This is a genomic window from Lysinibacillus sp. NPDC058147 (assembly GCF_042884205.1).
Classification (GTDB): Bacteria; Bacillota; Bacilli; order Bacillales_A; family Planococcaceae; genus Lysinibacillus.
This window is the reverse complement of the sequence record NZ_JBHVUJ010000001.1, coordinates 663,429-1,120,925: the sequence shown is the minus strand read 5'-3', so window position 1 is coordinate 1,120,925 and position 457,497 is coordinate 663,429. Positions and strand designations below refer to the sequence as shown.

Genomic DNA, 457,497 nt, shown 5'->3' with positions numbered 1-457,497 from the left:
AGATTTGATCCTCCGGCCATCCGGGTCATACGACTTCTAACATCTTTAGATAGATAAATTACTTGAGTATCAGTTACCCATTCCTGATCCGGACTATATATACAATCTGATGGAAAACTACTGAAATCAGTCAACCCTTCCAGCTTATTTAACCAATAGCGCTTTCCTCCTTCGTACTTACTACTGGCCATCCTCATTTGCACTGAATGTTTATTCATGACAAACCTCCAATGATTATGCGATTATTATTCTGTTTTTATTACTTCCACAACACTTATCTTGGAAGCTTTTAATGCCGGGCTAATCGAAGTAATTACGGTGACTGCAATAGCTGCTAAGAATGAAACTAACATGATATTTGTAGAGAAATGGATAACAACACGTTGGTCTATTGCCTGTAAAATATGCGGGACAATATTAATCAATAGCAATCCTCCGATTATTCCGACAATTCCACCGATCATTCCCACAAACAATGATTCTACAAATGTTATTTTCACAAATTGCCCTTTACTCATTCCAACTGAACGAAGTATCGCAGTGGACCTTCTTCTTTGAATGAAGCTAATCACTAAGTTGTTAATAATACTTAATCCACCAATCAAAAGCGATAATACAGAGAAACTTTTTAAAATGGTAAATTGTTGCTCACTATTTTTCATATCGTTGCTTGCAGCTTCCTTCATGGTCATCGTCCATACATTATCATCAACATACTTTTCATTTAGCTTTTTCTGAAGCTCATAGGAATCCATATCACTTTTGATGTAAAATATGGAGTAAAAGCTATCATCGTTTCCTTCTATAAGATTTTTTTCCGAAACCACACCATAGTTTGCACTATTTCTTGAAGTATTCATAAAACCAATGACCCTATAATCTTGTTCAACATCTTTAATTTTCAACGAAATCGAGTCTCCAACTTCTACACCTAATTGATTTTTTTTCAACAGACTCAAAATAATATTGTGTCCTTCGTCTAACTCTTCTATCAGTGCTTTACTATCTCCCTCTATGTCAAAATTCCAGAATTCCATAAATTGATCTTTATCCGCACTCTCTATTAAACCGATATAAGAATTCTTATCAACAACGGCAACATTTTCCTTATAATAAACACCGTAAACATCTGCCACACCTTCTACTTCTTTTACAGATTGAAGGAACTCTTCGTCCATATTTGTAGCTGTCATCATGACATCGTACTTCGGTGTTCTATCATAATAATTATTTAGCTCTAATACTACACCATAACCAATTATATTGATCATTAAAATTGTAGCTATTGCAATACTGAGAATAGAAATATTTGTAATAACATTTTTGTCCTGCCTTAGATTTTTTAGTGCTAGTTGTCCCTCATTGCCAAAGATATGGCTAAAAGGTCTACTAAATATTTTGACAGACCATCGCATGATAAACGGAATTAAAAAGATTATCCCAACAATTAATAAAATTGCACTAATAATACCAAGAGGTAAAGCAACAGTTCGACTTAATAAAGGCGGAGCAATCAGAGCAAATAAAACAAATAATACTCCAACAAAAGGTACAATTTTACTAGACTGTTGCGTAGAATTATCCCAATTATTAAGAATAATATCTTTTACTGAAATTTTCGAAACTTTTAATATTGGTATGATGGAACTTAAAATACAAAGAATTAGTGCTAGCAAAAAGGTGAAAAGAAGCTTTAACGGTTGAATCGCAAGGAAGATATTAGTACTCACTTCTGATTCAGCCAACACCATTGACATCGCAAATAAAATTCCTACACCAAGCACACATCCTAATACACCTGAAATAAGTCCATAAAAAACACTTTCTAATAACAGTATTAAATTTGTCATTTTTCTTGTTGCACCAAGACTGCGAAATGTTCCCATTACAGTAAGTCGTTCCATTGTGATCACTTTAAATGAAGAGTAAATAATAAACATACTTATTATTGAAACAACAATAGTCATTAATAAAAATGTAACTGCAATCCCACTGACTTGTTGTTCAATCGCTTCATCTGAAATAGATTCTTCCACTATGTAGTCTTTATAGGACTCTGATAATGTACTGATCATAGAAGAAAGATTTTCTTTATCCTTTACTTTTAGGAAAACAACGTTTGGGTGTTCTAAATTAAGTAGTTTACCTAAATGCTCTTTTGGTACAACCGCAAAGGGATTTAATCCTTCTCCTCTAAATAACCCTACCTTTTCAGCAATCCCCGATACGAGAAATGTATAATGTTCACTCCCTATTTTAATCTCCATCGTATCGCCTAATGCTAAATTCATTTTTTCGGATACGTCTCGATTGATTATTATTTTATTACCATCAAATGGATGGAGTTCTTTTTCTTCGATGATTTTTAACGTATTCATTGTTTCTAGTTCATCTAATTTATAGCCCATAACGTTAAAATTGACTATCTCGTTGTCATCGTTCTTAAATTGCCCACTACTTTCAATTGCTGTGATTGAATACTCTAAATCATGCTCATGTACTTCAATATCCTCCAATGTAATATAATTATTTGGTGAGCTGTCCGTCGGTTTTATTGTGATATCTGAAGTACCTGCATATTGCTTCATTCGTTCCATAGAAATGTTTATCATAACATCCGAGATACTAGTAGAAGCAAAAAACAATGATGTCGAAATCATAATCGAGAAGATCACAATAAAAGAGCGTAGTTTCTTCTCTAACAAATTTCGACTGATATATTTAAAAATAGTCGACAATATTTCCACCCACTTTTACAGTATTGTTAGGATAATGAATGGCTTAATGAGTTATCAATTTGACCATCTTTTACATATACCAGTCTTTGTCCAAACTCGGCAGCCTCTTTAGAATGTGTGACTTGTACAATCGTCTTTCCTTTTTCTTCATTAATTCTTTTTAACAGATTCATAACTTCCATACCTGTCTTACTATCTAAATTCCCAATTGGTTCGTCTGCGAGAATAATAGCGGGATCATTAATTAGAGCCCTCGCAATAGCGACTCTTTGCTGCTGTCCACCTGATAATTGGCGTGGTGTATTTTCCCGTTTTTCAGAAAGCCCAACAATATTTAGAATTTCATCAAGTTCCTCTTTGTAATGTTTCACGTTCTTCCCATCTAATGAGATGGGAAGAACAATATTTTCTTCAACAGTTAAATTAGGAATTAAATTATAAAATTGAAACACGAATCCTATATCTCTTCGTCGCAATATACTTTCAGCCTTATCCGACATCTCGGAAGTATCATTACCGTTTACCTTGATTTTTCCTGAAGTAGGTTTATCTAAACTACCTAACAAATAGAGGAGGGTACTTTTCCCTGAACCTGAAGGCCCCATAATAGAGACAAATTCCCCTTTATTTATTTCTAAATTTATATTTTTCAACACATCTGTCTTTACCTCGCCAATATTAAAGGACTTGCAAACTTGTATGGCCTCGATTATTTTGGTCAATTTGTCACCTTCTCAAATTTGTTTTCTTGGAGTATATCAAAATCTTTAAATTCATAATACGTTGCAGTTTCCTCGAAAATATGGTGGAACCACTCGATTTGTTCTTGGATTGGAACCTTTTTTGTTTGAAGCACGGTCCGTAACATTTCAAGTGCTTCTATCATCTGCTCTTTAGTAGGCAGTGCTCCTTGCTCATCCAATTCCTCTTGCATTTTTTGAATATTAGCGTAAGGTTCAACGACATTTCTTCTATACTCTTCATTATCCCAATTTTTGTTAGGTGTTGATACAGCTACCGCCAAACATTTGGTTATAACGGTAGGGACATGCTTTTTAAGCATTTCGTTTTGATTAAGTCGGTCAAATAAGATATTTCTATCCTCCCTCTGTCCAAAACAAAATGCATCTATTTCAGGAGTATTACCTTTAACTAGATTACAAAGAACATTTTTAGGTCCCATCTCTATTGCTAGAGTTACACCATACTTTTTCAAAAATTGCATCGTCTCCTGCCATTTAACTGGCTTAACCATTTGAACAGCCAATTTATCTGCTATAGTCCCAAAATCCCCAAATGGCAAAGCAGTTGGATTAGAAATTACTGCATTTCGAAAAGGGAAGAAAGTGATTTGATCCAAATATCCCTTCAATTTTTCCGCTGTATCTTGCATTAACGGGCTATGAAATGGAGCGTTCCCAAATAATGGGGTGACATTTCCATCCATTTCAAGTACCTTTTCTTCAAGTAACTCAACCGCTTCTTTGTGACCTGCAACAGCAACTTGAAGGGGCGAATTATAACAGTTAATGGAAACGAATTGTTGCTCATTTGAGATTTTCTTGCACTCTTCTTCAACAAGCTTGGAGTCTATTCCGTCAATGATAGTCATAGCCCCGATATCACTTTCCATAATCTGTTTGGTTAATAGACCTCTTTCTCTTACCATTTTTACAGCATCCGAAAAACGTAAAGCCCCTGAGCAAGTTAAAGCAGCATACTCTCCAAGACTATGCCCTGCATAAAAATGTGGTGCAATGCCAATTTCCTTCATATATACTCTGTATGCTGCTACACTAACAGTTAGCAGTGCTGGCTGAATGTTCTCTGGCTTTGAGAGCTCACCTAATGATCCTTCGAAACATATTTTAGTAAGATCAAATCCCAGTACATCATTCGCTTCTTCAAATGTCTGTCTAGCAACCTCATATTCATCATAAAAAGTTTTACCCATTCCAACATATTGAGCACCTTGGCCTGTAAATAAAAATGCGATTTTTTCCATATTATTTACCTCGCTATTTCGTTATTATAAAAATCTATACGGTTTCTAGAGTTTTGATATGAACATATTCTGGGAAATCCTGAATATTAGATAAATTATGTTCAAAAACGACTTTATCTCCTTCTACGCTATATTCTGTAAATCCTGCAAATTTATATGTTGCATACATCATTTTATTTCTATCCGTTTTCACAAATTCAGCCATCAACTTAACATTATTCTCTTTAGCCAAGTTCAAAATGTAGTTAATTAACAGTGAACCAATACCTCTAGACATGACGCGGCAAGACATCAGGAGCAATTTAACTGTCCAAACATCCTCCACACATTCCAACATTACCACACCAATTTTTCCATATGTTCCGTATTTATCATCTAGGCCTACAACAAATAACTTATGCCTGTCTGAATGTCTCATTACCTCTAGCTCTTCAAAGGAGTAAGTATAGCCTGTTGTATTTAGTTGATGTGTTCTCACAGTCAGTTCCTCAACCCGTTGTAAATCATTTTCTTGCACAGGAGCAATAGTAACTTTCATATTTAGGGATGCAAGAAACTCTTCATGTGGCCCTGAAAAATTCTCTTCAATATTGTTTCGTTTAATATCATTCATGTACATTTGTCTACGAATCTTGGAATCTTCTGTAATGAATTTCGGTTTAAGTTCGGGCATATCTAGTACCCCTTCAAGATTTAAAGCATCGATACAAAGTACCTCAGGATGAACAAAGTTCACTTCCTCCCTTTCAAAAGGTTGATCATCAACAAATGCAAGCGTATCTATTCCAATATTTATAGACTTTGCAATGTTTTTGATAGATTCAGATTTTGGATTCCAATTAATTTGCGGATATAAAAAGTATTCCGAAATACCAAATTCTTCTAACTTACTCATCGCAAGGGAGTGTTCATTTTTACTTGCAATGGAATGGAGAATTCCTCTCTCGTCCAATTTCTTTATGATTTCTACAACATCCTGTTTTAACACTACATTCGAATCTTCAAGAATAACCCCATCCCACAATGTATTATCCAAATCCCATACAACACATTTTATTTTCTGTTCCTTTCCCATCTTTTCACATCCCTTTCCTATTGATAATTAATATTATCAATTATTAATAGCTACCTTTTTTCTTTCAACGAATTCAACAATTGCATTAATTGTTCTGAAGTTATTAAGGTCCATCTCTTCAGGTTCAACAGTAATATCGAATTCCTTTTCTAAAAACATAATAAGCTGGGTTGCAAATAATGAATTAACAAAACCTAATGAAAAGATATCCTCATCTCTACCAAGTTCATATTTTCTAAAAAAACGTGTCAAAAATCCGCTTACCTTTTGTGCTATTTCCATAATAAATCCTCCTTATTACTCTAGTTTATTTAAATAATTTATCTAGTTAACTACAAAGCCATAGTTATAGTCATAAAACCCTTTACCACTTTTCCTACCGTGTTGTCCTGCTTCAACCATTTTCCTTAGTAATGGAGCACATCTAAACTTAGGATCCTGATAACTTTCATATAAAATGTCTAAAGAATTAACGACTGTATCCAACCCTATAAGATCAGCTGTCTCCAGTGGCCCCATTTTATGTCCAAAACATTTTTTGAAAATTTCATCCACATCTCTTGGTTCAGCAACCTGATCTTGCACTACAAAAGCAGCCTCATTCATTAGAAGATGAGATAATCGATTCGACACGAATCCAGGATAATCATTTACAAGAATCATCTCCTTGTCCATACTCTCTAAAAAGTCCTTCGTTTGTTGAATGGTCGTTTCAGAAGTATGGAATCCTCTTATCGCCTCAACCGTTGATTTGAGCGGAACTGGATTCATGAAATGAACCCCGATTACATTAGATGCTTGTTTGCATAATGCCGCTATTTTCGTGATGGAAATACACGAAGTATTCACTAGAAGAATACAATCTTCAGCGCAAACTTCATTCAATCTCGTATATACATTTTTTTTCACTTCCCAAACTTCTGGGACATTTTCTACGACAAATTCAACTTCTCTCAGTGCTTCATAATCAGTAGTAAACGTTATCCTTCCTAAAATATCCTCATCTAGTATTCTCGAATCTTTCTTCTTAAAAAGGCCTTGAAACTTAATATTTTTTTTAATTTCTTCTTTTGCTTTTTGTAAAACATCCTCTGTCAAATCTATTAAAATTACTTCATGTCCTGATTCTGCAGCGTTCTGTGCAACACCAGCTCCCATAACACCTGCCCCAATAACACCTACCATTCCCACACAATCACCTCATATTGTTAAAAATTAAATTTTACCTCTTCCCTATCCTCTTGATCGTCCTGTTCTTCCATGTTTGCTTCACTTTTTAGTAGAAGGTCACCTATTGGTGTATCCAATTCAAAACAAATTTTTTCCAATAGATCGATATAATCCTCTAATATTCTTTGAGCCGTTTCATTTCTATATAGCTTTGTTGAATAATTCAAATGAATATCGACAAAATCTCCTGCCTCAATAACTTCTAAAGTTAGATCAAATTTTGAAATTTTCTCCTCTATAGGATAAGAACTAATCGTTAAGTCATTCATTTTGATCTCGCTATTACCAACATTTTGAAGAACAAACATCACATCAAACAATGGATTCCTGCTTAAACTTCGTTCAACTTTAAGCTGGCTAATCAATTCTTCAATATTACAATCCTGATTATCAAAGGCATCTAACACATTGTTCTTTACTTCAAACAGAAAATCTTTAACTGTTTTATCCCACTTAGGTCTATTTCTTATGACAAGAGTATTAACAAACATCCCAACAATTTTTTCTAAATCAGCACTTGGTCGTCCTGCAATTGGAGTACCAATGATAATGTCATCTTGTGCAGTATACTTGTAAAGTAACACGTAAAAAGCTGATAGCATCACCATATAAGGTGTCGTATTTGATTCTTTAGCAAATCTATACATATGTTGAGACTTTTCTTTATCTAGTATCACTGAAACTGTATGTCCTTCAAAATTCTTTATATCAGGTCTTGGATAATCCGTCGGGAGATTAAGTACTGGCAAATCACCAGCTAAGAGTTCTAACCAATACTTTTTCTGCTCTAGCATCTTATCGCTTTCCGCAATGCGTTCTTGATGAACCGCATAATCCTTATATTGGATCTTAAGCTCTTCCAACTTATTTTCTTCATAGATTGCTAGAAACTCCTCAATCAGTATATCAATGGATATACCATCAGCAATCATATGATGCATATCAAATACCATGACATGTTTTTCTTTCGCAAGTTCAAAAAGTCCAATACGAAGTAATGGAGCTTGAGAAAGTTCGAATGGTCTAATAAATGCATTTATTTGTTCATCCAAAACTTCTTCTATGGTCTTCTTATATTCAACATTGAAAATAACGTTATCTTTGATGTACTGCATAACTTTTCCATCTGCTAGTTTAAAGCTTGTACGAAGAGATGCTTGACGTTTAATGATTTCATTAAACGTGTATTCAAATTTAGTTGTATCAAATGGTCCCTCAATTGTTACAGCTCTATAAATGTTGTAATTAATATTCGATCCTTCCATTTCGTTTATAATGAATAATCGCGTTTGAGCAGAGGAAGCCGGATAACCATCCATTGGTTCACACGGTTCAATATCGACATAACAACTAGTAGACGTATTAGTAAATTCATCTGTATGCTGTTCCATAAATTCAACGAAGTCAGCAACTGTAACAAACGATAATAAATCGGCTACTCCAATTTGTTTACCTAATTCTTGATTAATCAGATTTGCTATCTTTAAGCCTGAAATAGAGTCTCCTCCAAGTTCAAAAAAGTTATCGTAAATATTAATCTCATCGAAGCCTAAAACTTCTCCCCAAATCTGACCAATTTTTTGTTCAATCGCGGAGTATTGATCACTTTCTTTACCCGAAAGTTTAACCTCCTCTATAAAACCAGCAACTTTTGGTTTTGCTTTCACTTTGGTTTGCCCAATATAGCAGTAAAGTGTCTTTCTAATTTTAGGTGAAAGTTTAAACATAAACCGTTCAAGTAATGAAATCAGACTACTTTCATAATTAATTTCTCCGATTAAAGCTCTCGGCACATCCTTGTTTATTAATTGATCCAGACCATGGATACCCTCTTTTGTCATCAACGCTTTGAATAGTGTATCAATATTAAAATCATGTTTTATTGACATCCCAGTTTCTTTCCAGGTTGACCAATTAACTGCAACGGTGCGTTTATTAAACATATTTCGATAATAAGAGTAAGCATCCAAATAAGCATTTGCAGCTATATAATCTCCTTGTCCTGGTGCACTAAACAACGATGCTACTGAGGAGAACATAATAAAGAAATCGAGTTGATCTGTTTCTGTTAACTTGTCAAGAATCCATGTACCATATACTTTAGGTGAAAAGACTTGGTTAAATCGTTCATCGGTTCTAGTGACAATAGGTTCTGCTCCTCCAACTCCAGCACCATGAATGACTCCATTGATTTGTCCATATTGCTGCCTCACCTTGTCTAATACTCGGCTGACCTCATCCATATTGCCTATATCCGCACTATAATACGTTACTTCGGCACCTAGAGCCTCTATTTCATGGATACCTTTAATTCTTGTAATTGTGTTCTGATCTTGCCCTTGTTCTAAAATCCTCTCCCATTCTGTACGTTCTGGTAATGGTGTTTTATTAATTAAAACAAGGGATACTTGCTCGGTAGAAGCAAGGTACTTTGAAACTTCAAGACCAATACCACTAGCTCCTCCTGTAATTACATAAACACCATTCTCTCTTATCTCTAACGGTTTAGATGGTTCTAAATCCAGTTCTATTTCCTTAAACTCCTCTACATATCTAACCCCTCTTCGATATGCGACATTCATCCATTCTGTATTGGCATTTATTTCGTCGATAATCTCTGTTGCAGTTGTGCTATCATCTACATCGATGCAACGACACAATAAATTCTGATGTTCTTTTCTTACTACTTTACCAATACCTAACAAAGTGATGTTCTCAGGCTTAATACGCTCTTCAAAGCCATTTACTTGAGTGGTATAATCCGAGATTAATAAAATATCTATTTCATTAGTGATCTCCATTTTCGCAAACGCTTTTGTCAAATAAAATAAGCTTAATACTCCGTTTTGTTGGCTCTCTTCAAGATCAGTAATTGAACGGATTGATCTACCATCTTGAATTGTCATCATATGGATGATTCTCGTAATCTGCCGATCCTTCACATTACGTACGAGGTGTAGGTAGTCCACCTCTGATCCAGAAATAATGTACTCATTCGGATTGATTTGTTTAAATGATGGACCCTTTTCTACGGTAATCACATCACATGGAGAAGCTGAAAGTTCATTGAGCATTTCTTGACACAGCTCCGACTCTCCTTTAAATACCATAATGGTTCCATCCATGACCTGCTTTTTCTCTTCTGGTAACTTCTCTACAGCCCACCCAATGGTAAAAAACTTGTCAGGCTTATCTGTGTTACGTGTTAACTGTTTACCTTCTGGTACTTCAAACCAACACCTATTTCTCTCATAAGGATAACCTGGTGCACTAATTTTTCTCACAGCTTCGTCCCTATACAATTTGTCCCACTGTACTTCGGCACCTCGTGAATACAACTCCGCTAATTCCGTTAGGCTTTTACGGTCCTCCCTATCGGAACTTATAAAATTCTGAATAATAGTAGCTGATTGTTTGCCAAGTTCAAGCCTTTCCCTTTCCGTAATTTCTACTTTAGTACGATTCATTTTATTTTGTGGTACCACTCTATGTTCATTTACATATATAGACTGTCCACTTAAATCATTGATTAAATTCAACCCGTCTCGTATGATTTTAAGCTTTTCCTTTAATTCCTCTAACGTATCGATAACAATAGCACATCTATAACTTTGATGATTTCTTCCAACATTAGCGGTATAACAAACATCTCCAATTTCAACATTATGAGGTTTCTCCAAAAACTGAAGATAATTGTCGATTAATTCGATCAATTGGTGTTTACTTTGAGCAGATATCAAAAATAGATGTACTTTTGAATTTTCCCCCACTCTAGGCAGTTCAGGAGCTTCTTCTAGAACAAGATGACAATTCGTTCCACTAAAACCAAAGGAGCTCAGCCCACATCTTCTAGCACTATCTCCAGCTAACCATTCTCTATTTCTACTATTTACATACAAAGGTGACTGGCTAAAATCAATTTTTGAGTTTGGTTTGTTAAAATTAATGCTAGGTGGAATGGTTTTATTTTTTAGCATCATAATACATTTCAATAATCCTACTAGACCTGCACTCTCGTATAAATGACCTACATTAGATTTCACTGTTCCTATCGCACAAAATTGATGCTTATCCGTATGATTTCTAAAAGCTTTTATTAATCCATCTATTTCAATTGGGTCCCCTAAAGCAGTTCCCGTTCCATGCGCTTCAATATAGCTTAAAGTTTCAGGATTAATCTCTGCTTTTTCCCAGGCTTTTAAAATCACATCCATTTGAGAATCAGGGTTTGGTGCTGTGATTCCGATGGACGTTCCATCTTGATTGATTGCACTGCCCTTAATTACCGCATAAATGTTATCCCGATCTCGCTTTGCTTTACGTAGTGGTTTTAGTAGAACTGCCACTACCCCTTCTCCCATACCAGAACCATCAGATTGGTCATCGAATGATCTTGTTCTTCCATCAGTAGATTCGATACCGAATTTCATGTATTCTTTATCTAATGGAAGCAAGCTCATTCTTATACCACCCGCTATAGCCATATCACAATCCTGATTCTTAATAGCTTCACACGCTAAATGTACAGATACTAATGAGGAAGAACAGGCAGTATCAATGACCATGGACGGACCCTTCAAGTCCAGCAAATATGAAATTCGACTAGGTATCATAGCTGTTACATTACCGACAGCAGCTGCAGCCATTAGAGAAACGTCTGTATCATAAATCATTTTTTGATAGCTATCTTTAGCATTACTTGCATATCCAACAAAAACCCCGGTTCTAGTCCCAGCTATAGACGATTTGTTATACCCTCCATCTTCGATTGCCTTGTAGGCTACTTGTAAGAATAATCGCTGATATGGATCCATTAAACTAGCTTCATTTGGGGACAAACGAAAAAGCCGATAGTCAAATTTATCAATTTCATTTATATAGGCACCTTGTAGATATTTAACTTCGTCTAAGTCTTCAAGTCCCGAATAGTTAATATACTTATCAATGTCCTGTCTTCTTGTTTCAGGGAAATCCCCTATAAAATCAATACTGTTATTTATCCCCTCCCAATATTCATCGATACTATTACATACAGGTAATTCTCCTGCTATGCCAACAATTGCAATATCTTCTTGAATGGAGGTCGCCAAGATTTCATTTTGTAAAGTATGAAGCATTTTTGCCGCTGTTTGTTTATCAATATTACCTGCTTGAGTGTTTTCTAAAATAATCCTGAGTAGTTTTTGCATTGAAATTTTATTTCACCAACTTTCCTATAGGTTTATTTTTTCGATTGCTGCGTCAATACTTAGATCACCTGCGCTTAGATCATCGAGCATTTTATTCAACTCATCCATGTCATCGTTTCCTTCTTCCTGTATTGACACTCCAGTTTTTTCAGCAATAAACTTTGAGAGTGAAGCGATTGTTGTATAGTTAAATAAATCAATTAACTTTATTGCATTAGGAAATTCCTGCTCAAGGATCGCATGCATTCTATTTAACATGACTGAATCCCCGCCGAGTTCAAAAAAGCTGTCGTGAATATCTATTTCCGTATATCCCAGAACTTCATTGTAAATTGTCGCTACCTTTACCTCTATCTCTGAAAATTCTTTATCTTCTCTTCCTGATAGTTCAACCTTGTCCACTTTTCTTGCTGATTTATTCTGACGTTTTGTTTTTTCATCATTACTATGAGAATCCAACACTTTCTGTGATTTTTCTCTTAACTTGCTAGAAAGTTTAAACGGGAGTCTATTCAACATATACAAAAATTGTGGATTATAACTAAATTCTCCAATTAATACACGGTTAATATTTTTGTTAAGAACCTCTTGGAAACCTTCTAGTGCATAATCAATAGTAATTGCTTTGAAAAGCGCATCATAGTTGAACCCATAGTTAACAGCCATCCCTGTCTCTTTCCATGTTGTCCAATTTATTGTTAACGTTTTTAACCCCAACTTTTTCCTATAAGACGAGAATGAATCCAAATAAGCATTTGCAGCTGTATAGTCACCATGCCCCGGCTCACTTAAGATGGATTGACCTGAAGAAAACATGACAAAGAAATCGAGATTCTCATCCTTAGTTACATGATGGATGACCCATGTACCATATACTTTTGGAAACAGAACTGTATCAAATACATCAAGGTCTTTCTTAAACAAGAATCCATCACCTGGTACACCTGCCGCATGAATAACACCTTGTATATTTCCGTATTTCTGTTTCAGTTCATTAATGATCGATCGAACTGCCTTCTCATTAGAAATATCTGCGCTAAAGTAATGAACATGTGAGCCCATTTCTTCAATTTTTTTAATTCTGTTGATCATTCTGGAAACTCGATGACTGTCACCTTGTTCTAGTAATTGGTCCCACTCTGTTCTTTCAGGTAAAAGGGTTCTACCTATCAACGCAATGCGAACTGGCCTCTGAGAGGCTAACCATTCTGCCATTTCAAGTCCAATACCACCACTACCGCCAGTTATCAAATATACCCCTTGGTCTTTGATTTCTACCGGTCGATCTTCCAAATCATCCATCTGAATTTCCTTGAATTCTTCCACATACCTTCTTCCATTTCTGAAAGCAACCTGGTATATTTCATCTTGAACGCCCATTTCTGCCATCAAACTTTCAACTTCCACCTGATTATCGATGTCCATACATTTGATCTTTATCGTTGGATGTTCTTGATTTATCGTCTTACCGATCCCAAAAAGTGGTGCATTCTCTGGGTAAATCTTATTTTCTTTCCCTGTCACTTCAGCTACATACTCGGAAATAACATTAATATTAATGCTCTGATCTAGCCCACCCTTTACCAACGCTTTAACTAGAAAGAACATAGAATAAACACCATGATTTTGGTTATTTTTTAAGTCGTCTAACGTATATACTTCTTCCTCACCATATATGGACGACAAATGAATAATCCGAGTAAGGTTCTTTTCTTGTAACAATTCAATGAGACTTTCATAGTCCTTTTCATTTCCAGAAATGATAAAATTATCTTCATTCACTCGTTCGAAACTTTCTCCAAAGTCTATATAACAGACACGATTGCCATTTTCCTTAAATGCTGAAGAGAATTTACTCCAATATCCTTTCTTATCTTTGAAAATTAGAATAGTACCCTCATTACTAGATTCATAGTGATTGTCAATCTCTTCGTTGTTCCAGACGATGGAATAGTACTTATCTTCCTCTAGCTCTAATATATTTTCCTCAGTCTGAGGTATATCAATCCAACACCTCGTTCGTTCAAAAGGGTATCCCGGCAAACTTACCTTTAATCGTTTTACATTTCTATAAAGGGAATCCCAATCGATGTTAGCCCCTGCTTTATAAAGATTACAAAGTCGATAGAAGGCATCACCATTAGTAAAATCAGTTGATAGTATAGATTCTATTACTTTAGTTGCTTTCTTATCTAATCCAATACGTTCTTCTTCCGTTAACTCAAAATCGTTTTTCTCCCTATTTAATTTATGGGACGAAACTACCTTGAAATAAGAGTAGTATTTATTACTTTTTAAATCTTTATTGCACGCATCTTTTAATTGCCTTAGTAGGTCATCTCGATTTTTATATACAACTGCAAGTCTATGATTATAATGACCTCTACCCGTATTCGCGGTGAAGGAGACATCCCACGGGTTAATCAAACTATCCTGTTCTAACAATTCCACATACTGCTGAATAAGAGATTTCAATCCGTTTTCATGACCGGCAGAGAGTGCCAACACATCATATGAAGGAATAAAACGTTCCTCTATCTGTATGTTTGGTGCTTCCTCCAGTACTATATGACAGTTGGTTCCACTAATTCCAAAAGAACTTACACCACATCGTCTTGGATGATCTTCCACCTCCCATTTTCTCATTCTTGAATTAACATATACTGCAGAGTCACTAAACTTAATTGACTGGTTCGGATATGAGAAAAATAAGCTTGGCGGTAACATTTTATGTTTGAGTGCCATTACTCCTTTTAATACACTTAGTATTCCTGCAGCCTCCGAAGAATGGCCAACATTAGATTTCACCGAACTTATCGCGCAAAATTGGGGTTTTTCAGTGAATTGTTTAAATGCGTTTGTAATGCCTTTAACCTCAATAGGATCTCCAAGTGGTGTGCCAGTACCGTGTGTTTCTATGTATGTGATTGTTTCAGGATCTACCCCTGAATCTTCCCAAGCACTTACCAAGACATCGCTCTGTGCTGCGGGATTTGGAGCTGTTATACCCACAGAATTTCCATCTTGATTTGTTGCGTAGCCTTTTATGACCCCGTAAATATTGTCACCATCCTTCAAAGCCTGCTTTAATGGTTTTAGGACTACAGCTGCTACCCCTTCACCAATTCCCGAACCATCAGATATATGATTAAATGCTCTTGTCCTACTATCAGAGGATTCTATACCTACTTGGAAAAGCTCATTTTCTAGAGGTAACAAGTTAATCTTGATACCTCCAGCAACGGCTAAATCACATTTTTGGTTTCTTATCGCGTCACATGCTGTTGCTATAGCAACAAGGGAAGAGGAACATGCCGTATCTATCAGCATGCTCGGTCCCTTTAAATCTAGTAAATAAGAAATTCTGCTTGGTAAAACGGCTGATAAGTTACCTACCATTGAAAGAGGAATATAAGTCGGGTCAACATCGTAAACTTGCTTCAAATAAAGATCTCGTAAGCTACTTGCAAAGCCAACATAAACTCCTGTATTGCTACCTTTAAGTTTGTTTCCTCCATAACCAGCGTCTTCTATCGCATGCCAAGCTGTTTCGAGAAACATTCGTTGGTTTGGATCCATAAGCCCAGCTTCTTTATAGGAAAGACGAAAGAATGAATAGTCAAACTTGTCTATTTCCTCCATAAAACCATACTCACAGAACTTAATTTGTTCTTCAGGTGTATTGGTAAAACGAAGATAGTCAACAAGATCTTGTTCCCTAGATTTAGTCATCGGACTCACACAATCTAAACCATTACTTATATTGCTCCAGTACTCTTCAACATCATTTGCTAATGGCATCTTTCCTGATATACCAATAATTGCAATATGCTGATTTTCCTTTATATCAGACTGTTTTAGCAACTTTACTAAATGAATAGCAGATTCCTTATCGATTTTCCCATCTTTTGTATCATTAATAATAAACTCTAGTAGCTTATCCACAGACATCCCCCTTGCAGGATGCTATATATCCTTTAACAGGTTAATAGCATCCTCCATACTCAAATTTTCCTCTTCAATACTATCGAAAATATTTCGCACATCATGATCAATATCTTTTTGCTTCTTAATCACATTTGGCTCCGAATCCTGCTCCTTTTGATTGGCATTAATGTATTCGGCTAAAGCGAAAATGGAAGTATACTCAAATATGTCAGTCACAGCTACAGCACCTGGGAATTTCTCATCTAAATGCTGATGCATACGAGTTAGCAGTATAGAATCAGCTCCCAATTCAAAGAAATTATCATAAATATTGATTTCATCAAAACCTAGTACGTCTTTACAAATACCGGCAATGATTTTTTCGGTTTCCATATATTCATCTTCATCTCTACCAGACAGAACCAATTCTACTGAATGATCGTCCATTTTGTTTTTCTTTCGTTGTTTTTTATTCTTCTGTCCAGTCACCTCTATAAACTTGTGATGAATTTTTTCGGAAAGTTTGGTAGAAAACTTATCTAGCAAGAATATGATTTTACTTTCATAATTGAGTTCACCAATTAACGTCCGTGGGACATCAAGATTCAAAATCTTTTGTAGCCCATTAATTGCATCTTTGGTAAGAATTGCTTTGAATAATGTGTCTATGTTGAAGTTATGATGTACTGACATACCGGTTTCTTTCCAAGTAGACCAGTTAATTGTGATCGTTCGTTTCCCCTGTTTGTTGCGGTATGCGGTATAGGAATCGAGATACGCATTCGCTGCAATATAATCCCCTTGTCCTGGCATGCTAAACATAGTTGCAATGGAGGAAAATAATAGGAAGAAATCCAAATCATCCGATTGGGAAACCTTATCCAGTATCCATGTCCCATGAACTTTTGGTGTAAATACCTGGTTGAAATTCTCTATAGTTCGTGTTGAAATCGGCTCGGCTCCTCCAACCCCAGCAGCATGTACAATCCCATTTATTTTTCCATACTTTTCCCTTAATTCAGAAAATACTTGTTCAACTGCGATCTCATCTGTAACATTTACACTGTAATAGTCTACGATACTTCCATTTTGTTCAATTTCTTGGAATTCGCAGATTTTTCGGATGATTGATTGGTCTTCTTCCATCTGATTGAATCGATCCCAATCTTCTCTTGGTGGGAAACTTGATCTATTCAGTAAAGCTAGATTTACTTTCTGATTAGAAGCTAAGTATTTGCTGACTTCTAGACCAATTCCACCAGCACCACCAGTAATGACATACACACCATCACTTGATATCTCGATTGGTCTTTCATCAGCAATATTCTCATTAATCTCTTTAAACACTTCAACGTAACGGACATCTTTTCTGAACGCAACATTGTACCATTCGATTTCTGAATCCAATTCATTACTAAGACTCTCCATAGAAGTATGTCGATCAATATCAATGAAGCGACAAATTAAATTAGGGTGCTCTTTACGAACGACCTTTCCAAAACCTTCTAAAGTAGCTTGCTCTGGAATAATTTCTTCTTCAAATCCATTAACTTCATGTACATAAGATGAAACTAAAGCTACATCTATTTCCCACGTAATATCATGTAAAGCTATCGATTTTGTTAAATAAAATAGACTATATACCCCTATATGCTGTGATTCTTCTAATTGATTAATATTCGTCATACTATATCTAGGCTCGACAGTAAACATGTGTATAATCTTATTAATTTTTATTGACTTCAACTCATCAAACAGTTTGACATAGTCCTCTTGATGGCCTGTGATCATGAATTGTTCATTACTTATTTTTTCAAAGTCTGAACCTAGCTTTACTTGGATTACCTTTACTCCAGATTCCTTGTAATAATCTACTACCTTTTTACTTCTTTCATCTTCTCCACTAAAGATTAATACAGTGTTATCTTCCGTTCTTTTTAAGTTGCCCTTAAGCTTTTCAACTTGCCATGCCATCGTATAGAACTGGTCAGGTTCCTCTGTTATACTGCCTGCTTTTCTACCATCTGGCATATCTAACCAACAGCGAACTTGATCAAAGATATATGTCGGTAAACTAGCCTTTTGGACACTGGATTGATCATATAAAACTTCCCAATCAATATCAGCCCCACTTACATAAAGCTGACCTACTTCTCCTAATAATTCAGTATTTACATCAGCTAGTTCTAAATCAGCTAGTTTTTCCTTCACTTTTCGATTTAGTTCCTGTTTCTTCCTTGCCGTTAATTGACCACTCTTCGATTCACCAATTCCACTTGAGATTTCATGGAATACACCATAGAATACACCCTCATTCGTATTACTATTCAAATCACTTACATTAATCTTTTCAAATTGCTGGATCAATTCCCGTCTAGTGTTCACAACTAAAGCTAATCGATAGTTAAAATGGTCTCTACCAGTGTTACTTGTGAAGCAGATGTTAGTTTTATTCAATGATGGAGTAGAGTTGAAAAACTTCTTGTATTGTACGATTAGTTGTTTTAATGCTTCTTCACTTCTAGCCGATAACGTTAGAAGATTTGGTACAGGACTTTCCTGTGATTCCTCTCTGAGAGGTGGTTCCTCTAAAACGACATGACAGTTCGTGCCACTAAAACCAAACGAACTGACAGCTCCTTTCATACGTTCTGCTTGTCCGTTCCATTTTTTCAATTTCGTATTGACATAAACAGAGGATTCTGCAAAATTTATTTTGTTATTTGGTATGTTAAAATTAAGTGACGCTGGAATTTCTTTGTTTTTTAATGAAAGAGCCGCTTTGATAAGGCTCGCTAAGCCCGCTCCTTCAAATAAATGCCCTGTATTTGACTTAACAGACCCAATTGCACAAAATTGTTTTTTCTCCGTATACTGCTTAAATGCCCGTTGTAACGCATCAATTTCAATTGGGTCCCCGAGTGCAGTTCCCGTTCCATGTGCCTCAACAAATGCAAGTTCTTCTGGATTAATACCTGCCTTTTCCCAAGCTTTTAAGATGACCTCTGTTTGAGCATCTGGGTTCGGAGCAGTAATACCCATAGAAGCTCCATCTTGATTAATCGCACTTCCCTTAATAACAGAATAAATATGATCACCATCTGCAAGAGCCTTCTTTAAAGGCTTTATTATGACGGCAGATGAACCTTCCCCAAACCCAGAACCATTAGCATGATTATCAAATGTAAGTGTTCGTCCATCTGAAGACTCTATTCCTATTTTTGTATATTGTCTGTCTAGCGGCATTAGGGAAATTCTAACCCCACCAACGATTGCATTATCACATTCATTATTTTTTATTGCCATACAAGCTGTGTGAAGTGCTACAAGTGTCGATGAACAGGCTGTATCTATCACCATTGTAGGACCTTTTAAATCTAGGAAATACGAGATTCTAGTCGGCATCATTGCTGTAATGTTTCCAATCGCAGAAGTAGCTAACATTTCTGGGTTTGTCTCATAAATCATCCTTTGATATGAATCTTTAAAACTGCTAGCAAACCCTACATATATTCCGGTATTTGTTTGAGCTAGTTTTCCACCACCGTATCCTGCATCTTCGATTGCTCTCCAAATAGTCTTCATCAAAAGTCGTTGAAATGGGTCCGTGTACTTAGCTTCCGCAGGTGTCATTTTAAAAAACTTATAGTCGAACTTATCAATATGATCTAAAAAACTTCCGTCAACATACTTCAGGTCTTCTGGCTCAGTTCCATCGATATAATATAGAAAACCATCAATATCCTTTCTTCTTGATGACGGAAATCTCCTTATGTTTTCTGTGCCATTTCTCAACAATTGCCAATACTCCTGATGATCCTCAGCTAAAGGCATTTCCACTGACATTCCGATGATGGCAATATCATCATCAGTATTAACCTTTTCTGTTTGTACGTAAACCGTTTTTGTGATTCCTTCTTCAGACCCGTCTATAAATTCAGCCAATTTGTATACAGATGTATGGGCAAACAAATCAGATACTTTTACCTTATTAGGAAATTGCTCTTCGATAATGGCGTGCATACGAGTCAACATCACAGAATCCCCGCCAAGTTCGAAAAAACTATCATTTACATCAATTTCACTGAAACCTAAAATCTCTCTATAAACTGCTGCTATTTTCATCTCGGTCTCAGAATATTCCGAGGAGTCTTTCCCTACTAATTTTATATCTGTAGGTAGAGAATAATTTGGCTTCTTAGCTTTATCTTCTCTTCTACTTCGAATGTATTTCTTACTTCGGTCTAACACCTCACTAGTTTTTTTAGATAGTCTGAAGGATAAATTTTCAAGCATGGACAAGTATTCGCTATCTATGTTTAACTCACCAATTAACACCCGATTGATATCTTTCTTCAAAGCGGTATCAAATCCACTTATTGCTAAATCTGTATCAATTGCTTTAAAAATAAGATCAACATTAAACCCGTATTCTACAGACATACCTACCGTTTTCCATGAGACCCAATCAATTGATAGGGTCGGCTTACCGAGTTTGGTCCGATATGCTGCATAAGAATCTAGAAAAGCATTTGCAGCTACATAGTCACTTTGCCCAACTTCCCCAATAATGGATACACCGGACGAGAAGACAACAAAAAAGTCTAATTGGTCGTTTGCCGTTACTTGATCCAAAACTAACGTTCCTTTAATTTTCGGAGCAATGACAGAATCAAATATTTCTTTTTCTTTCCTTAGGATATATCCATCTCCAGGATTTCCTGCACTATGAATAACCCCATTAATAACCCCGTAATCCCTTCGAATTTCCTCAGTAACTACACTCATTTCCATTACATCTGATACATCAGCTTGATAACAGGAAACAGTTGCTCCTAATGCTTCTATATCTAGGATCATTTGAATTTTATGGCATAACTTTCCATTTTTCCTTTCAGCCAGTATTGCCTTCCACTGTTGACGGTCAGGCATAGCCGATCGATTAATTAAGGCAAGGTTAACGTTTTGGTTCTTTACAAAATACTTTGCAATTTCAAGACCAATACCGCCAGTACCACCTGTTATTACATAAGCCCCTTCAGACTTAATATTAAAGGTTCTGTTGGGTACATTGTTTACATTAACTTCTGTAAATTGTTCAAGGTACCTTATGCCATCTCTATAAGCTACTTGATAGTCCTTCGACTGGTGATTCATTTCTTTTAAAATGATGTCACTGGCTGACGAATCAACGTCAATATCAATACACTTACACTTTATGTTGGGATATTCCTGCGAAACTACTTTCCCCATTCCGAATAAAGATACATTGACTGGTTTTAAAAGACGCTCATTACCTGTCACTTCATTTGCATATTCGGAGACAAGGTTTATCCAGATATTCTGACTAAGACCTTGCCTTACGATTGCCCTCGTAAGATAAAATAAACTGTACACCCCTTGTGATAACTCTTCATCCACATTATCAGGGCTTAGTTGCTGTTCAAATTTTTCTTGCAGTGTCAATAAATGAACGATTGATGTAATTTCATAAGTTTTGACTGCTTGGATGAGCTGATCATAGCTTGCTTCACCATTTCCTATAACATAGAGGTCTTGATTTACCCGTTTAAACTCTTGCCCTAACACAACTTCTACAACGGTTTTCCCATCCAGTCTTAGCTTATTTACTAGAGCGTCCCCAATCCCTCTACTATCTTTTAGTACTAGTATCGCCTTATGTTCATTCTCCTGATTAGGTTGGTTAATATCTTCACTTATCCAATTCATGGTGTAAAATAAATCAGAATCGATAGAATCAGGTACATGATTTGCATCAGGCAACACTACCCAATTCCGATGTCTATCAAAGCAATATGTGGGAAGATTTACGATTCTCTTTCTGTCGTCCTGATACAGCATCATCCAGTCAATCACTGCACCATTGGTATAGAGTTCACATAATCTCTTGATATTATGAACATCCAAACCTCCATTTACTTCTGCCCCAATCATCAACTGAGAGGCTGTTCGACTTAGAGATTCTACCTCTTTCTTTGTTATATAATTTTGTTGGGATCCGTTAGAATCTAATAGCTTGGAAACAACTTTATGATGACCAGAATACATCTTGTGTTGATTGGAAATGCTTTCTGGATTTATCGCATTCAACTTCGTTTTTAAGTCTTCGAGACTATTAACTATTAGAGCAAGCCTATATTCATAATGACCTCTTCCTACCGAAGAAGTGTAGCAAATATCCCTAATATCCGATGAGTGTTCTTCTATAGGATATTGTTTATAGCTCTCGAGCAAATTATTAAACGCTTCTTTACTTTTAGCTGAAAGTGTAAAGACATACTCTTGATCATTTTCTGTTATGTGTTCATCATCTACCTGTTCAGGCGCTTCTTCGAGAACCATATGGCAATTCGTACCACCTACTCCAAATGAACTCACGCCACAAAGTCTAGGTCTTGAAGTTGGATGCCAAGGCTTCCCTTGTGTATTGACATAAACAGGTGAATTTACAAAGTTGATTGATTGATTAGGTTTGTTAAAATAAACGGATGGCGGTATTCGCTTCTGCTTCAATGCCATTACCGCTTTAATTAAGTTGGCTATCCCAGCCCCCTCATATAAATGGCCCATATTCGACTTTACAGAGGTTATCCCACAAAATTGAGATTTGTTCGTATACTTGCGGAACGCATCGTGAATACCTTTAATTTCAATAGGATCACCGATGTTCGTGCCAGTTCCATGAGTCTCAATATAATCCAAATCTTCTGGGTTAATATTGGCATCTTTCCAAGCATTAACCAAGACATCAGTATGTGCTGCTGGATTTGGGGCGGTAATACCCATACTTTGACCGTCCTGATTGACAGAAAAACCCTTTAATACAGCATGTATGTTGTCACCATCACTAATCGCCTTCCGTAATGGTTTAAGCATGACTACGCCAACGCCCTCTCCAATGCCTGTTCCATCGGACAGATCATCAAATGCCCTCGTTCTAGAGTCTGATGATTCCAAACCTATTTTCTCGTTTTCTTTATCCAATGGAATAATGTTAAGCTTTAGTCCCCCCGCCAATGCCATGTCGCATTGACCACTTCGAATGGCTTGACAGGCTAAAGCAACAGATACCAGAGAGGAGGAACATGCTGTATCAACTGTTAAACTAGGACCCTTTAAATCTAGAAAATAGGATAAGCGACTTGGAATTAATGCTGACAAATTACCAATTATCGCTGTAGGATCAGACAGGTCATTATCATAAATAACTCGTCCATAACTATCTCTTAGTGTATTAGCAAAACCGACAAATACCCCTACATTCGCACCGACTAGCCTATCTCCACCGTATCCCGCGTCTTCAATTGCTTTCATGGCTGTTTCCATAAAAAGGCGTTGGTTCGGATCCATTAGACTTGCTTCTTTTGGTGAAAATTTGAAAAAACCGTTATCAAACTCGTCAATATTTTGTAAAAAAGCGCCCTCACAATATCTGATATCCTCTGACCATTTACCAATACTTTTAAAGTAATCGTCTATATCTTGTTTTCGGGACTCAGGAAAAGGATTAATTAAATCATATCTGTTAATAATATTCTGCCAATACTCATCATAAGTTTCGGAGTAAGGTAACTTTAAAGACATTCCAATAATAGCTATTTCTGTATCAGATTTGTTTTCTTGACTTTTCATCATGGATAGTAACTGGACTGCCATTTTTCTGTCTATTTTTCCAGATTTAATATTTTCCACAATAAATTTATATACATTATTCATGAATACTATCCCACTCTCCCTAAGTAGTACCCTTCACTCACTAAGACTAGCACTACAGTTTTTCAAGGCTTTTCAGCATTTCATCCAAAGATAAATCTCCTTCATCCAATGCATCTAGGATATTGCTTACTGCTTCTTCCATATTCACATTTTCCTTAGGTATCCTCACTGTCTCCACAATCTCAGTTTCCTTTCCAGCAATATACTCTGCTAAACGAGATATACTAGAGTATTCGAATAAATCCGCTATTAATAGTTTCCCAGGATAAATTTCCTCAAGTCGTGAATACATTCGCTTTAATAGAATCGAATCAGCACCTAATTCAAAAAAACTATCATATATATCAATTTCTTCGAACCCAAGTACTTCCTTACAAAGATTAGCAAGCGTTACCTCGATATCGGAATAATTAAAATTTTCTTCTCCTAACAACTTAACTGTATTTCTGATACTTTCCTGTGTTCTTATGTTTTTCTGTTTTTTGTTAAGAGTTCGTCGCTGTACCCACTGCTTAATTGCCGGAGATACTTCGAATAAACCGCTTTCAATCGCTTGCATTAAATCCCATTGAGCGTTCATCTCCCCAATTAATACATTTTTAATATCTCTAGACATTACCTCATCCAAACACCGCATCGCTTGTTTACTAGTCATCGTATTAAACATAGTATCAATTACGAATCCTTGGTTGAATGCCATGCCAGTTTCCTTCCAGGTTGTCCAATTTATGGATAATGTTGGCTTACCATTTTTATTCCTATACTGGGAATAAGCATCAAGAAATGCATTGGCAGCAACATAATCTGATTGTCCATGAGCAGGAAACAGGGTTGATATAGATGAGAACAGAATGAAAAAGTCAGGCTTATCTTGTTCGGTTAGTTCATCCAGTATTCTAGTACCATGAATTTTCGGTCGTATTACATGTAAAAACTGGTCTATATCTCTTTGAAGAATCTCACCTGGGTTACCCACGCCAGCACAATGGAAGACACCATTTATTCGACCAAACTTCTCTCTTAATTGACTTACTGCTATGGACATTTCTTCTTTATTACTGACATCAACACTTATGCATTGAACTGTTGCGCCCGAACTTTCTATTTGTTGAATATGTGTTATCTTTTCTATTGTTTTACGATCCTGATTTTCTTCAATGATGCGGTCCCATTGTCTTCTATCCGGCATTGGTGTTCTGTTCAGCAAAGCAATATTTATTGGAAGTTTACTACTTAAAAAATTGGCTACCTCCAGACCAATACCTCCGGTTCCACCTGTTATCATATATACCCCTTGCTGATAAAATGGTATCTCCCTATGCGGTTGCTCTTCTAAGCTAACCTCTTTAAACACTTCCACATACCGTTCCCCTCTTCGATAGGCAACCTGGTATGATGACACGTCTGATTCTAACTCGTTTATCACGTCTTCTAGCTTAGTAAACTTGTCCACATCAATACATCGACTTCTGAGATTCGGATGCTCTTTTCTTAACACTTTTCCAAACCCAATTAAGCTCGCATGAAGAGGGTTGATAACTTCTTCTGTCCCATCTACCTCATTTGCATTTTCTGTTATAATAACCAGATCAATTACTTGCTCAAATCCGCCGTTTACTAGTGCTCTAGTTAAATAGAGTAAGCTCTCCACACTTTTGTGTATCGAATCATCTATTGCGTGAATCGATATAGTATTCTCAAATTTCTGACTCCAGGAAGCAGCATGGATAATCTTTGTTATTGGACTCTTATTTCTCAAATGCTCAAATAGTTTTGTATACTCTTCCTCTGAACCTGTAATCGTAAAACTGTTACCATCAAAATTTGAATTAGAGTCTCCATAACTAACTTCAACAACGTTTCTCCCCATTTTCTTATAATTGGAGATGATTTCATTCATAGAAGTTTCTGAGTGATTTATGACAATTATAGTCCCGTCATCTTCATCGTTTTTAGCCTCTAACTTTCGTCGCTTGTCCCAACTAATCTTATAGTAGGTTTTCGTATCATCCTTCGAAATGGAACTCCAATCAGGAATATCTAGCCAACATCTTTTTTTATCAAAAGTATAGCCTGGTAAATTCACTTTAAAATAAGTTCCATCCCTATAAAATAAATTCCAATTTATCTTAGCTCCAACAATGTAAGAACGGCATACTTGATCTACAATATTTGAATGACTTAAATTATCAAGATGTCTTTCCATGAATTCATTGATTTCAGTATCCATTCTTCGTTTTGTAGATTCGGTTATTGTCCCTAATCTAGAGACAGCATTTTCTTCGGATACAATATGATGTTCACCATAATAAATACCCTTATGTCCTGAATTAACTTGTCCATTTATTCCCGATTGTAATAATAGTCTTAATTTCTTTAATAATTCAAACGTACTATCAGCAACAATGGCTAGCCTACATTTAAAATGATTTCTTCCTGTATTTAATGTATAGCAGACATCTGAAAAGTTAATATTGCTGTTACTTAACAAGTGTTGGTATAAGTTATCTACCATCCTCAGAATTAACTCTGGCTTTTTTGCGGATAATGTTAGTATTTGTAATCCATCTTTTTCATAAGTAGTTTCTACTTTAGGTGCTTCCTCTAAAACCACATGACAATTGGTACCACTGATTCCAAATGAACTTATTCCACATCGTCTTGGATAGTCTTTCTGTTCCCAGTCTCTTAATTTAGTATTGATATACAATGGTGAATCGTTGAAGGTAATGTTTTTGTTAGGAACGTTGAAGTGTAGTGAAGGCGGAATCTTCTTATTTTTCAGTGCAAGCACAGCTTTAATCAGTCCGGCTATACCAGCTCCTTCGTATAAATGTCCAATATTACTTTTAATAGAGCTAATCGCACAAAATTGTTTTTTATCTGTGTACATACCAAATGCATTTTTTAAACCATCTATTTCAATAGCATCTCCGAGTTTCGTTCCAGACCCGTGAACTTCAATATAATCTAGTGTCTCAGGATTAATACCTGCTTCATTCCATCCCGCTGTTAACAATTCCTTGTGTGCAATAGGATTTGGGGCCGTAATGCCCATGGATTGACCATCTTGATTTGTTGTGCTTCCCTTAATTACCGCATAGATGTTATCATTGTCTCGCATCGCTTTACGTAAGGGTTTCAATAGAACCGCGCCAATCCCTTCTCCTAATCCCGAACCATCAGAATACTCATCTAAGCTCCGAGTAAAACTATCCGAAGATTCGATTCCTATTTTAAAATACTCTTTATCGATTGGTAATAATCCGAGTCTAGCTCCACCAGCTAATGCCATATCGCAATCTCCATTCCTTAGAGCTTTACAAGCAATATCGACAGAAACGAGTGAGGAAGAACATGCTGTATCAATTAACATACTAGGACCTTTTAAGTTTAGTAAATATGAAATTCTAGCTGGTACCATGGAAGATAGATTTCCAGCAACACAAATCGGAAGTGAATGAGGATCAAGATCATGTATCATTTCTTTGTACTTGTATCCTTCCAAGTCACTGATAAAACCTAAATACACCCCTGTTTTACTTCCCTCTATTTCTTCACCAGCATAACCAGCATTCTCTATTGCTGCCCACGAGACTTCTAAAAAGATCCTTTGAACAGGATTCATTAAACTAGCATCTTTTGGAGTTATACGAAAGAAATCATAGTCAAATTTATCAATGTCTTCTAGGTAGGCACTCATCAAAAAATTAGCATCTTCAGATTTTCCGTTATATTTCAAATAATTCTTTGCATCTAGTTCCCGTTGCTCAGGCAAATCTCTAATGCAATTAATCCCATTCGCTATATTATTCCAATATTCGTCGAGTGTATCTGCCATAGGAAATTTTACCGCCATACCAATAATAGCAATGTCATTATTATTAACTTCTTTGATATAGGTCTCATTATTATTAAAACTGTCGTTTAGAGACAATGAATCTAGTTCTATTGAAAAGTTATTCAAGCTCTACTCCCCTCCTTAGAGTTAGAGGTAGCATTTGAATCTACAAACAACTCCAGTTTATTAGAAAGGTTATTTATTAATCGCATGAACTGATTAAAAAGCTCCTTAACTTTATGCTTTTTCAATCTTCCTTCATTAAATATGCAAAGCAAGTCTATATAATCTTTGCCTTCAAACACTTCTAAGACTAGATCAAACACAAAAAGTGTTTGATGATACTGAAATCCATTATGTTTTTTAGATAGCATTGGTATGATTTCATTCGAATTTTTTCTATTTACTACATACTCCAATTCCTCAAGTGAAAAAGTGGATATATTTTCATCTTGATTGTTTTGACTCACTTTTAAGAACAAAGTATGTAAATCATTTATCTGATCAAAATTAGCGTTTAACTGCACTACGGTACTTTGATTATGTACAAGTGTTTGTATTGTAACTTTTGCTTCATTCGAAACTTGATTAAACAAATACATGTACATTGCAGAGAAGATATCAATCGTATTAATTCCAGTTACCCTAGCAATAGATAGTAAGTTCATCGTTATTTTAGGATCTAACCGGCTTTCAAACATTCCTTCTTTTTTACCAGTGTTACCTGTATTAAAATAATCAGCCGGAAGCGTAATCATATCTAGATGAATAGCATTTTTTCTGTCAATTAGCCTTGCAATATCAGATACAGTTTTACATGAATACATATCCGAGGCGGTAACTTTACCAGGATACAATTGATCAAGTCTTTCGTGAATTTGAACAAGTTGAATTGACCCGCCACCGTATTCTACTAAATTACTACTAACACCAATTGTTCGATTTTCAAATATATCTCTACAAATCTTTAAGATACTTTCCTCCGTTTCTGTAACTTTTGATTGTTCCAAATCAATATTCACCATCATCGCTGCTCGGAAGTTGTCCATTTCTGTTAAGACTGAGTTGAATTCGCCTTCATGATATTGTTCAACAAGCTTGAACCTTTGGGTTTTACCGCTCGTTGTTTTCGGAATCCTTTTTAATGGGATAACCCTGTTTATCTTTATCCCCATTTCTTGCTGTACTTTCCTTTCGATCACGGTAGCTAATTCAACAAATTTTTGTGACACAGCACTATTAGCTATATATAAATGGACTTCTTCTGTTTCTGTTTCATAGTTGTAATAACCACAAATTGCTACATTCTCTAGGGAGATATTGGCTATATTTACAACAACTCTTTCTATATCGTTTGGATAATAATTTTGTCCATTTATTTTAATAACTTCTTTTGCCCTACCAACCATGAACAATCTTCCATCTTCATTAAAAAAGCCTAAATCTTGAGTATTTAACCACTGATTTTCTATAAATACCTTACGTTTCGCTTCTGGGTTTTTATAATATCCATTGGTCACGTTTTTTCCTTTTATATGTATAAATCCTACATATTTAGCTCCAAGTACCTCATTTTTTTCATTGCATATTCTTATTTCACAATCATTAACTGCTTTTCCTAACTCTACGATTGTTAAATCATTCCCATTATTACTTTGATCCAAATACTCTACTTTTTGCCCAATATTCAACGTTTGTCGATTTACTACAACTCCCGCTAAGCCGTCTCCTAGTTTAGGAAAAGTAACCGCTAAACTTGCTTCAGCCAAGCCATAGCAATTTGTAATTACTCGTTTATTCAATCCATAACGCTCCATCGTCGTTAGAAACTCATCTATTAAACTATAAGAAATCGGCTCAGCTCCGTTTACGATTACTTTAATACAGGATAAGTCCCATTCTTCGCAAATCTTCGGTTTCATGCGACGTAAGAAATAGCTAAATCCAAAGTTAGGGGAACAAGTTATCGTAATTCTATATTCATTGATCTTTTTTAACCAAAGCATTGGATTTCTGATAAATAGTTCTGTAGGCATATTATATTGATTATTATTAGTCACCACAAAAAGAAGATGATTCCCAATCATCCCCATATCATGAGTAAGGGGCATCCAACTTAAACCAGAATCAACAGCATTAATCTCAACTGCAGAATTAATGGCATTAATGTTGGTAATAAGATTTTGATGAGTTAGTTCAACACCTTTTGGATCATTCGTTGAACCAGATGAAAACTGTATGAAAGCTATATCTTCCGGTTTTGCTTCATGTAAAATCCCTTTATTAGAGTAAGTGAAATTTTCAACCAACAATAGCTTTTCTTCCATTTCTTCTATTATCTGTTCATTTGATTCGTCTTCTTTCATTTTTTTAAGTGTTTCAAAACGTTGCTTTTCAGTAATGAGGTATGCACGATCAAGGGATTCCCAAATTTTTAATACTTTAAGCTTATGATCACTAGTAGCACCCACTGTAACCGGTACAGGAATAATTCCTCCTAACAAACATGCCCAAAACACTTTTAGGAACATCTCATTATCGCCAATCTGAAACAACAGTAAATCTCCTCGTTTGACCCCATCGGATTGTAAATCGTGAAGAATTTGCAGTGCATTTTCTCGAAGCTCCTGATATGAAAAAAATGTTTCTTTTGTTGAACTTTTGATGAATGTAATTCCAATATTTTCATTACTTCTTTCCATCATTGCCTGAACCAGTGTTGTATGCATAATCCACCTCCTAGTTAAATAAACTTTGGGTTTGTCCAATTAATCGATCATTAATAATTGTAGTCACCTGTTCTACATTTTCGTTTTGAAAAAAATGTCCTCCCGGCAGTCTGTAAATTTTACATCCAAACTGGCTATGTTCTTTCCACTGAAGTAAATCGGATATAGATATTTCTTTATCCTCTTTTCCACTCATCACAGAAATAGCGCATGGCAATTTTTCTTCTCTATCCACGTAGTTGAATGTACCCATCACTTTAAAATCAGAGTATATTATAGGTAAAAAGGTATTCATCATTTCATCATTTTCATATATTTCTTTCGGAGTACCTCCTAATTTAAAAATCGTTTCCTTAAGGTTCTCCTTTGAAAGCCCATTCATATCCAATTTATCTTTCGTAAGATGAGGCGCTCTACGTGCTGAGAAAAAAACATGCATTGGAGGATGACGTTCTTCAGATATGATTTTGTAAGTTAACTCATATGCAAGCCAACTTCCCATACTGTGACCAAATAGCGCATAAGGCGACCGCTCATCTATCTGATCCTTCACAATACTATAAACATCTTCTACCATTTCATTAAAATCTTGATAATGATTATCTGTATATCGCTTTCCCCTTCCAGCTAATTCAATCGGAACCAATTGAATACGGGAATTCAAGCTCTTTCTCCAATTGTTGTATACCATCGCAGAAGCACCGGCATAGGGAAAACAAAACAATTTAATAGTTTCCATCCATTACCTCCGATCATAGTCTTGAAAGCCTATTTCATTTTCAATTCCTTTCCCCCACTTCCATCTGCTTTGTTTCATCTACTAATTTTCCTATTTCCATCTTAATAACCTTATCTGCAATATGAAAATAACGATCGTCATGAGTTATCGCTATTACGCCCTTACCTTGTTGCTTCATCTCGGGAATTAGGGTTTCGTAAAAATATTTTCTAAATTCGGGATCCTGATCAGAAGCCCATTCATCAAATAAATAAATTGGCCGATCATCTATACAGCTAATAAGCAAAGCAAGTCTCTTCCTTTGTCCTGTAGAGAGCTTTGTAGTACTAAACTCACCATTATTAATTTTTAATTTTTCATCAATACCCAAATTGACCATCAGCGTTTCAATTCTATCTTTCTCTTTCGTAAAATCAATGCCATAAATACGATCAAACAGATAATAATCACTAAATACAGTTGAAAAATATTGCCCTATTTGTTCTGGCTGCGTATTCTCACCATTTAATTGAATTACTCCATGATCAGGAGCATATAAACCTGTAATCAACTTTCCTAATGTTGATTTACCACTTCCGTTTCCACCTGTAACAAACACAATTTCGCCAGTATTAAATGTGTAATTAATTGGTCCTACAGTGAATTGCTCATTTTCGTTGTTTTTATACATATATGAGATGTCTTTTAATGTGAGTGAAATTTCTTTCTTCGGTTGTAATTTAGAAGTAGTTTCTATGTGAGATTGCTCAAATGATGTAACTTGTTTTGACATTTCTTGAACTCTTTGCCAACTAACCTTTACACGATTGATACCAGGAATCATATTTAATACGTTGTCAATTGGTCCTTTCAAAAATAGAAAGATTAATACATAATCCGTTAAGGTCACATTACTTATCGATTTATACACAATAGGAAGTAAAAAAATTAGACCTCCTAATATAATAAAAGCCATTAACTCTCCAACAAAATATACATTTGTCCCTACCAACTCAGCATCCGTACGTTTTTTCCGATAATTATCACAGCTCTGAATCATTTCTGCTCTGAATTCTTCTTTTCTTCCTTTATGAAGGTATAATTCTTTGTAGCCACTAACTAAATCGTTAATAAATTTAAAGAAGGTATTCTGAATATCTCGAGTTTTACTATACAAACGATGTGCAGATTGATTAACCAGAACTAACATAATTCCAGCTATAACTACAAAAAATACGGATGTTAACAAAGCATATATATTAGATATACCGAGGTAAATAAAACTAATTAAGATTGTTACTGTACTAGTAACTCCTATAACAATCAACCCAATGGAGTTACTGATTACTTCTGTATCGTTATTAAGACTTGTAAAGATCTTCTCTTTCCCTACTTTTTCGAATTTATAATAGGGGGAATTTAATAATTTATTCATCAATTCAAGTCTTTTATTGAACACCAAATTATTGGTCATAATGGTCAATTGCTTTCGAACTCGCTTTTGAGAAAAAATGTAGAGGACCAAGCCCAACACAAAATATATGCCTAATGTAAATTTCAGCTCATTTTGATTCTTAAGCGCCATATTTACAACAAACATGACAAATGCATAAGAGCCACCACTCAACAAACTCAGAATGATAATAGAAAAATAGGATTTATCATTTACCTTCTCTGAGAATGCTTCCAATACGATGAGTCCAGAAATTAAAACAACGAAAGCTAAAATAAGATAGACGGACCATAATGCACTAGCAGGTAATTGCGTGTAAAATTCACTCCAAGTAAGTCCAGCAAGAAATGTTTCAGGAACACGATAAAAGGAATAACCAACAAATGTTAAGAGCACTACCAAACCAAGCAACCTTGTGACGTAGTAAACAGCGCCCGCTTTTATAAAATTTCTTTGTTTCCTTATCAACTCTATCACTAACTTCACAAGAAAGTAGAAAGTGAGTGCAGTTAGTAGACCAACAATGATACTAATGATAATTAATAAAATGCCGTATTGACTGATATCGAAATTCACACTATTTGCTGTGGGATTCATCTCAGTATTAGCAAAAGCATATTGAACCGTTCCAAATAATAAAACAAATAAAGTGAGGATACTGCTAACGATTTTTTTCTTTAAGCTTACCAAACGGATACCACCTTTACCGCAAACTAGTTTTTTATCCTAAAATAACCAAGGTATCTAAACAGTTCTAATTGTATCTGCTGAGATTAATAACTCATGTATTTGAGTTGTACCTTCGATAATTTCATTGATTTTTGCATCTCGATAATACCGCTCCACTGGATATTGATTCGAGCAACCATTAGCTCCATGGATTTGTACAGCATCACTTGCAATTTTCATAACTGCTCTTGATGCAAAATACTTAGCAGACCAAGTCTCCATAATACTATCAGGATCGCCTATTTCTTTTAAGTGGCCAGCATTATAACATAAGAGTCTAGCTGCCTTTAGATTAACGGTCATTTCTGTAATCATTTTTTTAATCAACTGATTTTTATGCAATGGAGCTCCAAACTGTATACGCTCCCTTGAATAGTTTACGGAATTCTCCAAACATGCTTGTCCAAGGCCTACACAACCTAAAGCAATCGTATATCGTCCATAATCAAGACAAGTTAACGCAATATGGGACAGTCCTGTACCTACCTTACCAATAATATTTTCTTTAGGTATACGAACATCCTCAAAGGTTATCTCAGCGATCATTGAAGCTCTTGCACCAAGTAATCCTGACATAGGTTTCACACTTACTCCTAGACTATCCCGTTCTACAAGAAATGCCGATGGCTTCCCATCAACCTGAGCAAAGACAAGAAAGAGATCAGCAATTTGTCCAAACGTAATCCATTTTTTCTTCCCACTTATTACAAAAGAATCCCACTCTTCCACCGCTGTCATTTCAATATTTTTTGCATCGCTGCCCACATTAGGTTCCGTTAATGCAAATGCTCCAATCAATTCGCCAATTGCAAGTTTGGGCAACCAAGTCTCCTTTTGGGCAATAGTCCCCCATTTTAAGATGGCTAGCGAAACCATGCCATGTACAGTTAACAAACTTCTTGTTGATGAACAGCCCCGACCTATTTCTTCATTTAGAATCGCCAAACTAATTTGGTCCATTCCAAGTCCGTTGTATTCATTTGGAATAACGCATCCTAAATAACCTCGCTCCTTCATTTCACTAATTACTTTCGGATGAAGTTTCTCCTCTCGGTCATGATATTCCGCAAGAGGAATAATTTCTTCATCAACAAACTTTCTTATTTTTTCCCGTTCGATAATATAGTTATCTGATAAGATCAAGCTAGAAACACCTCCATCAAATTCAAATTGAATAACATTAAAAGTCTGATACTAATAACTTAGAGATTCATTGATTAACTTTGAACATTCACTACAGACGCATTGTTCAGACATTTGTTGTCCTAACGGCTAACAACTTTTCCGATTAACGCAAAGAATTCTAAATTAAGTAAATTATACATTATTTACCTATTCAGTGTAAAGTAGGTATAGTTTAACATTTGTGAATTTTCGATAAATTAGGAATTATTTCCTATGAAATACCATTACCTATTACTTGAACATAAAAAACATTTCAATAGAAATACTAAGCTAGATGTAATGGGCGAGAGGAGATTTAATAAGAGTATTGACATACAAATTAGTAGAACATTTAATAAATACTTCAACTATGAAAAAAGAGGACTTCGGTAATAACATTTTTTTAAACTTGGTGGAGACCAACAAAACATGTAAAGGATCTTTTCAAAACGTAATGTAAAAGCAAGTGAATTGATCCACCTAATAATTTTCCAAATAAAATGGATAGCCAATTTGATTTTGTGCAATAATTAAATGCTTACGAAGATAATATTTCGTAAGCACTCTTAATATAAGTGGCATGAATAGATGTATCGTTTAGTCATTAAACTTTTTAAACTATCTATTTCACAATTAACCTCTAATTTTTCCTGTTAAAAGCGGAGGGCTTGCATCTTAGTAAAGAGAACGGGCAGTAGACTTAACTCCCACTTTTTTGTTGCTGGGTAGAGCTGTAATTGCAAGCTTCGCTACCTCGTATTTCTTTCCAATAACTTAAATCCGGTCCAATATATTAAGGTAAGTAAAAACTTAAAATCTTTTGTACAAAAGGTATTGCTAGATTATAACATCAACCCTTCTTGAACAAATCTACACCCTAAGATCAATCATTATTCAATTAAATGGCCCCTTAATGAAAACGAGCGCTGATCCTTTTTACAGAATCGCACTTTAACAGGAGATTCGTTTTCAAGATAATTTTAAAAGACAATAAGATTTTACTAAATAAAGCGATGTTTACTCGATAATTGAGAGATAGAATAAACTGGGTTTAAAGTATTCCGCAATCGGGCGCGATATCCAAGTCACATGTGCAAAATAGCCGGTTATCTGAAATTTTTTAGATAACCGGCTATTTCTTGGGCGTAAGAAGCCGTCCGTTCTAGACAATAGCAATCCACAATAAAAAAGGCCACCCCAAAATACTTTGAGATGACTTTTGCATTTATATATTAGAATAGCTCTAATGCATGCCGGTTGTCGTTTTCAACGCCCATACGTAGTGCTGCTGGAACTTTTGGTAAGTCTGCATGGCTCAGCTAGACTTCGGCATATACTTTACACAGCACGAAATCACTTCAATAATAATCGTGACGAAGTTTTATTTAATTTGTTTACACAGGTGACAATGAGCCTGGTTGAGTAATTGCTCCACTTCAGTTTTAAGTGCTTGATTCGCATAACGAAGTACTTCATCTTCACCTGCTGTAGCTATACGCACATCACTAAAATAAGCATCGATACGGTGCCATCCAACAACACGTATTTTTCGTTTCGCTAACTGTCGCTTCAGATTGAAATAATCCTGTCGTACACTTTTCATTAAATTTTCCACGAAAGGTAAGTAGATCGCTTTCATTTTCAACTGCTCCAATGTTTTATAATCACATTGTAAAGACTGAATCGCTAAATCTAAAATAAGATACTGGTGTAAGAGCTGTCGTTGTTCACCGTTAATCATAACTTTCATCATCTAATCGTGCTGCGTGTATTGTGTGAAATAGAATGCATTTTACAGCGGTTAGAGTCTCCAGTACGAGTTGTTGTAATTCAATATCTAATGCAATGATTGCACCAGTCCATTGTACGTACTTAGCCTCTTGCCACGTAGTAATTGTTACTATTTTATGCTGCTTAAAGGCTTGATTAATTGTTTGTTGCAAGTCCTCTAGCTCCCATTCAGATAAAGTTCGTGGAGCTTCAGCATACGCTTCCCTTTTCCACTGTTTTATTTTTTGTATATGTTCAGGAAGCATCATTGCCGTCCATTTGATTGTTCCTCTATCTTTTATCATAAAACCACTCCTCTTATGCTAAATGACCGCCAACTAATTTATTACGTTTTAAGGCTGTGCCAGCATCAGTAAATGACACCGCTCGTAACAATGCCGTAGCACCGAACTTTCGCCTAATAGAGTCCATTGTGTGCCCTAAGATTTGGCGTTGTTCTTTTTTGACATCAAACAGATCGAGTTGAATGCTGTGTTCCGGCTCAAGATTAGATATACGTACTGAGAGCTGCCTTGCTGGATCACCAGCAAAATGCTCATCGAGTAATTCAAGACAAACATTATACATAACAAGGGTTTCACTAGTTGGTACTTTTATCGTTTTTGATCTTTGGAAACCTTTTGTCATAGCACTACGGCTATAAGACAAACCTAGTGTAATTGTCCGACCGACATAGCCTGCTTCGCGCGTTCGTCGCATAGCGTCCTCACACATTTCAAGTAACGCCACGGATATTTCTTTTCTTGTATGGTAGTCGCGCATTAACATCTGGCCTTTCCCAAAGCTTAGAGCTGAGTTTTTAACTAGAGGCTCTCCAAGTGTGGAAAGGTCAATCCCATGCGCATGGTGGTAAAGTTGATTACCCATGATGCCAAATTTTTTCTCCAATTCATTTAAATTAGCATTTGCTAATCCACCGACTGTTAATATTCCCATTGCATTTAATTTGGATTCCATCTGTTTTCCAATACCCCACATCTCAGATAAAGGACGCACAGGCCAAAGTTTCTTCGGCACATCTTCATAGGTCCACTTTGCAAAACCTGACTTTTTAGCTTCAAGGTCTAAAGCAAGTTTTGCCATCAACATGTTAGGACCCATCCCAATAGCACTCGGGATACGAAACTGATCATATATCGCTTTTTGAATTTCCTTTGCTGTATCTTCAGGAGGTCCCCAAAGCTTTGCTGTTTCAGTTAAGTCCACCCAATTTTCATCGACACTATAAATATGTATGCACTCTGGCGGCACATACTTTGAAATAAGACGAATAATAGCCATAGACATATCGATGAAGAAACTCATCTTCGGTTCAAATAGTTTTATGTCTGGATGCTTTGGTATTTCAAAACGACGATTTCCCGTTTTTATCTTGAATCGCTCCTTCATAGGTGGCGATGCAGCTAAGACAACGCTACCAGGTTGAGTGAAATTAGCGACGATGGCGATTGGAGTTGTCATGACATCTAAACCTTCAAGCATTGCCATACAACTAGCGTAAAAGCTTTTCATATCTATACATATAATGGAACGTTCAGGTAGATTTTCATGCATTAAACGATCCCTCACTCTTTATAGACAACTGAACAATAGACAAGAACATTATCGAAAATAAAAGTGCGCTATTGACTATCTTAATTATTTTGATACACGTGATGACTCCAGATTTTGTACTGCACATCATATTTACTAACTGATTGTGTTGCATCCCTTTTATTAACTGATCTTTCATTATTTTTAATCTCCCCACGCAAAACAGAACGTTTGTTTGTATATATTATACGCACAAACGTTCTGTTTTAGAAGTGGTAATTTTTAGATCAGTCTTTTTAACTCTGAAGCTGATTTAAAGCCCTGTAATTACCCAATATCGTGGAAGTTTCTCAATGGATTCCTACAGCTCTAATTCTTTCTAACACAAATGGTAATGTAAATTTCTCGGGACTTAAGAAAGCGTCAACCAATAGCTCCTGTCACATCATTTCATAACTCATAGATTTCGAACCATAGAAAAGAGCTACGATTATTATCACACTTAACCGAATGCATAATACGACATTAGAACAAACTTAGACTTAATAACGATTTCATTACTTGTTCAGATGCTTTTGCACACTTTCTAAAAACTTGATTCGACTATAAACAGGACCTCCTTCCATAAGCGGATCAACCACATTGACATATACGTGATCGTGTTTAAAGGCATTAATATTTTGGATAATTGGATTCTTCTTCAAGTCTTCGAATGCATTTTCCGCATCTTTGTTATCATTCGAAGAGAATTGCACAAACAAATAGTCTGGATTCATTTCTGCCAATTGCTCGGCAGAGACTGCATCTTGCAATTTAGCCATGCCTATCTGATCTGGCATTTCTAAACCAATGTCATTGTATAAAAAGGGGTTAAAATCTACATTTTTCGCAAAAATGTAAGTTTGCCCTCCGCGAATACGAACAGCGGCTACTTTTTTGCCTTGAAGCTTTTCTTTTAATGATGCTTTTACTGCTTGTGTATCTGTTTTATATTGGGATAGAATTTTTTCTGCCTCACCTTGCTTTCCAGTCAATTCAGCCATTAATTTCAAATTGTCTTCCCAGTTTGTAGAAACGTGCGATACCAAAATAGTGGGAGCGATTTTTTGTAATTTTTCCACTACGCCTTTTTGGAACTTGGTTGAACCTAAAATAACGTCTGGCTCCAATTGCAATATCTTCTCAAAGTTAGGTTGTCTTTTTTCACCAATTGATTCCGCCTTGCCCGTTACCGAAGCAAACATTTCTGGAAACTTTCCGCCCACCGATATTGCCCCTACTGGATGAACGTCAAGCATTACCGCATCTTCCATCGCTTCCATAGCACCAGTAATCACAATTTTTTCTGCTTTTTGTGGAACGGTATACTTTTCACCGAGATACTCAATCGTTCTTGTTTCGCTTGTTCCTGTATTGTCCACCTGAGATTGCGCTGAATCTCCGTTGCTGCTGGAGGTTGAGTTTGATTTGTTCTGTTTGTCTCCTCCTCCACATGCAGCCAAAACAATCATGAATAACGCTATCAAACCAACTAATATAAACTTTTTATTCATTCTTCACCTGAACCCCTCTCAAAACAGTATCCCTATTATAATGATCAATAATATTAATCCCTAAATGCTCACGCAAGGTGACACCCGTATATTCACTTCTGAACAAACCTCTTTCAACCAATTGCGGCATCAGCTTTTCAAAAAACATTTTCAAAGATTTTTCTGAACCACCCGGAATAGCTATAAATCCGTCAATAGCTCCAGCCTCAAATCGCTCAATTATATCGTTCAATACGTCTTCAACCGTTCCAACAGAAACCCAGTGAGCAGACCCGACAACCTCTGGTCTTGTTAATATCTCTTCCACTGTAGGCTGATGATTTATAATATACCGGCGCAACAGCTCAGCATGTGTTCGACTGCGAACTGGCTTATTCGGATCAGGTAGCATATCCGAAGTTACTTGATGATCCAAAGCAAAGCTACTCAAATCAAGACCCAGTACTGATTTAAGCGATGCATGTCTGCGCTCAACAGTCAAATGTGCATGTGCGGCCTTATGTAATTCATGAGCTTCCTCGCGAGTTTCGGCCAAGAAAAAATATAAACCTGGCAAAACTTTTATGGCGTCCGGATCGCGCCCATGCTCGATAGCTCTTCTTCTCAGATCATTTCGCAATTCCACTCCCGATTCAAGGTCTGGCATTGCTGCAAAAATAGCATCTGCTATTGAAGAGGCAAAATTTCGTCCTGTATCCGACGCACCTGCTTGAAATAAAGGAATCGGTCCTGACTTATGGGCAGGCAAAGTAAGCGGTCCCTTAACACTAAAAAACTCCCCTGAATGATTAATTGGAGAAATCTTATCCATATCAGAAAACATACCTGACTCACGGTCAATAACGATGGCTTCATTCGGAAAGCTTCCCCAGAGTTTGCGTACGACCTCAGTAAATTCAATTGCTTTCGCATATCTTTCTTGTGATGAAGGCATAGGTGACTCACCGAAATTTTCGGCACCTTCAATAGAAGTGACAATATTCCAGCCAGCACGTCCGTTACTTAGCCAATGCAAAGACTGAAGCTGTCTAGCAACAACATACGGTGGATTAAAAGTCGTAGAAATAGTCGTAACTAACCCGATCCGCTCTGTTTCACGAGCAATCGCTGCAAATATCATAGTAGGGTCAGGACTGCCGAAATTAGCGGAATCGCCAAGCATCTGTGGACTAACAAAAAGATAATCCGCCCTGAAAAGAAAATCGAGCTTTGACCTCTCCGCCATCTTTGCCAAATCAATGTAAGGGTCAATTGAACCCATTTTTTCCACACCGCTGTCCGGGCGTCGCCAGTCGCCTCCTTTCAACCAAGCAGATAAGACTAATCCAATACATAATTGTCTATTTACAGTCAACATTACCAATCCTTCCTATAGAAAAATAGTTTTGCGCCCATGAAATACTCTGATCAGATGTTACCTCTAGAAGGCTATTAATCAATAATGATTATCATTATCGATTAAAGTGTAGCAAGGTCTGCAACAAATGCAAATACACAAATCACAAATACTATATGCATTATTATCTAATCTAGGTTTTCTGAATGATGATTTAGCCGACATGCAAGATAGAATTGGAAGGAAAGAATGAGACAAAAGGGAAAAAGCCTGACTACCGGTTCATCACCAGTTGCAGGCGTAAAATATAAATCAGTAACTCAATTTATATGATTATCTAAATTATGTAAGTATACAGAGGGAGACACACCAAATTTCTTTTTAAACACTCTACTGAAATATAGCGGATTGGTATAGCCAACACTAATAGCAATATCGTGAATGGGAAAATTGCTTACTTTAAGTAAGTCACTCGCTCTTTCCATACGATAATTGATAAGATAGTCGATTGGGCGAAATCCAGTATGTTTGTGAAAGAAATAGGAGAAGCGCTTGGGACTCATTGCATGCAGCTCCGCCAATTCGTCGAGTGTCAACGGATTCATATAATATCGGTGTATGTATGCAATAGCCTCCTCTATCACCCTTTCACTTGGAGAACTACCACTCTCTCGATGTTTACACCCTACCAAAACTTGATGCATGACACTTAAAAATAACTCCTTAACCCGAAGCTTTCCAATACCGCTATGTGCATTAGCATTCTGATGAAGCATGATAAGTAATTCTAGCACTCTCGGGTTTGCTCCCGCTTCCAATTTGAAATGAGAGTCACATTCACGACCGCCATATACTTCGTCTAACTTGTCAAATCTATAAAACAATAAATAGTACTCGTACTCTGATTGACTTATAACTTGCGCGTCCAGTAGCATACCTGGGGCCACGTGAATTACTGAGCCTGGTTGTAATTCATAGACAGTTCCATTCACACTCATTCTAGCTTCTCCACGAATTACAAAAAGAAATCCATACCGGACAGCCTTAAATTCACTTAGTATACTTTTCGGCTGGATGACTAAACGGTGAACACCTTCTATATCATAGAAACCTCTAGCAAATATCTCGGCTAATTTATCCAAATCTATCATGATAATGCACCTGCTCCCTATCCAAACATTGTACATCTTGGTTACTTTCATTAATGCCAAACAACAAATCTATTTCTCGAGATAGCAGCCTAACCATTATTTGTTGGGGATCACTCCGGCTACACACAAGTAACCAATAGATAATTGTCTATTTACAGTCAATATTGCCCCCTTTCTTTATTTTGCTCCCATAAAATACTCTGATTTGATGTTACCTAGAAGACTATAGTTAATAATGATTCTCATTGCTAACTATAGTCTAGCAAGGACTGCAACAAATGCAATACACAAATCACAAATGCTATATGCACTATTATCTAATCCAAGTTTATTGAATGATGATTTAGCCGATATTATAAGAGCCTTGTTAACTTCCCACATACAATTTCCAGTGTTTAATTTCTTCATCACATTGTATCTCGATTTTAAATCGTCAGCCCTTATATAACACTTATTAATTCCTTACATATCATCTCTATTTCTTGTGAAAAGGATTTTACTTGAAAGGCTTCTGAATATAATTTGTTCTCAGATAAAGCTTCTACTTGTTGTAACTTTTCTTCATAGATTTGTACAAAATGATCCAGCGTTGGACTTTTCAATTTCAAGGAATTAGCAATCCCTTGAATGATTTTCACACGATAGTAATCCTCTTTTGGCATTCTAGGAATATCCCATTCCCCGTCATGATTTTTAAAAATCCTTCTAAGAGGAACTGCTGAAAAATCAAAGTATCGTCCTTCTTGATTTGGTATAGAAAATGGATCAATTAATAAGGATGCATAGCGAATATAGAGCAGATACTCTTGATGTATGGGCTCAAGTTTGTTAAAATCCTCTATTTCTTGTCTAGCTATACTTTCTGGCTGTAATGGATAATTATCATCTACCATAAATTTTAATAGATTTAGAGGTTGAATATTGAAGTGTTTTACAATCGCCATCATTTCTTTCCAATAATTTAATAAATGACGAATCATTGTATAAGTAATGGGACCCTCAGGATAAAGCTTATACGCATACTTTGTTATTTTCTTTTCGTCAAATATTGCTTTTAATGAAAAATCATTCATAAATAAGGGAGGGTGCACGTATAAAGAAATATTTCTTGTTTCTGCCTCAAGAGGAGATGCTACTTTTTTCAAATGAATCCCTAAATGATTAAACAATTCAGATAATTTATCTAATCTATCCGATTTTGAGTAAGTTGAACCAATATAAACTGTTTTCTTTACTCCTGTCGTCAATACTTCATTTGATGGAATTTCCCCTAACCATCTAGTATCTCCATAATATGTTGAAAAACTAATTACCTCAGCCTGGGGAGATAAATTCTTTAGGAAATTAGTTATTAAATGACTAGAGCCAAATGTAGGCGAAATTAATATAAAGCAGCTAGCCTCCTCCAACACTTTGGTATCGATTTGTGCTAATACTGATATATACGAATCTGTAGTAACACTAAGTACAATGGTATCCCAGTTTCCGGAAATTGTATGATAACCCTTAAAAAATGTATCAATAGTACATTTTCCTGCAACAGACTGATGTTGTATATTTTGTATATATACCTTAAGTGCAAGTTGATGCTGAACGATAGTCTCAAAGAAAATTTTGGAACGTAAAGATTCTCGACCAGCAATAGCTACTTTACCATTATAATAATTCTTGAAATTCACAGCTAATTGAATTACCGTGGGCCCTGTTCCTAACAATAAAACCTTATTAAAATAGGTCATAATCTTCTCCTCATCTATTTATCATTGTACTTTTCGATATAAAATAACATCAAATACACTTTGAGGGTGAATAATTTCCTCTACTATATGCCATTTGGTTTCGTCTACTTTTTGCATTGGATAATTAAAAAGAGACTTTAAACCATTTCCATAACGCATAGCAATAAGCACATCTTTATTTGTTAAATCATATAATTGTTCTAGTATGTCATATTTATAGCTAACCGTTGAACTAAATATAATATGACTAATCTGTTTAATAACTGCGAGTTCCCGTACTGATTTATTGTCAATTTGAATTGATAAATGACTTCCTATTTTATTTACTACATGTTTTCCCAACTGAATCGCTTCATCATCAATATCAATTCCAAAAACTTCTGCACCTGTTCGTTCCGCAATCATTAATAAAGTTATAGGAAAAGATCCGGATCCTACCAAGAGTACCTTTGACTGGTTGGTGATTTGAAAACCTCCAAATTCTTTTTCAATGAAGTTTTCTATGTTAAGAAAATAATTAGTGATTTCCTCTTGTCCATGACTTAATAATAAAGCTCTATATTTTTCCATGATTTGGACGCAAATAGAAGAGTTATTTCTTAGATTCTCGACTAATGATACTATTTCAATTGATTGATCTAAATTATTCCATTGTTTTTGATTGTCATGATTAATAATAAAGGTAGAATAATCATCAATTATTCCACACAACTCTGAATACTCAACTATTAAATGATTGTTATTTTGATTGATAAATAACTTAAATTTTTTATCAAAGTAATGTAATTTATTAAAAAACACATCTATATCCATAACTTGCCTCACTCCTATGTTTGAGGATTAAAGTTCAATATATGCGGTACCCTTTAATACTATTTCAACGCTCCCTGCTATATGAAAGTAACTATTTAAACAAAAGCCGAGGCTTGGACAAGAGTGTTTCAGCCAACAAAAATACCGAACTATCCACTAAAACGCTCATGAAGTGTTTCGGAATAGTTCGGTTTTTCTATTTATCATGTTTTGTTAATTTAGATATTATTTGGCTTTATGAAAGAACCTGTTAGTTATGTCTCAGCCTCATTTTTGTTTAAACGCATATAATATAATATTTTTTATAGGTAGTTTAGTGGATTGGAAAATCAATTTCTAGAGAAAAATTAAGATAAGTATTGAGGCTTGTTTGATTTATCACTTAAAAAACACGAACATATATTTTTTGAATTAAAAATTTCCCTTCATCACCGGCGAGGCTGCGAGCACGATACTACCGGGTTGCTCAAAATTGCCGATAACTGCAATAGTATCTTTCAAGACATCTAAACCTTCTAGCATTAAAAGCATTTCATTCAATACAGAGAATGTCCTTGTGCGACAGATTGTCGTAATTCAATATCACCCCACGCTTTCGATGTGTAACGGGCATTATTGCTAGAACATTGTTAATAATAAACGTACGCTTTGCCTGCCTCGTAAAGCAAAATGCTGTAAAAGAATCACCAACAATCTTTATGATTTTCACACGTCTTTTCGTAATGACACCTGACTTGGCTACATACATCATGCTAACTACCTGTTGACGCTGCATTACTTTTATTAAATGTTCTTTCATCCTGGTTGCTCCTTTTCACTAGCTCGGTTATATGCAGTGAGCACAACAGAGCTGTTTTCTTAAAAACAGAACGATTGTTTGTATTTTTAATCATACGCACATACATTCTTAATTAGAAGAGGAAATTTCAGCTAATTTTAAGGAGTATTTAGAAGATAAATAAATCAATTTCGCTTTGGCGTAATTGTTGCTGTCGCTTCGCTTTCGCACAGAAAGCATTACTGAATGAAGATAGTGGGCGTTCGTGTAGGCCTAAAATAGCTTTGTACATATTCTGTGCTTAAGACATGTAATCAATTATGTCTCGGCATAATTGCGTCCGGAATCAGCTGAGAGAAGTTAAAAATTAATTAGAAAGGATGTAATTATTAGCTCGAATATTGACTATACTTCAACATCAACACAGTTCACTTTTGATGTAAATGACAGCACTCTTTTTAAAAAAGATGATCGGAATTTTATAAATATTCTAGGTGTAGAACAATTAAATACGTTAGAAAATATATCCCTGCTCGATATTTTTCTAAGTAAGAGTAAAGTGATAGAGCCTCATTATCATCAAAATGCAGCAGAACTTGTTTATTGTATTTCTGGTGCTGCCATTGTTTCTATATTTAATCCCTTTACAAAAGAGATTAAAAACTATCCTATCGAGCCTGGTCAAGTCGCCAATGTACCGCGAGGATGGTGGCATTATGAAATAGCTACTGAAAATGACACGCATTTACTGGCTATTTTTGATGCTCCTACACCTGAAGTTATTTTAGGTTCAGATATATTGAAATTTACACCTTCCAATGTTATGGCTCACACGTATTGTTTAGATGAAAATCAGTGGAAGAAAACAATCGCGCCTATTGTACCATCAACATATATCGGTCCACCTAAAGACTGCAACCGTGTGAAATCAACTTCTGAAAAGCAAAAAGATCAAAAGGAGCAAAAAGATCCTCATCATAAACATAAAAATAAGTATAGACCTTCACGATTTATGAACCCTTATCCGCCATATCCATATCACTATCCAAATATGAATCCTTATACGAATCCTTATGGCTCATATTATTAATCAATAGTAAAAAAATGGAAAATATGAATCGACATCAAAAGCTCTACACCTTTCATCGCATAAAAATAAATAAAAAGGAAAATCTATAGTTTAAGTCATAGCTTCGTTATTACTAAAAGAGGTGTAGAAAATGGAATTATTTCCAGTGATCCATACAAATTTTTGGGATGCTGTAATAGCGGTTCCAGCTGTGTTAATTATTACGCAGTTAATTAAGGTGTTCATGCATATTCAGCCTAAATATGTTCCCGCGATTGCCCTTGCTATTGGCTTAGTTATTTCTATCTTCATTAGCCATAGACATAATCTTGTTGCTGGAATATTTATGGGCTTTTTTTATGGTTACGCAGCTATTGGAAACTTTGCTGCATTAAAAACAACCATTAATAGCTTTAAAAGCAAGAAATTAAAGGAATAAACTCTTTATTAGCTCACGATAATTGAGATTTGAGATGGGGTTTTTTAAACGTTGATTGGTTTTTAGTCAGACCTGATCATTTTTCCGGTGACCCGATCACTTTTGAGGGTTACCTGATCACTTTTTCCACTGACCCGATCACTTTTGAGGGTTACCTGATCACTTTTTCCACCGACCCGATCACTTTTGAGGGTTACCTGATCACTTTTTCCGTTGACCCGATCACTTTTGAGGGTTACCTGATCACTTTTTCCACTGACCCGATCACTTTTGAGGGCTACCTGATCACTTTTTCCACTGACCCGATCACTTTTGAGGGTTACCTGATCACTTTTTCCACTGACCCGATCACTTTTGAAGGCTACCTGATCACTTTTTACGGTGACCCGATCACTTTTGAGGGTTACCTGATCACTTTTTCCGTTGACCCGATCACTTTTGAAGGCTACCTGATCACTTTTTTCACCGGCCTGATCTTTTCTCTTGAATCCGAGTGGTTTTTTGGCTGACCTGAGCGGGAAGGCCCTTTTATTGTAAAAAATGATTAGAATTTCATTTGTTAGCACATCCTAATCTCATAATTAATGAACGAGAGTTAGGATGTGAAACTATGGAATTGGTAAATGAAAATCTAGCAACATTACGATTTAAGGAAATTTTTAAGCTTTGGACACAGATCGGCGCTAATAATGGCTATATAGCTTCAAATCATGCATTTTTCAAGCACGCAGTTAATAAAAATTTGAAGGCGATTATCGTGGATTATGTACAATGTTTAAAAGATGAAAATAAACACCTAACAGCGGTATTAAAGGAAAATGGGGTGCTTGCTCCCACTACATCAATCGACTACAAAAAGTTGGAAATGAAACATATACGAGGGAAAAAAGCTATTAATGATACAGAAATCAGCACCATTTTATCAATGAATATTGCTTCTTCACTTATTTCAGTCAGTCAGGCCTTTGAAATATCTGTTAAGAAGAAGCATACTGCAAAATATGGAGAACTTCATATGAGATATGCCATACTTGGCGCAAAGCTAGTACGGCTTAGTAATGACAAAGGCTGGCTACTAGCTCCTGCTACAAGGTAATGTTAAGAAGCTCTCGTTTCAATAAAACGAGAGCTTCAATGTTTTTTACTCATTATCGGCTTCTTACGAACAATAGCTTGTACCATTGATTCACGATGAACGGTAGCACGGACAAGCTATAAATAAAGCCTAATTGTGCGATACTTAATGTAGCAACTTCAAACACACCTGTAAGCACTGGAATAAACAATACTGCGTGTAAACTTAAAAAACCGATTAAAAATGCAAGCCAAGTATATTTATTCGAAAATAATCCAATGACAAAGATAGATTCTTTAGCTCTTGAGTTAAAGCCATGCACTAATCGTGACAAGCATAATGTTGTAAATGCCATAGTGCTCGCCGTTAAAGTATCTCCCGTGGACAATCCGATTTCAAAGGCAATAGTTGTAGAAATGGCAATAAGTAATCCTTCGAGTACCACTTGAGTAGTAAATGCTTTATTTAATAGTGGTTTATGAATATTTCGGGGCTTGTCCTTCATTGTTTTTTTATTATTCGGCTCTAAACCGATTGCAATCGCCGGTAAACTATCTGTTAGTAAGTTAATAAATAATAGATGCACGGGCGCAAAAGGAACTGGTAAACCTAATATTGTTGCATATAAAACAACAAAAATGGCACCTGCATTCCCCGATAATAAGAACAAAATAGCGTTTTTAATATTCGTATAGATACTCCTACCGTTTGCAATTGCCTTAACAATCGTTGAAAAATTATCATCCGTTAATATCATAGAGGAGGCATCTTTTGCTACCTCTGTGCCGGTGATGCCCATCGCCACACCAATATCAGATTGTTTTAGGGCAGGGCCATCATTAACACCATCTCCTGTCATGGCGACGACATGCCCTTTTTCCTGCCACGCTTTGACGATACGAATTTTTTGAACCGGTGTTACTCGGGCATAAACGGAAAAATCTTTAACCTTTTCTTGAAGCTCCTGATCTGTTAGGCCTTCTATTTCATGACCTTCAATCGCTTCAGAGGGATCATTTAAAATTCCAATTTGATTGGCAATAGCCGTTGCTGTAATTTTATGATCCCCTGTAATCATCACCGGTTTGATACCAGCTTTTATACATTTTTCAACTGCATCTTTAGATTCTCTTCTTGGCGGATCCATCATGGCGACTAAACCAACAAAGATTAAATCTTTTTCAGCCCTTACATCGATTGCTTGATTTCCCTTTATCTCTTTGTAGGCAACTGCTAGCACTCTCAATCCATTCATAGAAAAATCGCGATTTACCGCTTCGATTTTTTGGCGTTGTTGTTTTGTAATATTAACTATACCTTGTGAAGTTTCAATTTTTATAATTTTAGGAAGAAGGACATCTAGTGCTCCTTTTGTAATCAAAATAGATTGCCGATTGATAGTATTTACAGTACTCATGAGCTTTCTATCTGAATCAAAAGGGATCTCGGCCACTCTTGGATAATGATCTCTTACTTGTAATTCGTCAAAACCATATTGCTTCCCTAGTTTTACGAGTGCAATCTCAGTAGGATCACCGATTTCCTTATCATCTCTTCCTACAGCATCATTACATAATATTGCCTTTAACATAAGATCTTTTTCAACTTTATTTCCAGTGTATAGCTGATCATGTGGAATCACTTTTTCATCCACATAGACCTCTTGAACAACCATTTTATTTTCAGTTAATGTTCCTGTTTTATCTGAACAAATGACAGATACACTTCCTAGACTTTCAACAGCATAAAGCTTTCGAATAATGGCATTTTGCTTTGCCATTTTTTGTGTCCCAAAAGCTAACACAATGGTAACAATCGAGCTTAAGGCTTCTGGAATTGCTGCAACGGCAAGTGAAACGGCGAACATAAACGATTCTACTAGCGCACGGCCTCTAATAAGATCTATCGTAAAAATAGCTAAACAGATTATTGTAATCCCTAAAGCTAATTTTTCTCCGAAATGATCTAAGCTTACTTGTAACGGTGTTTTCTTATCTTTCGCAGTATCTAGCAAATTTGCAATTTTGCCGATTTCAGTCTGCATTCCGATAGCCGTAACCATGACAATACCACGACCAGTTGTCACATAGCTTCCGGAGTATACCATATTCTTTTTATCAGCAACCGTTACATTGCTTTCCTTAATAGCATCAATACTTTTCGCTACAGCAATTGATTCACCCGTCAGCGAACTTTCATTAATATGCAAATTATGACTTTCTAATAATCTCCCATCTGCATTAATATAATCGCCAGCCTCCAAATAAAGAAGATCTCCAACGACTAGATCTTCTGAAGAAATCTCTATTAGTTGATTGTTTCGCATTACTTTGGCAATTGGGGAGGTTAAGGCTTTTAAATTATCCAAAGACTGTTCTGCCTTAACATGCTGTACAGTACCTAGGATAGCGTTTAATATGACGACAATCATAATCACGACAGTGCTTCCTACTTCTCCTAATAAAAATGAAACGAAAGCAGCTATGATTAAAATAATGACTAATAAATCTTTAAACTGTCCAAAGAAAACGGCGAATGCACTTGTTTTTTTTCCTTCTTCTAATACATTATAGCCGTATACTTCTCGCCTCTTTTGAACGTCATAATCACTCAGTCCTTGATCTGTCACGTTCAAAGTTTTCATCACTTCAGCTGATGATTGTTGATGATATTCTGACATTCGATTCCCCCTCCATTTGAAATTATTAGACAATCATGCTAATTCAGTAACTGTTATTATTAGTTAATAAGTTAGATTCCCATCAGTAGACCCCTTTGAATTACCTATCTTAGGCAGAGAGAAAATTATATATCCTAAAAATAGTATTGAATCATCAGACTCCCTATCTACTGAGCCCCTAAAATACTTTAACTACAACAATCTATTCCTTGCCCTATTCCAGTATGATAATAATCGATATAGAAATTAAATATTTGTTTAATATCGAACATATAAAATAAAGTGAAACTTGAATCAGTGGGGTTTCCTTCATCCCCACTGTTCTTCGCCAATCGGACATTAATGAGGAGTTCCTGCGGGATAAATCGCAATGATCTTTAAGGCAAATGGGCACAATCGTCTTCTCTTGCTAGCGATGCGCGCACAAAAAAAGACATTTGGAATATGGCTACTCCAAATGCCCTTCGTCATATGCATAGACTCCCTACAGGCCAGCCTTGCAATTATTTTATTGTTTTATTCGCGACTAATAAATAATCAAGTGCACTCATTCTAGTAAGCTTATGAGTAAATTTTATAGCATCTGCCTGCGAGTCAAACATAAAGTTTTCGAGTTCGTCTGTTGGTATATATTGATCAGCGATTTTTCGTTTTAGTTTTCGTACAGATAAAGTGTGTGAATCCTCTTCATATAAAATAATAGCACCCACATTTCGGTAAAGCGTCTGGTCAATCGTTGCGACAACTTTCACATTTGAGCCTTTAAATTCTGTTAAATCTATCTGCATGTATTTACCAACCTCCTCTAAACTTACATTCTATCTCTCTATATCATTGTCCTTCTTTTCAATAGTATTTTCTGGATATTACATCCAAAAACTTCACTCTAAACTAGGAGTTGTGAGCCGATTTCATCTCTAGTTCAGCCCCATGTGAACTTGGCGCTCTTTTTAGAGAGAAGATAGCACAACCTAGAGCACATAAAACTAAAATGGCACCAAAGCTAGCTAAATGCATAACCGATCCTGTAACAGTAAACATAGCTCCACCGACCGCTGAACCTATGGATATACCAATTTGTAATGCAGCTGTATTTAAGCTTTGTTGAATATCAGATGTTTTTGGATCAGTTTGAATTAAATAACTTTGTAATGGTGGTGTAAGTGCCCAGCTGAGCGCACCCCATAAAACTGTTACGACTAAAAAGAGTGGTAAAGCAACAATCGTATAAGGAATGCTGAATAATACAACGGCAAATGTAGAGACAACAATTAGAATAGCTTTACCTGTACCAATTTTGTCACTTAGCCAGCCACCTAGAGCATTCCCACTGACAGACGCGATTCCGAAGATTAGATAACAGATACTAATCCAAGAGGCACTCATATCAAATGCTTCTACTAAAAATGGTGTTAAATATGCGTAAAGCATATAATGACCAGCCAGCATAAATAGTGTTATTAATTGTGCACTTAAGATTTTTAAATTAGCTAATGATTTCATTTGAGCCTTTAATGGGACAACTTCTACAACTGGCATTTTTTCAAGTAGTAAAGCAATAAGAATCATAGATACAGTTGAAAGAAGCGCTATTCCTAAGAACACAGCTCGCCAGCCAAATGCTTCTGCCACAAATATCCCCATTGGCACACCAATGACAAGTGCAGAACTGACACCCATGAACACAAGCCCTAAAGCTTTTGCACGATGTCTTGGTTCAACAATTTTTGTAGTAATCGTTAAAGATAAAACGATGACCAATGCAGTACTCATCGCTGTAAAAATTCTAGCAATCATGACGATTAAGAATGTCGTGCTAAAATACGTCATCAGATTACCTAAAGTAAAAATAAATAAAGAAATAAGATAAAGGCGCTTCCTTTCCACTTTTGCGGTTAATGATAAAAGGACAGGCGCAGATATTGCATAGACAAGAGCAAATAATGTAATTAATTGTCCCGCTGTTGCTAAGGACACGTTTAAATCCTCTGCAATCGTTGGCAATATACCACCTACAATTAATTCCACCAATCCTACCGCAAAGGTAGTAACGGCAAGAATATACACTCTCCAATTCATAATAATCACCCTTCTATTACACTTTCATTTTTGTAGGGCGATTTAAAAGAAAAAAATCCTGACTACAAAAATGAAGCAAAATTTTTGTAGTCAGGATTTTATGGTTCCTGGTAGAGACCCTCAATCCATATCATTGAGGTTATACAGATTAAATATTTATTAGATATATTAGCACATTGAATTTTGCATGACAACAATTTTTTATTAGTCTCTCTTCCTTATCATCCATAAAATCAGTTCACTATAGCACTTTCAATCATTGAAATGCAAACGCTTACCTAATAAAAAATCATTTCAAGAGAGAGAAATTTTAGATTTTGCTTATATTTTTTAAAGTTTGACCATACATACTAATATAACGAAACATTGCGAGGTGATTGTTTGCGTATAATAGGTTTAGTATGCTATTTTTTATTGTTATTTTATGGTGTAGAACCAGTAGTAGAAGAGCTCTCAATCGATAATCAAGCAATCATTTCTCCTAGTGTGAGCAAACAGCAAGTCCCCATAAAAGAAACTGTTGAAAATTCAAAAGTTTGTGTCTATTACCCTACTTATAAAGTTTGCAAAGCATTGTCAGCAAACTAAAAAAATAAAAAAGAGGCCACTCAAGTGCCTCTTTTTTTACTGAAAGTCCTAATTCTTTTATTTTGGACCAATATGGAAACGACTAAACGGATATAGTGTTAATTTAGCTTCACCATAGATGGCATCTTCAGAAATTAAGCCATAGTGGCGGCTATCAGAACTTTTTAAACGGTTGTCCCCCAGCACAAAATACTTACCTTCAGGAACCTTTTTTTCATTTAGTAATTGCTCTAACGTGAAATTTTCTGTAATGCGTAATTGATTAGGATCATCTGTTTGGCGATTCACATAATCTTCTTTATAAGCTTTGCCATTTACATACAAAACATCGTCTTTCATTTCAACTGTATCACCTGGCAGACCAATTACTCGTTTAATATATAATTCATCTTCTGTTGGTGATTGAAAGACGATTTGATCAAAACGTTCAATTTTACTTATTTTACTTACAATAATAAGATCCTTATCATGATAAGTTGGGTACATAGAAGCCCCTTGCACTTTAATCGGTGCAAATAAAAATTGCTTACAGCCTAAAACAATAATAGCTGTAATAACAATAATTTTAAGATAGGATATTAATTCTTTTTTGAAACTTGATCTCTCTTGTTGCATGCTCATTCCCCGATACTGTTTTTTTATAGTATAACATTTTCTACAGTGAATTGACGAATTAATCACATAAAATGTTTCAAGTTTACCAAAATAGCTCATCCATAATATGAGGTTGATTTCTGTTGAAAAGGATGCTGGTAGGAAGGCGATCCCCTTACTCGCTTCTCTCAGGGTCTCATCTGTAACGCGGTTATCAAAGAAACGCATAGATTCAAGGAAAACTGATCAGGTTAGCTCGAGATCCGCTCAGGTCCTTCCGTTATCTGATCAGCTCAGCACAATATCCGCTCAGGTCCTTCCGTTATCTGAACAGGTTAGCACGATATTCGCTCATGTCCTTGCGTAATCTGATCAGGTCATCACAATATCCGCTCATACATTTTAACAAATGTCATCCAAAATTTTGCATAAAAAAATAGACAAAGCTACTTAATCGCTTTGCCTATATGCATGCTATTTTTTATTTTTCGATTATGAATGGTTACTTTGCGTAGTAGAGTGGTGCTGCTCCATTAAGTCTACTGCTAAAACAATACCGGTATGTAATGCAACTGCTAATAAAAATGTGCCTATGATCATCACAATCACTCCTTCAACCATTTCTAATGCAATTATACACTAAATTTTCTGATATTTCAAATATTTGGATGAAATAAAAAAAACCATTCAACTAGGCATGCACCCTACCTGAATGATTTTTTTATGTTTTACATGAAAATTTTTAAGCACAATAGTTGTAAATGACGTATAGCTGAACTGACTGGTTTTTTTTGAACTTTACGCTTAGGCACATAGCTTTGCATGCAATTATTTAGAGCTGTATACCTAAGCACCTGGGTCCTCCCATTCATTTTTCTCCCTCCCTTCATTGTCAAAATATTTACAGCTATCACTAACTCATTAGTATTTATTGCAAATGGGCTTTTAATTCCGATTTGACGTTCTCTAGCTCTGTCTCTTCAGGGATGAAATACCATATGTGGTCAATCCTTTTGCCATTTCCCTCTTTAAACGACAACTGCTCAATGTTACCATTCATTTTTTTATAAATACTTTGTAGTTGGATTAAGTCCTTCATTGTAAAATTCATACGGACATTATCTCCCACTACATCAAGCATATCTGTAGCCTTTAATAATATAGAAGATGTCGACGAGGCTTTTTTCAGAACCGCTTCAATAATTTGTCGTTGGCGAATTTGACGACCAAAATCACCACGGGGATCTTCATAACGAATTCGCGAAAAAATTAGTGCCTTATCACCATCTAAAGTTACCTCCCCCTTCGGATAATGGTAGGAGTCATAGGTTAAATCCATGTCATTATCAATCGTTACCCCACCAATCGTGTCGATAATTTGCAAGAAGCCCTCCATATTAATAAACACATAATAATTAATTGGGATATCTAAAAAATGCTCAACCGTATTCACCGCCATTGGGACGCCTCCAAATGCATAGGCATGGTTGATTTTATCGACAGAATTGTGGCCAATAATTTCTGTACGAGTATCTCGAGGTATACTGAGCATCTTCATCGTGTGTTTTTCAGGGTTCACCGTAATAACAATCATCGTGTCTGAACGTCCACTGTCATTTTTACGTTGGTCAACTCCAAGCAATAACACAGAAAATGGGTCTTTTTTTGTAACTATTTTTTGTTCTTTATTGTCATCACCTGTCGTTTCAATTAGTGGTGTATTTATTTTATTCATCGTTTTTTGGATAGTGTAATAAGCAGTACCTATAAAAATTAAAAATATTGTTAATAAGCTACCTACTATCCAAAGCAAAATTTTCTTCTTACTCTTTTTTCCCTCAGAGCGTTTCATATTTTTTTCCATACATAAGTCCTCTCTTGCAAAATTTACCCCTCTTTTTGACGTTTTAAGTTGGAAAAAAGTTAATATGTCTAATTATATGCATATTGGACGAAAAAAAGACGTACACTAGTATTTACTAAATGTACGATAAAGTATTCCTTGATTTGTAAATGATCCCTCATTTATTAGTGTCAGCTAAATTTATGAAAAAGCAACTTACATAATTCCACTATGTATATACGAAATTTTACTAGAAGAGAAACCTCACAAAATTAATAAATGACGTCGCTAAAAAGCTCAACAATTATACAGTGCTCTGAGCTTTTTAGTAGACGTCATTATAGATTCAATCATTATAAAGTTTAAAGCTATATTGATCGAAATATCGTTGAATACTCATCGCTGCATATTGGATAATTCTCACTATTTCAGGGAGTTTCTCCACCGTTGGTTTCCGATAAACAGGGCCTGCTAAGGTTAAAGAGGCAATAATTTCACCTTTGCTATTAAAAAGTGGTACACCTATCCCAAATACAGAATGAGAATATTCACCTGTCGTAAAACACCAGCCTTGATTTCGTATCTTCTCTAAATCTAATAACATCTCATCTGGGTCTGTGATGGTTTCTGGAGTAAATTGCTCCATCCCTTTACTCATAATGTCCATCTGTCTATTCTCTGGGAGATACGCCATGATTGTCCTACAAGATGCACCTATGTAAAGTGGTGTTCTCGTCCCAATTGAAACCGAGAATTTAATAGTTTGCGAACTCTCTGCAATCTCCACCGTTACACCATCTGTTCCGTCCAGCCACGTTAAAAATACGGATTCTTTTATTTCCTCTGAAAGATTTTTCATTATAGGTAAAACAAAATCTGAAAGATTCAATTTTTCTTTTACCATTTGGCCAAATTCTAAAAAACGAAGCCCCAACTCATATTTTTTCGTCTCAGGATTTTGAATTAAAAAGCCATGATTTTCAAACGTTGACAAGATCCTATAAATAATGGAGTGACTAATATTCATTTCTTTCGCTAATTCACGCACACCCCATGTAGGAGTTTGTTTACTAAAATATTTAAGAACCTCTAATGAGTTATCTAAAGTTTTTAATGTCATCTCGCACCTCTTTGTCTCTATATTAGAACCGCAATATTATTATAAAATGAATCTAGATATTTTTCAATAATTTCAACTTTTTCTATTATTCGTTATTTTCAGATCTTTACTGTAACAAGGGGTGCTTTTTATTCTGAATGAAAATTATTTTTTTCTCCATTAAAAAAGCCGTTTCACACTGAAACGACTTTTTTGCTTATACCTTTTACTGCCTTGCACAAATTTTTCTTGAATGAGCATTGTGCAAGTTCTTCATCATTCAGTATTGTAATTTATTCCTTACATCTCATTAGCAATCTGTTTAACAATTTCATCAATAGTTGGGATAGCTGAAGTTTTATTGGCCTGTGTCAAAATACTAAAAATGTACCACTTGCCACTCTTTCCTTTTACATAGCCACTTAAAGCATATGTTCCAGAAATATAGCCTGTTTTAGCAGATACACTATAGCCCTTCATACGATTTTCTAAAGTCGCACCAACAAGGCTGCCCTTTTTACCAGCTTGCGGTAATGCATCTAAATATGAGTAGTACCAAGATTTACTTCGAACTTTATATAATAATAGACTTTCTTGCATACTACTTACTCGATTTTGATGACTTAAACCTGATCCATCCTCAAAATACCACTGCTCGATATTAAGCCCAATATCACTACCGTATGTACGAATTGCTTGGATACCAGCCGACCAGCTTCCTTCTCCAAGCAACTCTCGTCCAAGTTGTTTTGTCAACATGTCTCCCATGCCATTAAGGCTTAGTTTTAAATATTTAAAGTTAATATCAGTTAATGGCTTAGAATATGAAATACCTACTCGTTGTGCATTTTCAGGTACCTTCCCAGTTTCAAGAGGCATTGTTTGGATACCTTTTGCTACTAATTTTTCACGAAATACATCGAGTGCATACAGCGTTGGATCATAGACAGTGACATATGTACTTTTTTGTGAACCTGCTGGTAAGTTACCAGTTACAATGATTCGATCTGTACCATATTCTCTTGTAATTTTCACAGTACTTTTCTCGCCTTTTTTAACCACTTTTGTTTTGTTGACAACGGGAATTGTACTTGCAAACGGAACAAGCTGAACATTAGCGGTAGTGCCAACCTTTGAACCTGTCACTTTCACTTGCACATTTGCAATATCATATTGATCATTTGGCGAAATCGTTAACGCTGAAATACGAGAAGCATAAGGTTGATCCTCTTCTTGAGCTACAATTCCCTTCGGTAAACGATCTGCATCAAACCAAGTATCATCCCCTATTAAGGAACCCGTAATTTTCGAGATACCCATTTTTTTCAATCCATTGGCGAATGATTCTAAATGAATAGGTAAAAGCGTTGGATCTCCCTCACCCTGTAAATAAATATTACCGTAAAGTACACCATCTTCAATTGATCCATCGATATATGTCTTTGTAGCAAAGCGATAATCGGGTCCTAATAAATCCAATGCAGCTGCACTAACTAAAAGCTTATGTGTAGAAGCAGGGCGTATCATTTTGTCACCATTATTATTGTAAAGCACATTCCCTGTTTCTATATCTCGTACGGTAATGCTGTACTCGTTGTTTTTCCAATTTTTCACAATAACGCTATTCACTTTTGTTGTCATCGTTTGCTCACTAGCACCTGCCTTTTCAACAAAGATGATGGTCGAGTAACAGACCATTAATATCATTATTAAAGAAATAATTTTCTTTTTCATAGATCCTCCAATTGGCAAATTCCTACTTATTATGATTTTATTCTACGGAAAAAATTAACATTTTACAATAAAATACTTTTTATTTTACAAAGAATAATATTTGTCATCTTTTTTATTCGACAAGAATAAACTGTAATAGCTAGCTAAATCATTTCGGGAAAGGAGTTGTTTATAAATGGGTGCTAAATGGATAAAGATTTCCGTTTTATATTTAGTGATTGTTTTGGCCTTTGGACTGTTTATGCATTATACAATTCAGCTCGAATGGAAGACGACACATGCACATATCGGTGTGATGGGTTGGCTAACAACTGGTTTTATCGGTTTAATTTATTCCGTATATAAGGATGCAGCCGAGACAGGATTGGCCAAAGCACAATTTTGGTTTTACAATATCGGATTGCCGTTCCTCTTAGTCGGAATGATGATGGTTTATATAGATGTACCGCGCTGGTTGTTTGAGCTCTTTGTATCTGGTGGCGGCATAGCAGTGGCAATTTCAGTGCTGTTCTTTTTTGTCAATGTCTTTAAAAATGTAAAATCTTAAATAGTAAGCCCCACTTTTTTCAAAAAGTGGGGCTTCATTTATATTATTCTCCATGTAAATTATTGCAATGAATTCGCCTGCATTTGATACATTTTTTCGTAAATGCCGCCCTGTGTTAATAGCTCATCATGTGTGCCACGCTCAACAATCTTACCTCGATCTAAGACAAGAATACGATCGGCATTTTTAATAGTAGAAAGTCGGTGAGCGATAATGAATGTTGTACGCCCTTTTTTCAGCACATCCATCGCATGCTGAATAATCTCCTCTGTTTCCGTATCGATATTAGAAGTAGCTTCATCTAAAATTAATATAGCCGGGTCAAAGGCAAGCGCACGCGCAAAGGAAATTAACTGACGTTGCCCAGATGATAGTGTGCTCCCCTTCTCAATAACAGGCTCATCATAGCCATTTGGCAAGTTCGCTAACACACGTTCACCACCAACAGCTTTTAATGAAGTTTCTATTTTTTCACGTGAAATTTTAGGATTATTCAGGCTAACGTTCGAAGCTATAGTGCCTGTAAATAAGTATGGGTCCTGTAGAACAATACCCATATGTTCACGCATTGTTTGACGAGGAACCGAAGTGATATCAATTCCATCTATCGTAATTTTCCCTTTAGATGGATCATAGAAACGGAACAATAAGTTCATAATAGAGCTTTTCCCAGATCCTGTATGACCTACTAAGGCAATTGTTTCACCTTGGTGTGCCTCAAATGATAGGTTCTTCAATACGTATTCATCATCTTTATAAGCAAAGGAAACATCTTCGAACACCACATTTCCTTTATATCTAGGTAAACTTTTTTCAGATACTGGCTCCCCGTTAATATCTAACACCTCAAAGACACGCTTTCCTGCAACAAGTGAACGCTCAAGCTGAGAAAATTGATTGACGATATTCGTGATCGGATTAAATAATCGCGTTAAATAATCGACAAAGGCATATAATGTCCCCGCAGAAATAACTTCCGTTGCCGTAAATGACTGTGTGCCAAAGTAGAAGATAAAGATCGTAAACATAAGAAGTCTCAATGTATTAACAAGGTTGAAAGATGTTGCAGAATCAAGGAAAAGCAACTTGCGTTCATATGCATAATGCTCATTATTCATGTCATCAAATTCCTTCGTCATTTGCTGCTCACGTCGGAATGCTTGAATAATCGTCATCCCTTGAATCGATTCATTTATCATTGCGTTAATATCGGCAATTTTCGTTCTAATAACATCATTATATTTCGAAGCAACTTTACGGTATAAAATCATCCATAAATAAACGACTGGTACCATAGTCAATGCTAGGAAAGCCATTTTCCAATTTAAAATGAAAAGTGCAATATAAACACCCACAATAGAAATTAAACTCGTAACGAAATTTGAAAGTACTTGCACATATAAATTACGAACAGCCTCGGTATCATTCGTTACACGGGCTACGATTTTCCCTGCTGGTAAATTATCGAAGTATTGAATTGGCAATGTTTGAATATGCTCAAATACGTCCTTACGTAATTTTTGTACAACACGGTTGGCACCCATTTGTAAATAGATATACATAAAATAGCGTAAAACAGCTGTTGCTATTGCTAAAAGTAAATAGACAAGTAATAGCCAAGTGATTGGTTTAAATTCAATACGGCCGATTGTCATGTAATTATCAATAATATGCTTCGCAATAAACGGCCCAACAAGTTCCGTAAAGACGGCGATTGTTAAGAAAAATAGTCCAAGTAGTATCGGTTTTTTAAAATACATTGCATAGCGTGTTAAACGTTGACTCGTACTCATGAGGCACCCCCTTCTAGCTGCTGACGGTCAAATTGCTCTTTATACCATCCTTGTTGTGAAAGGAGTTGCTCATGTGTCCCTTGCTCTACAATTTGGCCTTCATCTAGCACGATAATTAAATCAGCGTGCTGAATTCCTGATAAACGATGCGTTGTAATAATCGTCGTTTTGTCTTGTCGTTCTCGCTGTATATTTTCTATAATTCTTGCCTCTGTTTTGGCGTCTACAGCAGAAAGCGAGTCATCAAGCATTAAAATTTCAGGGTCTTTAATAAGAGCACGCGCAATTGAAACACGTTGCTTTTGACCTCCTGAAAGAGATACACCCTTTTCACCAACAAGTGTCTCTAAGCCCATTGGTAAATTTTTTAAATCCTTTTCAAAGTATGCTGCACGAACTGCCTGCTGCAATTCAGACTGTGTAGCGTCTTCTTTCCCAAATAAAATATTTTCACGAATAGTACGTGAGAATAGAACATGATCTTGTGGAACATAACCAATCCAGTCGAGTAACTGCTCCTTCGTTTGTGCAGTAATATCTACTCCATCGATAGATAGTTGACCCTCACCGATTGGATACTCGCGTAATAATTGTCGTAGGAAGGTCGTTTTACCCGCTCCTGTTTTACCAACAATCCCAAGTGTTTGCCCCTTTTTCAACGACAGTGAAATTTGCTGGAGGTTTTTCACCTGACTCATAGGATATTGGAATGTTAAATCATCAAAGCCAATCGCATTTGGTGTCATAATCGTTTGCGGATTCGCAATATTCCGAACATCAGCCTCGTAGTTTAGCGTCTCCTGTACACGATCAAGAGAAGCGTTACCTTGCTGCATCACGTTTATAAGTTCCCCAATTGCAAATATTGGCCAAACTGCTAGCCCTAAGTAAACATTGAACGTTACAAGTTGCCCAACTGTCATAGCCTCAGTTGCTACTAAATGAGCACCATAGCCAAGCGCTACCACATAACTAATCCCAGTACCAACCTTTGTAATCGGCCCGAATAAGGCGTTAATTTTTGCGGTATGCATATTTTTTTCATATACAATCTCGCTCATCTCCGCAAAATTTGTTTCGTCCTTTTTTTCTTGTACGTATGCCCGTACAACTCGCACACCTGCAACCGACTCTAGAACACTATCATTCAGTTCTCCAAAAACATCCTGCGCCTTCATATAGCGTTCATGCACAATTTTCCCTAAATATTGAATAAGGATGGCCATAATCGGTACCGGTAGCATTGCAAAAAAAGTAAGCTTCCATGAAATCATATAACCCATGGCAAAAATAATACAGCCCATGTAGATTGTGGAATCAATCAGTGTCATAATCCCGAAACCAGCAGTCAACGATACTGCGTTTAAATCATTCGTCGCACGTGCCATTAAATCTCCGGTACGGTTTTTCTCATAAAATGTTGGTGTCATGCGCAAAAAATGCTGCATAAGATTTCGGCGTAAAATTTTCTCTAGGTTAATAGCCCCTTCGAATAATCTGAATTGCCACACAAAATTAAGGGCATAACCCCCAATCATGATACACACAAAAATCAAAATATACTTCGTTAAAAGAGCTGGCGTCATTTCTCCTGCAGTCAATATATCAATAATTGACCCAAGTAAATACGGCGGAACAACTTCTAAGCCACTCGCAATTATTAATAGCGCAACGGCTACTGTATATTGCTTCCAGTATTTCTTAAAAAACCAGCTTAATTTACTTAAAACATCAAACATACATTATAACCTTCTTTCTCTAGTGCTGTTAAAGCTGTGCTACCCACTATCCAGAAATACCTTGATGAAAATCATTCTTTCTACTTTGTTTCGCATACACATGCACTCCTTTTTTGTTTTCACTACAACCCTTTTTTGCAACAAAAAAAGACACATACCCAAAAAAGAGCATGTGTCTCTTCATAAAAGGTCAGGAGTTACCCATGCCCTTTATTGCAATGTAAAATAAAATATTAAAGGACATGGACAATGTATGCAGTTGTGCTTTGATATGATACTGATAAAATTAACATCGTCATGCCCTCCTTTACTTAAGATTGTTATAGTGTTCTTGAAGATTATCATACTTTAGAAATATTTGTCAACTAACTTGCTGTTATTTTTTCTGTTTTTCAGAAAAAATTAACGCTTTAAAGCAGCATATTGCTAAAATTACAACACTGGAAAAAGAAGTAAATCCATAATTAAATACTACAACTCTTTTGTATTGACTTTAACGCGACGTAAACCTTTACGGTTAGTTTGTATTAACCTAAAGGAGGAAATAGACATGAATAAATTTTATCAAATGCCCTTATTCGTAAAGCTAAAAGTAAGAGATATTGAAAAGTCAAAAGAATGGTATGGAAATGTACTAAATTTCATTTCAGTATTTGATTTTCCAGATGCTAATGGAACAACTTCAATGACACATTTAAGAGGCGCAAAGTATCAAGATTTGATGTTATTAAAAGATGAAGAAGTCAACACCTCTGACTCAGTCATTATTAATTTATTCTCTAGTGATATTTATAGTATTTATCAATCCGCACTGGAAAACAAAACAAATATCATTCAGGAGCCGACAGTTCAACCATGGAATGCAAAAGAGTTAACTATAGAAGATCCAGATGGTTATATTTTCACAATAACGGAAAGTGTCGATTCCGATAAAGACTTTGATACTGTCATTGACAATGTTAAAGATCAATTATAGATTCCCCTATTTCATTGAGTGTTTGGACACCCGCTGAAAAGTTCTGGAAAACCCTATCGAACAAAGCTAGTTCGATAGGGTCCAAATCAATTTATCGGAACAAATTTTTGATTTATCGGAACAATTTCAAGATTTATCGGAACAAATTCAAGGTTTATCTCCCTAATTTCTAATTTTATCGCCTAACTTTAATTTATCACCCAAAATTTTTAACATATCGCCTAATTTTTAAATTTAAGTTGAATATAAGAGACACGAACGCCAAACTGAAACATCATTTATTGTTTTGAATTTTACTGTGCGCTTTTCAAGGAACCAGTTCTATTGTTATTATTATTTAGTAATTTATTATTTAGTAATTTATTATTAATTAGTATTGTCGTTTTTTCCGTTAGCGGGTTTTCCGTCAACGGATTAACCGTTATCGGATTTTCAGTCAACAATGTAATTGAATACTAAAGAGTTTCTCATTTAGAACTACTAAAATTTAATTATTTATCCTTGTTAGTTATATACATATTAAGAGATGATATAGGGACATTAACTACGAAGTATTTTAGCAGGAAATATAAGAATCTTAGTCGACAATATAATAAAATAGTATTCAAAAAGTCAAAATAAACTATAGAACGAAAACATTTGAACCAAAGTTGGTAAAATGGTGATATTTTTGAATCCATATAACTATAGAATTATATCTAAAATGGTGATCACATGATACACTTTTCCATATAGACAATTTAGTAAGGGGTCTTTACGTTGAAATCATTTTTAGCTGTTGGAATTGGCGGATTTTTGGGTGCCATCTGTCGATATAGCCTTGGTCAAGCACTTTCAAATAACGGTGGTTTTCCATTTGCGACACTTATCATAAATTTAATTGGCTGCTTTTGTTTAGCATGGCTATTTACAACGTTTACAAAGCGTACGCCTATTATTTTAGGAATTGGCACTGGCTTTTTTGGTGCCTTTACAACCTTTTCGACATTTTCTTTAGAAACGCTATTACTTCTACAGGATAGTAAATGGCTACAAGCCGTTCTTTATATTTTAGTGAGTGTTTTTGGTGGTTTAGCTTGTGCATGGCTAGGATTTAAGCTAGCAAAGGAGCGCATCGTATGATAGTTATTGGAATCGGTGGATTTTTGGGTGCACTAACGAGATTTTATCTAGGAAAATTGATTGTCCACACATACCCATGGGCAACATTTTTGATTAATATAACGGGTTCTTTTGCGCTTGGCTTTCTTTTTGCATTACATCTAAGTGATTGGATATGGCATTTTTTAGGACTGGGTTTTTTAGGGGCCTATACGACTTTTTCGACATTCGGCTTTGAATGTTTGCAGCTCTTGGAGCAGAAAAAATGGAGACAAGCGATTGTTTATATAAGCACTACCGTTTTATTCGGTTTATTTTTCGCTGCACTTGGCTTTTTCTTTGTGTAGCAGCATTTACGAGAAACTAGAGGTGATTTTTTGACACAGCCATCAATTGAACAATTACAAGCGCTCGAGGCTGAAATTGAACAAACACTATATACTTTAATCGAACTAGAGCTAGAAGAGAACTTTCCAGAAATGAATACCCGCTTTGCACAATTACTTGCTAAGGTCCAGGCTGCACAGTTAATTGATTATAAACTTGACGTCCTCGTGGATCCTCAAGCATTTGCAACAGAAACATGTACGCTACTACAAAGTTTAATAGAGGCTAAAGCAAGACCACATAAAAGACAACGCCTCCTAACACATCGAATGATTTTAAAAATATGGCTGCGTAAAAATCAACGCTTTATGACTGAATTTTTACCACAAATGTTTTAGGCGTCTCTCGGTCTAAAGGGCGCCTCCTTTTAAAGTTTATTTAAACACTCCTTTCATTTCCTCCTCAACCTGTTAAATTTCTACAGCAGTACAAAGAATTGTTGTTTTATCCCCTCAACCTCTACCATTTATTCCAATTTTAATCAAAAATATTTCAGAATTAAACTTTGAAGTAAAGTTTGAATAAAAATATGTTGCAAATATTGATTTTTTATTTTAATATTTATTATTGTGAAAAAAGAATAATAATTTTTGCTTCTTATCAAGAGAGATGGAGGGACTGGCCCGATGAAATCTCGGCAGCGGAACTTAGAATTAAGTTACTGTGCCAAATCCAGCAGGCAAAGGCTTGATAGATAAGAGGAGTGTTTTATATATAAGGCCTCTTCTTGTTATTTCAAGAAGAAGCCTTTTTTCGTGGGAAAGAATGGACAAAACGTGTCCGATTTTATTTTTTGGAGGTAGGACAATGAAGAAAGGGAATCCATGGGCGCTGATCCCATTTGTTGTTTTTTTGATTTTATTTATTGGTTCAGGGGTTATTACAGGTGATTTTTACGCCTTCCCTGTCATTGTAGCCATTTCCATTTCAGGTGCAGTGGCTCTGGCGATGAATCGAAAAGAATCATTTTCGCATAAAGTTGATATTTTTTGTAAAGGCGCAGGCAATTTAAATGTCATGCTAATGGTTGTTATTTTTCTCTTGGCTGGGGCCTTTTCAGAAGTAGCAAAAGGCATGGGGGCAGTGGAATCCACTGTTAACTTTGCATTATCGGTCGTTCCACCAAACTTGCTTGTCGTTGGCCTGTTCATCATTGCCTGCTTTATCTCTCTGTCAATGGGTACGTCGGTAGGAACAATTGTTGCACTGGCGCCAATCGGAGTTGGGATAAGCGAGCACATCGACCTTTCCATGGCTTTAGTAATGGCAGCGATTGTTGGCGGTTCGATGTTTGGCGATAATTTATCCTTTATTTCAGATACAACAATTACTTCCGTTCGTTCACAAGGCGCACAAATGAAGGATAAATTTAAGGTGAATTTTTGGATTGTGCTGCCAGCAGCAATTGTAACGAGTATTATTTTAGGGGTTATCACAATGGGTGAAACGGGACAAGTCGAGCATTTAAGCTATAGTTGGATAAAAATTGTTCCCTATGTTTTGGTTATTATTTTAGCGTTAGCTGGAATGAATGTTTTCCTTGTTCTGACATCTGGGATTGTTCTCGCCGGGGCGGTTGGCTTAGCAGATGGCAGCTATCATTTAATGGGCCTTTTTCAAAAGATCGGCGAAGGAATGTCAGGCATGTATGAAATGGCATTCCTTGCAATATTAATAGCTGGCATGGTAGAGATTATAAAGTTTAATGGAGGAATTGACTTTCTGCTTCACCTTGCGACACGAAGAATTAAATCGAAAAAAGGTGCTGAGTTTAGTATTGCCGGCTTAGTGGGTCTAACAAATTTATCTACGGCCAATAATACGATTGCTATTTTAATTGCTGGTCCGCTTGCAAAAAATATTGCTGAACAGTATGAGATTGAGCCGAGAAAGTCCGCAAGTATTTTAGATATTTTCTCCTGTACGATCCAAGGCATTTTGCCATACGGAGCCCAATTCCTGGCAGCCGCAAGCGTAGCTGGAATTTCGCCAGTGAGCATGCTGCAATACTCTTTCTATCCAATCCTTATAGGAATTTGCGGAATCATCGCTATTCTCATCGGATACCCGAAAGAAAAGAAAGCCTGAGCTTCATCACTAAAAAGATATTGATTTACCATTAAAATAATCCAATTGTTTTGAAAGAAATAATCAAAACGATTGGATTTTTTTATTTGGGGCTATTCATTTTTAAGATCGAGTCAATACTTAAAAGTTACAATTGCACTTTCTCATTAGTTGATTCGTAACGTCCATATTTGACCATAAATCCAATTCCAAGAATAGGTCTAATCGCTAATATTGTAAAGGCCCACTCTCAACCAATGATCCTCTGTATTATAGGAATAGCAGCTGAAAGCCAAGCTTCTGAATTGGAGCTAAGGTTCCAAATTTCAATTAAATCGGGTGCAATCACTGATGCACTAAACCACAAGCTTAATGCACATAATTCTGATAATCCAATCCATACCAATGCTCTCCAAGAGCCTTGAATCATAATATCCTCCCCAAATAAATCAATATGGTTTGACAAATTATAAATGGTTAACTAACTCAAAAAACAAAATTATTCCTTCGAACAAAGCTATTTCAACACCAAAAATGATGAGCTAAAAGAAAATGGTGGATTGTCATTTACACAAAAAATTGACAGACTCTTATGAAATAAATAATAACAAATTTAGTAGAAAGTTCCACTAGAAATCTTTTCATCGGTAAAATAAAAAGAATCTACTATTATTTCTTTTTGAAATAATAGTAGATTCTCTCAGCTGCTCGTTTTCTATATATGTTTGGATTTTAATCTCATGTTTTTCCACATGTGATAGTAAACTCCACCAGAAGTCATCACTGCTGGAACAGTAAAAATAAAAGAATATATGAATCCTTGCTCTGCAATGTGTTGAATTGTCCCAGTTGTAAATGTCATAAATACCCACAAAACCATCGTTATAACAAGAGCAATGGATGCTGCTAGATTTACAGGCTTTGCAAGACGCACTAATTTATCAGCAGTAGACTCGGCGTCACTATAAATAGGTGTAGTTTCTGGTCCTGCCTTAAAAATATGCATATCTGCACTTGAGCAAACATGTGTCCAGCCACCGAAAGCAAATAACTCAAAATACTCCTCTTCTTCATCCTTCCCTAATTTACGATAATCAATACTAAAAATGACGTCTTCTGGTTCACCCTTCTCTAGCCCATAGCCAGCAAATCGAAATTTTTTTAAATGCCAGCCTTTAGCCGCCTTTTCGCTTAATTTTTTCATATCGCGTTCCTCAGAAAAAGCTAAACCATAAGATGCCATATATCTCTTATTTCTCATTATTTTTACCCCCTTTGTAGTCCTTGCTCTGCTAACTGAATCATGATCTTTCTGCGTTCAATATCTTTGAGCAATACTTCTCGACCTTTATCCGTTAAGACATAGACCTTTCTGCGAGAATCCGAATCATCATGTAGCTGAATAAGCTGTTCAGCCAATAGTTTTTTTATAATTGTATAAAGGGATGCTGGACCAACTACGAAAGTACCCTTTGTTGTCTCCTCTATTAAACTCATGACCGCATAACCATGTCGAGGCTCCGTAAAGGCAGCCATAATATAAAAAACAGAATCAGTTAACTGCTCTAATGATTTCATTGTCTACACCTCCAATATATCACGAAACGATATATCATTAAATAATATATCATTTTATGATATATCGAGCAACTCTATAAAAAATCCCCACCAAGTTGTTACTTGGTGGGGATAAATAATACAATGCCCTTTAATTTTCACCGAACTGGGCGATTCCAACGTAGCTGATATCTGAACATTTCTTTTCTTGTGTCCTTATCTAACAGCAGAAACTCATCTCCTGCTTGAATCGCATAGTAGTTCTCTAAAGTACGAAGGCCAGGATTTTTTTGCTCAGCGTTAACAACACCTATATTTTCTTCCCAAATAATGCGATGGTTTTTCATATCATATGATAATACGATGCTGCTTGCACTTTCTCGCTTCGTTTGTCGATAAGATACAATGGCTGTTTGTTGTTGCAAATCAACATCTAATACAGCTGGCTCAAGATTTTTATATGCTTGAATAGAAGGTTCAGCTAACACATTGCTACTAAATTCTCGAACCTCATCATAATCATCCAACGGTTGATTGTGCGAAGCAAAATAACCTGGAATATCGGATTCTATAAAAAATTTTGTAGAAAGATATTTTTCAGCTTTGTTATCTTCAGTTAATTTCTTGCCATCGAAGCGATAAAATTTCCCATCAACACCCTCTAAATAAAGATTATTCTCCAATAAAACTATATTGTGAGAACCTATATCTAAAATATCTATTAACTGTCTATGCTTTTCCGTAAATTCTTTTTCAGAGAGCTTTTCTTTTCCTGTTGTCATATCTAATAATGAAAGTTTCCCGTATTCACCGTCACGATGATGAACAAGAAGTCCCCCCATAAAATAACCAATTAATGTCTCTTTACTCGAAGAAGATTTCGTCCACTGTTTTTCACCTGTTTGCAAATTAATTGCAATAATTTGATGATGTGAAATAATTTGCGTAATGCCATTACCTGTACCATTATTTTCAGATCCTTCAACCATTTGGACAGCAATTTTCTGTGCATCATCTGTATAAATAGGAGATTCGGAATTGATTGGGAAGCTTCGACCAGCTAAACCAAAAGCAATCATCAAAAGATTACCTAAAAAAGCGTACAGGATAAAAGCTATGACAAGAGCTAGATTGAGTCGGCGTTTGAACAAAACATACAATACTAATAAAAGCCCAACGCCGATGACAATGCCTAAAAAGATATCGTGGACAAGCCAACCAGTAAAGCGCCACGAATCAATATATCGTTGAAAAAAAATGTCCAATTCTCCTCCTCCTCAGATATACCTGTTTTCACAATTAGCTAAAATCAGAGTAAAGAACATAACGACCACATTCTAAGCATTGAAATAAATACCCTTGATGATGCCCATTATTCACTAATGTTTTTGACAACTCCTCAGAAGAAAAACCAGTATAATTTCCAAACTGTTCTGTAATGCCTAGCTCTACTAATTCACTCCAGCCAACATAGCCAATAAATGCACAATAATCTGAGCAATGAGCCATCCAATTATTACCTTGCCAACTAATAAAACCAGGTGTTCTACACATTACTTCCTTAGTAAAACTGGAATTTATAACATTCTCATCATTAAGTAAGTCCTGCTGGAAAGAACCGTCGTATTTTTTTGCAGCTGCACCACTATGTATACATGTAGGACAGAGATATTCAACCTCTTCAATTGCGTAAATACCTCCAGTATAATAAACATCTACTTCCTGTTCGCAGCAATCACATGTTACAACTTCTCCCGCTTCAAAGATTTTAGATTTTAATGGAGCTGGCAAATATTTAAATTTAGGTATTACCGTTTTAATTGTTATATCCTCTTTTATTTCACAAGGATATAAAGGCTTCACACAATTCGGATTATCTACGTAATATTTTATTGATCCAAATTTTTTCTGATCTTTCTTGTTCTCTAAATCCATAACTGAAGTGAAAATTTTATATGCCTCTGAATACATTCTAAGCATACAGTAGATGTCTATAATTATCCTTAAATTTCCTTCAGTATGCTCTTGAAGTTTCATTTTTTCCTTGAACTCATGCATTTTATTAATACTAACTGGATCAGAAGGATTGAAATTTCTTCTTTGTTCATGCCATTCTTCTAAGATAAACGTAGTCATATTTTAACACCTTCTAATTGAAATAATCGATTTAATTACATTTTAAAAGAATACTCTTTTAAGACCGTACAAATTTCCACATTATATTGCATGTACCATTTTTCTCTTCCGAATTGCTGTGCGACCAGATGTTTTGAATTTTCTTTCCATGCTTGAATAGACTCTAGTGATTCCCAATAGGATACAGTGATGCCCTTCCCTTCAGCATTTCTAGCACTTTCTACACGGAGAAAACCAGGCTGATTTTTTGCTAGTTCGTCCATCACTTCTGCCATCTTGGCATAGCCTTCTCCATCCTCGTCTGTTCTTTGCGATGTAAAAATTACGGCATAATATGTGTCCATATCTATTTACTCCCTCCCTAATATGTATTATTGTAAACGATAAATACTTTTACGAATATCGAAATGTGGAATGCAGAAAGGATTGTGACAAATGAGTATTAATCCAAACATGGCTGAAATCGCTTCGCTTCTTGGAGAAACGTCAAGAGCTACAATGCTTGCTAGTATGATGGATGGTCGTTTTCATACTGCCAGTGAATTAGCTTATATGGCAGCCATAAAACCTCAGACTGCTAGCTTTCATCTTGCAAAGTTAGTAGAAGGCAAACTTGTGAAAGTAGAGAAACAAGGCCGTCATCGATATTTTCAATTAGCAGACGAAGAAATTGCTCATTTACTAGAATCCTTCCTAGCGATTTCTCCACCACCTAAAGTTCGCTCTTTAAAACAATCTAGCCAAATGAAATTATTACAAGGTGCAAGAACTTGCTATGACCATTTAGCTGGTAAACTAGGTGTTCAATTAACAGAATCATTGGTTAACGCTGGTTATTTACAACTAGAGGAAAAAGAATTTCTCATAACATCTAAAGGCGCACAATTTTTTACAGATTTCGGTCTTGATTTAGATGATTTAAAAAGAAAGCGTCGATCATTTTCCCATGCATGTTTGGATTGGAGTGAACGACGTTATCATCTAGCCGGTTCTCTTGGTCAAGGGATACTTACACATTTATTAAGTTTGGGTTGGCTGACTCGTGTCCCGTCTATTCGTGCCATTAAAGTGACTGAAAAAGGAAGAGCTGGCTTTAAAGAAGTTTTTCAATTAGATGTATAAATTAACACAGGGCTCTGCCTTCTTTCCGCGGACAGTCTATACTCGACTCTCCGCGGATATTTTTTTTGCACTAGCCGTAAAGTTACGGTTCACTAAATAAATACCAGCAATGATAAACAACCCTCCTACGACTAACGATGGTTTTAATGATTCATTTAATAGTATCCAGCCTGTTATCACGCCGAAAAAAGGAGCTAAAAACAAAAAGGCACTCGTTTTTCCAGGATCACTATTTTGTAAAAGATAATACCAGCCGGCAAATTGAACAATTGACGAGAAAATGCTAAGCCATAATAAAATGAATACCGAATGAACATTTACAGTAAAAAATGGTTGTTCTAATATGAAACTTGCCAATAAAAGTAGTAAACCACCAAAAAGCATTTGATAGGCTGATAGCACCCATGTATCAAATAAAACACCCCATTTTTTAGCCAGCAGTGTCGAAATTGCCCAAAAAACAGCTGAAAGAATACCAAAAAGAATACCGATTCTCCCTTCAATATGTATACCCATTGTAATAATAACACCAATTAACCCTAAGAAAACACCACACCATTGATACAATTGATAACGCGCTTTAGTAAATATTGTAGCGAATATAACTACAAGCAAAGGATTCGTAAATGTTAGAATCGAGGATTCACTTGCTGTAATTGTCCGTAAGCTTAAAAAAATACAGCCCATTACACCCGCAGTTTGAAATGCTCCAATCGATAAAATTTTTATCCAGCCTTCTTTTGAAGTTGGATGAGGTCTTTTTAACGCTATCACAATGACAGCCATCAATATCCCTGCTAGTATAAAACGTAGTGCCGCCAATAACAGTGGAGATGCAAAAGGTAAACCCAATTTAACAATGGCAAATGAAGATCCCATTAAAAATGTCGTTAAAACTAACAATGTTGAAAATTTATAAATATTCATTATTTGTCCCCCTATTTCTATATTTAAGGACATTATAGATAGGAAAAACTTCAACTCTTATCGAAGTATGGAATACATATAATGTTTTTCAGTTTCATTTCATTTTTAATGCGTATACTTAGTTAAATATAGGTACTAGGAGGAAGCTGCCTTGAAAATATTACTAGCAGAAGATGATGCACGATTAAAAAGAAATATCGTTCATATTTTAAAGAAGGAATATCACAATGTAACAGAAGCTGAGAATGGCCAGGAAGCGCTAGACCATACGCTAACAGAGCAATACGATCTTGTTATTTTAGATTGGATGATGCCGCATCTTAGTGGAATTCAAGTGTGCCAGCAGCTACGAAACACTGGATTTAACGGTAGTATTTTAATGCTAACCGCGAAGGACGATACAGAGGAAATTATTAAGGGACTTGATAGTGGCGCAGATGATTACATAGTGAAACCATTTAAAATAGAAGAATTGTTAGCAAGGGTTCGCGCATTACTACGAAGAAAAGATAAGGTGATAGAACAGGTCATTCAGATCGATCAATTACAGCTGAATGTAGATTCTCGTGTATTTTTGTACAATAATGAAAGTATTGATCTAACTAAAAATGAATTTTTACTTTTGGAGTATTTATTTATCAATAAAGGTCGTGTATTAACTAGAGAACAAATTTGTATTTATATTTGGGGCTACGATTACGATGTTTCGAATAATTCTTTAGATGCTTTAGTCAAGCTTGTTCGAAAAAAAATTGATGATGGTCAATCCAAATCACGGATTCAAAATGTTAGAGGGATTGGCTATAAACTGAGGGAAGACTAATGTTTCAGAAAACGAAAAAGAAATTATCTATTTTGTATGCAACGCTTTACTTTTTGCTATTTTCACTATTCGTTATTGTTCTATACTTTTCCCTCGTAAAATTAATGGAAAATCAACAAATAAACGAATTAGAAGACTTTTATGGTAAGCAGGAGCATGATTTCTTTGAACATGTTCATGCAGACACTAAAACTTTAAGTTATGACCCAAATCGTAGTTTTTTTTACTATATTTACACAAAGGATCATAAGTTTGTCCATGGTGATGAATCTTACAAGGATCTGAAGAATCAGATTGAAAAAGCGTTTGGCAATAGGAATCCTAATGAGGAACTCGTACAGCATTATGAATGGCAAGAAGAGCATTTTCTTATTTTGAAAAAGCCAATTTACAACGATGATACTGTAGCAGGCTATATTTTCGTTGGTAAATCTGTGACGTCACAGCATCATTTTTTCCAAATGACAAAGTATTTACTAACATTATTAACTTGTATTTCAACGGTCTTAATCGGTCTACTGGCTTATTATATGGCTGGTAAAGCGATGGTACCTATTCAATGGTCGTTCGATAAACAAAAAAAATTCGTATCCGATGCATCTCATGAATTACGAACACCATTAAGTATTTTTTATAGTTCACTTGAAATTTTAGAAGTAGAGGAAGCAAAGCAATTAAGCCCTTTTGGAAAGGAATTAATTACGGATTTAAAAGATGAGGCTGAAATAATGAAAGAGCTCATAGAGAAACTTCTGTTCTTAGCACGACACGATCAGCAGCAGGTTTCCATTCAAAAAGAAACCATACCGTTATCAACTTTACTCCAAAAAGTGAGCTCGAAATTCCAAAGGATTATGCCTCCTGAAATCCAGTTTTCTACTGAAATCCAAGAAAAAATCGAGCTGCTTGGTGATGCTTCAAAGATACAAGAGATGCTCTATATTCTTTTAGACAATGCGATAAGATATACAAATAGTGGTTCAATAACGCTGAAGCTTTTAAAAAATAAAGACTCTATAAAAATTACTGTTGCTGATAGTGGCATTGGTATGACTGCACAGGAATTGCCTTTAGTGTTTGAGAGATTTTACCGAAGTGATGCTGCTCGTCAACGAAATGGCACTGGCTTAGGCCTGGCCATAGCAAAAGCAATAGTGGAGCAGCATGAGGGGAAAATTTATGCGACTAGTAAAGTAGATAACGGCACTACATTTCATATTGAATTCCCAATATAAATAGTGTTCAACATAAAGAAAGCGGGGCTTTTAAAACAGCCCCGCTTCTTCTTAATTATTGTTGTGACGTTGATATAGTTACTTTTTTCATGAACTGGCTTATTGTTCTCGCAATCAGTACTAACATAGTAACCCCTGCAGAAACTACATAAAACATGATGATCAAAGTATTTTCTGTATCCGTTCCAATTAGTACTCCATGAGCAAGTGATAATGCCCATGCTGGTAACACAAGAAAGTGAAGTTTTTTCCATAAGTTGCGATTCATTGTTCGAATCCATAAATCCGAAGTCATGATTACCATTAAAAATAAATAAAATGCTATTATTCCAAGTGCCGATGGTAGAGACTGATATTTTGCTGAGAAAGGAATTAAAATCTCTGCTATGCTATAAGGCTCATAATGATCGATTAAAAGCACTAACATATGTGCGATTACGGTCATTAACCCTAGCCATCCCGCATTTTGATGTATATGATAAATTAAATTTTTATGTGATTTTACAAATGATGATTTTCTCAACAAACCAAATATAATGGAAATTGTAAAGTAGAAATACGCTAAAAACCCTAATAATCGAATCCATTCCCACGTACTGATGATCATTTATTTCACCCCCGTCATTCTCCATTTTGCTGCTTGCCCTTCTTTAACAATGAAGCGGGCACTTTGTTGACAATTATTTTCGAACCATTGCTGCAATTCAGGGTCATCCATAAGAAAGCACAGCTTTGCACCAACTTCTGCATCACATAAAGAAGATGTTACGACTGAAGCTTGTAATACTTCAGTATTTGCAATTTCACCTGTTTGTCCGTCTAATAAATGATGTTTCTTCATCGTTCCTTGCATCCAGCTTCGATAAACTCGATTGGATGTAGCGACGGCACCAGTTTTCATCTTAATCGAGCTAATTTCCTTATCGATATCGAAGGCATCTGCAACACCGATTGTCCAAGTCTTGTCCCCCGAAGACCACATTTTCATATCCCCTCCCCCGTCTATTAGTCCGTAATCGGAAGATACTTCTTCTTCAAGCCAATTCGCCAATTTTTCAATGGCATACCCTTTGGCAAATCCACCTAAATCAATTTCCTGCTGTGCTACCTTCATTACTTGTTCATCGCCTAGAAATTGAAATGGTTGTTCTGCAATCAGAGGCTTGTTTTGAAATGCCTTACTTTTAGCTGCAGCAAATGGGAAAGATTGATTGTAGCCATGCTGTTCTAGTTGGCGTTTAAGATACGGTGAAAACAAACCATTAGAAAGTTGATAATATTGATCCGCTTGTATTAAACAATCATATAGTAACGAACTAATGCGTAGCGTTTCTCCAACTTTTAAATCATTTAGTTGTGATAATTCATTATTTGATTGAAATCTTGACCATTCTTTTGCTACGTATTGTAGCCATTTCTCAGCTTTTTCTTTCCATACGAAATGAACACCTTTTGGCATAGCTATATAAAATTCAGTATTCATTATTTTCACAGTTAGTGTATCCACACGACCAACTCCATTAAGTTCTTTTCGTTTTGCGCTCGCTTTTGACAGCAGGCTGACTTGTAATTTCAAAGTTTGTCCAATCCAGCTGAGCTAGTTCTTTTTCTTTCTTCGTCATATTTTTCTGATCTACTTCCTGAATATTATTTGTACGTGTAGTTTCGGCTTCTGTTGGACTGTTAATTTGGGTTAGTATCGTTGCAGATAAAAGTATCCCTGACGCCCCTAATACCCATTTTGCCTTTTTCGGATCTTTCATAGTGCTTCCCCCTAATTCGTAATTGGTTGGCAGACAAATGTTTGATTATTTTCTTGCCACTCTGCTATATAGCCTAAGCCATTCGTTATTGTACTAATCGGTACATATAATTCTTCATTCATGTAAAATACTTGTGCAGGAGATGGTGTTTTCACATTGTTATCATAAACAACGTTAGTTCCAGCTCGGTAAATCAATTCATTTGCTTGATCTTGGATATCTAAAATTTTACTTTCTTTATAAAAGGTTGCTTTTGCTCCTAGAACCTGTGCCACAGCTTTTCCAGGTACAAAAAATTCCCCGTCTTTTGGTACAATAAAAAAGTTTAGCTCCTTATTTGTACCTTCTACCTTTAACGTGACTTTTTGAGAGCTTGTAAAAGGTAAAACTTCTTTATCTGCAGCAATTGTTCGTGTCCAAATATTCCAAGTACCTTTTGCACTTACAACGTCTTGAAAGTAATAAGTTTCACCTTCCTCTTCATCGTCATAGTAATATTTCTCATCGTCATCATCGTCATCATGATCGTCGTCTTTATAGTCCTTATATTCTTTATACTTTTCATGTTTTTTATCTTCATGTTCGTGATCATCTGCATGTACGACTACGTCATTCGTTATAAAACCTGCCAATATGAGAACTGCAACAAGACTAATTTTTTTCATCTTCATCTTCACTACTCCTTTCCTTTGACTTCATTGTAGGTTTCAAAAATGATATAAGGCTGAATTTTTCAAACAAATTTTTACATACAATAAAAAGCCATTTCTACGGACAGATTCCTCTGCCAGAAAAAAACATCTTGAAAATTCCGACAACAATTGATACAAACTACTTGACGTACATGAAGGAATTGATATAATGAACGATAATATATGAATAATTGTTCATATATTCATATATTATCCTTAAAATAAGAAATGGAGATGAAGAGATGTTAGATGTTATTGTGATTGGTGCTGGGCAAGCTGGATTAAGTATGGGGTATTATTTGCAACAAGGAGGCTGTAATTTTGTAATACTTGATGGAGAAAAAAGAATCGGAGATACATGGAGAAAAAGGTATGATTCCTTGATTCTATTTACACCTAAATCATATAGTTCACTGCCAGGGATGAGATTAGAAGGAGATAAAAACGCATTGCCTACAAAAGATGAAATCGCGGATTATCTTGAAGCATATGCTAACCGTTTTTTGTTACCGATAAAAATGGAGACAACTGTACATAAAGTACAAAAAATAAAGAATACATTTGAAGTCACTACTGATAAGGGGATATTTCATTCCAAACATGTTATTATCGCATCTGGTGCTTTTCAGAAACCGTTCATTCCTTCAATTTCCCAAAGTCTTTCACAAGAGGTGTTTCAAATTCATTCTTCCCAGTATCAATCACCGGAGATGATTCCAGATGGTCCTGTTCTAGTGATTGGAGGAGGAAATTCTGGTACCCAAATTGCGACTGAACTTGCAGAAAATCGTGAAGTAACCATTGCTATTAGCCATTCATTTAAATTTTTACCACTTAGTATTATAGGCAAAAGCATTTTTTACTGGTTAGAAAAGCTTGGTCTCTTATATGCAGGGACTGATACAAGGCGCGGATCATGGTTCCGAAAACAAAGTGACCCTATTTTTGGCCTTGAATTAAAGCATCTGATTCGTAAGGAGAAAATTAATATTAAACCAAGAGTCATACAAACACAAGGAAGAGAAATAACTTTTAGCGATCATAGTAAAAGAAATGTGCAAAATATTATTTGGTCAACAGGATTTGTTCCTGACTACAAATGGATAGACATAAAGGGAATTTTAGATGCAAATGGTTTTCCTCTTCATAAAAGAGGTGTAAGTCCAACACAAGGGTTATATTATATTGGATTACCATGGCAACATCAAAGAGGATCGGCGCTTATTTGTGGAGTTGGAAAAGATGCTGAGTTTTTATATTCAGTTCTGAAAAAGATGATTTAAGTTTTTCAATTTCGCATTGACGTAATTGATAATTGCTTGTCCATTATTATTATGTGTTAATAATCCCAGCTTGCGCAGGTATTTTTACAATCATTTTTGACATAAAAAAATGAACAATTTGTTTTCTTTAGCAATCCATTTTTATCATGATGTTTCTAGTAGTCTTTTCTATATCTTTACATAACAAGTGGACTGATCATTTTCTAAGTGCAGATTCTTGGTGATTTTTTATTACTCTAATTTTGTTTGCTTGGATCATAGCACTTATTAAGACTAAAAAAGAGGCGAATGAACTGAATGCCTTACTAATACAGAAAAGAAATTTTTAAAATGGTTGCATTGGTTCATACAAATAGAACAAAAGACTGAATCTTTAGGGTCACATTTATCTAGTGACCCTTTAATACTATCATTTTAAAGAATCTATTGAATATATTTAGTTGGTAGCCAAGTAAAATCAAATTTTTCATTTATTAGGTAAATCAAGCTTCATTAAAACTTTCTTTAATGATTTTTTTCTTATTCGGAACTTTAACCCAATAAGTGAAGCATCGTAATAACAGTTCAACGGGTCCCATATTAAAATACTTTAACCATACTATACTAAAAGTAATTAAAACAGCATGGATTATGAAGCACACTATCAATGAATGAATAGGTGTAATACTAATTATGAAGCTAAATACAATTAGTAAGGCACTCTGCGCAAGATAATTTGTTAAAGACATTTGCCCATAAAATTTTAATGGAGATAATATCATTTTTGCTCTATCCCATTGTAAAACAATAAGAAGACTGCTAATCATCATAAAAGGAACTATATAATCTTCTAGCATTTCAGTTCCTGCAGGAGTGATATCGATTGACATCTTTATATAAAATAAAGATACGTATGTACAAATATTAACTATTAAAAAGATCGAAATATATTTTAATTTCACATGGATATTTTCAAAAAATTCAAATTGCCCCATCGTAAAACCAAGCATCATAAGCGCAAACCATTTACTTATATTGGATAATAATTCTAACCACATTATTCTCTCACCATAAAACGGTTGATAAAAAGCTGTAATGATAGATAAGGCTATTAGTATAATTGTTACTATGAAGTTGTTCCATTTACTTCGTTTAAAAAATATGGCCATAAACAAGCCAAGTACAGCATACATCATTAATACATCGTAAATCCCTGGCGGTGCATATAATGTATGAATTATTCCTAGTACAAATAAAAAACCGATTCTGCGGAAATACAAAAGGTATCTATTGTTTACTTTTTGTTTGGATCGATTCATAAAAAGATAACACCCAAATCCAAATAAGAAGAATAAAACAGGGTAAAATTTCCTGTTGAATATAGAAAATAATACATTGTGGAATTCATTATAATTGGACAAATTATTCATAACCTGAAAGCTATTCACAAGGAGCACCCCCAATAAGGCAAAACCTCGTAAATAATCCATAGTGTCTATTCTTGCATATGTATTTAATTTATTCATTCAAAATCTCCTAGTATAAAATTATATTTTTGAGCGTTAATACATAAAAAGGCTACTGTTTTTTTCATCTTGTGTGCTCCTTATTTTTCTTACTTTAAACATAAAGGTTTTCTTTGGATTAATGAATGACTGTTCTCTTACAATATGACATTTAATCTTACTAAATTGTAAAATTACAGATTTTCCGAACGGGAAAGCCTATTCCTTCATGTGTGGGATGATAGTGAGGTCGGATACAGTTAAAAGTGTGTTTAAGAAAGTGAAGAAAAATAAATACAAGGTTGTTCCCGTGTAAAAAAAGCCAGTGTCTATTCGATTAAACATAAATAAAAGGAGCTATTTAGTTAGCTCCTTTTTTGCCCCTATTAAAAGTAAAAAAAGGACTGAATTTCAGCCCTTTCTTTTATAAATCTTCTATATCATATTCAGTAAATCCCTCATAATAGTAGCTAATGTCAATACCCGTCATGAAAACTTCACGGCTATTAATTTCATCTACTAATGCTTGTTGGAGCAATTGTTTAATTTCAACATCTCTAATCTTACTACGTTCCATCGCCAACATGTAATCTTCCTTATCAATCTTATTCCAATCAACAACTCTGTGAAGTTCTTTTTTAAAGATTAAATCTAGCCAAATTCTAGTAGCTCTACCGTTCCCCTCTCTGAAAGGGTGAGCGATGTTCATTTCAACATACTTTTCAACGATTTCATCAAAAGTTGTTTGTGGCATCGTTTCAATATGCTCTAAAGATTTCTAAGATAAATGATTGGAGCAAATCGGAAATTCCCTTTTGCTATATTGACGTCTCGAACCTTTCCAGCAAAGAAATAAATATCCTCAAATAGATGGTGATGAATTTCAGAAAGCCCCTTGAAAGTGCCTACTTCTAAGCTATTTATTTTCCCTGAATCGTATAACTCTTTAGCTTTCTTCTTCGAAAACCGTTCCTCTGTTCGATTCAATTCAAGATGGTTTGTGATACCTAATATATTTTCAAGCATCGTCATACTCCCCTTAAGTCTTTTTAATTTTTGCACTTTCTAGAAAAGTATAAGTAAATTATGACTGCCTACAATATAGCAATCCATAAGAAATATTTCATAGTGTGATTGTTTTTGATTATAGCATAAATAGCATAGATACCAGCTATAGTACTAAAAACGAAAACTACCTATGAGATTATTGTAAGTATACTCATTCATGCTAAAATTTCATGAAGGTAATCGTAAATTTTGTATAAACATTTTTCTCACTTTCAACTTTTATTAAGGCTTGATGCGCTTCAATAATTGCTTTTGTTAACGCCAAGCCAATCCCTGTAGAATCATGTTTTTTAGAACTACTTTTGTAGAATCGATTAAAGATATGTGGCAATTCCTCAACTGCAATTCCCTCTCCAAAGTCTTGAATCACAAGTTCTGTAAAAATGGGTGTATCTTTTAGTTGAAGTGTAATTTTATCACCCTGTTTGGAATGCTCAATCGCATTCTTTAGCAAGTTCACCAGAGCTTCTTGCATCCATAATTTATCGTGGACAACTACTATTTCCTCCGGCTCGTCCCAGTCGATTGACAATTCCTTTTCATTGATCATCGTTTCCAAATGATTCAAAACTTCATTAATGGTGTCCACAAAGTTTAAAGGTTCTTTATCAAATGAAATAGCTCTCGCATCAATTTTCGCTACTTTTAACAAGTTTTGAATCAAGACATTCATTCTGCTAATTTGAACTTCATTATTTTGCAATAATTGAACTTGCTGCTGACGGGGCAAGTCTTCATTCAATAACAATTCATTGTAGATGGATATAGTCGAAAGTGGTGTTTTTAATTGATGCGATATGTCTTGTAATATTTGACCTAAAAACTTCTTTTCTTCAAGCAAATCACTCATGCTTTTTCTAATAATGTCTTTCATTGAACGTAATGAAACCACTAGTTTAGCAATATTCCCTTCTTTATTTTCGTTTATTGTAACCGAGTAATCCCCTTCGATTATTTTTTTTGCAGTCAAAATAAGTTGTTTGATTTTATTGAAGAAAATTGTGTATTGTATGTAGTTTGCCAAAAACAATAGACATCCAAAAAAAATCAATCCCCAAAAAATTGATTGATTATGGCTGTAAATATGGTTATTTAAAAGTGGAAAGAGCTCTGTCTCCAAATCTTCATATAATCCGTATTGTCTAAAGATTTCTCTCCCTTTTTCCTGATACTCATTGGCATCAGAAGAATTGCTTGTTAAGACTTTTATAATTTCTGCTTCATTCTCAGGGTTTTGTTCAACCAATCTGGCGGTAATTTCCCCCCAGGTTGTAATAGAATCCCTTTTTAAATGATCGTAAAATAGTTGATGAGTCATATACTGATAGATCATAAATAGAAAAAACAATGCTGACAATACGATCATATAGCCTTTTATCTCGTTATTTTTTATCATGTTACTGCCTGCACACATCCTTATCCCAACGATATCCTAATCCTCTTTGGGTGATGATAAATTGTGGGTTTTTTGGGTTATCTTCAATTTTGTCTCTTAAACGCATTATATATACAGATAACGTATTTTCATCAAAGAAAACTTCATCACCTTCTGTGATTTTCTGAAGAATTTCATCCCGTTTTAATACTTTGTAAGCATTTTGCATAAAAGTTAACAGAAGCTTATATTCTAAATTCGTTAATGGGACAATTTCTTGATTTTTATAAACTTTGACTTGGTTCATATCAATTTTGATATTCTCAGATGTTAAAATCAATGAAGCTTCTTCTAGCTTAGTTTGTTTACGCAATTGCACTCTTACTCTCGACATAAGTTCTCTAACTCGAAAAGGTTTTGTCATATAATCGTCCCCACCAATATCTAGCCCCATTACTACATTTGCTTCTTCATCAAGAGCGGTTAAAAAAATGATAGACATGGCATCGTTTTGTTTTTTAAAGTGCAGACATAGATCATAGCCATTGCCATCTGGAAGGTTGATATCTAATATAGCCAACTTAAAAATATTGTGATCAAACTGGTTTTTTGCTTCTTTTACACTTGAGGCTCTAATCACCTCATAACCTTCATTTTTCAATGAAAACTCAATGGCTAAACCAAGAGCCTCATCATCTTCAACCAGCAATATTTTATTCAATTACATCCTCTCCTTCCTCTCACTCTATATTAGCAGTTAGTCCCAAATCAGAATAGCCTGACTATAAATAGACAGGCCTTTAGTATTATTCTTCTCTTATCGTATCTATAATATTCTCCTGATGAATTCTTCGGAGCGGTAGCAAAACAGATAAATAACTAATGAACAAAGCAGCAGCAAACGTAATGAAACAAGCCTCATAGGGAATCGTCCATGCAACCTTCAAGACACCGGAAGCAGCCAAATAAATAATATATGAAAGTATACAGCCGAAGAAAATGCCCTGCAAGCTGCCAAAAAAACCGTAAATCAGTGCTTCATAGATAATCATTTTTTTCAAATCCCTTTGGGACATGCCTATGGATTTTAATGCAGCCAGTTCTTTTCGTCTAATCATGATGCTTATAGTAATCGTATTGAGGATATTTAAACTACCAATTAAAGCAATGACCACAATAAAAGCATAGACAAGAATTTTGGTCACGAGAACGGATTCCTTTTTGACTTTATTCTCTTCAAAGTGATTAACCACTGTAATGGAGTGTTTATGTCCAATAGTCTTCTGGATGTCCTCAACAGTCACGAGAGATTGGGTAGTATCCTCCAATTTAATTTTAAAACTGGACTCCTGTTCGTAAACTTCGGAGATATTTTGAATCAACTTTATCCGATCAATAATTTGAAAGTTCTCAGAAGAATCTTGATTGTCATTTTGCAAATAGATTGTAAGATCCGATTTAGTAGAAGAATCGTTCATCAATTTTGATGAAAATGCGATATCCATCAACGATGAAAAAGTAATAAACAATACACCGCTTATAATAATTGATAAAATAGTAACGATATAACGATTTTTATTTCTTTTTACATTTTTCAAAGCCATGCTCAATGGGAAAGATACAGGCTTTCTCAAAACGGTATTTTTTTGTTTTTTGATTGCCTCTTTTTTTATTGACAGTCTGCTGCTAATTGCTAGCAATGGAGATATTTTTCCTGCAAAAAAAGCAGGATAATAACTAGACGCTAAAACAGCTATCAGGGTAAGAAGAGAACTGATTAATATGATCTTCCAATCGATATTGAATATCGAAATATCCTGACCATCTTCTAATACAATCAAGAAAGTGGTTTGAAGAATAGCAAGTGCCAATAAGCTGCATACAATCCCAATTGGTATCGCAATGACGGACAGTACAACAGCTTCTTTCATAACAATTTGCCTAATTTGCTTTCGCGTAGCACCGATGCTTCTTAACAAACCAAACTGCTTCATCCGCTCTACGACACTGATTTGAAAAGCGTTATAAATGACAACAATTGTAGAAATGACAACTATACTAACAACTATAACAAGAATGGCCAGGAGTGATTGATCCGATTCCGGTTTCAAAGCTTGAATCAAATGAGTATTAATATCAATGTTATTGTCTTCAGTCATTGATTTTAGTTCGTCTAAAACCTCGTTAAAGTTGGCTTTCTCGTTAATTTCAATTAATATCCTTCCTTCTCCAATAGAAAACTTACTTTTATATGTTAATAATCGGCCCTCTTTATTTTTCTGTGTAAACTCACTATTATTCAACAAACCAACCAGTTGATATGTTGTTCCATCCAGTTCAAATGAATCACCTATTTGAAGATCCTTTTTTATATAAGGAAGTACCCAGGAATCAACAGCTGCCTCATGGTCATTGGTTGGTAATTTGCCATCAAGTAGGCTATAGGTTAAAAATTTCATAGCGTGATGATCGGCGAAATTCATTTGCACAGAAACATCTCCAATTGGAACGATGTCTCCCTGAGTCATTAAACCAACCGATTCAATTTGGGGATTATATTTGATTTTATTTAAAAGCTCTTTATCGTAATCTGAAATACCAACATGAAAAGAAACTCCGCTTATCTTCTTGGTATTCTCAATTTGGGTAAGTTGTGATCCTTTCATAAAGAGGCCAATCGTTGAAATTAACGCTACAGAGAGTATGATTCCAACCAAGGTCAAAATGGTACGTTTCATATTCTTTTTTAAATACCTGCTACCTAATTGCTGATAACTATTAATCAAAATCATTGTCCTCCAGTCTGTGACTTTTTCTCAGTCAACCGCTGATCAGAAATGATTTTACCGTCTTGTATAGTGATGATCCGATCCGAAGCTGATGCTATCGTGAGATCGTGCGTAATCATTACAATAGTTTGATTATATTTTTTTGCCGTGAATCTTAATAAATCCATAACTTCTTGCGTATTTCGAGTATCCAAATTACCAGTGGGCTCATCAGCAAGAATTAAATGCGGACGATTAATAAGCGCCCTGCCAATTGAAACCCGTTGCTGTTGCCCTCCAGATAGTTCGGAAGGCAAGTGATTCATACGTTCTTGAAGCCCTAGAATATTAACAATTTCATTTAGATACTCCATATCTATAGATTCACTATCTAATAATGTAGGTAAAGCAATATTTTCCTGGACATTTAACACTGGTATCAAATTAAAGAATTGAAAAATAAACCCGACTTTTCTCCTTCTGAAAATGGAAAGCTCATCATCAGTATATTTATAAATATCATTTCCCCCAATGAATACCTTTCCAGAGCTAGGGTGATCCAATCCACCTAAAATATGTAGTAGTGTACTTTTTCCAGAACCAGAAGCACCGACAATTGAGACAAACTCACCTTGCTGAATAGAAAGATCGATCCCTTTTAATGCATCTACTCTATTATTACCTTCACCATAACTTTTCACTACATTTTCCATTCTTACAACTTCCATATGACCCATCCTCTCATCAATCAATTATGCCTCGGCAATGTCGCTACCAATAACACTTACTGAAAGAAGTTAAAACTCAATCTTCTATGTCTACAAAATTTACTTTGTCTTCGCTATCTGGATAGACGTTCTCTATTTCTTTGAACATTTGGTTTGTCTTTTCTTTATCTTTATAATCGAATTTACTACCACTATTTAACTGAAACAATGTGAGAATCGACTCTGAATCAGCTAATTCATCATAAGTATGTTCATTTAGAATAACAAGATCCATGGGAATATATCCGATCCACGCTTGATGTTTAACATAATGTACAGGTATCATTTGTCCATTCAAATCTAATTGGTGAAATTCCAAATCCCCATCGCTAAAAGAATAGAATAAATTCAGTGAACCGGATAATTCTTTAATTTCATGAACCGGTTCTGAAATGATAGACACACTGTTTGGATCTTTTCTTGCTCTAATAATGCCTTTCTTAACTAATTGTTCAGCAGTAGTTTTGTTAATAACTGCATACTTTAAATTTGATTCACCTTTTTTTGTTACTATAAACTTCATTTTGTAGTCAACTGTTTGTTTAGTTTTATTTTTATACAACTGCTTAACTGTATTTACTTCTTTTTCTGTACCGATCACTAAAATTCCATTGGCTGATTGTGGTGGCCCTTCAATAAAACGTTTTACTCCAAATCCTATACCAATAAAAATGGCGATAACTAAAACTAAGCCTATAATTTTTTTCACTTTATTTCTCCTTAATTACTTGATGTCTAAATTATAGACTAGTTATTTTTTATATTTGAATAACTGTTGTCTAACTATTTATTCTCTATTCTTACTCATTAGTAAGAATAGAGAATAAATAGTTTCTATGTATATTAGAAAATGTATTTATTTTGTACAGGAGGAATTAAGATTGAATACTAACATCCTTAAGCGGTTTCAAAGCATTACTAATAACCAAACGGTAAATGAAAAAACTCCATTTTGAAAAAAATTTATCAAAATGGAGTTTTATTAAATTTTTATAAATAGACTTCATTTCTTATTAACAGGGTTTTCTGAATAATTAAGCGGATTACAGCATCCTTCTAATTAGAATTCGTTAATGGTAAAAAGTTGCGGCAATTTCAAGTGCTTTTAGCGGCTCTTTGATTGAATCAAGTGTATAGACAAGTTTTTCGTCCTGCCAAACAATTATATTTCCTGATTTATAAACATCTAAGCGCGCAAAACCATTTTGTTTTGGAATAGGAAGCATATGTGCTTCTAAAAATTGGACTGCCTGTTTAGCAAGCTTCAAACCTGCATCCGGATTGTCTGTTCGTGTATGTGTCGCTAATGCCCATCTTCCCTCATTCCAACCAGTCCATAACGAACCAGCTCCAGCATCCTGATAACCTTTAATATTATAGCCAAGATCAACCTTTTGACCACCATTTTGACTAAAGTTCTGATATGAAATTTGCTCATTTGCTTCTTTAACATTCGGATATTGCTTTACTACTAGTCTTGCAATAATCGTAGCTGTTTGTGAATTTTTAAGCTTCCTATCATTGATTGGCAAATTCTCTTTACTTTCATAAAATAATACTTCAACTTGGTTAGCTTCTGCCTTTGTTGTTGCAGTTAAAAATGTACCTTTTGTTATCGGAAGCTCTTTTGGTAAAATGATAGGTAAATTAGTTTTAAGCTGTTCCTTAATATTTTTTAGTGCCCCAGCCTGTGTATTAGATGCTACTGTGTTTCCTTTATTTGTTTCGGGCGGTTCCTGTTGATTTTCATGTGATTGGTGCTCTTCTTCATTTGGCTTGTTTGGCACGTTAGATTGTTCTTCTTGTGACTTATTCGGTGTATTAGATTGTTGTTCTTCTTGCGATTTGTTCGGCACAGGTTCTTCTTTATCAGAGCATGCACTTATTATACTGAAACTTAAAAGCATGAAGATGAAAAGTATTTTTTTCATGGCATTGGACCCCTTTATTTTTTTCTTATCCTTAATCAACTAAAGTTGTTAGTTTTTATTCTAATCCACATATTTACCTCCTAAAATTATGATTCGGTTAGTAGACGAGAATAACCACCATAAGTTTCATCGTTTTTCAAAAAAATCCAAATTAAGGTTATTCAATACTACCATAAAGTTATGGAGTTCTTTAGTTACTGAAAGTAGTTAAAGCTTAACCAATAATTTTTTCATTTGATTTCCCCTCTTATACCTTGATGTCTGAATTATAGACTGGTTTCCCTTTACAGGTGAATGACTATTGTCTAACTACTATTTATTGTTCTATTCTTAATTTTACGTAAGAATAGAGAATTACGGCTTACCTTTATTGAGGTGGTTGGGGCTGTTCTCCCCCGTAATGATATCATTTGAGTTTTCCCTCCCTCAAACAAAAAGGTCGCAAACATGTAGGGAATTTTTCCCTTCACCATGTTACGACCTCGCAAGTAATTTATTTAGTCAATGAAAATAGAAATATGTTCGCCCTTTGACAATCTTAAACCAGGTTTAGTGACTTGATTATTTAATTGGATCGCTCCATTTTCAATTTTCTTTATGATCTGTGATCGACTCCAACCCTCAATTTGGTTTGCAAGCACTTTATCCATTCGATGTTGTCCTATCACATCATCTAATACAATGTGTATCACCTTTATTCCTTGTTCTGCTAAACTGAGTATCGGAATCGTTGATAATATTGAAGATTCTTCTTTCCGTTCCTCAACTTCAGCAACATGCTCCGAGAACGATTTATAAATAGCTAGCTTTTTGTTCCACGTATGATTTTTCTCGCATTTATATATTGCATATTGGTATATATTTTTTCCGTTTGCGTTATGTCTTCGTACATTTGTATCCGTAAAATCAGATAATTTCCCACACATTTTACAGTGCTTCTTGACAACTCGTTCAGGTATTTGAGAAAGCTTCCAGCGGAATGTAATATTTAACATTAATCCTTCACCTCTTAAGATAAAGGTACGCAAGCATCTATTTGGATATCTCGTAGTACAATGTAAAATTTATTGGATAAATAAAAAAGGAGATCCTAAACAAGGACCTCCTGAGCATTGAGACTACAGGGTTGCTCGGATCCTTTGTAATGAGAAAAATGGGCATACTACCCCCTTGAAAAAAACATTGTTTTTTTGAGGGCAATGCTATCCAATTTATTGATCATTACAAAGTAAATGTTGGCATACGTGTTTCCCTGTATCCTTTCTATCCAAATAGATTTATCCTACATTACCATATAATTACACTCTAATACAAATGGAATACCCTATTTCGTTATCAATTACTTAAGGCTCTAACATAAACTACCACCACTTGCCTTCCTTATCGCCACCAGGAAACGATTAAAAGGCTTAAGTCCATTAGAATTAGGGCTCAAGCCTTTTAAAACATTTTTATTGTTTCCATTGTCTAATGAAGTAGTTCAGCACCTAATTATGTTGACATAAAATTCCTCTTTTTTACATTTTAACCATTACAATCTAAACGAGGTATATGAACTAAAAATTGAACGCCATTTTCGATATTACTTATTGAATAGGTAATAGATAGGGATTCAAAAATTTGTTTTACAATAAATAAACCTAGCCCACTTCCACCTGTATTTCGATTTCTTGACTTTTCGATTCGATAAAATGGCTCGAATAATTGTTGGATTTCTTCTTCTTTAATTTTTACACCTGTATTAATCACTTTTATTTCAATCTGACTTTCTTTGGAAAGATCAGTTACCTCTATAATGACTGTTTCTCCTTGTGGTGAATACGTAATTGCATTATGAATTATGTTTTTAAAGGCCTTTTCTAATAAATCACGATCAGTACGTACATTCAAGTAATGAGAAATTTGTGCAATTATCTGAATGTCCTTTTGAGATGCAAAAAAACCGAGATCTTTCGTTATTGCATCAAATAATTCAAAAAGATTCACTTCTTCCAATTGTAGTTTAAAGGTATCTTGTTCTAGTTTAGACATACTCAAAATTTCTCGAACCAATTGCTCCATTCTTTCGATTATTTCGTGGTTTTTCTCTAAATAGAAGTCACGATTTTGATAAGGACCGATATTATAAATCATCCCTTCTAAATATCCCTTCATTACAGTGAGAGGAGTTTTCAATTCATGTGCAGCAGTTGCGAAAAATTCTCTACGTTTCGTTTCGATTTTTCTCTCTCTTTCAATATCACCTTTTAATTGCTCATTTGCTTTTTGTAGATCTTGCATTGTTTGTTGCAAATTATTCGACATTTCATTCAAGCTATTGGATAGTTCCTCTAATTCGTCATTTGAACGAACTATAATGTTTTCGGAAAAATCCAGGTTCGCCATCTTTTGCGCGCCCTCATTAATGTATATGAGAGGTTTTGTAATGAACCTTGAATATAAATAGGCACTCCCCAATCCAATAACTACTACAATAATACTTATAAAAGGTAGAAAACGTACTAAAACCTGCGATGCTTCATCAATAGGTTGAAATGTCGCGAATACAGTAACCGTTAAATTATCTTCATCTAGAAATTGAATCGGCAAAGTAACAAAATATGAATTCCTAAGAGTTTCTTCATACTGTATTGCAATTTTTGCAGAAGTATTCGCTGGTTGCGTAATTCCTTGCAAAAAATTAGGCGAATAGATAATAGTTCCTTCTTTAGTTTGTAGGTAAATGAAGGCATTGTTATTTTTGCTATAGTCGTCAAAAAGCGGTATCGCATTTTTTAATGTTATATTCTTAGAATTATGGATTATTTCCTCGATTCCTGATTGTAGCTGATTGGTTTTATATTGTTCATAAAATGTTGGAAGGAAAAAGTATAAAGTTAAATAAATCAAGACTGCAAAAGATAACAATATTAGAGAAGTGATCATAAAGAGTTTATAGGTTATTTTTTTCATCTTCATGATGTTGACAATCCTACTCATCGATTTTGTATCCAATACCCTTTACTGTTTTAATGTAGGGTATATTTAATTTTTTTCTTAAATTTTTTATATGTGTATCAATCATTCGTGTTTCTCCTGCATAATCATATCCCCAAATTTTTTCAATGATGATTTCTCTAGTAAGCACTTTTTTTTCATTCTGAAGTAGTAGTTGTAGAATTTCGAATTCTTTTGTTGTTAATGGTACTTCAATTTTATTTACATAAGCTTTATATCCATCACGATCGACATTTAGTTCATTAAAACTTAAATGATTCTCCTTATTATTACAATAACTTCTTCTTAGAACCGCTTGTACTCGTCTAATCAACACATGAAATGAAAATGGTTTTGTTATATAATCGTCAATCCCTAGATCAAAACCTTTCATTTGATCTTGTTCCTCTTCTAAAGCGGTTAACAAAATAATCGGTATACTTGATTCACTGCGAATCATTTTGGCAACTTCAAATCCGTTAAGATTTGGCATCATTACATCAAGAAGTATTAAATCAAAGGCTTGAGTATTAAATCGTTTCATTCCCTCTAACCCATCTGATGCAACCTCGATAGAATAATTTTGTGTCATTAAAAATTGTTTAATTAATTCTTGAATTTCTAAATCATCTTCTACTACAAGAATGCGATAGTTCATTGATAGATCCCCCTCGTTGCCATTATAACCGTTCAATTTGTAGTTTATGTGAAGATACCTCACCTTTTAAAATTATATTAGAAAATCTCATTTACAAAAATGGAGGTCCTTTACGAACTTTGTTTTGTAACATCAATGAGATTAGCAAAATCGACTGGAAGAAGAGCTCTTGGTTTTAACTTCTCTACATAAACACCTCAATATCTCCACACAGATACCATATTGGTCATGTACATTAGTTGTTAGAAAGAAAATTGATTCTATTATATTTGTACTTTCAATAGGATGGGCAGTCTAGATTTATATGCCTTTTCAACAGTTTTCTTTCAACTTATTCTACTAAGGAGAAGCTTTTATGTATAAAATTAATCTACGTCCATTGATGATATTGGTCGTATTTACGTTATTATTGTGTTCGTGTTTAACATACATATCTCTTAAAGCATTAGGTGCAGAGGATATCTTCTTTAAGTGTATGAAGTCACTTATTAATATGATAATGATAAAATTCTCTTAAAAGCGTTATTAATATGATTATAATAAGAATCCATTTTGAAAAAAGCTGGATTCTTATTTTGTCGTTTCAAGATAAATGTATAAAATTTAAGGATATAGAGCTTCAATTCTAATAATCTCTACCGATAGATTTCAAGAAAAATTTTGATTAAGACACAAAGTTCCCCCTAAGATTTATCCTAGGGGGACGTATGTTATTTAAAGGGAATTTCTTTTCTGCCTGAAGGTAAATCTATCGGGCTATACATCAATTAGGAGATGTAGAATCCTGTATCATATTCTTCTTCTGAATTAGATGAGAAAGGATCCTTTTGGTTTCTTTTCACCTGGTTTTGATGTGAACTCCTCCCACTGTTCTGGTGTCATTTCTCCTCTTGGATTCGGAGATTCCCATTGCCGCTGATCAGGAATCTTCTTCTGAATACGTCTAATAACTTTGGTACATATTGGTTGCATTCTGATCCGAGTCACCACCTAATTTCACCAAATTCGCAAATAAACCAATTGCTATTCCGATAGATACTAAGCCAATGGAAGCTGCTACTTTTATCCACATTTTCTTCACGCCAATTTAATATTTAACTAAAGTAAAATTCCATGGCTAGTTTTTCTTCAAATTCTTACAAACCAAATTTCGTTGTTCAAGATAAACTACCTTATCAGACTGTTTAGCTACTTCCTGGGAATGAGTGACAACGATGATACATTTATTTTCTTTATGTGCTAGTTCTTTAAATAATTTTACTATTTCATCTGATGTTTTCTCATCTAGAATTACACACAATGCCACGAATTTAAGCATATTATTATGCGCCTATCCAGGTAACTGAAGTTAGTATGTCTCTTTCAACAAAACACCTCTGAACTAGCAGCTATTGCCAATTGATCGACTGATTATTCCAATATTTAGCAGCTAACTCAAAGTACCAAAACACACAAAAGCCTAGCAAGTTATGCTAGGCAGCCATCATTTATTCTTCCTCTTCAAGTAAAATAACACTTTCCAAATTATTGACAAATCTCCTTAATTCTTTTGCTAATTCATTATTTATATCACCAACCTGATACCATTCATTTATAAGATTTCTTTGTGCTTCAATAGCAATTAAAGCTAAGTATTCTTTTTGTTCTTCCTGCTCTGAAGAATTCATTTTATAAGATGAATATTGGAAGTGACGATAATAGATTTCCACTTTTTGTGCAATATTAGAAGAATATTCATTCGTTTCTTGAACATGCTTAATAATTGATGATGTCACATAATCTTTTAAATCTTTTTTTACTTTATTAATTTGTTCTACAACATTGGCTGGTAGTTTACTCATTTTCCGTTCACGTAAAAAATAACGTAAACGACGTTTTAACAAAGTAACAGTTCGATTATTTAACAAATCTTTTCTTTCTTTAAGCATATAATCAATTTCCTGTTGGATTGATTCATTTAATCCACGCTCAGCCATATATTGCTTCGTATAAAATATTTCTAATTCCATTCCAATTTTTCTAGCTTCCAACATTTGTTGTCTGTATGCTTGAAACGCTTCTTCTGACTGTTTTCGCTCAACATTCATTAACATTGCATTATATTGATTCATTAACTTTAGAGCTATAGCAGCATTTTCTTCAACTGTTTCACGTTGAATACTACGAATCGCATGTTTTAACATTTCTCTTTTTTCATTCATTATATTTGGCTGTTGGGCTTTTTCTTGATCATTTAATAAAGGTAAGAATATAGTTGCCATTACTAAGGTGAATAAAATAACACCTGCAGCTAAAAAGATAAGTAATTGACGATCTGGAAATAATTCTCCCAGATCTGTTACTAGAGGTAATGATAATATACCTACCATCGTGATCGTACCACGAACACCAACAAGTGTTGTCACAATATGATCTTTAATGGTCACAGTTTCTTCGTTCTTAAATACTTTTTTATCTACTACATGAAAGAACATCACCCAAACAAAACGGATGACTAACACCATCAAGCCAATTGCTAGCACATATAAAATAAGGATACTATTGTGAATTTCCTCGCTTACTAATATAGAATTTGTGGCAGAAGGTAACATTAGCCCTAGCAGAAGGAAAATAACCCCATTTAATGTAAAAGTCACAATTGACCAAACATGTTCTGTTACCACCTGCTCCTGTGCAATGAAACTTTCGGTCTTTTCTTTAACAATTGCCGCAATAATTCCACCTGTTACAACTGTAATTACCCCCGATGCATGAAATACTTCTTCTGCTATCAAATATAAAATAAATGGTGTTAGAACTTGTAGCAAGACGTAAAATGTTGAATCCACTATTCCAATACGGCGAAGATGAAGGCGTATCCAAAATATTGCTAATGCACCGATAATCCCTATAAGTAAACCAACAAAAAACATATAAAGAAAATCACTTGTTGCTGATTTCAATGAAAAATAACCCGTTACAATCGCCGCAACTGAATATTTAAACGCGATTAACCCCGATGCATCATTGATTAAAGATTCCCCACGAACTAAATTCATTATACGATCCGGAATATGAACTCTTTTAGCGATGCCATTGACTGCCACTGGGTCAGTAGGTGATAAAATAGCCATTAAAGCAAAGGCAGCAGCTAAAGGAATCGACGGAATCATCCAATGCACAAACAGACCACCAACGATAGTCGTTAATAATACTAAAACAATAGCGTTGCCTAAAATCGGTAATCGCATTTTCCATAATTGTTCACGAGGAAAATGTGCGCCATCATGATAAAGTAACGGTGCAATAAACAGTAGCAAAAACCATTCCGCTTCAATTTCAATGGTGAAATTTTTTGATACTAAAGCAACTATTATTCCAACTGCAATTTGAATTAAAGCAATCGGGATGAAAGAAATATAATGTGCCAAGACATTTGTCGCTAATAATAATACAAGTAGAATTAATATCGATATTAAGAGCTCCATGTACGACCTCCTTTTTCTAAGAAATATTATTTTTCAAGGTCAGCCAAGTTTTAACTTACTAATCCTTCCTAATTGTAAATCAATATACATATATATTCTCCTGTTCACAACAGCAAGATTTAACTTTTCACAGTTAGTATTGGGAAAAATTATTGTAAAATGTACCTTTATATTTTACTTTTTTCACAATATCAACAATTGAGGTATCTAGCCTTTATCTTTAAATAATTTATGCCCTGCCAAAATGACATTTATCTTTTTATAAATGTTCATTAGTATTATTTTTCCTAAGAAACAATAAATAAAAGAATCCATTTTGAAAAAAATTGTTCAAAATGGATTCTTCTTTTACATATTAATTTTTCAAATTTAACTACATAGATATAGTCTTTGTTGCAACTGTTTCTTGAAATGCTTGATCATGCTCAACAAAAACCATTGTAGGATTAAAGTTTTGAATTAGCTCTTCAATCTGCATGCGCGAATAAATATCAATAAAATTCAACGGTTCATCCCAAATATAGATATGCGCTTTTTCACATAAACTTTTGGCTATAAGTAGCTTTTTCTTTTGTCCACCAGAATAATGAGATATATCTTTCTCAAATTGAATTCGGTCAAAGTCCATCTTACGTAGGATAGATTTAAATAACGTTTCATCAATCCCATGCTCTTCAATAAAGTCCGATAACATTCCCTTCAAATGAGAAGTATCTTGTTGGACATAGGAAATAACGAGACCTGAACTTACATACATCGAGCCTGTATGCTGTATCGGATCTCCTTTAATTAGTTTGAGGATACTACTTTTTCCGCTTCCATTCTTCCCATCAAGCACAATTCGGTCACCTTGTTCCAGTTTAAAGCTAATTGGCTTATTCACTATTTGGTTATCGTACTGAACAGAAACATCAGCCAAAGCAATCAATTCATTTGAATGAAACGCCAATGATTCTAATTTTAATGACTCGGTTTTTTCCACATTTTTTAGCAGCTTTGACTTTTCCTCAATAGCTTTTTGTTGCCTTGACTCAAGGTTCTTCGCTCTCTTCATCATCTTTGCTGCTTTATGTCCTACAAAACCTTTGTCTAACTTAGAACCTGAATTCGTTGTTCCATTTTTGGAAGCCTCCACTTGATTTGACCAACCTGATGTACGCTTTGAAGACTGTTTTAATCTCCCTATGTCTTTTTGTAGACGCTCATTAGTTGCCTCTTCGTGTTCTTGCTGTCTATCAAAATTCAATTTCCAAGAAGAATAGTTACCACTTTGAACTTCAATATTGGCTCTATTTATAGATAGGATATGGTCAACGCATCCATCTAAAAAGTTTCGGTCATGTGAAATTAATATAAACCCTTTTTTCTTCCTTAAATATTCAGAGACAATCTTTCGTGCTTCCGTGTCTAAATGATTGGTTGGCTCATCAATTAATAGAAATTGACCTTCCGTTAAAAAAAGTGCAGCAAGCAACACCTTTGTTTGTTCTCCATTTGACAATGTTTTAAAAGGTCGATACATGACCTCGGCATCAACGTCTAGATAGGATATTTCACGAAGAATTTCCCAATCTTCCGCTTGTGAGCAAATTTCTTCCATAATTTCATGCGTATACTTATTTTTATCCGAAACTGGATAAGGGAAATAATTAAATTCCACCGAAGAATTGATTTTCCCACTATACTCATAATTCCCTAATAATAAATTAAAGAATGTTGTTTTTCCTCGTCCATTTCTACCGATAAATCCAAGTTTCCAATCAGTATCTATTTGAAAGCTTACATTTTCAAAAATATTGTCAAAGCTACTTGGATAAGAAAAAGTTAAATTTTGAACTTGTATCATTGACATGATAATTCCTCCTTTGTATATCAATACTTTTTACTTTTTATACAAAGTCGGCATATCCATCCATTCTAAATTCTCCGTATAAGTTTGATGGATATTAACGACTTGTACGGAGTAATACATGCGTAACAATAGTGTCTGAATCGCTCATTTTTCACTCCCCCTTTATTTATAAAATGATAGGTAGAGAATATAAAACATGGATCTTAACCATGAGAGAATAAAAAATCCTCCCAATTTGAAAATTGGAAGGATTAGTCTTTTACTTATATTAAATAAGCTCTTTATTCGCCCTTGGAACCATGACAAATAAAAGGTAAACTGATTTATAAAAATGGACAGACTAATCCTATATTTTGTAGTTTGAAGTTTTTCATTTCAAATAAAAATACAGATTAGTTAATCATTGTCCATCCATCAGTCCTCTCGTCATTGTAATTTTATAATAACAAATTTTTTCCTGAAATACAATTCAAGTATCACCTTCAGCTCAAATTGCTCAATTGACTTACGGATAATTCAAAGTCATTTTTTTATACTTGGTATAATACCACTGGATCCTCATATTGTTCAGTAGTTAGCTGTAGCTTCTGCAAACGCTGTGCTTTTTTTATGATATAATTTACATAAATTACATAAAGAGGTGAAGATGTGGAAAGCGATAAATTAGTTTGTAAGGCTTGTGGTAGTGATTCATTTACAACTGGACAAGTTGGTGGTAATAGTAGTCATGGTAATATAAGACCAATAGGATCAATAATGGCATTTGGGTCACCATTTCTTATGACTTTTTGTAAAAACTGTGGAGAGGTTGCTTCAATCAAAGTTGATAACCCTAAAAAATTCAAATAATATTTCTGTTTAGGGTCACTTCCAACCTAGTGACCCTTTATAGTTTCTTTACTCAAATTGTGAAGTAACTTATTTTTCATATGAATTATTTTTTTAATTTCATCCATACTATCCTTGCTTTAGCTAAAATAAGAAAAGGAAGTGAAAGTATGGGTATTCTTGGTGGAAATCCAAAAGACGAACCATTGCATTACGGTGAAGTTTTTAGTGTATGGTCAAATTTAATTGCAGATTATGGTATGATTTCTGGCTATCAAACTTTTTATAATCATGCTGGTGATGAAGATCTAAAAAAAATAATTGAAGATATAGTTGAACTTTGCAGGGAAGAAGTAAAACAATTAGAAAAAATCCTAAAAACAAATGGTATTGGTTTACCTCCTGCTTCACCAGAAAGACCAGTAGCAAGAATGGAAGATATCCCTGCAGGTGCTAAGTTTAATGATCCAGAAATTAGTGCTGCGCTTAGTGCGGACCTAGCTGCTGGATTAGTTGCTTGCAGTCAAGCAATGGGCATTTCTACTCGTGAAGATATCGCATTAATGTATGGCCAATTCCATACAGCAAAAGCCCAAATTGGAGCTAAACTGTTACGTCTTAATAAGACAAAAGGTTGGTTAGTTCCACCGCCATTACACGTAGATTATCCAGAAAAATAATATTTATTAAATCTGACAAACCGTCTCCCCAGTTAAAAACTGGGGTTTTTCGATATGGATTAAATAAAAATTCAAAAACAATATTCACCTCGATTATGTATTTTCTTGATTGAATCTGATTACATATTGATATAAAATTCAACCTTTCAATTTTCAACTTAAAAGACCAGGAACTCGATTGTTCGAGCGCCTGGTTATCTGAAAGAATAAGAATTTTACTATACATTTAGTCTTTTTCTTTTATCAACTTCAAATTTTCTATTACGAAACATAAAAGCGACTAAACTACAGAGCAAAATAATTGGTACACTCACTTTATATAAATCAGTAAAACTTTTTGCTATCTCTTTTTCAGCGTAATGACCAATATCATTCGAGAATGTATCAATTTCTCTATTTATGTTCTCTATTTTTTCATAAAGACAGCCGTTACTTTTTAATTTATTCCAAATGTTGTTGTTTAGTTTCCCTTCCGCAAAAAATGCATATCTTCCTCTCCCCTTCGCTCATTTACTTTATTGAATTTATTAAACAAATAACAAATACAGAACAATCAGTATATTCATTTTACTAGAATGATTTTGTTTAGTAATATTGAACTGTGAGGAGTCATTACTTAATTTGTTTTTAGAAAAGTGGAAAAATAAGAAAGGTATGTGATGTTAATGTTGGAGTCAATTATTATCGCAATTATACTGATTTTATTAATATTTGCTATTTATTTATCAATTAAATTCATAATAAATAAAATAAGGGATATAGAGCAATTAAAACGAAAAGTGGAGAACTTGGAGAGAAAAGATACTAATCATAACGAGTGAAAGTTTCTTTATCCTTATTATAGTTATAACTATTAATGAGCCCTTTCCCCCGCACTTGACTTAGCAGATTCTGGATACTACCATAAAATAAAATCAAAACGAATGTAATATCATTAGGATAAACAATCTTTTTAGCGGTGCTTCATTTGCAAGTTTATACAGCATTCGAGTAAAACTGAAATAATTTGAATTTCCGTGGGTGATTATTTGAAAATTTCAACAGAAGAAATAAGCCAAGAATTAGAAGAAGAGATTATTATTAGGTGTCATAAAGTTGATGAAGAAATAAATGCAATCATAAATAAGCTGAAAACTGAAAACCCTATTTTACTTGGACATCAAAATGATAGTATTCACCGTATTAAGCTTAGTGATATCTATTATTTCGAGGCAGTTGAGGGGAAAGTGTTTATTTACTGCAAGGACAACGTTTTTGAGGTAAAACAAAAACTATATGAGTTAGAGGAATTATGCAAAGGAAAAAACTGTTTTCGCGCATCAAAATCAACTATTTTGAACATCACCAAAATTTCATCTGTTTATCCGACTATAAGTGGTCGATTCGAAGCTGTCCTAGATAACAAAGAACGTACAGTTATATCAAGGCAGTATGTACCTGTGCTTAAAAATATGCTTGGTTTGTAAAGAGGGATACATATGAATTTTTTAGAATTTGTACAAAAGACAATTAAGAATTTCTTTATCATCTTCGCATCCATAATCATGATAATTACTTTGTTGCGACAAATGTTTTATCCTGAAATGGCCTTTGATTTGAAGTCGATTTATATCATTATGGCATTTTCATTTTTAGGTGCATTAACAGGATTTATTTTATATTCTCCTAATGATCTAAGTGAGAAGAAAATGCGTATAAGGATAATTATTCATTTCTTTACTTTGGAGATTTTATTGATTGTCCTTGGCTGCGCTATGAATCTTGTAACTGGTTCGGGTGTAATCATTCTTGCACTGCAAATTGCGGTAGTATATATCATTGTTCATCTACTGACATGGCAAAATGATAAAAAAGATGCAAAAAAAATCAATGAAAAACTAAAGACATTTAAGAAAGACGTTGGTGAGTAGTCAGAAAATCAATAAGCAGTACAGTAGATAGCTGTAACAGATTATTTAACGGTAAGCATTTGATCTTACCGTTTTTTTGCATCTTAATGGCTTATAATTACAACTTACTGTTTTTCCATATACATCCTTCCATCTGTTTATTATGATGATTTCATAAAAATTTTTCTAATGAGGAGGAAGCAACTTATGGGAACTTTACTATTATTAATGGCTTTGATTTTCGAGATTACTTTTGCAACCTACTGCATAGCAACCAAGCAAAACCATAAAAAATTAAAGAATTGGATTAGGATTGCTGCATTTATTGTTTTTGCAATACTTACTGTTTCATCGGTGATTGTTTGGAGTTTTTGCTGGGTAATGCTTGCTATCCTGCTTTTCTTATTAGCCGTAAAAGGGACAGTATCTCTTATCCTTAAGAAATCGAATATCAAACAATACAAAACCTCTAACATTGTGTGGAAGTCCATTTTGATGATATTGATATTTGTCTTTGTACTTTCACCTGTCATTATTTTTCCACAGCATCAATCACCAAAAGTGACAGGAGAATTTGAAGTCGCAAGCTCTACTGACACATATATTGACAAGAATCGTATTGAGGAGTTTTCTGACAAGGGGGACAACAGATTTGTTAATGTGGAATTTTGGTATCCAAAAAACGCAGATGGAACATATCCCCTATTAGTGTTTTCCCATGGAGCATATGGTATCAAGTCAAGCAACAGTTCTACTTTTACTGAGCTGGCAAGCCACGGTTATATAGTCGTTTCCATCGACCATCCTTATCATTCCTTCTATACTCGTTCAGAGGATGGAACAGTAACTATGATCAGTTCAGATTTTAAAAATGAAGTCGAAAATTCGAATAGAGGTACTTATTCGAATGAAGAACGGTACAAAATCATTCAAAAATGGATGAACCTAAGAACAGACGATATGAATTTTGTTATTGATACAATACTTACAAAAGCTAAAAGTGACAATGAGCCTATTTATCAACATATCAATACAGAGAAAATCGGTGTGTTTGGGCACTCAATGGGAGGTGCTGCAAGTGTGTTACTAGGTAGAACACGCGATGATGTAAGTGCAGTAGTAAATATCGATGCCCCTTTCTTTAGTGAACTTGTTTATAACAAATCAGCTGATAATTTTGATGCAAGCAACAATGCCTACACAACCCCTCTTTTTAACATTTATTCGGACGATGTTTGGAGTCAACTGGATAGCACTCCCGTTTATGTAGCGAACAAACTCAATAATAAACAGTTTGAAGGAGCATATACTACTCATTTTAAAGGGGCCAAACATTTAAGCTTAACCGATTTACCGCTATTCTCTCCTATACTGGCAAATATTCTACAAGGAGGAAAGGCCGATATTGATAAATATTACTGTATTGAAACTGAAAATAAATTAATTCTTAAATTTTTTGACTTTGAATTAAAAGGAGTCGGCCATTTCGCTCCCAAAGAGGCCTATTGAACAAAGTTTCTGGCCGTACTTGTCCTTTGTCGTTATTGAATGACTAACAAACACTAATATTAACAACCACTCGATACTTTTTCAGAAGTATTTGGTTTAGGTAAAACGTACAAGAGACATAATTCCGTTTGCATATAGTATTACTATATGATAGAAAGGGTGTGCAATGTGGAAAAAGAACATAACAATTTTAAAAAGTTCAGGTTCAAGTTTAAATCAAATCCAAGTTGTCGTTGTCATTGTTGTGGTTTTTGTTGTCCTTGTCATTGTAAGCCACCATTTATACCTGAACCACCAACTCCAGTCTGTGACTTTTTAGTCTACGTTACGGACGCTGGTCAGTTAGAAGCTCCTGATAATAGAGTATCAGTGATTGATACTGCGACAAATACTATAGTCGCTACCATTCCAGTAGGAAGTGGTCCTCTAGAAGTAGCGATTTCACCTGATGGAACGCTCGGTTATACTGCAAATTTCTTATCAAATAACGTAACTGTTTTTGAAACAGCAACAAACACTCCAGTCGCTACCATTCCAGTAGGAGTTAACCCGCTTGGTATAGCGGTTTCACCAAATGGAACAGTTACTTATGTATCCAATCACGGGTCTAACACTGTATCTGTCATTGATACAGCTACAAATACCGTAATCGCTACTATCCCAGTAGGGCTCCAACCTCAAGGCATTGCTTTTACTCCGAATAGTGCGTTTGCTTATGTTGCAAACGAAAACTCAAATTCAGTATCAGTTATAAATACAGCAACAAATTCCGTGGTTGCTACAATCCCTGTTGGAATTCGCCCAAGATCAATCGTTTTCACACCACACGGACAATTTGCTTATGTTACAAATGAAGCTAGTAACACAGTATCTGTAATTGATGCAACAACAAATACGGTAATTGCTACAATTCCTGTGGGAACAGGACCTGTTGGAACAGCTATTACACCTGATGGAACACTTGTTTACATTGTAAATAAAGGTGATAATACTGTATCTGTCATAAGTACAGCAACAAATACAGTAATTGCTACAATCCCTGTAGGATTATCTCCTGACCAAGTAACCATCTTGCCGGATGGAACACGTGCTTATGTCACAAATCAACTTGACCAAACTGTGTCTGTCATCGATATAGCAACAAATACAGTAATCGATACAATTCCAGGATTTAACGGACCTACTGGTATAAAAACCGGGACAATCTGCCAAACTTCTTAATCCAGGTCCTTGGGGCTCAAGGGTTTCAAACAAATAAAAAACAGGTACCTCTTCAGTCTCAGTATAATCGTAGTGACCAAACACCCAAAACCGAGCGAAGTGATTGCCCTATCCCTAATGCAGAATTGCATTTAACGGAATTTTAGTAAGGATGTTACTATTAAAATTGTCGAAAATTCATTTTCTGTTCAACTCCAATTAATGAATCCCGGCAAAGAATTTAAAGAAAATATCTTCCTTTTCTTTAAACTGTACCCTATAAGATAGACACTTTGAAAAAAGTCTATCTTATAGGGTATTTTTGTTTATAATGAGAAAAAAGATGTTGTGTTAGAGTGAAATGATATCAAAAGATATTTTACGAAAAAAATGAAAAAAACAGCACAAATGTAATTCGAGTGCGAATGAAGTTAGTGAGAAAAAGCGATCACTTATAACATCCGTGCTGATAGCAGGTCCCGCTGTTTTTCATTAGCTAAGTCTGTTCCAGCATATAGAGCTTGTCTATGTGAAACATATTAAAGGTGATATCAATACCTTGTGCCATTACTTGTCCTTAATGTTATAAATTAGTCGAAATCTCCTTTGTTTATTTCGCATTAACTACCTGTAAAAGAACGATTGGTTAAATACGAAACGATAAGTAGAATCCTAATAACATAAAAATAGCTGTTTCAAAAGTGTGCCTTGTTTTACTTTTGAAACAGCCATCAACAACATACTTTATACATTTTTTTCAGTATTTATTTCTATAGCAAGTTCGTTCAATTTGTGGTCTAAGTCATCAAGCAAACGTAATTTATGATTCAACTGCTTTTCAAAATCCATTGATTGAACCAATACTTTATTTACTCGAGCATCCAAGTGTACAAGGTACTCTGGGTTCATCATTGTTTTTCGACCCAAAGAAAAGCTATGTTGTTTTACATCCGCTAATTCTTCCGATAATTTTTCTATTTCAGTACTTTTCTCCTCTATTTCTAAGACTAAATGCTTATTAAGAATGTTTAAATCTGCTTGTTCTAATTGAGATTTTTCAACGGCTTCAATCACAGTCTTCATTTGTTGGCTTATATCCCTTATAAAAACATTCAACTTATTTTCAAGGCCATCCACTGCACTCTTATAATTAGCATCTGAAGTCATAGAAAGTAATTCATCTTTAGTGAATTTTAAAGATTCCTTTATTAATTTATTTTCTGCACGCAGTTCTTCCAGTTCTTTTAATAACCCCTCTATCGAAGAAAGTTGTTTTTTCTTCTGGATTTCTCTTGCTTGTATATCTTCATAGTAAGTTTTTATTTTTTTTTCGTGGTCTCTCTTCTGCTTTAAAAGCTCCATCGAAAGCTCCTTTTTCTGTTTCGTTAATTGAACATTTTCTCGCTCTAATCTCAGTACTAGTGAATAATAATCACTATCTCTAAGCCTTTTAACTTCATTTTTATATTTCGCTAATTCGGCTCTTAAAAAAATGATCATTTGCTGCAGCTGAATAGGATCATTGTTTTTAACAATATCATTATCCACACTTGCACCTCCTATCACGACATTTTTCTAAGTAAACTAATCACCTCTTCAAATTGCTCCTTACTATCCTCTAAAATCTCATCCAGCTGCTTAATAATCTTAATTTCTATTTCCTCATCACCAATTTCTTCAGTTTTGCTCTTTTCTCCTGACATTAAATAGGCAAGAAGTAGATTCAATGTGCCTTTTTCGAGATAAGCAAAGCTATTATTTTTCGTATTACTATAGTTAGATAGATTCGTAAGCTGTTCCTTTATTAGTTGATGGACAACACTATCTATTTTTTGATTTATATTTTCAGACTCACTCATTTTCATCCTCCTGTGTATGACTAATTCCATTGAGATTAATAGGATTTAAGACAACTACACCATCTTTTAGCTGATCACAATATGTAAAACCCATGATACTTCCTGAATAAGAGAAATTATGACCCCATTTGATTTGAAAGTTAGGAAATGATAATGTTTCGTTTGGCTCTAACGTTGTTTTTCCTATAGGTCTAAGCCAGAACTCCTCCTTGCTTGATTGATCATTGATTCGCTCCCAGCTACTGTTTCCTTTTAAATTCGGTGCAAAATGTTCATAGACATACCTTCCAGAGAAAGAGAATGGTGAGTCCTCTGGTAGTTTTATACATAGATACGGATTTGTTATAGGCTGATTACCTATATTGCGAATATGATAAGAGCCCAAGCATAAGCTCTCCTCATCGGGATTATAAGAGATATTAAACGAAGATGTGAAATAACTAATGATGTTGACACTATCCGGAATAATAAGCTCCTCAACCGTTTTTTTAATTTCGTGAACATAAAAATCCGTTTGTTTTTTTAGTTCATTTATCTTTTCTTCCACATGATCGATACGAGTAATCATAATTAGTACCTCCTTGCCAATAGTATTAAATTAACCAAAGAATTCACACTTTAGGCGATAGCTACTGTCTGAAATACTTTCATAAAAAAAAAGAGAGGATTACCCTCTCTTTACAATATGATTCTCTTCTATGTGTTAGTACCATTAGCCGAAAGTTGGGAAAACAGCAGGACATTGCTGAGGGACAACTACACCCGGACATGTGAATGGTAATTCTGCTCTTGGTTCGCAGAATGTCGCTAAGAATTCCACAGTAACTGGGAATGTTGATTGAATACTTTGGCATACAGATACAGTAATTGTTAATGCAGAAAACGTAATTGTACCTGTTCCAGCTGTTAATGTTCCTGTTGTACATACGAAACAATCTAAATCTGTGAATAAAATTTCTACATCTGTCCCTGTTGGTGCACATAATGTTACTTGTTCACAACGGGAAACTGGAATAGTATTGCTTGTGAACATTGTGCCATTTGGTAAACAAACAACTATTGTAAGAATAAAGTTCTTTTGAATAGTTAAATTTTGAAGACATACAGTTGCACCATCGATAGAGAATTGGCGATTCTCACGATTCAAGATAACAATAGGGTTAGTTGTTGCTGGAACTACCTTACATGTAACTACTGCACCTGTTAAATCAGTAGTTGGTGTTACTCCTGGAAAAGTAATTGGTCCGGTTGGGGAAATATCAAATGACATTTCCTTTACAATCCAGTCAAAAACCTTGTCGACGTTTATACAAATTAGTTCCTGTGCCTGGGATGGCATATTCTCTAGCATCCTTTTGACACCTCCATAAATTTTTTATCTTTCGTTTGTATCATATGTTTTTTAGCTATAAGTGCATGGGCTAATAAATAATTAGTTTTGATTTTTATTAAAATACTTAGTAACAGATGTATCTTTTTTGCTTACATCTCCTCTTCTAATGTAGAAACTAAAATATTTGAAAAGATCTGGATATTTGTAACAGAAAGTAAATATTTTTAATAAAATAATAATGGACTGAAAGGGGTGAAATGCAATGGAAGATTCAAAATTGTACTCCACTCAAGACATTGAAAAATTGAAGCAGAAGTTAGATGGCTACAAGAATACGTTAACTTCATTGAAAATGGAAACTTCAATTGATGATTACCTATTTATGAAAAAGGATTTTGATGGGATTAAAACACAAGTGACACTTTTAGAAGGGCTAACTGAAACAATAGATGATCAGCAAAATTCACAAATTAAAGGCTATGAGGAGCAGATACAACTTCTAGCGATACAAATTGAGTCTCTGAATCAAATGATTGAGAAAATGAACCAAGAAATACTAAGCGTTTTAAACAAATTACTCACGAGTGAAAATACTCAAGCTCAAGCCACTATACCCAAAACTGAAAACACACCTAAATTTTTGGCTAACGGTGTTCAAAGAGATCCGATAATTACACAGACAACAAACCAATCGATGAATACGTCAACTCAGCCATCTTATAAAATGCTACAAAGTCTAGCAGGTAAAGCAACAAATGGGCACTTAGATACCAACAATGATGTACCTTCTACTCGCAACGAAAATCAAAAAAATGTACCCGAAGAACGCCATTTTAATCAACAGTACTTTCAATCAATAAACACTCATCCAAGCCAAATATATAATGGTTTATATAGAAATACCACCACCGAATCCACCTTCCATTTTAAAAACGCTACGAACGCACAGGAAATTCCAATTAGAGTTTATGAATCTGCTGACAATGATCTTAAAGCCGAAAATTTAGTTAATAACGAAGAACTCGAAAAAATTAATAATACTATCACTATAGATGAAATGAGCTCTGTAATATCAAATGAGCTTGTCATACCCGAAGCATCTAAAGTAGTTAATGAACCTACAATTCTTGAAAATTCTAAAATGATTAATGAGCAAGACAAATCAAATACATCCCCTACTTTAAAAAGTGACGAATTTGAAGTCTTTGAAGCTCAAATAGTGGAAAATGAAACCCATATACAAATTGAAGAGGTAAACAAGCAACCTGAGCTAAAAGAAGAAACAACTGAAGAAGGGCAAAAAAAAGAAAAGAACTCTTTGCTTTTTAATTTCTTTCGAAAATGGAGTTAGTTTAAAATTATGGTGTACAAAGTTTATTTACAATAGATACGTCCAATAAGTATGAAAATACATATTGGACTTTTTTTGTTAAATTGGAAAAGTAAGTCCATTAATTAGTACCCGCAAAATGGCAATAGTTCCTCAAAAGAAGCCACTGAGAGTTCCACATATAAAAATTACCACCTAGATAATTGCCCTTACCCTTTAATCTTAGCTGAATAGAATAATGAAGAAAGGGGGTGTAAAAATGTGTATGAATTGTATGAATTCAACGTGTGGCGGCTGCGCAAATCAAAATAATCAGTGTAATGCACTTGGTCCTTTTGAAGCTATCGATGCTGCATGTATTACTACTCCACCAGCGACAGGTTCGATCATCCCATTCGCATCAGGAACAGTTCCTGTTATTTTAACATCAGTTCTTGGTGGCGCGATCGGTACAGTAAGTATGGTAGGATTCGGCACGTCTATTCCAGGGGTAACTCTTACTGGTACAAATATAGACTTATCAGCTGCTGTTGGAACGGAAGCCTTTTCAGTTCCACGTGCAGGTACTATTACATCTATTTCTGCGTCCTTGTCTTCAACAGTTGCTTTAACTCTTACAGGAACAGCAACAGTCAGAGCACAAATTTACCGCGCGGTTGCGGGAAGTAATATTTTCAGTCCTACAACAGCATTTGTTGATTTAGCACCAGCTCTCTCAACAATAGCAATAGGTACTATTACATTTGGTACTGCAAACGTTGCACCAGTTCCAGTAGCTGCTGGTGATCGTTTATTAATGGTGTTCTCTGTTACTTCCTCAGGGATTGTTGCTACTATTACTGGTAATGCAAGTGCAGGAATTAACATTGTATAAAAGATTATGATCGTAAGTTAGATTAAATCTAACTTACAGTATCCTTATGTATAACTGAAAATTACTTGAAATCAAAAGCAAAAAGTAAAGTAGGCGATTTTCCCAATATCGGGAAATCGCCTACTTTACACTATAAAAAAAATTAATATAACATATAAAAAGACAATTCAAGATAACGGTAAGATATCAGAAAGCAATCGGATAATAAACTTTTTGATATCAAACCCATCTTCTTGAACTGCCCAGCAAATTGCATTAATTAATTAGATCCTTCATTCGCATCTTTGGCGTAATTATACTTAGAACGATCAACTGGAGTATAGCCTGTTGGTGTATAGAATCTCAATAAGTCACCATTCACAACTTTGTCAGATAACTCCAATTTAAGATCTGCTTTATTTTTCATAGTTTTTGCCGACTCTAATTGACTATCATCTAGTAGTAAGCCTGTTTTATTATCGTAAAATTTCCCATTAATTGAATAAATCGTTGGACTGACAAAACCGCCATTTCTAAATGGTACAACTTCATCATGCTCTTTTGATAATAAGTCTGAACCAAATTGAACATATTTTTGCGTATCAATTCCTAGTAAATGTAATAATGTTGGAAGAAGGTCTGTTTGGCCACCATAAGTATGGTTCGTTCCACCTTGCATTCCTGGAACATGTATAAATAATGGTACGCGTTGTAAATTAGCACTTTCGTATGGTGTAATTTCTTTTCCTATAATTTGTTCCATCGCATCATTATGATTATCTGAAATACCGTAATGGTCACCATAAAGAACAATCATCGAATTATCATATAAGCCTAATTCTTTTAGTTGATTGAAGACTTGTTCGATCGCTTCATCTGCATAACGTGCTGTTTGGAAATAATTATCTACACTTGCATCTCCAGTATTAGCTTTATTAATTGTTACTAAGTTTTGATCCATTTTATATGGGAAGTGATTCCCTACCGTAATCAATTTCGTATAAAAAGGTTGCGGTAACGAACTTAAAAGACTTTCAGATTGTTTAAAGAATGGTTTATCTAACAAACCATATTCAGCCATGTTATCTGAAGAGTTCGTGTCATAATAACTAGCATCATAGAAATGCTCATATCCAAATGATTTATAAATCTCACTTCGGTTCCAGAAACTTCCTTTATTACCGTGGAATACAGCCGATGTATAACCATAATCTTTTAAAATACTAGGAGCTGCTTGGTACGTATTTTGTGCTTTTGTAATATAAGCAGAACCTTGTGGTAACCCAAATAAAGAATTTTCCAGCATAAATTCTGCATCGGAAGTTTTACCTTGACCCGTTTGATGGAAGAAATTATCAAAATACATTGTATTTTTATCTTTTGTTAATGAATTTAAAAATGGTGTAACTTCTTCACCGTTTAATTTATAGTTGATAAGGAAGTTTTGGAATGATTCTAAATGTAAATAGATGACGTTCATTCCTTTTGCTGCACCAAAATAGTTTGCATCAGGTTTGGCGTAGTTAGATTTTGTAAAGTTCATCACTTCTGTAATATCACTACTATCCGCCAAAGCTCTCTGTGAAGATGCTTTCATAGTTTCTACTGAATCATAAATCGTATAGTTATACATTCCTAGATATTTCACAATATAGTTTCTATCAAAACCTCGAGTTAATAGTTGCGGACGGTCAGATTCAGCTAGTCCTAAATTTAGGACTGATACTGCTAATGCAAATACAATGATTGCCATTGCTTTTTTAGATCCAAAACGATTGGTATCTTTTTGTATCTTTCTTGAGAATCGTAGGTAAAACATTACAAATACATCCACAAAGAACAAGATATCATATGGCTTTAATAAAGAAAGAACACTACCGCCTAAATCTCCGAAGTTCTGCGTTTGGCTAACTGTTGGTAATGTAATGAAATCACTAAAAAATCGGTAATAAACAATATTGGCATATAAAACAATAGACATCAGAGTGTAAACAACAACTAGTGATGTATATTTTCTCGTTCCTCTAAATAAAAAGGCAATTCCTAGAAATAGCATTGCTGAACCTAGTGGATTTATTAGTAAAAGGAATTGTTGAAGGAATCCTTCTACTCCTAGTTTAAATTGTGTTGTTTGAGTGATGTATGTTTTTATCCATAACATTAAAACAGCTATTAAATATATCCCTAAAAATTTATTTAATAGGTTATCTTTTTTACTTATTAAATTTTTCATTCTTGCACCTACCTTTTACTTACTTATTTAAAATCTAGATGTATATTAACTAGATTATAAGTACACATTGCTTCTATGAATATGTTATTTCACAGTAGCTTTTTCGTAGCTATTGTATACTACTCCCCATATAGACTTCTGTCAAGTTGTTCAATATATTTGAAGACAGTTAGCACACTTCTTCCTATTATTGTGAGTCACCTTTCATAAAAACACTTCGCATATGAGTTTTCAACAATAGCAATTTTAAACCACATTTCAAGTTTTAACAATAAAATTTTGGTGACATGAAACTTATAATTTTGTAAGTTTTAGTTTCAATATTTATATAAACAAGTGTTCTTGACCATTTAAGATTAAATAAATGCTGGAGTAAATCTTTTGATAATAAATCGATAAATGGTAAAAGTAAAAATAAGCTTAATTGAAAATTACCAGAAACAAGACAGACTTACTGATCATGCACCAAGAAATTCTAGAGCGAAATAAAGACGGATTTAATTCAGATGAGCGAGGAACAATTGGACAGTATGCTTAGCTTCGTAGAAAAGTATAGTAGGCATTTAGATTCCGAAATAAAGAAACAAGGTGTAGATAATTAGCCAGAGAATAAATTCGGATGATAAAAATGCAGCCCTACTCTATCGAGAAAAGGCTGCATTTTTATCATCGTTATTTTGTTGACGAGAAATAAAGGTTTTCAAGGAAACGAATACGATTACCGTTTTTTCAAGGTGGAAGCTTATACCTAATTAATATTTCCTGTTGGGTATAATGTAGTTCCTCCAATTGAAACTTTTATTTCATTAGATAATGGAACATTGTATTCATCAATAATTGTTCTCCACCAATCCCATGCTAGACCTGTACATTCTCTTGCATAAATTCTTATATTTTTTGAATTAGGTGGCAGTGGTATTACAGTAGAGAAATGAGCTGTTTTGTCTTTCCAGTTTCCATCCCAAGTTTTATGGGATAGTACTTCATTTCCATTTTCATCATATGAAAATTCATCCCAAGCTACTTCAAATTGAGCAACATATGCACCATAATGATCGAGGATGATTTTGCCTTTAGAATATTCTGTAGCTGTCGTCTCAATATAATCTGTATTGTTATGAACAGCAGCAATTGAATTATCCTTTAAGAAAACACTTGTATAGGAAATTGGGTATGCTGGATTTTTAAGACTGAATTCTCCGTTATCTTGAATTATTTTTCTAATATCATTAAAGTCTTTTGAGACAACCTGATTATGCTTTTGTGAATCTCCACCTAATACGACAGCAGTAAAGGAACTTTCTTCAAAAATATCTTTATACTGCCCACTAGTTTCTACATTAGTATTGACATCCTTCAGTAAGGCTTTAAAAGCAGCTTGTACATCCTTACTCTTAGAGTTTGTTTCCAATTTCACATAAATTGTTCTCCCATAAGCTACATTTGACACCATAACTGGAGGAGCATCATTACTTACCCCTTTACGGGTTAACTCTTCAAATTGAACACTATCATCAAAAAGGTCTGATGGATTGTTAGGTAGTTCTGCACTTACGGTATAAAATATTTGTTTATATGCCGCAACCATCACTTTTTTCTCTCCACTCGCAATTGCATTAAAGTCAATTCCTAATGAATTATCAAGAACTTGGGCGTTAACATTCAGAGCACTTGCTATTTGAGATTTGCTATAAACCATAGATTCTGAATATTGCAGTCTTGCAGGTAAAGTATGGGTTGTTGAATATTTTTCACTCCAAGTAGATACTAATTCATCTACTGCCCCAGACACATTACCATATGTTGGATTGTCTACAGTCATAGTATTTTCCCTTTTCATACCAGGTAAATCTATGCTAATATTTAGCGGTTTTCTTTTGGCCACCAATAAACTAGGTTGATTGTCTACAAATGCTTTGTTGGCAAGTTGTAATGCTCCTGGATATGTACGATTAGCCATAGAGTCGATAATTGAAATATCTACTGGTGAAGTTGTAAGTGATTTTTTGTTACGTTCAACCACTATAAATTTATCAACTGAGTTAATTCCTTCTTTTGGAATAAAACGATCAATCTTGTCACCTTTCACTGCTAAAACTTCGCTGTTATTGTAGTTTAAGTTTGCTATACCAGTATCAATGTCATTAGATTGGCTTTTTTCATTAACTAAAGTAGTATCAAATGTTTCAGCAAAGGAAATAATCGGATAATTTATAATGCATAAACTAACAGATAAACATAATAGAAATTTTATTACTTTAAAATAATTTCGATTTCCCAAAAAAACCACTCCTTTTTTAGGAAATTATACCACAAAAATGGTTCGTTCAAATATAGTAGTTTGGTTTTATGTTCAGATATTTTAAGAATATATTCACAGTAAATATGACATGCTTTAATTCCCAATTTTAACTACTATAGTCGCAACAATTACACCAGTGAGAGTACAGCAAACAATCTTTCCTTTTACATTCACTGACAAATTAAAGAATTCCAAAATGGTTGAAATTTATATATCAATCAAAGATGATACCGCTATTAAATATGTCTGGTGAATACTACTTCATTATTAGAGCTAATCTACGGATAATAAATCATCTTCTGTACAAACTAATTTCAGGAGGTGAAATTCATGAATAACAACAACAACTTTAACAAAAAAACTCCAAATGCAATGAACTCGATGAACCAAGAATTCGGAAATGAGACTGATGTTAATCAAATTAAACAACAAATCCAACAAGCAGAAGCTAACAAAAAACAAGCTTCTGGTGCAATGCACTCGATGAACCAAGAATTCGGGAATGAAACTGATGTTAATCAAATTAAACAACAAATCCAACAAGCAGAAGCTAACAAAAAACAAGCTTCTGGTCGATATGGAAACGAAAACGGTACAAAATAAGTTAAATTATCATCCTTAACCGGCAACCTTTTTTGCCGGTTTTTTTCCTACACTCCAAGTACCGAATGTCACAAAGGAATTCTTTATGTTCATAAATACATACCCATCAAAAAAATTTATAGCGTTATTACATCCAATTTTATATCACCAATTTTTTACTATTTATATTTTTTATTGATGGCCCTAGTTAATATTCATACTTAATGTCCCATTATTTATCCTTAGTTCAATAGGTTAATGAACACCCGAGCAACTTCCCCATAATTTCTACTAAATTTGGACCTGCTACATCACCAAATGTTGTTGGTTAGTAACCAAATTAAAAAGAGTAAGAAAATTCGTATACACAGTTACACCATATAGCTTGATTTGCGCACAGCTTTTTTTATCACGTCAATTAATGTACTAAAGCCAGAAGCTCAAAAGATGTGGGAACTGCAGCAAAGCTTACAAGCTATGGGCTTCGTGATCAATAGTATTAAATACGACATAAATACTTATGAAGATGCGCAGATTTAGACGCAACAAGTCAGTTATTTATTTTACAAACAACAGATCAAATGATTCCCTACATCCCTAATGAGCGTAAATTTACACGACTAATTTATACAGGAAAGGTTGAGCAGAAATCAGTCGTTTATCAGTGTAATCATTGTAAATACTCATTTATAGTCGGCGCTGGCAATCAATACACTACGATTACTCAGCTTAAATCTAGTGGTTGTCCTAGCTGCAAAAATAACCTTTTATTTGATATTCACCATTTTTCAACATATCTGCAACCACTGCATGCTCTGCAAAAAAACCCATGGAACAAGCTGTATCTATACTAATCCCTGTATCTACAGTTTCAATTGCTACACCAATTTAAAGCTCTCATTGCTACTAAGTAAATAAAATGCTCATTGAATCAATGTGTATCGATTTTTATAAAATCTACAATCGGAAAGCTAAAAAAAGAGTAAAAAAAAACCGAATAATTAATTCGAATTTTCCGATTAATGATTAAGCGTGTCTATAGAAAAAAAGGTCTATTCAGATTTTTAATAACCTCTGAGTTCGACCTTTTCTTGTTCGACTTAAATATAACTATTAGATGAGACATTTAAATTGTTCATTTTAGTATACATCTCGTCAATTCGATAAATTCCTTCATTGATGGTGAAATCCATTTCTCTTGATGCCACAGCATTTGAGTGGCAAACCGTATTTCAGATAAATCCCAAGGTAAAGTGATTAGTTCTCCCCGCTCTAACTCTTCCTTAAGCGACATTTCAGGAAGTAAGGCAATACCGAGTCCAACCATTGTACATTGTTTAATAGCCTCTACACTATTAAACTCTAGTTCGGTCAAGCTGTCGGCCCCTTTTCTCAATAACGTGCGATAGAAGAAAGTTCGATAAGAGCAACCCTTTTCACTTAATAGAATATGCTCTCTGTTAAAATCTTCTATGCTTAATGTAGAACATTTAGCTAATGGATGGTTGGGGGATGCTACCATAAGAAAAGGTTCATCCATTAAAAACTCTGTATGAATATCCGCAGAGGTGATAGGTTCATCCAGCATAAAGACCACATCGACATCCCCTTTCCTTAGACTCTGTTTCAGATTTTGACTAGACAAGGGCCTAAACAAAAGACGAACGTGCGGATACCTTTCACGAAAAAGCCGGAGTAATGCAGGTAGCCGGTATGTACAGAGCACTTCGTCTGCACCGATTGTAACCGTACCCGTTAATTCTCCGCTTTGACTCGAGACATGCCGAGCCTCCTCTATATCATTTAAAATTTTGTTGGCATAGGGTAATAATTGTTGGCCTGCTTCTGTTAATACGACACTTTTGCCTAAGCGATCCAGCAACTTGACCCCCAATTCTTCCTCTAAAGCCTTAATTTGCATGGTTACAGTAGACGGAACATAGTTCAATACTTCCGCAGTGCGGCTAAAACTGCGTGTGGAAGCAAGCGTCCAAAATGTTTTAAGTTGGCGAATTTCCATTGTGACAGCACCTCTTAATTCAAAAAAATTGAACATTACGATCAAAAACGTTTCGTTGATTTGATGGTAACAGTACCGTAAAGTAAAAATCAAGCTTCAACACCAAATCTTGTATAACGAAGGAGAATCACATATGAAAGATTATAAAATTTATTCATTAGGGGATGTCGTGCTACAATCGGGCCAAAAGTTGCCTCAAGCCTTTCTTGCCTATAAAACCTATGGAACTTTAAATTCCACCAAGTCAAACGTAATTGTCTACCCTACTTGGTTTGCTGGTCAGCACACTGATAATGAGTGGTTGATTGGACCTGGTAAAGCTCTCGATCCAGACAAATACTTTATTATTGTACCTAATATGTTTGGGAATGGTCTTTCTTCCTCCCCTAGCAACACACCAGCCCCTTTCGACAGAGCAAATTTCCCGCTCATCACGATTTATGATAATGTTCAGCTACAACATCGGCTAGTAACCGAAGAATTTGGTATTAAAAAAATTGCTCTAGTCGTTGGCTGGTCACTCGGTGCGCTACAAACCTTTCAATGGGGGACAAATTACCCTGAAATGGTCGAGCGGATTGCACCGTTTGGCGGAACAGCAAAGACTAGGCCACATGCACAGCTTGTTTTTGAAGGGCTTATCGCAGCATTGCAAGCGGATTCCAACTGGAAGGAAGGTTTCTATATCCATCAGCCTACAAGAGGACTTGCCGCGATGGGACGTGCTTATGCTCCTTGGGGGTTCTCTCAGACTTATTATTTAGAACAGCTCTATCAGGTGGAAGGATACTCGACGTTAAAGGGATATCTAGAAGATTATTGGGATCAAGTGTTCCTTTCCTTCGATGCCAACGACTTAATTACCATGCTCCGTACTGGGATTAGCGGAGATATTAGCGCCAATCCTCTAGACAATAGAAATTTTGAGCAGGCATTAAACCGTATTACCGCTCCTGCCCTTGTTATGCCAGGCTCGACCGATCTGTTTTTCCCTCCGGAAGATAATGCATATGACGTGAAACATATGCCAAATGCTGTTTTTCAACCAATCGAATCCAAGTGGGGACATTGCTTTGGAATCGGTCAACATGAACAGGATTCTCTCGTGATAGACAACCATTTGAAACAATTTTTACAGTTGTGATAAGTGTCTTTCCACCACGCTGTTTGTTGATGGTAATCATATAGGCTTATTAACGAATTAGGTTTGCGGTTAGAGTATATAGATTGAGCTTTTTCCGCTATTACCTACTATAAAAGCGTTCCTGTTTATTACAGGTACGCTTTTTATAATCTCAGATAGTAACAAAACTTTACTTCCACTACTAAAATAATAATTTGTATTTTTTCTCTTTACCTACTTCTGTCTTTATATTTTAGTGGTTTTCTAACCCCACTTTGACCAACAAGAGAATTTTATCATCAGTTGCTGATGGGGTAAGTATTTAAAAAAAGCCTATTTTCATAATGCGTCCGTTTATTAACTAAGGAAGTTAAATTGGTTGAAAATTTAATAAATAGTTAGAAATCTCTATCAAACTCTCATCTGGATCCCTTGTATAAATAGAGGTTATCGATCCTAATGCTCCTGTTCTTTTTACTGGTTTTATAGTCAAGTTTTAGGAATGGAAGTTATTACATTTGGAGAAGGAAGAAAGGCATTACACTTTGGAGAGCAGAAAATAAATCTACATGAAGTAGGCAAAGAATTCGAACCAAAAGGAAAAAACCCATGTCTGGTACTGCTGATTTATGTTTTATCACAGATGTTCCTATTTTAGATGTGATAGACCATTTAGATAGTTACGGCGCTCATATTGAAGAAGGTTTCACATGTTTTATTAATATTTTTTATAGTCAAAACCAAATGATCTAATTTAGAGATTTTCATTGAATCACCCCTTTTTTTCTTTAAAGCAAATAATTAGAATTTTATTCAGTAATCCAGCTCTTAGTTTAAGCTCAAACTTCCACATATATTACCGTATTTTAACACAAATATTAGATTTACTTATTGCTCATCCTTGGTTTGGCTAAAAGATTCTATAGAGTTTTTCATATGATTAATGAGTGCTGTCACTTCGGAATCCAGTCCTTCCCACTTATCAACGTGCTCTCCACGATAAGCTTTTCTGGCTAAGTCAAGTAAAGTCGAGTATTCTTTCGGCAAACGGGATAAAGCCCATTTTGCAGCTACATCTTTTGGAGAAATTTCAGCGATAGACACTGTCTGCCACATTCGAGCCAGGGTTAAAAGTACATTGCGCTCATCCCCTTTAGAATCCCAAGACTTTGTTGTAAGGCAATCAGTCTCCACTGAATTTGTCATATTCATAATTGTTCGCGATTTACCTAATGGTACTGTTCAGCTTCCTCGGGCTTAATATTTTAAAACACAAAAAAGCCCAGGTATTCACCATTTAATGAGCGCCTGGACATTTGTTTTTAACACTATTGTTTAAATAATATAACTCAATAGCTTGTATTCAGAAATATTTTCAACAAACACTGTTAATACGATTAATGACTAATATATCTTTTGGTATTTGTAATAAACCAGTAGGCGAAGCACTTTCTAACTTTTCTCTTTTTCCTTCTCCCCACAGTGCCCCAAAACTCTTAATACCAGCTGCGTTAGCAGACAAAATATCTGTCGGTTGATCTCCAATATAAATACAATTCTTTGGTTCAATTTGTAGTTCGTTAACTGCTTTTAACAACGGTGCAGGATGTGGTTTGTGCTCTTTACAATCATCTAATCCTACAATAACATTGAAAAAAGGATAGAGTTTTGTTTTGTGCAATTCCTGGATAACATATTTTTTATACTTAGAGGAGACAATCCCCATCGTAACCCCTCTACTTTTTAATTCAGTTAACACCTCATATATACCGTTATATTCCTTAACTTGATTATTTATCATTTCGTAGTGTCTAAAGAATGATTCCAATACCTCTTTTTCTTGCCCGCTAAACCACTCATCAATAATTCTAGTAATCGGTTTTCCTATTAAATAACTTTTTTCTTCATCAGTAAGTTGACTCTTCCTAATTGTTTCTATACAGTCACAACATGCTTGAATATACATTTTCTCGCTATCATGCAGTGTACCGTCTAAATCAAATAAAATAGTATCCATATTTTCTCCTTAGCTTTTTCACTTCAACTGTTTAAGTGCATAGTCTGTTGTAATCGTAATGTTTTCCGGTATATCATTTATTGGGAACCATTGTACTTTCTCTAAAGCATGAGGCTCTTTATTTTGCACTATGCCCTTAGTAATATGTGCGATGAATGTAGGAGCAACATAATGAACATCTTCGGATTGAACAATATGATTTGTAACACATACTAATCGTTCAATTTCGATGTCAACTCCGAGCTCTTCCTTAATCTCACGTATTACGGCATTTTCTATTGTTTCCATATAGTCAACTTTGCCACCAGGTAAACTCCAATAACCCGATTCAGGCGATTTTTTACGTAATACAAGTAAAATCCGGTTATTCTCATCTAATATAACTGCTCCAACTCCGACTTTTGGTAATTTTTCTTTTTCCATTATTATTCCCCCTACTCAACTTCATTTTATAAAACATACAATAAGTTAATTCATATTAATTAGAGTAGTATATTTTTGAAATACTTCCCTGTTTTTATAAAATCTTTACTTGTTTCTCAAAGTATTCATTTTGCAGAATTCCCATATGAATAATGTCATGCCATTCACCATCTCTAAATAGACTTTGTCTACTGTTCCCTTCCTGTTGAAAACCAATCTTAGTGTACAAATGAATTGCTTTATCATTAAATGAAAATACTTTAAGGTAAACTCGATGAAGATTCATTTCGTAAAAAACATAATCCAGCAATAATTTCAATCCCTCTGAACCGTATCCTTTTCCCCAATATTCTTTTTCCCCGATGTCAATAATACATTCAGCATTTCTATTTTTATAATCAATGTTGATTAATGACACAATGCCAATTGGTATTCCATCTCCTTTTTCAACCATAATGTAGCTTTTCGCTGCATTAGTTACCAAAATAACATGATCTACAAATTCTTGAGTTTCTTCCATTGGATAAACATCTAAAGATGGATTAGTAGAATGCATAACTTCCACATCATTTCTCCATTTATGATATAATTCTGTATCTTCCTTTGTCATTTTTCTTAGTCTCAATCTTGATGATTCAAACAACATAAAGTTCACTCCTCATTTTTCGGATTTTGGATTAATTAATTTTTCTAAAGAGAAAAGTAAGACGGATAATTGATCCTTTACTTTTGTTTGTTCATGTCCCAGTTGAAATGTGTCCAACATTAAACCGTTTATAAATGATAGGATATACCTTGCAATAGAATGAGTAGATTGTTGAGGTCTAAATTCTCCTTTACGCATACCTTCATTTAATACTTCTTCTATAGCTTCAGTAATTCGATTGTAGCGTTCAGAAATGTAAGGGAAATTATCTTTATTATTTTTGTAATTATATGATAAAAAGAATTCCGCCTTTGCATAGAGCAATGTTTGGTCAATTTCCTCTATATAAATTTGCTGTTCTTCAATCCAGTTTTTTAATTGCGGCCAAAGTAGGGATTCATCAGATGGCACAAAATATTGAACATCTTTTTGGTCATCATATTTTAAAACTTCGATAAAAACGTGATTGATATTATTGAAATAACTGTAGAATGCACCTCTAGATATTCCGGCTTTGTCCATAATATCTTGCATAGATGTGTGAACATAACCTTTCTCGATAAACACCTTCTTTGCTGCTTCTATCAAGTCTCTTTCTCTCTCTTTTTTATATTCTTCACTAACTTTTGGTGTCATAAGCCACTCTCCTTAATGAATGACAAAATGCACATAACAAACTATACACTATTGTCGTTTATATTACAGATTATACCGACACAAGTGTATAGTTTCAACTTTTTATATTTATAAAATGGGGAAATCAGTCAAAAAAGGGGCTGTCTAATAAGTCCCTTTTACAACAAAATTACTTGAATTCAAAAATGCCGAAACGCTGTTAAATCGACGTTTCGGCATTTTGTGTTATTCATATTTCAGAGGAAAATCCTCCTTTTGGGATAGCCACTTAAATTAGCATTCATTTGTGTACGTGTGAAGATTTCATCAGCAGTACTCGCATCAAAAAATAGAAAATAGTGGTTCTAATTATTGTGAGTATTATAGTTCCTCATTATTAATAAGCAGGCTATTTCATTCCTTTTCCTTAATCTCAAAAATATTGCCATTCACTAATGTATGAAAATATTCATCTAGCTGCTCTAAGCTTACTTGATTCGGATTTTTACGCCGCCATTCGCTTATATAAGGTGCGCGTTTCCCTTCGCCTTTTTCCTCAGCAGGATACCAAATCTGCACCATTAGCTCTCACCGATCATTCGGATCTTTAGTAATAGGTTCATCCCGTTTTTGGTCGACCCAATGATATAGCGCCGTGCCAACCGTTAAGGGACCAGTCGGTTTTTCAAATGAAATCACCGGCAAGAGTGAAGACAGAGCAACTGCTACAGACAAATAAATGACCAGCAACGATGTCTTAAATGCAATTGAAATCCAGCTTCCGGCACTCTTTCTTCTCCCTGCCAATAGATAGTACATTGTCAAAATAATTGGGGACAAATAAGCCGGGATCATCTGCCAGTAAAGCACTAGAAAAAGCGCAGCAGGATTTATCTAGACGGAACATTGACTTAAAGCAATTTATGATAGGTTTAACACATGAGCTTAAAACTCCGTTAGCATTAGTTAGAGTATATTCCAGTGGAATTGAAGATGGTATGGATGATGGAACTTATCTTGCAACCATTAACAAACAAGTTGATAGAATGGAAAAAATAATTACAGATATGCTTTATTTCGCCAAAACAGAAGAAAACGATTCTAATAAAACAAGCTTTGATTTAATTATGTTGATTAATGAGATATTGGATAACTATCGACATATTCAAGAAGAAAAACAAATTTATTTTAAAACTGAAGTTACTGAATTTATACTGACAGCTGAACAAGATAAAGTACATTTCATATTTGAAAATTTGATAATAATGCCATCAAATACGCTTCTGGAAATGAAATTCACATAGTCTTTGGACAAAACAGTGTATTTGAAATTAGTAATGATACCACGATCGCAGACATTTCTAGAATATGGCAACCTTTTTATGTTGGCGAAAGTTCACGTGACAAGAATTTTTCAGGTACTGGACTTGGACTTGCAACAGTTAAAAGCTTTACTGAACAATTAGGATATTCAGTTCAAGCAAGGCTATCTAACGGTAAAATCTATTTTAAAATTGATTTTGAATTATAATTGATAATAAGACATCTAATTACAATTTTTCTGTCTTTTATTTCAACTATTAGAGTTACAACGTTATGTCCAAAATTTCCACACAAAAATGTCTGCTTTTCTTCCCCATAAGCAGACATTTTTTTATATTAATTATACTTTGTTTGAGATATTTATATCTCTTTACCTTCTAAATGACTTTAAAGAATGGTTTCTTTTCACTTCGGAACACCCCTTGTTACAGTATAGTAACTCCAAATAGTAATTTCCTTGCAAGGTTTTCTATTGACTTTCTGTATACATGCAAAATAAAAAAGCTTCTTTATATTCATGTGTTAGGAATACCAAGGCCAACAAACACCCATTGAAAGAGCAACTCCCCCTATAATTTCTACTAAACTTGGGCCTGCGACAGCCCTAAGTGTTGTTAGTTAGTAATCATATTATAGAGAGCAATATTTCTTCAACTGTGGCACTTTAGTAGTCTCTTGTCTAAAATCTAACGCCTTACCATTGAATGATCAATACCTTCTTTCGCTACTGTTTTAAAACACTTAGTCATATTAACTTTTTAAAATACATTGAAATCGTTCCACACCCGGATATTTTTCACCTAAACTTGTTACTTTAAATCCATAATTTTTATAAAAATCCACAGCATCTTTATCGGTCTCAGCAAACATAAAAGACAAAGAATATTTTTTCAAAGTAAAGCTAATCATTTTACTCCCAATACCTACTCCTCTATAATCTGGAGATACTGCGATATGTTTTATTTCACAACGTTTTGGACTTGAAAATTCTATTCCAATACAACCAACAACCTCATTTTCAAGGTCATATCCATATAACTCTCTTACTGGAGACTCCATATATAATTCATATTCTTTCGCAACATTCTTTTCAGAGGTTGCAAAGGATAAAAGTTCTCTTACATTCGGTTGAATAAATGTCGATTTAATTTCTTTCATAAAACACGTCCCCTCTCGCATTAAACTGCACATGTAAGTTGAATAATTTAAGAGTAGATTTTGTTCATAAACTGAACTAAATTTAATAAGTATTATTTCAGTTAAAAAATATCCAATAGTAGAATATCGCCGTTTATAAACCTGTAACATTATCCATAGGTATGGACTTATACCATAATGGTTGATCTAAATTAAAATAATCATGATCTGCTAAAATGAGATGGATTCTTTCCAATGCATCATCAAAAGATTGTTCATCATATTTTTTCGTCCACACAATCGTAGAGACGATATTCATAGCTGCATAAAGGGCATATATTCGCCAAAATGTATCGTCTGGAGATTCTGTAAAATAACCATCTATTTGTCCAATACAAAATGGGATACTATGTCTTGTGCTAAATAAAGAAAGATTATAAAAATCATGATAGGGGTCACCAAAATCATAGCCATTAAAATCAATTACGCCATTGTACGTGTTATTTAGAACGATGATATGGACCAGATGAAAATCATCATGGAGTAAGGTTATAGGTCGACCTTTAAGAAGGTGGAAATTGTTTTCGATAAAGTTTAATATTTCATGCTCTTTTGGCAATTGATAGCTACCTTTTTTATATTCATTTAAGTAAAAGCTGAATTTCTTTCTTTGAGCTTCTTCCCAGTGTATCGTTTGTGGAGCATGGGCATATAGTTGATGAATTTTTCTTAATTCTTTCCCAGCAGCAAGTCCTATATTAAATTGCTCCACATCAGAAAGATTCGAAATGAATTCATCAGCAGGGTATCCTTCAATATAGCTTAATACCATGACAGAAAGATTAGCCTCAATCAATAAAATACATTCTATGGCTTTATATGTTTGTACACCTTGTTTTTCTAATGCTCGAAGCAATGAAAATTCGATGGTTCGTTTTTCGTGATATTGTATGTCAGATAATCGTATAAAGTATTGATTTTGGCCGACGGTAACTATGTATTTTTTATCTGGTGAGTATCCTTTCTCGACTTTTTTTATAGATGTATACCCTTTTAGGCTCGATATGTGGTCTATTACACTTTCAATTAACAAAGTCAATCCACCTTTCTCGCAACGAATAAGAATGAAAATGATACCATACGGTCCAACGACTGTCAATGTTATATTATTTTGGTTTTGTAATCCTTTTTTGAATTATTCCTTGAAAAACGTCAGAGTATATTAAGATCACTTAACTTCTCGTTATGACATACTTCAATTTATTATCGTGAGCAAGTGCATTTGAAAAAGCGCCGCCTGTAAAATACAGACAGCAACTTCAACTAGAGTAGCTATTATGATCCGTGCAAGCTACAATAAATAATTAAATTTTCTATTAGTTTTTTGGCATACTCATTTTTTGAGATGCATAATTTTTAATATATTTGTAACTAATAAACAGCGAGTGGCCCATAAGGACCTTCGATAATTTCTATTTTTGTTTCAAAAATATCTGTCAAAATTTTCGAGTCCATAACCTCTTCTACTGTTCCAAAAGCGGCAATTTGTCCATCTTTCATAGCACAAATTCTATCAGAATATTTGGCTGCAAAATTTATATCATGCATAACAGTCAGAATTGTTCTTCCAAATTCATTAGCTGCACGTCTTAAATGCTCCATCATTTGAACAGAACGAGCAACATCAAGGTTGTTTAGAGGCTCGTCCAAAAGTACATATTCAGTCTCTTGGCACAAAACCATCGCTACATATGCCCTTTGTCTTTGACCACCAGAAAGCTCATCTAAATATCTATTCTCTAAATCAGTTAAGTCTAAAAAATCGATATATTTAGAAATAATAACCTCATCTTCTATAGTTAACCTTCCCTTTGAATAAGGAAACCGTCCAAATCCAACTAGTTGTCTAATAGTAAGCCTAGTTACAAAATGATTTTCTTGGCGTAATATAGTCAAAATTTTTGACAAGTCTTTTGATTTGGTTTCAGAAACATCCATATCTGCCACCTGAATTTGACCTTCCTCCATATCCAAGAGTCTTCCAATCATCAAAAGTGTCGTAGACTTTCCAGCGCCATTTGGTCCAATCAAAGAAGTAAAACCAGCTTTTGGTATTTCAATATCCAAAGGTCCTATTTTTACCTTATCAGTATAGAACTTTTTAACATTATCAATTTTTATCATAAAGCCCTCTTCCTTAAAACTACAGTTAAAAATATTATTCCACCAAATAATTCGATAATAACTGAAACTACACCTTGAGCATGGAATACATGATACATCAAAAAGTAAGCACTCGTTATTATCAAAAATCCTATAGCAAGAGCCATTGGAAAAATATATCTATGATCATAAGTTGACGCCGCCTGATAGCTCAAAGTTGCTACTAAAAAGCCATAGAAAGTAAGTGGTCCAATCAAAGCTGTCGAAATTGACATCAAAATAGCAACTAATACAAGCGTATAAATTACATTAGATTGATATTTAACTCCAAAAGAAGTAGAAACATCCTTCCCTAGTGACAATATATTTAGATTCTTAGAATGAGCAAGAAGTAATATTGCTACAATTATTACTATAGGAATTACAATAGGAAAATATGCAGAATCTGCATTATTAACAGAACCAAACAATCTTGCCTGTAAAATATCAAATTCAGAAGGCGCAAGTAGTCTTCTCATGAAAGTTGACACAGAATTTAGCCCAGTGCCAATAATAATTCCAACTAAAAGCATAAGTTGTAAATTCCCGTATTTACCAGAAAGTAGCCATCCATAAAGTATCAAGCTCATTAAGACCATAACAACAACTTGAAATAAAAATGATCCAATCCCAGTAAAATTTATCAATGCACTAGCCCCAAAGAAAAATATAGTACTAGTTTGAATTGTTGAGTAAAGTGATTCGAAACCTAAAAGCGAAGGAGTTATAATTCTATTATGCGTAATGGATTGGAAAGCAACAGTCGACAAGCTCTGGCAAACTGCAGCAATAATCATTGCAACAAGAGCTACTATCCTTCTCTTAACAACTGGGATAAAAGAAGGTGAATCAATCGGAACTGGATTGTTATAAACTAAAAGTCCATATGAAGAAAGGATGCCCAAAGCAATCAATGTTATCAGCAATATCCAATAACGCCTTTCTTCCTTCTTAGAACGAAAAGCCCTAGCTGATCTATTTTTATTATGAAGGCTAGAATCGATTTCGACATTTTCTTTATTTCTATATTCCAATGTGCTCATCGTAGCCTCCTTGGTTTTCTTTGTCTCAATAAGATAATAATAAACACGACTGACCCCACTGTTCCCAGTATTAAAGAAACTGGTACTTCAAAAGGCATTATAATTGTTCGAGAAATTATGTCACATGCAGTTATAGTCCCCATTCCTATCAAACATACCCAAGGTAAATTACTCCTAAGATCATCACCTCTATACATTGAAACAATGTTTGGGACAATTAAACCCAGGAAAGGTAAGTTTCCAATAACAGCCGCAACAATTCCAACTGCAAGAGAAATAAGTGCAGTCCCCACAAGAACAATCTTATTGTAATTAACTCCAAGGCTTGTTGCGACATCTTCTCCTAATCCAGCTAAAGTCAATCTATTAGCATAAATAAAAATAAACAAAGTAACGATAACAATTAGCCACAAATATTCATATCTTCCCACCTGAACAGGCGCAAAAGAACCTACAAACCAAGTTTCAATACTTTGTGTCATTTGAAAAAGAAGTCCCATAAAAGTGGACACTGCAGAAATAACAGCTCCAAGCATCAATCCAATAATTGGGACAATTAAAGACGAGCGAAGTTTAACTCTTCTTAAAAATAAAAAGAAAATCATAGTTCCTATAAAAGAAAAAATGATTGCTCCAGTCATTCTTAGCACTAAAGTCGGGGCAGGAAATAATAAATAAACGAAAAGCAGCCCTAAACCTGACCATTCAATAGTCCCTGTTGTAGTAGGTTCAACAAAACGATTCTGTGTGATCAGTTGCATTACAAGTCCTGCCATTGACATTGCAGCTCCAGTAAGCATTAATGCAACTGTTCTCGGAACACGAGTTATGAAAAACATCTCCATTCCATCCTCTTGTCCACGTATATCATAAACACCAGTAAACAGTGATATAATGCCTAAAATAATAACAACTATAATCGCTAATATAAAAGGTTTTGTCCATATCTTATTGTAGTTATAAAAGTGGGGTTGAGAATTTATCTCAACCCTAGAATTTACATTTTTCAGCACTTTTTTTACTCCTTTACACTACTTAGCTTTAGCTAAAGTATTTGCAAGGTTTTCAAACAACTCTATATAAGTCTGAATCGATTCATTTGTGTAAGTATCTGCTGGTGCATAAACAATATGTTTTTTAGAAACAGCAGTTGTTTTTTGAAGAGCAGGAGCGTTAGCAATAACATCCTGAGCAGGAACTGAATCTTCTTCACCAGATATTGCAGCATCACGATCTAATACGAAAAGCCAATCAGGATTACTTTGTGCAATAGCTTCAACAGAAACTTCATCACCTTTATGATCCGATGTAGAATCAGCAACTTCTAATGCTGGAGCCCAATCGAAAATTTCATACATCGGTCCCCAAACACGTCCAGAATGAGGAGCTGAGAAACCAATATCCCCACCACCAACGATAACACTCATAACTTTATCTTTTCCATTATAAGCAGATTTAGCATCTTCGATAACTTTATCAAAATCAGCTACCACTTGTTTAGCTTCTTCATTTTTATCGAAAATTTTCCCTAAAGCAATTGTAGAATTTTTAAGTCCATTTACTAAGTTTTCTCCAGGTGTAGCAGCTTCCTCAGAAACATCTACATTTAGGTCAATAACAACTGCATTTGGCACTAATTTTTTGATCTCTTCATAATAGTCAGCAAATCGTTGACCGACGATTACAAGTTCAGGGTCTGCAGCTGCAATAATTTCAAGATTTGGTTCGCGGTGATTTCCAATATTTTTAACTGAATCGTCCTTTACATATGGTGAATCCGCAGGCATTACATCCTTTGGTACAGCTACTAAGTCAATGCTCCAATCAGCTAAAGTTTCAAAAGTTCTATTATCCAAAGCAACTACATTCTTTGGATTTACAGGAACAGTAACAGTTCCATGGGCATCGGTGATTTCAACAGTCGTAGACTTAGCAACCTCTGCACTTCCTTTATCTTCATTGGATTTTGACTCTTCATTAGTTTTATTACTTGAGCAAGCTGCTAACATCAAAGTCAAAACTGCCATAATTCCAACTAATTTTAAAAACATAGATTTCTTCATACATATACTCCTTATGAAATTTATTTTGAAAATGATGAAGTCTATAGATTGAATTGGATTGTATTTGCTAACCATCTCAATTGCTATTGATAATCATTTTCATTTGATCGTTCTGTGAATTAGTATAATTTTTAATTCTGTGAAAATCTTGTGAAAGATATAAGTTTATAAAGAAAGTTGCTTTCAAGCATAGATTAGCTACAAAAAGTAATACGTGAAGTATTCTTTTTATAGTTTCCGTCTCTTTAAAATTCTGTTTGATTATCGATTTAATAGAACAAAAACACGAGCAAAACAGGATGAAACTGTTTATACTCGTGTTTTCTCGATAATGTTAGATACTGATTACTGTGACAAATTGTTCTTTACCTATTATCTTATTTTTACTATTCAATCATTGAATAGCCCCTACCATGGATAGTTTGAATATATCGTTCATTCTTCTCGCACTTTAGCTTTTTTCTTAAATACCCAATATATAAATCCACTACATTTGGATTGACTGCTACGTCATATCCCCAAACCTGATTCAAAAGCATTTCACGGCTCAATATTGTATTTTTATTCTTGATTAAAAATACAAGTAAGTCATACTCACGTTTAGTAAGCTGGAGATTTTCCCCACCTTTTGTCACAATATTACTGGATGCATCAACAAAGAGATCTTTAAGCCTAAAGTAATCTGTAACGATTGGCTGGATACAGTCCCCTCTTCTTAAAATAACTTTTATCCTTGCTACTAATTCTTCTTTCACAAATGGTTTTCTTATATAATCATCTGCTCCTGCTTGTAATCCTGCTATACAATCCTTGCTGGACACATTGTCGGTCACAATGATTATCGGTGTCGTTTTAACAGCCCGTATTTGTCTGCAAATTTCCGGTCCAGATATACTTAACGAATCCCAATCCAATACGATAATATCCCAATCTTGCTCATATACTATATTTAAACCTTTGTTTTCATTGTGAAGTGTTATAATGAAATAGCCTTCTTGCTTTAGACCGCTTACGATTTTCTTTGCTAAAGATCGTTCATTCTTAATTACCAACGCTTGTTTCACCTATGGTTCACCTCTACTTCATTACATAAAATTTATCCAAAAAAGAATATTGGATTTATAAATCTTAAATTTCTTAAAAACTATTATAACAACTTATCAGGATAAATTTGAACTAATTTACAATAAATGTTTATAAAATAAAAAGATCATCGCCCTAATACTTTTGGAATATCAGTAAACATAATTATGGAAAACGAATCTACACTGCTTGTTTCCGATTCCAAACATGTCTATTTTAGATTGCTCCTGGAAGAACTCTCAACAGAAGTGGGCACTATTTATTTTTGGGGAGTGAATACCTACATTCTATGATTTTATGCGTTTGTACACCTTGTTTTTCTAATGCTTGAAGCAATAAAAATTCGATGATTCGTTTTTCGTGAAAAAGTATTGATTCCGGCCGACGGTAATATGTATTTTTCATTTGTTGAGGATCCTATTTTGACTTTTTTTAGAGAGTACTCTTTAAGGATAGATATGTGGTCTATTACATTTTCAATTAACAAAGTCAATTTCCCCTTCTTGCAACAAGTAAGAATGAAAATGATACTATGCGGTCTCGCGACAGTCAATGAATTTAATAAATCCATCCGCTAATAATTCGCATAATCACTTGTCCTGGCTTATGATAATTTTTGTTCCTTTGGAATTAATATTTCCTCTAATTTCATAACTACTTAAACAATTTAAAATACATAACAAAAAAGAAGCACCGGTTAGTGAAAAATAAAGTTTCATTTCAACTTTATTTCATCTTCACTTCATCTTTACATGCTACGTTTATATTTGTCCTTGTAACACCAAATAAAACAATGAAAAGACGTTTTAAAATGTTAAATCCTAAGACAAAATTATTCACTGCACTTGGAATTTCAACAGTATTATTAGTAGGAGCTGGCAGTGCCTATGCTACTCAAAAAGAAATAAACGAGTCGGTAGAAACTGTAAATTCTATTAAAGCACCAACCCCGGAAGAAATTCAAACTGTATTAGAAGGAAAACCTACACCTTCAAATATTAAAGTCGAAGGTTTATTTTCTTTAAATGGTAAACCTGATTATACTGCAGACTTTTATTTGAACGATGAAATTTTATTGTCTTTATTAAAAATAAATGCACAAGAATTAAAACAAGAATTGGCAACAGGAAAATCTGTAGTGGAGATTGCAGCTTCTAAAAACGTTACTAAACAACAAGTAATTAATGTCATTACAAAAACACAGACTGATGTACAACTTCAGGGTGAAAATAATGGTGATAGTAGACTATACGAGCAAATGTTAAAAAATATTGAACCAATAGTAATACAAGTCATCGAGCATAAAACTGAAACTCCATGGTAGAAATACATTAACCAATCAGTAATAAAATGATGGTTCATTCCTTTTCCTCTTACAATTTTATGATTTTCTTATTGAACTAACTTGCGCCGTTAGTTTAAGTAAAATTTTTCACAAGATAAAAAACATCAACATTAACATAATTATCCCAATTGGGCGCGATTACTGAGCAAAAAGTAAAAGGGTGATACATATTATATTTGACTAATATGTATCACCCTTTATATATTATGACTTTTACAATTTAGGTCTTGATAAATATGAAACAGCACATCTTTTTTCTAAACGGTACTTCTTTATTTCAAATCTACTGAAAGAGTCCGTAATACCTGGCTCATATTGTGCAAACTTCATATGAAATAACCATTTCTAACTTTTCAGGGTCACTTAAATGTTATTTTATAATAGGGTTGCAATTAATATTTTTCGATTTTTTTTTAGGAGTATTAGTCATATCTTTTACTTCTAATTTTTTATTGCTTAAATAAATTGCTTGATCCGATTTTTTTGCAACTTCTTGTGAATGCGTAACAACAATTACACATTTATTCTCTTGATAGGCGAGATCCTGAAACAACTCAATAATCTCTTTTGCTGTTTCTCCATCAAGGTTACCTGTTGGTTCATCAGCAATAAGTAAATCTACATTGCAAGATAGTGCTCGAGCAATTGCTACACGTTGTTGTTGCCCACCACTTAATTGCAAGACGTTGCGTTTCGCTTCTACTTCTGTGAGTCCTACCTTCTCTAATAATTCTAATGCTCTTGCTTTTTTATTTTGTACCTTCACACCTGTAATTTCCATTGCCGTTAGTACATTCTGAAGAGCAGTCATATAGGTAATCAAATTATAGGCTTGGAAAATCACGGATACATACTGATTACGGTATCGAACCAAACCAATTTTTCGAATATCCTTGCCATTATAAAGTACATGACCCTGCTTAGGTAAATCCAACCCACAACCTAAGCTAAGAGTTGTAGTTTTACCAGATCCAGATGGCCCTAAAATCGTGTAGAAAAGCCCTTTTTGAAAAGAAAAATTAACATTATCTAGTATCGTTACTTTTTTTCCATTACTTTCATAATAATAATCTAAGTTTTTAAATTGTAAAATCGTCTCCATATCGAGCCTCCTTATTCATCTTTTAAAAGGATTTGTTTTGGATTTAACCGTAGAATAGATAATGCCGGAAGAAGAGTTGCTAATATAGCAATAGCTAGTCCAATTCCCCCCATTTTTCCTAAATCCTCACCTGTTATACTTACATCAATTTTATCAATTGGATCCTCTGTTTCATTTTGTAGAGTACTACCAGATCCAGACACCATAACTACACTACCATTTTGTGAATTGTCTTCTTCTTCGCTTGCTGAAGCAATTTCATTTGAAAGTAAATTATTCCCTATATATTGAGAAACTTTAGCTCCTGTTGTTAGAGATACTCCAAATGCTAAAATAGCAATACATACTACTTCTACTACGAACTGCGCCATCAATTTCCATTTTTTCTCTCCAATAGACAGTAAAACCCCCATTTCCTTACGACGTGCTTTAATCGATAACATAATGATTAATCCTAAGATAATAGCACCTGCAATAGATACAATATAGATAATCATTTGAGAAGTAGAAGAGATATTTTCGATAGGACCAATCATTTGTTTGTACAATGAATCATGTGCATCTAATTTATAATAATTAAAATCAATATCAGATTGTTTTGCTTCTTTTTTAAATGCATCAATGTCTAGCGGATCGTTCAAGAAGTACACGACTTGAATGCTACTCATATTACCTTCATCTGCTTCTAATTTTTTTAAAGAAGAGTAAGGCATATATAGCTTATTAGCTGGATCCATTATAGGAGGGGGATTTTGACCCAGTCCTTGGTCTTCCGTTTCGTAAATACCGATAATTTCAACTTCAAGAGTTTTCTTCTTATCCCCTGATTGAATTTTAACCTTATCTCCTACTTTTAATTTGTTTTGTTCCACTAATCTTTTTTCCATTAAAGCTACATTCTGATCTTCCATCTTTTCTGTAATTGGCTTCCCATCAATGATTTTACTCTTTCCATTTTTAAAGCTTTCTTGTAATAAAGTCTTCCGAACTCCTTCTATCATAAAAGAAGAATTCATATCTATTGCTGTAGCTGAACCTGATCCTCCTCGTACACCCGCCATTCCCACTCTGCCTGCTCCTGCTCCTTCGTCTTCTTCTCCTTCTGGAGCTCCTACTAATTTAAGCCCATCCGAAATTCCGAAAGTACTGGTTATATAATTATAGTCTTTTACATACTGGGACTTCGCTAACTGCTCTGTTTCTTTTATGTTGAGATCTGGCAAAATAGGCATTTCGCCAGTTTCCCTTGCTTGCTTTCCTAATTTATCAAAATCAAGACCTAAAGTAACATCTGCGCCCAGTTTTTTTCTTGCTGAATCAGCAGCTTTTTGTGATGCATTTTGGATTGCGAATCCTCCAAGCACCAAATTTGTAACAATTAGAAATACAGCCATCAAAATTAATGATGTTCCTATTCTTTTTTTCATACTAAGAATTGCACGTTTTGTAAAATTCATTTTTCCTAACCTCCTTGATAGTTATTATTCTAAATATGCTATCTGGAGTTTATATGAAGTTATTAAGGAGTTCGTAAGGAGTTTTTCAGTAGATTGTATGGAGTCAATTGTAATACCCAATTTTTTTCTTCTTAAATAAATATTTATGGAATTGAACGATATTTTCTATTTTTTGTTCATTCGATGCAATCATAACATTATATTGTTTTCATCCACTTTTTCTGCTAGTGATTGATTTGAGATATTCCCTATTAATGGATTTATTATAAAGGCTTGTAATGCTAATCCGTAATCACCGGTTACTTCTGTTTCTCCTCCACATAGTTCCATAGTTTTCATTACTTGCAGTCATTCTCTTTCAGCCGATTGAAACGACCGAAAGAAAATAATGGAAGAGACAGTGATAATTTTGCTCTTAAGCACACTTTTCTGCTTCAGATGTAATACTAGAGCTAGGCTTTACATCAATAGGGAGACGAAAAGTACTTTTTTCTAATATTTCCTAAAGAAAAGTGTAATATCCATCTTTAATGGCACTTTTGAATTCTTGCCAGATAAAATTTCATGAGTTCATGTAACTTTATAAAAAAGAACAGATCATACGAATGGTTAACAAAACCATTTGTATGATCTGTATTCTTACTAATTCTATAAATAATGATTCAAATTTGAAATATTTTTAAAGTGGTAAGAATAATTATTACCGCTTATTTGTACTCAATTACTTGTAATACTTTAATTTGATACATTTAGAATATTCTTCTATCGTTTCTTTCGTTTCTTCTCCTTTAAACTGCACCTCTTTTTGTGCATTCGCAATGATCTCAATCACTCCTTGTGTAGATACATTCTTAGATGATGCATTTTCTACAGCCGATTTCCCAGTTGCCAATTCTTTTGCTATATCTTTATTTAATCTTCACATCAGGTAAAATCTCTGCAAATAATTCATTTTTTTCTGGTTATCTAATAAAAAGCTGTCGAGAAATATAATGCACCTTTTGTGAAAAACTTGTAAAAAACTAGGCAACTTTTTGAAGCTGCTGCTGCTCCCATTCCCCTCCCTAATCCAGTGCATATAGCATATAGCAGATAGAGCTACTAAGATAAAAGCTGTTGCTAATAAGATAAATGGACCTGTAAGCGACGGAACATCAATGGATATAGCAAATTTACCCATAATTTCTACTAAATTTGGACCTGCGACAACCCAATTGTTGTTGGTTAGTAACTATTTTTTAAATAGAAATAATATCTTCTACGGTGGCACTTTTAGGTAGTCTCTTTACTGTTGAGTTACCTACATGTCTGCCAGTATTCGGTATATCGAACGCCAAAAATGAAATCTTTTTGAATACATAAAACCAATGCTATATACATAACATTTCTATCATTAAAAACCTCCAAAAAGGCTTAGGAATTTCTCCTAAGCCTTTCAATCTTTCTATTATTGTGTATGCTTGATTTGAAATCGTCTAATGATAGTAAAGTAGTTTATCAATCCTTATTCCTATCAAGTTAGTATTTATTAGTTTTAAATTAAAATTTATACAAAACATTCTTATAAAAGCTTTGGTATATCCATTTCGTCCCTACTTCATTAGAATGTAGGTGAGGTTTGGAAATATACTCTATTATAGAAAAGAAATTATAAATAAGTTGCAATTGACGCTATTTTTTTCAATTCGAGAACAAAGGCTTTATATTTCTCTTCTCGCTTTTCATATTCAAGGATAATACGAATATATTCCTTTTGCATTTCCCCTTTTTCAGGTGAATATTGGTATTCATGTTCAATCTCTTCATTAGACACACTACAGTCACCCAACTGATTATCAATAAATCGTTGCAAACGTAATTCTTGCAATACTAATTCTTCAATCTCCTGTTTAGAGTATTCTTCTGATACATCAATTCCAAACTCGTCAAATAATTCTTGCATACAATCAGTAATTTGTTCTTTATCAGGTTCCCATTCAGAAATGCTTCTATCCTCATTCATTTTTTGTACAATAAGCTCATGTTCAATGACTGATTCAAGAGCACAATAATAACTCTCGTGAAGATCTGATGAAGACATTTCAGAAGGTATGATACCCAATTTCATGTCGTTAATCAGCTCAATATTTAAATAGTTTAAACTTATATCATAATCGTTAACTCTTGCCACGATGGATGGTAGTTGAATTGTATTATTGTCAGTTAACATCAAAAAATCAGTAATACTTTGGCTAGAATTATTCTTTTTGTTTAACATTAATCATCACCTTTTTCATTCAATTTTTTAATTGCAGTTTCTATTATTACAAATGACTTTTTAGCTCCTGGAACATTTCCTTTAATTAACAACAAGTTGCGTTCACGATCAACCTTTATGATAGTAAGATTTTGAATTGTGGTCTGTTTTCCACCCATACGGCCGGGCATTTTTTTTCCTTTTACCACTTTCATGCTATCGTTTTTGGCGATTACACCGATGGAACCTGGAGCTCGATGGAATCTAGAACCGTGAGATGCAGGACCTCCACTTAATCCATGTCTTTTAATGACACCTTGAAATCCTTTTCCTTTAGATATACCAGTAACATCTACTATGTCACCTTCTTGGAATATATCTGCACTAATACGTGTTCCAACATCTAATGATGCTCCACGAATTTCTTTAACATATCTTTTAGGTTTGGTATTTGCCTTTTGACTTCTTCCGATTTCCGCTTTATTAGGATTTTTTTTATCAGAAAATCCAATTTGAATTGCTTCGTATCCGTCCCTTTCCAAAGTTTTATTCTGTAACACAACATTCTCTTCCACTTCAACAACTGTCACAACTATGGGATCTCCACTATCACTAAACACTTGAGACATGCCTATTTTTCTTCCTAAGATTCCTTTTATCATAAATATCCTCCTATTAATTTTAATATTTATTGTTAGTAATAAGATCTTAGGGTACTTCCCACGTTCTAAACATTACTCTCACCTTTATTTATTAGTTTGTTTTTGATAGCTTCCATACAATTGCCCGCATGCAGCATCTATATCAATGCCAAATTGACTTCTAATCGTAACGTTAATTCCTGCTGACTTTAATTTTTTATAGAAGTTAACAACTTGATTCTCATTTACTTCTTCAAATCTCATAGGTGAACTAACAGTTGGGTTATATCTAATGATGTTTACATGGAACAAGTTCCCTCTTTTATATCTACCTCTTAAAAGATTTATTACTTCATTCGCATGGTCAATGGAATCATTGACTCCAGGCAACATTATATAAGCTATATAAACTTTTCTTGAGGTCACACGTATATGCTCATCCAATGTGTCCATAACATCCAATAATGGGTATCGTTCATTAATTGGCATTAACTTGCTTCGCTGTTCATTAAAAGGAGAATGTAATGAAAACGTCAGATTGACTTGCGGATAGTTTTGAGTCATTTTTTTAATGCCCGGAATAATACCTATAGTCGAAATAGATAATCTGCGAGGACTTAAAGCAAACAACTCCGGATTTGTAAGTACATTTAAAGCATCAAAAACTTGTACATTAGCTAACGCTTCTCCCATTCCCATAAAAGAAATACTATCAATTGAATGTCCTTTTAAGTGAAAGTACAAAATTTGGTCAGTAATTTCATCAGATGTTAAGTTACGTTTTAAACCAATATCCCCTGTTGCACAAAATTTACAACCAAAATTACAACCGCACTGCGAGGATATACAAAATGACTCCCAACCAGCTTTATATTTCATATTTACCGTTTCTATTTTTTCGTCTCCTGAAATTTCAAACAAGACTTTTGTAACTTGTTCGGAATGTTGTGCTTTTAAAGCAGCAATATTTAAAATCGACTCTCCAAACTCCTTAATTAACATTTTTCTAAGGGAGTTAGGTAGAACCGTTATTTCATCGAAATTATTTATTCTCCCTTGGAATATAGCATTTGTGATTTGATTCATTCTAAAATTAGGAAATTTATTCTGCTTCAAGAACTCTTGAATTCTTATATATTTGTTTTTTTGTTGCATGTTTCTCCATCCTTCCATAAAACTCTCGTTTGTTTGAGTAAATAGAAGGGAGTTTTCATCTAACCTTTTTATAAAAATAGGCACAAAAAAAACACCGACACAATTATCGGTGTTAGCTTAAATAAAATCATACGCAAATAAACAAGGACATTATGTCATTGTTTATTTGCCATAGAGAAAAAGCTCCGACAACTGATTTTGTATGGTTATTTGGCTTAAAAAAGGACAGACTACTCCCTTTGTCCACCAAGCGATTTCCAATTTTTGCATTTTTACCATACAAAATTCTAAAAACTGTTATCATTGCTTTCACCTCTTCCCTGTCAATATTAGTAATAAGTACCATATCATAAAGATTCCCCTATGTAAAGTTTAAAACATAAACATATGTTGAGTTTAAAGTAATTAACTTGCCAGCCACCAAAAATGTTGGCTATATCTTAAGCTCTTGTAACTCATTTATTATTTTGAAACTATTATTCCAAATGTTTAGTAACCATTCAAAGCTTTAGTTCATTTAACTTATCTCAAGCTTTTCTTGACCACAAGACAACCTGAGAGAGCACCGCCTAAGCCTCCTACTAGTGCAACTAAAACATCTATTCTCCCTTATGTTTCTGTGCAAATGGAAGGCTCAGTTGAATCGACTATTTGATCAGTTCTTGTTTCATTTAAAAAAACGAATACGAATAGTTAAACATCTCTTCCAAAATCCGTTGAATATTTAAACACTTTTAAAATCTATTTTTATGAAATTTTCCTTTTATTACCATCATTGAATTACGGATTTCATTAATTTCACTATCCGTTAGTCCACTAAACAATTGAATTATTTGTTGATCTGACTGAATATTAATTTTCTCTAGCAATTCTTCTCCTTTTTTTGTCAATAATAGAAGGTTTTTTCTACTGTCAATTGTTGAGCTTTTTTTCTCTATTAATTCTTCCTTCTCTAACTTACGTAAAATTCTGCTCATATAGCTTCTATCAATATTAAGTTCTTGTACGAGAATATTCGCAATACACTCAGTTCTCTCGCTTATTTCAAATAGTATTCGTGCTTCAGTCAGTGAATAATCTGTATCAAGAATTTGGTTATTAAATAAACCAAGTACCTTTGTGTAAAATCTATTGAATTGTCTGATATCATAAATAATCTCTTTATCCATATATTCTCCTTTAGTTGACTTTGTCCACTTTTAACATTAATATAACTATATCCTCAATATGTGGACTTTGTCCACTTTTTAGGGACACTTTCGCAATCTTATCTTTATTATTACCAATTTAAAGGAGATTATATAATATGATTATTCGAAAAATTAGAAAAGAAGACAATGCAATAGTAAAGGAAATAATACAAGATTCACTAAAATCACTTGGATTAGCGATTCCTGGGACAGCTTATTTTGATCCTCAACTTAACGACCTTCACCAATATTATAATAATTTAAAACATGCAAACTATTGGGTAGTAGAAATGGAAGGAGAGGTAGTTGGTGGAATTGGTATAGCACCGCTTAACGAACATGATAAAGTTTGTGAATTGCAAAAGCTATACTTAAGTACAAAAACACAAGGTTTAGGATTTGGAAAGATGCTAATGGAAACAGCTTTGTCATTTGCATCTAAACATTATGCACAGTGCTATTTAGAAACAATGCATCAATTAAAAACCGCATGTATATTATATGAAAAATTTGGATTTACACTTTTACATGAGCCGCTATCAGGTTCTGAACACTCTACTATGAATGCCTGGTATTTAAAAGATTTGAATTAACCAGAAGTCCATTAAAAACGGCTATTGAAGAATTTTTATCGCATATTAGAAATCCTCTATAGAAAAAAATGTCTGTTATTCACAATTAGTAGGCATTTTTAATTTAATATTTTTGGAGATTTGTATTCTATATCAACAAAATGTCTGTAGGGAATGGGGTTCATTTTACTTCGAAGCATCACCTTATAGCCATTGGTTACCCGAAAACTATTCCAAGTGTTGTTGGTTAGTAACCATATTTTAAATAGAAGATTTTTAGATATTCTCTCGCCTATTTAGTTACCTATATGTCTGCTAACACTCGGTGATGTGATTAAATGGTTTGCATTCTCAACCATTCACAATAAATACTTTGAAATTTCCATTTGATTATTCACATATAATGGATTCTGGATAGCAAACTCTTACCTCGCCCATTGCTTTTATTAATATATTGCTGTCCCTTATTACATGATATAAAGCCATACCCGATTGGATATGCCCTTTATATAATTTTTAACCTATCATCTTTTATTTTTTTAAACCTCTAATTATAAAAAAAACATTCTCTTCCTAATGCCATATCTTTTTATATCACCTTATTTAATGGTCACTTTACAAGAGTGACCCTTTTTTCATTAAAATATTTTGAAAATAATTATTTAATTTATATTTAGTAAGTAGATAAATATCGCAATCCCTATTGAAAACTTTACATATTATAAAATATAGAAAGGAGGGAAATTACTATGTCTGAATACTATGGTAATGGTAGTGGATATGGTACTGGATCAGCATTTGCGCTAATTGTTGTTCTATTCATTCTTTTAATTATTGTCGGCGCTAGCTTCATGAGATATTAATAACCAACACCGCCTCTAATGCTCATACCTTCTAGGTAGGATAATACAAACTTATCCTTTCCCTTCTATTCTTCACTAAAGGTCACTATCCTCCGGTGACCTTTTTATTATTTTCTATCTTTCAACCTTTAAAAGCATAATAAAAAGCCACGCTAGTGACTTTATTTTATCTAAACTTTAGATTTTTTAGCTTCATGATATTTTCTAGTGATTACTTTTTCAATGGATTCGTATTTAGTAATTACGGTTGTTATTATTGTTAATTTTGGAACTGTAAAGTAAATTATTATTGCTGATGTAATACCAATAAAAGCACCTACAAGAACATCTAATGGATAATGAACACCAACCCAAATACGTGAAACACCGACTAATATCGCTAGTAAAATCCAGACAATCCATTTTCCTTTTTTAAATAACCAAAATGACATACAGAATGAAAAAAATAGTATGGTATGATCGCTAGGGAAAGAATTATTTATTGATTTTTCTATTAACTGATTTGTATTTGAAAGTACAGCAAATGGTTGTTGATTAAAATGCAATAATCCAGCAAATTTCCCAATACTCTCAGCTAAAATGAATGTAATGCCTGCGCATATAAGCATCATTTTATTTTCTTTATTTTTAGTAAACCAGAATAGTAAAACAAAAATAGCTAAGAAAACAACTGTATATTCAGCAATAATTATCATTGGTAAATTGGTGAATGGGAATTCTTTCCCCAGATCATTAATCATTCTGAATAAGTTATTATTTATTTCCGATATATTCAATATGCTCTCTCCTTTGACCTTTATATGTCTATGATAAGAATAGAGATATCAATGAACCATCGCTTAAGATGACATTAAAGAGTTTAATCTAACATTATTGTCACTTTGACTCGAAATTTAGCTAATAAACTTTAGGACAAGCACCTTTTATTCTAGAATCTTTTCATTCCTACTCAACGGAGTGATTTTGAGTCCTAATCTTTTCATCTACCTATTTTGGTCTCCGTACAATGTAACAATATACAAAAATAAAACCACCTATCATGAAGTGAACCTCAACTGTTGGATACACCATCTAACAATTGGAGCACAGTAAGAGACTTGTTTTAGGTGATATTGTTTGATGTTATATGACTTAGCTTTCTGGCCAAATTCATAATGAAATATTAAGGTTTTCGTAAGGTACAGTTTATATGGAGATAATCTTTCTCTGTAAAAATAATTATAGAAATAGACTTTGTTTTACAACTGCAACAACAAGAAGTTAGGAGAGAATTCCATGAAAAAAACAGTATTAACATTCACACTTGCAGCATCAGTTCTAGCATTAGGTGCTTGTAGTAATGATTCAGCAACTAATGACGAAGTAATCGCTTCTTCTAAAGTTGGAGATATCACTCATAATGATTTATATGAAGAAATGAAAGCATCTATAGGAGATCAAGCATTTCAATTTCTAATGATAAAAAAAGTACTATCAGCGAAATATAAAGTGACAGAAGATGAAGTAAACGCTCAATTAGAAGCTGACAAAAAGCAATATGGCGATAACTTCGAAACCTTCATTGCACAACAAGGACAAACAGAATCTTCGTATAAAGAATCTCTAAAATTTAAATTATTGGAAGAAAAGGCGTTAGTTGAAGATGTAGAAGTAACAGAAGATGAAATTAAAGCTGGATACGAAAATATCAAAAATGAAATCCAAGCTCGTCATATAGTAGTAGAAGATGAAAAGACTGCTAAAAAGGTGAAAGCGGAACTTGAATCTGGAAAAGCTTTTGCAGAAGTTGCAAAAGAGTATTCTATTGAACAAGCAGCACAAACAACTGGTGGGGATTTAGGTTGGTTTAACAAAGCAACTAATATGGATCGAAAGTTTTTAGAAGGTGCATTCGCATTGAAAAAAAATGTTATCAGCGATCCAATTCAATCTAGCTTTGGCTATCATATCATCGAAGTGACGGACAAGCGTGAGATTAAAGAATCATACGAAGATAAAAAAGCCGAGCTCGAAAAGCAATTAAAGCTTGCAAAAGCGGATACTTCAACGCTATTAACAAAAATAGCGAAAATGATGAAAGATGCTGATATCAAGATTAAAGATGAAGATTTAAAAACAGCGTTAGATAAATTTTTACCTGCTGCTAAAAAAGATACAACGACTAAAGATGCAGATACATTAACAGAAGAAAGTAAATAATTATTCATACAAAAAGCGTAAGGCCTTAGGCTTTTACGCTTTTTAAATGCTTTAAGAAAATCAATGCTTACAATTTTATAACGACTAATTAGATTTAACAATTATCAAGAAATGAACATATGAACAAATTAGATCACATAGTTATTTGTTTTTATTAAGAAGAAAAGGTTCTTTTGATTTACATTTCGGAATACCGAATGCCAACAAAGGAACCTAAAATTAAATTGTTTTTAATAAAGTTTTATTTATATTCAATTTTAATCCTTAATTTCACTGTCTGTTAAAAAAGATTGCATTTGTTACTTTGAAAATATTTTAGTAAATATTAAAAAATTTATTATCATATAATTTATCTCAAGCTTTCCTAGACCAAATAACAACTGGTATAAGAATTAAGGATAAAAGCCCCCCCGCTAAAGATAATGTCGCATAACTCGCATTAGCCACTACCATCCCCGAAAGAGCACCACCAGAAGCCCCTGCTAATGCAACTAAAACATCAATTTTCCCTTGCGTCTTCGCACGAGTGGAAGGCTCTGTCGAGTCAACTATTTGAGCAGTACCACTAATTAAACCAAAGTTCCAACCCAATCCAAGTAAAGAAAGAGCAACGATCAATAGAACCATAGAATCGCTCGGTGCAAATGCCGCCAATAAACCTGCACATAACAAAGTCACTCCTGAAGCAATACTCATAACTGTTCTTCCGATTTTATCAACAAGTACCCCTGTTACGAGCGAAGGAAGATACATGGAACCTACATGGAATCCTATAACAATTCCTACTTCCGATAATCCATGACCATGATGTTTCATATGTACTGGTGTCATCGTCATTATAGCAACCATTACGATTTGAGTAAGTACCATAACTGTTGCTCCGACTGTCAGACCTCTTTTATTGATAGCTTTTTCACTAAAGGATTCCGTCTTATTTCGGAATGCATTCTCTCGTCTGTCCGCTTCTATCATTTTTGCAATTTCTAATGGATCGGGACGTAACATAATAAAAAGGACAAGACCTGCTAAGATAAATGCTGTGGCTGATAAAATAAATGGACCCGCAAGCGACGGAACTCCAATGGATACAGCAAATTTACCCATAATTTCTACTAAATTCGGCCCTGCGACAGCTCCGAATGTTGTCATCACCATTGTTGTGCTGATAGCCTTTGCTCGTTGTTTATTATTGGCTAAATCTGTCCCTGCATAGCGTGCCTGTAAGTTTGAAGCTGTCCCTGCACCATAGATTAATAGAGATGCGAATAATAAAATGACACTATTCATAATAGCAGCAATCACAACACCGATTGCACCAAGCCCACCTACAAAAAAGCCTGTCGATAAACCTGTACGACGCCCATAACGTTGTGATAGTTTTCCTACAATTAAAGCCGCACCTGCCGACCCTAAAGTAAATAAAGCGGACGGTACTCCTGCATAAGCATCCGTTCCTAGCATTTGCTGAGCTAAAAGTGCCCCTACCGTAATACCTGCTGCTAGCCCTGCCCCACCAAAAACTTGTGAGAGACAAACAACGATTAGAACTCGCTTATATAAGTTCTTTAGCTTTTCGGGTGAATCAATATATGTATCCATGGTTTCTTGTGCTTTTCCAAGCATGTTGCAACACCTTCTTTCTACTTTCCTCTACATTTGTACGGAGAACAACATTCCTTCTGTACCGGGGACAAATGATAGTAATTAATGATATGGTTGTGATTGTTCGTTTATATTACAATGTATCAGTTTTTTTATAAACTGCAACATACATACAAAAAAAGTGGCGTCTTCGGATACTTGAAGCACCACAAACCTTTCTAGTTTTAGTGGCACTCCCTATATCCCACAACTGTAGAATTGGGCTTTCCCGTTCGGAAAATCAATAAAAAAGTAGACTTAACTAAGAAATAAGAACTGTCAAAGACCGTTTTCAGATTTGACAGTTCTTTTTCTGGTTATATTTAATGAGCATGCATAACAACATTCTTTTTCTTTGAATATAGTAAAAAAGTAATGGTCAAACTTAAGCTAATAATTCCAAAAACAAGCCCCAATCCACTTAAACCAACTAAATCCAGCATCATGCCCGTTGACAATAAGACGACCTGAAAGATGACAGAATCAATCATATTACGAAATGAGAAAAATCGCCCATGAAAATCTTTTGGCACTTGCTTTTGAAAAATCACCATTGTCGTTGGGAAAAAACAGCCTACTGAAAAACCAAAAACTCCAAAAGCAACTAATGCCAAAATTTTAATTTCCGAGAATATTAGCATTAGCTCCATCGAACCGATGATAAATGCTAATATAAAAAGTAGTGTTCTAGTGTTAAGCCGTTCTGTAATCAATTTCAAACCAGCTGCCCCTAGCATAAAACCTATGCCCTCAACTGTATATAATAATCCTGATATTGTCGTTGAATGATGCATCTCAGAAATTTTCATAATAACTAAATTAAAGGAACCTAAAAATAATGTTGGAATTAACATTAAGACAAGTGTCATTAATACAACAGGGTGCTCCCTCACCATCGGTAATACTTCTTTAAAGTCTCCCTTTTCTTTGGCTGCTGACGATTGATTTGCCGTTTCATCTAATTGTAGGAAGTTCGTAATAACATACATCATCATATAGACAATAAATGAAATGATGTACAACCATTTCAGCTCAAAGAAGCTTAGCATGAATCCCGCTGCAGCAGTACCAATAATTCTTGAAATCGTTCGAGCATTCATTTGCCAAGCATTTAATGTTATTAAATCCTTATCCTTAACGATCATTGGAATAATAGATTGTAGGGCAGGCATATAAAAGGCGGCTGCTATTTGCAACGTAATTAAAAAAAGAATCATCCAAATAACCGAATTTGTATAAAGTGCCATAAACATAAATAAAACACTTATAATTCGCCCTACACTAGCCCACTGTACAACTGTTTTCTTCATTGACCTGTCAATAATACGCCCTGCCAACGGACCTACGACTAAACCCGCCAATATACCGCTAGAAATAATTAATGATTTGTGAAAGTCAGAGGGAACGACCTCTTGCATAAAAGCTAGATTCCCTATAATCCCAGCCCACAAGCCAAGACCTACAACAAATTCACCCAATAAAATAATCCATACATTCCGATTATGCCACATGCTGTATCTCCTTGTTGTTCTATATTAATTAATAAATAGTAACAAAATTACAAATATTAGTACATAGTCGTTTTACAATAATTTCACTTTTAAAATGCCTTGTAAATATTCACCATTTTATAATTATGTAATATCGCCTATTCGTATCACTTCAAAAAATATAGTCATCATAAAGAAAGCGATAAAAAACACCGTTTGATTCCATTATCAAACGATGTCTGATTATATACAAATGCTACTTTGTTTGTATAAGCTGTTTAGTAATTTTAATCGACAGACCCATCATTTAGCATTTTGTGAGGAGGCTTAAAACTGACAATATGCTAAATTAGAAAGACTCCTCAATCAATTTATTTTGATTTTCTTATTAGATGGCGCCAGCCTATCCAGAAAATAATGACCATCATTCCCGCCCCAACAGACTCAGTGAGCTTCCACAAAAGTATAAGAACCAGCAAAATAATTAACGGAAGAATCGTCAACTTCAAATCATCTAACTCTTTCATTCATGCACTCTTCTTTCTTAAGTGACATAATTAGTACTCTAAAATACTTCCAACAAGCACAAAACACTAAAATTTCTTATATAAAAATCTCTGGTATTTACTCCCGATTTTTACAGAACTTTTAATAGACAGTATCTCCCCCACTCCACCCTTTAACATGATATTGTTTATCTTCATCATATTCTGAAGACAGCATAATGGAACCTCATATTGAGCTATTGTCAATTTGTGATATTGGATCAACATTTTTGTGCCTCTCCTTCTTTTTATAAAAGCACATTGATCTCATTATTTTAGAATATTTAAATATCGACGGTAGCGGATCTGTAAGTATTACGAAAAATTTCTCATTTTACATACTTTTAAACTTCCGCATATTTCAGCTGATACTTTTCGATTACTCGGCTAAAGAACGATGCTAGAACTTGCTGAAATAGCATGCCAAACACTACAGGCATGACTGTTTTTGCAGGAAAGTATGTAGTCGCTATTACAACCCCTACAGCAATATTATGCATCCCTCCTGTAAAAACGAACATCGTAACAATGCTTTTATCCTTCCAAAGTATATGCCCTAAGACTAAACAAAAAGCATATCCTGATACAGCTAGTAGAAATACGACCAAAATAACACTAACAAGCTCCAAGTTAATATTTTTAATATACGGGGCAATTGCACTACTATTTATCATTACAATACTAAATAAGCTAAGTTTTGAAAAAGGGGCTAATTTCTTTCCTAATGTCAGCTCAATTTTTCCTTTAGTAAACTCATTTAACGCTATACCTATAAGAGAAGGTACAACAATCATCCAAAGTAAATCTAGAATGAGACCAACAGTATCAATTTCAATTGTTTGCCCTACAACAATATGAAGTAATGCAGGAATGACAATGGGCGAAATGAGTGTATCGATTAAAATAATTGCAAGACATAATGCTAGATGCCCCCTACAAATACTGACCCAAATAAAGCTCGTTACCCCGGTTGGTATAGCGACTGCTAAAACAAAACCAATTGTCAGTAGATGATCGTGAAAGATGATGTTTGATACCAAATAAGCCCAAATTGGCATGAGTAGGTGTAAAAATGCGATAACAATTAATATAACTTTGGGGTATTTTTTAAGATTTTTTATTCCTTCAAAATTCATACTTAAGCTACCTGCAAATGTCATAAAAGCAAACAGCCACGGCACTAAGAATAATAGCTGATGCCCTACGTTCTCAAACAACACACCAACGACTAAGCTAAGCGGTGTTAAAATAGGCATCCATTTTTGGAGGTATTTATTTAAACTATTCAACATCTCTTTTTATTCCTTCTTTCATAAAAGAATAATTTTCTTTAGTCTTATAGTAAAATAAACTAGAAAAATTTGCAGTTTTTATCCATTTCCTTCAAACTGTTAACATGACTAGAAAGAAAGGATGACTGAGACTAATGAAAAAATTAGTGTGCGCTTTTTTGCTTCCCATACTTGTTGTGGTAAGTGGATACACTGCACAAGCTGCTGGCTTTAAAGATGTGCCAGAAGATCACTATGCTTATGAAGCTATCATGTGGGCAGAGGAATATGATATCGTTAATGGCTATGCAGATGGTACATTTAAGCCCAATGCAACAATCACAGAGCAACAATTCGCAAAACTACTTGCTAATTTTTATGAGCTTGAATCACCGTATGATGAGTTAAAAAAACAGACCCCTGCTGCAAACTGGTCTGACGAATATTACAATCGTCTTGCAAGCTACGGTGTTCCATTAAACGGATATTTCGATAACACTATTCGCGCAGCTAATGTGAAGCGCGGTGTAGTGGCACAGGCAATTACACATTTATCTAATGGTAAAAGTGGATTAGATCAATCCATAAAGTTTTTAATCGATTATTACATTTCCACTGGTCAAAACTTTCAGTATGAAAACCGCAATTTACAGAAGTTTTTTGGCGTAACTAACAATATGACACGAGCTCAAGTCGTTACAATGCTACACCGTATGGATGAAAGAAATTTTTATGAAATTTCAGAGGACGCACAGGCAATTCAAGAAAATACGAGTAATGCATCTTTAAATACACGAGCGAAAAATGGTCAGAATCAGCTAGATAAAACAATGCAGCTGACAACACCTTCTAAAAGTGCTTGGGATGGTAACTATTCGTATTACTATAAATGGGGGACAGGCTCAACTGATTTTAATCGCCGTGATGCCTATATTTCAAACGCAACAAGCAAAAGCTTTAATATTTTTATTACTGCCAATGATGGGACAGCTGCTGGGAGTGTCGATGGGACAGCAACGATTACTTCTAGCACTAAGGCAGTGATGAACAAATCCTCAAACGGTAATCGTTGTGTATTAGAATTTGAGCGCCTTAATAATGCGCTAAAAATTACTGAAGTAGATTGTCGCACAGAGCATGATGAAGGAACTAATTTTTCTGGGACTTTAAAAAAACAATAAGTTTTCCATAGACCAACTGAAAATAAAGGAACACCTTTGAGGTACTTTTATATGTCACCATAATACTCTTCCATAGTGAAAAGAACTAAAAAGTGCGAAATGGATTAAAAATAATCATTCGCACTTTTTTACTTATTTTGAACTAATGTCTTCCCCTATCAATTTTTCTCCATTCTATATATGAAAGTATACCGTCTATACAACAATGCGTTTTGTAAAAAAACGGCAAACAAAATGAATCCATTTTAATAAAAGATTAATATCGTTCAGTTTTTATTATAGAACAAATACGCTCTTAAAACTTTTTATACATCTTCATGGCAATCTCTATAAAATCAGCGAGATACGGAGATATGTGTTTATCCTTATGCCAAGCGATATCCGTAAAAATATCTGCTAAATTCATCGATGTAGTCAGTTCTTTTAAACTATGGTTTTCTAATTCCTTCTTCACCACCATTTTGGGTAAGAATGAAATACCTAAGCCTGCCATCACACATTGCTTAATGGCTTCAATACTTGCAAATTCAATCATTTGTATTGGTTGGGTACCTTCCTGCTGTAGCTGTACTTCCAATTGATTACGGTAGGAGCAACCACTCTCCGTCAAAAGCATCGTTTCATTTGATAGTTGCTGTAAAGAAAATACATCTCTTTCCACGTTGCTATCAGTAGGTGCACTGACAAATACTAGCTGCTCTTGAATAAGTCGCTCACGATGTAACATAGGTGTTTCCTTATAGGCATCTGTTATAAACGCGATATCCAGATTGCCTGACTGCAATAAATCTTTGGCGATTTCGGTTGTGTGAACAGGCTTAAAAATGATTTTTACTTGTGGATGGGCTTTCTGAAATTGTTGTAAAATACTCGGAAGACGGTACACACATTGACTTTCCTGTGCACCTATTTTTAACACCGCTTGTGCTTGTTCATTTAATACAGCTTTCTTCATATCCATATTTAAATCTAGCATTTTTTGAGCATACTGTTGTAATCGTTTTCCCTCATCCGTAAGGGTTATACGTTTTCCCAGCCTTTCAAAAAGAACAACGCCAAGCTCATCTTCAAGCGATTTAATTTGCGCTGTTATACTCGACTGTGCATATTCCAGTAGCTGTGCAGTCTGCGTAAAACTTAACGTTTCTGAAGCTGTTAAAAACGTTTTCAGCTGTTTCATATCCATCTACTTCACCTCTAAATCGTTTTTTTCGATACATTTCATCGAAACATTCGTCTTTATCGATAATAAAAATAAGTTTACACTAGTTATAAATGGAATGACAGAGGAGGATTCATATGAACATTACCACATTTATCGGAAGCTCTAGAGCCGGTAGTAATAGTGAACAACTAGTTGATTATGTATTAGAGGGCATTAATTATAAAAAAATAGATCTAAAAAATTTAACGATCGAACCTATCAACGATTTACGTCATGATGACAATGGCTTTCAGTCTGTAGATGATGATTATGATCAAATTATCCATGCATTTTTAACAAGTGATATCGTTATTTTTGCAACACCGATTTATTGGTATAGCATGTCGGGAATCATGAAGAACATGGTAGATCGACTCAGTCAAGCTATTCGAGATGAGCGATTTCCACAGCTTAAGGAAAAACTACAAACTACTGAGGCCATAGTTCTTGCTGTTGGTGGTGACGACCCATATATAAAAGGCCTACCAATGATTCAGCAATTCCAATATATCTTTGACTTCCTAAAGATGCCGTTCTCCTCGTACATTATTGGAAAAGCAAACAAACCTGGTGAGATTTTTCACGATGAACAGGCATTAGCGCAGGCATCCATATTAAATAAGAAATTAAAAGCGCGTATTTATCCTATTTAAAAAACGACCTAAAAGCGACTATGCTTTTAGGTCGTTTTATTATGTTGAAAACAAAATGGCGAGGAAATCATGGTGAATGTTTCAGCGCATTAAATTGAAGGTGATTTCTGTTCCAGATTACTCGCTTTCGCTGCCCAGTCGGAACGGAAATCAACCCCTCGTTTTGCCGAAGGGGCATACTATTATATAATAGGGCATCTTAATATCATTAATATAATCTAATGTTAAATTTCCGCTTCTACAGGGATATGTTGGAATGTTGTAACATCAAATAGCCCTGTATCTGTTAACTTTAAGGCAGGAATAACAGGTAAAGCAACAAATGAAAAAGTCAATAAAAAATGGAAATCTAGTGTTGGGTTAAGCTCGCGTAGAGCGTTATGCAGATTAGCTAATTGCTTCTTTGCCTCATCAGCAGGTGCATCAGTCATTAGGCCTCCAATTGTTAATGGCATTTCCGCTAAAATCTCACCATCAGCTACTATGACAAAACCACCTTGAATTTCTTGAATACGTGACAGTGCAAGTAGCATATCTTCATCATTCGTGCCCACTACTAATGCATTATGAGAATCATGGGCTACAGTAGTGGCCACTGCCCCTTTTCGTAAACCAAAGCCCTTCACAATTCCAAGACCTATCGTATGCAAATTGTGATGGCGCTCAATAACTGCTAGCTTTAGTAAATCCTGTTCAACAGACGGTATAAATACACCATCTTTCACAGGTACATCAATTACTAATTGGTTCGTAATAAGCTGATTCGGTATAATTTCTATTACATTTGCCTTCGTACCTTTACGGAATGGAATGCTGAGCTTATCCTTCGTTATATGCGGTAAATGTACAGAGCGATGGATATGTGCAGGTACATTAGGCTCAATGCGATTCGTTAACATTTCACCGTTTTCAGCAACCTTTATCCCATTTTTCCAAACTGCCTTTGCACGCATACTGTCGATGCTTTCGATTAACACAAAATCCGCTTTATAGCCTGGTGCTAAAACGCCTCGGTCATATAAACGATAACATTCAGCTGTATTAATAGTTGCAAGTTGAATGGCTTGCAACGGCTTCATTCCTTCCTCAATGGCCATTGCCACATCGAAGTTAATACTACCCACATCCATTAGCTCGTCAACGTATTTGTCATCGGTACAAAAGCCAAAACGGCGAGCATTTGTTGCATTGACAGCAGGCAATAAATCACGTAAATTTTTTGCTGCTGAGCCTTCACGAATTAGTACATACATCCCTTGCTCTACTCGATCAGTAGCCTCCTGTGCCGTTACACATTCATGATCTGTATGGATACCAGCAGCACGATAGCCCGTAATTTGATGGCTATTTAAGCCCGCACAATGCCCATCAACCACTAGATTAGCCTGTTGTGAAAGGAGAATTTTTTCAAGCATACCTGCTTCTCCATTTAAAACAGCAGGAAAATCCATGACCTCCGCTAAGCCTCGTACATCTTCGTGTTTTAAAAAAGGCTCTAAATCTGCCACTGTCAGCGTCGCTCCTGCATTTTCAAAATGAGTACCAGGTACACTAGAAGGTAGCATAACGAAGATATCCATATCTGCTTTTTGGGCATCGTCTAGCATAAACTGAATGCCCTCCGCACCCGCAACATTTGCAATTTCATGAGGGTCTGTAATGACTGTAGTGATGCCGTGCGGAATCAATATACGGCTAAATTCTGCAGGTGTTAACATCGACGACTCAATATGTATATGTCCATCAATTAGACCAGGTACAACATATTTCCCTGCGGCATCCTCTTCTTTTTTAGCTTTAAATCTATTCATTGTATCGAGTGCCACAATTTGCCCATTGTTAACAACTATATCTGCTTTTTTCCACGTCAATGTAAAAACATCGGCAATTTGCGCATTCCGTAAAATAAAATCCGCCTCAATTTTTCCTTGCGATGTTAAAATATTTTGTGCAAGCTGTTGTAGTTTGTTTGTCATTCTCTGCACCCCTGCTTTCTTTTTGAATTATCATGCATGAACACTTACCTAATTTCAAGTAAAGATTTATCATTTAACAAAGAATATTTTCTCCATTTTCAATAAATCATCAAAAAACGACCACATTTTAATGGTCGTTTGTAAATTCGAGTTCTTTAGGTGGCTCCCCTTTTTTATTCATCAAACGCATACGAATTGGTTCGATTTTTAGTGTAATCATTTCATCATGATTACCAACGAAAATGCTTGTAAAAAATTCAGCTAACTTATTTTTTAGTCCGTCCTCTAGAATTTCTGTTAGCTTTCCTTCAATTTCAACATACGTATCACCAAAGCCTCTATTTTCGTATCCATACAATATATGTGTATATGGATTTTTACGAAGCTCCTCCATTTTTTCAGAATGTTTATTCGTTACTGTGTACAATACAAAATCTTCATGTTGGAATGTCATATAGCGTGAGAACGGTTTACCATTCGCAACTGTTGCCATCGTTCCTATTTTTTCCCGATTTAAAACTTCTAATATTTCATCTCGTACAGAGGTCATGTCATCTCATCCTTTCTGATTTCTTTATATTTTGTCCTTATTTAGCAAACTTAACCGTATTTTTTGAAAAGTTTGAAATGACAATCTTCGGCTTATTTTATAATCTATTGCTATAATAACTTGTTGGACAACACGAATTTTTAGAATGAGGGTTATAATGATGAAGCAAGCTTTTTTCACACGGTGTCTGTTCTTTATAACAGGCATTTTAGTTTTATCCTTAGGTATAACGTTAACGATTAAAGGTCAGGTTTTTGGTGTTGGTTCGTGGGATGTGTTACATATTGGGCTAACTAAAACATTAGGATTAACCATTGGTACTTGGTCAATTCTCGTCGGACTAGCCATTTTAGCATTTGATATGGTTATCACGAAGAGGTTTCCACTGCCAGGCACATTTATAGATATGTTTTTAGCAGGTATTTTTATTGATATATTTAACTATTGGATACCAGATATAGATGGTTTTTGGATGCAGCTTTTTTCTTATATATCTGGCTTAATATTACTTGGCTGGGGTTGCGGTATGTATATGGTGGCAAATTTAGGCATTGGTCCTCGAGATACATTGATGCTTCTATTGGTTAATAAGCTGGGCTGGAGTGTCACACGTGCACGAACAACTCTGGAAGTATCAGTTGCTATACTCGGTTTTTTACTTGGCGGGCCAATTGGAGTTGGTACAGCTCTAATGGCATTTGGTCTTGGGCCAATTATACAATTCGCACTCACATACAACGAGAAATTATTTACGAAATGGACTGGCGTGAAAAGCGCTGTGATATAAGCTTACAAGACAATGCAAATAATGCATTGTCTTTTTTATTCAGTTGAAATATACAGTTGAACTATATATAATTACACTATATAGTTGAACTGTATATGAGGTGAACTTGTGAAAAAACATAAATTACTACCTTTATCCGAGACCATGCATTATATTCTACTCGCCTTACGTGAGCCGTTACATGGCTATGCAATGATGCAAAAAATCGAGGAAATGAGCGCTGGAAGTGTAAGGATCGCTGCTGGCACTATGTATGGGGCAATCGAAAATTTGTTGAAATATAATTGGATTTCGCCTGTAGAGACACAGGATCCGAGGCGCAAGGTTTATCAAACAACAGCTGAGGGACTAGAAATACTAGCGGACGAGCAACAAAGATTGCAGCGAATTTTATCTTTATATGAGGGAGCTGATGGACATGATAAAGTTTAAAATCTTTGTTGATATTGAAAAGGAAGAGCAATGGTTAAATTATATGTTGTCCAACGGATGGATTTGTACAAATGTGATTTCTGGTGGTTTTTATACATTTAAAAATACGGCTGATCTTGAACAAGTTATCCGTATTGATTATCAGCAGGATCTTAAGAAAGAAGAGAGAACTAATTATAAACAATTATATGAGGATTTTGGATGGCAAGCATTAAAAGAAAAATCGTATGACGGTACCTATTATTGGTTAAAAAGAAAAGATGGCAACGATGAACTATTTTCTGATAATGATTCCCAAATTGCTAAATATAAACGATTAATTAAACACGCTAGCAATGGGATAATAATCTCTTTTATATGGTTATTGTTTTGTTACTCCAATGATAACTTTTACTTTTTCAATATAAAAGATGCTTATTTTACTCCTGGTTTATGGGATGCAGAAGGTTTTTCTTTCCTTTTTTCTTTTTTATTTGAAACCCCCTTTGCCATCATGCGTTTTATCCCGCCTTGGCTATTTTTAGCAACTTGCAGTATGTACGTAGTGATGTATTTCCGTTATCGCCAATCCATACAGAAGCTTATAGAATAAACTGCAAGGAGCCACTTACCGAGTGTAAGATGGCTCCTCTTTTGTTTCTATTTTTCTGCATCAGATGGGTTTTTCCCAGTAGCCTCGATTACTTCAGGAGTTCCATCTACTGTGTCTTCCTGCACATTTTCAGCGGCAGGTGGTGTGATCGTTACTAATGTATAATCGTCTTCTTGTAAAATTTCAAAAGAAAACTTTTCGCGAATATCTCCTACATAAAGTGATGTCCCGATGGCTACATCCGTTACATCAACCTCTATTGTTTCAGGGATTTCTGTTGGATTTACTTTTATGCGAACTTCACGATTAGGCTGTAATAGGAATCCACCATCCGCAACCCCAATGGCATGACCGCTAACCGTTACTGGAATATCAACCTCTAGTTCTTCTGCCATATTAATGGACTTAAAATCTACATGCTTTACATTGCCCTTTAACGCACAGCGTTGTACTTCTGTTAATACTGCATTGATCCGTTTACCGTCTACATCTAATTGAAAGACATTTTTATTGCCGAATTGAGCTAATATCTTCGCAAATTGTCTAGCATCTAGTGATACCGCTGTCGATTCCATTTGATAGCCATAAACAACACCCGGAATAGCACCGTTCTGTCTAAGTTGAGTTAATGATGATTGACGCCCTTTATTGCGTTTTTTTACAGTTAAAACAGTATTCATCGCATTTTCCCCTTTCATGGAAACTAAGTCTCATAAAAGGTTTTGCCCGTTCTATAGATTTTTATACATGAGTGCACATTGTATAGTCTGCTCTGACGTTCGCTCCGTTGCTCTATTTCTTCTAACCATCACTGGATGTTTATTTACCCCACAAAAAAAGCCGAGACGTTGTTATGCTCGGCGTAAATGTTAACATTATAATCTCCCAGCTGCACTCAAAGTTACTGCTAACATTTTAGCAAACTCTCCACGGGTAATAAATTGATTTGGCAATAGATTTGTATTGTAGTTTAGAGCATCGATTGCATACAAAGTCTCGGTATGACGCAATGTTTCCCCCTGAAGATAGTAGCTATCCTGATAAGGTAAAATCGCATATTCTTCTTGGACAAAATCTACAGCATCTAATGTTCGACCAAGCATTAAAATTGCCTGCTGGCGTGTGATTTTTCCATTTGGATCAAATATAGTTGGCGTTTTTCCGTTTATGATTCCTAATGAATGCAAGGCACCAACATAACCACCATACCAAGATTTTTTGGCATCAACGTCTTTAAATTGTTTTGTTTGTACTTGCTGAAAGCTGAATGCACGAGTTAATAATGCACTAACTTGAGCACGTGTTAACGAATCATTAACACCAAAATTATCAGCTGTTTTACCTTGAACGATGCCCCTCTTCGATAAAGTGGTAATATACGAACTATACGATGATCTTCCTATATCACGAAAATAATTAGGCGGTGAATTATCAAATTTTAATTCTGCATTACTGTGAATAGTGGCAATTACTCGATCCTTTAAGTCTTGATAAGCAACTGGCTCCAATACGCCCTTTTTAACAACTTGCTTTAAGACCCCGTTCTGACCATTTTTAAAAATTTCCACTTCTAAGGGCTGACGGTTATTGACAATATTAGCTTTAATACTAAAAATATCTCCTTTTTCTGATACATTAATTGTGGCACCATATGCAGAGTACACCGTCATATTTGGTGTTTTCATATGTACATAGCTAGTTGGTTCTTGATAGGCATGCGCCTGCATTGGGACGATCAATGATATGCTTAATAATCCTACCAATACACTCTTTGAGATTTTCCCTTTCATCTTATTTCTCCCTTCTTTTCATCTAACACTATCATACTGGATTTCACTATCCAAAATATAGTGTTTTTAAAGAATTATTCTATCCAAAAAACTACACTTCAATTGTTCAGACTTACGAACAGTTGAAGCATAGTTCAAACATGTACTTATAAAATTGTTACTTTGTTATCTAACAATAAATGTAAATCATGAAGCTTTTTAATTTCAAAATGTGGTTGAATATCGCTTGTATTTTCAATATTACGTATATTAAACCAGCATGTATCAATTCCGGCTTGTAGTCCACCTTTAACATCAGATGTTAAGGAATCGCCAATAATCAAGGTTTTATCCTTATTGATATTATCGATACGCTCAAAAACATAATCGAAAAAAGCTGGCATTGGTTTTTGATAGCCTGTTTGCTCCGAGACAAAAATTCCTTTGAAAAATTGTGCTAAATTTGCATCCTCTAGTCGTTTATTTTGGGTAATTGTTTTACCATTTGAAACGACATATAAATCATAGTTATCTGCAAGCTGTTCGATTACTTCGTAAGCACCGTCAACATAGTGATGCGCCTCTTTCAAATATTTTTGGAAAACTGCTTCAAAGTACTTTCCATCTACATCTATGCCGAATTCCTTAAAAGCAATCGAAAATCGAGTGTTATGTAATGCATCTTTAGACACCTCACCACGTTCAAAAGCACGCCACATGGATTCATTAATCTCCTTATAACGTGTAATCATCGTTCCAGTTACTGCAATATTTACCTGTTTAAATAAACGGTCAAGTGCTGCATTTTCAGCTAAGTCAAAATCTAATAATGTGTCATCTACGTCAAACAATAATGTTTCATACTTAGTCATGTCATTTCCTACTTTCTTTGGTGCTGTATTACCATTTCACTCCTTCTATCATAACGTTTTTTGAGAAAAATAACAGTAAATTTACCCATTCATCCACTTTACTGAATTTTAGGAAATATCGTTTAAGGAAAGGGGTTAAAGATATTCCTTCATTGCGTATTAAAAATGATCATCTTGCCTAAAAATAGCCCTTTCGACAAATTCATATTTGAAAATAACTGCGAATATGAGACAATAGAATGCTAGAAAGGAAGATGTATCAATTATGAAGACCCTACAAAAAATTACGCCTACCTTTGATCCATGGGAAGCGTATTTAGATGTTGAACAACATGGGCATATGACCCTATCTAATATAGAGTTCACCACAACAACTCTTTGTAATATGCGCTGTGCACACTGCGCTGTTGGCTATACATTACAAACTAAAGATCCTGATGCTTTACCAATTGAGCTAATCATAAAGCGTCTCGAGGAAATTCCGCACCTTAAAACAATTTCTATTACTGGTGGAGAACCGATGATGTCTAAGAAATCCGTTCAAAACTATGTATTGCCTTTATTGAAATACGCGCATGAACGTGGCGTACGAACACAAATCAACTCTAACCTAACATTGGAACCAGAACGTTATTTACTGATTGCACCGTATTTAGATGTACTACATATTTCACATAACTGGGGTACTATCGATGAATTCGTCGAAACGGGCTTTGCCATGATGGAGCGAAAACCGACTTATGAACAGCGTGCAGCTTTGTTCCAACGCATGATTGATAACTCAAAAATGCTTACAGAACATGGTGTAATGGTATCGGCGGAAACAATGTTAAATAAAAAAACTTTACCGTACTTAGAGCATATCCATAACCAAATCATCAACGAAATGAAATGTGCACGTCACGAGGTACATCCGATGTACCCTTCAGATTTTGCTAGTGCCCTTACGTCTTTATCACTTGAAGAAACTCGTGAGGCGATTCATCATCTACTTGATACTAGAGACGAAAACACTTGGATGCTATTTGGTACGCTACCTTTCTATCCATGTAGCATGAATGAAGAAGATCAAAAGCTTCTAAAACGACTAAGAGAAGAGAAAAACGTGACGATGCGTAATGATCCAGATGGTCGCTCTCGCTTAAATGTCAATATCTTTACGGGTGATGTCATTGTAACAGACTTTGGCGACACACCTGCGCTTGGCAATATTGTGAACGACGAATTACCAGCAATTTTCGATAAATGGATGGCAACAGATTTAGCAAAATCACTAAACTGTCACTGTCCAGCAGTAAAATGCTTAGGTCCTAACGTTCTTGTTCAAAATATGTATTATAAAGATACGAAGTTTGTTAGTGGCTCTGCTAGAGTGTAAAAGAGAAAATGTCCAATGCATAGATTTGCATTGGACATTTTTTTAGGAGCTATGATACTTTTGCTTCAACAATAAAAACTACCAAATGTCCGAGCATCAGGTAGCTTCAATTTTTTGAAAAAGTGAAAGATAGAAAAATTATCTATACCTTTACTACTTTAGTATGTGAGATAATTTCCTATAGCTAATTCTCACACCATTTGATCGGTAGGAATCATTTAAACTCGCTATTTCTCTTTTAATTTCAGTATTTATTCATGAGGTAAATTTAGACTTTTTATTCTTTCAATTTCTTCACTCGATAAGCCTATTAAATCCATTATTTCTTCAATTGGTTCATGACGTTTAAGTAATTTTTTCACTAACTCTATTTGCTCTTGTTTACGCCCTTGTTCCAGTCCTTGTTCCAGTCCTTCTTTCATTCCCTCTGCAATCCCCTGTTCTCTTCCCTTATTGATTCCATCAATGTAGCGGGCTTCTTCATCTAGGATATACTTTAACCGTGACTGATAAGCAAGAATTGTTTCAGGCGATTGGCTAATTTCTTCCCATGTATCAAATGCTGCACGTAAGTTTTCATCTTTCATCGCTAACTCCTCCAATTCACGATAGATCTCTGCATATACTTTCTTTTTGCGACCATCGACCATACCGAGTAATAACAACCATCGAATTAATATATCATTAAGGGCATCCAACTTCTCTTCATGCCAGAGCGTAATAAACTTGTTCATTTCTATAAAGTGAATTTCCAGCACATCTTCTGGCATTAGCCTTGATTTTGTTATTTATAAAAACATGAATTACTTTAAGGACCTACACAAAATCTTCGAAAGCAAATAAGTTTATATCAAAAAAGCGATGTTTCCGAACTAAACATCGCTTCTTTTTTGTTATTTTCCTCAAAACTTCCTATATTTCTACCACCACATGAATACAACTCGATTTTTCTTTGCTGTACTTCCATTTACATGATTCATAGATTTTTTTCACTAGCAAATTAGGTGCTTTTCTTGTTAATTAGTAGGTTCTGTGTAAGTACTCCGCCGCAAAAGCTAGGCGGTTCATAATAATTCCTTTGCAATTAGCTTGTAAGTATTCATGCGACTTTCTAGTGCGTATTGATTACAGTTTAGCATTACCTCGTCAAATCCATAATGCTCTTGCTCTGCTACTAAAAATTTAGCAATTTCCTCAGGAGTTCCGACAAGATTGGCTTTTCGATTATTAGCGATTGTCATTTTATCCAACTCTGTAAGTGGAAAATCTTTTGCTTCCTCAGGCGACATTGCTTGAATGATCTGCCCCTTCATGAGATGGAGGCGTGTAATATCAATCGGCTTTGCCAAATATTCCGCTTCCTCTAGCGTATCTGCAACTGTCGCCGCATAAGTAACGATAATTTGTGGTTTCTCCATGTAATAGGAAGGTATAAAGTAATCTCTATACGTATCAAATATATCCTTTGACATGTTGCCAGGGAAAAATTGCGCATATGAGTAGCCCACACCTAGTCGTCCTGCCTGCATAGCACTTTGACCACTAGACCCCAGTAACCAAGCCTCAGGTAATTGGATATTAACTGGGGCCGCTATCACTTGATCATAGACATCTTCGCCTGTTTTTTGATTATTCATCAGTTTCAAAGTTATTTCGAGCTTATCGTATTGCTCTGTAAAACGTTGTCTTCTTCCCTCTGCTAGCGCATAAATAGAAGCATGATCCCCACCAGGGGCTCTACCCACGCCAAAATCAATACGATTCGGTGCCAAGCCACTTAATGTTTTAAAAACCTCTGCCAGCTTATATGGAGAATAGTGCATCATCATAACGCCTCCAGTACCGATACGAAGACGTTTTGTTTTCGCCACTAAGAAAGCTGCTGTAACTTCGGGAGCTGAACTAGCCAGTGAATGACTATTATGGTGCTCTGCTAACCACATACGATGATAGCCAAGCTCTTCACCTAAAAGCGCTATTTGTTCTGTACGCTGAAAGGATTCCTCAGCTGTATGACCTTTTGGTATAGGCATTTGATCTAAAATACTTAATCTCATTGAAAACACCCTCTCTGTCTCTTAGCACTCCTCTCTACTGTAATATAGGAAGTTACTTTTACAAAGCAAAAGACCTTACTCATAGGCGAGCCGCTTTGAATGCCATGTTTCATAAACCGTGCCTATAAGCACTCGGTTTTGAACGGGACTCAATACGACATCATTAAATTTCATCGCATAAGCAGTAAATTCCTTTGTTTGTTCATCCACTACAAACTGTAAAATGGCATGTCCTTTAACACCTTCAAATGTAATATCACCTGATAATTCGACAACATGCTCACCTGTTTTTGCTTGGTAATATCGCCAATATGGTTCAAAAAATGCATAATTAAATGCATTACGAACAGATACATCTGAAAAATCCCCTAAATATCCTTCTTTTACTGTATCTATATATTCATTATCAGTTATATCTTTTTTGGCATTATATACAAATCCGACAAGTAGCCCCATAAACACAACACAAATAAATACTCTTATATGATTCCCTAAACTCAAATGCTATCACGTCCCCTTTACGCAAAAAACATCATCACCTACATAATACATTAAAATATACACATAAAGTAGAATATTTTTGATTTTTGCAGAATTACAAAATATCTAAAATTATTTAATTCTCAAAATTAATAGAGAAATACTATTTATGCTATTTACAGTCATGTTTCATTTCGCTACTATCAGAATATTATTATAGAAAAGAGATGACCACCGTGCCTTTTGGTTTAGATGTAAACATTTTACTCATTCTTATCTTTTTTGGCTTTCTAGCCGCATTTATCGATTCTGTTGTAGGAGGAGGCGGACTTATTTCATTACCAGCTCTTATGTTTATTGGTCTTCCACCATCTGCAGCCGTGGCTACAAATAAGTTAGCGGGCACTATGGGGTCATTAACGAGCACTATTACATTTTATCGCTCTGGAAAATTGGATATTAAAGCCGTTTATAAATTGTTCCCTTTTGTTTTTATAGGTTCCATGATTGGTGCATGGATTGTCCATCTTATGGATCCCAGCGTATTAAAGCCACTTATGCTTGTCATGCTAGCAGCTGTAGCAATTTATACTGTTTTCAAAAAAGACTGGGGTAGCATTTCTACATATAAAAAATTGACACCGAAGCGTTACGCATTTTTTGTGGTGATCATTACCTTAATCGGCTTCTATGATGGCTTTTTAGGGCCAGGGACAGGCTCGTTTCTACTGTTTGCCTTTTTAATTGTTGGCTTTGACTTTTTAAAATCTGCGGGAAATGCCAAGTTTTTGAATTTCGGAAGTAATATCGCCGCCCTTCTTATGTTTATATACTTAGGGCAAATAAATTATGCCTATGGTTTACCAATGGGACTTGCACAAATTGCTGGAGCTATCGTTGGTTCTAGATTTGCCATTAAACGTGGTAGCGGGTATGTACGTAATTTATTTATCGTTGTGACAATTCTATTACTTTTGAAAAATACATATGACTATTTTTCATGATTAATTCGTTATATCTTTAAAAACAAAATAAAGCGGTGCAATTTTATTAATTGCACCGCTTTATTGGTTTTGTATATATATTGTTTTAAGTGACACTACTTTACAATTACAATGGTCAATCCTCAACGAATATACCATCTACTCTTCACTTTTCTTTGTCGTTTATCGATAATATTGACTTTTATTTTTTTCTTTTACGGATACTCTTAACTTCCAAAGCTCTTTAGCTAACTGAAATACTTCTTCATCATTCCCATCTTCAATCGCTACTTTTCTTGCTTTTAATAGAGCATTTGCAGAAGGTGATAAATCAGGACAATCCAGTACCCATTTTTTATATTCTTCTATAAAAGGTGCTGTATCACTCCAAAGATAATTATGTTTTAAAAATGCAGCACCCACTGTATTTCTATTAAGCTCTTGTTTATAACGAAACAGCTCTTTCTCATCGTTACCTAATAATACCAATTGTTTCCCATCTATAAATACTATTGAAATATCTTCCTTTTTTAAGATGGTTTCATCATCTCTTAGTTTTAACTTAACTTTCTCATCGTAAATAGTTATTTCTAAGCTTTCATGAAAAGAAAATAATGTCACCATAATTCCCACAAGCAATCCGAGAACCATTGTGATAAAACCTACCCATGCTCCATTATAAGATGCAATTAGATTTAAAGGCCCTTGGAAAGGTACCCATGGTAAAGTACTAGTCCATTTAGCAATACTCGGAAGAAACCATCCAAGCACTAAACCAAGAAGTGGGAAACCAAGCCACAAGATCACTTTATCGGTTTTGGAAAAATTTAATAACGTATAATTATTATCCAAACTTTTATTCATCATTTCACCTTTACTTACTTAATTTTAGGTAAATAATAACACTAGATTAATATACTGTCAAAACGATTTTGTTCCCCCGGAAATTCCAACGTTATCCAACAGTTATTTCAATAATTTCAGAAGCTCTTCTTCCTGCTCCAAATAACAATCGCGCAATATAATTTCCAATTAAATCCATTTTACTCTTTCCCCTTTCTAAGCAATAACAAAAGGTTTATAATTTGCTATGATTTTTCACCAAAATAAAATGGACTTTAAAGTGAAACTCTAATCTGCGGATGTTTTCTTCATTCCCACTGATTGTTAATCTTCACTATTTGGGTTTATACGGATAGTTAATGCAGGATAAATTACCAATTATTTAACTTTGATGTTAACAAAATAAGATAAGTTATTTTATGCTATAAACTTTTTTTCCCCTTTCACACGTCTAGTAGTTGTATACAATTTGAAAATGTTAAAAAGGAGCTTCTTTGGACATGAAAACAAGAAATGCATTTCAACATGAAGAGGTGTTTGTCCAGTTAATTCGTGAACAGAAAGAACGTTTTTATTTGCTCGCGTATAGCTATACGAAAAATGAACAGGACGCACTTGATGTTGTACAAGACAGTATTCAAAAAGCAATGCTTTCTCTAGATCGACTAGAAAATGTCGAGTATATGAAAAGCTGGTTTTACAAAATCGTCGTACGAACATCTATAGATTTTTTACGTAAGCATAAACGCTTACAAGTAACAGACGATGATACATTGCAATATTTAACACCTGCACAAGAGGATGTCTACGAAAACGTTGATTTAGAGCATGCGTTAGATGACTTACCAGTAATGTATCGTGAAGTTGTTATTTTACATTATTTTGAAGATTTAAAACTCGCTGATGTTGCAAATATCCTTAACATTAAACTGAGTACCGCTAAATCTCGTCTTTATAAAGCGTTAAAACTATTGAAAATACAATTGGAAGATGTGAAGGGAGAAACTGCACATGGATGAAAAATTAAAAGAACTAGAAAAGCAATATAATGAGGTATCTATTCCAAAGGAGCTTGATTTTGTGGTTGAAAATGCACTAAAACAAGGTAAAAAGAAGAGAAAAAAACGAGCACCACAATGGTTATTGGGATCTGCAGCTGCTGCAATGCTTTTTACAGCTGGTTTAAATGTCAGTCCTGCAATGGCTAAAACACTTTCAGAAATCCCTGTTGTTGGTAGCGTTGTAAAAGTCTTAACTTGGACTGAATATGAAGTAAAAGAAGAGACATATGATGCAGACATTAAAGTACCTTCTATTGAAAACCTAGAAAATAAAGATCTTGCAAATGCTTTAAATGAGAAATACCGTTCAGAAGGTAAAGCTCTTTATAATGACTTTATTGCCGAAGTTGGTGATTTAAAGGCTAACGGTGGCGGCCACTTAGGCGTAGATAGTGGCTACGACGTAAAAACAGATAATGACCAAATCTTGTCGATTGGTCGTTACACTGTCAATACAGTTGCATCATCTTCTACAACTATGCACTACGATACAATTGATAAACAAAATGAAATTTTAATTACACTACCAATGCTATTTAAAGACGATAGTTATATTAAAACTATCAGTGAAAACATTATTGAACAGATGCGTAAACAAGCTGCATCCGACTCAGATAAAGTATATTGGGTAAAAGGTGCAGGGATTCCAGATGAAGAGGTTACGGACAACTTTACAGCTATTAAAGCAGACCAGCAATTTTATATTTCTGATAAAGGTAAACTTGTTATTTCCTTCGATAAGTATGAAGTAGCACCTGGCTATATGGGTGTCGTGGAATTCGAAATCCCAACGGATGTCCTAAAAAACGAACTTGTAAGCTCTAAGTATATTCATTAATCATACACTTCCGCTAAAAGAAGTTAAAATATATTTCCTAAATACGAGGTATTTGACAATTCAATCGTCAAATACCTCGCTTTTTTTCTGTAAAAAACTGTTTATAAACAAGGTGGGAATACGAAGCTCATGACAGTTGTATTTTTTAGATTCTACTTTACAGAGTAGTTTTTCACGCTTATAATCCTCTTATTTTTTGTCTAAGCTAAAGTGTATCAATTAACGTTAGAGGGTTTTCATATGAAAGGTGTAGGATCAATAAGTATTTTACATGTCATCTTCTTATCTATGACTGTCATTGGCTTAAAAAATCACGTGACAATTATTCCTCCGCTACTAGACGTTGTAGGGAGAGATGGTTGGATATCTGTAATAATGGCCGCATTTATTATATTCTTTTGGCTATTTCTTTTAGTTTATATTCAAAAAAAGACGAATCAGGAACCTATTAGAGACTGGCTAGATGGGAAAATTGGGAAAACAGGCTCTACAATTGTCATTTATATTATAGTTATTTATTTACTCATTCTAGCTGCATTTACGATGGTTGAAACATTGCAATGGGTAAACACAACGTTTTTACCTCAAACACCGGTCATTATATTATTACTCATTTATACGATTCTTTGTCTTTTTCTTGTTACAACAAGCTTACAAACCATTGTTATTTTAAATGTCTTTGTATTATTTGGTGTAGTAGTCTTTGGTTTTTTTGTAGCATTTACAAATATACAGGTAAAAGAATACGAGTTATTACGTCCATTTTTTGAGCATGGGTTCCAGCCCGTTATAAAAGGGATGATTTACCCGGCATCAGGTTTCATTGAATTAGTAATGCTTATATTTTTACAGCATCAATTTAAGGAGCGCCTTCGTTGGTATCATTTTGCCATCATACTTTTCATTTTAATGGGGCTTACTTTAGGACCACTAATGGCCGCAGTTGCAGAATTCGGTCCAACCGAAGCTGCAAAGCAAAGATATCCTGCATACGAGGAATGGGGACTAGTCTCGATTGGTCGCTATATTGAGCATCTTGACTTTTTCTCAATATACCAATGGCTTACTGGTACATTTATAAGAGTTAGCTTTATCTTATATGTAATAGCGGATTTATTGAAAATGACTGGGGCCCCGAAGCAAATATGGAGAATGATAGCTCCACCCTTCTTTCTACTTTGTCTACCGCTAATTATTTTAAATGAAAACATATTTTTGAAGGTGAAAGGGAACTATATATTAACAGTGACTTTTATTTTCTTTTTTCTTCTGTCAATTTTTTTCGTAATAGTAGCGTTCTTTTCAGGGAAGTCTTCTCAAAAAAAGAAATCTGAAAAACAAGAGATGGAAAGTGGTGAATCATAATGCCTCAGCAGGAGAAGGCGATAGATCTAAACACCTTAAAAAAACTATTTCAAAAATCAGCAGATATTCAATTTCAAGAATATACATTTAATCAAAAAAAGGTTCAATTCATTACCTGTGATGCGATGGTAGACCAGCAAATGCTCAATGAAGTCATTATTCGGCGTGTTCAATATCTTTATGACAATTTAGCTGATACAACCTTAGAAGAAAATATTACAAATCAACTTCATATTCCAACGCTTGAAAAAGTCAATGATATAGAACAAGCCCTTAACTTTGCATATACTGGTTTCTTACTGCTTTATTTTGAAGAAGATGGACTTTTATACGCTAGTTGTATTGCTAAAAAGCCTAATCGAAATCCTGAAGAAACGCGGATGGAGGTTCTCGTTAAGGGACCAAGGGATAACTTTATTGAAGACATCCGTGTCAACATTGCACTATTACGAAAACGTTTACCTACGAATTCTTTTTGTGTAGAAAAAATGGAGTTAGGCAAACGTTCAAAAACTAGCGTGGCCATTCTTTATTTTGATGATATTGTCGACATGGATATTTTACACGGAATTAAAAAGCAGCTGGCAGCTGTAGATACAGATATTGTCTTTAGCGGGGATATATTAATGGAGCGGATTAATAAAAATTCCAGGCTTTTCCCAAAATTCGATTACACGGGACGACCCGATTATGCTATTCAGGCTCTAGTTAGAGGACGCTTTATTATTCTCGTCGATGGTGTAGCATATGGCGTCATCACACCTGTAAATTTATTTTTATTATTAAAATCCGCTGAGGATAATGAATATCCCATCATTTTCAGTTCTATAGAACGACTTTTGAGGATCTTTGGCATTTTAATCGGTTTGCTATTGCCTGCATTTTGGCTCTCTTTGACGACCTATCATCAAAATCAGCTACCATTCCAGCTTTTAGCAACAGTCGTCCAAGCAAAAACAGGTTTACCTCTCCCCTCCTCTCTCGAAATGCTAATAATGTTACTTATGTTTGAATTGTTTCGAGAAGCGGGCTTACGTCTACCTTCTGTTATTGGTGGTACGATAAGTGTAGTTGGAGGTTTAATTATTGGTGATGCAGCCATTCGCGCAGGTGTGACAAGTCCAGAAATGATTGTGGTTATTGCAATCTCTACCATTGCATCATTTACTCTCGTGAACCAATCTCTTGTAACAACCATCAGTATATTGCGTATTGCGTTCATTCTTGCCAGCGCTTTCTTTGGTTTATTTGGCTTTTTCATCTCACTTTACTTTACACTTCTTTACTTATGTAATATCCGAATCTATGGTTACTCTTACATGAATCTTGCAACAGATTTAAATTGGACAACTATTAAAAAATCGATCTTCCGCTTATCACCAAAGGGCTACACTGAGCGCAACAAAGCACTTGCACCCCAAGATAACACTCGTACCTCTAAAAGCAGGAAGAAGCAATGAAGAAAAAAATTATTTTACTTTCAAGCTTAGCTTCTTCACTCCTTCTTTCAGGATGTTGGGATGTTACTGAACCACAAAGAATGTATTATGTTGATGGCCTTGGTATTGATTATAAAGATGGCCAGTATGAAATATACTTGCAATTAATTAACTTCACCAATGTTGCGAAATCCGAAATTCCTAATCCTCTAGCTGTACCGGCAGAGGTTGGACAATCTAAGGGAAAAACGTTGGAAGAAGCACTTTTTAAATTATTTCGATCCATCGACCAAAAAGTGTTTTGGGGACATATGACTTACGTTATTTTCTCTGAAGAAGCAATGAAAAACAAAAATGCCATCTCCGTTATAGACAGTTTGTTGCGGTATAGAGAGACAAGGTATCAAATATGGACCTATTGTACACAAGATCCTATAAAAGACATCCTTCTAATAACGCCGATATTGAATAAACCTCTTATATCGTCAAAGCTTAGTACTCCTTTAGATACAGAAGATCAAGAAACATTCGTTGAGCCCGTTAATTTCCGAAATTTAGTTATTGGCTTAAATGAACCAAATCACGAAATTGGTATCCCTTATATATCCATTAACCAAAACTGGGAAACGGCAGTTGAACCAGGTAAAGATACTGCCTTAATAGGAGTCGGTGTTCTTTCCAAAAATGGGTTTAAAGGCTTTATTAAGAATGATGCTGCAAGAGGAACGCAATGGATGCATAATAGAACGCATAGAGGTGAAATCACATTTAAGTTAGATGAAAATGACACAGATAATTTAACGACAACATTAGATAAAATAAAGGTAGATATCAAACCAATTGTTAAAAATGATCAAGTTTCATTTGAGGTAGTTGTAAAATTAAATGCAACTATAAATGGTTTCAAAACTAATGTTTCAGAAGATAAAATAAGAAAAAAGATTATAAAAGAAGTAAAGAAAGAAATTAGAACAACGTATGAAGAAGCATTAGCGAAAGATATTGATATTTATCGCCTTTCTGAACATCTATATCGAAAAAACGTGAAAGTATGGAAAAAGCTAGAGAAGGATGGGAAGATCCCATTAACAACCAGTTCTATTAGTAAATTAGAAATAGACCTTAATCAGATAAGTTCTGGTAGAAAAACATTCATAAGAACAATTAAATAAATAATCTAAAAATATCCTCTCAAATGTACATATCTATTTGAAAGGATATTTTAATTTTATATCTGGATAAGATTTTATTTATTCATTCCAATGTATCGGCTATTCACCAAAAGAGTTGTGCTTATCTTAACGTGTAGTTGATTACCGTTCCGACTTCCAAATGGAATACGTTTTAACAAATGTCATTATAAATATCCACCTTTTGTTTATATTCCCCATTTGAAATATTCTGTGCTGTTGACCTGATATTTATTTTTATAGGGAATTACATTTATCCAACCCTCAAAAATTTATTTGAGTAGTGTAGCTGTAGAATAGCTTTTCCTGACAACAATCATCAAAACTTTTAACAAAGCGTCACACTTTTATTTGCAATTGATGATCAGCATGTTATAATTCATGTATAAAGAATTGAATAGCTTTTGACAATTATGTCAAAGGGGAGTAGCTAGCAGATGTGAAAAAACATCTGATTTCACATTCGTCATTACATGGTTATTTACCATCGGGTGTGAAGGCATATTTTAACGTACAGATATTTTGTGCAACAAACCGTTAATTAGCTTAGCAAGACCTTTGCCTATTTTTTAGGCAGGGGTCTTTTTATTTTGCCTAAAAAAGCAAAGAATACGTTAGAAGCAGTTATATTCATTTCTGTTCTAAGTATAAAGGAGGAAACAAATTTGGAGGCAATTTTACTAGAATATGCATGGGTACTCGTCGTATTAATTGTTCTAGAAGGTTTATTAGCTGCCGATAATGCCGTCGTTATGGCAGTTATGGTAAAGCATTTACCAAAAAATCAACAGCAGAAAGCACTATTATACGGTTTAGTGGGAGCATTTATTTTCCGCTTCGCCGCACTATTTCTTATTACAACGCTCGTTAATTTCTGGCAAATTCAAGCTTTAGGTGCGGCCTATTTATTATTTATGTCAACGAAGCATATTTATGATTCGCGAAAAGCCGCACAAAATCCCGAGGAAATTAATGAGAATAAAAAGCAATCTGGTTTCTGGATGACCGTACTAAAGGTTGAGTTTGCTGACATTGCCTTTGCCATAGATTCAATATTAGCAGCTGTTGCCATTGCAGTTACACTACCTCATATCGGAAATTTTGATGTTGGTGGCATTAATGCTGGACAATTCGCAGTGATGTTTTTAGGTGGTATTATCGGTGTTATTATGATGCGGTTTGCTGCCCGTTGGTTCGTAAAAATTCTCGATAAATTTCCATCGCTTGAAACAGCAGCCTTCTTAATTGTTGGTTGGGTTGGTGTAAAGTTGGCTGTTCTAACACTAGCACACGAAAAACTTGGTATAATTCCACATGAATTTCCACACTCAACAATATGGAAGGCTATTTTCTGGATTGTCTTAGTGGGAATTGCCCTTGGTGGTTATTTAGTTGGTGTGAAAAACCATAGAAAAAATGTAAAATAACACAAAAAATATTACCTGGTCTTAGCAAAGACCAGGTATATTTGTATCATCATCTCGAGTTGCTTGGGACTTAATCCAAGGAATAATAACCTATATTATTATAATAATACAATTTATTCTACGCTTTGAATCTTTTTCTAATTCGACTCGTATGTTACTATATAAAAATTTTTTCATAAGAAAGGATTCTTCTATATGGCGTATGCTAAAAATCAAAACTTAAATAAAATTTTAAAACACTTTGCCTTCATGTGGGTATTGACAGTTGTCGGAATGTACATCGCAACATTACTACCTCCTTCAATTGTCATGCCGCTGTCTATCATTGCTTTGGTACTTCTAATCATTGCCTTCTTTGTGCGAAGTCTGAAACTTGCTAATTCCATTATGTATACAATCCCCTTTTTAATGGGAATTTTACTATTTTGGACAACACAATTTTACATTGCCGAGCTAGGGCAACAGCTTGTTTTACTTGTTTTCGTAGCGACCGTAGCTATTTTCATTGTGTTAGCACTGATTGGTATGGCGATGAATAAAGACATTTCCAATTGGGGAAGCTATTTATTCACAGTATTAATCGTCGTAATTGTATTTTCTCTAATCTTTATGTTTATCCCTGTTAGCAACATAGTCGGTTTGATTATTGCGGGAATTACTGTACTACTTTTTAGTCTCTATACTGTATATGACTTTAACAAAATCCGACATAATTACATTTCAGATGCTGAAGTTGTTGGTATGGCTTTAAATCTTTATTTAGATTTCATTAATTTATTTGTCAACCTTTTAGAAGTAATTTGGCGTTTTAAAAAATTATTTGATTAAATTTTTATAATTGAGAATGAACATCAATTAATCTTTGCATCATAACCTTTTTCCGCTGTATACTATAAGAGATGCAGGAGGTAATTACTGCACAGGGAGGAAATCTTTTATGTTATCTGAAAAACTACACACAGCACTAAACGAACAAATGAATTTTGAATTTTACTCTGCGCATGCTTATATGGCGATGGCGGCATATTGCACAGATCAAGATTACGATGGCTTTGCTAACTTCTTTTTAGTACAGGCTGAAGAAGAGCGCTTCCATGCAATGAAATTTTACAATTTCCTAAGTGATATGGGCTACCGTGCAACAATCCATGGCTTCGATAGCCCAGATAATCATTTTGAGTCTATTTTACATGCATTCAAAACTGCTCTTTCACACGAGAAAGAAGTGACTCGCCGTATTTATAATTTATCTGATATCGCTTTAGATGAACGCGAGCATGCAACAATGGCTTTCTTAAAATGGTTCATTGACGAGCAAGTGGAAGAAGAATCAACATTCGACACGTTAATCCGTAAAATTGAACGTATAGAAAATGATTCTAACGCTATCTTTATGTTAGACGCTGAATTAGCAACTCGTTCATTTACACCAGATGCTGAAGCTTAAAATTTAATATTAAATTGAGTCATTTTTTATTCCTCCTCAATGTTTTAGTCGTACTTAACATTTACCCAGGAAGAATAAAAATGACTCTTTTCTTTAACATAGTTATATGGACTTATTCAAAGCCGCCACTATAATTAAGAAACCCTACTTCTTCGTTTGGTTTTAAAAGCAATTGTTGTTCTGTACCCTTTAAGTAAAATAAAGGCGCTTCATCATTGACATACGGTTCTCCTAAATCCTTATACCATTTTTCATTCTGCTGATTAGGATAAAATTCAAACGAAATGTTATCAATTTTATCGCTCATGCCTATATAAGAACAATATTGCGTCTCAATATCTTTTCCTGTATTATCTTTCAAGTAATAAATATTACAGTCTGTTTCACCATCTATAGTAATGTACTGTTCTCTCTTAACTGGGTTTCCTAACTTATTAACTACATCTTTTCTCGAATTACCTAAAGTAATTCCATTTACCATAAAAACATTCTTTTGTTTATCAATCTTAATAATAAATCTATCTTGTTCAAATAATTCCACCAATGATTTATTATACTTTCCAGCTACCTCTTGTGCTGAGTCCCCATTACTATTAACAGTTTTTATATCTGCCTTATTTTTAATTAGTTCTTCAACAACTTTTTTATCCCCATTTATTATCGCTAAATATAATGGTGTTTGCCCTTGTCCATTGAATCCATTTACATCTGTTCCCTTTTTTATTAATCCTGCTAAAAAAGTCAAATTATCTTTTTTATGATTTAGGAGAACATGGATTGCATTATTTCCAAATTGATCAACCTTATTAAGGTCTAGTCCTTTATCTATAAATATTTGAACTGCCTCTTTATTTTGAGTAAGAATAGCCGTTTCGTATGTATTTTTACCATCTATATTCACTCTCTTTAAATCAATGTCCTGGTTTAATAATTCCTTGATTAATGCTGTATTGTTTAACTGCTGTAATAAGGCAACTTGTACAATATTGTTTCCCTCATTATCTACATCTTGAAGACCTACTTTCGTTTCATTAATAAGGTATTCAATCATTTCTCTATTCCCGGTTTTCATTGCATATAATAGAACGGTATTCCCCATTTCGTCCTTTACGTTCATATCAACTCCGAATTTATGAAGTTCTTTTAAAATTTCATATTGTTCATTGTTAACTGCAACATGCGCAAGGGTATCCTTCTCTTTTCCAACTTTGATATTTCCCATTCCTTTATTCATTAAGGAAATAGCTAATTTTTTATTAGGTAACCTGATAGCTTCACTTATTGAATTTTCACCATCCCTATTTACAAAATTAACATTGGCCCCGTTTTCAATCAAAAAATTTATTTCATTCATATTTTGGCTTTTTACTGCTTCAATTAAAGAGTTATCTTTATCTTTTAATAAAAGATAATTTTCCCATGAAAATGTAAACTTTGTTATAAAGCCATAAGTTACAATACCAATAAGCAAAAAAAGACTGATTAACACAGAGCTATATTTAATAGTTTGCTTTACTTTTTTCTTAAATATTTCATGTTGACGTTCTTTTTCTAATAGCTCTTTCTTTTTTTTCTCTTCCAACTGTTTTTCATATAATTTAATTTGTTCATTTATCGTTTCTTCATTATTATAGATAGAAAGAACATGATCTTTTTCTCTTTTGCACCGCTTACATGTTTTCATATTCTCTACGTTAAGTCTTCCACATACACATGTCCATTTATCATTCAATATTTGTGAATAGTATTTTGCATCATTTCCTTCATGTGCTTTTACAAACGTTAATTGCCTCGGGTTTTTAATTTCGTTTAGTTCTACTTTCTCTAACTCTGTTTCAGTTTTAGTCCATGTAGTTTCATCACTAAAAAGTACTTTCTCAATGACTATATCAATGTTTCTTGCATGTGGAAAACTTTCTAATGAAATTTTTTCATTGTCACCAAATACTTGGTTAGGACCTATTGAGTCAGTAAGCTGAAGTTTATATTTAAAGTTATTTGATTCCCAACCAACTGGCTCACCAAATTGATCAAAACAATAAATGGTAGCATTAAAGCCTTTAATTCTATTTTCTGAAATATTATTAAATCTAAAAGAACAATATACCTTACCAGTTTCTTTACTTCTATAAAGCTGATAATCAAGCACTTCAATTGGACAATTTATATTAACTAACATACAATTCCTCCGATTAATTTAACAACTCAAATTCCTCTTCTTGAGGCTTCCTATTAACTTTTAAACTTATTTCTTGGAGCAATGTAATAATCTTCGCAATTGCTAAAAAGAATATTCCTGTTAATACAATAGATATTGCCGAAACTAAAGTTGTAGTAAGATGAGAGGTATAAGCATCTTTTAATACAAAATATTTTTCTTCTATAAGGTTATTATCATAATGTTTATGAGTCGCTTCTTCCCAATATTTCATATCCTCCCTTTCATCTTTTAAACTTGGAATTTGTGATAAAGCAAAAATTATAGCGGAAACAATTAATATCACACTTGTTATCTGTAGTACTAATTTCACCATTAATCCTCAATATTTTGAAATAACATCTATTATATACTAATTACCTAATGTTTACTACGCACTTTAGAATACTTCCAGGGAGAATATTCACAATTTTCACCTAGTACTTTATTCATTATTAAAGTTTGTACTTGTTTTTTTATAAAAAAGAGAAACGCTAAAAACTAACGTTTCTCTTTTTACTACTTATAAGAACTCCGGCTCTTGAATTTCCTCTCTATTTTAGTGGAATTTTAACCGTTTGAGTTCCATCTAAAAAGTTTTCATAATGTGAGAAATAGATGCGAACTGGGTTGACTACTTCATTAAGGTCATATGTTTCTGTTTGTTCGATTACGTATTCATCAGGTCTATAGTGACTTACTGAATTACTGATAACACTCTCGCCATTTGCATCTATGGCCGTGCCAAGTAAACCGATATTTTTATTTTTATAAGAAGTTGGTATATTTATTGTTATCGTGTGTTTATTAACTTGTACTTTTAAACCTGGAAGAGATGGTTTGAATAGTACTTTGTTTTGGCTAAAATCTACGTCTATAAAATCCTGCCCTTTCGGCAATGCTTTTACTTTTCCAATGGATAATGTTAACTTTTTAGGCTCCCGAAAATAATTACTTTGCATAAAGAACGTTTCTTCGCCATCCTTTAATGTCCCTGTAGCTACCAAACCATTACTTATTGTCGTCCACTCCTCCCCTTTTTCATCCAATAGACGAATATCATCAAATCCTAAAATACGCTTATCATTATGTGGATTGAGAGCAATTGTAATACCTGTACGAAGCGGTGAAATAGAGACCGACTTGATGGTGATTTGCTGACCTTCAAAGCTCATTTTTTCGTTCAATACATAGGTCTTCGTTTTCGCTATTGGCTTTTTAAGTGAAAATGGTATCATAAACTCTGTTTGTTTTTCATCTGCAAATTGGATATATAATTCAAAATTAGCATTGTCATAATTTATAGGATTTTGAAATGAAACCACAAATTTATCTTCAATTAAAGGTGTTTCTTTTGAGCTATACCAGCTATAACTTACTCCAGCGGGTAAAGCTTTACCATTTAGACGGAGCTCCATTTTTTTAGTTTCTAAATTATGAACATCGAAAGGCGCTGAAAATGTATAAGGTAAAATCATACCTGTTTCATCAGCAATAACTCCTTGAAGTGTAAATGATAAACCATTTTTCGTTTGTGACAATCCTAGTTCTTCATAATAGTTATTATGGAGTATATCTTTGACCCCTTTATCATAGGTAATCATTTGAACTAGTGGAGCAAAGCCTGGGATTTTTGCGATGGCACTAGCAAAAACTGGAGAAACACGGATGGACGTTACAAAAAGTAACAGCAATACACAAGTAACAACAATGCTTTTCCATGTACGTTGTCGATTACGCTTTTCATTCTGGAAGCGTATTGTACTCTTCCTACGCGATTCTTCTAATTGCTCATGTGGAATGTCAATTTTCGCAAGTTCTTTGACAAAAATATCATAGTCATGCTTTTCTACCTGTTTCATCTACAGCTCTCCCTTCTCGGTAAAATATAGTTTTAGCTTTTTCAATGCCGCATGTAACCTTGACTTCACAGTCCCTTCCGGAATATTTTGGAGCATAGCGATGTCTCGGTTTTTATAGTCTTGAAAATATTTTAGAAAAATAAGCTCTTGCTGCTCTTTCGGTAGCTTTGTAATGATATCTGTCATTTCAAAGCGCTCGTTATTGGGGGCGTTCTCACCGATTTCTATGTCTTCCTGTAAATCAAGACGTCTGCTTCTATCACGCATATCATGGCAAATATTGAGTAAAATTCGGACAAGCCACGTACCAAAATAACCTGGTTCTTTTACGGTATGTATCTTTTTTAGGCTTCGATAAGTAGCTTCTTGTACTGCTTCAATGGCATCATGTTCATTTTTTAAATAGGCAAATGCCATACGGTACATCGTCTGTTCATATTGTTTTATTAGATGTAAAAAAGCATCTTCGTCCCCAGCTATCGCCCGCTTCACCAACGCTTGTTCATCCATGACATTCACTCCCTTCACTTATTAGACAGTCGAGCTGACATTTTCGTTCGATTTATTTTCTACTATTGGATCAATTGTAACAAATCTCATTTTCATAAAATTGTACAGAGAGAGGAGACTTCTGTACCCGTTGCTAACTTTCGGTACAAAAACACTTGCTGAAAGTAGTTAAATGTACATTAAAGCCTATTTTCAAACCTCTCTATGTAATAAAAGATAGAGGTTGTTATTTAAAACATTGTTGTTTTTTAACGATAAAAGGACTGAAAGATATGTCAAAATATACATCAAGAATTTGTTTTAGGAATATCGCCTGGCAGTCCGTTTATATAGAAAAAGTTAAAGTTGAAAATAATAATCTTCACTTAACTTTTGAGGATCTCTTAATTGCGAAAGAACACCCTCTTAACCCTTTTGACACTGTATGGGAACGAATGAAGCAGTATTAGTTTTTTATGACTTCCACAAATCCAAAAACAATTTAGAGACTACGATATGGATTGTAAGTATTTTCCAATTCCGTTTTTAAGGTTAATTAATTACTTTACTATTGTTACTAAAGATATAAAAGAAAAAAATAAATCATTTTTCGAACAGACTTTCGAGGGCTTTTCTTGGAATTTCGGAGAAGATACTTCAGGCAATTTTAAACTTCGATCTAAACGAATGGAAATGATGTAGGATTCTTTTCATAGCGAATGATAAGTACAATTAACGCTTATTCAACTATCAGAGGCTTGGGATTGCCTAATTCTAATTTCTTTTTCAAACAACCCAACAGTTTTAAGGAGGAAGTGTATGACAATATCTATTCACGATGGTGTGTTAGTAGGATACTCAGTAAATTTTCTAGAAAATGAATTGCTATTAGATATCGAAACGGCGGCAGATGAAATTGTAACTGTTACATTCGAGAATTACTTAGCACATTATTTCGATCATGTAATGGCGGGAAGTATTTTATTCGATATTGAAGAAATAAATTTGAATACATTTTTCGTAGAGAACAGAGAACAATTTGAATCACATAAATTATATGCTTGGCCGATTTGGTACGATGATACGAATGAACTCGAACAATACTTACAAAAAAAATAATTATAAATGTTATGTTATTAGTGCGTCACTTAGATTATCAGGTTATGTATTTGCTAAAACACAGAAAATCAAAAGGAAATGATAAGTTGCGTGAGAAAAGCTAGAGTTTATGAAATATTCTACTTAAGATAAACTACCGAAGTCAAAGGAGCTTTTCTTATTGAGCTAACGGCGCAGCAGTTTAGTTAAACAATCGTAATTAGCTTTTATTCAAAAATTAAACTATTTATTGGAATAAATCTAACCGTTTCCTTAAGAAACGGTTAGATTTAAGGAGAGAAAGTTTATTCACTCGTACTTCTTTAAAACAATTGACGCGTTATGACCTCCAAATCCGAATGAGTTAGATAGACCTGTATTTATTTTCACTTTACGAGCAACAGATGGTACATAATCAAGATCGCATAATGGATCAGGATTTTCTAAGTTAATTGTTGGAGGAACTATTCCTTCTTTTATGCTCATGGCCAAAGCAATGGCTTCCACACCACCAGCTGCCCCTAACATGTGACCAAACATAGATTTATTTGCTGTTACTGGAATTTGATAAGCCTGTTTTCCAAACAGCTGCTTAATAGCTAATGTTTCAGATATGTCACCCACTTGTGTACTTGTAGCATGGGCACTAATAACATCTACTTCTTCAGGAGCTATGTTTGCATTTTTTAAAGCTAATCTCATTGCAAGATGCGCCCCTTTACCTTCTGGATGTGTAGCTACCATATGATGTGCATCTGAACTTGCACCATATCCAATAACTTCTGCATAAATTTTTGCCTCTCTACGTAAAGCATGCGATAAGGATTCTAAGATTAGAATTCCAGCTCCTTCTGACATGACAAATCCATCTCGGTTTTTATCAAACGGACGACTAGCTTTCGTTGGGTCATTGTTTCTTGTTGATAATGCTGTAGCATTCCCAAAGCTTGCTATTGATAAGTCTGTTACAGCTGCCTCTGTTCCACCAGCAAACACAACGTCAACTTCTCCAGAACGAATTAGTCTAAAGGCTTCTCCAATAGCTGTATTTCCAATTGCGCAAGCAGAAACTGGCGACATAGAAGGTCCCATTGCATTCCATTTAATACTAATTTGCGCTGCAGCAGCATTGGAAATCATAGCTGGTACTAGAGCAGGGCTGACTCGTCTTGGCCCTTTCTGTCTGAGCGTATCTATATTTTCAATTAAGGTTTCAATTCCCCCGATGCCTGAACCTACGTACACACCTAATCTTTCGGAATCTATACAATCGAGATCTAACTTAGAATCTTTCCAAGCTTGGTCAGCTGCGGCCAAAGCAAATTGGGAAAAGCGATCTAAACGTCTTGCTTCTATCTTTCCTAAAATTTCATCTGCATCAAAATCCCGTATGATACCTGCAATTTTTGACTTATGATTAGTAATATCAAATGTATCAATAAGAGATATACCAGACTTGCCGTTAATTAGATTGTTCCAAAATGTTTTTAGGTTATTGCCTATAGGAGAGACCACTCCCATACCGGTAATCACTACTCTTTCCACTCTTCATCACTCCAAATCAATAATATAATTGTATTTTATAATCTTTTTATCCTATTACAAGTGATTGTTTATCATGGTATAATTTCCACTAGGAAAAATTGGTTTCATGAGGAGTTTTAAAAATGAATGATAAAACTAGGCTTGAGGCTTTGTCGACATTTCTAAAAGCTAAGCGTGCCCAAATCAAACCAGAGTCAATTGGTTTACCTGCCGGAACCCGGAGAAGGACACCTGGGCTACGAAGAGAAGAGGTTGCACATTTAGCAGGTGTAAGTACTACTTGGTACACATGGCTAGAACAAGGGAGAGATATAAAAGTTTCTTCTATCGTACTTGATTGTATTTCTACAGCATTGCAATTAAATAATGATGAAAGAGACTATTTATATGACCTGGCTTTAGAAACAAAAACGGAAATTGATAATCCAAAAAAGGATCAAGCAGAGCTTAGCCCTTCTTTAAAACGAATACTAGCTGAATTAACATATTGTCCTACCATTATTACAGACCGACATTGCCATATTGTGGGCTGGAATCCTGCAGCTGCTCATATTTTTTTAGATTTTGACCAAATACCAAATGATCAAAGAAATTTGATTCGTATAGTTTTCACCAGAAAAGAATTAAAAGCTTTAGCCGCTAATTGGGAACACTTTGCGAAAGGTTTTCTTGCCATATTCCGTACCTATTATGGTCACTATTTAGGCGATGAGTGGTACAACCAATTTATAAAAGAAATGAGTCATTCACATCCAGAATTTCAAGATTTATGGCAAGAGAGTCAAGTAAGTAAGGCTCCAGAAATGATAATTGAATTTAGACATGCTAAAGCAGGTAAAATGCTGTTTAATTTAACTTCTCTTCAGGTTCAAGGTGAAATGGATTTACGGTGCAGTATCTATACACCAGTAGAGGAGACAGATACAGAAAATAAATTAAAGCGATTAATGAAAAAGGTTTCGGTTGAAAATAAATAAAGTAATTTCGTTATTCCATTTTTTCTGAAGCCACTCTTTAGTAGGGAGGCTTCTTTTTGATGTTCCCCTTCACATTAAGAGGATTAGATTTTTTTAAGATAAAAAAAGAGAAAAAGAGACAGCAATCGCTGTCTCTTTTTCCTACTTATTATTGTTTTATAATACATCAGAGTAAACGTTACTCTTTACTTCTTTATAGTAACAGCGGTTCTCGAATCTCTCCATCAAATGCAGCACGATAAATTGTATAAATATCTTCTCGCTTAAGCGGCATCGGACTACGTGCTAAGATTCTAGTTTGCTTTGTCGCATCATCTGTTAGTTGTTCCAGTGCTAATTCTGGTATATTAAATCCTTTTAATGTTGACGGAATATTAACGTCCTGCACAAGTTGCTTTAATGCATCTACACATTTATAGGAAGCCTCTTCTTGCGAAATATACGCAGATGAAATACCCATCGCATCTAAAATATCTTTCATTCGTTTTTCGCAACTTTGGCGAATATAGCCCATGACATAAGGTAATAATACTGCGTTGGAATCTCCATGAGCAATATGGAATTGGCCACCAAGAGGATATGCTAAAGCATGTACTCCTGCAACACCAGCATTGAAAAAGGCTAAGCCTGCCAAATAACTGCCATAACTCATATCCGAACGTGCCTGCTTATTTTGACCGTCATGCACAGCAGTTCGGATAGAGCCACTAATTAACTTTATGGCTTGTAGTGCAAGTGCATCAGTTACTTCATTGGCATATACAGAAACATAGGCCTCTATTGCATGTGTTAAAGCATCTACACCTGTAGCAGCAGTCACTTTTGGTGGTAAGGAAATCGTTAACGCAGGATCTACAATTGCGACATCTGCTAATAAGTAATCATGTGTAACAACATCCTTCGTCGTTTCAAGTGACAGTACTGAAATATTTGTCACTTCTGAGCCTGTTCCAGATGTAGTTGGAATTAAAATTTTTGGTAATCCTTTATTTTCAAGAGTTTTTGTTCCCGTTAAATTTAAGTAATCTGCCACTTTTCCTTCATGTGTTGCTAAAACCGCAGCAAGTTTGGTTAAGTCTAATGCACTTCCACCCCCTAAACCAATCACTAAATCAAAATGATGCATTCTTGTAAATTCAACTAGTTTTTCACCAATTGCGAGCGGTGGCTCAGGGGCAATATCGGTGTAAATAGTTGTAGAGTACCCTTTTTCTAGTAAAGGCTTTTCAATACTATCTGTTAAACCTAAATCTTTTAAAAATGGGTCCGTGATAATTAAAATATTATTTACTTTGAGCTTTTCTACTTCTAGTAGTAGCTGATTCAAACAACCCCAGCCTGTATAATTTACAGGTGTAAAGGTTAATTTTTGCATAATTGTTTTACTCCTATCTATTCATAATAGCCTTCTGTCGATTTTCTAAATGATTTAAACTGGACAGAATCATGACCAAACCAAACTTGTGAGTTTGTTTCATTTGCTAACCTTCTAATTCGTTCAACTGTAGAATTATAGCCAACAGAATCATATAGTATTCCAGGTGGCTTGACAGGTGGACCAAAGCTTTCAGCGGTGTAAATGGCATCCGAAGCTAAAATAATCCCTCCCGTTTCAGGCATATTAATATGCAAACCTAGCATTCCCCAAGCATGACCACTACCAAAATTCAAAACTTGGATTCCTTCTGCAAGTTTCACATTATCCTCACCACGTTTTATTAAGCGCCAGTGTAAATTGTTTTTTATCCACATATCAACGTCACCCCAAATATAGGCGCCTTCTTTTACATTTCTTGCGTAAGTTTGTAAAGTTCCATTGAATTCATCTTCTTGTACAATGATCGTTGCATTCGTAAAAAGCTCTAAACAACCTGCATGATCTAAATGTAAATGTGAAGCTACAACATATTTAATATCTTCTGGACGCACATTTAACTCTTCTAATCGATGATGTAAATAGCATTCTTCTGGCATATTAATTGGAAATGCTTTCTGAGTAAATTCACCCCAGCGTCCTTCAGGTCCCATTGAATTTGGGTTACATGCTGTATCAAACAATATTTTTCCTTCCGGATGATCAATTAATACTGTATAAATCGGAAACTCTACAAATTCATTTGGCTGGTTTGGATGATCAATCGTTGCAGGGTTATGCATGGCAATCATAAAGTTTTTATCCATTCTCATTGTCCCATTATCCATAACATACAATTTCGGGTGTTGTTTGATTGTTTTCATTTACAACCATCTCCATTCATGAATCAATTATGTCTCGGCATAATTGCATCCGTAATAGTCTTTGTGCATAGGCCGTTCTTCTTTTTCAGCCGGTGTTTGGAAAGAAGTTAATTGTTATTCCAAATCACTAGCTTCATTTCTGTCATTTCCTCAATGGCATATTTGATTCCTTCACGACCAGTTCCGCTTTCTTTAACGCCCCCATATGGCATTTGATCCACACGGTATGTCGGAACGTCATTTATGATGACACCTCCGACTTGTAGTTTCTTTGAAGCTTTAAAGGCCGTCTCAATTGAGGGTGTAAATATTCCTGCCTGTAAGCCATAATTTGAATCATTAACAGCATCAATGGCTTCTTCTACTGATGAAACAGTATTGACAATAACTACAGGTGCAAATATTTCCTCACAAGATACTCGGCTATTAGAAGATACGTTTAATAACACTGTTGGCAGTAAAATATTGTTTTCAATACGACCACCCGTGAGTAGCTTTGCACCTTCTGCTACCGCTTCTTCTATCCATGTGACTGCACGTTGTTGCTCAGTTTCTGAAATCATCATCGCTAAATCTGTTGTTGCATCAAGTGGGTCCCCTATTGTTAACCGTTCTACTTTTGCTTTTAGTTGCCCTAAAAAATCATCCATTATTTTTTCTATTACATATATACGCTGTAGGGAGATGCAAACTTGACCTTGATTTGAAAAAGCCCCCATAACAATTCGGTCCATTATTTTATCGAGTTGAACCCCTTCATCAACAATAACACCAGCATTCGAACCAAGTTCTAATGTGACTTTCTTTAAGCCCGCGCGATTGCGAAGAGAAATACCTACAGCTGGGCTCCCGGTAAATGTTATCATTTTCACTTTTGGATGTGCTAAAAATGCATCCCCTACTAGTTTCCCTTGCCCAGTTACTAAGTTAAACGCACCTGCTGGCAAATTTGTTTGTGCAAATAGATTTGCTAGAAAATGAGCAGATAAAGCTGTTTGTGTTGCAGGTTTCAAAACAATCGTATTTCCAGCTGCTAATGCCGGTCCAACTTTATGAGCAACTAAATTTTGCGGAAAATTAAATGGTGTAATGGCCGCAATAACGCCCAAAGGTTCGCGAATTGTATAACCAAATCTTCCCTCTCCACTTTTAGATGCATCCATTGGAATCATTTCGCCAGATAGTCGCTTAGCTTCTTCTGCTGCAAATTTATAAGTTTCAATCGTTCGATCAATTTCAGCATTGGCATATTTTAATGGCTTAGCTGATTCTAGTGAAATAATTCTAGCTGCCTCATCTCGATTATCGGCAAAAAGATCAGATAATTGTTCTAAAATCTCTGCTCTTTGAAATGCTGTTAAGGCTGCCATTTTGGATTCTGCTGCATGAGCACTTTCAATTGCATGCTGTACATCGTCATGAGTTGCCATAGCAAATTGTGCTACGACCTCATTTGAGTAGGGAGCATGAACCTCCATATATTCATCTGTCATTTGCCATTGCCCATTAATAAATAAACCTCTTTTCAAGACCTAACTCACTCCTCTCATTAAATGGTTACGTATTCATTTTTGAAAATAAAAAATGAATACGTAACCATTATGGTGTAAAAAACAAACTGATGTTCATCAGTTCATTTTTCACACGTTGTATTTCTTGGAAAGAGTCTAACAGATTCTGTTAGTTGGATGCAAGTACTTTTTCTCTCCATTACCTCAAATAATTTTTCAATAGCAATAAATCCGAGGCTTTTTTCGGATTCTAAACCTACTGTTGTTAAGGCAATCGAATGGTGTTTACTAAGCTCCACATTATCGATGCCAATAACATTAAAATCTTTAGGAACTTGAAAGCCCCTCTCTAAGCAAAGGTTTAATATTTCAATGGCAATTGCATCTGTTGCGGCACAAATAGCAGTAGGTCTCGTAGGAAGTTTTAGCATTTCTTCAAATACTCGCTCAATATCATCTTTGTTAGTATTTGTAAAAAATGATGTCGCTGTTTTTATATCTATAGCGCTATCATTTAATGCATTTTTAAAGCCTTTGTATCTTCCATAAAAAGTACTTATTTCATGAGGACCACCAACCCAACATATATCTTGATGACCTAAAGATAAAATATGATTCGTCGCTATATAACCCGCTTCCACATTATCAATCTCTACAAAATGCCTATTTTCCTGATGCTTGCGATTATACATAATAAATGGGATGCCTAATTTTTCAAGCTTATAAAATAAGTCATCTTCATATAACATAGACGATAAAATAATCGCGTCAGCCCTCGTTTCCAAAACAGAATTATAAATTGACTCTAAATTATCTTCAGTCCCAAAATAGACATTTACTTTATAGCCCCTAGCGTTAACATAATTAACGATTGCAGTTGTTGTATCAACAAAAAAAGGATTATGTAACGGGCCAGAAATCAATGTAATAATGCCTGTTTTCTTCTGAACAAGCGATCTTGCAATATCATTTGGAACATAGTTTAATTCATCAATCGCCTTCATCACTTTTTCAATTGTTTTCGGCTTTACGAGTTCAGGAGTATTTAACACTCTCGAAACCGTTGTTTGAGAAACACCCGCATACTTTGCTACATCTTTTGAGGATACCAAAAAACCACCCACTTCATCTTTGTAAGCCTATTTTATACCATTACAAATATATTGTTAATAGTTAAGGGTGTGTGCAAGTAGTTTCTAGTATTAGGAATTATTTTTATTTTTTCCGCGCATAAGGCTTAACGGGTGTAATCACTTGTAATATGGCCGCAGTTTCCTCGAGAATAGTTGTAATTTCTGACATCGGCTTATATGCCATTGGAGCTTCATCCAATGTTTCTTCGTTTACGGATGTTGTCCAAATATCTTGCTCGTTTCTTTAAAAATGATTGACCCCTCAAATGTAAAAACCCTCTTGTTATCTTTATAAAAGATCACAAAATACTAAAAAAATGCCCTAAAAGTTTAAATTACTTTTAGAACATTTTTCCTTAGCGTCTATTCTTCATATTGAATATCTAACTTTTTCGGAATTTCTGGTATATCATTTGATTTTACATCTTTTTCTGCTAAAGCTAACGTATGTAATGGATATTTTTTCTGAACATCGAAAGGAATCTCTGTGTTCTCCATTTTATTGTTCATCTGACTACGTGCAAGTAAACCATTATTCGTCAGGTCAATGCTTATGATACTGTTAATCGTTTCTTTTAGCATTTCAATATCTTTTTCTTTCAACGGCATTTGTTCGTCCATTAAAAATGGTTGAATGTTGTCTTTAATATAGCCCTGCGCCTCAACTAAACAAGAAAATTCGTTTAATTTACTTGAGTACAACTTTAATTGGCGCTTTTCTTTTAAACGTTGTTGATTTAACTCTTGGACTTTTTGCTCAATACGTTCCAAACGCTTTTTCGTTAACTCCATAAGATAACTTTGTATCGAATGAATAGACTGAAGCATTATTGCCTCCGCTTCTTGCACTTTTTCAAATTGTGCAATACAAACAACTTGCTGCTCGTTTAACTTGTTGACACGTTCTTTAAAAAATCCATTTTGTGTATGCTGACCAAAAATAGCTTTCATAAGGCCTTTTCCGTGAATTTTATTATGCTGAGCATCCAATCGATCATATTCACGCAAATATTCACTATGCATATTACGATATTCTCGTAACATTTGTTGGTAAAAAACAGCCTTTTCTGAAAAGCTTTCCACAATTTCATCCTGAAAATAATCGTTTTGTGAAATAGTTTGTAAAAGTTGATATAATGTTTGAACATTTTTAAATACACCGGCAACCTGTTCGTATTCTTGCTCATATTCAGTCACAATCGCTAAATCACGTTGATAGCGTGAAAATTCGTATTGTGTATCGCCTGCATACTTTTCAATGTTCTCAACAGCAGATTGGAATGGATCTCTTTGTGGAATAACAGCTAATTCGAAGTGGAATCGTTCAAGCCATTGCAAGAAGCGAATTAATATGCCATACGTTTTCTTATCACTATTTTCTGCAACTCTGTGGATTTCTGAAATTAATTGCTCGTACTGACTTTTTTGCCAAAGCTCATCACTATCAGTCTGTTTAGCCTCAATCGCTTCCCTTGCAGAGATAGCTACAAAATCACTGATTAAATGTCCCAATCGTTCTCTCTCAGTATTGATAAACGCCTTCGTATTTTCATTTGAATCTATGGCATTGACGACACAAAGAGGCTCAACACCTTTGTTTTTTAACGTTTCCATCAATAATATTTCAGGATAAATAGCCATCGAACCTGAGCGTAATACCCAAAAGATTTCGTCAACACGATTCATCAATGCTTCTGGGAAGTAGGCCATTTCTCCTCCCCCTGCTTCCAATGAAACAGAATCTATAATTGTCACTGATTTTAATAAATCATTTTTCAAATATACTTCTAGGTAATCTAAATGTTCTCGTAATATTTGAGATGCAAAAGTATCGCCAGTTGTCAATAATTCTAACTTACTCATATCAAATATTGCTACAACACCATCTAAAAAATACGCCTTTATTTCTTCATGTTCACCGTATCGCAAAAACGTATTTACCCCTGTTGGATGCTGATCATTAACAGGCAAAACCTGACGTCCTAGCAATCCATTTACGAGTGTTGTTTTTCCAACACGCTCTTTCCCAACAATAAGAATCATCGTTTCGTTGTTAGCATCTTGAATGATACGATTTAAGTGTTTAGCTGTATCTTTTACATATGTATTTTGTATAATAATGCCATGTAATTGGCGCAAATGATCAACAAGCTGTGGCAAAATATTATTCGCTGAGGCAGTATATTCGATCGGTACATTATCAATATTTGTCATCCCCAAAAACCTCTTTTCATATGTATCTAAAGTTATTATAAAGGAATTTATTCTCTTTTTAATACATAGTACTAAGAAATAGCGACAAAAAAGGACAATATACTTAAATCAAGCCGTCACAAATAGGTAATAAATCTTACACTTTAATACCTACTATCTCAGATATCATTACCCATTTTAGACTAAAAGAAATAATAATAGAGCTAGTCTTCTCTTTATTCAACACCCGCCATACGTGCGTAAACCGCCCCAAGAGTTGGCATTCCACCTTGTGCACCGAATTTCTCTACTGATAATGAAGCTGCAATATTTGCAAAATACACTGCCTGATCCAATGTTTGCCCTTCTACTAATGCATAAGCAAGTGCACCGTTAAACGTATCTCCTGCACCTGTTGTATCTACCGCTTTAGTCAAATAGCCCGGAACATGAATAGGATATTCACCATCAAAATAGCGTGCGCCGTCACTACCTAACGTAACAATCATTTTATTAGGATATTTTTCTAATATTTGTTCAACATCATCTCCAAAAATTTCCGCACACTCCGTTTCATTTGGAGTAATATAAGTAATATTCTCCATCCATTGCACATCAAAATTAGCCGCTGGTGCTGGATTTAATAAAACAGGTACATTCGCTTCTTTACAAAGTTTTATTGCATAAGCAGTCGTTTCCACTGGGATTTCTAGCTGCATAATGACCATTTGACTTTTTTGAATGATTTCCTTCACTGCATCTATATGCGCAGGCTTTAGTTCATAATTTGCCCCAGGCACTACTATGATACGGTTATCGTTATTGTAGATTAAAATATTAGCAATACCAGTAGGTGCAGATACGTTTGTAATAGCTTCAGTTTGAATATACTCTTGCTGTAAAACAGTGCGCAATGTTTCTCCAAAACTATCGGAGCCTACACAACCTATCATTGTAACTTCACTTCCAAGACGTGCCGCTGCAATTGCCTGATTAGCCCCTTTTCCTCCTGGAATCGTTTGAAAATCTTTACCTAAAATTGTCTCTCCCTGCTTTGGAAAAACTCCCATTTGAACAACTAAATCCATATTTATGCTACCTATTACTGTAATCATCATTTGACCTACCTTCCATTTTATTTTCCATTTTAACTGAGAAAACAATAGAAAGACAGGTCATTTACATTTGAAAATTATGGGGTTATGTTCAATTAAGTTTTCCCAATAAACCTTTCCTTGCCTCTAGCTCAATTTTTCTATCACAATCTTCACAGGAAAACTTCCCGTTCATATTTTCTTTATATAGTTTATATTTCCTTGTTCCTTCTACAACTTCAAATATTTGCTTACAAAAAATACAATGAACCTTATAGCTAATCATGATATTTCCTCCTTTAAGCCAATGTAGTTTTTTTTGGAATATAGCACAAAATATAATAAGACCGACAATAAAATACTTATAATACCGAAAATAATTGAAGTCATTTGAAGTGTAAATAACTCTGCAAACAGACCTAATAATAATGTAAAAGAAATTTGTAAAATATTTTGAAATATACTAGAAATACTACCGAATCTCCCCATCATTTCAGGTGGTACATTTTGCTGATAAAACGTTTCATAACCAGTATTACTAAATGCCATAAAAAAACCTAGAAAAACTAAACTTACAAATGCCAATATACTTGATGTCGAAGCATAAAAAGCTGTATAAAACAACATTGTCAAGAACAAACCAAAAGCCATATATGATCGGGTCGATGATTTTTTGGCGAAGCTTGCAGCAACCATTCCGCCTACAATTGCTCCGGCTCCTGCACTACTGACAAAGGCACCATATAAGCTATCGGATAAAGCCAAATCTTGTTTTATAAATGTTGTTTCCTGAGAATCAAGCGCAAATGCAATCATTAACGTACTTTGAAACAGAAAATAAATCGTAATAAATAATGAATTTCGTCGAATGAAGTTTAGTACCACTAGATAATCACTTTTTAATAGTTGCCAAGTAATGCGCTGCTGTGAAGTTTCCTTTACATCATCTACGTCAGGTAATAAGTAAATGATCATAGCACAAACAAAAAATGTAAGGCTGTTAAACCAAATCGTAATTGTTGTATTAAAAAGCATGATGAGGAGTCCCGCAAGTGCTGGACCTACTAAAAATGAGCCTGAATTGAACGTGCCAAGTATTGCGTTGAATCGTTGTCTATCTTCTGAAGGAACAAGCTTTGTAATATAATATGTACTGCTAGGCCCAAAGAAACTACTCGCTATATTCGCTAAAAATAACAGCGTATAGATGAGCCAAATAGATTCCATAAATGGCATACAAAAAACAATGAAACCTCGTATAATATCAGTTGCAATCATCAGCCTGCGTTTATTCATACGATCAATGAAAGAGCCAGCTACCAAACTTGTTAAAACTCTTGCTATTGGTCCGACAATAAAGATTCCTGCCATCGCAGCAGGCGATTGTGTTAAATGCCATATAAATAAATTTAGCGCTACAAGGTAGATCCAGTTCCCTAAATTGGAAAACCCTAAACCCCCAATTAATAAACTGTATTTTCGAAGGATTATCATTCAAGCTCCCTCCTTTCTCTTTCCAAAAACATTTTTGGTAATAAATAACTAATTACCATTACGTGGGGTTGAATTCCATTCCGGCTGGGAGATTTCCTAAGGGCATTCAGTCGAAACAGAAATCAACTTATATACATGACATAGCTTTTAACAATTGTCATGCCTAACTTCCAGCAACAAGCTGGATAACATTCCATTTATTAGCTATACCTCTATATTATCAAAATATTGCATCAATTAGTTATGCTTTTTTTACAAAAATAAACATTAAAATAACTAAAGCTGTATTTTTATTATGTAAAGTGGTAAGGATTAGTCATTTGCTAATATTCTCCACTCCTGAGTAGTTTACATTCAAACCCGAGCAATTTCGTCCTTTACCTGATCACTTTTTCTCTCTACCTGAGCAGTTTCGGCCCTCACCCGATCACTTTTCTCGCTACCTGAGCAGTTTCGGCCTTTACCCGATCACTTTTCTCGCTACCTGAGCAGTTTCGGCCTTTACCCGATCACTTTTCTCGCTACCCGAGCAGTTTCGGCCTTTACCCGATCACTTCTTCTCTCTACCTGAGCAGTTCGGCCTTTACCCGATCACTTCTTCTCTCTACCCGAGCAGTTTCGGCCTTTACCCGATCATTTTTCTCTCTACCCGAGCAGTTTCGGCCCTCACCCGATCACTTTTTCTCGCTACCTGAGCAGTTTCGGCCTTTACCCGATCACTTCTTCTCTCCACCCGATCACTTCTCCCCGCTACCCGAGCATTTCCCCCTTAATTCAATGCAATTCCTTTTCTCTGCAATAAAAAAACTGAAGACAACTTAATATGTCTTCAGTCAAAATGAACTCTCTTCATCTATTAGAATGCAATACGTTCTGCTTCGTAAGCAGCGATTTGTTCTTCGTATTTAAAGGTTAGGGCGATTTCATCCAAACCATTCAGCAATGTTTCTTTATAGTAAGGATCGATGCTAAAATTATAAACTGTACCATCTTCACCCGTTACCGTTTGTGCTTCAAGATTGACTTCCATCGTGTACGGTTTTTCTAAGCCTTTCGCTAAAATTTCGTCACACTCTGCTTCAGTTAGTTTGATTGGTAAAATTCCATTTTTGAAGCAGTTATTATGGAAAATATCTGCGAATGATGGTGCAATCACTACATTGAAACCGTAATCTAAGATGGCCCACGGTGCATGTTCACGAGATGAACCACAGCCGAAGTTATCTTGAGCTACTAAAATTTTAGAGTCTTTAAATTCAGATTTGTTTAACACAAAGTCCTTTATTTCATTACCATCTGCATCGAAGCGCCAATGGTAAAATAAAAATTGCCCAAAACCTGTACGCTCAATACGCTTTAAAAACTCTTTTGAAATAATTTGGTCTGTATCGACATTTTTACGATCGAGTGGTGTTATTACACTATTTACGATATTAATTGGTTCCATTTTCATTCATCCTTTCCGTGTAAATGGAAATTACACAGTTTCCTTTACGAATTCACGAACATCCACAAAGTGACCAGCAATTGCAGCTGCTGCTGCCATTGGTGGTGATACTAAATGTGTACGAGAACCAGCTCCTTGACGTCCTTCAAAGTTACGGTTTGATGTTGATGCACAGCGTTCACCAGCTGGTACTACATCATCATTCATTGCCAGACACATAGAGCAACCTGTCTCACGCCATTCAAATCCAGCAGCTGTAAAGATTTTATCTAATCCTTCTGCTTCTGCTTGTATTTTCGTCGAATATGAGCCAGGCACAACGATCGCTGTTACATTTTCATGCACCTTACGTCCTTTAATAACATCTGCCGCTGCACGTAAATCACTGATGCGTGAGTTTGTGCAGGAACCGATAAATACGTGTTGGATATCGATTGAAGTTAATGGTTGACCTTCCTCTAAGCCCATATAGGTAAGTGCTTTGTGAAGAGCAGCTTTATCTGACTCATCCTCATAATCTGCCTGTGTTGGAACGTTACTTGAAACACCTGAACCCATTGACGGATTTGTTCCCCAAGTGATAATTGGCTCAATTTCTTCTGCTTGAATGATTCGAACTGTATCATATGTTGCATCTTCATCGGATGCTAAGCTTAGCCAATAATCTGCTGCTTCCTCAAACTTTTCTCCTTGTGGAGCATGTTTGCGACCACGGATATAGTCAACAGTCGTTTGGTCAGGAGAAATTAGCCCTGCCTTTGCTCCCGCCTCGATTGACATGTTACAAATTGTCATCCGTTCTTCCATTGAAAGCTTATGGATAGCCTCTCCAGTGAATTCCATAATATGTCCTGTACCGACCGCGATACCGAATTTAGAGATAATCGCTAGAATAATATCTTTTGCAGCGACCCCTACAGGTAGCTCACCCTCTACACGAATTTCCATTGTTTTCGGCTTATTTTGCCACAGAGTTTGTGTTGACAATACATGTTCTACCTCAGATGTACCAATCCCGAAGGCAATCGCTCCGAACGCACCATGGGTAGACGTATGGGAGTCACCACAGACAATCGTTTTACCAGGCTGAGTTAAACCTAGCTCTGGTCCAATTACGTGAACAATCCCTTGATCAGGATGCCCCATTCCTGCAAGCTCAACGCCAAATTCTTCAGCATTTTTAGCTAACGTTTCAATTTGGTTGCGTGCAATTGGATCATGAATCGTTGGTAGATTTTTTGTAGGTACATTATGATCCATTGTTGCAAAGCTTAAATCTGGACGACGCACTTGACGTCCGTTCATTCGTAGACCTTCAAAGGCTTGCGGAGAAGTTACTTCATGAATTAAATGGAGATCAATATATAACAGGTCCGGTTTGCCCTCTTCCTGATAAACAACATGTTTATCCCAAATCTTTTCAATTATATTTTTGCCCATTATCTTCACCTATTTCTTAAATGTATGTTGTCATAATGCTTTCTGAAACAAAGCTTGTATCTATCTCGTTAATGACTTTATCTGTCCATTCATTCGTTGATAGTATACGACTGCCATCACGTGCAAGATCTGCCGTGAAATAGCCATCATCAAATACTGCACTTACTGCACGTTCAATTTCTGCAGCCTCTTCTCTTAAGCCAAATGAATATTGTAGCATCATGGCAACTGAAAGTATTGTTGCGGCTGGATTTGCAACACCTTGGCCTGCAATTTCTGGTGCTGAGCCATGTACTGGTTCATATAGACCGAAATTATCCCCGCGAATAGATGCAGATGGAAGTACACCTAAAGAGCCTGTAATAACAGATGCTTCATCACTTAAAATATCCCCAAACATATTTTCAGTAACGACTACATCATAATGACTAGGATTTGTAATTAATTTCATAGCAACTGAGTCTACTAAATTGTGCTCCACTTGGACATCTGGATACTCTTTTTTCTTCGCTTCTACAACTTCGCGCCATAGACGACTCGTTTCAAGTACATTGGCTTTATCAACAGAGCATAATTTGCCTCCACGTAAACGTGCTAATTCAAAGGCATTTTCAACGATACGTTCAACTTCAGCAGTTGAGTAAACAGTTGTATCAATCGCGCCATTCTCAGTACGCATACGTGGTTCCCCGAAGTATACGCCGCCTGTTAATTCACGTACAATCATTAAATCGACGTTTTCGGCTACTTCACGCTTTAATGGTGAAGCCTCTAGTAAACTCGGGAACGCCTTTACTGGACGTAGGTTTGCGAATAAGTCAAAGTGTTTACGAATACGTAGCAATCCTTTTTCTGGACGTAATTCAGGTGGATTATTATCCCATTTTGGACCACCAACGGCTCCTAGTAAAACTGCGTCACTATTTTCACACATCTCAATCGTCTCGTCTGGTAGTGGATTATTGTGTTGGTCGATGGCAGCGCCTCCGATTGTTGCATAACCTAAATGGAATGTATGGTTGAATCGCTTACCAATCACCTGTAATACACGTACAGCAGAAGCAACAACCTCTGGCCCTATTCCGTCACCAGGAAGTACTGTAATTTTTTTCTCCATCGTCAAAACACCTTTCTTTGTATAGCGTTGAACTACGCTATTTTAGTTAGACTCTCTCCTATTTAATAGGTGAGGTCATCAATATTACGACTACACCTAATTGGCCAAATTGCGTTTGGGATGTGAATGATGCTGACTCAATTCACTACCATTAAAATCTGCGCGACCTTCACAAAAAGCTTGATGATTGATTAACTGACAGGCTGTGTACGAAGGCTTGCTTGTATTAAATGACGGTTAATGGCATTTAAATAAGCTTTTGCCGATGCTTCTAAAACATCCTGTGATGAGTTTCGCCCGGTTGTTGAAATACCATCATATCGAATATTAATTACAGCTTCTCCTAATGCATCTCGTCCCTTGCCAACGGACTTAACTCGATAATCAATCACATGAATATCTCCTTGAACAAGTTGCTCAAGCGTATTAAAAATAGCTTCCACCGATCCTGAACCTGTTGCCACAACTGTCTTTTCCAAACCTTCTGGTGTTAAAACAATCGCTGTTGCTGTTGGTATATTTTCTGTACCATATTGCACCTGTACCATCTTTAGTTCGTAAAGTGGAACATCTTCTATTTGAACTTGTTGCTCAGTAAGAAGCGTTAGTAAGTCTTCTTCTGTAATTTCTTTTTTACGATCAGCAAGCTTTTTAAATTCTGTAAATGCTTTATTTAGTTTTTCATCCGAAAGGTTGAAGCCCATTGTGTCTGCTCGGTCACGGAATGCAGCACGACCTGAGTGTTTACCTAGAACGAGAGGTACCTCCCCTTCACCAATAAGGGCCGGTGAAATAATTTCATATGTTTCAGGATTTTTTAATACACCATCTTGGTGAATACCTGATTCATGTGCAAATGCGTTTTTACCAACAATAGCTTTGTTTGGCTGAATAACCACATTCGTGAGCTTACTGACTAATTGAGAAGTACGCTTAATTTCTTGTAAATGAATACCTGTTTCTACAGGGTAAATATCTTTACGGATATGAAGGGCAACTGCGATTTCTTCAAGTGCAACATTCCCAGCCCGCTCGCCGATACCGTTAATCGTACCCTCTACTTGTGAGGCACCATTTTCAATGGCAGCAATCGTGTTAGCGGTTGCCATACCTAAATCATCATGGCAATGTGCAGAGAATTTCACCTGTTCAGCACCTTTTACGTTTTCAAGCAGGAATTTAAATAATGCACCATATTCTTGTGGCGATGCATAACCTACTGTGTCAGGTACATTAATGGTTGTCGCACCTGCCGCAACAACTTCATTCATAATACGTACTAAAAATTCATGATCTGAGCGGAATGCATCTTCAGCAGACCATTGTACAAGTGGAAAGAATTTTTTTGCATATTTAACGGCTTCAACCGCTTGTTCTACCACTTGATCGGGTGATTTTTTTAGCTTGTATTCCATATGAATTGGAGAAGTTGCTAGGAAAATATGAATGTGTGGTTGTTCAGCCACTTTAATGGCTTCCCAAGTTGTGTCGATATCTTTTTGTACACAGCGAGCTAAACCTGTTACGATCGTGTTTTTCACTGTTCCAGCAATACGGTTTACCGCCTCAAAGTCACCGGGTGACGAAGCAGGAAAACCTGCTTCAATAATTGTCACTCCTAGGCGCTCCAGTTGCTTGGCGATTTCAATCTTCTCTGCGGTGTTTAGATTAATACCAGCAGATTGTTCGCCGTCGCGAAGGGTTGTATCGAAAATATCAATTTTTCGCACTTGCAGCCACTTCTCTCACAACTTTTTCTTTACCTTCGTTGATGAATGGCATCATAGCACGTAATTTAGCACCAACTTCTTCGATTTGGTGGTTTGCACCAGCTTCTTTGAATTTTGTATATTCTGGACGACCGTTTTCATTTTCTTGAATCCAACGGCGAGCGAATGTACCATCTTGGATATCTGTTAATACATCTTTCATACGGGCTTTAACTGATTCATCGATAATGCGTGGTCCTGCAACATAGTCACCCCACTCTGCTGTATCTGATACTGAGTAACGCATTGTTGCCATACCACCTTCAAACATTAGGTCAACAATTAATTTTAGTTCGTGAAGTGTTTCAAAGTATGCTAATTCTGGTTGGTAGCCTGCTTCTACTAAAGTTTCGAAACCTGCTCTTACTAATTGTGTAGCACCACCACAAAGTACAGCTTGCTCACCGAATAAATCAGTTTCAGTTTCTTCTTTGAATGTTGTTTCAAGTAAACCACCACGAGCTGCACCAATACCTTTACCGTATGCAAGAGCTAAATCTTTTGCTTGGCCAGTTGCATCTTGATGAATTGCGAATAATCCTGGAACACCAGCACCTTCTTGGAATTGACGACGAACTAAGTGTCCTGGTCCTTTCGGTGCAACTAGGAATACGTCCACATCTGCTGGCGGTGTAATTTGACCGAAGTGAATGTTGAAGCCGTGTGCAAACATAACTGCTTTACCCGCTTCAAGATGTGGAGCTATTTCAACCTCATATACAGCTTTTTGACGCTCATCTGGAAGTAAAATTTGGATAACATCTGCTTCTTGTGCTGCTTCAGCAACAGTTTTTACATCTAATCCATCCGCTTTTGCTGCATCGAAAGATCCGCCTGGACGAACTCCTACTACTACATCGAACCCTGATTCTTTAAGATTTAATGCATGTGCGTGACCTTGTGAACCATAACCGATGATTGCGATTTTTTTCCCTTTTAATACTTCCTCGTTGATGTTTTGTTCATAGTACATTGTAGCCATAGTTTGTTTCCTCCTAATTTTGGGTTTGTTTTTTCAGCTTCGGATGCCATTAAGCCTAAAGGCTATGGATCCAAAGCTATGAATTTTTATATGCAAACTATTTTAAAATAGAGAGCTGCGTATTTGAGATTTTTTGTGTTTCACGAACAGATGCAGTAGCACCTGTGCGCGTTAATTCTTTAATACCATAAGGTCGAATTAGTTCAATAAAGGCATCAATCTTATCTGGATCTCCTACTACTTGATAGGTGACAACGTTTTTCGCTGTATCAATAATTTGTGGACGAAATGGTTCAACAATTGAATTCATTTCCAGTCGTAAATTTGGTGGTGAAATTACCTTTACAAGCGCTAACTCGCGTAGCACGATTGATTTATCTGTAATGTCATTGACCTTTAACACATCAATTTGCTTTGATAATTGCTTCACTAGCTGTTCAATTTTACGCTCATCCTCAACGTTTACAACAAAAGTCATTTTCGAAAAGTTTGGCTGTTCTGTATGACCAACTGTGATTGATTCAATATTAAATTGACGCTTCATCAGTAAGCCTGTTACACGATTTAACACACCGCTTTGGTTAATCACTGTTACTGTAATTACTCGTTTCAATTCTTTTTCACCCCAATCATTTCATGTAGGCCTTTACCTGGTGCTACCATTGGATAAACACATTGGCTCTGTTTTACACGACAATCAATTAACACTGGCTCATCAGAAAGTAGTGCCTCACGGAAAATACTCTCCGCTTCATCGATTGTGTTAATTCGGTAGCCCTTAAGACCATATGCATCCGCTAATTTAACAAAATCTGGTTGGATCGGCATTAATGAAGATGAATAACGCTCCTCATAGAATGTTTCTTGCCATTGGCGCACCATTCCTAGACAGCTATTATTTAAAATCACTATTTTTACCGGTAAGTTGAATTCTTGTAGTATAGAAAGCTCTTGCGCAGTCATTTGGAATCCTGCATCACCTACAATGGAAACAACTTTTTTGTCTGGCTTCGCAAACTGGGCGCCAATTGCAGCTGGGAAGCCGAAGCCCATCGTACCAAGTCCACCAGACGTTACCCATCCGTGATCATTGTTTAAGCGATAATATTGTGCAGCCCACATTTGATGCTGACCAACATCTGTAGTGACAATTGCGTCACCTTCAGTAATTTTATGCACAAGCTCTAATGCTTCCTGCGGTAAAATTTCTTTGTCCCCTGGCTCCTTGCTGTACCATAATGGATATTCCCTTGCATGATTATTTAAGAATGCTAGCCATTCTGTTGTATCTGGACCATCAAAGTCTTTTTTCAATAATGCTTTTAATGCTTCTTTGGCATCTGCAACGATCGGAATATCTGTCGGAACGTTTTTTCCAATTTCTGCTGGATCAATATCGATGTGTACGATTGTTGCATTTGGAGCAAATGTTGCTAAGTTACCCGTTAAACGGTCATCAAAGCGAGCTCCGATATTCAACAATAAATCTGATTTTGTAATAGCTGTGTTCGCTGTTGCAGTTCCATGCATTCCTGCCATACCGATGAATAATTCATGCTCACCATGGATTGAACCAAGTCCTAGTAGAGTGTTTGCTACGGGAATTTGGTATTTTTCAGCGAATGCTGTTAACTCTTCTTTGCCATCTGCAAAGAGGACACCAGCTCCAGCTAAAATGACTGGATTTTTGGCCAATGAAATCGCCTGAATTGCCTTTTGAATTTGTAAATAATTTGGTTTGTAAGTTGGCTGATAACCTGGTAAATATATTTCGTCAGGAGCCTGTGGTGGGTTCTCCACATCAAATAACATTTGAGAAACGTTCTTCGGGAAATCCACTACAACAGGGCCTTTTCGACCAGTGCTTGCAATATGAAAAGCCTCTTTAACAATACGTGGGATATCATTAACGTCCTGCACCTGATAATTGTGCTTCGTAATTGGTGTCGTAATTCCCATAATGTCCGCTTCTTGGAAAGCATCAGTACCAATCACTGATGTTGAAACTTGACCTGTGAATATAACTAATGGGATGGAATCAATCATCGCATCTGCAATACCAGTTACTAAATTTGTTGCCCCTGGGCCGCTTGTTGCAATAACAACACCAGTTTTATTGGAAACACGTGCATAACCTTCCGCTGCATGGATTGCACCTTGTTCATGTCTAGTTAAAATATGACGAATCGGATTTTTATACATTGCATCATAGATTGGCAGTACTGCTCCACCTGGGTAACCAAAAACAATTTCAACACCTTGTTCATGCAGTGCTTGAACTAATACGTCAGCACCATCTTTCGCTTGATAGGTTTGCTCAGCTTTTGCTGCTGTTGCTAATTCTTCTTTTTCATTGATAGAAACATTCGTACTCATCAAATATGCCTCCTTCTTATCATTCAATTTCACATCAGTAATGCGCATCATTGAAGTGTTACAAGCTGGTTATCTCCTTGAAAAGAGATGACAGACTCTTTCTTATGCCGTAAAAAAATAAAAAGCCCTTTTCTCCACACGCAAAGAATTACCTTACGTAGGGATGAAAAAGACTTTCCATGGTACCACCCTTTTTTATAGCAAATAATTGCTACCTCGTGAATAAATATTAACATTTATGCACCAATGCGAAATCATTCGCATCCAATACGGTGTCATAAATTATTTATTCATTAATAACGAGCACTTTCGATTATGCCCGGAGCTATCTAATGGCGAACACGCGTTTAATAGCCCACTCAGAGGGGATGTCGGATCTAGTTGTATCGCCGGCTTCCAGCACGACCGGCTCTCTGGTAAATACAAGGCTCTAGAACCTTTAACCTCATCAACGCTTTATCTTTTTCAATTGTGCCTTGGCATAATTGCGTCTGGAATCGGCTTTGTGCTTGCACAAAGAACTCCTTTCCGATTCCATGACATCCGCCGGAGGCTTTAACTTCTGAAAGAAGTTAAATTTTCATAACGCCACCTGTAGAGGCGCTTGTTACTAATTTTGAATATCTTGCTAGCCATCCGCGCTTAATTTTCGGTTCAAATACCGGTAGTTTTGCGCGACGTTCAGCTAATACTTCATCTGAAACTTCTAAATTGATTGTACGATTTGGTAGATCAATAGTGATAATATCACCGTTCTCTACTAAAGCGATTGGACCGCCTTCTGCAGCCTCTGGTGAAATATGTCCGATTGAAATACCACGAGATGCACCTGAGAAACGTCCATCTGTGATTAACGCAACTTTTGTGCCAAGACCGCGACCTTGAATCGCAGACGTTGGTGCAAGCATTTCGGGCATCCCCGGGCCACCTTTTGGTCCTTCGTAACGAATGACGACTACATGGCCCTCTTGGACAGTACCGTTATCGATATTTTCCTGTGCCGCTTCTTGTGAATCAAAGACGATTGCTTCGCCTCTGAATACTTTGATAGAAGGGTCTACAGCTCCTACTTTAATGACTGAACCATCTGGCGCGATATTACCAAATAACACCGATAAACCACCAACTGGGCTATACGGATTGTCTTTCGTACGAATAACTTCATCATTTGTAATATGATAATCCTTTACAAGTTCACCCATTGTCACTCCAGCAACTGTTAGTCGATCTGGGTGAATGGCACCTGGAATAGATGTTAATTCGTTAATAATGGCACTAACGCCACCCGCTTTATTAATATCATCCATTGAAATATCTGAAGCAGGCATAATTTTCGCTAGATATGGAACACGTTCTGCAACTTTATTAATATCTTCAATGTTATAATCGATTTCAGCTTCATTGGCGATTGCTAATGTATGGAGGACTGTATTTGTCGAACCACCCATCGCCATATCAAGTGCAAATGCATCATCAATTGCTTCTTTAGTAATAATGTCACGAGGCTTGATATCCTCTTTAATCATACGGACTAATTGTTTGGCAGCCTCTTTAATAAGCTTATGGCGCTCTTCAGAAGTAGCTACGATTGTTCCATTACCCGGTAAAGCTACTCCTAGCATTTCCATTAAGCAGTTCATAGAGTTTGCTGTAAACATACCTGAACATGAACCGCATGTTGGGCATGCGTTGTTTTCAATATCTAACAGCTCTTCAGCTGACATATTGCCTGATTTATGAGCCCCTACACCTTCAAAAACTGAAGTTAATGAAAGCTGCTTGCCAGTAGCAGAAGTACCAGCTTCCATTGGACCACCAGATACGAAAATTGATGGTACATTTGTACGAACTGCTGCCATTAACATTCCTGGTGTAATCTTGTCACAGTTAGGAATATAAAATACTCCATCAAACCAGTGTGCATTAATAACCGTTTCAGCTGAGTCTGCGATAATTTCACGGCTTGGTAAAGAATAACGCATTCCAATGTGCCCCATTGCAATACCATCATCTACACCGATTGTATTAAATTCAAATGGTATACCACCTGCTTCAATAATGGCCTCTTTGACAACATCCGCAAATGTACGTAAATGAACGTGACCTGGTATAATGTCGATATAAGAATTACAAACCCCAATAAATGGCTTGCCTAAATCTTTCGCTTTTACTTTGCCTGTTGCATATAAAAGACTTCGATGTGGCGCACGATCTACGCCTACTTTAATCATGTCACTTCTCATTTTAAACACCCCTCATTTATTGCTATGTTCGTTGCTATATACAAAATGTTCTGTCTATTCCGTTTTTACGTATATGTCAATCGCCTAGAAGACGACTAACTCCTGTAACGAACGTGTTAAATTGTTGTAATCATAGTACGAAAAAAAGGTCTCGTCAACAGTATTTTTCGAATTGTTCAAACAATTTAAAAAATCAGTAAAATTTGAAATCGTTTTCATGCTGATTAAGCATCACTTTTATCTCGCTTTGATAAATATTTTGACATTTCGTTCAAATTTTAATTTTTTCAATAATCTTTCAAAGATGTTTCCGAATCCTTCAAAAGTGAATGATTAGTTATTTAATGATATAGCGCTTACATTGTAAATAATTTTCTTAAGTACCCTGTTAAAAACACATTATAGGGATCATATTGACTTCGAATTGCTAAAAATTTTTCGATATTAGGGTATAGCTCATATACATATTTAGCATTCAAATGACTTAGTTTGCCCCAATGTGGTCGTCCTTTATATTTCTTCATCATCGTATGGACCCATTCAAAATACGGTCCTTCCTGCATTCCTTTATACATGTGAAAAGCAATAAACGCCGATTCTTGTCCTTGGGTAGGACTTAAAAAACCTGCTTCTCCCGCTGTTGTTCGACATTCTATCGGGAAATGCACATTAAAAATTCCACTATTAAAAGTTGCGTGAACCTCTTCCATACATGCATCAAATTGCGTTAATGGAATAGCGTATTCACTTTCTTGGAACTTGACGCTACGTGGAGACGGAAAAATTTCATAGCTTATCCCCGTTTTCTCCCCTTCCATAACATTGGCTGCTGCTAATATACTCATAGCTCCACTAAACGAAGGCTTCCATTTACAGAGCTCGGACATAGCAAAAAAAGCACCGTTCTCTACTATTTGAAGCTTCAATGTTTCGATTCTCTTATTCCAATTACTCTGATAAACAGGCGCTATAGCATTCATACGTTTCACTTGAATTGTTTCGCTGCCCGGGAAATAAAACCACTCAACATGTCGATTTTGTCGAATATCTTCAGCAAATATCGCCAGCCCATTTTCTAACGTATCTTTTGTGCTAACATAATGTAAGCTATATAGTGGTATCACCTTAATCGTTACTTTCACAAGCACACCCAACATCCCTAGTGAAAGATGTGAAGCTTCAGATAAATCGTCCATTCCTCTCATATGCTCCCTATAAATACCTGTACCATCAACAAACCCCCATCTTGTTACAGCTGAGGATAATGAACCGAGTGTTACACCAGTTCCATGGGTACCCGTTGACACTGCTCCTGCAATCGTTTGCTCTTGAATATCCCCCATGTTTATAAGGGCAAATCCATGCTTCGCAAGTAATGGTCCAATTTCATACAAATACGTTCCACCCCAAAGTGTCGCTTCTTGCTTCTCTTCGTTCACAGCTATGAGCCCACGCATATTATGTAACGAAAGTGCTATATGCTCAGGCATCGCAACAGCGCTAAAGGAGTGAGCTGCACCTGTGACACGAATCGTTTTTTCTGATTCACGTGCATGCTTCACAATCTTTGTAACCTCTTCAATAGATCGAGGTAAATACATCTCAGACGGATAAGAGATGACATTACCAGCCCAGTTTGTCCATTTCTCACCATTTTTCCACTTATCTATAGAAAACATTGTTCATCCCCCCTATAGGTTGTATAAGCTCCTACATACTTGTCTCCTTTAATTCCATGTAGTTTTTGAAATCTTTCACACAGTTCACCAGCTTTCGCATGTCGAAAATATAGCGTGTCTCCTATGTTAACTTTTTTACGCTTTACCTTAACGGGTGTCTGAACTTCTCCTGCTCCTTCTAGATTAAGATATGAAAAAAAAGTGGGTTCATAGAATACGGGTAATCGATCAGCACTGATTGCTCCAGATGCTGTATAACCTCCACCATGACAAACAACAATATTTTTTTCAGGCTTTCTTGTTACACTTAAAGCAAATCCAGCTGCCTTTTCCAGCCGTAGATGCGTAAATTGGTCAAATAAAGCTGGTGCATAAAATGCAGAGCCAACTGTAATTTCCGTTATCTCTTTCTGTTGTGCCGTGTACGCCATACTTCCTGAACCTCCACCATTTACAAAGTGTAAGCTTGGAAAATACGCTTTTATATGTGCAATGGCTAATCTACGAAACTGGGTAACTTGCTTTTTAGCTTGCAATTGCATTACTTCAATCAGTTTTCCTTTCACAGCATTAACTGGACGATTACCGACTCCTGCAATTTGAGCCTCATAGCCCATTGCTCCAACTACCTCAATAAATACTTGATTTTTAATAAATTCGAGGAATGGCGTTAGTGACTCAAGTGAATGAAGCGAAGAGCGTTTTGTACCAAAATAAAGCAGCTTAAAATCATTGGATACATTAATATCAATACATACCTGCACACGAACACCTAGCTCTTGCCCGAGCTCCGCCAAAAATTTGACATGCTCTTGCTTATCCACCATAAAAGTGATAGTTTTCCCAGCTTTCACAAAGTGCAATAACTGACGAACAGTAGCTTCTTCCATCACCGGATATCCTAGCAATAAATCGTTAAAATGCTGTTGCAGTAAAAATAACGTTTCTGCCGCTGTAAACGTCATAAATCCCGTCACATTGGGTAGATTTTTTTGTAAATATCGTAATATCTCCACAGAACGAACTGATTTCGTCGCAATACGTATATTTTTCTCCCCACAAGCGTTGTGTACAGTTGAAATATTATGATCCAGTGCATCAAGGTCCACCCAAGCAAATGGACGTTCTAGTTCATGGAACGCTCGATCAAATCTAGTGGTCATCCTATCACTCCTTTGTTTGTACTTTGTCTTTGATATTTCAGAGAATTTCCTTTTAGAAGTTTTTTCTATGCAAATTCTATTAGGACAATAAAAAACAACCGTGGACATATAAACAAATTTGCCTTCACGGTTGTTTTAATTATGGACAAGCATTAAACTCACCTTTCTATTTTATTAAAAGATTACGAGGAGAATATAAAATCTGCTGCTAAATTTAACAATACTAGCAGATGTAAGCCTGCAATAAGCAATCCTTGGCGATTTAAACGTTTCATAGCTGTCATATTCATAAAGACCACTCTCCTTTTTTCACATTATACTCTCAGAAAACACAATTTTCAAACTATTCGTAATATTAAATTAGAATCATTTTTCTGACAAACAGGCCCAAATATGGCATGATAAAAAGTGAAATTATGCCTATAAGGAGAGTGTAAACATTGAAAAAGGCTTTATTGGTAATTGATTATACGTATGATTTTGTAGCTACTGACGGAAAACTAACATGTGGAGAGCCCGGTCAAGTACTAGATAATAAAATCTCATCTTTAATTCAAAAATTTATTACTGAAAACGAATTTGTCGTTTTTGCAAATGATTTACATGAGGAAGATGATCCATTCCATCCTGAAACAAAGCTATTCCCCCCTCATAATATTCGCGGTACAAAAGGACGTCATTTATTTGGGCAAGTTGGCGAAATTTATAACCTTCACAAGGATAAAGTTTTGTGGCTCGATAAAACTCGCTATAGCGCATTTGCCGGAACCAATTTATCGATTTTATTGAATGAACGAGGTATCAAAGAAATTCATTTAGTTGGCGTTTGTACTGATATTTGTATTTTACATACAGCAGTTGATGCTTATAATTTGGGCATTTCAACCGTTGTTTATGCAGATGGAGTTGCAAGTTTTGATGCTGCAGGTCATGAATGGGCATTACGTCATTTTGAACATACATTAGGCGCAACTGTTATTAAGTAATCCATTTCGCGTTGGCGTAATGTAGTTTCTTCGCTACTGAAAACACTTACAGATGTTTTTTTCACAAAAGTGAGGTATCAGCATAAGCTAAATATAGATAAAACCTTTTTGTGAATTTGTAATAATTACTAAAGAAGCGAGGCGCGTTTAATATACTCCATTCAGGGCATAACTAAGCAATCGCCATTATATCTTAGTTTAAGGAGATGAAAAAAATGATTAGCTTCATTTGGTATTTAATCATCGGCGGAGTATTAGGTTGGTTAGCTGGCGTAATTTTAGGTAAAGATGTACCTGGCGGCATAATTGGAAATATTGTTGCTGGGGTTGTCGGTTCGTGGATCGGTAGTATGGTTCTTGGCAACTGGGGTTGGCGAGTTAGTAATTTTTACGTATTCCCAGCATTAATTGGTGCTGTCGTGCTGATCTTCATCGTAAGCCTTATTTTAAAAGGTATGCGAAAAGCAACCTAAATATGTAATAAAGAGCCATCATTTTGATGGCTCTTTATATGTTGTTGAAAAAAATGTGTCCATCAGAATAAAATGGCTCTTGGCAAAACGAGTGTTTTTGTTAGAAAAGTGTTTTAAGCGGCATTTACTTTTCTTTATAAACGACTGCTTCCTTTAGCTCATCATGATAGTCATTATACAAATTAAAATAATGTAATACCTTTTTAACATATTCATCACTATGATTGTACTTAAAAACAGCTTGCTTTATATGACCATCTGCTGCGCCATTTTTCGATAAATAATTCGCGGCACTAAATATAGCGTCCTCGATATCATAAGGATCTGCTATGCCGTCTCCATTAGCATCTACGCCATATCCACCATATTTTTTAATGCTTTCTGGATCCATTAATTCAGCTTTAGATATATCCCCTTTTCCTAACCCTGAACAGGAAGGATGTTTCCAACCGACAAAAGTACAAGGCATAAACTGCATTGGGCCTTCTGCGCCAGCTGGTGAAACGAGCGATTTCATTGAGGAAAATCGTGTTTCAATTCGATGATGGGCTGCAAGCAAAGTCCAAGGCACGCCGTATTTCTCTTCTGCTGCTACATAAATCGAAATATATTGCTCAGGAATTTTCATATCGAAATTTTGTTGAATTTCTTCTAGTGCTTTTTCCCGTGCTAATTTTTCAAATATAGGTAACGTTTGTAGCTCCTTCCATGCAAAAAAAGCGAAAACACAAACAGTTATCGCTATTGGTATTAATAAAGCTATCATGCCTAATTGAGCGGAAGGCGATAGCATCGGCTTTTTCTTCTTTTTTTTCGTCATATGTCACACCTAATCTTTTATTCTATTTCTATATTACCAAAATTTTCGATTATATAGCAGATTTTTCAGTATATAATTACCACTACTATAATAGTTGAAAAGAGAGGGAAAAATATAGTAGAATATAATTCGATTATTTTATATGGATAATAATAGGAGGAATTTGTTTTGTGGAAAGACTTTAAAGAATTTGCTATGAAAGGTAATATTGTCGATCTAGCAGTAGCAGTAGTAATTGGCGGTGCTTTCGGTAAAATTGTTACCTCTTTAGTTGAAAATATCATTATGCCATTAGTCGGTGTCTTAACTGGTGGTATTGATTTAACAAAAAGCTTTATGTATGGCTCAGGCGAGGCTCAAGTAAAATTAGGCGTATTTTTACAGTCAATTCTTGACTTTTTTATTATCGCATTTGCAATTTTCATGGCATTACGAATTATGACTAAGCTAACTAGTAAAAAAGAAGAGGCTGCTGTGGAAGAACCAACACCAGAATTGGATGCTAAAGAAGAACTTCTAAAAGAAATACGAGATTTATTAAAGAAAGAACAAGCTTAAATTAAAGTTAAAAAGAGAATCTGCTAATTATCTCGACTTATACGAGGTAATAGGCAGATTCTTTTAGTTTAAGGACGTAAACTCCATGGTTCAAAAACGCCTACATGTTTTTCTGGTATTTCTTGTTCTATTGCATCTATTATTCCTTGTGCAATTTCACTATTTGTTAGCCATCTTGAAGAGTTGTTGTCTTCTAGTATAAATTCCAGTTTCACCACTCTATAAGTTATATTAAAAGGGAAATAACTTTTTGTACGGTCATTAATTAAGTAAGAGCTACTTCCTTTTATATGGTATAAAACTACACTTTTAGAGTTAGGAATTACTTGCAAAAACGACTTCCAAACTCTTGTATCAGAACCATGAATCCAAGCAATAATATAATCAAACGGCCCTTGTATTTCTTGAGACTCTATTAACTTTAAAGCTATTGTAATTCGTATAATCAACCAATAAAGGCGTCAAATTTGAAGCATTTTTAGCTTCGTTTATCAATTTTTGCATTTTCTTTTGTTGTCTCCTGATAACGGTTACATGATTACCTTCCTTTATAAGCCACACAGAAACATCCTTTAGCATTCCTGTTCCACCTATCACTAACCAATGTTTCATTTACTTTTCTTTCCCTACTATTCCTAGATGATTTGATATAAATAATCTAGCTAATTTTCTGAAATTATCTTGTTCTTCTTTAGTATACATGTTAAATTGGTAACAATTATTGAGAATATGGGGAAAAGAAGGTTTAATAGCCCCCCTTTTTATTATGATGAAGAAAAGAGTGACGACATGACAAACAGCAGAAGTATTGAAACAAAACTTGTACAACTTGGTAATTTAAGTGATCCTAGAACTGGCGCTGTCAGCCCACCTATCCATTTATCGACAGCTTACAAACATACAGGTATCGGTGAATCCACTGGTTTTGATTATACACGTACAAAAAATCCAACTCGTGCTCTATTAGAAGCAGGAATTGCCGATTTAGAGGGCGGAGATGCAGGCTTTGCCTGTAGTTCTGGGATGGCAGCCATTCAACTAGTTCTATCATTGTTTAAGCCTGGTGATGAATTAGTGGTACCTGATGATTTATATGGTGGTACATATCGACTTTTTAATTTCTTTGAAGAAACATACAATATTAAGCCTGTCTACTCAAAATTTGAATCAGTTGAACAAGTAGAAGCATTAATCAACGACAATACGCGCGCACTATTCATTGAAACGCCAACAAATCCGCTTATGCAGGAATTTGATTTGCAAGTATATGCACAATTAGCTCACAAGCATGGGGCTTGGTTAATTGTCGATAATACGTTTTATACACCATATTTCCAACGTCCAATCGAGTTAGGTGCAGACATTGTCATTCATTCGGCTACTAAATATATTGGTGGACATAATGATGTGTTAGCTGGTTTAGTTGTCGCAAAAGGTGCTGAATTAGCAGAACGTATTGGCTTTATTCATAATGGTAGCGGTATGGTATTAGGTGCGATGGATTCCTGGTTACTTATTCGTGGATTAAAAACAATGCATCTTCGATTAAAGCAGCACGATGCGAACGCCAAAGCAATTGCCGCATATTTAGAGGAAGAAGAGCTTGTAACTGACGTGCTATACACAGGAAAAGGTGGCATGCTTTCATTCCGCTTAGAAAAAGCTGAGTGGATTGACCCATTCCTTCGAAATTTGAAGCTAATTATTTTTGCTGAAAGCCTTGGTGGGGTTGAAAGCTTTATTACGTATCCTGCTACTCAAACACATGCAGATATGCCGTATGAGGAGCGTATTGAACGTGGAGTATGTGACCGATTACTGCGCTTCTCTGTTGGGGTTGAGGAGGCTGAAGATTTAATTGCAGATTTAAAACAAGTATTCAATATACTTAGAAAAGAGGTTAAAAATGAAGCAGCATATTGAAACAAGCTTAATTCACGCAGGTGTACGTGATGGCTTTGAAAATAAAAAAGGTGCAGTCAACGTTCCTATGTATTTATCATCTACTTTCCATCAGGAGAGTATCGATGAATTTGGCGAATATGATTATGCACGTTCTGGCAACCCTACGCGTGATGCATTAGAAAAAGCAGTAGCAGAGCTTGAAGGCGGAGTACGAGCCCATGCATTTTCTTCTGGGATTGCTGCTGTATCTGCGGCATTAATGCTACTATCTCAAGGGGACCATATTGTCATTACGGAAGATGTTTATGGTGGAACATACCGCTTCATCTCCAAGGTTTTACCACGCTTCGGTATTTCCCATACTTTCGTTGATTTCACAGATTTAGCAGCGGTAGAAGCAGCTATTACACCAGCTACAAAGCTACTTTATATGGAAACACCGTCAAATCCAACACTTGGCATTACAGATATTCGTGGTGTAGTAGCACTTGCCAAGCATCATGATTGCTTAACGTTTTTAGACAATACTTTTATGACACCTTTATACCAACGTCCACTTGAGCTAGGCGTCGATGTTGTTATTCATAGTGCTACAAAGTTTTTATCTGGGCATTCCGATATTATCGCAGGTTTGACAGTAACAGCTGACGAAAAGCTTGGTCAGGATCTGTACTTTATCCAAAATTCATTCGGTAATATATTAGGTGTACAAGACTGCTTTACTCTATTGCAAAATATAAAAACAACAGATGTGCGTTTTACTCGTTCTGCTGAATCGGCACAAAAGATTGCAGAGTTTTTAGCTGCAAATTCCCTTGTCGAGCAAGTTTACTACCCGGGGCTTGCAACACATCCTGGTTATGAGATTCATCATAGTCAGTCCACAAGTGCAGGAGCAGTACTATCCTTCCGCCTATCAAGCTATGAAGCTGCAAAAGCGCTAGTAGAGGCAATGAAAATTCCAGTTTTCGCTGTCTCTCTTGGTGGAGTTGAATCAATTTTATCCTACCCTGCTAAAATGAGTCATGCAGCAATGGAGCCTGAGGAGCGTGAAAAACGTGGTATTACTGATGGACTATTACGATTTTCAGTAGGACTAGAGCATGTTGACGATCTGATTGCCGATTTCGCTCAGGCATTAGAAGTAATTGCCGCAAAGGCTATATAAACAACAAAACAACCGCGTTTTCGATTTACGAAAAACGCGGTTTTGTTCATTAAATGTACCTTCTAAATGTTTATGCTTAACAATCAGTTGTTCACACGAGCTAACACTCTATATAAATAATCTCCATGTCCCTTTGCCAAAGTTACTTCTTGTTCATCTTTTATCCAGTAAAATGAAAATTCAAATCCTGTCTCATTTACACCTGTCGGACAATGCTTCCATGAATCTCGTTGTTCATTTGTCGTTAAATGATAAAAATAGCGTTTTTGTAATAGTCCTGAATGATGATTAAAATAATCCTGAGCAATTAACCCCTTTACTTCTAAACAGGATAAACCTGTCTCCTCAAACATCTCCCGTGTTACTGCCTCTAGCGGTGTTTCCCCTTCCTCTACCGTGCCTTTAGGAATTTGAATCCCTGCTCCTTCTGTATTTTGCTCAAATACTAGCACTTGTAACTGACCATCATGCTCCCTCGTAATATAACCAAATGCCTTTTCAACAACTTGCATGAAGTCATCCCCCTTCGCGCGATTTATTGTTACAATAAATAGAAAAATTGGAACTATAGGTGAAAAGTATTTGATATCAATTATACGACATTTGCAAAATTATGACATCATTTTTGTGCAAGAACTTGCCAAAAAGAGCTAGCTGATTGGAGTGAAGACTGGGCGACTTCTCGGAGATTAGCATCACAAATGGGACCCTCCAGCGAAGCGATTAGAGGAGCGAAGTGCTTCAAGAAATTGGAGGAGTTTGATGAGTTATTTGATGGTCATTTATTGAAAACAGTTAAACTTAGCTTAAAAATAACTACTTAGTGTAACGAAGCTATAACTCACTCCGTTTCACATTTTATATGTAATCTATGAAAGATTGATTTGCTCGGATTGGATGACTAGTGCTGTTAACCCTGAACTACTCCCAGATTCATGTGCTTCTCCTGTTTGCCAAAGAACACCTTCTCCAGTTTTTATAAATACTTTCTCTCGATCCTCACTGCAAACCCATCCATCACCCTGAATCACAATAAATAACTGTGGTACAGGCGCCTCATGCATCCCAACAACACCACCAGGCTCTATATAAATGAAGCCGATATTTGTAGGCTCCACTGTTTTCATGATTTTCGTATAAAAAGCATCTATCGATTGATAATTATTAATTTGATTGGCCAATTCTTGTGTGAAATTATATTTTATCATGTCAGCATCCCCTTCAAATTTTTTCAACCATCCTGTACATTAGAACATCGTCTATATATTCATTGTCATGTAGTTTAATTTCATTGATTTTTCTTCCTTCTTCAATAAACCCCATTTTTTTACAAAGCGTGATAGCCCTTTCGTTTGTTGAAAATACGCCAAGATTAATCTTTTCAATATAAGGGTTGCGCTCTGCCCATTCTAGTAGCTTTTGAAATTCATCTATGTAGTGATTAAATAAGTTTCTTCTGCTAAAACTTCTTTCTGAATTTCCAATAAGGCTTGAGCATCTTCTTCACTGGCAACTCTTATTTTGATTTTTTGCGTCAAAATCTTTACTCCTTTCAAATATTCATAAGGTTTCTATTGTCGACATGCTGAAGCCTCTCAGTTTTTAATTATTGATTTCTAGTCAAATATCTTTGGAAATATTTTAAATCCTTCGCTAAAAAATCATTTGATAACCAAGAATTTTTTGTCATAATATCTTCAACAAAATTAGAAAGAGAAGTTTTATCTAACTGACTAAAATGATTTGGAATCAATGTATTTTTGATTGTTTCTTGCCAGTCATTATAATTCTCAATTTTCTTTTGTACAAGATGTGATTGATTTGTATAAATTGATTTAACTAGTTGGTTATATTCCTTGAATGCTTCAAGAAGCGCGTCTTGATCCTGTTTTTCAGTAGCTGCTAATATTTTATCTTTAAAGCTCTGCCATTTTTCAGGGAAGGCTTCTTTCACAAGGTCATCTATATGAATATAATCATCAGGTGCATGTACTAAAGGACCCTTTTCGATCGCATAATTTACTGTGCCATCGTCATTTTTCACACCATTGACGGCAAATTTTGCAATCGTTGTCATGGCATCCATATAATCTTTTGCCTGTTGCCCTGATAAATAGTTATCTGCAATATATTGGGCTTTTTCTAAACCAAGTGAAATCATAGCTTGACGTTGTTCTTCAGTCATGTTGCCAACATCATGCACTAAAAAGTTTTGAGAAATTGTTGTGTATGTAGCATCAAATACTTGCTGGCTCGCTCCCTTCAAACTATTTACAAGCTTTTCATTTGTTTGAATATGTGGAATAATTAAAGCAAGAACATTATGTTCAATCTCTTCGTCAAATCGCGCCTGCTGTTCCGCACGAATAGCTTGTTGCTCCTCACTTTCAACAAAATTTAATTTCCCACCATCCTTAAAAATTGAAGCTATTTTTTGAGCTATTTCATCTGGTACATCTTGTAATTGAATTTTATTATCGAATAATTTTCGTGCTTCCGCTCCGATTGTTACAGCATCCTGTTCTTTTTTTACTGTTTGAAAATTTTCCCCCTTAGTTTGAACATTCGTCGATTGAAGAAAATTTACCGTATTAGTATTAGTTGTTATCTTCATAATAAAAATGTCTCCCCCTTTATTTGTGTTAAAGACTATATCGGATAAATTACAAATAATTGAAGATAAAATAATAATTGGTCATTTCATATTTCTAAAAAAATAAAAAAACCCAGAATATTTTCTGGGCTTGATGACACTTACTTTTCTAGCTGATTAAAACTGACGGGCTTTTGCTTCACTTCTCAAGATACGGTTATGAAGGGTAATCTCCGTTTCACCATTTACTTGAGATTTTGAGCGCTTAATCCTTGACCAGTTGCGGTGGATTTTTTGAGATTTTGGGTCTAAATTTTCAAACCTACTCATTTGCCATCCTCCTCATCAATATAGATTTCATAAGTGAAACCTTTTTTAGTATGACCTTGCAATAAAAATTTATTCAGTTTTCTATATTCATTAACCCCACACTTCTTGCAATGTACTTCTAAATAACGCATCTAATTTTTGTGTAGGGTCATCGACATTAACATGAAGATTTTTGCAATATGTCTCAATATGTTTTATTTCTTTATCTAAATACTCATTAATGCTTTCAATTCGCGGCTCCATATTTAGTTCATCACCAGCCATCTTTCTCTGCAAAAGTTGCTGAATTTCCGTTTTTAAAGGGCCCTCAGAAATGATTTCATTTAACAATTCCTGAAAATCAATTGGTGGAACCGTATTGTTTTTTTCGATCCATTTACATGCTAAAATTGGTCTGAGGACATAGAAATATTTTTTTATTTTTACTTCTGTGCCCTGTAAATACTCACGATAATTGTTTTTTGCCATATTTAAATAGTGATATAAGCTTGCATTTGGATAAAATACTTCTCTTTCTAAAGATCGTACATTGTCAATAAATGAATATTGTTGGTCATAAATAATATTACTTCGTAACCATTCTAAAAGAGGTGGATTGCTTTTACGAAATAACCTTAATGCTTTTGTTATTTCCCAACCACTAATATCCAACAAATCATTGATAGGCACTTCAATTACATCCCTCTTTGCCCCAATCCCTTGAGGGTCGATTGAAAGATACCATTGAGGTTGATGAATATATATGAAACGAACATCATAATCACTATCCTTAGAAGGAAATCCCCAAGCACGACTACCCGATTCTACTGCATATAAAATTTTTACTTGATACTCATTTTCAATTTCTTTTAATTTACTTAGTATGATTTCCTTCATATAAATACCACTTTCCAAATTTAGTTTTATCAATTATGCCTCGGCATAATTGCACCCGAAATCGGCTTTGTGCTTAGGCCTGCAAATGTTTATTGCGCGAAAGCGAAGCGACAGCAACAAAGCACCGATGCAGGTCAGTTAGCGGTTATCGCATGGATGCGATGATCTTAGGCTAACATCATCATATATTGACCTCCTTGCCGATTTCTTGACATCCGCCGGAGGCTTTAGGCCAATACGATGTTGGTCACTCAGTCGTTGCCACAGGACGTGGCGCTCTTAGACTGAGTTCCATTATTTCAGCGGATGCTTTCGGTACAAAAAACAATGCTGAAAGAAGTTAAAACATTTGCCCTACATCAACTATGCCTGTATTATCACAAACTCTAAGTTGGTTTCGACCGCTGTCCTTTGCAATATAAAGTGCTTGATCCGCCTTGTCAAGCAGCTCGTAAAATGTTGAAATATTTTCAGAATGACCGTATCCTGCAATGCCAATACTCACTGTCACATTGATCTCAAAATCATCCACAATATAAGAATTATCTTCAACATGTTGCCGAACTCTTTCCGCAATTTTCACTGCACTCTCTAGAGTAGTATTTGGGGATAAAATGACAAACTCCTCTCCCCCATACCTTGTAACAATGTCGATTCTTCGCACAGAATTTGTAATGATGTTTGCGACGTGCTTTAGTACTTCATCACCAATTAAATGTCCATATGAATCATTGACCTTTTTGAAAAAATCAATGTCAATCGCTATACATGAACAATGGTTTTGTTCTACTAAACATTTCTGAAAAACAAGCTCCCCCTGCTCAATTAAATAACGACGATTATACAGCTTCGTCAACTGACAGGTAATCGATAATTCTTTCAGTAAAATAGTATCTTTTCTCACCTTGTCGTTCATTTCATTGAAGGAAGCGCAAAGCTCCTGAAATTCTTGTGCATATGGAGTCAACTGATGGTCATTTATTTGATATTCATAAAAACCTTGTTCTACCTTCCTAACACCTGTAAGAAGCTGCTGGATAGGTTCTTCAATTTTTTTTGAAAGATGTAACATCATTTTAATCATAAAAAATGACCCTACTACTAAACAAAGGGTTATCCATAAAAATCTATTGATTAATGGTTTGTAGGCCTCAAACAGACCAATTTCAGATATGATAAACCATTTCCCTCCATTTATAGGCTTGCTTTTAGCAAGAACCCACTTATTATTCGCGTCTTTATAAAGGTCGAGCCCGCTTGTTTTATTTTTTAACGCTGCGTTTAGGATATGCTTATCAACTAAATAATTTCCAGAAGAAGACAGTTGTTGTTTATTGTTAAATTCCGAGAGCATAGTACCTTCTTGATCTATAATATAAGCATGACCTAAAAAGCCCACTCTCGATTCTTGTAGCAGTTGATCGATGGTCTCTAAATTTACTGTTCCAAAAACTACACCATTGAACTGTTGCTGTGCATTAAGAATCGGTGAAGCAAATGCAATAATAGGCTGCTTTGTAACTTTACTTATTAAAATATCTGTAATATATGGTTGTTTCGTTTTTTTAGCAACTTGAAAGTACTTACGATCATTTACATCCATACTTACACCATTTTTACTGTGTTCAGTAACTGTATCAACTTGCACGATACCCTCTTTATTGACGAATATTAAGTCTGTGAAATTTGTTTTTTCTTTATATTCTTGAAAAAAAACTTGCGATTTTTCAAAATTATAGTCTTTTATAAAATCTAAATTAGCTATTGTATGTATATCACTGGATCGTTCTGATAACCAGCTTTCAAAAAAATATGTTTGAGCATCCAAATAATGTGCCATCTCTTCATTTTGATGTTGAATGGTTTGTCGATATTCAATATAAAGCGTTGGAATAAAAATACATAGGCCAATAATAAACGTAATCCATACAAGCGTTCGATGAAGCTGACCTTTTATTGTGTTTGGCTGTGGAATCATTTTTAAAACCCTCAAAGCATTTACCTCCAAATTAATCTAAATATTTCCTTAAAATGGGCAATAAATAGTATTTTACTCATTAAAAATACCACAACCGAGTGATTGTGGCAGTGAGAAATTTAACTTCTTTCAGCAAATTGTACTGAAGTGAAACGTCCGCTGAAAGAAGTTAAAGCCTCCGGCGGATGTCACGAAAATCGGAAAGGAGTTCTTTGTGCAAGCACAAAGCCGATTCCGGACGCAATTATGCCGAGGCATAATTGATTAGTTGATAAAATTTATTGCATTAAAATTTGGAGAATTGTAATAAATACGGCCGCAACAATGGGCACTACTTTCAAAGAGGTGTAGCCAACTGAAGATGTGCATATTGACTCTAATGGATCCTTTGTTGGTGAAGCTAAATATTGAAGAAAACGTTGCCAGCGACTTTTCTTGTAGGTTATCAGTTGCTGGGGGATCTCCACTTTATCGTTATCTAAGCTGTCTTTTAACCATTGTTCCTTTTGAAATTCATCCTTAAGCATCGAAATCCTCCTTTAGCTCTTCCTTTAAAGTCCTTATCGCATTATGTAGCCTCGATTTAACGGTACCAAGGGGAATGGACAAAATTTGTGCAATTTCCTCCTGTGGCAAATCATGATAATAAACAAGCAAAATAACTGCTCGTTGCTTTTCGGGTAATTGAAGTATCGCCTCTTGTATCGTCAATTTCTCGTCAGCAGACATTCGATGGCTTGACGTCGGTACTAAAAACGGGAAGAGCGTGCGCCATTTTTTACGCCGATTCAATTTATTAATCATTAAGCGATAAGCGATTTGAAATAAAAACGCCTTAACCGTTCCCTTTTGCTGGTCAAAATCTTCTTTTATATATTGTAAACGCTCAAAGGTATCTTGCACAATATCAATGCTTAGCTGATCTTCTCGAGTATAGCGAAATAAAAAGCAGTACAATGGCTCATACAAACGACTATAGAGCTGTTCAAAGCCCTCGACATCACCGTTTTTATAGGCCTCCATCCACTCCTCATTACTCATCATCCAGCTCATCCCCCCAATGAGCCTTAATGGACTTCAATGTCATGGACACACGTGAAACTAAGTATGCGACTGTTACAATGACCCATACTTGCGATTGGTTTGTAAAAAACTGCACATATGGATTTTCGATTGTTTGTCCCTTAGACACGAGCATATTTAATGCCTGCACACAAAATATCGTATAAATAGCTAAGACAAGCGTTAATGTATCAAACACATTCCAGCGTAAATAAACCGTTGATTTTTTATAGTTAATTTTCCCATTCTCACGTACAATATATTTTCGCTCCATGGAAATAGCAATCACTATGATTACTACCATCATGATGCCACCAATAATAAGAGACACAATCCATCCAATTCCCATTAGATCACCTACTGTTATATACTTTTTTTGCGATAGTTGCTAGCATCAGGCTAAGAACTGTTAAAATCATAAAATACTGATATTGTGGAAGCCATGTTTCGTCCATTAAATTTAAAGACACTTGTAAGCTGTCAAATAAATATAGCATCGGATTCCAAATTAAAAAAACAAAATAATCTTGGGGGTTTTTTTTCGCTAATGTTAAAAACATCGTTGACATTTGTATTGAAAACATAAATATCAACATAATCGGTTGCAACATACTTGTTGCCACTCTTTCATTTTTAAATAGACCAGCCAATATAAAACTCAATGGATATAATGCCAGTAACACAAAGTTACTCATTAAAATAATTAGCAAAAATGAAGATAATGAAATATCAATAATAAAAGAGTAGCCAAAGAGTAGTAACACTAAGAATAGATTTAATAAAGTAAAAACACCGACTCCCATTCCTATAAAGTAAGTGTGAGGCTTAATGCCTGTACGTTGCACCCATTGAAGGGTTTTATTGGCTTTCATATCTGTTAAATAGATTGTAGCACTAGAAAAACAAAAGAAGAAGATTAGCATTATTATAGAAATCGGTAAAAACTGACCTTTAATCAAAAAATTAAATGATTCTTCAGTCATTGCGCTTTTAGCAAAAAATGATATACCCAAAAAGATATAAGCTGGTAGCAAATTTCCAATAGCCATCCCTAGGCTACGAACATTTTCTAACATATACATGCGTGCAATTTGTTTAATCATCCCGCTTTTCCTCCTAAAATTTGTCCTGTCACTTCATAGTAGAGACCTTCGATTCCTGGTAATTTCGCATCTGTGTATTTTTTATAGAGTTCATCCTGTGTGCTATTTTCAATAAGCTTCCCGTCTTTTAAGATCACTACATAATCAAATAACGGTTCTAACCCTGCCACCTCATGACTAATAATGATGATCATTTTATTACGTTGACGAATTTCTTGCTGTAAGTAAAACATCAATTGCTTTTTCTTTGTTAAATCTAAATCAGCAAATGGCTCATCTAATATGATGATTGGTTTATTTAATAAAAAAGAAAGGAAGATGGATACTGCTTTTCGTTGACCGCCTGATGCATTTTTCAACAAGATGTGGTCATAAGTTGGTAATCCTAATATTTCATAGAGCTCCCCCAAATCATTTTTATTGTTCGTCAATGTAGTAAAAAAAGCCAACACTTCACGAATTTTAAGATGCTGATAACTCGAAAAAAATTGGTACTGCAGCGCAACTTGCTCATGCACATATTGGGATGAATCATTGAATAGAATGGAACCACCATCAGGTTTTACATCTCCAGCTATACATTTTGATAATGTAGATTTACCTGCTCCATTCTGACCTAATATTAAATAACAATAACCCTTTTTAAATGTGGCCGACACACCATCCAAAACGTTCACACCATTATATTTTTTCACAATATCCTTCACAATAAGCTCCAAAATAACACTCCCTTTTTATATGTTCACTGACTATACAAACGGGGATTGCAAATGGTTCATTTTATTTTTAAAAAAATGAAATAAAAATATATGTTTCTATAAAATAATTTTTTATGTAAAATATATAATTATTGTAAATTAAGTAAAAATAAAGGTATTTCAACACAATGAATGGTTAGGCCTAATTTTTTATTGTTTTTACTTTACGATTAATAGAATACTAATTAAGGGAGTTACCGAAGTGAGCGATTTTGAAGAACTTAAGTATTTTTTAGGACCACATTTTGGTCCAGAGATAGACTGGAAGCTAATCGAATACGCTGTTATTGATCATCGACAATTAAGTAAAAAAGTACGATCTAAATTCAAAGAAGAGCTCCTTTATATGAAGCAACTTTTAGAACAAAATCAATATGACAAATTACAACATATTATTGAGAAGCATGATTTAGAAGATACAAAGCTTTACGATATAGAAACAATACAAAGATTTATTGATGAAGTTCTACCTATTATTGAGAAATATGAGTATAAAAAAGGTATCCCTTATGTTCCGTTTAAAGCTTTAAACTATCTGTTTGATAAAATTATAATCCCTACTAAAACATTATTATCTTTTGATTTTATTGCTATAGATATCAAAAGAGAAGGGGACACATTTATACATCATATCTTGCAAGATTTACAATATGTAGAAAAAGCCTTTATGGAGCAAGATGATGCTAAGATTCAATATGTACTACAACTTTCCAGTAAAAAAGGTGTTAATTTTTTAGAATCACAATATCGAGATGAATTTATCCAAGTAGTAACTAACGAATTAAGTTAATAAACAAGTATGTCCTATAAAGAAATTAACTACATATAATAGCCACTATATAACTCGTTCAGCCCCCACAATATATTCGAGCCATAAAGTATAACTTCAATTAATAGTGATTTTTCAACTTATTAATAAGAAATGATATTCGGACTTTTTGCTTTAGTGTAAATGTCAGCTCCGAGCGTTAATGAGGAACGAATATGGCGAGTGCTAATTCTTTCTCTTCTTCCTATTGGACACAGCATGGTTGTTTGTATATACAAAAAGACCTCTCACCAGGGAAAGGTCTTTTTGTTGTTTAAGATTTTATTATTTTCCAAAATTCTGTTCCATAGCTTTTATTATTAAATTCAACAAGTGTTTGTGTTTTCGCAAAGTTCTCGCCAACGTCTATTTTGTTTACCTTATTTTGTAATGGTGAGCCAAATGAAAACTCCATTTGCAAATCAGTAAGGTTAAATAAAATTGAATGTACTGTTCCAAAGCTTTCTTTGTAATTATGGACGGATAACCCTTTAGGGAACTCTGTTAAAAGAAGTTCTTGGATTTCATCAATAGATCTTTTTCCACTTTCCTTAAATTTCGCCTCTAAAATATCATATCTTAATTGAGAATGCTCGAGCTTGCCATGCTCCATTTCTTGTATTGCGGAAAATAGTCCATGATTAGTCGCAATAAGATAATCTAGTTCAGCACTTTTAACTTCTTTTATTCCGTCGTAAGTTCCAATCAAAGCCGCGTCACCAGTTGCATCAGCAATAAGTAAATTCATATTCGTTCCTACTGGCATATTGTTAACCATATATATTGCTTCTTCTACATTTTTACAGTTTTCTAATAGGGCTCTAACAATAACCATAAACTGTAACCCAGGTACTACTGGTGGTCTCATACCAGGATATTTGCCAATGGGCATACCACATGACGCATATGCAACACATAGCCCCTTCTCATTTAAGCCTTCACTTCGACCGAATGTAGAAACAGAAAATCCTGTATGAGTAAATTTCCCTTCGACATCTGTTGTACACAAACGCATATCTGAAATATCAGGTGATAGATCATAATTTCTTAAAACATATGTTTTACCATCTGCCATTTTTCCAGGTAATATAGCCCCTAAACTACATCCCCCAGGAATTAACCATGCATTTTGATAATAATTTAATTGTTCGGGCTCATAGCCAAAGCCTTCAGCAAAGCCTTCTAATTCTTTATTTAAACCTGGACAATATTGCTCAATTTGTGCTTTCATTTCAAAATAAGCGTTGTCAGAGGTTAAATTTTCCTTAAAGAATAGCGATTTCGCAAAAGGGTTTTTTTGATATTCTCGCGCTTGTTGTTGTCCAATCTCGTACGAACTACCTTTAAGAAATGCAAACTGTCCTGTATTTGTTTTCATCGATATACCCCATTCTATATATTACTAGCAAGATATTTCTTACCTTGCTAAATACAGAATAAAGTCTCCATCTACTGGAGAGTTTAGCTAGTTTCTTACTTTCACAAAAACTTTCGTCAAAAAATCATTTGGATGTAGCTCAATATTTGGTTTAATATTAATTGGATTTACGACTTCCGTTGGTATTAACCCCTCTATGTATTGCTCCATAAACATCCCTTCTACCTGAAGTGTTTGCTCAGTAAGCCATTCCTGCAAACGACTATAGCCAAAATGTAGCTCTGAATACGGTCCCTTTAGATTTATACAAGCATACTTGCCTTCTGGTATTACTTTAATATGCTCCCCCTGTTGAGTTCCTTTTACTGGTAACAGCAGTTCGACATCTGCTATATTTTGGTTCCTGTCCTGTTGGTGGAGAATTGCAACAAGCTCACCATCAATCTCAAATTGATACGCATACACTCGTTCAAATAATTTTTGTACTAGCTTATCCATTTCAATAATATGTATCTTTTCACGGATGGCGAGCATCTGTGTTTTTGGTCGTTCTTCTATGTAACAACTTGATAATATTGGCTTTGGATGAAATGTCTCAGTGTTCCAAATAGAATTTTTCACTTGGACAATAGTTTGAATTTGTTCAGCGATTAATTCTTGTTGGCGCTCTAATTCCTGAACTTTTTTATTTAATCTTTTCTCTAAATCTTGTCTATCATTATTTCCGTTAATGATCTGTTCAATTTCTTTTAATGAAAAATGGCAATGTTTTAGAACCTGTATAGTATTCAGCTCTTTCATTTTATCGTAATCATAATACCGATAGCCTGTCACTTGATCTATAAAGGATGGTTCGAGTAACCCTATATCGTTATAATAACGAATGGTTTTTACAGGAACATTGCACAGATTCGAAAACTTTCCAATGCTATACATAATAAAACCTTCTTTTCAAATAATATCGAAATCGATTAACCACTTAGTTATTACTATATCGTAATATAGAAATGTGGTAAATGTTTCAAATTTAATGTTCATTATCATAACATGGCAAACATTTTAACGAGTGCCCTCCCAAGCCCAAAAAGAGTATACTCTGATTTGAGCATACTCTTTTTGTTAAATATTATTTATAAACAGTTCTAATACTTACTGCAATGAATGATTGCACTGTTAGTTGAATTTCCCTTGCTTCCGCGGGTATTTACCTATTTCACTCGACTCATCTTATATAAACTTATTTTTTAAAGCGATTACGTGTGTTGGCATAGACAATTACGAAAATTGTAAGAGCTATAAAGAGAACGAGCCCAATGATAAATAGCCATTCCGTTTTGAATAGGTCGTTCAGTCCCCACAAAAGTAAACAAAAACAGTAGCCATACATTACTTTACCTACAAATTTTGCGAGTGCTTTTTCGTTATATTTTTCTTTTTCACTATCGGACATCGAATTGTAGCCCGCTAGTAAAAATGCACCTTTGCCTTGTGATAAAACAATCGCAAAGATTAGGATCGGAATCATAATGACAAACCAAACAATAGCATCCATAATGCTTAGTCTCTACTTTTCATTCATAATAAACTGCTGAATGGTTGGTAGTAATTCTTTATGAAGTGGTAATGAAGGGTCTGAATATGTTGCTAAATTCTTCGTACGATCTGCTGGAGCATTTTTTAGCACATGATTCATTCCGTCCATATATACAAGCTTTGCATCTGGTTTGCCTTTCTTTAACGCTTCCGCATCCGTTGCAACTACTTGTAAGTCAGTTGTTCCTTGAAGAATTAAAACTCGGCTATTCATTTTTGCTAACTCACTTGCCGGGTTATATTTTAACCATGACATCATATACGGTTGAACGGAAGAACGGAAGAGTGATTGTAAATCTGGAGAAACGTTCTTCACTAGCTCTCCTTTTTTCAAGGTTGCAAGAGCATCTGTTGATTCTTTTAGAAGCTCTGGCGATAATTGACCTTTTAATTGCTCTAACAAAATTTCATCTGCTGGTCTTCCAGCACCTGCTATGGAAACAAAGGAGTCTACATGTGCTTTTTGTGCTGCTAGCAAACCAATCAATGAGCCTTCGCTATGTCCAATTATATGAACACTCGAATACGCTTTATCTGCTAAAAGAGCATTAATCACTTGTACTGCGTCATCTACGTATTGGTCAATCGTGATATCCTCTTCCTTAGTCAAAAGGGATTGATTATCGCCAAGTCCACGTTTATCATAGCGGACAGTAGCAATGCCCTCATTTGCTAACCCTTCCGCAATCATTTTTAAGCTATTATTTTTACCAGCTATTGCTGAATTTCCATCTTTATCAGTTGGTCCAGAGCCTGCTATAATAAGTGCCACTGGAGATGGCTCCTTGCTAGCCTTTTGAAGAGCCACTGTTAACTCACCATCTTTAACAGGAATCTTTAACGTTTCATACGTAATTGGTTGTTCTGCCTGTTCTTTGAATGGTTTTAAGACAAGTGGGAATTTGCCACCATTTTGTTGAAACGTTGCTTCAATTTGCCCATCTTTTAATGTTCCGTTAATTTCAACTGCCGAGCCATTTAAATTGATTGAAACATTCACTTGATCAGCATCGTATTTTATGCTTTTAAATGGATAATTGGATAATCCTTGTGCCGGTACTGATAATGTCCCACTATCTTTCTGCAAATCAACGATAATTGGAAGTGCTCCGTTTGGCGTTTCAATATTCCCTTCCCATTTACCTACTAACTGTTCAGTCATTTTATTGTCCTCCTTTGACTCTTTACCTTTTGTATTGTCTTCCTTTTGAGCGCATGCTGCTAATAATAAAAGTGCACAACATAAAAACAAAAGTTTTTTCATAAAATCTCTCCTTCTATATGATGATGACTAATAAGATTGGCAAAAATATTACAAGTAAAATGATATAACTCCATTTATTCGCTAAATTCACAGTCCAACCAACACCGTATTTCTTTTGTACTAATAGTGAAGGATCATTTTTATTGATGTAAATAATACCCCATTTCCAATATCGATCATCGGCTGCAGCTGTTTCGTTTGTATGTAAATCATCAAAGCGCTCATTACTTTTACTTAACTTCCAAATTAAGAGGGTAAGTCCCCCTAAAGAAACGATCATAAAAACCGCAAAAAGCGGGAAGAAGTAAGGAGCCGTTTGATTTTTTAAAATCACTGACGTGTAATGTAAAACAACAAGAAGAATAGTTATACTATAATTAATTGCTGCGAGATACCAGCTGCCATATTTACGTTGTTTAAGCTCTCTATTTGCTGAAGCTTCTTTCACTTGTGCACTCAACTGTATTTTGGCACTTTTCATACCTATACTGATGATGAAAAAGCTAATCTGTGTCCCTAGTAAAATAAGCGGCAGTACAATAACTGATAGCCATGTTTTTTCAGTCCAACCGTCTACCTCACCTGCTGCATTCCAATGTGTAGCAAATACATCTGGGATGGCATTGTAATTCATATAGGTAAAGGTAATCAATGCTATGGTCATAATAATTGGTAATATAAAAACCGTAGGTGAAAGTACCTCATCTCGATCTCGTAAAGATAAATCCATCACATAAACAGTTTTTACATGCACTTCCCAATTTTCTTGCTTTTTTAATTTTTTTGTTTTTATATGATAAAACATATAAAGTCCTGCTGAAATAAGAAGCATGAGATATAGCAAGATAAAGGATAATAAAACAAATTGCTCTTCTTGAATGAATGTAAATAGAAGTGAAATTTGGCCTAAAAGAAATGCAACTGCTATGCTCCCGACCATCATGCTGTAGTGTTTTTTAAATATTTGTAATTGCTGATGTTGCACATAGGGCTCTGGAATTGAAACACCAAACACTGTTGTTTTTCTCGTTAAATATGGTGTTAAAGTTTCCATTACCCCTACAAAGATAAAAATGCTTAATATAAAAAGCATATTTCCCCTACTTCCATTGTTTTAAAATTCGATGAAACAAACTTGTCATCTGATCTTTTTCGAGACCACGTGCAAAGGCCTCTGCCATAATTGGCTTTAATGCATTTTCTACTTTTTCAACTTCCGTCTCTTCCAGTTCTTTTTTTTGACCACCGATAATGATCGCCTTTGCTTTCTGCTTTAATTCGATCAAACCTTTTTCTTCAAGTTCATGATAGCTCTTACTAACCGTGCTGACATTAATACCTAAATCAGAAGCCATTGAACGAACTGAAGGTAATGTGTCACCATTTTTTAGCTTTCCCTTTGCAATTAACTCAATTAACTGATTCGCTAACTGTTTGTAAAGCTGTAATTCGCTGCTTGGATCTAAATGAATATTCATTTTACCCCTCCTATCTGTATTGCTTATCACCAAACAGAAATCTGTCATACAAAGAGTAATACAGTTTTCTAAAAAAGTCAAATTCTCTCTAAAGTAGCAATTAATCAATTAGGATCTTCCCCTTGAGGTCATTTAATGCAAAATAAAAAAGGACCCAGAAAAATTCTGGATCCCAAGAACACTTATTTCTATTTGATTTGATCTGTATCGGTTCTTGCTTCTTCTTAAGATACAGCAAAACAGAATATCCTCTGCCTCACCGATTCATTAAGATTTTAGAAGCTCACCCTATACAGTTGTGGCGGACTTTCCTGAGATTCCTGGTCTTTGGGTGTTTGACTACTCATTCTACATCCTCCTCATCATATTAGATTAATAAGTGATTCCTCACTTAATATGAACCGCTTCGCAAGTGTTTATTCATGTGAAAAGCATTTTTATCAAAAGTGGATTGTTCAAGAATAAAACTCCGCGAAAATACAGAGTTTTTATTTTAGGTGCCTTCTTTAAAGACTTGTTGCGCAATCGTTAAAGCATTTTGCACACGCGGAAAACCTATATATGGCACTAATTGTAATAATGCTTCCACAATTTCTGTTTGTGTCAAACCTGCATGTAAACCACGCTTAATATGTGTTTTTGTTTGTGGGGCAGCACCTTGAGTTACTACTGCTGTGATGACAACAAGCGCACGTTTTTTTGCATCTAGCCCTGGTCGAGAATACACTTCACCATAGGCAAATTCAATAATCATTTTACGTAAATCCGGTGCTATATCAGCTAGTGCATCTGCCTCAATCATTCTTGCCGCCTCATCCTTTGTCACATACTGTTTAATTGTTTCGTACCCCTTTGTAAAACGCTCATTCATTGATATCCCTCCCTTTAATATTTCTTTACACAAAAACCCCAATTCCGCGTCTCCAGAATTGGGGATTGTCCTTCACCTATGTAAGGGGCTCTTTTTCGTTTCACCCTCTGGCTCTAACGAAAAAGGAAAATGGTTTTTCATAGTGCCTCACTGGACAGCTTTAATGAATATCTATGCAAAAGTCACAAGGACATGCACGCTAAGGAAATAGTTATGCAAAAAAAGCTTTTGCCTTTTTGATTTGGATGTTTACTTGATCAAATCCTGTACCACCTAAAGAATGGCGACGACGAACGGCTGCTTCAGGCGCTAATACATCGTAAATATCCGCTTCGATAAGCTCACTTTCTTTTTTCATGTCTTCAAGCGGTAAATCTAGTAGGTAGATACCCTTTTGAATACATGTGAATACAAGTTTTCCTGTCACTTCATGTGCTTCACGGAAAGGCATGCCTTTTGTAGCTAGATAATCTGCAAGCTCCGTAGCATTGGAGAAGTCAGAGTGTACTGCCTGGTGCAAACGCTCTGTATTGACAGTCATCGTGCGAATCATACCTTCAAAGATTTTTAGAGAACCTAGAATTGTATGGACTGTATCGAACATACCTTCTTTATCTTCCTGCATATCTTTGTTGTATGTTAACGGTGTTCCTTTAAGAACAGTTAATAAGCCCATTAAGTTACCATAAACACGCCCTGTTTTCCCACGAATTAATTCCGCCATATCAGGATTTTTCTTTTGTGGCATAATAGAAGAACCTGTTGAAAAGGCATCATCTAATTCGATAAATTTGAATTCATCTGTCGACCACAATATAATTTCCTCTGCAAAACGAGATAGATGCGCCATTAATAATGATGAATTGCTTAAAAATTCAACGATAAAATCACGGTCACTTACAGCATCCATAGAATTCGCATAAACCTCGCTAAAACCTAAAAGCTCCGCGGATTTTAAGCGGTCGATTGGGAAAGTTGTGCCCGCCATCGCACCTGCACCTAAAGGCAGAATATCGATACGTTTAAGCGACTCCGTAAAGCGTTGTTTATCACGTTCTAACATCCAGAAATAGGCCATTAAATGATGCGCAAATGAGATTGGTTGAGCACGTTGTAAATGTGTATAGCCTGGCGCAATTGTTTCTACATGCTCCTCAGCCTTTTCAAGCAATGTCTTTTGGAATGTCTCAATTAAACCGATTGCTTCCTTCACACGTTTTTTCAAGAAAATATGCATATCCGTTGCTACTTGGTCATTGCGGCTACGTCCTGTGTGGAGCTTACCACCTACGGGGCCAATTAAATCAATGAGCATTTTTTCCAAATTTAAATGAATATCTTCATTGGCAACTGAAAATTCAAGCTCCCCTGCGATTGCTTTCTCTTGTAATTGTGAAAGGCCACCAAGAATTGCCTCCACGTCAGCAGCTGGTAAAATTCTTGTCGTGCCAAGCATTGTAACGTGTGCTACGCTACCTTCAAGATCTTCTAGAACAAGCTGTTGGTCAAATCCAATCGATGCGCCGAACTCGTCCACCCATGCTTCTGCCGATTTTTGGAAACGTCCGCCCCAAAGTTTTGTCATAACAGCTCACCTTTTCCTTAAATTCTTTTTGAAAAAGGTGTAGTACAGCGTTTAATGCTACACTACACCCTGCTGTCAAAAAAGATTATTTTTTATTTACTGAAGAGTTAACCACTGTTGGCAGACCCCATAATTCGATGAAGCCTACTGCTGAAGCATGGTTGAATTGATCTTCTTTAGAATAAGTTGCTAACTTCTCACTATAAAGTGAATTTGGAGATTTACGTCCTTCTACAATTGCATGACCTTTGTAAAGCTTCACGCGCACAGTTCCGTTCACAAATTTTTGTGATTCAGCAAGGAATGACTCTAGTGCAACACGTAATGGAGAGAACCATAAACCATCATAAATTAATTCAGATAATTTTTTCTCAATGACTGGCTTGAAGTGAGCCAACTCTTTTACAAGCGTTAAGTCTTCAAGCTCTTTATGAGCCATTAATAGTACTTTTGCTCCTGGAATTTCATAAACTTCACGAGATTTAATACCAACTAATCGGTTTTCTACGTGATCGATACGACCAACGCCGTGTGCTCCAGCTACTGCATTTAGCTCTTGGATTAAATCAGCAAGCTTCATTTCTTTACCGTTTAACGATACTGGCTTACCAGCAACGAATTCAATTTCTACATATTCCGCTTCATCTGGGGCATTTTCCACAGAAACTGTTAAACCGTAAGCTTCTTCTGGTGGAGATACCCATGGATCTTCCATTACGCCAGCTTCATTCGCACGGCCCCATAAGTTTTGATCGATAGAGAATGGTGAATCTAACGTTGCAGGAATAGGTACATTATGTTTCATTGCATATTCGATTTCCTCATCACGGCTCCAGCCCCACTCACGTACAGGTGCTAACACTTCTAAGTCTGGATTTAACGCTTTGATGGAAACTTCGAAACGAACTTGGTCATTACCTTTACCTGTGCAACCATGAGCTACTGCGTCCGCTCCTACTTGGTTCGCAATCTCTACTAATTTTTTAGAAATTAATGGACGAGAAAGTGCCGATACTAGTGGATATTTTTGCTCATACCAAGTATGAGCTTGTAATGAGATTAATGCATATTCTTCAGCGAATTCATCCTTCGCATCTACCATATATGATTCAATTGCTCCTACTTGAAGAGCTTTATTTTTTACAAACTCAAGGTCCTTACCTTCACCAACGTCAAGACAAACTGCAATAACGTCCCAACCTTGTTCTTTTAACCACGGAATTGCTACAGAAGTATCAAGACCTCCTGAATATGCTAATACTACTTTTTTATTCGCCATGAAAAATGCGCCTCCAATTAATCTATAAGATATGTATGTTTATACATCCACTTAAAAGTTTATACACGAATAGTATCACGTTATAAAAATAAGCGCAAGTGTATTTTTATAAATTTATAGACTTTTATGTTTATTATAAAAAGTGAGTCATTACAATACTTTAAGTCTTTATATCAACTATGAATATTTTCACTCGGATAAACGAATTTTTACTCGCTACATGAATGTATATAATATAAGTTTCAGAAAAGTACCTGGTTCTTTGGCAAAACGAGGGGTTAATTTAAATATGTACATTTTCATGTTCTTTGAATTTATAAACACTATTAAAAAAGAACCCATTGTTTAAAATGAGTTCTCATGTCGACAAAAAGGTAAATATTAATTTATTGTGTATCAATCAATAAACAAAGTTTGAATTGCACCAAGAAAACGAAAACATGATAGTTCCAAAACCCTTTACAAAATGCTATTTGTGGGAATCTAGCGATTTGAAATACTATTAACTTTATGCAAATAAAGAAGATTTAGTCTACGATCTGAGAATACATTATGCAAACAGATTTTGATTGATCTCAAATTGTAAAACTAATATGTTATTATCCTTTAAGCACGTGGTCGGTTATTTTTTTAGCAATCGTTTTTTGACCATCATTATTAACTGTTAATATATCTTGCTTTATTGTAACTAGAACGCCTAAACCACGTAAGAAAAATTCATCTTCTTTTATCGCATGTAACTCAAGTGGCATTGTAGCAGGTAGGAAAATATATAAGCGATTACCCTCTTGTAACGCTATTTCCACTGCATGTTCAGGGTGTTCTTGGAGTTGGTATTTACCTTCATAGCTCTGTAAAATTTCGACTGGTAAATGCACAGCTTTATATTGTTCGGGCTTTTTTGGTAAATGGAATTCATGTGTCGTTACTGCTTTTTCAATCGCTTCACCAATAGCTATTTCATAATCCACCTCTTGCTCTTTACTGCGTAAAAATACAAAGATTGTCTTAGATTGTGGGTAAATTTTAAATGTAGTTGCATACCCAGGCCATCCACCGTTGTGCGATACACATTTCCCCAGTTGTTCATCCTCGTAAATAATCCAGCCCATACCATAAGAAAAAGGTTGCTCTGCTGTAAGAGTTGAGGGAGTAAAGGCTTGCTCAAGTAAAGCTTCATCCCAAAGCTGTGCTTGAATAACAGCACGCCCTAATTTCCATAAGTCCTCTACCGTTGAATAGATTCCGCCATCGCCAGTAATATAATTCAAACAAGTAGTACTTTTCGTTTCTTCAAATTCTGAAGGGTCCACATATTGCCCGGTATACACATCAAACACGTAGCCATGTGCAATTTCATTTTTATATTGTTTAGTAAAAGTAGTTGACGTCACAGTTGTATTCATCATATTTAAAGGTGTAAATATAGCTTCATTCATAAATTCAGTAAAACTTTTATTCGCTACACGCTCGATTATAAGAGCTAACAGGACATAACCTGTATTACAGTATTCCATTCTCTCACCTGCTTTAAAAAGTCGAGGTGGCGCATATTGAATTAATAGCTGCAGAACATCTTCATTTGTGGCAGCTGTTGTTTCATCCCAATTTGAAAACAATGCCATATAATCCGGCAAACCTGATGTATGATGTAATAAGTGGCGCACAGTAATATTTGTGTAAGGTAAATTATCGAACCATTGGCTAATATCATCATCGAATGTTATTTTCTTATCTTGTACTAAAAGTAAAATTCCCAATGATGTAATCGGCTTTGATACAGAAGCTAAGTTAAAACGTTGATGAAGATCCATAGACGTGTGTGTTTCTATCGAAGCTTCACCATAGGCACCTTGCAATAAAACTGTCTCTTCCTGCGCAAGCAAAACTGTACCATTAAATGTATTTTCAAGCTGTTCTTTTACTTTATTCCAATCCATTTGAAATCTCCTCCTCAACAATTTGATATAAGCGTTGGATTAAACTACGCAATTGTTCTAAATCTGCTTCAGGCATTTTGCTATAAATCTTATCAAGAATTAGCTTATTTATTTGTTCATCGCGATGATAATACGCCTCTCCATTTTCAGCCAACATAACAACCACTTCCCTACGATTATTAGGGTTAATATCACGTTTAAGGTAGTTTTCTTTTTCAAGTCTCGCTACTATTTGACTCACCGCACTTGGGGAGATTTCCATAAAGTGCGCAATTTCGCCCATTGTGCACTTTTTATGCTTGTATACAAAATCGATTACCATCGTTTGTTTCATCGATAAATCATCTTTAAATAGAGCTTCTTGAGCCTTCGCTAATTTTACATTCATTTCATAAGAATATTGATTTATGTCATCGACAATTTGTTTTATATTTTTAGTCATCTTAACCAGCCTAAATATTTTAGTTAACTTAAATGTTAATCAACATAAATTATTTTGTCAATAAAATGGGATTAAAAAAACTGTAAACGCACTCGATTTATACTCGAGCATATTTACAGTTTAATTTCTTTCAGCGGGTATTACAGAATCGGAAAGGAGTTCAATAAAGGATGTTAGCCTAAAATCATCGCATTCATGCGATAACGGCTAACTTAACTGCATCGGTGCTGTGTTGCCGCTGCCGCTACGCTTTCGCGCAGATAAAACCCTGTTGCTGTCGCTTCGCATTCGCACAGACAAAGACATGCGCTGCCGCTACGTTAGCACTGCGCTTTCGCACAAAAAACATTTGTTGCTGCCGCTACGTTAGCACTGCGCTTTCGCACAAAAAACATTTGCAGGCCTAAGCACAAAACCGATTCCGGACGCAATTATGTCAAGGCATAATTGATTGCCTATTTTTTATTGAAAAATGATTTACCTAAAAATTCAACGGTTGCAGGTGCCATTGCATACAGCTTGCTTGTTAATCCCATTATCCTTGGTAAATTAACCTCTCGGACAGGGCGTTCAATTGTTTTTACAGTAGCTTGTGCAACTTCTTCAGCTGATAATAAAAATCTCCCTAAAGACTCGCGATAGCCACTTTCATCACTAGCCTTATCTAAAAATGGTGTATCGATTGGACCTGGATGTATCGCAGTGACTTTAACATTATACGGAGCCAGTTCCATACGAAATCCATTCGTAAAACCGACAATTGCATGCTTTGTAGCAGCATAAACACTCGCCTTAGGTGTCGCTACCTTTCCTGCTTGTGAGCCGATGAAGATTAATTGACCTTGCTGACGTTGTATCATAGGTGCTGCTAGACGCTTTGCTAAATACATCGGTACACTGACATTTAGCTCTACCATTTGTCTAACAGCTTCATCTGATAAGTCAGTCGCAATGCCGAATTTACCTACCCCGGCAGATAAAATAGCTACATCAAGAGGCGGTAGCTGTGCGCATACATCATCGATTGTAGCTAAGTTAGTTAAATCTGCTTGGATCACGTTTGCACCAACGCGTTCTAATGCTTTCAATGCCACCGCATTGCGTCCTGTCGCATATACTATATGGCCTTGTGCTACTAATAATTCTGTAATTTTCAGTCCAACACCACTTGTTGCACCTGTCACGAAGATAGTCTTTTTATTCATGCTCATACTTAAAACCTACTTCCTTTGAAATAAATAGATACCTTCTTCCGTTTTTGTAGATGTAATGAAATTGTTGGCCTCTAAGTAATCTAAATAACCGAGCGTTTTAGACAACGTCAGACCAAGCTGACGCTGAAAAATCGCTGGATAAAAGCGCTTCGTTACTTGTACAGCGGTTAATGATTCGTCACCAAATAATTCGCAAACCTTCAAAGATTGCTGATGTTGGCGTTCTAGTCTTTTATTAATTAAATCAGGAATATTCTCTAGCTCAGCACCATGTCCTGTATACATCTTTTTCACAGGTAATCGACGTAAAATTTCTAGCGATTCATTATATTGTAGTAACGATTTAGTACGTCCTAAAGTACGGTCTAGCGGTGGCTCAATTAATGGGTTTGGTGTTATTTTTTCAAGCAATAAATCTCCACCTATTACATGATGCGTTTTTTCATCCCAGTAGATTAAATGGCTTTGTGCGTGTCCTAATGTTTCAATTGCCTTTAATCCTGGATGTCCTGGTACTTCATCCCCATCGTTAAGAATTTGTGTTAATGGTCGTTCCCCTACAAGCTCTATTTCATGGCGAACATGTACACTCGGCTGGATATATTCTTGAGGAACTCCGTGCTCAAATAAGCGCTCACTGTAAAACTGTACATGGTAACGTAAAAAATCTTCGTCATGACGAAGCCATTTATCGTTATAGGCATGCCCTAAAATTTCTGCGTTTGGAAAGGCATCCACCCAACCTGCATGATCTGGATGATGATGGGTTAACACAACCTGTTCAATATCTCGCATGTCAAAGCCCGCAGCTCGAATACCCCATTTTAGAGCATCATAGGCTTCCATTGTTTTTGGACCAACATCAAAAATTGTCAATGCATCGCCTTTTACTACAAATGCATTCACATCTCCTACTTCATAGGGTGTTGGTATTTCTATTTTGTATATAGACAAAAGCTGTTTCCCCCTTTTATGCAAGTGAATACCGATTCATTCTATTTTACAAGTTTTTCTTCTCTTCGTCACCCTCCTGTTGACAGGTTGAAGTATTATTAATATAATTTTGAATAATCTAATTATTAACATGCGTCGATGAAACCAAGTACGTAATTGGTGAAGGTGTCTTAGAGAGTGTTACATTTGCTGAAAGTGACATCACCCGCTCCCATTACAGAACCTACTTCAGAGCAGTTATGAAAACATAACCGTTCCCCTTGCGATAAAAGGGCTATGAGTTGTGCCAATTGGCAAACAAAGGTGGTACCGCGGAAACAACAGCGTTTTCGTCCTTCTTTATAAGGACGAGAGCGCTTTTTTTATCTTCATTCAGCAAATGCTTTCTGTAGCGTCAGCTACAAATGTTTTCTGTAGCGTCAGCTACAAATGTTTTCTGTAGCGAAAGCGAAGCGTCAGCTACAAATGTTTTCTGTAGCGAAAGCGAAACGTCAGCTACGATTACGGCAAGCGAAATTGAATTTGAACTGGAGGTTTTATCATGAAAAAAATACTATTTATTGGTGCAGGCTCGATGGCAGAGGCATTGATTCAGGGCTGGATTAAACAAAAGGTATTTACAGCACAAGAAATTTACGTCACCAATCGCTCAGACAAAGAACGCTTACATTTTTTACACAACACATATGGTGTAAATGGCAATTTTGATGATGATATTTATCAGCATGCTGATTTAATCATTTTAGCTATGAAACCTAAGGATGCGATTGTAGCCATGAATGAGCTAAAGCCTAAAATTACAGAGCAATCAGCCGTTCTTTCTATTTTAGCTGGTATTGCTATTTCCACTATTACAGAACATTTAGGTGCTCGTCCAGTTGCACGCGTTATGCCTAACACTTCTGCCACTATTGGGATGTCAGCAAGTGGGATTGCCTTTAATGATAAAGTGACAGCAGAGCAGCGCTCCATTTTCTTACAGCTTTTAGAGGCGGTTGGTTCAGTTATTGAGGTGGATGAGGATCAATTACATGCTGTAACGGCTCTTTCAGGGAGTGGGCCAGCTTATATTTATTATTTAATGGAGGCTTTTGAACGGGTTGGTACAAAGGTCGGCCTCTCGAAGGATACAGTACGACTATTAATGACGCAAACACTTGCTGGTACTGCGGAAATGTTGAAGCAGTCCGTTGACGAACCTGATGTATTGCGCCGTAAAGTCACAAGTCCTGGTGGTACAACAGAAGCTGGAATTAAGGCTCTTGAACAATATCAATTTAATGAAGCCATTGAAGCATGCATTAAAGAAGCTGAAGCTCGATCTCGATCACTTGCAAATAGTAAATAATGTGTGCAAAATAAAGTGTATCACTAGGGATTAGGGGGCTTTAAATTGGCTAAATTATTTGAACCTTATCAATTACAAAATATTACTTTAAAAAATCGTGTTGTGATGGCACCGATGTGTATGTACTCAGCGCAGGATGATGGGCTTGTTACCCCATTCCACCAAGTTCATTATGCAACGCGAGCTGCTGGTCAAGTTGGCTTAATCATTGTCGAAGCTACAGGTGTCGTACCAGAGGGTCGTATATCTAGTAACGATCTTGGCATTTGGGATGACGCTCATATCGAAGGTTTAAGTCAATTAGTTCAAGGAATGAAAGCATACGGAGCAAAAACCGGGATACAGCTGGCACACGCTGGACGTAAAGCAACTGTAGATGGAGAAATATTTGCGCCATCAGCAATTGCCTTTAGCGATGCTTATAAAACGCCAACTGAAATGACATTAGAAGATATTGAATATGTTGTAGAAGCATTTAAACAAGCCGCTGTTCGTGCAGCTAAAGCAGGCTTTGATGTTCTTGAAATCCACGGAGCACATGGCTATTTAATTAGCGAATTTTTATCACCAGCCACGAATAAACGCAATGACCAATACGGTGGCTCTCAAGAAAATCGTTATCGATTATTACGTCAAGTCATCGATGCTATTCGTAGTGTTTGGGAAGGCCCTTTACTTGTGCGTGTTTCCGCTGAAGACTATGCAGAAGATGGTACAACAATGGATGATTTTATCGTCTTCAGTCGTTGGATGAAATCACAAGGTATCGATTTAGTGGATGTTTCTACAGGTGGTGTCGTGCAAGCACATATTAATGTTTTCCCAGGCTACCAAGTGACTCATGCTGAAGCGATTAAGCATGGTGCTGATCTTCCAACAGGAGCGGTCGGCCTTATTACGACAGCCATTCAAGCAGAAGAAATTTTGCAAAATAATCGTGCTGACTTAATCTTCCTAGCGCGTGTCCTTCTGCGCGAGCCATACTGGCCACTTCATGCTGCCAAGGAATTGGGAGAAGAAATTAAACCTCCAGTGCAATACGTGCGAGGTTGGTAAAAATAACGGTATAGTGGCTCTAAAAAAGAATGCCCGATAAACAGGTAAAACCTCGTATTTTGATCAAACTTTGTTCAAATACGAGGTTTATTTTTATCTCAAAACTGAGGATTTCGGCAATTTTTAATCAATCTTTTTATGACATAATAATCAATCTTTTTTATAAATGATCGGACCTTGTTTTAAATCATTAATCTTTATTTTAAACCAACAATTGTTGTTCTCCATCATAACTTTTTATACACCTCTGCATAAGAAAATTTCAATTGCTCTCTCAGTTCTTTATTTTCACTCTCCAATTTCCTAACTTTTCTTTTTAGAGATCCAATAAGGGCGTCTTTATTTTTTCATTCTTTTCTCGCTTCACTTGTTTAGGTGTGGATACTTGTGCTTGATGCTGCCTTTAAGTTTCAATTCTTTCACGAATATTTTTTGGTTGTATAGTGTTACTTTCGACACTCCAGCTTCACTAAAAACACTGTTAAAATTAATATTCTCGTTAGCCCGTATTGGCATATCTTTACTACAAAACGATTAAGGTTCAGTATAAAAAAGCAACTTGCACACATTACAAAGGAAAAACCATTGGTTTTAAAGCATATTAGGTATACGATTCCGCAGTTCCAAAAGATTAGGGCAATCGATGTCTCGCAGAGGAAACTGTTGAGATAATGCCACCTCAAGAAGCCTTTTTTGGCATTTTAAAGATGAAACAAATTCCATAAATATGAAACGTTCCAAGATGTAATACGAGAAGTGAAGAGTTATATAATTTACTACAACCATTTTCGAGTGCAATGGGGTTTAAAAAAACTGCCGCCTGCAAAATACAGACAGCAGCTTCTACAAGTGGCCAAGCTTTTTTCAACATGTCCTTTATAAAGGATACACTTTATTTTTGAGATGGCTTCTTTTTAGTATTAAATTATCTTTTGTTGAAAAATTTGTTCCTAATTTACTACTCTATACTTGTTAGCAAGTCATATATGTTTAATTCTTGAACTTCTAGACTAGAGTACGCCCCCTGATTCTCAGTTGTTACAACAGATAAAAGGTAATTATCTCTTATAATTGTTGTAGAATATCCCCAACCTGCGCTATCTAAGTTATCATTAATTGGAATATTAAGCGTATTAGGTTCCAAAATAAAACCAGTTCCTATAGCCTTTAAATATGCTTCTTTCCTTGTCCATATTTGATAAAAGAGCTTTTTCCACATTTCTTTTGGATAAGCTTGTAAAAATAGCATTTCGTCATTACTAAGTACTTGTTTTATTATATCAAGATGAATCTCTTTCATATATTCTACATCTATCCCAACTACTCGATTAGCTAGAGCGCAAGCAACAATCCCTTCTGAATGTGTTAAATTAAAATCTAAGTTGGTAGTTTCTTCTCCTCTCACATTTTTTAAATACAGCTTTCCATATTGTTTTTTTTGAAATGCTATATCTGACAAATCCAGGTTTAAATGTTTACTAATAATATATTTTAACAAAAGACGGCCAATTAGAAATTCCTTTTTTTTAAAATCTACTTTGTAACTTTTATAGGTTGTCTGCTCTTCTAAATCTAAAAATTTTACACAAGAGCTAATGTCCTCTAGCTTTAGACTTTTGGGTATTGAGAGCCAATATACTTTAATCATGTCCATACTGTTCACCAGAATTAAATGTGACTTACATTAGACACTTGTTTAGAATACTTCCTACCCTAGTGGTATTAGTAAGAGGAAACATATGTCCACCGTCAAAGTCATGGAAAGTTGAATTTTCGAAATACTTTCCCCATTCCTTCATTATCTTAGGGGTAGCAAATGAATCGTTCTCTCCACTAAAGATATGGGTAGGTGTTTCAATAGTTCTAGAGCAATCATATACATGACTTTCCACTGCAAAAAAATCATTACGAAAAACTGGCAAAAAATATTCTAATAATTCTTTTTCTTGTAGTATCTCTTGACTAAGGCCACCAAGTGATTCGATGTACTCTAGCAATTCGTCATCATTTAAGTGTGAAACCTTTCTTTTTTTATAATGTGGAGGTGCTATGCCTGAAATAAATATGACTTCAGGATATACTCCTCTCTTCTCTAGCCTTTGGGTTAGTTCATAAACAATTATTCCCCCCATACTGTGACCGAATAATGCAAAGGATTGGTTGCTGAAACGCTCTAATAAAATCTCTTCGTACAGTTCAACTTGCTTAATAATATTATTAATCAATGGAGAAGTATTAGTTCCATGTCCCGGAGGTTCAACGGCAAAAATATCCCAATTAGATTCAATGGCTTGAGAAAGTGGGCGATAAGATGGAGAATATCCTCCAGCAAACGGAAAGCAAATTAGTGTTTTAGTTCCTTGGGTAGCTTTAAGCAATTTTAATGTTTCAATCATTTTATGAAAGGTTCTCCTTTATATCTCTATACCTAATAAATTTATTTACTTGGTCAAATTATAACGTTTAAACATTTTAATTGAATTCAAAGTACTATCGTTTAAGGCAAAAGAGTTAAGCTATCTTCCTCAAGAATAGTTCCAACCCCATTAGACATAGCATCTTTATAATAAAAAGCAGCTATTGCTATATCAAAAATTGCCATTCCCATTGGGTTAAACATAATAGCTTCTTTTAAAGGTAACCTCTCCATCTGATTGTTACAAACTACATCTATAATAGAATAAGTATTCTCCTTTTGTAATCCTCTTGTTTTATACATTAATTCTATATCTGTATTTTCTCTACATACTTCTTCCCATTCATCTACTATTATAGAATTTGTGTAATTTAGTATACTAGGTTGAAAGTCACGTAGAGATACATTCAGTAAAAGAGAGTTTCTCTTTGGTTCTTTGTCTACATATCTACTTGAAGAGACTGTACAAGTAATAAAGATATCGGCATTAGAATAGGCTTCCTCCCATGATTCAGCAATAATTACGCGATCTTTGAGTTCGCCTGGAATTAATTCAGATTTTATACCCCCAATATCATATAGAATAATTTCGGAAATCCTATCCCCTAAAAGTGAATTGATCATGTTTAAGTGTAGTTGACCTATTGGACCAAAACCTATGATTCCTACAGTAATATCTTGAAGAAGTCGTGATTTATCGAAATATTTAATCATTAGTCCCGATACAGAAGCTGTTCTTACACCACTTATCAAAGCGGTGTTAAAGAATGCCAAAGGCTTTCCCGTTTCGGAGTGGTTTAAAATTGTAACAGAATGAGCACGCTTCATACCTTGATGTATATTATTCGGAAAACTTGAGATCCATTTAATACCGGCAAAATTTGTAGTACCACCAATATAGGCTGGCATAGCTATAATTCTATTATTGAAATCATTGTAACGTAAATAAGGTTTAATGGGTTGATCGAAATCTCCTACTTGCAAAGCATGCACTGCTTGCTCAATTACTTCTATTGTTTTGTTCCAGTCAATGCCCAAAGTTTCAATGTCTTGCGTATTTAAGTACAACATTTTTATCCACATCCTTTATATATAGTTGCTCTTATAGCTTTACCATGAAAGACTCTATTATAAATGTTGAAGTTGTATTTTTAACCAATTGACCCACTCCTGATTATAAACTGTATCTGTATATGGCATACCACTATCTGGACAAAGAAAGACTACATTTGGTTTCGTTGAAAAATGAACCTTTTGGAAATATTCTTGAACTGCAAAATATACACTTCCCGATGAGGCTCCTGCAAATATAGAGTGTTTGTTTAATAATTCGTGGCAACCTTCAATTGCTCTAACTTCTTCTACATGTATAACATCATCAATTAATGCATGTTTAAGTATGGAAGGTTTTATACTTGAACCAATTCCCGGTAAATATCTTTTCCTCGGAACATTCTGAAATATCAAGGACCCTTCACTATCAACAGCTATTACTTTAATTTGAGGAAAAGTCTTTTTTAAGCGTTGAGAAATACCAGATATTGTTCCACCAGTGCCTACACCGATAAAGGCATAGTCAAGTCTATTAAAATAATCAGCTAACTCCTTACCTGTACCTTCGTAGTGAGCCAAAAAGTTATCATCATTTTCATATTGGTTAGTCCAATATGAAGTGGAGATTTCCTTACATAACTCCTGGACTTTTTCAAGTCTAGAAATCAAAAACCCCCCAGTCTCATCTCGATTTGTAATCTTTACTACTTGATGTGAAAGTATTCTTAAAATATTTTCATATGCTGGATTTATATTAGAATCAATCACCGGGATAAACCTTATCCCTATTTTTTTACATAATATAGCTAGGGATACTGCTAGGTTACCTGAGGATGATTCAATTACAGTTGATTGCTCAGTAATATCTCCCCTTTCAATAGCAGATTTCAGTATATTATAGGCTGTTCGCGCTTTGATATTATTCATTAAATTATGGTACTCTAACTTAGCAAATAAATTAATGTAATCATTTTCAAGTTTTACAATAGGGGTGTTCCCGATATAAGGTTCTAATTCTTTTAATTTTTTTAGCATGTCTCAAGACACCTTTCTTTATGATTGTAAACGATTAAAATACAAATTTATCAAGAGCAGCAAACGACCCTTGAATAATAATGAAGATGGGTAGTTAAATTTTGAAGCTATAATGGGAAAATAAAAACCATACAATAAAGCTCTCATAGCTAAGTTGTTTGTAGATTTACAAGACCTCTGGTAACGGTATTAATTTCTTTATAGAATGTGTTTTTAAGTCTGTTTATACTAGTATCATCAAAATAATTCCCAGCATAATTGAAGTAAAGAGATAACTGACCATCTTTAATATAGCTTAATATAATAAGCTTATATGGTACTTCTCTGGTTATCGGTTGTTCTAGAAAAGTTGTTTTGACTGGATGCCAATCTGTCCATTCATTTATATCATTGTCTAATACACCATGATAATTTAATAGAATCTCTGGTGTTTGATAGTTGTGAAACGCTTCACGGCTATCTTGATTTTCATCTAAATACCGAAGTATATTAAATGAATTACCTCTATGAGGCATACTATTAAGATGATTTTTTATTAAATTATTGGTTGTACCAAAAGATTCCTCTTCTGTAACTTCCACAACAAAAGGGAAATTATTCACAAAGTAGCCGATTGTTCGACTTAAATCTAAATCAGAATCTAATAAATCTCGTCCATGGCCATTGACGCTGAAGATTACCTTCTCTTTCCTCAGCCATTTAGCTAAAGAACGTGAAACGAACGTAAATAGGATCTCCTTTAAATTTGTTTTATAGAAAGTAGTTAAAGATGTACGCAAACTTCGTGTAACTTCTCTACTTAAAGTAAGACTAACTGTTTTAATGTCTTTATAAGTGTTACTACATGATGATTTATCAACATTTATTCTATATCCACTAATTTCATTTAAAGTATTAGCCCAATATCCCCGAGCACTCGATACTTTTTCTGATTTGATAAAATCCCGGCAATTTTCTACCCATTCTTTGTATGTTGTTCCTTTATCAAAGTTAGGCTCTAATCCTTTTTCTAAAAGCTCGTATGTTTCAATTAAGTCTTGCTGTAATATGCGGTTACTAATGTTATCAGAATAAAGATGAGATACAATCCATAGTACTTTATAAGTGTTGTGTTCCCATCTAATTAATGCAGCTCTGTTCATTAATCCATTTGTAAACTTAGTCTTTTTCGCTAAACTTAATTGTATATCCTTAAAAGCAGTTTTCTTTTCTTCCTCATTTTTATATGCTGTTAAATCGTATTGCTCAAAATTGATCTTTATGTTTTCAGACGGTTTAATTACTTGTATAAATTCATTGTCTTTATTTAGATAGGTAGCACGTAACATGTCATGATGTTTATGGAGTATCTCTATAGTTTTTTGAAGCAAATTAGGATTGATTTGCTTACTTGTTTGTAGACAAATAGGTAAGAAAAAGAATTCCGGATCATATTCTGACATTCCAAACGCCATTTTTTGGATGTGAGAAATCGGAACGTTACCGGACGTGAAAGTATTGGTATTAGAGATTGAATTACTTTGTGTTGAATCTTTTTCACTTTGCTTTAATAACATATTAATATGTTCAGTTAAATCTTTAAATCTCGTATTTTTGAATAAGTCCTTTAGGTGAATAGTTACTTTAAATATTTTCCTAATGCGTGATTGTACTTGAATAAGATGTAATGATTCTCCACCCAGTTGTAAGAAATCGTTATCAAAAGAGACGTTTTCGACTCCAAGTACTTCCCTCCAAATAATCTTTAACCACTCTTCAGTTGTTTTACTATCTACACTAACCGTTGTAATCCTATTAGAATTTTTCTTATCATTGTTATCTGCTTGATTATTTGTTGATCCCCCTTCTCTACTAAACATGGAAGCTTGATCACAATTACTCCAACAAGAAACTAAATCAAAAGAATAGGTTGGGGCATGTACACGTTTACGTGCAAATTGCTTATCGAATTCTCTCCAGTTTACAATTACACCAGTACTCCATATTTTTCCCAAGCTTTCCTGAACAGTTTTCCATGCTGGCTCTTTACGATTCATTGAAGATAATATAATTTGGCTGTCATCCGTAACCATAGATTCTACAAAAGTTTTTAACACTGGATGAGGACCAATTTCTAAAAAGATATCCATTTCTTCTGAGATCAGAGTTTCAATTCCGGAAGCGAAATGAACAGTCTCCCTTAAATGTTTACACCAATAGTCTGCGTCAAGCACTTGATTCATCATAATGTTTCCTGTAAGGTTCGATACTAAAGGTATTTGCAGAGGTGTAAAAGTTATATTATCATTCATATATTTATGATAGGTATCTAAGATTGGTTCCATTAATATGGAATGTGATGCTGTAGATATTGGCAGTAGTTTATTTATTATTCCATCATTTTCTAATTGTTGCTTTAACTCTTCAATTAATGGTCTCTTACCACCGATTACAAATTGTTGAGGACCATTAATTGTTGCGATAGTAAGTTCACTATTATATTGAAGCAAATAGTTATTTATAATCTCTAATGGACTATTTACAGATAGTAATGCACCACTCTCAGTCTTTTCTTCCATTAAATATCCTCGTTTAACTAACATTAGGAGTGCGTCTTTAAGAGATAGGCCACCTGCTATACAAGCTGCCGTGTATTCGCCAAGACTATGACCTATAACATAATCGGGTCTAACTCCCCAAGATATCCAACTTTTTGCTAAAGCATATTCGACTATAAACATAGCTAATGAGCTGATGTTAATATGGTCTAAGTTTGATTTGTAATCAGAATTGAACATGTACTCTGAGAAATGGATTGGATAGTAAGGTTTTAAAATATCAAAACATTCTTCAAATATCTCTCTTATGAAAGGAGAACTTTTATAGAGTTCATATCCCATCCCACTATAGTGTGAACCTTGCCCACTGAAAAGAAATACTATTTTGTGTTTCTTATTCATTTTTTGTCCATAATTAGCATAATACTGGAAATCTGATGTTGAGCTATTACCTAATTGATGACAAATTTCCTTTAATCTCTCCTTATTTTCAGCAACAATTGTGAGACAATGATCAAAAGTTACTCGACCAACGTGAAGTGTAAAAGCTAGATCCCCCAAATTTTGTTTTGGTTCTAAATCTAAATGCCTACCAAGGTTCATTACAGCATTTTGTAGTGCTTTTTGACTTTTAGCAGATAAAGTAAACAGATGATGTGAACGTTCTTCGATCCCAATAGAATTTTTTTGATTCATAAAATCATCCTTAAATGTTTTTTTGTAAACTTTACCATGCCAAAAGATTTTACTTTTGGCATGGTAATCTCTTAAATAAATTTAGGAATCAGTTAATGGAGGTTCTTCTAAAATAACGTGCGCATTTGTACCTCCAATTCCTAAGGAACTAACTCCAGCACGACGTGGGATACCGTTCTTACGATCCCAAGCTTTTAATTCTGTATTTACATAAAACGGACTATCTTTAAGGCCACAGTCAGGATTTGGCTTTTCGAAGTTAATACTTGGAACTAGCTTGTCATATTTCAAGCAAAGGGCTGTTTTTATTAAACCCGCAATCCCCGCAGCTGAATCAGTGTGACCAATATTTCCTTTAACAGAACCAAGAGCACAGGAAGCTGTTTCCTGTACATTAGAAAAAGCTTCTTTTAAAGCTGAAACTTCAATAGGGTCACCAAGATATGTTCCCGTTCCATGCGCTTCTATATAGCTAATTGAAGAGGGGTCAACATTCGATGCTGCTTGTGCCTTTCGAATTACATCTGCAACTCCTTGAGGGCTTGGAGCTGTATACCCTATCTTTTCATTCCCATCGTTATTGATTGCTGAGCCTTTAATTATTGCATAGATTGGATCATTATCTCTTTGAGCATCAGAAAGACGTTTTAATAAAATTACACCAACTCCATTTCCACCAACTGTTCCGTTTGCGGATTCATCAAAAGGTCTACACTTACCATCAGGTGAAAGAATAAATCCTGGCTCATAAACATATCCTTCTTTTTCTGGTACCTGTACACAAGCTCCACCAGCAAGTGCATAATCAGATTGTCCGCTTAAGAGGCTTTGACATGCCATATGAACCGCTACTAATGAAGTAGAACAAGCTGTATCAACTACAACACTCTCTCCTTTTAGGTTTAGCTTGTATGAAGTACGTGTTGCAACGAATTTTTTTAGTGTTGAAATATCCGATTGAAATTCATTAGATGCCTCTTCGTCACTATTTCTCGAACCCCGTGGCGAATATTTAGTCTCTGAAATTCCTGCATAGACAGAAGTCCCCGCGCCAATTTCTTCTAAATTGTATCCAGCATTTTCGATAGCCTCCCACGCACAAAGTAAGAAAAAGCGCTGTTGTGGATCTAGATCACTGGCTTCTTTATGCGACATTTGGAAGAAATCAGGATCAAACATATCTATTTCTTCTAAATATCCACCCCTAAGTACTAAACGTTCTAAAATATCTGAATCAAGAGACTCTAATGAGTATGGGAGCTCTTCTAAAGGAATATCCTTAACTAGCTCATTGCCTTTAGTTAAATTTGACCAAAACTCATAAGTGTTTTTAGACTCTGGGAAGCGCAATCCAATACCAATGATTGCAATTGACTCAGTTTTAGAAGTTGGTTTTTGTTCTTTTTGGCTAGATAGAGCAATTTTTGTATTAGTAATTTGTCCAATAGCTTGAGCTATAGATGAAATAGTTGTGTATTTAAAAAGATCAGTTACTAATACATTAACTTCCATCTTCTTTTTAATAGATTCTTTCATTTTCATTAATAATAAAGAATTGCCACCTAAATCAAAGAAGTTGTCATTTATATTAATCCCTTCAGGGTCTATTCCTAGGACTTCAGCCCAAATATTAAGTAATATCTCCTCTAATTGATTTAAAGTGGAATTGCCATTATTTAATTGAATAGGAGCTTTTCTTTCAAATTCCTGTTTAATAAGCTTATGGCGATCAATTTTCCCACTTGGTAAAAATGGCATTTTATTCAATGGTATAAAATCAGATGGTATTAAATAAGCCGGTACCTTTCTTTTTATAAATTGACGCATTTCCTTCCCATCTATATAATTGCCGGTGCTTGTGTAATAGGCAACTAACTTGTTATTACCTATGGAGTCTTGTGTAACAACAACAGCTACCATATGAATATCTTGATGTTCCAGAAGATGAGACTCAATTTCACCAATCTCAATTCGATATCCCCGTACCTTGATTTGGCCATCTTTTCTTCCTACATATTCAATGGTCCCCGCAGATGTTAAACGGACAATGTCGCCTGTTTTATACAGTTGCTTTTCTGGATAATACGGATGCTGAATAAACGCTTCCTTTGTTTTCTCTGGCTTGTTTAGATAGCCCCTTCCCAGATTTGCTTCACTTTCGATATATAATTCCCCCGGTGTATTTATTGGACAAGGATTCATATACTGATTTAAAACATGAAGTTTTACATTGCTTATCGCTTTTCCAATTGGAATGTTAGATTGGCTATCCTCAAGTTCATTTACTAACTGTGTAGCTACAAAGACAGTAGCTTCAGTCGGCCCGTACACATTAACGATTTCGATATGCCCTCCTCGACGCCACCATTCGCGTACAAACTCTGATTTTAACGCCTCTCCTCCGACAACAATTCGCTTCATCGTTGACAATTTGCCTAAGTCACTTTCTGGCAGTAATTTCGCAAATTGATGGAAGAGTGACGTCGGCATCAAAGTCATGGTAGCTTTCAATTGCTGGACAACATCCGCAAATTTATCAATGGATTGCCTTTCTTCATCAGACAAGATATGCAGATGGGATCCGCATAAGATAGTCTGCCAGATTTCCCATACGGAAACATCAAAACTGTGAGAAGAAAACTGTAAAACTATTTCTTGGTCCACAAAATCGTTATATCTGTATTTCCAATCTTCTACCAGATTCACAACACCCATATGCCTTAACATTGCACCTTTTGGCTGGCCTGTGGAACCCGACGTATAGATTACATAGGCTAAATCATCCGAAGTATTGTAAATTGGAAGATTATCAATACTTGTTTTATCCGGAATATCTCCCAATGTGACAGCCTCAAGATTGTGAACTAAATTGCTCTTTAAATGTTTTTGAGTGAGCAATAATCTTATGCCACTGTCCTTCAACATATATTGGATACGTTCTTTCGGATAAACAGGATCAATCGGCACATATGCCCCACCCGCTTTCAGTATTCCAAGCATGGTAACAATAACTTCTGCCCCTCGATCCATCATAATACCCACTGGCTGGTTAGGTCCCACACCCTTTTCCCGTAAGAAATGGGCAAGCTGATTGCTTCGTTCGTTAAGCTCTCTATACGTAAAGCTGTTCTGCACATCAGATAATGCTATCCGATTGGCACAGCTATCGGCCTGTTTGTAAAACAGTTCCGGGATGGTTTTTTCTAAATCAAATGGAATCGTTGTATCATTTAACTGCCTATGCAACAGCTGGTCTACCTCTGGTAGTAAATCAAGATTCCTAATCGGCTCATCAAATTGGTTTACTAAGGCCATCAATATATTCTGATACATTTCGTCGAATCGTTCGATGGTCTTCTCTAAAAACAAGTCCGTACTGTATTCATAAGAAAGCTTAATTCCTTCTGGAGTATTCGTTGCGAATAGGCTAAGATCCATTTTTGAAGTAGTATGGGAAACTTCTTCATCCACGGCTTCGAAATTTAACCCCGACTGTTTATCCTCTCTTCCATTTTTATCGTGATAGGAGAATAAAGTTGCAAACAAAGGAGATCGACTAGAATCACGCTGAGGGTTTACCTTCTCCACCAATAAGTCAAATGGGTAATCTTGATGTTCATACGCGCTGAAGATTTCTTGTTTTACCTCCTGCAGAAGATCCCTAAGTGTGTTCACTTTATCAAATCGAACTCGAATTGGAAGTGTATTTACAAAAAATCCAATCATATCTTCTAGTGTCTCTACAGATCGACCGGTAACCGGTGATCCCACAATAATATCCTGATCTTCCGTCAATACATGCAGTAACATATTATAAGCAGCAAACAGGAGCATATATAGTGATCCATCTTCTTTGTTCGCCAGAGCCCGAAGCTGTTTAGTCAAATCTTTGGAGACTTTGGAACGTACTACTGACCCGCTAAGACTCATTTCTTCAGGACGAACTTTGTCAGTTGGCAGTTCTAAAACTGGCAAAGGCTTTTTCAGCTTATCCAACCAATAGTCTTCTTGTTTCCCCCACAACCCTTTTTTGATCTCTTGATTCTGCCAATCTGCATAATCGACATAGCGGATAGGGAGAGGAGCTAGGCTTGGCGCTTCATTTCTTATTAGCGCCTCGTAGATTTCTGACAGATCACGGAAGAAAATATTATAACTCCATGCGTCTGTAATAATATGATGCATGTTAAGGTAAAGTTTGTAATCCTCTTTACTACATTTATAAAGAATTGCACGAAGTAAAGGAGCTTTTGCTAAATCAAATGGTTCTGCGTTAACATCTCGAGTTTTTAAATTTATATATTCTTTCTGATCATTAGAAGCCATTCCACTTAAATCCCGATATTCTAATGAAAAATCTATCCTTAACTTAATTGATTGGTATGGTTGTCCATCCACATCAGTAAAAGAAGTTCGTAAAGAATCATGACGATTTATAACTTGTTTAAAAGCTTGCTCAAATTTTGGTACATCAAGAGTTCCTTTAAATGTGTACATGGCAGCTACGTCATAGCTTCTGTTATCCGCAAACAATTTATAAAGGAACCATAAACGTTTTTGTGAGTGTGATAGCTCATATCTATCTTGTTCTAATAACCTGTTGATTTTCCTCTCACCATATCCATATATGGATAACTTACTGAGTAATTGTTCTATCCGTTCGGACATTTCCTTTAAAGTAGGATATTGGTATACGTCTTTCATACTAAAAATTATTTTAAATGTGTTATTTACACGATTAAGTAGCTGTATTCCTAATAAAGAGTGCCCTCCTAAATCAAAGAAGGAATCGGAAAGTTCAATTGTGTTTCTTTGGAGAATATCCTCCCAAATTTTCACTAATTTAGATTGAGTAGAAGTTAAAGGTTTTGTAACTTCCTGATTTATCTTCTTATTTTGGGATTCATACTTCTCCAACATCTTTCGGTCCACTTTCCCACTTCCTGAAAGCGGCATTTTTTCTAATTTTATAAATTTTGCAGGTAACATATAAGTAGGTAACTTGTCTACAAAGTAAGAGCGGATATCTTTTTCACTAAAGTCCTCTCCTGTTGTTGTATAGTAAGCAATTAATGTTACAATTTCGTTTTCTTTTTTAGGTATCACAGCTACCATATGAATATCCTGATGTTCCAGAAGGTGTGACTCAATTTCACCAATCTCAATTCGATATCCCCGTACCTTGACTTGGCCATCTTTTCTTCCTACATATTCAATGGTCCCCGCAGATGTTAAACGGACAATGTCACCTGTTTTATACAGTTGCTTTTCTGGATAATACGGATGCTGAATAAACGATTCCTTTGTTTTCTCTGGCTTGTTTAGATAGCCCCTCCCCAGGTTTGCTTCACTTTCGATGTATAATTCCCCCGGTGTATTTATTGGACAAGGATTCATATACTGATTTAAAATATGAAGTTTTACATTGCTTATCGCTTTTCCAATTGGAATGTTAGATTGGCTATCCCCAAGTTCATTTACTAACTGTGTAGCTACAAAGACAGTGGCTTCAGTCGGCCCGTACATATTAACGATTTCGATATGCCCTCCTCGGCGCCACCATTCGCGTACTAACTCTGAGTTTAATGCCTCTCCTCCTACCACCATTCGCTTCATCGTTGACAATTTGCCTAAGTCACTTTCTGGCAATAATTTCGCAAATTGATGGAAGAGTGCCGTCGGCATGAAAATTATCGAAGCATTCATTTGCTGAACAACATCCGCAAATTTATCAATGGATTGCCTCTCTTCATCAGATAAGATATGCAGATGGGATCCGCATAAGATAGTCTGCCAGATTTCCCATACGGAACCATCAAAACTGTGAGAAGAAAACTGTAAAACTATTTCCTGGTCCACAAAATCGTTATATCTGAATTTCCAATCTTCTACCAGATTCACGACACCCATATGCCTTAACATTGCACCTTTTGGCTGGCCTGTGGAACCCGACGTATAGATTACATAGGCTAAATCATCCGAAGTATTGTAAATTGGAAGATTATCAATACTTGTTTTATCCGGGATATCTCCCAATGTGACGGCCTCAAGATTGTGAACTAAATTGCTCTTTAAATGTTTTTGAGTGAGCAATAATCTTATGCCACTGTCCTTCAACATATATTGGATACGTTCTTCCGGATAAACAGGATCAATCGGCACATATGCCCCACCCGCTTTCAGTATTCCAAGCATGGTAACAATAACTTCTGCCCCTCGATCCATCATAATACCCACTGGCTGGTTAGGTCCCACACCCTTTTCCCGTAAGAAATGGGCAAGCTGATTGCTTCGTTCGTTAAGCTCTCTATACGTAAAGCTGTTCTGCACATCAGATAATGCTATCCGATTGGCACAGCTATCGGCCTGTTTGTAAAACAGTTCCGGAATGGTTTTTTCTAAATCAAATGGAATCGTTGTATCATTTAACTGCCTATGCAACAGCTGGTCTACCTCTGGTAGTAAATCAAGATTCCTAATCGGCTCATCAAATTGGTTTACTAAGGCCACCAATATCTTCTGATACATTTCGTCGAATCGTTCGATGGTCTTCTCTAAAAACAAGTCCGTACTGTATTCATAAGAAAGCTTAATTCCCTCTGGAGTATTCGTTGCAAACAGGGTAAGATCCATTTTTGAAGTAGTATGGGAAACTTCTTCATTCACGGCTTCGAAATTTAACCCCGACTGTTTATCCTCTCTTCCATTTTTATCGTTGTAGGAGAATATAGTTGCAAACAACGGGGATCGACTAGAATCTCGCTGAGGGTTTACCTTCTCCACCAATAAGTCAAATGGGTAATCTTGATATTCATACGCGCTGAAGATTTCTTGTTTTACCTCCTGCAGAAGATCCCTAAGTGTGTTCACTTTATCAAATCGAACTCGAATTGGAAGTGTATTTACAAAAAATCCAATCATATCTTCTAGTGTCTCTACAGATCGACCGGTAACCGGAGATCCCACAATAATATCCTGATCTTCCGTCAATACATGCAGTAACATATTATAAGCAGCAAACAGGAGCATATATAGTGAACCATTTTCTTTGTTCGCCAGAGCCTGAAGCTGTTTAGTCAAATCTTCGGAGACTTTAGAACGTATTACTGACCCGCTAAGACTCATTTCTTCAGGACGTACTTTGTCAGTTGGCAGTTCTAAAACTGGCAAAGGCTTTTTCAGCTTATCCAACCAATAGTCTTCTTGTTTCCCCCACATCCCTTTTTTGATCTCTTGATTCTGCCAATCTGCATAATCGACATAGCGGATAGGGAGAGGAGTTAGGCTTGGCTCTTCATTTCTTATTAGCGCCTCGTAGATTTCTGACAGATCACGGAAGAAAATATCATAACTCCATGCGTCTGTAATAATATGATGCATGTTAACATAAAATCTATATTCTTTCTCAGCACATTTAAATAGAATTGCTCTTATAGGAGGTTCTTTAAACAAGTCAAAAGCAACTTTATTATTTTTATCTATTAAACTACTAATTTTCCTGTTTTGAACCTCAAAGTTATCTAAAGTTAAATCGATATAATGAAGTTGGAATGGACTATTTTCTTTAACAATTTGTCTTGGTATACCTTCTTCTTCAACAAAAATAGTTCTTAATATTTCATGGCGTGCTATTAATTTATCTAACGATCTTCTAAACATCTGAATGTTTAAGTAACCATTAATCCCCTTTATTGTAGGAACATTATAAAATTCATTTAACGGATTGAGAATATATAAAAACCATAACCTTTTTTGTGCATGGGACAACTCATAGTTCTTTTTAGTCGGTAACTTCTTAATCTTTGATTCTTCATTATTGATATTCGCCTCGTTATACAATTGTTCAATATGTAAGGCTAATTGATCTAAAGTACCGTTTGTAAATATATCCTTAAGATCAATTTTTACATTAAATACTTGTTTTATACGATTTATAACTTTAACTGCTACTAACGAATGACCACCAATTTCAAAGAAGTTATCTTTAAGACCGACTTTTTCTTTATTAAGTACAAGTGACCAAATTTGGCTTAATTTAATCTGTGTAGGTGTAACTGGTTCTAAATATCCCTTTCCTTCATCTGTAACAATATTGGCGATTGATGCTTTTAATTTCTTCCGATTAACTTTCCCATTAGATGTTAACGGAATCTTTTCGACCATAAATACATGGTTAGGAATCATATACAGAGGAAGTTTATCTTTTAAAAACTTCTGTATTTCTTCTAAAGAAATTTCAATCTTGTCATTAGAGACTAAAAAAGCAATTAAGCGTTTATCTCCTGTTGCTATTTCATGAGCAATTACAATTGACTCTTTAATAGAAGAATGTTCATTTAGAGCTGTCTCAATTTCTGCAAGCTCTATACGTACACCCCTTATCTTGACTTGATCATCTTTTCTTCCTATAAAGACTATATTTCCATCAGTTTGATAATAGCCTCTATCACCTGTTTTATACATAAAAGCATCTTCTTCATCAAATAAATCAGGGATAAATGCTTCCTTTGTTCGTTCAGCATCATTTAAGTATCCCTTAGCAAGCCCCACCCCAGATAAATAAATCTCTCCAATGACTCCGACAGGAACAGGTTGCAATTCCTCATCTAAAATATATAATTTTGTATTATGGATTGGTTTACCAATAGGGAGGTTATCCCTACCAATATCCTCCTTAGAACATTTATAAACAGTTGCATCAATAGAGACTTCCGTTGGTCCCCATTGATTGTATAAATTAACATGTGGTAATTTCTCAAAGTGTAGTTGAATAAGTTCTGATTTCAGAGCTTCCCCACTAGATATCACTGTCCTTAAACGTAGTAATTCCTCATAATTTTGATCATTAATACTATCTAGGAAAAACTTTAATACACTTGGTACAAATTGTATAAATGAAACATTATATCGAATTGCAGCCTCTAGTATTGCTTCAGCATCACTGTGAAGTCCCGGCTCCAAGACTGCGATCCGCGCACCAATCATTAAAGGCCAGAAAAACTCAATAGCAGAATCATCGAAAGTTAATATAGTTTTTTGTAAAACTGTATCTGATGGACTTAATTTATGATAGTCTTGCATCCAACAAATCCTATTTACCCAACCTTTGTGTAAATTAGCCACCCCTTTAGGTTCTCCAGTAGATCCAGATGTATAGTAGATGGATACTAAATTGTCTGATTTCACGTTTATCTCAGGATTGTTAGTAGGAAATTCCCCCAATTCACCCCAACTAGTTTCAACTGAAATATAAGGGATTTTTATATTTGATAGATTTCCGCTTAAATTTTCTTGAGTTAAACATGCAACCGCTCGAGAATTCTCTATAAGCTTTAAAACCCTTTCTTTAGGTGCCTCTGTATCTACTGGTAAATAGGCTCCACCAGCTTTTAAAACTCCTAACAGGGAGATAACCAATTCCAATGATCTATCCATGTATACCACTACAGGTGTATCAGGCCCCACACCCTTTAAACGCAAATAATGGGCCACCTGATTAGCTTTTTGATTAAGTTCATGATAGGTAAGGCGTTTATCTTTATAAATAACAGCTTCATTATTTGGTGAATGTGCAACCTGTTCTTCTATTAGCACATGAAGAGGTTTTTCCTCTGGATAATCAAAAGTTGTTTCGTTCCAATCTCTTAAAAGCTGTTTGCTCTCCAGCTCTGTTAGTAAAGGATATTCAGTTAACCTTTTATTCGGATCTTTCCCAATAGCCTCTAACAATACTTTAAAATTGTTTGCCATACTTTTTATAGTTTCTAAACTATAGAGGTCTTTGTTATATCTAAAAGAAATATCTAAATTTTCATTTTCCTCAATAATTGAGATTGTCATATCATATTCAGATTTACCAAAATCTACTTTCAATTCATTTATTGTTAAATCTGAAATTTCGAACTTGAGCGGAACCTCCGTTTGAAATTCAATTTGAAATAGTGGAGTATAACTTAAATCTCTTTTTGGCTGTACACGCTTCACCACTTTTTCAAAAGGCGCCTCAATATTTGAGAATGCTTCAAACATATTTTCCTTTACTAAATCAAGAAGCTCTTGATATGACATATTCTTTGAAAAATTAGTACGTAAGACAACGGTGTTAATGAAAAAACCAATAAGGTCATCTGTCTGGCTGTTACGATTTGAAATAGGACACCCTAATGCGATATCCTCCCTTGATGTATATCTAAAAAGAAGTGTCTTAAAGGCAGCCAACATTATAATAAATAAACTTGTTTGTTTTTTAATACTTATATCTTTAAGCGACCTATATATAGTGTTAGGTATATTAATATTCAATAAAGCTCCATTTGAAGTTCGGATCATAGGTCGTTTATAATCAGTTGGAAGTTCTAATAAAGGCTCAACATTTTCTAATTTCTTTTCCCAGTAGGTCAATTGTCTTTCTAAAGATGCCTTGTCAAATTCATTATGCTGCCAATAAGAGTAATCCCCATATTGAATTCCAAGAGGCTTAAGAGGCGAAGGTTTATTATTTAGAATTTCAGTATATAAAGCACTAATTTCCTTTACTAATAATTCAGCCGATGTTCCATCAAAAATAATATGATGTACGATGAATTGTAGCCAATGCTCAAAATGATTGATCTTTAGAAGATTAACTCGAAATAGCATACCCTTTTCTATATCAAAAGGTTTATCTGCTTCTTCCTTTAATATATTTTGCGCATAAGCAATTTTCTTTTCTTCCTCATGAATATGACTTACATCAAGATGATTCACTTTTATTAATAGATTAGGAGAAATTACTTGTACAGCTTCTTGTTCTTCTCCCTTAGAAAAAGAGGTACGAAGAACTTCATGGCGATCTATAACTTCTTGTATCGATGATTCCAACACTTTAATATTAAGCTGGCCTTCTACTTTAAAAACCCTTGAAACATTGTAAGTTGAATCTCCCGGATTCATTTGATTAGCAAACCACACCCCGTGTTGTGCATAAGAAAGTGGAGCATCAATATTATCAGGCCTTCTACCAATTTTATTTTTTTTTTGTGCTCCCAATCTTTTTAACCTTTTTTCAATAAGTTTATTTATATTTTCATCTTCCTTTTTCAACTAGTTTTCCCCCTTTGTTCTGTTATTTTCCGTTAATAAATCCCTAAGTTATCTACCTGTTTTTCTTCATCCTCTAGCAATATTTTTTCAACTACTTTCGAAAAGCTTTCAATTGTTGGTGTCTCGAAAATAGAACGAATAGGTAAATTTATATTTAGTAACTCATTTATTTCGGAAACAATACGCATAGCAAGTAATGAATGCCCCCCTAAACTAAAGAAATTATCTTTTTTACTGAATTGGTCAAACTCTAGGACGTTAGACCATACATCAGCAACTAATATTTCTACTTCTGTTTTCGGAGTCTCCTCTATTTGTTTACTAGCTACTGCTTGCGGTTTAGGTAAAGATTTTTTATCTACCTTTCCATTAGTGGTGATAGGTAATTCTTTCATCTGAATCATATGAGCCGGAATCATATAACTAGGCAAGATACTACTAAGCCAATCATAAATTGCCTTTGTTTCAACTTTTAAACCTTGTTCTAAAACTATATATGAAACTATTTTTTTATTTTTCGAATTATCATCATCTAGTATTACTACTGATTTATTGATTCTCGGATGTTGATTCAGTACCGCTTCAATCTCACCAAGCTCTATCCTATACCCTCTAACTTTTACCTGTGTATCCATTCTCCCTAAATACTCCAAATTCCCATCAAGTAAGAACCTTCCTAAATCACCTGTTTTAAATAGTCGTTCCCCTGGTAGAAAAGGATTATCTATAAATTTTTCTTGTGTGAGCTCTGGGCGATTAAGATAGCCCTTTGCAACTCCGTCTCCCCCAATATAGATTTCACCTGTTATTCCAGAAGGAACTAATCTTAATAATTTATCTAAAACATATATATTAGTATTATTTATAGGACGACCAATCGGGAACGATGAGGATTCCTTATAGTCGTTAGGAACTTCATAGATACAGCAACCAACAACAGTTTCGGTTGGCCCGTACTCGTTGATTAAGATGGTTTCTGGTGCATGTTCCTGCCATACTTTTATATGTTCTTGGTAAAGAGCTTCTCCCCCGATAACAATTCGCTTTGCTACCTCTTTTAACTCATTTTTGGGTAGCTGCTGGCTAAGCATTTGAAGATGAGCAGGTGTAATTTTTATTAGGCTAAAGTTTTTAGTTTTTTTCAATGCTTCGCTTAGTGAATCGAATCCTAGATCATTTGATACAAGACTGACCGTTTTACCAGCTAACAACGGTAAAAACAAACTAGTAATGGTTAAATCAAAACCAATAGGAGAGTGTACAGGAGCACCATTACCTTCCGATGTCTTGTAAGCCTCCAAAGCCCACGTTAAATAATTTACAAGTCCTTTATTCGAAATAACAACTCCTTTAGGTGTACCTGTAGAACCAGAAGTATAAATTACATAAGCATTATCCTCAGTGCCAGCTTTACAAGGTAAATTCCCTAAATTTCTTAAGTCTTGTTTCCACTCGTGCGAGTCAAGATAAATGATTTCTGCCTGATTCTCTTTTATTAAAACTGAGAGGTCACTATGACTTAATATAATTTCTAGCTTTGCATCTTTTACAATGAATTTTAGGCGTTCTAAGGGATAGCTAGGGTCAAGAGGGACATATGCTCCTCTCACCTTCAATATTGCTAATATTCCAACAACTAAATCTATTGAATGATTAAAACACACCCCCACCAAGCAATTAGGTCCTATTCCTTTATCCCTTAGATAATATGCTAGTAGGTTGGCCTTTTCATTTAATTCCCTATAGGTTATCTTGTCTTGATCATCAACAACTGCAATAACATCCGGTGTTTTTTGAACCTGTTCTTCAAATAAATTATGAACGAGTAAATTTTTCTTAATAGAGACTTTTTTACCTCTTGAGTATTTTAATATTCTCTCCTTTTCCATCTCTGACAAAATAGATATATCCTGTACTTGTTGATCAGGATTTTCAACAATACATTTTAATGCTTTCTCGAAATGGCTTAATATTAAATTAGCTGTTTCATCTGAAATTTCATCAGTTTTATACTTTATTTGTAAAGTAATATCCTTGCCTGGCTTTACTATAAATGAAACAGGGTAATTTGTTCTCTCTATTATAAAAGGATTTTGAATCTTAACATTTCCCCATTCATTTTTATTCGTTGTTTCTGGGTAGCTTTCAAATACAAATATACTATTAAACAAAGCTTGGTCATTCGGAATATCAGCCCATTCTCTAAGCTTGATTAGTGGAGTATGTTCAAATTCTCTTATCTTAAGAAATTGCTTTTGAACTTCTCTTACCCAATTTGAGAATGTTTCTGTATGTTTAATTTTCACTTTAAAAGGGAGAGTGTTAATAAACATTCCTAAAATCGATTCAGCGCCTTCAAGCTCTGCAGGTCTTCCAGAAAAAGTTGTTCCAAAAACGACTTCTTCTTCCAAACTATATCGATGTAAAAGAAGTGCCCAAATACTCTGTAGTAAGCAATTTATTGTGTAATGATTCAATCGTCCAACCTGGCGTATTTTTTCAGATAAATCAAGAGATAACTTTAGTTCTGTTTCATTATATTCGTAAGTATATTTACCGTAATTTGTTTTTTTCGCAAATTTGATATTTGTAGCCGCCTTAAAATCTTTAAGCTCATTCTCCCAGAAATTACTATCATATGACGAATCCCTCAGTTGAAGCCATTGGATAAAATCCTTGTATTGACTATTAATCCTATATCTAATAGGTGTATCATTAATTAAATTCTTATAACCTTGACCAATCTCTTCTAATAATAAAGATAGACTCCATCCATCTAACAAGAGATGGTGACGTGTAATTATTAATTGATGAATTTGTTCACCTTTTTTTATTAAAGTAAATCGAAATAAAGGTACTTCTGTAAATCCCTTTCCTCTATCTATTTCTAGATACTTTTGTAGTTTATTCTCATAGTTCTCATTAGAAAGATTAGACCAATCATGAAATTCATATGGTATTTTTATATCTGAATAAACTACCTGAACTGGCTTTTCAAGTCCCTTCCAGAAAAAATCAGTTCGTAGTGCTTGATGGCGCTTCACTACTTGTTGAATACTTTCTAATAATAGTGATACTTTTAAATTCCCATTTAGCTCGCAGGAGTATTGCACGATATATAACCCTTGTTCCGGTTCAAATTCTGAATGGAATAGAATGCCTTGCTGACAAGGAGATAGTTCATATAAAGTTTCAATATTATCCATTTTTAGACGCTCCTTTATTTGATAATATACCCATCAATTTATTCAAATCCTTTTGACTAATTTTAGCCTCTGGAAATTCTTCAGGATTAGAAAATGTTAGCTCTTTATTTTTTTTACAATAACCTATCATTTCTCTTAAATTATCTATATAATTATCGGCAAGTTTTTGAATGGTGATTTGTTGATTGATGTTACAACTATATTCCCAATTTATCTTTAATCTTTTGTCCGTCACCATAGCAAGAATATCTAAGATATAACTTCTAATCCCTCGTTCATCTATTTCTCTCCCTTTATATCTTTGATTCATCGTAAAGATAGAACTATTAAAAGTTTGATCAAATTGACCTAAATAATTGAATTTAACTTCTGCTGCTGGTAAATCTCTTAGTCTATCACTCTCATCTTGAGAATCATTTAGATATCGAAGCAACCCAAATCCGATTCCTCTGTTAGGAATAGATTGTAAATTTTCATTAACAATCTTTACCAATTCCTTTAAGTCCTGGTCTTCTCTAACTTCGTTTGCGTCTATAAAGACTGGATATATACTAGTGAACCAACCTATAGTTCTTGATAGGTCTACTTTATCAATTATTTCTTCTCGACCATGTCCCTCTAAATCTATATACAAGTTCTGATGTGCTATCTCATTTTTAAAGGTCATTAATAAGGCAGCTAAAAGTATATCGTTAATTTGGCATCCAAAGGTTTTAGGTACCAATCTCAGTAATTCTTCAGTTTCATTTTCTAATAAAGAAACGCTTATATTTCTTGCTGAAACTAGTGAATTCTCTCCAGTAGTAAAATCTCTAGGAAATGGTACTCGCTTTGGATTAAAGCTCCTCCAATATTGATAATCTTTATCCAGTTTACGTGAGACGACTAACTTTTTGAGCTCGAATGCCCATTCTTGGAACGAAGTCGTTTTATAAGGTAAATTAATTTCACTACCTGTCTTCAATTGTAGATAGAGGCTTTCTAAGTCCTCAATTAAAATTCTCCAAGACACTCCATCCATAATTAAATGGTGAATAACTATTAATAACTTATCCCCCTGTGTAGGATGTAATTTAAAATATTCGGCAGTTATTAATGGACCTTCTATTATATTTAACGATTTTTGTTTACTATTTGCTGTTTCAATTACCATTTGATTTTGAACAGGTATGGCTAAATCAGAAAAGTTATGAACTGAAAGTGGAATGTCATTAATGCCTTCATCATAATAATGTTCCCAATTCGCTGCATTATATATGAATTTTGACCGTAGGATATCATGGTGATCTACTAAATAATTAAGAGCTTTTTGTAACAATTCAATATCTAATTCCTCGTGTAAATCTAATGATAGAGACATATTGTAATGAGAAAAATTAAGTAATTTTTTTTCAAAAAATAATCGCTGTATAGGCGTCAATATATTCGTACCTATTACTTTAGTTTGCTTCTGAATTAACTCTGATAAGAAAGAAGTTTGAATATGTTTAGAGAGTTCTCTTATAGTAGGTTGGTTAAAAAGATGGTTAAAAGTAAAATACAGACCTAACTTTCTACATTTTGTTATTATCTGCATTCCCAGTATAGAATCTCCACCGAGCTCAAAGAAGTTATCATCAATTCCAATATCACTAGTTTGGAGAACTTCACCCCATACCTTTGACAGAATTTTTTCAGACTCTGTTCTAGGTTCAATATATTCTTGATCCGATATATATTCAGGTTTAGGTAAAGCCTTACGATCGAGTTTTCCGTTATGAGAAAGAGGCAATTCATCCAAAAAAACGAAACTCGATGGAATCATATACTCCGGAAGCTTCCCTTTAAGGTATTTTTTAATGTCTATTATTTTTAAATCAGATGTTTTACTCCTCGGTACTATGTATGCCACAAGACGATTATCATCCTCATTAAATTTTTGTGTTACAACAACAGCTTCATATATAGTAGGATACTGTGATAAAGCATAATCGATTTCACTAAGTTCTATACGAAAACCCCTTACTTTCACTTGAAAGTCTTTTCTTCCTAAATACTCTATGGTTCCATCCAAATGCAGACGTCCTATATCGCCGGTTTTATATAAATATGGTGACAAGCCATCATTAAATGGATTATGAACGAAAGCCTGCTTAGTTAAATCAGATTGGTTAAGATAGCCCCTTGCTAAACCAACACTACTTATATACATTTCACCAGGAACTCCAGTAGGTACAGGTATTAATTTGTTATCTAGAACATATACTTTTACATTATCAATTGATTTTCCAATAGGGATGAAACTAAGCTGTTTATCCCTTTTACTTTTCCAAGCAGTTGCTGTAACAGAAGCTTCAGTAGGTCCGTATAAATTAATTAAATCCGCTTTTATAACGTTATGAAAAGATTGTTGTAAACTGATAGATAAAGCCTCTCCTGACGAAAACACTCTTTTTAAAGAAGTGCATCTTTTTATTCCATCATGTTGCAAAAAGACTTTAAGCATCGAAGGTACAAAAACAATGGTGGTGATTTCTTTATTAATTACTAGCTCTAATAGATAATCTGTATCTTTATGACCATTTGGCTTGGCAATTATTAGTTGTGCCCCTGATATTAATGGCCAAAATATCTCTCTTATTGAGGCATCAAAACTAAAAGGTGCCTTTTGAATGACTTTATCCTCATGAGTTAATTCAAAGTTTTTTTGCATCCATGTAAGATAATTAACAATACCTTCATGTTGCACCATAACCCCTTTGGGATTTCCAGTAGAACCAGAAGTATATATCACATATATTAAGTTTTTTAGAGTGACATCATTATCTAAATTCTCACAGCTATACCTAAAACAGTTAGATTGTGAAGTAAGGCAAATTACTTGAACACCGTCTTTAATTATTCTGGCTTTAAGATGTTCTTGCGTTAAAACTATCGAAACGTTTGTTTCCTCAAGTAAATATTCTATTCTTTTTTCTGGATACGAAGGATCAATTGGCACATAGGCACCACCCGCCTTTAAAATTCCTAAAAGGCCTATGATCATTTCCAAAGATCGTTCTACATAAATGCCAACTAGTGTATCTGGGCCAATTCCTTGTTCTTTAAGAAAGTGTGCTAATTGATTTGCTCTTTCATTCAATTGTTGATACGATAGAACTTCTCCCTCAAAATCAACTGCTATATTAAAAGGAGTTGCATTTACTTGTTTTTCAAATAGCTGATGCACACAGTTATTGTCTAAAACAAACTTGTCAGGAATATTATTATTAAAAGTTGAAAATATATCTTCTTTTTTATTTAATAATTGAATGCCAGAAACATTTTGTTCAGGGTTATTTGAAACATCTTCTAAAATATCTAAATATTGCATCTTTATACTCTCAATAATTCTTTCATCAAACATCTCTGCATTATAATAAAGCTGAACAGTTATCCGTCCTTCCTCCGATGATAAACCAAACAAAATCTCAAAATATTCACTCTCTTTATTGTGTATGGGATTAATTGCGTGACTAAACTTTATTTTCTTGTATTGATTATGGGTCTCTGAAAAATGCTCATTAAAAAGCTCATTTGAATCTATTTGACTATGTTGCATTATTTCACATTGTTTTTTCTCTATTAATGACAAGAATTCCAAAAAAGATAAATCTTCATTTACTTCTATTCGAAGTATTAAGGGTGATAGGGTTGATTCAATTACTATACATTCCTGATTACTTTTGCGACAAAGTAGAATTACATAAGATGATAGTAAAATATGATCCATTTTAGTTTGATATTTATCTGACATGTTCAACAGACTTTGAAGTATATTTTCAGGTATATTAAATGTAAGGCTATCTTTTGGTTCATTAAAAAACACTTCTTGTTCAGGTAATTTTTTTCCTGGTGAAACACCCTCTAATTGTCCTCTCCAAAACTCTTTATTTTCTTGTTTTATTGGGGCTTCTGATGTTCCTCTTCCATTTAGATTACTCATCATTCTATATCTCCTCATTTTATTTATAGTGAAAATAATTTTAAGGGAAACTAAGCTTTAGAGTTCTTGAATAAAAACAGGCTCTTCATAAAACCTCAGACTATTTGACCATCTGCTAATAAGCATATCCCAATCTCTATCGAGAGGTTCCGCTTTCTTTAGAAGTTCTATGGGAATATTTAAGTTGAGAATTCTCCCGCTTAATATACATCTAGTAACACCTGGTGGTAAAAGAAGGTTCTCTAGACCAACAGTCTTCATAAAATTTATGTCTACTTTTGGAAAGCTTACAACGACCATATTATCGTTTTGTAAATTTAGGTTGTTTAAGGATTTTAGCCTTTGAACCTCACAATCTTTGCTATATGACTCTACTACTAAGTTCCATAATTCTATTTTTTTCTTTAATGAGATATCTTTTTTATCCCCATATATATTCTCTTGCTTATTTTTGCTAAAGTACAGTTTAGCAATAGATTGTCTATCTTCACTTTCATTGCCGAATTTTAATTTCAAACTTTCTTTTAATCTCTGAATCCAGTCACCTAAAGGCACTAAGTGATACCATGTCTCAACTTTTAAAGAGTCAAGATTTTCAGTAGATACAACTTGAGCTAATATATTTTTACAACCTAGTTCTTTCAAAGCTGATGTTCTGTGCGCCCCATCTAAAATCAAATACTTCCCATTATCGATATATAAAGCCAATGGTGGATTTTTTAGAACTCCATCCATTTCGAGTGATGAACGTATATTTTCTATATGACGATGATTGTATTTTTCATGGAAGCAGATATTCTCAACTGGAATGAATTTAAGCGTTTTTAAAATATTCTCTGGTATTGTGTTAACAGGCATTTCCACTTGCCCCTTTCATCATTGTAGGTAAACTAAAAATATGTAACAGCAGCACATAATAAACGTTTATATGATTATTCAATAAAAACTTTTATTAGTTTCCAACTTGTAGTAGAAAATAATTTTACTCAAAGATAAAGCGTACTTTTTGATTAAATAAAATTTTCTGAAATATTATTTTGTAATGTGTTTTTTACAAATCAGTTAGTATAAGAATAGTTGCAGAATTTAAAATTAGCTTATATCAGATAACAATCACCTTCCAATACCAAGATAACTAACCATATAATGGATAAAAATCAATTTTTATCTATTTTTTCATATTTAACATAAAAATTCAACTAATTTAAATTATTAAGATTTATTCCGATCGATATTCTGTATATTCAGTTAATTAAAGACATAGTGTGTACAATAAAAATTTACTACATTAGAAAATTTTTATAAAATTAAAAGAGAAGTAAAGTTGAACGATAAAAAATCCGACATCAATTCCATATTTATAGAAAAAATGTCGAATTTCCCTTAATATTAAATCTGATTTTGCTTTATAAACCCAGTTCTTTTTAAAGTGCCGGTGAATACTCCCTGTAACTCCATGCCTATTAAGCCCAAGGACGTATGAAAGAAATTATTTTAAAAGAATTTCTTTTTAGCTGTCGGAATTAATTTGCTCTTGTTTATTAAAATTCTCCCTAAAGTAGAACCCTTCACAATCTCACTATACTTAGGGCTTCCTTATACGGAGAAGTCAGTTAAACTACTGTAAATTCTGCCGCTTTTCTAAAGTTATTGTTCTGTTAATCTGGCCATTTCATGAAAAAAGCTATTCCTAATTCGGAGATGCACCCGTTTCTAGGAGATTAGTTTCAACTTGCAGCACAGTTTTGAGGTATAATTTTAAGGCTTTTATCTGTCCCTCTGTGTCAGCTTCTTTTTTTCCAGCAAGATTTGCCTCCAATAAGATGCCATCAGTAACATTTATCATAAAGGTGGCAATTGTACTAAGGGGCTGTTTTGGATAAAATTCCCCTGTGTCTACTCCTTTTTGAAGCACTTTGATATAGTTCTCCCTTGCACGATTGAAACGTGTAAGTAAATACGGAATACGTTCCATTCCTTCGCTACGCCATCCTGTGACGAAATATTCATAAGTAACTGCACCAATTTTATTAAATGAATCTTTATTGTACTCATCTAAAATAGACTCTATAGTTTCCCAAACAGTTTGATTACCTTGAATAAGATTATGAATTTTCTTTTCAAACTGTTCTTCCCTTTCATTCAGGATGCCCTTAAACATCTCTTCTGTGCTAGAAAAATATTGATATACTCCACCTCGACTCATCCCAGATACTTTAACAACGTCTTTCATAGTTGTAGGTTCGAAACCCTTTTGACAGAACACAGTTTCTGCAGCCTTCAATATTTCACGCTTGCGTTTTTCTTTATACTGTTTCGACACTTTAGGTGATATTCCGAACCTTCTTTCAATAGGAGATTTAATTATGATTGTTAGCAAGCTGACTGCAATAATAGATGTGCCTGACACAATAAATGTCGTAACAACACCAAACATTTCGGAAAGAATTCCACCTGAAACCATTCCAATCAATGTCCCAAGTGTAGTCATACTGTTAATCATTCCGAAGACACGGCCAGTTTTATCTACTGGAGTACTTTTTTGTGCAATAATGTTTAAAGGTATAATCGCCGATCCAAAAGAAAAACCAGTTAGAAAAAATAGAATGGGATATGCAATTAAAAGAAGTGTAGGAGAAAGTTGAGACATAAGAGCAAGCGCTGCAAGTGAAATTCCAAGTCCTAAAGAACCGAAAAACATACAACCTAGTGTCGAACGAATATGTTTTTTTGTATATATAGCTGACGCTATAAACATACCACCGCCACTAGCGGCCATACAATATCCTGCAACAGTTACAGGGTCTTTAAAGATCCCCCTTAAAAGGACCATGAATTGAGTATCGGCGATTTGTAAAACGAGAAGCAACAATGTGGTAATAATTAAACTAACTAAAATGACAGGAATTGTTTTTAGGAAAGAGAATCCTTCTTTCAGTTCTACTAGGAAATTAGAAATGATTTTCAGTTTTTGCTTTTCGTTTTCTTCAACTCTAATATTTCGATGGTGCTTTGGAACACCAAGTAAAAAGAGCGCTGACAAAGCAAAAGTAAGAGCATCGATATAAAATGCCAATTGGATGCCTGCAGTAGCAACAAACATTCCGCTAAGTACTGGACCAATAATTTTTGCACCGTTATCAATCATCCCACTTATTCCCATAGCAGTCTGAATTTGATCGTCATCTACAATCTCTTTTAATTTTCCATTTTTTGCAGGAATAAATAATGCTACAAACGAACTTTTTAAAAATATCAAAACATATATTTGCCATAGTTGGGTTGAAAATGCAACTCCAAGAACAAGGACCAAACAGAATAGATCGGAAATCAACATAATTAAGCGTCGTTCAAAGCGATCACTTAGCACCCCGCTAAAAGGACCAAACAGAACCATAGGACTAACAAACACTAGCATAACTCCAGATACTGCTATTGGTGAAGCGTTCCACTTTACAGCAACCAAAGTAATTACAGCTAAAATATCCAGCCAATTCCCAATAGCTGAAATGCTTTGGGAAGCAATCAAATACAAGTAAGCCTTATTTTTATACAGACGTTTTGAATCAGAACCACCATTCATCCTTTTTCCTCCGGTATTAGAAAAAATAGTAAAATCAACAACTCTGTCATTATTATAAAATGACAGAGTTGTCAGTTTCAAGAACTTAATATACTGAATGGGAATAATTTTACATTTCATCTATAAATACTTATTCATTACAGACAGCTCTTTTCAAATTTTATATATTTTTATTTTTAAATTTATTCCCGGCCCGTCCATTATCCGATAAAACTCAACATCACCTTTCCAGACTTTCTCTTTTGCATAGATTAAGAACGCTTTTACAAATACCGTTTTTTCGTTTCTTACACCATTAGATGCTATTTCCTAATTGGTTATTAACGATACTACGACACTTTATAATCATGATTACTGAATATCACTTAACTCTTTTAAATGTATACTAAGAATGACAATGGCCGTTTTAGGTGTAATATAATTATTAATTCGCCATCAACATAACCATTACCACATATACTATAATTACCTTAAATAGTTTTATATTCACAAATCGTTATAACATTGTTGTAAACGTTATATGTAATACTAGAAGCCAAGATGCACTAAGCTTCTTGGCTTCTAATATTACATATTCTTCTTTAAACACACTAAAAACTCAATCATGCCATTTTCTATTTTGGCTGTTGCACTTCCACCTAATTTTTCTGCTAGCAGCCTGACAATAGATAGTCCTAGACCCGTGTTTTTACGTCTGGAATTGTCTGTTGTATAAAATCGATCAAAGAGCTGGTTAGGATTTAGTTGAATATTTTCGTCAATCGGATTTTGAAAACAGATATATGCATGTTCTTCTTCTAACCACATCTTGATTGTTACATCACCTTGCGCATGCATGATGCAATTTCGTACTAAGTTTTGCACAATGCGTAAAAGCATTTCTTCATCTGAGTTAATAATGAGCGGTTCAAAATTAGGTAAGTTGACGGCTATTCCTTTTTGTTCAAATTGTGCAAAGGTACCAGCAATCTCTTCAAATACTATCTTTGATATATTAATACGATCCTTTTTGGGTTGATCTTCATTACTATGCAAATAGGAATATTCAAAAAATGTTGCTAATAATTGCTCTAGTCTTCCAACATGTTTTTGTGCGACTTCAAGCTTTGCAAGCTGCTTTTCTGTTAAGGGTTCTTTTAAAATCATTTGTTGATAGCCCTTTATCGCAGTTAGTGGCGTACGAAAATCATGAGAAATGTTTGAAATCATTTCCTTGTAGTATTTTTCTTCCCGTTTAATATACGACCTTGATTTCTGCGATTCTATCAATATGCGATTTATATTTGCCACTAGTTGATTGATCTCTTTGTTTAATAGCTCTACACTAATTGGCTGCGTATATTGCTCATTTAGACGTTGTGACAATTGTATGTTCATCAATTGTATTTGTCTTTGTATATAAAAAATATAAAACAGTAATCCTACAATGACTACAATTGCCACAATCCACATTCCCTACATCCCCTTACTTGATTTCTGCTTTTCTAAATGTCATAAATGTTAAAAATATAATTGCTACTATAAAGATGACACAAATGGATACGGCCGAAATTATATCACCTTTACTCATGCCTAAATTAATCGTAAGATACTCCGCTGAATACGGTGTGAAGGATAATACTTTATCTATCATCTCAAATGAATCCTGAAAACTAGCGACCTGCCCAAAGAACATGGACATCATGTAATACGCAGCTACTACAAGTACCGATTTTCTTAAGGCAAACGCCAGTAAAATACAAATCGTTAACTGGGCAAGATAAACCATTGTCATGGTGATCATTATTGTTACGTATTCGCCAAAGCTACCACCAGTAGTCGAAGTTAGAATGCTTAAAAAACCTGCTGCTTTCCCGCTCATACTAAACGCGCTGTCCATTGATAAGCCAATTATTGTCACGATGATAAACGGGCTTACAAGAACAATAAGTAATATCCAGAAAACAATCGCTTTACTTATAACAATTTGTATTCTTGCAAAGCCACTAATAATTGGATGATGAATATTTTTTGTATCAAAATCTGAACAAATAAGTATAGTGGCAAGTACTGCGCCTACTATTGACATCGTATTCATATCAGATAGTAAAAAACCAACGTTGCTGACACTTTCATTTATTGAGTTATTGCCAATCCCATAGGCAATACTAAACATCGCTGTTGCAGAACATGTGGTAAGAGCCAATAAGACCCAAAATATTTTGGATTTAGTCGTTTTATAGAGGTAGGCACGTACTAAATTAAACATCGTGCTCACCTCCAATTAACGTAAGGAAGTAGTTCTCTAATGTATCACCTTGTAGACTAAATTCTGTAAGTGTTACCCCATTTTCAAACAAGGCGGTTGATACGTCCCCAAGATCCTCTAAGAAATCATACAATTTAATCGTTCTATTTGGCATGACTTGAAAATTTTGTGTTTTAAGAATTGTTTCTAATACATGTGCACATTGTTCGGGGGCTGTACATCCAATGCGAATATAATGTCTACATTCTTCGTCGAGCTGTTGTTGCGTCATTTGTTTCATAATTTTCCCTTTATGAATAATGATATAATCAGTTGTTGTTTGATAAAGTTCAGGTAAATTATGACTCGAAATTAAAATCGTCATCTGTCGTTCTTCGCAAAGACGTGTTAAAAGCTGACGAATTTCAACAACACCTATAGGATCTAACCCATTCACTGGCTCATCTAAAATCAATAGCTCTGGGTTAGTTAATAACGCAATAGCAATCCCTAAACGTTGTTTCATACCTAGTGAAAAATGCTTAGCCTTCTTATTGTTGGTACTCGTCAATCCAACCAATTGCAGTATTTCATCCTCTAGTTCCTCATTTGGAATCCCCCGCATTAAACGATGATATTTAAGGTTACCTTTTGCAGTCATATCAGGGCTTATCGCTGGCTGTTCAATCATGCTTGCAATACGTTTTCGTTGTTGCTGTATTTCCTTGTCAGATGATTTTCCAAATAACTCAAATGAACCTTCTGTTTGAAAACTAATCCCTGAAATAATCTTCATTAAAGTTGATTTTCCCGCACCATTTTCACCAATAAGCCCATAAATACGTCCTTCTTTTAATTCGATTGATACGTCGTGAAGTACTTTATGCTTTTTATATCTTTTCGTTAATTGATTCGTTTTTAATATGGTTTCTCCCATACTAAGCACCTCCCTTTCATATTCATAGATTACTCATGAAAGGTATAGATAAAGTAAAGATGGCGTATAGATTACGGATAATTTATGGACGTAAACGATAACCAAGCCCTCGAAGCGTCTCTATATAATCCGCTTGAGGATTTTTTGTCTTTAATTTATGTCGAAGATTACTAATATGGATTTTAATAATATGTTCATCTCCTAAATATTCTTCCTGCCAAATGGATTCATATAAATTTGCTTTCGTAAATACTTTCTCTTGGTTTGTCATAAACAATTCGAGCAATAAATATTCCTTTGCAGTTAGCAAGACCTCTTCACCACTCACTTTAACTCGCTTTGCGACATCATCCAGTACTATATCCTTGTATTGCAGTTGCTTCAAAGGTGTAGCTTGTTTTTTAACACGACGTAATATCGATTCAATACGGGCAAGTACCTCCCCAAGGTCAAAAGGTTTCGTAATATAATCATCCGCTCCTAAACGAAGCAAATCGATTTTTGTAGACACTAAATCTTTTGCTGAAATCATAACAACTGGTACATCCGAATTAGCGCGAATTTCTTTTAGTAATTCATCCCCACTTTTATAGGGAAGCATAATATCAAGAAGCACTATATCAAACTCATGTTGCAGAAATGCCCGGTGACCTTCTATACCATCCATCACACTTGTTACCTGATAATCCGCTTGTTCAAACAATTCGGTTAACATTGCATTTACATCCTCATGATCCTCAACCAATAATATTCTCAATACAATCACACCTTTGTTAAAATATCCCTATTGATATTATACGAAACTTTATGTCGTTCAACATTAAATATTTAATAGCTATCACCATAACGGAATTCAACTTACATGGCATAGGTTTTACTAACGACTTCCCTACTTTTAATATGAACCATTAATATAGCTATGAAATCGATAAGTAATTCTCGGAATGGTTGACTATGATTTTACAAATAATCCCTCGTCTGAAATAAACTTAATAGCTCTTCTGGAATTTTTACTGAATCCTTATAAAAAAGATATACAGGAACACTTGGCAAAGCTAATTCATCGAAAGGAATGATATTAAACCTCCCTTCCATGCGCTCTTTTCTCACTATCATCCGTGGCAAAAATGACATGCCTAATCCATCTTTTATTAAGCGCTTTACCACATAGGATTGGGATATGGATACTTGCTTGGTCACTACATATTTTTCCTGAAGTTTATGTAATAAATCATCCCAAATAGTTGGATGATGATGTGTAAATAAAGTGTAGGTTTGAAATAATTCCTCATAATCAATATAAGCTCCCGTCTCATCATCAAAAGCATCCAAGGGAATAACCAATTCTAGAGGACTCTCTACAAGGAGCTCTTGATGCCAATGACGATAACGTGTTGGCAATAAAGAAATACCAATATGCGCCTTATCACTATTTATTAAATCCTCAATTTTTGCTGAATCCTCTACTAGAATAGATATTTCAATGGTTGGATTATCATTGATAAACTGATAGATAACATGGGGCAATATCGTTTCCACCATTAAAGGGGTCATTGCAATAATTAGCTTTTCTTCGATTCCCTTTGTTGCTAACTGAAAACGTTCAATGCTTTTATCCCATTGATAGATGATTTGCTGAGCCTCCATTAGAAAAAGCTGCCCTGCCTCTGTCAATTGCACACAATTTTTTTCACGTTTGAATAATTTTACATTCAAAAATTGTTCTAATTGATGAATATGAACTGTGATACTTGGCTAAGATCAATTTCGCCTTGGCGAAATTGCGTCCGGATTTTGAATTGTGCCAGCACAATTCTTTCCTTTGAAAATCCGTGACATCCGCCGGAGGCTTTATCTTCATCCAGTAGGTCTTTGACACCCACTGAAAGGGAACCACATCTGCATTCATCTATCCACCATTAAAGGTAGGGGTCTTCAACTGAAGGAAGATAAATGTAACTCTTCTGCTGCCACTCGAAAATTACAGGATTTAGCGGCTACAACAAAAGACTGTATCCATTTATAATCCAAACTCTCACCTCTTTAATTAATATTTCTAATCAACTTCATTAACTATATTTAATTTACTAAATTATCCAATAATAATAAACTCAAAAGTAGATCGATCACTTTTATACAAAGGGGAGAATCGTATGTTAGCTAAATTAAGTAAACAATTTCGTACTTTTGCAAAAGATGAATGTGAAAACTCAAGTCCACTGTATGAGCATTTAGCCAATAAGATTGCCGCTGATGAAGAAGTATTAAAAATTGCCGCATTTATACCTCAAGGACAACCTGTACCTAATTTATTATTAGCTGGGGTTCAATATTTGCTATCATCATCAAAAGACGATTTAGTTAATTTTTATCCATCCTTAACGACAACACCCAAATCTATAAATGAAGTGTATCCCGTTTTTAAATCATTCTTCTTATCCCATTCAGAAGAGTTGAAGACTTTATTTCAAGAAAAACTTGTTCAGACAAATGAAATTCGCCGTTGTTCTTACCTTTATCCGATGATGACAGAAATTTATGAACGCCATCAAAAACCATTAGCTTTAATAGAAATCGGGGCAAGTGCAGGACTTCAACTTGGGATGGATCGATATAATTATTGCTATAATCAACAGCTTCATATAAACAATTCAAATAGCGCTTTCGTTTTGCCCTCAGAAAATCAAGGGGAACGGCTTCCAGCTTCCATTTCAAATACTCCAGTTGTTTGTAAAAGAGTTGGTATCGATTTAAATCCTATTGATATTCAGACTGGGGAAGAGCTTCTATGGCTCCAAGCATTAATTTGGCCAGAGCATGAAGAACGTAGACTTTTATTAAATCAAGCACTCCCTATTTTAAAAGAACTCGATTTAGAGCTGATAAAAGGAGATGCTATTAAACTTATAAAAGAAATTAGTAGAGATATTAATCAAGACGCGATGTTAGTTGTTTATCATACACATGTGGCCAATCAAATCCCCATGGAATTACGCCTTGAACTAATTGAACAATTGAAAGAGATCAGTCTGGAACGACCTCTCTACCATTGCTATAACAATTTATTTGATATGCAACTGCATCAAGATTTTATTGATCAAGGACAAATAGAATCTATTCGTATAATGGAGCGCCCTGATGGTCATGCTCGATGGTTCAAGTGGTCGAACAATAAATAAAAAACATGAAAAACGCTGCGTAAGATTTCCCTCTTACGCAGCGCCCATTATTTAAATTAGTAATCTCTAAAAATCATATTCTGCATCTTTTTTAGCACGAATTTCTGCAAACGCATCAGCTACCATCACCGTATCTTCAGCTAAACGGTCAAGGCGAAACAGAACATCATCATTCACAATTTCCTTCCGTAAAAAATCCTTTTCTTCTATAAAAACATATGTTGGAACGATGTGGGCCTTCATGTAAGCGAGAATTGGTTTTAACTGCTGCTCAATCATTAAATAGTGCTTCGATGTACCAGCTGTGACAACCGTACTTACCACTTTATCGCGAAAGGCATTAACAGGTAGTAAGTCAAAAATATTTTTCAGTGTTGCCGGAATCGAAGCCTGAAATGTGGGCGTTCCAATGACAATCGCATCTGCAGCCATAATTGTTTCCGTCACATATTTTGTATCCCCATCATATTCAAAATAATTTCGTCCATCACTAAATTCCATCTTGAACTCAGCAAGATCTAGTAACGTAACTTCATGCTCTGGATATTTATTTTGTAAAATTTCAACTACTTTACTGATGGCTGTTTTTGTTTTTGAGCCAACAATTGAACCAGCTAGTGCAACAATTTTCATGCTGTACACTCCTTATTTTGCTGTATATTTTTTGATTGCAGGTAGAATATCGTTCCCTATAATTTCTATGTTCTTCATTAATTTATCGAATGGCACACCGCCAAAGTCAATTTGTGCCATAAAACGCTGCATGCCATAGAGCTCGTATTGGTACAGTAATTTTTCAATAATTTGTTCCTTACTTCCCACCATTAGGGAGTCTCGCGTATCTGGAGCTTGTGCAAATTGTTGCTTTGGATAACCCGCGCCACGAATAGCTTGGAATCCACCATTTAAATGGGGATACATCCCTTGTAGTGCCTCTTGAGTCGTATCAGCAACATAGAAAAGGCTAGTTGTAGCAATCGGTAACTCTTGCGGATCAAAGCCACTTCGCTCTGCTGCTTCTCTGTAAGCATCTACTGATGGCTTAAAGTTAACTGCAGGACCACCTAAAGTCGTTAGCATCATCGGAATGCCCATATAACCTGCTTTTATGGCACTAGCAGGTGGTCCACCGACAGCTCGCCAAATTGGCAACGATCCATTTTTAGGTTGTGGCAAAATTTGCGCATTGCGAAGTGGTGCACGGAATTGTCCTTCCCAAGTGACAAGGTCGTCGTCATTTATTTTTTTCAGTAACTCTAATTTTTCTTCAAAAATTTCTTCATAATCCTTTAAATCAACGCCTAGTAAATCATATGCACCAACTCGAGAGCCACGGCCAGCGACTATTTCTGCACGTCCATCTGAAATTAAATCAATCGTCGCAAAATCTTCATATACACGCACTGGGTCAGAGACGCTTAGTACCGTCGCAGAGCTTGCTAATTTGATTTTTGATGTAGCTTGTGCGATGGCTCCTAAAACAACCGTGTGTGCCTGTGTAGTAAAGTACGATTGATGACTTTCGCCAACAGCAAAGACATCAATACCTGCTTGTTCTGCTAGCTGACTTGCTTCAATTAGCTCTTGGATGCGTTGCTGAGCTGAAATACGTTCACCTGTTAATGGATTTGGAATATGATCCCCTAATGAATACAAGCCAAATTCAATGCCTTTTGACTGATCAATGCGATATTTTTCCATGATTTTAATCTCTCCTTAATCTAGTGGCTCTAAAATAGCTTCGATTTCTGCACGTCTATCTTCTAAAAATGGTGGGAGATCAAGTTCTTTACCAAGATCCTCTACTGCCGAATCAACTGTAAATCCGGGGCCATCTGTTGCCATTTCAAATAAAATTCCATTACGATCTCTGAAATAAAGACTTTGGAAATAATAACGATCCACAATGCCAGTACTATCAAAGCCCTGTTCCTTAATTTTGATATCCCACTGTTGTAATTCCTCCACTGTTTCGACACGTAATGCAAGATGATGAATACTACCACGACCTGGTTTCTCACTTGGCCCTTCTAATTCTTTAATGACGATTTCCCCAAGTACTTCACCAGGAATGGATTGCAATATTACTTCTTTTTCACTTTCTTCAACAGCTGTGTAGTTAAATAATTCTTTTAATAAGTTTACTGTCCGTTGCAAGTAACGCACTGTCATTTCAACAGTACCCATCCCTAAAATACGATGTTCTGCAGGGATATCAGAGCCGGCCCACGGTTGCCAATGAGCTGGTGTTTCGTGATTATGATTGTTTAAAAGCACCATTCGTAATCCTTCATGATCCTCAAAAAATAAAGCATCTTTCCCTGCATAAGTTGTAATTCCACTATGTTCAACCTCTAATTCTTGAAAACGACTTTTCCAATATTGCAGACTGTCATAGCTTGGCACTAGTAGTCCAATACGTGTAATTGCATTTGTTCCTCGAACTGTCCGTCCTGCTACAGGCATTTCAAAAAATGTTAATTCTGTACCCGGTGCTCCTGTTAAGTCTCCATAAAACAAGTGATACATGGAGGGCGAATCTTGGTTTACTGATTTCTTTACACGACGTAAGCCGAGAATTTTTGTATAAAAATCATTATTACGTTTGCCGTTTTTTGTTAGCATTGATATATGATGATGTCCACTTAATTTGTTCATGAATGTTTCCTCCTCGTTTTCACTTGACTAAGCAAGTGATGTTGTAAAAAAAGTCATGCTGGCGGTAATTTTTTTTCACGACTATGCTTCTCTAATTTCGACATTAATGTATTTAAAGTCTTCATTTCTTCTTCTGTTAATATTTCTTCAAACAATGAAGATTGAAATTGTAGCTGACTTGGAGTTGCCGCATCAATCATTTGCTCGCCTTTAGCTGTTAGTGAGATTGTTTTAGTCTTCCAATTTTGCTTACGTTCAATAAGTCCCTCTTTTTCAAGACGAGCAAGCATCCGAGACATACCACCTTGCGTCACTATCACTTTCTCTGCTAATTGGGATTGCGTTAACGGTGCATATGTCTTTATTTGTACTAGGACATCAAATTGTGCAGTCGTTAAGTCAAAACGCTTTAAAAACTCATTGGAAAGCTGGTTACTTTGATTTGTAAAGCGCATCATCCGAATCCACGTCAATGATCCGAGCGTGTGTTTTCGCATTGCTTCCTCCTCCTCTTATTCATCACTTTACAACGCAAATGATAAATAAGCAAGAAAAATATCTCGAATTCAAGATTTTTTTCAGTGTGAAGCTCACACTATATAATGCCATGCGTCGTAATTGGATATAAGTTTCCTTTAAAGGCAAACGAAATTCTCCCTGTTTCTTCAGACACTATCATGACAAGCGCATCACTTACTTCACTTAACCCTAATGCTGCTCGATGTCTTGTGCCTAATTTCTTTTCCCCGGTATATCTCTCTGACAGAGGCAGTACATTTGCTGCTGACTTAATTAAATTTTGGCTTATTAATACTGCTCCATCATGCAGCGGATTTCCAGGAAAAAAAATAGATTCTAATAAGGAATGCGTTACTTCTGCTCCAATATGGATACCAGGCTGTATAATCGATGCTACAGAATCCTCCCGTTCAATAACAATTAGTCCACCGTGTCTTCTTTTAGACATATTTTGGACGCTATGCGAAAGCTCAGGATATTTTTCTGTAAACGGCGAAAGATAGCAATTCAAATAAAACGTAGCAGCCTTCATTTCAATTGTTACAAATTTCTCTTTTATTTTTTCAAAATTCCCAAGAAGACAGTTTGTATCAGTATCCATAGCTTCTACACTTTGCTGTAATGAATGAATGACCTGCAGAAGCTCTTCCTTTAAAGTTTGTTTCATTGGTGAAAAATCGCAATTTGTTGGATCCACAAAAACACCCGCTTTTCAATTTTTTTATGAAACAATTTATTTTTAGTTTCCCTATATGGAATTATTTTATTCGTCTTGGATTTGTTTATTAAACTTCTTTGCTTATAGATCAGATATTTAAAAACCATTTTTTCCAAAAATATAGCTCTTTAACATCTCCAATTTTTCCTTTTATAATAAGATAAAATGGTTACCTATTGGAGGTGCTTTATGAAAAGAATATCGTTGTTATCGCTTTTATTTATATTTATGATTTCATCCTCTACTCAAGCACTCTCTTGGGCATATCCTTTTGTCGTTTGGAAAGGAAAAGTTTATGAAGTTAAACAAGAAGAATTTATTGAACATAGTGAGATCGATAAAGTTATAGGAGAAGTAAAGACAAAGCCAAATGATATGACCGGGAAATTTTACGGAGATGCCTCAAACTATTACTCAAAAGGAACAAAATATTATGCAATTAAACGGACATCGACTTCCATTGCAATTGCTGTAAAAGAAAATAACCGGTGGGTAAAGGCAGACTTTGTTCATAAAGCACCTTTTCACATAATGAATATAATTTCTAACATCTATTTTATATCAATTGTTGTAATAATAGCGCTAATGATAATCGGAGTTATATTTTTCAAAACTAAAAAGTCTAAAAAGTGTATTCATTAGTTTATGCAATGAATACACTTTTTGTTTTAGCTTACATTTGTCCAGCGCGAATTTTCTTGACAATACTGAATGTCGTATAGGCAGCGGCTGGTGCAAGTACTACAATAAAAATAAGCCAAACCGTTAAGTTGTCCGTAGCTTTTAATGTGTCATAATTTGAGATAACAAACACAATTAGACCAACAAGTAATAAATAGCTTAGCACATTTGGAAAAATAACAATTAAACGCAATAGTGCTGGTGGCATCTTTTGCTGATTCATATAAACCACTCCCCTTTACTAAATTATACAAAAATATACTATTAACTGCATTATAATTCTTTTATATTCCAAATTTCTGTTCTACAACTTTACTTCTTTGTATTTGTTAAAAAAATAAGAGCCTTGCTACACTTTATTGTAGTTAAGGCTCTTTAAAGTTGTTTCACTCTTATTTTGAAGCGTATGCATTCAAAAGTTAATTCAGCCAAAACATTGAATGCTTAAAAATTATGATTGTTGTTGAAGCTTATTTTTAGATGGGACAAATAGAGTTAAAACAAATGCAATTATCGCTAATATTGTCATGAAGTAATAGGCATCACTTGAACCTAAAGTTGAAGCAAGTGTGCGAATCCCTTCAGCCGTAGCATTTGGCGTTTCTGCTAGCAATGTTTTCGCATGGTTTGTCGTTTGCGCGGTAAAAATTGTAATAACGACAGCAGATCCAATTGCACCTGCAATTTGACGTAATGTATTATTCACTGCTGTACCATGTGTGACAAGTGTCTTAGGTAAGGCATTCAAACTAGCTGTGTTCAGTGGCATTGTGATAAAACTCAACCCTATACGTAGAAAAATGGTACGTATTATTAAAAAGCTATAGGCTGTTGTTTCTGTTAAATCTGTTACAACCCACATTGAAGGAATAACAAAAATCAAACCGATAATAAATAACGGCTTTGCACCAAAGCGGTCATACATTTTTCCTGTCACTGGAGACATAAAGGCATTTACAAGTGCACCCGGTAATAATAATAAACCAGCGTCTAAAGCAGTAAACCCTCTGCCATTTTGCAAATATATTGGTAATAGAATCATATCGGCATACATCATCATTGTGACAATAATATTGATGATGGATGTTAGCGTAAATAATTTATTAGTAAAAACAGATAAGTTAAGAAGTGGCTCAGAAGATTTAATTTGGCGAAGACAGAATATTGCCGTAGTCACTATTCCCACAAGTATAGAAGCGATTACTACTTTATCATCCCAACCATGGCTTCCTGCATTACTAAATCCATACAAAATAAAACCAAAGCCAATAGTTGATAAAATAACGCTTAATACATCTAACTTCGGTTTTGCTGTTTCTGAAACATTAATTAAATATTTCATCGCCATAATTATAATGATCACGACAAATGGAATTATTCCGATAAATAACCAACGCCATGAATAATAATCTATAACGAACCCTGCTAATGTTGGTGCAATGGCTGGAGCGAAAATAATAGCTAGCCCAATTAAGCCCATCATACTGCCTCTTTTTTCAGGAGGGAAAATAAACATCACGATGCTCATTAGCAATGGCATAATAATTCCTGCTCCTATTGCTTGAATCATACGACCTATTAGTAAAGTTGCGAAGTTCGGAGCTACAGCACAAAAAATAGAGCCTATTAATAAAAACAGCATTGAACTTATAAATAATTGGCGTGTTGAAAAACGTTTCATTAAGTATGCTGTGATAGGGATTAGCACCCCGTTTACTAACATAAAGCCAGTAGATAACCACTGAACGGTTGTAGCAGAAACGGAAAATACGTCCATTAAATTGCTTAATGCAACATTTAACAATGTTTGATTTAGTGTAGATAAAAAACACCCTAAAATTAGTACTGTTAATAGTACTTTTTTATTTATTGATTCCGGCATTAATTTATTCCTCTTTCCACTTGTTTTATTAACACTATGTCAATAAAATAGATAATAACATTTTTATTTTTTGATTCCTATTTACAATTTTTCAAGAAGTGTCAATTAAACAACAAAATTTAAAATACTATTAATTAACTTTGTATTTAATAGATAAAGGAGAATTAAATTGACTACACAAAAAAAGCAAGACCCTCGATCTATTCGCTCTAAACGGGTATTTAAAGAAGCTGTCGTAGAGATTTTGATTGAAAACCCTGATATTTCGAAACTAACAGTACAAAAAATAGCAAAACGTGCAGAACTAAATCGAGCAACTTTTTATTTACACTTTTTAGATATTAACGATTTATTAAAGCAAGTAGTTTATGATATTTTCGACGACTTGTTGTCGAAAATGTCCCCTACTTTACAAATAGATAATTTAAATAATCAAGAACAATTAATTACGTTTTTAGATTACTTTTATAAGCATAGAAAAATTTTAGCTGTTCTATTTGAGCACCCTGGTTTCAATAAAAAGATGCATATGACATTAAAGGACTTGATTGTCATACAACGTAAAAGTGAAGGCGTTGATAGTACAACTTTATCAATGGATATTCTCGCATCTTCAATACTTGGGATCATCATGTGGTGGCTCAGAAATGGAGTTCAGTTTAGTTCCGAATATATAGCCACTCAAATTATTGAATTGTATCGATAATTATTCGTAACTACCTTATAAAATACTCTTTCTTACTTAGGGCTCACTTCAAAATGTAGGTTTGTCTCGCTATTAAAGTATTTTGTTGCTGTTGCTGTTGCTGTCGCTACGCTTTCGCACAGAAATCATTTGTTGCTGTCGCTACGCTTTCGCACAGAAATCATTTGTTGCTGTCGCTACGCTTTCGCACAGAAATCATTTGTTGCTGTCGCTGCGCTTTCGCACAGAAATCATTTGTTGCTGTCGCTGCGCTTTCGCACAGAAATCATTTGTTGTTGTCGCTACGCTTTCGCACAGAAATCATTTGTTGCTGTCGCTACGCTTTCGCACAGAAAAAATTCGCCGAATAAAGATAAAAGTACCCTTTAAATGATTGAAAGGGTACTTTATGTGTTAAATTAATTTATTGTTATTCCATGTAAACACGGATTGATCGGATGTCAGAAAGGTTTGTGGGAAAACTTCCTGTGCATCTGCTAAAAATTTCGGTAAATCATGTGATAAAAAGCGGGCACTTAAATGGTTTAGCAGTAAATAGTGCACTCCTGCCTGTTGTGCCACCTTTGCCGCTTCAACATTTGTAGAGTGTCCGTAGTTCGCTGCTAAATCTGTCGTAGTACCATCGAAGGTAGCTTCGTGAATAACGATATCTGCTCCATCAGCTAATGAAAGAGCCTCCGGACAGTATTTAGTATCTCCTAAAATAGTGAGCGTAAAGCCTTTTTTCGGCGGAGCGACAACATCTTTCGCATAAACAATGGTGCCATCCGGAAGCTCAATATCTTTCCCAGCTTTTAATTGTCCTAGCAAAGGACCTTTTGGAACACCAAGAGCCTGTGCTTTTTCCATTAATAGTTCGCCAGGCAAATCCTTTTGCTCAATACGGTAGCCAAAGCATGGAACTACATGGCGCAATTCACCTGCACTTACTGTAAAATGTTCATCTTCATAAATAATACCTTCATGAACTTCAACAAATTGTACTGGATATGTTAAATGCGTTTTTGACAAGGCTAAGGTTTGCTCAATCCATTGCTGTAAACCTTGTGGGCCAAATATCGTTAATGGTTCGTCCCCGCCTTGAAATGAACGTGAGCTTAAAAAGCCAGGTAATCCAAAAATATGGTCACCATGTAAATGTGTAATAAATATTTTCGTTACTTTACGTGGCTTTAACGATGTATGCAAAATTTGATGTTGGGTCGCCTCACCACAATCAAAAAGCCACATTTCCCCCAATTCATCTAATAGCTTTACCATTAGAGCACTTGTATTTCGTTCCTTTGAAGGCATTCCTGCGCCTGTTCCTAAAAAATGTAGTTGCACATATGCCACCTCACTTCTATTTCTATATCGCTTTATTGTACCCTATCGCTTCCAATAAAAAAAACCTTTGGTCACTAGTTTTGTCCAAAGGTTTCATAATTATTTCGGCTCCCATGATACGAGTGCCGCATGGAAATCATGACGATAATAATAACGCCCGTTCTTTTCCTCAATAAACGGCAAGAGCGATTCCTCAACATGCTCTCTATTAAAAGTATTATTTAATATTTTTTTACTTTGTGTTGTGACAAGTTGCTCATAACTTTCATATTCATACACTCGTTGTAATGGGATGATTTTGCACTCTGCATAAATATCCATTTCATAGAGCAAATTTAAAAATTCTATATAATCTCTTCGTGGAAATTTAATATCGTAGCCATACTTTTCGTATAAAATTTCATAGTGAGGTTGAATCGGCCCTGTTGTCATGCCAATAATTGCACGCTTTTTAGCAAGGCGATTCATATGGTAAAGTGCTGCTTTGATTTCATACATACGATAAAAACAATTAACACCAATGACGATATCGTGCGCTTCTACTTCATCTTCAGCAAGGCTTTCCCATTTTGCATGAATATAAGAAGCATGTTGCTTATCCTCCATGCAATTTTCTAAATAGCTAAGAATACTTTCTGAGCTATCTACACACGTTAGCTTTCTCACATGATCAGCTAGTGGAAACGTATAATTACCCCAGCCTGGACCAATTTCCAATACTGAGTCCTCAGGTTGAATACTTTTTTTAATTTCTTGAAAAATTTTTGCAGCATAAGGATCTGTTTGTCCAATCTTTTTACGTGCGATTGACTGCGCCCAAAACTGCTCCTCTAATTGATCATTGACCATTCTTTCAGGCATTTGGCCATGCCAGTCCTTCATACCTTCCTGCCATAACGCCTCATAATTAATTGCTAACGGTCCTTTTCTTGTCATACAGGTACCTCAATATTCATAATTTCGTATACTTTTTTCATATCGAGATTGGCACGCACATGCTTTGCCAGCATATTGTATGCGTCCTCTCTACGTTCTGCGTCACTTTTTACATCACTTGGTAAAGCAGCGAGCCCCTTTTTCACGCGAATGTCGTTGACAAGCTGTCGTGTAAAGATGCGATTATGGAATAAACCGTGGAAATATGTTCCGATTACTTGTTCATCAGCACTTACTGCACCATCTACTCGCCCATCTGCAAGCTGTAAAAATGGAGAAACTTCATTACGTAAAATTTTTGTACGTCCAAGATGGATTTCATAGCCAGTAAACGTATCCTGTCCCCTTGATCCGGTCATTTGAACTGTTTTTTTATCGCCAACAAAAACAGTTTCCATTGGTAATAATTCTAAACCTTTCGCTGAATCACCATTTCCTTCTACTGCATCTGGGTCTAGTAACGTTTCGCCAAGCATTTGGAAGCCACCACAAATACCAATAATTTTTGTCCCTTTTGCGCGTAAATTTGTTATCGCATGATCGAAGCCTTGTGCCTTTAACCATGCTAAATCATCCATTGTACTTTTTGTTCCAGGTAGTATTAGTAAATCGGGCGTACCAAGCTCATTGACATTGCCAATTAAACGTACACCAACCTCTGGCTCATCGAAAAATGGATCAACATCCGTAAAGTTTGAAATGCGTGGCAAACGAATCATTGCCACATCCACTGCAAACTCCCCTTGCTTTGGCTTTTTAAAGCGTAATGAAGATAGCGCTAGCGAATCCTCAGCCTCAATATTGACTTCTACATACGGTACAACTCCAAGTACAGGAATTCCCGTCTCACGCTCTACCCATTCAATGCCATCATCGAGTAGTTCACGCATCCCTCTAAACTTATTAATAATCAACCCTTTTACACGTGCACGTTCTGCATCGTCAAGTAATGCGAGAGTTCCAACAATCGATGCAAACACTCCACCTCGATCGATATCAGCAACTAGCACAACCGCTGCATCTGCCAAATGAGCCATCCGCATATTTGCTATATCACGGTCTTTCAAATTGATTTCTGCTGGGCTTCCCGCACCTTCAAGAACAATAACATCATATGTATTTTGTAAAGTTCGAACTGACTTTTCAACGATTGGCATCGCTTCTTGGACGAATTGATTGCGATAGCTTTTAGCATCCATATTTAAAAAATGCTTGCCATGAACAATCACTTCCGATACCATATCCTGCTTTGGTTTTAACAATATAGGGTTCATATCCGTAGTTGCTACAACACGTGCTGCCTCTGCTTGTACACCCTGTGCACGACCAATTTCACCGCCATCTTGAGTTACAAACGAATTAAGGGCCATATTTTGCGATTTAAACGGCACTACCTTTAACCCATCATCAGAGAAAATACGGCATAGCGCAGTACAAATCATACTTTTCCCTACATCAGAAGCCGTCCCTTGAATCATGATAGATTTTGCTGGCATAGTCTTTTCCCTCCTTTATTTATAGTTGAAGCGCGGGAGAAAGTCAGAGAACGCAAGTATTCCCAGCGATGCGAGGGGGTCAGCCTGATTCGCGGGTATTTCACACCAAAGCGCGGGTATTCTCCTTGCTTCCGCGGGTATCTCCCTCCCAAGCGCGAGTATTCTCCTCGCTTCTGCGGGTATCTCCAAAACCAAGTGCGGGTATCCCCACCGATACGATGGCATCAAATTAAAATTCTAGGCCTTTAACAGCTGGAATGCCTTCGTCATAATAATGCTTTGTCGCATCAATGGTTGATACTAAATCGGCCATGGCAATAAGCGCTGGATTGGCGCTACGTCCTGTTACGACTAAGTGCATTGTAGATGGGCGCTGCTGGATAGCTTCAATGACTTCGGCTAATGGGAGCACATCATCGATTGGAAATTTTGTAATAGCAAGCGCATTGTTGAGCTCATCTAATACGAGTAAATCAATACTGTCGTCTTGTAGAGCGGCTTTTGTTTTTTTCCATGCCTTTGCTAAAGCAGCACGATGTTCCTCGGGTGTTTTTGTCCAAGTAAAGCCGATTCCCATTTGCTCCATTTCTACACCAAGCTTACGAAGTGCAATTTGCTCTCCGTATGTACGCTCTGGTGATTTAATAAATTGCATATAACGTACATTTAGTCCTCGACCAACTGCGCGCAATGTGACACCAAGAGAAGCTGTTGTTTTGCCCTTCCCTTCACCTGTATAAACTAAAAACAAGCCTTTTCTTGCCATTCTTTAAGCCTCCCTTAAAGCCATGTTGTTTTTTCTTCAAATGGGGTACGTTTCTTGTCCTTAAGCTCCTGCACTTCTGGATAGCCAATAAAGATCGTTCCTACTACCTTTTGTGAGTCACCTGCACCAATGAATGCGTGCATACGTGGATCATGGACAAGCCCTACTCCACGTGTACGCCATACAAAGCCAAGCCCTAGCTCCTCTGCGGCAAGCCACATGGACATAATGGCACTACTTACAGCAAAGACATTATCTGCTGTCGCATCAGCGTCGTCTTCTACAATATCTGCAGTAACAACAATGGCAACAGGCGTTGTTTGGACAACCTTTAACGAGCTCTCTACTAAATTTGGTTTTGTTGGGAATCGCTCTTGTAAATAAGCACTTGCCATTTCCTCATAGCGTTTCATTGCATCGTCTTGAATAACATAAAAATGCCAAGGCTCACGCATACGGTCATTTGGAGCATAAGTAGCTGCTTGTAAAATTTGCTCGATTTTTTCTTTTTCAACAGGCTGTGTCGTATAATTTCGAATCGCTCGACGATTTTTTAAAGCCTCAATTACTGTCATAATGTGTTTCCTCCTTATGCTCAAATAAGTCTTATTCATTTATGAAAGGGCTAGTCCCTGTTCTTCAAACCATTGAATTTTCTCGCGTACATTGACGACTTCGCCAACTACAATCATGGAAGGATTATGATAGCCTTCTCGTTCAATAATGTTAGCAATTTCATCAAGCTGACCTGTAATGGTACGCTGTTGATCTGTTGTTCCCCACTCAATAACGGCGACTGGAGTAGTTGCTTTGCGACCATTTTCGATGAGCTTACTAGAAATATAAGCAATATTGCCAACACTCATATAAAAAGCGACAGTATCGATACCTGTTGCAAGTGCTGGCCAATTTAAAAAGTCCTGGCCTTTTTCCTCACGACCATGCCCTGTTACAAGAGCAAAGCTTGTTGCAAAATCACGGTGTGTTACAGGAATACCAGCATACGCCGGAGCAGCAATCCCTGCTGTAATACCAGGGACAATTTCATATGCAATACCATTATTTTTCAAGATTTCCGCTTCCTCTGCACCGCGACCAAAAACAAATGGATCGCCGCCCTTTAAACGTGTGACAACCTTGCCTTCTTGCGCTTTTTCGACAAGTAATGTATGAATCTCATCTTGAATTAAGTGATGCTTACCAGGTAATTTACCACAGTACACAAGCTCAGCATCTTTTTTCGCATAATCTAGCAATTTTGGATTCACAAGACGGTCGTATGCAATGACATCAGCCTTTTGAATACATTCGAGCCCGTACACTGTAATGAGCTTTGGATCTCCTGGTCCAGCTCCAACTAAATACACTATTCCGTCTTTCATTGCGCTTCTCCCATCAGTATTTGTTGTAAAAATGCTTCACGTCTATCAATCTCTCCATTACGTGTCCATTCTAGAAGGTTTGGTTCTAGTAATGCATGTAAAGCGGTACGTCTTTGTGGGCCTTTTTCATACTTAGCAGCAATCATTAAACGCGCCTGCTGTAGAAAGCATACGTAATCATCATAAACCTCATCAAATTGCTCTTCGAGATCCGTTTTGATTTTACGCGCTAATGCTGGACTGGCCCCTGATGTTGAAACTGTTAACACTAAAGGACCACGGCGCACTGTAGCTGGCGTTATAAAGTCGCTCTCTACCTGGGCATCAGCGCGGTTGATAAGCTGCCAATGCTGTGCAGCTTCCTGTACGGCCTCATTTACTGACGTATCATTTGTTGCTGCAATAATGAGTGATGCATCATCTAAATCACGTGCTTCAAATTCTTTTTCACGCCACGTAATTTGCCCCGATTCAGCAAGCGGTAATAATGAGGCGTCTAGAGTTGGACTAACAACGACAATATTAGCTTTAGCTGGAAGCAATGATGCTACCTTCTGTGTTGCTACGTGCCCACCTCCAACAATTACTACAGTTTTATATTCGATGTTGATATGAATAGGAAAATAATTAGTCATGATTTTTCACCTTCTTACAAGCTGTTAACCAATTGTCAACAAGCTTTGGGTTTGATACGAAATGAAAATGCGTGTAGCCAGCTACTAAATTTCCAGCTTGGTAGCCCTCTTGTTTGTTACCAAAGCGCCCCTTCGTTTCATAGGCTGGCGTATTATGTGATCCACTATATTTTGAATAATGGAATTCATGTCCCTTTGCTTCTTCATCTGTACCGATTAAAAAATTATTTGGTGTGCCAAAAATTTCACGGTAGCCGAGAGCCGCAAGTTTTGTTTGCATCGCTACTTCTCCCGGAATAACACCAACCATGTCATAACGGTCACTATTACTATTCGTGATAGCCTCCGTCAAATACATAAAACCACCACACTCAGCTAAAGTTGGGAGACCTTTGGCAACTGCTTCACGAATAGACTGTTTGGCATCCGAATTTTCCGCCAAAATATTCGCAAATTCCTCTGGGAAGCCTCCCCCTATATACAATCCGTCTGCTTCAGCTGGGACAGGTTCATTCGCAAGTGGGGAGAAAAATTGCAACTTAGCTCCTTTTGCACGGAGTAAATCCAAATTCTCTTCATAATAAAAGTTAAACGCGGCATCTTTTGCTATAGCAATGCAAATATTTTGAGATGGCTCTTCTGCAAATAGTTGCCCTGATTCTTGTAGCACAGGGGCCTTTGTTAATTCAAGCAATTGATCTAAGTCAATCGTCTCAGCCATTAGTGAGCCTAGCTTATCAAAAAATGTATCTAGTTCTCCTCGTTCGATGGCAGGAACTAATCCTAAATGGCGACTAGGAATATCAATCCCTTCCTCACGCTTCAAATATCCGATCACAGGAATATCACACTCCTGCTCAATAGCGGCCTTCGCAATCTCATAATGACCGACACTTCCGACTTGGTTGGCAATGACACCAACGATATTCGGTTTATCCGACAACATTTGGAACCCCTTCACAACTGCCGCTACACTTCGTGCCATACTCGCACAATTGACGATTAAAATAACAGGGCTCTCAGTCACAACACTAATGTCTGCTGCAGAGCCAGTATCAGAAAGCGGACTTTTGCCATCATAAAAGCCCATAACCCCTTCAATAATGGAAACATCAGCATCTTTACTAGCGCGCGCGACAATATCACGCACCGCTTCATGTGAAAACATCCAGCTATCGATATTACGCGATACCCGTCCTGTAACAGCAGTATGATAAGTAGGGTCAATATAATCGGGACCACATTTAAAGCCCTGCACAATTTTGCCCTTTTCTTGTAACGCTTTCATGAGTCCAATGGTAAATGTTGTTTTACCAACTCCACTGCCAGTACCAGCAAGTACAAAGCGATTCGTTTGCATAGGCTTCCTCCTTAAAATGTTAATCTAGCAACAGAGATTGTTGCATTGCCCGATTTTTTCTTTTCTAACACAAGCGACTCGACATGTGCGTAACGCATCGCTGCAGGTTCACTCACCCCGTATGCTCCTGTATATTTAAATACGGTTTCCGAAGGTGATGGAAAATCAATTTCATTTAATTCCGCCGGTGAATATGTAACAAATTCCCAATCGTATTTCTTTGTTACTTCCAGGAAGCATTGCTCGTCTTTCTTTAAATCAATCGTGCATAGCGCTTTCACACTTTTTTTCGAAAGCTTTAGCTCTGCAAGAGTTTCATCAATAACTTGCTCAATTTCTTCCAAAGATGTTCCACGATTACAGCCCATGCCAAGCACGACCGACTTTGGTCGATAAATGACACCATTTCCAAGAAGTACTTCTTCTTCTGGATCAATGATGCGGTCAGTTATCAGCAATGTCGCATGTGGTTTCGCTTCAATCGCAGCATATGTTGACGGGTAAATTTTAATTTGTTCTGGCATCGCTGTGTCACGCATCCACCAGTCACGTTCCCCCGTTTCTTGAACGATTGCAACGTGCTCCTCGTTCACAACAGAGGCACTGACAGGTGTCAGTTTATCGGCACTATCCCACACCCAGCCAAAACGTGCTCCAAATAAATCAACCGGAATAGTCTTTTGCACATCTGACGCTGTCGTAATAATTGGATTTGCTCCAAGTGCTGCAGCTACTTCATGTGTCAGTTCATTGGCGCCACCTAAATGTCCCGATAACACGCTAATTACGTTTTCACCACGATCGTCAATGACAACAACGCCTGGATCTGTCTTTTTATCTTTTAAAATGGGTGCTATCATGCGTACAACTGCACCGAGTGAGATGATTAAAATTAAGCCTTTATATTGCTTAAAAAGAGTTGGTAGCAGTAAACGTACAGTACCTGTAAACATCTGAATATGCTTTTCTCCTTCATCACCCTGCTCAAATTTACTCATGTAATATAAGTCGCTCGCAGCAAAAGTTTGCTGCAAGCGACGTCCGATTTGAACACCGTGCTTTGTAATTGCTACAACGGCATAAGGATTTCGTTGATCAACTTCTGGCAATACGCCCTCTTGTAACTCAATCACTTGTCTTCACACCTTTTCTAAAGCCATGTGTGAAGGTAGCATCATATAATTTCGAACGATATTGATCCTTATCATGAATATTCGGATCTAGTGCCCAGCCAGCTAAAATCATTGCATGCTTACGAATACCGTTCACACGCATTGCTTCATCTAGTTCAATTAATGTTGTACGTACAATTTTTTGATCTGGCCAAGAAGCTCGTTGAATAACAGCTACTGGTGTATCATCAGCCCAGCCAGCATTTTGTAGTTCTTTTACTATTTTCTTTGTTAACGTTGCGCTCAGGAATAAGGCAATTGTACAGTGGTGACTCGCTAAATCGCGTAGCTTTTCAAATTCCGGTACAGGAGTACGTCCTTCGGCACGCGTTAAAATAAGTGTTTGTGTTAAATCAGGAATTGTTAATTCTGCTCCGATTGCCGCTGCGGAAGCGAAGACAGAGCTAACACCAGGAATAACCTCGTAACCAATGCCTTCTTTTTTCAGTAGTGCCACCTGCTCCATAATCGCTCCATACATTGCAGGGTCTCCTGTATGCATACGAGCTACTACTTTCCCTGCATTGACGCGATCTACCATAACCGCTACCATTTCCTCTAAATGCATACCTGCCGTACGAATAACCTCTGCATCTGGTTTTGCCTTTGCAATAAGGTCCTCACTCACTAAAGAATCTGTATACATAACAACGTCCGCTGTTTGTAACATATGTAAACCTTTAACTGTAATTAAATCTGGATCACCAGGACCAGCGCCGACAATATATATTTTCTTCATTATTTACGCACCACCATTAACGTTAAATATTCTAAATCTACACCATCTAGCTCGCGCACATCCCAAATAATTTCCTCGTCAGACGTTACCTTTGTTACGACTGATGCCTTATCAAGTAAATCTAAATCACGTAGCACCTCAAGCATTAAATCAATAACCTTCGCCACTTTAATGAACACCACTGCATCATGACTTTCAATCGCTTCACGCATTGCATCATAGTCATCATGGGCAGGGACAATCGCAACACGGTCATCGCCATCTGCTAGCGCGATTCCGAGTCGTGATGCTGAACCATTGAACGAAGAAATTCCAGGAACTGTTCGAATTTCAACGTCAGGGTGCATGTCCTGCATAAGCTTCATCATATGGATGAACGTACTATATAATAATGGGTCTCCTTCTGTAACGAATGCGACGTCCTTACCTTCTTTTAATTTTCCATAGACAAGTTCCACTGATTTCGTCCATTCACGTTCTAATACGGCCTCATCTTTTGTCATTGGAAATACTAGTCCAAGCATATCTTTTTCTTCTGGGTTAATATAGACATCCACAATACGATGGGCATAGCTTTTACTGCCTTTTAGTTTTTTTGGATAGGCAATAACAGGCGATTCCTGAATGATACGGAATGCCTTAACAGTAATTAACTCTGGATCGCCAGGACCTACGCCCAAGCCATATAAAATACCTAGATTACTCATGATTTTCTTCCTTTCGGTATGCAGAAATAATGTAAATCGGATTTAATGGGACAAAACGTGTCATATCTAATATTGGTTTACTGCGAGCAAGCTGTGCCTGCAAAATGTCTACAGCGAAGCCACAAGACTTAAACGCTTCGACTGCTTTATATAAATTTTCAATTGTTGCAGCATTCAAGACAATACGACCATTTGGCTTTAAGCGTGTACAGCACAATTGTAATAGCTCCACCATTTCTCCTCCTGTACCGCCGATAAAAATCGCATCCGGATCAAGGAAGTTTTCAAGTCCTGCTGGAGCTTTACTATGAATAGCTGTAATATCTACACGAAACTTTTGCTGATTTTGCAGGCAATTTTCTAAATCTGGAGCGTTTTTCTCCACGGCAAATATTTGACCTTCCGGCGCAAGCTTGCCTGCCTCAATGGCCATAGAACCAGTACATGTACCAACATCCCAAATGATGCTATCCTTTTGTAACTGCATTGCTTGTAAACTTAAAACACGAATTTCTTTTTTTGTAATAAGTCCTTTGTCTGGCTTACGCTGCGAGAATTCTTCATCATCAATGCCGAGTGCATAGCGTTTCGGTACTGAAGTTTGCTGTAAAATGACAACATTTAATGGAGAAAAATCAGTCATTTCTAATTCATCAAGCGAATACCAAGCGAATTTTTCATTTGTGCCCTGTAAGTTTTCTGCGACAAATGCACGGTATTCTGTCATGCCAAAATGCTTTAAATAACGTGCTAGCTCATTTGGGTTATTATCTGCATCTGTTAGCAATGCCACTTTCTTTTTACCATCAATTCGTTGCGCTAAGCCTTTCATGGAGCGCCCATGAATACTTGTAACATAAGCATCCTGCCAGCTTTCCCCCATCTTTGAAAAAGCAAGCTGTACCGAGCTCATATACGGATAAACTTCAATGTCTAGCTTTTTCGCTAAATAACCACCGATTCCGTAAAATAATGGATCACCAGACGCTAAAATAACTGTACTTCTTGTTTCTGTAGATAATCTTTCGACAAGCGCTGAAAGACCACCTTTAATCAAAATTGTTTCACCAGTGAAATTCGGGAAAAATTCTAAGACACGCTCCCCACCAACAAGCACTTCACAGTCTTCAATCCACTGCACATATTGTGGTAGCAAGCTTTCTTGTCCGTTATCCCCGATCCCAATCAATTTCATCGATCGATGCAATGTCATCAGCCCTTCCTAATAATTGTCCCTGCATCGAATAGATCGATGTGGAAAGCGTTAAACCGCCCTTAATGTGATGTAATGATGAATAACAGCACGCTTCACATAAATGGTTGAAGAATGCATCATAGCCCTTTTCTGCCATAATTTCTCCGACTTGTGAAGCAGTGTTTGCCTCTCGTACGTTCGTAACGGTTTCTTCATCCGCACCTATATCCACTGCTAATTGAGCTAAAAAGTTAAAATCAATTGGAGCACTTTTGGAGTGCACCATCATGACACCTTGTGCTACCTTCGAAAATTTCCCCATCATCCCAACAAGCGATACTTTCTTCATACCAAGTCGCTTACAATGCTTTAATGTAAAGCCAACAAAGTCGCCCATCTCAATGAACGCTTCCTCTGGCAACTCAGGGTATTGTGCCATTGCATACTTTTCACTGCGTCCACCTGTAGTGACAACTAAATGCTCACAACCAGCCTCTTTTGCAACACTGATCGCTTGAACGATACTGGCCATATATGCGGAACTCGAAAAAGGCACGACGGTTCCCCTTGTGCCTAAAATGGAGATACCCCCAATAATACCAAGGCGACCATTTAACGTTTTTTTAGCAATTTCCTCACCCTCAGGGACGGAAATAACTACGTTAACGCCTCGTTTAATTTGAAATTCATCAAGTACGCCTTGTACAGTACTATGAATCATCTTCCGTGGCACAGGATTTATGGCTGCTTCTCCGACAGGTACAGGTAAGCCGGGCTTTGTTACGCGCCCGACACCATTTCCACCGTCAAGATGAATACCTGGTATATCCGCCCAGCTTACTGTGCCAACAATGAGTGCTTTATGGGTTGCGTCTGGGTCATCACCAGCATCTTTAATCGTTTCACAGCTTACAGCATCGTTCTGAAATATACATTTTTCTATCGTGAAGGTTGCATCTCGCCCAATCGGTAAATGAATGGTACTCGTTTCTTGCTCTTCATTTGTAATTAAAGCAAGTAATGCAGCCTTTGTTACTGCAGTTGCACAGGATCCCGTTGTATAACCGTGACGCATGTCTTTAGGATCCTTTTTAGGCTTCCGCTCCATTATTTTTTCGCCTGTTCATCCGCTAAAAGTGAGACAGCATTCAATGCGGCAACCGTCACTGTACTACCGCCTTTACGACCAACATTTGTAATGTACGGAATACCTTCTAGTTTTAATAGTTCTTCCTTCGATTCAGCAGCAGAAACGAAGCCAACTGGCATACCGATAATTAAATCTGGTTTCGCTAAGCCTTCTTTAATTAAACGAATTAATTCAAGCAATGCTGTAGGTGCATTCCCAATTGCATAAATGCCACCTTCATGTAATTTAGATGCCTTTTGCATAGAGATGATCGCACGTGTTGTGTTTTGTTTTTTCGCTTCAATTGAAACGTCTTCATCTGCAATATAGCAGTGTAAATCTCCGCCATGCTTTTGGAAGCGTTTTTTCCCTGAACCACTTTCGATCATTTGCACATCAGCAATGACATGGCGACCAGCAAGAATTGATTTAACACCAGCTTCAATTGCTCCTGGTGTAATAATAACGCTACGTCCTAGTTCAAAGTCAGCAGAAGCGTGAATGATGCGGCGTACAATTTTCCACTCGTCTTCTGAGAAATTATGCTCGCCCATTTCCTCTGCAATAATTGAAAAACTGTAATCGTAAATTTTATCCGGGTCTACTGTTAATGGTTTGAAATCTGTTTTAAAATCCATCATAATTGCCTCCTAAAGTGTGTTTTGTACAGCTTGTAGTACATCTTCAAATGTAGAATATTGCTGTCCGTATTTTATATTTGGTCTTGCAATTAATATTGTTTCGATGCCACAGGCAAGAGCAGCCTCTAGCTTTTCATCCACCGAGCCAACCTTGCCGCTTTCTTTCGTAATCATCAACGTCACATCATATTGCCGAAAGAGAGCTTCATTTAATTCCTTTGAAAAAGGGCCTTGTATGGCAACTATATCCCTTTGTGCCACACCAAGTGCTTCGCATTTTTCCATATTATCGAGTCGAGGAAGCATACGCGCAATTACTCGTGTATTTTCTAAACCATGTAACACCTTTGTAAAGGTTGCCAGCGTTTTACTGCCCGTTGTTAGCATAATGACACCACGTTTTTCCGCTGCTAAATGGGCAGCCTCGTCATAATCTTTCACAACCGTAATTAGTGGATCTGCATAATGCTCATGTGCACGTTCATAGCGAATATACGGAACATTTGCTTGCTCAGCTGCCGCCATGGCATTTTTTGAAGCTTCTTCAGCAAATGGATGAGAGGCATCTACAACTAATCGGTACCCTCGCTCTGTAATAATCGTCGCCATTTCCTCTGCCGTTAAGCGACCGACTAAATTAGGAAGACCGACTTCAGTAAGGCTTGAAGCGGCTGATTCAGTAACGACCGTTGCTGTCACTGCATGACCCGCAGACTGTATTTCAAGTGCTAAATCCCTGGCATCGCTCGTCCCTGCTAGCATGAAAATCATTTCACTGGCTCCTCTTCATGATGGTGATGATGGTGATGATGGTCATGGTCATGATGGTGATGATGATGCGCATGTCCATGCACTGCCGCATAAGCACGATAATTTTCTAAATCTTGCATACCTGTTGATGTACCATTTACAGCTTGCTCAATACGCTCTAACAGCACATTTTGTAAACGCTCATGATAGCCAAAATAGTTGGCAATTTGAATATCACAGTCAGCATATTTTTCGTTAAATTGCTTGCACATATCATGCATACGTTCCATTAGGATACCAGTGAATAAAAAGTACGGTAGCATAATGATTTTTTTAGCACCAAGCTTTACACAACGTTCTATTCCTTCTTCTACACGGGGATCTGTGACTCCCATAAATGCACTTTCCACATACTTGACCGGGAGTTTTTCCCATAATAAACGTGTAATTTTATAAAAATCACCATTTGCTGCTGGATCACTACCGCCTCGTGCAATTAATAAAACGGCAGTATCTTGATGTTCTTCTTCAGCATTAAAGCCGATTTCTGCTAAACGGTCTTCTAAAATAGCAAATATTTCTTCATGGATTCCAATTGTTTGACCATATGTGAACGTTATATTTGGATAATGTTCACGTGCATGCTCGATTTCTGCTGGAATATGTAGTTTTGAATGTCCAGCATGAAGAAGAATAATCGGAATAACATGCACCTCTGTAGCACCCTTCTTCACACAGTTCGTAATACCTTCTTCGATGTTTGGTGAAGCGAACTCTAAAAAACATGTTTCTACTAAAAAGCTATCATCAATACGAGGTGTCATTTGCTCGATAAACGTGCGTACCTCATCATTTCCTGCAGCTAAACGGCTCCCGTGGCCGACAAATAAAATTGCTTTCATCTCATTACTCCTCACTAGTCGCCGCATGGAGCGGGCTCTACTTTTATTTTTGAAGACATATCCTGATACGTAAAATGTAGGATCTTTTTCACACGCTTGAAGTATTTAAACAATCGTTCATTTGGATGTGCATTTGCTTTATATTCTTCGATAATGTCTGTAATAAGTGGTATGAGCTGTTCAGGCTCTAGCCCCTCAACAATTGGCTGGGCCGCATGTGCTGTCCGCCCAACCGGCTTGGCACCAATAAAAACATCAAATTTACTTTTACGATAAACAATGCCAATATCATCAAATACTGCTCGATAACACGCCATACCGCAGCCGTTAAAGCCGATATTTAATGTTTTCGGTAACGACATACCACCAAGCTTTTCTTGAATTTCTTCTGCATATGGAATCGAATCGAACTTTTCTCCATAACAGAAGTCACAAGCCTTTAACGATAGCACGTCACCAATTGGTGCTAGTAAAAAGCCAACCTCACGAAGCTTTGTTGTAATCTCCTCAGGCTCAGACGTTGGGATCTTCAAATGAATTTGATGATCGGGTGTATACTCCATCGTTCCTTCCTCACCTACTACTTCAGCCAACGTCATCATTTGTTGAGGAGTAAAAAACTTATTGGCTACCCCAGGGCTAACAGCTAATTCAAAAACAGATTCGACTTTTTGTTGAACGAGCTTAGGCGTTACCTTAAGAGCGCTCGTTCCCTTTACCATTGCAAGAGCTGCTGTCGCCATTTCAAGTGAAGATTTTTTAGGCTTTGATTCTGGTCTGATGGCTAAACTGGGCTTAATACGATTAGCATTAGGATCTGTCGCAAAATCATTACGCGCTGCTCCTGTTTCTTGATTCATCGCCCACGGTTCATTTTCTTCCTTCAGTCGTTGGTGTGGTCGTAACGGTTGTTTTTCCTCACCAAGTGTATATTTACGCTGATAACCACGTGGCGTAATCATTTTATTGTCGTAGAAGAATGTTGTTGAATTCCCGATAATAACTGTCGTTAACATGCCGATATCATGTTCAAGCATTTCTGCTAAAGTAGTCATCGTTATTTCCTGACGGTCACGATACGCGCTTTTCACAAGTCCAACCGGCGTATCTGGCGATCGATATTCCAATAAAATTCGTTGTGCCTCTACTATTTGTCTCGTACGACGCCCACTTTTTGGGTTATAAAGTGCAATAACGAAATCCGCCATAGCTGCCGCTTCCACTCGTTTTGCAATTAAATTCCAAGGTGTTAGGTGATCACTTAAACTGATGGTACAGGCGTCATGCATGATCGGAGCACCTAGTAAACTTGCACACGAATTAATAGCTGAAATACCTGGAACAATTTCTACCTCGATACCAGTTGCTTCTGTCCATCCTAGCTCGATTAATACTTCATACACTAATCCAGCCATTCCATAAACCCCGGCATCTCCACTGGAAATGACCGATACGATACTTCCAGCCTCTGCTTGACGCACCGCTTCCTGTGCACGTGAAACCTCCTCTGTCATACCAGTACTAATAATCGACTTTGCATTAACTAAATCCTGAATAAGTTCAACATAAGTTTTATAGCCTATGATCATATCACTTTGTTGTAGTGCCTCCACAGCACGAGTCGTAATATGTTTAAAGTCTCCAGGGCCAAAGCCAACTACGAAAATCTTACCTTTTTGCGCCATTTTGCTACCCCTCTTTCACCTTTTCAATGCCTTTAATGGCTGTTGTTTGCGCTGTACGCTGTAACGAACCTTCACGCAATGTAAAAACATGCTCATTATGTAACGCTTCATGATTCAAATCTTGTACGAGTGCTCTCGCATGCTCCATTGTCGGCACTCGGTACCAATTCCCTTGAGGATAAGCAATGACAACACAAGCATCCTTACATCTGCCATTACAGCGGGTCCTTGTCGTATGTATTTCTTTATCAAGCGCTAGTAACTGTATTTCATCACGGATTGCCTGTGTAATGTCCTCAGCATCTTTTTTCATACAGCTACTACCATTGCAAATAAAAAGATGTGTTTTCATCCCCTCTAAATTCCAAGTTGTCATAGTTTTTCTCCCCTCATTTGCTTTTTAGGAAAAAGAAAAACCTTTACTCTAGACGAAGAGTAAAGGTTTAGTAGAAGCCAAATAAAAACGAATATATACAGGTACTCGCTCTCGCTTCAACTTCTCCCTCCGAAAAGTTTGCATGCATCATCACATAAGCAGGTTTCCTGACTAAAGCTTCCTTTTACTTTCGCGCCTTCCTAGTTTTCACTAGTGGCATCCGCGATTTCATCAGCTATTACAGTAGCGGGGGCTGTATCGGATTCTCACCGATTTCCCTATTATCTTGAAAATATTCAAGCACTTATGGACGTTTTATATGAATTTATGTAATTAAAAACTGTTTCTATCATAGCTTATTTTTTTAAAATTTCAATATTTCTTTTTTAATTTGTGACAATTTTTTTAAAATTTCATAGAAAAAACGCGATATCCAGTTTATATTTATCTAAATTTTCGATATAGACTATCAATTTAAAATTTTTTCACAAAAAGTATAGCATATATATGGAAATTCGTGTTACACTTTGTCGTGAAATCTCACAACTTCAACTTTTTTCGGTGCGAATTGTTCAGCATTTCGCTTAAAAGGGAAGCCGGTTCAAGTCCGGCGCGGTCCCGCCACTGTACTAGGGAGTTTTATAGAAAATGTCACTGTCCAAAGGATGGGAAGGCCTATAAAACATTGAACTTAAGCCAGGAGACCTGCCGAAAAATATGTGATCGTTTCAACCTACGAGGATGGGTGTGCGGCTTAGCAGATTAGAATTTTATTTGCTTTTTTTAGCTATGCACTTTTCCACTACGGAAAAGTGCTTTTTTTCATTCAGAAGAGATTAGTTCTCAAAGTGGTAGTACAGATATGGTTCCATCCGAGCCAAAAAACCACTGAATGAAAAAAAGCCTCCGGCGGATGTCACGGATTTTGAAAGGAATGAATTGTGCTTGCACAATTCTAAATCCGGACGCAATTACGCCATGGCGAAATTGTATCGCTCGCATACTAATTCGAAAAATTTTAAAGCTAGGAGGAGAGATTTTTGAAATTTTCAGGTTGGAAGCTTAGTTATTTTTTATTGGCCTTTTTATTCGTGCCAAATCGTGCATTTGCAATGCATATTATGGAGGGCTTTTTGCCAATCGAATGGGCGATTTTTTGGTGGGTCATTTCGATTCCATTTATTATTTTAGGATTACGTTCTATTCGTAAAACTATTGATGAAAATCCTGAAACAAAAATGATTTTAGGTCTATCAGGTGCCTTTGCCTTTGTGCTATCAGCCTTAAAAATTCCTTCTGTAACGGGGAGTTGCTCGCATCCAACTGGAGTTGGGCTTGGAACAGTTCTTTTTGGTCCACTAGCAATGAGTGTTATCGGAACAATCGTGTTATTATTCCAAGCTTTACTTTTAGCACATGGTGGGCTTACAACATTAGGTGCAAATACCTTTTCTATGGCAATTATGGGCCCTATTATCGCTTACTATGTATTTAAGGGCTCACAAAAAATGGGACTATCATTTTCCCTCGCTGTCTTTTTAGCAGCAATGCTTGGTGATTTAGGTACATATGTTGTCACTTCTGTACAATTAGCTCTTGCCTTCCCTTCTGAGGTCGGAGGCTTTATGGCTTCATTCACAAAATTTGCTGGTATTTTTGCGTTAACACAAATTCCTCTTGCTATTAGTGAAGGAATTTTAACAGTAATTGTTATGAACTTCCTGAAGAAATACAATGTGAGTGAATTAAAAGCTCTCCGTGTGTTCTCAGCAAAGGAGGCACACTAAAATGAAAAAAAATTTACTACTCATAGCCATTGTTGTGTTATTAGCAATCGTTCCCCTATTTATTCAAAAAGGTGCAGAATTCGGAGGAGCTGATGGCGAAGCAGAGGCAGCAATTAGTGAAATAGATGCTAATTACGAGCCATGGTTCGAAAGCTTATGGGAGCCACCAAGTGGTGAAATTGAAAGCTTATTATTCGCACTACAGGCTGCTATCGGCGCTGGATTTATCGGCTATTTCATCGGCTTAATGCGCGGCAAACATAAAGAAGGTTAAGCGATGTTACTCATTGATAAGTATGCATATTTGAATAAACTAGCGTCTGTTCATCCGCTAGAAAAAATGGCGTTATCTCTTGGACTACTTATATTGTCGCTTATCATGAAAGATGAACGAATTTCACTCATTACTTTTATTGTGATGAGTGCTTTTATCATTATAGGCGCAAAGATCCCTGCTAAATATTACGCTAAATTACTCTTACTACCCGGATTTTTTTTACTATCAAGTTTAGTGTCAATTTTAATTTCTATAGCGCCAACAACTAGCACACTACCAACGCACATTTGGTCATTTTCACTTAATAGTTGGACGATTTTTATTGGCAGTGCTAGCCTCGTGATAGCGCAACAACTTTTTTTCATCGTCCTTGGAAGCATTAGCTGTTTGTATTTTTTAATTCTCACAACATCAGTCCAGTCTATTTGTTACGTCCTACGACAATGTCGACTTCCAATTCTATTTGTAGAGCTAGTAGAGCTAACATATCGTTTTATTTTTATCTTTTTAGATAGTATGCAAAAAATCCATCTTGCCCAGCAGGCTCGTTTAGGATACAGCTCCCCTATGCAATGGCTTCGCTCAGTATCAATGCTGATTGCAGCTTTATTTGTCGAGATGTTCCAACGTAGTCGTGAGCTAAACAATGCGATGGAAGCACGTGGTGGCGAAACAGTCTATTGGCAGGATGATGTTATCTATAACACGAAAAATTGGGTTGGTATCGCTGCTATTTTTATACTCCTCATCATTTATGGAGGTTACTTCTGATGACAGATTTATACTTTGATTTAACACATTTATCCTACGCTTATGCAGATGGAACTCATGCCTTAACAGATATTACACTTCAAATTCCAAAGGGGAAAAAAATTGCTTTACTTGGTCATAATGGAGCTGGTAAATCAACATTATTTCAGCATTTAAATGGTATTTTGAAGCCTACAGCTGGAAGTATTACCTTTTGTGGCAATGAACTGAACTATAGTAGAAAAGCATTAAAAGAATTACGCCAACAGGTTGGTATTGTTTTTCAGGATGCAGACAACCAGCTTTTTTCTGGCACAGTTAAGCAAGATATTGCATTTGGTCCTTTGAATCTTGGCTGGACAACTGAAAAAATCGAAGAGAAAATTGCGTGGGCTGTCGCTCAAACCGAAGTTGAAGCATTGCTAGATAAACCGATCCATTTTTTAAGCGTTGGACAGAAAAAACGTGTCGCAATGGCAGGAGTACTTGCAATGGAACCTTCCGTTTTATTATTAGATGAACCGACAGCTGGACTAGATAATTATTATAGTGCACAAGTTTTACAGTATTTAGCTACGTTAGAAAACGGTGAACGAACAATCTTACTAGCTACTCATGATATTCCGCTAGCCTATGAATGGGCTGATCAAATAATCGTGATGGAAGCTGGGACAATTATTTATAACGGGGATCCAGTTGAAATGTTCTTCCAAGAGGATTTGCTTGAAAGAGCCCATCTTGAACGCCCATGGGTCTTCGAAATGGCCATTGCCTTACAAAATAAAAAACTATTTGAGGAAAACATCAAAATGCCCCGTTCGAAGGAAGATTTACACAGACTTATTGAGCAGTTTTAAGACAATTTGTCCATAGTTGTTACTTTTCAGAGGTTGCATGTATATTATCTACCTTCTACATATTTTTATCATTCGTAAAATATAATGGAAAAATATAGAATGGCATCTTTGGAAAAATATATATTTATTTACGAAACTTTTCTATCATTCATCCGTATTAGTATAGATGTCACAAATATTTGGAACACCCAAGGAGGGAAAACAGTTGAAAAACTGGAAGAAAAAATCAGTCGCTTTAGTAGCATCTGCAGCATTAATGGTTCCTGCTACTTCTGCCTTTGCTGAAGCACCACAAAAAGCAGCAAAAAACCAAGAGTTAGTGAAGGTTGCTAGCAATAAGGATCAATCATCTAAGAATCAAAAAGAATGGATTAGTAAGGATACTATTATCGTCAAGCATTCCAATCTTGATAAGAATGTGCACAAAAAAATTGGCGCAAAAGTGATCCGCTCTATTCCTTCATTAGGATACGACGTTATCCAACTTAACAAAGGGACAGATTTAGAAAAAGCAGTTTCATATTATGCGAAGCAAAAAGGGGTTAAAAGTGTATCCCCAAGCTATGTGTATCATTCCTTTGGCACAGAAGCAGATCCAAAGAAACAAGATATGTACCATTTGAGTCTACTTCAAATTGATAAAGCACTAGAATTAGCAGGAAACAATGATGTAAAAGTAGCCGTTATCGATTCTGGTGTGGATTTTAAACATCCAGATTTAAAATCCCAAGTGCTACCACCATATAATGCTGCAGCACCTGCCAATACATCTTATCCTGGTGATCACGGAACACATGTAGCAGGAATTATTGGCGCTGCAAAAGATAATGGTATTGGAGGACACGGGATAAATCCAAATGCCAAGCTTCTTCCGATCGATGTATTCAACGGAAAAGATGGTGCTAATGATTTCGTTATTGCACAAGGAATCCTTTACGCAATCGAGCAAGGCGCTGATGTTATCAATATGAGCCTTGGCGGCTATGGTGAATCTCCATTAATGAAGGAAGCAGTTCAGAAAGCGATTGATAAAGGAGTTACCATTGTAGCAGCTGCCGGCAATGAATCGACAGATAATTACTCCTTCCCTGCTTCTTACGAAGGCGTTATTAGTGTAGGTTCTACAAATGATCGAAACAAACTATCGAGCTATTCAAATTATGGCCCATCAGTTGACCTAGTAGCTCCAGGTGAAGAAATTTACAGTACAGTTCATGATGAGAAAAAAGGATCATCCTTTGTAAAATTTAGTGGAACATCGATGGCATCTCCTGTTGTTGCAGGTGTGGCTTCCCTTCTTAAATCAAAATATCCTGATTTAAAGCCACATGAAATAGAAGCTATTCTCGAAATGACTGCAAAGGATTTAGGTGACAAGGGCTATGATCTTACATTTGGAAATGGCCTAGTAGATCCTGTGAAAGCATTACAGTTTAATATTAAAAATCTACCTAAACAGTATTCAGAAACAAAAGAAGAGCGTCTGAAAAACGCTAAAATCCTGAAAAAGGATACATTAAATACTGAAAAAGGTGAATTCAAGCAGCCGGACGAAAAGAAATGGTACAAGGTTGATTTAGAAGCAAATGAATATGCTCAATTGACATTAAAAGGTGCAAACAAATACGATTATGCATTTGATTTATACTTCTACCCTGAAGGAAGCACCGAAGAGGTAGAACCAATTAACGTCAATGATGTTCGGGTAGGCAAGCAAGAAGGATACCTATATAAAGCAGATCAAAAGGGAACTCTTCTTATTGGAGTTAAAGATCATAATGGCAGCTATAGCTCAAAGGGCGAGTCTAACTACGTCTTCACAGCTCAAACAACTACAAAATTAACAATTGATCCATTAGATATGGAACATATGGAGAAGATTCAAAAATTCCCATTCAGTACTGCGGGAAAAAATTATACCCTACTCTCTGAAGATCACCTAGGTGATAAAGATTATTTTACATTTTCAGTGAATGAACCAACGACACTGAAATTTGATCTAACTGGTACTCCAGGTGTTACTGCTTCCATGGAGCTTTATCTAAAAGAAGACTTAGTTAATGTGCCGACAGAGGAAGACGATGCTGAAGGTTTATATGAGGCATATCCAATCCGAGCATCGTATGGTGCGGATAAAGGCGATGGCGTAAGCTTGGTTATCGATGCTATGCCTGAGGAAGAATATGTAATAAGCGTATCTAATGAAAATGGTCGCAATTTTTCACTTGATATGTTCTATAGCGGTGGTATTGATACTGAGCAAACTGTTAGCGAATCAATCATTCCTTACACATTAAAAGGTGAAGTCGTTACACTTCCTAAAGATGAAGACGGCCTTCCATTAAATGAAGGAATGCTAGAGAACAACGTACAAAAGGATATTTTACCTTTAACTGAATATAAAACAAAAAAACGTAATCAACTAAATGATTTTATGAATATATTCATGGATCCAGATGCTATGGGACAACCAGAAGACGTTGACCAAATTATGAACCAAGCGATTCGTTTTGATATTGGTCAAGATCAAAAAGCTTACTTCCAAACAGAAGACGATCAAGATTATTTCACATTTACAGCTAAAGAAGATGCCGTTTACGGTTTCAAAATTCAAAAAGGTATGAACCAATCACCAACTGGTACTATATTTGAATATGATGAGGAAGCAAATGAATTAATCCCAGTTACTTCATTAAGTAATGATATGGGATTACTCAGTCTACTTTTTGGATCAACAAGTGATCCAAACGATGCTAAAACAGTTGCATTAAAAAAGGACAAAACATATGTTGTAAAAGTAGAAAATCTTGGTGATCGTTCTTCTGAACCATATACACTTCAAACAAGTAAAATGGCAGCTATTCCAGAAGACGATAAAAGAAATCATAATACACCAATAGCAGCTCAAACGATTCGACCAAATACACCTTATAAAAATCATCTCATTTATCAAGATGATACTGATTTCTACTATTATAAACAAAAGGGCAAAGATGAAGTTATGAGTCTTCTCGTTTCTTCTATACCATTTACAAATGAAGAGCTAGATCAATTACCTAAAGAGCTTCAAAAAGACTTAAAGTTTACAGGCTCCATTATTGAAGATACAAATGGTAATATGGAAATTGATCCAAAAGAAATGGCAACAGAAATTCAATTTGGACAAGGTGAAAACCTCCTTGAAATACTACTAGGCCTTGGGGGAACAACAGATGTAAATACTTCTTTTAAAGCTAAAAAAGATCACGGGTATTTTATAGTTATTAACGGAAATAATGTTGGAGAATTATCCATCCAACCATATAATTTAACTTTGTTTGATCATAAAAGAGTAGATGAAGATGCAGATTCCAAGTTAGTTAACGGTATACCGACAAAACCAACAACACTTACGAAAAAAGACGATAAATGGGTGGCTACTCAATATCTAAATGCTGGTGTTCCATTTGGTGATAAGGACTATTTTGAATTCAAAAACGACAGCAAACGCAATGTGTTCTTCTCTCTTGAAACAGAAAAAGCACTAGATGGTGTCATCCGTATCATCGATGCAAAAGGAAAAACAGTAGAAACTTTAGATCTTTACGGAACTGGAGATGCTGAAGTAGGTACAATTGAACTGGATAAAGGAACTTTCTATATTGAAGTAAGTGATTCTTACGGCAGAGCTAGTACTCAACCATATACACTTGAAATAAAATAACTGAAAAAACGAAATTAGTAGATGAATAGACTTTTCAGTTGAAGATAGTGTAATAGCGGCACGATTTAAGTTTTAAAAAAATGAAGGATTATCCCCTAGATGATGAAAAATCTAGGGGATTTTTTTATACATTAATGTTTTATTCACTATAACGAGGGGATTATTTCCCGTTCAGTCAGATGCTTTTAACCTCGTTCCCCTACTGCTCTCTGATCTCCAAGGAGTCACCCCTTCACTCCAATCACCTTATATAACTAGCATATATTTGGGGTGCATTTTTCTAATGGTCGAAATTATGAATCTACTATAATGAAAAGAATACTCCTCTTATTCAATCTAATTTCTTGGCTTTTCCCCTAAATATTCAGCCACTTTTTGCACAATATTTCTCCAATTTAAATCCGCTCTTGCGAAAGCTTGAAGGTGTTCGCAAGTATCAGCCAATAAATCTTCCTGTTTCGTTACCTGCTGCAATGTCCGTCCAACACTTAGCCAATCATGTGTCGGATGAACTGTTCCGTAGCGTTGATTATGGGTAATATCCGCAGCCCCATCTACATCAGTCGTAACGATATAACAACCATTCTTTGCAGCCTCAGCAAAAACATGAGCATAGCATTCTACTAAAGAGGTAAGGCAAAAAATTTTTGCCTTTCTATACTCCTCCTCCAATTGCACCTTGTCATAAATCGGCCCCAAAATAGTAACCTGTGCTGCGAATGGGTTTCCATCAAGTACGGTCGACAGCTCCTGTCTAAACTCCTCTGACATAGGGCCTACTAACCGAAACTCCCAATCTGAAAGTTGTGCTGCTAAAAATGCTTTTACTGCTAAAAGAATTTGTTTTTCAGGAGCATCTAAACGGCCAACCGTTAATATTCTATTTTCTTTCTCGTTAAATGAAACTGGCTCTGTTTGAAACAGCTCATAAAAACCGTTAGGAATACGTTTAATATCTAAATTCGAAAATTCATAAATAGAGTTTTGAATAGATTCACATTCAGAGGACAGTACATCACAAAGCTGGAGTAACTCCATAAAATAAGGATAGGTTTTTAATCGGTTTAACCAAAACCGATTAACATCTAGTTTCATATATATTTTTCCGTTCGGATTAAATTTTTTATAAGTTTTTAATATCGACAAATACGATGGATACGGCCCAATTGCAAAGGCAATATCGATGTCCTTTGCATGCTCTATTAAATAGGTATTCATATTAGCAACATAGTCACCCTCAAACGGGATATGTTGAAAAGTAACGGTAGGAAAGTTTTCTTTCAATAATGCCTCATTCATTTCCGTCGTTAAAATACTTACATCATAGCCTAAATATTCACCTAACAAAATCGGAACAAGGCACAAATCTTTGAAAATATGTGCGTCGGAGAGCTTATACGATTCCACGCTACATATGAAGGCTATCTTTTTTGACATAACATCCCCCTTTTTAAAATGCTGTACTTTCCTTAAATTATGATTTCTCGTTTAATAACGTGAAAAGAATAGAAAAAACACCGTGAATACACTAGTAAAATCACTATATTTTTCAAGTACACTCTCTTTTAAATAACTAACAAATGTAAACAATTGCCCACACACCAACTCTTGCAACGCATATTGTAATAAAGAATCCTTTATGTCAATCACAGCTAACAGCAGTAGACTTTATAAACTCCTATTTACGCCTATTTCTAATAAATACAAAAGAATCGAGGTTTCACATGAAAATTAGCTTTCTATCACCTGCCTACAATAGTGAAGAGTGGATATTGACAATGTTAGAAAGTATCCCGAAAGAATATGCCTATGAAATTATCGTCTGCGATGACGGCTCAACCGACAATACTGTAGCCATATTAAAGGACTATCAAAAAAACTGTCCTGCCTTAAAAATAATTAACCATCCAACTAATTTGGGTGCTAGTGTAGCCTATAACCGATGTATCGCGGAAGCTACAGGTGATTATATAGCTATCATTGATAGTGATGATCACTATTTACCCGCTATTCGAAACGTCTTAGCCCAAGTAGATGGTCATTTTGATATTTACTACTACAACATGCTAACTAAGGCTGGCTATGCATTTGTAAAAGATGAATCTAATCGATACACATTACCTGGACAATTTAAAATTATTCGAAGAAGTTTTATAGGTGATGCAACCTTTACCATAAGAAAAGATATTGCTGGGGATTGGGATTTTAACTGTGCATTAATGGATAAAAACCCGACGAGCAAATATACAAATGAATTGGCATATTGGTATAACTTCCCAAGAGAGAATTCTGAATACGATTTGCATCGAAGAGGATTAAAATGAATCATTACTCCATACATGTAGGAGGGTGTGAGACAATACAATGTTTAAAGATAAAGTTCTTCTCATAACTGGGGGCACTGGCTCTTTTGGTAATGCGGTATTAAGGAGATTTTTGAATACCGACATTAAGGAAATACGCATCTTTTCAAGAGATGAAAAAAAACAAGATGATATGCGTAAACTTTATCAACATCCCAAAATTAAATTTTTTATTGGCGATGTACGTGATATCCAAAGTATTCATAATGTAATGTATGATGTCGACTTTGTTTTTCATGCTGCCGCTCTTAAGCAAGTCCCCTCTTGTGAATTTTTCCCGCTAGAAGCCGTTAAGACGAACATCCTAGGCACCGATAATGTTTTAACTGCTGCTATTCAAACAGGTGTTAAAAAAATTATTTGCCTATCTACTGATAAAGCTGCTTATCCAGTAAATGCAATGGGAATTTCAAAGGCCATGATGGAAAAAACGTTTATTGCTAAGTCAAGAATGGTTCATCCAGATCAAACATTAATTTGCGGTACACGATACGGCAATGTCATGGCTTCACGAGGCTCTGTTATCCCTTTATTTATTGAACAAATTAAAGCTGGCAAGCCTTTAACTATTACAGATCCAAAAATGACACGCTTTATGATGAGTCTTGATGAGGCAGTAGAATTAGTTTTATACGCCTTTTCACACGCTGATAACGGAGACATCATGGTGCAAAAATCACCAGCGGCTTACATTGAGGATTTAGCACAAGCTTTACTAGAAATTTTTCAGGCTCAAAATAAGATACAAATAATCGGAACACGGCATGGTGAAAAGATTTATGAAGTGTTATTAACAAAGGAAGAAGCTGCAAAGGCTATTGATATGGGGAATTTTTATAGAATCCCTGCAGATAATCGGGATTTAAATTATGGAAAATATCTTGATGAGGGTTCTCCTAAAATTACGTTAACCGATGAATATAACTCTACTAATACGAAAATACTGTCCGTCGCTGAAATAAAAGAAAAATTATTAAAGCTCCCTCTTGTTCAAGAAGAATTACATAATTGGATGGGAGGAAAACCTTGAAATTTTTAGTTCTTGGAGCTTCCGGAATGGCTGGCCACACGATTTCACTCTATTTGTGCTCTCAAGGGCATGATGTAACTACCTATTCACGAACAGCTTTTTCATACGGAAATAATATTACGGGAGATATTACAGATACAAATTTTTTTAGGTCACTATTACTAGACCACAACTACGATGTTGTAGTCAATTGTATCGGAGTTTTAAATGATGCCTGTGAAACCGACCGTGAGAAAAGCATATATCTCAATAGTTATTTGCCTCATGCCATCGTATCTTTATTAAAAAACAGGAAAACTAAGCTTATTCATTTGAGTACGGATTGTGTATTCTCAGGAAAAGCAGCTCCCTATCATGAAAAAAGCCTTCTCGACGGAGAAAGCTTTTATGATCGTACGAAGGGCTTAGGAGAAATTGAAAACACTCATCACCTAACGTTTCGTAACTCTATTATCGGTCCTGATATGAAAGAGGACGGGATTGGTCTCTTTCATTGGTTTATGAAGCAACACGATACTATTAACGGTTATACTGGCGCAATTTGGACCGGTGTTACTACCCTAACGTTAGCAAAAGCAATTGAACGTGCATCAATTGAAGGTACAACAGGTCTCTACCACCTCGTCAACAATAGCAGTATTTCAAAATTTGATCTACTGCAATTATTCAATAAGCACTTCAAGGAAAATAAAATAACCATCCATCCATATCAGCTTGTAAACATTGATAAAACACTAGTCAACACACGAAAAGATTTTTCATTTACTGTACCTAGCTATGAAGAAATGATCCTTGAGATGAAAAACTGGATATGGCAGCACAAAGAATTGTATCCACATTATTTTCAATGAGTTTGGAGTTCAATAGGCACAACATCCAAAACAAGAAGACTACAATCCAAGAGGAATAAATGATCTTCTAAAGGTATTTTAGGCTATACAAATGTAGATGGTTCTTAAATTGGCAGTAGATTTTCAAAATACTATAAAGCTGTCGTCATATAAATTGAAAAGAATGATATTCCTTCCCTCACTTACGGTTGGAAACTCGATTAGTTAATTTGATTATGCAGCATAAAAAAGACACCTGTTACGGTGTCTTTTGGTCATGGTATTAGTATTTAATTTTGAGAGTATCCCCATCGACATAAACTCCCTCGGAACGGGAAATCGGCAGCTTTTGCTCTGCTGAGAAGCCGATCGTTTCTCCATCCCTTAAAGTGACATCCTCTTCTACAATATATCCAGAAATAGTAATCAAAAAATCACGCAGCTCGGCAGGAGATGCTTGGCTGTCCAGGATTTCAATTTCATCTTTACCAAAGGCTTTTAACCCATAAGTATATCCATCTACCCCTTTTTCCGTTCCGACCAGGCCGAAATAAACAAGATTCAGTAAAGGAAACATGTCGTCATTCTTCATGACTTCAGCCATATCTAGAAAAAGTTCAGGCTGGAATACAGTGCCAGATGTATAGATCCCTATTGCGTTTGGAAGCTTTAAACAACTGGCAGCCAGTTTAGTGTATAGCCTGCCACTGTCCAGCGGGGAGCCGGAGCGGGTAAATGCAGCTAGGATGATTTGAGCGACATGCGTTTGAGTAACCTCCACGGCTTCCTTCCACATGTAATTCCCCTGTGCATAATACTCAGCCTCACCATCTGGTATGGGAGCTTCGACAAAACTAACCGCTAACATGTAGTCGTCCACTTCAAAGACTAAGGTTCCTTCCTCTGTTTCTTCGGCATTTTCCGCATCCTCTTCTGACGAGCAGCTGATGTTCCAATCATTCAAAAGGTTGGCCTTTATTTGATCAATATCACATTCTGCAGAGTTAAGCAGAATGAACCCATTAAAAATACCAGAACCATTATCTTGCGTTTCCGTCTCGTCCTCCATAGATTGAGCAGCTTCATATGCCGCAGCCTGCTGCATCCAGTATTCTCGGATTAATTCTACCATCTTTACAGCTTCTTGCTCTGCAGTTGCAGGATCATAAGGTTGCATCTCGCTGAATATATGTCCACAATGCTCAGTGTCAGACGGGTCCTCATAGCCTCCGCATACACCAAGAAACCATTTTCCAAGCACCGATTTTTTATACTTGAATATGTAGTAATGCATTTCATGTAAATCAAATTCTCCTGCAATTTCTATTTTCTTAGGTTGTTGCCCAAGTTCTCTTTCATCTGCAAGCCAATCAATCATGGATTGCATCGCTGCTAGTTGTTGAGCTGTCATTAATTTCTCTCCTTCGCAATTGTATTGTACTACCATTATTTTACCAACTTTTTCAGAAAGAAATAGTGAAGCAAGAATTATTCCTCTTATGGTAGATTACTACTATTTCTATTATAGGAAGGCGTTTATACGTATTGAGTGCTTGGATGAGTAGCAATATAATCTCGACTTTTTGGTCATAAAAAAATCCTCCATTCAATTTTATTGGAGGATAATCCCTGTACTATATTCACGTAATTTTCAGGGTAATAAAAAAGGGATTCTACGTCAGTGACTGAATCCCTAATTTTTCGAAAACCTTTTTTCAATGGTTTGCATTTGTAGTTAAAATGGTGAAATTTTGTAGATATTCAGAACTAATACTATATGAAACAACCTTCTCCTTGTACTTCTTGACTACATCAACGTGATTGTCGTAACTAAAAACAAAGAAATTAACATCTTTTTTGCCTTTTTTTACGTTCATGACAAATGGAGTAACATTAGTTTCTGGCTGTAAAAATAATTTTTCATTACCTGGAAATATATAGTGCTTTTTCAAAAAGGAAGCTTTATTAAAATAGTCAGTAAATCTAATTTTTTCTTCCTCTTCTAAATCCTTACCATTAAATGTTACCGTAACATCTTTTGCATCAAGTTTTTTATGAAGTTCAAATTTACTTACTCCCCATGCCACAGCTATACTGGGAGGGCTCATCAACAATTTAATAATAGATCCAATCACTAGCGTGATAATCAAACCAGTTGTCATATCATATCAACTCTTTCAATAATTTAATCATTTTAATGCAATTACTCTATAATAAAAAAATATTTAGTAATTAGGCTATATCGATGATTTATCATCCACCTCTCAATGATAAGGGATTTATATTTTTTATAACCATCCAATTCGATGCTTTTTTGACCATCCATTTATCTTAGGGATAAATATATAAACATTTTTAAACCCAATTGTCTATAAACTATTAAGAGCTTCTGCAAACCTTTTGATTCCTTCTTCTATTGAATCTTCATCTTCCTTGGCGAAAGTAAAACGAACAAAACCATCTTTAGATCCCAGTGTAGAACCAGGAACATAAATGACGCCTCTTTTAATAGATTCTTCAAGCAATTGGATTTCATTATAATTTTTAAGTATTTTACACCATATATGAATACCACCTTGAGGAATAGAATATTCCACCAGATCTTTTAAATAAATATCAAGGCCTTTTATAATTTTATCTCTTCTTTTTTCTAATTCCTTAATTAAACTTTTTATATGAATATGAAAATTTTCTGATTCTAAAAATTCATTCGCTATCCATTGTGTATAGCTAGAATGACCGAAATCGATTTGTTGCTTCGCATCGGATAATCTTTCAATCACCGATGTTGGGCCAATAATCCACCCTATTCTTAATCCAGAGGCAACAATTTTTGACAAAGAACTAATGTATAATACGTTTCCATTCCTATCCATTGATTTCAGCGTAGAGATTTTATCTCCTGAAAAAGCTGTTAAACTATAAGGATCATCTTCTACTACTGGAATTCCAAGCTTTGAGGATATGTCTAAAATCGCTGCTTTTTTCTTTTTATTCAATAAGGAGCCCGTTGGATTTTGAAAATATGGATTTAAAAAAATCATTTTAATTCGGTGTTTTTTATATAATGACTGCAAATCTTCTGGGTTAATCCCATTCTTATCGACTGATAGATAATGTACTTGTATACCTACCGATTTGAAGATTGGAAGATTAAAATTGTAAGAAGGATCTTCTATTGCTATTGCATCTCCAGGCTTTAACAAACATTGTACAACTAAATGCAATGCTTGTTGTGCTCCTGATGTTATAAGTATTGAAGAAGGATTAGTTTCGATTCCTCTACATTTTTTTACGTGTTTTGTAATGGTATTTCTAAGGATTTCATTCCCCTGTGGATGATCGTATCCTAGGCTTCCAATAAAAGAACGCGTTGAAGTTATCTCGCTTAAATAGCTTTTTGGGAAAAGTTCTTCTGACAATTCACCAGAAGCTAAATTTATTAATTTATGTTCAACCGCTTCTTTCCTTATTTTTTGCGTTACAGGTTGACTAGGTAAAAAAGATCCAGCCTCAATATACCTATTCCAGCTAGGAATCCGTTTTTTTGTTAAACCCCATATATCTTTACTAATGGTAGTACCACTTCCTCTATTTCTTTCAATGAGCCCAATCGATTCTAATTCGTCATATGCATGAACAACTGTACTTCTGTTTAAATTTAGAGCACTCGCTAAATATCTCTCTGATGGCAATGGTTTATCAGGTGGAAATGTACCATCTGCAATTCCCTTTTCAATATATTCTGCGAGTTGTTTATAGATAGCTTTTTTCGCTTTTCTATCTGGTTTCCAATCCAACTATACTCACCTCATTATTTCCTTCAGACTTGCTTAAAGTTTTGTCTTTTTTAAGAGTTATTCTTGGGAAAAGATTATATATTAATATTATTTCAATTGTAATTAACCATCCACTTTATTGTTATTTTAGCCATCCACTTAAAAAATCAATCCTCATTTTCTATTTTATAACCAGTGTTACAATAGCGTGAATAAATTCCTATTAAAAGAACCTTCCTCCACTATTCTATCGAAGTATCATCATCAAGGAATTTCTAATGTAAGAATAGATACAAAAAGACAAGGTGCTCACTGTAAGGATTAAGGGTTTTCATAATTGTGCTTGGTGTGATGTACATGGTGGATTGGTATAGCCAGATCAATACATGGAAAAGAAGCCATGGGAGAGGGTTTCCGTGCGAAGTTTGATAAGGTTGTATCAATATTAAAACGGAATAGTAAAGCTATATTTCAAATTTCTTAATGTAAATAGAAAAGAAGGTGAAAGCTTGGTAAATTACGTTCCCTACCAATTTTCACCTTCTTTTCATTTCAAATAACATTATTTCTCTTATTCTATTTAACTGCTAACGCCGAAGTTGAATCTACTAATTCTACTTGTAGATCCGTATATGGTAATCCATGTGCATCAGCTACCGCTTTATATACTATTTTTCCATTTACTACGTTTATCCCCTTCGCTAAAACAGGATTATCTAAAGCAGCTTGGCGATAGCCTTTATTAGCTATTTGCAAACCGTATGGAACAGTTACATTTGACAGGCCCATAGTTGAGGTACGCGCGCAAGCACCTGGCATATTCGCAACTGCGTAATGCACAACACCGTATGCTTCATAAGTAGGATTACTATGAGTAGTAATTCGATCAATTGTTTCAATAGAACCCCCTTGATCTACCGCTACATCCACTACAACAGATCCCTTTTGCATCGTTTGAATCATTTCTTTTGAAACTAATTGTGGTGCACGTGAACCTGGAATTAGCACAGCACCAATTAACAAATCTGCTGTTTTCACTGCTTCAGCGATATTGTAGGTATTTGATGCAAGAGTACGAACACGCCCTTGGAACATATCATCTATTTGACTTAAGCGTGTAATATTAACGTCTAAAATTGTTACGTTTGCACCTAATCCTACTGCCATTTTCGCAGCATTCGTCCCGACAACTCCAGCACCTACAATCACTACATTTCCAGGTGCAACACCAGGAATACCACCTAAGAGAACTCCTTTTCCTCCTTTGGAATTTTCTAAAAACTGTGCACCAATTTGTACAGACATTCTGCCTGCAACTTCACTCATTGGCGTTAACAACGGTAAGGCACCTGAATCTAATTGAATTGTTTCATAAGCAATTCCAGTAACTTTACTTTCAAGCAAAGCTTTCGTTAATTCTGGCTCTGGAGCTAAATGTAGGTATGTGTAGAGAATTAGATTCTCCTTAAAATATTTGTACTCCTCCTGAATCGGCTCCTTCACTTTAATCACCATATCAACATCCCAAGCTTCCTTAGTCGATTTAGTAATTTGAGCGCCTACATCTAAATAATCTTGGTCTGTAAATCCACTACCTAGCCCTGCACTCGATTCAATTATTACTTCATGACCACCTTTTTTGTAAGCCACAACACCTGCTGGAGTAATTCCTACTCGATTTTCATTATTTTTTGTTTCTTTAGGGACACCAATTATCATTATATTTCCTCCTACCTACTTTTTTATTAGTTTTGGTTTATAACTACAAGTTTCATTTCTGTCATTTCCTCAATTGCATACTTCAGCCCTTCTCTTCCCATACCACTTTCCTTTACACCACCATATGGTAGATGATCTAAACGGAATGTAGGAATATCATTTATAATGACACCACCTACATGGAGTTTTTGCGTTGCCTGTAAAGCAACATGGATATTATCTGTATAAATACCAGCTTGCAAACCATATTTGGAGTCATTTACTTGATCAAATGCCTCTTGAATAGATGTAAACTTCGTAATTGATACGATTGGTGCGAATACCTCCTGACAGGAAACCTTCTGCTCAGGTTTTACATTTAATAGTACGGTAGGTTGTAAGATATTCCCTTCAGATTCTCCACCAGTTGCAATAATTGCCCCTTGCCCCTTTGCTTCTTCAATCCAACTTAATGTTCTTTTTACATCTTGTGGACTAATTAAGGCTGAAACATCCGTTGTAGGATCTAGGGGATCACCAAGTTTCAACTCTTTTGTAGCTGCTACAAATTTATCTACAAACAAATCATACATTTTTTCGTGAACATAGATTCGTTGAACTGAAATACATACCTGCCCTTGGAATGCAAATGCACCGGAAACGACACGTGGAATTAATTTATCAATATTAACATTTTCATCGATAATAACAGCCGCATTAGAACCCAATTCAAGCGTTACTTTCTTAAGACCTGCTTGATTGCGTATGCCAATACCTACAGCGGGGCTACCTGTAAAAGAAATCTTTTTCACTCGATTATCCGTGACTAATTTGTTACCAATTAAAGAACCTGCACCAGTAACGATATTTAACGCACCGTTCGGTAATCCTGCCTCTACTAATAATTCACCAATAAAATAGGAAGTTAATGGTGTTTGACTTGCAGGTTTTAATACAACCGTGTTACCTGATGCTATTGCTGGCCCCACTTTATGAGCTACTAGATTCATTGGGAAATTAAAAGGTGTAATAGCTGCCACGATGCCTAATGGTTCACGAACCGTATAAGCAATGCGCCCGTCTCCACCGGGGGCAGCATCCCCAGGAATTGTTTCTCCGTGTATTCGCTTTGCTTCTTCAGCAGCAAATTTATACGTTTGAATTGTACGCTGAACTTCAGCTTTGGCGGTTGAAATAGGCTTGGCTGCTTCTAGTGCTATTAGCTCTGCTGCTTCTTCAGCACGTGCTTCTAATAAAGAAGCTAATTTTTCAAGAATAATCGCACGCTTATACAAAGGCATATTCGCCATCGTTTTACGAGCAGCATCGGCAGCTACTAAAGCTGCTTCTACTTCCTCGACATTTGCCTTCGGTATTTCTGCAATGACCTCGCTACTATATGGAGAGCATAATTCTGTATACTCTGCTGCTTCCACCCAATCCCCATTGATAAATAAATTTTTCCTCATTATAATTACCTCACCTTTCGTATTACAACTTTTCTGCCAATACCTGACTCTCTACTTCTTGAATCGCTTTTTCTAGAATATCCAATAAATCTCTTAACTCCTTTTGGCTTATTGATAATGGTGGTGAAAATACAACAATATCTTGAGCATCTAGTACAACAGAGCGACATATTAATCCCAACTTTGCTGCCTCTGTCACTATTTGCGGAGCGAGGAGTCTTCCTTCATAAGAGATTTCTATACCTGCCATTAAACCTAAACCTCTTGCATCTACAATAAATGGATACTTCGCTTGTAATACTTTTAACCCTGCTAATAGCTCTTGACCACGAATTTCTGCATTTGCTACTAAATTATCTTTCTCTATAATTTCAATGTTTTTCAACCCAACTGCACAGGCCATTGGATGACCACTATAAGTGTATCCATGCAATATAGTTCCTTCTGATAATTCAGAAAATTCTTGGTGTATTTTCTCTGAGATCATTACACCACCTAATTGTGCATATCCACTAGTAACACCTTTTGCAAAGCACATCATATCCGGTACCACATTAAAATGTTCCATCGCAAAAAACTTACCCGTCCTACCAAATCCTGTGATAACTTCATCAGTTATCATCAAAATACCGTACTCATTGCAAATTTCACGAATTTCTTTGAAATAATTATCCGGTGCAACATGCACCCCCCCTGCACCTTGTACTGGCTCGGAGATGAAAGCAGCTATTGTTTCTGGACCTTCAGTTTCAATCAAATCACGTAAAGCCTGTATGGAGAAATTATCTACGAATAGAAAATCCGGTGCATTAGAATTTGTAAAATCACGAAATCCTTTTAAACCCGTCGCACTTGTAGCACCGATTGCCACCCCATGATAAGATCTCGATCTTGAGATAATTTTTTTTCGAGAAGTTTCCCCTTTTAATATCCAATAATGACGAGCCAATTTATAGGCGCTATCATTGGATTCAGAACCACCGGACGTAAAAAATGTAGTATTTAAATCACCAGGTGCTAATTCTGCTAACTTTTTTGCTAATAGAATAGCAGGCTCATTACTAAACGTTGCAAAACAAGAACTGAAGGCTAATTTATCCATTTGTTCCTTCGCTACTTCACCAAGTTCTGTTCTACCATGTCCGATATTCACATTCCAAAGTGAAGACATACCATCAATAACTTTTTTACCTGTAATATCATACAGATAAACACCTTTTCCTTCTGTAAAAATAAATGCCGGTCCATTTTCCGTCTTTACTGGTGAAGTAGGGTGTAGAAAATGCTTTTGGTCTAACACTTTAAGTTCTTCAACAGAATAATTTCTTTTCATAAAAATACATCCTCTCTTTTAAATGTTTTTAAACAATACACTCACAATTAATAAACAATAAGCTTGCCAACTACTAAAATGTGATTTACTTACATCTCGGAAATAAATTAATTTAATTTTCAATTAATTTCAAATATAGGAAGTTTCGTTGATTAAATTGTTAAGAGAAATTTGTTTTATCAAATAATTTTCCACACTAATAATTTCCCGATTAAAAGTTTTTTTAGTGTACAAATAATCCTCACTTATTCGTTTGGTTGTACTAGCAGTGCTAGGCTGATTATTCATAATTTTGTTTTAAATCTAATACCAATTGCATTAAGCCTATCCACTTTTTCCATAACATCCCTAATCATTCTGCTATTAGTTTGAAATGGATATTCCCAAAAGTTAACGATGATTAACTCTCGCTCCACTTAATAATATAATTTGCCAAAACATTAGTTACTTCTACTACGCTATCTAAATGAACACATTCATCTGGTCCATGCATATTTTCTCCAATTGGCCCAAAGCACAATCCTTGTTTTCCGTAATACTGAGTAAATCGTGCATCATTTCCTCCAGCTCTTCCAACCGTTATTACTTTATGTCCCATAACATCTTCTGCATTTTCGATGAATAATTTTACAAAAGGGTTCTCAGGATCTTGGTACCACGGCTCCGTTGACCATCCAAACCACTCTATAACAGGTGGATTTTTATCCATCCACTCATCGCCTAAGACAGATTTCATAATCGTGTCTTGTACTAGTTGCTTAATTTCTTCGCGAGTTTCCCCTGGGATAAAACCAATTCTTCCTTCGAGGATCGCTTCCCCTGGAACTGTCGATACCCAGTCCCCAGCTTTTAGTACACCTACGTTTAAGTGAACAGACTGTCCAGACCCCTTTTCAAATAAATCAAACTTAACATTTTTAGCACGCCATTCACTTAATTCATCTAGCGCACTAAGGATTTTCATCATTTTTGAAATAGCATTTATGCCTTCATGCGCTAAACCAGCATGCGCTGTTCTTCCCTTTACGTACACCCGGAAATACATAATCCCCCCATGACTTATTGTCATATTCAAATTATGTGGCTCTGTCGAAATGTACCCATCTGTTACAAAGCCTTCCTCTAAACATGCTAAAGCTCCGCCTCCACCACCAGCTTCTTCTTCTATTACTGAATGTAGCTGAACATCTCCAGCAATTGGATAACCTAAATCAATTAATGTTTTCAATGCGAACCAATTTGAAATAAGTCCTGCTTTCATATCGGCAGAGCCTCGACCGTATAACTTGTTTCCTATAATATCTCCACTCCATGGGTCCATCGTCCAGTTTGAATATGGTTCTGGAGAAACAACATCTACATGCCCATGAATTGTTAATGACTTACCATCGGAGACACCTTTATGTATTCCGATAATATTTTTTCGGTCTTCAAACGGAATACCTGAATCAATAAACGCTTCATGAGCTGAAACCTTCTCATATTTTGGTTCAATCTCATGCAAAATCAAGTTAAGTTCTTCATATTTTTTTTTCATGTATAATTGCATCTCTTGTTCATTACCAACAACGCTTTTTATACGTACGACATCTTGAATTGTTTTAAATAATTCTTCTTTATTTTCTTCTATATACAGTCGAATTTTTTCTTTCAAAGCAATCACTCCTTTATTTACTTCTTGTGTCATTAAAAAGAGGAAGATTTTCTAAGAGATTCTCATCCTCTAAATAGTTAATTTAAGACTTTAATCTTTTCTTCATTAAAAATCTCTTTATCTAATGACTCCAAGTCATCAATAGAGTCCATGCTTCCAAGTTCTTTTTTAAAGAATCTTGTTATAAACAGCATGTAAATGATTCCGATTATAAGCCAAACGATTCCACCTATAAATGCATCAGCGTGTAAATGATACCAAAGAACTCCAGTAGCTAATGCTCCGAAAGAAGGCATAATTAAGTACTTAAAGGTTTCACTGCCTGATCTCCTTTTCTGACGAATATAGAAATGAACAATAACAGATAGGTTAACGAATGTGAATGCAATTAATGCCCCAAAGTTAATGACTGAAGCAATTAATTCTAAATTTGGTCCTATTGCAAATAATGATACGATTCCCGTCAAAACAATCGTAAAAACAGGCGTTCTAAATTTAGGGTGTAAGTATCCGAAAGTTTTTTTAGGAAGTACACCATTTCTGCCCATAACAAACAGCAAACGAGAAGCACTTGCATGAGATGCAAGTCCTGAAGCTACAGTAGCAGCGAAAGCTCCTGCAATGAAAAGCAGTTGGAATAACTTCCCTCCTACATATAAACCAATTTCCGGCAATGTATCATCTACATTTTCGAACACAGAAACATCCGGGAATAATGATTGTGTAAAATAAGAAGCAATAAAGAAAATACCCCCACCGATTAAAACAGTTAGAAGGATTGCTCTAGGAACTGTTGATGTATCCTTTGCTTCTTCCGTATACATTGTTATTGCGTCGAAACCGATAAACGAGAAAGCTACTACTGTTGCCCCAGTTAAAACGGCTATTAATTTCACATTTTCATGTGATAGTGGATGAATCGTGAATAAAGTACCATTTCCCATACCGTGATAAAGTTGTACAGAAGCAAGTATTATGAAGATAGCTATTAAACAAATCGTGAAAACAACGAGTATAAAGTTTAAGCTGGATGTTGATTCCATACTATAAGCATTAATTGCAGTAACTACAATGACATAAGCAAAAACCCAAATCCAAACAGGTACATTCGGAAACAGAGATTCCATATATATTCGAATAATTAATGCATTTACTAAAGGTAATAATAAATAATCTAATAACGATGCCCATCCTACGAGGAATCCTAGGTGAGATCCCATTGTTTCCCGGGTGTATGTATATGCTGAACCAGCAGCCGGGAATACCTGTACCATCTTTCCATAACTAATCGCTGTCAATACCATTACTAACAAGGCGACAAAATACGCCATTGGTACTACACCATTTGTTAATTTTGATACAATTCCAAACGTATCAAAGACCACTGTAGGCGTCATATATCCTAATCCCAGTGCAACAATTGACCAAACACCTAATGACCTTTTAAGCGTAGTGTTATCTGTCATTCATCCATCTCCTTTACATATTTTTAGCTGCTTCATTAATGTTTTAAACTGCGACTAATCAATCTGTTCTGTATGGAGCACTGGTGGTTTAAGCTTAAGACCTTTTGTCATAAATAATAAATAAATAGCACCAATTCCTAACCAAACACTACCAAAAGCAATAGAATAAACATCTAGGTTAAAAAGCAAACAAGTTGTAAGTACTGCTCCGATTAATGGAAAAATCAAATAGAAGATAATCCCCTTTAAGGAGCGTTCTTTTCGCTTACCGTAATATAAAAAAACAACGGATAGATTCACAGCAGTAAATGCAAGTAGGGCGCCAAAGTTAATGAAAGACGCGACAAAGTTTAGACTTAAAAACAATGCAGATAATGATAAAAGACCAATTAATAAAATGTTGTTAACCGGGGTTCTCGTTCTTTTATTTAGTTTTCCAAAAAATTTTTTAGGTAATTGCCCATCTCTTCCCATTGCGTATAATACACGTGCAGCACTTGCTTGAGATGCGGACGCGGAACCAAATACAACCACTGCAGTTTTTGCTAGGAATGCTGCTTGTAAGGCATTCCCGCCTACTAGGAAAATAATTTCATAGGAAGCAGAATCAGCATCTTTAAAACTCGTATAATCTGGCCAAACATTATGTGCAAAATAAGATACGACTACAAAACATAATCCACCAATTATTGTTACTAAAAATATTGCACGCGGTATGTTTTTCTCCGGATTTTTTACTTCTTCTGAAAAAGTAGAAACTGCATCAAAACCGAGGAAAGAGAAACATAATAGTGCAGCACCAGCAACTATATACTTAAATGACTCCTCGGTATTAATAAAGGGATCAAGGTTAAATAAAATGCCAGTCCCGGTTCCAGTTACTATTGATTTAACTGATAAGATGCAAAAGATAATTATAAATAATACCGATAAGCCTGTTACAATCATGTTGATATTTGCGCTTAACTTTACACCTCTAACATTTACAAAAGTCACAAGAACTACTAATGTAAGTATCCAAACATACTGTGGAACTTCAGGTATAGCAGCTGAGAAGAAAATACCAAATAGTAAAAAGTTAACCATTGGGATCAAGAGATAATCCATTAAAATTGCCCATCCCACTAAGAAACCAACATGAGAATTAATAGCTTTTTGCGCATAGGTATAGGCAGATCCCGCAATGGGGTACGCTTTTGCCATTTGACCATAACTATGAGCCGTAAACATCATCACAATTAATGCAAGTACATACGATCCAGCGACCATACCATGAGATATTTTAGAGGCTATGCCGTATGTGCTAAACACTGTAGTTAAAGCCATAAAGGCCGTCCCAGTAACAACAACAGACGTTAAAGAAAGCGATCTAGACAAATTAACCGGATGTTTTATTTTTCTCACTCCTCGAATAGTAATAAAAAAATCTTCTCGGTAAAATGATCAATTAACTAAAATAGTAGGATAGTAGACTGATTCACTATCAATTTCGCCTTGGCGTAATTGCGTCCGGAGGCTTTAGGCCAACATGATGTTGGTCACTCAATCGTTGCCACAGGACGTGGCGCTCTTAGTCTGAGTTCCTCTATTTCAGTAGGTGTTTGGACACCCACTGAAAAGGAACCAAAACCGCATTCATCTCACCACCTGTAGAGGTGGGAGTTTTCTGCTGAATGAAGATAAACAACTTCACCATCCATAATTGTTAACAAAACTTTCGTTTGAAGAATTTCATTATTTTCTACTTCAAAGAGGTTTTTATCTAGTACAATAATATCTGCTAATTTTCCAACTTCTAATGTACCCAAATCTTTTTCTCTGAATGTGCTGTATGCTGAACCTTTTGTATACGCTTTCAACGCTTCTGCGAGTGTTATCTGCTCTTGACTATTCCACTCATAATCACCAGTAAAGTCTAGTCTCGTAATCGCATGGAAAATTTCTTTAAAAGGATCTAATGTTGCTATTGGATAGTCTGTACCAAGAGCAATATACTCGACTGCGTCGTATAACGTTTTACATAAATACGTATAAGGGCCTTTCTCTTTACCGACACGCAAAGTATGACTTTCTTTTGGCATCAATGCTAGATGAGAAGGCTGTATAGATGGAACAACCCCCAATTCTTTAAATCTCTTAATATCTGTCGGATGAATCACTTCAATATGCTCTAGCGCATGTCGTGAATCTCTCACACCATTATCCATCCTTGCTGCTTCAAATATATCTAGAGCAAGCCTAACTGCGCCATCACCAATTGTATGGAAGCGAATTTGAAATCCTTCTTTGTCCGCTTTTGTCACCCAGTTTTTGATCGTTTCTACAGGAAAAGCAGTACTCCCCCGTGTTATAGGTTTGTCTAAGTAAGGATCTAACATGTATGCGGTATGTCCAGTTACAACGCCATCAATAAACTGCTTAAGTCCTGCAAGCTGTAATTTTTCGGAATTGTACTTTTCACGCAAGCTTATTGCTCTATCTATATCATCATTTAACTCAGGGTAAAGATGAATTCGAGTCGTAAGTTTTCCAGCTTCATCATATGCCTTATACATATCGAAACTATTTAACTTATCAAAACTACTTGCAAACAAATCATTTACTGATGTAATGCCTAATTGAGCTGATTTTTTTAAGAACTCTTCAAACAATTCTTCTTTCCGTTTATCCGTAAATGCGAGAGCAATATCCACAACTAAATTCATTGCTGTTTCAAGAAGAATTCCTGTGATTTCATTATTTTCATCTTTTTGAATCGTACCATTAGAAGGGTCTTCAGTTTCATTTGTAACCCTAGCATTTTCAAGTGCTAAACTATTAACCCACGAATAATGACCTTCTGCGTGGAAAAGAATAATCGGGCGATTAGGAACTACTTTGTCTAAAGAAAAACGTGTCGGCAAGCATTTCTCTGCCCAATTTGTATGATCCCATCCATAGCCAATAATCCACTCATCAGCATGCACGTTTTCTGAGAATTGCTTTACTAAACTAGCAACTTCTTCTTCCGAATGAGCATCCGATAAATTGATACTTGCATGCGAGAAAAGACTACCAAACATGAGATGAAGGTGAGCATCATGAAATCCTGGCATAATGAGTTGGTTGCCATAACGATATTCCTTCGTGTCTAAACCTATAAATGGTTTTATTTCCTCCATCGAACCTACCGCAATGATTTTGTTACCTTTAATTGCAATAGCAGCTGGCTTTGCTTCATTTTCTAAACCTGTAAATACTGCTTCACTCGAAATAACTTTATCAGCGATAACCATTTATAACTCCTCTCTTTACCTAATATTTTCTTCTAATGGAACTCTTATAACAACCAAATGAAAGCGCTTACACAATTTAAGAAGTTAAATAATCGCAATTAACAATGGGCATCCACTGTTCGCCTATTAAAATAGGCGAACATAACGGACAAAAGACTCATACTAATTTAAGCTTGTAAACTGGATTTTTCCATTCCAAAAGTGTTGCATATTCTAATGACTCAACATCCCCAGGTAAATAGCCTGGCATTACTTTATTTAATACGTATCCATTTTTCATTTGGAATGTTAATACAGGATCATATATTTTCCCTTTCATTACCTCTAGTGCATACTCATCTGCACTCATCTGCTCAGCATATTTATAGTAAAAAGGTATACGACCACCTACTAAGATACTTTCTAAGTTAAGTTTCTCACATATTCTTTTTCGGCCATCATACAAATGACGTCCCAATTGTAACCCTCTAAAATCTTCGTGTACTCCAATTTCAATACCATATAGGTTTCTACCATTAGGGTTATGATTTCGGATAAATCCTAAATCACAGATTTGAAAATATGAGTGACTATCTCCGTAATCTTCAAAATTTACAATTAGACTTAAAGCCGTTCCTACAATTTTACCGTTATATTCTAGACAAATTTGACCTTCTGGAAACAACTCAATCTGACTTTCAAAATGCTCATATTTTAATGCCATATCAGGTCCAAAACACCTCATAGAAAGTGCTGCAACTTCAGCAAGATCCTCTTTTAAAATATTGCGGACAACTATTTCTTGTCCATTATTTTTTAAATTTACTTGAGACATAATAAATTCACCCTCTTATTTTATTGGAGTTAAATTAAAGTTTATTTCTTTATTAATTGTGTAGACTGTCTCCCATACATTCTTTAGAAACTATGTATGGGAGACATGGAGAATGAAGATAAGTCTACTACAATATATTTAGTTACCTAGATTAGTAACATTTTTTATTATTTTAAATAAATCGATACAAACTTCTTCTCCAAGTACTCCTCAAGTCCATACCAACCGCCTTCTTTCCCAATTCCACTTTCCTTCATACCACCAAACGGAGCTTGTACAACCACTGGAGCTGGATCATTAATACCAACAATTCCGAACTCTAAAGCACGCGTCATTCGTAAGCCTCGACCAATGTCTCGCGTATAACAATAAGCTGCAAGACCATATTCAGGATGGTTTGCTCTTTCAACTACCTCTTCTTCCGTCTTAAATGTATAAATTGGTGCAACTGGTCCAAATGTTTCTTCTGTTGTAATCTTCATATTATCGCTTGCATATTGAATAACTGTGGGCTCAAAGAAGTAACCGCTTCCATTATTTAATGTAAATACATTACCACCCGCAATTACTTTACCATCATGTTTCACAGCGTCTTCTACTTGACTTTTCACTTTTTCAAGAGCCACTTTATTAATTACTGGACCGACATTTACGCCATCTTCTAATCCATTTCCTACAACTAATTTAGATACCTTTTCAGCTAACTTTCCTGAGAATTCATCAGCTACAGTTTCTGCTACGTAAATCCGGTTGGTGCTGATGCAAGTTTGACCTGAGTTAATAAACTTAGACACTAAGATACCATTAACTGCTGCGTCAATATCAGCATCCTCAAACACAATATACGGTGCGTGTCCACCAAGCTCCATTGATATTTTCTTCACTGTATCAGACGAATCACGGATAAGTTTTTTCCCCACACGCGTCGAGCCAGTAAATGTGATTTTACGAACATCTGGGTTACTCGTCATCTCGTTCCCAATTTCTTCAGCTGGGCCAATTACTAGGTTTGCAACTCCAGCAGGTAGTCCAACTTCATGAAAGCATTCGAATACTTTTATCGCCGAAAGAGGAGTTAAGTCAGCCGGTTTTAAAACAATCGTACAACCCGCAGCAAGTGCAGGTGCAATTTTTCTTGTAATCATCGATAACGGGAAATTCCATGGTGTAATAGCTGCACATACCCCAACAGGTTCGCGAATTACCATTAAGTGTTTATCAGCTGCAGATGCAGGAATTGTTTCCCCATAAATTCTCTTTGCTTCCTCTGCATACCATTCTAGATAGCCGATCGCACCTGCTACTTCACGAGTAGCATCTGGTAAAGGCTTACCATTTTCAAGTGTAATTGTTTCAGCTAATTCTTTTGTTTTTTCTTTCATCAATTGAACCACTTGAAACAGGTAGTTGCTGCGCTCATTTCCAGTTGTCTTACCCCAGAATTTAAATGCTCTCTTCGCACTTTCGATTGCTTCTTTAGTTTCAGTTTTACCACCTGTAGCAACAGTTCTAATTATTTCTCCTGTCGCAGGATTTGTTACATCTAATTTATTTCCTGTATCTCGCCATTCACCATTAATATAAAGCACTAGAGAACCTCCCCTTTTTTAACTATAACCACCACTACTCAACTTACTTTATAGGAATAGTTTAGTTGCGTGTATTTTTAAAAGCAGTAATCGAATCGTCTATAATTTGAATCATTTTTTCAATTTCTTCTTTGTTAATAATAAGTGGTGGCGCAATTGCCACAATTTGGTTATACGCTCCAAGCGCTCTTAATATTAATTGGCGATCGAAACATGCGTCGACTACTGCATTTGATGGGAAAACAGTTGGATCAAACAATTTTCCACTTGTTGGATCTTCATAAAGTTCAAATGCAGCCAACAGACCAATTACTCTGCAATTTGTTACAATACTATGTTTTTCAGCTAAGTAATCTAAACCTTTTTTAAGTTCTTTCTCCATTTCGTTTACGTGGTCAATAATATTATCACGCTCTAGTATTTCAATGTTTTTCAGTCCAATCGCACAAGCAGTCGGATGGCCACTATATGTGAAACCATGTGGGATAACAGCATCGAAGTTAGCAATTGTTTCTCTAATTTCATCATTCATCATGACCCCGCCAAGTTGCGAATAACCACTCGTAATTCCTTTTGCAATTGACATCATATCAGGGACAACATTCCAGTTGTTTACACCAAACATTTTCCCCGTACGACCAAATCCACAAATAACTTCATCTGCCATGAAAAGGATATTGTGCTCGTCACAGATTTTACGAACTGCTTCTAAGTAACCTTCTGGTGGAATATTAACTCCGCCCGCACCTTGCACAGGTTCAATAATAATTCCGGCAATCGTCTCCGCACCTTCTCTTTCAATTGTTCCACGGATAGAATCTGCATAGTTCGGGTCACTCTTATCACCTAACTCGCTGTTTAATAGGTGGGCTGTTGCACGAACAACTCCGTCTATATTTGATGATGCGAACTTGTGGTATGCTGCAAGACCAGTAGCTGTTTGCGCCCCTATTGTTACACCGTGATAAGCATTCGTTAGCGCAATAATCTTTCTTTTTTCTGATTTCCCTTTAAGCTCCCAGTAGAAACGAGCTAATTTAATTGCTGTATCATTTGATTCTGACCCACCAGAAGTGTAGAATACACTATTTAAATCTCCTGGTGCTAACTCAGCTAATTTTTCAGCAAGTAGAATGGATGGTTCATTTGAGAATCCTTTAAATGATGATGCATACGCGAGGGTAGATAATTGACTATTACCAGCATCTGCAAGTTCTTGATTCCCATGTCCTAAGTTCACGTTCCAAAGCATTGACATCCCGTCGATGTATTCCACATCATCCGTACTTGTAACTGAAACTCCTTTACCTTTAACAAAGATAATAGGCGGTCCATTGTCAATTAAAGCCTTCGGATTTGTAGCAGGATGTAGAAAGTGCTTTTTGTCCAGTTTAGCTAACTCTACAGTTTTTGATTGTTGAGTAATTTTAGTTGTCATTGATAAAACCTCCATTTATAAATTAATAATTTGCGATTGAATGGATACACTCTGGTATCAACTAACCTAAAACTGAAATACAGTTTAGATCCAATTTTTGAACTATTCTTAATTATGAAAATAGTATATCTTTACATTTTTATAATGTAAATTATAATATTTATATGACTTCCATATATTTTATGAATACTAAAAGGAGGAGTTATCAAAATGAACCTTCATCGTTTACATTGTTTTATTACAGTAGTTGAGGAAGGTAGCATTACAAAAGCTGCTACTGCACTGCAAATGACTCAACCCCCCTTAAGTATTTTAATTAGAAAATTTGAACAAGAATTAAATGTCACTTTGTTTAATCGTTTAGGTAGATCACTTGAATTAACACCAAGTGGAGTATTTTTATATGAAAAAGGAAAAGAATTACTTGATTTATCTGAGAATACGGAGAAGAAATTAGTCGAGTTTCATGAAGGAATTAGAGGTACTGTGAAATTGGGTTGTACTACTTCGGCAAATCTATTTATTTTGCCAAATGTCTTAAAAAAAATTCAAAAGGAAACTCCTAACATAGTTACACATGTTCGCGAGGGTAACACATCATATATTTTAGAAGAACTAAGAAGTCATAAAATAGATATTGGAATTGTCCGAACTTCAGTGAGAGCGGAGGACATCCATACTTTAACACTACTAACAGAACCTTTACTTTTAGCTCTTCCACCCAACCATCATCTATGTGAAAAAGATTCTATTGATATTGCAGACTTGAAAAACGAACGATTTCTTTTAAATACAACATCTTATGGATCAGGTGTTGCTGATGATGTGATCGAGGCATGTCAAAAAAGTGGATTTACGCCTAATGTCGTTTACTGGGGGACAGAAACATTACCAACACTTATGATGGTAATGAAAGGCGCAGGAATTTGTTTTGTACCTAGCTGTTTCAAGCTACTTAATTCTCCTGATTTACCGATACTTAGACCACTAGCAAATCCAGTGTTACAAACAAAACTTAATATAATTACACTTAAGGATCGTTACATGACATCAATTTCCAAACGATTTCTTGCGATTACCGAAGAGGTTGCAGAGAAAATGACAAGCATTTTCAATGATTAATGTGATTTAAATAATGGCGTTCAAGTAAAAATATTCGGTAGATAATGCATAATAAATAAAAATAAGCATTCTCACTTTAACATCAGTTAAGATGAGAGTGCTTTAAATTACCACCTGCTAAAGTAGGTGGATTTTGTCATGAATGTCCACGACTAAAGTCTTTTTTATCTAAGGCTGAAGCCCTTCTCAAAGCTCTTGTGCTCAAGCACACTGAACCTATTTAGCCTACTTCACTAAGGTATTGTCTATCTACAACTTAAAAAGAAAATTAAAACAACTGTATTGTTTATATCTTTAATTCAAGGATGCTCTGTCGTTATTATTTTTTTGACCTTTTATCCACTGTAGCCAATAAGAAAATTCACACGCTAAATGCATTTGATGCGATTTAATAAGACTTGTGGGACTAAGTGCAGGAAATTCAACGGAGAGCTTAACTTTTATCCCCATTTTAGTGTCTTTAATTTGGTGGCGAACTCCTCCGATAACTGTGCCATCTTTCAAACGAGCAACACCTACTGATTGATATTCATAAGAATGATCTCTAGGCGTTTGTAACCCTGTTTCATCATCGAAAACAATAAAAAACTGAGCTGGTAAAGGAGAGTTTCCAGTCGTCTCAATTACTTCAAGTTCTTTTTCTCCCAATGGTCTTAATGCATAGTGATCAGGACAAGCCGATAAATTCACCCGATTATTTTCATCTGATTGAATTAACATAAGATTATCTATGCCCTTTATTGCTTCTTCAGCTGTAATTCCGTCGAAATAGATTTCTGTCCAAGAAAATTTCCTTTTATTTCTGGATAAAGCAACCGCCATACGCATCATCATTTCACTTAATTTCAATTTAGATTCCAATTTGTTATACATTTCTTGATAAGAGTAGTCCATTTTAAAATCGGTTAGCTTATCAATCATCCTATCCGGATTATTTATTTCAGCACTTTTATAACCTAATATTTTAAAAACTTTTTTAACACGTTCTCTTTTCCATTGTGTCAATTGATCTTTTGTAATGTCTTTTCCGTCAATATAAATTTTCATATAAATTCTCCTCTGACCTGATTCAGTTATTTTAAGATGTCTTCTTTCTGATTGTATTTTAGTGTGGTTAACACCAAATTAATCATTTCTTTCTTAATTTGATTATTCAGGTCTAATTTCTTTGAATGAGCAATGCTACTGAGTCCGTATAAAATAAATCCAGAGGCTAAAATTGGATTATCGATATTGAAAATCCTCGTTCTTACTCCATCTTCAATCACCTGTTGTATTAGTGGTTGCATTTGCATGAATACTTTCTGCTCGAGCTGAAAATGTTGTTCTGTTTGAAACGAATCCACGTTTTTATATGGCGCTAGTTTTTCAACAAATGCCCAAAATGTCTCTAAGGATTCTGTCATCTTTTGCATAACGGTCAATTTATCAGAATTAAGTATTTGTTGAATTTCCTCCATGTTTTTTACAATAAAATCATTTAAGATCTCATCAACGAACCCTTCTTTGGATTTAAAGTAGTAATAAAATAATCCCGTTGCTACTCCCGCGCAATTAACGACATCTTTTATGCTAAATCCTTTTACTCCACCTTTCATATATAACTCGAAACCAATATCCATTAACTCTTGGCGTCTTACATCTGGTTCTTTTGATATTCTCTTCATAGTCCATCTCCTACTGTATTCTTTACGACTGAATCTAATTCAATAGTACATCACTGAACATAATTCAGTCAAATGTTATAAAAAAACCACTCACTTTGAAAAATAAATGAGTGGAGTTAATTTCATGTTTGTTACTCAATAATATGACCCGATTGTTGAACACAAGTTAAACATCATTGTTGAACTAACTTGCACCGTTAGTTGAATAGCAACAATCTTTTAGAAAACAACCTATATCTTTTATTCTTAGAAGTTCAAGAAATAGGCTTTAATGTACATTTAATAATTGATATAAGCTCCTTTTAAATTACTGCAACATTAGATTGATTTAATTATTGTAGTAAATAGGGGCATCTGTGGTAAAAAAGTAGATAGAGCGAATTTAATTAAGCTCTTCTATCCTTTTAATTTCTATACATATAATGTGTGACATTAAATAAGAATTCACTATTTAAAATAGTTTCAGCTAATAACTTGACTTTTAATAAAATTTTAGACTTCCTATGTTTTCATTCAAATTATTTATCTGTTTGTTCTTGCTTCTTTTTTAAATACTCAGCACGTATTTTTTCAAGTTGCTGCTTTTTATCAAATTTGGCGGGCTTGTGTTTTTCATGATACTTTGTCACAGCTACCTTACCTTTAGTATCCAATTGATATTTCCCCATTTTGTTCACCTACTTTTCTTGTCTTTAAAGAGAATCTATTCAACAAATATAATATACCTTATTTTACTGAAGTTAACCTTATTACTTTATTAGGGTACTGCAAACCTTGCATATATCAGCAAAAACTTAGTAAAATAATTCGTCGCCAAATAGTATTCATTATACTTAGTGTAGATCACCTTACTCCTTATAATGCATTACCACATCTTCTTTCTTCATTCTTGTATTTCTCGGGAAATAAAAGTTTATTCTGATATTTTTACGCATTGCATTTATTTTACTTTTTTAGTGTGTATTGTGTCATATTTAGAGTTACTGCTGCATATATAATACTTGAAACACATTTTGCATTTTTTAATGAAGCATTGTTGCTCTTGGGATTGAGGAAGAAAGACAAAAAATAATAAACATGGAGGTATTACAGATGGATCAAAACAAAATGAACGAACCAAAAGAATTAGTAAAAGCCATTAGCCCTTCCAGTTTAGGAGAATTTCCCCTCGCACCAATTAGTGGCTTATATGTATGGAGTGAACAGGAAATCCGTGAGGAATTTCGCCTCGACGTAGACGGATACTTCTCACAAATGGTAGCAAGCGGGACTATTTTTTCAAGCCAGTCTTCCACTATTCATTGGATTGCTAAGTTAACAGCTAATGGTCCAGATACTTGGACAGGCAATATTCGAAATAAATACCTAGACGAACTACAATCATTTCCTTATACAAATGTAAAAATACAGGTAATACGCGGTTCATTGCCTGAACAACATACTGCAGAAGTCGTATTTCTGATTGGAGGGGAGACAGATAAAACTAGCACGTTCCAGTTTCAATCTCCTTACTTCCATCCTGTGGAGTTTGAATTCGATGCCGAAGAAGGCACAACACCAGTTACTACCTATCAAACTCACACTCATCCAGACAAGCCAGCATCTTTGCCGGATGAAACTTTGTCAATTTCAGAAGTTTTCAAACGCACTGGGTTTGATGTAAAAATATCAGACGGTAATAATATTGTTTCCAAAGATTATACAGGGACTGATAAAAAGTGGAACACTCAAGAGATGCATGATGCCATGCAAGTATATTGGTCACACTTTGATAATAAGCCCCAATGGTCTCTTTGGACATTCTTTGCAAATTCGGAAGCTGAAGAAGGACATGGTCTGGGCGGTATTATGTTTGATAGCATAGGTCCGAATCATCGTCAAGGGACCGCCATTTTTAATAATTCATTTATTGCCGATTCACCTAAAGATGACCCCGCTCCTGAAGCTTTTGTACAGCGATATCGTTTTTGGTGTGCTTGCCATGAGATGGGACATGCTTTCAATCTCCTGCACTCTTGGCAAAAACACCTAGGTCATCCTTGGGAACCGTTAGACCGCCCACTTACTCCAGAACCAAAGGCTCTAAGCTTTATGAATTATCCTTACAATTTTGATAGTAAAGCTGGTGGCAAGGAGTTCTTTAAAAACTTTGAGTATCGTTTTAGTGATCAAGAACTGTTGTTTATGCGACACGCACCTGAACGCTTCATACAGATGGGTAATGCTGACTGGGCTGTTGATCATGGGTTTGAACAGCAGACCATTTCTAATCACCCTTCTTTTAATCTTGAATTGAGAGTTAACCGTAAAACATCTATATTCCAATGGTTAGAACCTGCAGTTATTGAAATCAAATTAACAAATACTTCGAATCAACCTCAGTCAATCAATAAACATATATTGTCCGATTTATACGGAATGACCGTAATGGTTAAAAAAGATGGAAAACAAGGACGTCGATTACTACCTCATGTTCAATATTTATGGAACATAGAGAACAAGGTAATGATGCCTGGTGAATCACTGTACGAAACCATTTTCACTTCCGTAGGGAAAAATGGCTGGTTAATTGATGACCCAGGATTCTATAACATTCAAGCAGCGATGCAAATAAACGGCCATAACATCGTATCTAACAAGTTAAGGCTACGGGTTTTACCACCTACCGGATACGATCAGGAATTCCTTGCTCAAGACTATTTCTCTGAAGAAGTCGGCCGTATCCTTGCATTTGACGGCAGTCGTTTCTTTGAAAAAGGGAACGATATCCTTCGTGAGGTAACTGAAAAACTTAGTGACCATGCTGTTGCTCTTCACGCTCATATCGCTCTTGCTAAACCATTAGCATTCGATTATCAATTCCTCGACTTCTCAAAGAACTCAGATACTAGAGGGAAAATTAAAATAATATCTGCCCAACCAGATGAGGCACGTAAACATTTTACTTCTGCATTAACTAAGCACAATCAGATAGCTGCTAAAACACTTTCCAATATAGATTATCATCAATATATGGTAACTTACAGCGAATTTCTAAGTAATCAAGAAGAAAATAAGGAAGCTGCGGAGGTACAAAATGTCCTTTATCAAACTCTATCTGAACGAAATGTTCTAGACAGTGTATTACAAAAAATCAAAAATCGCGGCGAAACTTATGAACAAAAGGAAAATGAATATTTTACGAACATATAAAATTGCTACATTGATCAGTTAAAACGCACCTAAAAGGTATTTTAGAAAAGAATTATAGAAAACCGTCATTTCGATTAATTATTTTCGAAATGACGGTTTTCTTTTTGATTTTATATTAATCATTTCTGTTTGAAATAAATCACACGTTAGCTTTATATGGAGTAAGAGAAACCTAATTTCTCTATTCTTTTTTATCTTTGTTCGTCCCAAAAGTCCTTACTAAAACTCGTATTTGCTTGATATTTCCCGACTGGTTTGGCAATATCTGATCCTCGAAGAATTGTTCCTTTTCCAAACTTTTGCTCAATTTGATCAACCAGTTTAATAATTGGTTCATCTTTTACATGCTCTTCAAAGTTAAATAACGTTAGCTGCTGTGTCGTTTCTTTAATATCACTGACATTCGATACGGTGACACCCAGTAATCGTACCGGCTCTTCGTCCCAATGCTTATTAAATAGATACCAGGCATGCTCAACTATATCCTCTTTTGAATGAATCGCATTATTTATGGACTTACTCCGTGTACATGTCTCCCAGTCAGCTGAACGAATCATGATACTTACTGTAACTCCAGCGAGTTTCTTTGCCTTTAATCTGTCTGCTACCTTTTCAGAAAGTGTTGATATTATTTTAAATAATTCATCTCTATCTGTTGTATCATGAGAAAGTGTTGTTGAATTCCCTACACTTTTCGTATCGTATATTGCTTCAGGATCGACAGGTCTATCATCTTCGCCATTTGCCTTTTGCTTCATACGTAGACCATTAATGCCAAAGTTTTGTTTTAATAAATATTCATCCGCTAAGGCTAGCTCTCCAATTGTTTGAATACCTAATTTCCCCAACTTCTCGGATGTACTTTTGCCAATCCCATGCATCTCAATTACATCCATCGGCCACAATACTGTTGGAACATCCCGCTTACGAAGTATTGTAATACCCATTGGCTTTTTCATATCACTTGCCATTTTCGCCAAAAATTTATTTGGTGCAATGCCTATCGAACAAGGGAGCTGCAGTTCGTTCCAGATTCTATCTTGCATGTTCTGTACGTGTTGCAATACATTTTGACCATCAACTATAGGAAGTTGCAAATAGCCTTCATCGATTGAAACTGGTTGGAGAATTTCGCTATACTCTTTTAACAAATTAAAAAATGACTTGGACGCAGCTCGATATCGTTCAAAATTAGGTGGTAGTACAATAAGCTCTGGGCATTTTCGCCGCGCCTCCCCGACATTCATAGTTGTATAAACACCACTTGCTCTTGCTTCGTAGCTACATGTAATAATAATCCCTCTACGCTCTTTAGGATCACCTGCTATTGCTATGGGTTTCCCTTTTAATGCGGAATCGTAAATTTGTTCAACAGAGGCATAAAAGCAATTAAGGTCAATATGTAAAATGATTCTTCCTTTATTCATATTTTATCACCTCATTTTACTAACCAAAGTATCTTCAGAATTCTTAGCAGTCCTTCTATATTCCCTTAATCATAACTTGTAAGCAATCTTGCAGCTTCTACATCGAAATTGGATTTGTTGTAGAGATTGTACGCTATTCTTTTTAAACTTGATTCGTTTAACCATACTAACTCTTTCTTTAATTGAGAAGAAACCCTTTACAAGTTTCTTTGTACGCTTCATTCCATTGTGCCCAAAAGTGATTGAATACAAAGCGAGAACAACCGATTGTTTTAGCAATCAATGTTTCCTGTTCTTTTTTGGATAGATGCGAAATTTTTATGGTATCGACTAACATTGGTTTCAATTTAACAGAGGAACGTTTGTTTCTATTTTATCACAATATCTTAGTTTTTGGCTATCGCAAACCGACATTCAGCTCCCATTACTATTAGCTGTGACCTCCTTGAATCGAGCGTCTTCTGTCGGGAATGATCAAATCCTAAAACTTTTAAAAATTTATGAGTATTTTTTCATTTTTTAACTTCGGAGATTTCTATCACTCCCCAGTTCTAAAGTACAAAAAAATACACCTCCCTTTGAAGGTGTATCGTTAGTTTAATCAACAAATGTATAATCACCATCACTTTCAAGCAAATCCTTCAAAATGATTAGCGCTTGTTCAAGCTGATTTTCAGGTGCAGTGATTGCCAAACGAACAGCATTTACCAGCTTCGCATTTCCTACGGCAAAACGTTCAGCTGCGTACACTTGCACACCTGCTTTTGAAGCTAGCAATTCAAACTGAACACTGGTGAATTTTTCGGGAAGTATAAGCCATCTGAAAATGCATTCTTCTTCTCCAAAAATGTTATAATCCCCCAAATATTGATTGACAAGGGCATTTTGTTGCTTTGCATATAACCGGTGCTTTTCTAAAATGGTTTGTGCAACGCCATCATGAATCATCCTTGCTGTAAGCTCCACCATCATTAGAGACACTGAAATATTTATGTTATACAGTGTTTCCATTATTTTTTTTCGGAGAGCTGGCGGTGTAACGACATAGGATAGTCGTAAGCCAGGTGAAATGGTTTTTGATACACTGGCAATATATATAACCTTTTCGGGAGCATAGGACGCTATTGGTGGAAGTGGTTTATCTTTAAGAAAACTATAAATCGCATCCTCAATGACGATTAAATTTTTCTGTCTCGCAACTTCCGCAATCATTTTTCTTGTTTCCATCGACATTGTATGGGTAGTTGGATTATGAAAATCTGGAATAACATAAAGACCTTTTATATGTTCATTTTTACAAGCATATAAAAGCCCCTCTCTTGACATTTCACCGTTTCTTTGTTGAATTGCTACCAGTTGGATACCAAGCATATTTGCAGCTGTTTTTATACCTGCATATGTTATGGGATCTGTACCGATTCGATCTCCTGGTTGAAACAGAGCAACTAACGTTCCAACAATGGCATTTTGTCCCCCCGCTCCAAGCAATACAGGTTGATCCGTTTGAAAATTGACCTTTTCCAAAAGCTTCATTGCTGCCTCTGTTTGCCACGCATTTCCTTCAGGTCGTCCGTACTGAAACAATTTGCTAAAGTTAGGGTCATTCATCATCTTTTTCATATAACGTGTAATATCCTCATTAGCATAATTTTCTGGTAATACTGGGCCCATTTCTATCATCTGTGAAGATTTATTTGTTGGTAATAACATTTTATTTGTCGCTGCATCAGATGAAACGAATGTTCCATTACCGATAGAAGCATAAATAAGCCCCTTCTGGCCACAAAGTTTAAAAGCTCTTGTGATCGTGCTTAAATTAACATCTAAAAAATCAGCTAATTCACGTTGAGGAGGTAGCTTCGTGCCTGGTGATAATTTTCCATTCTTGATATCTTGTTCCAACTGTTCAGCTATTGCTATATATAATGGAGCAGGACTTTTACTAATGTCCGGCTTCCAACTCATTGGATATTCTTCAAACGAATTAACTGGCATATTCTAAGCTAAGCTCCTTCTCTCTAATTTTTTGCATACAATATTTAATTGTCTTGCATACAATGATAATATTGTATGCATATGATGGCAATGATATAATTTTTAAAAAATCAGAAAAAAGGAATGAAAAATTATGCAATTTTCAGAAAAGATATTAAATACCCCGTCCTCATTCATCCGAAATATATTGAAAGTGACTGAATCTGAGGATGTCATTTCTTTTGCAGGGGGGCTTCCAAACCCAATCTCTTTCCCAATCGAAGCGTTAAAGGCATCTGCGAACCATGCCATCACAGAAAATGGTAGTCGTCTATTCCAATACTCATCTACACAAGGGTATGCACCTTTACGTGAGTACATTGCTGCAAAATATCAACGTGTGCACGGACTAGATGTACAAGCTGAAGATGTATTTATTACAACTGGATCACAGCAGGCTCTTGAATTAATTGGGAAAGTTCTTATTAACAAAGGTGATGGAATTGTCATCGAGGAGCCTGGTTACTTAGGTGCCATTCAAGCCTTCACATTAAGTGAGCCAACCTTCTATGGTGTAACACTTGAAAATGATGGATTAAACTTAGAAGAGTTAGAGAATGCACTACAACAACCAAATGTAAAATTCGTGTATACAGTTCCAAATTTCCAAAACCCAACAGGTCTTACGTATTCTAAAGAAAAACGTCAACAAATTTGCGAAATCATGGCAAAATATGATGATGTAGCGTTAATCGAGGATGATCCATACGGAGAATTACGCTTCCAAGGTGAGACATTACCATACATTGGTGCTGGTAAATTAGAAAATAGTATTTTACTAGGTTCTTTCTCTAAAACAGTCACACCAGGAATGCGTCTTGGCTTTATCATTACAAAAAATAAAGAATTAATGCAACATATCGAAACAGCGAAGCAAGCAACTGACCTACACACAAATATTTTCTCTCAATATGTCATTTATGATTATCTTGCAAACAATGATTATATGGAACACGTTCAGAAAATAATTGAGTTATATAAAAATCAAGCAGATGCCATGCTAAATGCGATGGAGGAATTTTTCCCAGCACATGTGGACTACACACGACCAGAAGGCGGAATGTTCATTTGGGCTACAATGAACAATGGCGCTTCGGCACTAGATATCTTCCAAAAAGCAATGGATCAAAAAGTTGCCTTCGTTCCTGGTGATCCATTCTACACATCAAAAACTGGTGTTAATACAATGCGCCTAAATTATACGAATGCAACACCTGAGGTCATCCGAGAAGGAATAAAACGCTTAGGAAGCATTTTATAAAGTAAAACTTAATCCGTGGGGTGTTCTTTCCCCACGGATTTTCAGTACAACATAAAAAGCAACCCTCTTCGTGCGCTATAGCGTCGAAAAGGGTTGCTTTACTTTAATCTGTAATTATTTTGTATATGTTAAAACTGCATTTTTCTTGAATTTAGCTAAAGCCTGTGTTGCCTCATTTTTGTTTGTATACTCAAAAATTCGAACGTCCTTTTTATCAAAAACTGTAATAACCCACATAATAAATTCTCCCTTCCAATTTGTTTTTGTAATATAACAACCACTTAAAACCGTGATACTTTTTTCAAACTGTTTTATAACAATTCCTTACTTGATTCTTATTTTACACCGATTTTTTTTAAAATAAAGCCTTATGTGAAGCCCTTCACAAACTGTTCAATTTCAAAACGCTTTCATTGAACAATTTGTGAAAACCTGATTTTTCGAGGTATAAAAACAGTTCTTTTCGTTTTATCCTCCGTCACTTTTTATCTCTAATAAGCCAATCGTGGGTTTTCGACGGACCTAAGCAGTCTTTTGGTAACCCAAGTACTTTATCCTACCTGAGCGCATCTACGGTTTTTATATCCGTCAATCAGAAAAAGCCGTATGTACGCCTTTTCCACGACGCACATACGGCTTTTCAATTCGATGATAATTAAGTAGTAGTAGTAGATTTTATTTCATAAAGTGAAACTTTAATCAGCGGGATTTCTTTATCCGCCACTGATTATTAGTCTTCACCAATCCCGCATTAACGGGCAGTTCATTACTGCCCGTTAATGCGGGATAAATTTTTATTTAGCAGAATGCTGCTTCTTGCTTTTCCGATAATTCAATTTCAAAGCCTAAATCCTCAAGCATACGATAGTCACTGTTTGCTTCTTGTCCTTCAGTTGTTAAATAATCACCAACAAAGATACTGTTTGCTGCATATAAGCCTAGTGGCTGAAGTGACCCAAGATTGACTTCACGACCACCAGAAATACGTATTTCCTTTGTCGGGTTAATATAACGGAACAACGCTAAAACCTTTAAACAATAGCGTGGATTTAACTCCTTCGTCCCTTCTAGTTTTGTGCCATCAATCGCATTTAAGAAGTTAACCGGGATTGAATCCGCGTCTAATTGATGAAGTGCACGCGCAATATTCACGACATCCTCTTTTGTTTCTTTCATACCAATGATTGCACCTGAACAAGGTGATATTCCATGTTTCTTCGCAATTTCAACCGTATTAACACGATCTTCATACGTATGGGACGTAGTAATATAGGAGTGATGTCGTTCAGATGTATTTAAGTTATGATTGTAACGATCCACCCCCGCTTCTTTTAATTGCTGTGCCTGTTCTTCTTTTAATAAGCCAAGACAAGCACATACTTTTAAGCCATACTTCTCTTTAATTTCTGTAACAGCTTCACTTACTACATTGACATCCTTTCGAGTCGGCCCACGACCACTTGCCACGATACAATACGTGCCAATCTTATTGTCAAATGCTCGTTTTGCCCCTGCTAAAATTTCCTCTTTCGTAATGAATGGATATTTTTCAATTGGTGCTGTTGATTTTGATGACTGTGAACAATAGCCACAATCCTCTGGGCAATAACCACTTTTAGCATTCATAATCATATTTAATTTCACTTTTTTCCCATAGTAATGCTTACGAATAGCAAAGGCACCATCTAGCACCTTTAATAGCTCATCATCATCACTATTTAAAATAGCAAGAGCCTCCTCATTGTTAATGATTTTCCCTGCAATTACTTCCTCTGCTAACTGTAACCAATTCATTTAGACATTCTCCCTTTCTACTTTTACAATTTTTAAAGAATTTGCTGAATTAAATACATTGTAAAGTCGCTCGGCCAAAAATGCAGAAGCTATCGCTAAGCAAAAATCTGCAACAATGCTGTTTAAAAAGCCAACTACGAAAATATGTGACCAGCTCGTTTTCATGTGTAACCAGAAATTCAAAGATACATATAAATACGGAACTGCTACCGCATAAATAATAATAAGACCGACAATATTTGCACCGATAAAATGTTTTCTCGTTGGCGTATCTACTCTTTCAATCATGAAGCCAATTACAAAAGCCGCCAGTGCAAAGCCAATAAGAAAGCCGAATGTTGGCTGCAATACATAGGTGATGCCCCCACCTTGTGTGAAAACAGGCAAACCAACTAAACCAACGCCTATGTAGATGAGTTGACTTTGCAATCCATTGCGACTGCCGAGCAAACAGCCTGCTAAAAATACAAAAACAATTTGTAAAGTAAAAGGCACTACAGGTAAAGGTATTTTAATAAATGCACCAATTGCGGTTAAAGCAGCAAACATCGCAATCATCACAAGTGACAATGCTGACTGTCGTTTGAACAACCTACTCCCTCCCTGTCCTCAAAAAATTGCATTATCGTCTCTTTTGCTGTATCAATCATAAAACGCATTTCATCATCAGAAATGATGTATGGAGGCATGAAATATAATATATTGCCGAGAGGACGAATCAGTAACCCTTTCGCTAAGGCAAGTTTATAGATTTGATAACCGATTCGCTCCTCACTTGGTAGTGGCTCCTTTGTTTCACGATTAGTAACTAATTCAATTGCGCCAACTAGACCTACTTGTCGATATTCACCAACAAATGGCAACTCTTCAAATGCCTTCATAGCTAGCTTTCGCATACGTTCACCCTTATTTTGTATCGTTTCAATTACACGTTCCTCTTCAAACATTGTCAAAACTTCAAGGGCTACGCGGCAAGCAAGTGTATTACCAGAATAGCTATGGGAGTGTAAAAACGCTTTCATTGTACCGTAATCATCATAAAAAGCATTATATACATCATCAGTTGTTAAAACTGCGGATAGTGGCAAATAACCACCCGTTAAACCTTTAGATAAGCACATAAAATCTGGAGCAATACCCGCTTGCTCGCTGGCAAATAAAGTACCTGTTCGTCCAAACCCAACTGCAATTTCATCTGCAATAAAATGAATATCGTATTTTGTACAAAGCTCTTGCAATCGCTTCAAATATAGAGGAGGATACATTTTCATTCCTGCAGCTGCTTGTATGAGTGGCTCAATAATAATAGCTGTAATTTCTTCGTGGTGCTGACTAAGCTCTTCTTCAACAAATTGAATGCATTGGGCTTGACAGCTTCCAGGATTCTCTTGAAAAGGACATCGGAAGCAATCCGGTCCTTGTGCTCGTATGGTATCCAATAAAAGTGGCTGATACACTTCATTATACAGCCCTACCCCACCAACAGATAAGGCACCAAGTGTTTCACCATGATAAGCATCCGTTAAAGCTAAAAATCGCTTTTTCTTTGTTTTTCCCGTTTGCATATGATATTGAAAACTCATTTTTAGCGCGACTTCTATTGCTGACGAGCCGTTGTCTGCAAAAAACACTTTATTTAAACCGTCTGGCGTTAAAGAGACTAGTTTCTCTGCCACCTTAATGGCAGGTTCATGTGAAAAATTCGCAAAGATCGTATGTTCTAATGTAAACGCTTGATCGCTTAATGCTTGACTGATACGCGGATTCGCATGTCCAAATAAATTGACCCACCAGGAAGAAACGGCGTCTAAATAGCGATTATTATTTTCATCGTAAAGCCATACACCTTGTCCTTTTTTAATAACAATAGGAGGAAATTGCTCATAGTCCTTCATTTGTGAGCAAGGGTGCCAAACATGCTGTAAATCTCTCATCTGCAATTCAGTTAATGCTTGTTTCATATTTGACCAACCTTTCAAACAAAGATGTATGTGAAATGGAATAGTCAATAATATGTGAAATATCCTGAAGCTTTGGGATCGTCGCATATGGCAAATCATGATATTGTAGAATCATTTTCACATTATCTTGTTCCATTTGACTACCTGTATCGCCATTAAATACAATGCCAAGAACCTCAACATTGCGAGCATGTAATGCCTCAAGTGTAAGCAATGTATGGTTAATCGTTCCTAGAGTTGTTCGTGTGACAAGAACGACTGGAAGCTTACTTTGAACGATGACATCAAGAAGAGTATTTTCTCCATATGTATCCAATGGGACAAAAAGCCCCCCTGCTCCTTCACAAATCACGACATCATTTGCTTGTTGTAGCAACTCAATTTGCTGTAATAAATGCTCCACATCAATTTGCTGTCCCTCCAGCTGTGCAGCAAAATGTGGTGATGCTGCTTCCTTAAACGAATAGCCATTTAAATTTTCTTGTTTTAATCTTTGTAATGAATACTTTTCATACATTGCTGTATCATAGTAAAAGTAGTACCCATTCTCATAAACTTCGCCAGTTTGCACAGGCTTATAAGGCATGACTTGTAAATCATGCTTTTGTAATTGACGCATCAGTAATGTAGTAATAACTGTCTTACCAACATCTGTATCTGTCCCGACAACCCAAAAATGTTGCATCGTTAACCTCCCCCTCTTTTTAAGTTAACCATTCACAACTTTTAAGTTAACACATTTAATTTTATTTTGTAAATGCTATTTCCATATTTCTTCAAAAACAGCCCCTTTCCTTGCGAAAAAAAAGGGAATTTTGTGATAACTTAAGAATATTTTGCATCAACAAAAAACACTAGATTCTTACTATGAGGTAAAAGCTAGTGTTGGTTAGTGTATATTTTCATAGGTTTTTTATTAAGTAGAAGGCCTATTACCATAACGTGGGGTTGATTTCCGTTCCGGCTTTGCTGACGCTACGCTTTCGCACAGAGCAAAGCTTCCTGCGGGCGTCCGATGAGCCGCTAATCCCCGAGGAGTCGCCCATCCTCCACTCCAATCATCTTATATATATCATATCACCACTAATTTTTAGTAATAGGCAATTAAGTACGCTTAAGCAAAATATCAACAAAAAGTCATTTTTTCGCTTAATAATAAAAATATAAAAGCATCATTGTACTTAAGTCCCACCTGTATATTTCTTGCTCCCATAAAACTTAGTGCAGATTAGATGTGACTATGTCAAAAAACATATAGAAAAATATAATCATTTATGTTTATATATTATTTGTAAATATATCCTTTATATAGAAGGTGTTTTCTAATGTCCTATCTGGTGCAGTTACTCATTTTCGGCATAACAGGTTCGTTAGTATACTATGGTGTTTACTATGGAACACCGCTATTAATTAAAAAGGGTGTACCATTAATTTATGCTTTTTGGTTCTTTCTATGGTTTCCTGTAATGAGTTTATTTCCAGTATCGTTACTACTGTATCATTTAGAGGGAAATACATGGACATGGCAAAATTTTTTGGAAAGGTTTCGCTTCAATCCTTTAACAGAAAACGATTGGTATTGGGTTGTGGGAGCAATTATTGTTACAATATTCGCTGACCTATTTCTTGAACCTTTAGGTAAATTTTTTGCGAGACTTCCAATGCTTGCCCCACCAAGTTATCTTCCGGCTCCATTTAATCCATTAAAAAAATGGAATTACCTCCATCTAAATTTTTTGGTGTTACGCTATATGGTAATTGGATATTATTAACCATATTTATTCCATTACACCTTTTTGCTATGTTATGTGAAGAACTAATGTGGAGAGGCTTTTTCCTTCCTATCCAACAAGATATTTTCGGGAATTGGGCTTGGGTAGTAAATGGATTACTTTGGGCGTGGATTGTTCATGCTTGTTTGAAGTGGCATTTTATCAATATGCTTCCTAGCATGCTTATTGCTCCATGGATCGCCCAATTTACTAATTCAACATGGGCTTCTTTTGTAACCCATTCTGTTGGAAATAGTTTACTATTGATTTTGTTATTAGTGGGAATAATTAAAAAAACTAAACCTCAAAATATAAACTCAAATTAATTTTATAATTCAACTTTTAAAGTCTTGTTATATAAATAAATGTAGCAAGATTTATTTTTTTATAAACACATTAACCTTTTATCAACTTTAAAGCTTGTATTTCAGCTATATTTCTATTAATCTCCAGAGAATTTTATTGCTTCATTACTTTTCTGAATTTCACAAGTAATTTAAAGGGTTTTACTCTTCGTTCGTAGTATTAATCTAAACGGGGGTGGCTGTATGTTTGGTATTTTTAAAGAGGCAGACAAGATCATTGATACTTATGAGCATGTTAGTTTTATTTTAAAATCCTTGCTCACATACGAGCTAAAAGACTTACCTATTCGCTATGAATTTTGGTATCGTGTGGCTATTCGTCAGGAAGAGTTGCGAACGTTAAATACCGAGCATCGAGCAAAGATCTCTATGACTACAGCAGTAGGGCGATTTCACCAAGCACAATACGAGGGAACTAAACAAAAATTAGCAAAGCTTGAACGTCTCGCAGATATGTATAAATCGTTTTGTATTGATGGAGAACGAGAAGCATTAAATCATCGACTCCATTTTCAAAAAGAAGCGATATCTGAGCTATATGAGCATGTCCAAAATAAAGAGCTGTATGTGTATTGCGATGCTGTACAGCAACAATTTTGGGACGCAGTAAGTGAAGATATATTAAATGCAATTGCTCACCTAGATTAGGTAGGTGGGCAATTGTAAAGACGATTCTTCTATTCCCTCATTCCTCCATCAGTAAACTCATCTTCTAAACTATATTCTTCTGAAAGTCTAAAATTTGAAACATTTCCCACTTTAATTCGTAAATTAATAAAGAGAGGACGTGAATGACAATAGATATTAACATACATAAAGGTGGCTATGTAGAAAACGAAGCCATTATTTCAAACATTCAATTTCAAGTAAACAGTGGTGAGCTAGTTGGATTAATCGGTTCCAATGGGGCAGGAAAAAGTACAACGCTACAAGCAATGATGGGTGTCCTACCCATAATGGATGGTCAAGTAACAATAGAAACTTACGGCTACGTACCAGAAAGACCAATTTTGTATGAGTATTTTACATTGTGGGAGCATATAGATTTCTATTTGCGTGTTGCTGGTAAAGAGAATTCTTTAACAAATCGTGCAAATGAATTACTTAAAATTTTCCATTTGGAGCATAAGCTACACGATTATCCCACAACGTTTTCCAAAGGTATGCAGCAGAAAGTGATGCTTATTTTAGCTTTTCTCGACAAGCATTCTACCTATATTTTAGATGAACCATTTATGGGATTAGATCCACAAGCAATGCGTAAGCTCCTAACGATATTAGAAGAATTAAAATCACAAGGTGCCGCCATTTTAATGAGTACACATGCACTCGATACGGCAGAAAAAATATGTGATCGTTTCATCTTGATTGATCATGGGCGAATTTTACAGCAAGGTACACTGGAATCGTTACGCTTAACAGTGAAACAAGAGAAAGCATCTCTTCTTGATATTTTCGACACACTGCTTGAGGAAAACCACCATGACTAACATATTGCAGCAACGAAGAAAATTAGAGCGCTCCTACAATTATAAGCTATTGGCAAGCATCGTCGATTGGACAGTCGCCTTATATGTTGTTGTGCCAGCTCTAGTCATTGGCTTTTTCCTTTATAAAGACTTTATCTTAAATATAAGTACATCATGGGTCATACATATTCCGTTAATGTTCATTATTGTACTGTTATTTCTTATTACACGAATCGAAACTATTCGTACTTATTTACAACGAGCTGATCGTCTTTTTTTAATCCAAAATCGGAAACAAATGGTACGGTTAAAACAAGCTGGTCTTTATTGGTCGTTAAGCAAACACCTAATTTTACTTAGTTCTGTCCTTGCTCTATTAGCACCCTTTTTTATAATCGTTCATCATGTAACAATACTAAAATTACTTATTTTACTTCTGCTACTATTGACGACTAATTTTACTAACGTGCTTCTTCAGTTAAAACTTCATAAATGGCAGCAGCTAGTAAGTAATATTTTTATGTATATTCTCGGTACAGTTTGCTTTTTATATGTGCCAGTTATTATCACAGCACTTATTTATCTACTACTTCTTGTTTATTGCACAAGCTATTATAATAGACATTTTGTTTATAGCACTAAATATTTTGATCAGCAAGTGGAGCTCGATCAAGCGGCTTTTTATAAATGGCAAAGTCTTTTATTCCAGATTGCTCCTGAGCTTCGAAGTCAGTTAGTACCGAAATTAAAAAAACCTCGCCTACTATGGAAAAATTCAAAGCGTATGTTTCGACGTTCCGATTATTTTATAGAGGAAATAGTATGCAAAACGATGCTTCGCCAAAAACAGTATCTCTTCGGCTATCTGCGTTTTTTATCAATGGGTATCGGGCTAACTATAATTGTGCCGTCGTGGGCGAAAATTATCATACTCGGAATTCTTTATTTTACTTTACGCTCGATGATGCAATCGGTGATCCAACAAATTTTCGAGCATAAAATTTGGTCAATCTTTAAAGTATCCAATGAACAAATTCAAGCAGCTAGCAGTAGATTGCTAAAGGGATTTGTAGATCTCCCATTATTGTGTATCCTTATTATCTTAGGTATTTTTTTAGTCTTATAAATTAAGGCTCACGAAACGTCCAATTTCCACTCCAATCAACTTATAAAATGGTAATTGATTTGCTAAATGAAACAGGTGCCAGCTTAATTTGCTAGCACCTGTTATTTATTATTATCTATTATCTCCCATTCCTTGTAGGAGCATTTTTCTAAATTCCTGAGCTCGATCGGCTTTTATGGCTACTTTGTTATAACGCTTTTTAAGCCCGAGCATGAAAGTCACTTCCACAGGCTCCTTCATTTTCAAAATAAACTGTGGGTATGCCGCTTCAAAATCACGTGCTATAAAATCAATTGTATCCTTGGATAATTTTCCTTCTAACTGTTCCTTATCCTCAATAAGCTCTTCAATTTGTTCAAAGCGAATTTCTGCTCGTTTCATCAATCCTAAAGACAAATACAGTTTATCAGAAGTTACATGGACAGGATTTAAACGAATAGCTTGCATATCTGCTATAAAAAATAGAACAGTGTATACATTTAAAATAAGTAATAAAATCGAAAGAACTATTGATTTCTCATGTAGCCACCAATGAATCCCTATTGTTTCAATGACTGTCCCATGGATTAGCATAATGATAAAGGCAATATAGCTCGAGTTTTTATGCAAGGTTAATCCAGGTTGCTCTTTTCTCTTCCAACTTGCAAAAGCGTAGTAAAATACTACAAAATCTGCGCAAAATACTTGGATAATAGGATGCTTCGGTGCATGTTTTTCAACTGCTTTTGGAAATGAGAACAAATCTGGTAAAGTAGTTGATCGTACATCCGCTAAAATTCTCGGCATGTAACGAACAAGCATTGCAACTAGTACAATTTCGAATAAGATAATCGAACCTTCAATCGCAAAACCAGCCCAAGTCACTGCAACAAAAGGATGCAAATGTTCTACCGGAATAATAAAACGAGCTGCAATACAACCAGCCGCTGCCAAAATAATCGCTTGTTTAATAGAAAACTTTCCTTTATACAGTAGACATAAAACAGGCATAACAAGAACAAAATCAATTAATGAGCCAATAACAACTCCATTTGTTTCAGAAGGTAAAATCGATACACCCAAACCAGTGTTATAAAGCGTGTAATTGCTAGCAAGTACAAGTAACAAAAATGCTAGCCATATATTTTGCTTTTTCTTTAATGCAACCATATTAAATCTCCCCCTTTTTCAAATGAATATCATTTATTTCATCAATAATTCCTTCCTTTAATACAATTTGATTGAGCTTTTGAACTATCTCTTTTAATTGCACGACCTCACTTAATTCGAGCTTAGAATAATATCTAGAAATAATAAATCGTTTTATTTCTTCCTCTCGTTGAAAATACTTAATGCCTGAAGTATCAAGATTTACAAATATTTCACGTCGGTTTTCTGGATTAATGCTTCGGGTTACATATTGCTGCTCTTCAAGTTTACTAACTAGCTGTCCGACAGCACTAGACGTTATATTCATATAACTTGCAATCTGTCCAATCGTCAATTGGCTATTTTTTTCAATAAAATCTAATAGAATTATTTGTTTAGGGGATAATTCATCACTCAATAAATTTTGATGTAAATTTATGAAATGGCTATCCATCGAATAAATAGCTTCATTTATTTCCTCCACAAGCTTAAATAAAAGTTCTTCATCTTTTGTCATCACTAAATCAATCCCTTAAGTAAAGTTAATAGTAAAGATATCTTTATTATTAACTTTACTTTATCTATAATGGTTATCATTGTCAATAAATCCAGCAATAAACAGTATGGTCTATTCCGATAATTTTCAAGAATTTATCACATCTTACTTCTCATTCGCGGTTATTCGATTCTTTTTTGCGGAAATTCTTTTGCCTCGCACGGTTATGCTCTACTATCCTTTATCAAAAAATTGTTTACGATAAACATGTGGGGAGTATCCTGTATATTTCTTAAATTTTTCAATATAGTAACTTACTGTACTAAAGCCTGTTGTTGTAGCAATTGTGGTGATAGATTCTTCACTATCACGTAATAGCTCCATACTTTTGCGAAGACGATAGTGTAGTAAATATGTGAATGGTGTCATGCCGACTATTTTTTTGAAAAAGCGGCTACATTCTGCACGGCTTAAAAAAACATGCGCAGCTAAATTTTCTAAGGATATTTTCTCCTGATAATGAGCATGTATATAATCAAGCATATCTTTCGCTCGTTCATGCTGGACAATAATTGCTGGGTCCAGTATTTCTTCTGTTAGCATTGATTGTGACAAAATAATTTCCCAAATGAATAATAGCTCTCTCCATACCTTTAGCTCATAAAAAACGGCTTGCTCTTGCAGTAATTCCGCCACGAGTTCTACTTTTTGCGCCAATTGGCCGGACAGTTTTACATAAGGTAGTCTATTACTCGTTATATACGGTAGTACATATTTAGTTGCAAAAATACTGTCCTCGTGTCCGCTTAACAGTAATGGGTTCACGTTAATACAGAAAATTATAGCCTGCTCTATTTGAAAAGGTTTTGCTTCATGTAAACCCGATGCATTGACAAATAGCCCCTCTTCCTTCTCAAGTACAATAACATCTGCCCCTACTCGGTATTCCACACGACCACTTTTCACAAAGACAAATTGAATTTCCTTATGCCAATGTAACGGGACAAAATCCAGACTATCTCGTCGCAAAACCGTCTCATACAGTGCAACTGGAAATTCCTTCGTCCCATGTAACGTTAGTTCTTGTAAATCCTTCGCAATTTTAATATGTGTTAACGCCACTACTTAGTTCACCTCAATATATTGATATTTTTAACCCTATAAATCGATATTTTTTACGCTTAATCTTCTTTATTATTGTTTTATATTGATAGTTTAGGAGATGTTTTAAGATGAATCAATCAGCACAGAAAAATCGTACCCTTGGATTTATTCTTGTCATTCTAGGGGCAAGTTTTTGGGGTATTGGTGGCACCGTCGCACAAAAGCTTTTTCAGCAGGAAAATATAGAGGTTGGCTGGCTCGTTTCTAGTCGTCTCCTTTTAGCTGGCCTATTACTCATTACTGCCTATAAAATTACACATCGCAAAGAGTCTATTTTTGTAATGTGGCGGACAAAGCAAAATGCTTTTAGACAAATTTTATTTAGTTTACTTGGAATGTTGGCAGTTCAATATACGTATATGATGTCGATTGCAATAGGCAATTCTGCTGTTGCGACATTATTGCAGTATTTAGCACCACTTTTTATAATGGCCTATTATTTAATAACGAAGCACAGTCAATTGACAAGACAGGATGGAATAGCTGTTATTCTAACACTTGTCGGTACTTTTTTACTATTAACAAATGGCTCGTTGTCTACACTATCTGTGCCATCGATGGCCGTATTTTGGGGGATTTTATCTGGTCTTTCGGCTGCTTTTTATACGTTATATGCCGTCTCACTTTTACAGCAGTTTCACTCATTGTTAGTTGTAGGCTGGTCAATGCTTATTGGCGGGATTGTGATGAGTCTTTTCCATCAACCATGGCAAATTGATATGACAGACTGGGCTTTTTCGACAATTGCTTACTTTCTGTTTATCGTAATTTTTGGGACAATGCTAGCATTTTGGTTTTATATTGCAAGTTTGCACTATTTATCGCCCAAAGAAACTAGTTTACTTGGTAGCCTGGAGCCTCTAACAGCTGTTATTACAAGTGTGGTTTGGCTAAAAATTGCCTTTGGTAGTTTTCAGTTTATTGGGACAATGCTTATTCTCTGCATGATTTTATATCTTACAGTTTTTCAGAAAAAGAATAGCAAGGAAGGCTTAACCAATTTAAGATAATTCCAAAATCATTAGTTATTAATCCCTATACGAAATAAATAAACTATGAATTTCCACATAAAATTTACATATTATTTATATCCTTTTTCCTTGGCTGTCTATTATACTGAAAATATCATCATTCAAGGGGGTATTTTTATGGATAAAAAGGTTATTTTTTTCGAGGTTCATGGCGGCACAGATAAGGGTCCTGACGGCTATCGGCAAGATACAATGCCAATGGTGAATGCGCTAAAACAACGTGGACAGGATGCAGAAGTCATTTTCTTTGATGTTACAAAAAAAGAGGAAATTTTTAATTACGTCAAAGAGCAAGGTATTGCCTATGTATCACGTATTAATCCAGGAAACTTACTGCATGAACAAGAGTACTTCGATATGTTGCGTGAACTATGTAATGCAGGTGTCATCGGTATGCCACACCCTGATGCAATGATTGGTTATGGTTCTAAAGATGCATTATCAAAGCTATCCTCAACGAATTTAGTGCCTGATGATACATTTGCTTATTATACAATTGAAGCATTTAAAGCGCAGTTCCCTACTTCTCTTGCTATTACTGAACGCGTCCTAAAGCAAAATCGTGGATCTACGGGCGAAGGTATATGGCGAGTTAAATTGGTTGAACCCCTTGCTAAGGGAATTACAGAAGTGCCACTTGATGCGGAGATCAAATGTACAGAAGCAAAGGATAATCATGTGGAATATTGGAAACTAAGCGATTTCATGGCGTTCTGTGAGCAATATATTACTGGTCCAAATGGCATGCTAATTGATATGCGCTTCCTTCCTCGTATTACTGAAGGAGAAATCCGCTTATTTATGTTACGAGATAAACCAGTTAACGTAGTACATAAAAAACCGGCAGATTCCGAGGACGCATTTAGTGCAACACTGTTCTCAGGTGCGCAATATCGCTATGATGCACCAGAAGACTGGGAAGAGCTTGTCCAAAACTTTTTAAGACAACTACCAATCGTAACTAGTTTACTGGGCAATTATGATTTACCGCTCATATGGACTGCCGATTTCATGCTTGATACAAACGAAGCTGGCGAAGATTGCTATATTTTAGGGGAAATGAATTGTTCATGTGTAGGCTTCACTTCTGAACTTTCTTTAGCACATCAAGTAGCAGAAGAAATTTTAGCTTGTATCCATGAAAATACTGAGATTTCAGCATAGTGAAACCGGTCTTCTTCATTACTACCCGTTAATGCGGGATAAATAAAAAAGTGCGATCTTCTGATTATATAACGGAATAGGAATAAAGGATAATTAGTCTATTATAGAGGCTGGTTATCCTCTTTTTATATACATACTATTCTTATTTTGAGTTGGACCTTTAGTTTTCTATTCGGATAAAGTATTTTTCATAAATATCTATTGCTTCAATCTGTGGATTATTTAAATCAATTTTCAACTCACCCTCACGCTCTTCATCTTCTTCACCCAACCAACAAATATAAACTTCACAATAATCACCTTGTGGAAGCAACTCTTTTAGTAAGTGACATAAATAGAGAAAAGTCTTTTTGGAATTTTCATAGTTATGTGGTGAATGAATCTTTTGATATGCATTCATTTGCCAAATAGGGTTACCTTTCTCATAAATTTCATAAATATAAGGCGTAGTAAAATGCTTCTGTTTAACTACATCACGATCTTCTTCATCCGAGAAAACATAATCAATTTCAACTTCATCCTCCGTATAATACTCATTAAGTTTTACTGGAAAATTTAAACCAATATAGGTTGCTATACTCATTTTCACATACTCCTTGTTTTAGAGTGACTTTTATTTAACTCCTCATTGTTTAAGTTCTTCTTCAAGTACACTAAAAAAACGCCCTCACTTGTTGGAGAAACGCCACCGCTACCATTCCAATTTCATTCCATAGAATACTTTACCTATCAAATCTTAACAATGTATTGCCTTATTTCATATATGAAATATTTTCCTCTTTCATCTAAACTCCCATTAGTTGATTAAGCCAAGATAAAACAACAATCGCTACGAACAGAATCATAAAAAATGAGCTGAGACAAAAAGAAAAATGTTAGACCTAGATATAATCGGTCTAACATTTCTTTGATTTTAGATGGAAATTCACTTTGGTGAAGCAGAAAAGTTATTATCTCTTTTTGTTATTTTTCAAAATAAACGAGTTCTGTCCTAGCCTCATTTCTTTACATACGTTTGAAGGTTGTCACCCTAAGATAATATGAGGATCTCACTTTTTATATATAAATCTTAATGGCTTGTATAAATTCATAAATAAAATATCCGGCAAAGCAAATTAGTAATACACCCGCTACCATTGTAAGCGACTTAATAACCTTACGACTCATCGCTTTACGGGTAATTGAAACAATGGTCATCAAGCCAATATCATGCAACAATATGCCACTCAGAACCCCTGCAGCAATCACTAAAAAGTTTGCTGACTCTCCTTGCCCATATGATTTAGCAAGTACAACACCGAAAACATTTACCCAAAATACTAGATTTCCAGGTGAAATGGCAACTAGTAAACCATTACGATATGAAGCAAAAAATGATTTTGTCACTTTCTCTCCTGCAAGCGTTATATCATGATCAGCATTTTTTATAGAATCCAGCCCTAAAAGAAATAAAAAGCCAGCCCCTATAATCCACATAGGAATTTGAATGATAGGCATTGCTAAAATAGACGCTAGTCCCATATACAATGCAAAAACCAATACAATATCAATTGTCATTCCACCAAGCCCGACAGCCCAACCATGCATAAAGCCATTTTTTAGTCCTTGCTTTGTCATTTCTACTGTAATTGCCCCAACAGGCATGGCAATCGCAAGTCCTACCAATACATACGCTACATATAGACTCAACTAAACACTTCTTTCATGATCAATTTCGCCTTGGCGTAATTGCGGCCGGATTTTGAATTGTGTCCGCACAATTCATTCCTTTTAAAATCCGTGACATCCGCCGGAGGCTTTATCTTCATTCAGTAGGCGTTTGAACACCCACTGAAAAGGAACCATCTCCGCATTCATTTCTTCAAATTTAGAGGTTAGAGTCTTTTACTGAATGAAGATAAGATAAGTTTCATACGTCCGTTTATAATTGCATTATAGCATAAAAATACACATAAGGTTACTTTTACTAATAAATATTCATTTTTTACATGCTAGTACTTTATTTATTTGTATGAAATTATTAGGATACCTATTCTAATTGCTATTCAAGTTTTTATATACTTATCTGAGCTTTTTTTCTACTAAAAACGTCCTATTTTAACTTGTATTTGCAGGACTTCTTTCTCTTTCCTCTTAGAGCATTTGTTTTTTCCATTGTGATAGTACGTCGTTGGATTTCGCGATGTCCACTTTTAATGCAACCTGATTAGCAGAGCAACGTTTCTTAGCCTTGTCCCAGGCTTCTTCTAGAGCAGGTAAATAGCTTAAATTTTTTGTAGCTGCGACAAGCTGTAAAAAAATATTCCCTTGAGTATAGTACCAGCGAGGGTTCATGCTATCTAACTGAATAGCCTCTTCAATAAGCCTTAGTGCTAAATACGAGCTGCCTTCGTTTCGACTCAAAAACTGTGCAAAGGCTCCCCAGTAAAGGGCTTTATTTGGCTGTAGTTTTATCGCCTCCGCATATTGGACAAGTGCTTTATCATGCTCCTTTGCAAGAGCAAAATATTCAGCCATTGTATAATATGCATTCGCTTGTGCCTCGATCGATCCAGCTAATAATTCATCTACTACTTTACCGAATTGCTGATCATCCGCACTTCCTATGTATGCAGCAAGGACATCACGTTCTGGATAGGAGCCATCTGTCCGTTCAACACTTTGCTTCACTTTTTCAGCAGTAGGAACAGGCATATTTGCATAACCGTTCGCTTCCAACAATGCGACGTGCTGTTGGATTGTTGCAAATGATTCATGTTCTGCAAACGTACTATTTGCTAAAACTGCTTTGGCTAATTGATAGCTTTCTTTCACATGCCCATTTAAAAATAAATCATTTATCTGTTGTACTTGCTCATCAAACTGTTTGATCACTATTTAAATCCTCACCTTCACTAAAAGAAAAGTCTTATAGGTATTTTACCATCTTTAAATTTAAAACAAACTAAATAGCAATAATTTTTCTACAATTCTTTTAATTTGATGTTGAATCAGTAACCACATTAAAAGTCTGATAACATTGTGGTTCATCATATAGCGAGGTTTGATTTCTGTTCCGACTGAATGTTTTCCCGAGGGCAGACGGTGAGCCGCTTGACTCCCAATTCGGCACTTAGCCATGCATTTTGCCGCCTGGCGGAAACTTTTCGCTGCTTGTACATGCTTTTCCGCCGCTTCATCTGTGGTAGTAATCCCCAGATTAAAAAACATTGGTTAAAATTCCGAATTATGAGATAATTGAAGTGTATTTTCATTTTTTGAGAGCAATAAACTATATATAGGAGGGCTTGTGCTATGAATAGACGATTTCATTTTGTATCGCTTATTATTGGAAATTTGTTAATACTAGGAGCTATTTTCATTTATGCTATGCAAAGTCAAGTGGATGTGGAACTCAGCACATATGCCCTTGTGATGGGGTTTTTAAGCGTATTACTACTGATCTTTTTTTATTTATGGGGGGATGAAAAACAACAAATATCAAATCGTTTTTCTAAATAACTCGTGGGACTTAAAAGGTTTTGAAGTGACCTTAAATTTCTTCAAACGTTGAACAAAAAAATGATTTTCCCCTTTTCTACATCAGTAGTAAAGGGAAATTTTTTTCACGAAAAGCTTCTTTTTTCGTGGCATTCCCCTCTGTATACGCCAAATTATTGTTGAAAAATAAAAAATTTTATAGAAAATTTAAAAAGAATGATTGAGTAGTAATTCAATTTTCTGTATAATCAGCTTGTTTGACAATACTAATTTGAATTTGGGGGTAGACAATTGGGTAAAGCATTGATTATAGGAGCTGGCGGAGTAGCCAGTGTTGTGGTACACAAGTGTGTTCAAAATTCGGACGTATTTGAGGAAATTTGTATCGCAAGTAGAACTGTTTCAAAATGTGACGCTCTAAAAGAAAAACTAGATGGCGGAAAAACAAAGATTCATACTGCGCAGGTAGACGCAGACAATACGGATGAGGTTATTGAGCTGATTAAAGCCTTCGGACCAGAAGTTGTTATTAATGTAGCACTACCTTATCAAGACTTAACGATTATGGATGCTTGCTTAGCGACAGGTGTACACTATGTGGATACTGCAAACTACGAGCCACCTGAAACGGCAAAATTTGAATATAAATGGCAATGGGCTTATAAAGAAAAGTTCGAAAAAGCTGGCTTAACTGCTTTACTTGGTAGCGGTTTTGATCCAGGTGTAACCGGCGTTTTCACAGCTCATGCACAAAAACATGAATTTGATGAAATCCACTACATAGATATCGTGGATGCAAATGCCGGTGATCACGGTTACCATTTCGCTACAAACTTCAACCCAGAAATCAACATTCGTGAAATTACTGCAAATGGGCGTTACTGGAAAGAAGGCGAGTGGGTTGAAACTGCACCACTTGAGAAAAAAGAGGTTTATAACTTACCAGAAATCGGACCAAAAGATATTTACCTTTTATACCATGAAGAACTAGAATCACTTGCTAAAAACATTAAAGGCTTAAAGCAAATCCGTTTCTGGATGACATTCTCTGAAAAATACTTAACACATTTAAAAGTATTAGAGAATGTTGGTATGACTTCTATCGAGCCAATTGAGTTTGAAGGACAAATGATTCAACCAATTCACTTCCTAAAAGCTGTACTACCTGATCCAGCATCACTTGGACCACGTACAAAAGGAAAAACTAATATCGGTTGTATTATTCGTGGTCTAAAAGATGGTAAGGAAAAAACTTATTATGTGTACAATGTGTGTGACCACGAGGAATGCTATAACGAGGTTGGTTCACAGGCAATTTCGTACACAACTGGTGTACCAGCAATGATTGGTGCAATGCTTGTGATGAACGGTCAATGGCGTAAACCAGGTGTTTGGAATGTCGAAGATTTCAATCCAGATCCATTCATGGATGCACTAAATAAATGGGGTCTACCATGGCAAGAAAGCCATAATCCAGAATTACTTGACCTTGAGTTAGATGCAAAGGAATTAAGTCGATGAAGCCAATTGATTTCTCAAAAGTTCCATCCCCTTCTTACGTAGTGGATGAACGATTATTAACAAAAAATCTAGAACTTTTAAAATCGATTCAAGATCGCACAGGCTGCCGTATTTTACTTGCCCTAAAAGGGTTTTCAATGCATTCAACATTCCCATTAGTTGGTGAATATTTAGCAGGGATTACGTCAAGCTCATTATTTGAAGCTAGACTAGGCTATGAAAAAATGGGCAAAGAAGTTCATGTCTATGCACCCGCTTATGTGGAACATGAAATGGACGAGCTTCTTGGCTATGTTGATCATATTGTGTTTAATTCATTTAACCAATGGAATCAATATAAAGACAAAGTAAAATCTGCTGGTAAAACACTTGAATGTGGTATTCGTATCAATCCTGAGTACTCTGAAATTGAAACAGCACTTTACGACCCTTGCTACACGAATTCTCGTCTTGGCACAACATTAGCCAACTTCGACAAATCACAGCTTGACGGTATTGATGGCTTACACTTCCATGCAATGTGTGAGCAAAACTCCGATACGTTAGAGCGTATTATACAAGTTGTCGAAGAAAAATTTGGTGATGTCTTACATCAAATGAAATGGTTAAACTTTGGTGGAGGTCACCATATAACTCGTGAGGATTATGATGTAGAAAAGCTTGTGAATATCATTAATTACATTCAAGACAAGTATAACCTTCTCGTCTATTTAGAGCCAGGTGAAGCTGTTGCACTTAATACAGGCTATTTAGTAGCAACTGTTCTCGATGTACAGAAAAACGGTATGGACCTAGCAATTTTAGATACATCGGCAACTTGCCATATGCCAGACGTTCTAGAAATGCCATACCGCCCAATGATCATCGGTTCTGGTCAACCAAATGAGCTAGCTTACACATATCGCCTAGGCGGGCTTACTTGTCTTGCTGGTGATGTAATTGGTGATTATTCATTTGAACAACCTTTACAACCAGGCGATCGTTTAGTATTTACAGATATGGCGCATTACTCAATGGTGAAAAATCATATGTTTAATGGTGTAAATCTTCCGTCAATCGTTTCTTATAACGATGAAAAAGGCATTAAAGTCATTCGTGAATTTAAATTTGAAGACTATAGCGGCCGACTTTCATAAGGCCAAAGAAAATCCTCTCCAACTTATAGATGGAGAGGATTTTTTCATGGCTGCATATTCATCCAACTATCAACATGATGAATGGCAAAACCATTATAACCTTTTTTATTGGCATAATGTTTATTAACTTGTGCTAACTGTTTATTCATATAGGCCTCTCCATCTCCATAGAAGGTAATATTTTTCCCTTCATCAGAGGCTCCTGTTTCCACACTAATAATAATTGATTTTTTTACTTTTTTTGCATAGTTTATTTCATGTTCAACAATATTAATAATGTCTTTAGCAGCAGCTCGATAAGCCATTATCGAAACACTTTCCACTTGGTCAATCACCCAATCAGCTAATAAACCTTTCCCAAATTGGTTTTTGTACGTAATTTCGTCAAACCAAAATGGCATATCCACTTCCAATGGCAAATGTAATCGATCGGTATCCCCTTTCGCTCTAGTGAGAAGTGCTTGATAGGATTCAATCGTTTTTACTTGGTTCGAGTTCCATCCACTATTTAAGTAAGGCTCTACATCGAGATGAACTCCAGAAAATTGCTCTGTTGCTGCTGCATTTTCATTATATGTATGTAACCAATCAAACAACTGATCCTGCATTTTATAGCCCTCTGCTGAAACCCAGCTTGCAGAACCATCTAATGCATATACTTTTATACCTTTTGCCGTTGCTTTATCAATAAAACTTTTGTAATAGTTACTTGCTATATCACTATTTACTTGTAAATATAATTTATTAATATCTTTGCTTTCTAAAAATGAGAGTACCCCTGATTCATCTTCGACAATCTTCGTCGTATCCCATAACCAAGTAGCCTTATCTTGCATGGCCATTGCATCTACCTTCCCCATTGTTAATCCTAGCGTACTTACAATTGCTACTATAACAATGATTGCTTTTGATAGTGAACGACTTAACATATATTACATCTCCATTCTATTGGCCGAGGCTCATAGAACAGAACCTGGCAACCTGACGATCATGCACTAAAAAATAGTGTTTAGACTCATGGCTTTGCGTCCTTCCCTTTCGATGAAGTTTGCCTTTTACAGTAGTTTTCTTACCTTACATAATACGACGATAGAATGAAAATGTCTGTAGGTAATACGCATAATTTTATTTATAACTATCAAATAAGATTATAAGAATACAGGTTATTTTTACTATATCAAAATAAAAGCGTAGTAATTTTGAAGGTGAATAACTTGCATGAAGTGAGAGTGAAGAGATAGATTAAGTAGCAATTGAGGACTATGGAATGCAAAATAAGAGATTATGATTCCTTTTGATATCTTTAACTGAAAAACAATTTGTATGTAATGTATCCTATCAATAACACTAAAACTAATACCACCGTCTCTTTCCAACCCATCCCATTTAAATTTCCGCTAGTTCCCCTATTTATTCCATCGTTTAAAGAACCTGTAGGATTATTTTTTAATTCATTTTGTTTTAACCACTCTCTTTTTTCTTCTGGTGTTTCCTTTTTCTTTGAATCCATATGATAAATACCTCCCTTAATTAATATTTACTTATTTATACTATAGAAAGTTATATATATAATCATGCAAATTCTTTTGTGGCTTATTGGACGCCCCCAAGAAAGTGCTCTGTCTTTAACGAAAATCAACCATACGTTACGGTCTTAGTTTAAAATTCGCCATCCAGTATTTATACTCCTTTTACTGTTGGGATATCGATTAAAAAGAAGAAAGACAGAATCACATATTTGTAATTCTGTCTAAAACATCAACATGAAGTGTTGTATTGAATTATTTAACCCTACAAAAACTTATGCCTCTACGTTTTCTTTTTCATTTTCAAGCATTTTGTGTAAATAATTAATAATTTCACGTATACCTTCTAATGAATTTACTAGTATTTTCGGATCAACGTATGTGATCATGCGATTTTCAAGATTAGCCACAGCTGTAAAGTAGCGTGTTTTTGAATAATTGACAAGTCCCATCTGCTTTAATACTGACTCATCAAAATCAAGAATTTCACGAGCTTCTGTTACAAGTAATCCATAATTCACAACATCCGTGTTCAACACTATAATCCGTGCTGTTGCAGCATTAGAAGAACGATTATAAAGAATACGTTCAAAATCAAGCACAGGGATAAGCTCGCCACGAATTCTTGTGAAGCCTAGTAGATAATTAGGCAAGTGAGGAATCGGTGTTACTTGTTCTAACTTTTCAATCGAAATCGCTTGTTCCACTGGCACTGCATATTCCTCTGTACCACAAGCAAAAACTACTGCCTTTACACTTTCCATGCGGTCACATCCTCGATTTTTGTTGTTATTTTTTCGCAGACTCTTTTACGATTTCAACAAGTAAATCTGCTAATTTTTCTAATTCTTCGACTGGGATTTTTTCATTTGTTGTATGAATGTCCTCGTACCCAACAGAAAGATTTACTGTAGGGATGCCAAAGCCCGCAATAACATTAGCATCGGAACCTCCACCTGAAATACCAAGTTTTGGTGTGCGTCCGATGTTGTTAGCAGCTGCCATTGCCACTTGAACAACTTTATCTGATTCTGTTACACGGAATCCAGGATACATTAGCTTCACTTCAACTTCAGCCTTTGCACCTAATGAAGCAGCAACTTGCTCAAACGTCTCCTGCATATGCTTAGTTTGTGCATCTAACTTCGCTTTGTCGATCGAACGAGCTTCTGCAATAATCGTTACTTCGTCACACACAATATTTGTTGCCTGACCGCCCTCAAAGCGCCCAATATTGGCTGTTGTTTCTTCATCTAACCGACCTAGCTTCATTTGTGCAATACATTTGGAAGCAACCGTAATCGCAGACACTCCTTTTTCTGGAGCGACACCAGCGTGAGCTGTTTTCCCAATTATTTTAACGAAAATTTTCGCTTGGAATGGAGCCGCAGTTACAATTCCCCCTACTTTGCCATCACTGTCTACAGCAAAGCCGTATTTTGCCTTAATTTTAGCTGGATCTAACTCTTTAGCGCCAACGAGTCCACTTTCCTCTCCAGCTGTAATAATAAATTCGATATCACCATGTTCAATATTTTGCTCTTTTAAGCGTTTAGCCATTTCAAATAATGTGGCAAGACCTGCTTTATCATCAGCACCTAAAATAGTTGTACCATCTGAAACGATATAGCCATCTTCACGAAGAGATGGTTTAATCCCTTTACCTGGGACTACTGTATCCATATGAGATGTAAAATAAATTGGTTCGATATTTAATGAACCTTTTAGCGTAGCAATTATATTACCCGCTCCATGCCCGTTACGAGTATGTGCATCATCTTGTTCTACTGTAAAACCAAGCGCTGTTAATTTGTCGATTAAAATCGGCGCAATCACTTCTTCATGTTTTGTTTCTGAATCGATTTGTACGAGCTCAAAAAACTCTTCTACTAAACGACTTGTCATGTTGTAGGACTCCCTTAGTTTACGTGTTTTTCCACGTTATAGTATATGTATTATTTTAGCACAACGATTAAAGAGTTGAAATAATACGCTTATAAGATCTACGCTATTTATCAATTACTCTTCGGCAAAACAAGGGGTTGATTTCCGTTCCGGCTAGGCGCTTCCTTGGGCGCCGGGCCAACAATTCTGTGCGAAAGCGTAGTGTTAACGTAGCGACAGCGACACGAGGTTGATCACGAAGGCGTTATCATAGGATGTGATGCTTTTAACATTCGTTTCTCTATTGCTTATCCCCAAGGAGTCGCCCTGCCTCTGTAACTTTTGAAAAAGATTGATTAAAAACGACAATCCTCAATTTTGGGATAAAAATAAGCCTCATATTTTGAACAAAGTTTGATCAAAATACGAGGTTTTACATGTTTAGCGCTAATCATTTTTATAATTAAGATTGATTATGAATCTTCCTCCATTAGTTGAACAAGGCAAAGCATTAAAAAAATTAATTAATATCACCTACATAAATTGTAGGTTTTCCACTGTTCCGTGAATAATTCAGGTTTGTAGATATTTTTCTAATAAAGTTAAAAAGTGCTCGATATCATCTTTGCTAATATCACCAATGTTGGCTACCCTAAAAGAATTTAATTGATAAAGTTTTCCAGGATATATCGTTATTCCATTAGCATAAAAATAATCATGCATTTCTTTAAAATTATACTTTTCACTTTCAGGCTCTACTATTGCTGTAATAATTTTTGAATGGTTCTCTTTAGGGACGAGATATCTTAAACCAAGTCTAGAGAGGCCATCTATTAAGGTTTCCCAACATTGAGAATATCGTTCATATCTTTCTTTCATTCCTTCTGCTTTTAATTCTACAATCGCCTGTTTTAACGCATAGATAGTTTGTATAGGCGGAGTAAAACGCATCTGACCCGTCTCGATGAAATGGTAATATTGAGAATAAAGATTCAAGTAATAATTTGTCGGTATTTTTGTTTTTCCTTTTTCTAGTTCGCTTTTTTTAGCTATAACAAAAGAGACTCCTGCCATTCCTTGAAGGTTTTTATTGGAACTAGCCGCCAAATAACTTATTTTCATTTTACTCATATTAATAGGAATAGCCGCAAACGAACTCATTGCATCTACCATCATATTAATCTCGTTTTCTTCGCAAATGGAGCCAATCGATTCTATATCGTTTAATAATCCCGTTGTTGTTTCATTATGCACGACAGCTAGAAAAGAAACTTTTCGTGGAATTCTTTTAATGAATGAATGTAACTGATCTAATTTTATCGGTTGATCGGGTGGACTTACAAACTCAATCCAATCCAGCTGATAAGCTTCTGCAATTTCACACATTCTTTTCCCATAGGCACCATTATTAATGATTACTAAAACCCCATCAGTCATAACTGAACTCAAGATCGACTCTACAGCAGCTGTACCTGAACCACCGAATAAAACGGTTGTATATTGATTCTCTTCTGAAACTAAACTAGTAATCTCAGAAGTAACAAATTGCAATACTTGGCTGAAGTCATCTTCACGAGGGCAAATATCAGGTACCACTTGTGCGTATTTAACCGTATCTGTTGTAGTAGCAGGTCCGGGATTCAATAATATATTTCTTTGAATTTTCTTCACGATACTCCTCCCTTTAATTTTATTTCACTTCTATACGCGGTTCGAATTATCTCCCTCCAACTAAGCTTTAGTACTGTAAAGAGGCTTCTTATAAGTAAGATTAACCTTCTAATATCTATTTTCAGAACATTCATTCAATAAATTTTTGTAGACGAGTTTTAACTTCACTTGGAGTAACTTTTGGGCGGCCTAGATTTTGTTTAGAACCCTTTGAGATTTTCAAATAAATAAAAGTTAGCCCTTTTGTCATTTTCCATTCTTGAATACACATTTCAAGTTCATGTAAATTATGGATATAGTATGACTTTTCATAACCGCAATCTACAGCAATATTGACAAAATTAACATTGTGAGAAACGGTATTTTGTCCCCCAGTTGAATCGTGAACTTGATTATCTAAAAGAATGTGGAGCATATTTTCAGGTTGATAGTAGCCGTTTGTAGATAAGCTCCCCATCCGCATAAGGAGGGAACCATCTCCATCAATAACAACTACATCTATATCTTTTCGAGTATAAGCTAAGCCTAAGCCTAAAGAACCGACACAACCCATGGAACCAACCATATATAAATTATTATCAGAATCCTCAACCTCATATAGTTCTCTTCCTGTCTTACCAGTTGTGGCCATTAATACTGTTTTCATATCTTTGATTCCATTTATCACTTTTAAAGTGTCAAAACGACTTGGCCGTTCATCTAAGTCAGTTTTTTCACTTTTTTTCATATTTTTATGATTAAGACGTTGCTCTATTTTCAATTTCTCACTATTAAATGTTCCTTTTTTCACTACAAAAAAGAATGGTTGATTTGCTTCAATCCACTTGTTAGCTTCTTCAAGCTGTCTCTTTGCCTCACTCTCATCAGGAGATAAGAACTGCCATTCTATTTGCATGAGATCTAATAGTTGTGTCGTAATTTGTCCCATTAATTCATGTTGCGGTTCATCATTCAATCCGGGTTCTCCACGTAGACTAACAAACCCAAGTATAGGTATTTGGAAGGGATAGTTTAAGGAAGTCAAAGGAGAAATACAATTGGTTAGACCGGAGTTTTGCATTAAAACAACTGATTTCCTTCCTCCAAGGTATGCTCCTGAAGCAATGGCTACAGCATCACCTTCGTTGGCTGCAGCAATATATTCACACTCATTTATGGAATAGTTAATAAGATTCTTTAAAAATGAACATGGGACCCCACTGTAAAAATCAAAACCAAGTCTTTTAAGCTCATTTCCAAATTCATTTGTATTTAACATACCATCACTCCGTTCCGGGATGTGATTGGTTATTAGTTGATGGCAAATACTTCTTCTCTGCTTTTTGAAGCTCCTCAGCATTTTGGAGTCTAAAAATCTCTTGCACACTTACGATCGATTTTTCTACTTGAATGAGACTTTCATCTTTTAGGATTTGTTTGGCGATGTTCTGCATAGCAGTGATCGATGCTCTTAAGTTATGGTTAGCCCAGATTGCAGTACTTATTCCTACTTTTCTGAATTCATTAGTTGGGGTTGTATAATATTTTGTTGGCACAATAACCACTGGATGCCTTCCACTCCATTCTTTCATAAATGCTTCAATTTCTTTAAAATCCGACTTTTTACTATGCACAAGAATTGCATCGGCGCCTGCCTTCCTGTAGGCTTCCGCACGTTTAAGGGCTTCATCTAATCCCAAGTCTGCAATAAAAGCCTCGACTCTAGCTACAACCATAAAGTCTTCATCCTCTTGAGTATCTTTCATTGCTTTTATTTTCCCGCAAAATTCTTCAATCGATGCGAGAGGTTGTGTTTCTCCATTAATAAACGAGTTCGTTTTTGGAAAAATTTTATCCTCGATACAGACTCCAGCAATATTCAATTGCTCTAGTTTTCTAACTAACCTCCGAGCATTATTAAAATTCCCATATCCTGTATCCCCATCTAATAGGATGGGAATTGTTGTCGTATCACTCATAAATTCAAGTATATCTAATATCTGCGTCCATGATGCTTCATTATTATCTCTTACACCCAATGATCCTGATATCGATAGACCACTCGCCCAAATCCCTTTAAAACCGACTTCCTCTACAATTTTTGCGGAAAGACCGTTATGGGCTTCCATTAAAAACTCAAGTTTATCTGAATATATTATTTCTTTTAATTTCGTCGTTTTTTTCAATATCTTCCCTCTCCTTATTCGACATATCATATTATCATATGGCTACAAGTAAAGATTTATAGGGCAGATACATTAGATACTAATAATTTTGAAATCAAAAAAAATGGAGGTATAAAGAACAATCATAACGCTACTTATCTAGTGTAGTAAATTTATTAGGGGACTCTAGCAGAAAGATGGGAGAGAATAATTGCGTTACCAAGTCCTACCAACCCATGCAAGATAAATCTATTTACATACAATACAGTAATCACCATAAGTGAAGAGGACTACCCTATTTATACAAAAGAAATAAAAATACCTTACGAAATGAGGAGAATTTATTGAAAAACGCACTAGGAAAATGGGAACAATTTTTACTTTTAAATCAAAATTCTTTAACAACTAACTTCATTCCAGAATCAACACTTTACAGTCTAAAAAACTTAATCTATTTATTAAATAAGTATGAGTATGTTTATGTGAAACATAATAGCACTGGGCAAGGAAGAGCGATTTATAAAATCTACAAAAGAAAAGATGGACAGTATTGTTTTAATGGATTTACTATGCAAGGTGAAGAAATTAATAAATGTGTGGCAACAATTGAGGATTTCCATCAAGTTCTACACCCATATGAGAAACATGGTAAATTAAGCGGAAATTATATTATACAGGAGGGGGTCATGAGTCTAACCCCTAATGGAGATTCAATTTCCATTCGTGTTCATGTTCAAAATCTAAAGGGAACATGGGTAATTAGTGGAATGTACGGAAGAATTGCAACTGAGGATCATGGGATTGTTAATTCAAATCGGGGTTCTCAAGTAATACCGATTGATGAATTATTATCAGTTTATATGATGATGGACAATACAGAGAAAGATAAAACAATAGACTCACTAAAAAAAGATTCTATTTTAGCATCTGAAGTAATTGAATCCCACTTTCCTTGTAGAGAATATGGCATTGATTTTGGAATAAATCATAAAGGAGAACCTATATTATTTGAAGTAAATACAACGCCAAGCATAAGTAGTTTTGCCAAAATCGATAGGGCGATCTGGAAGAACATTGTTGAGATTAGGAAAATGCAAAATGAAGGCGAAGATTGAAATGTAGTTATTTTTCATGTTAGTCACCAGAATATTTCTATTCAATAGACATACATCAAACAATTACTTTCCCTACTATATTTATAGAAAAAAAGAAGCTTAATTGCATCGTTATTTGTGAACATTTAAGAATTTACCTTTAAGAAAAAATGGATTATGGTTGGGTAGGCTACTCTTGGTTAGACAGCTCTTATAAGGACTAGTAAACTAAAAAGACTACCCAAAGAAGTCTGTCAAAAATGAGACGAGAACATACTAAAATAGATTTTATGTTATAAATGGTGAAGCTTTATGAAAATGACAAGTCTCGTGCAGACATTGGCGACAATGACTTCATTACTACGCTTTTTTGAGGTTTGTAATAGGCTTAGCGCTACTTGCTTAAAATATTATTCTCCATATCGACAACAACAATGTTCTATCTGTGCGAAAACGAAGACAGCTTTCCGATGCTCACTTACAGGAAACCGGGTAGCTAGCTTGAAACGGAAACCACCAATCTTCCCATATTGCTAAACGAAGAAAAACTCTGTAAAAAGAGCAGGACTCTTTTCACAGGTTACTTAATATCAACGTTTTGAAAGATCGCTTCTTTTTCTTTATGTAGAGATTGCAAATAGTCATCTGCCTTATTATGTTTGTCCTGTAGACGCAAGATCGTATTATGTACATCATCTTGTACACGAGAAACCTGCTCTCTCGCGGTAGATATTTTAGAATGGACAGACCAAGCTGAAAAAATATCATCAAAGAAATAATCCGCAAATTTTACAAATCCATCTGTTTCAACTGCTAACGATTTCGTTGACATATCTTGTACATCCAGTAGTTCGTTTTGGAAGCGCTGTAATGCAATTTGAGCATTATGAAGATAATTTTCGGACTCATCAAGTGCATCATGCTTTAAATGTGTAGCAATGAGACCCCCACCAAAAAACGTATCCCACGCTGAGTAACCACTTGCAGAATGCAAGGACTCTGCAGCTTGTCCAAGCTTAGTAAGTGCTGATTCACCAGCTTCTTCTGCTTCCTCTATCTCTTTAATAAGTTGTTTCGTTAACATTTCTTCATGAGCTAATTGTTCAAGCCTTTTTGCCTGTTCAGGTTCATGTATTTGGAAGTAGCCTTTCTTTTTAGCATTTAATTGGCTTAAAGCTTCTTGCAACTCTTGTTCATTTATTTGAGTAAGTTTAGAATTTATTTGCCCTAAATCATCTGTCAAATCTACTTCCATCTTCTTTGCTTCATTTATTTTTAATTCAAGAATGGCTGCTTTATCAATTTTTTCTGCACGTAGCTCATCTTGTTGCCCTGTCCACGTACGAATCATATTCATAAAGGAAAAGCCCTCTAACTTATCGAGTTTCAAACGAATTTGATTGAGTGCTTTAGAATGTTTGAAAGTTTCCTGTTGTGCATGTTCGACTTGCTTTTCAATTAAAACCTTTTGTTCACTTAGCCTACTAACAGTTCTTAATTGTGCATGAATCATCTCTTGCTCTTTTTGTAATTGTTTCCATTCCATTCATCTCAACTCCTCTTACATATATGTACGGATGAAACGAGGATATGTTTCAATTATCTGTTATTTATCATAAATCTTTTATTATCAAAAGTAAGTTCAAGTCAAGAAGAAAAGCCTAGTAATCCAATGGATACTAGGCTTTTACAATTTTTATAGAGGAATGTTGCCGTGTTTTTTCTCTGGACGTGTTTCGTGTTTGTTTGATAACATATCAAGCCCTTGAATTAACTTAATACGTGTATCACGTGGATCGATAACATCGTCTACCATACCGCGAGATGCCGCAACGTATGGGTTTGCGAATTTTTCTTTATATTCTTCAATTTTTGCAGCACGTGTTGCTTCCGGATCTTCTGATTTTGCAATTTCACGTGCGAAGATAATGTTAGCTGCACCTGCCGCACCCATAACAGCTATTTCTGCATTAGGCCAAGCAAATACTAAGTCCGCCCCAATAGATTTAGAGTTCAGGGCAACATATGCACCACCGTATGCTTTACGTAGAATCACTGTAATTTTTGGTACAGTTGCTTCTGAGTATGCATAAAGGATTTTCGCACCGTGACGGATGATACCACCATGCTCTTGTTTAACGCCTGGGAAGAAACCAGAAACATCTTCAAATGTGATGATTGGTATATTATAAGCATCACATGTACGAATGAAACGAGCAGCCTTGTCTGAAGAATCAATATCTAACCCACCAGCTAATACTTTAGGCTGGTTACATACAAGACCAACTGATTCACCAGCAATACGCGCAAAACCAACTACTACGTTTTTCGCAAATTCTGAGTGAACTTCCATAAATGAGCCTTCGTCCACTATTTGCTCGACTACTTTACGTACATCATAAGGACGAGTTGTTTCAATTGGAACAGCATCCACGATTTCTGGACGATAGTCATCACCCTCTGGACGAGCCTGACGAGGAGCTTTTTCTTTATTATTTTGCGGTAAGTAGCTTAATAGTTTCTTAATCTGATCAATAGCTTCTTCTTCAGATGGTGCGCGGAAGTGTGCATTACCACTTACAGCGTTGTTTACTTTAGAACCACCTAAATCTTCAGCAGAGATTTTTTCACCTGTTACCGTTTCGATAACTTTAGGTCCTGTAATAAACATTTGAGATGTTTTATCAACCATTAGAATAAAGTCTGTAATTGCTGGAGAATATACCGCCCCACCAGCACATGGTCCCATGATAACTGAGATTTGAGGAATTACCCCAGAGTAGATTGCATTTCGATAGAAAATATGACCATAACCATCAAGTGAAAGTACACCCTCTTGAATACGAGCGCCACCTGAATCATTAATACCGATAAATGGTGTACCATTTTTTGCAGCTAGATCCATCACTGTTGCCATTTTTTTTGCGTGCATTTCACCAAGCGCTCCACCAAATACAGTGAAATCTTGAGAGAATAAGTATACTGAACGTCCATTAATTTTACCGAAACCAGTTACTACGCCATCACCAGGACCTTCCATCTTGTCCATGCCAAAGTCTACTGTACGGTGTGTAATGAATGGGTTGATCTCGAAAAATGTACCTTCGTCTAGTAATAATTCAATACGCTCACGGGCAGTTAATTTGCCTTTATCATGTTGCTTCTCGATGCGTTCATAGCCGCCACCAAGTTCAATTACTGTCTTACGGTCATACAAGTCATTAATTTTGTCGAACATATCCATACTGATCACTTATCCCCTTTTCCACTTTTATCGCATAATTCATATAACACACCGAAAGATGATTTCGGATGCATGAAAGCAACCTCTGCACCACCAGCACCTGGTCCTGGCTCTTCGGATAAAAGACGTACGCCTTTTTCACGAAGCTCAGCCATACGCTCACGAATTCCAGTTACTCCGAAAGCTACATGGTGAATACCTTCTCCACGTTTTTCGATGTATCCGTGAATAGTACTTTTTTCACTCATCGGTTCTAATAACTCAATTTTTATATTACCCGCGTCAATGAATGCAACACGAACCTGTTGAGATTCTACCTCTTCCACTTTCAGCAGCTTTAAGCCTAAAGTTTCTGTATAATATGTAATGCGTTCATCAAGATCACGCACTGCAATCCCAATATGATCTACTCTCTCCATGGTGACATCTCCTTCTGTTATGGTACATAATCTATTTTACAGACTTTTTCGTCAAAACTCTACTACTTGAGAAATTTTTCAGATTTGATAAACTATTTATAAGAAAAGAAGGAGCGAGCGAGCATATGAGTAATAAAAAATTTCAAAAAATCGTCGTTTATACTATGATTGCAATCATGGTAATTTCATCTCTAGCATTCGGCTTATCAATGATAGTGTAATGAAAAGTTAGGCGTCCGCATTACTGCGGGCGCTCTTTCTTTACCTTTATCCCCTTGAAAGACTGCTTAATTTCTAAATATCGATCCATTTCCTCTAGAAATTGATAGAGTGCTGCTTGTGCTAGAAATTGCTCATGATTTTTCGGTAAAGGTAACTGGGCGAAATCTAGCTTTACCTGCTCTAACTTCTCTCTAAAATGACTAGCCGTATTTCCTGAATGAACATGCTCACCTAGGTCTTGTAAAAAGTCAGCAACGATATCCGCCTCTTGTACTATAACAGGAAGTGCCGTTATTTTCGGAAGAACCCTATCTATAATTTCTAGCTGCTGTTCACGCATATCAAAATACACGTAGTAGTCATTTTCACGTCGCGTAAAATGATTTTCAACATCTTTAAACGCTAGGGATTTCGCACTATTCAACGCTTTAATTGCGTCAATAATTTCCTGCCCATCCCACAATGTATCGCCTTCTCTTAAATAGTTGGCAATTTCTAAAAAAATCTTACTGTAAAGTTCCTCAATTTTAACTCGATAGTAATTTAATTCCTTTTGAATGTCTGGCATATACATATTTATAGCTATTCCTGTACCATAACCGATTGCCATTAATGCGAATTCATTAGAAACAAGTGCCCATGAAAAGCTTTTAGCTGCATAAATATGCATGATAATTACTGCACTTGAAACAAAGCCGTCTGCTACTTTTAATGACACAATTGTTGGTATAAAAACGATTAGCATACATGCTAATGTAAGCGGATGATAAGAAAATAGCTCAAAGCTCAAAAATGCATAAAGCATACCGATAATACTTGCGACGAATCTTGTATAAGCTGCATGAAGAGATTTTTTCTTCGTTGGCTGTACACATAATATTGTTAGAATACCAGCAGATGCATAAGAAGCTAATTCAAAGTATTGGGCAATGGCAATAGCGATTGCTGCACCAAATGCCGTTTTTAATGTACGATAGCCGATTGAAAACTTCTTCAAGTCGACTGCCTCCTATCTTTCAGTACTCTAATTTTACAAACGTGTTGAAAGCTATATATCACTACAAACATAGGCACATAACTAAAATGTGGGGTTGATTGAATTTTAACAAATGTCATCCACAACTTCTGATGATGAGCCGCAATATACAGTTTTAGAAAAATAATGAGTTTCACCACAAGTAATGCCCAATATTTTTAATCAACACTCCTGTTAATTTTATTCATTTTGAACTTTAGTTGAATCATTTAGCCAATATTACAAATATTTCGAACGTCAATTGACTTGTATATTGAATTTAAAAGAAGGTTATCTATGGAGTCATGCTAATCGGGGATCAACTATCATGGCTAAGCAGTAAGCCTCCGCAGATGTTTTTTAGCTGCGGGGCTTACTAATAGCTCCTCTTTTAACTCTTATGAATAAAATTAAAGTTCGTCGCAGTATTCCTCAAAGTTTGCTTGTAAGTTCGTTACTACTGACATTGGGTCATGCCCCTCAATTTCATAGCGTCCAACTTCCGCTACTACTTGGCCATCCTTTAATAACACAAATGATGGGGAAGATGGTAAATGATCTTCACCGAAGTGATAACGAGCAGCTGCAGTAGCTTCTTTATCTTGACCAGCAAATACCGTTACAAGATGGTCTGGACGTTTATCGTAATGTACGCTTTGTGCTGCTGCTGGACGTGCGATACCGCCTGCACAGCCACATACTGAGTTTACCATGACTAATGTTGTACCTGGACGAGCAAACGCCTCTTCAACAGCTTCTGGTGTGCGAAGCTGCTCATAACCAGCACCCTCAATTTCAGCACGTGCTGTTTTTAAAATTTCTTGCATAAATAAATCGTAATCCATATTCATATAGCGATAGCTCCTTTCAAGTTCGCGTCATCATCAATTTTGCCTCGGCTTAATTGCATCCGAAGGCTTTAACTTCTTTCAGCTGAAAGAAGTTAACTTACTAGCTTTAGATATTCGACGCTCATACATCTCCTATCATAGCAGTTAGTGACGAATTTGTGCACCTAGTTGCTCACATCAAAGGGATTATTTCTGTGATTGTTCATCGCTAAACAAACGATCAACACCTTGTGTGACTGTCAACTGTCCATTTAAAATTTGACTTTCTAAAAGTTGCACCTGTGCTTTACGTTCTGGATTACCATAAAACATATCGATTAAATGGTCGGTAATCATCGATTGGAACCAATCTTTTGTTTGATTTTGGCGTCTAATTGACCAGTAATTATTGGCCTCAACAATTTGCTTAAACTCCCCTATTGTACTCCACACTTTGTCGAGACCCCGTTTTTCCCATGAGCTTACCGGCATTGCTGTGGACATCCAACCCGGAGTTGCAGGCTGTAAGAAATGTAAAATTTGCTTATACTCAGATACCGTTTTTTTAGCCAGACGAACATTATCACCGTCAGCCTTATGAACAACGATGGCATCCGCTAACTCCATAATGCCCTTTTTCATGCCTTGTAGCTCGTCTCCGGCACCTGTTAAAACTAACAGCAAGAAGAAATCAACCATACCACGGACATACGTTTCACTTTGTCCAACACCTACAGTTTCTATTAAAATGACATCATAGCCAGCTGCTTCACAAACAAGCATCGTTTCACGTGTCTTTTTATGAACACCCCCTAGGGTACCAGCTGATGGAGAGGGACGAACAAATGCATTAGGCTTTTTCACGAGCTCCTCCATTCGAGTTTTATCGCCTAATATACTTCCTCCCGATAAAGAAGAGCTCGGATCAATCGCTAGGACTGCCACTTTTTTCCCCATCTCACAAAGCATCGTTCCGAAAGCCTCAATGAACGAACTCTTTCCAGCACCAGGAACGCCGGTTATTCCAATACGGACACTATTTCCTGTATGTGGTAGAAGCTCTTGTAAGAGTTCTTGCGCTTGCACTTTATGTGTTACATTTGAACTTTCAATGAGTGTGATAGCTTTTGACAAATGTGTACGAGAGCTTGCACGTACTTCTCGTGCAAGCTCCTGTATATTTAAATTGTCTGCTTTTTTCTTTCGGAATTTTTTCGGTGTACCATATTGCATTCCGTCGTGAGTTGCCTCTACTCCGTCCATAACAAATAGCGCACTTTCTGGCATTCCTTTGTGTTTGTCCATTATTCAGACACTTCCTCGTAGCCTAAACGTTTGTAAATCTCTTCAATAATCTTTTGTGCCGATACAGGAATAACTGTACCAGGTCCAAAAATCGCAACTGCGCCAGCTTCATAAAGGAATTCATAATCTTGTGCTGGAATTACGCCTCCAACAATAATAATGATATCTTCACGGCCCAGTTTTTCTAATTCTGCTACTAATTCAGGAACTAATGTTTTATGACCGGCAGCTAATGAAGATACGCCAATGACATGAACATCGTTTTCTACAGCCATTTGAGCTGCTTCAGCAGGTGTCATAAATAATGGTGAAATATCTACGTCAAAGCCTAAGTCAGCATATCCCGTTGCCACAACCTTCGCACCACGGTCATGTCCATCTTGTCCCATTTTCGCTACTAAAATACGTGGGCGACGACCTTCATTTTCAAGGAATTCCTCTGTCATTTGTTTCATTTCAGCAATTTGCTCATCATCTGAGAAGTTTGCAGAGTAAACGCCAGATATTGAACGAATTACTGCCTTATGGCGACCTGAAACAATTTCGATTGCATCAGAAATTTCACCTAAAGAAGCACGAGCACGCGCTGCATCAACTGCTATTGCTAATAAGTTTTCTTCACCATCTTGCGCAGCTTTCGTTAATCGAGCTAGATGTTTTTGTACTTCTGCTTCATCACGAGCTGCCTTCATTGCTTCTAAACGTTCAATTTGCTTTTGACGAACTAATGTATTATCAATATCAAGAATGTCAATAGGTTCTTCTTTTTCTAAACGATATTTGTTTACACCAACGATCGTTTCTGTTTTAGAGTCGATTTTCGCTTGACGTTTTGCCGCTGCTTCCTCGACTTTCATTTTCGGAAGACCTGTTTCGATCGCCTTCGCCATACCGCCTAGTTCTTCGATTTCTTCAATTAATGCCCACGCAGATTTTGTAATTTCGTCTGTTAATTTTTCCACGTAGTATGAACCGCCCCATGGATCAATGACTTTTGTCATTGCCGTTTCTTCTTGTAAGAACAGCTGTGTATTACGTGCAATACGTGCAGAGAAATCTGTTGGTAGCGCAATCGCTTCATCCAGTGCATTTGTATGCAGGGATTGTGTATGCCCCATTGAGGACGCATTCGCTTCGATTAATGTACGTGTCACATTGTTAAATGGATCTTGCTCTGTTAAAGACCAACCAGATGTTTGTGAGTGTGTACGAAGTGCTAATGTCTTAGGGTTTTTCGGATTAAACGTTGACATCATTTGTGCCCAAATTCGGCGTGCAGCACGCATTTTTGCAACTTCCATGTAATAGTTCATACCGATTGCCCAGAAGAATGATAAACGCGGTGCAAAGGCATCAATATCGATTCCAGCCTTTAACCCTGTACGAACATATTCAAGACCATCTGCTAATGTATAAGCTAGCTCAATGTCATTTGTTGCTCCTGCTTCTTGAATATGGTAACCAGAAATCGAAATGGAGTTAAATTTCGGCATATACTTCGCTGTATATTCAAAAATGTCTGCAATAATTTTCATCGACATTGCTGGTGGATAAATATATGTGTTACGAACCATGTATTCTTTTAAAATATCGTTTTGAATCGTACCCGCTAATTGATCTGGTGTAACTCCTTGCTCTTCAGCAGCAACGATATAGAATGCAAGAACTGGTAATACAGCACCATTCATTGTCATAGAAACTGACATTTGATCCAAAGGAATTTGGTCGAATAAAATCTTCATATCTTCTACAGAGTCAATTGCTACTCCGGCTTTCCCAACATCCCCTGTTACACGAGGATGGTCTGAATCATAACCACGGTGAGTTGCTAAGTCAAAAGCAACTGAAAGCCCTTTTTGACCCATCGCTAGATTACGTTTGTAGAACGCGTTTGATTCTTCAGCTGTTGAGAAACCAGCATATTGGCGAACAGTCCAAGGACGAGCAACATACATAGTAGGGTATGGACCGCGCGTATTTGGCGCAATACCTGCAACATCATTTAAATGTTTTGCCTCTTTAATATCTTCTTTTGTGTATATATCTTTAATTTCGATACCTTCATTTGTCATGAATTTTTCTTCTGACGCTTGAGGTGCCTCAGCTGCTAAAACTTTTTCGATTTCAACTGCACTAAAATTTGGCTTGCTCATCGTTGGACCTCCTTCATGCTAGCGAACACTGAATTTAACTTTTCGATGATGTTCTGTCCTGCGAAAATAAAGCCGTTTAAGCCATTTGCTAACCAAGCTTCTTCTTCGTCTTTAAATTTACCTGCAACGTCAACAATTACGTTGGCTGGTTTGCCTGCTAAAATTGCTGGTACTAATTCTTTTGTAGCGTCATCGTTACCGGCAATTACCACATATGTTGCTTTTGTAGCGTTTAACCAAGCTAATGCTTCTTCAACTGTAGTAACTGATTCGCTTTTTTCTGGTACTAGACCTACAGTGTTTAAGAAACCTGACACGAAATCGGCACGTGGTTTTGAGCTTTTTAGTGTACCTAATGCTAAAATTCCTGTTTGAACATTTGCCGCTGTCATTTCCGCACGTAATTGTTCAAAAGGCTTAGCAATTCGCTTAATTTCTGCAAACGCTGGGTTTGTTTCGCTTGCAAGTACATCTGCTGGATTAGCATAAATATTTGTACCGATTAATGATTGCTTGCGCGTTTGTACCGCCTTGATACGAGCTTGATAGGATTTTTCTAGTTCCTCTGCAAGCTTGCCAGATGCAGTGTAAGCGTCAATACCTCCAGCTGCTTCAATTTCTACGAATAATGCCCAAGCTTCTTTCACAAAATCTGCTGTTAATGACTCAATAAAGTAAGAGCCACCAGCTGGGTCTATAACTTTTAAAACATTTGTTTCTTCTTTTAAGATTAACGATACATTTCGTGCAATACGAACCGATTGATCGGTTGGCTTCGTTAATGCATCATGAGGGTGAACTGTAAAGACATCCGCACCGCCGATTAAGCCAGAAAGTGCTTCATTCGCTGAACGTAATAAGTTTACATAAACATCTAGCTTCGAGAAGCTTCTTAACGATGTTTCGGCAACAGTTGGAACTTTTACGCAATTAGATACTCCATAAGCGGATGAGAACGCTTTCCAAAGTACTTTAAAGGCACGGAGTTTTGCAATCTCTGTAAAGAACTGTGTATCAACTGCAAAGGAAACATAAAATTTCTTCGCGAAAGCTTCAAAGCTTTCTTCTTGATTTGCATATTTTGCGGCTAACGCAAGTGCATATGCTAATTCTTGCACAGCGTTTGCTCCCTCATTATGATAAACCGATGTGTCTGCACCGATTGAGCGCACGCTCGGGTAATCATTTAAAGAGATCGGTTCTTTCGATACGATGAAACCTTTTACAGTTTCTCGCTGATTAACTGCTATTTTGTCGAACACTGCTAATAATGGGTCATTTGAATTTTCAACTACAATTTTAAACGAATATTCTGAGAAATAAATCGCTAATTGTGCCAATACTTCTTCAGTCCATTGAAAATTTACACGGCTATCAATTGTTACTACTTCATTGCCTCGAGCTAAGCTATCATCAAGCTGTGCAAAAAATGCTTCACTAGTATCTGCATATATTTGCTGTGCCACTTGAAATGCTTGGTTATTTTGCAGGGAACGGATTGTAGCAACTTGTTTATCAAGTTCTTCACCAAGTTTTGCTACTAAACTTTCTTGAGTGTAAAGAGGATCTAATGTAATACCTTCACTTGTTTTCGTTAAAAGAGACTCGAATGGTTTCCCTTTTAAAGCCTTGATTGCTGCATCTTGCCATTCTGAATAGGACGGCTTTTCAAATTCAATATTTTTCATGTTGTTTGACATGCGGACGCTTAATCAGCTTCCCCCCTTAGTGGTTTCTATTTGTTATTCTACATGACAAATTGCGACTCGAAAAGCAAAAAAAATTCGGAAACCGTTATATAACAGGTTTCCGACAAGTCATCAGTAGACTGACGTTGATGATTTATTTGTATTTTCGAGAATTTCTTTTACTCTATTTAAGAATTTACCACAAACAAGTCCATCAAGAACACGATGATCTAAAGATAAACATAAATTCACGATATCTCGTGCTGCGAACATTCCGCCAGATAAAACTACTGGTTTTTTTACAATACTTTCCACTTGAAGAATAGCCGCTTGTGGGTAATTAATGATGCCCATCGACTGAACGGAGCCGAAAGCACCTGTATTATTGACCGTAAATGTACCACCTTGTATATCATCCATCGTAAGTTTTCCGGCACGAACCTTTGCCGCAAGCTCATAAATTTCCTTGGCAATACCTTTAATTGATTTTTCATCAGCGTGTTTTATAACAGGAACAAATAACGCATCATCTGTTGCGACTGCAATGGAAATATTTATGTCATGCTTTTGAATAATTTTGTCCTCTGCCCACATGGAATTCATCATCGGGAATTCCTTTAGAGCTTGAGCAACGGCTTTTACAAAGAAAGCAAAATACGTAATATTAAAGCCTTCTTTTTGCTTAAACTCTGTCTTTATGCTATCACGATATGTTACTAAATCTGTAACATCTACTTCCATCATCATCCATGCATGTGGCACTTCATGAACGCTTCGTACCATATTATTGGCGATAGCACGGCGCACCTTCGTTACCGGAATTTCAATATCACCTGCTTGAATTGGTTGTACAGGTGTGGCTGGTTTAGTATTCTCCTGTGATGTCGGTGCCACAACAGGTGCTGACTGCGGAACGGCTGAATCGATTGCAGGTGTTGATTCCACTAAAGTAGTTGGCACATTTCCTGCTTCAATTAGTTTCATTAGGTCTTTTCTTGTTATACGTCCCCCTTCACCAGTACCTGTGATTTGATCAAGTGCAATTTCATACTCTTGTGCAAGTCGAAGAACAGCTGGTGAATAACGCACTTTATCCTGGCGAACTGTTTTTTGTGATGCTTTAATAGCAGTAGTTGGCTGCTGTGTCTCCTGTTTCTTTTGTACACCTGCATTTAAAATTGCCGTACTTACCGCTGATTTTTTCGGCGGAGGCGGAGGAGGCAACTCACTGTCACCTGCTATTTCAACAGAACAAACAACTGCACCAACGGGTAGTGTTTGCCCTTCTTCCGCAAGTAGCTCTGTAATAACTCCTTCAAAAGAAGACGGGATTTCAGCATTTACTTTATCTGTTACAACTTCTGCTAGAGGATCATATTTTTTTACAGTATCGCCTGGCTTGACTAGCCATTTTTCAATCGTACCTTCTGTTACACTTTCGCCGAGCTGTGGCATTGTAATATTTTGAATAGCCATCATCTATTCCCCCCATCAATTATGCCTAGGTGTAATTGTATCTATCGAATTACTATTATCTGTTGATTCGTCCGTGGTTAAAATTTCTTTTCACTCGTTGAAAAAACTCCTAATATCCCTATTTAGAAATAAGCTCAACTATATTAGAATGCTGCAAGTTCTCGCATCGCACGCTCTACTTTATCAGGATTGATCATAAAATATTTTTCCATCGTTGGTGCATACGGCATAGCAGGAACATCTGGTCCTGCAAGGCGCTGAATTGGTGCATCGAGCTCAAATAAACAATGCTCTGCAATGATTGCTGCAACCTCACTCATAATGCTGCCCTCTTTATTATCTTCGGTAACTAGTAAAACTTTGCCTGTTTTACTTGCCGCCTCAATGATTGCTTCTTTATCAAGTGGGTATACAGTGCGTAGGTCAAGAATATGGGCTGAAATACCATCTGCCGCTAGGCGCTCTGCCGCCTGTAATGCGAAATGTACAGCTAAACCATACGTAATGACAGTAACATCTTCCCCTTCTCGCTTAACATCTGCCTTACCAATCGGCAAAGTGTAATCATCTACTGGGACTTCACCTTTAATGAGTCGATATGCACGTTTATGCTCAAAAAACAGTACTGGATCTTCATCGCGGATTGCTGCTTTTAACAAGCCTTTTGCATCATATGGTGTTGATGGTATAACAATTTTCAACCCTGGTGTTCCTGCAAAAAGTGCCTCTACAGACTGCGAATGATAGAGCGCTCCGTGAATACCTCCGCCAAATGGTGCACGGATAACCATCGGGCAAGACCAGTCATTATTTGAACGATAGCGAATTTTCGCTGCCTCAGAAACAATTTGGTTAACGGCAGGCATGATGAAATCAGCGAATTGCATCTCAGCAATTGGGCGCATCCCATACATCGCAGCACCAATACCAACCCCAGCAATAGCACTCTCTGCAAGAGGCGTGTCAAGTACCCGCTGTTCACCAAATTGCTCGTAAAGGCCTGCTGTTGCTTTGAAAACCCCACCTTTACGACCAACGTCCTCTCCTAAAACGAAAACACGCTCATCACGTTCCATCTCTTCCTTCATCGCTAATGTAATCGCATCAATATAAGACATCACTGCCATTACACGTCACCTCCGTCCGCTGGTGCATATACGTATTCCAAAGTATGCTCTGGTGTTGCATACGGAGCAGCCTCTGCATAATCTGTTGCTTCATTCACTTCAGCCATGACACGTTCTTCTATTTCAGCACGTATTTTTTCCGTCATAACTCCTGCATCCATTAGATATTTTTCAAATAATAGAATTGGATCCTTTGCCTTTCCTTCTGCTATATCCTCAGCAGTTCGATATTGACGATCATCATCATCCGAAGAATGAGCAGTTAAGCGATAAGTCACTGTTTCTATCAAGCTAGGACCTTCACCTCTAAGTGCTCGATCAGCCGCTTCTTTCACAACCTTGTAGACTTGTAACGGGCATTTCCCATCAACAGTAACACCTGGCATACCATAGCCAATACCGCGATCTGACACTTTCGCACAGCCTAATTGACGTTCAACTGGCACAGAAATTGCATATTGATTATTCTCTACCATGATAATTACTGGTAGCTTATGCACTCCAGCGAAATTCGCACCCTCATGGAAATCACCTTGGTTAGAAGAACCTTCACCAAGCGTAACAAAAGAAATAAAATCTTCTTTTTGTAGACGCCCTGCTAGAGCTACTCCCACCGCGTGAGGAACTTGTGTAGTAACTGGCGAAGAGCCTGTTAGAATACGATTTTTCTTTTGCCCAAAATGACCTGGCATTTGACGACCACCCGAGTTTGGATCTTCTGCTTTAGCAAATGCGGATAACATTAATTCTTTTGGTGTCATGCCAAAATGTAAAACAACACCCATATCACGATAATATGGTGCAATATAATCTCTGTTATTATCAAGAGCAAAGGCTGCCCCTACTTGTGCTGCCTCCTGTCCCTGACAAGAAATAACAAACGGAATTTTACCAGAACGATTTAATAACCACATACGTTCATCTAGTCTTCTAGCCATTAACATCGTTTCAAACATTGCAAGTACATCTTCATTCGATAAACCTAAATCCTCATGCTTGATTTGAACACCTTGCATACGAACACCCCTTCCTAACGCTTGCTTTCGATACATAAAACATTTGTACCTGCCGCTTCGCTTTCGCTACAATAAACACCTGCTTAAAGAAGTTAAAAATGAATGGCGCGATTATCTACTGCTAACGCTGCTTCCGCTAGTACCTCATTCAGTGACGGATGTGGATGAATGGCCTGACTTACTTCCCAAGGTGTTGCATCCAATAATTTAGCAAGTGATGCTTCTCCAATTAAATCTGTCACATGCGGTCCTACCATATGAATACCTAAAATATCATTCGTTCCTTCATCGGCAATAATTTTCACAAAGCCATCTGTCTCTCCATTTACTAGCGCTTTTCCAATCGCCTTGAATGGGAACTTACCGACTTTCAATGAATAACCTTGCTCTCGAGCAGCCTTCTCTGTTAAGCCAATACTTGCGACCTCAGGGTAAGAATAAACGCATTTTGGTACATTTAGAACATTAAGTGCCTCCGTTTTACCCGTTGCAATATGCTCAATAGCAGATATTCCTTCGTGTGAAGCAACATGAGCTAATTGTAAGCCACCGATAACATCCCCTATGGCATACATATGTGATTCCTTTGTTTGATAAGAATCATTGACTTTAATAAACCCATTCTCAACTTCTATTTCTGTGTTTTCTAATCCAATACCTTGTGTATTTGCTTCACGTCCAACACAAAGCAATAATTTATCAGCCTCAAATAATTCATCCTGATCATTAACTTTCGCAGAAATGAAAACGTTATCATTTTCAATTTTAAAGGTTTCTGAATCTAAGCGAGCGTTTGTCACAATTCGGACGCCCCTTTTTTCAAGCTGCTTCGTTACTTCTTTTACAATATCCGCATCCTCTGCAGGTAAAATGGATGGTCCATATTCAATAATCGTTACGTAAACTCCAAAATCACAAAGCAAAGAAGCCCATTCAATTCCAATAACTCCTCCACCAACAATTAACAATGACTTTGGCAGATTTTCCATTTCCAGTGCATGATCAGAGTTCATCACATATTCACCGTCAACCGCCATTCCCGCCATTCCTCTTGGCTTGGATCCTGTTGCAATGACCACATTTGTTGGAACAAGCATTTCATTTTCATCGCCATTGTTCATTTCAACTGAAATAGTGCCAGGCATTGGTGAGAAAATGGACGGTCCTAAAATTCGCCCTGTTCCCTGATAAACGTCTATTTTGCCCTTTTTCATCAGTGTATTCACACCTTGACTCAATTGCTCAACAATCGTTTGCTTCCTTGCCTGTACTTTGTCGAATTGTAATGTAACTCCTTCAATATCAACACCATATTCAGCGGCTGTTTTATTTGCCATACGATACACTTCCGCACTTCGAAGTAAGGCCTTACTTGGTATACATCCTTTATGCAAGCATGTTCCACCTAATCGCTCACGTTCGACAATAGCTGTTTTTAAGCCCAGCTGTGCAGCTCGAATTGCTGCAACATAGCCACCTGTACCTCCGCCTAAAATAACAACATCATAATTTTGAGCCATATGGATTCCCCCCTTATGAGAAAAATGCTAACGCATCTTGTCCTTTGGTCCTATGTTAAATGAATTCATTTAAACTATTAATTTACTATAAAGTTAGAAGAAGTCGACAATGCGACTTCTTTAAACGAATAAACGGTTATTAACGACCGTGTAAAATATTTTTTTCATTTTTTAAGAATTGGCTACGAGACTTTGATACTCGAGCGATACGTTCTTCTGCTAAACGATTAGCTGCTACATATGTCGGTATACCATCACGTTTAGAAATCTCGAAGATTTTTTCGATACTATCATAAATGCCTTCAACACGTTTCATCGCACGCTCACGGTTATATCCATATAATTCATCAGCTACATTTATTACTCCACCTGCATTAATCACATAATCAGGTGTATAAACGATCCCTAATTCATGTAAATAATCGCCATGACGAGAATCTTGTAGTTGGTTATTGGCAGAACCAGCGACAACCTTTGCTTTTAGTTGCGGAATCGTTTCATCATTCAAAATCGCTCCTAATGCACAAGGTGAGAAAATATCAACATCCTGTGAATAGATTTCCTCTGGTGAAACAGCAGTCGCACCAAAAGCATTCACAACTCGATCAATTGCCCCTTGATTAATATCTGTAACAACAAGTTTTGCCCCTTCATTATGTAAATACTCGCAAAGCTTGTAGGCTACATTCCCTAGACCTTGCACAGAAATAGTACGCCCCTCTAGTGAATCAGATCCAAATGCTTCTTTTGCTGCTGCTTTCATTCCAAGGTATACACCGTAAGCAGTTACCGGAGATGGATTTCCTGAAGAACCAAAAGCCGGAGAAATTCCCGTTACATAATTTGTTTCCTCATGCATTAAATCCATATCTGTCACTGTTGTACCAACGTCTTCTGCCGTAATATAGCGGCCATTAAGCCCTTGGATGAAACGTCCTAGTGCGCGGAACATCTCTTCATTTTTATCTTTAAATGGGTCACCGATAATAACCGTTTTTCCACCGCCAAGGTTTAAACCAGCTGCAGCATTTTTATAGGTCATCCCTCTTGCTAAACGTAATGCATCCTCTATCGCATTTTCTTCTGATGCATATGTCCACATACGTGCCCCGCCTAGTGCTGGTCCAAGTGTTGTGTCATGGATAGCGATAATCGCTTTTAACCCTGATGCTTCATCTTGGCAAAATACCAATTGTTCATAATCATACTTTTCCATATACTTGAAGATTTCCATGAAAACTCGCCCCTTTGCTTTGGAAAGTGCATCCCCTTACGCCCATCCCAATTTAGTATATTTAATGTTTAAAATTGTTTAACAATGGATAATAATGCTCCATTTAATTTTACAATACTGACAAATTCACAATTTAGCAACTATTATTACACTTTCTTATTTAAGTAAGAATTTTCTAAAGATTCAGTTACGAACACTGTGTTATATGTTACTTGTTGATGGTACCTAGTTTTACAACCTTCCTTGACATTCCAATATCCACAGGTACAATTAAACTTAGGAATAAGGGGGGACCTACATGGCTCGTTTAGCTGCATTTATTGTAATGCTTATTCCAGGTCTTATGGCTGCAGGTGGCATTAAATTTATGCGTGATACATTATTTGGTAAGCTCATCTCACCTTTCCCATTTTTATGGCTACAATTCGTCGTTGGCATTATTCTTTTTGTTATAGGCTTTGGCTTTTTCGCAGGATTTTTACTTCACCGCGATCGAAAAAATGGAAAAGTGGCTCCGCGCTTCCAAAAAAAATAAAAATAGCTATCCTATTAAGTCACAACAGACTTATTTGGATAGCTATTTTTATCTTCATTCATCAGAATGATTAACGTTGCTGTTTCACAATTACTTTATCTGGAAAATCAGTAATCCAACCAATGACAGAAGGATGCGGATTCAATAAAAATGTTTCATCCCCATCAATTGCATAAAAACGACATGCTTTATCACTTGTTACACAGGCCTCTAAATATCTTGGTTTATAATACCTTTTATGCATATGAACACTGTCAATAGCTTTGTAATCACTAAGTAAATCCCATTTTAATTTTTTTGTTGCTATAAGTGCTGTTTCATAGTCCGGCTTATATTGTTTCACAATTTCCAGAAGCTCATAGTGAAACGATGAAAAATGACTGCCTACAGGCAAAGTAAGCCCTTGAAGCATTTGAATAAGTGCGTTTTTATTATCGAGGATTGTTGATTTTAATTCGATATTAAGAGGTAACTGTTGTGAATTTGCCCATGCTAAAACTACATCAAACGTTGGAATTTTATACGTTGAAAATAATCGCCTCCATGGCTTCCCAAGTTTAAAACTTACTAGCTCCTCTATCGTACATTCGTCCACAAGCTTATTAATGCCAACCAATCTTGACAGCTGTGGATCATGATACACAACCGGAATGCCCTCTTTGGAAAGCTGGATATCTAATTCAATCCCATCTGCCCCTAGCTCTATTGCCATTTCAAAAGCCTTCAAAGTATTTTCAAGTGCATACGCTGAAGCCCCACGATGTGCAAATACAGGAATGAAAGATTCACTAGACATTTAACTCACCGAATTCAATAAGAAATTTACCATTCGTCATCTTGCTTAATAAGGATGATTTTTTACCAATTTGAATATAGGTACCAGGATGAGCTTCCTTCGTCACAATAATTTCCTCTTTCCCAGCATGGCGCATTTCATCCACTATTAGCTTAACCTCACGATCAATTGTTACTGCTTCCGCTTTCAATTTTGTTAAGCTTTGTTTTGTTTCCTCAAATGTAGCTATCTGTTCCTTAGACATTTGGTTAAGGAGTGGCAATAAGCTTTTAATTTTCCCCTCGTGCTCAGAGATTTTTGACTGCAGAGACTTCAGCTCTGCTGCCTTCTCTTGCATAATAGAATAGCTTGCCTGTTTATTAACACTCTCAATAATCAAGTCAGTTCGACGCTCTAAACGATTTCCCGAAATGGCAGTGACGATTGTATTCTTGGCAACTGCACGGCCCCCAATAATTTTCCCTTTTCGTTCGTCCACAAAGATTGAATGTGCAGAGAGCTGTGATCCCAAAGAATAAAATCCTATATGAATGCTGTCAGCTGCAACTAGATTTGCCTCATTGACATGCTTAACGAAAATATTGCCGCCTGCCTCTACAAGGGTTGAGCCTAGACCAAAAATCCCACCACGAATATAAACGTCGCCTTCAATAGATTTAATAAGTTTGGCACCGCTTACACCTTCAGCACCCTCGATGGAGATATCTCCAGTAGCAATGACTGTATAGCCTGATGTGACCGTTCCTCTAATGCTTAATGAGCCATTAAATTCGAGATTTCCTGTTTCAACGCCAACATCCCCATTTATTGGCAAATGCCTATTAACACCAATCATACCTTTGACATCATCTAATACACCAGCTATTTTTGAACGGATGACAATTTTCCCATCCTCTTCCACTTCATAAGCTGATTTTTTATCGTATCGTATAGGAAAATCACGACCTGGTACAGCAGCCATAATTTCGCCTAGTACATTTTCCCCCGGTTTACCTAATGTCGCAGGGATTTTCTCGCCTAGCCATGAACCCTCGGAAATTTCTGAAATAAAGTTCATGTCATAATAATCAGCTTTCCCATCTTCGCGAATTACTGGCTTTCTCTCTGGTTTAGGTAAGTATGTAATTTGTGCATCTGTTCCTGCTACAGGTGGTGTTCCTTGTGCAATTAAAAATGCTTTTCCTGGCTCAATCTTAGAAATATCAAAATCTAATATTCCATGAACAATACCTTCATTCTCGATTGTTTCCAGAATTTGTTGAGTTAATTTCTCTTTATTCTTTAGAATATAGTCATGTGTCTCATATACAAATATTGAGGCAGACATTTTATCCCGTGCAGTTTCTGCTTCAACATTCGGTAGCCAGCGTCCAATTTCAACAGGGCTTGTGCTTTCTGTTGCTAATACATTTTTTAATATTGAAAAATTCGACAATTTAAGTCGGGGATGACTACGTAATATGCTATCAAATTCTTTTAATGGAAAACCGGCACTGTAAGTAAGCATAAATACCTTGCCATTATCTTCCGTTATTTCGAATTTATCATTTCGAACTAGAATCAAGCTACCTCCTCCTTCCCTCTAACTGTAAGTATATACAATCTATTTACATTTGTTTAGAGACAATTGTCACTACTCAGAAAGAATTTACCCATACTTTGTAAGTAATACATTCAAATATCCTTTTAATTTTCACACCAATATTAGTCGATTTATACTATAAAAATGTATGTCTTTACTTACTCTTATAAATCTCGCTGTCTTTATTGTATATATTCCACTGTTAATAATCAGGAAATTCACAAAATCTCCAACAAACTGAAATAATAAATAATTTATCTGTCATAATTTTCATAAACATGCTTTAGGCCTTCAATACTACGAATCATGCTCTAGAATATCCTCAATGCGAATATGTGCGCCTAGCTGATCGAAATTTAGAAGCTGTTCACGCGTCATATAGTAAATGCTAATGCTTCCATTAATCCCAAGCCGCACCTCAAATAAATTATTATCTTCTATCTGCGTTATTTCTATCGAGTTATTTTCGTCAAGTTGTAAGTTTACGCTTTTCATATTTTATCACCCAAAATAATTATATACGTTCAAGCAAAAATAAACGATCAACAGTATTGTCGACCGTTAACTTCAATCACTTTCCTAATACATATTCCGCTAACACACTTTGAATTTTATATATGTTAGTTGTTTTATTAAAGTTTTTCTGTATCGGTAATTCACTACCTGAAACCCAAATTTTCAACTCTGCATCTAGATCAAATGTTCCAGCAGTTTCAACTGCAAAATGAAGAATACTCTTATATGGTATTGAATGATATTGCGTTTTCTTCCCAGTTACTCCTTGTTTATCGATTAAGATAAGTCTTTTATCCGTAAAAATAAAAGTGTCTCTTATAATTTTATAGGCATGCTTAATCGTTTCATTAGGCGTTAATAAATCTTTAACTTCTTCCCGTAATTTTTCAAGATTTACTTCACTTGCATTTCCTATTATCCCATCAAATAAGCCCATCTTTATTCCCCCTTCAAATGTCCATTCTCCATATAAAATATGAGATTATTTTTCCATAAATTCAATGTAAAATCAGCTACACGTCATTTTAAGCGAATTAAAAAATTAGGCACTTTTAGATTTTTACCAAACAATCCAACATATACACTCAATTTTGATTTTTATATAAAAAATACGCCCCCTCAAACAGTCGGCGAAAACTGTCTAAAAAGGCGTTATAAAATACTAATTGCTATAAATAATAAGTTTATCAGTTATTCTCCACTAAACCTTCCGTTTACAAACGAAGTCACATCAATGTTTAACATACCACCATATTAATGCGAATCATGATCGCAATCATGGCGATGAGTTCGCTATCGCTATTTGTCGGCATCGATTTTAAAGGATGTACTATAACCAAGCATCGACGAAATCGATTCAGAATTGCCACGATCCCACACTACTTTAATGGCATGACGAATCCATGTTCACACGTAATGGCGTTGTATTGATTTTTTAGGGGCTGATTTAATGCAGTAATAATATAGTAGATGGTAGATGAAAAATCAGGTGGGATAATTTGATGTGGTGGATATTTAAAGGACACCTCCGAGAAGAAGTGCCCCATATTACCTTTTTTAAATGACTAGCAATCCGAATTCATCAGCACTTTCTTTTTAACTAGTTCGTCTATGTAATATTCTTTAAGCCAAACTTCCAATTTCATTTTTTCTTCTGAACACATATGTGATTCCATAGTTACTTGTAATTCTTCAATAACTTCTTTAGCAGTTTTTAAATTCATTTATATCCAACCTTTCCATAAGGTTCATAATATTCCATATCCGATTGTATTACAATACCTAAATTTCCACTTATATAGAATTTATTTATGAAATCAATGAGACAACCAATTTAAATTGATCTGGGGACTGGAATAACCTTATTTCTTGGCATATCTCCTCAGCACTTTCCCCATACTCTTTTCCACCTCTAAAATAACCGTCGCAGTACCCTAATTCATATCCAACTGATCTTTCGTCGATAGTTAAGTGACCATTTTTTATACTTACGATATTAATCGTTACTATTTCACACAATCACGGTATTGATCGAATTTCGTACTTCTAAAGAACGGAAAAACTGTTTTAATTCATCATCTTCGAGCATAACTTTAATTTTTCGCTCTGGTTTAACATTCTTTTAAATCCTTCAAAGGATTGCTGCTAATAAAACGATTTTTATTACGTGCATAATTCGCTATTGTTGCTTTACTCAACCGACTTATCAAAATCGCCTCGCCGTTCTGGATAGTTTACGGGCGATCCATTGGCACTTACCTCAAACATGTATGCTTTCTTCGATTGGTGCGTATTTTAGCTCGTACATACTCAGCCTGACGCTCTTAACGTCATCCACTTTAAAGTTATGCAAGAAAATCTTTACAAATAGTCTATACGATTTTAATGTTTTAGGCGAAAGAATTTTTACGATACGAACCAACATATAATGGTCAATTTCGATTTTTAGACATAAAAAATACGCCCCCTCAAACAGTCGGCGTAAACTGTCTAAAAAGGCGTTATAAAATACGCTGTATAATTGCAATAAATTATAAATTTTATCGGTCATTCATTCGCTATGCCTGTCGTTGTTTAACTCGCCATCATATCAATGCGAATCTTGTCTGCAATCATTGCGATGAATTCGCTATTTGTCGGCTTCGATTTTAAATGATGTACCGTATAACCAAACATTGACGAAATCGATTCATAATTACCACGATTCCATGCGACTTCAATGGCATGACGAATCGCACGTTCAACTCGTGATGGAGTCGTGTTGAATTTTTTAGCAATTTCAGGATATAAAATTTTCGTCACAGAGCCTAATAACTCGATATCTTCGAACACCATCTGAATAGCCTCTCGCAAATATGAGTAACCTTTAATATGTGCAGGAACGCCAATTTCTTTAATAATGGCTGTAATCGTGCTGTCTAATTGATGTTGATTTAATTTTTGAGGTGCCGCTGGTTGTAAGACACTTGTCTTTTTAGGAAGCGTTGCCTTCTGTCCAGCACAATGTAAGATCTTTTGAACCAATTGATCAAATTCAAATGGCTTTAGCATAAAATAGGATGCGCCTAAGTCTACAGCCTGTTTCATCACATCTTCTTGTCCAAAGGCAGTTAACATTATAACTTGAATTGATGACATTCGTTCATTTTGATACATCGACTCTAAAACAGCTAACCCATCAAGATGTGGCATGATTATATCTAGAAGTAAAATATCTGGTGTGAATTCCTCAAGCATTTGTAAACAAACTTTCCCATTTGAAGCAGTTGCAATTATTTCAATTTCTGGATGCCCTTGAAAATACTGCTCCATCGTTTTTAATAACTCACGATTATCATCTGCAATCGCTACTTTAACCTTTGTCATTTAAATTCCTCCTTCTGAACTTTGCGATGAATCACTTCAAAGCGTTACCTATCCCCTAATGCATTTTTTTGCACACTGTGGAATTTTCGACATTTTTGTTTTAAAAACCTTTTCTATTTCCAAAAATGAGTATGTAGTCCGATACTTTCTTTTTATATCGACAAGTTATGATAAATACCTAATGCTTATACCATTTATTTTAGTGAAAAAATTGAGATAAAACTACAGTTTTTTTTAACTATCGCTAATCGCTTCATAAATAAACGAAATACTTGGTGAACATGATATTTTTATGAAAGAATGGAGCTACCTTTAGGCAGCTCCTTCGTTTATGATGATTTTTTTAACATTTCTGCTACTGTAAGTGCTGCTCCTTTTTTCGGCTCCTCCACAAACATATGTGTAACCGCACCTACAAAACGACCGTCTTGAATGATAGGACTGCCACTCATCCCCTGCAAAATACCGCCTGTTTTCTCAATGAGCTTTTTGTCAGTTACTATAAATTCAAGGCGTTCATTTTCGACCTTTGTAATTTCAATTGAAAAAGTTTCCACTTTACTGCCCTCGATCGCCGTGTAGATTTCAGCCTTCCCTGTTTTTATATCCTTTTCATGCATAATTTCAATTGCTTTAGGTAAACTTTGTTGATAACCGTCTTCCCAACGGCCAAAAATTCCATAAACTGTGTTTTTATCTATACTACCTAATCGATCCTGATGTTTTTCAATGGAGGATATTTTATAGCCAGGTTGGCCAGGTATACTTTTACGAATTTGCTGAATTGAAGCTAAAAATATGGAGCCAGCATGGAAAATAGGGGCTTCTTGTAAGGTTGAATCAACGATTTGGTGGCCTAATGCACCGTAATTTTTTGTCTCTGGATCAATGTATGTCAATGTTCCTACTCCATCTGTTTCATCTTTTAGAAAGGAAATAACATGTTCTGCTTCTTGCTCCTGTAAATCAAGTGTCACTTCTTTTCCTTCACTTTTTATCGTCCATTTCTGTTGTCCTTGACGAGCAACAGCTTGTTTGGCATCTGCAAGCGTTTTTACTGTAATATCATTTATTTTTTCAATAACAGCGCCTCCTTTCATCCACTGATTGGAAGCTAATAGCACATCATGCGCTACAAATACATGTGATAAATGCAGTTGAATTCCAATTGCTTCGCCCATCGGAATAAGCTTCTTTGCAGCGAAAGCTTGTACGGGCATGAATAATAAAACGATGAGTATAGGCAAAATGACAAATTGACGCCAACGACGATACATACGACACCTCCTTTTTGTTTTTGTCTTTTTACTATGTGTTGTTGTGGCATTCTTATAAGCGGTAAATATTTGTGCAAAAAGAAAAAACCCAGAAACAACGAACTGTTTCTGGATTCTTTGCTATCTCATTTGTTTTTTTCGTTCATTAGCCATTTTTAAGAGCTCTGTTGCGTGCTGCAAAGTTAAATCTGTAATTTCCGCTCCAGATATCATGCGACTAACTTCTTCAATACGAGCATCCGTATCTATTTCCAGCAATGACGTAAACGTTCGATCATGCTCGACTTCTTTTTTAATAAAATAATGATGATCAGCCATCGCAGCTACTTGCGGTAAATGCGAAATACATAAAACTTGCGAGTTAATGGATACTGCTGCAATTTTTTCTGCGATTGCTTGGGCTACCCGACCACTTACACCTGTATCTACCTCATCAAAAATAATAGAAGTTATGCCATTAGAGGATGAGAAAATCGTCTTTAACGCAAGCATCATACGTGATAATTCTCCACCAGAAGCAATTTTCGGTAAAGATTTTGGCGGCTCGCCCACATTTGTAGAAATATAAAAAATTACTTGATCTTTACCATTCGCATCAAAGTAAGGTAATTCATCAAAATTAACAATAAATTTTGCTTTTTCCATATGTAATTCACGTAGTTCGGCCATAATAGCTTCACTTAAGTTATGTGCAGCTTCCTTTCGTATAGTAGAAAGTTCTGCAGCAAGTTCATTTAGTACCGATTCCATTTCCAGTACTTTTCGTTCTTTTACTTGCAAAATCTCGTCTCGATTTAAAAGCTCATTTAGCTCTGTTTTAATTTTATCGTAATACGCTAAAATTTCTTCAACTGTTGAGCCATATTTACGTTTCAAATTTTGTAATAAGGCTAAACGTTGCTCAACCTCATTTAAACGAGCAGGATCAAATTCTAATTCATCCAAGACATTTTTGACCTGGTAGGCAGCGTCCTGTAATGCATAAAATGCAGTAGTGACGGATTCTGATGCCTCTTTAAATTGCTCGTCAATAGTCGCAGCATCCTCTAAAGCACCCATTGCATTGCCAATCCAGTCAAGGCCTTTTGATTCACCTTGAATAGCTTCATACGCTGCACTGGAGCGTTCGAAAATCTTATTGAAATTCATTAGACGGCGACGTTCGTCAAGTAACTCATCTTCCTCGCCAAGTTTTAAATTGGCATCCTCCAGCTCTTTCATTTGGAATTGGTACAAATCAATACGTTGCGCCATTAATTGTTCATCAATCGAAATTGAAGCTAATTCTTTTTTTAGTGAACGATATTCATCATATTGTGAACTGTACAAATCTAGAATTGGTGTAAGTTGTTCCTCGGCAAAGTGGTCAAGCAAATAGATATGCTGTTTCTCATCCATAAGTTCTTGATTTTCATGCTGTCCATGAATATCGATGAGACTAGACCCAATATCACGTAGTACAGATAATGGCACAAGTTTACCATTTACTCGACAAACACTTTTTCCAGAATCATTTAAATCACGACGCAAAATAATGGTATCTTCTTCAATTTCAATGCCGGCCTCTTCAAGTTTCTTATAAACAGGATGCCCAGAACTTGAAATTTGAAATAAACCACCTAATTCAGCCTTTTTAGCTCCATGACGAATAAATTCCGAATTCCCACGGCCGCCAGCAAGTAAATGCACTGCATCGATAATAATTGATTTTCCTGCACCTGTTTCACCTGTTAAAACAGTTAAACCACCTGAAAAACTAACTGTTAAATCCTCTATGATGGCAAAGTTTCGAATACTAAGCTCTCTTAACACAAAATGTCACCTCTGTATCAAATTACCCTGCTATTTTATAGCATGTCTAATAAGCGATTTTTTGTATTTTCACGCTCATCTTCGTTACGACAAATAATTAAAATTGTATCGTCTCCAGAAATAGTTCCTAAAATTTCAGGCCAATCTAAATGATCAAGTAGTGACGCGATAGCATTGGCATTACCTGGAAGAGCCTTCATTACTAGAAAGTGTGATGCACCGTCAATGCTGACAAAAGCATCGGCTAACGCACGATGTAATTTTTGTATAGGATTGAAACGTTGGTCTGCGGGCAAGCTATATTTATAGCGTCCATCCTGTAAAGGTACTTTAACAAGATGGAGTTCTTTAATGTCACGTGATACTGTTGCTTGTGTCACATTATAGCCTGCATCCTTTAAAAAATCGACTAAATCATCTTGTGTTTCAATTTCATGGTTAGCAATAATGTCCCGAATTCGTATATGTCTTTGTCCTTTGTTCATATCGGTCACCTCTTATAAATAGTTAGATATTTGTATATTTACACTACCATTTTAAACATAAAAGCACAAGAAAAAACACGGCTCTATAAACGAGCACGTGTTATTTTAGTGCACTATGCGCTTCTTCAACGAGTGCATTAAAAGCTGTATATGCAGGAATTTCTTCATTACCAATAGGATTCACTAAATGGAATAAAAATTCAATATTCCCTTCGCCTCCTGTAATTGGCGAAAACGAAGCATCCTTAACGACAAAGCCAACCTCTGTCGCCATTGCAGCTGTTTTTTCTAAAACTTCTAAATGTACTTTTTTATCACGAACAATGCCTTTTTTACCGACATTCTCTTTCCCAGCTTCAAACTGAGGCTTTACCAAAGCCATTACATCGCCACCTGGCATTAACACTGTTTTTAGGACAGGTAAAATAAGCGATAATGAAATAAAGCTAACGTCAATTGTTGCAAATTCTGGTAAGCCCTCTGTTAAATCTGCCGCTGTCGTATAACGGAAATTTGTTTTTTCCATTACAGTTACACGTTCATCAGAACGGATTTTCCATGCTAGTTGGTTGGAACCAACATCCAATGCATAGCAATGTCTTGCACCATTCTGTAATGCGCAATCAGTAAATCCTCCTGTAGAGGAGCCAATATCAAGCATTAGCTTCCCCTCTACAGACATATCAAAAATTTGTAGCGCTTTCTCAAGTTTCAAGCCGCCACGACTAACATATTTTAAATCAGAGCCTTTTACTTGTAGTGGTGCATCTACAGCAATCTTTTCCCCCGCTTTATCGATGCGAGTTTCATTAGAAAAAACAAGTCCTGCCATAATAGAGCGCTTTGCTTTTTCTCGCGTTTCGCATAACCCACGCTCTACAAGTAAAATGTCTACACGTTCTTTTGGTTGTTTTGTCATTATTTATTCAAACCTACTTGCTGTTTTTGTTGAAGTAACACATGCATACGTGCCACTGTATCCTCAGCCGTCATATGAATTTCAGCGAGTAGCTGATCAACATTACCATGCTCAATAAAATGATCAGGTATCCCCATACGATCGATTATTGCACTTAAATAGCCATGGTCATGGGCAAATTCTAATACACCACTACCAAAACCACCTTGTAAGACTGCCTCTTCAATCGTCAATATCGGTTTACGGCTTGTTAATATACGGTGAAGCATATCCTCATCCATCGGTTTAATGAAACGAGCATTGACTACTTCTATCTCTACACCTTGCTGTGCTAGAATAGTGGCTGCTTCCATTGCCATAGGAATGGTCGTACCAAAAGTTAAAATCGTTGCATCCTTACCTTCACGCAACACTTCCCAGCTACCAATTGGTAACGTCATAAGTTCATCATCTAACGGAACGCCTATACCATTACCTCGCGGATAACGTAACGTAATTGGGCCGCTATCATAGTCAATGGCTGTTTTCACCATATGCTGACCTTCATTTTCATCTTTTGGCATCATAATTGTCATATTTGGTATATGACGAAGGAATGCAATGTCAAATACGCCTTGATGTGTTTCACCGTCTGCACCAACTAAACCTGCACGGTCAATGCCTATAAAGACATTTAGGTTTGGACGTGCGATATCATGTAATACTTGGTCATACGCACGTTGAAGGAATGTTGAGTAAATGGCTAAAAATGGCTTCATTTTTTGTGTTGCTAGACCTGCTGCCATCGTTGCCGCATGTTGTTCTGCGATACCTACATCGAAGAAACGTTCTGGGAAATCCTTTTGGATACCTTGTAATTTCGAACCAACTGGCATTGCAGGAGTAATTGTGACAACTCGTTTATCCTCATGGGCAATTTTGCGAACTGTCTCAGCAATCAAACTACTCCAAGCTGGGCCTTTCGTCTCTGACTTTACAAAGGCACCGTTTTCAATTTTATAAGGTCCTGTCCCATGCCAATTACCAATTGTATCATCTTCAGCTGGTTTATAGCCTTTGCCTTTTTTCGTAATGACATGTACGAGCACTGGGCCTTTTACTTTTTTAGCTTGTGATAACGTTGCCTCAAGAGCGTCAAAATCATGTCCATCAATCGGACCTAGATATTTAAATCCTAGCTCCTCAAAGAACACTCCTGATACCACTAAATATTTTAAGCTATCCTTTAGGCGCTCAGCAGTTGTAGCAAGCTTACCACCTAACACAGGAATCTTATTAATGAGCGATTCCAATTCTTCTTTTGCTTTTGAATATTCTTTGGCTGTACGAAGACGCCCTAGTACATTGTGTAACGCTCCGACATTTGGAGCAATTGACATTTCATTATCGTTTAAAATGACAATCATATTTGTTTTAGCATGGCCGATATGGTTTAATGCCTCCAGCGCCATACCGCCAGTTAAAGCTCCATCTCCAATAATTGGTATCACGAAGTTCTTTTCTTTTTTGATATCACGTGCTGCTGCCATACCCATGGCTCCTGACAAAGATGTCGAGCTGTGACCGGTCTCCCACTCATCATGTTCACTCTCCACACGCTTTGGAAAACCACAAAGCCCATTGAACTGACGTAATGTATCAAATTGATTTGCACGACCTGTCAAAATTTTATGCACGTAAGCTTGGTGGCCAACATCCCATAAAAACTTATCTTGTGGACTGTCAAACATTTTATGGAGCATAATTGTTAGCTCCACAACACCTAGGTTCGGTCCGATATGACCACCTGTGACAGAACATTTTTCGATTAAGAAGGTACGAATTTCTTTTGCAAGTCGCTCAAGCCCCTTCTTATCTAAGCTTTTTAAAAAGGCTGGACTAGTTATCTTATTTAAATCCACCTTTCTCACACACCTTTTCAATAAATTATTCACCGCAATCGTGTTTCCACTATTATAACAGTGTTATTAATATGCTAAAAGTACGAACACTTTATTGTTTGCACATCGGCAAACGCCCTCACCTATTCTAGCATATTATGTGCCTTTAACGCCTCGTTTTTCCCCTAGTTTTTACGATGTACAATATAGGCTGCAAACTCACGCAATAAGCTGGCATCTACTTCCAATTTATCTAGTGCGTTAATGGCATGCTGATAATGCTCAGCAAGCTTTTCTTTTGCCCCATCTAAAGATAATAGAGCTGGGTATGTGCTTTTATCACTTGCTACATCTTTACCGGCAGTTTTACCTAGTTCTTCTGTAGTCCCCTCAATATCTAAAATATCGTCTTGAATTTGGAAGGCAAGACCGATATGATGCGCATATTCCGTTAAAGTTTCGCGAGTTTCTTGCGTTACATCAGCTAACACTGCTCCCGCTTCAATACTAAATCGTAAAAGAGCGCCCGTTTTATTGATATGGACATGCTCAAGCTCAGCTAAGTCTAGCTGACGCTTCTCACCTTCCATATCGAGTACTTGACCCCCAACCATACCTTCTGCACCAGCTGCTTTACTTAACAGATTGACTAGTTCAATACGTTTTTCAGCTGAGACATCCATGCGTGCTAAAATACCAAACGCAAGTGTATTTAAGGCATCCCCTGCAAGAGTCGCTAAAGCCTCGCCATAAACTTTATGATTTGTAGGCTTACCTCTACGGAAATCATCATTATCCATACTTGGTAAATCATCATGGATTAACGAATACGTATGAATGATTTCAACAACTGATCCTACAGTTAAACCATCCTTCAAATTCTTATTGTATAGTTCAAGAACAGCCAATACGAAAAGAGGTCGAATACGTTTACCTCCGGCTTTTAATGAATAAAGCATTGAATCTTTTAAATTAGCTGGTGCATCAATTTTCTCAACTAGTGCAAACATTTCAGCTTCAACTTGTGGTATGTTGCTTTCAATAAAATGTTTTAATTGCTCGTTCATTTCTTAGTTCTCTCCCTTTAGTGGATCAAATGCTGTAGTCTCACCTGTCTCTTGGACAATAGAAATTAATTGCTCCTCAGCATGTTGTAGCTTGCTATGGCAAAATTGTGATAGTTCCATACCTTGTTTATATAAATCAATCGCGTTTTCTAGAGGTACATCGCCTTGCTCTAACTGACGGACAATTTCCTCAAGTGCCGTCATTGCATCTGCGAAAGTTTGTTGTTTCTCTGCCACAATTATTCCCCCTCATTTTTTGGCAAGATCTTTACTACATCTGCTATAACCTTTCCATCGTGGAAGGAAAGTGTTAACTGATCATGCGGCTTTACATCAGCCGATGATTTTAACATTTGATTATCTTTATAAGCTACTGTGAAGCCCCTTGTTAAAATGGCAAGTGGATTCAATGCCTCTAAAGTTCTGACAGTTGCCTCAAATTGTTGTTTTTGCTTCGTTACGTAATGCGTCGCAGCACGAGTTAATTGTTGGACGTTAGTTTCTAGCTCTCGTTGATGGAAAGCTAATGCCTTTTTAGGTGAATGCTGCTCTACCGCACTATGTAAATGTTGAAACTGCGCTGTTTTCTTCATTAAATCGACCTGCATCGCTTTTTGCAATCCTGATTCAAGTTGTGCTAGCTTTTCCGTAAAAGGTCGATATAAGCGTTCTGGCATCGATAAAGGATAAGATTGTTGGAGCTTATTTAGACGTTGACGCTCTGCCATAAGTTGCGCTCTTACAATTTGATGCAGTTGTGATTTTTGTGTAAGTACCCGTTGAAACAAATCTTGTTGATCGGGTACAGCCATTTCAGCCGCTGCAGTTGGTGTCGGTGCGCGCAAATCAGCTACATAATCCGCGATAGTCGTATCGGTTTCATGACCTACTGCACTAATAATCGGGATACGGCTTCCAAAAATCGCTCGTGCTACAGCTTCCTCATTAAATGCCCATAAATCCTCAATCGATCCACCGCCACGCCCAACAATCAGTACATCGCAACTCTCATCGATATTCGCTCGCTCAATATTATGAACAATATTTGGCGCTGCTTGTGCTCCCTGTACTAGGGTTGGATAAATAAAAACTTCGGCAAGTGGATAGCGTCTCTTTAATGTTGTACAGATATCTCGAATGGCAGCACCTGTTGTCGACGTTAAAACACCGATTTTTTCTGGAAACCTCGGAATTGGTTGTTTCCACTCAGGTTTAAAAAGCCCTTCTTTTTGTAACTGCTCTTTCAGCTGGTTAAAGGCAACAAACAAGCTACCAATTCCATCTGGTTGCATTTCCTGTACATATAATTGATATGTACCGTAGCCTTCATAAACGTTTACATCTCCGCGGATAAATACTTGCATACCTTCCTTTGGTTCAAACGCTAATTTTGTGGCTGCTGTTTTAAACATGGTAGCAGCAATTCGTGCTCCATCATCCTTTAATGTAAAGTAAATATGCCCTGATTGATGTATCTTGACATTAGATAGCTCACCCTTTACATAGACTTCACGTAAATGCGGATCAGCATCAAATTTCCGTTTAATATATTTTGTTAATGCTTTTACAGTTAAATAAGAAGCAGATGACATTTTTCCGGCTCCTTTACTAAAATCAAGTTTTTCACAAAACTACACCTATCATAACATTTTTTATTGCACCTGACGTGCCAAAATGCAGTTTCGTTAGAAAAAACGACTGTCTTTCATAGTATTGAAAACCTTACTATAACATTTCTATATAATAGTTACCTCAATAAAGCTTTCATAAAATGATATAACTGCTTGTGCAAAATGTATCAGATTTACAAATTACGAAATTTCACTACAACTCTCCTGCAAAGCGAGGGGTTGATTTCCGTTCCTACTGAGCGCTTTCAAGGGGACGGATTGTACCGCCTGAGCGACGGTAAGAAACCCAAGCGACGGATATATCTGTCACAGTGACGGTATGAACTGCCGGAACGACGGATCGAACCGCCAGTGCAACGATCAGTAACCTCCTCATTTAAACGCTAAGACATTTACTAAAAATACCTAACATTTCATTTTTTTAACAACAAAATAGCCTCACAACTAATTAAAGTTATGAGGCTTTATAAATTAATAAAATATTAATAAGAGAGTACCTACAAGAAAGCAATAATATGTAAAGTAGCTGAGCTTGCCACTTTTCATGATTCCCATAAACCAACGCATTGCAAAATAAGTCATGAATAATGTCACAACAAATGTCGACGTGTAAGGAATTAATAAAGCACCTTTATTTGGCTCATTTAAAAAATCTGAAATTCCAAGGACAACCCCACCTAGACTTACGGGAATATAAAGCATGAAGGAAAATCGCAAAGCAGTTTCCTGCTTCATACCAACTGTAATGGCTGAAATAATGGTTGCTCCCGAACGGCTAATGCCAGGTGTTAATGCAACAGCTTGACCAAGACCTACGATAATGGCGTCTTTAGCAGTCAAATCCGCATCCTTTTTCGTACCACGCATATTACGAATTAGCCATAGGGCAATACCTGTCACAAATAGCATAAGAGCTATCGTAGTCATATTAACATTATCAGCAATAACATCCCGTAATAAAAAACCTAAAACGCCTGCTGGAATAGAACCAATCACAATGAATACGGCAAAACGGAAATCAGCTTTATAACGATTCTTTCCTGTTTTTAGATAAAGGAAAAAGTTTGTGATAAGTCGGACAATATCCTCGCGATAAATATAGACTATAGCTAGTAAAGAAGCTGTGTTTGTTAAAATAGCAAAAGTAAAACCTTGCTCACCGAGACCAAGAATTTCGCTAGCAATCATAACATGTCCGCTCGATGATACAGGAATTGGCTCAGTAAATCCTTGTACAAGACCGATAATGATATGTTTGATTATAAGTATTAAATCCATAAAAACCTCCCTATTAATATGTATGACCCAAACGTTACATTAGACGTATGTTTACCCAGAAAGTAAAATAACGCAAAAAAAGCTATCTCAATAAAAATATTGAGATAGCTTTTTTGCAAACTAAAGAGTCATTCAATCATTCAAAATTATAACTTAACTGTATGTGCAAGCTTATTTTCTGCTGCTTGAACTGTGTTGAATAGAAGCATAGTAATTGTCATTGGTCCTACACCGCCTGGTACAGGTGTAATGTGAGAAGCAATACCATCGACCTCATTAAAGTTTACGTCACCGCAAAGCTTGTTGTTTTCATCACGATTAATGCCAACATCTATAACAACTGCGCCTTCTTTAACATGTTCCTTCGTAATAAAGTTTGCACGTCCAACTGCCGCAATTAATATATCTGCTTGTTTAGTGAATGAAGGTAGATTTGGTGTTTTGGAATGCGTATATGTAACGGTTGCATCTTTTTGTAGAAGAAGTTGTCCCATTGGTTTCCCAACGATATGACTACGACCCACGATAACCGCATGCTTTCCTGCTATTTCAATTCCTGAATATTCAAGAAGCTTCATTACGCCAAACGGTGTACAAGGCAAAAATGTTTCTTGGCCAAGCATCATTTTCCCAACACTTACTGGTGAGAAGCCATCAACGTCTTTTTCCACAGCAATTGTGGCAATAACAGTATCCTCATCAATATGTTTTGGGAGTGGTAATTGTACTAAAATCCCATGAATATCTTCACGTTTATTTAATAATTCAATTTGTGCTAATAATGCTTCCTGCGTAGTCTCTTCTGGCAGTTTGATTAACTCAGAAAACATACCGATAGCTTCACAAGATTTTTGCTTATTTCTCACGTATGTAGCCGAGGCTTGGTTGTCTCCTACTAAAACAACCGCTAAGCCTGGTGTTAATCCCTGCTCTTTTAAACGTGTTACTCGCTCTGCTACTGAATTACGAATTTCTTGACCAATTTCTTTACCATTAATAATTGCACTTGACATAGACCTTAGTTACTCCTTCCAATTCAACACATTTTATTGTTCTGTAAATTTAGAAAGTACGCCATTAACAAATTTCGACGAGCCATCGTCGCCAAATGTTTTGCATAACTCGATTGCTTCATTAAGTACTACTCTTTTTGGTGTTTCTGGCATGTATAAAATCTCGTATACAGCTAGACGTAAAACCGTTCTTTCAATTTTAGGTAAACGGGCAAGTGACCACTTTTCAAGATGCTGCTCTAAAGTAGCATCGATTTCCTCTAAATGTTCAACTGTTCCAGTAACAATCTTTTCGTAGAAGACATTTGTAGGTTGTCCTTTAATATGACCCATTGCTTCTTCTACTGTTAGTTCAGTATTGTCTAGCTGAAACAAAACTTGCAACGCTTTTTCGCGTGCCTCATGTCGTTTCATGTAAAGCTCTCCTTCTTAAGTGGCATTAAGGTTTATAATAGCATAAATTCGTACGAGAAACACGAATTCAAGCAAGTTTTCAATAATCTGATACCTTTTTCAAGCAAGTTTTTGTTTATTTTAATACCCTTCAATCAACTTTATGAAATTAAATTTAGAAAAATGAAAAACCATCATTATCTTTTAAATAACAATAATGTTATAATTAAGGAAATTAACTTCATTTTCCGAGGTGTTCATTATGCATTATGAAGTTACATGTACAAGCTGTAAAAGAACTTTCAAGTTATATGAGGGTGAGGAACAATATAAGCAATACAAAGAACGTAAATCCCACTTATTTTACTGCGAGAATTGTAAACATAAAATTCGTTTTGATGCCATAAGAGATTTCTTTAGAAATTACTAGAGAATGCCTGCTACATTGACTTCGGAGCATCAAAGGAAATTTCTTGAGCCACCTTGTATAGCTACGAACGAATACTTCCACACTGAAAAAATCAAAACAAATCTTTTGACCCTATAGTTACTATAGGGTTTATTGTATTACATGGAAATATTCTAGTAGATTTAGATTTGAAGGAGAACAAAATGAATAAGAAACAAATTTTAACCTTAAGTATTTTATTATCGAATTTATTCATTGCCTTTTTAGGTATTGGTTTAGTTATACCCGTGCTACCTACAATCATGAATGAGCTAAAAATTTCAGGCTCAGTCGTTGGTTATATGGTGGCGGCATTTGCTATTACTCAACTTATAGTGTCACCGATTTCCGGTAAAATGGTGGATAATATTGGCCGAAAAATTATGATCGTTGCAGGTCTTTTTATATTCGGTTTTTCAGAGCTGTTATTCGGGCTTGGACGCACAATTGAAATACTCTTTATCTCACGTATGCTTGGTGGTGTAAGTGCTGCCTTCATTATGCCGGCGGTCACTGCTTATATCGCTGATATTACAACCTTGTCACAACGTCCAAAGGCACTAGGTTATATGAGTGCAGCGATTAGTACTGGCTTTATTATCGGACCTGGTATCGGTGGATTTTTGGCGGAATTCGGAACACGCATACCATTTTACGCTGCTGGTATACTTGGATTTTTAGCAGGTATCTTGTCATTTATTTTGTTAAAAGAACCGACACGTGCTTCAGATGGTGAAGAATCTGCACCATCAATTTTAGGCAGTGTGAAGCGTATTTTTAGTCCACTCTACCTTATTCCATTCGTGCTTATTTTCGTACTATCATTTGGTTTAGCAGCATTTGAATCGTTATTTAGCCTATTTGTGGATCATAAATTTGCATTTACACCTTCAGATATCGCGATTATTATTACGGGGAGTGGAATAGTCGGGGCCCTTGCTCAGCTAGTGTTATTCGATGGGCTTACAAAGAAAATGGGCGAAATCAATCTTATTCGTTATTCGCTCGTCCTATCTGCTGTACTAACCTTTGCTATGACCGTTGTTAGCCACTATTTCGCAATATTATTTGTAACATTCTTTATTTTCGTCGGCTTCGATTTAATACGTCCTGCCGTTACTTCCTATTTATCGAAAATCGCTGGTAATGAACAAGGTTTCGTTGGTGGCATGAACTCTATGTTTACAAGTCTCGGTAATATATTCGGCCCTATTTTAGGTGGGGTATTGTTCGATATCAATTTAAACTATCCATATTACTTTGCGACAATTGTTTTAACAATCGGCGTAATACTCGCTTTATTCTGGAGAAAGCCAAAGCATATTGAAATATAATAAAGAAACGATATTAATTACTACTGATCAATTTCCGTTAACAAATATGAAAAAGAAGGATTGCCTATAGGGCAATCCTTCTTTTTATTCATGTACAGCTACTTCTTCTTTTTCAAAGTGAATACCTGTAATGTGAACATTCACTTCAGCAGTTTCAAGTGCTGTCATATTAAAAATCGCTTGGCGAATTTGAGTTTGTACTTCCTTCGCCACTTTTGGGATTGTATAGCCGTATTTTACAGAGCAAAATACATCAATGGCAATCTCACCAGTTTCAGTAACACCCGATTTAATGCCTTTATTGTGAACTTTTTTACCGAAGCGTTCTACTACGCCTGTAGCAATATTACCACGAGTTGCCGCGACCCCTTCTACCTCGTTCACTGCGATTCCGGCAACAACCTCGATTACTTCCGCTGCTACTTCAATTTTCCCAAGTTCTTCTTTTCCAGAAGGCGTTGGTTGTACGAAAGATTGTCCTACTTTCTCTGCCATACAAATATCATCCTTTCCCTTACACATCACAAACAAATGCTGTACTTACGCTTATTATACTATAAAAAGGAATGTTTGGCTTAGTAAAGCCGATTTAATTTATTTGGGACAGGCTAATAGCGACAAATTCAAATAATTTCTCAATAAAAATGAAAAGCGAAGAAATCTTCATAGATTTCTTCGCCAAAACAATGTTCTTTATCTTCAAGTAAAAATATATCCATTCAATAATAGTTCCCTTTAACGGACTAACTAATCTACTTCTAAAGCGAAGGCGTAGAAAGCGTCGCCACGAGATAAATTCGCTTCCTTTTCATCTTTCCACCATACGCCATATGAATAATAATAAACTCCAGGCTGTGTAGGTGCTGTAAAATGATTGTCTTTGACCATGACTTCAATTTCTTTGTTATCACTCATTTGTACAACATGAATTTCATTTGGTTTTGGTTCGTATTCCATCACAAGTGTTATATTTTCACCAGATTTAACTTTTATAGGTTTTTTACCTTCTAATAGTTCAACCGGTCCAGCGGTATCAACGCATTTATTTGGCCAACAATAGGTACCGAGTGTAGTTTCAAATTTTTTATTATCAATTTCTATATAGACTTTAGGAGGCTTTCCTCCTGGCAATCCATTAGTATTTGAACACCCCATTATGATAAGTCCAAAAAGAGCTACTAAATATAAAAAATATTTCTTCTTCATACATATCCCCCCTTTATATTTGACGCACTCGTTAATACAACGTTACAAAACAGTTTTTATATTTGAAAAGCCTATTTTTATATAATTTGACACTTGAGCTTTCCCTTCTCCTTTCGTACTATCGTTTAATAATACGTAATTTACAAGTATATGAAATACATAGAATTGGCGTTAAGCACTTTTTTATCGTATGTTACGTTCAGATTCAAACACGTTTGTATGCTACCGGATGTAATTCGGTATTCATCAGATATTTCGATGTTTAGTTTTATTCCAATTCCCCCTTCATTAAATAACGTTCATCATTAGTTCCATTTCAGACGCTGCGTAAATTACGTTGCTGACCGTTAAAGGTTCGCCCATGTATACATATAAGGCACCCTGACCTTCAATGTAATATACGTCTATTTTACGCCCAGTTCGTTCGAGTAGTTTGCGTTGGATATTAATAATACTTGCTGCAATATTCATTCCGTTCAATCCCCCTTATAATTCCGTTTGATTTTGCTAAACACTTAAGATGATAAATACGTCGACTGGCGATTTAAAACCGGTTTTAACCACGTTTATAAAGGCGAAATAAGGCGCTTAGCTTCCTCATTATTAATACCCGAGCATAGGATTAAAAAGCTAAATAAATTTGCTGTAGTTCATTTAACATATTCAAAAGAAACTTCAAGTGATTTTCCTATTACATTACTATTTACATTGAGTGAGTTAGAAGAATACTGTAAGACTGTTTCAAAATTTGATTAAACAAACAGGGGATATTAGTTAAAACTAATAAAAGCGGCGTTGGCGCAACTAACTTTCAACGTCCATTGTTAGCGCAACGATTAGTCGTATTCTTTAATGGTTTGTGTGCGTATGCCCGATAAGCGCATTTGTTCTTTAACGATGATTAGCGCAAAATATGCACTTATATGATTACCCTTTAAACGAACTCAATTAACAATTAACGTCACTCATAAATGTTGGCGCTGTTATTAGCGCTTTTTTTCGTTTTAGGATTAATCGTTTTTAGTTCGATCGAATTCATATTTTTAAATCAAAAATGCCGGTACGCTGATCATTTTTATGCACAAAAAAGACCCCTAACTAATCAGTTTCGTTAAAGGGTCTAAAAATCGGATATTCCATTTTGTTTTATTCCTAATTCTATTCCGCTCACAAATATCGCACAACTATTTAGCGAGCATCAGCGATTGAAACACCGACTTGCGTTGCGTCTGTCTTCTTTCAAATTCGAGTATTGTATAGGAATTTTTCTGCATTTAGTTGCGCTTTATTACTGAATAGATTTCTAAGCTACTAAGTCCTTATCGGCTCGGTAGATTATAACAGTCAATCTCATTTGTTACATTTTTACCATTAATCTACCAACTAAAACTTTGCTATGTTACAATTTCGATATAGTAAAAATTACTATTTAGTTAAAAAAGTAGGAGGATTTGAGTTGTGAATAGTTTAAATACAGAAGATATGAATCATTTTAATTCAGGAGATATTTTATTTAGTGCTTTCTCGATTTTCGGGTTATTACTTTCTCTTGTTCCATTTATTTTTTTCGTTTGGTTTGCTATCAGTACAACTAAGCAATTAAAAAGGAAATCAATACTATTGGAAGAAATCAATGAAAAATTAAAACGTTAACAAGGACTATTATCACCTTTTAACAAACCAAACAATAGCCATCATACATAAATCTAAGGGCTTGTGTTAGCGTAACACCCGATGTACACAAGTCCAATTCCTCGGAATCCCCACCTTTATATGCTTCTGACTCTAAAAACTATATTTACGACTCTAAACTTTATGCTACCGTTGACACTCGTGCATATTCGTATTTAGCCATTATATCGCTCCTAAGTTTTGATAACATTTATAAGGCTATACTATCGTATTAGTAAAACGCTCCAATATTGGCAAGTTATTACATTATTGAAGTAAAAAAAATAAGACGAACTATAATCGACTTACGTTTATTAAACACCCCAACTGTTTGAATAAGCGAGCGTCTACATTACCACGCTTCTCATTTTATTAACTTATATCAATAATTCTGACTACTCCCACAGCTAAAGCAGTGGGGTTCTTATGTACTTAAGAGAAGCGTTACAAAGCTCTCCACAGATGGTGTTGCCATGTCCTGTGTACAACATCTTCCAAGACAAAAGCATTCTTATTAGTATGTAAGTCTAGCTTTATGCGTGCTTGGTCTACTGATAAATTTCGTGTATGCAACGTCAATCACTCTCCTTAATTCGGAGTATAACGTCCTTGACACCGCATGAAAATAGGCTTTCATGACTTTTATTTTGAGCTATTAAAACGCTTTATGAACTTATAGGGATTCCTGCGCTTAAAGTTTGGAAGCTGTATGCTCCCTGTAATGTCATTCAAATCAAATATCCCTGTTCTCTGTTTATTTTTGGACATAAAAAACCTCCTAACTAATTAAAGTTAGAAGGTAATAAAATTGCGAACTTTGATAGATATTCTATTCCCCAAATCCACAAATCAATTACTTGCTTGTCCCCAAAATATCATTTTCTTCAAGGAACTTCGTATTGAATTGCGCTGATTTGAAAACATCATTGTTCATCAATGCCTGGTGAACGGAATTGTTGTGTTAGAAAAAAATCACAAGTGATTCATTCACTTGAATACCATCTTTCTTTCCTTCACGAATTAATAGTCCAAATATATTTTTCTATAGATATAAAGATCGTTGATATACTGCCATTTAAAGGTTGGTAAAACTATTTTTGCTCTTTGATATTTATCAAAGACTGATTAAACTTGACTGACTCTTCCCACTGGGGAAAATGACTTGAATTTTCGAACCAAACGATTTTTTTTGCTGTTTTTATTGTGTGATAGTAATCCTCTACTAATGAAGAAGAAACATGCTTATCATGACGCCCTTCAAAAAACGTAATAGGGACATCGAAACTCTTGTATTCACTAAAATCAATTTTCATGAGCTCTTGCCATAAATATTGAATAGATTGCAGACTCCCTTTTTCGCGGTTGATTAAATCTTTAAATGTGTACTTTGATGAAAAAATGAAATCCCTTACCAGTTGGTTGTAATTGCTTTTTCCATATAATGAATGTCTGTATCGAACTACTAATTTAGTAACAAATAATAAATCGTTTAACCACTCTTTTTGAGTCAATGTAAGGTCAATATTTTCCAATCGCTGAACAATCTTTTTTTTATTTTGTTCTTGACTTTCTTTCAGAACAAAATCATATTGACACTGCAACCCTTTTTTCATGTTAACAACTTGACCACATCCAAAATAACTATGTACTAGCTGTGGATATTTTTTAATAAAAATTAAACCTAGGACACTTCCCCACGAGTGCCCTAAAAGGTAAACTTTCTCTTGTTTAAACGTTTCTAATAAATATTGAATTAAACTGTATAGATCTTCTATATAAGTTTCAATAGTTATTTGTTCCTCTTTCGAAAAAGCATAGTAAGATTTCCCAGCCCCTCTTTGTTCCCAGACTACAACATTAAATGTTTTTCCCAGTTCTGAGTTATATTTATAAATCAGTGGTAAAGCAGCATCACCTGGACCACCATGTAAATACACTAACAGAGGCAGATTGTTATCTTCACTAAAAATGGAAATAAATTGTTTTGATGAGCCAATTTTTATATAGTTTGACACTTGAGTTTTCATTTTCTTCCCCTTTCTTACTATCATTTTCGATTCGAGATAACATCTTTAAATTTGTGCCACTACAGCGCCACCTTCCATTCCATATCCAGTCTATAAAATTGCAAGTACTTACTTTGTGTTGATCCTGAATTATTTTTATTGTATCATTTTTCCAAAATTTATTTTATTTAAGCGTCAATAAGTACAATAGTATATAAAAAAATAAGCCGATCCTAAAATCGACTTACATTTATTAAATATCCCATAAGCGAGAGTCTACACGACCACGCTTCTCACTTTATTAACTTTTATAAATTATTGTAAATATGTAGTGTTACTGTCTTTTTTCAACAAATAACAAAATTAGTGTTGCAAATGGACCTAACACAAGAGAAAGTAAAAACCAATTGAACCCCGTTCTATTCTTCCCTTGTGCAAGTGCAGCATTTATCAATGCCAATGTACCCCAACCTACGACATATTGATTATCCATCATCTGTCCTCCCTATTTCATTTAACCCTACTGCACCGTTAGTGTAGATTTCTTCATAAATTTGATTATAACACATCCAAATAACATGCTTCATAAAAGGTGTTAATACTGTTAAATCAAATACGCCTGAACACTAATTAATTTTAGACAAATAAAAAACCTCCTGACTAGTAAAGTCAGAAGGTATAAGAAATAGACGTTAGCGTTCTATTTTGTTGTTAACGAAACAATTATTTGTTTGTCCCTAAAACATCATTCTCTTCAAGGAACTTCGTATTGAATAAATCAAAGCGCAAGTAATTTATGGACTAAAGGAAATCTATGAAGTGGTGGAATTAATCAAAGTCACTGATATTCCACGCAGTAATATTATTACTGGGAAAAGCGTTTGAATCGTACTGATAAATACGCTGATGTGAAAGTCGCAATTCAGTCTATTTATCATGAACATAAGGGACGTTATGGTTATCGGCGAATTGCCAAAGAACTAAAAAAATAAGGCATTCAACATGATCCTAAAACGATTAACTGTTTGATGAATGCCATTGGCATAAAGTGTGAAGTCCGCATGAAAAAATACCGTTCGTATAAAGGAAACGTCGGTAAAATCGCCCCAAACATATTACAACGCGATTTTACGGCGCAAAAAATGAACGAGAAATGGGTAACAGACGTGAAAGAGTTCCATCTATTTGATGAAAAACGCTATTTATCACCTGTCCTTGATTTATGCAATGGCGAAATCATTGCATATACGGTAATGAATCGTCCAGTGTATAAGCTAGTCCATAATATGTTAGAAAAAGCATTGGCGCCTTCAATCAGGTGATCAAGTCATTCTTCATTCGGATCAAGGTTGGCATTATCAAATGAAAAAGTATCAACAAACATTAAAACAACATGGAATTACACAGAGTATGTCCCGTAAGGGCAATTGTTTGGATAACGCAGTCATTGAAAATTTCTTTGGCTTATTAAAATCTGAACTCCTGTATCTACAAGAATTTGAATTCATGGCACATTTTGAACAGGAACTCAAAGACTATATTCACTATTACAATCACAAACGAATGAAAGAAAAATTAAAAGACCTAAGCCCGGTGAAGTACCGAACTCAGGTCTTAGAAGTTGCTTAACTAAAAATGTCTAACTTTTTTGGGTCAGATCACTAAATGTACACTTGCTTTTAAAATTGAATAATATGCGCTTTTAATTACTTACATAAGGTGCTAAAGCAGAAATTCCATGATTGTCAGTAACTGCTTTTTTATGAGTCAACGAATACGCGTAATAGCCTGCTAAATCTCCTGATATACTACCTTTTGGAGTATAGTTTATTGTTTTGTAAGTTGGAATGCTTGATGGTACAGCTCCTTTAAATCCAAAATAGGCCATTTTGTCACTATGCATATCATATACACCATTTAGCCATTCATTTTCAATATATAGGTTTTTAATTTCTGAATCATATACTTTGTTTATATTCGCATTCCATTGTGTAGATGAAATTTGATTCTTAGGAATTGGAAGTGGATTAAACGTATAAACTCCGCTTATTGTCTTTTTATTAACAGCACCACCATATTTCCATGGAGTACTAGTTAACCAATTAGCTGATCGAATATCTAAATAAGTTTTAGCAGCTAAGTAACCACCTAGTGAATGGCCAGTAAAATACCACTGATAACCGCTATACGTTGGGTAATTAGAATATATGTAATTCAAGTATAGTTGAATTTGGTTTAGTTGCCCTGGTGTACACCTTCAGCAATGTTTTTAGAAGTTAATATATCTGATAATGACTTTGAATCTGTACCAGCAAAAGCAAAATAAACCTTACCTACACTAGTGGCACTCGGCTCTTTTACAATTGTCATAATTTCAAGTCCTGTAGAATCTAAAGAACCAAGATTGCCATTTGTTTGTCTTGCTACTTCATGGAAGGGATTTCCTATAACGCTTAAAGTATCAATTACTTTAAATTTATTTCCGTATATTGCATTTAAGTTACTCTGGATTTTTTGCTTACCAGTTGAGAAACCATCTACGTTATATGCTTGTTTGGCGAAATTATAGTATACATCGTTTGGATTGTCTGCATATCCCGCTTGTGCTTTACTTGTATCCATAGTAAATGTAACTATTAGTAGGATAGCAGAAAGTAAAACTGTAAAACTTAATTTTTTAAACATAATAAAATATTACCTCCTTTAGTAAATTCGTTAGTAATCATCTGCTATTTTAGTTATTTTTTCTACATGTATATCGGAAATTAACAAGAAAATTACCAAAACGATAGATAACACTGCTTAATTCTCTTTAAAAACAGGTGAAGATACTTTCATCTGTTTCATTTTTTGAGATTTTAATGGGTTTAACTTACAATTAAATTAATAAGGAGTTGATGGAATATATTACTTCATTGATAAAGCTGTTTATATAATAAAGATTGATTATTTCTGGATGCGAATCTTCAATTAAAGCAACCCGTTAGTTTAAAAAGAACTTTAGTTTCTAAATAAAGCGATATTTACGTGAAAATTGCGTGATAACCAAAATAATCGTTAACCCAACAACGAGATACCACATTATATGAAAAGGAACTATGAACATTAATACACCAAATAAAATAGCTGTTAAAGTGCTAACTGTAATTAATTGTATACTCGTAAATTTATCTTTAATAAAATAATATAAAGTGAGTGGTATCGCTAAAGTAAATATCGGAATATAAATTGTTATAATAGATATTTTAATAAGGGATATTGAAAGTACTGCTATTACGAAGCCTATTGACATAGCAAGGCCTATTGATGAAAGCAGATATTGAGAAACAAACTAAAGAAACGAATGGCAACAGCAATATTGAAGGATTATGCGCTTTTTCTATATTCATTACATTTGTAAAACCTAAAAGACATAATAAAGTAAACGGAATCGTCAAATATCCTAATTCAAAGTGATTACCTAGATTAATATGACTAACCTCTAGTTTGCCGATCATTATTATTACAAGTGATGCACAAATTTGACCAATCATCCCCCAAATGCTTGATAATTTAAAAGCTTGCCTAAGTTTATCCGTAATTACAATTGAAACGATGCCAATTAATAAAGCTAAATATAACAAATTTTCCCTCTCGAAATAATTCATTAGAAATACTTAAAGTTAAATATCACTACCCAAAATTATACAGCATACAGAAAAATAACTAAATACAATAGTGATGCTTTGAACTAGATTACTCCGTTAGTTTAAGTACATTTCTTCAAAATCTCCAAAGTAAAATTATCACCTAAATTTCCAATAAATAAATCTCACCTTTAAAAATCTATAGAGATGAGATGTTTTTAATTAAACTTTATTACAAATTATCAATTTTTATTATAAATGATCAAACTTTTTTATAAAGCTACACATACTACTTCGCTTTGTACTTAGAGGTGGTATGGTATGGTATGGTACGGTTTTGTTCAGTTTTCTCGGTCAAGTTTGAGTAAAAGGAACAATTACTATGTCGCCTTTCTTGAATCTTGTAACATCTTTTACTAGTGATCTTTTTTATTTTAAATAGCATTCCTAATAGTTTCCAATATCTCTAAAAACAATGGTGATAATTGTATCAATACATATCCAAGCCCTGCATTCATAATCATCAATATCGCCTGTTAACAATAATGAATTTGTTTCAAAATCAATATGCTTTTCTTTTAACTGAATGAGTGTATTCATACGAATACCTGTCTTAAAGATTGTTTGAATGGCTACCGCATCACGAAACTGTATGAAATCCGTCATATCGAGTAATGACAATAAGATTGATAATTGCTTCTCATCTGCTGGGAGCTTGATTTTGGTATCCACACGTATACATACATCCTTCCAAAAGTTCTTCTCTAACCAACCATTATCATAGAAACGATTCAAAACAGCTTTAATTACTCGTAAGCGGTTTTGTTTCGAAACTTCTGAGATATCTCCTAGTTTCGAGAGCCAATTGAATATCACTTCTAGTGTAATTTCATAGAGAAATTCGATTCTCATAGCTTCCACTAAACGATTAAACGTGTATATATACTCCTTGACAGTTGCCTTCCTAACACCTGATAACCGCATTTGTTCTTTTACGATGAGTAGTGCATTAGCGACTTTGATGCCCTTCTTTCCTTCTTTCACCTCAGTTACGTCCACTAAAATTTTCGGTGGTGCAATTAGCTCTGTGTCATCCTGTTGAAATGCTCCATTAAAGTTTGGAAGCTGTATGCTCCCTATAATGTCATTCAAATCAAATATCCCTGTTCTCCGTTTATTTCTGGACACAAAAAACCTCCTAACTAATAAAAGTTAGAAGGTAATAAAATTGCGAACTTTGATAGGTGTTCTATTCCCTATTCTATTCCCCAAATCTGCATAAATAATTACTTGCTTGTCCCCAAAACATCATTCTCTTCAAGGAACTTCGTATTGAATTGAGCTGATTTGAAAACGTCATTGTTCATTAATGCTTGGTGGAATGGAATTGTTGTATTGATCCCAGGACCAGATACTTCAAATTCGCTAAGCGCACGATTCATTTTAGCAATCGCTTCTTCACGTGTATTGGCATGAACAATTAGTTTTGCAACCATTGAATCATAGTATGGTGGGATTGTGTAGCCAGCATATACAGCAGAGTCAATACGTACACCATAGCCACCTGGAGTTACATAAGTATCTACAGTACCAGCTGATGGCATGAAGTTTTTATAAGCATTTTCTGCGTTAATACGGCATTCGATTGCCCAACCATTTATTTTAATATCATCTTGGGTGAAAGGAAGTTTTTCACCAGATGCAATTTTTAATTGTTGTTGTACAAGATCCACACCAGAAATCATTTCAGTTACTGGGTGTTCTACTTGGATACGAGTATTCATTTCCATGAAGTAGAATTTATCTTCTTGATAGTCATAAATAAACTCAATTGTTCCAGCACCTTCATAGTTACATGCTTGTGCAGCTTTAACAGCAGCGGCACCCATTTCAGCACGACGCTCAGAAGATAGAGCTGGAGATGGAGCTTCCTCTACTAATTTCTGCATACGGCGTTGAACTGTACAGTCACGTTCACCTAAATGTACAACATTACCATAGCCATCCGCTAATACTTGGATTTCACAGTGACGGAAGTACTCGATGAATTTTTCTAAATATACGCCAGGGTTACCGAATGCTGCGGCAGCCTCTTTTTGCGTAATTTCAATGCCTTTTACAAGGTCTTCTTCTGTACGAGCTACACGGATACCCTTACCGCCACCACCAGCAGTTGCTTTGATGATCACTGGGTAACCAATTTTAGAAGCCCATTCTTTACCTGTTTCGATATCTGGAACAATACCAGTACCCGGAACAAGCGGAACGCCTGCCGCTTCCATTGTTGTACGTGCAACGTCTTTAATACCCATAATTTTAATAGAATCTGATGAAGGTCCAATGAACTTAATGCCTGCGTTTTCACAAGCTTCAGCGAAGTCTGCGTTTTCAGATACAAAACCGTAACCTGGGTGGATACCATCTGCACCAGTTTTTTCTGCTACGCTAAGTAAAGCCGGGAAGCTAAGGTATGAATCTTTTGATAGCTTTGGCCCGATACAATATGCTTCGTCTGCTAATTTCACATGTAATGCGTCTGCGTCTGCTTCTGAGTATACGGCAACAGATTGAATGCCTAACTCTTTACAAGCACGAATGATACGCACAGCGATTTCGCCGCGGTTTGCAATTAAAACTTTTTTCATGGTTGTGCACTCCTTACTCAGCTTTTACAAGGAATAATGGTTGACCGTATTCTACTAATTCACCGTCTTTAACAAGTACTTCAACGATTTCCCCTTGAACTTCTGCTTCTATTTCGTTGAATAGTTTCATAGCTTCTACGATACATACAATTGTTTCATTACCAACTTTGTCCCCCACTTTAACGTAAGCTGGTGAATCTGGATTTGGAGATTGATAAAAAGTCCCAACCATCGGAGATACAATTTTATGTAACGATGGGTCGTTATTTGTTGTTGATGTTGATGCAGCCGGTGCTTCTTCAACTTTTGCTGGTGCTGGAGTAGCTGGTGCTACAGGTTCAGACTGTTGTACAACAGGTGCAACAACTTCTTTTTTAGGTGCTACAGTTTCAGTAACAACAACACCATTCTTTTTTAATTTAACTTTTGCGCCATCTACTTCGTAAACGAACTCGTCAATTGAAGAAGAATCTACTAATTTGATAATTTCGCGAATTTCTTGAATTTTGAACATTTCTAACTCTCCTTATGAAATAAAATCTACTACAAACACTATTCTATATTTTTTTCGAACAATTTGAAATACTTTAATGCAAATTAAGTAAATATGAACAAAATAAAAGGCTTTCCTTTACTAAACGAAAGCCTTTTCATTATGCTGATATATAACAATAGTTGTTTAATATACAGAAAATTCATCTTTTTCTTTCTATTTTTAATAATTATTTGCGCTGAATTTTACTTGGACGTCATTTGCGCCTTCCATCTCTGTTTTTACCAAATAAATAATTTCATTTGCTTGAGCTTTTGATAGCTCCTCCGCCATAACAGTTACAGATACTTTATCACCGTCTGCTTTTACAAATGCATCGGAGTAGCCTGAAGATTTAATAAGCATTTCTAACATTGCTTCAGATGATTCTTGTTTTATAAGGTTATCCATCTCATTATAAGCTTCACTTTTTTGTTCTGCTGTATAATCTTTTGAACCAATCTTTTGAGTTAATTGTTGACGAAGTTGACTTCTTTCATCACTAACTTGCATGCGCATTTCTTCAAATAAATGACTTGGAGAAGATACTTCCTTCGTCTCTCCCTCTTTTGATGCTTGTTGATCTGTCACACCCGTTACCGCAGTTTGTTGTAATGAGTCATCTGTGAAAATAGTTAGTCCATTAAATTGTTTTGCTGGATCAACCAAATAATACACTGAAATAACCGCTACTAGACTTAATAATGTCATAAACCAAACTGTTCTTCTACGTACGCGCATTTACTTTTCCTCCTTATTTTCCATTGGAACGATAATAATTCGATGAATCGGTAATTGCATTACTTGACTAACGACTGCACGAATTTCATTTTTAACAAAGATGTCTGATGCTCCTTCTGAAACAATTAGCATCCCTGTTACTTCTTTCGTGCCTTGTTCAGTTCCTCGAAAATATTGACTGAATAGTTTATTGTCATCCTTTGCATCTGTCATATCTCCGTAATAAAAATAGACTTTAACCTCCCCAACACCTTTCATAGCCTTCAGTGTCTGCTCAAGTTTTTCTTCATTGGTCATCGATGTTACTTGCCCATTTGTTGTATTCGTTTGATACATTGGTAAAATGATGAAAATTCCCACGGAGGCAGCGATAAGCATTAAGACTATAAATGACGATGTTTTTTTTCGTTTCTTTTCCACATCACTTGTACATTGCCTCCTTTCATCTCTTCTCTTTTTCAAGTGTATGTACGCTTGTTTCCTCCTATGAATTGATAAATGGAATCTTTAATAGCAATTGCAAAAATACTAACGTAATAACAAGCTTTGTAAGTGAAATTATTTCTTTATCTTCTGTTAGAAACACAAATATCTGACAGATAAAGAGCATTGCCAATAAAAGAATCAATCTATCTCCCCCCAGCCATAACTTGCACAAAAACGATGAGGAATAAACAAGAAAACATAAATGAAAAAGCAATTAGAAATGATACAGCACATAAAGTAAATAGAGATTTACTAACATGATCAAGGAGTTTACAAATATCATCAAAGGCAATTGGTTCTAAAATAGCGGCTAACAATTTCAACGAATAGGCACTGACAACAAGCTGAACTGTTGGAATGAACGACACGGTAATAACCGCTATAAATGCAGAAATACTAGTAATGGAAGAGGTAAATTGTGTCATATGCTGGAACATTGAAAAACTATCTACTATAAAGGAACCAACAACCGGGATATTTTCCTCTATTAATTTTTTCACAGGCTCTGCAACAGCTGCGTTGACACTAAATACTGCCACACCACTCGCCGACATTAAAATGATGTAACAAATAACAGATGCAGAGACGATACTCATGATGGTAAAACGAATCAATTCAGCAATTCTCGTAAACGAAATTTCTTTAACAATGACACTGCAAACATCGAAAACAATTGAAAAAAGCACTCCTGGAATAAGCCATTTACTACTAATAATCGTTAAGACTTGTACAAAAAAAAGTAAAAAAGGCTGCCAAGAAGCAATCGCTGTAATACTGCTTGATAAAAGAAAGCTGGAAGTAAGAATGGGATAAAATGCAGTAAATATATGCGCAAGTCCCTGTGCTATTTCGTCGATTAAATTAAATGATTTCACAACGACAGGTCCGATTGTTGCAAGTACAATAAGAAAAAAAAGTATCCTTGTCCCTTTTTCAAATTCTGGTATTATCATATTGACAATCAAAATAATAATGACGTAGCCACACAAAATAAGCGTCATTTTCAGCAATAGAAAAAATGGATCAGTTAAAAACGAAAATATTTGCTCTAGCAATGTCTTCGCCCCTTAGTTTAGCCGTTGTAAAATGGCCGACACCTCCTGTAAAACAGCCAGAAATTCCTTAAACCAGTACAATAAAATAACAATCTTGACCCCATCATAGACAATATGCCCGAGCACTTTATAGTTTTGCTCTACAAGCAAAATAGACACCCATTGCCCTATATAAAAAAGGCTAGCACTTACCACAATTGCTTTTGCATAAGGCAAAAAAGCTAATGTCTCAAGCAATTGCTTGATAAATGGCAATAGGAGTGTCGAGAACAACATACCGAACAGCAAAAACGAAAACATTACACTAATAAGCGCATGGAGTGGCTTTATGACTTCTTTTATAAGCAATAATAAAAGCAGCATGACAACAGCTACAATGACTATTTCCATTTAAGCTACCCAGAAGAGGTCAGCCATTGAAAGAATGTAAGGATTTCATTGAAAAATAGACGTAAAAATCGCAGTAATTCCGCTGTCATATATAAGTAGGCAATGAAAAATAGGAAAAATGAAAATTCTTTCTTTCCTGTTTGATCAAAGAAGACATGAAGAAGCGCAACTACTAGTCCCACTCCCGCGACTCTTAATACGTCTTGTAATTCCATTCATACGCCCCCTCGTGTACAGCAATATATGTTGCTACCCTAAAAAAAAGACCTCTATACATACGTATAGAGATCTTAGTATTTTTATGAAATTAAAGTAGCTTTTCAATGATGTTTTTGACTGTGCCTGGTTGTTTCACTAAATAGCTATTTTCGCCCATCCACATTGATAAATATTCGGCTTTTCCCTGTTTTGCACTTTCTTTACGAATAGTTGTAGTTAGATCATTTTGCAATGGATAAGGTGCTACAACAGCATCCTTCATACGTTCCGTAAAACCATTCACCAAGCCTCTCGCTGGTTTACCAGAAAAAGCACGAGTAATCGTCGTCTGCTGTTCTTTTGATTGAAGCACGGCATTTTTATAGAGAGGTGTAATTTCACACTCATCAGCTACCAATAACGCTGTACCAATTTGAACCGCTTGTGCGCCTGCTGCTAGTGCTTTGTTAACATCTTCCTTTGCTACAATACCTCCTGCAGCAATAATCGGTATGGAAATTTGCCCTACTACTTGCTGAAGTAAATCATGCAAATCAATTAATTGCATTGGTTCAGTGAAGGAACCGCGATGACCACCAGCTTCCCCACCCTGAAGGACAACCGCTTGCATCCCTGCTTGTTCTACACGCTTTGCTTCCTCTAATGTAGTAGCTGTACCAATAACATAAACATTGTTGTCCTGTAAACGTTGTATGACGTCTGCTGAAGGAATGCCAAATGTAAAGGAACAAATGGCAACATTTTCATCAAGAACAGCTTGTACTTGTTCTTCAAATACTTCTTTAGACGTGACACTTTGTACAGGTGAAAGTCCAAGCTCATCATAAATTGGTTGTAAAGCCATTCGAGCTTTCTGAAGGACATCGATATCAATACGGGGCTCTTCCTGTACAAATAAATTAACAGCAAATGGCTTTTTCGTTAGCTTTTTAACTTCCTGAATAAAGTTTTTTGTTTGCTCTCCATCTAAATATCCCGCTCCAATCGAGCCTAAAATACCTTCCTCTGCACAGGCAGCCACAAATTTTGGCGTAGTTACACCAGCCATTGGTGCCTGTATCATTGGGTATGAAATATCAAAAGTTGTTTGTAGCATAGCATTCACTCCTTACTTTTATTGTAAACAACACTTCCAAATATGACCATACACCAAATGATAGATATACATTTTTATACTAGTAAAAAAGATTGCTATTTCTCTATCTATTGTCACAAAGTTGGATTGCTTTAGCTTTTTATGTATAAATAAAAAACCTACTCTTTCGTTAGAAGAGAGTAGGCTGTATGTCTTTATTCATTACGCACGAGATACGTAAGAAGCTTCTTCTGTATTGATGATTAACTTGTCACCTTGGTTTACGAAGAATGGCACTTGTACAATAAGACCTGTTTCAAGAGTTGCAGGTTTTGTACCACCAGAAGCTGTATCACCTTTGATACCTGGCTCTGTTTCTGTTACTTCTAGCTCAACAGTGTTTGGTAATTCAATACCTAGCATTTCACTTTGGTAAGATTGAATATGAACTTCCATGTTTTCTTTTAGGAATTTTAATTCATATTCAATTGCAGCTGAAGAAAGTTCAGTTTGCTCATATGATTCTAAGTCCATGAAAACATGCTCGTCACCTTGTGCATAAAGGTATTGCATTTTACGGTTATCAATTTGTGCTTTTTCAACTTTCTCACCAGCACGGAAAGTTTTTTCGTTTACTGAACCGTTACGTAGGTTACGTAATTTAGAACGCACGAACGCAGCACCTTTACCTGGTTTAACGTGTTGGAAATCTAACACGCGATATAATTGGCCATCTACAATAATTGTTAGACCTGTACGGAAATCGTTTACTGAAATCATTTGTGTTCCTCCATAGTTTATAAAATAATAAGTTCTTTTGACGAATGAGTTAGCAGTTCATTACCTGCCTCTGTGATTAAAATATCGTCCTCGATACGTACACCACCGATTCCTGGTAAATACACTCCTGGTTCAATCGTTACGGCCATACCTGGTTCTAGCACCGCTTCAGAACGCATCGATAAGCCAGGGCCTTCATGTACTTCAAGACCAATCCCGTGTCCTAATGAATGACCAAATGCCGCGCCATAGCCTTTTTCTGTTAAGTAGTTACGTGCAATCGCATCTGCTTGAATCCCTGTTAAGCCAGGACCAACCTTTTCAAGTGCTAAAAGCTGGGAAGCAAGTACTGCCTTGTACATATCCACTAATTTTTCAGACGGCTCGCCAACTGCCACAGTACGAGTAATATCCGAGATATAGCCATTGTACAGCGCTCCATAATCTAATGTGACAAAATCGCCTTTTTCAATCACTTTATTCGTTGCAACGCCATGTGGTAAAGCTGAGCGAAGACCCGACGCAACAATTATGTCAAACGAAGATTGAGTTGCTCCTTGTTTACGCATGAAAAATTCTAATTCATTCGAAACCTCAAGCTCTGTTTTACCTGGCTTGATGAAGTTTAAGATATGTGTATATGCGTGATCAGCAATTTCACACGCAACCTTAATAATATTAATCTCTTGTTGCGTCTTAATCAAGCGAATTTTTTCAATTAGCCCAGAAATCGGCACTAAATCTACTTGAATGTTATTTTTATATAACTCATATGTGCCATAGCTAACAGTATCTTTCTCAAAGCCCAGTAATTTGATACCCATGTTGTTTACTTGCGTTGCAATTTCTTCAATGATCGTCGCCTCATGCTTTACAATTCGGAAGCCCTGTACTTGCGCAGCAGCTTGCTCTGTATAACGAAAATCCGTGATAAACACAGCATCATTTTGAGACACAATTGCTACGCCTGCTGTCCCTGTAAAACCTGTCATATAACGACGGTTAAACTCGTTCGTAATTAAAATACCATCAATACTTTGTTCCTGAAGTGCCTTACGTAGCTTTTGTAATTTCAACATAATCAATTCTCCCTCTCGATAAATGTGCGTAGTGCCAGTTCATAGCCTTTCGTACCTAGTCCACTGATTTGACCAAGGCATGCCGGAGCGAGATAAGAATGATGACGGAAAGCCTCACGTTTATGGATATTTGAAATATGTACTTCTATAACCGGCACAGAAATTCCTGCAATTGCATCATGTAACGCAATGCTTGTATGGGTATATGCACCGGGATTAAAGATAATACCATCATATTTTTCGTCCTCTGCTTCATGTACCCAATCAACAAGTACCCCTTCATGATTAGATTGACGAAACTCGACAGTGGCACCTAAAGACGCCGCAAGATTCTGAACATTTTTTTTCACATCTTCTAATGTCTCATAACCATAAATATGTGGCTCTCGTTTCCCTAGTCGATTTAAGTTAGGTCCATTCAAACATAATAACTTCACGCATATTCGCCTCTTTCTATGTACTTGCCATTATTTTATCATACAAGACACATACAGCAACTAATTTCCTTTTTGTGCTGTGTGCTCTTTCTGATGAAAATTCGCAGTTTCAAGCAAGAATCGTAATAGGCAAATAACGATGACGATGAAAGGGATTGATAGTTTTTTAAAGGAAGAAGATTGTAAAGGCAAGTCAAGAACAATCCATTCTAAAGTGATCGACAAAAAAAGGCCGAGCAAGAAAGAAGATAGCACAGCTGGAATAATATAGACATATCTCAATGTAATAAATAATAAAAATCCAATAAAAAATAAGACTAGGATGAGAAAGCTCCATTGAAATAGTTTTGAACTACCTTCAAATATATCCCACTTCTTATAAAAACCTATTGGATTCCATTTTATGAGTTGAAAGTATTGAAGTCCCTTTAAACACAATGCTAAAACAAGTGCACTGACGAGTGATGTTATACTAGCTACTTTCAAGCAAAATCCTCCTAACTTGTACCACGGGTTTATTTTTAAACGTTAATCATTTCCTAAACTGTACGATTAGTGTAACCATATAGAAATTTTACTATGCGTAACTCTAGAGGTTTTTCACTAAATTTAGTACAATGGTACAGTTGAAATATATAAAGAGAGTGGTGTTAGCCTTGAGCAATTCACCTGTATACGGGGGACAAGCACAATTAGAGGGTGTAATGTTCGGAGGAAAGGAACATACGATTACCGCTATTCGCCGTAACGATGATTCCATTGATTATTATCATTTTAAAAAAGTTCAAAACCCTATTTTACAAAAGCTTAAAAAAATTCCATTGGTACGGGGCGTTGTAGCACTGATTGAATCAGCTGGTTTAGGCTCTCGCCATATGCAATTTTCAGGGGACCGTTACGACGTTACACCCGGCGAAGAAGAAGATCATAAAGAGGAAGGCTCGAGACTTCAAATGATCTTAGGAGTTGCAGTTGTAGGTATTCTTTCCTTTTTATTTGGTAAATTTGCCTTTACTTTAATTCCTGTATTTATTGCAGATTTTTTCTCTAAATGGATAGAGGGCAAAACCGGTCAAATTTTACTTGAAAGCGGCATAAAGCTATTTTTATTACTTACCTATTTATATTTTATCTCTTTAACTCCGCTAATTAAACGAGTATTCCAATATCATGGTGCAGAACATAAGGTTATTAATTGCTATGAAGCAGGTATGGACATAACAGTGGAAAATGTACAAGCACAATCACGCTTACACTATCGTTGCGGTAGTAGTTTTATGCTGTTCACTGTGTTTGTAGGCATGTTTTTATATTTCTTCGTGCCAACCGATCCACTATGGTTACGTATTTTGGACCGTATTCTATTAATTCCAGTTGTTCTTGGTATATCATTCGAAGTACTTCAAGCGACAAATGCATGCCGTAACATTCCCGTGTTACGCTTCCTTGGCTATCCAGGCTTATGGCTACAATTACTAACAACACGTGAGCCTAAAGATGAGCAAGTAGAAGTAGCCATCGCTTCATTCAATATGCTGCTTCAAGTTGAACAACAACCAGAAATCGCAGCTACTTTGAATCATGATTAAAAATTAAGGGGCAAGTCCATCTGATAACTAATCATTTTGGACTGCCCCTATTTTTATTACGGTTGTACAGACACTACATGTTGCTTTGCCTGCTCGTATTCCTCTTGCAATGTCATGAGTATTTCACGAACCGATTCTCGCTTGATAACATTTGTGATACCATGACCCGCTGACCAAATATCTCGCCACGCCTTGACATTCACGAGATGTGTTAAGTCAATGTCCTCTCTCGGCTTCAATGTTGCAGGATCAATGCCTTCCTTCAATAATGATGGAATTAACACATTCACATGGACACCGCTAAAGGCGTCGGTATATAAAATATCAGAGGTATCACTGTCAATCACCATATTTTTGTACTCCTCAGGTGCATTTCCTTCATCACAAGCTAAAAAACGAGTACCCATATAGGCATAGTCTACTCCCATTATTTGAGCAGCTAATACATCTGCACCGTTAGAGATGGAGCCAGATAAAATGATTGTCCCCGTAAAGAATTTCTTTACGGCAGATACAAAGCCAAATGGATTCAGTTGCCCGCCATGTCCACCAGCTCCTGCACAAACAAGGATTAGTCCGTCTACACCCGTTGCAGCAGACTTTTCTGCATGCTTGACGTTCGCAACATCTGCATAGACCTTACCTCCATAGCCATGCACAATGTCTAGTACTCTCTTTGGGTTTCCAAGTGAAGTAATGACAATTGGTGGCTGAAATTGTTCAATTAACTGTAAATCTTCCTCAAAACGTGTATTCGCTACAGGGTGACATATAAAGTTGACTGCCCATTGCTCAGTCGGTAGCGCCTTTTTTATTTCTTCTAGCCACTCAGCACATGTTGAAGCGGGTCTTGCATTTAATAATGGAAAAGAACCGATAGCCCCAGCTCTACTAGCTTCAATAACCATCTTAGGATTAGAAACTAAAAACATCGGTGCTACTATAATTGGTAAACTAGACATACACTCTCCCCCTTTATACTTAAATATTTCGAGAGATTGCCAGAAAATCCTACTAAAAAATTGAAATTTCCATTCTGCCCCACATCTTACGTTGCAACTGGGACCCATCTCCACTCTCAAAGGTGGGAGACTTCCAAAGCTTTTGTCTAATTGAAGATAAAAAAGTGCCTATCCATCTTTTTTTTGACGAGATAGATGTTGCTTTGAACTAAAGTTTGATCACAATATACCTCACAATCAGTATTTTACGATAAATAAAAAGAATCCATTTTGAAAAAAGATTCATTAAAACGGATTCTTATCCAGAAGATTTACATATCAATTTTTATTAAAAAGTTTGACCATTTTCTACCTGCGTCCTTCACAATCGCGCCCTTTAATAGATATCATATTATTTTTATTATGTAGTTTTGTTGAAGAACATTGCTTTAGCCAAATCAACATAAGCTTCCGTTTGTGGCGTTAATTCTTATAGCCAATTTTTAATGCAATTCGAACGCATCAATGTAAAAGAATAAATTAAGTGAAAAAAGATGGGAAATACCGTGAAAGAGTTAAAAAGTATCATAAGCATGAAGGGATTAAATATGCAGTGAGTCGGATTAAATCGGGTTTTTGATGTGATTAGCGGAAGAGGAAAATCAAGAAGCATACTGGTTATTTTTACCAAGTTCTTTAATATTGCACAAAAACAGACACGAAGATATAATTATATTACATTTGCTGTCTGTCGAATGCGCATAATTATCCTATTTTATATTTTAATTATATCGTACCGGTAAGCTCTTGTCAAATATTTTTTCTCAACAAAACGGTTAGGAGAGATGCAGAATGAGTTCTTTGGTTCTTGATTTTCAGGAAATGGATAAAACACAGCTTTTGCTCGTTGGTGGAAAAGGGTCAAATTTAGGGGAATTATCAAAAATCGAAGGAATAAAAGTACCAGAGGGATTTTGTGTTACAACAGCAGGTTATCAAAAAGCTATCGAAGAAAACGAAACGTTTCAAGTATTGTTGGACCAACTATTAATGCTAAAAGTAGAGGATCGAGATCGAATTGGTGAAATCAGCAGGAAGATTCGACAAATCATTATGGAAGTAGAAATTCCTTCCGACGTTATAAATGCAGTTGCTCACACACTCTCTCAGCTAGGTGATGACCATGCTTATGCAGTGCGTTCTAGTGCGACGGCTGAAGATTTACCACATGCCTCTTTTGCTGGTCAGCAAGACTCCTATTTAAATATCATCGGCAAAGAATCCATCTTGCAGCATATTCGCAAATGTTGGGCTTCCCTATTTACAGATCGCGCGGTAATCTACCGTATGCAAAATGGATTTGACCACAGTCAAGTTTATTTATCCGTTATCATACAACGGATGGTTTTCCCACAGGCATCCGGAATTTTATTTACCGCTGATCCGATAACTTCTAACCGAAAACTGCTATCAATCAATGCCAGTTTTGGACTCGGTGAAGCACTGGTCTCTGGCTTGGTCTCTGCCGATTGTTATAAAGTACAGGAAGATAAAATCATGGATAAAATGATAGCGGCCAAGAAATTAGCTATCTATGGCCTAAAAGAAGGAGGTACAGAGACACAACAGATCGATCCGAATCAGCAAAAAACACAAACACTTACCGATCAGCAAATTTTACAACTAGCACGGATTGGAAGACAGATCGAAGCTTATTTTGATTGCCCACAGGATATCGAATGGTGTTTGGTTGATGATACATTTTATATTGTCCAAAGTCGCCCAATCACGACTCTTTTCCCCATCCCTAAAGCGAATGATCAAGAAAACCACGTCTATATATCTGTCGGTCATCAACAAATGATGACCGATCCCATGAAACCAATGGGATTGTCTTTTTTCCTGTTAACGACTTCTGCGCCCATGCGTAAAGCTGGCGGAAGGTTGTTTGTTGATGTCACGCATCAACTGACTTCACCGGTCAATAGAAACAATTTATTAAATGCTATGGGACAACACGATCCACTCATGAAAGACGCACTTATGAACATCATTGAGCGTGGAGATTTTATAAAATCGATACCCAATGATAATAAAGTACCAAGTCCCAACAGAGGCAATACAGATAAGCTAGCACAAATCGAAAACAATCCAGAAATCGTTTCTGAATTGATTAAGCGTAATCAAACATCCATAGAAGAGTTAAAACAAAACATCCAAACGAAATCCGGAATAGATTTATTTGATTTTATTCAAGAAGATATTCAGGAATTAAAGAAATTTTTATTTGACCCACAAAGTTCAGCTGTATTTATGGCTGCTATAAATGCTTCAATATGGATCAACGAAAAAATGAACGAGTGGTTAGGTGAAAAAAACGTAGCAGACACGCTTTCTCAATCTGTACCAAATAACATTACTTCGGAAATGGGTCTAGCACTATTAGATGTCGCAGATGCAATCCGTCCTTATCCAGAAGTAATTGCATATTTACAACACGCAAAAGATGATAACTTTTTGGATGAACTAGTTAAGTGTTATGGTGGACAGGAAGCTAGAGAAGCTATCTATGTTTTTCTCAGCAAATACGGAATGCGATGTGCCGGAGAAATCGATATTACGAAAACTCGTTGGAGTGAAAAACCAATAACACTTGTCCCCATGATTCTTAACAATATCAAAAACATGCAGCCTAATGCCAGCACTCGGAAATTTGAACAAGGGCGACAGGAAGCTTTGAAAAAAGAACAAGAGTTATTAAAGCGATTGAAGCAAGTACCGGACGGTGAACAAAAAGCCATAGAAACAAAACGAATGATCGGCCTAATCCGGAATTTCATCGGTTATCGCGAATATCCAAAATACGGCATGATTAATCGCTACTTCGTTTATAAGCAGGCTTTACTGAAAGAAGCCGGACAACTCGTAAACGCCAACGTTATTCATGAAAAAGAAGATATATATTATCTCACTTTTGAAGAACTTCGCGAAATCGTACTCACAAATAAACTAGATTATCAGATCATCAGCAAACGAAAAGACGAGTACAAATTATATGAAAGACTTACTCCCCCACGCGTTATCACGTCTGACGGTGAAATCATTACAGGTGAATACAAACGAGAAAATCTCCCAACCAAAGCTATTGTAGGGCTCCCTGTTTCTTCTGGAGTTATAGAGGGGCGGGCTCGTGTCATCTTAAACATGGAAGATGCTGATATAGAAGAAGGAGATATATTAGTTACCTCCTTTACTGACCCTAGCTGGACACCATTGTTTGTATCCATAAAGGGTCTAGTTACCGAAGTAGGTGGACTGATGACCCATGGAGCAGTTATCGCGCGTGAATATGGCTTACCCGCAGTTGTTGGAGTGGAAAATGCCATTAAACTGATAAAAGACGGTCAACGAATTCGCGTACATGGAACAGAAGGATATATTGAAATATTGTAATAACTAACTACTTCAAATAAGAGCCTTTATCTTAATGGATGGCAATCGGCTTTGTGCTTAGGCCTAAGCCCCTCCCTCAAAGGGAGATACTTCTGTAGCTAATGTTGATTTTGACTAAAATTTGATCAGAAATATCCCCCAAACTCATGTTTTAAGTTAAACGATAAGAACCCGTTTTGAAAAAAAGATTGATCAAAACGGGTTAAGTTTTTGTGAAATACTGACCCCATAATGTTAACTTACCAATAGTTCTAATAGACGTTTCTTGAATAACTGATTGTCAATGGTCTTACAAACTTTTGCATTAGGAGTGTGCCCTGCAAATCCATCAGAAATGGCAAGTTTACTACCATCGTTTACTATCACTTGAACATAGGCAGCGGCTTCTGTAGTACACATATAGCAGTAACATAACTTGTCTTCAAGAACGATTTCATCCCATAATACAACACCCATTGCCACGGCATCTGGTAAATCAACAATATGTTCATTACTTCTTTGTAAATTATATTCAAGCAAAGAACGGTTACATTTAACAGAGAACACAGCTTCTTCTTTACCACTTAATAGTAATACATCCAAATCGTCCTTATTCAAAGCCGCTTCACCTAAACATACATCAAATCCAATGATGGTAGTAGGTATATCTGAGTTGAGCATAATACTATATGCCTCTGCATCTACATATACATTAAATTCAGCAACAGGTGTAGTGTTTCCAGGGCCAAAGCCAGAAGTACCCATTGTGTAAATATGCTTTACCTTTTTCATTGTCTCAGGTGCTTTTAAAATAGCAAGGGCAATATTTGTAACAGGACCAATGGTTACAATTTCGATTTCACCAGGGTTATTTTCAATAATTTCAAGAATAGCATCTACGGCATGCTTGGTTTCTGGCAAAAGAGAGTAGGATTTATTAAATTACAATCTCCCATTCCATCTTCACCATGAACATTAACAGCTGTAACTAAATCACGCATAAGTGGTTTGCCTGCTCCAACATAAAGAGGTGGCTTTTGACCATTAGCAACTTCGATAGTCATTAGTGCATTTTTTGTTGCCATTTCAACTGGGACATTGCCACAAACAGTTGTTATCGCTTCTACTTTAAGATTAGTTGATTTTAATGACATAATTAACGCTACAGCATCATCACTTCCAGTATCTGTGTCAATAATTAATCTCCTCATAACAAGACCTCCAATACTTATTTGCCCTGATTATATAACTCAATCTCAGTGCATAAATGAGGGCGTTATAAGTTATAAAGATAAAAAATTCTCTATAAATTCAATTGAAGAATTAGAAAAACACCTCAAAAATTTTTATTAAGATAAAATTATAGATCATATTTGTTTTCACTTGGCTATGGTAGACTCCCCTCGTTTATAGAGGCACCTCTAATATTTGTCATTCTTTTCTAGTTACACAAATTTAAACCTAAAAAAGGTCGACTTCCTGTACGTAAAGATAAAAAAGTGCCAATCCCGTCTTGTTGACGAGATCGACACTTTTCCATTATTTTATAGGCCACATTTTAACTGTGCAGCACAGTTTGTACATGTATTACAGCCACCGATTTCCTCTACAGTTCCTTTGCGACATACAGGGCAAGTATTCCCTACATCCGAACCTATAACTGTTGTCGATTCTAATGCTTGAATCGTATCTACTAATACAACTGGACGCTTCGTTGGCACTTCTACTAATTCTTCTTCAAATGAAAGTTGATCCATATCATTTTCTTCAGCTTTTAGTGTCAGTACTTGTGAATCACGGCTACCATCAACATAAACCGTACCACCTTTAGCGCCGCCTTTATATAAGCGCTCGTACACTTTTTCTACTTGTTGCACTGTATAACCTTTTGGAGCGTTTACAGTTTTTGAAATAGATGAATCAATCCATTTTTGGATGATACATTGTACATCAGCATGTGCTTCTGGTTTTAACTCCATCGCCGTAACGAACCATTCAGGAAGCTCATTCTCTTTTACTTCAGGATGACGTTCTAAATATTCTTGAACGATTTCTGCTTTTACCTCGATGAATTTACCTAGACGACCTGAGCGGTAATATGTGAACGAGAAGTATGGCTCAAGACCAGTTGCCACGCCAACCATCGTACCAGTAGAACCAGTTGGAGCTACTGTTAGTAAATGCGAGTTGCGAATACCAGTTGCTAAAATTTGCTCTTTAATATGTGCAGGCATTTTTTGCATAAAGCCTGTTTCAATAAATGCTTTACGTAAGCGTGCTGTCTCTTCCTCTGTTGCTCCTACAAGGAATGGGAAGCTACCGCGTTCTTTTGCAAGCTCTGTTGACGCTTCATAAGCAGTTTCAGCAATCGTTTTAAAGATTTCATCAACTAGCTCATTACCCGCTTCCGAGCCGTATTCTTTCTCACAATAAATTAGTAAGTCTGCTAAGCCCATTACACCTAAACCAACACGACGCTCTCCAAGAGCTTGTACACGGTTTTCCTCTAAGAAGTATGGTGTAGCATCAATAACATTATCTTGCATACGAACGCCAACACGAACTGTTTCACGTAGTGCTTCGTAATCAATTGTTTGATCTTCTTTATTCGCAAACTGCGCTAAGTTCACAGCTGCTAAGTTACACACAGAATATGGTGCAAGTGGTTGTTCCAAATATTGTTATCCTAAAGGCTTTTTATCCTTTAGTTCTTACAGTTCAATTCCTGTAAGTTCAGCATACATTTTCATTACACACTTTTTTCATAAACCTAAGTAGTTCTTTTCTTCCTCTATCTTCCCCAAAAATCGATTTTGAAATCACTCTAAAATCTTTAACCCCAAATTCTTGATAAATTCTTTCAATTAATGGTTGAAGAGATGATTTTATTTGATTATAAGGGGTTGCAATTATAATTTCTTTATTGTCGATCGCCCATCGAATTACTGACTGTTTAATTTCTCGATGAATCTTCGCTCGCTTATCAACATAAGTTTGTGTGGCAACTTGAATATTTGAATATCCAGCGCATGATTGAGTACAAAATAATTTTGATGAAGAAACAATCACTTCAAAGTTGCTTCCACAACTCTTACAGATTCTTTGTTCCCTAGGTTTCTTTTGCTTACCCTTTTGAGCCAGGCCAGATTTTCTTAAACCTTCAATCATTCTTGCTTTTGCTGGACTATTAGATTCCCACAATCTCTTTGTATGCTGTCCAATGATTTTTTTAGTTTGCTCATTATGTTGTTGATTAAAATGGCCGTTATACCTACCATAACTAGCTTTGTTTATTGTCGTATTTTTTGATTCTATCCACTCTGTTATCGTGGATGTTAACGAAAATGGTACAAGCTTATACATTTCGAGCAATTCTTCATAAGAAATTAATTCGCAATCAATATCATAAGTTGTTTCAATAACCTTTAAAGCTTCAAGAGCTTTTTCTTTCGCTGTAATATCGCGAGACTTAATTTCAACAATCTTTATAATATCACCGGTATCATTATAGAAGAAAAAATCAGGTTTATAAAATTTATATCCTATATTAAATACTTTATCTTCATAGCCCCAAGAAATTGAATGATAATCTAGAAACTTGGCGTATGCATACTCATATGAACTTCTTAAATAATATGATTTATAAAAACCTGCATAACCTCTGTTCATTTGATCACAGCCTTTCTTTAATTAGGCTAGTATTTATTATTGTGTAATGTTGCGGTCTCGTGCCCGGATTATAGTCTACTAGGTAGGATCACCGGGTATGCGTTGCCCCTGACTTAAGTTTTACCTTTAGCCTTCGGTTCGGATTAGCATCTCAGCCTTCCCGCTTTATCCCGCAATTTTTAACGTGAGGCGAAGTCCACCACACGGATTTGTTGCTACAACGCTTTGACCATAAGCTTTTGCGTTTGTCATGTCATTAGCGTTGTCGATGAAGAAAATACCTGGCTCTGCAGAATACGTTGCACAAACGTTGATTAAATTCCATAATTCCTTCGCTTTAATCGTACGGTATGTGCGTACTTTATAGCCCATTTTCTCCCATTCACGCACATCTCCAACTTTATGCCATTCACTGTTGTAAATAGCCATCTCTTCTTTTGTATATTCTTCAACAGCTGGGAAACGAAGCTCAAAGTCAGCGTCATTTTCTACAGCTTGCATAAATTCTTTTGTTAATGTTACAGAAATATTTGCACCTGTTAAAAACTCTGGATTGTGAACTGTATACGTACCGCCATCACGAAGTTTGTTTTCAGCTTCACGAATAATAGCCGTATCAAAACCGCCTAAGCCTTCGATACCTTTATAGTTAACAATACCTTGGTACATAGCTTCCTCTTGAGTTGAAAGAGGTTTAAAGTTTAATTTTTCTTTTGCTAGACGAATAATTGTTTTATCCGTTGTATTTTCGATTAGGTATCGTAGAATACGTGGATTTTGCATTTTCGAAATAATAAATTCCACGATATCAGGATGCCAATCTGCCAGCATAATCATTTGTGCTCCCATTTTTTGTTACAGAAAAATAGTGAATTTAATTTTTCTGGCATGGTCATTTCTGCCATACTCTTATGCTTTCACATAAGATCAGACTATATCATCAAAGAATACTGTTCTTTGTCTCGTGCCTCATAAGAGCGTCACCGCCTCATATGATTTACTTCTTTCATACTTTGACAAGCTTAGAAAGTTTCAATAGTCGTTGAACGTTCATCTACGTTTCCATAGATGCTTCGCTGCTGATTGCCCAATCTTTTCTTTTTTCAAGCATTCACGCCTAGCTTTGCAGCTTACGTTGTAGCAAAAAAAGCTCTAAGGGTGTTCCAGCAATTCACGAGATTACGTCGCCGAGTCTTAACGACGCGAGCCACCTTGTTCGACAAGATGAGTCAGTTTCGCAATATCATCTAACCATGATACAGAGCCTGATGATTTACCATTTACACCACGTGCTAAAGTGTTACGCGGACGCAATGTTGAACCATTTGTCCCTACACCACCACCGCGGCTCATAATTTCCATTACTTGCTTACGGTGATCACTTATTCCTTCACGTGAATCTGCTACAAATGGCATTACGTAACAGTTGAAGAACGTTACATCTGTTTCAGACCCTGCTCCGTAAATAACTCGTCCAGCTGGAATGAATTTTAATGAAACTAACTGCTCATAAAACTTCTCAAACCATTCTTGGCGTTTCTCTGGTGTTTTTTCAACAGCAGCAAGTCCTGTTGCATTTCGTTTTGCGATTTGTTCATAAAATATTTCAAGAGGCTTTTCTAGCACGTCAATTGAACGCGTAATCACACCCGTTTCTTGCTCTTTCGGATCATCTAAAGCACTACGGTAATCTTCCTCAATCAAAATTTCTGCTGTCTTCGTAGACATATCAAGCTTTTGAATTGTCCCTAAACCACGTGCAGGGAATTTTGGATCTGCCTTCACTGTTAATACGACGAAATCACCGGCTTTTAACGTTTTCTTCTCCGTATCCTTAAACGAGTAGCGATCGATCATCACAAGTCTTGATACACCTTTATGCTTAATGTGCATATCAGGCGTTACAGGATGCACCTGTGGAAATTGTTCAATATCTTTGTTTAACTGTTCAAATTTGTTTACTTCGGGTTGATGATTTGTGAGTACCATCGTTTTGCCTCCCTTATTTTCTGCCTTACAAATATAAATACACAATATCATGTGTTGTTAAACACTACATATTGTGTATGTTTCTTTAAAAAAGATACTATATATAGTTTTTTAATTCAACTCTTGCAATTTCGAATAGAATCCGAACCTCTTGTTATTACAAGGGTTGAACGATAAAAAAATATTTTTCTTATACCATTTTTTATTTTTTGAAGTTCCAATCATCACATGCATATTTTTTTTCTTCTAGTGCATGTACATATTCTAATTGCTCCTCAGAAAGTGTAAATGGTTTTAAATCAATTTGCAACGATTTTGCAAAACCATCATGAAAAGCTGTCACACATTGTTCAATAGTCACAGGTTCTTTAACAAGGCTATTGATAGCAACTGCTTTTTCTGGTAGCTTTCTACGCATACGTTCCTTCGCTTCTTCACTTGAAAAATTGAAAACAGACAATAATTTCTCCTGATCTAAATCAAGTAAAATCGCTCCGTGCTGTAAAATAACACCTTTTTGACGAGTTTGTGCACTACCCGCTACTTTTTTACCTTCTACAACAAGCTCATACCAGCTCGGTGCATCGAAGCAAACAGCACTTTTAGGTTTCTTTAAGTCTGCTTTCTTTTCCTCTGTATCAGGCACACTAAAATAAGCATCCATGCCTAGATTATGAAAACCTTGCAATATACCTTCACTTAATACTCTATATGCCTCTGTCACTGATTCAGGCATATTTGGATAGCTTTCTGAAACAATGACGCTATATGTTAACTCATATTCATGTAAAACGGCTCTACCACCTGTTGGTCGACGAACAAAGCCTAATCCTTGCTCTTGCACAGCCTCGAAATTAATATCTCTTTTTGCCTGCTGAAAATAGCCAATCGAAAGCGTTGCTGGCTCCCACTCATAAAAACGAATGACTGGTGGAATTAAACCTTCACTATGCCAATCAAGTAATGCTTCATCCAATGCCATATTAAAAGAAGGGCTACATTTCCCTGAATTTAGAAAATACCAAGTTGTCATATTTTCATCTCCTACAAATATTTAATTAAACTTTAGCGAAAGCGTACAAAATAAGTCACCTTATATGGCATTCATTTTAACAAATGTCATCCTACCCTTGGTGAAAAATAATGCATTTCAAAATTTTGACACTCTGCTTTTAGTTCTATTCTTTTTTTAAAAGTATCCTCCACCCTAATCCAAGAAAATAGTGGAAAGATTCTGTGACAGTACACGAATAAAATAAAGATAGATTAATTCTAGCCACAATCTAATTAATTTTATCAAACTCATTGGACTATCGCTAGCGCATCTTTTATAATAATAAAGAAGATAGAAAGGGGTAAGAAATTTTGTTGAACATACTTATCACAATCGGTGTTATTTTAGTAGTTGTAATTGCATATATCGGCATCAATGCCCTACGACTAAAAAAAGCCGTAACAAACCTAACACAAGAACAATTTATTGAAGGTTATCGTAAAGCACAGCTTATCGACGTACGTGAGCAAAAAGAATTTGATGCTGGTCATATCCTTGGCGCACGCAATGTTCCTTCAACTGCTCTACGTCAACGTCACAAAGAAATTCGCCCAGATTTACCAGTATATTTATACTGTCAAAATACAGGCCGTAGCTCACGTGCTGCTCTATTTCTTAAAAAACGTGGCTACAACCAAATTTACCAACTTCAAGGCGGCTTCCGTACTTGGACAGGTAAAATAAAGTCCAAAAAATAAATTTAAAAAATCGATAAGACATTAGTGACAAATATAAATAAATCTACTCATGGAAACAAAGTAAATTTATTTATATTTACCTATATCACTCTGTTTTAAACAAAAAGAAACCATCTCAAAAGTCTATGAGATGGTTTACTTTTTGCGAAAAATTCTGAGTTTCTACTATATTATATATATTGTTTAACGTCTGACAAGTTCGAATAAGGTAAAGCAACGTAAATCATAAACCTTTCTTATCACATTCCCATCATCAAAACATGTGGTTGATTTCCGTTCCGACTGAGCGCTTTCCTAGGGGCGTCCGATGAGCCGCTTCACTCGCGTTGCTCGCTCCATGGTCTCGGGCCAACACGATGTTGGTCACGAAGGCGTTATCACAGGATGTGATGGTTTTAGCCTTTGTTCCTCTATATCGCTAATCCCCAAGGAGTCGCTCAGTCTCCACTGCAATCAACTTATACAAAAGATCGTACATTTTAAAAAATGTCATTCATAATTTTCAGAGATACGCCACTTTAAACCGCGAATTAAATATTTCCCTTAAATTATCATATGTCTAAAAATACTATTTTTCGTTAAATATTTACCTAGACGAACTCCAATCTTCTTTTTTTCTGAAAATAACTGAAATTTACTCTTGAATAATTAAGCAGGCACTGATAGGATGTATAATATCTTAAAATAATGTCATAAAGACATACAATACAAGCTATGAATGCTATGGATAAAACTATAGCAGGAGCAGTTCTGGAGAGAGCGCATTTTGCGTCGCCGAAGGGTTCACTATCTCAGGCAAAAGGACAGAGGAGTAATATCAACTTTCAACATGAAAGCTATACCACACGAATGTTTTCTTTTTTTACATATAACATCCGATATGGGTATTTGTTATTCTGTCGTTTACGAGACTAGTGTCACTACTAGTCTCTTTTTTATTTTCCAGTCATAGTTTTTACGAATCTTTGAGGGGGATCAACGTGGAACAACAACAATTAAAACGTGATTTAAAAAATCGCCATGTGCAGCTCATTGCGATTGGCGGAACAATAGGTACTGGCTTATTTTTAGGATCAGGCAAAGCCATTGCTTTAGCGGGACCTTCCATCATCTTTGCCTATCTCATTGTCGGAACAGCCTTATTTTTTGTTATGAGGGCATTAGGTGAACTATTATTATCGAATGCAGGCTATACATCATTTACTGATTTCGCATCTGAATACATAGGACCTTGGGCAGGTTACATCACTGGCTGGACATACTGGTTCTGTTGGATCATGACCGCTATGGCAGATATTATTGCTGTCGGCGTTTATACACATTATTGGTTTGATATACCACAGTGGGTGCCTGCAATTGGCTGTTTAGTACTGTTATTAATTTTGAATTTATTAACTGTAAAACTATTTGGCGAACTAGAATTTTGGTTTGCCCTTATAAAAGTCATCACCATTGTGGCGCTGATTGTTATTGGCCTAATCATGTTATTTACAGGCTTTCAAACAAGCTCTGGCACAGTGACAGTTGAAAATCTTTGGGCACATGGTGGGTTATTCCCGAACGGCTTATATGGTTTCCTAATGGCATTCCAAATGGTTGTTTTCGCCTTTGTTGGCGTCGAATTAGTAGGGGTGTCTGCAGCAGAAACGGCCAATCCTAAAAAAAATATTCCGTCTGCCATCAATAAAATCCCATTACGTATTTTATTATTCTACGTGGGAGCGTTATTTGTTATTTTATGCATTAATCCTTGGTATGAAATGTCTGCTTCAAGTAGCCCATTTGTACAAGTATTTACACTAGCTGGTATTCCAATTGCTGCGGGTATTATTAATTTTGTCGTACTTACATCTGCTGCTTCGGCTGGTAATAGTGGACTATTCTCTACTAGCCGCATGCTTTTTAACCTTGGAAACAACAAGCAAGCTTCGCCAAAGTTTGCAAAACTAAATAAAAACAGTGTCCCAAGTAACGCACTAGTTGTTTCTGCAATTGTAGTTTCTGCCGGTGCATTACTAAGTAAATTAATGCCTGAAAACGCCTTTAGTGTTGTTACAACGATTAGTGCTATTTGCTTTATATGGGTGTGGAGTATTATATTAATCTCACATATCATTTATAAACGTAAAAATCGCGCCCTTCACGAAGCATCGATTTTCAAGGCACCTTTTACTCCGTTCGTGAATTATTTAGTACTTGCTTTCTTTGCATTTCTATTAGTAGTGATGTTCATTTCAGAGGCAACACGCACTGCATTACTTTTAACACCAATTTGGTTTATTATTCTATTGATTATTTATATGAAAAGAAAGAAAGCCCTACGCTAAGATGATTTGTCCTGGATAGAAACACTTTAAAGAAAGTGAATCTATTCAGGACTTTTTATTGCAAATAAACGGTATAATCAAGTGCAAAACATAATCGCAAAAAAGATGACTCCATATACTGAAGTCATCTTCCATTGATTGATTAAAAAATATTCATATTCCACTCGGTAGCAATATGCTTTAGTAAATTCACTCCGGCTACACTGTTCCCAATATCATCAATAGCTGGTCCATAAATGCCTATACCGCAGCCAGCAGGAAAAGGTGAGTCTAAGCCTGCGTGACTTGGCACAGCCGCTAAAATTGCTCCAGAGACACCACTTTTAGCAGGTAAACCGATAAATGCAGCAAATTTACCAGAAGCATTATACATTCCGCAAGTAACCATCAATGCCTTCGCTAATTTCGCTACTTGTTTAGGAAATATTTGTGTTTTTAATAAAGGATGATAGCCATCATTAGCAATTACTAAACCAATCATCGCCAAATCCGAAACATTTACTTCAATAGCACATTGTTTTAAATAAACCTCTAATGCTTCTTCTACAGGACAATCTAAAAAGCCAGAATCCATTAAATAATAAGCTAATGAACGGTTTCGATTGGCAGTTTGCCACTCAGATTGAAAAACCTCTTCGTTAACCTTTAATTCCTTGCCAACAATTTGTTCTAAAAATTGAAGGATTTTTGAAACCTTCTCTTGCGGAGAATTTCCGTCAAGCATAGAGGATACTGTAATCGCCCCTGCATTAATCATTGGATTAAAAGGTTTTCCAGGTTGATGGCTTTCTAGACGAATAATGGAATTGAAGGTGTCACCTGTAGGTTCAACATCTACTCGTTCTAAAACATAAGGTAATCCCCGTTCCATACACGCTAAAATAAATGTAACAACTTTTGAAACACTTTGTAGCGTAAATAGTTCAGTTGTCTCTCCGGCTTTCATTTCGTCATTATTAGTACCGATAATCGAAATCGCTAATTGATTTGGATTTTTTTCCGCTAAAGCGGGAATATAGCTTGCACATTTCCCCTCTTTAGCATATGGAATAAACTGTTTCACCCATTCTGCCGCAAGGTGATTATTATGATTGATATGTTCTATCGGCATTTTGTGATCTCCTTTCAAAAAAAGCATTTTTACGCCATAACTACTCTTTAAAATTAATAATAGGCAAAAACAGAGTCTCCATAGTTTACCCTATGAAGACTCTATATGGAATAACTTTTTACAATTTGGGAGGCTTAGTACCTTCTGGAATTAACGAAACATAAGCTTCCCCATCTAAACGTTCCTTCCATTCTTTTTTAGCTTCTTCAATAAGTGCTGGATTGTCAATTAGATCCATAGCAGTGCAAGCCATAATTTTTGCTGCCTGTAGCATCCCTTTATGTGCTATTGGCATAACACCTTGTGATACAACTTGCCAAGTATGAAGTGGTGTACCTACTGCCATACATACCGTTGTACATTGAACAGTTGGGACATTCCAGCTCACATCCCCAACGTCCGTTGATCCACCCAATATAAATTCAGGTAGAACACTTGGGATGTGGTTAGCAATAACTTTCCCTTGTAACTGCTCGACATCTTCTTTTTTTAGACCAAATAACGATGATGCCTGAATTTCAGGAGTAAATGTATTAAATATAGCTTGGGCATGCTGCTCATCTTCTATTGTATAAGTTGGCATTCCTAAATCAATTATTTGTTTTTGCATCGCATCATACAGTGTTTTATTTGGAATAAGATTTGATGCAGCTCCCTCAAAGGCGATCTCTAACGATGTTTCAGTCATTAACGTTGCGCCTTTAGCAATATTTTTAACACGTTGATAAATCTCTTGTACTTGATGTTTTTTAGGCGCTCTAACTAAGTATGTCACCTCTGCATATGGTTGAACAACATTTGGAGATGTTCCTCCTGTATTTGTAACCGCATAATGTACGCGCGCTTCTGGAATGATGTGCTCACGTAAATAGTTTACCCCAACATTCATGAGTTCAACTGCATCTAATGCACTTCGTCCTAGATGTGGTGCAGCTGCTGCATGTGCACTTTTCCCTGTAAACTTAAAAGTAGCCGCATAGTTTGCCAGAGAGGTGCAAGTCATAACAGATGTAAAAGTACCAGGATGCCAAGATATTGCGATATCGACATCATCAAAAATACCAGCCTTCGCCATATAAGCTTTACCTGAACCATTTTCCTCTGCAGGACAACCGTAGAAGCGAATTGTGGCTGATTGATTATTTTGTTCTAAGTAATCTTTAACCGCAACAGCCGCCGCAAACGCTCCTGTCCCTAATAAGTTATGACCACAACCATGACCACTTCCTCCGTCCTCTAATGGCTCATGATGAGTAGCCCCACCTTTTTGACTTAAACCAGGAAGTGCATCATATTCACCGAGAAATGCAATAACAGGATTTCCAGAACCATACGTTCCAACTAGCGCTGTATCAAGCCCTGCAATTCCAAGTTCTGTTGCAAAGCCCTCTTGTTCTAAAGCTGCCTTCATATATTGAACAGATTTCTTTTCTTGAAAGTGAAGTTCAGGTACTGCCCAAATGGCATTACTTAATTGAATGCTAGCATCTCTTTTTAACTCGACTAACGAAGAAATTTTTTCATGTAAACTCATATTTTTTACCTCCTAAGAAATATGTTCCTATTACGAATTCAATAGACTCCCTTTTTGATCATTTAACGTTAATAATGCAATAATACAAATAACCGCAAATCCAATTAACATCCAAAATGCTGCATCAAAGGAACCGTTAAAAGCATCTACCATAAAACCAATTGCCATCGGCGTTACAAAGCCTGCTAATTGCCCGCCTGTATTAGCAATCCCCATTGCTGAACCTGTGATGGAAGAAGGTAATTTCTTTAACACAATGGCAGGTAGTAATGTAACAACAAATGCAATAAATAAAGTAACTACAGTTTGATAACCAATAAACATCGTCACAGACTTAGCTGTAAACATGAAGTACAATAAAATACCAATAACTCCACATGAAATCGAACCTAAAATCTTATCCATTCCTCGCGGTAATTTATCAATAATATAACCACTACCATAAATACCAATAATAGTAGCGATGGCTGGAATTGTTTGTGCCCAACCAATCGACATTAAATCGAGTCCACGATTTTTTTGAAGGTATGTTGGAATCCATGAAACTAATCCCCAGTTCACAGCATATATGCAGAAATACGCAATAATTAAATTCCACATAAGCGGTGTTTTAAGTAATTCCTTAAAGTTAACTTTTGTAGAAGCATTTCCGTTATTATTACTACTTTCCACCGCTTCATCTTGTGGAAGTTTGATATATTTCCAATATAAAAATGCAATAATGGCACCGATTGCACCAATTACAACAAACATCGTGCGCCAACCTATTGTTCCTAACAAATAAGCTGCTAGTAAAGGTACGATTAAGGAAACGATACCTCCAGAGGAAAGCATAATTGACATTGCTCGCCCTCTTTCTTCCCTTGGGAAAATCGTCGCAATAATTTTAGAGCTAGATGGTTGAAACCCACCTTCCCCAATACCAAATAAAAATCGAATGACAACCATTGCAACTAAAGACCAAGCTAAAGCTGTTAAACCTGTGAATATTGACCACATAATTACTGAAAAAAGTAAGATTTTTTTAGCACCAAATTTATCAGCAAGCCATCCGCCAGGTATTTGCATAATCGCATACCCTAAAAAGAAAGCGCTTAAAATAATTCCAGTAGAAGAAGCATCTAAATTTAAATCACCAGTAATCGATACTACTGCATAATTCATGATGTAACGATCTAGATTTCCTAATGACCATCCTAAAAATAAGAGTGCAAGGATTAAATTTCTGGATTTTTTTGTTACTTCATTTGTTGTCATTAATATCCCTCCCATGTTTAAACTAAAGCGCTGCAATCGATAGTAAAGAAAAAAGTTTAGTTAACGACGAAAAATTACGACAATTAAAACTCTTTTTCTTTCCTTTTCGATATTTTTTGCAACCTTTATATAATATTTTCCCATCTCTCCCTATCTATAAAAATATCCTCTTATATAGCGACATTTTCGTTATATATTCGTATAATAATCGACTTTTTATGAATTGACAATATTTTTTTGAAAATTCCTAATAAATAATTGCACAAAAAATGGTGTCTTACATAAGTCAAAACTTGAAAACTGTTAATTTATCTACATTTTTTAAAAATTCATCAAAAACGAAAAATTACTAAAAATTTTCGATTCCTTCTATTTACCATTAAGCTATGTACAAAACAAAAAATGCCCCAAAAACCATTAATTGGTTCGGGACATTTTATAGTTCAGTTGGTGACCTACATTACAAGCTGATATATTTTTATTGGTCTACCACGTGTATGCTGTAATTCTTCTCCACAAATTTCAGCTAAGCCTACACTACATAAATCAGCTACGATGCGCTGTGCATTTCGTTCACTCATTTGAAGCTGTGAAGCTAAATCCTTTGTCGTAAAGTGCTTCCAGCTCATTTTTTGAACTAGCGCTTGTATTCTTGTATAGGTTTTAATGCTAACATTGCCTTTTTTTAATTTTTCAAGGATAGTAGGATCTTCGGCTCTATAGGAATATGTTAACTCCTCGGTATTACCGACAGATTCAATCATTGTGCCATCATCTTGAATCATGACAATATCAATCGATTCATTTTCTTTCGTTTGGCGTAAAGCCCTATGCGCATTTAATTCGGCATTAAATACCGTTTGCGCAAAACCTATTCCTGCTATGACCTTTGACTCCATTTCAATGGACAGCTGATACATTTTTTCCTTAATGAATTGAATTTGCCCTTCGATTGCTCCCCTCGTACTAAAAATTGTATATAGACCATTTCCTTCTTCGATTAAGGAGCCATCAATCTGTTCACATAATTGCAGTAAGTTTTCCTTCATTCGTAATTCTAAATATTGAATACGATACCCTTGCTTCATTCTTTCCTTCAATGAATCGAAATCTTTTATTTCGAGCATGACAGCACCTATTTGCGTCTCTTTATAATACGACGTTTTAATTTTTTCGGTAAAAAGCTGAACAGTATTGTAAATTTCTGTTTTAGTAGGCGATAACCAACAGGAGGGAACCCCCCTCTTTTTCAGTTCTTCATCCACTGACGGGTAACAAGTAATCGCAAAATCAATTTTCCCTTTTTGCCACAAGTCATAATGGAAATCAAATAATTCTTTTGGATCAATAGCCACATCAAATTCCTTTAAATACATTTTCCTTACATTTTTCTCAATCTCCGCCAATCCTTCTGATGCTACATGTGCAGGCGATGGGATAATATCAATACTGACACTCTCAATAAATTTTTTCATTTTAAAGGACTGCTCTAAAAACCCTTTATAGATGGCCGCTTCTGAAAAGATTATATGTGCCAGCTTATCCTGAGAAACACTTGTCTGACTAGCAATTTTATAAGGTATGTATCCAGAAAATAACCAAAAATCAACATCTTGATTATGTGTCTCCACAAGATGTTTTGTTTCTGTAGCAATTGAATAAATATACGGAATAAATTCCATATCTTGTTCAATTTCACGTGCCAATTCAATAATTTTTTTTACGGATTTTTCTGGGCCAACAACACCTATTTTATACATTCTAAGTTCCTACCTTCTATGTCAAACTACTATTGTTATGACAAAAAGTTCTCAATTATTATACAGATCAACTGTAAATAGTATATCTAAGAATTGATATTCTACACAAATGAAAAAGATAAATTTAACCAATATACCTTTTCTACAGAAAAACAATTATATCAATGGCAATGTAGCAATAATAGAGGAAGAAGCGACTCGACCTCACCCACCCACTCATTTTGCAAAAGAGCTATTTATTAGCACACCTTAATTTCATTGACTCAAAAGTTTTTCAACAACATGAAACCCCGAATAAATTCGTTATTCGGGGTTTTGGTTTAACTATTTTTTATAAATCGTTTGCATACATTTGCTTATATAAAATTTCTAATTTTTTTGAGAGTTTACCATATGCAGTTTGCCAAGCTTTACGAGCTGCTGCATTATCGTCTGTCGAAGGTACGTAAAGAGCATGAACCTCTGCTACCTTTTTCAAATCACTTTCGGCCGTAGTTAGAGTAGAATAATTTTTCACGACGCTCTTTTCAGAAGCACTAAGATCATCATATGCTGCACGAATTTCTTTTACTTTAGTCTCCAAGTCAACAACATATTCACCATTAACAAGCAGTGCATTAATTGATTCTATTAATTTTAAAGCAATTTCATTAGACTGTTGTTGATCTTTATCTTTATCAATAATAGATTGTCGCATTTCTGGACTAACTAAACTCATTTGCTTTGATGTAAGCTTCGCAAAAGCTTTGATGACAGTCGTTGGGTTACTAACAAATGATTTTTCATACGTCTTTATGAATGACTCCACTTTCTTCACATCAGAAACAGCTGTTGTTAAGATAGAAGCATTCGTAACACGTTTTTTATCACTAGAGCTCAGCTTTTTATATTGTGTTGAAAGCTCATTAATTTTTTCCTTTGAAACGGTATACGCATCATTTGAGACAATGTTTGCAATTTCATTATTTAACTTTGTAATATCTGGTGCATTAACATCTTCTAAACGATGATTGAGCAAATCTTCATATTGCTGTTTTGCTAAAAACTGTTGATTTGCAGGTAGTTTTGCATAAGCAGTTTGTACTGTTTGAATTTTTTTCGCTTGTTTCGTAGCATCCGTTTCTTCTCGTGCGGTCTGCACTTTTTTATGGAATGACTTAACACCCGAAAGGTCTTTACTAGCAGCTGTTAATAAATAATAGTTTGTTACATACTTTCGTCCAGCGGAAGATAGGTTTTTATATTTTGTTGTTGCTGCATTAACAGCAGATTCAAATTGAGCAAATGTATATTTCGTTACATCAGAAAGCTTATCAACGTCAGCCTTTAAAGCCAATGCAGCAGCTTTATCAGCAGGTTCCTTACCATTTAGATCAACGGTAACATTCGGCGTATTTAATAAAAAATCATCCGCATTATAAACAAGTGATTGTTGTAGACTAGTTAACTTATTATAAGCTTTCAAAACATTAGTATAGTTAGTTTTCAGCTTACTTTCAGCTATCCCTGGTGTTTCTGAAAGCTTCTGATAGGAATCCATGTCCTTAATAACTTTTTCAGCCGCTTTAAAATCCTTTTGCAAAGTTATAATACTATCATATCCGACAATTTTAGCCGCTGAATTTTTTGTTAAGCCCTTATATTCATTAATAATGCGGTTTACATTATTAACGTGACTTTGCCAAGAAGTTACTGATGGATCTATTGGGTAACTATCATCTAGGTCGCCTACATAACTTTCAATTTCACTATTTAATTTGTCTATTTGACTATTTTCTGCGTTTTCTGCTTGAAGTAATGTACTAATATATTTTGTAGGTACGAGTTGAAGTTGTTTATAAGTTAGCTTTTCATAAGACGTACGTATTGATTTTGCTGTAGTCACCTGTTTGCTAGGTGAATCATTTTGTGACAGCTTATCGAAAAGTTTGATAAATTGTTCTACCTTTTTGATATCCGACTTAGCATCACTTAAAATTGTTTGATTTTGAACAGTTGCTCGGTAATTTTGAGATAATTTTGCTATATCTTTTTCAATTGTTCCAACTGCTGTTTGTAAAGATTCTATGCTAGTAGGTACATACGTAACAAAAGAATTTTTATATGTTAATAATTCTACAATTGCCTGATTTAGTCTTCTAACTTCTTTAAATTCTTCGATATGTGACGGATCTATCAAAATGTTTTTAATGCTATTGTATAGGGCATCATTTAGATCTAAGCTACGTTGTAATAAATCAAACTTAGCATATGCCTCTTCAATTTCTTTTAAATATTTTGGTAGATCTTTTTCATCAACCTCATTAACCTTATCTACTTTTTCATTTAACTTGCTTATTAATTCTACATCAGCTACTGCTCTCTTTAATACATCATAATTTGTCACATTAGACTTCGCAGGAGTTGATAGTGCCTGATATTTACTTTCTAATGCAGTTACATTTGCCTTAAAAGATTCTAGACTTGTCATATTATATTTGTTGTCATTTATTAGTAAAGTTTTAATTTCTTCAATCATTGATTCAGAAGGTTCATTTGATACTGATATCACATCAGAAACATCAGATTCTACGAAAGAAGATCCTACTTTTGCATTTACTTTAACAATGATATCTTTCATGCCTTTTTCTAAAGCATCTTTAGGAATTTTGTATGTGTCGTTAGTAGCTCCATCAATTATTGTGAAGGATTCACCAACTTTATAAAACCATTGATAACTATATGTAATCTGACTGCTTTGCAACGTTGCACCGGCATCATCGGTTACCGTTGCACCTGCGACTTGTACCGATTCACCAGGTACTGCATAATTTGAACTACTAACTATTCTAGGTGCAGTTATTGAAAGTTGCAGTTCTTTGATAGAACAAGGTTCACTTTTATACTTATCGCCATTTGTTGTAGTCGCTTCCACAAAAACTACTTTGCCTGCCGCTTCTACTGGTATTTTAAATGACGCTGTTGTTGCACCAGAGATTGGTTTATTCGTTGAATCGTTGGATCCATCTACATAGTACCATTGATAACCTTTGACAATCGAATTTGCTGGTAAGTTTTCAATAGAAGCTTTTAAAGTTTCATTTACTATATTTTTTCCTGTGACGGAAACTGTAAAGTCTCCCGCTGCTCCTGCAACTGTTGGTACAATAAGAGCTGCTGGAATAGCTGCTGCTGTGAAAAGTAATTTTTTATTCAAATTTTCATACCTCCTCTATCTTCTTTAAATTATATCGGCTACATTTTTAATAATTCCCTTCATTTTATTGAATAATTCTAAAACGTGTATTTCCTCCCTGTTTTAATGTCACGGGTAATAATATTTTGATTTCCCTGTTCTTTTTAACCTGTAAAAAAAGAAATCTAGCAGGTATTCTCTGCTAGATTTCTCCTTTTTATTAATTTCTATCGTCATATAATTTTTCTAATTTTTTCGTTAGTTTATTATATGCCTTTTGCCATGCTTCAACATCAGCTTTAAGCTCTTCAACTGCTTTTACTTTTTGTAAATCACTCTCAGCCAGTGTTAGTTTTGAATAATTTTTCACCAGATTCTTCTGTGCAGTAGTTAACTTATTGTAGTCCTCATTAATTTTTGTCACTTTATCTTCTAAATTTTCTACATAATAGCCATTCTCTTGCAGCTTATTTATTGTTTCAACGATATCCAACGCTATATCGTTGTCTGTTTGTCCACTCGTCTCTAAATCAATAATTTTCGCTAATAACTCACCATCTAACAAGCTCACCTGTAATGATGTTAGTTTTCGGAAATCTTTAATGATAGATGAAGGATTTTTATCAATATTCGAATGGTATTTTTTTATAAACGACTCGATCGCTTTAACATCACTCGTTGCTTGTTTTATAACTTGGCCATTTTCCATTAATTTTTTTTCAGCAGAAGATAGGGCATTGTATTCATTAATAATTTCCTTTACTTCTTCTAATGATGAATAATTGTTGTATTCTATATCCTCTTTTAATTTAGACAGTTTATCATTTAAATTACTAAAGCCATTTGTATAGTCTTCTAACGCATTAGTTACTTCAAAATAATAACCCTTCGCTAATTCCTGCTGGATTGCATTTAATTTGTTGTATGCTTTAACAACAGCTTGCATTTTTGAATAACGCTTATTTAAATCTACCTCTTTTTGAGCATCCTTTACTTTCTTTTCAAAGGATCTAACTGCATTTACATTCGTTTCTGCAGTTTTCAAATCTGAGTAATTGGTAACATATTTTCGTGCACCTTTAGGTAAAACATTTTTATAATCATTAGAAACTTCTTCAATTTTTGCTGCATACACAACAAAATCATCAGTACTTGTATTAAGCACACTCTTAATTTTTTCAATAAAATCTTTCCCTGCAGTTGCATCATCTGACGCACTCGGTGATGTATTTCCATTGTTCTCAGGGACTTTATTAAGAATATCTTTATTATATACATATTCTTGTTGTTTTTTTGTTAATTTATTAAATGCTTTTAATGCTGAATTATAAGTTGATTGTAATGTAGAGTTTTTTGTAGCATCTGATTTTAATAATGAATCATATTTAATTATTTGAGTAATTACCTTTTCAGCAGCCTTTAAATCCTTTTGTCTTTGAATAAATTCATTCTTACTAGCAACATCCTGATAAGATTTTAGACTTTTTTGTTTAGAAATAATTGAATTAACATCAGCAACATATTTATTCCATGTTTCTGCATCTACTGGTTCTTTTAAATTGTCTATTAGATCCTCTAATTCTGCTATTGCACTACTTTCTGCATTTTCAGCATCTTCTAATTCATTTAACTTAGAGTCTACAAGCCCTTGTTGTCGTAAGCTTAACTTCAAATAAGCAGTACGAATATTTTTGGCTGTCGTTACCTTTTGTTGTGCTGTTTGTCGGTTAAGTTTATCAAAAAGCTTTTCAAACTTCTGAGCATTTTTCACATCAGCTTTAGCCATCGTTAAAATTTCTCGATTTTGCACAGCCGCTTTATAATCATTTGAGAGAGTGTTAATCTCTTTTTCTATATTTTGTATTAGAGTATCTAATTCAGTTGTAGTAGTTACTTTGTAGGTTGGTACTGAAATCTTATTACTATCTAACAAATCGATTATCTTAGCATTTATATCTCTCAATTTAGTAAGCTCTTTCATGCTATCAGGATTCTCAATAAGTAGTTTTAATAACTTTTCATAAGCAGTACCCGAATCCAAACTACGTTGGAGATAGTCTAATTGATCATATTCTGCTTTTAATGCCTGCAACTGCTGCTGACTACTGTTTTCATCTAAACTACTAATTTTCCCAGCAATATTTTCAACTTTTTTAATATCTTCAAGTGCGCGTTTTAAAATACTATAGTTTTTCACTTGTGATTTGGCTGCAGGAGTCAAGCTTTGATAGAATTCCTCTAATGTTGATGCTTTTGATTTTATGTCTGATACATAAGTTACTTTATTATCCTTTTTCGATAACAATTCATCAATTTGCTCGATAAGAGGTGTAATATGTTCATCAGAAACTTTCATTGGCATCAATGCAATCTTAGATACCGTTTCATTCCCTACTTTTGCAGTTATTTTCACAACAATTTGCTTCATATCCGAATCCATTGCATCTTTCGGAATAGTAAATGAAGCCGCTGTAGCATTTGGAATAAACGAGTAATTTTCGCCTACTTTATATAACCATTGATACGAATATGATATTTGATCTGTGTTTAATGGGATCTTAGAAGGGCCAACATCTGTCTTCACTTCCGGCGCTTTAACTTTAAGAGTATCCCCTGGTACCACTAAATTCCCTTTAGAAAAACCTTCAAACTCTAAATCAGCCATACTTAAGTCCAGTTTCTTAATGTGCTTGTTATCACTCACAAATACTAAGCCTTCTACCGTTTTCGCTTCTATAAATATTTGTTTGTCAGAAGCCTCTACTGGCACGATTATTTCATTTTTCGTCGCGCCTTTAATAGGCTTCACAGTGTTTCCATCAATAATGAACCATTGATAACTACTAAAAGTAATCGATTTATCTGGATCGTTTGGATTTTTCACACTTTCAATGTCGGCAACTAATTTACCATTTATGTAATCAACTATACCTATAGGGAGATTTCCTTTTGCTACGATTTTCTTACTTTCGTAAACTTTCCCTTTACTATCTGTGACCTTCACAATAATTGTTTTTCCTAGTGCTTTTTCAGGGATATTAAATGTTGAATTTGTTTCATTGTCAATTTCCGTTACTGTACTTCCATCAACATAATACCACTGATATTTATAACTAGGATCTTCTGGTAAAGAAGGGATATCTACTTTTAGGTCTGAATTAATGAGACCATTCCCTACAATAGTTACTTGTTCTGCAGCAGCATATGCATCAATAGGCACGATAAGTGCTGCTGGAGCTGCTGCCATTAAAAAGAATTTTGCCTTCGTCATTCAAAGTTCGCTCCTCTTAGTATGTATATGCTATACATTATAGCAACATCTTCCACATACTAGCAATGACACCCTAAACTACATAAAATATGGCATGATAATAATTAAACAATTACTAAAGTTTCATTATATTTTCACTAAAAAAGTAGCATCTTTTTTCAAAAATACTACTTTAGGCGCAGATAATATTTCTATTATTTATTGTGGATCACAATATTTTGTAACGGCCTTTTTATGGGATGCCTCTTTCTTTGTTTGTACACTTAAAATATTGATGTCCCTACCTAAATTTATTTTTTATGTAGCATATACGTTTTTTCATAACAATCAACGTATTGCACACGCTCTATTTCGCCTGATAATGAATAAAAAAATATCAATCGTTCATAAATCATCTCGGTTAAAAACGCTATTGTCGTAGAGTTATGACTAAACGGTATAAGTTTAAATTTATATAACACACCATACATCTTAGGGACTATTAGATAAAGTTCGTTATTTTTAATAGTAACGGTAAGCACTTTGTCTTCATTTTCTATTACATATTTCCCCACGATCGATTCTTTATTTGTGTATGCTATCGGTACTGCAGGTGCTGGTGAAGATACATTTTTATCAAAAACGATTTTTGCAATTTCTCTACTTAAATGCATAACAGGTGTAACATTCATATTGCTTAAAAAGATAATCGTAACTTGGTCATCAACAAATCTAAGGAAATCACTTAAATAACCGCTAATATCTCCAAAATGATGCACACATTTTTTTCCCATTACTTCAGAGACCATCCAGCCACACGCATAGGATCCAAGATTTGGAGTCAACATTTTCTCGGTTAGTTCCTTGCGAAGTATTTTATATGATTTTAATGCCCGATCCCAAATAAATAGGTCCTCTGTTGTTGAATATAAACCGTAGGAACCTAATGGAAATGACATATCTGCATACGCTGAATGAATTGGTTCTTCCCAAAATGAATAGCCAGATGCTAAACCCGGAACCACCTTTATTCCATCATCACAACCTGTATGATACATACCTAAAGGATGGCAAATGCGCTGCTGTATGTAATCCGCATAAGACATGTCTGAAACTTTTTCTATAATGGCCGTTAACAACGCATACGCTGAATTTGAATAGCCAAATTTACTACCAGGTTCAAACTCTAATTCCCTTTCTTTAAAGGAATCAATTAGTTGGTCTAATGTAGATGGCAGTCTCATTGTGCGAAACCAAAAATCAGGGACATTCGTATAATTAGGTATTCCAGAACTATTAGTTAAACAATGAAATATTGTTATGTGTTGACCATTCGGATAATCATCTAGATATTTTCCTACGTAATCGTCTATATTCAATTTTCGCTTTTCGTGCAATTGAAATATAGCCATCGCTGTAAATGCTTTCGTGAGTGACCCTATACGAAATTTAGTTGTTGGTACATTTGGAACGCTATGCTGCCAGTTCGCCATACCAAATCCCCTATTTAAAAGAATATGCTCATTCGATGCAATTAATATAGTACCATTCAAATAACCATTTCGATTATAAGAATCTACCCAGTTATTTAACCGTTCTTCTAATATCATGTGAGTTTCTCCTTACTAAAAAGATTAATCATTCTTTAAATTGATGGATTTTCCTTACTTGATGAGTGGCCAAATCCGCATATCTTGTTGGGATTGGTAAACGACTATCCTTTTCAATCATTTTCATCGTTATGTTTGTTGCTGTTTCTAAATCAATCCAATTTCCACACGACACAAATATAGGTTTAACATCCTTTCTACTTCTCAGCGCACGACCATATACTTCCCCACCAATTACAATATTAGTAAACGCTCCTGCAATATTTTCTGGCATAGTAAAATCCGTATTATCAATTTTATAATATGTTTTTGCAACTCCAATAGTCGGTTTTTCCAAGAAGAAAGAAGCATGTGTCGCAATGCCCATATTACGACTATGTAAATAACCATTTCCATCAAACATATAAAGGTTTGGATTCATTTTCAATTTTTTAACTGCTTCTATAATTAGAGGTAATTCACGAAAGGCTAAAAATCCAGAAATATAAGGTATAGTAATTTCATTACTGTACTCAACTTGTTCGACTACTTTTTTTGTATGAAAATCAATAACTTGAATGCAACAAACTCCGTACTCTTTATTATTTTCAACCCAATAGGCAATATCCACTCCTGCAACGAGTTTAATTTGATCATCTAGAAAAGTATTTTGTAGAGAAATTCGCTTCCTTAATTCATTTTGCTGTGATGTATAGTTTTGGATCATTTCTTCTACTTCCATATAGGTTCACTCCCTTCCTTTCTATAAATATACTTTAAAGCAAAACCTCCCAATCCAACTCGTACTGTGAATTATGCACAATACGAACGATTAGGAGGTGTGAAAATGGTTCATGTCTTTCTTTTTATTCATATATTATCCTCTAATAAGAGATGGCGTTTTATTATAAGTATCGTAGTCATAGGAATGAGTATGATTCCCTTCATTTATTTTAATTAGAATGGACATTCCTTCTCCTACATTGGTATTGATAGAAAACTGACCATTAAAGGTCTGTACCCTATCTTGCATTCCCCTGATGCCCATAGAATCAGCAAGAATGATTTCATCCATTTTACATCCTACACCATCATCTGAATAAATAATTTCAAAGCCAAATTCTGTTTCTAATAGATGAATTTCTACAGTATTGGCATGTGAATGCTTTAAGGCATTGTTCAGTAACTCTTGGAAAAGTCGATAAATCATCAAATTTAAACGCTCATCCTCTAAATATAGTCGATCAATTGTGTAAATTAAAACAAAATCAGCTCTCTTATGAATTTTTTGTATAAGCTTCTCAAGAGCAGCATTTAAGCCCAATGTATCTATTAATGGCGGCTTCAAATTTTCACAGTAGCCTCTTAAATCATTTAAAGATGTAATCATGTGTTCATGGATCTTAACAAGACCCGATTGAATATCCGCCTTTTTCTTTGCGTGGATAAATACATCCATCTCCCTAGCAATATGGAGTTGCTCTTGTAAAACCGTATCATGAAGCTCTTGTGCTAATTGATATTTTTCTTGTTCAAATCGAAGCCAAAGTAACTTATTGAGCCACGGCAACTGACTTTTATCTGCCTCTTTCATATGCTTTAACTGTTCTAATAGATCTTCCACCATTTTCGTATTTTCTATGAAATTATTTACATATAAAAGCAATAATTCAAGCCACAATAATTCCTCATCCTTTAAATAAATGGATTTATTATGGTCTACGACTAGTATTCTCTTATAATTCATATCTTGGTGAATAAAAGCAATGTAAAAATGCTCTGTCTTCTTTATATCTCCCAAACGCAGTTGCTCTTGTAATATTTCGTTCATTTGAATTTGATTATATTCTTTGGATGTACTTGTGGAAGTAATTTGATGTGTATGCAAATCGTAGGTTAATACGTAAATATGTTTAATCTCAAGATGTAAAGCAATTTCTTGAACAAATTTATCAAGCAAACCCTCTATCTTCACGACCCTACCAATACTATCAACTGTCGTATACAATCGATGGATATAATCCCCTTTAGTTGAGAAAAGAATTTTTCGCTTATGATAATCTATTTTCTCTTTAATGTAGAAAAGCGCTATTAGAGAAAAGAACGTAAAAAAGAAAATTTTCGTCATTCTTGAAATAGATAAATCAGTTAGCCAATAAAGACCCATTAACAGCCAAATTGTAAAAACAAATGAAAAATTAAAATAATGACGTAAACGGGTAATAAAGTACTCCATATCAAATATACGTTCAGTAAGCTGTGTGCAAATAAAGCTGTATGGTATGAGTATCAAGAATAAGGAAGCTATATCGGCCGAGAGTATTTGTTTATTGAAAAATATTTTTGGCAACGCATATAGGAACAGAAATGGTAGAAACGGGATGATGATACTACTCAATAAGATTTTTAATTGCGGTGTTTTAAATTTAAAATAACTTATTCCCAATATACCTAGAATTACAATTAGCAATGTGAAAAATATACATAAAGTTAAACTAGAGAATATAGGATTGGTAAAAGGATAAATTATACTACAAATACTTAAAAAAACAGCAATCAAAGGAAGTATATAAAATATTTTAATATTGTTAATAAATATCCATTTTAAATTTAAAAACAAAAAGTATTTCTTTAGAAAGTGAATTAAAAGGACGAGGCAAAATAGCATACTACTTCGGTTTACTATTGTACCAATATTATCCAACCTACCCGCTACTCCTATACTAACATAAGCTAATGAGACAGTTAGAATAAAAAATATAAGTAAATTTACTAAAGGATTCTCCTTTTGTTTAAAATACAAATATAGAGAAATTATAAGCGTTAAAAAATAGTAACAAGTTGGTGCTATTAGAACATAATAAAATTGTTGGGGAATATCTAGTGGTTTTATGTGTACAGAAATTAAGTTACCATTGGGTTTCTTTATCGTTAATTCATTGGCTGCTCGTAATACGAAGTCATACTTTATATTAGAAATATTATTAATCTCTGTTCCATCTACATTTAAAATAATATCTCCGGCTTCAATTTGTTGTTTAGTAGCCCAATCTCTATAATATGAATCTACCACTAACCATTCCCCATTTTCTTCCTTAACCTCAATATTTATAAAAGACTTGCTATAAGTTATATAAAGTAAATAAAAACCAATTAATAAATAAATACTTATAACAAGCATAAACCATTTACTTTTAATATTATTTAGTACCAAAGGCGTAGATCTACACGCAGCTCTACATCAAAGGAATCTAGAATTGCCTTTTGTTCAAGTTCTGTTACACCAACTAGAGAAGCTTTTTTTTCTTTTAATAAAGTTATCAACGACGGATTTTGCTCTAAATATTGAATTACATTAATCATAAAATCTCCTCATTTCATTAGTTTTTGTAATTACATCTATATATTTCACCAAAATAAGATACCAATTATTTTACAAGGGATTAATAACCATAAATGTAATTACAACTTCATTATACTATCACTTTACTTTTAATCAACAATATTTTCTATAAATTGCTAAAAAATAATAGATTATGTAGTATTTTTCACAAAACGTACAAATTTTCACAATACTTAGTCATATCACTATTATTTGCAAATATTTAACAAACTTTGATTCCTTAATTTCCCTTATAAAATCCTGATAATTATAATTTAAAGTTTCATTAACAAAGTTTTTTCAGCAGTAGGCACTCGTTGAAAGAACAAAATAACAATGAAAAGGATGATTATATGCAGAAAAAGCTATCTCCAGTATCTGTAAAAGAGCGGATTGAAACACTCGATGTATTAAGGGGGTTTGCATTATTAGGAATCATATTAGCTAATATTGTTTGGTTCCTTTATCCCGTCTATATGCAGGAAGATCTAAGTTTTAAAAATGAATGGACTTCTTTTTGGAATCAAGCCGATTATACAGTTCACACTATTCTTACTATGTTTGTCGATGGGAAATTTGTTATGCTGTTTTCTATGCTGTTCGGTTTTGGAATGGTCATTATGCAGGAAAGAGCCGCTGCAAAGCAACTAAATTTTTGGGGGATTTATTTTAGACGACTTATTGCATTATTTATTTTTGGTTGTATCCATGCTTATTTCATTTGGTTCGGAGATATTTTAACAGACTATGCAATCTTAGGATTATTACTCCTTTTCATGCATAAGTTAAAGCCTAATGCTATGTTAATCATTAGCGTAACTTTATATAGCTTATATTTTGGACTATTAACATTAGGAGCTCTATCCTCCAATTCTACGATGATGTCAATGACAATGTCAGAGGAAAGTCGTCATCTTATGCAATTTACGATAGATGCCCATCAAAATGGAAGTATTCAAGAATTAATGAATGCTAATTTTATGGAAAGAACTTTTTATACAATGCGTAATGGGTTATATGTTCTTTCTCTAGGAAACCCAATATTTTATTTATTTACAAATCTTCCGTTCTTACTAATGTTCTTATTCGGAGCAGCTGTTGCAAAGAAAAAATGGCTTCACCGTTTTGAGGAATATCGAAAAGGCTTTTTCATGACGTGGTTACTAACGTTGATTTTTGGTGGAACATTGTGCTGGATCTTGCCTTTCCTTTTAGAAAATTTTTCAGCTGTTCAATATATTAGCTCGCCACTCCTAACAATCTTTTATGCTATTAGCTTGATCTTTATTTATCACACGGTAAAAGGGAAAAAAGTTTTACAGTGGTTAGCGTTCCCTGGAAGAATGGCATTCACAAACTATATCGGCCAATCTATCATTTGTACATTTTTATTTGGACCATTTGCATTTGGCGTATACGGAAAACTCCACTTAACGACAGCTATCATTATTGCCATTGTCATTTTTGTGTTCCAAATGATTATTAGCAAGCTATGGTTATCCAAATTCCGCTTCGGGCCGTTAGAATATGTTTGGAGGGCATTCACTTATTTAGGTATTAAGAAGGAATCTAAAAATGCATAGATTAGGTGCTTGTGAGTACTCGATAAATTTAGGATTCTTTTTGATAAAATGAACTCAGGGGCTGCCGGTTGACAGCCCCTCTTCGTTATCATCCGAAAGATTTGCTCGTACAAGGCGATTTAAGCTATCATAACGAAATATCACTGTGGCTGGTATTCTTTAACCATTCCTTAACTATTTATTTGCTCAAGTGCTAGATTTATACACCCTAAATTTTCTATTTTCGCTGCCCATTTTTTAGATTTATCAAACATTATTAAATGAATCCGCTGAAATCCTCGATTCTTAATAACATATTTCTATTTAAAAAGACAAATAAAATTCATAAAAAAGAGTAGTATAAAACCCGATATCAGGTACTTTACACCACTCTTTATAGGATACTCACCACAATTATATCCACAATAAGGTAATTTTTTGTTTATTAAGCGAACATCTAATAAATACCTGTAGTTTCACCATACTTTTCAAAATATACCTCATCTGCAACATGGGCAATAATTTCATTTGTTCTATCTTCAACGGAATAGGGGATTCTTTCAGGGTATTTTAGAATTTCAGCGTAGTAAATTTTACCTTGGCTCACAACCCAATTGCTAATATCCTCAATTCCATCTTCCGAACTCTCAGTAAAGTTTGTGAACGGCTCGTATCTTAATTCAACTGCAGCTTCAATAAATAAATCTTGAAACTTATATATATCATTTTTATCCATTCTTATTAGTATTTCCCGTAGCTTCTTCTCATCCTGACTAGACTCATTTATTATATCCCAAAACCAATCACTTAAATGGCTAAATTCACCGGGTAAAATATTCTTAGAATCCATGTAATCCTCCACTTTTATTAGTTTATTTTAAAAATGAAATGAACTTCTTAAATTCTATGATTTACAAACAAACTTTCCTGCACTATTCCATTCGTAATTCTTCCTAAGAGCGCTTGGAAGTCGGGTAATTGGAACACCAGGCCCAGGTCTACCTAATCTTTGTCGATCATTATCCCAAGGTAAAGCGTGAAATATATAACTATTTTAACTAAAATACAAATTAATGTAAGTATATCAATATACATCCTTATATTAAATAGTTATGTTATAGTGGTTATTGGTTCTGCATTGCATTGTTGGGTTTGACACAATGTGGGGTGAAGTTGCTTTATTTTTTCTGGTACTTTGATGGTCCTATCCTTCACCTTGGCTCTTCTTTCCATCGCTTGGACCTTTCTTTCCGTCGCTTTGGCTCTTCTTTCCGTCGCTCTGACTTCTATCCTTCACCTTGCCCCTTCTTTCCGTCACCTTAGCTATACTCTCTGGTTTCCGTCACTTTGCTATTGCTGATCAAAAAAAGAAAAAAACGTCCAACAAGTACTAAAAATACTCATTGGACGCCTTTTGGCTGTTAATTATGCTTTTTGATAGCGAAGCACAGGTGTACGAGCAGCGCGTGTTTCGTCTAAGCGAGTTACGACTGTTGTATGCGGTGCTTCTTGTACGATTGATGGATTTTCTTCTGCTTCTTTTGCAATTTGGATCATTTTATCGCAGAATGCATCTAATGTTTCTTTTGATTCTGTTTCTGTTGGCTCGATCATTAATGCCTCTTCCACATTTAATGGGAAGTAAGTTGTTGGTGGATGGTAGCCAAAGTCTAACAGACGTTTTGCGATATCTAAAGTACGTACGCCTAGTTTCTTTTGGCGACGACCTGATAATACAAATTCATGCTTACAATGACGATTATATGGTAAATCGTAGAATGGCTCTAAACGACGCATCATATAGTTTGCGTTTAATACAGCGTATTCTGTTACAGCTTTTAAGCCATCTGGACCCATTGTACGGATATAAGTGTATGCACGTACGTTAATACCAAAGTTACCGTAGTAAGGTTTAACACGTCCGATTGATTGTGGACGGTCGTAATCGAAATGATATATTCCTTCCTCTGTTCTTATTAAAACTGGTTTTGGAAGGAATGGAATTAAATCTGATTTTACACCTACTGGGCCTGAACCAGGACCACCGCCTCCGTGAGGACCTGTAAATGTTTTGTGTAAATTTAAGTGTACGCAGTCAAAGCCCATATCACCAGGACGTGCTTTACTCATAACTGCGTTTAAATTTGCTCCGTCATAGTATACTTTACCGCCAACAGAGTGAATAAGCTCTGCCATTTCGATAATGTTTTCTTCAAATAGACCAAGTGTATTTGGATTTGTAAGCATTAATGCAGCTGTATCAGAACCAACTACTTTGCGTAAATCTTCAATATCTACTAAACCATTTTCATCTGATTTTACAGTGATAGTTTCAAAGCCTGCAACCGTTGCCGATGCTGGGTTTGTACCGTGAGCAGAGTCAGGTACAATAACTTTATTACGATGGCCTTCACCGTTTGCTTCATGGAAGGCACGAATCATCATTAACGCTGTCCATTCACCGTGCGCACCCGCCGCAGGTTGTAATGTCACTTCATCCATGCCTGTAATTTCAACTAATGAAGTTTGTAAATCGTAAAGAAGCTCCATTGCCCCTTGAGTTGTTGTTTCATCCTGTAATGGGTGAACATTGGCAAAGCCAGAAAGTCGTGCAACAGACTCGTTAATTTTAGGATTATATTTCATCGTACAAGAACCAAGAGGGTAGAAGCCAGAGTCTACACCGTGGTTTCGACGAGAAAGTGCTGTATAATGACGCATAATATCAAGCTCAGATACCTCTGGTAACTCCGCTGCTTCCGCACGTACTAAGTTTGCAGGTAGTAAATCTGCAAGATCAACCTCTGGTACATCAAGTGCTTCTAAGCTGTAGCCTACGCGACCTTCTTTGGAAATTTCAAAAATGAGTGATTGATTTTCGTTATGCATTAAGAGCCCCCATTTCTGCAACAAGTGCATCAATTTCTTCCTTCGTGCGTAATTCTGTTACTGCGATTAGCACATGATTTTTAAGAGAGTCATATGTTTGACCTAAAGGATAACCACCGATGATACCTTTTTCAATTAAACCTTTATTAATTTCTTTCACACATTTATTTGTTTTCACAACGATTTCGTTAAAGTGTGCACCTTGGAATGCTACTGTGAAGCCTGCCGCTTCAAATGCATTTTTAGCATAGCGAGTTTTCGCGATATTTTGCATAGCCATTTCACGAACGCCTTGCTTTCCTAGAGCAGTCATTGCTACAGAAGCTGCAAGTGCAAGAAGCGCTTGGTTCGAACAAATATTAGACGTTGCTTTATCACGGCGGATATGTTGTTCACGCGCTTGTAATGTTAATACATAACCACGACGCCCTTCACCGTCTACTGTTTCACCAACAAGACGACCTGGAACTTTACGCATTAGCTTCGTTGTTACTGCAAAGAAACCACAGTGCGGACCACCGAATGCTTCAGCAATACCAAAGACTTGTGCGTCCCCTACACAAATATCAGCACCTAGCTTACCAGGTGGTGTTAAAACACCTAGTGAAAGTGGGTTAGAAGATACGACAAATAAACTTTTTGCTTCATGTGCAATATCGCCAATTACTTGTAAGTCCTCAATTTGACCAAAGAAGTTAGGATACTGTGTAATAACAGCTGCCGTGTTGTCATCAATAAGTTCTTTTAAAGCTTCTACATCTGTCACACCATCTTTATGCGGAACAGTAACAATTTCAATGGATTGACCGTATGCATATGTAGCAACGACATCGCGATACTCAGGATGAACCGTTTCAGATACTAAAATTTTCTTACGGCGAGTATGTCCAGCAGCAAGCATACCTGCTTCAGCTAATGCTGTTCCTCCAT

Annotated in this window: 390 protein-coding genes, 17 pseudogenes and 6 riboswitches (1 of these 413 cut by a window edge); of the genes and pseudogenes, 96 read left to right on the top strand and 311 right to left on the bottom strand. The window is 35.7% G+C overall.

Features of this window, described 5'->3' with window-relative positions; translation table 11 throughout:
- The 24 genes from ACFVT8_RS05280 to ACFVT8_RS05165 form a co-directional block, all read right to left on the bottom strand.
- A partial coding sequence (locus ACFVT8_RS05280) for a hypothetical protein (protein WP_387081542.1) occupies positions 1 to 218 on the bottom strand: 218 nt, incomplete at its 3' end.
- Positions 219 to 245: 27 nt separating this feature from the next.
- Positions 246 to 2,738, bottom strand: coding sequence for an ABC transporter permease (locus ACFVT8_RS05275; RefSeq protein WP_387081544.1), 2,493 nt, complete (start codon positions 2,736 to 2,738; stop codon positions 246 to 248).
- 26 nt (positions 2,739 to 2,764) lie between these two features.
- Positions 2,765 to 3,460: an ABC transporter ATP-binding protein gene (locus ACFVT8_RS05270; protein ID WP_387081546.1), complete on the bottom strand. Its 696-nt coding sequence runs from the start codon at positions 3,458 to 3,460 to the stop codon at positions 2,765 to 2,767.
- Positions 3,457 to 4,743, bottom strand: a complete 1,287-nt coding sequence (gene fabD / locus ACFVT8_RS05265) for an ACP S-malonyltransferase (protein ID WP_387081547.1) — start codon at positions 4,741 to 4,743, stop codon at positions 3,457 to 3,459. The genes ACFVT8_RS05270 and fabD overlap by 4 nt, the downstream gene beginning before the upstream one ends.
- 34 nt (positions 4,744 to 4,777) lie before the next feature.
- The gene (locus tag ACFVT8_RS05260) at positions 4,778 to 5,818 is read right to left on the bottom strand and encodes an HAD-IIIC family phosphatase (protein ID WP_387081549.1); all 1,041 of its coding nucleotides are present in this window, start codon (positions 5,816 to 5,818) and stop codon (positions 4,778 to 4,780) included.
- 36 nt (positions 5,819 to 5,854) lie between these two features.
- Positions 5,855 to 6,100 (bottom strand): acyl carrier protein, encoded by a 246-nt coding sequence (locus tag ACFVT8_RS05255; RefSeq protein ID WP_387081551.1) that lies wholly within the window; start codon positions 6,098 to 6,100, stop codon positions 5,855 to 5,857.
- A gap of 42 nt (positions 6,101 to 6,142) precedes the next feature.
- Positions 6,143 to 7,003, bottom strand: coding sequence for a 3-hydroxyacyl-CoA dehydrogenase family protein (locus ACFVT8_RS05250; protein ID WP_387082530.1), 861 nt, complete (start codon positions 7,001 to 7,003; stop codon positions 6,143 to 6,145).
- Positions 7,004 to 7,026: 23 nt separating this feature from the next.
- Complete coding sequence (locus ACFVT8_RS05245; protein WP_387081553.1) at positions 7,027 to 12,237, bottom strand: SDR family NAD(P)-dependent oxidoreductase; 5,211 nt, start codon at positions 12,235 to 12,237, stop codon at positions 7,027 to 7,029.
- A gap of 24 nt (positions 12,238 to 12,261) precedes the next feature.
- Positions 12,262 to 16,182: an SDR family NAD(P)-dependent oxidoreductase gene (locus tag ACFVT8_RS05240; RefSeq protein ID WP_387081554.1), complete on the bottom strand. Its 3,921-nt coding sequence runs from the start codon at positions 16,180 to 16,182 to the stop codon at positions 12,262 to 12,264.
- A gap of 21 nt (positions 16,183 to 16,203) precedes the next feature.
- A complete protein-coding gene (locus ACFVT8_RS05235; RefSeq protein WP_387081556.1) occupies positions 16,204 to 23,901 on the bottom strand; it encodes an SDR family NAD(P)-dependent oxidoreductase in 7,698 nt (2,565 codons plus the stop codon).
- A 52-nt stretch (positions 23,902 to 23,953) separates the two neighbouring features.
- The gene (locus ACFVT8_RS05230; protein WP_387081557.1) at positions 23,954 to 27,868 is read right to left on the bottom strand and encodes an SDR family NAD(P)-dependent oxidoreductase; all 3,915 of its coding nucleotides are present in this window, start codon (positions 27,866 to 27,868) and stop codon (positions 23,954 to 23,956) included.
- A complete protein-coding gene (locus tag ACFVT8_RS05225) occupies positions 27,865 to 30,471 on the bottom strand; it encodes a non-ribosomal peptide synthetase (protein WP_387081559.1) in 2,607 nt (868 codons plus the stop codon). Before ACFVT8_RS05225 ends, ACFVT8_RS05230 begins: the two co-directional genes overlap by 4 nt.
- A 10-nt stretch (positions 30,472 to 30,481) precedes the next feature.
- Complete coding sequence (locus tag ACFVT8_RS05220) at positions 30,482 to 31,210, bottom strand: thioesterase II family protein (RefSeq protein WP_387081561.1); 729 nt, start codon at positions 31,208 to 31,210, stop codon at positions 30,482 to 30,484.
- 40 nt (positions 31,211 to 31,250) lie between these two features.
- A complete protein-coding gene (locus ACFVT8_RS05215; RefSeq protein WP_387081563.1) occupies positions 31,251 to 33,332 on the bottom strand; it encodes a cyclic peptide export ABC transporter in 2,082 nt (693 codons plus the stop codon).
- A 54-nt stretch (positions 33,333 to 33,386) separates the two neighbouring features.
- On the bottom strand, positions 33,387 to 34,514 hold the full coding sequence (locus ACFVT8_RS05210; RefSeq protein WP_387081565.1) for an acyl-CoA dehydrogenase family protein: 1,128 nt from the start codon (positions 34,512 to 34,514) through the stop codon (positions 33,387 to 33,389).
- A gap of 1,402 nt (positions 34,515 to 35,916) precedes the next feature.
- Positions 35,917 to 36,288, bottom strand: a complete 372-nt coding sequence (locus ACFVT8_RS05205; protein WP_387081567.1) for a YhjD family protein — start codon at positions 36,286 to 36,288, stop codon at positions 35,917 to 35,919.
- Positions 36,269 to 36,610: a YolD-like family protein gene (locus tag ACFVT8_RS05200; RefSeq protein WP_387081569.1), complete on the bottom strand. Its 342-nt coding sequence runs from the start codon at positions 36,608 to 36,610 to the stop codon at positions 36,269 to 36,271. The genes ACFVT8_RS05205 and ACFVT8_RS05200 overlap by 20 nt, the downstream gene beginning before the upstream one ends.
- Positions 36,611 to 36,623: 13 nt before the next feature.
- Positions 36,624 to 37,880, bottom strand: coding sequence for a Y-family DNA polymerase (locus ACFVT8_RS05195; RefSeq protein WP_387081570.1), 1,257 nt, complete (start codon positions 37,878 to 37,880; stop codon positions 36,624 to 36,626).
- A gap of 536 nt (positions 37,881 to 38,416) precedes the next feature.
- On the bottom strand, positions 38,417 to 39,412 hold the full coding sequence (locus ACFVT8_RS05190; RefSeq protein ID WP_387081572.1) for an ABC transporter substrate-binding protein: 996 nt from the start codon (positions 39,410 to 39,412) through the stop codon (positions 38,417 to 38,419).
- Entirely contained in the window at positions 39,405 to 40,766 is a 1,362-nt protein-coding gene (locus ACFVT8_RS05185; RefSeq protein WP_387082531.1) for an NtaA/DmoA family FMN-dependent monooxygenase, read from the bottom strand. The genes ACFVT8_RS05190 and ACFVT8_RS05185 overlap by 8 nt, the downstream gene beginning before the upstream one ends.
- Positions 40,767 to 41,068: 302 nt before the next feature.
- A complete protein-coding gene (locus ACFVT8_RS05180; protein ID WP_387081573.1) occupies positions 41,069 to 41,899 on the bottom strand; it encodes an AraC family transcriptional regulator in 831 nt (276 codons plus the stop codon).
- 440 nt (positions 41,900 to 42,339) lie between these two features.
- Entirely contained in the window at positions 42,340 to 43,638 is a 1,299-nt protein-coding gene (locus ACFVT8_RS05175; RefSeq protein ID WP_387081575.1) for an opine metallophore biosynthesis dehydrogenase, read from the bottom strand.
- Positions 43,639 to 43,659: 21 nt separating this feature from the next.
- Entirely contained in the window at positions 43,660 to 44,451 is a 792-nt protein-coding gene (locus ACFVT8_RS05170; protein ID WP_387081577.1) for a nicotianamine synthase family protein, read from the bottom strand.
- 532 nt (positions 44,452 to 44,983) lie between these two features.
- Positions 44,984 to 45,250, bottom strand: coding sequence for a transcriptional regulator (locus ACFVT8_RS05165; protein ID WP_387081579.1), 267 nt, complete (start codon positions 45,248 to 45,250; stop codon positions 44,984 to 44,986).
- 367 nt (positions 45,251 to 45,617) lie between these two features.
- Here ACFVT8_RS05165 and ACFVT8_RS05160 point away from each other — a divergent pair, with 367 nt between their 5' ends.
- From ACFVT8_RS05160 to ACFVT8_RS05145, 4 genes are all read left to right on the top strand, one after another.
- Positions 45,618 to 46,319, top strand: coding sequence for a cupin domain-containing protein (locus ACFVT8_RS05160; protein WP_387082532.1), 702 nt, complete (start codon positions 45,618 to 45,620; stop codon positions 46,317 to 46,319).
- A 130-nt stretch (positions 46,320 to 46,449) separates the two neighbouring features.
- A complete protein-coding gene (locus tag ACFVT8_RS05155; protein ID WP_387081580.1) occupies positions 46,450 to 46,737 on the top strand; it encodes a hypothetical protein in 288 nt (95 codons plus the stop codon).
- Between the two features lie 29 nt (positions 46,738 to 46,766).
- A complete protein-coding gene (locus ACFVT8_RS05150) occupies positions 46,767 to 47,246 on the top strand; it encodes a hypothetical protein (protein ID WP_387081582.1) in 480 nt (159 codons plus the stop codon).
- 101 nt (positions 47,247 to 47,347) lie between these two features.
- Positions 47,348 to 47,833: a DUF3231 family protein gene (locus tag ACFVT8_RS05145; RefSeq protein ID WP_387081584.1), complete on the top strand. Its 486-nt coding sequence runs from the start codon at positions 47,348 to 47,350 to the stop codon at positions 47,831 to 47,833.
- A 52-nt stretch (positions 47,834 to 47,885) separates the two neighbouring features.
- Here the strand turns inward: ACFVT8_RS05145 and ACFVT8_RS05140 are convergent, their stop codons facing one another.
- The 3 genes from ACFVT8_RS05140 to ACFVT8_RS05130 form a co-directional block, all read right to left on the bottom strand.
- A complete protein-coding gene (locus ACFVT8_RS05140; protein ID WP_387081586.1) occupies positions 47,886 to 50,492 on the bottom strand; it encodes a cation-translocating P-type ATPase in 2,607 nt (868 codons plus the stop codon).
- Positions 50,493 to 50,995: 503 nt separating this feature from the next.
- A complete protein-coding gene (locus tag ACFVT8_RS05135; protein WP_370081071.1) occupies positions 50,996 to 51,280 on the bottom strand; it encodes a hypothetical protein in 285 nt (94 codons plus the stop codon).
- A gap of 103 nt (positions 51,281 to 51,383) precedes the next feature.
- A complete protein-coding gene (locus tag ACFVT8_RS05130) occupies positions 51,384 to 52,571 on the bottom strand; it encodes an MFS transporter (protein WP_387081588.1) in 1,188 nt (395 codons plus the stop codon).
- Between the two features lie 67 nt (positions 52,572 to 52,638).
- Positions 52,639 to 52,738: riboswitch (purine riboswitch) on the bottom strand.
- Between the two features lie 214 nt (positions 52,739 to 52,952).
- On the opposite strand from ACFVT8_RS05130, the gene ACFVT8_RS05125 reads away from it, so the two are divergent.
- Positions 52,953 to 53,159, top strand: coding sequence for a hypothetical protein (locus tag ACFVT8_RS05125; RefSeq protein WP_387081590.1), 207 nt, complete (start codon positions 52,953 to 52,955; stop codon positions 53,157 to 53,159).
- A gap of 57 nt (positions 53,160 to 53,216) precedes the next feature.
- On the opposite strand, the gene lepB is transcribed toward ACFVT8_RS05125, so the two are convergent.
- From lepB to dacB, 5 genes are all read right to left on the bottom strand, one after another.
- Positions 53,217 to 53,774, bottom strand: coding sequence for a signal peptidase I (lepB, locus tag ACFVT8_RS05120; RefSeq protein ID WP_387081592.1), 558 nt, complete (start codon positions 53,772 to 53,774; stop codon positions 53,217 to 53,219).
- Positions 53,775 to 54,245: 471 nt separating this feature from the next.
- A complete protein-coding gene (locus ACFVT8_RS05115; protein ID WP_387081594.1) occupies positions 54,246 to 54,353 on the bottom strand; it encodes a transcriptional regulator in 108 nt (35 codons plus the stop codon).
- 328 nt (positions 54,354 to 54,681) lie between these two features.
- The gene (locus ACFVT8_RS05110; protein ID WP_387081597.1) at positions 54,682 to 55,617 is read right to left on the bottom strand and encodes an LCP family glycopolymer transferase; all 936 of its coding nucleotides are present in this window, start codon (positions 55,615 to 55,617) and stop codon (positions 54,682 to 54,684) included.
- 325 nt (positions 55,618 to 55,942) lie between these two features.
- On the bottom strand, positions 55,943 to 56,716 hold the full coding sequence (locus tag ACFVT8_RS05105; protein WP_387081599.1) for an IclR family transcriptional regulator: 774 nt from the start codon (positions 56,714 to 56,716) through the stop codon (positions 55,943 to 55,945).
- 279 nt (positions 56,717 to 56,995) lie between these two features.
- Positions 56,996 to 58,429, bottom strand: coding sequence for a D-alanyl-D-alanine carboxypeptidase/D-alanyl-D-alanine endopeptidase (gene dacB / locus ACFVT8_RS05100; RefSeq protein WP_387081601.1), 1,434 nt, complete (start codon positions 58,427 to 58,429; stop codon positions 56,996 to 56,998).
- A gap of 175 nt (positions 58,430 to 58,604) precedes the next feature.
- On the opposite strand from dacB, the gene ACFVT8_RS05095 reads away from it, so the two are divergent.
- Positions 58,605 to 58,976 (top strand): hypothetical protein, encoded by a 372-nt coding sequence (locus ACFVT8_RS05095; RefSeq protein ID WP_387081603.1) that lies wholly within the window; start codon positions 58,605 to 58,607, stop codon positions 58,974 to 58,976.
- 59 nt (positions 58,977 to 59,035) lie between these two features.
- Here ACFVT8_RS05095 and ACFVT8_RS05090 read toward each other — a convergent pair whose 3' ends face one another.
- A complete protein-coding gene (locus ACFVT8_RS05090) occupies positions 59,036 to 60,769 on the bottom strand; it encodes an ABC transporter ATP-binding protein (RefSeq protein ID WP_387081605.1) in 1,734 nt (577 codons plus the stop codon).
- A complete protein-coding gene (locus ACFVT8_RS05085; protein WP_387081607.1) occupies positions 60,766 to 62,508 on the bottom strand; it encodes an ABC transporter ATP-binding protein in 1,743 nt (580 codons plus the stop codon). Before ACFVT8_RS05085 ends, ACFVT8_RS05090 begins: the two co-directional genes overlap by 4 nt.
- Before the next feature lie 550 nt (positions 62,509 to 63,058).
- Here ACFVT8_RS05085 and ACFVT8_RS05080 point away from each other — a divergent pair.
- From ACFVT8_RS05080 to ACFVT8_RS05055, 6 genes are all read left to right on the top strand, one after another.
- Positions 63,059 to 63,484 carry a VOC family protein gene (locus tag ACFVT8_RS05080; RefSeq protein WP_387081608.1) on the top strand — a complete coding sequence of 142 codons (426 nt, stop codon included), beginning with the start codon at positions 63,059 to 63,061 and terminating at the stop codon, positions 63,482 to 63,484.
- An 85-nt stretch (positions 63,485 to 63,569) separates the two neighbouring features.
- A complete protein-coding gene (locus ACFVT8_RS05075; RefSeq protein WP_387082533.1) occupies positions 63,570 to 63,650 on the top strand; it encodes an MbeD/MobD family mobilization/exclusion family protein in 81 nt (26 codons plus the stop codon).
- Positions 63,651 to 64,243: 593 nt separating this feature from the next.
- The gene (gene crcB / locus ACFVT8_RS05070; RefSeq protein WP_387081610.1) at positions 64,244 to 64,606 is read left to right on the top strand and encodes a fluoride efflux transporter CrcB; all 363 of its coding nucleotides are present in this window, start codon (positions 64,244 to 64,246) and stop codon (positions 64,604 to 64,606) included.
- Complete coding sequence (crcB, locus tag ACFVT8_RS05065) at positions 64,603 to 64,932, top strand: fluoride efflux transporter CrcB (RefSeq protein ID WP_387081611.1); 330 nt, start codon at positions 64,603 to 64,605, stop codon at positions 64,930 to 64,932. Before crcB (ACFVT8_RS05070) ends, crcB (ACFVT8_RS05065) begins: the two co-directional genes overlap by 4 nt.
- A gap of 30 nt (positions 64,933 to 64,962) precedes the next feature.
- Positions 64,963 to 65,310: a hypothetical protein gene (locus ACFVT8_RS05060; RefSeq protein ID WP_387081613.1), complete on the top strand. Its 348-nt coding sequence runs from the start codon at positions 64,963 to 64,965 to the stop codon at positions 65,308 to 65,310.
- Between the two features lie 256 nt (positions 65,311 to 65,566).
- A riboswitch (SAM riboswitch) is annotated at positions 65,567 to 65,673 on the top strand.
- Positions 65,674 to 65,779: 106 nt separating this feature from the next.
- A complete protein-coding gene (locus ACFVT8_RS05055) occupies positions 65,780 to 67,060 on the top strand; it encodes a Na+/H+ antiporter NhaC family protein (protein ID WP_387081615.1) in 1,281 nt (426 codons plus the stop codon).
- Positions 67,061 to 67,289: 229 nt separating this feature from the next.
- Here the strand turns inward: ACFVT8_RS05055 and ACFVT8_RS05050 are convergent, their stop codons facing one another.
- The 6 genes from ACFVT8_RS05050 to ACFVT8_RS05025 all read right to left on the bottom strand — a co-directional run bounded on the left by ACFVT8_RS05050 (position 67,290) and on the right by ACFVT8_RS05025 (position 71,076).
- Positions 67,290 to 67,469 (bottom strand): hypothetical protein, encoded by a 180-nt coding sequence (locus ACFVT8_RS05050; RefSeq protein ID WP_387081617.1) that lies wholly within the window; start codon positions 67,467 to 67,469, stop codon positions 67,290 to 67,292.
- 285 nt (positions 67,470 to 67,754) lie between these two features.
- Positions 67,755 to 68,300, bottom strand: a complete 546-nt coding sequence (locus ACFVT8_RS05045; protein WP_387081618.1) for a DUF2812 domain-containing protein — start codon at positions 68,298 to 68,300, stop codon at positions 67,755 to 67,757.
- A gap of 5 nt (positions 68,301 to 68,305) precedes the next feature.
- A complete protein-coding gene (locus ACFVT8_RS05040; protein ID WP_387081620.1) occupies positions 68,306 to 68,617 on the bottom strand; it encodes a PadR family transcriptional regulator in 312 nt (103 codons plus the stop codon).
- A gap of 137 nt (positions 68,618 to 68,754) precedes the next feature.
- Positions 68,755 to 69,861: a PA2928 family protein gene (locus tag ACFVT8_RS05035; RefSeq protein WP_387081622.1), complete on the bottom strand. Its 1,107-nt coding sequence runs from the start codon at positions 69,859 to 69,861 to the stop codon at positions 68,755 to 68,757.
- Positions 69,862 to 69,895: 34 nt separating this feature from the next.
- Positions 69,896 to 70,732 carry a CbrC family protein gene (locus ACFVT8_RS05030; protein WP_387081624.1) on the bottom strand — a complete coding sequence of 279 codons (837 nt, stop codon included), beginning with the start codon at positions 70,730 to 70,732 and terminating at the stop codon, positions 69,896 to 69,898.
- A 35-nt stretch (positions 70,733 to 70,767) separates the two neighbouring features.
- Positions 70,768 to 71,076: an antibiotic biosynthesis monooxygenase family protein gene (locus ACFVT8_RS05025; protein ID WP_387081625.1), complete on the bottom strand. Its 309-nt coding sequence runs from the start codon at positions 71,074 to 71,076 to the stop codon at positions 70,768 to 70,770.
- Positions 71,077 to 71,167: 91 nt separating this feature from the next.
- Here ACFVT8_RS05025 and ACFVT8_RS05020 point away from each other — a divergent pair, with 91 nt between their 5' ends.
- The gene (locus tag ACFVT8_RS05020) at positions 71,168 to 71,854 is read left to right on the top strand and encodes an ArsR/SmtB family transcription factor (RefSeq protein ID WP_387081627.1); all 687 of its coding nucleotides are present in this window, start codon (positions 71,168 to 71,170) and stop codon (positions 71,852 to 71,854) included.
- Between the two features lie 36 nt (positions 71,855 to 71,890).
- Here ACFVT8_RS05020 and ACFVT8_RS05015 read toward each other — a convergent pair whose 3' ends face one another.
- A complete protein-coding gene (locus ACFVT8_RS05015) occupies positions 71,891 to 72,781 on the bottom strand; it encodes a DMT family transporter (protein ID WP_387081629.1) in 891 nt (296 codons plus the stop codon).
- Between the two features lie 151 nt (positions 72,782 to 72,932).
- On the opposite strand from ACFVT8_RS05015, the gene ACFVT8_RS05010 reads away from it, so the two are divergent.
- Complete coding sequence (locus ACFVT8_RS05010; RefSeq protein WP_387081631.1) at positions 72,933 to 73,604, top strand: response regulator transcription factor; 672 nt, start codon at positions 72,933 to 72,935, stop codon at positions 73,602 to 73,604.
- Positions 73,604 to 74,839: a sensor histidine kinase gene (locus ACFVT8_RS05005; RefSeq protein ID WP_387081633.1), complete on the top strand. Its 1,236-nt coding sequence runs from the start codon at positions 73,604 to 73,606 to the stop codon at positions 74,837 to 74,839. The genes ACFVT8_RS05010 and ACFVT8_RS05005 overlap by 1 nt, the downstream gene beginning before the upstream one ends.
- A 55-nt stretch (positions 74,840 to 74,894) precedes the next feature.
- Here the strand turns inward: ACFVT8_RS05005 and ACFVT8_RS05000 are convergent, their stop codons facing one another.
- Genes ACFVT8_RS05000 through ACFVT8_RS04985 form a run of 4 tightly spaced genes read right to left on the bottom strand, consistent with a single transcriptional unit; the run spans position 74,895 to position 77,273 of the window.
- Complete coding sequence (locus ACFVT8_RS05000; RefSeq protein WP_387081634.1) at positions 74,895 to 75,446, bottom strand: ferric reductase-like transmembrane domain-containing protein; 552 nt, start codon at positions 75,444 to 75,446, stop codon at positions 74,895 to 74,897.
- Positions 75,447 to 76,346 carry an FAD:protein FMN transferase gene (locus ACFVT8_RS04995; protein WP_387081636.1) on the bottom strand — a complete coding sequence of 300 codons (900 nt, stop codon included), beginning with the start codon at positions 76,344 to 76,346 and terminating at the stop codon, positions 75,447 to 75,449.
- 13 nt (positions 76,347 to 76,359) lie between these two features.
- Entirely contained in the window at positions 76,360 to 76,602 is a 243-nt protein-coding gene (locus ACFVT8_RS04990) for a hypothetical protein (RefSeq protein ID WP_387081637.1), read from the bottom strand.
- 11 nt (positions 76,603 to 76,613) lie between these two features.
- Positions 76,614 to 77,273, bottom strand: coding sequence for a stalk domain-containing protein (locus ACFVT8_RS04985; protein ID WP_387081638.1), 660 nt, complete (start codon positions 77,271 to 77,273; stop codon positions 76,614 to 76,616).
- Positions 77,274 to 77,536: 263 nt separating this feature from the next.
- On the opposite strand from ACFVT8_RS04985, the gene ACFVT8_RS04980 reads away from it, so the two are divergent.
- Complete coding sequence (locus tag ACFVT8_RS04980) at positions 77,537 to 78,577, top strand: flavin-containing monooxygenase (RefSeq protein ID WP_387081640.1); 1,041 nt, start codon at positions 77,537 to 77,539, stop codon at positions 78,575 to 78,577.
- 482 nt (positions 78,578 to 79,059) lie between these two features.
- Here the strand turns inward: ACFVT8_RS04980 and ACFVT8_RS04975 are convergent, their stop codons facing one another.
- From ACFVT8_RS04975 to ACFVT8_RS04905, 15 genes and pseudogenes are all read right to left on the bottom strand, one after another.
- Positions 79,060 to 80,046, bottom strand: a complete 987-nt coding sequence (locus ACFVT8_RS04975; protein ID WP_387224234.1) for a DUF418 domain-containing protein — start codon at positions 80,044 to 80,046, stop codon at positions 79,060 to 79,062.
- A gap of 439 nt (positions 80,047 to 80,485) precedes the next feature.
- Positions 80,486 to 81,087, bottom strand: a pseudogene (gene fic, locus ACFVT8_RS04970) (protein adenylyltransferase Fic).
- Between the two features lie 202 nt (positions 81,088 to 81,289).
- On the bottom strand, positions 81,290 to 82,525 hold the full coding sequence (locus ACFVT8_RS04965) for a sensor histidine kinase (RefSeq protein WP_387081643.1): 1,236 nt from the start codon (positions 82,523 to 82,525) through the stop codon (positions 81,290 to 81,292).
- Position 82,526: 1 nt separating this feature from the next.
- Entirely contained in the window at positions 82,527 to 83,225 is a 699-nt protein-coding gene (locus tag ACFVT8_RS04960; RefSeq protein WP_387081645.1) for a response regulator transcription factor, read from the bottom strand.
- A gap of 85 nt (positions 83,226 to 83,310) precedes the next feature.
- Positions 83,311 to 85,290, bottom strand: coding sequence for an ABC transporter permease (locus ACFVT8_RS04955; protein WP_387081646.1), 1,980 nt, complete (start codon positions 85,288 to 85,290; stop codon positions 83,311 to 83,313).
- A gap of 2 nt (positions 85,291 to 85,292) precedes the next feature.
- Positions 85,293 to 86,000: an ABC transporter ATP-binding protein gene (locus ACFVT8_RS04950; protein ID WP_387081647.1), complete on the bottom strand. Its 708-nt coding sequence runs from the start codon at positions 85,998 to 86,000 to the stop codon at positions 85,293 to 85,295.
- A 76-nt stretch (positions 86,001 to 86,076) separates the two neighbouring features.
- Entirely contained in the window at positions 86,077 to 86,748 is a 672-nt protein-coding gene (locus ACFVT8_RS04945) for a lipoprotein BA_5634 family protein (protein WP_387081648.1), read from the bottom strand.
- Positions 86,749 to 87,109: 361 nt separating this feature from the next.
- On the bottom strand, positions 87,110 to 87,970 hold the full coding sequence (locus tag ACFVT8_RS04940) for a hypothetical protein (protein WP_387081650.1): 861 nt from the start codon (positions 87,968 to 87,970) through the stop codon (positions 87,110 to 87,112).
- A 497-nt stretch (positions 87,971 to 88,467) separates the two neighbouring features.
- Positions 88,468 to 88,965: a S4 domain-containing protein gene (locus ACFVT8_RS04935; protein ID WP_387081651.1), complete on the bottom strand. Its 498-nt coding sequence runs from the start codon at positions 88,963 to 88,965 to the stop codon at positions 88,468 to 88,470.
- A 529-nt stretch (positions 88,966 to 89,494) separates the two neighbouring features.
- The gene (locus ACFVT8_RS04930; RefSeq protein WP_387081653.1) at positions 89,495 to 90,949 is read right to left on the bottom strand and encodes a HAMP domain-containing sensor histidine kinase; all 1,455 of its coding nucleotides are present in this window, start codon (positions 90,947 to 90,949) and stop codon (positions 89,495 to 89,497) included.
- Positions 90,942 to 91,604 (bottom strand): response regulator transcription factor, encoded by a 663-nt coding sequence (locus tag ACFVT8_RS04925; RefSeq protein WP_387081655.1) that lies wholly within the window; start codon positions 91,602 to 91,604, stop codon positions 90,942 to 90,944. Before ACFVT8_RS04925 ends, ACFVT8_RS04930 begins: the two co-directional genes overlap by 8 nt.
- A 943-nt stretch (positions 91,605 to 92,547) precedes the next feature.
- Positions 92,548 to 92,676, bottom strand: coding sequence for a hypothetical protein (locus ACFVT8_RS04920; protein ID WP_387081656.1), 129 nt, complete (start codon positions 92,674 to 92,676; stop codon positions 92,548 to 92,550).
- Positions 92,677 to 92,721: 45 nt separating this feature from the next.
- A pseudogene (locus ACFVT8_RS04915) lies at positions 92,722 to 92,892 on the bottom strand (ABC transporter ATP-binding protein); the annotation flags it as partial.
- A 199-nt stretch (positions 92,893 to 93,091) separates the two neighbouring features.
- Positions 93,092 to 95,071 carry a Na+/H+ antiporter gene (locus ACFVT8_RS04910; RefSeq protein ID WP_387081657.1) on the bottom strand — a complete coding sequence of 660 codons (1,980 nt, stop codon included), beginning with the start codon at positions 95,069 to 95,071 and terminating at the stop codon, positions 93,092 to 93,094.
- A gap of 373 nt (positions 95,072 to 95,444) precedes the next feature.
- Positions 95,445 to 96,923 carry an Lsa family ABC-F type ribosomal protection protein gene (locus ACFVT8_RS04905; protein ID WP_387081659.1) on the bottom strand — a complete coding sequence of 493 codons (1,479 nt, stop codon included), beginning with the start codon at positions 96,921 to 96,923 and terminating at the stop codon, positions 95,445 to 95,447.
- 648 nt (positions 96,924 to 97,571) lie between these two features.
- On the opposite strand from ACFVT8_RS04905, the gene ACFVT8_RS04900 reads away from it, so the two are divergent.
- The 6 genes from ACFVT8_RS04900 (at position 97,572) to ACFVT8_RS04875 (ending at position 103,050) form a co-directional block, all read left to right on the top strand.
- Positions 97,572 to 97,772, top strand: coding sequence for a hypothetical protein (locus ACFVT8_RS04900; protein WP_387081661.1), 201 nt, complete (start codon positions 97,572 to 97,574; stop codon positions 97,770 to 97,772).
- A 149-nt stretch (positions 97,773 to 97,921) separates the two neighbouring features.
- On the top strand, positions 97,922 to 98,431 hold the full coding sequence (locus ACFVT8_RS04895; protein WP_387081663.1) for a DUF3231 family protein: 510 nt from the start codon (positions 97,922 to 97,924) through the stop codon (positions 98,429 to 98,431).
- A 1,028-nt stretch (positions 98,432 to 99,459) separates the two neighbouring features.
- Positions 99,460 to 99,897 (top strand): LytTR family DNA-binding domain-containing protein, encoded by a 438-nt coding sequence (locus ACFVT8_RS04890; RefSeq protein WP_387081665.1) that lies wholly within the window; start codon positions 99,460 to 99,462, stop codon positions 99,895 to 99,897.
- Positions 99,898 to 99,909: 12 nt separating this feature from the next.
- The gene (locus tag ACFVT8_RS04885; protein WP_387081667.1) at positions 99,910 to 100,341 is read left to right on the top strand and encodes a DUF3021 family protein; all 432 of its coding nucleotides are present in this window, start codon (positions 99,910 to 99,912) and stop codon (positions 100,339 to 100,341) included.
- 186 nt (positions 100,342 to 100,527) lie between these two features.
- On the top strand, positions 100,528 to 101,829 hold the full coding sequence (locus tag ACFVT8_RS04880) for an alpha/beta hydrolase family protein (protein WP_387081669.1): 1,302 nt from the start codon (positions 100,528 to 100,530) through the stop codon (positions 101,827 to 101,829).
- Between the two features lie 168 nt (positions 101,830 to 101,997).
- On the top strand, positions 101,998 to 103,050 hold the full coding sequence (locus tag ACFVT8_RS04875) for a beta-propeller fold lactonase family protein (RefSeq protein WP_387081671.1): 1,053 nt from the start codon (positions 101,998 to 102,000) through the stop codon (positions 103,048 to 103,050).
- 723 nt (positions 103,051 to 103,773) lie between these two features.
- On the opposite strand, the gene ACFVT8_RS04870 is transcribed toward ACFVT8_RS04875, so the two are convergent.
- From ACFVT8_RS04870 to ACFVT8_RS04855, 4 genes are all read right to left on the bottom strand, one after another.
- Positions 103,774 to 104,577 (bottom strand): hypothetical protein, encoded by an 804-nt coding sequence (locus ACFVT8_RS04870; protein ID WP_387081673.1) that lies wholly within the window; start codon positions 104,575 to 104,577, stop codon positions 103,774 to 103,776.
- A 14-nt stretch (positions 104,578 to 104,591) separates the two neighbouring features.
- Positions 104,592 to 104,888: a hypothetical protein gene (locus ACFVT8_RS04865; protein WP_387081675.1), complete on the bottom strand. Its 297-nt coding sequence runs from the start codon at positions 104,886 to 104,888 to the stop codon at positions 104,592 to 104,594.
- Positions 104,881 to 105,456: a hypothetical protein gene (locus ACFVT8_RS04860; protein ID WP_387081676.1), complete on the bottom strand. Its 576-nt coding sequence runs from the start codon at positions 105,454 to 105,456 to the stop codon at positions 104,881 to 104,883. Before ACFVT8_RS04860 ends, ACFVT8_RS04865 begins: the two co-directional genes overlap by 8 nt.
- Positions 105,457 to 105,600: 144 nt before the next feature.
- On the bottom strand, positions 105,601 to 106,239 hold the full coding sequence (locus tag ACFVT8_RS04855) for a BMQ_0737 family morphogenetic spore coat protein (protein WP_387081678.1): 639 nt from the start codon (positions 106,237 to 106,239) through the stop codon (positions 105,601 to 105,603).
- 244 nt (positions 106,240 to 106,483) lie between these two features.
- Here ACFVT8_RS04855 and ACFVT8_RS04850 point away from each other — a divergent pair, with 244 nt between their 5' ends.
- Complete coding sequence (locus tag ACFVT8_RS04850) at positions 106,484 to 107,572, top strand: hypothetical protein (RefSeq protein WP_387081680.1); 1,089 nt, start codon at positions 106,484 to 106,486, stop codon at positions 107,570 to 107,572.
- A gap of 238 nt (positions 107,573 to 107,810) precedes the next feature.
- Positions 107,811 to 108,425: an exosporium glycoprotein BclB-related protein gene (locus ACFVT8_RS04845; RefSeq protein ID WP_387081682.1), complete on the top strand. Its 615-nt coding sequence runs from the start codon at positions 107,811 to 107,813 to the stop codon at positions 108,423 to 108,425.
- A gap of 259 nt (positions 108,426 to 108,684) precedes the next feature.
- Here ACFVT8_RS04845 and ltaS read toward each other — a convergent pair whose 3' ends face one another.
- Positions 108,685 to 110,637 carry a lipoteichoic acid synthase gene (gene ltaS, locus ACFVT8_RS04840; protein ID WP_387081683.1) on the bottom strand — a complete coding sequence of 651 codons (1,953 nt, stop codon included), beginning with the start codon at positions 110,635 to 110,637 and terminating at the stop codon, positions 108,685 to 108,687.
- Between the two features lie 460 nt (positions 110,638 to 111,097).
- On the opposite strand from ltaS, the pseudogene ACFVT8_RS04835 reads away from it, so the two are divergent.
- A pseudogene (locus ACFVT8_RS04835) lies at positions 111,098 to 111,239 on the top strand (MarR family transcriptional regulator); the annotation flags it as partial.
- Positions 111,240 to 111,385: 146 nt separating this feature from the next.
- Here ACFVT8_RS04835 and ACFVT8_RS04830 read toward each other — a convergent pair.
- Positions 111,386 to 112,918: a thiol-activated cytolysin family protein gene (locus tag ACFVT8_RS04830; RefSeq protein ID WP_387081684.1), complete on the bottom strand. Its 1,533-nt coding sequence runs from the start codon at positions 112,916 to 112,918 to the stop codon at positions 111,386 to 111,388.
- Between the two features lie 351 nt (positions 112,919 to 113,269).
- Here ACFVT8_RS04830 and ACFVT8_RS04825 point away from each other — a divergent pair, with 351 nt between their 5' ends.
- Positions 113,270 to 113,542: a gamma-type small acid-soluble spore protein gene (locus ACFVT8_RS04825; protein WP_387081686.1), complete on the top strand. Its 273-nt coding sequence runs from the start codon at positions 113,270 to 113,272 to the stop codon at positions 113,540 to 113,542.
- Positions 113,543 to 114,656: 1,114 nt separating this feature from the next.
- Here the strand turns inward: ACFVT8_RS04825 and ACFVT8_RS04820 are convergent.
- A complete protein-coding gene (locus tag ACFVT8_RS04820) occupies positions 114,657 to 115,541 on the bottom strand; it encodes a LysR family transcriptional regulator (RefSeq protein WP_387081687.1) in 885 nt (294 codons plus the stop codon).
- Between the two features lie 133 nt (positions 115,542 to 115,674).
- On the opposite strand from ACFVT8_RS04820, the gene ACFVT8_RS04815 reads away from it, so the two are divergent.
- On the top strand, positions 115,675 to 116,685 hold the full coding sequence (locus ACFVT8_RS04815; protein ID WP_387081689.1) for an alpha/beta fold hydrolase: 1,011 nt from the start codon (positions 115,675 to 115,677) through the stop codon (positions 116,683 to 116,685).
- Between the two features lie 349 nt (positions 116,686 to 117,034).
- On the opposite strand, the pseudogene ACFVT8_RS04810 reads toward ACFVT8_RS04815, so the two are convergent.
- A pseudogene (locus ACFVT8_RS04810) lies at positions 117,035 to 117,145 on the bottom strand (VOC family protein); the annotation flags it as partial.
- On the opposite strand from ACFVT8_RS04810, the pseudogene ACFVT8_RS04805 reads away from it, so the two are divergent.
- Positions 117,146 to 117,369 (top strand): annotated as a pseudogene (locus ACFVT8_RS04805) (VOC family protein); the annotation flags it as partial.
- A gap of 183 nt (positions 117,370 to 117,552) precedes the next feature.
- Here the strand turns inward: ACFVT8_RS04805 and ACFVT8_RS04800 are convergent.
- The 6 genes and pseudogenes from ACFVT8_RS04800 to ACFVT8_RS04775 form a co-directional block, all read right to left on the bottom strand.
- Positions 117,553 to 117,819 (bottom strand): annotated as a pseudogene (locus ACFVT8_RS04800) (DUF4111 domain-containing protein); the annotation flags it as partial.
- 220 nt (positions 117,820 to 118,039) lie between these two features.
- Positions 118,040 to 118,681: an HAD family hydrolase gene (locus ACFVT8_RS04795; protein ID WP_387081690.1), complete on the bottom strand. Its 642-nt coding sequence runs from the start codon at positions 118,679 to 118,681 to the stop codon at positions 118,040 to 118,042.
- Positions 118,682 to 118,699: 18 nt separating this feature from the next.
- Positions 118,700 to 119,104, bottom strand: coding sequence for an NUDIX domain-containing protein (locus tag ACFVT8_RS04790; RefSeq protein WP_387081692.1), 405 nt, complete (start codon positions 119,102 to 119,104; stop codon positions 118,700 to 118,702).
- Between the two features lie 94 nt (positions 119,105 to 119,198).
- Positions 119,199 to 119,750 carry a GNAT family N-acetyltransferase gene (locus ACFVT8_RS04785; protein ID WP_387081694.1) on the bottom strand — a complete coding sequence of 184 codons (552 nt, stop codon included), beginning with the start codon at positions 119,748 to 119,750 and terminating at the stop codon, positions 119,199 to 119,201.
- Between the two features lie 12 nt (positions 119,751 to 119,762).
- A complete protein-coding gene (locus tag ACFVT8_RS04780; protein WP_387081696.1) occupies positions 119,763 to 120,386 on the bottom strand; it encodes a TetR/AcrR family transcriptional regulator in 624 nt (207 codons plus the stop codon).
- 465 nt (positions 120,387 to 120,851) lie between these two features.
- Positions 120,852 to 121,226: pseudogene (locus tag ACFVT8_RS04775) on the bottom strand (carboxylic ester hydrolase); the annotation flags it as partial.
- 62 nt (positions 121,227 to 121,288) lie between these two features.
- Here ACFVT8_RS04775 and ACFVT8_RS04770 point away from each other — a divergent pair.
- Entirely contained in the window at positions 121,289 to 121,669 is a 381-nt protein-coding gene (locus ACFVT8_RS04770) for a sensor histidine kinase (RefSeq protein WP_387081698.1), read from the top strand.
- Positions 121,636 to 121,896: an ATP-binding protein gene (locus ACFVT8_RS04765; protein ID WP_387224232.1), complete on the top strand. Its 261-nt coding sequence runs from the start codon at positions 121,636 to 121,638 to the stop codon at positions 121,894 to 121,896. The genes ACFVT8_RS04770 and ACFVT8_RS04765 overlap by 34 nt, the downstream gene beginning before the upstream one ends.
- Before the next feature lie 542 nt (positions 121,897 to 122,438).
- Here ACFVT8_RS04765 and ACFVT8_RS04760 read toward each other — a convergent pair.
- The 7 genes from ACFVT8_RS04760 to ACFVT8_RS04730 form a co-directional block, all read right to left on the bottom strand.
- Complete coding sequence (locus tag ACFVT8_RS04760; protein WP_387081700.1) at positions 122,439 to 122,846, bottom strand: GNAT family N-acetyltransferase; 408 nt, start codon at positions 122,844 to 122,846, stop codon at positions 122,439 to 122,441.
- 133 nt (positions 122,847 to 122,979) lie between these two features.
- Positions 122,980 to 123,918: an aminoglycoside phosphotransferase family protein gene (locus ACFVT8_RS04755; protein ID WP_387081701.1), complete on the bottom strand. Its 939-nt coding sequence runs from the start codon at positions 123,916 to 123,918 to the stop codon at positions 122,980 to 122,982.
- A gap of 338 nt (positions 123,919 to 124,256) precedes the next feature.
- Complete coding sequence (locus ACFVT8_RS04750; protein WP_387081703.1) at positions 124,257 to 125,009, bottom strand: iron ABC transporter ATP-binding protein; 753 nt, start codon at positions 125,007 to 125,009, stop codon at positions 124,257 to 124,259.
- The gene (locus tag ACFVT8_RS04745; protein ID WP_387081705.1) at positions 125,006 to 126,070 is read right to left on the bottom strand and encodes an iron chelate uptake ABC transporter family permease subunit; all 1,065 of its coding nucleotides are present in this window, start codon (positions 126,068 to 126,070) and stop codon (positions 125,006 to 125,008) included. Before ACFVT8_RS04745 ends, ACFVT8_RS04750 begins: the two co-directional genes overlap by 4 nt.
- Complete coding sequence (locus ACFVT8_RS04740; protein ID WP_387081706.1) at positions 126,067 to 127,083, bottom strand: ABC transporter permease; 1,017 nt, start codon at positions 127,081 to 127,083, stop codon at positions 126,067 to 126,069. Before ACFVT8_RS04740 ends, ACFVT8_RS04745 begins: the two co-directional genes overlap by 4 nt.
- Before the next feature lie 18 nt (positions 127,084 to 127,101).
- The gene (locus ACFVT8_RS04735) at positions 127,102 to 128,133 is read right to left on the bottom strand and encodes a siderophore ABC transporter substrate-binding protein (protein WP_387081708.1); all 1,032 of its coding nucleotides are present in this window, start codon (positions 128,131 to 128,133) and stop codon (positions 127,102 to 127,104) included.
- 386 nt (positions 128,134 to 128,519) lie between these two features.
- A complete protein-coding gene (locus ACFVT8_RS04730) occupies positions 128,520 to 129,197 on the bottom strand; it encodes a response regulator transcription factor (protein ID WP_387081710.1) in 678 nt (225 codons plus the stop codon).
- Between the two features lie 995 nt (positions 129,198 to 130,192).
- Between ACFVT8_RS04730 and ACFVT8_RS04725 the strand changes: the two are divergent.
- Positions 130,193 to 130,540 (top strand): annotated as a pseudogene (locus ACFVT8_RS04725) (hypothetical protein); the annotation flags it as partial.
- 391 nt (positions 130,541 to 130,931) lie between these two features.
- On the opposite strand, the gene ACFVT8_RS04720 reads toward ACFVT8_RS04725, so the two are convergent.
- From ACFVT8_RS04720 to ACFVT8_RS04675, 10 genes and pseudogenes are all read right to left on the bottom strand, one after another.
- Complete coding sequence (locus ACFVT8_RS04720; protein ID WP_387081712.1) at positions 130,932 to 131,663, bottom strand: ABC transporter ATP-binding protein; 732 nt, start codon at positions 131,661 to 131,663, stop codon at positions 130,932 to 130,934.
- Between the two features lie 11 nt (positions 131,664 to 131,674).
- Positions 131,675 to 133,120, bottom strand: a complete 1,446-nt coding sequence (locus ACFVT8_RS04715) for an ABC transporter permease (RefSeq protein WP_387081714.1) — start codon at positions 133,118 to 133,120, stop codon at positions 131,675 to 131,677.
- A gap of 103 nt (positions 133,121 to 133,223) precedes the next feature.
- Positions 133,224 to 133,468: pseudogene (locus ACFVT8_RS04710) on the bottom strand (hypothetical protein); the annotation flags it as partial.
- Positions 133,469 to 133,841: 373 nt separating this feature from the next.
- Positions 133,842 to 134,012, bottom strand: coding sequence for a hypothetical protein (locus tag ACFVT8_RS04705; RefSeq protein WP_387081715.1), 171 nt, complete (start codon positions 134,010 to 134,012; stop codon positions 133,842 to 133,844).
- A gap of 201 nt (positions 134,013 to 134,213) precedes the next feature.
- Positions 134,214 to 134,327 (bottom strand): annotated as a pseudogene (locus tag ACFVT8_RS04700) (MFS transporter); the annotation flags it as partial.
- Positions 134,328 to 134,768: 441 nt separating this feature from the next.
- Positions 134,769 to 135,377: a hypothetical protein gene (locus ACFVT8_RS04695; RefSeq protein WP_387081717.1), complete on the bottom strand. Its 609-nt coding sequence runs from the start codon at positions 135,375 to 135,377 to the stop codon at positions 134,769 to 134,771.
- Positions 135,377 to 136,018, bottom strand: a complete 642-nt coding sequence (rplC, locus tag ACFVT8_RS04690) for a 50S ribosomal protein L3 (protein WP_387081719.1) — start codon at positions 136,016 to 136,018, stop codon at positions 135,377 to 135,379. Before rplC ends, ACFVT8_RS04695 begins: the two co-directional genes overlap by 1 nt.
- A gap of 84 nt (positions 136,019 to 136,102) precedes the next feature.
- Positions 136,103 to 137,152 carry a Cfr family 23S rRNA (adenine(2503)-C(8))-methyltransferase gene (locus ACFVT8_RS04685; protein ID WP_387081721.1) on the bottom strand — a complete coding sequence of 350 codons (1,050 nt, stop codon included), beginning with the start codon at positions 137,150 to 137,152 and terminating at the stop codon, positions 136,103 to 136,105.
- A 127-nt stretch (positions 137,153 to 137,279) separates the two neighbouring features.
- On the bottom strand, positions 137,280 to 137,498 hold the full coding sequence (locus ACFVT8_RS04680) for a hypothetical protein (RefSeq protein ID WP_387224225.1): 219 nt from the start codon (positions 137,496 to 137,498) through the stop codon (positions 137,280 to 137,282).
- A gap of 388 nt (positions 137,499 to 137,886) precedes the next feature.
- Positions 137,887 to 138,321: a MarR family winged helix-turn-helix transcriptional regulator gene (locus ACFVT8_RS04675; RefSeq protein WP_387081722.1), complete on the bottom strand. Its 435-nt coding sequence runs from the start codon at positions 138,319 to 138,321 to the stop codon at positions 137,887 to 137,889.
- A 137-nt stretch (positions 138,322 to 138,458) separates the two neighbouring features.
- Here ACFVT8_RS04675 and ACFVT8_RS04670 point away from each other — a divergent pair, with 137 nt between their 5' ends.
- Together ACFVT8_RS04670 and ACFVT8_RS04665 are read left to right on the top strand one after the other, a co-directional pair.
- Complete coding sequence (locus tag ACFVT8_RS04670) at positions 138,459 to 138,935, top strand: GNAT family N-acetyltransferase (protein ID WP_387081723.1); 477 nt, start codon at positions 138,459 to 138,461, stop codon at positions 138,933 to 138,935.
- 728 nt (positions 138,936 to 139,663) lie between these two features.
- A complete protein-coding gene (locus ACFVT8_RS04665) occupies positions 139,664 to 139,777 on the top strand; it encodes a YjcZ family sporulation protein (RefSeq protein ID WP_387081724.1) in 114 nt (37 codons plus the stop codon).
- Between the two features lie 170 nt (positions 139,778 to 139,947).
- Here ACFVT8_RS04665 and ACFVT8_RS04660 read toward each other — a convergent pair whose 3' ends face one another.
- On the bottom strand, positions 139,948 to 140,553 hold the full coding sequence (locus ACFVT8_RS04660) for an undecaprenyl-diphosphatase (protein WP_387081726.1): 606 nt from the start codon (positions 140,551 to 140,553) through the stop codon (positions 139,948 to 139,950).
- Positions 140,554 to 141,052: 499 nt separating this feature from the next.
- On the opposite strand from ACFVT8_RS04660, the gene ACFVT8_RS04655 reads away from it, so the two are divergent.
- Positions 141,053 to 141,976: a peptidylprolyl isomerase gene (locus tag ACFVT8_RS04655; protein ID WP_387081728.1), complete on the top strand. Its 924-nt coding sequence runs from the start codon at positions 141,053 to 141,055 to the stop codon at positions 141,974 to 141,976.
- A 354-nt stretch (positions 141,977 to 142,330) separates the two neighbouring features.
- Here the strand turns inward: ACFVT8_RS04655 and ACFVT8_RS04650 are convergent, their stop codons facing one another.
- The 4 genes from ACFVT8_RS04650 to ACFVT8_RS04635 all read right to left on the bottom strand — a co-directional run bounded on the left by ACFVT8_RS04650 (position 142,331) and on the right by ACFVT8_RS04635 (position 146,944).
- Positions 142,331 to 143,599 (bottom strand): MFS transporter, encoded by a 1,269-nt coding sequence (locus ACFVT8_RS04650; protein WP_387081730.1) that lies wholly within the window; start codon positions 143,597 to 143,599, stop codon positions 142,331 to 142,333.
- 341 nt (positions 143,600 to 143,940) lie between these two features.
- The gene (locus tag ACFVT8_RS04645; RefSeq protein ID WP_387081732.1) at positions 143,941 to 145,128 is read right to left on the bottom strand and encodes an MFS transporter; all 1,188 of its coding nucleotides are present in this window, start codon (positions 145,126 to 145,128) and stop codon (positions 143,941 to 143,943) included.
- Between the two features lie 350 nt (positions 145,129 to 145,478).
- Complete coding sequence (locus ACFVT8_RS04640; protein ID WP_387081734.1) at positions 145,479 to 145,634, bottom strand: hypothetical protein; 156 nt, start codon at positions 145,632 to 145,634, stop codon at positions 145,479 to 145,481.
- A gap of 362 nt (positions 145,635 to 145,996) precedes the next feature.
- On the bottom strand, positions 145,997 to 146,944 hold the full coding sequence (locus ACFVT8_RS04635) for a bile acid:sodium symporter family protein (protein ID WP_387081735.1): 948 nt from the start codon (positions 146,942 to 146,944) through the stop codon (positions 145,997 to 145,999).
- 134 nt (positions 146,945 to 147,078) lie between these two features.
- Between ACFVT8_RS04635 and ACFVT8_RS04630 the strand changes: the two genes are divergently transcribed.
- Positions 147,079 to 148,104: an S-layer homology domain-containing protein gene (locus ACFVT8_RS04630; RefSeq protein ID WP_387081736.1), complete on the top strand. Its 1,026-nt coding sequence runs from the start codon at positions 147,079 to 147,081 to the stop codon at positions 148,102 to 148,104.
- 295 nt (positions 148,105 to 148,399) lie between these two features.
- On the opposite strand, the gene ACFVT8_RS04625 is transcribed toward ACFVT8_RS04630, so the two are convergent.
- A complete protein-coding gene (locus tag ACFVT8_RS04625) occupies positions 148,400 to 149,290 on the bottom strand; it encodes a LysR family transcriptional regulator (protein ID WP_387081737.1) in 891 nt (296 codons plus the stop codon).
- A 113-nt stretch (positions 149,291 to 149,403) separates the two neighbouring features.
- Here ACFVT8_RS04625 and ACFVT8_RS04620 point away from each other — a divergent pair, with 113 nt between their 5' ends.
- Positions 149,404 to 149,961, top strand: coding sequence for a flavodoxin family protein (locus tag ACFVT8_RS04620; RefSeq protein WP_387081738.1), 558 nt, complete (start codon positions 149,404 to 149,406; stop codon positions 149,959 to 149,961).
- 224 nt (positions 149,962 to 150,185) lie between these two features.
- On the opposite strand, the gene ade is transcribed toward ACFVT8_RS04620, so the two are convergent.
- Together ade and ACFVT8_RS04610 are read right to left on the bottom strand one after the other, a co-directional pair.
- Positions 150,186 to 151,937 carry an adenine deaminase gene (gene ade / locus ACFVT8_RS04615; RefSeq protein ID WP_387081739.1) on the bottom strand — a complete coding sequence of 584 codons (1,752 nt, stop codon included), beginning with the start codon at positions 151,935 to 151,937 and terminating at the stop codon, positions 150,186 to 150,188.
- Between the two features lie 127 nt (positions 151,938 to 152,064).
- Positions 152,065 to 152,487, bottom strand: coding sequence for a pyridoxamine 5'-phosphate oxidase family protein (locus tag ACFVT8_RS04610; protein ID WP_387081740.1), 423 nt, complete (start codon positions 152,485 to 152,487; stop codon positions 152,065 to 152,067).
- A gap of 157 nt (positions 152,488 to 152,644) precedes the next feature.
- Here ACFVT8_RS04610 and ACFVT8_RS04605 point away from each other — a divergent pair, with 157 nt between their 5' ends.
- From ACFVT8_RS04605 to ACFVT8_RS04595, 3 genes are all read left to right on the top strand, one after another.
- Positions 152,645 to 153,274: a YczE/YyaS/YitT family protein gene (locus ACFVT8_RS04605; RefSeq protein WP_483869497.1), complete on the top strand. Its 630-nt coding sequence runs from the start codon at positions 152,645 to 152,647 to the stop codon at positions 153,272 to 153,274.
- 144 nt (positions 153,275 to 153,418) lie between these two features.
- The gene (locus ACFVT8_RS04600) at positions 153,419 to 153,706 is read left to right on the top strand and encodes a PadR family transcriptional regulator (protein WP_387082536.1); all 288 of its coding nucleotides are present in this window, start codon (positions 153,419 to 153,421) and stop codon (positions 153,704 to 153,706) included.
- Positions 153,693 to 154,298: a DUF2812 domain-containing protein gene (locus ACFVT8_RS04595; protein WP_387081741.1), complete on the top strand. Its 606-nt coding sequence runs from the start codon at positions 153,693 to 153,695 to the stop codon at positions 154,296 to 154,298. The genes ACFVT8_RS04600 and ACFVT8_RS04595 overlap by 14 nt, the downstream gene beginning before the upstream one ends.
- A 47-nt stretch (positions 154,299 to 154,345) precedes the next feature.
- On the opposite strand, the gene ACFVT8_RS04590 is transcribed toward ACFVT8_RS04595, so the two are convergent.
- From ACFVT8_RS04590 to ACFVT8_RS04580, 3 genes are all read right to left on the bottom strand, one after another.
- Entirely contained in the window at positions 154,346 to 154,978 is a 633-nt protein-coding gene (locus ACFVT8_RS04590; protein WP_387081742.1) for a 50S ribosomal protein L25/general stress protein Ctc, read from the bottom strand.
- Between the two features lie 195 nt (positions 154,979 to 155,173).
- Positions 155,174 to 156,088, bottom strand: a complete 915-nt coding sequence (locus ACFVT8_RS04585) for an S-layer homology domain-containing protein (RefSeq protein ID WP_387081743.1) — start codon at positions 156,086 to 156,088, stop codon at positions 155,174 to 155,176.
- A 146-nt stretch (positions 156,089 to 156,234) separates the two neighbouring features.
- Positions 156,235 to 156,939 (bottom strand): YjjG family noncanonical pyrimidine nucleotidase, encoded by a 705-nt coding sequence (locus tag ACFVT8_RS04580; RefSeq protein WP_387081744.1) that lies wholly within the window; start codon positions 156,937 to 156,939, stop codon positions 156,235 to 156,237.
- Between the two features lie 265 nt (positions 156,940 to 157,204).
- On the opposite strand from ACFVT8_RS04580, the gene yfkAB reads away from it, so the two are divergent.
- Entirely contained in the window at positions 157,205 to 158,317 is a 1,113-nt protein-coding gene (yfkAB, locus tag ACFVT8_RS04575) for a radical SAM/CxCxxxxC motif protein YfkAB (protein ID WP_387081745.1), read from the top strand.
- Positions 158,318 to 158,568: 251 nt separating this feature from the next.
- Here the strand turns inward: yfkAB and ACFVT8_RS04570 are convergent, their stop codons facing one another.
- The 3 genes from ACFVT8_RS04570 to ACFVT8_RS04560 form a co-directional block, all read right to left on the bottom strand.
- Positions 158,569 to 159,087 (bottom strand): Rpn family recombination-promoting nuclease/putative transposase, encoded by a 519-nt coding sequence (locus tag ACFVT8_RS04570; RefSeq protein WP_387081746.1) that lies wholly within the window; start codon positions 159,085 to 159,087, stop codon positions 158,569 to 158,571.
- A 294-nt stretch (positions 159,088 to 159,381) separates the two neighbouring features.
- Positions 159,382 to 160,374, bottom strand: a complete 993-nt coding sequence (locus ACFVT8_RS04565; protein ID WP_387081747.1) for an LLM class flavin-dependent oxidoreductase — start codon at positions 160,372 to 160,374, stop codon at positions 159,382 to 159,384.
- 75 nt (positions 160,375 to 160,449) lie between these two features.
- Positions 160,450 to 160,875 carry a hypothetical protein gene (locus tag ACFVT8_RS04560; RefSeq protein ID WP_387081748.1) on the bottom strand — a complete coding sequence of 142 codons (426 nt, stop codon included), beginning with the start codon at positions 160,873 to 160,875 and terminating at the stop codon, positions 160,450 to 160,452.
- A 215-nt stretch (positions 160,876 to 161,090) separates the two neighbouring features.
- Between ACFVT8_RS04560 and ACFVT8_RS04555 the strand changes: the two genes are divergently transcribed.
- Positions 161,091 to 161,858 (top strand): TSUP family transporter, encoded by a 768-nt coding sequence (locus ACFVT8_RS04555; protein WP_387081749.1) that lies wholly within the window; start codon positions 161,091 to 161,093, stop codon positions 161,856 to 161,858.
- A gap of 162 nt (positions 161,859 to 162,020) precedes the next feature.
- Here the strand turns inward: ACFVT8_RS04555 and ACFVT8_RS04550 are convergent, their stop codons facing one another.
- Positions 162,021 to 162,704, bottom strand: coding sequence for a YqeB family protein (locus tag ACFVT8_RS04550; protein WP_387081750.1), 684 nt, complete (start codon positions 162,702 to 162,704; stop codon positions 162,021 to 162,023).
- Between the two features lie 476 nt (positions 162,705 to 163,180).
- Here ACFVT8_RS04550 and ACFVT8_RS04545 point away from each other — a divergent pair, with 476 nt between their 5' ends.
- The 8 genes from ACFVT8_RS04545 to ACFVT8_RS04510 all read left to right on the top strand — a co-directional run bounded on the left by ACFVT8_RS04545 (position 163,181) and on the right by ACFVT8_RS04510 (position 171,447).
- Positions 163,181 to 163,699 carry an RNA polymerase sigma factor SigV gene (locus ACFVT8_RS04545; protein WP_387081751.1) on the top strand — a complete coding sequence of 173 codons (519 nt, stop codon included), beginning with the start codon at positions 163,181 to 163,183 and terminating at the stop codon, positions 163,697 to 163,699.
- A complete protein-coding gene (gene rsiV, locus ACFVT8_RS04540; protein WP_387081752.1) occupies positions 163,692 to 164,579 on the top strand; it encodes an anti-sigma-V factor RsiV in 888 nt (295 codons plus the stop codon). The genes ACFVT8_RS04545 and rsiV overlap by 8 nt, the downstream gene beginning before the upstream one ends.
- A 240-nt stretch (positions 164,580 to 164,819) precedes the next feature.
- On the top strand, positions 164,820 to 165,944 hold the full coding sequence (locus ACFVT8_RS04535) for an endospore germination permease (RefSeq protein WP_387081753.1): 1,125 nt from the start codon (positions 164,820 to 164,822) through the stop codon (positions 165,942 to 165,944).
- On the top strand, positions 165,944 to 167,404 hold the full coding sequence (locus ACFVT8_RS04530) for a spore germination protein (RefSeq protein ID WP_387081754.1): 1,461 nt from the start codon (positions 165,944 to 165,946) through the stop codon (positions 167,402 to 167,404). Before ACFVT8_RS04535 ends, ACFVT8_RS04530 begins: the two co-directional genes overlap by 1 nt.
- Positions 167,401 to 168,555, top strand: a complete 1,155-nt coding sequence (locus tag ACFVT8_RS04525) for a Ger(x)C family spore germination protein (RefSeq protein WP_387081755.1) — start codon at positions 167,401 to 167,403, stop codon at positions 168,553 to 168,555. The genes ACFVT8_RS04530 and ACFVT8_RS04525 overlap by 4 nt, the downstream gene beginning before the upstream one ends.
- Positions 168,556 to 169,238: 683 nt before the next feature.
- A complete protein-coding gene (locus ACFVT8_RS04520; protein WP_387081756.1) occupies positions 169,239 to 170,000 on the top strand; it encodes a TerC family protein in 762 nt (253 codons plus the stop codon).
- Between the two features lie 195 nt (positions 170,001 to 170,195).
- Positions 170,196 to 170,828: a Bax inhibitor-1/YccA family protein gene (locus ACFVT8_RS04515; protein ID WP_387081757.1), complete on the top strand. Its 633-nt coding sequence runs from the start codon at positions 170,196 to 170,198 to the stop codon at positions 170,826 to 170,828.
- 109 nt (positions 170,829 to 170,937) lie between these two features.
- Positions 170,938 to 171,447, top strand: a complete 510-nt coding sequence (locus tag ACFVT8_RS04510) for a ferritin (RefSeq protein WP_248716244.1) — start codon at positions 170,938 to 170,940, stop codon at positions 171,445 to 171,447.
- 112 nt (positions 171,448 to 171,559) lie between these two features.
- On the opposite strand, the gene ACFVT8_RS04505 is transcribed toward ACFVT8_RS04510, so the two are convergent.
- The 4 genes from ACFVT8_RS04505 to ACFVT8_RS04490 form a co-directional block, all read right to left on the bottom strand.
- On the bottom strand, positions 171,560 to 173,626 hold the full coding sequence (locus ACFVT8_RS04505) for an ankyrin repeat domain-containing protein (RefSeq protein WP_387081758.1): 2,067 nt from the start codon (positions 173,624 to 173,626) through the stop codon (positions 171,560 to 171,562).
- Positions 173,627 to 173,639: 13 nt separating this feature from the next.
- On the bottom strand, positions 173,640 to 173,981 hold the full coding sequence (locus tag ACFVT8_RS04500; protein ID WP_387081759.1) for a hypothetical protein: 342 nt from the start codon (positions 173,979 to 173,981) through the stop codon (positions 173,640 to 173,642).
- Between the two features lie 217 nt (positions 173,982 to 174,198).
- Positions 174,199 to 175,506 (bottom strand): DUF4179 domain-containing protein, encoded by a 1,308-nt coding sequence (locus ACFVT8_RS04495; RefSeq protein ID WP_387081760.1) that lies wholly within the window; start codon positions 175,504 to 175,506, stop codon positions 174,199 to 174,201.
- Complete coding sequence (locus ACFVT8_RS04490; RefSeq protein WP_387081761.1) at positions 175,507 to 176,016, bottom strand: sigma-70 family RNA polymerase sigma factor; 510 nt, start codon at positions 176,014 to 176,016, stop codon at positions 175,507 to 175,509.
- Positions 176,017 to 176,814: 798 nt separating this feature from the next.
- Here ACFVT8_RS04490 and ACFVT8_RS04485 point away from each other — a divergent pair.
- Positions 176,815 to 177,114, top strand: a complete 300-nt coding sequence (locus tag ACFVT8_RS04485; protein WP_387081762.1) for a hypothetical protein — start codon at positions 176,815 to 176,817, stop codon at positions 177,112 to 177,114.
- A 288-nt stretch (positions 177,115 to 177,402) separates the two neighbouring features.
- Here ACFVT8_RS04485 and fabF read toward each other — a convergent pair whose 3' ends face one another.
- Complete coding sequence (gene fabF, locus ACFVT8_RS04480) at positions 177,403 to 178,638, bottom strand: beta-ketoacyl-ACP synthase II (protein WP_387081763.1); 1,236 nt, start codon at positions 178,636 to 178,638, stop codon at positions 177,403 to 177,405.
- A 122-nt stretch (positions 178,639 to 178,760) separates the two neighbouring features.
- On the opposite strand from fabF, the gene ACFVT8_RS04475 reads away from it, so the two are divergent.
- Entirely contained in the window at positions 178,761 to 179,615 is an 855-nt protein-coding gene (locus ACFVT8_RS04475) for a helix-turn-helix transcriptional regulator (RefSeq protein ID WP_387081764.1), read from the top strand.
- Between the two features lie 193 nt (positions 179,616 to 179,808).
- On the opposite strand, the gene ACFVT8_RS04470 is transcribed toward ACFVT8_RS04475, so the two are convergent.
- The 18 genes from ACFVT8_RS04470 to ACFVT8_RS04385 all read right to left on the bottom strand — a co-directional run bounded on the left by ACFVT8_RS04470 (position 179,809) and on the right by ACFVT8_RS04385 (position 203,494).
- Positions 179,809 to 180,990, bottom strand: a complete 1,182-nt coding sequence (locus ACFVT8_RS04470) for an iron-containing alcohol dehydrogenase (RefSeq protein ID WP_387081765.1) — start codon at positions 180,988 to 180,990, stop codon at positions 179,809 to 179,811.
- Between the two features lie 17 nt (positions 180,991 to 181,007).
- On the bottom strand, positions 181,008 to 181,853 hold the full coding sequence (gene ahlS, locus ACFVT8_RS04465; RefSeq protein ID WP_387081766.1) for an AhlS family quorum-quenching N-acyl homoserine lactonase: 846 nt from the start codon (positions 181,851 to 181,853) through the stop codon (positions 181,008 to 181,010).
- Between the two features lie 107 nt (positions 181,854 to 181,960).
- On the bottom strand, positions 181,961 to 183,382 hold the full coding sequence (locus tag ACFVT8_RS04460; protein WP_387081767.1) for an aldehyde dehydrogenase family protein: 1,422 nt from the start codon (positions 183,380 to 183,382) through the stop codon (positions 181,961 to 181,963).
- Positions 183,383 to 183,486: 104 nt separating this feature from the next.
- Positions 183,487 to 184,476 (bottom strand): LacI family DNA-binding transcriptional regulator, encoded by a 990-nt coding sequence (locus tag ACFVT8_RS04455; RefSeq protein ID WP_387081768.1) that lies wholly within the window; start codon positions 184,474 to 184,476, stop codon positions 183,487 to 183,489.
- Positions 184,477 to 184,860: 384 nt separating this feature from the next.
- Positions 184,861 to 186,711 (bottom strand): dynamin family protein, encoded by a 1,851-nt coding sequence (locus tag ACFVT8_RS04450; protein WP_387081769.1) that lies wholly within the window; start codon positions 186,709 to 186,711, stop codon positions 184,861 to 184,863.
- A 215-nt stretch (positions 186,712 to 186,926) separates the two neighbouring features.
- Complete coding sequence (gene rbsK / locus ACFVT8_RS04445) at positions 186,927 to 187,805, bottom strand: ribokinase (RefSeq protein WP_387082537.1); 879 nt, start codon at positions 187,803 to 187,805, stop codon at positions 186,927 to 186,929.
- 91 nt (positions 187,806 to 187,896) lie between these two features.
- Positions 187,897 to 188,070, bottom strand: coding sequence for a DUF2197 domain-containing protein (locus ACFVT8_RS04440; RefSeq protein ID WP_387081770.1), 174 nt, complete (start codon positions 188,068 to 188,070; stop codon positions 187,897 to 187,899).
- Positions 188,067 to 189,278 carry an MFS transporter gene (locus ACFVT8_RS04435; RefSeq protein ID WP_387081771.1) on the bottom strand — a complete coding sequence of 404 codons (1,212 nt, stop codon included), beginning with the start codon at positions 189,276 to 189,278 and terminating at the stop codon, positions 188,067 to 188,069. The genes ACFVT8_RS04440 and ACFVT8_RS04435 overlap by 4 nt, the downstream gene beginning before the upstream one ends.
- Positions 189,279 to 190,134: 856 nt before the next feature.
- The gene (gene leuD / locus ACFVT8_RS04430) at positions 190,135 to 190,725 is read right to left on the bottom strand and encodes a 3-isopropylmalate dehydratase small subunit (protein WP_387081772.1); all 591 of its coding nucleotides are present in this window, start codon (positions 190,723 to 190,725) and stop codon (positions 190,135 to 190,137) included.
- A 30-nt stretch (positions 190,726 to 190,755) separates the two neighbouring features.
- A complete protein-coding gene (gene leuC / locus ACFVT8_RS04425; protein WP_387081773.1) occupies positions 190,756 to 192,165 on the bottom strand; it encodes a 3-isopropylmalate dehydratase large subunit in 1,410 nt (469 codons plus the stop codon).
- 16 nt (positions 192,166 to 192,181) lie between these two features.
- A complete protein-coding gene (gene leuB / locus ACFVT8_RS04420; RefSeq protein ID WP_387081774.1) occupies positions 192,182 to 193,282 on the bottom strand; it encodes a 3-isopropylmalate dehydrogenase in 1,101 nt (366 codons plus the stop codon).
- 191 nt (positions 193,283 to 193,473) lie between these two features.
- A complete protein-coding gene (locus ACFVT8_RS04415; RefSeq protein ID WP_387081775.1) occupies positions 193,474 to 195,012 on the bottom strand; it encodes a 2-isopropylmalate synthase in 1,539 nt (512 codons plus the stop codon).
- On the bottom strand, positions 194,999 to 196,033 hold the full coding sequence (gene ilvC / locus ACFVT8_RS04410; RefSeq protein ID WP_387081776.1) for a ketol-acid reductoisomerase: 1,035 nt from the start codon (positions 196,031 to 196,033) through the stop codon (positions 194,999 to 195,001). Before ilvC ends, ACFVT8_RS04415 begins: the two co-directional genes overlap by 14 nt.
- Before the next feature lie 97 nt (positions 196,034 to 196,130).
- The gene (ilvN, locus tag ACFVT8_RS04405; RefSeq protein WP_049664470.1) at positions 196,131 to 196,646 is read right to left on the bottom strand and encodes an acetolactate synthase small subunit; all 516 of its coding nucleotides are present in this window, start codon (positions 196,644 to 196,646) and stop codon (positions 196,131 to 196,133) included.
- On the bottom strand, positions 196,643 to 198,409 hold the full coding sequence (ilvB, locus tag ACFVT8_RS04400) for a biosynthetic-type acetolactate synthase large subunit (protein ID WP_387081777.1): 1,767 nt from the start codon (positions 198,407 to 198,409) through the stop codon (positions 196,643 to 196,645). Before ilvB ends, ilvN begins: the two co-directional genes overlap by 4 nt.
- Before the next feature lie 572 nt (positions 198,410 to 198,981).
- Complete coding sequence (ilvD, locus tag ACFVT8_RS04395) at positions 198,982 to 200,652, bottom strand: dihydroxy-acid dehydratase (RefSeq protein ID WP_387081778.1); 1,671 nt, start codon at positions 200,650 to 200,652, stop codon at positions 198,982 to 198,984.
- Between the two features lie 356 nt (positions 200,653 to 201,008).
- On the bottom strand, positions 201,009 to 202,331 hold the full coding sequence (locus ACFVT8_RS04390) for a D-arabinono-1,4-lactone oxidase (protein ID WP_387081779.1): 1,323 nt from the start codon (positions 202,329 to 202,331) through the stop codon (positions 201,009 to 201,011).
- Entirely contained in the window at positions 202,319 to 203,494 is a 1,176-nt protein-coding gene (locus tag ACFVT8_RS04385; RefSeq protein ID WP_387081780.1) for an amino acid deaminase/aldolase, read from the bottom strand. The genes ACFVT8_RS04390 and ACFVT8_RS04385 overlap by 13 nt, the downstream gene beginning before the upstream one ends.
- 440 nt (positions 203,495 to 203,934) lie before the next feature.
- Here ACFVT8_RS04385 and ACFVT8_RS04380 point away from each other — a divergent pair, with 440 nt between their 5' ends.
- Both ACFVT8_RS04380 and ACFVT8_RS04375 read left to right on the top strand, forming a co-directional pair.
- The gene (locus ACFVT8_RS04380) at positions 203,935 to 204,480 is read left to right on the top strand and encodes a cysteine hydrolase family protein (protein WP_387081781.1); all 546 of its coding nucleotides are present in this window, start codon (positions 203,935 to 203,937) and stop codon (positions 204,478 to 204,480) included.
- Between the two features lie 215 nt (positions 204,481 to 204,695).
- Positions 204,696 to 204,953 carry a GlsB/YeaQ/YmgE family stress response membrane protein gene (locus ACFVT8_RS04375; protein ID WP_079562065.1) on the top strand — a complete coding sequence of 86 codons (258 nt, stop codon included), beginning with the start codon at positions 204,696 to 204,698 and terminating at the stop codon, positions 204,951 to 204,953.
- 124 nt (positions 204,954 to 205,077) lie between these two features.
- On the opposite strand, the gene ACFVT8_RS04370 is transcribed toward ACFVT8_RS04375, so the two are convergent.
- The gene (locus ACFVT8_RS04370) at positions 205,078 to 205,773 is read right to left on the bottom strand and encodes a lytic transglycosylase domain-containing protein (protein WP_387081782.1); all 696 of its coding nucleotides are present in this window, start codon (positions 205,771 to 205,773) and stop codon (positions 205,078 to 205,080) included.
- A 168-nt stretch (positions 205,774 to 205,941) separates the two neighbouring features.
- Between ACFVT8_RS04370 and mscL the strand changes: the two genes are divergently transcribed.
- Positions 205,942 to 206,331 (top strand): large conductance mechanosensitive channel protein MscL, encoded by a 390-nt coding sequence (gene mscL, locus ACFVT8_RS04365; protein ID WP_387081783.1) that lies wholly within the window; start codon positions 205,942 to 205,944, stop codon positions 206,329 to 206,331.
- Positions 206,332 to 206,399: 68 nt separating this feature from the next.
- Here the strand turns inward: mscL and ACFVT8_RS04360 are convergent, their stop codons facing one another.
- On the bottom strand, positions 206,400 to 206,663 hold the full coding sequence (locus ACFVT8_RS04360) for a Rossmann-fold NAD(P)-binding domain-containing protein (protein ID WP_387081784.1): 264 nt from the start codon (positions 206,661 to 206,663) through the stop codon (positions 206,400 to 206,402).
- 52 nt (positions 206,664 to 206,715) lie between these two features.
- Positions 206,716 to 206,943, bottom strand: coding sequence for a Rossmann-fold NAD(P)-binding domain-containing protein (locus tag ACFVT8_RS04355; RefSeq protein ID WP_387081785.1), 228 nt, complete (start codon positions 206,941 to 206,943; stop codon positions 206,716 to 206,718).
- A 177-nt stretch (positions 206,944 to 207,120) separates the two neighbouring features.
- On the opposite strand from ACFVT8_RS04355, the gene ACFVT8_RS04350 reads away from it, so the two are divergent.
- Complete coding sequence (locus tag ACFVT8_RS04350) at positions 207,121 to 208,254, top strand: methionine biosynthesis PLP-dependent protein (RefSeq protein WP_387081786.1); 1,134 nt, start codon at positions 207,121 to 207,123, stop codon at positions 208,252 to 208,254.
- Entirely contained in the window at positions 208,238 to 209,404 is a 1,167-nt protein-coding gene (gene metC, locus ACFVT8_RS04345; protein ID WP_387081787.1) for a cystathionine beta-lyase, read from the top strand. The genes ACFVT8_RS04350 and metC overlap by 17 nt, the downstream gene beginning before the upstream one ends.
- Positions 209,405 to 209,487: 83 nt before the next feature.
- Here the strand turns inward: metC and ACFVT8_RS04340 are convergent, their stop codons facing one another.
- The 12 genes and pseudogenes from ACFVT8_RS04340 to ACFVT8_RS04285 all read right to left on the bottom strand — a co-directional run bounded on the left by ACFVT8_RS04340 (position 209,488) and on the right by ACFVT8_RS04285 (position 218,065).
- A complete protein-coding gene (locus tag ACFVT8_RS04340; protein WP_387081788.1) occupies positions 209,488 to 209,916 on the bottom strand; it encodes an NUDIX hydrolase in 429 nt (142 codons plus the stop codon).
- A gap of 357 nt (positions 209,917 to 210,273) precedes the next feature.
- Positions 210,274 to 210,612: a cupin domain-containing protein gene (locus ACFVT8_RS04335; RefSeq protein WP_387081789.1), complete on the bottom strand. Its 339-nt coding sequence runs from the start codon at positions 210,610 to 210,612 to the stop codon at positions 210,274 to 210,276.
- Positions 210,613 to 210,625: 13 nt separating this feature from the next.
- Positions 210,626 to 210,826, bottom strand: a pseudogene (locus ACFVT8_RS04330) (N-acetyltransferase family protein); the annotation flags it as partial.
- A gap of 184 nt (positions 210,827 to 211,010) precedes the next feature.
- Positions 211,011 to 212,018, bottom strand: a complete 1,008-nt coding sequence (locus ACFVT8_RS04325; protein ID WP_387081790.1) for a hypothetical protein — start codon at positions 212,016 to 212,018, stop codon at positions 211,011 to 211,013.
- 156 nt (positions 212,019 to 212,174) lie between these two features.
- Positions 212,175 to 212,327: a YpzG family protein gene (locus tag ACFVT8_RS04320; RefSeq protein ID WP_387081791.1), complete on the bottom strand. Its 153-nt coding sequence runs from the start codon at positions 212,325 to 212,327 to the stop codon at positions 212,175 to 212,177.
- 90 nt (positions 212,328 to 212,417) lie between these two features.
- Positions 212,418 to 213,203 (bottom strand): nucleotidyltransferase domain-containing protein, encoded by a 786-nt coding sequence (locus ACFVT8_RS04315; RefSeq protein WP_387081792.1) that lies wholly within the window; start codon positions 213,201 to 213,203, stop codon positions 212,418 to 212,420.
- A gap of 340 nt (positions 213,204 to 213,543) precedes the next feature.
- Positions 213,544 to 215,196, bottom strand: a complete 1,653-nt coding sequence (locus ACFVT8_RS04310; RefSeq protein WP_387081793.1) for a sensor domain-containing diguanylate cyclase — start codon at positions 215,194 to 215,196, stop codon at positions 213,544 to 213,546.
- 263 nt (positions 215,197 to 215,459) lie between these two features.
- Positions 215,460 to 215,708, bottom strand: a complete 249-nt coding sequence (locus ACFVT8_RS04305) for a hypothetical protein (protein ID WP_387081794.1) — start codon at positions 215,706 to 215,708, stop codon at positions 215,460 to 215,462.
- Complete coding sequence (locus tag ACFVT8_RS04300; RefSeq protein ID WP_387081795.1) at positions 215,701 to 216,234, bottom strand: RNA polymerase sigma factor; 534 nt, start codon at positions 216,232 to 216,234, stop codon at positions 215,701 to 215,703. The genes ACFVT8_RS04305 and ACFVT8_RS04300 overlap by 8 nt, the downstream gene beginning before the upstream one ends.
- Positions 216,215 to 216,592, bottom strand: a complete 378-nt coding sequence (locus tag ACFVT8_RS04295) for a group-specific protein (RefSeq protein ID WP_387081796.1) — start codon at positions 216,590 to 216,592, stop codon at positions 216,215 to 216,217. Before ACFVT8_RS04295 ends, ACFVT8_RS04300 begins: the two co-directional genes overlap by 20 nt.
- Positions 216,593 to 216,596: 4 nt before the next feature.
- On the bottom strand, positions 216,597 to 217,346 hold the full coding sequence (locus tag ACFVT8_RS04290; protein WP_387081797.1) for an ABC transporter permease: 750 nt from the start codon (positions 217,344 to 217,346) through the stop codon (positions 216,597 to 216,599).
- Positions 217,343 to 218,065 carry an ATP-binding cassette domain-containing protein gene (locus ACFVT8_RS04285; RefSeq protein WP_387081798.1) on the bottom strand — a complete coding sequence of 241 codons (723 nt, stop codon included), beginning with the start codon at positions 218,063 to 218,065 and terminating at the stop codon, positions 217,343 to 217,345. Before ACFVT8_RS04285 ends, ACFVT8_RS04290 begins: the two co-directional genes overlap by 4 nt.
- Positions 218,066 to 218,306: 241 nt before the next feature.
- Here ACFVT8_RS04285 and ACFVT8_RS04280 point away from each other — a divergent pair, with 241 nt between their 5' ends.
- Complete coding sequence (locus ACFVT8_RS04280; RefSeq protein WP_387081799.1) at positions 218,307 to 218,894, top strand: hypothetical protein; 588 nt, start codon at positions 218,307 to 218,309, stop codon at positions 218,892 to 218,894.
- 292 nt (positions 218,895 to 219,186) lie between these two features.
- Here the strand turns inward: ACFVT8_RS04280 and ACFVT8_RS04275 are convergent, their stop codons facing one another.
- The 13 genes from ACFVT8_RS04275 to ACFVT8_RS04215 all read right to left on the bottom strand — a co-directional run bounded on the left by ACFVT8_RS04275 (position 219,187) and on the right by ACFVT8_RS04215 (position 232,910).
- Complete coding sequence (locus tag ACFVT8_RS04275) at positions 219,187 to 220,290, bottom strand: C45 family autoproteolytic acyltransferase/hydrolase (RefSeq protein WP_387081800.1); 1,104 nt, start codon at positions 220,288 to 220,290, stop codon at positions 219,187 to 219,189.
- An 87-nt stretch (positions 220,291 to 220,377) separates the two neighbouring features.
- On the bottom strand, positions 220,378 to 221,226 hold the full coding sequence (locus ACFVT8_RS04270) for a MerR family transcriptional regulator (protein ID WP_387081801.1): 849 nt from the start codon (positions 221,224 to 221,226) through the stop codon (positions 220,378 to 220,380).
- 301 nt (positions 221,227 to 221,527) lie between these two features.
- The gene (locus tag ACFVT8_RS04265) at positions 221,528 to 221,842 is read right to left on the bottom strand and encodes a DUF3784 domain-containing protein (RefSeq protein WP_387081802.1); all 315 of its coding nucleotides are present in this window, start codon (positions 221,840 to 221,842) and stop codon (positions 221,528 to 221,530) included.
- Between the two features lie 12 nt (positions 221,843 to 221,854).
- Positions 221,855 to 223,147, bottom strand: a complete 1,293-nt coding sequence (locus ACFVT8_RS04260; protein WP_387081803.1) for an alpha/beta hydrolase — start codon at positions 223,145 to 223,147, stop codon at positions 221,855 to 221,857.
- Between the two features lie 13 nt (positions 223,148 to 223,160).
- Complete coding sequence (locus ACFVT8_RS04255) at positions 223,161 to 224,240, bottom strand: DUF1648 domain-containing protein (protein ID WP_387081804.1); 1,080 nt, start codon at positions 224,238 to 224,240, stop codon at positions 223,161 to 223,163.
- A gap of 7 nt (positions 224,241 to 224,247) precedes the next feature.
- Positions 224,248 to 224,625 (bottom strand): GntR family transcriptional regulator, encoded by a 378-nt coding sequence (locus ACFVT8_RS04250; protein ID WP_387081805.1) that lies wholly within the window; start codon positions 224,623 to 224,625, stop codon positions 224,248 to 224,250.
- A 493-nt stretch (positions 224,626 to 225,118) separates the two neighbouring features.
- Positions 225,119 to 225,496 (bottom strand): carboxymuconolactone decarboxylase family protein, encoded by a 378-nt coding sequence (locus ACFVT8_RS04245; protein ID WP_387081806.1) that lies wholly within the window; start codon positions 225,494 to 225,496, stop codon positions 225,119 to 225,121.
- 211 nt (positions 225,497 to 225,707) lie between these two features.
- Positions 225,708 to 227,081 (bottom strand): argininosuccinate lyase, encoded by a 1,374-nt coding sequence (gene argH, locus ACFVT8_RS04240; protein WP_387081807.1) that lies wholly within the window; start codon positions 227,079 to 227,081, stop codon positions 225,708 to 225,710.
- Positions 227,082 to 227,166: 85 nt separating this feature from the next.
- Positions 227,167 to 228,360: an argininosuccinate synthase gene (locus tag ACFVT8_RS04235; protein ID WP_387081808.1), complete on the bottom strand. Its 1,194-nt coding sequence runs from the start codon at positions 228,358 to 228,360 to the stop codon at positions 227,167 to 227,169.
- Positions 228,361 to 228,959: 599 nt separating this feature from the next.
- Positions 228,960 to 230,300 carry a serine hydrolase domain-containing protein gene (locus tag ACFVT8_RS04230; protein ID WP_387081809.1) on the bottom strand — a complete coding sequence of 447 codons (1,341 nt, stop codon included), beginning with the start codon at positions 230,298 to 230,300 and terminating at the stop codon, positions 228,960 to 228,962.
- Positions 230,287 to 230,742: a MarR family winged helix-turn-helix transcriptional regulator gene (locus tag ACFVT8_RS04225; RefSeq protein WP_387081810.1), complete on the bottom strand. Its 456-nt coding sequence runs from the start codon at positions 230,740 to 230,742 to the stop codon at positions 230,287 to 230,289. Before ACFVT8_RS04225 ends, ACFVT8_RS04230 begins: the two co-directional genes overlap by 14 nt.
- Positions 230,743 to 231,197: 455 nt before the next feature.
- Entirely contained in the window at positions 231,198 to 231,953 is a 756-nt protein-coding gene (locus tag ACFVT8_RS04220) for an SDR family NAD(P)-dependent oxidoreductase (RefSeq protein ID WP_387081811.1), read from the bottom strand.
- A 9-nt stretch (positions 231,954 to 231,962) separates the two neighbouring features.
- Positions 231,963 to 232,910 carry an MBL fold metallo-hydrolase gene (locus ACFVT8_RS04215; RefSeq protein WP_387081812.1) on the bottom strand — a complete coding sequence of 316 codons (948 nt, stop codon included), beginning with the start codon at positions 232,908 to 232,910 and terminating at the stop codon, positions 231,963 to 231,965.
- Between the two features lie 541 nt (positions 232,911 to 233,451).
- Here ACFVT8_RS04215 and proC point away from each other — a divergent pair.
- A complete protein-coding gene (proC, locus tag ACFVT8_RS04210) occupies positions 233,452 to 234,258 on the top strand; it encodes a pyrroline-5-carboxylate reductase (RefSeq protein ID WP_387081813.1) in 807 nt (268 codons plus the stop codon).
- A 45-nt stretch (positions 234,259 to 234,303) separates the two neighbouring features.
- Positions 234,304 to 235,314, top strand: a complete 1,011-nt coding sequence (gene namA, locus ACFVT8_RS04205) for an NADPH dehydrogenase NamA (protein ID WP_387081814.1) — start codon at positions 234,304 to 234,306, stop codon at positions 235,312 to 235,314.
- A 227-nt stretch (positions 235,315 to 235,541) separates the two neighbouring features.
- Here the strand turns inward: namA and ACFVT8_RS04200 are convergent.
- Positions 235,542 to 235,824: pseudogene (locus ACFVT8_RS04200) on the bottom strand (DUF6262 family protein); the annotation flags it as partial.
- Between the two features lie 246 nt (positions 235,825 to 236,070).
- Here ACFVT8_RS04200 and ACFVT8_RS04195 point away from each other — a divergent pair.
- Positions 236,071 to 236,196 (top strand): IS3 family transposase, encoded by a 126-nt coding sequence (locus ACFVT8_RS04195; protein ID WP_387081815.1) that lies wholly within the window; start codon positions 236,071 to 236,073, stop codon positions 236,194 to 236,196.
- Positions 236,197 to 236,272: 76 nt separating this feature from the next.
- On the opposite strand, the gene ACFVT8_RS04190 is transcribed toward ACFVT8_RS04195, so the two are convergent.
- From ACFVT8_RS04190 to ACFVT8_RS04120, 15 genes are all read right to left on the bottom strand, one after another.
- A complete protein-coding gene (locus ACFVT8_RS04190) occupies positions 236,273 to 236,968 on the bottom strand; it encodes a 4'-phosphopantetheinyl transferase family protein (protein WP_387081816.1) in 696 nt (231 codons plus the stop codon).
- 25 nt (positions 236,969 to 236,993) lie between these two features.
- Positions 236,994 to 237,710, bottom strand: a complete 717-nt coding sequence (locus ACFVT8_RS04185; protein ID WP_387081817.1) for a thioesterase II family protein — start codon at positions 237,708 to 237,710, stop codon at positions 236,994 to 236,996.
- 101 nt (positions 237,711 to 237,811) lie between these two features.
- A complete protein-coding gene (sbnB, locus tag ACFVT8_RS04180; protein ID WP_387081818.1) occupies positions 237,812 to 238,801 on the bottom strand; it encodes a 2,3-diaminopropionate biosynthesis protein SbnB in 990 nt (329 codons plus the stop codon).
- A gap of 57 nt (positions 238,802 to 238,858) precedes the next feature.
- Positions 238,859 to 239,818, bottom strand: a complete 960-nt coding sequence (gene sbnA / locus ACFVT8_RS04175) for a 2,3-diaminopropionate biosynthesis protein SbnA (RefSeq protein WP_387081819.1) — start codon at positions 239,816 to 239,818, stop codon at positions 238,859 to 238,861.
- A gap of 149 nt (positions 239,819 to 239,967) precedes the next feature.
- Positions 239,968 to 243,051 carry a condensation domain-containing protein gene (locus ACFVT8_RS04170; RefSeq protein WP_387081820.1) on the bottom strand — a complete coding sequence of 1,028 codons (3,084 nt, stop codon included), beginning with the start codon at positions 243,049 to 243,051 and terminating at the stop codon, positions 239,968 to 239,970.
- A gap of 81 nt (positions 243,052 to 243,132) precedes the next feature.
- Positions 243,133 to 254,133 (bottom strand): amino acid adenylation domain-containing protein, encoded by an 11,001-nt coding sequence (locus ACFVT8_RS04165; RefSeq protein ID WP_387081821.1) that lies wholly within the window; start codon positions 254,131 to 254,133, stop codon positions 243,133 to 243,135.
- A 32-nt stretch (positions 254,134 to 254,165) separates the two neighbouring features.
- The gene (locus tag ACFVT8_RS04160) at positions 254,166 to 257,339 is read right to left on the bottom strand and encodes a non-ribosomal peptide synthetase (protein WP_387081822.1); all 3,174 of its coding nucleotides are present in this window, start codon (positions 257,337 to 257,339) and stop codon (positions 254,166 to 254,168) included.
- Positions 257,332 to 261,306 carry an amino acid adenylation domain-containing protein gene (locus tag ACFVT8_RS04155; RefSeq protein WP_387081823.1) on the bottom strand — a complete coding sequence of 1,325 codons (3,975 nt, stop codon included), beginning with the start codon at positions 261,304 to 261,306 and terminating at the stop codon, positions 257,332 to 257,334. Before ACFVT8_RS04155 ends, ACFVT8_RS04160 begins: the two co-directional genes overlap by 8 nt.
- 54 nt (positions 261,307 to 261,360) lie before the next feature.
- Positions 261,361 to 262,161: a ParB N-terminal domain-containing protein gene (locus ACFVT8_RS04150; RefSeq protein WP_387081824.1), complete on the bottom strand. Its 801-nt coding sequence runs from the start codon at positions 262,159 to 262,161 to the stop codon at positions 261,361 to 261,363.
- Between the two features lie 832 nt (positions 262,162 to 262,993).
- Positions 262,994 to 264,886: an MFS transporter gene (locus tag ACFVT8_RS04145; protein WP_387081825.1), complete on the bottom strand. Its 1,893-nt coding sequence runs from the start codon at positions 264,884 to 264,886 to the stop codon at positions 262,994 to 262,996.
- A gap of 567 nt (positions 264,887 to 265,453) precedes the next feature.
- Entirely contained in the window at positions 265,454 to 266,338 is an 885-nt protein-coding gene (locus ACFVT8_RS04140; RefSeq protein ID WP_387081826.1) for a sensor histidine kinase, read from the bottom strand.
- Between the two features lie 13 nt (positions 266,339 to 266,351).
- Positions 266,352 to 267,134, bottom strand: coding sequence for a hypothetical protein (locus ACFVT8_RS04135; protein WP_387081827.1), 783 nt, complete (start codon positions 267,132 to 267,134; stop codon positions 266,352 to 266,354).
- A complete protein-coding gene (locus ACFVT8_RS04130; RefSeq protein ID WP_387081828.1) occupies positions 267,127 to 268,050 on the bottom strand; it encodes an ABC transporter ATP-binding protein in 924 nt (307 codons plus the stop codon). The genes ACFVT8_RS04135 and ACFVT8_RS04130 overlap by 8 nt, the downstream gene beginning before the upstream one ends.
- A gap of 82 nt (positions 268,051 to 268,132) precedes the next feature.
- Positions 268,133 to 268,807 carry a response regulator transcription factor gene (locus ACFVT8_RS04125; RefSeq protein WP_387081829.1) on the bottom strand — a complete coding sequence of 225 codons (675 nt, stop codon included), beginning with the start codon at positions 268,805 to 268,807 and terminating at the stop codon, positions 268,133 to 268,135.
- Positions 268,808 to 269,010: 203 nt separating this feature from the next.
- Positions 269,011 to 269,799, bottom strand: a complete 789-nt coding sequence (locus tag ACFVT8_RS04120) for a LysR family transcriptional regulator (protein ID WP_387082538.1) — start codon at positions 269,797 to 269,799, stop codon at positions 269,011 to 269,013.
- Between the two features lie 404 nt (positions 269,800 to 270,203).
- On the opposite strand from ACFVT8_RS04120, the gene ACFVT8_RS04115 reads away from it, so the two are divergent.
- Positions 270,204 to 271,229 (top strand): DUF2332 domain-containing protein, encoded by a 1,026-nt coding sequence (locus tag ACFVT8_RS04115; RefSeq protein ID WP_387081830.1) that lies wholly within the window; start codon positions 270,204 to 270,206, stop codon positions 271,227 to 271,229.
- Positions 271,230 to 271,295: 66 nt separating this feature from the next.
- On the opposite strand, the gene ACFVT8_RS04110 is transcribed toward ACFVT8_RS04115, so the two are convergent.
- From ACFVT8_RS04110 to cdaS, 5 genes are all read right to left on the bottom strand, one after another.
- Positions 271,296 to 271,862: an NADPH-dependent FMN reductase gene (locus tag ACFVT8_RS04110; RefSeq protein WP_387081831.1), complete on the bottom strand. Its 567-nt coding sequence runs from the start codon at positions 271,860 to 271,862 to the stop codon at positions 271,296 to 271,298.
- 12 nt (positions 271,863 to 271,874) lie between these two features.
- Positions 271,875 to 272,930, bottom strand: a complete 1,056-nt coding sequence (locus ACFVT8_RS04105; RefSeq protein ID WP_387081832.1) for an LLM class flavin-dependent oxidoreductase — start codon at positions 272,928 to 272,930, stop codon at positions 271,875 to 271,877.
- Positions 272,931 to 272,945: 15 nt separating this feature from the next.
- Positions 272,946 to 273,887: a ring-cleaving dioxygenase gene (locus ACFVT8_RS04100; RefSeq protein WP_387081833.1), complete on the bottom strand. Its 942-nt coding sequence runs from the start codon at positions 273,885 to 273,887 to the stop codon at positions 272,946 to 272,948.
- A gap of 53 nt (positions 273,888 to 273,940) precedes the next feature.
- On the bottom strand, positions 273,941 to 274,384 hold the full coding sequence (locus ACFVT8_RS04095) for a MarR family winged helix-turn-helix transcriptional regulator (RefSeq protein ID WP_387081834.1): 444 nt from the start codon (positions 274,382 to 274,384) through the stop codon (positions 273,941 to 273,943).
- Between the two features lie 98 nt (positions 274,385 to 274,482).
- Entirely contained in the window at positions 274,483 to 275,103 is a 621-nt protein-coding gene (gene cdaS, locus ACFVT8_RS04090; RefSeq protein ID WP_323655358.1) for a sporulation-specific diadenylate cyclase CdaS, read from the bottom strand.
- A gap of 210 nt (positions 275,104 to 275,313) precedes the next feature.
- On the opposite strand from cdaS, the gene ACFVT8_RS04085 reads away from it, so the two are divergent.
- Positions 275,314 to 275,766 carry a hypothetical protein gene (locus ACFVT8_RS04085; protein WP_387081835.1) on the top strand — a complete coding sequence of 151 codons (453 nt, stop codon included), beginning with the start codon at positions 275,314 to 275,316 and terminating at the stop codon, positions 275,764 to 275,766.
- Positions 275,767 to 275,797: 31 nt separating this feature from the next.
- Here ACFVT8_RS04085 and ACFVT8_RS04080 read toward each other — a convergent pair whose 3' ends face one another.
- On the bottom strand, positions 275,798 to 276,028 hold the full coding sequence (locus ACFVT8_RS04080) for an acyl-phosphate glycerol 3-phosphate acyltransferase (RefSeq protein WP_370081232.1): 231 nt from the start codon (positions 276,026 to 276,028) through the stop codon (positions 275,798 to 275,800).
- A 228-nt stretch (positions 276,029 to 276,256) separates the two neighbouring features.
- Positions 276,257 to 277,687: a DHA2 family efflux MFS transporter permease subunit gene (locus tag ACFVT8_RS04075; RefSeq protein ID WP_387081836.1), complete on the bottom strand. Its 1,431-nt coding sequence runs from the start codon at positions 277,685 to 277,687 to the stop codon at positions 276,257 to 276,259.
- 169 nt (positions 277,688 to 277,856) lie between these two features.
- Between ACFVT8_RS04075 and ACFVT8_RS04070 the strand changes: the two genes are divergently transcribed.
- Positions 277,857 to 278,393 (top strand): TetR/AcrR family transcriptional regulator, encoded by a 537-nt coding sequence (locus tag ACFVT8_RS04070; protein WP_387081837.1) that lies wholly within the window; start codon positions 277,857 to 277,859, stop codon positions 278,391 to 278,393.
- A 393-nt stretch (positions 278,394 to 278,786) separates the two neighbouring features.
- Here the strand turns inward: ACFVT8_RS04070 and rnz are convergent, their stop codons facing one another.
- From rnz to ACFVT8_RS03980, 18 genes are all read right to left on the bottom strand, one after another.
- Entirely contained in the window at positions 278,787 to 279,719 is a 933-nt protein-coding gene (rnz, locus tag ACFVT8_RS04065) for a ribonuclease Z (protein ID WP_387081838.1), read from the bottom strand.
- Positions 279,720 to 279,818: 99 nt separating this feature from the next.
- The gene (locus ACFVT8_RS04060) at positions 279,819 to 280,655 is read right to left on the bottom strand and encodes a class I SAM-dependent methyltransferase (RefSeq protein WP_387081839.1); all 837 of its coding nucleotides are present in this window, start codon (positions 280,653 to 280,655) and stop codon (positions 279,819 to 279,821) included.
- On the bottom strand, positions 280,652 to 282,151 hold the full coding sequence (locus ACFVT8_RS04055; RefSeq protein WP_387081840.1) for a cobyric acid synthase: 1,500 nt from the start codon (positions 282,149 to 282,151) through the stop codon (positions 280,652 to 280,654). Before ACFVT8_RS04055 ends, ACFVT8_RS04060 begins: the two co-directional genes overlap by 4 nt.
- 229 nt (positions 282,152 to 282,380) lie before the next feature.
- The gene (locus ACFVT8_RS04050; RefSeq protein ID WP_370048066.1) at positions 282,381 to 282,917 is read right to left on the bottom strand and encodes a cob(I)yrinic acid a,c-diamide adenosyltransferase; all 537 of its coding nucleotides are present in this window, start codon (positions 282,915 to 282,917) and stop codon (positions 282,381 to 282,383) included.
- A 14-nt stretch (positions 282,918 to 282,931) separates the two neighbouring features.
- Entirely contained in the window at positions 282,932 to 283,492 is a 561-nt protein-coding gene (locus tag ACFVT8_RS04045) for a nitroreductase family protein (protein WP_387081841.1), read from the bottom strand.
- Positions 283,493 to 283,531: 39 nt separating this feature from the next.
- Positions 283,532 to 284,299, bottom strand: a complete 768-nt coding sequence (gene cobA, locus ACFVT8_RS04040; RefSeq protein WP_387081842.1) for a uroporphyrinogen-III C-methyltransferase — start codon at positions 284,297 to 284,299, stop codon at positions 283,532 to 283,534.
- Positions 284,296 to 284,934: a precorrin-2 dehydrogenase/sirohydrochlorin ferrochelatase family protein gene (locus tag ACFVT8_RS04035; RefSeq protein ID WP_387081843.1), complete on the bottom strand. Its 639-nt coding sequence runs from the start codon at positions 284,932 to 284,934 to the stop codon at positions 284,296 to 284,298. Before ACFVT8_RS04035 ends, cobA begins: the two co-directional genes overlap by 4 nt.
- On the bottom strand, positions 284,927 to 286,294 hold the full coding sequence (locus ACFVT8_RS04030) for a cobyrinic acid a,c-diamide synthase CobB (protein ID WP_387081844.1): 1,368 nt from the start codon (positions 286,292 to 286,294) through the stop codon (positions 284,927 to 284,929). The genes ACFVT8_RS04035 and ACFVT8_RS04030 overlap by 8 nt, the downstream gene beginning before the upstream one ends.
- 11 nt (positions 286,295 to 286,305) lie before the next feature.
- Positions 286,306 to 287,427: a cobalt-precorrin 5A hydrolase gene (locus ACFVT8_RS04025; RefSeq protein WP_387081845.1), complete on the bottom strand. Its 1,122-nt coding sequence runs from the start codon at positions 287,425 to 287,427 to the stop codon at positions 286,306 to 286,308.
- A complete protein-coding gene (gene cobM / locus ACFVT8_RS04020; RefSeq protein WP_387081846.1) occupies positions 287,420 to 288,205 on the bottom strand; it encodes a precorrin-4 C(11)-methyltransferase in 786 nt (261 codons plus the stop codon). The genes ACFVT8_RS04025 and cobM overlap by 8 nt, the downstream gene beginning before the upstream one ends.
- Positions 288,205 to 288,912 (bottom strand): precorrin-2 C(20)-methyltransferase, encoded by a 708-nt coding sequence (gene cobI, locus ACFVT8_RS04015; RefSeq protein WP_387081847.1) that lies wholly within the window; start codon positions 288,910 to 288,912, stop codon positions 288,205 to 288,207. Before cobI ends, cobM begins: the two co-directional genes overlap by 1 nt.
- The gene (gene cbiE, locus ACFVT8_RS04010) at positions 288,905 to 290,125 is read right to left on the bottom strand and encodes a precorrin-6y C5,15-methyltransferase (decarboxylating) subunit CbiE (RefSeq protein ID WP_387081848.1); all 1,221 of its coding nucleotides are present in this window, start codon (positions 290,123 to 290,125) and stop codon (positions 288,905 to 288,907) included. The genes cobI and cbiE overlap by 8 nt, the downstream gene beginning before the upstream one ends.
- Positions 290,082 to 291,215, bottom strand: coding sequence for a cobalt-precorrin-5B (C(1))-methyltransferase (locus ACFVT8_RS04005; RefSeq protein ID WP_387081849.1), 1,134 nt, complete (start codon positions 291,213 to 291,215; stop codon positions 290,082 to 290,084). Before ACFVT8_RS04005 ends, cbiE begins: the two co-directional genes overlap by 44 nt.
- Positions 291,215 to 291,874 (bottom strand): precorrin-8X methylmutase, encoded by a 660-nt coding sequence (locus tag ACFVT8_RS04000; RefSeq protein WP_387082539.1) that lies wholly within the window; start codon positions 291,872 to 291,874, stop codon positions 291,215 to 291,217. The genes ACFVT8_RS04005 and ACFVT8_RS04000 overlap by 1 nt, the downstream gene beginning before the upstream one ends.
- Before the next feature lie 12 nt (positions 291,875 to 291,886).
- Positions 291,887 to 292,648: a precorrin-6A reductase gene (cobK, locus tag ACFVT8_RS03995; RefSeq protein WP_387081850.1), complete on the bottom strand. Its 762-nt coding sequence runs from the start codon at positions 292,646 to 292,648 to the stop codon at positions 291,887 to 291,889.
- Positions 292,645 to 293,529, bottom strand: coding sequence for a sirohydrochlorin chelatase (locus ACFVT8_RS03990; protein ID WP_387081851.1), 885 nt, complete (start codon positions 293,527 to 293,529; stop codon positions 292,645 to 292,647). Before ACFVT8_RS03990 ends, cobK begins: the two co-directional genes overlap by 4 nt.
- Positions 293,530 to 293,543: 14 nt before the next feature.
- A complete protein-coding gene (gene cobJ, locus ACFVT8_RS03985; protein ID WP_387081852.1) occupies positions 293,544 to 295,214 on the bottom strand; it encodes a precorrin-3B C(17)-methyltransferase in 1,671 nt (556 codons plus the stop codon).
- Between the two features lie 4 nt (positions 295,215 to 295,218).
- On the bottom strand, positions 295,219 to 295,590 hold the full coding sequence (locus ACFVT8_RS03980) for a (2Fe-2S) ferredoxin domain-containing protein (RefSeq protein WP_387081853.1): 372 nt from the start codon (positions 295,588 to 295,590) through the stop codon (positions 295,219 to 295,221).
- 139 nt (positions 295,591 to 295,729) lie between these two features.
- Positions 295,730 to 295,913, bottom strand: a riboswitch (cobalamin riboswitch).
- Between the two features lie 219 nt (positions 295,914 to 296,132).
- Positions 296,133 to 296,317, top strand: a riboswitch (cobalamin riboswitch).
- 313 nt (positions 296,318 to 296,630) lie between these two features.
- Between ACFVT8_RS03980 and ACFVT8_RS03975 the strand changes: the two genes are divergently transcribed.
- The 5 genes from ACFVT8_RS03975 (at position 296,631) to ACFVT8_RS03955 (ending at position 302,964) form a co-directional block, all read left to right on the top strand.
- Positions 296,631 to 297,377 carry an energy-coupling factor ABC transporter permease gene (locus ACFVT8_RS03975; RefSeq protein WP_387081854.1) on the top strand — a complete coding sequence of 249 codons (747 nt, stop codon included), beginning with the start codon at positions 296,631 to 296,633 and terminating at the stop codon, positions 297,375 to 297,377.
- Between the two features lies 1 nt (position 297,378).
- Positions 297,379 to 297,651, top strand: a complete 273-nt coding sequence (locus tag ACFVT8_RS03970) for an energy-coupling factor ABC transporter substrate-binding protein (protein WP_387081855.1) — start codon at positions 297,379 to 297,381, stop codon at positions 297,649 to 297,651.
- Between the two features lie 3 nt (positions 297,652 to 297,654).
- Positions 297,655 to 298,425 (top strand): cobalt ECF transporter T component CbiQ, encoded by a 771-nt coding sequence (gene cbiQ, locus ACFVT8_RS03965; protein WP_387081856.1) that lies wholly within the window; start codon positions 297,655 to 297,657, stop codon positions 298,423 to 298,425.
- Positions 298,425 to 299,261 carry an energy-coupling factor ABC transporter ATP-binding protein gene (locus ACFVT8_RS03960; RefSeq protein WP_387081857.1) on the top strand — a complete coding sequence of 279 codons (837 nt, stop codon included), beginning with the start codon at positions 298,425 to 298,427 and terminating at the stop codon, positions 299,259 to 299,261. The genes cbiQ and ACFVT8_RS03960 overlap by 1 nt, the downstream gene beginning before the upstream one ends.
- 205 nt (positions 299,262 to 299,466) lie before the next feature.
- A complete protein-coding gene (locus ACFVT8_RS03955; RefSeq protein ID WP_387081858.1) occupies positions 299,467 to 302,964 on the top strand; it encodes a S8 family peptidase in 3,498 nt (1,165 codons plus the stop codon).
- A gap of 336 nt (positions 302,965 to 303,300) precedes the next feature.
- On the opposite strand, the gene ACFVT8_RS03950 is transcribed toward ACFVT8_RS03955, so the two are convergent.
- Positions 303,301 to 304,401 (bottom strand): glycosyltransferase family 4 protein, encoded by a 1,101-nt coding sequence (locus tag ACFVT8_RS03950; RefSeq protein ID WP_387081859.1) that lies wholly within the window; start codon positions 304,399 to 304,401, stop codon positions 303,301 to 303,303.
- Between the two features lie 287 nt (positions 304,402 to 304,688).
- Here ACFVT8_RS03950 and ACFVT8_RS03945 point away from each other — a divergent pair, with 287 nt between their 5' ends.
- From ACFVT8_RS03945 to ACFVT8_RS03935, 3 genes are read left to right on the top strand one after another with little or no spacing between them, the layout of a single operon-like run.
- Positions 304,689 to 305,288 (top strand): glycosyltransferase family 2 protein, encoded by a 600-nt coding sequence (locus ACFVT8_RS03945; protein ID WP_387081860.1) that lies wholly within the window; start codon positions 304,689 to 304,691, stop codon positions 305,286 to 305,288.
- A gap of 40 nt (positions 305,289 to 305,328) precedes the next feature.
- A complete protein-coding gene (locus ACFVT8_RS03940; protein ID WP_387081861.1) occupies positions 305,329 to 306,357 on the top strand; it encodes a polysaccharide biosynthesis protein in 1,029 nt (342 codons plus the stop codon).
- Positions 306,354 to 307,208 (top strand): SDR family oxidoreductase, encoded by an 855-nt coding sequence (locus ACFVT8_RS03935; protein ID WP_387081862.1) that lies wholly within the window; start codon positions 306,354 to 306,356, stop codon positions 307,206 to 307,208. Before ACFVT8_RS03940 ends, ACFVT8_RS03935 begins: the two co-directional genes overlap by 4 nt.
- Positions 307,209 to 307,470: 262 nt before the next feature.
- On the opposite strand, the gene ACFVT8_RS03930 is transcribed toward ACFVT8_RS03935, so the two are convergent.
- From ACFVT8_RS03930 to ACFVT8_RS03870, 13 genes are all read right to left on the bottom strand, one after another.
- Entirely contained in the window at positions 307,471 to 308,598 is a 1,128-nt protein-coding gene (locus ACFVT8_RS03930) for a DUF4261 domain-containing protein (RefSeq protein ID WP_387081863.1), read from the bottom strand.
- Between the two features lie 304 nt (positions 308,599 to 308,902).
- Complete coding sequence (locus ACFVT8_RS03925; RefSeq protein WP_387081864.1) at positions 308,903 to 309,349, bottom strand: YfmQ family protein; 447 nt, start codon at positions 309,347 to 309,349, stop codon at positions 308,903 to 308,905.
- 207 nt (positions 309,350 to 309,556) lie between these two features.
- Complete coding sequence (gene pdxR / locus ACFVT8_RS03920) at positions 309,557 to 310,987, bottom strand: MocR-like pyridoxine biosynthesis transcription factor PdxR (RefSeq protein ID WP_387081865.1); 1,431 nt, start codon at positions 310,985 to 310,987, stop codon at positions 309,557 to 309,559.
- A gap of 555 nt (positions 310,988 to 311,542) precedes the next feature.
- Positions 311,543 to 312,685 (bottom strand): alanine dehydrogenase, encoded by a 1,143-nt coding sequence (gene ald, locus ACFVT8_RS03915; RefSeq protein ID WP_387081866.1) that lies wholly within the window; start codon positions 312,683 to 312,685, stop codon positions 311,543 to 311,545.
- 26 nt (positions 312,686 to 312,711) lie between these two features.
- Complete coding sequence (locus ACFVT8_RS03910; protein ID WP_387081867.1) at positions 312,712 to 314,133, bottom strand: aldehyde dehydrogenase family protein; 1,422 nt, start codon at positions 314,131 to 314,133, stop codon at positions 312,712 to 312,714.
- A 22-nt stretch (positions 314,134 to 314,155) separates the two neighbouring features.
- Positions 314,156 to 315,466 carry an aminotransferase family protein gene (locus ACFVT8_RS03905; protein WP_387081868.1) on the bottom strand — a complete coding sequence of 437 codons (1,311 nt, stop codon included), beginning with the start codon at positions 315,464 to 315,466 and terminating at the stop codon, positions 314,156 to 314,158.
- 400 nt (positions 315,467 to 315,866) lie between these two features.
- Positions 315,867 to 317,120 (bottom strand): ArgE/DapE family deacylase, encoded by a 1,254-nt coding sequence (locus ACFVT8_RS03900; protein WP_387081869.1) that lies wholly within the window; start codon positions 317,118 to 317,120, stop codon positions 315,867 to 315,869.
- Positions 317,121 to 317,197: 77 nt separating this feature from the next.
- Positions 317,198 to 318,586 (bottom strand): APC family permease, encoded by a 1,389-nt coding sequence (locus ACFVT8_RS03895; protein ID WP_387081870.1) that lies wholly within the window; start codon positions 318,584 to 318,586, stop codon positions 317,198 to 317,200.
- A 54-nt stretch (positions 318,587 to 318,640) separates the two neighbouring features.
- Positions 318,641 to 319,912, bottom strand: a complete 1,272-nt coding sequence (locus tag ACFVT8_RS03890; RefSeq protein WP_387081871.1) for an APC family permease — start codon at positions 319,910 to 319,912, stop codon at positions 318,641 to 318,643.
- 314 nt (positions 319,913 to 320,226) lie between these two features.
- Positions 320,227 to 321,861 (bottom strand): amidohydrolase, encoded by a 1,635-nt coding sequence (locus ACFVT8_RS03885; RefSeq protein ID WP_387081872.1) that lies wholly within the window; start codon positions 321,859 to 321,861, stop codon positions 320,227 to 320,229.
- 157 nt (positions 321,862 to 322,018) lie between these two features.
- Positions 322,019 to 322,675: a GNAT family N-acetyltransferase gene (locus ACFVT8_RS03880; protein WP_387081873.1), complete on the bottom strand. Its 657-nt coding sequence runs from the start codon at positions 322,673 to 322,675 to the stop codon at positions 322,019 to 322,021.
- Between the two features lie 167 nt (positions 322,676 to 322,842).
- Positions 322,843 to 324,264 (bottom strand): NAD-dependent succinate-semialdehyde dehydrogenase, encoded by a 1,422-nt coding sequence (locus ACFVT8_RS03875; protein ID WP_387081874.1) that lies wholly within the window; start codon positions 324,262 to 324,264, stop codon positions 322,843 to 322,845.
- Positions 324,265 to 324,325: 61 nt separating this feature from the next.
- Positions 324,326 to 325,702, bottom strand: a complete 1,377-nt coding sequence (locus ACFVT8_RS03870) for an aminotransferase family protein (protein ID WP_387081875.1) — start codon at positions 325,700 to 325,702, stop codon at positions 324,326 to 324,328.
- A gap of 210 nt (positions 325,703 to 325,912) precedes the next feature.
- Here ACFVT8_RS03870 and ACFVT8_RS03865 point away from each other — a divergent pair, with 210 nt between their 5' ends.
- Entirely contained in the window at positions 325,913 to 326,824 is a 912-nt protein-coding gene (locus ACFVT8_RS03865; RefSeq protein ID WP_387081876.1) for a LysR family transcriptional regulator, read from the top strand.
- A gap of 294 nt (positions 326,825 to 327,118) precedes the next feature.
- Here ACFVT8_RS03865 and ACFVT8_RS03860 read toward each other — a convergent pair whose 3' ends face one another.
- The 3 genes from ACFVT8_RS03860 to ACFVT8_RS03850 form a co-directional block, all read right to left on the bottom strand.
- On the bottom strand, positions 327,119 to 327,871 hold the full coding sequence (locus tag ACFVT8_RS03860) for a hypothetical protein (protein WP_387081877.1): 753 nt from the start codon (positions 327,869 to 327,871) through the stop codon (positions 327,119 to 327,121).
- Between the two features lie 26 nt (positions 327,872 to 327,897).
- Complete coding sequence (locus ACFVT8_RS03855; protein ID WP_387081878.1) at positions 327,898 to 328,491, bottom strand: TetR/AcrR family transcriptional regulator; 594 nt, start codon at positions 328,489 to 328,491, stop codon at positions 327,898 to 327,900.
- A 518-nt stretch (positions 328,492 to 329,009) separates the two neighbouring features.
- On the bottom strand, positions 329,010 to 329,159 hold the full coding sequence (locus ACFVT8_RS03850; RefSeq protein ID WP_053594876.1) for a hypothetical protein: 150 nt from the start codon (positions 329,157 to 329,159) through the stop codon (positions 329,010 to 329,012).
- Between the two features lie 424 nt (positions 329,160 to 329,583).
- On the opposite strand from ACFVT8_RS03850, the gene ACFVT8_RS03845 reads away from it, so the two are divergent.
- Positions 329,584 to 331,683 (top strand): hypothetical protein, encoded by a 2,100-nt coding sequence (locus ACFVT8_RS03845; RefSeq protein WP_387081879.1) that lies wholly within the window; start codon positions 329,584 to 329,586, stop codon positions 331,681 to 331,683.
- 191 nt (positions 331,684 to 331,874) lie between these two features.
- Here the strand turns inward: ACFVT8_RS03845 and ACFVT8_RS03840 are convergent, their stop codons facing one another.
- The 3 genes and pseudogenes from ACFVT8_RS03840 to ACFVT8_RS03830 form a co-directional block, all read right to left on the bottom strand.
- On the bottom strand, positions 331,875 to 333,110 hold the full coding sequence (locus ACFVT8_RS03840) for a DNA polymerase IV (RefSeq protein ID WP_387081880.1): 1,236 nt from the start codon (positions 333,108 to 333,110) through the stop codon (positions 331,875 to 331,877).
- Positions 333,111 to 333,241: 131 nt separating this feature from the next.
- Positions 333,242 to 333,419: pseudogene (locus ACFVT8_RS03835) on the bottom strand (helix-turn-helix domain-containing protein); the annotation flags it as partial.
- A gap of 288 nt (positions 333,420 to 333,707) precedes the next feature.
- Positions 333,708 to 335,105 (bottom strand): aminotransferase-like domain-containing protein, encoded by a 1,398-nt coding sequence (locus ACFVT8_RS03830; protein WP_387081881.1) that lies wholly within the window; start codon positions 335,103 to 335,105, stop codon positions 333,708 to 333,710.
- A 133-nt stretch (positions 335,106 to 335,238) separates the two neighbouring features.
- Between ACFVT8_RS03830 and ACFVT8_RS03825 the strand changes: the two genes are divergently transcribed.
- Positions 335,239 to 336,405, top strand: a complete 1,167-nt coding sequence (locus ACFVT8_RS03825; RefSeq protein ID WP_387081882.1) for an aminotransferase-like domain-containing protein — start codon at positions 335,239 to 335,241, stop codon at positions 336,403 to 336,405.
- A 114-nt stretch (positions 336,406 to 336,519) separates the two neighbouring features.
- On the opposite strand, the gene ACFVT8_RS03820 is transcribed toward ACFVT8_RS03825, so the two are convergent.
- The 5 genes from ACFVT8_RS03820 to bioD all read right to left on the bottom strand — a co-directional run bounded on the left by ACFVT8_RS03820 (position 336,520) and on the right by bioD (position 340,845).
- A complete protein-coding gene (locus ACFVT8_RS03820) occupies positions 336,520 to 336,642 on the bottom strand; it encodes a hypothetical protein (protein WP_277815945.1) in 123 nt (40 codons plus the stop codon).
- A gap of 561 nt (positions 336,643 to 337,203) precedes the next feature.
- The gene (gene bioB / locus ACFVT8_RS03815; RefSeq protein WP_387081883.1) at positions 337,204 to 338,199 is read right to left on the bottom strand and encodes a biotin synthase BioB; all 996 of its coding nucleotides are present in this window, start codon (positions 338,197 to 338,199) and stop codon (positions 337,204 to 337,206) included.
- Positions 338,200 to 338,757, bottom strand: a complete 558-nt coding sequence (locus ACFVT8_RS03810) for a biotin transporter BioY (protein WP_387082540.1) — start codon at positions 338,755 to 338,757, stop codon at positions 338,200 to 338,202.
- Positions 338,757 to 340,160 carry an adenosylmethionine--8-amino-7-oxononanoate transaminase gene (bioA, locus tag ACFVT8_RS03805; protein ID WP_387081884.1) on the bottom strand — a complete coding sequence of 468 codons (1,404 nt, stop codon included), beginning with the start codon at positions 340,158 to 340,160 and terminating at the stop codon, positions 338,757 to 338,759. The genes ACFVT8_RS03810 and bioA overlap by 1 nt, the downstream gene beginning before the upstream one ends.
- The gene (gene bioD, locus ACFVT8_RS03800; protein ID WP_387081885.1) at positions 340,141 to 340,845 is read right to left on the bottom strand and encodes a dethiobiotin synthase; all 705 of its coding nucleotides are present in this window, start codon (positions 340,843 to 340,845) and stop codon (positions 340,141 to 340,143) included. The genes bioA and bioD overlap by 20 nt, the downstream gene beginning before the upstream one ends.
- A 640-nt stretch (positions 340,846 to 341,485) precedes the next feature.
- Here bioD and ACFVT8_RS03795 point away from each other — a divergent pair.
- From ACFVT8_RS03795 to ACFVT8_RS03775, 5 genes are all read left to right on the top strand, one after another.
- Complete coding sequence (locus ACFVT8_RS03795) at positions 341,486 to 341,932, top strand: hypothetical protein (RefSeq protein WP_387081886.1); 447 nt, start codon at positions 341,486 to 341,488, stop codon at positions 341,930 to 341,932.
- Between the two features lie 47 nt (positions 341,933 to 341,979).
- Positions 341,980 to 342,258, top strand: coding sequence for a CPBP family glutamic-type intramembrane protease (locus ACFVT8_RS03790; RefSeq protein WP_387081887.1), 279 nt, complete (start codon positions 341,980 to 341,982; stop codon positions 342,256 to 342,258).
- Positions 342,259 to 342,480: 222 nt separating this feature from the next.
- Positions 342,481 to 342,945, top strand: coding sequence for a hypothetical protein (locus ACFVT8_RS03785; RefSeq protein ID WP_387081888.1), 465 nt, complete (start codon positions 342,481 to 342,483; stop codon positions 342,943 to 342,945).
- A gap of 143 nt (positions 342,946 to 343,088) precedes the next feature.
- On the top strand, positions 343,089 to 343,787 hold the full coding sequence (locus ACFVT8_RS03780) for an ABC transporter ATP-binding protein (protein ID WP_387081889.1): 699 nt from the start codon (positions 343,089 to 343,091) through the stop codon (positions 343,785 to 343,787).
- Positions 343,780 to 344,892 carry an ABC transporter permease gene (locus ACFVT8_RS03775; RefSeq protein WP_387081890.1) on the top strand — a complete coding sequence of 371 codons (1,113 nt, stop codon included), beginning with the start codon at positions 343,780 to 343,782 and terminating at the stop codon, positions 344,890 to 344,892. The genes ACFVT8_RS03780 and ACFVT8_RS03775 overlap by 8 nt, the downstream gene beginning before the upstream one ends.
- 111 nt (positions 344,893 to 345,003) lie before the next feature.
- Here ACFVT8_RS03775 and ACFVT8_RS03770 read toward each other — a convergent pair whose 3' ends face one another.
- From ACFVT8_RS03770 to ACFVT8_RS03760, 3 genes are all read right to left on the bottom strand, one after another.
- On the bottom strand, positions 345,004 to 346,041 hold the full coding sequence (locus ACFVT8_RS03770) for a beta-carotene 15,15'-monooxygenase (RefSeq protein ID WP_387081891.1): 1,038 nt from the start codon (positions 346,039 to 346,041) through the stop codon (positions 345,004 to 345,006).
- Between the two features lies 1 nt (position 346,042).
- Positions 346,043 to 346,537 carry a MarR family winged helix-turn-helix transcriptional regulator gene (locus ACFVT8_RS03765; RefSeq protein WP_387081892.1) on the bottom strand — a complete coding sequence of 165 codons (495 nt, stop codon included), beginning with the start codon at positions 346,535 to 346,537 and terminating at the stop codon, positions 346,043 to 346,045.
- A gap of 213 nt (positions 346,538 to 346,750) precedes the next feature.
- Positions 346,751 to 347,638: an AraC family transcriptional regulator gene (locus tag ACFVT8_RS03760; RefSeq protein ID WP_387081893.1), complete on the bottom strand. Its 888-nt coding sequence runs from the start codon at positions 347,636 to 347,638 to the stop codon at positions 346,751 to 346,753.
- Positions 347,639 to 347,748: 110 nt separating this feature from the next.
- On the opposite strand from ACFVT8_RS03760, the gene ACFVT8_RS03755 reads away from it, so the two are divergent.
- Both ACFVT8_RS03755 and ACFVT8_RS03750 read left to right on the top strand, forming a co-directional pair.
- Positions 347,749 to 348,690 carry a DMT family transporter gene (locus ACFVT8_RS03755; protein WP_387081894.1) on the top strand — a complete coding sequence of 314 codons (942 nt, stop codon included), beginning with the start codon at positions 347,749 to 347,751 and terminating at the stop codon, positions 348,688 to 348,690.
- Positions 348,691 to 348,828: 138 nt separating this feature from the next.
- Positions 348,829 to 349,875: a Cj0069 family protein gene (locus ACFVT8_RS03750; RefSeq protein WP_387081895.1), complete on the top strand. Its 1,047-nt coding sequence runs from the start codon at positions 348,829 to 348,831 to the stop codon at positions 349,873 to 349,875.
- A gap of 160 nt (positions 349,876 to 350,035) precedes the next feature.
- Here the strand turns inward: ACFVT8_RS03750 and ACFVT8_RS03745 are convergent, their stop codons facing one another.
- From ACFVT8_RS03745 to ACFVT8_RS03730, 4 genes are all read right to left on the bottom strand, one after another.
- Positions 350,036 to 350,458: a hypothetical protein gene (locus tag ACFVT8_RS03745; RefSeq protein ID WP_387081896.1), complete on the bottom strand. Its 423-nt coding sequence runs from the start codon at positions 350,456 to 350,458 to the stop codon at positions 350,036 to 350,038.
- 473 nt (positions 350,459 to 350,931) lie between these two features.
- Positions 350,932 to 351,564, bottom strand: coding sequence for a LysE family transporter (locus ACFVT8_RS03740; protein ID WP_387081897.1), 633 nt, complete (start codon positions 351,562 to 351,564; stop codon positions 350,932 to 350,934).
- A 444-nt stretch (positions 351,565 to 352,008) separates the two neighbouring features.
- Positions 352,009 to 352,749, bottom strand: coding sequence for a tetratricopeptide repeat protein (locus tag ACFVT8_RS03735; protein ID WP_387081898.1), 741 nt, complete (start codon positions 352,747 to 352,749; stop codon positions 352,009 to 352,011).
- Positions 352,750 to 352,809: 60 nt separating this feature from the next.
- The gene (locus ACFVT8_RS03730) at positions 352,810 to 353,085 is read right to left on the bottom strand and encodes a hypothetical protein (RefSeq protein WP_387081899.1); all 276 of its coding nucleotides are present in this window, start codon (positions 353,083 to 353,085) and stop codon (positions 352,810 to 352,812) included.
- Between the two features lie 84 nt (positions 353,086 to 353,169).
- On the opposite strand from ACFVT8_RS03730, the gene ACFVT8_RS03725 reads away from it, so the two are divergent.
- The 3 genes from ACFVT8_RS03725 (at position 353,170) to nspC (ending at position 356,012) form a co-directional block, all read left to right on the top strand.
- Complete coding sequence (locus ACFVT8_RS03725; protein ID WP_387081900.1) at positions 353,170 to 353,376, top strand: hypothetical protein; 207 nt, start codon at positions 353,170 to 353,172, stop codon at positions 353,374 to 353,376.
- 270 nt (positions 353,377 to 353,646) lie between these two features.
- Complete coding sequence (locus ACFVT8_RS03720) at positions 353,647 to 354,876, top strand: saccharopine dehydrogenase family protein (protein WP_387081901.1); 1,230 nt, start codon at positions 353,647 to 353,649, stop codon at positions 354,874 to 354,876.
- Positions 354,873 to 356,012, top strand: a complete 1,140-nt coding sequence (gene nspC, locus ACFVT8_RS03715; protein ID WP_387081902.1) for a carboxynorspermidine decarboxylase — start codon at positions 354,873 to 354,875, stop codon at positions 356,010 to 356,012. The genes ACFVT8_RS03720 and nspC overlap by 4 nt, the downstream gene beginning before the upstream one ends.
- Before the next feature lie 44 nt (positions 356,013 to 356,056).
- Here nspC and ACFVT8_RS03710 read toward each other — a convergent pair whose 3' ends face one another.
- From ACFVT8_RS03710 to aepX, 7 genes are all read right to left on the bottom strand, one after another.
- Positions 356,057 to 356,941 carry an amidase gene (locus tag ACFVT8_RS03710; RefSeq protein WP_387081903.1) on the bottom strand — a complete coding sequence of 295 codons (885 nt, stop codon included), beginning with the start codon at positions 356,939 to 356,941 and terminating at the stop codon, positions 356,057 to 356,059.
- Positions 356,942 to 356,984: 43 nt separating this feature from the next.
- Positions 356,985 to 357,075: riboswitch (cyclic di-GMP riboswitch) on the bottom strand.
- Between the two features lie 240 nt (positions 357,076 to 357,315).
- Positions 357,316 to 357,522: a DUF6366 family protein gene (locus ACFVT8_RS03705; RefSeq protein ID WP_387081904.1), complete on the bottom strand. Its 207-nt coding sequence runs from the start codon at positions 357,520 to 357,522 to the stop codon at positions 357,316 to 357,318.
- 291 nt (positions 357,523 to 357,813) lie between these two features.
- The gene (locus tag ACFVT8_RS03700; RefSeq protein ID WP_387081905.1) at positions 357,814 to 358,302 is read right to left on the bottom strand and encodes a chemotaxis protein CheW; all 489 of its coding nucleotides are present in this window, start codon (positions 358,300 to 358,302) and stop codon (positions 357,814 to 357,816) included.
- Between the two features lie 25 nt (positions 358,303 to 358,327).
- Positions 358,328 to 359,443: a M20/M25/M40 family metallo-hydrolase gene (locus ACFVT8_RS03695; RefSeq protein WP_387081906.1), complete on the bottom strand. Its 1,116-nt coding sequence runs from the start codon at positions 359,441 to 359,443 to the stop codon at positions 358,328 to 358,330.
- Between the two features lie 552 nt (positions 359,444 to 359,995).
- Positions 359,996 to 361,096 (bottom strand): 2-aminoethylphosphonate aminotransferase, encoded by a 1,101-nt coding sequence (locus tag ACFVT8_RS03690; protein ID WP_387082541.1) that lies wholly within the window; start codon positions 361,094 to 361,096, stop codon positions 359,996 to 359,998.
- A gap of 127 nt (positions 361,097 to 361,223) precedes the next feature.
- Positions 361,224 to 362,351, bottom strand: coding sequence for a phosphonopyruvate decarboxylase (gene aepY / locus ACFVT8_RS03685; RefSeq protein ID WP_387081907.1), 1,128 nt, complete (start codon positions 362,349 to 362,351; stop codon positions 361,224 to 361,226).
- A gap of 4 nt (positions 362,352 to 362,355) precedes the next feature.
- A complete protein-coding gene (aepX, locus tag ACFVT8_RS03680; protein ID WP_387081908.1) occupies positions 362,356 to 363,258 on the bottom strand; it encodes a phosphoenolpyruvate mutase in 903 nt (300 codons plus the stop codon).
- 323 nt (positions 363,259 to 363,581) lie between these two features.
- On the opposite strand from aepX, the gene ACFVT8_RS03675 reads away from it, so the two are divergent.
- A complete protein-coding gene (locus ACFVT8_RS03675) occupies positions 363,582 to 364,352 on the top strand; it encodes a YheC/YheD family protein (protein ID WP_387081909.1) in 771 nt (256 codons plus the stop codon).
- Between the two features lie 559 nt (positions 364,353 to 364,911).
- On the opposite strand, the gene ACFVT8_RS03670 is transcribed toward ACFVT8_RS03675, so the two are convergent.
- The 3 genes from ACFVT8_RS03670 to mce all read right to left on the bottom strand — a co-directional run bounded on the left by ACFVT8_RS03670 (position 364,912) and on the right by mce (position 367,994).
- Positions 364,912 to 365,877, bottom strand: a complete 966-nt coding sequence (locus ACFVT8_RS03670; protein ID WP_387081910.1) for a hypothetical protein — start codon at positions 365,875 to 365,877, stop codon at positions 364,912 to 364,914.
- A gap of 150 nt (positions 365,878 to 366,027) precedes the next feature.
- Entirely contained in the window at positions 366,028 to 367,575 is a 1,548-nt protein-coding gene (locus ACFVT8_RS03665) for an acyl-CoA carboxylase subunit beta (protein ID WP_387081911.1), read from the bottom strand.
- Positions 367,576 to 367,580: 5 nt separating this feature from the next.
- On the bottom strand, positions 367,581 to 367,994 hold the full coding sequence (mce, locus tag ACFVT8_RS03660) for a methylmalonyl-CoA epimerase (protein WP_387081912.1): 414 nt from the start codon (positions 367,992 to 367,994) through the stop codon (positions 367,581 to 367,583).
- Positions 367,995 to 368,119: 125 nt separating this feature from the next.
- On the opposite strand from mce, the gene prli42 reads away from it, so the two are divergent.
- Positions 368,120 to 368,215 carry a stressosome-associated protein Prli42 gene (gene prli42 / locus ACFVT8_RS03655; protein WP_387081913.1) on the top strand — a complete coding sequence of 32 codons (96 nt, stop codon included), beginning with the start codon at positions 368,120 to 368,122 and terminating at the stop codon, positions 368,213 to 368,215.
- A gap of 20 nt (positions 368,216 to 368,235) precedes the next feature.
- On the opposite strand, the gene ACFVT8_RS03650 is transcribed toward prli42, so the two are convergent.
- The 10 genes from ACFVT8_RS03650 to ACFVT8_RS03605 all read right to left on the bottom strand — a co-directional run bounded on the left by ACFVT8_RS03650 (position 368,236) and on the right by ACFVT8_RS03605 (position 381,580).
- Positions 368,236 to 369,213, bottom strand: a complete 978-nt coding sequence (locus ACFVT8_RS03650) for an aromatic acid exporter family protein (protein WP_387081914.1) — start codon at positions 369,211 to 369,213, stop codon at positions 368,236 to 368,238.
- 428 nt (positions 369,214 to 369,641) lie between these two features.
- Positions 369,642 to 370,082: a BrxA/BrxB family bacilliredoxin gene (locus tag ACFVT8_RS03645; protein WP_370081645.1), complete on the bottom strand. Its 441-nt coding sequence runs from the start codon at positions 370,080 to 370,082 to the stop codon at positions 369,642 to 369,644.
- A gap of 186 nt (positions 370,083 to 370,268) precedes the next feature.
- A complete protein-coding gene (gene meaB, locus ACFVT8_RS03640) occupies positions 370,269 to 371,366 on the bottom strand; it encodes a methylmalonyl Co-A mutase-associated GTPase MeaB (protein WP_387081915.1) in 1,098 nt (365 codons plus the stop codon).
- Positions 371,366 to 373,519 (bottom strand): methylmalonyl-CoA mutase, encoded by a 2,154-nt coding sequence (gene scpA, locus ACFVT8_RS03635; protein ID WP_387081916.1) that lies wholly within the window; start codon positions 373,517 to 373,519, stop codon positions 371,366 to 371,368. The genes meaB and scpA overlap by 1 nt, the downstream gene beginning before the upstream one ends.
- Positions 373,516 to 375,219: a methylmalonyl-CoA mutase family protein gene (locus ACFVT8_RS03630; protein ID WP_387081917.1), complete on the bottom strand. Its 1,704-nt coding sequence runs from the start codon at positions 375,217 to 375,219 to the stop codon at positions 373,516 to 373,518. Before ACFVT8_RS03630 ends, scpA begins: the two co-directional genes overlap by 4 nt.
- Positions 375,220 to 375,339: 120 nt before the next feature.
- Positions 375,340 to 376,683 (bottom strand): dihydrolipoamide acetyltransferase family protein, encoded by a 1,344-nt coding sequence (locus tag ACFVT8_RS03625; protein ID WP_387082542.1) that lies wholly within the window; start codon positions 376,681 to 376,683, stop codon positions 375,340 to 375,342.
- A gap of 143 nt (positions 376,684 to 376,826) precedes the next feature.
- On the bottom strand, positions 376,827 to 377,810 hold the full coding sequence (locus ACFVT8_RS03620) for an alpha-ketoacid dehydrogenase subunit beta (RefSeq protein ID WP_387081918.1): 984 nt from the start codon (positions 377,808 to 377,810) through the stop codon (positions 376,827 to 376,829).
- A complete protein-coding gene (locus ACFVT8_RS03615; RefSeq protein ID WP_387081919.1) occupies positions 377,810 to 378,826 on the bottom strand; it encodes a thiamine pyrophosphate-dependent dehydrogenase E1 component subunit alpha in 1,017 nt (338 codons plus the stop codon). The genes ACFVT8_RS03620 and ACFVT8_RS03615 overlap by 1 nt, the downstream gene beginning before the upstream one ends.
- Before the next feature lie 92 nt (positions 378,827 to 378,918).
- Positions 378,919 to 380,346, bottom strand: a complete 1,428-nt coding sequence (gene lpdA, locus ACFVT8_RS03610; protein ID WP_387081920.1) for a dihydrolipoyl dehydrogenase — start codon at positions 380,344 to 380,346, stop codon at positions 378,919 to 378,921.
- 139 nt (positions 380,347 to 380,485) lie between these two features.
- Complete coding sequence (locus ACFVT8_RS03605) at positions 380,486 to 381,580, bottom strand: Leu/Phe/Val dehydrogenase (protein ID WP_387081921.1); 1,095 nt, start codon at positions 381,578 to 381,580, stop codon at positions 380,486 to 380,488.
- Positions 381,581 to 381,878: 298 nt separating this feature from the next.
- Here ACFVT8_RS03605 and ACFVT8_RS03600 point away from each other — a divergent pair, with 298 nt between their 5' ends.
- Positions 381,879 to 382,115: a DUF2627 domain-containing protein gene (locus ACFVT8_RS03600; RefSeq protein WP_132356638.1), complete on the top strand. Its 237-nt coding sequence runs from the start codon at positions 381,879 to 381,881 to the stop codon at positions 382,113 to 382,115.
- Between the two features lie 70 nt (positions 382,116 to 382,185).
- Here the strand turns inward: ACFVT8_RS03600 and ACFVT8_RS03595 are convergent, their stop codons facing one another.
- From ACFVT8_RS03595 to nusB, 18 genes are all read right to left on the bottom strand, one after another.
- Entirely contained in the window at positions 382,186 to 382,911 is a 726-nt protein-coding gene (locus ACFVT8_RS03595; RefSeq protein WP_387081922.1) for a glycerophosphodiester phosphodiesterase, read from the bottom strand.
- Entirely contained in the window at positions 382,904 to 384,475 is a 1,572-nt protein-coding gene (locus ACFVT8_RS03590) for a flagellar assembly protein A (protein WP_387081923.1), read from the bottom strand. Before ACFVT8_RS03590 ends, ACFVT8_RS03595 begins: the two co-directional genes overlap by 8 nt.
- Positions 384,476 to 384,790: 315 nt before the next feature.
- On the bottom strand, positions 384,791 to 384,988 hold the full coding sequence (locus ACFVT8_RS03585) for a hypothetical protein (RefSeq protein ID WP_387081924.1): 198 nt from the start codon (positions 384,986 to 384,988) through the stop codon (positions 384,791 to 384,793).
- Positions 384,989 to 385,064: 76 nt separating this feature from the next.
- On the bottom strand, positions 385,065 to 385,445 hold the full coding sequence (locus ACFVT8_RS03580; RefSeq protein ID WP_387081925.1) for a PH domain-containing protein: 381 nt from the start codon (positions 385,443 to 385,445) through the stop codon (positions 385,065 to 385,067).
- Positions 385,446 to 385,807: 362 nt separating this feature from the next.
- On the bottom strand, positions 385,808 to 385,888 hold the full coding sequence (locus tag ACFVT8_RS24565) for a hypothetical protein (protein WP_483869499.1): 81 nt from the start codon (positions 385,886 to 385,888) through the stop codon (positions 385,808 to 385,810).
- Between the two features lie 185 nt (positions 385,889 to 386,073).
- A complete protein-coding gene (locus tag ACFVT8_RS03575) occupies positions 386,074 to 386,232 on the bottom strand; it encodes a hypothetical protein (protein ID WP_387081926.1) in 159 nt (52 codons plus the stop codon).
- Between the two features lie 850 nt (positions 386,233 to 387,082).
- The gene (spo0A, locus tag ACFVT8_RS03570) at positions 387,083 to 387,874 is read right to left on the bottom strand and encodes a sporulation transcription factor Spo0A (protein ID WP_053483724.1); all 792 of its coding nucleotides are present in this window, start codon (positions 387,872 to 387,874) and stop codon (positions 387,083 to 387,085) included.
- A gap of 329 nt (positions 387,875 to 388,203) precedes the next feature.
- Positions 388,204 to 389,151, bottom strand: a complete 948-nt coding sequence (locus ACFVT8_RS03565) for a SpoIVB peptidase S55 domain-containing protein (protein WP_387081927.1) — start codon at positions 389,149 to 389,151, stop codon at positions 388,204 to 388,206.
- A 120-nt stretch (positions 389,152 to 389,271) separates the two neighbouring features.
- Positions 389,272 to 390,963 (bottom strand): DNA repair protein RecN, encoded by a 1,692-nt coding sequence (recN, locus tag ACFVT8_RS03560; protein WP_387081928.1) that lies wholly within the window; start codon positions 390,961 to 390,963, stop codon positions 389,272 to 389,274.
- A 35-nt stretch (positions 390,964 to 390,998) separates the two neighbouring features.
- Positions 390,999 to 391,448, bottom strand: coding sequence for a transcriptional regulator AhrC/ArgR (ahrC, locus tag ACFVT8_RS03555; protein WP_053483721.1), 450 nt, complete (start codon positions 391,446 to 391,448; stop codon positions 390,999 to 391,001).
- Between the two features lie 100 nt (positions 391,449 to 391,548).
- Positions 391,549 to 392,367 carry a TlyA family RNA methyltransferase gene (locus tag ACFVT8_RS03550; RefSeq protein ID WP_387081929.1) on the bottom strand — a complete coding sequence of 273 codons (819 nt, stop codon included), beginning with the start codon at positions 392,365 to 392,367 and terminating at the stop codon, positions 391,549 to 391,551.
- Positions 392,367 to 394,268, bottom strand: a complete 1,902-nt coding sequence (gene dxs, locus ACFVT8_RS03545) for a 1-deoxy-D-xylulose-5-phosphate synthase (RefSeq protein WP_387081930.1) — start codon at positions 394,266 to 394,268, stop codon at positions 392,367 to 392,369. Before dxs ends, ACFVT8_RS03550 begins: the two co-directional genes overlap by 1 nt.
- Positions 394,269 to 394,432: 164 nt before the next feature.
- The gene (locus ACFVT8_RS03540) at positions 394,433 to 395,314 is read right to left on the bottom strand and encodes a polyprenyl synthetase family protein (RefSeq protein ID WP_387081931.1); all 882 of its coding nucleotides are present in this window, start codon (positions 395,312 to 395,314) and stop codon (positions 394,433 to 394,435) included.
- Positions 395,315 to 395,317: 3 nt separating this feature from the next.
- Positions 395,318 to 395,551 (bottom strand): exodeoxyribonuclease VII small subunit, encoded by a 234-nt coding sequence (gene xseB / locus ACFVT8_RS03535; protein ID WP_053483717.1) that lies wholly within the window; start codon positions 395,549 to 395,551, stop codon positions 395,318 to 395,320.
- A gap of 2 nt (positions 395,552 to 395,553) precedes the next feature.
- Complete coding sequence (gene xseA, locus ACFVT8_RS03530) at positions 395,554 to 396,906, bottom strand: exodeoxyribonuclease VII large subunit (RefSeq protein ID WP_387081932.1); 1,353 nt, start codon at positions 396,904 to 396,906, stop codon at positions 395,554 to 395,556.
- 510 nt (positions 396,907 to 397,416) lie between these two features.
- Positions 397,417 to 398,223: an undecaprenyl-diphosphate phosphatase gene (locus ACFVT8_RS03525; protein WP_387081933.1), complete on the bottom strand. Its 807-nt coding sequence runs from the start codon at positions 398,221 to 398,223 to the stop codon at positions 397,417 to 397,419.
- A 146-nt stretch (positions 398,224 to 398,369) separates the two neighbouring features.
- The gene (folD, locus tag ACFVT8_RS03520; RefSeq protein WP_387081934.1) at positions 398,370 to 399,236 is read right to left on the bottom strand and encodes a bifunctional methylenetetrahydrofolate dehydrogenase/methenyltetrahydrofolate cyclohydrolase FolD; all 867 of its coding nucleotides are present in this window, start codon (positions 399,234 to 399,236) and stop codon (positions 398,370 to 398,372) included.
- Positions 399,237 to 399,269: 33 nt separating this feature from the next.
- Entirely contained in the window at positions 399,270 to 399,650 is a 381-nt protein-coding gene (gene nusB, locus ACFVT8_RS03515; protein ID WP_100544800.1) for a transcription antitermination factor NusB, read from the bottom strand.
- A 241-nt stretch (positions 399,651 to 399,891) separates the two neighbouring features.
- Here nusB and ACFVT8_RS03510 point away from each other — a divergent pair, with 241 nt between their 5' ends.
- Together ACFVT8_RS03510 and ACFVT8_RS03505 are read left to right on the top strand one after the other, a co-directional pair.
- On the top strand, positions 399,892 to 400,059 hold the full coding sequence (locus tag ACFVT8_RS03510; protein WP_387081935.1) for a DUF2197 domain-containing protein: 168 nt from the start codon (positions 399,892 to 399,894) through the stop codon (positions 400,057 to 400,059).
- Positions 400,060 to 400,241: 182 nt separating this feature from the next.
- The gene (locus ACFVT8_RS03505) at positions 400,242 to 401,411 is read left to right on the top strand and encodes an MFS transporter (RefSeq protein WP_387081936.1); all 1,170 of its coding nucleotides are present in this window, start codon (positions 400,242 to 400,244) and stop codon (positions 401,409 to 401,411) included.
- 84 nt (positions 401,412 to 401,495) lie between these two features.
- On the opposite strand, the gene ACFVT8_RS03500 is transcribed toward ACFVT8_RS03505, so the two are convergent.
- From ACFVT8_RS03500 to ACFVT8_RS03490, 3 genes are all read right to left on the bottom strand, one after another.
- Positions 401,496 to 401,906 carry an Asp23/Gls24 family envelope stress response protein gene (locus ACFVT8_RS03500; protein ID WP_387081937.1) on the bottom strand — a complete coding sequence of 137 codons (411 nt, stop codon included), beginning with the start codon at positions 401,904 to 401,906 and terminating at the stop codon, positions 401,496 to 401,498.
- Positions 401,907 to 402,158: 252 nt separating this feature from the next.
- Positions 402,159 to 402,617 carry a hypothetical protein gene (locus ACFVT8_RS03495; RefSeq protein ID WP_387081938.1) on the bottom strand — a complete coding sequence of 153 codons (459 nt, stop codon included), beginning with the start codon at positions 402,615 to 402,617 and terminating at the stop codon, positions 402,159 to 402,161.
- A 288-nt stretch (positions 402,618 to 402,905) separates the two neighbouring features.
- Positions 402,906 to 403,088, bottom strand: a complete 183-nt coding sequence (locus ACFVT8_RS03490) for a hypothetical protein (RefSeq protein WP_387081939.1) — start codon at positions 403,086 to 403,088, stop codon at positions 402,906 to 402,908.
- Positions 403,089 to 404,075: 987 nt separating this feature from the next.
- Here ACFVT8_RS03490 and ACFVT8_RS03485 point away from each other — a divergent pair.
- On the top strand, positions 404,076 to 404,270 hold the full coding sequence (locus tag ACFVT8_RS03485) for a hypothetical protein (protein ID WP_387081940.1): 195 nt from the start codon (positions 404,076 to 404,078) through the stop codon (positions 404,268 to 404,270).
- Between the two features lie 1,109 nt (positions 404,271 to 405,379).
- On the opposite strand, the gene ACFVT8_RS03480 is transcribed toward ACFVT8_RS03485, so the two are convergent.
- Positions 405,380 to 406,315, bottom strand: coding sequence for an alpha/beta fold hydrolase (locus ACFVT8_RS03480; protein WP_387081941.1), 936 nt, complete (start codon positions 406,313 to 406,315; stop codon positions 405,380 to 405,382).
- Between the two features lie 313 nt (positions 406,316 to 406,628).
- Positions 406,629 to 406,787, bottom strand: coding sequence for a hypothetical protein (locus ACFVT8_RS03475; protein ID WP_387081942.1), 159 nt, complete (start codon positions 406,785 to 406,787; stop codon positions 406,629 to 406,631).
- 287 nt (positions 406,788 to 407,074) lie between these two features.
- Here ACFVT8_RS03475 and ACFVT8_RS03470 point away from each other — a divergent pair.
- Positions 407,075 to 407,923, top strand: a pseudogene (locus ACFVT8_RS03470) (IS3 family transposase); the annotation flags it as partial.
- Positions 407,924 to 407,996: 73 nt separating this feature from the next.
- Here ACFVT8_RS03470 and ACFVT8_RS03465 read toward each other — a convergent pair.
- The 17 genes from ACFVT8_RS03465 to ACFVT8_RS03385 all read right to left on the bottom strand — a co-directional run bounded on the left by ACFVT8_RS03465 (position 407,997) and on the right by ACFVT8_RS03385 (position 419,845).
- Positions 407,997 to 408,512, bottom strand: a complete 516-nt coding sequence (locus tag ACFVT8_RS03465; RefSeq protein WP_387081943.1) for an alpha/beta hydrolase family protein — start codon at positions 408,510 to 408,512, stop codon at positions 407,997 to 407,999.
- A gap of 17 nt (positions 408,513 to 408,529) precedes the next feature.
- A complete protein-coding gene (locus tag ACFVT8_RS03460) occupies positions 408,530 to 408,979 on the bottom strand; it encodes a hypothetical protein (protein ID WP_387081944.1) in 450 nt (149 codons plus the stop codon).
- A 322-nt stretch (positions 408,980 to 409,301) separates the two neighbouring features.
- Entirely contained in the window at positions 409,302 to 409,586 is a 285-nt protein-coding gene (locus ACFVT8_RS03455) for a hypothetical protein (protein ID WP_387081945.1), read from the bottom strand.
- Positions 409,587 to 410,367: 781 nt separating this feature from the next.
- On the bottom strand, positions 410,368 to 411,108 hold the full coding sequence (locus ACFVT8_RS03450) for a tyrosine-type recombinase/integrase (RefSeq protein WP_387081946.1): 741 nt from the start codon (positions 411,106 to 411,108) through the stop codon (positions 410,368 to 410,370).
- A 98-nt stretch (positions 411,109 to 411,206) separates the two neighbouring features.
- The gene (accC, locus tag ACFVT8_RS03445) at positions 411,207 to 412,565 is read right to left on the bottom strand and encodes an acetyl-CoA carboxylase biotin carboxylase subunit (protein ID WP_387081947.1); all 1,359 of its coding nucleotides are present in this window, start codon (positions 412,563 to 412,565) and stop codon (positions 411,207 to 411,209) included.
- Between the two features lie 13 nt (positions 412,566 to 412,578).
- Complete coding sequence (accB, locus tag ACFVT8_RS03440) at positions 412,579 to 413,079, bottom strand: acetyl-CoA carboxylase biotin carboxyl carrier protein (RefSeq protein WP_387081948.1); 501 nt, start codon at positions 413,077 to 413,079, stop codon at positions 412,579 to 412,581.
- 201 nt (positions 413,080 to 413,280) lie between these two features.
- Entirely contained in the window at positions 413,281 to 413,838 is a 558-nt protein-coding gene (locus tag ACFVT8_RS03435) for a SpoIIIAH-like family protein (protein WP_387081949.1), read from the bottom strand.
- The gene (locus ACFVT8_RS03430; RefSeq protein WP_387081950.1) at positions 413,839 to 414,300 is read right to left on the bottom strand and encodes a hypothetical protein; all 462 of its coding nucleotides are present in this window, start codon (positions 414,298 to 414,300) and stop codon (positions 413,839 to 413,841) included.
- Positions 414,301 to 414,322: 22 nt separating this feature from the next.
- The gene (locus tag ACFVT8_RS03425; protein ID WP_199777723.1) at positions 414,323 to 414,466 is read right to left on the bottom strand and encodes a hypothetical protein; all 144 of its coding nucleotides are present in this window, start codon (positions 414,464 to 414,466) and stop codon (positions 414,323 to 414,325) included.
- Position 414,467: 1 nt separating this feature from the next.
- Positions 414,468 to 415,379, bottom strand: coding sequence for a stage III sporulation protein AE (locus ACFVT8_RS03420; protein WP_387081951.1), 912 nt, complete (start codon positions 415,377 to 415,379; stop codon positions 414,468 to 414,470).
- Between the two features lie 12 nt (positions 415,380 to 415,391).
- Positions 415,392 to 415,769, bottom strand: a complete 378-nt coding sequence (locus ACFVT8_RS03415; protein WP_387081952.1) for a hypothetical protein — start codon at positions 415,767 to 415,769, stop codon at positions 415,392 to 415,394.
- 5 nt (positions 415,770 to 415,774) lie between these two features.
- Positions 415,775 to 415,984: a hypothetical protein gene (locus ACFVT8_RS03410; protein ID WP_012295089.1), complete on the bottom strand. Its 210-nt coding sequence runs from the start codon at positions 415,982 to 415,984 to the stop codon at positions 415,775 to 415,777.
- A gap of 92 nt (positions 415,985 to 416,076) precedes the next feature.
- Positions 416,077 to 417,084, bottom strand: a complete 1,008-nt coding sequence (locus ACFVT8_RS03405; RefSeq protein WP_387081953.1) for an NAD(P)H-dependent flavin oxidoreductase — start codon at positions 417,082 to 417,084, stop codon at positions 416,077 to 416,079.
- Positions 417,085 to 417,285: 201 nt separating this feature from the next.
- Positions 417,286 to 417,843 (bottom strand): elongation factor P, encoded by a 558-nt coding sequence (efp, locus tag ACFVT8_RS03400; RefSeq protein ID WP_387081954.1) that lies wholly within the window; start codon positions 417,841 to 417,843, stop codon positions 417,286 to 417,288.
- A gap of 17 nt (positions 417,844 to 417,860) precedes the next feature.
- Positions 417,861 to 418,922, bottom strand: a complete 1,062-nt coding sequence (locus ACFVT8_RS03395; RefSeq protein ID WP_387081955.1) for a M24 family metallopeptidase — start codon at positions 418,920 to 418,922, stop codon at positions 417,861 to 417,863.
- Positions 418,923 to 418,924: 2 nt separating this feature from the next.
- Positions 418,925 to 419,359, bottom strand: a complete 435-nt coding sequence (aroQ, locus tag ACFVT8_RS03390; protein WP_323655051.1) for a type II 3-dehydroquinate dehydratase — start codon at positions 419,357 to 419,359, stop codon at positions 418,925 to 418,927.
- A 60-nt stretch (positions 419,360 to 419,419) separates the two neighbouring features.
- Entirely contained in the window at positions 419,420 to 419,845 is a 426-nt protein-coding gene (locus ACFVT8_RS03385) for a hypothetical protein (protein WP_387081956.1), read from the bottom strand.
- 170 nt (positions 419,846 to 420,015) lie between these two features.
- Between ACFVT8_RS03385 and ACFVT8_RS03380 the strand changes: the two genes are divergently transcribed.
- Positions 420,016 to 420,948, top strand: coding sequence for a DUF1385 domain-containing protein (locus tag ACFVT8_RS03380; protein WP_387081957.1), 933 nt, complete (start codon positions 420,016 to 420,018; stop codon positions 420,946 to 420,948).
- A gap of 56 nt (positions 420,949 to 421,004) precedes the next feature.
- Here ACFVT8_RS03380 and ACFVT8_RS03375 read toward each other — a convergent pair whose 3' ends face one another.
- Positions 421,005 to 421,910, bottom strand: a complete 906-nt coding sequence (locus ACFVT8_RS03375; protein WP_387081958.1) for an NAD(P)H-dependent flavin oxidoreductase — start codon at positions 421,908 to 421,910, stop codon at positions 421,005 to 421,007.
- A gap of 831 nt (positions 421,911 to 422,741) precedes the next feature.
- On the opposite strand from ACFVT8_RS03375, the gene ppsA reads away from it, so the two are divergent.
- Positions 422,742 to 425,342, top strand: coding sequence for a phosphoenolpyruvate synthase (gene ppsA / locus ACFVT8_RS03370; RefSeq protein WP_387081959.1), 2,601 nt, complete (start codon positions 422,742 to 422,744; stop codon positions 425,340 to 425,342).
- Positions 425,343 to 425,576: 234 nt separating this feature from the next.
- Here the strand turns inward: ppsA and ACFVT8_RS03365 are convergent, their stop codons facing one another.
- The 7 genes and pseudogenes from ACFVT8_RS03365 to ACFVT8_RS03335 form a co-directional block, all read right to left on the bottom strand.
- Positions 425,577 to 426,242 (bottom strand): nucleoside hydrolase, encoded by a 666-nt coding sequence (locus ACFVT8_RS03365; protein WP_387081960.1) that lies wholly within the window; start codon positions 426,240 to 426,242, stop codon positions 425,577 to 425,579.
- Positions 426,218 to 426,532: a nucleoside hydrolase gene (locus ACFVT8_RS03360; RefSeq protein WP_387081961.1), complete on the bottom strand. Its 315-nt coding sequence runs from the start codon at positions 426,530 to 426,532 to the stop codon at positions 426,218 to 426,220. Before ACFVT8_RS03360 ends, ACFVT8_RS03365 begins: the two co-directional genes overlap by 25 nt.
- Positions 426,533 to 426,865: 333 nt before the next feature.
- Positions 426,866 to 427,993, bottom strand: a pseudogene (locus tag ACFVT8_RS03355) (hypothetical protein); the annotation flags it as partial.
- Positions 427,994 to 428,054: 61 nt separating this feature from the next.
- Positions 428,055 to 428,990 carry a PDDEXK family nuclease gene (locus ACFVT8_RS03350; RefSeq protein WP_387081962.1) on the bottom strand — a complete coding sequence of 312 codons (936 nt, stop codon included), beginning with the start codon at positions 428,988 to 428,990 and terminating at the stop codon, positions 428,055 to 428,057.
- Between the two features lie 198 nt (positions 428,991 to 429,188).
- Positions 429,189 to 429,836 (bottom strand): annotated as a pseudogene (locus ACFVT8_RS03345) (vitamin B12-dependent ribonucleotide reductase); the annotation flags it as partial.
- Between the two features lie 351 nt (positions 429,837 to 430,187).
- Positions 430,188 to 430,979: pseudogene (locus tag ACFVT8_RS03340) on the bottom strand (ribonucleotide reductase N-terminal alpha domain-containing protein); the annotation flags it as partial.
- 202 nt (positions 430,980 to 431,181) lie between these two features.
- Positions 431,182 to 432,012, bottom strand: a complete 831-nt coding sequence (locus ACFVT8_RS03335; protein WP_387081963.1) for a lipoate--protein ligase family protein — start codon at positions 432,010 to 432,012, stop codon at positions 431,182 to 431,184.
- 335 nt (positions 432,013 to 432,347) lie between these two features.
- Between ACFVT8_RS03335 and ACFVT8_RS03330 the strand changes: the two genes are divergently transcribed.
- Together ACFVT8_RS03330 and ACFVT8_RS03325 are read left to right on the top strand one after the other, a co-directional pair.
- The gene (locus tag ACFVT8_RS03330) at positions 432,348 to 432,731 is read left to right on the top strand and encodes a rhodanese-like domain-containing protein (RefSeq protein ID WP_387082543.1); all 384 of its coding nucleotides are present in this window, start codon (positions 432,348 to 432,350) and stop codon (positions 432,729 to 432,731) included.
- Between the two features lie 740 nt (positions 432,732 to 433,471).
- A riboswitch (glycine riboswitch) is annotated at positions 433,472 to 433,548 on the top strand.
- A gap of 163 nt (positions 433,549 to 433,711) precedes the next feature.
- Positions 433,712 to 435,058 (top strand): amino acid permease, encoded by a 1,347-nt coding sequence (locus tag ACFVT8_RS03325; protein ID WP_387081964.1) that lies wholly within the window; start codon positions 433,712 to 433,714, stop codon positions 435,056 to 435,058.
- Between the two features lie 142 nt (positions 435,059 to 435,200).
- On the opposite strand, the gene ACFVT8_RS03320 is transcribed toward ACFVT8_RS03325, so the two are convergent.
- From ACFVT8_RS03320 to comX, 10 genes are all read right to left on the bottom strand, one after another.
- Positions 435,201 to 436,169 (bottom strand): glutaminase, encoded by a 969-nt coding sequence (locus ACFVT8_RS03320; RefSeq protein WP_387081965.1) that lies wholly within the window; start codon positions 436,167 to 436,169, stop codon positions 435,201 to 435,203.
- A gap of 118 nt (positions 436,170 to 436,287) precedes the next feature.
- The gene (locus ACFVT8_RS03315) at positions 436,288 to 437,703 is read right to left on the bottom strand and encodes a M20 family metallopeptidase (protein ID WP_387081966.1); all 1,416 of its coding nucleotides are present in this window, start codon (positions 437,701 to 437,703) and stop codon (positions 436,288 to 436,290) included.
- A gap of 30 nt (positions 437,704 to 437,733) precedes the next feature.
- Positions 437,734 to 438,960: an MFS transporter gene (locus ACFVT8_RS03310; RefSeq protein ID WP_387081967.1), complete on the bottom strand. Its 1,227-nt coding sequence runs from the start codon at positions 438,958 to 438,960 to the stop codon at positions 437,734 to 437,736.
- Positions 438,961 to 439,415: 455 nt separating this feature from the next.
- Positions 439,416 to 440,720 carry a hypothetical protein gene (locus ACFVT8_RS03305; protein WP_387081968.1) on the bottom strand — a complete coding sequence of 435 codons (1,305 nt, stop codon included), beginning with the start codon at positions 440,718 to 440,720 and terminating at the stop codon, positions 439,416 to 439,418.
- A 331-nt stretch (positions 440,721 to 441,051) separates the two neighbouring features.
- Positions 441,052 to 443,916 carry a hypothetical protein gene (locus ACFVT8_RS03300; RefSeq protein ID WP_387081969.1) on the bottom strand — a complete coding sequence of 955 codons (2,865 nt, stop codon included), beginning with the start codon at positions 443,914 to 443,916 and terminating at the stop codon, positions 441,052 to 441,054.
- A gap of 199 nt (positions 443,917 to 444,115) precedes the next feature.
- A complete protein-coding gene (locus ACFVT8_RS03295; protein WP_387081970.1) occupies positions 444,116 to 447,166 on the bottom strand; it encodes a hypothetical protein in 3,051 nt (1,016 codons plus the stop codon).
- Positions 447,167 to 447,456: 290 nt separating this feature from the next.
- A complete protein-coding gene (locus ACFVT8_RS03290) occupies positions 447,457 to 448,755 on the bottom strand; it encodes a serine hydrolase domain-containing protein (RefSeq protein WP_387081971.1) in 1,299 nt (432 codons plus the stop codon).
- Positions 448,756 to 448,783: 28 nt separating this feature from the next.
- The gene (locus tag ACFVT8_RS03285; protein WP_387082544.1) at positions 448,784 to 449,461 is read right to left on the bottom strand and encodes an endonuclease V; all 678 of its coding nucleotides are present in this window, start codon (positions 449,459 to 449,461) and stop codon (positions 448,784 to 448,786) included.
- Between the two features lie 150 nt (positions 449,462 to 449,611).
- Positions 449,612 to 451,948, bottom strand: a complete 2,337-nt coding sequence (locus tag ACFVT8_RS03280) for an ATP-binding protein (RefSeq protein WP_387081972.1) — start codon at positions 451,946 to 451,948, stop codon at positions 449,612 to 449,614.
- Complete coding sequence (gene comX / locus ACFVT8_RS03275; protein ID WP_387081973.1) at positions 451,939 to 452,097, bottom strand: competence pheromone ComX; 159 nt, start codon at positions 452,095 to 452,097, stop codon at positions 451,939 to 451,941. Before comX ends, ACFVT8_RS03280 begins: the two co-directional genes overlap by 10 nt.
- Positions 452,098 to 452,433: 336 nt before the next feature.
- Between comX and ACFVT8_RS03270 the strand changes: the two genes are divergently transcribed.
- Positions 452,434 to 453,699 (top strand): DUF418 domain-containing protein, encoded by a 1,266-nt coding sequence (locus ACFVT8_RS03270; protein WP_387081974.1) that lies wholly within the window; start codon positions 452,434 to 452,436, stop codon positions 453,697 to 453,699.
- Between the two features lie 436 nt (positions 453,700 to 454,135).
- Here the strand turns inward: ACFVT8_RS03270 and ACFVT8_RS03265 are convergent, their stop codons facing one another.
- The 3 genes from ACFVT8_RS03265 to gcvPA form a co-directional block, all read right to left on the bottom strand.
- Positions 454,136 to 454,528, bottom strand: coding sequence for a DUF4240 domain-containing protein (locus ACFVT8_RS03265; RefSeq protein WP_387081975.1), 393 nt, complete (start codon positions 454,526 to 454,528; stop codon positions 454,136 to 454,138).
- Between the two features lie 575 nt (positions 454,529 to 455,103).
- A complete protein-coding gene (gene gcvPB / locus ACFVT8_RS03260) occupies positions 455,104 to 456,567 on the bottom strand; it encodes an aminomethyl-transferring glycine dehydrogenase subunit GcvPB (RefSeq protein ID WP_387081976.1) in 1,464 nt (487 codons plus the stop codon).
- Positions 456,560 to 457,497: the 3' portion of an aminomethyl-transferring glycine dehydrogenase subunit GcvPA gene (gene gcvPA / locus ACFVT8_RS03255; RefSeq protein ID WP_387081977.1), read on the bottom strand. Its footprint extends 409 nt past the window's final position; only the last 938 of its 1,347 coding nucleotides appear in the window; its start codon lies beyond the right edge, outside the window; the stop codon is at positions 456,560 to 456,562. Before gcvPA ends, gcvPB begins: the two co-directional genes overlap by 8 nt.

Coding starts and splice junctions, on each gene's coding strand:
- ACFVT8_RS04590 (WP_387081742.1), bottom strand. CDS start 154,978: ATGAATACTGTTTTAACTGTAAAAAAACGCAATAAAGGGCGTCAATCA.
- ACFVT8_RS03960 (WP_387081857.1), top strand. CDS start 298,425: ATGACAGATTTATACTTTGATTTAACACATTTATCCTACGCTTATGCA.
- ACFVT8_RS05055 (WP_387081615.1), top strand. CDS start 65,780: ATGAAGAAAGGGAATCCATGGGCGCTGATCCCATTTGTTGTTTTTTTG.
- ACFVT8_RS05000 (WP_387081634.1), bottom strand. CDS start 75,446: ATGATCATCAGTACGTGGGAATGGATTCGATTATTAGGGTTTTTAGCG.
- accB (WP_387081948.1), bottom strand. CDS start 413,079: ATGTTCAAAATTCAAGAAATTCGCGAAATTATCAAATTAGTAGATTCT.
- ACFVT8_RS04645 (WP_387081732.1), bottom strand. CDS start 145,128: ATGTGGCATAATCGGAATGTATGGATTATTTTATTGGGTGAATTTGTT.
- ACFVT8_RS04315 (WP_387081792.1), bottom strand. CDS start 213,203: ATGAAGGAAATCATACTAAGTAAATTAAAAGAAATTGAAAATGAGTAT.
- ACFVT8_RS03625 (WP_387082542.1), bottom strand. CDS start 376,683: ATGGCTATTCAAAATATTACAATGCCACAGCTCGGCGAAAGTGTAACA.
- leuC (WP_387081773.1), bottom strand. CDS start 192,165: ATGGGCAAAAATATAATTGAAAAGATTTGGGATAAACATGTTGTTTAT.
- ACFVT8_RS05130 (WP_387081588.1), bottom strand. CDS start 52,571: ATGAATTGGAGAGTGTATATTCTTGCCGTTACTACCTTTGCGGTAGGA.
- ACFVT8_RS05205 (WP_387081567.1), bottom strand. CDS start 36,288: ATGATGAAAGTTATGATTAACGGTGAACAACGACAGCTCTTACACCAG.
- ACFVT8_RS03870 (WP_387081875.1), bottom strand. CDS start 325,702: ATGACAACTAAAATTACTCAACAATCAAAAACTGTAGAGTTAGCTAAA.
- ACFVT8_RS04355 (WP_387081785.1), bottom strand. CDS start 206,943: ATGAAACATTGGTTAGTGATAGGTGGAACAGGAATGCTAAAGGATGTT.
- accC (WP_387081947.1), bottom strand. CDS start 412,565: ATGAAAAAAGTTTTAATTGCAAACCGCGGCGAAATCGCTGTGCGTATC.
- ACFVT8_RS03945 (WP_387081860.1), top strand. CDS start 304,689: ATGAAAATTAGCTTTCTATCACCTGCCTACAATAGTGAAGAGTGGATA.
- ACFVT8_RS04895 (WP_387081663.1), top strand. CDS start 97,922: ATGGGTATTCTTGGTGGAAATCCAAAAGACGAACCATTGCATTACGGT.
- leuB (WP_387081774.1), bottom strand. CDS start 193,282: ATGGAGAAAAAAATTACAGTACTTCCTGGTGACGGAATAGGGCCAGAG.
- ACFVT8_RS03930 (WP_387081863.1), bottom strand. CDS start 308,598: ATGACAGCTCAACAACTAGCAGCGATGCAATCCATGATTGATTGGCTT.
- ACFVT8_RS03335 (WP_387081963.1), bottom strand. CDS start 432,012: ATGACAACTTGGTATTTTCTAAATTCAGGGAAATGTAGCCCTTCTTTT.
- ACFVT8_RS04500 (WP_387081759.1), bottom strand. CDS start 173,981: ATGGTGAAATTAGTACTACAGATAACAAGTGTGATATTAATTGTTTCC.
- ACFVT8_RS04585 (WP_387081743.1), bottom strand. CDS start 156,088: ATGAAAGGGAAAATCTCAAAGAGTGTATTGGTAGGATTATTAAGCATA.
- ACFVT8_RS03410 (WP_012295089.1), bottom strand. CDS start 415,984: ATGGAATTACAAGACGTATTAAGAGTCGCGGGAGTGGGACTAGTAGTT.
- ACFVT8_RS03790 (WP_387081887.1), top strand. CDS start 341,980: ATGTGGAGAGGCTTTTTCCTTCCTATCCAACAAGATATTTTCGGGAAT.
- ACFVT8_RS03350 (WP_387081962.1), bottom strand. CDS start 428,990: ATGAACAGAGGTTATGCAGGTTTTTATAAATCATATTATTTAAGAAGT.
- ACFVT8_RS03620 (WP_387081918.1), bottom strand. CDS start 377,810: ATGGCAGTGATGTCTTATATTGATGCGATTACATTAGCGATGAAGGAA.
- ACFVT8_RS04715 (WP_387081714.1), bottom strand. CDS start 133,120: ATGAATTTTACAAAACGTGCAATTCTTAGTATGAAAAAAAGAATAGGA.
- ACFVT8_RS05220 (WP_387081561.1), bottom strand. CDS start 31,210: ATGGAAACTATTAAATTGTTTTGTTTTCCCTATGCCGGTGCTTCTGCG.
- ACFVT8_RS04990 (WP_387081637.1), bottom strand. CDS start 76,602: ATGAAAGATCCGAAAAAGGCAAAATGGGTATTAGGGGCGTCAGGGATA.
- ACFVT8_RS04670 (WP_387081723.1), top strand. CDS start 138,459: ATGATTATTCGAAAAATTAGAAAAGAAGACAATGCAATAGTAAAGGAA.
- ACFVT8_RS03585 (WP_387081924.1), bottom strand. CDS start 384,988: ATGAAAAGCGTAAACTTACAACTTGACGAAAATAACTCGATAGAAATA.
- ACFVT8_RS05025 (WP_387081625.1), bottom strand. CDS start 71,076: ATGGACACATATTATGCCGTAATTTTTACATCGCAAAGAACAGACGAG.
- ACFVT8_RS03415 (WP_387081952.1), bottom strand. CDS start 415,769: ATGGAAATAGTCATTGTAGCTGTTGTCATGCTGCTTTTATTATTGCTT.
- ACFVT8_RS04650 (WP_387081730.1), bottom strand. CDS start 143,599: ATGCTTGGAAAAGCACAAGAAACCATGGATACATATATTGATTCACCC.
- ACFVT8_RS04515 (WP_387081757.1), top strand. CDS start 170,196: ATGGCGTATGCTAAAAATCAAAACTTAAATAAAATTTTAAAACACTTT.
- xseA (WP_387081932.1), bottom strand. CDS start 396,906: ATGTCATCTGCTTCTTATTTAACTGTAAAAGCATTAACAAAATATATT.
- ACFVT8_RS04985 (WP_387081638.1), bottom strand. CDS start 77,273: ATGAAGATGAAAAAAATTAGTCTTGTTGCAGTTCTCATATTGGCAGGT.
- ACFVT8_RS04270 (WP_387081801.1), bottom strand. CDS start 221,226: ATGTATAGCATTGGAAAGTTTTCGAATCTGTGCAATGTTCCTGTAAAA.
- ACFVT8_RS03905 (WP_387081868.1), bottom strand. CDS start 315,466: ATGAAAAGAAATTATTCTGTTGAAGAACTTAAAGTGTTAGACCAAAAG.
- comX (WP_387081973.1), bottom strand. CDS start 452,097: ATGATTAATGTAATTCAATATTTAGAGCAAAATCCGTCGTTGATAACT.
- prli42 (WP_387081913.1), top strand. CDS start 368,120: ATGAGTAATAAAAAATTTCAAAAAATCGTCGTTTATACTATGATTGCA.
- ACFVT8_RS03540 (WP_387081931.1), bottom strand. CDS start 395,314: ATGAACGAGCAATTAAAACATTTTATTGAAAGCAACATACCACAAGTT.
- ACFVT8_RS03525 (WP_387081933.1), bottom strand. CDS start 398,223: ATGGATTTAATACTTATAATCAAACATATCATTATCGGTCTTGTACAA.
- ACFVT8_RS04185 (WP_387081817.1), bottom strand. CDS start 237,710: ATGATTGAAACATTAAAATTGCTTAAAGCTACCCAAGGAACTAAAACA.
- ACFVT8_RS03750 (WP_387081895.1), top strand. CDS start 348,829: ATGGATAAAAAGGTTATTTTTTTCGAGGTTCATGGCGGCACAGATAAG.
- ACFVT8_RS04000 (WP_387082539.1), bottom strand. CDS start 291,874: ATGGATTTTAAAACAGATTTCAAACCATTAACAGTAGACCCGGATAAA.
- ahlS (WP_387081766.1), bottom strand. CDS start 181,853: ATGAAAACAATCAAACAACACCCGAAATTGTATGTTATGGATAATGGG.
- ACFVT8_RS03770 (WP_387081891.1), bottom strand. CDS start 346,041: ATGGTTGCATTAAAGAAAAAGCAAAATATATGGCTAGCATTTTTGTTA.
- ACFVT8_RS04155 (WP_387081823.1), bottom strand. CDS start 261,306: ATGATGAGTAATCTAAATGGAAGAGGAACATCAGAAGCCCCAATAAAA.
- ACFVT8_RS04135 (WP_387081827.1), bottom strand. CDS start 267,134: ATGTTTAATTTAGTACGTGCCTACCTCTATAAAACGACTAAATCCAAA.
- ACFVT8_RS03290 (WP_387081971.1), bottom strand. CDS start 448,755: ATGATATTAGAAGAACGGTTAAATAACTGGGTAGATTCTTATAATCGA.
- ACFVT8_RS03940 (WP_387081861.1), top strand. CDS start 305,329: ATGTTTAAAGATAAAGTTCTTCTCATAACTGGGGGCACTGGCTCTTTT.
- ACFVT8_RS05135 (WP_370081071.1), bottom strand. CDS start 51,280: ATGCAGATAGATTTAACAGAATTTAAAGGCTCAAATGTGAAAGTTGTC.
- ACFVT8_RS03500 (WP_387081937.1), bottom strand. CDS start 401,906: ATGGCAGAGAAAGTAGGACAATCTTTCGTACAACCAACGCCTTCTGGA.
- ACFVT8_RS03285 (WP_387082544.1), bottom strand. CDS start 449,461: ATGATCCAAAACTATACATCACAGCAAAATGAATTAAGGAAGCGAATT.
- rplC (WP_387081719.1), bottom strand. CDS start 136,018: ATGATAAAAGGAATCTTAGGAAGAAAAATAGGCATGTCTCAAGTGTTT.
- ACFVT8_RS05030 (WP_387081624.1), bottom strand. CDS start 70,732: ATGACTACGTTTATCTTAGAAGAATGGCATGAACAAAGAAGAAATTTC.
- rbsK (WP_387082537.1), bottom strand. CDS start 187,805: ATGATTACAGTAATAGGTAGCATAAATATGGATTTAGTTGTTCAAATG.
- ACFVT8_RS03460 (WP_387081944.1), bottom strand. CDS start 408,979: ATGTTTAAAAAATTAAGTTTTACAGTTTTACTTTCTGCTATCCTACTA.
- ACFVT8_RS05245 (WP_387081553.1), bottom strand. CDS start 12,237: ATGCAAAAACTACTCAGGATTATTTTAGAAAACACTCAAGCAGGTAAT.
- cobJ (WP_387081852.1), bottom strand. CDS start 295,214: ATGGCGCAAAAAGGTAAGATTTTCGTAGTTGGCTTTGGCCCTGGAGAC.
- bioB (WP_387081883.1), bottom strand. CDS start 338,199: ATGAATTGGTTACAGTTAGCAGAGGAAGTAATTGCAGGGAAAATCATT.
- ACFVT8_RS03880 (WP_387081873.1), bottom strand. CDS start 322,675: ATGTCTCAAGTAAATTTAAAAAATAATGGACAAGAAATAGTTGTCCGC.
- ACFVT8_RS03305 (WP_387081968.1), bottom strand. CDS start 440,720: ATGTATAAAATAGGTGTTGTTGGCCCAGAAAAATCCGTAAAAAAAATT.
- ACFVT8_RS04605 (WP_483869497.1), top strand. CDS start 152,645: ATGATGAAGCAAGCTTTTTTCACACGGTGTCTGTTCTTTATAACAGGC.
- ACFVT8_RS04385 (WP_387081780.1), bottom strand. CDS start 203,494: ATGACCACTAGATTTGATCGAGCGTTCCATGAACTAGAACGTCCATTT.
- ACFVT8_RS04580 (WP_387081744.1), bottom strand. CDS start 156,939: ATGACTAAGTATGAAACATTATTGTTTGACGTAGATGACACATTATTA.
- cobK (WP_387081850.1), bottom strand. CDS start 292,648: ATGATTTTCATGCTAGCAGGGACGAGCGATGCCAGGGATTTAGCACTT.
- ACFVT8_RS04350 (WP_387081786.1), top strand. CDS start 207,121: ATGACAAACAGCAGAAGTATTGAAACAAAACTTGTACAACTTGGTAAT.
- ACFVT8_RS05140 (WP_387081586.1), bottom strand. CDS start 50,492: ATGTCAGAATATCATCAACAATCATCAGCTGAAGTGATGAAAACTTTG.
- ACFVT8_RS04230 (WP_387081809.1), bottom strand. CDS start 230,300: ATGGATTGGAATAAAGTAAAAGAACAGCTTGAAAATACATTTAATGGT.
- ACFVT8_RS03810 (WP_387082540.1), bottom strand. CDS start 338,757: ATGATTGCGATGTTTGCTGCTTTAACCGCAATTGGTGCATTTATTAAA.
- ACFVT8_RS03435 (WP_387081949.1), bottom strand. CDS start 413,838: ATGCGCGTACGTAGAAGAACAGTTTGGTTTATGACATTATTAAGTCTA.
- cbiQ (WP_387081856.1), top strand. CDS start 297,655: ATGTTACTCATTGATAAGTATGCATATTTGAATAAACTAGCGTCTGTT.
- ACFVT8_RS04245 (WP_387081806.1), bottom strand. CDS start 225,496: ATGAATGAGCGTTTTACAAAGGGGTACGAAACAATTAAACAGTATGTG.
- ACFVT8_RS03265 (WP_387081975.1), bottom strand. CDS start 454,528: ATGGATTCTAAGAATATTTTACCCGGTGAATTTAGCCATTTAAGTGAT.
- ACFVT8_RS03700 (WP_387081905.1), bottom strand. CDS start 358,302: ATGGAAAGTGTAAAGGCAGTAGTTTTTGCTTGTGGTACAGAGGAATAT.
- ACFVT8_RS04435 (WP_387081771.1), bottom strand. CDS start 189,278: ATGATAATCCTTCGAAAATACAGTTTATTAATTGGGGGTTTAGGGTTT.
- bioD (WP_387081885.1), bottom strand. CDS start 340,845: ATGCAACATTTTTGGGTTGTCGGGACAGATACAGATGTTGGTAAGACA.
- ACFVT8_RS04375 (WP_079562065.1), top strand. CDS start 204,696: ATGATTAGCTTCATTTGGTATTTAATCATCGGCGGAGTATTAGGTTGG.
- ACFVT8_RS04160 (WP_387081822.1), bottom strand. CDS start 257,339: ATGGATAATATTGAAACTTTATATGAACTATCTCCTTGTCAGCAAGGC.
- ACFVT8_RS03785 (WP_387081888.1), top strand. CDS start 342,481: ATGTTTGGTATTTTTAAAGAGGCAGACAAGATCATTGATACTTATGAG.
- ACFVT8_RS04865 (WP_387081675.1), bottom strand. CDS start 104,888: ATGAGTGAGTCTGAAAATATAAATCAAAAAATAGATAGTGTTGTCCAT.
- sbnB (WP_387081818.1), bottom strand. CDS start 238,801: ATGTTGTACTTAAATACGCAAGACATTGAAACTTTGGGCATTGACTGG.
- crcB (WP_387081611.1), top strand. CDS start 64,603: ATGATAGTTATTGGAATCGGTGGATTTTTGGGTGCACTAACGAGATTT.
- spo0A (WP_053483724.1), bottom strand. CDS start 387,874: ATGACAAAGGTTAAAGTAGCGATTGCAGATGATAATCGTGAGTTATTA.
- ACFVT8_RS04045 (WP_387081841.1), bottom strand. CDS start 283,492: ATGACAGTAATTGAGGCTTTAAAAAATCGTCGAGCGATTCGAAATTAT.
- ACFVT8_RS04600 (WP_387082536.1), top strand. CDS start 153,419: ATGCATTATATTCTACTCGCCTTACGTGAGCCGTTACATGGCTATGCA.
- ACFVT8_RS04115 (WP_387081830.1), top strand. CDS start 270,204: ATGTTAGCTAAATTAAGTAAACAATTTCGTACTTTTGCAAAAGATGAA.
- ACFVT8_RS05260 (WP_387081549.1), bottom strand. CDS start 5,818: ATGGGAAAGGAACAGAAAATAAAATGTGTTGTATGGGATTTGGATAAT.
- ACFVT8_RS03950 (WP_387081859.1), bottom strand. CDS start 304,401: ATGTCAAAAAAGATAGCCTTCATATGTAGCGTGGAATCGTATAAGCTC.
- ACFVT8_RS03705 (WP_387081904.1), bottom strand. CDS start 357,522: ATGGATTCAAAGAAAAAGGAAACACCAGAAGAAAAAAGAGAGTGGTTA.
- ACFVT8_RS05190 (WP_387081572.1), bottom strand. CDS start 39,412: ATGAATAAAAAGTTTATATTAGTTGGTTTGATAGCGTTATTCATGATT.
- ACFVT8_RS03865 (WP_387081876.1), top strand. CDS start 325,913: ATGAACCTTCATCGTTTACATTGTTTTATTACAGTAGTTGAGGAAGGT.
- ACFVT8_RS05040 (WP_387081620.1), bottom strand. CDS start 68,617: ATGAAATCATTAGAGCAGTTAACTGATTCTGTTTTTTATATTATGGCT.
- ACFVT8_RS05255 (WP_387081551.1), bottom strand. CDS start 6,100: ATGGAAATAGCACAAAAGGTAAGCGGATTTTTGACACGTTTTTTTAGA.
- ACFVT8_RS03725 (WP_387081900.1), top strand. CDS start 353,170: ATGAATAGACGATTTCATTTTGTATCGCTTATTATTGGAAATTTGTTA.
- ACFVT8_RS04505 (WP_387081758.1), bottom strand. CDS start 173,626: ATGTTAGTTAATATAAATTGTCCAATTGAAGTGCTTGATTATCAGCTT.
- lepB (WP_387081592.1), bottom strand. CDS start 53,774: ATGCAACAAGAGAGATCAAGTTTCAAAAAAGAATTAATATCCTATCTT.
- ACFVT8_RS04935 (WP_387081651.1), bottom strand. CDS start 88,965: ATGTTAAATATTACATTCCGCTGGAAGCTTTCTCAAATACCTGAACGA.
- ACFVT8_RS04225 (WP_387081810.1), bottom strand. CDS start 230,742: ATGACTAAAAATATAAAACAAATTGTCGATGACATAAATCAATATTCT.
- ACFVT8_RS04665 (WP_387081724.1), top strand. CDS start 139,664: ATGTCTGAATACTATGGTAATGGTAGTGGATATGGTACTGGATCAGCA.
- ACFVT8_RS05020 (WP_387081627.1), top strand. CDS start 71,168: ATGAGTATTAATCCAAACATGGCTGAAATCGCTTCGCTTCTTGGAGAA.
- ACFVT8_RS05005 (WP_387081633.1), top strand. CDS start 73,604: ATGTTTCAGAAAACGAAAAAGAAATTATCTATTTTGTATGCAACGCTT.
- ACFVT8_RS04050 (WP_370048066.1), bottom strand. CDS start 282,917: ATGGCAAGAAAAGGCTTGTTTTTAGTTTATACAGGTGAAGGGAAGGGC.
- ACFVT8_RS03565 (WP_387081927.1), bottom strand. CDS start 389,151: ATGTATCGTCGTTGGCGTCAATTTGTCATTTTGCCTATACTCATCGTT.
- metC (WP_387081787.1), top strand. CDS start 208,238: ATGAAGCAGCATATTGAAACAAGCTTAATTCACGCAGGTGTACGTGAT.
- ACFVT8_RS04610 (WP_387081740.1), bottom strand. CDS start 152,487: ATGACCTCTGTACGAGATGAAATATTAGAAGTTTTAAATCGGGAAAAA.
- ACFVT8_RS04595 (WP_387081741.1), top strand. CDS start 153,693: ATGATAAAGTTTAAAATCTTTGTTGATATTGAAAAGGAAGAGCAATGG.
- ACFVT8_RS05110 (WP_387081597.1), bottom strand. CDS start 55,617: ATGGAAAAAAATATGAAACGCTCTGAGGGAAAAAAGAGTAAGAAGAAA.
- ahrC (WP_053483721.1), bottom strand. CDS start 391,448: ATGAACAAAGGACAAAGACATATACGAATTCGGGACATTATTGCTAAC.
- ACFVT8_RS04790 (WP_387081692.1), bottom strand. CDS start 119,104: ATGGAAAAAGAAAAATTACCAAAAGTCGGAGTTGGAGCAGTTATATTA.
- ACFVT8_RS04920 (WP_387081656.1), bottom strand. CDS start 92,676: ATGTGGATAAAAGTAGCAGCTTCCATTGGCTTAGTATCTATCGGAATA.
- fabD (WP_387081547.1), bottom strand. CDS start 4,743: ATGGAAAAAATCGCATTTTTATTTACAGGCCAAGGTGCTCAATATGTT.
- ACFVT8_RS04910 (WP_387081657.1), bottom strand. CDS start 95,071: ATGGAGCTCTTAATATCGATATTAATTCTACTTGTATTATTATTAGCG.
- ACFVT8_RS04535 (WP_387081753.1), top strand. CDS start 164,820: ATGAAAGGTGTAGGATCAATAAGTATTTTACATGTCATCTTCTTATCT.
- ACFVT8_RS05155 (WP_387081580.1), top strand. CDS start 46,450: ATGGAATTATTTCCAGTGATCCATACAAATTTTTGGGATGCTGTAATA.
- mce (WP_387081912.1), bottom strand. CDS start 367,994: ATGGAGAGAGTAGATCATATTGGGATTGCAGTGCGTGATCTTGATGAA.
- meaB (WP_387081915.1), bottom strand. CDS start 371,366: ATGGACAAACACAAAGGAATGCCAGAAAGTGCGCTATTTGTTATGGAC.
- ltaS (WP_387081683.1), bottom strand. CDS start 110,637: ATGAAAAATTTAATAAGTAAAAAAGATAACCTATTAAATAAATTTTTA.
- ACFVT8_RS03795 (WP_387081886.1), top strand. CDS start 341,486: ATGTCCTATCTGGTGCAGTTACTCATTTTCGGCATAACAGGTTCGTTA.
- ACFVT8_RS03990 (WP_387081851.1), bottom strand. CDS start 293,529: ATGAAAGCAATTTTATTTGTCGGCCACGGGAGCCGTTTAGCTGCAGGA.
- ACFVT8_RS04880 (WP_387081669.1), top strand. CDS start 100,528: ATGGGAACTTTACTATTATTAATGGCTTTGATTTTCGAGATTACTTTT.
- ACFVT8_RS04150 (WP_387081824.1), bottom strand. CDS start 262,161: ATGCCTGTTAACACAATACCAGAGAATATTTTAAAAACGCTTAAATTC.
- ACFVT8_RS05145 (WP_387081584.1), top strand. CDS start 47,348: ATGGAATTGGTAAATGAAAATCTAGCAACATTACGATTTAAGGAAATT.
- ACFVT8_RS03580 (WP_387081925.1), bottom strand. CDS start 385,445: ATGGGCTTATTTGATGGGATAATAGGAAATGCAAGTGAAGTAAATCTT.
- ACFVT8_RS04780 (WP_387081696.1), bottom strand. CDS start 120,386: ATGACACCAAAAGTTAGTGAAGAATATAAAAAAGAGAGAGAAAGAGAC.
- ACFVT8_RS04140 (WP_387081826.1), bottom strand. CDS start 266,338: ATGTGGATTGTGGCAATTGTAGTCATTGTAGGATTACTGTTTTATATT.
- ACFVT8_RS03605 (WP_387081921.1), bottom strand. CDS start 381,580: ATGGAAATCTTCAAGTATATGGAAAAGTATGATTATGAACAATTGGTA.
- ACFVT8_RS04620 (WP_387081738.1), top strand. CDS start 149,404: ATGAACATTACCACATTTATCGGAAGCTCTAGAGCCGGTAGTAATAGT.
- ilvD (WP_387081778.1), bottom strand. CDS start 200,652: ATGAGAAGTGACATGATTAAAGTAGGCGTAGATCGTGCGCCACATCGA.
- ACFVT8_RS03820 (WP_277815945.1), bottom strand. CDS start 336,642: ATGTGGGTTATTACAGTTTTTGATAAAAAGGACGTTCGAATTTTTGAG.
- ald (WP_387081866.1), bottom strand. CDS start 312,685: ATGATAATTGGTGTCCCTAAAGAAACAAAAAATAATGAAAATCGAGTA.
- ACFVT8_RS03295 (WP_387081970.1), bottom strand. CDS start 447,166: ATGACGAAGGCAAAATTCTTTTTAATGGCAGCAGCTCCAGCAGCACTT.
- ACFVT8_RS03830 (WP_387081881.1), bottom strand. CDS start 335,105: ATGCCAGTTAATTCGTTTGAAGAATATCCAATGAGTTGGAAGCCGGAC.
- ACFVT8_RS03925 (WP_387081864.1), bottom strand. CDS start 309,349: ATGACAACTGGTTTGATTATCACGCTAGTGATTGGATCTATTATTAAA.
- ACFVT8_RS04530 (WP_387081754.1), top strand. CDS start 165,944: ATGCCTCAGCAGGAGAAGGCGATAGATCTAAACACCTTAAAAAAACTA.
- ACFVT8_RS04035 (WP_387081843.1), bottom strand. CDS start 284,934: ATGACTAATTATTTTCCTATTCATATCAACATCGAATATAAAACTGTA.
- ACFVT8_RS04925 (WP_387081655.1), bottom strand. CDS start 91,604: ATGAACTATCGCATTCTTGTAGTAGAAGATGATTTAGAAATTCAAGAA.
- efp (WP_387081954.1), bottom strand. CDS start 417,843: ATGATTTCAGTAAACGATTTCCGTACAGGTCTAACAATTATTGTAGAT.
- bioA (WP_387081884.1), bottom strand. CDS start 340,160: ATGAAACAAGCATTAACTGAATTGCAGATGAGAGATTTACAGCATGTT.
- ACFVT8_RS04495 (WP_387081760.1), bottom strand. CDS start 175,506: ATGAAACAGGTAGAAAAGCATGACTATGATATTTTTGTCAAAGAACTT.
- ACFVT8_RS03645 (WP_370081645.1), bottom strand. CDS start 370,082: ATGAATATGGATTACGATTTATTTATGCAAGAAATTTTAAAAACAGCA.
- ACFVT8_RS04095 (WP_387081834.1), bottom strand. CDS start 274,384: ATGCGAAAACACACGCTCGGATCATTGACGTGGATTCGGATGATGCGC.
- ACFVT8_RS04305 (WP_387081794.1), bottom strand. CDS start 215,708: ATGCTTAAGGATGAATTTCAAAAGGAACAATGGTTAAAAGACAGCTTA.
- aepY (WP_387081907.1), bottom strand. CDS start 362,351: ATGTTAAATACAAATGAATTTGGAAATGAGCTTAAAAGACTTGGTTTT.
- ACFVT8_RS03840 (WP_387081880.1), bottom strand. CDS start 333,110: ATGAATAAAGGAAGAATCATTTTACATATTGACCTTAATTGCTTTTAT.
- rsiV (WP_387081752.1), top strand. CDS start 163,692: ATGGATGAAAAATTAAAAGAACTAGAAAAGCAATATAATGAGGTATCT.
- ACFVT8_RS04110 (WP_387081831.1), bottom strand. CDS start 271,862: ATGAAAATTGTTGCACTAGCTGGTTCAATTGTTGGCTCAAAAACAAAA.
- ACFVT8_RS04745 (WP_387081705.1), bottom strand. CDS start 126,070: ATGAGCACATTGGAATATAGAAATAAAGAAAATGTCGAAATCGATTCT.
- ACFVT8_RS04105 (WP_387081832.1), bottom strand. CDS start 272,930: ATGGAAAAATATCGCATTGATCAGTCAAAAGGCATTGAATTTGGCTTG.
- ACFVT8_RS04030 (WP_387081844.1), bottom strand. CDS start 286,294: ATGCAAACGAATCGCTTTGTACTTGCTGGTACTGGCAGTGGAGTTGGT.
- lpdA (WP_387081920.1), bottom strand. CDS start 380,346: ATGGCTCAAAATTATGATGTTGTTATTTTAGGCGGAGGTACAGGTGGC.
- ACFVT8_RS04075 (WP_387081836.1), bottom strand. CDS start 277,687: ATGCCGGAATCAATAAATAAAAAAGTACTATTAACAGTACTAATTTTA.
- ACFVT8_RS04060 (WP_387081839.1), bottom strand. CDS start 280,655: ATGACAAGAAAAGGACCGTTAGCAATTAATTATGAGGCGTTATGGCAG.
- ACFVT8_RS03600 (WP_132356638.1), top strand. CDS start 381,879: ATGGCTCGTTTAGCTGCATTTATTGTAATGCTTATTCCAGGTCTTATG.
- ACFVT8_RS03825 (WP_387081882.1), top strand. CDS start 335,239: ATGCAATTTTCAGAAAAGATATTAAATACCCCGTCCTCATTCATCCGA.
- ACFVT8_RS03845 (WP_387081879.1), top strand. CDS start 329,584: ATGGATCAAAACAAAATGAACGAACCAAAAGAATTAGTAAAAGCCATT.
- yfkAB (WP_387081745.1), top strand. CDS start 157,205: ATGAAGACCCTACAAAAAATTACGCCTACCTTTGATCCATGGGAAGCG.
- ACFVT8_RS03885 (WP_387081872.1), bottom strand. CDS start 321,861: ATGGTTATCGCTGATAAAGTTATTTCGAGTGAAGCAGTATTTACAGGT.
- ACFVT8_RS05080 (WP_387081608.1), top strand. CDS start 63,059: ATGAATAAATTTTATCAAATGCCCTTATTCGTAAAGCTAAAAGTAAGA.
- cobM (WP_387081846.1), bottom strand. CDS start 288,205: ATGAAGAAAATATATATTGTCGGCGCTGGTCCTGGTGATCCAGATTTA.
- nusB (WP_100544800.1), bottom strand. CDS start 399,650: ATGAAACGACATGAGGCACGCGAAAAAGCGTTGCAAGTTTTGTTTCAG.
- sbnA (WP_387081819.1), bottom strand. CDS start 239,818: ATGCTAAAAAAATTAAAAGAATTAGAACCTTATATCGGGAACACCCCT.
- ACFVT8_RS04295 (WP_387081796.1), bottom strand. CDS start 216,592: ATGGGAATTGGATGGATTGTGTCTCTTATTATTGGTGGCATCATGATG.
- ACFVT8_RS04085 (WP_387081835.1), top strand. CDS start 275,314: ATGAAAAGAATATCGTTGTTATCGCTTTTATTTATATTTATGATTTCA.
- ACFVT8_RS03895 (WP_387081870.1), bottom strand. CDS start 318,586: ATGACAGATAACACTACGCTTAAAAGGTCATTAGGTGTTTGGTCAATT.
- ACFVT8_RS04080 (WP_370081232.1), bottom strand. CDS start 276,028: ATGAATCAGCAAAAGATGCCACCAGCACTATTGCGTTTAATTGTTATT.
- ACFVT8_RS05085 (WP_387081607.1), bottom strand. CDS start 62,508: ATGTTTGATGTTTTAAGTAAATTAAGCTGGTTTTTTAAGAAATACTGG.
- ACFVT8_RS04485 (WP_387081762.1), top strand. CDS start 176,815: ATGACAATATCTATTCACGATGGTGTGTTAGTAGGATACTCAGTAAAT.
- ACFVT8_RS03855 (WP_387081878.1), bottom strand. CDS start 328,491: ATGAAGAGAATATCAAAAGAACCAGATGTAAGACGCCAAGAGTTAATG.
- ACFVT8_RS03695 (WP_387081906.1), bottom strand. CDS start 359,443: ATGACAAGTCGTTTAGTAGAAGAGTTTTTTGAGCTCGTACAAATCGAT.
- ACFVT8_RS04950 (WP_387081647.1), bottom strand. CDS start 86,000: ATGGAAGTTGTAAGAATGGAAAATGTAGTGAAAAGTTATGGTGAAGGT.
- ACFVT8_RS04490 (WP_387081761.1), bottom strand. CDS start 176,016: ATGGATGAACAAGCGTTGGTGAAGCGGGCGATAGCTGGGGACGAAGAT.
- ACFVT8_RS05105 (WP_387081599.1), bottom strand. CDS start 56,716: ATGACATTAAAAACTTTAGATAACTCATTAGAGGTTCTTAAATATTTT.
- ACFVT8_RS05250 (WP_387082530.1), bottom strand. CDS start 7,003: ATGGTAGGTGTTATTGGGGCAGGTGTTATGGGAGCTGGTGTTGCACAG.
- ACFVT8_RS04550 (WP_387081750.1), bottom strand. CDS start 162,704: ATGATGAATAAAAGTTTGGATAATAATTATACGTTATTAAATTTTTCC.
- ilvC (WP_387081776.1), bottom strand. CDS start 196,033: ATGGCTACAATGTACTATGAACAAAACATCAACGAGGAAGTATTAAAA.
- ACFVT8_RS05195 (WP_387081570.1), bottom strand. CDS start 37,880: ATGCATGAAAATCTACCTGAACGTTCCATTATATGTATAGATATGAAA.
- ACFVT8_RS04750 (WP_387081703.1), bottom strand. CDS start 125,009: ATGATAAAAATTGATAATGTTAAAAAGTTCTATACTGATAAGGTAAAA.
- ACFVT8_RS04370 (WP_387081782.1), bottom strand. CDS start 205,773: ATGACGAAAAAAAAGAAGAAAAAGCCGATGCTATCGCCTTCCGCTCAA.
- ACFVT8_RS04450 (WP_387081769.1), bottom strand. CDS start 186,711: ATGACAAATATTGATAATGTACCGATCGAATATACTGCCTCAGCGAAT.
- ACFVT8_RS03730 (WP_387081899.1), bottom strand. CDS start 353,085: ATGTTTTTTAATCTGGGGATTACTACCACAGATGAAGCGGCGGAAAAG.
- ACFVT8_RS03910 (WP_387081867.1), bottom strand. CDS start 314,133: ATGAGGAAAAATTTATTTATCAATGGGGATTGGGTGGAAGCAGCAGAG.
- ACFVT8_RS03510 (WP_387081935.1), top strand. CDS start 399,892: ATGCATTATGAAGTTACATGTACAAGCTGTAAAAGAACTTTCAAGTTA.
- ACFVT8_RS04055 (WP_387081840.1), bottom strand. CDS start 282,151: ATGCCAGCAAAATCTATCATGATTCAAGGGACGGCTTCTGATGTAGGG.
- ACFVT8_RS04130 (WP_387081828.1), bottom strand. CDS start 268,050: ATGGGAGAAACCATATTAAAAACGAATCAATTAACGAAAAGATATAAA.
- ACFVT8_RS04470 (WP_387081765.1), bottom strand. CDS start 180,990: ATGCAAAAATTAACCTTTACACCTGTAAATTATACAGGCTGGGGTTGT.
- ACFVT8_RS04300 (WP_387081795.1), bottom strand. CDS start 216,234: ATGAGCTGGATGATGAGTAATGAGGAGTGGATGGAGGCCTATAAAAAC.
- ppsA (WP_387081959.1), top strand. CDS start 422,742: ATGAGTTCTTTGGTTCTTGATTTTCAGGAAATGGATAAAACACAGCTT.
- ACFVT8_RS05165 (WP_387081579.1), bottom strand. CDS start 45,250: ATGAAAGAACATTTAATAAAAGTAATGCAGCGTCAACAGGTAGTTAGC.
- ACFVT8_RS04905 (WP_387081659.1), bottom strand. CDS start 96,923: ATGTCAATGATACAAGTTCAAAATTTAACTTTTTCTTATCCAAGTAGC.
- ACFVT8_RS04640 (WP_387081734.1), bottom strand. CDS start 145,634: ATGAAAGAGTTAGATGATTTGAAGTTGACGATTCTTCCGTTAATTATT.
- ACFVT8_RS04940 (WP_387081650.1), bottom strand. CDS start 87,970: ATGAAAAAAATACTTTTCATCTTCATGCTTTTAAGTTTCAGTATAATA.
- ACFVT8_RS05225 (WP_387081559.1), bottom strand. CDS start 30,471: ATGCATACAACACTGGTTCAGGCAATGATGGAAAGAAGTAATGAAAAT.
- ACFVT8_RS04570 (WP_387081746.1), bottom strand. CDS start 159,087: ATGCCAGAAGATGTGCTGGAAATTCACTTTATAGAAATGAACAAGTTT.
- ACFVT8_RS04685 (WP_387081721.1), bottom strand. CDS start 137,152: ATGCAACAAAAAAACAAATATATAAGAATTCAAGAGTTCTTGAAGCAG.
- ACFVT8_RS03315 (WP_387081966.1), bottom strand. CDS start 437,703: ATGAGTTTACATGAAAAAATTTCTTCGTTAGTCGAGTTAAAAAGAGAT.
- ACFVT8_RS05015 (WP_387081629.1), bottom strand. CDS start 72,781: ATGAATATTTATAAATTTTCAACATTGTTAGTTTTAACGACATTTTTA.
- proC (WP_387081813.1), top strand. CDS start 233,452: ATGAAAAAAATACTATTTATTGGTGCAGGCTCGATGGCAGAGGCATTG.
- ACFVT8_RS04100 (WP_387081833.1), bottom strand. CDS start 273,887: ATGAACAAATTAAGTGGACATCATCATATATCAATGCTAACAAAAAAC.
- ACFVT8_RS04720 (WP_387081712.1), bottom strand. CDS start 131,663: ATGGAGACGATTTTACAATTTAAAAACTTAGATTATTATTATGAAAGT.
- ACFVT8_RS04255 (WP_387081804.1), bottom strand. CDS start 224,240: ATGCTTTTTATATTAAGCATTTTTATCTTTGTAGGGGTAATGGAAACT.
- ACFVT8_RS04795 (WP_387081690.1), bottom strand. CDS start 118,681: ATGGATACTATTTTATTTGATTTAGACGGTACACTGCATGATAGCGAG.
- ACFVT8_RS05175 (WP_387081575.1), bottom strand. CDS start 43,638: ATGACCTATTTTAATAAGGTTTTATTGTTAGGAACAGGGCCCACGGTA.
- ACFVT8_RS04145 (WP_387081825.1), bottom strand. CDS start 264,886: ATGAATGGTGGTTCTGATTCAAAACGTCTGTATAAAAATAAGGCTTAC.
- ACFVT8_RS03755 (WP_387081894.1), top strand. CDS start 347,749: ATGAATCAATCAGCACAGAAAAATCGTACCCTTGGATTTATTCTTGTC.
- ACFVT8_RS03775 (WP_387081890.1), top strand. CDS start 343,780: ATGACTAACATATTGCAGCAACGAAGAAAATTAGAGCGCTCCTACAAT.
- ACFVT8_RS04325 (WP_387081790.1), bottom strand. CDS start 212,018: ATGAAGATAACAACTAATACTAATACGGTAAATTTTCTTCAATCGACG.
- ACFVT8_RS03780 (WP_387081889.1), top strand. CDS start 343,089: ATGACAATAGATATTAACATACATAAAGGTGGCTATGTAGAAAACGAA.
- ACFVT8_RS04005 (WP_387081849.1), bottom strand. CDS start 291,215: ATGGAGCGGAAGCCTAAAAAGGATCCTAAAGACATGCGTCACGGTTAT.
- nspC (WP_387081902.1), top strand. CDS start 354,873: ATGAAGCCAATTGATTTCTCAAAAGTTCCATCCCCTTCTTACGTAGTG.
- ACFVT8_RS04170 (WP_387081820.1), bottom strand. CDS start 243,051: ATGAATCAAAAAAATTCTATTGGGATCGAAGAACGTTCACATCATCTG.
- ACFVT8_RS04885 (WP_387081667.1), top strand. CDS start 99,910: ATGAATTTTTTAGAATTTGTACAAAAGACAATTAAGAATTTCTTTATC.
- ACFVT8_RS04820 (WP_387081687.1), bottom strand. CDS start 115,541: ATGGAAATTCGCCAACTTAAAACATTTTGGACGCTTGCTTCCACACGC.
- ACFVT8_RS03405 (WP_387081953.1), bottom strand. CDS start 417,084: ATGCTACAAACAACTTTTGATATTTCATACCCAATGATACAGGCACCA.
- ACFVT8_RS04825 (WP_387081686.1), top strand. CDS start 113,270: ATGAATAACAACAACAACTTTAACAAAAAAACTCCAAATGCAATGAAC.
- ACFVT8_RS05180 (WP_387081573.1), bottom strand. CDS start 41,899: ATGATAGATTTGGATAAATTAGCCGAGATATTTGCTAGAGGTTTCTAT.
- ACFVT8_RS03670 (WP_387081910.1), bottom strand. CDS start 365,877: ATGGAATGGAAACAATTACAAAAAGAGCAAGAGATGATTCATGCACAA.
- ACFVT8_RS04625 (WP_387081737.1), bottom strand. CDS start 149,290: ATGGATATGAAACAGCTGAAAACGTTTTTAACAGCTTCAGAAACGTTA.
- ACFVT8_RS03505 (WP_387081936.1), top strand. CDS start 400,242: ATGAATAAGAAACAAATTTTAACCTTAAGTATTTTATTATCGAATTTA.
- ACFVT8_RS04475 (WP_387081764.1), top strand. CDS start 178,761: ATGAATGATAAAACTAGGCTTGAGGCTTTGTCGACATTTCTAAAAGCT.
- ACFVT8_RS03475 (WP_387081942.1), bottom strand. CDS start 406,787: ATGGATAATCAATATGTCGTAGGTTGGGGTACATTGGCATTGATAAAT.
- ilvB (WP_387081777.1), bottom strand. CDS start 198,409: ATGAGTACGAATGTTTCTATCAATGAAAAAGAAGAATTAGCAACAGCA.
- ACFVT8_RS04845 (WP_387081682.1), top strand. CDS start 107,811: ATGTGTATGAATTGTATGAATTCAACGTGTGGCGGCTGCGCAAATCAA.
- argH (WP_387081807.1), bottom strand. CDS start 227,081: ATGACAAAACTTTGGGGCGGACGTTTCCAAAAATCGGCAGAAGCATGG.
- ACFVT8_RS04675 (WP_387081722.1), bottom strand. CDS start 138,321: ATGGATAAAGAGATTATTTATGATATCAGACAATTCAATAGATTTTAC.
- ACFVT8_RS04735 (WP_387081708.1), bottom strand. CDS start 128,133: ATGAAGAAATCTATGTTTTTAAAATTAGTTGGAATTATGGCAGTTTTG.
- ACFVT8_RS03360 (WP_387081961.1), bottom strand. CDS start 426,532: ATGAGGAGATTAATTATTGACACAGATACTGGAAGTGATGATGCTGTA.
- scpA (WP_387081916.1), bottom strand. CDS start 373,519: ATGAGCAAGCCAAATTTTAGTGCAGTTGAAATCGAAAAAGTTTTAGCA.
- ACFVT8_RS04265 (WP_387081802.1), bottom strand. CDS start 221,842: ATGGATGCTATTGTTTGGTTTGTCATTATGATTCCGATCCTAATCTTT.
- ACFVT8_RS04680 (WP_387224225.1), bottom strand. CDS start 137,498: ATGGTACTTATTACTAATATTGACAGGGAAGAGGTGAAAGCAATGATA.
- ACFVT8_RS03495 (WP_387081938.1), bottom strand. CDS start 402,617: ATGAAGAAGAAATATTTTTTATATTTAGTAGCTCTTTTTGGACTTATC.
- ACFVT8_RS04975 (WP_387224234.1), bottom strand. CDS start 80,046: ATGGATTATTTACGAGGTTTTGCCTTATTGGGGGTGCTCCTTGTGAAT.
- ACFVT8_RS04860 (WP_387081676.1), bottom strand. CDS start 105,456: ATGATTACTCGTATCGATCATGTGGAAGAAAAGATAAATGAACTAAAA.
- ACFVT8_RS04260 (WP_387081803.1), bottom strand. CDS start 223,147: ATGAAAAAACTTTTGTTTTTATGTTGTGCACTTTTATTATTAGCAGCA.
- ACFVT8_RS04545 (WP_387081751.1), top strand. CDS start 163,181: ATGAAAACAAGAAATGCATTTCAACATGAAGAGGTGTTTGTCCAGTTA.
- cbiE (WP_387081848.1), bottom strand. CDS start 290,125: ATGACATTGCATCGATCGATGAAATTGATTGGGATCGGGGATAACGGA.
- ACFVT8_RS03860 (WP_387081877.1), bottom strand. CDS start 327,871: ATGAAAATTTATATTGACGGAAAAGACATTACAAAAGATCAATTGACA.
- folD (WP_387081934.1), bottom strand. CDS start 399,236: ATGTCAAGTGCAATTATTAATGGTAAAGAAATTGGTCAAGAAATTCGT.
- ACFVT8_RS05200 (WP_387081569.1), bottom strand. CDS start 36,610: ATGATAAAAGATAGAGGAACAATCAAATGGACGGCAATGATGCTTCCT.
- ACFVT8_RS04440 (WP_387081770.1), bottom strand. CDS start 188,070: ATGATTAGCTATAAGGTTCATTGTATTTTTTGTAAGCAAATATTTGAA.
- ACFVT8_RS03575 (WP_387081926.1), bottom strand. CDS start 386,232: ATGAATTTAAAAACTGCTAAAGAAGTTATTGAAGAATTACAAGTAACT.
- ACFVT8_RS03375 (WP_387081958.1), bottom strand. CDS start 421,910: ATGTCTAGTTTACCAATTATAGTAGCACCGATGTTTTTAGTTTCTAAT.
- ACFVT8_RS03850 (WP_053594876.1), bottom strand. CDS start 329,159: ATGGGGAAATATCAATTGGATACTAAAGGTAAGGTAGCTGTGACAAAG.
- ACFVT8_RS04220 (WP_387081811.1), bottom strand. CDS start 231,953: ATGAGCATGAATAAAAAGACTATCTTCGTGACAGGTGCAACAAGTGGT.
- ACFVT8_RS04290 (WP_387081797.1), bottom strand. CDS start 217,346: ATGATTAAACAAATTGCACGCATGTATATGTTAGAAAATGTTCGTAGC.
- ACFVT8_RS03765 (WP_387081892.1), bottom strand. CDS start 346,537: ATGACAAAAGATGAAGAACTTTTATTTAAGCTTGTGGAGGAAATAAAT.
- ACFVT8_RS04630 (WP_387081736.1), top strand. CDS start 147,079: ATGAAAAAATTAGTGTGCGCTTTTTTGCTTCCCATACTTGTTGTGGTA.
- leuD (WP_387081772.1), bottom strand. CDS start 190,725: ATGGAACCAATTAATATCGTAAATAGTGTAATAACACCACTCGATCGT.
- ACFVT8_RS04980 (WP_387081640.1), top strand. CDS start 77,537: ATGTTAGATGTTATTGTGATTGGTGCTGGGCAAGCTGGATTAAGTATG.
- cobA (WP_387081842.1), bottom strand. CDS start 284,299: ATGAAAGACGGAATAGTGTATTTAGTTGGAGCTGGACCAGGAGATCCA.
- ACFVT8_RS04340 (WP_387081788.1), bottom strand. CDS start 209,916: ATGCAAGTTGTTGAAAAGGCATTTGGTTATATTACGAGGGAGCATGAT.
- ACFVT8_RS04695 (WP_387081717.1), bottom strand. CDS start 135,377: ATGTTAAACAAAAAGAATAATTCTAGCCAAAGTATTACTGATTTTTTG.
- ACFVT8_RS03615 (WP_387081919.1), bottom strand. CDS start 378,826: ATGCAAGGTGTTCAAATCAAGCATGAGGATTTAGGTTTATCGAATGAA.
- ACFVT8_RS04335 (WP_387081789.1), bottom strand. CDS start 210,612: ATGATAAAATATAATTTCACACAAGAATTGGCCAATCAAATTAATAAT.
- ACFVT8_RS03320 (WP_387081965.1), bottom strand. CDS start 436,169: ATGCCGATAGAACATATCAATCATAATAATCACCTTGCGGCAGAATGG.
- ACFVT8_RS04635 (WP_387081735.1), bottom strand. CDS start 146,944: ATGTTGAATAGTTTAAATAAATACCTCCAAAAATGGATGCCTATTTTA.
- ACFVT8_RS03595 (WP_387081922.1), bottom strand. CDS start 382,911: ATGTCTAGTGAATCTTTCATTCCTGTATTTGCACATCGTGGGGCTTCA.
- ACFVT8_RS05115 (WP_387081594.1), bottom strand. CDS start 54,353: ATGATCATAGGCACATTTTTATTAGCAGTTGCATTACATACCGGTATT.
- ACFVT8_RS03310 (WP_387081967.1), bottom strand. CDS start 438,960: ATGACAACAAATGAAGTAACAAAAAAATCCAGAAATTTAATCCTTGCA.
- ACFVT8_RS05090 (WP_387081605.1), bottom strand. CDS start 60,769: ATGAGTACGAGTCAACGTTTAACACGCTATGCAATGTATTTTAAAAAA.
- gcvPB (WP_387081976.1), bottom strand. CDS start 456,567: ATGCATAACGAAAATCAATCACTCATTTTTGAAATTTCCAAAGAAGGT.
- ACFVT8_RS03890 (WP_387081871.1), bottom strand. CDS start 319,912: ATGGCTTTAACTACAGTGTTTAGCACATACGGCATAGCCTCTAAAATA.
- ACFVT8_RS04275 (WP_387081800.1), bottom strand. CDS start 220,290: ATGAAAACAAATACAGGACAGTTTGCATTTCTTAAAGGTAGTTCGTAC.
- ACFVT8_RS04390 (WP_387081779.1), bottom strand. CDS start 202,331: ATGTTTTCTATAGATAAGTGGAAAAATGGTGAGAAATGGACAAACTGG.
- ACFVT8_RS04815 (WP_387081689.1), top strand. CDS start 115,675: ATGAAAGATTATAAAATTTATTCATTAGGGGATGTCGTGCTACAATCG.
- ACFVT8_RS05170 (WP_387081577.1), bottom strand. CDS start 44,451: ATGGATATAGATGTGTTTTTTAATAAATTACATTACTTTGATAAAAAA.
- ACFVT8_RS04320 (WP_387081791.1), bottom strand. CDS start 212,327: ATGAGTAGGTTTGAAAATTTAGACCCAAAATCTCAAAAAATCCACCGC.
- ACFVT8_RS04785 (WP_387081694.1), bottom strand. CDS start 119,750: ATGTTGTTTGAATCATCAAGATTGAGACTAAGAAAAATGACAAAGGAA.
- ACFVT8_RS05095 (WP_387081603.1), top strand. CDS start 58,605: ATGGGTGCTAAATGGATAAAGATTTCCGTTTTATATTTAGTGATTGTT.
- ACFVT8_RS04565 (WP_387081747.1), bottom strand. CDS start 160,374: ATGAGATTAAGTATTTTAGATCAAATGCCTATACCAAAAGGTCATACA.
- cobI (WP_387081847.1), bottom strand. CDS start 288,912: ATGAGTAATCTAGGTATTTTATATGGCTTGGGCGTAGGTCCTGGCGAT.
- ACFVT8_RS03745 (WP_387081896.1), bottom strand. CDS start 350,458: ATGAGTATAGCAACCTATATTGGTTTAAATTTTCCAGTAAAACTTAAT.
- ACFVT8_RS03665 (WP_387081911.1), bottom strand. CDS start 367,575: ATGGATATGTTCGACAAAATTAATGACTTGTATGACCGTAAGACAGTA.
- ACFVT8_RS05050 (WP_387081617.1), bottom strand. CDS start 67,469: ATGATTCAAGGCTCTTGGAGAGCATTGGTATGGATTGGATTATCAGAA.
- ACFVT8_RS03480 (WP_387081941.1), bottom strand. CDS start 406,315: ATGAAAACTCAAGTGTCAAACTATATAAAAATTGGCTCATCAAAACAA.
- ACFVT8_RS03630 (WP_387081917.1), bottom strand. CDS start 375,219: ATGTCAAACAACATGAAAAATATTGAATTTGAAAAGCCGTCCTATTCA.
- ACFVT8_RS04855 (WP_387081678.1), bottom strand. CDS start 106,239: ATGCTAGAGAATATGCCATCCCAGGCACAGGAACTAATTTGTATAAAC.
- ade (WP_387081739.1), bottom strand. CDS start 151,937: ATGACAAACAAACTACAACAGCTTGCACAAAATATTTTAACATCGCAA.
- ACFVT8_RS05045 (WP_387081618.1), bottom strand. CDS start 68,300: ATGAGAAATAAGAGATATATGGCATCTTATGGTTTAGCTTTTTCTGAG.
- dacB (WP_387081601.1), bottom strand. CDS start 58,429: ATGAAAAAGAAAATTATTTCTTTAATAATGATATTAATGGTCTGTTAC.
- ACFVT8_RS05235 (WP_387081556.1), bottom strand. CDS start 23,901: ATGAATAATGTATATAAATTTATTGTGGAAAATATTAAATCTGGAAAA.
- ACFVT8_RS04760 (WP_387081700.1), bottom strand. CDS start 122,846: ATGAAAGAAATTAAATCGACATTTATTCAACCGAATGTAAGAGAACTT.
- ACFVT8_RS03710 (WP_387081903.1), bottom strand. CDS start 356,941: ATGTTAAGTCGTTCACTATCAAAAGCAATCATTGTTATAGTAGCAATT.
- ACFVT8_RS03455 (WP_387081945.1), bottom strand. CDS start 409,586: ATGTCAATAGGCTTCGTAATAGCAGTACTTTCAATATCCCTTATTAAA.
- ACFVT8_RS04930 (WP_387081653.1), bottom strand. CDS start 90,949: ATGAGTAGGATTGTCAACATCATGAAGATGAAAAAAATAACCTATAAA.
- ACFVT8_RS04190 (WP_387081816.1), bottom strand. CDS start 236,968: ATGGACATGATTAAAGTATATTGGCTCTCAATACCCAAAAGTCTAAAG.
- ACFVT8_RS03550 (WP_387081929.1), bottom strand. CDS start 392,367: ATGACAAAACAACCAAAAGAACGTGTAGACATTTTACTTGTAGAGCGT.
- ACFVT8_RS04525 (WP_387081755.1), top strand. CDS start 167,401: ATGAAGAAAAAAATTATTTTACTTTCAAGCTTAGCTTCTTCACTCCTT.
- ACFVT8_RS04965 (WP_387081643.1), bottom strand. CDS start 82,525: ATGATAAAAAATAACGAGATAAAAGGCTATATGATCGTATTGTCAGCA.
- ACFVT8_RS04235 (WP_387081808.1), bottom strand. CDS start 228,360: ATGGCGAATAAAAAAGTAGTATTAGCATATTCAGGAGGTCTTGATACT.
- ACFVT8_RS03980 (WP_387081853.1), bottom strand. CDS start 295,590: ATGACAACTTGGAATTTAGAGGGGATGAAAACACATCTTTTTATTTGC.
- ACFVT8_RS03395 (WP_387081955.1), bottom strand. CDS start 418,922: ATGTTGAAATTACAAAAGCTACGTAAGGCACTTCAGGAACAAAGTATT.
- ACFVT8_RS04510 (WP_248716244.1), top strand. CDS start 170,938: ATGTTATCTGAAAAACTACACACAGCACTAAACGAACAAATGAATTTT.
- ACFVT8_RS04655 (WP_387081728.1), top strand. CDS start 141,053: ATGAAAAAAACAGTATTAACATTCACACTTGCAGCATCAGTTCTAGCA.
- ACFVT8_RS04250 (WP_387081805.1), bottom strand. CDS start 224,625: ATGAATATTCATTTAGATCCAAGCAGCGAATTACAGCTTTACAAACAG.
- ACFVT8_RS04770 (WP_387081698.1), top strand. CDS start 121,289: ATGATAGGTTTAACACATGAGCTTAAAACTCCGTTAGCATTAGTTAGA.
- ACFVT8_RS03970 (WP_387081855.1), top strand. CDS start 297,379: ATGAAAAAAAATTTACTACTCATAGCCATTGTTGTGTTATTAGCAATC.
- ACFVT8_RS04850 (WP_387081680.1), top strand. CDS start 106,484: ATGGAAGATTCAAAATTGTACTCCACTCAAGACATTGAAAAATTGAAG.
- ACFVT8_RS03490 (WP_387081939.1), bottom strand. CDS start 403,088: ATGAATATTGCAGCAAGTATTATTAATATCCAACGCAAACTACTCGAA.